Genomic DNA, 461373 nt, shown 5'->3' with positions numbered 1-461373 from the left:
CTGGTATTGGCCGGCTGGCTGGCGGTGGTGAGTGGCCTGCGCCGACCGGCTTTTGTGGCGGGCACGGCACCCGTTATTTTTCTGCTGCTCTCGCTTAATGTGGATGCTTTGGGCATTTTTGCGGGCACCAAGCAATACTTTTTGTGGCTGAGTTTAGGGCTGCTGGGCTCGGCGGCGCTGGGCCTACAGCTTTTTGGTGAAAAAGTGCCGCTACGCGGCCGCGTAGCCATTTTTGGGGGCTTAGTAGCGCTGCTGGCTAGCTTAATTTATGCGAAAACTACCCTGCCGCCCGACGAGACGCTGCTGCAACTGGCCGCCTACAGCACCCCGGCGGGAGCGGCATTGGTGGCCGCCTTGGTGCTATGGATAGGGGTAGAGAATATCCGCGCCCTCCTGTGGTTCAACACGCAGGCCGAGCGGCCCGAAAGCCGGTTTGGGCTACTGCCTTTTGTGTTGGCTAGTGGGCTGTACCTAGGCGCTTTAGGGCTTTACTATTGGAACGACGGACAGCTGGCGCTTGGCTGGGGGCTGCACCTCGACCCACTAGTGTTGCTGCTACCGGCCGTGTTGGCGGGGGGGGTAGGCTTGCGACAACGCGCGCCTAGTTATGCGGGCTGGTTGCCTGTGGCAGCCGCCCAGCCGCTGTACTGGCTGCTGGTAGCCGCCGCGGCCGGAGCATTAAGCTACGCCTTCGCCACTGCCAACGACCCGTTGCTGGCCGCCGCCCGCGATTTTAGCGTGCTGGCGTTGGGGCTGCTGGGGGCGGCTTTTCTGCTGTATGTGTTGGTAAATTTTGGCTCGCTCATCCAGCAGCGGCTGCGGGTGTACCGCGTGGTGTTTGAGCCGCGCCGCTTGCCCTTCTATACGGTATATGTGTTGGGGGTAGGGGCGCTGCTCTTATATGAGCTGCGTTTCAACTGGCCCCTGCTCGACCAAGTGCAGGCCGGGCAGTATAACCAGCTCGGCGACCTTACGCGCCAGCAAAGCGAAGCACACCCCGACGACCTCCCCCTGGCGTTGCTGGCCGAGCGCTACTACGCCGAAAGCGGCGATATACTTGCCCGCTTCAACCGGCGGGCGCAGCTGGGCCGCGCCGCGCTCTACCGCTTCCGCAGCCAGCTGCAAAACGAACAAAATGCTCTGCGCCGCGCCTTGCTTCGCCAGCCCGATGCCAAAGTATCGGTGCATCTCGCGGCGTTGCTCACCTCGCCTGCCGACTTTTTCGACTGCCTCGAAGCGCTGCGCCAAGCGCGCCGTGCCGCGCCGCAGAGCTTTCCGCTCACGTCTGACTTAGCCCAGCTCTTCACCCGCTCAACGCTAACTGACTCGGTGGCGCTGTACCTTGACCGGGCCGAAAAGCTGCAGCCAGCTTCTTACGTGAGCCAAACCAACCAATTAGGTTTCTTGCTGAGCCAAAACTTGTTGCCGGCCGCCCAAAAGCTAGCCGCCAGCGCACCAGCTACTGCCGGCGAACCGGCTTTGGCAGCCAATAAAGCCTTGGTGCAATTGCTGGCTAAAGGTACTGGCGAGGCGCCTACCCCCCCCGGGGCCGCCGACCTCGGCGCGGCCGATTTTGCCCATGTGTACCAGGCTGCTTTGCTAACTATTCGTGGCCAGCAACCAGCAGCCGTGCGCCAGTTGCTGGCTAGCCTAGCTGGGCTGGCCGCCCGGCCAGGCAATGCCGTCTACTACGAGCAACTGGTGTTTCTGCAGGCGCTGGCTTACCATGCCAGTGGCCAGGAGGTGGCGGCTCGCCAAACGCTTGCGCCACTCACGGCAGGCACGAGTGCCACGGCGGGCTACTACCAGTATGTATTGGGCTTGTGGCAGTTGCAGCAAGGGCAATATGCCACGGCGGCCAACCAGCTGACGCTGGCGGCCACGCATGGCGCCGGCGATGCCCGCTTGGCGCGCGCCTGGGCGTTGGCTTACAGCGGGCAGCTTGATTCGGCGCGGTTAGCCGGGGAGCGGCTGGTAGCAGTTGGCCCAGCGCCTACTCAGCAAAGTGCCCGGCAGCTTACGCAGTTGCTGAGCGCGGGTGGTCTGCCCGCCCCAGCTGCATCAGCCACGAGCAGCCAGCCATTAGTTGCGCAGGCGCAAGCAGCTGAAACTAGTAATCAGCCCAAAGCCACGGCATTATACCAGCAAATTGTTCGCGAAGTACCTTTCAACGAAACGGCCATATTGGCCGCGGCGCGCTACTATACCAGCCGCCGCCAAGTAAGTGCGGCCTACGAAGCGCTACGCTTGGGGCTGCTCGAAAACCCGGCTTCTATTGCGCTGCAACAGGCCTACGCCCTGGCTGCCGCCGATGCCGGACTGGCCGATTTAGGACAGTCTGCGCTCGACCAGCTGCGGCCGCGCCTCAGCCCCGCGCAATACGCTAACTTGCTGGCGCAATTCACCGCCCACCGGGCAGCCCACGCGGCGGCTGTCGCGTCTTTCTCCGACGCGTCGGCCCCGCCGGTACCCGTCCGCTAACTTCCTTCTGCTCATGCCTATCGCTACTGCCTCACCCTTCGTCATCCAGACTACCAACATCGCTAAGGAATACGTGATGGGTACCGAGCACATCCACGCCCTGCGCTCGGTGAGCATCGATATTAAGCGCGGCGAATACGTTGCGTTTATGGGTCCCTCGGGCTCGGGCAAAAGCACGCTCATGAACATCGTGGGCTGCCTCGATACGCCCACGCAGGGCCAGTACATCCTCAATGGCCAGGATGTGAGCCGCATGACCGACAACCAACTAGCTGAGGTGCGCAACAAAGAAATTGGCTTTGTTTTCCAGACCTTCAACCTGCTGCCGCGCTCCACTTCGCTCGACAATGTGGCCCTACCCCTCATTTATGCGGGCTTGGGCAAGCGCGAGCGCAACGAGCGCGCCCTTGAGGCATTGCGCTCGGTGGGCCTGGCCGACCGAGCCGGCCACCGCCCCAACGAGCTTAGCGGCGGCCAGCGCCAGCGCGTGGCCATCGCCCGCGCCCTTGTGAACACGCCCAGCGTGCTGCTGGCCGACGAACCCACCGGTGCCCTCGATTCTAAAACGAGCTACGAAATTATGGGGCTCTTTGAGGCCCTGTATGCCAAAGGCAATACCATTATTATGGTAACGCACGAAGAGGATATTGCGCGCTACGCCCATCGGATTGTGCGCCTGCGCGACGGCCTTATCGAAACCGACGAAATCAACCACGAGGTATCGCAGCCCGCCATTAATTCGTTTAGCCATTAAGGTGGGGGTAGGGCTAGGGCTGCTAAGCCAGCTTGATTGGCGAGTCAGCCCCACGCATACATTACTATAAGGAGTAGCTCCATGAAAATTTACACCAAAACCGGCGACACGGGCCTTACTTCGCTCATTGGTGGCACGCGGGTGCCCAAGTCGAGCCTGCGCATCGACTGCTACGGCACGGTGGACGAGTTGAACTCCTACCTGGGCCTGCTGCGCGACCAGGACGTGAATGCCACCCGCCGCGACTTACTGAAAGAAATGCAGGACCGGTTGTTCACTATCGGTTCGCACCTGGCCACCGACCCTGGCAAAGAGCTGCGCCAGCGCCTACCCGACCTGCACGCCGCCGACGTGGCCCTACTCGAAACCGAAATGGACCGCATGAATGAAAGCCTACCCCCCCTGCGCGAGTTCATCCTGCCCGGTGGGCATCCCGCCGTGTCGTTTGGGCACGTAGCCCGCTGCGTATGCCGCCGCGCCGAGCGCTTGGTTATCGCGCTGCACGACGAAGCACCCGTGGAAGACTTGATAATCATGTACTTGAATCGCTTATCAGATTACCTGTTTGTATTAAGCCGCCAAATGGCCCACGAGCTAGGGGTAGCAGAAGTAACCTGGAAGCCTCGCACGTAGTTACTACCCTATCTCCTCCCACCCGCCCCGGCCCCCTGGCCGGCTTACCCCCGAGTTTTTACGCTTTATCTTATGCTCGACACTTTCGCTATCGACATTCAGCCCACGGCTACCTCGCGTCTTGCCGAGCTAGACCCGGCCAACATGGAATTTGGCAAGCTCTTCGCCGACCACATGCTGACCGTCGAGTTTACCGACGGCGAGTGGCAGCAGCCGCGCATCGTACCCTACGGCCCACTCACTATTAGCCCTGCCAACTCGGCCCTGCATTACGGCCAAGCTATTTTTGAAGGCGCTAAAGCCTATCGGCAGGCCGATGGCAGCGTGGCGCTCTTCCGGCCCCTCGACAATTGGCGTCGCCTCAATGCCTCGGCCGAGCGCATGGCTATGCCTACCGTGCCGGAAGATATTTTTCTGCAAGGGCTGCGCGAGCTGGTGAAGCTTGATGCCGGCTGGGTACCCGATACGGCAGGTAGCTCGCTCTATCTCCGGCCCTTCATGTTTGCTACCGATGGCTTCCTGGGTGTGCGGCCTTCCGAGAAGTACCATTTTGGCATTATTACTTGCCCGGTGGCGGCGTTCTTCACTAAGCCGGTGCGCGTGCGCTTCGAGCAGAAATACGTGCGCGCCGCCCCCGGCGGCGCTGGCTATGCCAAAAACGCCGGCAACTATGGTGCGGCCATGCTGCCTAGCAAGCTGGCTCAACAAGAAGGCTACCACCAACTGCTTTGGACTGATGCCTCGGAGCACCAGTACGTAGAAGAGTCGGGCGCTATGAACGTGATGTTTGTTATTGACGGTGTTATCATTACGCCGGCTCTTTCAACTTCTATTCTGGATGGTATTACGCGCCGCTCGGTGCTGGAGCTAGCCCGCGATTGGGGCCTGCCAGTGGAAGAGCGCCGGGTATCAAGCCGCGAAGTAGTGGCCGCCATCCAGGAAGGTCGTCTTACCGAGGCCTTTGGCGTGGGCACCGCCGCTACCATTGCGCCCATCGCCACTATCGGCTACGAAGGCCACAACTACGACCTGCCGGCCCTGCTCGACGATGCCTTTGCCCGTAGGGTAGGGGCGGCCCTCGAAGCCATCCGCACCGGCCACGCCGCCGACCCCCACGGCTGGATGGTTGCCGTGTAGCTACCCGCAAAAAGTAGGGGTAGGCAACTTGGCGCTCAGCCTTTGCAAAATTTACAAAACCAGTAGGAAAGGCTAGTCGGAATCCCGGCTAGCCTTTTTTTGTTCGACCTTTGCCCCCAGGTTATTTGCTGAAGCTCCGCTTCACCATCTCACTAACCCGTTACCTAACTATTCCCCATCACATGACCCAAGACCAGATAAAGGACTTGAAGGGCCGCGCCGAGGCCTTGAGGAGGTATCTTTGACTACGATAGCCGCAAAGAACAAGTGACGGCCGCCGAGGCCGAAACACTAGCACCCAACTTCTGGGACGACTCGAAGGCTGCCGAGCTTAAGCTCAAGGAAATCAAGAGTATCAAAACCTGGACTGACGACTACGAAGCCGTGCAGCGGGCGGTGGCCGATACTGATGTGCTCTACGACTTCTACAAGGAGGGCGATGCTACGGAGGCCGAAATTCAAGCCGAATACGAGGCTACCCAAGCCAAAGTAGAGGCGCTAGAATTTAAGCGCATGCTCTCGGATGAGGAAGACCAGTTGTCGGCTATCATCGACATCAATCCCGGTGCCGGTGGTACCGAAAGCCAAGACTGGGCCGAAATGCTCATGCGCATGTACATCATGTGGGGCGAAAGCAAGGGTTTTAGCGTCAAGCAACTGAGCTACCAGCCTGGTGAAGGTGCGGGTATCAAATCAGCATCGTTGGAGATTGATGGTCCCTTTGCCTATGGCTACCTCAAGAGCGAAATTGGTGTGCACCGCTTGGTTCGCATGTCGCCCTTCGACAGCAGTGGGCGGCGGCATACGTCGTTTGCTTCCGTGTTTGCCTACCCCGTGGTTGATGATACTATCGTGATTGACATCAACCCCGCTGACATCTCCTGGGATACCTTCCGGGCGGGCGGCGCAGGTGGCCAAAACGTGAACAAGGTCGAAACCGCCGTGCGCCTCACGCACGCGCCCTCAGGCATTATCATTGCCGTGCAGATTGAGCGCTCGCAGCTTATGAATAAGGAACATGCCCTGCGGATGCTCAAGTCGCGCCTCTACCAGCAGGAGATGGACAAGCGTAACCTAGAACGCGACAAGGTTGAAGCCACTAAAAAGCGTATTGACTTCGGCTCTCAGATTCGCAACTACGTGCTGCATCCCTACAAGCTTATCAAGGACTTGCGCACCGGCATCGAGCGCACCGATGTGCAAAACGTGCTCGATGGCGACCTAGACGAATACATTAAAGGTTACCTAATGCAGAGCTAAACCCTGGTTAATACAACCGTCATATTAGAAGAATCCCGGCTGACAGTCGGGATTTTTTTTGGCCTCCTGATAATGCAGTTGCTCCTAGCTGTTGCCGAAGATAACTATTTGATAATCTTTTAACTATAAGTTTTGATTGTTCTTCTTGTAACAAATGAGTTCATTTTGAGATAACCGGCGGCTCAAATTTCGAGTGCGATTCCTGCTTATACTTGCCCCATCTGTTTCGAAAGCACCCTGCTTTGAATCATCACTAAACCACTTCAATCATGAAGAAACACTTATTCTGGGTCGTTTTGCTCCTAGCCGGCATTTGCCAGCAGGCTTGGGCACAGGACCGAGCCATATCGGGTAAGGTAACTGACCGGAGCACCGGCCAGGGCCTACCAGGGGTTACTATCATTGTGAAGGGCCAGCCGACTATCGGTACTTCTACTAATGCCGATGGCGCGTACACCTTGAGTGTACCATCCGTAGCGACTACACTCGTTTATAGCTTTGTGGGCTATGCTACACAAGAAGCTCCTATTACGGGGGCAAATACTATTTCGATAGCGCTGGCTACCGACACCAAGCAGCTCAACGAAGTCGTAGTTACGGCTCTCGGTGTAGAGCGGAGCCGCAACTCGCTGGCGTACTCAGCTACCCAAGTAGATGGTAGCGACATCACAGTTGCTCGTAACCCTAACCCTATCAACGGACTTTCAGGCAAAGTAGCCGGCCTGGCAATTACTCAGTCGAACACGCTGGGTGGTTCGTCAAACGTGATTATTCGAGGTACCAAATCTATTTCCGGGAATAACCAAGCGCTGTTTGTTGTAGATGGTGTGCCTATTAGCAATGCTAATACAAACAGCACCGCACAGCAAACAGGCAGTTCAGGATATGACTATGGTAATGCCGCTGCTGACATCAACCCGGATGATATAGCTACTACTACCGTGCTAAAAGGTGCAGCCGCAACTGCGCTTTATGGTGAGCGAGCTGCTAATGGGGTTATCTTGATTACAACCAAAAAAGGCCGTAAATCAGGGGTTGGTGTTACCGTAAATTCTGGTGTAACGTTTGGCCGAATTGATAAAAGCACTTTTATCAAATACCAAAAGCAGTATGGTGCTGGCTATGGCCAATACTTCAATGATTACAACGGGGGTAGCGTTGCTCCTACCCAGGACGATGCTTCGTACGGTAACGCCTTTGACCCTAGCCAGTTAGTGTACCAATGGGGGGCATTTACCCCAGGCTCTCCCACTTTTGGCCAGGCTACTCCTTGGGTAGCCGCTGAGAATGACCCCAGTACTTTTTTCAAGACGGGCGTTTCTACGCTAAACAGCATTGTCGTAGACGGTGGCAATGAAACCGGTACTTTCAAGCTGGGGTACGTGAATGATATTCAGCGCGGGGTATTGCCTAATAGTAATATCACCAAGAATACTATAAACTTCGCGGGCTCGCTGAATCTGACTCCAAAGCTGACTGTAAGCACTACTGTTAACTATACACGTCTGGCAGGTTTGGGTCGCTATGGCACAGGTTATGGCTCAGAAAACCTGATGACCAACTTCCGCCAGTGGTGGGAAACCAATGTTGACATCAAGGAGCAAAAGGAGGCTTATGAGCGTTACAACACAAACGCAACGTGGAACCTGTACAGCCCGGAAACGGGCGACTTTTCTGCTGCATTCTGGAACAACCCTTATTTCGTTCGGTACCAGAACTACGAAAATGATAGCCGCTACCGTACGTTCGGGAATGTGATGGCTAACTATAAGGTTTTCAAAGGTTTTGACATTGTAGGCCGTGTTACAGCCGACTCTTACGACGAAATGCAGGAAGAGCGCTCCGCGGTCGGTAGCACCACGGCCTCATACAATCCTTACTACTCGCGTTACAACCACACTTACCGCGAGTTTAACTACGATTTGTTTGGTAATTTTTCGCGTGATTTCAACGAGTATTTCTCGTTGCGTGGTGTAATTGGTACTAACCTCCGCCGGGTCTATAATAGCTCGATTTTCGCGCAAACCAATGGTGGTTTGGTCGTGCCTGGCCTCTACTCGCTGTCAAACTCGTCCAGCCCAATTAACACACCTACAGAATCGGAAACAAACGTAGGAGTGGATGGTGTTTTCGTGAGTGCTACCTTCGGCTTCCGTGAGCGAGTGTTCTTAGACCTGACAGCTCGCCGCGACAAGGCTACTACTCTTCCCACTGGCAACAACTCTTATATCTACCCTTCGGTAGCCCTAGGTTACGTTTTCTCGGAAGACCTGCATGATAAGGCTCCTTGGTTGTCGTATGGTAAAATCCGCGGTAATTACGCGCAGGTTGGTGCAGGCGCTCTTCCACTCAGTGTAAATAACGTATACGGTAAGCCTGCAATTTTCAATTCGCAAACTTTGTTTTCTGTTGCTTCGACTCGAAACAACCCAGACCTGAAGCCAGAAAAAACGCGCAGTGCAGAGTTTGGTCTAGAGACTGCCTTTTTAGATAGCCGGGTAGGTTTAGACGCTACGGTATATCAGCAGAACTCGATAGACCAGATTATTCCAATTGCCCAATCAGCAGCAAGCGGTGTTTTAAACCGCTATGTAAACTCGGGCAACGTGCGCAACCGAGGCGTTGAACTAGCAGCTTTTGTGGTGCCGGTGAAGACTCAAAACTTTAATTGGCGTTTGGGAGCGAACTGGGCGCGCAATGAGAACGTTGTCATATCGCTACCAGTCGATAATATTCTTCTTGCTAGTTACCAAGGTGGCGTTACCTCAAACGCTACTCCTGGGCAAGCATTTGGCAGCCTGCGTGGCTCCGATTATGTTTACTTAAACGGTCAGCGGGTAGTAGGAGCGAATGGTTACTATCTCACCACGGATGCCAATCAGATAATTGGTAATCCTAACCCCCGTTGGCGTGGTGGTGTTACAAATACTATCTCTTATAAAACCATCTCTTTGAGCTTCCTGATTGATGTTCGCTCAGGTGGCTCTGTGTTCTCGCTTGACCGCTACTATGGCTTGGCAACGGGCCTGCAGCCGGAGACAGCTGGTTTGAACGATTTGGGTAACCCTTCGCGTAACAGTATTGCCAATGGTGGCGGCATTATCGTTGATGGGGTGTTAGCCGATGGTACTCCCAACACGAAGCGGGTAAGCAATAGCAGCTATGGTTTGTATGGCTACTTGCGTAACCCCGCCTCTACCTTTGTATATGATGCGAGCTATGTAAAGCTGCGCGAAGTATCATTGACCTTCGGTTTGCCCAAAGCCGTTCTTGCTAAAGTAAGCTTCCTTAAAACAGCTGATTTTTCTATTATCGGCCGCAACCTATGGATTATTCACAAGAATCTTCCAGATGCTGACCCTGAAGATGTTGCTAGCTCAGGCAACTTTGGTCAGGGTTATCAGGGCGGGGCTTACCCAGCTACGCGGACCCTTGGTGCCAACCTACGATTCGGCTTTTAAATCTGATATTTACATATGAAGAAGTCCTTATTTCTTTGCTTGCCAGCGTTGCTTATCGCAACCTCATGCGTTGATAGTTTAAAAGACTATAACGTTGACCCGAAGAGGGCAGCAGAAGGTGCAGTACCGGGGGTAACCCTGGTTTCTTCCGCTGAGCTCGGCCTGACGCGTCTTGTAGAAAGTACCAACGTTAACCTAAATCCATTTCGACTTTTCCTGCAGTACTGGACTGAAACCCTGTACAATGATGAGTCGAATTACAACCTCAAAACTCGTTCTATTGACCGGTATTTTTGGGAAAGGCTATACATAGGAAGGGGTAGTACTGACCCTACAGTGGCCCCTGGTGTCTTGCGCAACCTAAGCGAGGCGAAGTCGCTTATAACAGCAGACCAGTTCCTGGACCCGAAAATTAAAGCTAATCAGATTGCCTGTGTTGAAGTGCTATCGATTTATGCTTGGACAGTGTTGGTTGACACTTATGGTAACGTGCCCTACAATCAATCATTAGATTATAATAATCCGCAGCCTCAATATGATGATGCAGCCACGATATATACTAACCTTTTTGCTCGGATTAATGCGGCCATCGCTCAGATGGATGCTTCTGCTACTGGCTTAGGTAAGGCTGACTTAGTATACGGGGGTGATATGTCCAGTTGGATTAAATTTGCCAACACGTTGAAACTCCGGATGGCCATAACTACAGCTGATGCCGACGCAGCTCGTGCGAAAACGCAATCTGAAGCAGCGGCTAGCAAGGTATTTACTTCCAACTCGGACAATGCTACCCTTGCTTTTCAAGCGGATTTGCCAAATACAAATCCACTTTGGGAGGATTTGGTGAATAGTGGCCGTCACGATTTCGTAGGTACTAGCTTTTTCGTTGATAATCTCAATACACTGAAAGACCCTAGGCTGGGTATTTACTTCAAACCTGTTGCTGGCACTACTGCCACATATAAGGGTGGTGTTAATGGAGCACTTAACACAGCTTCTTTGTTCTCGAATCCGGGCACAGCGCTTGAAGACCCTACTCTTCCAGGTGTTTTAGCATCGTATTCTGAAGTAGAGTTTTTACTGTCAGAAGCAGCTGCCCGAGGCTTTGCAGTGGGGGGAACTGCTGCTTCACACTATACAAATGCAATAAGCGCATCTATTGAGCAGTGGGGTGGGTCTACTACAGATGCTGCTGCTTATTTAACACAGCCTACCGTAGCTTATGCGACTGCAGCTGGGGATTATAAGCAAAAAATTGGTACCCAAGCTTGGATTGCCCTGTACAATCAACCAATTCAGGCGTGGGCTGAATGGCGTCGTCTGGATTATCCAAAGCTTACGGCCCCGGCTGATGCTCTATCTCCTATCCCAGTCCGCTTAACTTATCCTAGTGTTGAGCAAAATCTCAATAACACTAATTACACTGCTGCAGCTGCTGCAATTGGTGGTGATAAAGTAGATACTAAGATTTTCTGGGACAAGTTCTAGGCTTGACTTTTCAGACACAAAAAAGGGTTGCCGCAAGGCAACCCTTTTTTGTGTCTACTGCTCTATACCAAGGTGAGGCAGCAGGCTAGTTGGCCTTCTTCAAAAAACCTTAATAAAGCATTTTGTATGAATTAAGCTGATACTTAGTTTACTAAGTCTTTTTAAAAAATGGGCATAAGGTACCCTTGCGAAAACATGCTGATTTTGGATATGATAAGGCGGTATTATTCCAGCTTATTTATCAGATAGTTATCATGTGATGATGAAATTGAGGTGTAGGAATAGTGTAGGTTAGGCTAAAAAAAACATCTTGATTTAGGCTAAACAGATTATCTTGCGACACCAATCAATCCGTGCCAACGGGGTCTGGCAGCGTTTTTATCTTTTTCACCTTTCTATTTCTCAATGAAAAGAACCTTACTCATGAGCATTGTGCTCATGCTTACCTTATTCCAGGCGGTGCTGGCTCAAACGCGAGCAGTGTCGGGGCGGGTAACTGACCAAAAAACTGGCGAAGGGTTGCCAGGTGTTACGGTGTTGCTCAAGGGCACTACCAACGGAGCTTCTACTAACTCCGACGGTGCCTTTAGCTTAACTATTCCAGAAGGAAACGGTACGCTCGTATTTAGCTCGATTGGCTACGTACCCCAAGAGCGGATTATCGGTAAAGAAACGCAGTTCAGCGTGGCCCTTGGTGCCGACGTGAAGCAATTGAACGAAGTAGTAGTAACTGCACTGGGTATCGAAAAGGATACTCGTTCACTGGGCTACGCTACCCAGCAAATTAACTCTGACCAATTGTCGCAGAAGTCGGAGCCTAACGCTCTGAGCGCTTTGCAAGGCAAGGTATCGGGTGTAACTATTCAAACGGCGAGCGGCTTGCCCGGTGCTTCTACCAACATCAACATCCGCGGTATAACGTCCTTTTCGGGTTCTAACCAGCCGCTTTTTGTAGTTGATGGTATTCCAATTAGCAACACGGTTGACGTAGCAGCTTCGGGTGGCTACGGCTCGCTTGGTGCTCCGCAGACTTCTAACCGCGCGCTTGACATCGACCCAGAAAACATTGCCAGCATCAGCATCCTGAAAGGTCCAGCTGCGGCAGCTCTTTATGGTTCGCGCGCTGCTTCGGGTGCTGTGCTTATCACTACCAAAGGCGGACATGGCGCTGCTAACAAGAAGCTCGAAGTAACGGTAACCTCCGGCTTGACCTTCCAAAACGTATATGGCCTGGCGAAACTCCAGAACGATTATGGACAAGGCACTAGCGGCCGTAATATCCAAACGGTTGCCGGTAACCCCAACTTTGGTTCGACCGCTTCTTTTGGCCCCCGCTATGGCACCACGCCTACCTTGTTCAACGGTCTGCTTGCAGGCTCTGCAGCTGGTTTGGCCTTGGACGCCAATGGCAATCCTATTGCCATCGATTACCAGCCTTATGATAACATCAAGAACTTCTATCAGCGTGGCCGTATCCTGACCAACGGTGTGAACATCCAAGGTGGTAATGCTGAGCAGAACGTTTCGCTTAACATCAACAACACTGACCAAAAGGGTATCACGCAAAACTCGCACCTGAAGCGCACGAGCGTGCAATTGGGCGCCAACGCCACGTTGCTCAACAAACTGCGTATCGGCGGTTCGGTTAACTTCATCCAGACTAACCAGACTGGCCCGCAGCAGGGTAACGGTGGCTCGGCTTTCGCTTCGCTCTCAACTTTGCCCCGTAGCTACAACCTGCAAGGTTTGCCCTATGTAGATGCTAACGGTCGTAACATCTTCATCGGTACCACTGCTACCGCGGCTGGTACGGAAAACCCCTACTTCAGCGTAAACCAGAATACGTTTGAATCGAATCTGACGCGCTTTATCAACGTGGCTTCGTTAGCCTACGACGTAACGCCTTGGTTCAATGTTACCTACCGCGCTGGTTATGATGTTTATACCGACCGTCGCAAGTCAGTGTTTGCTATCAGCTCTACTCGCCAGCCTAACGGCCAAGTACAGGACGCCTCCGTTTTCCGCGGCGAACTTAACGGTGACCTGTTGCTGAATTTCAAAAAGGATAACCTCTTCCTTGGTGGCCTGAACGCTAACTTGCTATTGGGTCAAAACATCAACCAGCGTCGTAATCAAACCATCGTGTCGCAGGCTGACCAGTTGATTTTCAACGGTTTCCCTAGCTCTACCACGGGTATTGTTTTCTCGAACGGAACCGGTGAAACTTCTTCAACCCGCCGCCTACTTGGTGTATATGGCCAGTTGTCGTTGGCTTACAAAGACTACCTGTTCTTGGAATTGACTGGCCGGGCTGACAAATCGTCGACGCTGCCGGTTGGCAACAACACGTATTTCTATCCCTCAGTTACTGCTGGCTTCGTGTTCTCGGATGCTTTGAAGATTCAGTCGAACGTATTCTCGTACGGTAAAATCCGTGCTAACTACGCTAAAGTGGGTCGCGATGCAAACGCATATGCCTTGGATACCTATTACAATGTGGGTTCTTATGGCAACAACGTAGCTAACGTCAACTTCCCCCTCACGGCTACTCCTAACGGCAGCACTAGCCCGGTAACTTACGCTGGTTACGGCCTGAGCAACGTAGCTGGTGGTGGCCAGACGCTGCAGCCCGAGTTCACGCGTTCTTATGAAGTTGGTACCAACCTCGGCTTCTTCAACAACCGCGTAACCTTCGACCTGACCTATTTCAAAACCATCAGCGAAAACCAGATTTTTCAGGTTACTACCCCTGGTTCAACTGGCTTAGCTGCTCGCGTAACGAACGTAGGTCGTTTGGACAACAAAGGCTACGAAGCACTGGTAAACATCAACCCTGTTCGCGGCGCTTTCAAGTGGGATATCACGGGTAACTTCACCCGCATTCGCAACAAAGTAGTTTCGATTGCTCCCGGTGTTACGCAGTCGTCTATCAATACCGATGCCTTCACTGGCTTCGTTCCTTCTATTGTAGAGGGCCTGCCCTACGGCGTTATTCTAGGCTCGGCCGTTACGCCCCGCGTAACTGATACTACTAGCCCCTACTACGGTCAGTACATTGTGAACCCCGCTACGGGCGCTTTCGCTTCGAGCACTGGCACCGCTGTTATTGCTGACCCTAACTTCTCTTGGCAGGCTGGTTTGACGAACTCCTTCACGTACAAAGGTGTTGGCCTGTCATTCTTGTTTGATACCAACCAAGGTGGCGGTATCTTCTCTTACACCAACTACGTTGAGAAGATTCGCGGTATGCTGAAAGAAACGGCCGTGAATGACCGTAACCTGCCCCGTCAGTTGCCCGGTGTTATCCAGACGGGTACCGGTGCTGATGGTAAGCCAATTTACGCACCCAACAATATTCAGATAGATGCCCAGACGTACTGGGGCGCCTTGGCCAACGGCTCGGGTAGCGAAAATAACGTGTACGACGCTACGGTTTACCGCCTCCGCGAAGTAACCTTGAGCTATTCGCTGCCTAAAGCGCTGCTCGAGCGTACGCCATTCGGTGGTGCCAGCATTTCGCTCACGGGTCGCAACTTGTTCTTCTATGCCCCCAATGCCAACTTCGACCCAGACGTTAGCACCCAAGGTGCTGCTAACGGTGCTGGTGCTAACGCCAGTACGGTACGGGGCCTCGAAATCCAAGGCGCGCCAAACACCCGCAACTACGGTGTGAACCTGCGCTTTACTCTGTAAGCTGATTTGTCTTTCTATCTCATGAAAAAACAAGGTTATAAATTATTTGCCCTGGCCACTACACTTGTAGTGGCCAGTTCAGGCTGCAATACGAACAAGTTTCTGGACGTAAACACTAGCCCGAACCAGATTGCAACTGCTGCTCCAGGTGTAATCCTGACCAACATGGAGGTGGTGCTGGGATTCAACGTTGGCAATGATGTTGACCGGACTAGCTCGGTGCTTGTACAGCATAATGCCGGTATTGGCAACCAAATCGCTCAGGTAGACGCTTACCAATTGCAACAGTCGGGTTTTGCCGACGCTAGCTGGGACTTGTTCTACCAGGGTGTTATTCGCAACGCCAACGGGTTGGTTACCACTGCCGCCCGTGTAAACAGCCCAGCCTACTCTGGTATTGCCAAGCTGCAGAAAGCTTACGCCGTTGCTGTGCTGACTGACTTGTGGGGTGATGTACCTTACTCGCAGGCTGCTTTGGGCCTGGACAATATTTCGCCGCGTTTCGATGCGCAGCAGGATATCTACCAAGGCAACGCTAGCCTGGGTATTCAAAGCTTATTTGACTTGGTCCGCGAAGGGTTGACTGAGTTGGATGCAACCTCTGCTACCCTGCCGTCTGTCAACGACGACCCGGTTTACTCGGGTAACCTGCTGAAATGGCGCCGCATGGGCAACACGTTGTTGCTCAAGCTAGCCAACACTATCAGCCGCAAGAATCCTACCCTGGCAAATGCGGTTATTGCCGAAGTACTGGCAAAGGGTGCTGCGAACTACATTACCTCCAACGCCGACGACTTCCAAGTACCATATGGTACTGCTACGGGTAATCAAAATCCCATCTATTACTTCAACTTCGTCAACCGCCCCAACGACCAGATATTGAGTCAGCGGTTGCTCGACAGCATGAACGTAAAGAATGACCCCCGTCTGCCGTTCTTCTACACCCCCACGCTTACCCGCACAGCTACCGTAAACACGACGGGTACTAATACGAATATTCCGGTTAATCCGCTCGTGACGCCTGCGGCACCTACTCAAACCGTTTACACCTTTACTGGCTTCCAGAACAACAGTGCCAATGGCCTAGCAGTATTGGCTAACCGTTCATTGCCTGGTCTGTACCAGGTCGGTACGAAGGGCGAGGCGCCGATTCGGTTGATAACGAACTTCCAGCGGGCATTCATCCTCGCCGAGTACTACCTGCGATTGGGTAACACGGCTAATGCCCAGGCGGCCTATACGGAAGGCATTACGGCTTCGATGACCAAAGTTGGCCTGACGGCTGCCCAGGTAACGGCTTACCTTACCGCTAACCCTACGGTAGCTACCCTGCGTGGCAACACGGAGCAGATGCTTGACCAAGTAATTGTGCAGAAGTGGATTGCCTGGGTAGGCAATGGCTACGAGCCCTACAACGACTACCGCCGCACGGGTTACCCCCGCCTGGCAGTAGTATCGCCAAACTCTAGTCCCGACGACCAGAATACGATTCCTTCGCGGTTCCCGTATCCTACTTCGGAGCTTTCCAACAACGCGGCCAATGCTCCGGCTTACGTAAAAACTAACGTCCATGTATGGTGGGATGTGCGCTAAGCGCACATCTTTCCTACCCCCCCCCTTTCTCATCGCGATTGAAATGAAGAATAATTTTATTAGACTGGCTCTCTTGGCCTTGCTCACCGTAACCTCTTTTTCCTGCAAGAAGAAATACGATGACAAGACCATTGACCCGAATGGTGACCTACTAGCGCCAATTCCGGTGACGGTAACTAACTACGACTTTTTCGAGCGGTATCCTATCATTAACGCGTCTATTGGTGGCGGCGGTACATTCCGTATCGACTTCCAGATTCCAGCTGATAAGGGTACTATCAAGGAAATCACCAAGGTGACTACCACGCCCGCAGCAGCCGCCATCTCGCTGGCTAACCTGAACGCGATTACCGCTATGAGCGGTGCTACTGGCACAGCTTTAGCATATAATGCAACTGGCACCGGTGCCACGCGCTCGGTGAATCCAATCGTGGGTACTGGTACTAACACTATCTCGTTTACCTCGAACTTAGCTACGTACTTGGCTTTCCGCCAGGCAAACGGTGCTACCGTAGGACCGGCAAACACGACTACAACTCCAGTAAGCTTGCCTATTCCAATCACTACTACTTCGCAAACCCCTGTCGAAATTCAGTTTTACTTCCTGCTCACGCTGACGGATGGTACGACGATTATTCCGCAGCCAGTGCGGATTCGGGTGCAGCCCTAGTAAGGCTCAGCAACTGCAATTAGTGGTTTAGCTTTTCACAAAAAAAGTCCCTGGCGATATCGCCAGGGACTTTTTTTGTGAAAAGAAAATAGGCCGTTATTACTTGCCGGGTAAATCTGGTAGCCTGATGACAACCTGTTCGGGCAACTGACCTGCCAGCGCTAGCCAACTCGCGATGCTGGCAGCTACTGTAGCGGGGGCTTGCAATTGTCCTTCGGCGTAGAAGGCGGCAAATTTTTCGTGCTCGCTGAACTGCTGGGCATCGGCCGTGCGAATATGCGCCTGCATGGCTGTGTCAATTACCCCCGGCGACAAGGCCCAGACGCGCACACCGCTACCGCGAAGGGTCTGCTCTTTCTGCGTAGTTTCGGATAGGGCATTGAGGGCTGCTTTAGAGGCTGAGTAGGCGGCCCACCCGTCGATAGGACGCTGCGCGGCCCCGCTGCTGATATTGAGCAGCGTGCGCCCTACGTGCGTTTGGTCGCCGTAGGCCCGCAGAAAAGTGTTCATAAGTATCGCCGGGGCCGTCACATTCAAATCAAATACGAATTGAAAATGCTCATTGGGCACCTCGCCCGTATACCCAATTTGGCCTAGTGTTCCGGCATTGTTGATGAGCGTTAGGCTTTGGGCGAAGGGGTAGGCGGGAAATAGCTTCGCCACATTATGGCGGACAGCCTCCAGGTCGGACAAATCTAGGGAGTGGTGTTGGTAGCGCGGATGCACGATAGTGCTGTGGCGCGAGATGCCAATTACCTGCGTGTCGGCGCGCTGGAGGATGGCCTCGGCTAGCGCGCGGCCCAGGCCCTGGCTGGCACCAGTGAGGAAATAGTAATGCATACAAGTAGGGGTAGGGAAGCTAAGGCCAGCGCGGAGGCACTCAACTTAAAGAATGTACTGGCTCATGTCGCGGTTTTTCACCATGTCGCGTAGGCGTTCCTCTACCAGCTGGGCCGTGATGGTGAGTTGCGAACCAGTCTGAATTTTGTCGGGCACGTCAAAAAGCAACTCGTTGAGCAAGCGGCTCATTACGGTATGGAGGCGACGGGCACCAATGTTCTCGACCTCGCTGTTCACCTCAAAGGCAATTTCGGCCACTTTTAATAAGGCTTCGTCCTCGAAGTCGAGTTGCACTTCCTCAGCTGCCAGCAGGGCTTGGTACTGCTTGGTAAGCGCGTTCTTGGGGTCTTTGAGGATGCGGTAAAAGTCGTCCTTGGTCAGGCTTTGCAGCTCGACGCGGATGGGGAAACGGCCCTGCAGCTCGGGTATCAAGTCGCTGGGCTTCGAGACGTGGAAGGCGCCGGCAGCGATGAATAGAATATGGTCGGTGTTGACAATACCGTACTTGGTATTCACGGCCGAGCCCTCCACGATGGGGAGCAAATCGCGCTGCACGCCCTGGCGGCTCACGTCGGGGCCACCGCCGCTTTTGCCGCTGCCGCTGGTGGCTACCTTGTCGATTTCGTCGATGAAGATGATACCCGAGTTTTCGGCCTGGCGGATGGCTTCTTCCTTCACCTCATCCATATCGACGAGTTTGGCGGCTTCCTCCTCCAGCAAAATCTTGCGGGCTTCGGCTACCGATACCTTGCGCTTGCGTGACTTTTTGGGGAGCATGTTGCCCAGCATGTCTTGCAGGCCCGACATGGTGGCCTCGTCCATCATGCCCGGCGCTCCCATAATGCCCACGTTGGGCCCGGCCTGCGCCACGTTGATTTCGATGCGGCGGTCTTCCAACTCGCCGTTGCGGATTTTTTGGCGGAAGCGCTCGCGGGTGCGCTCGTTCAGCTCCTGGTCCGAGTCGGGGGCTAGGGCGTCGGCGGCGCTGCCTTCTCCAATGCCAAAACCCAGGTTGCTGCGCCCCGTGCTACCCCCCTCTTTGGTGGGCGCCTTCATCGGCGGAATGAGCGCATCCAGAATGATATCCTCCACAGCTTGCGCGGCCTGAGCTTTCACTTCCTCCTGGCGGCGTTGGCGCAGGCGGCTCACGGCCTGCTCGGCTAGGTCGCGCACCATGCTCTCGACGTCGCGGCCGACGTAGCCAACTTCGGTAAACTTGCTAGCCTCGACTTTCACAAAAGGCGCGTCGGCCAGGAACGCCAGGCGGCGCGCAATCTCGGTTTTGCCTACCCCCGTAGCCCCAATCATGAGGATGTTGTTGGGCACAATTTCCTTTTGCATATCGGCTGGGGCGTGCAGGCGGCGCCAGCGGTTGCGCAGCGCAATGGCCACGTGGCGCTTAGCCTCGTGCTGGCCGATGATGTACTTATCGAGTTCGGCCACAATCTGGGCCGGAGTGAGAAAGGCGGTATCTAGCATTCGGGTTGGTAAAAGGAAGCGAACGGTGAGGCGAAAAAGAACGTCATGCTGAGTCCCGCAAAGCATCTTGGCCGCTTCATTGGACTGGTAGCCCAACAATTAGAGGGAGATGCTTCGCGGGGCTCAGCATGACGTTCTTTTTAACACAAAATTCTTAACAAACGGGTTTATTCTTTCTTTTTCAAAAAACTGTCGAGGCTGCGGCTGAGTGTGAAATAATTGCTGCTGCCTGCTGCCTGCAACGTGGCATACGTGTAGTCAAGTTGAAACTGCGAAATCCGCACCATGGCCCCGAAGCTGAATCCCGCGCCGCCGCCCACGTTGTCGAGGCGCAGTTCGCGAGCTTGCAGGTGGTTGTAGCCCACGCGTAGGTTCAGGCCCTTGCCCAGCAGCAATTCGGCGGCCGCCGTGAAGTGGCGGGCCAGGTTGTCGCCAAAGTTGAAAGTGGGTTTCACCTCCACATTATTCGCGTCGAGAGTACCGCGGGCGTTGGGGTCGAGGTACTGAATATTCCACTGGTGCAAGTGGTGGGCCGTGAGCGTGAAGCGCAGCGGCATGTGCTCGGGCTTGATGGTGGTGCCCAACTGCACATCGAGGGGTAGGGGCTCGCGGGCGGCGGCGGTATAGGGCTTCAGCATGTAGCCCGCGCTCTTCACCACCAAGCCCACCGTAAAGTCTTGGGCGCTGGGCTTGTAAAGCACGCCCGCGTCGCCGGCCAGGCCCACGGCGCGGTTGCCCGCAATGCCCGATACGGCCAGCTTGGCCGTGATACCCGCCGTAAACTTGCCCTTGGTATAGGAATCGGCTGCTGCCAAGGCGTACTCATTCACCGCGAACGTGCCCAGCGAGTTGCCCGCCGCGTCGTAGCTATCGAAGCTGCCGTAGCTCAAGTACGTTAGGCCCAGGCCGAAGCGCCCGTGCTTGGCGGTATTGAAGGCGTAAGCGGCGGTACTCTGCTTGATGTCGCTCACGTAGGCCACGTAGCTCACGGCAGCTGCATGGTCCATGTCGGCGTTGAGTAGTGCCGGGCTGGCAAAGAATTGCGTAGGGTCGCTGCTGCGGGCCGAGGCACTCATGCCGCCCTGCGCCGCCAGCTGCGCCGAGGGGGGTAGGGCCAGAAACGGAAACGCCGCCCGCCCGCCAATTTGGGCCTGTGCGGCGTGCGCCGCCAAGCCAGCCAATACTACCAGAACACAGCGCGAGGAGAGGTGCTTCATACGCTTAAAAGTACGACTTGCTCAGGGGTAGATAGTGCAAATGCCGGGTAGAAAACCAGCAAAAAGCCCGGAACCAAAAGTGCGCTATTTGATTCCGGGCCTCTAACTTTTTAGCTGCTACATTTATTGCACCTCCACGCTTGGGCCCACTGGGGCGGGCGCTTCGTCGCGCACAGGCAGGTTTTGGGGGCGCGCCACCAACTCGGGCAGCAAGGCTTCGGCCAGCACATCATCCACGCGCTCGGCGTAGTGAATACGCACGCCTTTGAGGTAGTCGGCCGGGATTTCCTCCACATCCTTGCGGTTTTTAGGCGATAGTATGATGAAATCAATGCCCGCGCGACGGGCTGCCAGCAGCTTTTCTTTGATGCCGCCTACCGGCAGCACCCGGCCGCGCAAGGTGATTTCGCCCGTCATGGCCATGCGCGGGCGCACTTGGCGTTGCGTGTAGGCCGAGGCAATGCTCGTGAAAATGGCGATGCCCGCACTCGGCCCGTCCTTCGGAATACCGCCCTCGGGGAAGTGAATGTGCAAGTCGTACTGCTCAAACAAACGGTGGTCAATGCCCAGTTCATCAGCCCGCGAGCGCAGGTAGGAGAGGGCCGTAATGGCCGATTCCTTCATCACGTCGCCCAATTGGCCGCTCAGCGTAAGCTTGCCACGGCCCCGACTCAAGAGGCTCTCTACGAATAAGATGTCGCCGCCCACGCTCGTCCAGGCTAGGCCCGTCACTACACCGGCCGTATCGTGGTCCTGGTCCTTATCGCGGTCGAAGCGCGGCGAGCCCAGAATCTTGAGCACGTCGCTCGGCTCGATTTGGGGGGGTAGGGCTTCCTTGCTGGCCTTGCGGCGGGCGAGGTTGCGGGTGAGGGCCGCCAACTGACGCTCGAGGCTGCGCACGCCCGACTCCCGCGTGTAGTCGTCGGCCACGCGGTGCAGGGCAGTGTCCGTGATTTTAACTTCCGCTTCGCCCAGGCCATGTTCGCGCAGTTGCTTAGGCCACAAGTGTTTGCGGGCAATCTGCACCTTTTCCTCCTGGGTGTAGCCGGTGAGGTCGATGATTTCCATGCGGTCGCGCAGGGCCGGCTGAATAGTATCGAGCGAGTTGGCGGTGGCAATAAACAGCACCCGGCTCAAGTCGTATTCCACCTCCAGGTAGTTGTCGGTGAAGGTCGAATTTTGCTCGGGGTCGAGCACTTCCAGCAGTGCCGAGCTGGGGTCACCGCGGAAGTCGCTGCTTACTTTATCAATCTCGTCCAGGATAATGACCGGGTTGCTTACCCCCGCCTTCTTAATCTGGGCAATAATGCGGCCGGGCATAGCGCCCACGTAGGTTTTGCGGTGCCCCCGAATCTCGGCTTCGTCGCGCACGCCGCCTAGGCTCAGGCGCACGTACTTGCGGCCGAGCGCCGTGGCAATGCTGCGGCCCAGCGAGGTTTTGCCCACGCCGGGAGGGCCGTAGAGGCACAAAATCGGCGCCTTCAAATCCTGCTTCAGCTTGAGCACGGCCAAATATTCGAGAATGCGCTCCTTCACTTTCTCCAGGCCGAAATGGTCGGCGTCGAGGATTTTTTTGGTCGTCTTGAGGTTGAATTTGTCCTTGGTCGTTTCGCCCCAGGGCAAATCGAGCAAAAACTCCACGTAGTTGAGCGTCACCGGGTAGTCGGGCGACATCTGGTTGAGGCGCCCGAGCTTGTGCACTTCTTTATCGAAGTGCTTGGCCACGGCTTCGGGCCATTTTTTCTCCTGGGCACGGGCGCGCAGGGCAGCCACGTCGCCTTCGGCGCTGCCTTCGCCCTGGCCTAGCTCATCTTGCAGGGTTTTGAGTTGCTTGCGCAAGAAATATTCGCGCTGCTCGGCGTCAATACCGGTGTGCACCTTGGTTCGAATGTCGTTCTTGATTTCGAGCAGCTCAATCTGGCGCAGCAACGCTTCGAGCAGCTGGCGGCCCTGGGCTTCGGGGTCGGCCAACTCAAGCAGCTTTTGCTTGGCGGGCAGCTCCAGCTGCACATTCGACGACAAGAAGTGAATCAGGAAAGCCGGCGACTGAATGCCTTCCAACATGTTGCGTGCCTCCATCGGAATCTCGGGCGTGAGCTCGAGCACCTTGCTGGCCGATTCGCGCAAGCTTTGCAGCAGTACCATTTCGCCGTCCTTCTCGGCATTCAAGGCGCGTTCCTCAAAGTAGGTCACCTTCGCCGTCAGCTGCGGGGCAAACGTAAGCTGCTCGCCCACCAAAAAGCGCACCTGCCCCTGTAAAATGATGGTAACCGTACCATCGGGCTGGTCGATGAGCTTAAGAATGCGCGCTAGCGTGCCCACGGGGTGCAGGTCGTCGGTGGTAGGTTCGTCGGCGTCGGGGTGGCGCTGGGCCACCACGCCTACCAGCTTCTCGTTTTTAGCGGCCAGCTTACGCACCAAGCGCACGCTTTTCTTGCGCGTCACCGTCACGGGCAGCACCACGCCGGGAAAGAGCACGGTGTTGCGCACCGGCAGCAGGGGTAGGGTATCGGGCGCATCGGCAGCCGGCAACAGGTGGTCGGGGTCAGCAGCCATGATGGCGATAGTTTCGGAAGGGGCGTCGGAGCCGCTAGCCAGCAGTTGGCCAGGGTGGGAAAAATCGAGAGACATGGGCAGAAGTAGGCCGGCCAGCACGGGGCATAGCTGCCAGAATGGCAGCCGCTCACCGCCGGGCTAAGATAAGGCTTGGCGAGGCCAGCCGGCTTGCCAGGGGGGCAAGGGCCGTGCCAGCGCCGCCGCTGCGCCGGATTGGCGGATGGCCCGCCTCCCTGGCATAGGTATTTGACAATAATGACTATTATGTAAGAACTTGCAGTCCTGTTCTGCTTTTTTGCTCTGCTTTTCATGCGCCGCCTGCTGCTTTTTTGGTTTTTTTGCTGCTGTTGGCTGGCGCTGGGTTTGGGAGGAGCGACGCCAGCTGCTGCCCAACGCCGGGCGCCGGCCAAGCCCGCTACCCCTACCTCCCCCGCCGCGGCCAAGCCCCGCCCTACCCCCCCGCCTTACCAGCAGCGTGCCCTCAAAGGCCGCGTCAGCCGCCGCCTGCGGGTGCGAGCCGATGGCACGCCCGACTTCCCGAACGTTAATAAAATCGCCTTTTTTGAGGACAAGAAGGCCCTTAAAGCCATTCAAAAAGCTGAGCGCCACCACCAGTACGCCCTAGCGCGGGGCCTGCTGGAGAAGTATGTGGCCCAATTCGGTATCGAGAATTTTTACCGCAACACCGACCTGCTCTGGCACTTAGGCCAATTGGCGCAGCGCGACAGTACCCGGCAAGAGCAGGCCAAAGCGTACTTCCGGCTGGCCCTCAAGCACCACCGCACCGATATTAAGCGGGTGCAGCTCTACTACGACTCGCTGGAGCAGAAAAACGCCGACCTCTACGTACCACTCAAGGTGTATTACGACTTGGTGGAATATCGGAAAAGTGTTAATACGTTCCACCCGCCTAAAAACGTGTACACCAACATGGGCGACGCCGTGAACTCCAAATTTCCGGATTATGGCCCCGCCCTGGGCGCCGGCGATTCGGTGCTGCTGTTTAGCTCGAAGCGGCAGGCGCGGCGCGGCGTACAAACCCAGGTAGACGAGAACTTGTACGTGTCGCGCCGGCAGGGCGAAAACTACTGGACCGACGCCCAGCCGCTGCCTAAGCCCATCAATTCGCAGTACAATGAGGGGTCGGCCTGCTTTTCGCACGATGGGCGCACACTCTATTTTGCCCGTTGCGAGTGCCCTACCTGCCACGGCAACTGCGACCTCTACACCGCCAGCCTGGGCAAAGACGGCAAGTGGAGCGCCCCCAAAAGCCTCGGCGCGCAGGTCAATTCTGTATCTTGGGATTCGCAGCCGACCCTCTCTCCCAAGGAGGATACACTCTATTTTGCCTCCGACCGCCTGGGTGGTTTTGGCCTAAGCGACATCTACTTCACGGTAAAGGGCAAGAACGGCCAGTGGGGCAAGGCCCAGAATATGGGCCCCGTCGTGAATACCCGCGAGAGCGAGGTAAGCCCATTTTTTCACCCCCTTTACCAAGTGCTGTACTTCAGCTCGCGCGGGCAGTTGCTGAATTTTGGCGATTTCGACATCTATAAAACTTACCGCGTGGCTGACCGCTGGCAGGAGCCGCGCAACATTGGCCCGCTCGTAAACGGCAAGGGATCAGAGTATTATTTTACCATCGACAGCCAGAGCAAAAACCTCTACTATGCCCGTTCTGAAGCCCAGGACATGCAAAATCTGGACCTCTATTCATTCCCGCTGCCCATGGAGGCCCAGCCGATGGCCACTACCCAGGTGGCGGGCACGCTAGTCGATTCTATCAGCAACCAGCCCCTGAAAGGCATCGTCAGCATCATCGACCTAGACAATGGCATTGAGGTGGCCAGCAAGTACTTGCGGCCCGACGGCTCCTTCGATTTTGAGCTTATGGATGGCTCGCGTTACGCTATGCTTATCCAAAGCCCAGACTTTTTCTCGGTCGAAAAGCAGTTTGAGCTGAAGGGCGATACCGTGATGAGCCTGCTCACCAATAGCATCAACTATAAGCTGCCGCTGATTTTCAAAAATATTGAGTTTGAGCCGAGCAAGGCGGGGATTCAGCCAGCCATGCTGCCCACGCTCGACCGCATTACGCTGTTTTTGGTAGACCACCCCACGTTTCGGCTCAACATTGCGGGCCACACCGACAGCAAGGGCGACCCCGACGTGAACGAGAAACTGTCGCAAGACCGCGCCGAGGAAATCCGGCACTACATCGAGCGCAAGGGCAAACTTGGCCCCAACCGCATCGAGAGCTTCGGCTTCGGCTCCAGCAAACCCCTCAAAGACGAGCTGAGCGAAGCCGATGCCCGCATCAACCGTCGCGTCGAGTTTCGCCTGCTGAAGCCAGCCGGCGAAAAGGGCAGCGATGCTACTTGGAAGTAGAGTTTATTCCTAAAAACCCAACTATGCCATCCGCCGAAGAGAAAAAGCGTCGTAAGCAAGCTATGCAGCAGCTACAAGTTGCAGCTACAAATTCGCTGCTAGCTGGTTTACCAATGGACCTTGGGCAATTAAAGGGCTTGTTTGACTACTTAGACGCAGCGCTTTCCAAAACTGAGTGCGACGATACTTTGCGGTTGACCAAGCAGTTTGCGGCAGAAGTAGATTTGCCTTTTGAACCTTTACAAAAGTGGTTAAGCGACCAAGGTGGTTATTGTGACTGTGAGGTTTTGGCTAATGTGGAAGAAAAAGTTGAGGACCTATTATAGGCCCATCTTCACGCCGGCCAATCGCCAGCCAAATCCTGGTTGCGCATGCACTTAAAATGCCCCTGCGGACACTTGCCAAAGCCGATTTTGGAGCACGGCCGGCAGGGGAGTCCCAGCACTTCCAGCGCTTCGAAGCGGGTGCGGTAAGGATACATGCCAAACTGCGGCACCGTGTTGCCCCACACGCTAAAAATCTCTTTTTTGAAGGCTGAGGCGATGTGCATCAGCCCGGTGTCGTGGCTGACTACGAACTGTGCCTGCCGCACCAGCGAGGCCGACTGATGCAGCGAAAACTGCCCGCAACCATTGAAGACCAGGCCCTTGGCGGCTAGCTCAATGACGTGGCCAGTGCTCTCATCCCCGGGCCCACCGAGTAGCACCACCGGGCGCGGCGCCAGGTTATGGACCAACTCGATGAGCTTTTCGACGGGTAGGCGCTTGGTGGCGTGCTGCGCCCCAATGGCCACCGCCACGTACTGCCCGGCCCGAAAACCGGGGGGTAGGGCTTCGGCCACCACCACCTCCTGGCCCAGCGGAATAAAATAATCGAGCCCACCGCCGTCGTCGCGAATGCCGAGCGGCGCGGCCGCCGCCCGGTAGCGGTCCACAATATGAACGGGGGGTAGGCGGTTGATTTTAAACCTGACCAGCAAGTACTTCTGCCAGTTTAGCTTGTCAAACGCTTGGCCCAGCACGCCGGGCAATTGCAGCCGAATAAGCCGCGTGCGCAAGTTATTGTGCAAATCCACGATAAAGTCGAACCGCTCGGCGCGCAGCTCACGCACCAGCTCGCCCAGGCTGCCCGCGAGCAGGTGCAGCTTGTCTACGTAGGGATTAGCTTCGAGCAGGCTGCGGTAGGCGGGCTTGGTGGCAAAGTGCACCTGCGCGCCCGGCAACTGGGTTTTCAGCTGCCGGACCACCGGCGTAGTCAGCACAATATCGCCGATGGAAGAAAAGCGAAGGACCAGGATTTTCATTAGTCAGGTAACATAAAGGACGTCATTCCGAGCTTGCCGAGGAATCGCGCGCGCTGTTGGCCGCAGCCCGAACGGCGCGCGCGATTCCTCGGCAAGCTCGGAATGACGTCCTTTTTTACTTACTACTTTTTTACTTCTTTTTTGCGCGCGGCGAAGTACGCGGCTGCCTCGTCTACTGACTTCGTATTGAACGTCATCTCCTTGGTGAGCATGCCTTTGCGGCCGGCGAGCACCCCGTAGCGCATGTCGGCGTAGCCAGCCGTATGGTGGGCATCGGGGTTGATGCTGAGCTGCACGCCTTGGCTAATGGCGTAGCGCACCCAGCGCCAGTCGAGGTCAAGGCGCCAGGGGTTGGCGTTGATTTCGATGATAACTTGGTGCTCGGCGCAAGCGTCAATAACCGCTTTAAAATCAATGGGGTAGCCGGCGCGACGCAGCAGCAGCCGGCCGGTAGGGTGGCCCAGCATAGTGCAGTGCGGGTTGGCAATGGCGGCCAGCAGGCGCTCGGTGGCGCGCTGCTCGTCCATCTTCAAATTGGAGTGGATGGAGGCCACGATAAAGTCAAACGAATCGCGCAGCGCCGGGTCATAATCCAGGCTGCCATCGCCCAAAATATCGGCCTCGATGCCCTTAAAAATGCGGAACGGCGCCAGCTCGGCGTTCAGCTCGTCAATTTCGCGCTGCTGCTGGCGCACGCGCTCCGGCCCGAGGCCATTGGCGTAATGTGCCGCCTGCGAGTGGTCGCAGATGCCCAGGTACTCGTAGCCCGCATCGCGCAGAAACGTAGCCATTTGGCGCAGCGAATGGCTGCCATCGGAGTAGGTGCTGTGGTTGTGCAGCGAGCCGCGTAAGTCGCTGTCTTCGAGCAAAACGGGCAACTGGCGCTCGGCGGCCAGCGCTATTTCGCCCAGGCCTTCGCGCAACTCGGGCACCACGTATTGCAGGCCGGCTTTCTCATACAGCGCTTCTTCGCTGGCAAAGCGCTCGCGCTTGGCCCACTGGCGCAGGGTAGCGGGCTGGCCGGGGCCGGCCTGGGGCAGCGGCGTGCTCAGGTGGGCGTCATTGCCAGTGGCCACAAATAGCTGATTCACAAAATCAGCGGGCGCCACGGTGCGCACCACCACGCCTACCCCCGAGTCGGCGGCCGTGCCCCGCCACGCAAAAGGCCCCGAGCGCCGGCCATCGGCCCGCAAGCCGGGCGCCGCGTCGAGCAGCGCATGAATGGCGGCCGGGTCGGCGGTAGCCACCAAAATCTCGACTGTTTCCACTATTTCGCGGGCGCGGCGGACTTCGCCGGCGGCGGCTACTTCGCCTACCCCCGCCACTTGGCGCAGGCGCTCGGCCAGGTCGTGGGCCAACTGCTCGGCCTGCGAGAAGAGCAGCTTGCCCGCACTTTGGGTAGTAAACTCTAGGGCCGCCAGAATGCTGTCCTGGGTTTTGGCCCCAAAACCTTTGAGCTTGGCTACTTGGCCGGCTTCGGCGGCTTCGCGCAATTGGTCGGGGGTTTCGATGCCGGCGTCGCGCCACAGGGCGCGCACTTTCTTGGGGCCAATGCCTTTGATATTCAAGAGCTCGACCACGCCGGGGGGGGTAGTGTCGAGCAGGCGTTGCAGCTCCTCAAACGTGCCCGTATCGAGCAGCTCGGCCACTTTGGCGGCCTGGGTTTTGCTCAGGCCGGTGCGGTCGGGCAGGCCAGGGCGCTCCACTTCGGCCACCGGAAACTCCAGCTGTTCGAGGGCCGTGGCGGTGCCTTCGTAGGCCCTGATTTTGAAGGCGTTTTCGTCGTGTAGCTCCAGCAGTTGGGCCGTTAGCTTGAAGGCTTTGATGAGAGCGCGGTTATCCACTGGCAAAATTGGGGTTGAAAGCTCGGGGTGGGGAAGGGGGGTAGGCAGCTAACGCAAAACTGCCCCCGGCAGCCAAAAGTACGCCTCACTACGGGGCCATTTGCTGCAAATACCCGTACTATTGCCCGCCATGCTAGCACTTCGATACTCTACACCACTGGCCGGCCTGCTGCTGCTAGTGCTGGCCGCCTGCCACCCCGACCACCCCGCCCAGCTGCCCGCCGGCACCCTGGCTACCCTGCACGGCACTTGGCTGCTGGTACCCGAAAACAGCCACGCCGATACCCTCGCGTACCGGCGCAATACCTACCGCTTCCGCTACCGGCCGGGGGGTAGGCCGGGCTTCCGGCTGGCGCCGGCCGGCCACTTCGTGCGCTACGATGTGGCCCCCGGCGGCGGGCTGGTGGCCCAGGAAGGCACCTGGACTGAAACCAGTACTGGCCGCTTACTGATTCACCTGCCCGAAGTAGAGCCGGCCGAGCCCGACTACGAGCTCGAAGTGCTTAGCTACCAGCAGGGCGTGCTGCGGCTGCGGCGCCTGGCGGGCCGGCCAGCGGTCGAGATTATCCGCAACCACTAGCCTATGCAGGCGGCCAAGCGTACCTGGCCGCCTACCCCCGGCCGGGCGCCGGGGTGGGGGGTAGGGCGCTGCTGAGCTTGCCACTAATGCTGACGGTTACGTCGTTGGCTAAAATCAAGCTGGTTTTGCCTAGGTTATAATCGAGGCGGTTCAGGCGGAAGCTGCCGCGAAATTCCTGGGTGGCCGACACAGTAAAGGGCAGTTGCACCTCGTGGGAAATTCCCTTCATCGTCAGCACAAACGAGCCTTCGTACTGCTCACGGCCGGTTTGGCGAAACGAGGTAGATTGCATGGTAATGGTGGGGTATTTCTCCGCATCGAAGTAGTCGGGCTTCTGCAAGTGCCGGTCGCGCAGCGAAATACCCGTTTGGATGCTGCTCACCGGCACCGACGCCTGGATGTGGGCCTGCGCCAGGTGCGCGGGGTCGAACTGCCCCGTGGCTTCGAGGCCCGTCAGCGTGCCCGTTACGGTAAACCCGGCGTTCACAATCTGAAAGCGAATGGCGGCCTCTGGTGCTTGGCGCCGCCCGCCCGGGCCGCCTGCCAGCAGCCCGCCTAGCCCGCACAGGGCGAGTAGTAGCTTGAACATCATAGGGTTTTGAGAAAAGCAAGTAGTGCCTCGCGGTCGGCGTCCGGGAGTTCCAAGCCAAACTCGTGGCCGCGTACGGCCTTCGTGGTCACGCCCACGCCCCGGAAGCCGGTGGGCACATAGTCGTCGCGCAAGCGCTTGGGGTCCAGCATATCGCGCAAGGTAGCCAGCGAACCGTCGTGCAGAAAGGGCCCGCGGTACCACACACCGCGCAAAGAAGGCACCTTATAGTAGCCCGTGCCGCGCCGGGTTTTGAGCGCATAGCCAGGGTCAGTGCCAATGGATATTTCAAAAATGTCGTACTTCGTGCGGTGTGCTTCGGGCACTTCAAAGCCATCAACGGGCGTGAGCATGTTGTTGGTGTATAGCGGCGGCGTGTGGCAGCTGACGCAGCCCTGCTTGATGAAAACCTGGTTGCCGCGCGTAGTAAGCGCCGTGGACTGGTTGGGGTTGGTGGGCGGCTTTAGCGAGTACACGTACTTGGCCAGGGCAAAAAGCTGGGCTTCGCTGTAGCGGTCGAAGGTGCCGGAAAACTGGCTTTTCCCGGCCGGCGGCAGGGTTTTGTGCTGCACGCCCACCGGAATGTAGCCGTCGTAGCTCGCCATAAAATCCAGCGACTGGTTGATGGCGATGTAGCGCATCATGTCGCCGATGCTGCGGTGGCGCGCCAGGCCCCCGTGGTCGAGGTAGGTGCGCTGCTGCACGCCAATGAGGTCGGGCACGGTAGGCGGAAAGAGAATGCTGGTGCCCTGCCGGCCGTTGGTGCCGGGGGGTAGGGCCTCAAACGCTTGGGCAATGGCTTCCTTCGGCTGGTGGCTGAGGCGCGAGTTGGGGTCGTTTGGCACAAACGGCGCGTCGAACAAGGCACCGGTCACGAACTGCACCGCCGGCTCCGGGAAATTGGGCGTGTGGCGAATGGCCCAGGCCGTGGCCCGGTCGCCGGGAAAATTGCCCTGCGCACCCTTCAGTACCCGCCCGCTCTTATCGACCCGCGTGTGGCACATGGCGCATGACAAATTGCCGACCAGCACCTTGCCCTTTTCCGTAACCACGTAGCGGGTATAGGGCAGCACGCCATCCTTGGTGAGCGGCACCTTGGTGTAGGCGTAAAAGGCCGGGTTGCGCACATCATCCGTAGAAATAATGGCCCCGTCGGTGTCGATGGGCAAGTCAAACAACAGCTCGCCGGCCTTAATCCAGTCGGCCTCGGTATGCAGGGTTTTGGGGTCGAACACCACTTGGGGCGCTTGCTTTTGGAGCCACTCCCAGTAGCCTTTCGGCTCGCGGCCGGGCGCGTACACGGGGTAGTTTTTGTACGCCACGCGCTCGGGCAGCTGGTAGTAGTAAGCGGCCGATACATGCCGGGGCGAGGCGCTGGCCGTGGCCAGCGGCAGTTCGGCATTGGCCAGCGCTGTGCTATCCCAGGTGCGCGGAATGACCGGCGCGAAAGGCAGCGAGAAACCGTGGCCGCCCCCAGAGGCACTGGCCGCCCCCGCCGCTACCGCCAGCAGCGTACCACCCACCAAAAACGAGCGCCAAAGGGAAAGCTGTTTCATGGCTGGTACGGAGTAGGGGGTAAGAGATTTTTTATAGAGCTAATATACTGAGGTACAAAATAAAAGCAAGGCTATTTGAGCAAATTTAGGCAGCGCTCGTAGCCCCCGGTTGGGGCCTGCCGGGCCCTACCCCCGACCTTTGCGGCCATGAACCATTGGCTCGTTAAATCCGAACCCGAAGCTTATTCCTGGGCCGACTTTGTGCGCGAAGCTGGCACCGACTGGACCGGCGTGCGCAACTACCAGGCCCGCAACAACCTGCAAGCCATGCAGCCCGGTGACCTCGTTTTGTTCTACCACAGCGTGAGCGAAAAAGCCGTGGTGGGTGTGGCCATCGTGCACGCCCACCATGCCCCCGATGCCACCGCCGAACCCGGCAGCCCCTGGGTGGCCGTGCACCTGCGGCCCCACGCGCCGCTGGCCCGCCCGGTGCCGCTGGCCGCCCTCAAGGCCGAGCCGCGGTTGGCCCGGCTCGGGCTGATTCGGCAGTCGCGCTTGTCGGTAACGCCCGTCCAACCCGACGAATTTGACGTGGTATTGGCCTTGTCCGAGGGGTAATACGGGCCGGGCGCAGCAACTGTAAAAGCGGCTCCTACCCCCCTTGTAAAAGCCGGGGTAAATGGGTATCTTCGTGAGAGTCGGCCAACTATTTGCGCCGGGCTAGCGTTGCCGAGCCAGCTATGAAACACTTCTTCGCCTTTTTGCTGGGGTTGCTGCCATTGGGGCTGTGGGCGCAGCGCACGCCACCCCCCCCGCCGGCCGATGCGCCGGCGCAAATTGCCCGTACCGAGCTGCTGCTCGACCCCAATACCGACGACGTACAGGTGCAAGCCGTGCCCGCCGACACGGCCGTGGTGCTGCTCATCCGGCGCGAGCTGCCCGGCTCGCGCAAGGTGCGCTACGTGTTTCAGCACTATGGCCCCAACCTGCACCTGCGCCGCGAGGAAGAGGTGCCCGTGCCCGACGAGTATGAAGTCGAGCGCCTCTGCGCCGAGCCGGGCGTCGTGTACGCCCTGTTCCGGTCGCACACCACTACGGGCCAGCTGCTAGCGGCTGCCTACGACGTGCACGGTGGCCAAGTGCGCACGCAGGCATTCACTACCAAGCTGTGCCGCCAGGTAGTGGCCCTCAAGCCCCTCGATGGCCGCCTGCTGGCCACCGTCACCCTCACCGACGAGCAGCACCAAACCGTGCTCCTGCTCGACGTAGCTACTGGGCGCTTCCAGTTTTTGTCATCGCTCTACGAGCCGCTCAGCTCGGAGCTAACCAGCGTGGCCGACAGCCCGGCCGGCCGCGCCGAGTTTGTGCTCAGCCAAAGCAACGGCCTCAAACAGCGCCTTATGCTGCGGCAATTGTCGGCTAACCAAGGCGAGCTGCTACGTTCCGAACTAGTGCAAACCGAGAGCGAGCGCAGCCTGCTCACGGCCCAGCTCAGCCCACCCCAAGACACCAGCGCCCGCCTGCTAGCTGGCACCTACGCCCTGCGCGACGTGCGCTACGCCCAGGGCCTGTTTGCCACCGACCTTACGGCCACGCCCACCACCGAAACCACGGCGCACCACTCGGCGCTGCGCTTCTACGACTTCCGGCACCTGCGCCACTTCTTCGACTACCTGGCCCCGGCCCGCTCGGCCCGCCTGCACAGCCGCTCGGCGCGGCGCGAGGCACGCGCCGCCCGGCCCCTGCGCTGGCATTACCACCTGCTGCTGCACGAGCTGCTGCCGCAGTCCGGCGGCGGCTACACCATGGTGGCTGAGGTGTACTCGCCGCAGTATCAGTACAATAGCTACAATGGCTTTTCGCCCATGATGACCGGGCTACCCCGGGGCGGCGGGCTAGCGCCGATAGGTAGCTACCCGTACAGCTCCAACTACGGCCGGCAGTTTTTGGGTTTCCGCACCACCCATGTGCTAGTGTGTGGCTTCGATAAACGGGGCAACCTGCTCTGGGACAATGCCTTTGTGGTTGGGCCGGGGGTAGTGCGCTCCGAGCTAGAGCCCGCCGTGCAGGCCCTGCCCCTGGCCGATGGCCGCCTCGTGCTGGCCTACAGCATCGACAATGAAGTGCACTACAAGCGCATCAACCAAGGCGAGCCAGCCCCCAATGATGCCCACGTAGAACTGCTAACCGCCGCCGGCCCTACCCCCGAAAAAGTGCTCGACGTTACGCAGCCCGACCTTGCGCCGTGGGTGGGCAACCAGTACATTGCCAGCGGCTTCCAGCGCATCAAGGCTGAGCGGGGGCCCGAGCGGCAGGTGTTTTTTCTGCAGGTGCTGAAGTTTTGAGGGGGTAGGGCTTGTTACCTTCGCCGCCCCTTATGCTGCTTGCTACCTACACCGGCCACCCCCACGAGGCGGGCCTCGACGAAGCCGGGCGAGGCTGCCTGGCGGGCCCCGTGTTTGCGGCGGCCGTCATCCTACCCCCCGATTTTAATCCCCAGTTCCTCAACGACTCGAAGCAACTCACGGCCCGCCGCCGCGAGGCGCTGCGGCCCGTCATTTGTGCCGAGGCCGTGGCCTGGGCCGTGGGCGAAGCCTCGGTGGCCGAAATCGACGAGCTCAACATCGCGAACGCTAGCTACTTAGCCATGCACCGCGCCGTGGCGGCGCTGGCTGTGCCTGCTGCCCACCTGCTGGTCGATGGCAACCGTTTTCGGCCCCACCCCGCGCTGCCGCATACTTGCGTGGTGGGCGGCGATGCGCTCTACCGCAGCATCGCGGCGGCTTCCATCTTAGCCAAAACCTTCCGCGACGAGCATATGCAGCAGCTGGCCGCCGAGTTTCCGGCCTACGGTTGGGGCCAGAATGCGGGCTACCCTACGGTGACCCACCGCGCCGCTATTCGGGCGCACGGCCCTACCCCTCACCATCGGCCTGGGTTTCGCTTGCTATAATGCTTACTAAGTAAAAGAACGTCATGCTGACGACAGGAAGCATCTCTACCGCTTCGTTGGATACTATCCTAGCGGCATGGTAGAGATGCTTCCTTCGTCAGCATGACGTTCTTTTCTACGCTTTATTTAATCTTATTCTTTCAGCTTCAGCAAATCTAGAAATAGGCTAAAGCCATCGACCGTGCCGCCTCCCTCGCCGCCAAACGAATCGAAGGTGAGGGGCTTGATGATATAGCCGCTTACGTTGAGGTCCTTGGCGCCCAGGCGGTCAGTGTCAAGGTCTGAAGTGGTCATAATGAACACGTTCAAGTCGCTGAATTCGGGGTCGCTGCGCAGTATTTTGAGGAGTTCTAACCCATTGAGGCGCGGCATGTTGATGTCGAGCATCACCAGGCTGGGACGGCCAATCTTGGTTTCGCCATTTTCGCCGCGCAGCATGTTCAGGGCTTCGCGGCCGTTGCGGGCGTGCACCAGCGGTACGCTGATGTTCTGCTTGCGCAACTCGCGCTGCACGTTCATGACGTCCATTTGGTCGTCTTCAACTAATAATATACTGGCAGCGGAAGTCGGCGACATAGGAAGGGAAAGAGCAGCGGCAAACCACGCTAAAGAACCGCGTGGCGCTGGCAGTGAAAAGCAAGTTCGGGGAAGGATTGGAAAGGTAAATTTAGCTAGTCGCGGTGGCCAGTTGGGCTGGGCGCACCGCCTGCGTTGCGGCCGGCGTGGCCGTAGCAGTCGGCTTTTTGGGCCAGGTAAAGAAGAAGGTAGCTCCCTGGCCTTCAGCCGATTCTACCCAGATGCGGCCGCCCTGGCGCTCTACTATCTTCTTCACAATGGCCAGCCCTACCCCCGTGCTTTCGAGGGTATCGCGCTCTACCAGGGTTTGGAAAATGATGAAAATGCGCTCGTGGTATTCGGGCGCAATGCCGGGGCCATCGTCCTGCACCGAGAAGCGGTAAAACTGCTCGTTTAGGTCGTCGCAGCCAATGTGGATGATGCCGCTCTCGGGATGGTCGTGATACTTTACAGCGTTGGAAATTAGATTACTGAATACCTGTTGCAGCTGCGTGCGGTTGGTAGTAAGGGTAGGCAGGAAAAAGGGCAGCTCGATGTGCATGCCCTCAGGCAGGCCTTGCGTATCGGTGATTTCGCGCAGCAATTGCCGCACAAATACCGCCTCGTTGGCTTGGGCTACCCGGCCCACGCGCGCCAAATCCAGGATGCCGGTAATCAGGTTCTCCATGCGGTGCACGCGCTGCCGCATCAGGGCCAAAAACTCGCGGATATGCGGCGGCAAACCTTCCTTGCCCATGTCCTCCTCAATCCAGCGCGAGGCGCTCTCGATGCCCCGTAGCGGCGCCTTCAAGTCGTGCGATACCACGTAGGCAAACTGGTCGAGCTCCTGGTTGCGGCCCTCTAGCTGGCTGATATTCTGGTCGATAGTGCGGGCCATGGCGTTGAGCGCGTTGGTGAGCTCGCTCACTTCGTCGTTTTCCTCATCTACAATCTGGGTTTTGTAGTCGCCATCGGCTAGGCGGCGGGCAAGCGTTATCATGCTGCGCAAGCGGCGGGCCAGCAGCCGCACAATGTACACGGCCCAAAACAGCCCGAACAGCAAGGCCGCGCCCGTTATCAGGCCCGACAGTTTCTGGGCGCGCAAGATGCTGTCCGTCAGGCGCTGGCGCTGCTGCTGGCGATTGGCATTCTCATCGCGGTCGAAAATGCTCATCTGGTAGCGGATGGCATCCATCACCTGCTTGCCGCTGAGGCTTTCGGCCAAGCGGTAATGCGGCATGTTGTCGAGGCCGCGCTGGTTGCGGTCTTTCAAGCGGGCTTCTCGTTTCTCGCTGATTAGCAAGTGCGTATAAGCCGTCCACTGCTGGAATAAATGCTGCGTGGTGTCGAGGCGCTGGCGCTGGGCTGGCTCGGCAGCCAGCTGCTCGCGCAACATCTGGAAGCGGTGCAGCAAGTCGCGCTCGCCGTTGTAGTAAGGGTTCAGTACCTGTTCATTACCCAGCAGCATATAGCCGCGGAAGCCGGTTTCCATGTCGATGATGCTGCGCAGCAGCGTCGCGCCATCGGCCGAGGTGCGCTGCGAGGCTTCCACGCGCTGCGAGTTGCGCAACACCTGCTCGGCCAGCCGGTAGTTGACAATAACTACCGCCGCAAACAGGCCCAGCAGCAGCAGAAAGCCCGCAAAAATTTTAGTAGTGAGGTTTATTTTCATGACACGCCCGCCCTATTTCGCTTCACGCCCCAGAGTACGTAGTTTACTTTCAGCGGTTTGCAACAAATCCACGATGTGGTCGGCGGCTTGCTGCACGCTGCTAAAACCCGCCAAGGCTTCGTCGCGCCGGCCCGCCAAGTGCAGGTCCATTAGGCGGTTGGCCTGCTGGTGAATGGCGCGGTGGCGCTGGTCGAGCTCCTGCATTTCGGGCAGGTGGGCGTAGATACCGCGGCGCCGTTCGACTATCCACTTGCCCAGGCTGCACTGGTCGGGGTCGCGCAGGGGGCCTTCCTCGTTGTTGTTGCCGTGCAAAAAGGAGCGCAGCCGCGCCTTAAACGACAGGTGCCTGATGAGGGCTGATTCAAAATCTTGCTTGATAGCTTCGGGACTCATGAAGGGAGAAGGGGGGGTAGGAGGCCGAGGCATTGAAGGGGTATCCGCTATTTTCGTGGCTGCTAAAATCAGCTTGCCTGCCCCACTGGCGCAAGTTAGTTGACCGGCTTATACGTAGCCCAGTAGTTTGCGCTACCATTTTTTCTTGTTTCCTTCTTATTAGCTCGTCTTTTTATGGATGCTACCCCCCTCAAAACTGTCGCCTTGCATGACACCCACCAGCAGCTGGGAGCCAAAATTGTCCCGTTTGCTGGCTATGCCATGCCCGTGCGCTACTCCTCCGACCTCGAGGAGCACCACACCGTGCGGCGGGGGGTAGGCATTTTTGACGTGTCGCACATGGGCGAGTTTCGGCTGCGCGGCCCGCAGGCCCTCGACCTTATTCAGCGCACCACTTCCAACGATGCCAGCAAGCTTCAGCCCGGCAAGGCGCAGTACTCGTGCCTGCCCAACACCGAAGGCGGCATCGTGGACGACCTGCTCGTGTACATGCTCGGCGAGGAAGATTACTTCTTGGTAGTCAACGCTTCCAATATTGAGAAGGATTGGAACTGGTTGGTGCAGCACAACACCCAGGGCGCCGACCTGGAGAACCTAAGCGACGAGCTTAGCCTCTTTGCGGTGCAGGGCCCGAAGGCCGCCGCGGCGCTGGCCAGCCTCACCGATGTGGACCTGGGAGCCATTCCATATTACAGCTTTGCGCAGGGCACGTTTGCCGACGCGCCGGGCGTCATCATCTCGGCCACGGGCTACACCGGCGCGGGCGGCTTCGAGCTGTACGTACCCAACGAGCACGCCGCCGCGGTGTGGCATAAAATAATGGAAGCCGGTAAGCCCTTCGGCCTCAAGCCCATCGGCCTGGGCGCCCGCGACACGCTGCGCCTCGAAATGGGCTACTGCCTTTACGGCAACGACATCGACGATACCACGTCGCCGCTCGAAGCGGGCCTGGGCTGGATTACCAAATTCACCAAAGAATTCACCAACAGCGCCAACCTCAAAGCCCAGAAAGCCGCTGGCGTGCAGCGCAAGCTGGTGGGCTTCGTGATGGACGGCCCCGGTGGCCTGCCCCGCAGCCACTACCCCCTCGTCGATGCCCAGGGCGCGCCCATTGGAGAAGTAACCAGCGGTGGCCAGTCACCTTCGCTCAGCAAAGGCATTGGCCTGGGCTATGTCAAAACCGAGCTAGCCGCCCCCGGTACGCAAATCTTTGTGCAGGTGCGCGGCAAAAACCTGCCCGCCACGGTGAGCAAGCTCCCGCTGGTGCCCGGCACCGAGGAGGCGTAGTAGTGTAGCTGTCGTTTGTTGCTAAAGGACGTCCTGCTGCGCTGACCGAAGCACCTCGCTCGCATCATTCAACGAGGCGAGCGAGGTGCTTCGGCCAGCGCAGCAGGACGTCCTTTCACCATTATCCATTCTAAGCAATTTCTCTTGAAAGTTGATATTTGTTTCTCGCCCGACCTGCTATCGCTCTACGACTTGCAGGGCCGGGTAGCCGTGATTGTGGATGTGCTGCGGGCCACCAGCACCATCGTCACGGCGCTGGCCGCGGGCGTCACCGAGGTTTTCCCCACCGCCACCCTGGAGGAATGCGCCGCCCTGGGCCGCGAGCACGGCTACATCACGGCTGCCGAGCGCGACGGCATTGCCGCCGCCGGCTTCGATTTGGGTAACTCGCCCTTCGGCTTTCTCGATGGCAAGCTGCCGGTGCGGGGCCGCGCCCTGGCCATCAGTACCACCAACGGCACGCTGGCCCTGCGCCGCTCGCTGGCCGCCGAGGCCGTGGTGTGCGGCGCCTTCCTCAACCTGAAAGCGGTAGTCGATTTTGCCGTGGCGCAGCAGCGCGATGTGCTGGTGGTCTGCGCCGGCTGGAAAGGCCAGTTTTGCCTAGAAGACAGCCTCTTCGGCGGCGCGCTGGCCGAGCGCCTGGCTGCCCAGGGCTTCGACATCACCGCCTCGGATGCGGCGCTGGCGGCCCTGCACCTGTGGCAGCACGCCAAGCCCACCTGGCCCCACTACCTGCTGCAATCGGCCGCCGTGCGCCGCCTCAACGCCCTGGAGGCCCATGATGACTTCACCTATTGCATGCAGATTGATACCCACCCCGACCTGCTGCCGCTCTGGCAGACTGACAGCCTCGTGAGGGGGTAGGGCAATAGCTTGCTGCCTAGCTAAGGTGAAATAAAGGCGAGCGCCGAGGGAGGCTTATTGCCACCACGGGGCTTGGGGCAGGGGGCCGGCGCCCAGCGTCACGGGCTGCCCTAGCTCGGGGGTAGTAAGGGGCAAGTGCAAGCGGCTGGCAGCTGCCGCCGCCCGGCTAACGGGTTCATTCCAAGCATGGTGCGCTTCGGTGAAGGCACCCCAGTGCACCGGCAGCATAGCCCGCGCCCGTACGTCGAGGGCCGCTTGCACACTCTGCTCGGGCACCATATGAATCTGAGGCCACTGCGCATCGTACTGCCCGCACTCCATCAGGGCTAGGTCGAAGGGACCGTACTGCGCGCCGATGGCTTGAAAATGAGGGCCGTAGCCGCCGTCGCCGCTATAAAAAACGCGTTTTGTGGCTGTCTTCAGCACCCAAGAGCTCCAGGAAGTGGAGTTGCGGTTGGTGAGGCCGCGGCCCGAAAAGTGGCGCGACGGCGTGCTCACAATGGTGAGGCCCGGCAGGCGCACCGAGTCGCCCCAGTTTAGCTCGGTCACGCGGGCCGGGTCTACCCCCCAGGCGCGCAGGTGCACGCCCACGCCCAGCGGCACATAGAAGTGCTGCGTCTTATCCTTAAGCTTGATAATCGTCTTATAGTCAAGGTGGTCGTAGTGGTCGTGCGAAATCAGCACCGCGTCGATGGGTGGCAGCTGCTCGGGCGTGATGGCCAGCTGCGGGTTGTAGCGCTTCGGCGTCACCCACGCGAGCGGGCCCATCTTCACGCTGAGCATGGGGTCGAGCAGAATGTTTTTGCCCGCAATTTCAACCAGGCTGGCTGAGTGGCCAAACCACGTCACGCGCACTAAGTCGTTGCTTTTCTGCGTGATGCTAAGCGAGTCCAGTGGGTGCGTGGGTAGGGGCGCGGCCGGCCGCTCGTTGGGTACGCTGCGAAACAGCGTGCGCCATAGTGCCGAAACCATGCTGCCCGTCATCACGGTCGTGGGCACCAGGTTCTTGAATTCATCTGCTTCGTAGTGGCCCGAGCGGGCGTAAGCCAGCCGCTGGGCGGGGGTAGGTGTGCCGCCCAACTCAGGGCTCAGCTGCGCGAAAGCCACGCCCGCTAGTAGCGCGACCATAAGGAGACTGCCAACGAGCAAGCCCGTGATTTTGAAGAATTTGCGCATAGATAGAAGTACGGTAAAGTCTGCTCGCTCGCCCAGGGTTGGACGCCCCAGCGCTATTGGCCAACCAAGTTTAAAGGGCTAATAACTGCCCCGCGGAGCGACTGGCGACTAAAAAAAGCCCTACCCCCTAGGAGGAGGGTAGGGCTTCTAAACCAGAAAATTGGGCGAGCGGTTGCCCAACTATGACCCGGCTACCGGCGCAAACTCCGTCACGGCCTCGCCCAGGTCCAGCACTTGGGTATGGGGTAGGGCATTTTGGATAATGCTGGCGCCGGCCGCCGAGCGGTAGCCGCCCGCGCAGTGCACCAGCACCGGTTTATCGGCCGGAATCTCGGCTACGCGCTCGCGCAGCTCGGGCAGCGGAATGAGCAAGGCGCTGGCAAACAGCGGGTCGTGGGCCTCGGTGCGGTTGCGAATATCCACGATGGTAAACTGCTCGGGGTGCGCGCGCACCCGGGCCACGTCTACGGTGGGGCTGGTGGCGGGCAGCGTGGCGGGGCTAAGTAAGGCGCCTTTGATGTTGCTTTCGTAGCCGATTTTGGCCGCTTTGCGGATAACCGCGTCGAGCTGAATCTGGGTATCGGCCAGCAGGTAGAACTTCTCCTCGGGGCCAATAACCGAGCCCAGCCAGGTCTCAAATTTGCCGCCATCCTGGAGGTTGATGGCGCCGGGCAGGTGGCCGCCGCGAAACTTGGCCGCCGGGCGCGTATCGAGCAGCAGCACCCCCGTCTCGGGCACCGCACCAATGAGCAGGCGCGGCACGGCCCGTACGCTGCTCTCAAAATTGGGCGCGCCCTGCCGGTTCAACTGCACATCGTAGCCAAAGTATTTGGGCACAAATGGCTGGTCTTCGAGCAGGGCTTCTACGAACTCCTGCTCCGACATGGGCTGCAGAGCATAGTTGGTAGCCAGCTCTTTGGCAATGGTGCTGTCGAGGTCGGGGCTAGTGGTTTTGCCACACAGCGAGCCGGGGCCGTGGGCCGGGTACACCTTGGTCGTGCCGGGCAGCGACATCAGTTTTTGGCGGGTGCTGCGGTAGAGTTGGGCCGCCAGCGCCTCGCGGGTGTGGCCACCCACTGCCTCGGCCTCGCGCAGGTCGGGCCGGCCCACATCGCCCACAAACAACGTATCGCCGGTGAATACGGCGCGGGTTTGGGCCAGCTCATCCAGCAGCAAGATGCTGATGCTGTCGGGCGAGTGGCCGGGGGTATTGAGGGCGTGCAACTCGAAGGCGCCGAGCTTGATGCGGTCGCCATCATCGAAGTTTTTGTGGGGGTAGCGGGCCCCCGTTAGCTTGCTGCAATAAATGATAGCATCCGTTTCCTGGGCTATTTCCAGGTGGCTGCTCACAAAGTCGGCGTGGGGGTGCGTCTCAATCACGGCCACTATCTCGGCATCGTGCTCGTCGGCAAAGTCGTAGTAGGGCTGCGGGTCGCGGCCAGGGTCGATGACGGCCACCTGCCGGTGCACCCGCACCGCGTAAGAAGCATGGGCCAAGCCCTTGTCGTAAAACTGCTGAATCTGCACCGCGGTGGTGCTACTACTGGGGAGCGGCATGGGGGGTAAGCCAACAACGGAGGAGCTAAGCGCCTGATTATCCGGTTGCCGGGGTAGGTGAGTGGGTCAAATATAACGAGCCGGCCCAACATCGCCGCCGCGCCTACCCCCTCCATACTGGCCAAACGCAAAAAAAGCCCCGGCCGGGCGGCCAGGGCTTTTTGAGGTACGCGAAGCCGAAAAATTAGCTTTTCATTTTCGTTTTGCCGCCGTGCTCACCTTTGTGGTGCTCTTGCTTGAGGGCGGCCAGCTTGCCCTGCTGGTCGGCCGTGAGCACGCCTTGCAGCTGCTGCTGGTACTTGGCGCGGCCGGCCTTCATTTCTTGGTGCATGGCCTGGCGCTGGTCGGCGGCGGGGTATTTGGCCTTGATGGCCTGGGCTTCCTGGGCCTGCGCCAGCAGAATCTGGCGCACTTTAGGCTGCTGCTCGGCCGTGAGGCTCAGCTTTTTGGTGAGCATAGCCGTGTGGTGGTCGGCGCTTTGCTCCGGGGTTTTATGCTGCTTGCCCCTGTGCAACACACTGTGGGTAGGCAGCTGGGTGGTAGTGGTGGCCGGGGCCTGGGCGAAGCTGGTAGTCACGCTAGCAAAGGCCAAGGCAGCCAAAATCAACGACTTTTTCATAACAGGTACTACGGAAGAAATTGAGCAGAAAAAAGGAGAGAAAAGCGAGCAGCGCGGCCGCACTAGCTTGGGGGTAACTGGCTATTTACAAGGAGCGGGCCAGAAATAGCCAGCGCACAAAAAAGCCCTTTTCCGACGCCGGAAAGGGCTTTTTTATCGACTAAAACCAATGATTGAACTAGCGACTGCCTACCCCCCCAATCGTATGCAGCTGCCCGATGCGGGCGGCTTTTACCTGCTGGTAGCGCACGTACTGCGCGGGCGTGAGCACCCCCCGAATTAGCTCGTCCGACTTGGCGCGGTCGAAGGCCATGGCGGTGCGCAGGGCGGCGGGGTCGCCCTGGTGCGCCGTTAAGTCGGCATCCATGTGCTGGCGGGTCAGCAGCAAAATCTGACGCAGGCGCGCGTGCTGGTCGGGCGAGAGGCCCAGCTCCTGGGTCATGCGTTGGGCCTGGCTAGCCACGGCGGCTTGCGCGGCCGGCGTGGTTTGGGCCACGGCCGGACCAGCCAGGGCCCATAAAAAAGCGAGGGTTGAAAAAGATTTTAAAGACATAAAAAGTTGATAAATAGGGAATAAATAGGAGCCATAAAGGGCAGCAACTAGCCACAACTGCCGGGCGAGGCCGGCCTTGCCTACCGGCCCTGCAAAGGTGCGGCCAACCAGCTAGCGCGCCAGTCACAAAGTTTAGCGTATTTTCGGCCCGGCTGACTATGACCCGGCCTTAATTCAACGCAAAGAAATCGTTATTATTTACTACCCCCACTAGTTCTTTCAACCCTCTTACTGCATGGCTAATATTTTCGCCAAAAAACCCCTGGCCCAACTGCTGGGCGAGGCCAACTCGACCGGGCATGGCACCCTGCAACGGACGCTGGGCGCGGGCAACCTCGTGGCCCTGGGCGTGGGCGCCATCATCGGGGCGGGCCTATTTGTGCGCACGGCCAACGCCGCGGCTCAGGCTTCGGGGCCGGGCGTGACGCTGGCGTTTGTGCTAGCCGCCTTCGGCTGCGTATTTGCGGGCCTGTGCTACGCCGAATTTGCGGCCATGATTCCCATTGCCGGCTCGGCCTATACCTACGCCTACACCACCATGGGCGAGTTTGTGGCCTGGGTTATCGGCTGGGCGCTCATCATGGAATACGCGCTGGGCGCGGCCACCGTATCTATTGCCTGGAGCGAGTACCTGAACAAGCTGCTGGAGGTCTTCGGCACCAGTATACCGTATAACCTCAGCCACTCGCCCTTCGAGCACGCCGTGGTGAATGGAGTGACGCAGCACGGCCTCATCAACCTGCCAGCGCTCCTCATCATTGTGATGCTGAGCCTCTTGCTGGTGAAAGGCACCCAGGAATCGGCGTTGTTCAACGCAGTAGTAGTTATCCTGAAAACCCTCATCGTACTGGTGTTCATCGCCGTGGGTTGGCAGTTTGTGAACCCCGCCAACCACACGCCCTACCTCATTCCGGCCGATGCCGTGGTGAAAAACGCCGCTGGCGAAGTAGTGCGTACCTACGAGGGCTGGAACAAGCATGGCTTGGGCGGCATTCTGGGCGGCGCAGGCATTGTGTTCTTTGCCTTTATCGGGTTCGACGCCGTGAGCACGGCCGCTCAGGAAGCCAAAAACCCTAAGCGCGACATGCCCATTGGTATTTTGGGCTCGCTGGCTATTTGCACGGTTCTTTACATTTTGTTCGGCCACGTGCTGACGGGCGTCGCCAACTGGCGCGAATTTGCCGACCCTGCTCTGGGCGGCGAGGCCTCGGTGGCCTACGCTATTCGGGCCCACATGCCCGGCTACGGCTGGCTGGCCACGGCCGTGACGGTGGGCATTCTGCTCGGCTTCACCTCGGTTATTCTGGTGATGCTTATGGGCCAGAGCCGCGTATTTTTCTCGATGGCTAAGGACGGCCTGATGCCCAAAGCCTTCTCGGAACTGCACCCGCGCTTCAACACGCCCTACAAATCCAACCTCATGCTGATGGTGTTTGTGGGGTTGTTTGCGGCCTTCGTACCCGGCTCGCTGGCCGGCGACCTCACTTCCTTTGGCACGCTGCTGGCCTTCGTGCTCGTGAGCCTCGGCGTGTGGATTATGCGCAAGTCGGACCCTGCGCAGCCGCGGCCGTTCTTGGCGCCGCTCTCTACCCCCGCGTTTCCGCTGGTGCCCTTCATGGGGGCGCTCGTGTGCGTCGCGCTCATTGCGGGCCTCGATTCGTTTACGCTGCAAGTGGCTTTCGCCTGGATGCTGCTTGGCTTCGTCGTGTACTTCCTCTACGGCAAGCGCAATTCGATGCTGCAAAAAGGCATTGTAGTAATTCCCGAAGAGATGGAAAAAGAAGCCTTCATCAAGCCCGACCCGCATAATCGCTAACGGGCGCCTACCCCCCCTCAAAAGCCTCGCCAGTAGCTATTGGCGAGGCTTTTTGTTGTTGATTGGAAAGTGAAAATCCCTCCGCGCAAGCCATTATCAGCAACTTACGCCGCCCCCCCGATGCCCGGCCGAAACTGGTGCAGCCACGCCAGTGCGTCGGCCTCGCTGGTAAACCAATTGGCCCGGTAGGCCGCCGAGGGCCCCGTTGGGCTGGGGCGGGCGTAGTTGCGGGCCTGCAACTCCTGCCAGAACTCGGGCTGCGCAATAAAGGCTAGGCTCGGAATGCGGCCCAGAGCCTTGCGCACGCGGGGCATAAATTCTTCGCCCAGCCACTCGTACACATCCAAGGGGCGCTCCTGGGCGTCGGCGCGGCCGTCGAGCAGCCAAAAGGGGCAGCGGTGGCGTTGCGCTACTGCCAGTAGCTGCTCGCAGGATTCCGTGAATTCAGCCACCGAAAGCGGGCGCAGCACTACCCCCCGCACCAGCGGCGGCTGGGACTGGTACTGCACGCTGTAGTAGGGGGTAGGGAAGGCCATGGCACTGCGTGGCAGCGCCGTACGCTACCAAAGGGGTTAAGACGCGGGCTTTACCTCGCTCTGAAGCTTCACTACTTTATCGCCATTGTCCTGCACAATAACCAGTGCGGGGTCATCAGCCGAGCCATTGCGGGTGATGTCGTGGCCTTTAATCTTGCGGGTAATTGGCTCTTTATGAACCGATTCAATCTTTCCGGAAGCCGTGCCGGTGCCGTATTTCCAATTGACTTTGGTGCCTTTGCGCATGAGTAAAACAAGTGAATAGCTGCGTGTTAAACGTCCAGATGGTACCGAAAATTCGAGATTCCCAAGCGGGCGGTACCCTTATTGCCGCTGTAAATAATGCCGTCCATAGCACTACGTAATCGCGGCGTAAAAAGCTAAGGCCATTGCTGTGGCTGGCTTGGCGCGGCTCCCTCATTGCCCAGGCAGGGGTAGGGCGGGCTTTGCTTAAAAAGCCCCTGGCGTAAAGCATCTTGTGCTACCAGGAGGCATCACGCATCGGCGGATTGGCGCGGCTGCCCGACCTTTGCCCCATGCTTCGTGTACTTTTCCTGTGTCTGCTGGCACTTTCGGCCGTTGCCCAGACGCCCATCTCGCCCGACGACCGCGCCCTTTATGGGGTCATCAACCGTGCCAGCGGGCGCTGCCTCGATGTGGCCCGCGCGGCCATTATCAGCGGTGCGCCCACCGTGCAGTGGGAATTTACCCACGCGCCCAGCCAGCAGTGGCGGCTGATGCTCATTCGCGAAGGCGGCGAGTATTACCGCCTCGAAGCCAAGCACAGCGGCCAATGCCTAACGCTCGAAATAACGCCTACGGCGCCGCCCGGTGCCAACACGCCCCTCATTCAGCGGCCCTTCACGGGGGGGCTGGGGCAGCAGTGGCGGCTGGTGGCTACCGGCCAGCAGCCGGGCACGTTTCAACTTGAAAACCGGCTTGATGGCCGCGTAGCCACGCTGGCTACCAACGATAAGTTCAACAATACCAGTATTGTAGCGGCCCGGGGGGTAGGGCGCGCTAGCCAGCAGTGGCACCTGTTTCAGCTGCAGTTGCGGCTGGCTACGGGGCCGCCCTATTTCGCGGCGCCCGAGCCGTTGCCGGCGCTCAACTCGCCCACCGGCAATGAGTACCAGCCGGTGCCTACCCCCGATGGAAAGGGCCTGTACTTTGGCCGCACGCGCTTTGCCGGCAACACCGAAGGCGCTGCCGAAAGCGGCGATATCTGGCTGAGCCAGACCACTGACGAAGGCCGCACCTGGGCTGCTCCTGCCCGCCCCGACAGCCCCGCCGGCCTCAACACCGCCCAAAACAATGCCGTGCAGGCCGTGGTGGGCACTACTAGCAACCCCGCGCTGCTGCTGCGCGGCACCTACGATGCCGCAGGCTTCCGCGACGAGGGCTTGTCGCGGGTGGCGGTGGCGGGTAGCGGGCGGCCCACGCCGGTGCGCGTGGCCGGCTACGGGTCGAGCAGCCCAGCTACCAATTTCTTTATGACCGCCGACGAGAAAATCCTGCTGCTGTCGCTAGAGCGGGAAGATTCGCAAGGTGCCAACGACCTGTACCTGAGCCGCCCCGATGGCGCGGGCGGCTACACCGCGCCCCAAAGCCTGGGGGCGGTGGTGAACTCGCCCGGCTATGAATTTGCGCCCTGGCTGGCCGCCGATGGCAAAACGCTGTACTTCGCCTCGTATGGGCACCAGGGCTACGGCTCGGCCGATATTTTTGTGAGCCAGCGCCTCGACGATAGCTGGACGAAATGGAGCCAGCCCCAAAACCTAGGGCCGCGCTTCAACGGCACGGGCTACGATGCGTTTTTCGCCCTTGGCCCCAATGGCACAGCCTACTACACCACTACCGGTAGCAAGGATACCGCGCCTAAGAAGTTATTCCGCACGCCGCCGGGCGCGCCACCCGTGGTAGATTCGACGGCCATCCTTGCCGCGGCGGCCGACCCTTCGAGCCAGCCCCGCGCCCTCGTGACGGGCCGCGTTCTGGACGGCCGCACCAACCAGCCGCTGGCCGGCGGCGCCGAAGTGCAAGCCCTGATGATAGGCGGTGCGATTGACTTTCGGAGCACGGCACGGGCCGACATCACGGGCTTCCAGATGTCGCTGGCGCCCGGCCGCTACCGCATGACGACCACCGCCGGCCTGCTCACGCGCGTAGACACGCTGGTGGTAGGCGCCGGCGAGTCGCGCCGCTACGAGCCGCGCCTTACGCCCGCCACAGTGGGCTCGCGCCTCGATTTGCCCGACCTGCTGTTTGCCCAGGGGCAGGCCAAACTGATTGGCTCGTCGTACCCTACCCTCAACCGGCTGGCCGAGTCGATGAAGGATAACCCGCTGCTCGAAATTCGCCTCGAAGGCCACACTTCCAACGAGCCACCCGCCGACAAGAACCAAGTGCTCAGCGAGCAGCGCGTGGCCGAGGTGAAGCGCTACCTCGTGGGCCGGGGCGTAGCGGAGGCACGCATTACCACGGTGGGCTTTGGCGGGAGCAAGCCAAAATTCTCCAACGACCGCGAAGAAACCCGCAAGCTGAACCGCCGGGTAGAACTGGTGATAACGAAGTAGGGTAGGCTAATTAAGAGGATAAAAAAAGAGACGAGTAGGAGAGAAGCAAGCCAAACAGAACGTCCTGCTGAACTGCTTCAACCAGCTCAGCAGGACGTTCTATAATTGACCACTGCTTGATTTATTGCGCCGCCAGATGAAGCCATCGAGCACGTAGTGCGTGCTTTGCGGCAGGGCCAGCAGGGGCACCAGCCACATCAGCAGGGTGGGCTCGGCCACGGGGGGTAGGTGCTGAAACCAGCCAAACACGGTGCCGTGCTCGCGCCATACTAGCCCATCCCAAAGGCCTTCTTCAAGGAAAGCAAACAGGGCGATGGCGCCCAGGAAGAGGGGTAGGCCGTAGCGGCCTGCCCACCAGCCGCGCCCGGCAGCGGGGGTAGGGCGGCGGCTCCAAACCAGCGCCAAGTACGGCACGCCGTGGGCTACTACGTTGAGCAGCGTAAACGCCAGGTCGCCGTTGAAAAGCACAATGCCCGCGTACCAGGAGAGCGCAGTGCCGCCCAGTAGCAGGTTGCGGGGTAGGTTGAAGCGGCGGGTGCGGTAGTAGCGCCAGGTTTCGCGCCCCAAATAGACCAGTAGCAAGGCCAAGTACAGGCCAGTTGCCAAGTGGCGGCCCAGCGGCCAGTCACGCTGCACAAAGTCGCCCTCCACAAACCAATTAAAGTTGCGCGGCGGCGATAAGTGCCAGTAGAGCAGCGGGTAAAGTGTGGCTGCGTAGATAAGCGCCGGGTTCAGCCACGCGCCGGGGGTAGGGGTTTCTTGCCGGCCATAGAGCCGCATAAACCCGTACTGCTGCCGCACAAAATGAAACACCGCCAAGTAAGCCAGCGCCCGCCAAAATACTAGTGCACCCGCCGCGTGTAGCACCACGCCGCCCGCGTAGCAAGCCAGGGGCGCCGCCCATAGCAGGGTGCGCCGCTGCCGCCGCTGCACGGGGTCGAAATACGTCTGGAACAACGTGCCGTACACGTGCGCCACGTCAATGAGCAGCACCACGCCTACCCAGGCCAGCAGGGGCAGTTCGGTGGTGTGGCGAAAGGGTGCGGGCAGCAGCGCCACCACCGCCAGGGCCACGAAGGGCGGCGCCAAAATCAGCCAGCCATCGTAGCGAGGCGAGCGAATCCAGGGTTGGCGCAGGGGCGTGGGGTAGGGCATGGCGGCCCGCAAAATAGCACGCTGCCGCGGGTCGGGCAGGGCTTAGTGGCCTGGGCTAGACGTGTCGTTGGTGATGGGCGGTGGCGCCATGGGCCTTCCTGTGGCGCTACTATCGGCCGCGGGTGGGGTGCCGCCAACTTTGGTGGCGGCCGAATCGGTGCCGAGCATGCTGCTGGGGGTGCTGGTAGTGGTGTTGTCGGCGTTGCCGTTGCAAGCGCCCAGGAGGCTGCCGCCCAGCAAAAGGGCCGCCAGGGCCCGGTAAGACATGGAGTTCCGCATGGTGAAAAGAGAGTTTTAAAGGCTTAAGTTGGCTTATACGAAGCTGGGCCTCATTGGAGTTGGCTGGCGCTAGGCGAAGCGCTATCTTGCTCCGCTAACCTAAACTATTGCGCGCTTTATGGAGCCAACTGCTACTTCAATTTACGCTTTCTCTGATACCAAGCCGGCCACCGAAGAGGTGCAGGTGTTGCTGAGCCTTACCAAATTTACGGCGCTTTGCCTGGCTACGGGCGGGCTCTACGGCCTGTGGTGGCAGTACAAAACCTGGCGGTTTTTTAAGCAGCGCCAACAGTCGGATATCTGGCCGGTGGCGCGCGCCATTTTCAGCTTATTTACAATCAATGAGCTGTTTAAAAACATCGGCCGGTTTTCGGGCAGTGTGGGTTTAGTGCCTGCCTATAATGCTGGCAACCTGGCGGTTGGCTACATTATCCTAAGCCTGCTAGCGCGGTTGCCCGACCCTTATTGGCTAATTTCGCTATTCGCGTTCACGTGCTTGCTGACGCCCTATCAGCAGTTTGCGGCGGCCCTACGGCAGTCCTCGGAATATCCCACGCGCGAGCAGGCAGGCTTTAGCTTACGGCAAGTAGGCGCACTGATTTTTGGTACGCTCATCTGGGTGTTAGCGTTTTACAGCCTGGCCCAGCCAACGTAGCGCTAGCTCGCGCGTGGTTCTGCCAGTACCGCCCGCGCCGCCCGTATTCCCTGGTGAAAGGCTTCTTCAAAAATAGATACGCCACTGAGGTCGGTGTGGGCCAGGTGCACGCGGCCGCCCAGCTGGGGCTGCGCTGCTTGCTGGCGCGCTGGGCCCCACACGTAGCCGGGGGTAGGGGCCACCATGCCGTGGCCCCACACCCAGAGTTCGGCCGCCTGCACCTGGGCGGCTAGGCCGGGGTGCATCAGGTCGAGTTCCGTGAGCACGAGCGTCAGCCACTGGTCGTAGGTGCTGGCCAGGGCGTGGCGGCGGGCGGCTACTGGGTCGGCCGCATCGGTAGGCAGCGCCCAATAAAAGGTAAGGCTCTGCGGACCATCGGTTTCGAAGCCGCGCAGGGCTTGGTGCTCAGCGTCGATATAGCCGAGGGCGGGGCTGCCGTAGCGCACATTGTCCCAGCACAGCGGCTGGCCCGCGCCGCCGGGGTAGGCCGCCACTGTGAGGTTGGCCACCAGCCAGGGCGCGTGCAGCGGCGCCAGCAGTGGCGGGTTGGGTAGCAGGTGCTTCGTGACGTGCCAGGGGGTAGCCAGCACCACCTGCCGGGCCAGTAGGCGCGTGCTTTGCTGGGTGGCGTTGTCAAAAGCCAGCACTTCAACGCGCCCGTCGGTGGCCGCTTTCAGCCCAAAAACCAGAGTGTTAGCCCGCACCTGTCCGGGGCCGCCTTGCTGCCGCAAGGCATTGGCCAGGAAGTGGTTGCCCTGCGGCCACGTAAGTACGGCATCGGGCGGGGCGTTGTGGGCGCGGCCTTTGCGGGCGGCGAAGTAGTGTAGCCCAGCCCACGCCGAAATTTGCGCGGCGGGCACGCCAAAATCGTCGCGGTACGAGTAGTCGAGGTACCAGCGCAGGTATTCCGAGTGGTAGCCGTGGCGCGTTAGCCAGTCGGCCATCGTTTCGGCATCGAGCTGCCGGGTGGCCAGGTCGCTCGACGACCAGGCGAGGGGTAGGGCAAACAGGTCGCGGCCGTCGGGGCCGGTGGCGTGGCGTAGGCGTTCCATCGCGGCCAAGAAGCGCGCTAGCTCGGCGCGGTCGGCGGGCGGCACACCCACCTCGGGCACCAGGCCAGCTTGCCAGTGGCCGTGCAGCAGCAGGCGCTCGGCGGGGTCGTGGCAGAGGGCAGTTTCGTCGTAGATGGGTAGCCGCGCGGGCGCCGGGCCGTAGCCCGTCAGCACGCCCGCTTCTTGCAAAAAGGCCAGCACCGCGGTATCGCGCACGTCGGGAATGGGCAAGTAATGGGCGCCCCACGGGTAGGCCGTGCGAGCATTGTGGCCAGACGCCGAATTGCCGCCCGTGTCAGCCTCTAGCTCCAGGAGCAGGGTAGGGCGGCCGGGAGCCAGCCGCTGCAGCTCGCGCCGCGCTGCCAGCCCACTAATGCCGCCGCCAATGATGAGAATATCCACCTCCTCGGTGCGCGAGGGGGTAGGGATGGTGCGAAGGTCGCGCAGGCGGTGGCCCAGCGCGTGGCCCGCCCCGCGCAGCTGCCCCCGCACGGCCGAGTGCGCCGGCGTGCAGCCGGGCACGCTGCTTACCAAGCCCGCCAGCAAAGTGCCGGCGAGGCCCGCGCTGGCCTGGGCGATGAATTGACGACGGGGAATAGACAAAATAGGAAAGGTTAATCGGTTGCCGTTGAAGCTAGTTAATGAGCCAAAAAAACGTCACGCTGACGACAGGAAGCATCGCGCTTGCTTCATTCAACGATTGATTGACTTACTGTCCTTAGCGAGATGCTTCCATCGTTAGCATGACGTTCCTTTTTTAGCATATTTACCTCCTGCGTACGCCCTATTACTCACTGCCCATACGGGCCCCACTCTTCCTCAAAGTACCGCACCAAGGCCTGGTTATTAAGCTGGTTAATATCAGTCGGAACCTCGCTCATATCGGGTGGAAAGCGGCGCATCTCGTTAATAACCTGGGGGGTAGCGAAGCGCAGGCCGGCGGGCAGCGGGCCCCCGTCGGGGCGCCAGGTGCCGGGTGCGGCCTGGGCCAGCACGTAGCCCCATTCGCCAAACGAGGGCACGTAGGCGTGGTATGGCACTGCGCTAAAGCCGCTGGCCGCCAGCGTGTGCACCACGCACCAGTAGGCGCGCCGGGCCACGTAGGGCGAGGTAGCCTGCACCACCACCAGCCCGCCCGGCCGCAGCCGCTGGCGTAGGGTTTGGTAGAAAGCTGTGGTGTACAGCTTGCCGATGGAGTAGTTGCCGGGGTCGGGAAAATCGACCAATACCACGTCGTAGCGGGCCGTGTCTTGTCGAATCCAGGCGTAGGCGTCGGTGTTGTGCACCTCCACTTTAGATGATAGTAAGGAGTTGTGGTTCAACTCGCGCAGCAACTGGTTGCTGCGGAAAAGCCGGGTCATGGCCGGGTCGAGGTCTACCAGCCGGATGTGCTGCACCTGCGGATACTTTAGCAGCTCGCGCACGGCCAGGCCATCGCCGCCACCCAGCACCAGAATGCGGTGGGCGCGGGGGCGGTCTTGCATGGCTGGGTGCACCAGCGCCTCGTGGTAGCGGTACTCGTCGGCGGAGCTAAACTGAAGGTTGCCATTGAGAAATAAGCGCAGTTCGCCGCGGTGGTTGCCCGTAAGCACTAGGCGCTGGTAGGGCGTGCTTTGCGCATAAATGACGGTGTCTTGAAACACCTCGCCCTCGGCGTAGCGCTGGATGCGCTCGGCCCCGACTACCCCCACCCCCAGCGCCAGCAAGGCCAGGATAATGAGTGCCAGGTAGCGCCGCCGGTAGGGCCGCGTTTCGTCAAAACCCAGCAGGCTCACGCCCGCAACTACCACGTTCAGGGCCCCAAAAAGCAGGGCGGTGCGCACTAGTCCCAACCGCGGCACCAGCACCAGCGGGAAGATGACGGCCGCCAGCAGCGAGCCCACGTAGTCGAAAGTAAAAACCCGGGCCACCAATTCTTTAAAAGCCAGCCGGCCTTGCAAAATGCGGAGCAGCAGCGGGATTTCGAGGCCCACCAGCGCGCCCAGCAGCCCCACCAGCCCGTAGAGCAGCACCCGAAACGAACCTACGTGCGCAAAAAGCCCAAACAGCAGCGGCGCCGACGCGCCGCCCACCAGCCCCACCAATATTTCGAGCCGGATAAACCAACGTAGCAGCGGCCCACCTAGGTAGCGCGACAGCCACGACCCTACCCCCATGCTGAAGAGGTAGACGCCGATAACCGTCGAAAACTGCGTTACCGAATCGCCGAGTAGGTACGAGGCCAACGTGCCGGCAATCAGCTCGTAGAGCAGGCCGCAGGTGGCAATTACAGCCACCGAGCCCAGCAGAATGGCCGGCCGGGGGGCACCGGCCGGCGCTAGTTGTTGGGCAGCCCGCGCCCGTCGGCGGCGCATCAGCACCGATTCCTCACCCATGAATGGCCGCGCTAATAATGAGGGATACCGCCAGCATAAACGCCGCCGCCACAATGGCCAGCGCCGTGTTGTGCTCTTCTAGAATTTCGCGGCGCAACGTGCCCGGTGTCAGCTTGTTAAACAGGTAAAAGCTGATAACCAAAATGACGATGCCCAGCAGCGAGTACACGACGGAAGCGCTGAGCGCCTTGGGGTTGAGGTATTCCATGGGGGGTAGGCTTATTTGTGGTAGAAGTGCGCTGCACCGCCGTGGCCACCGGCGCGGCCCGGGCCGGCTAGTTCGGTTTCGGCGCTCTCATTGTCGTCGCCGAGCAAGCGGTAGCTAGCAAAGCTGGCCCATATAAAAAGACCCAAGCCCAGCACGGCTAGCCCCGTATACACCGGCCAGCTCCGCATGGCGGCCCAGTACAGGCGTAGTAAATCAAGCATCGGACGGATAACTTAAAAAGGAGAGAAGTCACTGTTGGCCCAGCGGTCTTGCTCGAAACCACGCCGGCGCCACCCGCCTAGTAGGGGCACAAGCGCGAGCGCTCCTAACACCACAAAGTAATTGGACCAGAGTGGGGAATTGATTTCGGTATCTAGCCGCAGCTCCGTGGGGCCGGCGCCGCTATCCAGGCTGGGGTATAGGTTGAAATGGTAGCGGCCGGCCGGCACGGCGGCCAGCAGGGCGTCGGCCGAGCGGTCGCCTTCGGTCCAGGCATAGCCGTCTTCTACCCCTTGGTAAAACTCAAGCGAACGCGTGAATTCGTAGCCCCGGCCAGTTTGCTCATTCACCAGGCTCGCCGTCACTTCTACCCAGTGGTTGGTGAGAGAAGGCGCGGTGAGCGTTACGTGCAAGGCCGTGGCGCGGCTCAGGGTAAACGGCTTGGACGTGAGCATCTGGGTAGTAGCGGCCGGGCCTGCCTCAGCGACCGAAAAGTCTTCTTGAGGCAGCTGCTCCGGCTGGTGCAGGCCCAGCAGCACTGCCTGCGCCAAGCTCAGCAGTACCAGGGTAACCAGTGCCAGGCGCTGTAGCTGCGGCCAGCCGGGCACCGGCGCGGGCTGGGCCGCCCCTACGCCCACCCGGTCGGGCAGCTCGCGCGGCGCCACGCCAAAGGCCGCCGCTACTTCGGCTGGCTCGAGGTACTCGGCCAGGTACCAGGTAGAGCGTTCGTCGGGCTTGTGCTCGCTCGAGAGCAGGTAAGGCGGGGCAGTAAATTCTTGGATAGTAAGCTTTTCATCCTCTAGAATATTCCAGTCGAACTCACCTAGCGCATCGCGCACCAGTGGTTGGTAGCGGTGCCAAAGCTGGTAGTGGCGCCCAGTAGTGGGGTCGCGCCAACTCTTTTCGCGGTAAGGCTTGCCACTGCGAATACCTGGAAAGCGCGGCGCCCGCCGAATAAGCAGCCAATGGCCTTGGTACTCGGCCAGTTGCAGCGGCAGGTCGGCCGGTTCGGGGCTGGGTAGCGGCGCGGCGGGGCGCAACTGGTATTCGCGCCACTCGGCCACGCGGTCCTGCTTTTCGCCGCGCACCTGGTAGCCGGTTACGCGGCAGTGGTAGCCGCCTAGCACGCCCGTAGCGCCCAGTGGCAGGCTGGGGCCAGGCAGCAGGGCTTTTTTGAAACCATAGAGGCGGTGGGCGGTGGTCGTAGCCGCGGGTATCGTCCTAAAAAAAGAGCGGCATTCGAAGCAGCCGAAGTAGCGGCTACGGGCCGGGTCGTGGCACGGGAGCTGCGCCGCACACTGCGGGCACACAACCCAACTAGTTGAGGCGGCGGGGGGTAGGGCTTCGCTCATCGCAGTACTTCGGCGTAGGCGCGCGCTTCGCCCTCAAAAAAGGCCAGCGTAGCCTGGTACACGGCTCGCACGGTGGCGTGGTTATCCTGCCGAAAGTTCGACAAAAACACGTCGAACGTCGCCAATTCGTGCTCGGGCCAGGTATGGATGCTGAGGTGTGATTCGGTGAGGGCCAGCACCGCCGTAAAGCCCGCGTTTTCGGCAAATACGTGGTAGACCTCGCCCACGCTGGTGAGGCCCAGCTGCGCCACCAGCGCAGCGAAAAAACGCTGGCTGCCCGCCGCATCGCGCAGCCGGGCGGCGGGCGCACCAAAGGTGGCCAGCACGTGCAAGCCGGGGGCGTAGGGCGGGGGTAGGGCCGGGGCGGTGGCCAGGGTAGAAGGCAAAACGAGCGTCACGGCTGCAATACTACGGCGACGGGCGTTCACTCGCTACTAACATGAAGCTGGCGTATGTTTGACCTCGTAAACGTACTGGGCTGGTGAATAGCACCGCCAACTAGGCTCTTATGAATTCCCTGCCCCGCGCCCAAGAAAAATTATATTTCCAAAGTTCTGCTGGCAAGCTGTACTACCAGCCGGCGGGCTACGTGCGCCTAGCTTGGACCGCCGGCCGCATTCCGCTCGAAATGGTGCAGGCGTTCTACGAGCAAGTTCTGGAGTTGCTGCACAGCACGGGCGTGCGGCGCATCTTATCCGACCACGGCCAGCGCTCGCCCCTGCCCGCGGCGGCTCAGGAGTGGCTCACCACCAATTGGATACCGCGCGTTATTGCCCAAACCAATACCCGCCACTGCGCCATCGTGGAGGGCGCCGACCCCATGCACCGCCTCTCGACGCAGTCTATAGTAAGCACCGCGCCCAACGGCTTTCAGTTTAAGCGCTTCGATGCCATCGAGCCCGCCGAGGAGTGGCTAGCTAAAATAGACGCGGGCGCTAAGTAAGTTGGCTTGAGCGCGTAAAGCGGCTATTAAACAGATATAGGCAAAGTCAAAAGAGGCAAAAAAGAACGTCCTGCTGAGCTTGTCGAAGCATTTTGTTCGCCTCGTCTGGGTTCGTCCAACGAGGCGAGCGAGGTGCTTCGACAAGCTCAGCAAGATGTTCTTTTTTATATAAGAATTTAATTGATTTCTAGCTCTTTACTAGAGGAAAACGCCGGACTGCGCCCGCACAATTACCCGGCGGCTAATCAGGCTTAAACGCAAACAGCCCGGCTGCTAGGCCGGGCTGTTTGGTTGTGGAGGGGGTAGGGGCTACCCCTACCACAGGCTTATTGCTTCACAAAGTGCTGGCTGAAGCTGTGCTGGCCGTCGCTGGCTAGCACGGTGTAGAGGCCGCTGGCCAGGCCCGACACATCGAGCTGCCCGTTGCCGGCGTAGTGGGCTGCTAGCACCTTGGCGCCCAGCGCATCCACTACGGCCACCGACGTGAGGTCGGCGCCGTTGGTGAGCGTCAGTTGGAGGTGGTCGGTGGCGGGATTGGGGTACATTTCGAGGCGAGCATCGCCGCTAATGGTAGCGGCGGCCAGGCCGGCTTGCGTAGCGGTGGCCGCAATGGCCGCGCCACCCGTGATGGTCACCGAGTAATCCTCCGTTTCGCCGTAGCTATAGGTGCCACAGCTGGTAGTGGCGCTAGCGTCGCTCATCACTACGCGCAGGCGGGTTTTGCCCGTTTTGGCCGTGGTGGGCACCGTGAAGGTGCTGGTGAGCGTTCCCGTGCTGGCGCTGCTGCCGCTCACGATGGTTTCGCCGGTGTCAGCAAAGTCTCCATCCTGGTTATAGTCGATGAAAATCTTCCAATACTCGGTGTAAGCCGAACCCGTGAAGCCCGCCGAGAAGCTGATAGTCTGGCTCGAGCCGGCCGCCACGCTGGTGCTCAGGGCCGTGCCATCGTAGTAGCCACCATTGGCGGCGCTGGTGCGGTTGATGCCGGTGCCCAGCTTCACGAGGTCGATGTACTCATAGGCTTGCGAAGTGCCTTTGCTGGTGCAATAGGCAGTGGTGGTAGGAGGGGGGGTAGTGCCGCCATAAGCTGCGCCCACGCCCACCGCGTACCAAGCATTCGTAACGGCTTGCACCTGCGTCGAGCCGGCGCCGTAGAGGTCAGTCGCCGCCTGAATCGAGTAGGTGCGGGCGTTGGCGTAGGTCGAGCTGGCCGTCATATACACGCTTTCCATGCGGAAGGTGATTTTGGCCGCCGCCGAAATACCGAGCGCAGCCACCGAGTAAGCATTGCCCGACTCGTTGGTGCCCGATTTGCCCATGCTGATGAGGTAGTACCAGTAGTTGAGCACGCCCGAGTTGGTGTGCACGCCGCCCTGGTCGTTGGCATTGGAAGGTGCCGTGGTAGTAGCCGCCCAGTATTTGCCCTTGTACAAAGCGGGCTGGCCATACAGGTTGGGGTTGCTCATCGAGCGCAGCGCGCCGCCGGCTTTCATAATGTCCTCGCCAATATCCCAAGTCGATTTGGTGAGGCCCAAGTTATCGCAGGTATATTTTTCCACGCTAGCGCCCCAAATGTCGGACAAGCCCTCGTTCATGGCGCCCGACTCGTTGGCGTAGGTGAGGTTGGCCGTTTTTTCGCACACCGCGTGGCCGATTTCGTGGCCGCACACGTCGAGCGCCGTCAGCGGCTTGAAGGTGCTGGCGCCGTCGCCGTAGGTCATTTCGGTGCCGTCCCAGTAAGCATTTTCGTAGCCCGCGCCGCCCGGTACGTCATCAAAGTGCACGTAGCTCTTGATTTTGGCGCCCGCGTTGTCGTAGCTGTTGCGGGCGTGCACACCCTTCCAATAGTCGTAGGTAGCCTGCGCGCCAAAGTGCGCATCGCCGGCCACGTTGTCGTAGTTGGCGTTGTTATATTCGGCGGCCGTCCAGTTGTTATCGGCATCCACGAAGTCGGTAGCGGCCGTGTAGCTGTTGCTTTTCTTGCAGTTATACGTCTCAATGCCCAGGCCGCGGGTGTACTCGCGCAGGTGGTAGCCGCCGGTTGCCGTTTCGGTAGCCAGCGAACGGGTGCCGCTGTATGCCGTGGCAAACGTGGCCGTGGCGCCCGTGGCGTGCTTGATGATGGCGTCGCGTAGCACGATGTCGCCAGTGTTGGCATCCACGTAGATGTAGGTGCGGCTCACCGGCTGCTGGGCATACACGTTAAATTTCCAGGCCAGCACCAGCGGGCCATCGCCCTCGGCATTTTGGCGGTTGTCGCGCACCAGTACTAGGTCGCCCATGGGGCGGTAGGTAGCAGTGGCGCTATTGGCTTGCAGCTTTAAGCCCGCTTCCTCCACGCCATCCTGCCACATGTATTTCTTGGCGCCCACAAAGGCTAGTGCCTTGGCCAAGGCCGCGTCGGCGCTCAGCGAGGGCTGCACGCTCAGCGTGGGCACAGCCTCGTAGTCGCCGCTGATGCTTTGCACCTGGTTGGCGCGCGAGTGCACCGTATAGGTAGCGTGCTCTATTTTAACGCCCTTGTAGTACTGGTCAAATTTCTGGTGGCTAAAGCCCAACTGGTCGGTTTCGAGCTTGGCAGGACGCATCTGCTCGTTGGCACCCAGGTTAAGCTGCTGGCGCAACACTTGTGCCCCATCGGTAGCAGCAAGGGTAGCCCGGCCCGCGGCCGAAAATTCAACGAGGGTAGGCTGGCCATCGGTACCCAGTTCTTTTTTCTGCACGAGGCTAGCCTGGGCTTTGGCTAGGTGAGGCAAGGCAGCAACTCCCAGCGCAAGCCAGGCAGCAACATAGTATTTATTGGTCATGTGGTGGGAGAGGAGTAGAGGAAAAAACGATAGATAGGAAATTGGATTGATGCCTAGCGGCCACGCAAGGTAGCCAAATAATCCGGCTGCTAGTTTTAGTAAAAATGAAGTAATAATGAAGCTGCAAAAGCCTAATTGTTAAATGTAATGAGCCGATTTTGCCAAAAAAAAGCCTTTGCATCACATGCAAAGGCTTTTGGTTAGGCGCACTAGTAAAAAGGTGACTTGCTAAATGAATTTTTACTTAACTTGGCCTAAGAATTGTTGTGCGCAATAATGGTATTTTATTAAGATTAATATTTTTATAAAAAGCCAAAATATTACACATTGCCTGGTCAATAAGCCTGCTTTTTGAAAGGAATTGAGTAGGCTATTGCACCAAGCATAATTGCGCTAGGTCTTTGGCCGCTTGCCAGCGACTGCCTTACCCCCTTACAACTCGCGCACCCAGATGTTGCGGAAGCTAACGGGCTCGCTCTTATCGCCGTGCGCCTGTAGCTTGATGGACGCCGGGCCGTGGGCCTGGCCCTCGTAGCTGGGCGGGCCAATGTAGCGGGTGGGGCCGGCCAGCTCCACGTTGTTTTGCACCACTACGCCGTTGAATAGTACCGTCACGCGGGCCGGCGTCTGCAAGGTTTGGTCGGCTTTGAAGGTGGGCGCCGTCCAAACCACGTCGTACGACTGCCACTCGCCCGGCTTGCGAGCGGGGTTAGCCAGTGGCACGCGCTGCTTATAAATGCTGCCCGCCATGCCGTTCACATACGTTTTGTTGTTGTACGAATCCAGCACTTGCAGCTCGTAGCCCAGGTCGCCTTTGCCCAGCGAGGCCAGAAATACGCCGCTGTTGCCGCGCGCCTGCCCCGTGCCCGTAATGTTGGCTGGCACGCGCCACTCCAAGTGCAGCTGGTAGTTGGTGAAGGTGCGCTTGGTTTCGATGTTGCCCGTAGTCTTATCGACGGTGAGTACGCCGCCGGTTACTTTCCACTTAGCAGGCGCATTGCGGTCGTCGGCCGTTACCCACTGGCTCAGGTCCTGGCCATTGAATAAAACCACGGCATCCGAAGGCGCCGCCTCAAAATTGGGGACGGCCACCACGGGTTTGGGTACCGGCTCATACACTTCGGTGTCTTCTGGCTTGCCGGCCTGCTGGGCGTGCGCCAAAGAAATAGTGCCGAGTACTAGCGCAGTCGAAAAAAGGCTAAGCTTCATAGGTGGGAGAAAGTAAGGGGGGTAGGAAGTAAACCGCGGATGCTGCGAATCCGCGCGGGGTCAAATCTGGGTAAGCGAACGCACGGGCTCACCGAAGCCATGCGGCACTACACATCGCAGAGCTGCACGGCTTGGCGCAGCGAGGCCAACTTGTCGGCCTTTTGGGGCACAAACTCCTGCGCCACATAGCCCTGAAAACCAGTTGCCTTAATGGCGCGCATAATGGCCGGGTAGTTCAGTTCCTGCGAGTCGTCGATTTCGTGGCGGCCGGGCACACCCGCGGTGTGGTAGTGCGCGATATACTGGTGGTTATCAGTGATGGTGCGGATGACGTCGCCCTCGTCAATCTGCATGTGGTAGATGTCGTAGAGCAGCTTAAAATGCTCCGAACCCAGGCGCTTTGCCAGCGCCACACCCCAGCTGGTGCGGTCGCACTGGTAGTCGGGGTGGTTGATTTTACTGTTTAATAACTCCATCACCAACACCACTTTGTGTTGGGCGGCCAGAGCCACGAGTGGCTGCAAGCCGCGCACGCAGTTGGCCAGGCCCACCTCGTCCGACATGCCGCGGCGGCTGCCGCTAAAGCAGATGAGGTTGGTGAAGCCGGCCTGGGCCACCAGCGGAATCATGTCGGCGTACTGCTTTTGCAGCCGCGCATGAAACTGCGGGTCGTTGAAGCCGTCGGTGAGGTTGATTTCGGCGCCGTTGCACATGGGCGAGTCCAGGCCGTGCTTTTTCAGCGTGGGCCAGTCGGTCGGCCCCACCAGGTCAATGCCTTTTATGCCCATTGCCTTAGCTGCCACGCACAGCTGCTCCACAGATAAATCGTTGAAACACCAGCGGCACACCGACTGCTTGAGGTTGTTTTTGAGCGGGGCGTTTTGTTCGGCTTGCTGGTTTTCTTGCATCGTGCAGGCGTTGGCAATGCCCAGCGCGCCCACCGTGGCGGTGCTGGTTAGGAGGCCTTTGAGCGCGGCGCGGCGGTTCCAAGTACTGCTGCTCATAACGAGGGCTAGCTGGCCTGCGCCAGGGAGGAGGGGATAGGGTCGTAGGCGGCGGGCTCGGCCGTGGCGGTCTGGGTATTGCGCTCCCGAAACAGCAGCAAAAACACCAGCAGCACCACCACCGCAATGCCAGCCGGAATCAGCCAAATCATGCGCCAGTCGTGGGCGCCGCCGGCCAGTTGGTAGTTATCAAAAACGCGGCCCGATAGCAGCGTGCCAATTAACATGCCTACCCCATAAGTGGCCAGCGTGATAAAGCCCTGCGCCGAGCTTTTGAACCGCTCACCGGCCAGGTTGTCGGTATAAATCTGGCCCGTTACGAAGAAGAAATCGTAGCACACGCCGTGCAGCACAATGCCCGCAATCAGCATCCAGTAGTTGCCCAGGCCATTGCCGTAGGCAAAAAATACGTAGCGCACTACCCAAGCTGCCATGCCGATGGCCAACATTTTTTTCACGCCCAGCTTGCTGAAAAACAAGGGAATAGCCAGCATAAACAGCAGCTCCGATACTTGCCCCAAGCTCTGCACGCCGGCGGCGCCCTTCATGCCCACCTCGTTCAGGAAGGGATTGGTGAAGCCGTAGTAGAACGCCAGCGGAATGCAGATGGCGATAGACGCCAGGAAGAAAATCAGGTACGAGCGGTTGCGCAGCAGGCCGATGGCATCGAGGCCCAACAGGTCGCCGAGCGAGCTCGACTGGCCGCTCTTCACGGGCGGCGTGGCTGGCAGCGTGAAGCTAAACACGCCTAGTAGCGCCGAGGCTGCGGCAGCCATCGTGAAGGTGGCCCGCAAGCTATCGGTCTGCTCCCAGTTCAGCCAGCCGATGGTGAGGCCCGCAATAATCCAGCCCAGCGTGCCCAACACCCGGATGGGCGCAAACTCTTTCTGCGGGTCTTTCATTTGCCGAAACGCGATGGAATTGACCAGCGCTAGCGTCGGCATGTACAAAATCATGTACGTTAAGATGTTGGGGTAGAAGCTGCTAAAGTCGGGCGAGGAGGCCGCGCGCCACAGCAGCAGTGCCCCCGCTAGGTGCAGCACGCCCAGGATTTTTTGGGCCGAAAAGAAGCGGTCGGCGATGAGCCCGATGATGAACGGCGCCACAATTGCCCCAATGGACTGCGTTAAAAACGCTACCCCCACCTGCGTGCCCGAGGCCTTGAGGTTGTGCAGCAAGTAAGTCCCGAGCGTCACAAACCACGCCCCCCAGATGAAGAACTCCAGGAACATCATGATGGACAGCTTAATCCGAATAGTGGCAGTCATAGGCGGGGGTGGGGGTAGGGAAGAATAAATTAGGGGTTGTGAAGGAAGCTATATGTTTAGGCCAGTTGGCCGCCCGGCTGAGCTTGCCTTTGTTGCTTTCTATGCAGCCTCCTGATTCGCAGCTTGTTGATTGCCTACTTGAGGCTGAGAATGTAGCGAATAATTTCTTTCGAGTCGCCTTCAGACAGGCCAGGGTGAGGAGTCATGGCAATATCGCCCCAGTGGCCACTGCCCCCCTTAATTACTTTATCGGCCAGCATGGTGATGTTGGCGGGGGTAGCGGGGTACTTCTGCGCCACGGCTACGTAGGCGGGGCCAAGTAGCTTGTCGCGCTCGCGGTGGCAACTGGCGCAGTCGGCCGAGGCCATTAGCTGGGCCCCTTTGCCGGCCGGTGTGCCGGTGGTGGAGGTGCCGATTTTGGTGCTGCTGGTATCTACCTGCGGCTGGTGCGCCACAGCCGCCACATTAGAGCCGGTGGTGCTGTCTTCCTTCAGCGGGTCGGTGGCGTCGGTAGAGGCGGGTCTTTTTACGGTGTCGGGGCCGTCTTGCTTGTAGCCCGAATCGCAGGCTGCGAGCAGGGCGCACGCACTCAGGAGGAGAAAAGCCTTTTTCATGAGGAAAAATCTACGAAAAGTTAGAGTCCTAGTATGGTCTTGTTGAGGGCGTTATCAATGCCCGAGGCGGCGAAATCGTCGAAGGCCCGGTCGGTTACGCGAATGATGTGGTTCTGAATAAACTGCGCCCCTTCGCGGGCGCCGTCCTCCGAGTTTTTGAGGGCGCACTCCCACTCCAGCACGGCCCAGCCGGGGAAGTTATACTGCGCCATCTTGCTGAAAATGCTTTTGAAATCGACTTGCCCATCGCCCAGCGAGCGGAACCGCCCGGCGCGGTTGAGCCAGCTCTCATAGCCGCCGTACACGCCCTGCCGCCCCGTGGGATTAAACTCGGCATCCTTGACATGAAACATGCGAATGCGCTCGTGGTAGATGTCGATATACGACAAATAATCAAGGCATTGCAGCACAAAGTGCGAGGGGTCGTAAAGCAGGCAGGCCCGTGGGTGGTCGTTCACTTCGGTCAAAAACCGCTCGTAGCTGATGCCATCGTGCAGGTCTTCGCCGGCGTGAATTTCGTAGCACAGGTCCACGCCTTGGGCATCAAACTCGTCCAGAATAGGCCGCCAGCGGCGGCCCAGCTCCGCAAAGCCCTCCTCTATTAGCCCGGCCGGGCGCTGTGGCCAGGGGTACACCATAGGCCACAGCAGCGCCCCGCTGAAAGTGGCGTGCGCCGCCAAGCCCAGCCGCCGCGAAGCCTTGGCGGCGTAGGTGAGCTGCTGCACGGCCCACGCCTGGCGTGCGTGCGGGTTGCCCCGCACGGCCTCGGGTGCAAAGCCGTCGAACAGCTGGTCGTACACCGGATTAACGGCCACCAACTGGCCTTGCAGGTGGGTAGATAGCTCGGTGATTTCCAAGCCAAAACTGCGGATTTTGCCTTGCAACTCGTCGGCGTAGGTCTGGCTTTCGGCCGCCAGCTTGAGGTCGATAAAGCGCTTGTCGAGCGTGGGCAGCTGCACACCTTTAAAGCCCAGGCCGGCGGCCCAAGTGCAGATGCCTTCTAGGCTATTAAATGGCGGCTCGTCGCCGATGAACTGGGCCAGAAAAATGGCGGGTCCTTTAATCGTTTTCATGCGCAGCTACACGGTAAACTCGGTCCACTTGGCAATGGAATGGCCCGAGGCGATGACGTTTTCAATAAAAGCCATGCCGCGCAGACCTTCCTCGATGCTGGGGTAGTCCAGGGCTTCGGGGGGCGCGGGCTGGCCGGCCAAGTCGGCCTGCAACGTCAGGGCGAAGTTGCGGTAGAGGTTAGCGAAGGCTTCGAGGTAGCCCTCTGGGTGGCCGGCCGGGGTGCGCGTGTTGTGGGCCGCGTAGGAGCCAGCATAGGCGCCGCCCGTGCGCCAAATTTCGACGGGCCGGTCAAGCATCTTCACTTGCAGCGTGTTGGCATCTACCTGCTGCCACTCTACCCCTCCCTTTTCACCGTAGACCCGGATGCGGACGTTATTCTCTTCGCCAGCAGCTACTTGCGTAGCTACTAGTACACCGCTGGCGTGGCCACTCAGGCGCAGCAGCACGGCGCCATCGTCGTCGAGCTGCCTACCCTCCACCACGGTGTTGATGTCGGCGCAGAGCTTGGTTACTTGCAGGCCCGACACATACTCCAGTAGGTTGAAGGCGTGGGTGCCGATGTCGCCCATGGCGCCTGCCACGCCACTGCGAGCCGGGTCGGTGCGCCAAGCGGCCTGCTTGTTGGCGCCGCCTTCCTCAAACTTGCTAAGCCAGCCCTGCGGGTACTCCACGTACACCTTGCGGATGGTGCCCAGCGTGCCGGCGGCCACCAGTTGCCGCGCCGCCTTCACCATGGGGTAGCCGGTGTAAGTGTGCGTGAGGCAGAGGCGGCGGCCGGTGGTAGCTACCACGGCGGCTAGCTCCTTAGCCTCGGCCAGCGAGAAGGTCATGGGCTTGTCGAGTACCACATCGAAGCCGCTTTCGAGGGCCAGCTTAGCCGGTGCGAAGTGCAGGTGGTTGGGCGTTACGATGCTGATAACCTGCACGCGCTCGTTCTCGGGCCGGGCCTTTTCCTGTTCAATAAGCTCTTGGTAAGACTCATACACGCGGTCGGGCGCCAGGCCCAGCAGCTGCCCACTCGCCCGCGAGGTGTCGGGGTTGCTGCTGAAAGCACCGGCTACCAGTTCGTATTGGCCATCGAGGGCGGCTGCTAGGCGGTGCACTGCGCCAATAAAGGCGCCCGTGCCGCCGCCAATCATGCCTAATCGTAATTTCATGCAGGGCAATTTTCTAACGGATGTTTTTCCTTAAAAAGAACGTCCTGCTTCAGCAAGCTCAGCAGGACGTTCTTGGAGAATTGTACTGGCTCTCCCTACGCCTTCAGTTAAGAAAGAAAAATCAGGTAGTAGCCCAGGCGCGGTCGCCTTTTTTATACGGTACGCTGCCCTCGTACTTGCCCGGCACAGGCAAGTAGCGCAGGGCCTGGGTAGCGCCGATTTCAGAGGTGAAATATCCGAGCAGCGTCAGTTCCTTTATCATCCGGAAGTAGTGGTTGGGCTGCTCCGGTGTCTTGGTTTTACCGTAGTTTTTTTGCTCGGTATCGAGGGCCGTGAGCAGGGCTTTGCGCTGGGCGGCGTCGCAGGCCAGGAAACCTTTGCCGTTCATTTTCTGGCTGGCATCTTCGAGCTGGGTGAGGCCCTTGGTGAAGATTTCTTGGTCTTGGGGCTTGTAGCAGTCACGCACCATCACGGCCATAAAGCTGCCCACTTTGGCGGCCTTGGCGCCCGGCGTGTGGGTGGTAGGAATGATGGTGTCGCTTACCTCGTCGAGGTAGGCTATTTGCTTGGCATCGAGGGTAGGGCCGGTTTTCGCACCAGCCTGCGTTTTCTCTTTGTCGGAACTGGCCGGGCTGCACCCGGTCAGGAAATAGTCGCCCCCAATTACGGCGCCGCCCATCAATAGGGCTACGCGGGCCAGGGCATCTCTACGGTTCATCATGGCTAAGATGTGGCTAAGAAAAAGGGGTTAGACGTTTTGCTTTTTAAGCTCGCTCACGGCGTGGTCTACGGCGCGGGCCGTGAGGGCCATGTAGGTAAGCGAGGGGTTTTGGCAGGCGGCCGACGTCATGGCAGCGCCGTCGGTCACGTACACGTTGGGGGCGTCCCACACCTGGTTGTGCGCGTTGAGGACCGACGTTTTGGGGTCCCTACCCATGCGCGCGGTGCCCATCTCGTGAATGCCGCCGCCCATGTTGTAGCCGTTGTTGTAGGTCGTTACGTTTTTCAGGCCGGCCACTTCGAGCATCTCCTTGGCATCCTGCATCATATCCACGCGCATTTTCTGCTCGTTGTCGCGGATGGTTGCGTCCATGGCCAGCACGGGCAGGCCCCACTTGTCTTTCTTGGTTTTGTCGAGGAAGATGCGGTTGTCGTGGTAGGGTAGGGTTTCGCCAAAGCCCGTCAGGCCCATCGTCCAGATGCCGGGCTCGGTCATGGCCTCCTTCAGCTCGGCGCCGATGCTCATCTCGGCAATGTCGCGGCTCCAGCCCTGGCGGCCGGCGCTGCCCTGGTAGCCAAAGCCGCGGATGTAGTCGCGCTTGTCGCCAAACAGGTTGCGGAAGCGCGGCACGTAAATGCCATTGGCCCGGCGCCCGTACACGTACTGGTCCTCAAAGCCTTCGACGTCGCCGTGGGCACCCGCCCGGAAGTGGTGGTCCATCACGTTGTGGCCCAGCTCGCCGCTGCTGCTGCCCAGGCCCTCGGGCCACACGTCGGTGGCCGAGTTCATCAGCACCCAGGCCGAGTTCAGGGCCGAGGCGTTGAGGAAGATAATCTTGGCGAAGTACTCGTAGGTTTTGTTGGTTTCGGCGTCGAGCACCTCTACCCCCTTCGCACGCTTGGTATCCTTGTCGTAGAGGATTTTGGTGACGATGGAAAACGGCCGCAGCGTGAGGTTGCCGGTAGCTACGGCTGCCGGCAGCGTGGCCGACTGCGTGCTGAAATACGCCCCAAACGGGCAGCCCAGCCAGCACTTGTTGCGGTACTGGCAGTTCACGCGGTTGTTGTGGGGCTTCGTGATGTTAGCCGTGCGCCCAATCACCATGTGGCGGTCTTTGTAGTGCTTTTTAATGCGGGCGGCCACGTCCTTTTCCACGCAGTTCATCTCCATAGGCGGCATAAAGTCGCCGTCGGGCAGCTGGGGTAGGCCGTCGCGGTTGCCGCTAATACCCGCAAATTTCTCGGCGTGGCTGTACCACGGCGCCAGGTCTTTGTAGCGAATGGGCCAGTCCACGGCAATGCCGTCCTTGGCGTTGGCTTCGAAGTCGTAGTCGCTCCAGCGGTAGCTCTGCCGGCCCCACATCAGCGAGCGCCCGCCTACTTGGTAGCCCCGAAACCAGTCGAAGGGCTTCACCTCCGCGTAGGGGCTGTCCTTCTCGTTCACCCAGAAATCGAGGTTGGTTTCGTTCAGCGTGTAGTCGCGGCTTAGCACCGGGTAGTCGGCTATCATCTGCTGGGTTTTGCCGCCGCGGTGCGGAAATTCCCAGGGCGCCTTGTTGGCGTTGACGTAGTCTTTGATATGCTCGACGTTGCGCCCGCGCTCCAGCATAATCGTTTTCAAACCTTTCTCGGTCAATTCCTTAGCAGCAAAGCCGCCCGAAATGCCGGAGCCGATGACGATGGCGTCATACGTGTACTTTTCCATAGGAGGAGGTGGGTGGGAATAAGTTACAATGGTTAAGGTGCTAATGATTAATGGCTAATTTTAACGCATTAACCAGTAGCCATCAATAAATTAACCATTAGATTATACGAGCGTGCGCTTGATATGCGCGATGCTTTTTTGAATGCTATCGAAGGGCGAGCCGGGCGTTTTGTCCTGCTCCACAAAGAAGTATTGCAAGCCTGCCACCTTGGCCTGGGCGAAGATGCGCTTGAAGTCGATGCTGCCTTTGCCCACCTCCGTGAAGTTGCGCTCGGGCGTCTTATCCATGTCCTTCACGTGCCAGAGCGGGAAGCGGCCGGGGTGCTTCTGGAACATCGCCACCGGGTCTTGCCCGGCCTTGGTGGCCCAGTACAAGTCAAGCTCCATTTTCACCAGGTTTTTGTCGGTCATGGTCAGCAGCGTGTCGTAAGGCAGTTTGCCATTTTGCGGCGCAAACTCAAAATCGTGGTTGTGGTAGCAAAGCTGAATACCCGCTTTTTTGCAGCGCTCGCCGGCCTTGTTGAGGCGGTCGGCCAGCAGCTTGTAGTGGTCGAGGTCACCGCGCTCGCTCTCTATTAAGTAGGCGCACACCATATACTTAATGCCCACCTGGGCTGCATCATCCACTGCCCTGTCCCAGCCGTGCAGAATGGTACCTTGCGTAGGCTGGCCATTGTTTTCGGCTTCACCCAGCACATAGTGGCTGCTGGGCATGATGAGTCCGTTCTGCTGCAATACCTTCGCAAACGCGGCGGGCTCCATGCCGTAAAACTTTTGGCTGCCAGTGTAGGTGGCGCCTTCTACCGAATTGTAGCCCAATTGCGCTACCTTCGCTAGCGTGCCCGCCGGGTCTTGTTGCATGGCGTCGCGCACAGTATACAGCTGTAAGCCAATGTATTGCTTAGGAGCGGCGAGGAGGGTAGGGCTGAGTAGCACGCCTGCCGAAAGCAAGCCAGCGGATTTTACAAAAGCGCGTCTGGAATTCATAGAAGCACGTGGGTGGGATTAATGGATGTAAATGAGGCCGTAAGTTATTGCATTTTAATCATTACTGCACTACCCGAATAGGTTAAAATGCTGGCCGGTGCCGCGTCTAGGTTAAAACCAGTTGCCTTTTCGGGGCTTACCCACACCACCCGAAAGGTGCGCTGAGCCAGCATGCCCGGAAAAGTGCCTTTTCGCTCGCCGATAGTAAGGGTTTTGGCCTGCTCATTATAGCTGAGCGGGATGGTAGCAAAGGCGCCTTTCTCGTAGTTATAATTCACGTTTTCGTCCTCGTAGAGCGAAAACGCCCCGTTCTGACCCGTGTACACGTAGAGCGTGAGCACATCGGCGGGCTTCTCGGCGGCGTACTGCACGGCCGGGCCGAAGGGTAGTATCGCGCCTTCGCGCACGAAGAGGGGTAGGCGTTCGAGCGGCGCATCTACGGTCAGCTTTTGGCCGCCGGCGTAGTGCTGGCCGCTGTAAAAATCAAACCAACCCGTGGTGGCCGGCAGGTACAGCTCCTTGGTGCGCGCCCGGTAGTCCGTGACAGGCGCCACTAGCAGGCTAGAGCCGAACATAAACTCGTCGCCGATATTCCGCACCGCCGCGTCGGCGCCGAAGTCCATCACCAGCCCGCGCATAATGGTCGAGTTTTGGTGGTGCACCTGCCCGGCCAGCGAGTAGAGGTAAGGCATCAGGCGGTAGCGCAGTTGGTCGTAGTAAAGCATGCTTTGGTAGGCGGGGTGGCCGGCCGGCGCGATGTTGTAAATCTCGCGGTACGGAAACTGCCCGTGCACCCGAAACAGCGGGCAAAACGCCCCGAACTGGTACCAGCGCGTCTGTAATTCGCGCCACTCCTCCTGGTCTTGGGCGTTGGGGTGCTCGTAGCGGCGCTCCACGGCAAAACCGCCGATGTCGGTGGTCCAGTAGGGCAGGCCCGAGAGCGACATGTTGAGCCCAGCCGGAATCTGGTTCTTAAAATCCTCCCAGCGCGAAGCAATGTCGCCGCTCCAAATGGCCGCCGCGTAGCGCTGCGAGCCCGCGTAGCCCGAGCGCGTCAGCAAAAACACCCGCTGGTTGGGCGCCGTGGCGCGCTGCCCTTCGTAAATGCCCTTAGCATTTTGCAGCGGAAACGCATTGAAATACTGCGTGCTAGAGCCAATGGCGGGCGCCATCAACTCCTTGCGGGTCTGCACGTTGGTGTTTGAATAAATGTCGGGCTCCGAAGCGTCCATCCACCAGGCGTCGATGCCCTTGGTGAAGAGCTTAGCGTTCATCAAATTCCAAAACGCGGTGCGGGCCGCCGGGTTAAAGGCGTCGTAAAACGTGGACGTGTAGCCCGGCGCAATCCAATCCTTGGTGCGGTTGGCGACGTTGCGGGGGTAGAGGTAGCCCTTGGCCTTGAAGTCGCTGTAAACCGGAATGCCCTCGTAAATCTTGGCCCACACCGAAATCATAAAGTGCAGGTGGTCTTGCTCGTGCAGCGTTTTAATCAGCCCGGCCGGGTCGGGAAAGCGGCTGGGGTCAAACTCCTGGCTGCCCCACTCGGCGGGCTTCCAGTACGACCAGTCGAGCACAATATTATCGAGCGGCACTTGGCGCTTCCGAAACTCAGCGGCCACGTCGAGCATTTCCTGCTGGGTTTTGTAGCGCTCGCGGCTCTGCCACAGGCCCATGGCCCACTTGGGCACCACGGGGGTAGGGCCCGTAAGCTGCCGGTAGCCGCTAATCACCTCGTCGGCCGAGTTGCCCTGCACGAAGTAGTAGTTGAGGTCGGGCCCGGCTTCCGAGCGGAAGCCGTATTCTTGCTGGTGCGCGCCTACCAGCGGGCTCAGCCACTTCAGGCCCAGGTACGACTCGCCGCCGTCGGGATTCCACTCCAGTTTGAACGTGTATTTGCGGCCCTTCACCAAGTCTAAGCTCACCACCGACGTACCAGGATTCCAGGCCTGGCGCCACTTGTTCACCACCTCCTTGCCGTCGATGTAGAGCTTGGCGTAGCCGGCATTCTTCAGCAAAAAGTGGTGCAAACCCGTACTGCCCGATTCGATGCTACCCTCCCAGGTAGCGGCGACCTCGCCGAGCTTGACGGGGGTAGGGAAGTTTTTCTGGTCTTCGAGATACTCGTAGTCAATCACCGATTCGGGCCGTTGCACCACCACTTCGCCCGGTTTGGCCTTGCTGAAGTAGGTGGCCGTGAGCCAGCCCGGCTCGCCGGTTTTGGCGTACAGCTTCAGGGTCGAAAGCGGCTCATAGTCGCGGGTGTCGCCGACTTTGGTGATGGAATAATTATCCCACAAAATGCCGTACTTCTTGCTCGATACCAAGAAGGGCACCGCCACGTCGGTGTTGTTCTGGGCCAGCTCTACCTGCTGGCCTTTGTAGTTCATGGTGCCGTTTTGGTGCTGGCCCAGGCCATAAATTCCTTCCTCGGTGGGCGACTGAAACACCTGCTGCACCTGGTAGAGCGGCTGCCCATCGGCCACGGTGGGCACGAAGATTTTGCCGCCGCCCGCCCGCTCCTGCACCAGCAGCTGGCCGGTGGCATCGGCAAAGCTGACCTCGCCCGTGGTAAGCGAAACAGTGGCCGTGAGGGCGGGCGTGGTGAGGCGCCCTACCCCCTTCTTTTCGGTGTACTGCCACGTGGGGGTGGGCCCGATTTGGGGTACCACCATCAGGCTTTTCAGCGTCGAAAGGGTATCGAGCGGCGAGGCCTGCACGTGGATAACCTTATCCGACACCACTTGCAGGCGCAGTGTGCGCACGGCGTCGGGGGTAGGCGTAGGCAAGTGAATCAGCACCCCATCGGCCTGCCTCGCCACCTGGGCCTTCTGGGCCGACGCCGCCAGGGCTGAAGTGAGCAGACAAGTGCCTACTAAGGCAAGCCGGGGGTAGGAGGTTAACATCGGTCTAATAACCACTAGTTTATGAGAGGTAATAGCCGGCTTTTGCCTGCTAGGGTGGGGCAACTTGTTCTTATAGCAGCCCCACCTCCGCGGGGGTGGGGCTGCTATAAGGCCAGTCAATCTCCTACAGCGTCACGTTACCCGTCAGGCGAATGTCGCGCGAGGAACTGCCCACCAGCACGTCAAACTTGCCGGGCTCCAGCACCCACTGCTTTTTGGCCTCGTCGTAGTATTGGAAGGCGTTGGTATCGAGCGTCAAGTCCACCGTTTTCGTCTCGCCGGGCTTCAGAAACACCTTCTGGAAACCTTTGAGCTCCTTTTCGGGGCGCTTCACGCTGGCTTGCTCGTCCTTCACGTACACCTGCACCACTTCGGCGCCGGCCGTTTTGCCGGTGTTCGTGACGGTGAGCTGTACAGTGGCACTTTGGGCGCCGGGCGTCACGCGCAGCTTGTCGTACTTAAACGTCGTGTAGCTCAGGCCGTGGCCGAAAGCAAATTGCGGCGCCACTTTATAGGTGTCGTAGTAGCGGTAGCCCACCCAAATGTCGTCCTTGTAGGTCTGCTTCAGCGGGTTGCCGGGGGTGCTGGGGTACTCGCCCAGCTTCATGGCCGGCGCATCTTCGAGCTTCACCGGGAACGTGACGGGCAGCTTGCCCGACGGATTAACGTCGCCAAACAAGATGTGGGCCAGCGCATTGCCGCCCTCCATGCCGGGGTACCACGCCTCGATAATGCCCTTGGCCTGGCCGGCCCAGGCCGCTGTTTCGATGGGCCCGCCGCCCAGCAGCACTACCACCGTGCGGGGGTTAGCAGCCAGCACAGCTTGCAGCAGTTCCTCCTGCCCAAAGGGCATTTTCAGGTCAGGCTTGTCCACGGCCTCGGCATCGTAGGCATTGTCGCTCCACTTGGTATAGTCGTAGCCGTGCGTCGAGCCGCCCACGAACAGGACCACGTCGGCGGCTTTGGCGGCGGCCACGGCCTCGGCAATTAGCTGCGGGTCAGCCTTTTGGTCGCGGGCTATTTTGTAGCCCGGCGCGTAGGTGATGGTGGCCGAACTGCCCAGCTCGTTCTTAACCCCCTGCAAAGGCGTGATTTCGTACTTGGCCTTTAGCTGGCCGCTGCCGCCGCCCATGGCGTTTTCGCGGCTGGCGTTGGCGCCGATGACGGCAATAGTCTTCGTCGATTTTTGGAGGGGTAGGATACCGTCATTTTTGAGCAGTACAATGCCTTCCTCGGCTACTTTGAGGGCCGTTGCTTGGTGCTCCTTGGTGTTGTAGGCGCCGGGCTGGCGCTTGGGGCCACCCAGCATGTGCGTGGCAAACTCCACGCGCAAAATGCGCCGCACCTTGTCGTCAATCAGCGGCAGCAGCGTGGGGTCTTTTTTTACCGCCGCCAGGGCCGGGTCGGCCATAAAAAAGCGGTCGTAGAGGCTGCGGGCGGGGGTAGGGGCGGCGGTGCCCGCGCTGGCCGTGGCGGCGCTCTGGTCGATGCTGCTGTACATGAGCGCCAGGTCGGTGCCCATTTCCAGGTCGGTGCCGTTGCGCAAGGCATCTTGGGTGTTGTGCACCGAGCCCCAATCGCTCATCACCAAGCCCTTAAAGCCCCATTCGCCCTTCAGAATGGTGTTCATCAGGTAGGCGTTTTCGGTGGCGTAGGTACCCCGAAACTTGTTGTACGAGCCCATCAGCGAGTACACGCCGCCCTGCTGCACAGCTGCCTTAAAGCCCGGCAGGTAGATTTCGCGCAGCGCCCGCTCGCTCATATCCACGTCGATATCGTCGCGGTGCGTTTCCTGGTTGTTGGCCGCGTAGTGCTTCACGCAGGCCGACACGCCCTGGTCCTGCACCCCGCGGATGTAGCCCACCACCATCTTCGAGACGAGAAACGGGTCTTCGCTGAGGTACTCAAAATTGCGCCCATTCAGCGGCGCGCGCATGATGTTGATGCCGGGGCCCAATATCACATCCTTCCCCCGCGCATTGGCCTCGCTGCCCAGCACCGTGCCGTAGGCGTAGCCCAGCTCGGGGTTCCAGGTCGAGGCCAGCGTGTTGTTGGTAGGCAAGTAGGTGCCGGCGTCGTTGGCGCCCACGGGCGGCTTCCAGTTGCGGCCCTGCTCGGGGCGCACGCCGTGCGGCCCGTCGGAGGTCATCAGCTCCGGAATGCCCAGCCGCTCGATGCCGCCGGCCGCAAACGCCGAGTTGGCGTGCAGCATGTGCACCTTCTCCTCCAGCGTCATCTGCTTAATTAACGCGTTGATTTTAGCGTCGTTGGCAGTAAGGGCCACCTGCCGGTTGGCGGGGGGGGTAGGGGCTTTGGTTTTGGTAGCGGGTTTGGTTTGGGCCAGGCCGATGTTCGTGGCGAGGGCGCAGCAGCCTAGCAAGGCCGCAAACCGGGAGGATTTGGCAATCATAGAAGGGGTGGGACGTAATAGAAAGCGAGCAGTAGTTTTTCGAGGGGCACCAAAATGCTCATCAAAAGCTCATCGGGTGGAAAATTAGTGCAGCAGCAGCGTATTAAAGGAATTGGCCTGGAAAACCGGAGCCAGCGTGCGCGCTCCTATTTTGAAGCGCACGGCCTGGGCCTGGCTACCCTCGTTTTGGGCCACTACCACTATGCTTTTATCGGGGTTCTGGAAGGCGAGCAAGTTGGTAAAAGCACCGCTGGTGCTCAGTCGCTTAGCGCCCGGCTGCACGTAGTGGCTCAGGTGCTTCAATAGGTAATATTCGGGGTTAAACTGGTAGGTTTTGGCCGTTTCATCGACCGTAACAAGCGAGTTTTGGCTCCAGCCCCAGCGGCTAATACCGCCTTTTTTGAGCGACGTATTCCAGTATAAATACGCGTTGGCGCCGCTGGTTAGGTACTGCTTCATCAAGCCCCAGGTGTACACGCAGTACTTCCAGTCGTTCTTGCCATCGCCGCATTCTTGCTCGGTTTGGTAGAGCGTGAGGGCCGGGTAGCGCTGGTGCACGCCCGCAATGGCGCCCTTGCCCGCCCACTGAAACCCTACCCCCTTGATGGCCGGGCCGCTGCGTGGGTCGCGCAGTACGCTATCTACTAGCGTCTCATTGGCGCGCTCCATAGTGCCAAAAAACAGGTCTACCTTGCGCGAAGCGAGCTGCGGCTGCAGGTAGCCCACGAAGCGCGCCAAGCCGCCCGCCGTCCAGGGGCAGCTCGGGAATACCTGCGGCGAATTAAACTCGTTCTGCGGCATCACCATGCCAATGCGGATGCCGCGCTGCCGGTACGCATCCAGAAATTTGGCGAAGTACAAGGCGTAGGCCGTGAAGTACTTATCTTCCTGGATAAATAAGTTGTGGCCTTCCTTGCCCTGCCGATCCACGGGCAAGCCGTTCTCGGCCAGCGTTGGAAATACTTTGCGGTACTCGGGCAGCACGGCCGCGGCGGCGTAGTGGTGGTTGTACTTCATCCAGGTGGGCGGGCTCCAGGGCGAGGCCCACAGCGCCAGCGCCGGCTGGTAGCGCTGGGCATTTTTGATGAACGGAATCAACGTCTGCTCATCATTGGCGATGCTAAAGTGGGCCATCGCAAAGTCGCCCGGCGTCTCATCGTACGAGTACCAGTCGCGCGAAAAGTCATTGGCCCCCACCGGCATCCGGCAAATGGTGAAATTGGCGCCTACGCCCGGCGCAAACAGCTCGCGCATAATGCTTTCGCGGTCGGCAGGGGGTAGGGTACTCAAGGAAGTCCAGCCCAGCTCATTAAAGCACGTGCCAAACCCCTGGATGGTTTGCAGCGGGTGCGCCAAGTCGATTTCGGCGTCGGCCGCGCCAGCCGGGGCGGTGGCCACTAGCTTGGGCTGCACCACCCAGGGGGCCGTGGGCGTGGTGGCTACCCACTCGGCGGCGGCTGTTTGGGCGGCGGCGGGGCCGCTCAGCAGCGCGGCCCCGCCCGCCAGCAGGAAGCGCATGGCGAAGTGGAAAGGCCGGTTTAAAAATAGCTGGCTGCGGCTCATGTGGGGGTAGGGGGTAAGATAAAAACAGATGCGACTGGTTTGGCGCTTAGGCAAAAACCAAGAAAAATCAACCAGCAAGAACGGCCTGCTGAGCCCCGCGAAGCATCGCGCTCGCTTCGTTGCCCCAGCATGGGTTACTGCTGCCCGCGCGATGCTTTGCGGGGCTCAGCAGGCCGTTCTTTTTTGCGGCTATTTAAATTTCAGACAGGGTGCAAAGTCAAAACCGCGCCGCCTATTTCGCTTGGGCGGGCGCTTTCATCTCGGCAATGGGGGCTTGGGGCACGAGCAGCGGGCGGCTTTTCTTCACCACTACTTCCTTGGGCACGGTAAAGGTGGCGGTTTGTTTGATGGCCAGCGACGACCCGCCCGCCCGCACGGTGTAGGTGCCGGCATCGGCAATCCACGACTCGGCCGCCGTGTTGTACGAAGCCACATCGGCGGCCGTGAGTGTGAAGCGCAGCGTTTGCGACTGGCCAGGCTGGAGCAAGCCGGTTTTAGCAAAGGCTTTCAGCTCGCTTTCGGGCTTGGCCAGCTTGCCGGCCGGGGCGTGCACGTACAGCTGCACCACTTCCTTGCCCGCCACTTTGCCACTGTTGGTAACGCTGAGCGAGGCCGTGATTTTGCCGGCCAGGGTGGGCGCACTCAGTTGGAGTTTGCCGTAGGTAAAACTGCTGTAGCTCAGGCCGTAGCCAAACTCATAAGCCGGCTTCACCTTAAAGGTATTGTAGTAGCGGTAGCCCACGTAAATGCCTTCGTTGTAGGTGTTGGCCGAGGGGCGGCCCATGAGCGAGTTGTTGGTGCCGGTGCTGCCAGGTAGGGCCTTGCCCGGAAATTCGCTGGCGTAGGGCACGTCTTTATAAGCCATCGGGAAGGTAGTGGCCAGCTTGCCCGAGGGGTTGGTTTTGCCGCTCAGCACGTCGGCCAGGGCGTAGCCGCCCTCCTGGCCTGGCTGCCAGGCCAGCAAGATGGCATCGGCCAGCGAGCGCCAACTGGCCACCTCCACCACGCCGCCCACGTTGAGCACCACCACCACTTTCTTGCCCTGCGCACGGAAGGCCGTACTCACCTGCTTAAGCAGCGCTTGCTCGGCGGCCGTAAGGTCGAAGTCGTTGGCTACCTGGCGGTCGCCGCCCTCGCCGGCGCTGCGGCCGATGGTGATGAGCGCCACGTCGTTGGCCTGCGCTTGCTGCACCAGGGCATCGGAGGGCGCCATTTCGGCGATAACGGGCGCGGGGTCCAGCAGACCCTTGGTTTTGGGCAGTTTGGCTTTCTCAGCCCGCAGGTATTGGCCGTAGGCGTCCGTGAGGGTCGCATCGACGGCAAAGCCCGCCTCGCGCAAGCCCTGCGCGGGCGAGATGGTGTAGGCGCGGTTGACGTCGCCGCTGCCGGTGCCGCCCGCAATCAAATTATACGACGTGTTGCCGAACAGCGCCACCTTGCGGCCCGCGGCCAGGGGTAGGGCCTGGGCTTCGTTGCGCAGCAGCACCATGCTTTCGGCGGCGGCCTGGCGGGCCACGGCGGCATCGGCCTTCAGCGCGGGCTGACTGCTATACACAGCACCCTTGAAAGTGGGCGATTTTAGCACCAGTTCCAGCACGCGGGTTACGTTGGCGTCGAGCTGGGCGGGGGTGAGCTGGCCACTTTTGAGGGCCGCCAAAATGGCCTGGGTCTGGGCGGCGGTGCCGGGCATCAGCAGGTCGTTGCCGGCTTTCAGTTGCGCCACGGGGTCTTTGCCGCCGTACCAGTCGGTCATTACCAGCCCTTTAAAGCCCCATTCCTGGCGCAATAGGGTCGTGAGTAGGTCGGGGCTTTGCGAGGTGTAGGTGCCATTTACCAAGTTGTACGACGACATCACCGTCCAGGGCTGCGACCTGGCCACCGCCAACTGAAAGCCCTTCAAATAAATCTCGCGCAACGCGCGCTCGCTCACCGCCGAGTTCAGCATCATGCGATTAAACTCTTGGTTATTAACAGCAAAGTGCTTGACGGAGGTGCCCACGCCGTTCGATTCCACGCCATTCACCAGGGCGGCGGCCATGCTGCCGGCCACCACGGGGTCTTCGGAATAATACTCGAAGTTGCGCCCGCCCAGCGGGTTGCGGTGGATATTCATGCCCGGCCCCAGCAGCACGTCGATGCCGAATGCCCGCACTTCGCTGCCAAATGCTACCCCCACCCGGTACACCAAGGTCGTGTCCCAACTCGACGCCAGCAGCGTCGCCACTGGAAAGGCCGTGGCGTAGAAAGTTTTGGTGCTGTCGCCCTTGCGAATGGCGTCGATGCGCACCCCCGCCGGCCCGTCCGAAAGCGTGAGCGACGGAATACCGAGCCGCGCGATGGCGTGCGAACGGCCCGCCGCGCCGGGTACTTTCTCCGGAATTTTATCGTCGCCGGGGTCGCCCGGCGGCAGCATGCCGGCCGGAAAGCCCGAGGGATAAAAGCCCATGCCCACCACCAGCTTCACTTTTTCTTCGGGCGTGAGGGCCGCTAGCACTTCTTTGAGGCTCGCCTTGCCCAGCTGGGGTAGGGGGGCCGTGGTTTGGGCCGAAGCCGCGGCGCTGCTCCCCAGCAGCACGGCCAGCGTGAGGGTGCGAAGGCTGGGCGTGCGCCGGGCAGCGCGTGGGCGGGTTTTGCTATTCATAACAAGCTTGAAATACAGCCGATTGGCCGTGGTGGGTGGGGGGGATAGGGGGTAGGAGCTTACTTTTCGACCACAATTTGCACCCCCCAGGGCGCCAGTTGCAGCGGCTGGTTTTTGGCTACGGCGGTGCTGGTTAGTAGCTCCTGGCCGGGGCCGTAGGGGTAGGGCAAAGTGCGGGGCGCGGCCGAATAGTTGAAGTAATAATGCACTTTTTTCTGCTGTTGATTGACGCCCGACCGCGTAATAAGTGGGAAGTACGCCTGCTGGTCGGGGCCCCAAAGGCCGGCTTTCTGCACAGCGTCGGCCACTATTTTTTCGGTTACGGCGGCGCTGGTGCCGCAGCCAATATAGGTGGCCAGGCCCTTGCCGTAGTGGTTCTGGGTGATGGCCGCGTACTTGCCCCACACCGGGTGGTCGTAGCTGGCCAGTACCTGGGCCGTGGTGGGCGTAAGCAGCTCCATCCAGGTCATTACCTGGTTGTGGGCCGTGCCCACCTGGTAGGGGTCACCCTTCAGCGCGACGCCCACCGGCAGGGTAAACTGGCTGTAAGTCACGCCGCACGCCTCGGCAATAATGCCCGGCTGGCGCGTGGCGCGCACCTTCACATTCTCGTCCGAAAAGCCGCTCTTGAAGGTGTACACCACATGGCCGCCGTTGCGCACAAACTGGTTTAGGCGCTCGAGCAGGGGGGTAGGGGCGGCGTACAGGGCGGGCACCAGCAACAGCTTGTATTGCGCTAGGTTGGGGCTGGAGGGGTCCACGAAATCGCAGCCCACGTTCTGGCGGTACAGCGCATCGTAGAGCGGGCGCAGCACGTCGTTGTAATTCTCCTTCGCGCCCCAGCCGAAGCTAAACCACTTAAAGCCCGTCAGGGCTTCGTTGCTGAACAGAATGGCCACCTGGTTCGTCTTTTTCAGGTTGACGAGCTGCGGGCTTAGCCGCTGAAAATCGCGCCCGATGGTGCCCGCCTCGTCGTAGGTCGGGTTGGGCTCGAAGTCGTGGCTTAATAGGCCTTTCCAATACGTTTCGGCCGAGTTGTGGATGGAGTGCCAGTGCCAGTACTCCAGCATGTTAGCCCCCGATGCCAGGTGGCTGAACGCCTGCTGCCGCAATTGGCCGGGGTAGGGTACCCACTGCGGAAAACCCTGGGCCTCCGTTTCGATAACGAAGTAGTTTTGGCCGGCCTTTAGCGAGCGGGCCACGTCGCCGCCAAACGCGATTTCGGTGCCCGTGAGCTGGTCTTGGCTGGGGTGGTAGATGTCGATGCCGGCTACGTCGAGCGCCCGGGCGGCGGCCATCTGGTCCACATCGGGCTGGATGCCGTAGGAGTAGCCGCGCCACTCCAGGTCGAAATTTTGGGTGATGAATTGGCCCGGCCGCTTGTACTCGCGCACCAGGCCAGCCTGCCAGGCCAGGTAGTCCGTCACGAGTTGGCGCTGAAACTTGCTGAACTCGCTGCCCAAACTGGCGTTGATGGTACCAACCGTCGAGGGGAAGTCGTCCCAATTATTGATGCGGTTGCTCCAATAATCCAGCCCAAAAGCCAGGTTCAACGCGTCGAGCGACGGGTACTTCTTTTGCATGTACTGCACAAAGAGCTTCTGCACCGCGGGTCCGGCCGTGTTGTAGGCTTTCGTCTCATTATCAACTTGGTAGCCAATAATGGCTGGGTGGTCCTTCACGTGCGCCAGCATGGCCCGAATCACGCGTTCGGCGTGCTGCCGAAAGTCGGGGTTCGAGATATCCATGTTTTGGCGGGCGCCGTACTGGTTGGGCCCACTGGGCGTAATGGCCAGCACGCCCGGGTACTTGCGCACCAGCCAGGTAGGCACGGCATACGTTGGCGTGCCGATAATCACCTGGATGCCGCCCTGGTGCATGGCGTTCAGCACCCGGTCGATGTGCGAAAAATCGAACACGCCCTCCTGCGGCTCCACCGTGCTCCACGTCGATTCGGCGATGCGCACCACATTAATGCCGGTTGCCTTCATCATGGCCACGTCCTTGTCGAGGCGGTCGTAGGGCATGTACTCGTCGTAGTAGGCCACCCCATACAGCAGCTTGGTGAGCTTGGGGACCTGCGCGGCAGCCGGCGCCGTTGCGCCGCCGAGCAGCCCGCAGGCTACAGCTATTAGCTTGGGTAAGAAGGGAGTAGGGCGTGGCGGCATAGGGCAGAAAAACGAACGGCCACTAGGAGGGTAGCGGCCGTTCGAGGGGGGTAGGGCTAGTAGCCGGGGTTCTGGGTCAGGTTAGGATTGACGTTGATTTCGGACTGCGGAATGGGCAGCAGGTTGTTGAACTCCTGCACGCCCTTGCCCTGGGCCTTGAGCGTGGCCACCAGCTTGCCGGTGCGCTTGAGGTCGTACCAGCGGTCATTCTCAAAGGCAAGTTCTAGGCGGCGCTCCTGAATAACGGCGGTCTTAAAATCAGCAAAGCCGGCGGGGGCAGCCGTGAAATCTACGGCTGGCGCCGGCGTATTGATGGCCAGGCCAAAAGCCCGACGCCGCACTTTGTTAACGGCCTCGATGCCCTCGGTAGTCGGCCCAACGGCCTCGGCTAGAATGAGGTACATCTCCGCCAGGCGCAGCACGGGCACATTGAGCGGCGAGTCCCAGTTGTTCACGTTCACAGTGCCCACGAAAAACTTGCGCACGTTGTAGCCGTTGGGGTCGCCCACCAGCGTGGCGGGCTGCACCTGGCCGTCGGGGTACTTATCGCCGGGCACAAACAGGGTGACGGCCCGGCGGGTATCGCCGGCGGCGTAACTGGTTACCAGGTCTTTTTCGGGCACGTTGAAGCCGTAGCCACCCGACGATACCACGTAGGGGCTGCCAAAAAAGCGTGCGCCCCAAAACTCATTCACCGGGCTGCCGGGGCCGTCGGTGGTGTAGCTGTTGAGGCCATTCTTGTACTGCACTTCGAACAGCGATTCCTGGCCGTTCTCGGTTTCGACGCGGAAGTTGTCGGCAAAATTGGGCCACAGCGCCTTGCCCGAACCCGTGATAACGGCGCGGGCCTGGGTCGCGGCGTTGGCCATGTCGCCCTGCGTGAGGTACACCTTGGCCAGCAGCGCCGTGGCCGACCACTTGGTGGCGCGGCCCAGGTCGTCGGTCGTGTACGAGGCCGGCAGCTTGGTAATGGCGTCGGTCAGGTCCTTAATAATCTGGGCATATACCTGCGCTTGGGGCGTGCGCGTGACGGTGGCGGCCTCGGCGGCGCTAGTGGCGGGCGTCAGCACCAGCGGAATGTCGCCGAAGGCCCGCACGAGGTAGAAGTAGTACAGGGCCCGCAAAAACTCCGCCTCGCCGAGGCAGCGGTTTTTAATGGCGGCATCCATCGTGATATCAGGCACGCGCAGCAGCACTTGGTTGGCGGCCCCAATGCCCAGGTAGGCCCGCTGCCAGTGGCTGGTAGTGAGCGGGTTGGTAGCCGGAATGGTAAAGTTGTCGAGCTGCTGAAACTCGATGCCATCGGCCGCGCCGCCGCCGCCCAGGAAGGAGTTATCCGACATCACATCGCCGATGCCCCAGAGCGAGTAGCTGAACATGCCGTTCTGGTTGAGCTGCGAGTACGTGGCCGTAGCCGCCTGAATAGCATCGGTTTGGGTCTTGTAGAAGTTTTCGGTCGTAACGGTATTCGTTGGCTGCAAGTTGAGGTACTCTTTGGTGCAGCCGCCGAGCAGGCCGAGCGCGAGCGTCGCGGCTCCGATGCGTGTAATAGTTATCATGGGGTAGGGAAATCAGAAAACGGGTGGGAGATGGGGAAATGGTTATCAACTAAATGATTACTGGTTAATAAGGGGGTAGGGAATGCTACAAAAAGCATGGAGTACCAAGCATCAACCGGTAATCATTTAGCTAGTAATCATTAATCAAAAGCCGACATTGAGACCGGCCAGCAGCACGCGGGCCTGTGGGTACACCCCCCGGTCGACGCCGAAGCTGCCGCCCTGGTTACCCAACTCGGGGTCGAAACCTTTGTATTTGGTGAAGGTCACCAGGTTTTGGGCGCTCACGTAGATGCGCACCCGCTGCACGGCGGGCACCTTGCTAAACACCGTTTGCGGGATGGTGTAGCCCAGCGTCAGCAGCTTAATGCGCATGTAGGAGCCGTTTTCCACGTAATGGCTCGAAATGCGTAGGTTCTGGTTGGGGTCGCCGGCCACGGCGCGGGGCACGTAGTTGCTGGTGCCGGGGCCAGTCCAACGGTCGAGGGTAAGGGTGCTGGCGTTGGAAGCACCGTAGAGGCCGCCTTCGGTGTAGTAGCGGTTCAGGTTGTACACGTCGTTGCCCTGCGAGCCTTGCAGGAAAACGTTCAGGTCGAAGCCCTTCAGGGTAAAGGTGTTGTTCAGGCCGTAGGTGAAATCCGGGTTCGGGTTGCCGATGTAGGCCTGGTCGTTGGCATTGATAATGCCGTCGCCATTCAGGTCTTTATACTTGATATCGCCAGGCGCCGTGCTCTTGGTAGGGTCGGTGCCGGCCACCTGCACCGCCGACTTAGTAACCTCGTCAGCCGTCTGGAAAATACCGTCGGCCACGTAGCCGTAGAACGAGCCAAACGGTACGCCCTCGGCGTAGCGCACCAGGTTGCCGCCGCCGCGGGTGCCCTGGCCAAAGTAGGGCTTACCCTCGCCCAGCGACACGAGCTTGTTGCGGTACATCGAGAAGTTGAGCGTCGTCGTCCAGGTAAAGCCGGTGCCGCTGCTCACGAAGTTATTGGTCGTGATGGCCAGGTCTATGCCGCGGTTGCGCGACGAGGCGGCGTTGATAACGTTGTTTTCAATGGTGCCCGACGTGGTGGGCGGCGGCACCGACGCAATCAGGTTCGGCGACGAGCGGGTGTACAAGTCTATGCTGGCGTTGATGCGGTCTTGAAACAAGCCCACGTCGATGCCCACGTTCACTTGCTCGTTATTCTCCCAGCGCAGGTTGGGGCTGCCGAGGCGGGTAGGGGCACCGCCGGTATTCAGGTTTTGGCTGCCCGACCCAAACACGTACGAGGTGCCCGGCACGCCGTTGGTAAGGAAGTTGTTTGAGTTAATAGTGGTCAGGTACTGGTAGTTGCCGGCATTGTTGGGGTTGCCTACTTTGCCGTAACCCCCGCGCAGCTTCAGGTTGCTAATGGTGGTGTTGTCTTTCAGGAAATCTTCTTCCGAAATGCGCCAGCCGGCCGACACGCCGGGGAAGAAGCCGAACTTGTTGTCGATGTCGAAAGCCGAACTACCGTCGTAGCGGGCAATGGCCGAAAACAAGTACTTGCCCGCAAACTCGTAGTTGATGCGGCTGAAGTAGCTCGACAGGCGGTTGGTGCCGTTGTCGCCAGTATTGCTAATCAAGGCATTAACGGGGCCCTGGTTTAGCACTTGCAAATTGTTGCTGTAGCCCACGCGGGTGCCGCCAAGCGTGCTGTAATTGAACTGCTGCGCCGATTGGCCCACCAGCACCGTCAGGCTGTGCTTTTCGGCAAAGGTGTGGCTGTACGTGGCCGTATTCTCAATTAGGTAGCTTGGGTTGTAGGCCGAAGTGCTGGTCAAGCTGGCCTGCGACACCGGGTACTTCGACGAGCCCACAATGGATGGGAAGAAGTTGTCGGACTGGTCAAAAATCAGGTCCGTGCCCACGTTGGTGCGGAAGCGCAACCCTTTCAGCGGCTCAAATTCGGCGAAGAACGTGGCCGTGGCCCGGTTGCGGGTGTGCTTGAGGCGGGGGCGCAGGGCGGCCGTCACGGGGTTTTCCTCGCCGTAGTTATCCGCCGACGTGAACTCGTAAAAGCTGCCATCGGCGTTGTACACCGGCGCCGTGGGTGGCGCCTGCAAGGCCAGCTGAATGACGCCGCTAAACTCGTTGTTATTGTTGTTGTTCTGGTGCTCCTCTAGGTGCGTGAGGGCCAGCGTGTTGCCGATGCGGAAATTCTTGCTGAGCGCCACGTCGCCGTTGGCCCGTAGCGTAAAGCGGGTGAAGTTGGAGTTGATAATGGTGCCGTCCTGCTGGAAGTAGCCGGCGCTCACCGCGTAGCGGGCCTTTTCGCTACCCCCCGTTGCCGACACGTTGTAGTTCTGAATGCGGGCCGGGCGGAAAATTTCATTCAGCCAGTCGGTGCCGGTGCCGAGCGCCGCCGGGTTGGCGTATTTCGCAATAGGAATCAGGCCGCCATTGGTGCGGGCCTCGTTGTTGAGGGTCGCAAACTGCGCGGCGTTAAGCAGCGGAATCTGGCGCCATACGCGCTGCTGGCCCACGTACCCGTCGGCGTTGACGGTAGCCGTGCCGGCCTTGCCGCGCTTGGTCGTAATAATGACTACCCCGTTGGCGGCGCGTAGGCCGTAAATAGCCGTAGACGAGGCATCTTTCAGCACGTCGATGCTCTCGATGTCGTTGGGGCTGATGGTATTGAGCGTTGTATCATCGCCCGACGGCAGGGGGTAGCCATCCACCACATACAGCGGCGTATTGTCGCCGGCCGAAGTGATACCGCGCACCCGAATGGAAGTGCCGCCCGCGCCGCCCGGCGCCCCCGAGTTCGACACTACCTGCACGCCCGCCGCCCGGCCCTGAATGGCCTGCGCCGCATCGGGCACCGGCTGCGAGGCAATGGCGCGGCCCGATACCGAGGCCACGGCGCCCGTCACGCTCTGGCGCTCTTGGGTGCCGTAGCCCACCACCACTATTTCCTTCAGCGACTGCGCATCGTCGACCAGGCTGATGACGAGGCCGCTGGTGGCGCCCGTCACGGCCCGCTCCTGGCTTTTAAAGCCTACCGAGCTAAATACCAGCGTGCTGCCTTCGGGTACATTCAGCGAAAAACTGCCGTCGGGCCCGGTGGAAGTACCGGTAGTAGTGCCCTTCACAAGTACCGTGACGCCGGGCAGGCCTTCGCCACTGGCCTGCGTCACGCGGCCCGATACGGGCACGTTGGCCGCCGCCGAGGTAGGCTTGGCCTGGCTCAGGATAACGCGGTTGTGGTGCACTTCGTACGCAATCTTGCGCGGTGCCAGCAACTCGTCCAGCACTTGGGTAAGCGGCTTGTCAGCCACTTGCAGCGTCACGCGCCGGTTGGCGCCAATGAGCGTAGGGCTGTACACAAACTTGATATTCAGCTGCTTTTCCAACTGGTCGAGCACTGCCTCAATCGTCTGCGATTCCGCTTTGAAAGAGATTTTGCGGTCGAGCACAATCTGCGTCCTAACGGCCGTGGCCGTTGCCATGCCGCTGAGGGGGTAGGCCAGGCAGAGGTGAAGCGCAAGCACGCTGGCGGGGCGCCAGAGTCCTCGGGGAGAGAGTAGGTCGTTTTTCATACGCCAGAATTGTTTGGGGTGGGGATGGAAGGAAAACGCAAGCCGGCCCGCTTGAAAAAAGCGAACTAGCCGAATAGCCAAGTGCAGCTAGCTGCGGTAGGCGGGCAGTGCAGAGTGCAAGGAAAACCGGGTAGTTACCGGCCACGGACCAGTGGCAAAGGGCAGCTGCAGCGGGCTAGCTAGGAAGCTTACAGCCGTTGCTTTCGAAAATAATCTGGGCGTTGTTTGCCATTTTATACTTGGCATCCAAGGCTTTGCAGAGCGTATCTAATTGTTCGAATAACGTTTCGTCGCTGAAACTTATCGTGATGGTGCACTCGCTCAGCCGTAGCGGGTCGTACACGATATTCACGCCGTAGGCTTTTTCCAGCGCCATCAGCACCTCGGGCACCGGGCGGTTGCGGAAGGCCAGCAACTGGGGCGTCAGTAGCAGCGGCTTCTCTACCAGAGACTTAGCTAGCTGCTTGGTGGCGCCCGAGTACACTACTTGCTGGTTGGGCAGCAGCAGCACGCCCGCGGCGGCCGGCTGGGCGGGGGTAGCATTCAACTCGGCTCCTTGGCGGGCCTGCACGGCTACCCGGCCCTCGCGCACCGCCACTTTGGCCTCCTGGTCAGAGTAGGCCGTTACCAAAAAACTGGTGCCCAATACGGTCGTTACCAGCTTGTTGGTATACACCAGGAAAGGGTGCTGCGGGTTTTTGGCTACCTTGAAAAACGCCTGGCCCTGGAGGTATACTTCGCGGCGGTGGCCCGCAAAGCCGGCTGGGTATTTCAGGGTGCTGCCCGTCGATAGCGTTACCTGGCTGCCATCGGCCAGGCACAGCGTTTCGGCGTGGCCGTGGCTGCTGCGCAGCAGCCACTGGGGCTGTGGCGCCTGGGCAGCGGCACTGTGGCGGTAGGCCTGGGGCAGCCACCAGCTTAGGCCGCTGCCGAGCACCAGCGTGGCGGCCGCCGCCCAGCGCAGGGCTGGCGCCTGCCAAAAGCTCCGGGTTTGGGCTGGGCGGGCGGGCACAAGGGCTGGCAGGGGGGTAGCCGCGGCCTCATCGGCCGTGAGCTGCCTGATGCGCTGCCACATGGCCGCGCGCACTTCTTCCTGCATGCTGGCGGGAAGGAGGTATTCCTCGTCCTGGCCCAGGGTTGCGCTCCAGCGCTCTACCAGGCGCTGCTCTTCGGGCAGGCATTTGCCGTCGAGGTAGCGTTGGAGCAGGGCGTCGAAGGCGGCTTGGCTCAGCATGGGAAAGCGGGGGCGAGGGGCGTCTACTAAGGAAGACGCGCAACTGCCAGGTACCCCTAACCCAAGGCTGATTATTTTTTTGAAAAAACGAATTAGTGGCTGATTAAAAGCGCTTTGCTTACTAGGGGGCCAGCACGGCGCTGGCCCTAGCGCACAAAAAGCAGCGCCAGGCTTGCCAGCACAAAATCCTTAAGGTGCCCGCGCAGCAGGCGCAGCGCCTTGGTGAGGTGGTACTCGACGGCCTTCGACGATAGGTTGAGGCGCAGGGAGATTTCCTGCACCGAAAAATATTCAAGCCGGCTTAACCGAAATATTTCCCGCGACTGCTCGGGTAGGCGCAGCAGGGCCTTGGCATAGGCCTCGGTCAGGTCGGCGGCGGCCAGGGCCTGCTCGGTTTCCTGCGTGGTTTCGCGCTGGTAGGTGCGGCAGTAGTCGGCGTAGGCCGTGCGCACTTGGTGCGCCCGCAAGTACCCGATTATGCGCCGCTGAATGGCCGCCAGCAGGTAGTGCTCGGGGTGCTGAATGGCGTGCTGGGCGCGCTTGTGCCACAGGGCCGCAAATAAATCCTGCACCAGTTCCTCGGCCGTTTCCCGCGATTTCAACCTGCGGTAGGCCAGCGCAAACACGCGGTACCAGTAGCGCTCATACAGCTCGGCAAAGGCGCCCCGGTCGTCGGCTCGCAATGCCTCCAGCAAGGCCTCATCGGTCCAGGAAGCGTAGGCTCGTAGCGATAAAGAACTCACGAGACGATGAAAAATAGGTGGGAAACAGAAAGGGCGTAAGGTCTGGTAAATGTACAGTGCCGTACTGGTAAATCAATAGCCGCTGCCTAACCCAGTGGCAACATACTTAAGGGGGGTAGGGTAGTGGCTGCCAGTGGGTTGGTAGGCAGTGCGCAGCTGTATTTGTGCCGCTAGCTTCTGGACAATGGGCAGCGGCTGGTGCGGCTTGCGCTGCCCGAAGCCACTCGCCGCGGGCCTACCCCTGCTAGCGGCGCCAAGGCCCTGGGCGTGGCCAAAACCCACCGCTCACTGCCGAAAACCCGGTGCCAGCAACCCAAAGCCAGTGGTTTGCCCACTTAGCAAAAGCGATTACCCCCTGCTTAGCTCACAAAAATTCTGGGTGAAAGTGATGAGCCTTGGTTATCAATATACTAACTAGTAGGTAATTTCCCGACGCTATTATTATTCATTCATTCTTGACTCTCACTATGGAGCAAAGAATTCAAATGCGCATTGCCCAAATTGCGGCAGCGGCCGACTTTTTCCCCGGCGTCGTCATTGTGCACGATTTGCGCACGATGGGCGTGGCTTATATGTCGCAGCGGGGCTTGCGAATGCTAGGTACTACCCTAGCCGAGCTGCAGGCGCTGGGCAGCGACTACAACCTCAAGTATTTTAACCCCAGCGATGCCGAGGAGTACATTCCGAAGCTGCTGGGCATGCTGGAACGCAACGAGGAAGATGAGATAGTATCCTTTTTTCAGCAGGTGCGCACCGCCGACAGCCCCGACTGGGTCTGGCACCTGAGTACCGTACGGGTGCTGCTGCGCGACGACCAGCAGCGGCCCCTGCTCTCGATAACGTTTGCCTCCCCCATCAACCTGCTCAGCCACGTGACGCCCAAGGTGGCGCGCCTGCTGGAGGAAAACGCGTTTTTGCGCAAAAACCAGCTGCTGTTTGCCCAGCTCACTAGGCGCGAGCGGCAGGTGCTGCAACTGCTGGCCTTGGGCAAAAGCTCCGGAACTATCGCTAAAGAGCTGTTTATTTCGACTAACACCGTGATTACGCACCGGCGCAACATCAACGCCAAGCTGCACCCCGAAACGCAGCAGGAGTTGGCGCGCTACGCCTACGCCTTCGACCTAGTATAGGGGGTAGGGATGGAGCAACTGCTTACAGCAGTAGGGCAATTAGCCAAAACTCTGCGCTAGAACGTCCTGCTTCGACAAGCTCAGTAGGACGTTCTAGCGCAGAGTTTTGGCTACTGAATTTTTACAGGCGCGGGTCTACGGCCTCGCTTTCCAAGGCCAGCACGCCAAATACGCACTGGTGCACGCGCCGCAACGGCTGGCCGGCTACAAACCTTTCCAGCCCTTCTACGCCGAGCGCGAACTCGCGCAGGGCGAGGTTGCGCTTAGCTTTTACATTGCGCTGGCGCAGACGCTCCAAGTTGCCGGGCAGCAGGTAGTCGGGGCCGTATATGATGCGCAGGTATTCCCTACCCCGGCATTTTAGGGCGGGCTGCAAGAGGCTTTTTTGGCCCTGCGGAATGAAGTCGTAGGGCTTCACCACCATGCCTTCGCCGCCGGCGGCGGTGAGGTCGGTCCACCACTGAATGGCGTTTTCCACCTCGGCCGCGTCGCCTAGGGGCACTACGCGGTAGGGCGTGGCGCGCAGCAAGCCGGGGTCGGCGAGGGCGAGGCTGCGCAGGGTTTCCATGTGCCAGGCGTGGTCGCGGTCGAAGTAGGTTTTGCCTTCGGTGGCGAGCAGGTGGAAGGGCGCCAGCTTGAGGTCGTCGAGCGCGTGCACGGGCCAGCAGTAGCGGCGGTAGGCATCGGCGTAGTCGGCGGCGGCTTGGCGGCGGGCGGTGGTGCGGGCCAGCAATGCTTCGGCGCCGTCGAGGTCTCGGGCAGCGGCTTCGGCCAGCACGGCCTCGACCTGGGGTAGGGCAGCGGTGGCGGCGGCCGCTACGGCGGCGTACTGGTTTTTCACCAACTCCTGCGCCTTGGCCGACCACGGCAGCAGCTCGGCATCGAGGCATACCCAGTCGGTGCTGAATTTCTCCCAGAAGCCGGCCGTGGTCAGCGCGTCGCGCAGGCGGGCCAGGAAAGCGGTTTCCAGGTCCTTGTCAGTGAAGAAATTGCGGCCGGTGCGGGTATAGCACTTGCCGATGCCTTCGCCCGTCAGCCCCAGGCGGCACTGGATGGCGGCCTCGTCCTTGCCCAGCACCACAACCACGCGGCTGCCCATGTGCTTTTCTTCGCACACCACGCGCTCCACGCCCAGCTTTTGGTAGTAGGCGAAGGCTTCGGCGGGGTGTTCGAGCAGGTCGGGCAGCTCCGAGGTTTCGGTGGGCGACATGGTGGGCGGCAAATACAGCAGCCACTTGGGATGCAGCGCAAAGCGCGACATGACTTCCAGCGCGGCCACCGCGTTTTCCTCGCGCACGGTGACGCCGCGCAGCAGCCGGGTTTCGATAAACTGCTTGCCCGTGACGTCCCGAATGTCGAGCACGTCGTCTTGCTGGTGCTGGGCGCTGAGGTCGCCTTCGGCAGCGGCGCCGGCCGCCGCTAGCTGGGCAGCGCGGTAGTTGAGCGGGCGCGCCGGCTCGCAGTACACGCGGGCGGCGGGCACGGCCACCAGCTCGCGCTCGGGGTAGCGCAGGGCGGTGAGGCGGCCGCCAAATACGCAGCCCGTGTCAATATCAATGGTGTTGTTGAGCCACTCGGCATCGGGCACGGGCGTGTGGCCAAACACTACCATCGCCCGGCCGCGGTACTCGCGGGCCCACTCGTAGCGGATGGGCAGGCCAAACTCGTCGATTTCGCCGGTCGTTTCGCCAAACAGCGCGAAGGCTCGCACGGCGCCCGAGCCGCGGCCCTGCATCTCCTCGGTGAGGCCGGCGTGGGCCACCACCAGCTTGCCGCCATCGAGCACGTAGTGGCTCACCAGCCCATCCAAAAACTGCCGCACCTGCCCCTTAAAGCTGTCCGACTCGCCTTCGAGCTGGGCCAGGGTTTCGGCCAGGCCGTGGTTGGCGGTCACCTTCTTGCCGTTGAGGTGGCGCAGCAGCTTGATGTCGTGGTTGCCGGGCACGCACAGCGCCGCGCCGCTGCGCACCATGCTCATCGCCAGCCGCAACACCTGCGGCGAGGCCGGCCCGCGGTCCACGAGGTCACCTAGGAAAATGGCCCGCCGCCCGGCCGGCGGCGTCACCCGGATGCCGAGGTCGCGCACGTCGGCCACCGGCTCGGCCTCCACTACATACCCTAGGTCGCCCAGCAGCGCCAGCAGCTCGTCGTAGCAGCCGTGCACATCGCCGATGATGTCGAACGGCCCCGTTTCCTCCTTGCGGTTGTTGTAGAGCCGGTCGCGCAGAATGCCCTGCACGGCGTCTACTTCCTCCACCCCGCGCAGGTGGAAGATGTGCCGGAAGCCCTCGTCGCGCAGGTTGCGCAGGCTGCGGCGCAGGTCTTGGCGATGGCGCGCTATCACGTGCGGGCCCATACCGCGGCGCTCGGGCCGGTGGGCGTTGCGCTCGTGGGCCACGGCATCGGGCACGTCGAGCACGATGGCCACCGGCAGCACGTGGTACTGCCGGGCCAGGGCCACTAGCGGCTTGCGGCTCTCGGCCTGCACGTTGGTGGCATCGATCACCGTGAGCAGCCCGCGCTTCAGGCGCTTGGCCACCAGGTAGTGCAGCAGCTCAAAGGCGTCGCCGCTCGCCGATTGGTCGTTCTCATCATCGGCCACCAGCCCCCGGCACACGTCCGACGACACTATCTCGGTGGGCTTAAACAAGCGCCGGGCAAACGTAGACTTGCCCGCCCCCGAGCTGCCAAGGAGGAGAATAAGGGATAATTCGGGAAGCTTGAGGGTATCTTGGGGCATTGAAGAAAAGCCGGGAATTAGGCACTCGGCACAGCGAAAGCAATGGAAGGATTAACTGTTCGCAAGAAAGTCATACCACAAGCAAGTTCCACTGCTACTAGCCCTGCCGATGTAGCAATTGGTATCTTGATTTTTGTGGTAATGCTCGTGGCTATTCCATTCTTGCTGATTGGGATACTCATCGGCATACTGCGCGACAAATTTGCTCCACCAAAGCCAACTAAGCCTGTTCAGCCCCGCCCTATTGTTAGGCATGAGGTACTTAATAGCCTTTTCCCCCTTCACTACCACTACATCATGGGCGATGAGATTTCAGAAGGAGCCTGGGATTACTTTGATGATGAGCCGCTTATTATCTATCAGCCGGGCACGAGTAATGACTTTTTTGAAGGATACTTTTCCAACTTCAAGATTGAATGCCCTCGGGGTATTTTTGTGCAAAAAGTTAATTTTAACTCTACTCTTACCGAAGTAGAATCAATGCCGCTTTGCTTCTTTAATTATAATACTAAAGAATCAGAAGAACTCCTTGACTTAAAAGGTTATACCCTTTACACAATAGAACAACCAAACTGCTTCACAATTACTGCTACTAATCAGGAGGACAATGTGGAAGAATTTGCGGCTAAAGAATTTGAATTGGAAATTGTCCTCACCGATGCGCTCTATTCTCCTCCAGAAGCCTTTTGAAGAAGGGTTTGAAAAGCTCAAACTTGATGCGTCACTATAGAGGCTACTATATAAATTAGATAATCTATGAAACTAGGCCGTCAAATCAATACCCTTGCGTACAGCGAATACTTGCACCTGTTGGAGAACTACAAGAAGTTCACTGACTTTAATCACCTAGGTCTGTTTCGTTCTATACTAGAAAATGGTAAGCTCGAACCCACGCAGAAGCTAGAGGTCCGTGATGCAGTTATTGAGAAGTTTCCTAAGTTTTTTGAGTTCCTACAGTTAAAGGACCCTGTTACTTATTTCTGCCTAATCACTTACCAGCAAACTCTTACTGCTGCCGATAGTCATCAAGTTTGGGAAGAGATAAAACGGAATCAGCAGCGAATACTGGCGGTAAAAAAGCTAGGTCACCGAAATATTGGCACCTATGCTAAACATGATTGTGGCTATGAAACCTGTCATTTGAACGGTTTAATGATTAAACAGGGGTCATGGTTAGCCGAAGAGAAAATCGGCTTTTGTACTGACAAGAATGAGTATCCAGCATTGTCCAAGTCAAAAATGCGTAGGCGCGACCGCAAACAACAGAAACAGATTATTGAGCAAGAATTAGCTGGCGATTCTACTCTTAGCTTTCGCCGACTCCTATAAACTAAACACCGCCATTTGCGACGGCGCGCCTACCCCCTCCACTTCATCGCCCATGGCCTCAATTCTAACCTGATACCCGTGGCGCTCGGCCACGCCGGTGGCCCAGGCCGCAAACTCGGCGCGGGTCCACTCGAAGCGGTGGTCGTCGTGGCGAAAGTCGCCGGCGTTGAGCTTCTCGAAAAGCTGATTGTAGTCGGCATTGGGCGTGGTGACGAAGACGTGCGCCGGCCGGGCCTGGGCAAATACCACGGCTTCGAGGGCGGCCAGGCGGTTTTCGTCGAGGTGCTCGATTACCTCCACCAGCGCCGCCGCGTCGAAGCCGGCCAGCCGCTCGTCGCGGTACAGCAACGACCCCTGAATCAGCTCGATGCGGGCGCGTTGGCGCGGCGACAGCTCATCGAGGTGCAGGCGTTGGGCCGCCCGGCTCAGCGCCTGGTGCGACACATCCATGCCGCGGACGAACTCGATTTTAGGCTGGCGCAGCAGCAGGCGCAGGAGCTTGCCCTCGCCGCAGCCCAGGTCGAGCACGCGCTTGGGGGCGAGCTGGTAGATTTCGTGGGCCACCTGCTGGAGGCGCTGGTCGTGCAGCGAGAGCTTGGGCTCGGGGGCTTCGGCCGCCACCGCGGCGGGGGTGAGGGGTAGGGCACCGGGTTCGTTGGTTTCGGGGGCTACGGGCTCGGGCAATTCTTCCTCCGTGCCCTCCATCAGCCGGGCCAGCGTGGGATTCACGATGCCGGCCAGGTAGCGCAGGTAGCGCCGCGTGATGAAGCCGCGCTCGGGGTGCTGGGGCAGCCAGTCGCCGCCGCGGTGCAGCAGCTTTTCGGCTTCGGTCTGGTCTACGTAGTAGTGCTTGTCGTTGTCGAGCACCGGCAGCAGCACGTAGAGGTGCGTGAGCACGTCTTGCAGGCGCAGGCCGTCGTGGCGCAGGCGCAGCGTGTAGTAGGGGCTGTCGCCCCACTCGGGCTGGGTGGGGTCGAGGGGGTAGGCTTCGGTCTCGACCGCATAGCCTAGGGGCTCGAATAGGCGGCGCGGCCAGTCGGGGCCGGGCGCCGACACCACGGCCACCGTGACGGCCAGCGGCAGCGCCTCGGCGGGTAGCGCGGGGCGGTCTTTGCAAGTGCCATTCATGGCGGTGCCGAAAGCTTTGCTCAGCGCCACGCTCAGGAACGACGAGGCCACGTAGGGGCGGTCGTTCACGTACTGCTCTAGGGCAAAGCCTTCGCCGTTGCCGCGCCCGCGCACCAGGCCCACCGGGTCGAGGTCGAGCAGCAGGGCGGCGGTGCAGCGCTCGGCGGTGGCTTCGGGGTAGAAGACGTGGGCCTGGCCGCCCGTGATTTCCAGGCTTTGCAGGCGGGCGGGGTTCTTGTGCAGCAGGTAGCCGAGGTCGGTAGCCGGCTGGTAGGTGGTCGTAATCGTGAGCAGCATGAAGCAGAAAGGGAGCCAGCGGGAGGCCGAATGTAATGACTCGGCTTTATAGCACCGGCCGCCCAGGCGGCGGCCCTACCCCCTGCCGCGTAGCTGAACGGCTGGCCAGTAAAGTTGGACCTGGGTAGTAGTAGTCTACGGCCGCATTGCTATCTTGCTTTCACACACTTCTTTACTGGCAACTATGAAAGCACTTTTCCTCCCGTTGCGGGGCCTGCTGCTGGCGCTGCTACTGTACGGGGCCAGCGGCTGCCACAAGCAAGATAACCCGACTCCCGACCCGGCGCTGCTCACCGGCCAGGACCTGTTTGTGTCGGCCACGCCGGTGGCCACCGTGTCGCAGGCGCAGCTGCAAGCCCTGGCTACGGCGGCCGGTTTTGGCGCTTTCACGGCCCAGCTCAAGTACAACGTTTCGTACTATAAATTTCTGTATAAGACTACCTACAAGGGGCAGCTGCTTCAGGTGTCGGGCATGCTCGGCATCCCGCTCAATATGCCCACGGCGCCGGCGCTGCTGAGCGCCCAGCACGGCACTATGTTTCGCTACGCCGATGCGCCGTCTAACTTCCCGGCTACGTTCACGGGCTTCGAGCTGTTCGCCAGTACGGGTTTTGTTACCCTCATTCCCGACTTCGTGGGCCTGGGCGTGTCGAGTGGGGTAGGGCAGTCTTTTTACGACAAGCCCACCTCGGCCGGCGCGGTGGTAGACATGATTAAGGCCGCCAAATATTACCTCAGCCAGCAGCAAATAGCGCTCAACCAGCACCTGTTTTTGGTGGGCTACTCCGAGGGTGGCTACGTGACGATGGCTGCCCAGCAAGAAATTGAAACCAACCCGTTGCAGGGCCTCACCCTAACGGCCGCCGCCGAAGGCGCCGGGGGCTACGACCTGCCGGGTATGCTCAGTGGCGTAGCTTCGGCATCTTCCTACGCCACGCCGGCGTTTCTGGCGCTGTTCCTGCAAGCGTACAATACTACTTACGATTGGAACCGGCCCCTCACCGACTTCTTCCAGGCGCCGTACGCGGCCAAGCTGCCCGCGCTGCTCGACGGCACCCACGTGCGCGCCGAAATTGATGCCGCCCTCACAACCAGCCCCGCGGCCCTCTTCACGCCCGCTTTTTACGCCAGCCTGAGTAGCCCCAGCGGCGAGCCGGTGCTCAAGCAAAAAATGCAGGACAACAGCTTCGCCAACTGGGTGCCTCGGAGCCCAACGCGCCTCTACCACGGCACCGCCGACGAGAGTGTGTTTTACCAAACTTCGGCCAGCACGTTTGCCCGCTTTCAGGCCGCTGGGGCTACCAATGTCGAGTTTTTTCCCATCACCGGGGGCACCCACGAAAGCAGCATTGTACCCATGATGGCCAACGCCCTACCCTGGCTACAATCGCTGAACTAGCGCTACGCATAGCGCGGACGCGCGCCCGCCGCACAGCCAATACTGGTTACTCACCTTTTTTCTCTTTCTCATGAAAATACTGCTTCTCCGCTCGGCCGTAGCACTCGGCCTGTTGGGTGCCGCCCTGGCGCCCGCCCACGCCCAAACCGTAGCCAACGGCACCTTCGAAACCTGGGCTGCGCGCAACGGCGTAGAATCGCCCACCGGCTGGCTCACTACCGACGATGTAATCGCGGTTACTCTTGGCTTGGCCTTGCCCACCGGCTCCTTTACCAAAACCACCGACGCGCACGGGGGCACCTACGCCGCCCGGCTCGAAACCAAAACCACGCTGCTGGGCGCCTTGCCCGGCGCGGTGGGCATCGGCACCAAGGTGGGCCCCAACCCAGCCGTGCCAGGCGGCATCCCGTTCACTACCCGGCCGGCCATGCTCCAGTTTTACTACAAGTTGTCGGGGCCGCAGCCCGCGGTGGCCAGCAACGGGGCGTTTGCGCAGGTGGCGCTTACGCGCCGGGTAGGCGGCGTGCTGCAAACCATTGCCACGGCCCAGCAGGTATTCACAACCGTGAACACGGCCTACGTGCTGGCGCAGGTGCCGCTCACGTACACCTCGGGGGCGCTGCCCGATTCGGTGCGCCTGGTGTTTAGCTCGGGCGTTATCAGCACCAGCGCCACGGCGGGCACGGTGTTTCAGGTCGATGATGTGTCGTTTACGGGCACGGTTACGGCCGTGCGTAGCGCGGCGCTCGAAGCCGCGCTTAGCGTGTATCCCAACCCTAGCCTGGGCGGGCGTTACGTGCTGGCCGCGTCGCCGGCGCTGCTAGCCGCGCCGCTCGCCGTGGTAGACGCTACCGGCCGTGTGGTGCGCCGCGAAGCTGCCCCCACGGCGCTGGCCGCCACTCGCCCGCTCGACCTCACGGGCCTGGCCGGGGGCATCTACACGCTCCAACTCTTCGCCGAAGAAGGCCTGGTAACAAAAAAGCTGGTGGTGCACTAGCGCCAAGCGTAGCTGGCTCAACGCAAAAGAGGGGGGTAGGGCAATCAGCCCTACCCCCCTCTTTTGCGTTGCATCATCGCATAGATAATGCAACTGGCCAACAATGGCTTCAGCGCTGGGCCACTACGGGCGCGGCTTTTTCGCCGGCCGCTACCACCTTCACGTTGTCCATGTAATGGCGGTCGATGAGCTTGTGGTAGGGGTCGAGGCCAGCTTTGGCTGGCTTTTCGGGCACCACGAAGGTGAGCACAGTTTTAGGCTGCGTGAGCTTTATCTTTTTGAAATAAAGCGCCTTGCCGCTGGCGTCGTAGTCCTCGGTTTTTCGGGCTTGGTCGGGGCCAAAAATGCCAACATCTACGTAGTCGTTCAGCTTGATGGGGGTTTCGTTGCCGAGGCTATCGGCGCGCATTTTGGCGGCGCGCAGGGTCAGGCGCACGTCGTACTTGCCGTCGGGGCGCTTGGTGTAGGTGGCGTCGTCGAGTTGGTTTTCGAAGAGCGTTATCGTCTCAAACATGTCGTGTACCACGTATTGCAACGAGTCGGGCGTGGCTTTTTTGAGGTAACTGACAAACTCGGCGGTGTTGGTGTAGGGCCGGGCCTGGTAGCGGGTTTTAGCCAGAAAAGCCTTGATGGCCCCGTTCAGCTTCTCCTCACCGATGTAGTCTTGCAGCGCAAAAAATACCATGCCGCCCTTGTTGTAGTGGATGTAGGGCTGGTTTTCGACCAGCATCAGCGGCAGCTCTTTCTTGCGTTCGTTGCGGCGGCCGCGCAGGTACTGGTCGAGTTCGTCGCGCATGCGCTTCTGCATCAGCGGGCCGGTGAACTCGTGTTTGCAGGTCATCAGCGACGAGTACTCGGCCAGCGACTCGCTGAGCATGGACGAGCCTTGTACCTGGCCGCCCACCACTTGGTGGCCCCACCACTGGTGCCCCAGCTCGTGGTTGGTGATGAAAAACACGCCATCGGGCCGCTCGGGGTCGCGCAGGTCGGCGATAAAGCCTGCGCCCTCCGAGGTCGGAATGGTGTTGGGGAAGCTCTGGGCGAAGTTCTTATAGCGCGGAAATTCTTGGATGCGAACCTGCCGGAACTGATACGGCCCAAAGGCCTTGGTGTAGTAGGTGAGGCCTTTTTTGAGGGCATCGACCATGCGCGGCACGTTGTAGGCGTGGGCGGGGTGGTAGTAGATTTCGATGGCCACCTGCTGGCCGGTGGCGGGGTCGCGCCAGTGGTCGCGGCGCACGTCGTAGCGGGCGCTCTGGATGGAGTAGAAATTGAGCATCGGCTCATCCATGCGGTAGTGGAAGTAGCGGCGGCCGTTTTGCACCCATTGCTTCTGCAAATAGCCAGGCGCGATGGCCGTCTGGTCGGCGTCGGTGCTCACGGTAGTTTCGAAGCGCGTGTAGTCGGCATCGGTGGTGAAGCCGCAGGTCATCAGGCCGCGTGGGTCGTTGAGGCGGGGCACGCGTTCTTTGGGTTTCAGGTCGTTGCGCTGGCGCACGTCGTCGTCTTCCAGCTCGCCGTCGGGCTGGTAGCCCAGGCGCACGCCGGTGCCATCGAGGAAAGTGCCGTTGGCGGTGAGGCGGTCTTCGGGCGAGATGATAGCCCAGCTAAACACGCCCTGGTCCTGGGGCCGCGAGGTGAAGCCCCGCGCCGCGTAGCGCACCGTGAGGGCCAGCGGCAGCGAGTCGCCGGGGGCCAGCGGCTGGGCCAGGCCATAGAGGCGCACCCCGGCCACTGGGTCGTCGAGCAGCACCTTGGCGGGGCGGCCGGGCGAGAGGGTAGTTTGCACCGCGCGGCTGGGGTCGTAGTTGACGAACAGCGTATCGAGCGGGTGGCTCTCTTTGTTGAGCAGCGTTAGGATGCCCTGCATTTGGTAGCGGCGCGGGCTGGCCGTGGGGTAAATATCCACGTTGAGCCGGGTGGCGATAATCTTAGGCTGCGCCAGCTTTTCGTAGCGCTTGTACTGGCGCTCGGTGCGGGCCGAGCGGGCTTCGAGGCCCTTGGGCGCAAAATACTGGTTTTCGACGTTGGTGCTGTAATACACGTAGCCGCCTACCCCCAGCACGGCCACTACCGCCCCGGCCAGCGCCAGCCGCGCCCCGGTGCCAAAGCGCTGCCCAAACAAGCGCCCGCGGTGCCGCACACTGGTTTCGGCGCCGCGCACCCACAGCAGGTTGGTAAGCACGGCCAGCAGCAGCGCAATGGCCATATAGTACAGGTTTACCCAAAACAGCGGGGCCACGAAATGCCCATAGCCATTCATATCGGAGTAGGTGTACGGAATGGTGCCGTTGTACTTGAGCAGCACGTGGTGCAGCCCCAGCGCGTCGGGCGCAATGAACACCACCACGTAGAAAATTATCATCACCGTGTAGCCCACGTACTTATTATTGACAATGGTTTGCACGGCCATCGTCAGGGCGCAGAGCTGCGTGATATTGAGTAGCTGCAACGCGAAATCTTTGGCATACAAATCCAGTTCTACGGCGTGGTAGCCGCTAAACAACTGGATGCCCAGCCCCACCAGCACCAGCGCTGCGTACAGCACCACCTGCGTGCCCACCAGCGCCAGCAGCTTGCTCACGAAAGGCACCCAGTTGGGCACGGGTAGCGCATCAAATACCTGCTGGAGCTTGGTTTCGCGCTCGCGCCACACCAACTCGCCCGAATACACGGTGATGATGATGAGAAAAAACAGCCCAAAGCCGTTGTTAATCAGGCTCAGTATCTCGTAGGTGACGGGCATTTGTACCCGGTCGCCGGTGTAGCGGAAGTAAGCCGAAATCAGCACGTTCACGACTCCAAAAAACACCAGCGCCCGAAACGACCACGCCCGTACCACGTTCAGAAATTGCACCTGCGCCAGTTGCCCCATTTGCCACAGCCCCGTGCCCGCCCCAAATACGACCGGCGAGCGCCGAATGCCCAGGCCAGCCGGTGGCGTGGCCAACTCGGGAGCGGTGGCTTTGCCGCTACTGCGCGGTGTGCCCATGCGGAAGCTGGCGTAGCTGAGCGCCAGTAGCCCCAGCCCCACGGCCGCCCACAGCAGGCGGTTTTCGAGCATGTCGCCGCTGCCGAAGGGCAGCATTTTGGTGTTGCGCTCGGCAATGGTCCAGTACTTCGTGACCACGGTGCGGGTGTCGAGCCCAAAGGGGTCGAGCAAGCCGGCCAAGTGCTCGTTGTTCAGGTTAGTCGTAACGACCCCTGCAATGACATAGAGCAGAAACAACACAATGCCCCCCAAGTAGATAACCAGCGACGAGCGCGTGAACAGGTAAGCCGCAAAGAAGATGCACCCCGCAAAAAACGCGTTCACAAATGCCCCCCCTACCAGCGGTAGTAGGTAGGCGTCGAGCCGGAAAGGCCCGTACTTGGCTGGGTTCAGCCAGGGCATCACCGAGCCCGCCATCGCCCCCAGCGAGATGCCGCTCATAATGAACCAGATAACTAGCATAGAGGCCGCAAAGCGCCCGCCCAGGTAGGCCGGCTTGTGCATAGGGGTGGTGTAGAGCAAACCCGTAATGCCTTCTTTATCATCGCGGTAGATGGGAGTGCCCACAATGGCCGCCGTAATGAACATGGCCAGCATCGAGCCGCCCAGCGTGAAGTTGGCCAGCGTGTCGGGGGCGTTCTTGAACACCTTACCCCCCGTGCTGGGCCCAAAGAAGGTTTCTTCTACGGCCAGAAAAATAAAGCCAATCAGAAACAGAATGCCGAAGTAGATATACGTGCTGGGCTGGCGAAAACGGTAACGCAGCTCGAACAGAAAGACGTCGCGAAACATGGCTAATGGCTAAGTAGTGGGCCGGCCGCTAGAGGAGCAGGGCGGTTGGTAAGGTTCAGGCAATAACCGACTTATCGCGCCGCGCCAGGCGGTGGAAATACACGTCTTCCAGCGTAGCCTCGGCGGGCTGAAACTGGCCATTGATGGGCTGGTCGCTGAACACGCGCACCACGGGCTGCCCGGCCACCAGCTTCGAGGAAATGACTTCGTACTCGGACTTCAATTGGGCCAGGGCGGCTTTCTCGGTTTTGGTACGGTATACTTTGCCGCGCAGCTCGCCGATTACCTCGCTGGGCTGGCCGGTGGCCACTACCTCGCCACCGGCGATAATGGCCATGTTGGAGCACAGCTCCGTCACGTCTTCCACGATGTGCGTGGAGAGAATAACCACCACGTTTTCGCCGATTTCGGACAGTAAATCGAGGAAGCGGTTGCGCTCGGTGGGGTCGAGGCCAGCCGTGGGCTCATCTACAATGATGAGCTGCGGCGCGCCCAGCAGCGCCACCGCAATGCCAAAGCGCTGGCGCATGCCGCCCGAGTAGCCACCCAGGTTTTTCTTGCGGGCCGCCCACAGGTTGGTTTGTTGCAGCAGCGCCTCCACGGCCAGCTTGCGCTCCCGGGCGTCGCGAATACCCTTGAGGCTGGCAAAATGGTCGAGCAGCACTTCGGCCGAAATACTGGGGTAGAGGCCAAATTCCTGGGGCAAGTAGCCCAGCACCCGGCGCACGGCGTCTTTCTCGGTCAGCACGTCGAGGGTGCCCAGCGTGATGGTGCCCGCATCCGGCTCTTGCAGCGTGGCAATGGTGCGCATGAGGCTGCTTTTGCCCGCTCCGTTGGGCCCCAGCAAGCCAAACATGCCGTTGGGGATGGTCAGCGACACGTTGTGCAGCGCTCGCACGCCGTTGGCATACGTTTTTGAGAGATTCTGTATGCGAAGTTCTATAGCACCAAGAAGTTAGGTTATGGCGCCAAATATAAGAGGCTGACAGCTAGCCCGCAACCTTAAAGGCAGCACGTTGGCCAGCCGGCATCGCCCGGGCGAAATGGGTTTCGCAGTAGGTACCCAAGTCGTTGCGTCGCCCGCGCATTTCCTCCATAAGCTGGGCCCCAAAGTGGGGGGTAGGCTGCTGAAAAACAGACCACAACCAGCCTAAAGCAGCCGCGTTAGTGCGCGGCGCTAGAAATGAATTTGGCCCGAAAAAAGGCGTCGGCCTTGCGGTTGAATTCGTCGGCGTGCTCTTGCAGCGTGGCGTGGCCGCTATCGGGCACTATCCAAAGCCAGGCGCGGCGCAAGTGCCGATAAATGGCCACCGTGTGCTCCAGCGTAATCACGTCGCGGTCGCCGGCAATGATGAAGGCCGGTGCCGCTACCCGGCGCAGCACCGGCAGCGGAATAGTGGGCTGAAACACGTCGAGCAAGAACACTTTCCAGTCGTTCTTCCTAACGGGGTCGGTGGGTGGGTGGGCCTTGTTTTCCTGGTAGCCGCGCTGCTGCTGGCGCCACAGCGCCGGCGTTAGGGCCGTCGAGTCGGGCGAGAAGTTGGCTCCCGTCGCCACCAAGCGCTTCACCAGCTGCGGGTGGCGCAGGGCCAGCACCACGGCATTGATGCCGCCGTCGCTCCAGCCCAGCACGTAGGCCGAGTCGAGGCGCAGGCTCCGGAGCAGGGCAGCGAAGTCGTCGGCCATCATCTCAAAGCTCAGCGAGTCGCCGGGGTCTACCGACTTGCCGTGGGCGCGGCTGTCCACGGCGATGACCCGGTAGTGCTGGGCGAAGTAAGGAATGTTCTGCTTAAAGTCTTGCAGGCTACCCCCGTTGCCATGAATGAGCAGCAGCGGCGGCCCCGCCCCGTACACCTCGTAGTACAGCCGCACGCCGCGCACCGCCTGGTAGTGGCCCGCGGCGGGGTTGTGGCCATACGGCACGGCCTGGGCTCCGGCCAGCAGCCCATGCAGCAACAGGCCCAGCACCAACATACAGTATCTCATGGTGAGCAACAAGTAGGGGGTAAGAACTGCCCAAAGCTAAACCTAGTGCTGCACATCAAGCAGTTGTGCCTACATAGTAGGGTGGTACACCGCGCGGCTCGTGCTCGTGGCCCCAGCGCCGGCAACAGGCGCAGCACCCGCGCGCGCAACGGCCCGCTACCCTACCACCGGCAGGGTGAAGGCAAACGTGCTGCCGCTGCCCAGCTCGCTCTCGACCCACAGCCGCCCGCCCTGCGTGGTGATAAACTCGCGGGCGATGCTCAGCCCCAAGCCGCTACCCCCCCGGTAGCCGGTCTTGTCGGGTATTTGGGCGAAGCGCTGAAAAATCTTGTCGTGGTGCTCGGCCGCGATGCCCGGCCCGCGGTCCTGCACACTCACTTGCACAAACGCCCCGGCCACGGCGGCGCGCACAGCCAGCGGTTCGCCGCGGGGCGAGTAGCGGATGGCGTTGGCCAGCAGGTTGATGAGTACCCAGGTGGTTTTCTCCACATCGGCCTTCACGGCGGGCAACTCGGCGGGCAGCTGCAACTCGAGGGGTAGGGCCTTGTCGGTGAGCTGGGGCTGCACGGTGGCGGTGGCAAAGCGTACTACATCGGCCAAACTGGTAGGGCGCAGGTCGAGCTGAATGCCGGCCCCCGCGTCGAGGCGCGACACGTCCAGCAGCTCGCTCACCATGCGTTGCAGGCGCTGGGTTTCCTGCCGGATGTGGCCCGTAACGCGCAAGCGCTCGTCGGGGGGTAGGCGCTCATCCTGCAAGAGCTTGGCATTTAGGTTAATGCTGCTCAGTGGCGTTTTTAGCTCGTGCGACACCGTAGCCAGAAAATTCGACTTCACTTGGTCGAGCTTTTTGTAGTCCGACACGTTGCGCAGGGTGATAATTTGCCCTACGAACTCCATTTTGCCGCGCGCCTCATTAAACGACACCAGCTCCTGCATCGCCAGCCGGTAAAATGCCTCCTCGCCCCGCTGGGCAATGCGCAGCAGCGGCGCATCGGCCACGGCCTGCTCGCGGCGGGTAGCCTCCACATCGAGCGGCCGCAAAATTTCGCGCAGCAGGTCATTTTCCTTGGCTACGTCGGTGGCCAGCTGGCCCACCAGTTGCTCCACGGGCCGGCTCAGTAGGGCGCAGGCAGCGGGGTTGGCCAAGATAATGCGCCGGTTTTCATCCAGCAGTAGCAGGCCTTCATCAAGGCCGCTCACGATGCTGGCCGTGCGGTTGCGCTCGGCCAGCAGCTCGGCCAGGGTAGAGGTGCGGTACGCTTGCAGCTGCACCAGCATGCGGTTAAAGGCCGTGGCCACGCGGCCATACTCGTCCGTGCTTTCGACCGGAATAGTAGCGGTAAAATCTTGCGCAGTAGCGTGCTCCAGGCTATTGGTGAGCGTGCGCAAGGGGCTCACCGCGGCCTCCGGCACGCTCAGCACAAACATGAGCCCAAGCAGCAGGCTTACCGCTGCGAAGAGCGCCAGGTACTGGCCGGCCTGGGTGGCATTGCGGTTGGCCTGCTCGTTTTTGCGGGTGAGGGCGGCGGTGTTCAGCGCCACCATGCGGTAGGTTTGCTGGCGCAATAAGTCGAGGGTAGGGGCACGGCCGGCGGCCGGCGTGCCGGCGTCGAGCTGGCGCTGAAAATCGGCCTGGCTCTGGGTGAGGCTATCTACCACCTCGCGCTCGCCGACTTCCGTAATGTTGCCCGCCTCGCGAGTCAGGCTCTGGCGAAACTGGGGCAGGCCCTGGGCCGCATTGGGGTCGCCGGCCATGCGGTCGAGGGCGCGCAACATTTGCTGGCCCAGCTCCACCGAGTAGAAGTTGTCCTTGAGCACGTTGCGCGAGTTGCGGTCGAGCCGGAGCACGGTGTAAAATGCGTAGCCCCCAAGGCCAAGCAGCAAGGCCAGCATCGCCACAAAGCCAAGCGTGATTTTGGTTTTCAGATTCATGGGCGAGGGTGAGGCAACTGCCAGGGGGTAGGCAGTTTGCCAGAAAATCAATACGTTATCAAATACACGTCTAGGTCGCTGCCATCGCTGGCCACGGCGGTTAGCAGGTCATGCGTCACGCCGCCGCGGCTTAGGCGCTGCCACAAATTCTTCTCGCCGGTGATGCCGCAAACGAGTAGTGTGGCGTTTTTTTCCTGGGCTACCCGCCGGATGGCTGCCACGATGTCGTCGTCCTTCACGCGCATAATCTGCGCGCCCAACTCGGTGGCTAGTTGCAGGTTATTCAGGAGATGGCGCTGGGCAGCTAGCCCAATGCGGTCGGCGCTTTCGCGGCCGGTTTGCACGTAGAGCACGTACCAAGCAGCAGCCCCAAAGCGGTCGGCCAGCCGCGAGGTTTTGCGGATGATTTCCTTGGCCGCCCGGTCGTTGGTGTTGATGCAGGCCAGCAGGCGGTCGTCGTTGCGAAACTGCGGCAGCACGGCGGGCGCGCCGCCCGAGCCGGTTTCGACTTGGTGGCTCAGCAGCTGGGCTACTTCGCGCACGGCCAGGCGGCGCAGTTGCAGCAGGTTTTCGGCCTGGAAGAAATTGGCCAGCGCGGTAGGCACCTTGGCCGCGTCGTAGATTTTGCCTTCTTCGAGGCGGGTGCGCAGCTCGCCCACGGTCAAGTCTACGTTCACCACCTCGTCGGCTTGCCGCAATAGCTGGTCGGGGATGCGCTCGGTCACGTCGGTACCCGTGATTTTGAGCACTTGGTCGTGCAGGCTTTCGAGGTGTTGCACGTTCACGGCGGTTATCACCGAAATGCCCTTGCTGACTAGTTCCTCCACGTCCTGCCAGCGCTTTTCGTGGCGCGAGCCGGGCACGTTGGTGTGCGCTAGCTCGTCCACCACCACCACTTGCGGGCGGCGCTGCTCAATGCCATCGAGGTCCATTTCCTCCACTGCGTGGCCCTTGTAAAACACCTGTTTGCGAGGCATGGCCGGCAGCTCGCGCAACTGAGCCACGGTGCCAGCCCGGCCATGGGTTTCGACGTAGCCGAGCAGCACGTCTACCCCGTGGCTGTGCAGGTCGTGGGCCTCTTGCAGCATGCGGTAGGTTTTGCCTACCCCCGCCGCCAGGCCCAGGTATATCTTGAGCGTGCCGCGCCGCTTGGCCTGCACGAGGCGCAGGAAGCGCTCGGCGGACTGGTCGCGCTGCTCGGGGCTCATAACTCGGAAAGTGAAGTAGTTAAATCAATTAAAAGGATAGTGCGATGCTGGTCGTCACGTTGCCGTAGCTGCGGTTGTCGGCGTTGTCGCTCCGCGCAAACACGCCCCGCAAGCCATTCAAGTACCGACCTTCGACCCGAAAAACCACGTTGCTGGCGGGCGCATAATCGAGGTTGAGCGAGCCGCCGGCCACCCGAAAATCAGTGTCCAGCGCCCGGGGCATGATGCTGCGGATGATAACGCCGCGCTCGGCGTAGTAATACTCGCCACGCAGCGTGGCCGAGAGCTTATCAGCCAGTTTATACTTGGCAAAGGCCGAGGCACTGTGCCAGGTATCGTAGCCGTGGTGGCCGGCGCTTTGCTGCTTGCCCACGTCGAAAACCAGGGCCACATTCAGGCGCTCGGTGGCGGCGTAGGTGATGTAGAAATCGTGGTAGTAGCGGCGGCGCACCAGCGAGTCCTGCGGCTGCTCGTTGCCATAAAACGTGCTGCTATTGAGGAGCAGTTTGTCGGTAGGCTTCCACTGGAGCTGGGTGCCCAGGGCTTTGGCCTGGTTGGTTTCGCGGATGTTTTGCCAGCCATTGAGCACCAGGCCAGTGAGCGTTAGCTTGGGACCGACTTCGTAGGTAAAGCGCGCGCCCGACTCGTAGTAGGGCGAGTTTTCGGCCATCACGGAGCGCGTCAGCGTCCAGTTGTCTTTGGAAATGGCCGATTCAAACCCGATGTGCGAGCCAAAAATACCCAGGTCGAGCCAGGCCTTGGCGAAAGGCCGGAAGCCCGCATAAGCCTCGTAGACGTGCCGGAGCACGGGGTCTTCGGCGGCGTAGTTGGCGCTCACGTAAGTACCGGCGTGCAGCCCCACGGCCCCGCGCACGTGGCCATCGTCGTAGCGCACGCCCACGAGCGCCTGGTTCACGGTAAACTCGTTTTGGCGGCCGTGCGAATACAGAAAATACTGGCGGTCGTTGCCATTGGCGTGGCCAAAGTCGTAGCCATAGTAGGCATCTACGAAGCCGTAGTAGGTGAGCGGGCCCGCCGCCGGCGTAACCGGGGCCGCCGCCGGCGGCACGGCCAGCGCGGGGTCGGTGGTGGGGGTAGTCTGGGCCAATGCTGCCCCCGTAGGGAAAGCCAACAGGCCAGCCAATAAAAGCTTTTTCATGAACTAAGCGCAGCTTCAGGCAAGCTGCCGACGAATAAAAAACAAAGAAACCTAGCGCGTACCGGCCAGCGCATCCAGCGCCACATTAAGCTTTAGCACGTTCACATGGTCGGGCCCCAGCAGGCTGGTTTCGGTATGCTGCTGCACCAGCGCTTGCACCTGGGCGGGGGGTAGGGCACGCACGCGGGCCACCCGCGCCACCTGCACCAGTGCGCCCTGGGGCGAAAGGTCAGGGTCGAGGCCCGAGCCGCTGGCGGTGAGCAATTCGGCCGGTACGTCGGCGCGGCGCACGCCCGGGTTTTTCACTAGAAAGGTGTCGAGGCGGCCCTGTACTTCTCGGAGGTAATCGGGGTTGGACGGGCCTTTGTTGGAGCCGGCCGAAGCATCGGCTTTGTAGCCGGCCGCCGAGGGCCGCGAGTTGAAATATTGGGGCTTATCGAATTGCTGGCCCACGTTGGCAAAGCCCACAAGGCGGCCGTTTTGGACGATTTGCTCGCCTTCGCCGTGGCCAGGAGCGAGCTGCGCCGCCGCCCACACAATAGCAGGGTAGATGACGCAGCACAGCACTAGCAGCGCCAGTGTGAGGCGCACAGCAACAAGGAGTTGAGATTTCATGGAGAATTAGTTGATGTAGACCGTCCTGCTGAACGCCGGGAAGCAGGACGGTTTCTGTTGATTTTTATAAAAACAAGCCGACTACCAGGTCAATAGCTTTGATGCCGATGAAGGGAACGATGACCCCGCCAAGGCCATAAATCAGCAGGTTGCGGCGCAGCAGCGCCGAGGCGCCGATGGGCGTGTAGGCTACCCCCTTCAGGGCTAGCGGCACCAGTGCCGGGATGATGAGGGCATTGAAAATGACGGCCGAGAGAATGGCCGATTGCGGCGATTTCAGGCCCATAATATTGAGCGCGCCCAGCGCCGGAATGGCCACCATAAATAGCGCGGGCACGATGGCGAAGTACTTGGCCACGTCGTTGGCGATAGAAAACGTAGTGAGCGTACCGCGCGTCATGAGCAGTTGCTTGCCGATTTCGACTACCTCGATGAGCTTGGTGGGGTCGTTGTCGAGGTCCACCATGTTGCCGGCTTCTTTGGCAGCTTGGGTGCCCGAATTCATGGCCACGCCCACGTCGGCCTGGGCCAGGGCGGGCGCGTCGTTGGTGCCATCGCCCATCATCGCCACCAGCTTGCCGGCCTGCTGCTCGGTGCGGATGTACTGCATTTTATCTTCCGGCTTGGCTTCGGCGATGAAGTCATCGACGCCCGCTTTTTCGGCGATGAACTTGGCGGTGAGCGGGTTGTCGCCGGTTACCATCACAGTTTTGATGCCCATTTTGCGCAGGCGCTCAAACCGTTCCTGAATGCCGGGCTTGATAATATCCTGGAGTTCGACCACGCCCAGAATGCGGTCGTTTTCGCTCACCACCAGCGGTGTGCCGCCGTTGCTGGCCACGGCCGCTACCTGCTGGGTCGTCTCGTTGGGAAAGGGCTGGCTGGCCGCATTAGCCAGGTTGCGGATGGCATCGGAAGCGCCTTTGCGGATGCGTAGGCCGCTGGCCAGCGTCACGCCCGAGCTGCGGGTTTCGGCCGTGAACTTGATGGCCTCGCTACCCTGGGCGCGCCGCTGGAGGTCGGCCGCATCGGTGCGGCGCACTTGCTGGGCCAGCTCCACGATGCTTTTGCCCTCGGGAGTCTCGTCGTGCAAGGAACTAAGGGTAGCGGCTTCCACCAGCTCGCGCTCCGACACGCCGGGGGCGGGCCAAAAGTGCGTGGCGCGCCGGTTGCCGATGGTGATGGTGCCCGTTTTATCGAGCAGCAGCACGTCGATGTCGCCGGCCGTTTCCACGGCTTTGCCGCTCTTGGTGATGACGTTGGCGCGCAGCGCACGGTCCATGCCCGCAATGCCAATGGCCGACAGCAGCCCGCCGATGGTAGTCGGTATCAAACAGACAAACAGCGCGATGAAAGCCGAAATGGCAATCGGTGTTTTCGAGTAAGCCGCGAACGGCTGCAAGGTCACGCACACAATCACGAAGACCAGCGTGAAGCCCGCGAGCAGAATCGTGAGGGCAATTTCATTCGGCGTTTTCTGCCGCGACGCGCCTTCGACCAGCGCAATCATCTTATCCAGAAACGACTCGCCGGGGGCGGTGGTCACCAGCACCACAATGCGGTCGGAGAGTATCTTGGTGCCGCCCGTGACGGACGATTTATCGCCGCCCGCCTCGCGGATAACCGGGGCCGACTCGCCCGTGATGGCCGACTCGTCGATGGTGGCTAGGCCCTCCATAATCTCGCCGTCGGTGGGGATAATCTCGCCGGCTTCGACCACAAACACCTGGCCTTTTTGCAGCTGCGCCGAGCTGACGTACTCGAACTGGCCGTTTGCCAGCCGCACCTTAGCGGGCGTATCCTGGCGGGTTTTGCGCAGCGAGTCGGCCTGGGCCTTACCCCGCGCCTCGGCGATGGCCTCGGCGAAATTGGCGAATAATAGGGTGAGAAACAGTACGATGAAAACCGTGAGGTTGTAGCCGAAGCTGCCTTGCGCGGCGTCGGGCTTTAGCAGCAGGCCGACGGTGACAAAGAGCATAACTACGGTGCCCAGCTCCACAGTAAACATCACCGGGTTGCGGAACATGACGCGCGGGTCGAGCTTGACAAACGCCTGCTTGGTAGCCTCGGCCACGAGCGCGGGTTGAAATAAAGAAGGGGATTGGGTAGCCATTTTAGAGGTTCTTTCTGGCGTGCGCCTCACCCCTAGCCCCCTCCGAAAAGGAGAGGGGGACTAGCTTCTAGTTCTAGAAGCTAGCTGGGTGAAGCGATGAAAAGCGTGAGACTAAAAACTAGAGCTAATTCCCCTCTCCTTTTCGGAGAGGGACTAGGGGTGAGGCGCTACGTTCGGGAGCGGCTTGGCAAGCGTAGCCTTAGTACAGCGAAAAATGCTCGGCCAGCGGCCCCAGCGCCAGGGCCGGGAAGAAGGCCAGCGCCGCGATAATGACGATGACGGCCAGCACCATCACGCCAAATGTGGCGGTATCGGCGGGCAACGTGCCGGCGCCTTCGGGCACCACTTTTTTGCGGGCCAGCAAACCGGCGATGGCCACCGGACCGATGATGGGCAGGAAGCGCGAAAGCAGCATTACTACCCCCGTCGAAATATTCCACCAGGGCGTGTTGTCGCCGAGGCCCTCGAAGCCCGAGCCGTTGTTGGCCGAGGCGGAGGTGAACTCGTAGAGCATTTCTGAAAAGCCGTGGTAGCCGGGGTTAGCTAGCCAGCCAGCGTATTCGGTAGGGCTGCCGGCGAATAGATGGGCCGTGAGGGCGGTGCCCGCCAGAATGAGCAGCGGGTGCAGCAGCGTCACGATAACGGCGATTTTCATCTCGCGGGCTTCGATTTTCTTGCCCAAAAACTCGGGCGTGCGCCCCACCATTAGGCCCGCAATGAACACGGCGATAATGAGATAGGCGAAGAAATTGAGCAGCCCTACCCCACACCCGCCGTAGAAGGCGTTGGTCATCATGCCCAGCAGCTGGCACAGGCCCGAAAGCGGCATAAACGAATCGTGCATCGAGTTGATGGAGCCGCAGCTGATGACCGTATTCGTGATGCTCCAGTAGGCCGAGGCCGCCGCGCCGAAGCGGATTTCCTTGCCCTCCAGCGCGCCTAACGCTTGGTTTACACCCATTTGGCTGATGGCGGGGTTGCCGTGCATTTCGTAGTACACAGTGGGCGCCAGCAGGGCCAGGAAGCCTACCGTCATCACGCCGAATATCATGTAGGCCAGCTTCTGACGCTTGAGGTAAAAGCCCAGCGCGAACACTAGCGCGAGGGGGATAAGCGCCAGCGCCACGTTCTCGGTCACGTTGGTGGCGAAGTTGGGGTTTTCGAGCGGGTGCGCCGAATTGGCGCCGAAGAAGCCACCGCCGTTGGTGCCCAGCTCTTTGATGGCTACCATGGCCGCCACCGGGCCGCGCGCCACGGCCACGGAGTCGCCCTGCACCGTCACGAGTTGCTGCTTGCCGTGCAGCGTCATGGGCGCGCCGTTGAAGGCGAGGATGAGCGCAATAACCAGCGACAGCGGCAGCAGCAGGCGCGTAAGGCTCTTGACGAAGTAGTTGTAGAAGTTGCCGAGCTTATCGGTGGTGCGGGTTTGCAGGGCGTTGAGAACGACCACGGCCGCGGCAATGCCGGTGGCGGCCGTCACAAATTGCAGAAACGTAATGACTACAATTTGAGACAAGTAGCTCAGGCCCGATTCGCCGGAGTAGTGCTGCAAATTGCAGTTGACCAGGAAGGAAATGTTGGTGTTGAAGGCCAGGTCGGGCGACATCGAGGGGTTGCCGTCTGGGTTGAGGGGTAGGCTGCCCTGGGTGCAGAGCACGACCATGGCGAACACGAACCACACCAAGTTGATAGTGAGCAGCGCTAGCAGGTGCTGCTGCCAGGTCATTTCGCGCTTCTCGTCGAGGCCAGCCAGGCGGAACAAGCCGCGCTCCAACGGCGCCAAGAAGTCGAGTGCATTTTGGTGGCCCTGAAATACATTGGCCAAAAACCGGCCCAGCGGCAGGGCTAGCAAAAGCGTAAGCCCATAGGTGACGAAAATACCTAATAAACCAGTAGTCATGGCAAGGAAATCGAAGGAAGAAAACAGCCTAGAAGCGCTCGGGCTTCAGCAGCACATATACCAAGTAGCCGAACACAGCCAGCGACAAGGCAAGGAGGGCAACCATCATGGGATGAGCGGCTTAGATATGGTCAAAAAAATCAACTGACTTGTAAAAGAGCCAGAACCCAGCCAGGCCGGCGGCCGTGAGCAGGAGAATCATTAGGAGGGGGGTAGGCATGGTAAATGAGGTGAAAGGGCCTAAAAGCGCCGCGAGTTGTGGCGACCCTTGTAGCCTGAGCAAAGCCAGGCCCCAACTGGTAGGGGTAGTAAAAATCCTTGTGTAAGTGTCTGTGAAACAGCAAGAATAATTTCAATCAGCGCAAGCTAAGCTTGGCAGCTAGCGCGCCAAGACTAGCGTTTTGCTAGGGCCTTTGTGCAAAACGCTAGCGCACCCTAGCGTTTTAGGACAGCCTATGGAGATGGCCTGCCTGGCCTCAGCCGCTAGCCTAAGGCCGGCAGCTTTACAAGCCGTACTCCTCCAGCTTGCGGTAGAGCGTGGTGTGGGCGATGCCGAGGACCCGGGCAGTGGCGGCTTTGTTGCCGTGGCATTCTAGCAGCATGCGCTGGATGTGGTGCTTTTCGGCGTTGCGCAGCAGGCGCGGGTCGTCGGCAGCGGGGTCGGGGTCGAGGGAGGGGGTAGGGGGCGGCGGACCCAGCTGGGTTTCTAGGGCGGCCAGCTGCACTTCGAGGGGGAGGTCGGTGGCGGCGAGCGGCTGGCCGGGCGGCGTCAGGATGCTGGCGCGTTCGAGCACGTTGCGCAGTTCGCGCACGTTGCCGGGCCAGGCATAGGCTTCGAGGGCCTGCATGGCCTCGGCGCTAAGCACCAGCGGGCGCTGGCGCAGCTGGGTAGCAAAGTGCTGCGCGAAGAAGTGCGCCAGCACGGGTACGTCGCCCCGGCGCGCACTGAGCGGCGGCACCCGCAGCACCACCACCGAGAGGCGGTAGTACAAGTCGAGTCGGAAGTGGCCGGCGTCGGCCTCCTGCTTGAGGTTGCGGTTGGTGGCGGCTACCACGCGCACATTCACCCGGGTAGGGCGGTTGTCGCCGAGCTTGGTAAACTCTTGGCTTTCAAGGGCCCGCAAGAGTTTGGCTTGGGCCTCGGGGGCCAGCTCGCCGATTTCGTCCAAAAAGAGCGTGCCGCCGTTGGCTTCCTCAAACAAGCCCTTCTTGTCGGTATTCGCCCCCGTAAAAGCGCCCTTGCGGTAGCCAAACAGCTCCGATTCGAGCAATTCTTTGGGGAAGGCGCTGCAATTGACGGCCACAAAGGGTTTGCTCCGGCGCGGGCTGGCGTAGTGAATAGCCTGGGCAAACAGCTCTTTGCCGGCGCCGGTGGGGCCTTCGAGCAGCACCGTGGCCTCGGTGGCGGCTACTTGCTGCGCCGCCCGCTTGGCTTCTGCCAGCGCCGGCGAGTGGCCCACCATCGCTTCGAAGGTGTAGTGGCTGCCCACCTTTTTTTCGAGGTCGGCCACGCGGCGCCGGAGGCGGGCTTTTTCGGCGGCGCGGTCCACTACTACCACCAAGCGCTCGTCGGCATCGCCTTTGGCGAGGTAGTCGAAGGCGCCTTCCCGCATGGCGCGCACGCCGTCGGCGATGGTGCCGTAGGCGGTCATTAGCACGACTTCGGCTAGCGGGGCCAGGGCGCGGTAGCGGGGTAGCAAGTCGAGGCCGCGCCCGTCGGGCAGCTTCACATCAGAAAGAATGACGCCTATTTCGTTGGCGTGGTCCGCCAAGAGTTGGAGGCCCGTATAGGCGTTGGCCGCCTGCAAAACGGGGTAGCCTTCCAGCTCCAGGGTGCGCGCCACGGCCAGGCGCAACAGCTCCTCATCGTCGATGAGCAGGATGGTGCATTCGGACATTGGAAAATCGTAAAATCTTATTTACTAAGTATCTGTACTTAGTATGAGGCCTCACGGTACCCCACGCCAGTACCTTCGCTACAACGCCGCGCTAGCCATCACCTCCGCCTTAGCCGGTGCTACTTGGCTCTCTGCCACCGCCCGCTGCAAGTCGAGCTTGGCGTAGGGCTGAATGGTGAGCGGCACGTTCTCCACCGTCACGTCGCTGGTGTCGAGGCCGAAGGCCTGCTGGTCGCTGATGGCCAAGCGGTTGAGGAAAAAGTAGCTTTTCAAAATGAAGCTTTCCTTAAACGACAGCTGGTTGTCGAAGCTGAGCACTTTATCAAGCACCACAAAGCGAAAGTCGCCGGGTAGGTGGCGCTTTTGCAGCGTGGCGTAGCGCGAGGTAATGTCGATTTCGCCCTGGGCGGCCATGTCTTCGAGTACCCGGCGAAACAGCAGGTTGATGCGCGGCTGAATGCGGAAACCGAGCTGAAAATTGATTTTGTAAGCCACGTCGGGCACCAGCGTTTCGAGGGTGTAGCGCATCCCAAACGGCTCATTTAATGAACTGATGTTGAGAAACCAGTAGCGGTCGGCGCGCTTGGGCTTTTTGCGCAGGATGGAGTAGAGGATGCGCGACTCAATTTGCTGCGCGTTTTTGCTGCGCGTGAGGTACACCAGGTTCGAGGCGTACTTGCTCACGGTGGCGTCCTGGCTCAGCTCTTGCAGGGTGGCTAGGTTGTCGGCCCAAGTGGTCATGTCGAGGTAGCGGTTCTTAATCTGCCGGCCTTTGTAGCCTACCCACATGCTGAGAATCAGGGCCCACTCGAAAACCAAGATACCGAGCCGGTTCAGCAGCTTAGTGATGTTGGCCACCAAAAACGACAGCTCCACCGTCAAAAACACCAGCATAATGAGCCCCACCACTGGCAGCGCCCAGTGCCGCACCCCGCGCAAATACTGCGAAAGCAAAATGCTCGTCGTAATCATAGCCACGGTGATGGAAAAGCCATAAGCCGCTTCCATGTTCGACGAAGTTTTGAACCACAGCTGCACGCACACGCAGCCAAACCACAGCAGCCAGTTAATGCTGGGCACGTAAATCTGCCCGCGCTGGTCGGTAGGAAATAGGATGCGCACCTTAGGCCAGAAATTCAAGCTAACGGCTTCAGAAATAAGGGTGTAAGAACCCGAAATCAGGGCTTGCGAAGCGATGATAGTGGCCAGGGTGGCCAGCAAAATGAGGGGTAGCAATGCCCAGGTCGGCGCGATAAGGAAGAACGGGTTTTGGTCGGCGCCGATGGGCTTGCCCACAAACTGCATGGCCCAGGCGGCCTGCCCAAAGTAATTGAGCACCAACGCCGTTTTTACCAAAATCCAGGATACGCGGATGTTCTTGCGCCCGCAGTGGCCCAGGTCGGAATACAGCGCCTCGGCCCCAGTGGTGCACAAGAATACCGCGCCCAGCAGCCAGAATCCTTTCGGGTAAACGGTCAGCAACTTAATGGCGTAGAGCGGGTTGAGGGCGGCGAGCACGCCGGGGTGGTGCAGCACCTGCACAAAGCCCAGCGTGCCAATCGTGGTAAACCACAGCAGCATAATTGGCCCGAAGGACGCGCCCACCACCTTGGTGCCAAACTGCTGGAAGCCAAACAGTAAAGTGATAATAACCAGCACGATGCCGATAATGGTGGTTTCTGACAAGCCAGGGTCCAGGATTTTCAGCCCCTCAATGGCCGACGATACCGAGATGGGCGGCGTGATGATGCCGTCGGCCAGCAGCGTGCCGGCCCCGATGATGGCGGGCCACATCAGCCACTTGCCGCGCCGCCGCACCAGCGAATAGAGCGAAAAAATACCGCCTTCGCCGTGGTTATCAGCCTCCAGCGTAAGCCAGATGTACTTGATGCTGGTTTGCAGCGTGAGCGTCCAGAAAATGGCCGACACGCCGCCGTACACCAGCAGTTCGCTGATGGGCCGGTCGCCGAGGATAGATTTGAACACGTACAGCGGCGAGGTGCCAATGTCGCCGAAAATGATGCCTAGGGTAACCAGCAGCCCGGCCGCCGTAATGCGCCGGGTGTGAATACTGGTGTCGGAAAGTGCTACGGAAGCCATAGAAAAATAGAGAAAAAAGGGCGGCCCTTAGGCCAATTCGTCGGCAATGGGAAGCGTGAAAAAGAAGGTGCTGCCGGCCCCAGGCGTGCTCTCTACCCCTAGCTGGCCACCTTGCGAAGTGATGAATTCGCGGCCGATGCTTAGGCCCAGGCCGCTGCCCGTGCGCGGTGCATCTGCGGCCTGCGTGAGCTGGGTAAAGCGCTGAAAAATGTGCTCTTGGTGCTCGGGGGCAATGCCGGGGCCGTGGTCCTGCACCTCCACCCGCACGGCGCGGCCATTGGGCATGCGGGCCGCCCGCACTTCGATGGTGGCCTGGGCCGGCGAGTGCCGCACGGCATTGGTGAGCAGGTTGAGCAGCACCCACACCGACTTTTCGCGGTCGGCGCGCACGGCGGGCAGGTCGGGCGGCAGTTGCACGTCGAGCTGCAACTGCTTGGGCGCCAGTTGCAGCTGCACCGGCGCAATAGCTTGGGTTACCAAATCCGCGAGGGGTAGGGGCTGCGCATCTAGCGGCAGCGATTCGCTTTCGAGGCGCGACACGTCGAGCAGGTTGCCGGTGAGGTTTAACAGGCGCTGGTTTTCCTGCTTCACGCTGGCAATTATCTCCTGCTGCTCGGGCGTGAGCGTGCCCACGCGCGGGTCTTGCAGCAGCTTGAGGTGGAAATTGATAGTCGAAAGCGGCGTCCGCAGCTCATGCGACACAGTGGCCAGGAAATGCGACTTCGTTTGGTCGCGCTTGGTAAAGTCCGACACATTATGCAGCGCCAGGATGGTGCCGGCAAACTCCAGGTGGCCGTGCGTGGGGCTCGGGCTCAACACATCGTGCACCACCAGTTGGTAGTGGGCTTCTTCGCCGTGGTGCGCCACCGTAAAGGGTAGGGGCCCCGTGCGGCGGGCGGCAGGCCGCTGCGCATAGGCTAGCAGCTGCTGAAGCAGGGGGTGCTGCTCGGCCAGCGCCGCAGCCGAGTGGCCAATTACTTGCCGCTCAGCCAAGCCCAGTAGCGTGCACGCGAGCGGGTTAGCCACGAGCACCAAGCCGTTTTCGTCGAGTAGCAGCAAGCCCTCATCCAGCGTGCGCACAATGCTGGCGGCCCGGTTGCGCTCGGCCAATACCCCGGCCAAGTTGGTATTGCGAAAGGCGTCGAGCTGCGTCAAAAGGCGGTTAAACCCCAGGGCTACCCGCCCAAATTCATCGGAGCTTTCCACCGGAATCGACGCCGAGAAGTCGCCCTGCGTGGCGTGGTCGATGCTGGCGGAGAGCTTGCGTAGCCCCGTCACGGCGGCCTCGGGCACGCTTAGTACCAACGTCAGGGCGAGCAGTAAGCCCAGCACCGTGCACAGGATGAGGTAGCGGCTGGCTACCGTGGCGGCGCTGGCGGCGGCCGCATTTTTGCGGGTGAGCGCCAGCATATTAAGCTGCACCATGTGGTGCGTCTGGCGGCGCAGTTGCACGAAGCCTGCCGCGCTGGGCTGCTGGCGGTAGCGGGCCAAGCCTCGGGTAAGGCTATCGACCAGCGGCTGCTCGCCCTGCTCCGTGATGTTGCCCGCTTCGCGGGCCAGCAGCGCCCCAAACTGCGCCAGGCCCGCGGCGGGGGTAGGGGCGGTTTCGGTTTGGTCGAGGGCCTGCAACATGCCCTGGCCCAGCTGCACCGAATAAAAATTATCCTGAAGGATAGTGCGGGTGCTGCTTTCGAGGCGCTGCACGGTGTAGTAGGCGTAGCTGCCGCTGCCCACCAGCAGCGCCAGCATGGCCAAAAGCCCCAGGGTGATGGATGATTTGATGCTCATAACGCGAAAGTCCGGAAAAGTCCGTTCCTTTCGCCACAAGCTTTACCAACGCTGCACCAAGTTAGTAAGGCGCCTCGCATTGGCGGCTTAAAATACTGGCTATAAAAGGGAAAAGAAATTAGGCAAGTGTTATGCCTTATTCATTTCCTCCCCCTGACCGGGTCTTTTTGACCCGGTGCCAGGTCAAAAAGACCCGGTTGGCCCGGCCACGTGCCGCCTACAGGCCATACTCTTCAATCTTGCGATACAGGGTTTTGACACCGATGCCCAGTTGGCGGGCGGCCTCCATCTTATTGCCGGCTACTTCTTGCAGCACCAGCTGAATCTGGCGTTTTTCCAGGGCACGCAGGGTGCGGCTGCCGGTGGGCTCGTCGCCCGCGTGGGGGGTAGGAAAGGCCTGAAATTCGGGGGGTAGGGTATCGGCCGTTAGCCGCTCCTCATCGGCCAGAATAACGGCCCGTTCGAGCACGTTCTTGAGTTCGCGCACATTGCCGCGCCAGTCGTAGGCGCGCAGCAATTGCCGAAATTCGGCATCCATGCCGCGCAGCCGCTTGCGCAGCTTGGCAGCGTAAAATTGGAGAAAATATTCGGCCAGCGGCTCGATGTCTTCGCGCCGGGCATTGAGCGGCGGCACGGGCACCACAAACACCGAGAGGCGGTAGTACAAGTCGGCCCGAAAGTGGCCTTGGTCGGCCTCGGCTCGCAGGTTGCGGTTGGTAGCGGCCACCAACCGCACGTTGCCCTTGCTGGGCTTCGAGTCGCCGAGCTTGTGGTATTCCTGGGTTTCGAGCACGCGCAGCAGCTTGGCTTGCAAGGTGATATCTAACTCGCCGATTTCATCCAAAAACAACGTGCCGCCATTAGCTTCCTCAAATAAGCCTTTTTTGTCGGTGAGGGCGCCCGTAAAAGCGCCTTTGCGGTAGCCAAACAGCTCCGATTCGAGCAAATCCTTGGGAAAGGCGCTGCAATTGACGGCTACAAAGGGCTTGCCCCGGCGCGGGCTAGCTTGGTGAATAGCTTGGGCAAATAGCTCCTTGCCGCTGCCGGTAGGCCCTTCGAGCAGCACGGCGGCCTCGGTGGGCGCCACGCGCTCGGCCAGGGCTTTGGCCCGCAGCAGGGCCGGCGAGTGGCCAATCATCGAGGCGAAGCTGTACTGGGTACCTACTTGCTTTTCCAGCTCCGCTACCCGGTGTTGGAGCCGGGCTTTTTCTACGGCTCGCGCCACTATTGCCAGCAATTGGTCGTCCGAGTCGCCCTTGGTGAGGTAGTCGAAGGCCCCCTCTTTCATGGCCTGTACGCCGTCGGCAATGGTGCCGTAGGCAGTCAGCAAAATCACTTCGGCCAGTGGGGCCAGGGCACGCAGGCGGGGTAGCAGCGCCACGCCGTGGGCGTCGGGCAGCTTCACATCGCAGAGGATGACCAGCACCTCGGCCGCGTGCTGGCGCAGGGCTTCGAGGCCGCGCTGGGCATCGGGCGCCTGCCATACGGTATAGCCTTCAAACTCGAGCACCCGCGCCACTACCCGGCGCAGGCTCGCCTCATCATCAATGAGCAAAATAGTGCCTTCGGGCATGGCGCGGTCAGTAATATAAAGCGCGCAAAGCTAGGCCTGCCCGGCTCGGCAGGAGGTAGGGAATGTCCATGAAACCTTACTAAACACGTCCTGCTCATCTGGCTTCCAGTTCACACACTTCAGTAAGCCGTAGCCAACTCGGGCAGCAGCCGATTGATAACGCTGTAGTTGAGGCCAGTCCAATACTCCGACTGCGCCACGTCGGTGAAGGTGGCTTCGTCGGCGGCAATAGCCCGGTAGTCGTCGCTGGCCAGGTAGTCCTCCACATCGTTCATGCTGGCGAAGGCGAACACCGAAATACCGTCGATAAGCTCGCCTTCGGGGTCGGGCTGCTGCGACGAGCCGATGTTGTGCAATTGGGCGTAGCGGCGCACGTAGGTGTGGGTGGCGGGCTGGGCCAGCACCAGCGGGGCGTGCTGCCGCAGCAGGCGCGCCTGAAACTCCGCGCGGCTCAATTCGGGCCGCCGGTAATGGATTTTGACCAGGCTAATGGGGTCGCGGTGCTGCGCGCTGGGCAGCAGAATATACTCGCGGGTAATTTCGCGGGTAACCAGGCGGAAGACCGTTTGCTCGTCGGCAATGATGCGCTTGGCGTATTGGTCCTGCTTCAGCACCCGGTTGATGTCGGCCTCGGCCGCGTAGGCGATGTAGGCAAAGCCATCGAAGCGCGGGCGCTGGTAGGCGGGCACCCGGGCGTAGGGGTCGGCTACGAGCTGGCCGTTTTCCTGAATCATGGCCCGGTAGGGTGGCGTAAAAAAAGAGGACGGCCCGCCCGCCACGCGATGCACCTGGTCGTAGCGCAGTACCAACTCATTGTCGGTGCCCGGCTCCTCGTAGGCGAATTTGGGGCCGTGCACCTTGCGCCAATACTCATCCCAATGCTCAAAATCGAGGTTGGGGTTGGCTTCCAGTGCAATTTCGGTGGGCTCCGCGTCGGGGTTCTCGATGCCCGCGCCGCGGCGGTCGCGGGTCGCGCCTTCTTCCTGGGGCCGCTGGGTGCGGGGCGTGGCGTCGGCCCGCGTCAAGAAAGTTGGCGTGACGATGAGCGGTGCTGTGGTGGTGTGGTAGCTAGTGAGCATGGGCGGCCGGTGGCCGTTATCGGCGCGGGGGTCGGCGCCGGCTGGGCTAGGGGTTTGGGCAGACATAGAGAAGTGGAAAGGGAAAAAAATACCCGCCCGGGGCTAGCGGGCGGGCAAGTAATCAGTTGCTTTACGGAATCAGCCGGTCGGTTCGCAGCTGCGCAAACAAATCGAAAAACGAGTGCTCGGTAGACTGAAAAGTGGTGAAGCCCGCCCGGCGGCTTTTCGACATGTCGGTCATCACCTCAATGGGCCGGCCCAAGTCGAGGTCGGTGTGCCAGGGCGAGGCCAGCTTGTTCAAGTCGGGTACCGCCAGCTGGTGGCGGGTAGCGATGTCGCGCCACACGTCGGCATCGCCGGCCAGCTCGGTTTCCAGCGGGTGCACCGTGCCATCGAAGCCGGCGGCTTCGACGCCAAACCAGGCGGCCAGCCGCGGCCAGAGCCAGCTCCAGCGGAAGTAGTCGCCATTCACGATGTTGAAGGCCTCGTTGCGGGCAGTTTCGGCCGTGGCGGCCCACACCAGCTGCTTAGCAATAATGCGGGCATCGGTCACGTCAGACAAGCCATGCCACTGCGCCTCCGAGCCCGGCCACTGAAACGGCCGGCCCGTTTCCTTGCAAATACTGGCGTACACGGCCAGCGTGGTGCCCATGTTCATGAGGTTGCCTACGGCCTGCCCAATAATGGTATGCGGCCGGTGAATGCTCCAGGTAAAGCCATCGCGGGCCGCGGCGGCGTACACCTCGTCTTCCTGGGCGTAGTAGAAATTCTCGATGGGCAGCCGGGGCTGCTCCTCGCGCAGGGGGGTAGGGGGCAGCGAGCCGGCCCGGGCATACGAGTCAAACGGCCCGAGGTAGTGCTTGAGGCCCGTCACGAGGGCCACGTGCTGCACCGAGTGCTTGGGCGCAAGCGCCGCCAGCAGGTTGCGCACCATGCCCCCGTTCACGCGGATGTTCTCCGCTTCGGTGTCGTTGCGCATCCAACTGGTGAGGAAAACGTGGGTCGGCGCCACGTGGGCCAGCGCCGTGTGCAGGCTTTCGGGGCTGAGTAAGTCGGCGGCTACGGGCTGCAAGCCCGGCACGTCGGTTTTGGGGTTGCGGGCCAGGCCATAGGTAGTCCAGCCGGTGGCGAGCAGCTCGCGGGCAAGGTTGCTGCCGATGATGCCGCTAGCCCCGACGATTAACGCAATTTTATCCATAACTACTGAGTACGAAAACGCCCCGCCCGCGGCCCACAAAGGAGCCATCGGGCGCAGGCTAAGCGCCGCACCTGCGGAGCCGAAGCACAAAACTACCGGCGGCCACTACCCGCCGCCTTGTACCAAGTGCCGAACTATTTGTACGCCCCAAACTGCGCCCGGTAGGCCGATGGTGCCTGGCCGGCCGCTTGCTTAAACCAGCGCGAAAAATGGGCCACGTCGTAGAAAGCCAGCCGGTAAGCAATCTCGCCGATGGGCAGCGCGGTGCCAGTCAGCAGCACTTTGGCTTCGGTGGCCACCTTTTCGCGGAGCAGGTGGGCGGCGCTTTTACCGGTGGCCTGGCGGCAGAGGGCACTCAGGTATTTGGGGGCCAGGTGCAGGGCTTCGGCGTAGGCATCGAGAGGTAGCGCGGGCTCGCCGGCGGCCAAGCGTGCCTCGGCCAGGTGCAAAAACTGCTGCACCACGGTATGGCCTGCGCCCGCCGCGCCGCGCGGCGCCGCCTGCTCCCAGGGGCGAACATCAGCCAGCAATAAGCGCAGGTAGAGGCGGGCTTTCTCGGGGTGCGCCTGCTGGGCATAAAGCTGTTCGCCACTCTCCCAGAGCGCCGCGTATTCGGTAGGAGTACAGGCGTGGTATACGTAGGGCGCCCCGCCGGCCAGCACAGCCTGGAGCTGAAAACCGGGCAGCAAACCCGCATTATAAAAATCGGGGGAGAAGAAGCCGTAGAGCCCGGTTTGGCGGCCTTCGTGCAGGCGCCAGCTCAGGGCTGTGCCCGGCCGCACGAGCAGGATGGACTGGGGCGCCACGCTGATTACTTCGTCGTTGAGGGTGAACGTGCCCCCACCTTCCCCAAACAGCGAGATTTTATAAAACGCGCGCCGGTGCAGCTCGATGTGCTGGCGGCAGGTAGCAAACCGCTCCTCGCGCCGGTACACCACCAGCTGCGCCAACGCGTCGGTAGGCGGCTTGAGCGGTAGCGGCTCGGCCGTCTGGGGGTAGGCATCGAAGCTGAAGGTGGGCAGCGCGGGCGTTTCCATGGCTAGCTAACCCCTACGCTTGGCAATAGTTGCGCGAGTGCCCGCCGCCAGCACGGCACGGCGTAGGGGGGTAGGTAGGCCGGCTGCCTACCCCCGCTTGGCTCAACAGCGCTAAGCCGGTCGCCTTCTAGTGTCCGGGTTGCTTTCTGCTGGCGGTGGCCGGTGGCTAGCATGGCGGCCGACTGGGCAGTGGCGGCGTGGTACGGAACGCGAAATAGAGAATTTGGCGCTCTTTTAAACAATGAAATAATATCGGTATTTTTTTTACCTTTAAGTCTTGGTAGTCAAGATGTATCAGTTAATGTCACTGTATTCTGCGAACTATGGTCTCTACCCCTACTTCTGCTATCAAGGTTGCTGTACTAGGAGGGGGCGTGGCGGGCATGAGTGCGGCGCACGAGCTGGCCGAGCGAGGCTTTTCGGTGGATGTTTATGAGCGGCAGCCGGAGTATGTGGGCGGTAAGGCACGCTCGGTAAACGTGCCCAACACTGGGAAAGATGGCCGCCCCGACCTGCCCGGTGAACACGGTTTCCGCTTCTTTCCGGGTTTCTACCGCCACATTACCGACACGATGAAGCGCATTCCCTACGGCAATAATCCGCAGGGCGTGTTCGACAACTTGGTGGCCTCGCAACGGGTGCTGCTGGCCCGCTTTGGCCGGCCGCCGCTGCCGGCGCTGGTCAACTTTCCCAAGACCCTGGCCGACCTCGAAACCATTTTGCAGGACTTGGCCGGCGCCGATACGGGACTGACGCGCAGCGATATGCACCTGTTTGCCCACAGCCTGTGGCGTATCCTCACCTCGAGCTACGAGCGGCGGCAGCAGGTGTACGAGCGCATGAGCTGGTGGCAGTTTATGCAAACCGATGAGCAGCGCCACCGCGACGGCGTGGGGCCGCCCCCCGTGCCATTTCCGTACGAAATTTACTGCGTGGGTGGCCTTACGCACTCGCTGGTGGCGGCCCAGCCCAAGCTAATGAGCATCAAGACCGGCGGCGACATTCTGCTCCAGTTGTTGCTGCTCACGGCCAACCCCGAAGCCCACACCGACCGCGTGCTCAACGGGCCAACCAACGAAGTGTGGCTTACCCCCTGGCTGAAGCACCTGACCGGGGCGCTGGGTGTGCGCTACCACCAGCACCACTACATCACGCGCCTGACGTGCGACCCGTTTAGCCGGCGCATTACGGCGGCCTACATGCGCCGCGACGTCGAGTCGGTCGAGGAGCTCATCGAGGCCGATTACTACGTGGCCGCCGTGCCGGTCGAGCGCATGGCCCAGCTCATCAACGACGATATGCTGGCCGTCGATGCCACGCTGGGCTTCATCCAAACACTGGCCGCGCCCGCCACCCAGGCCCTGAATTGGATGAATGGCATTCAGTACTACCTCAACGTGGACGTGCCGCTGACCCCCGGCCACGTCATTTGCCTCGACTCGCCGTGGGCGCTCACCGGTATTTCGCAGGCGCAGTTCTGGCCCCAGCACCCGCTAGCCGGCTACGGCAATGGCCAGGTAAAGGGCCTGATTTCGATAGACGTGAGCGACTGGTTTAATAAGGGCCTGAATGGCAAAACGGCCTCCGACTGCGAGCTGCCCGAAGTGGCCAAGGAGGTGTGGGAAGAGCTAAAAAAGAGCTTAGTACAAGCCGATGGCACATCTCTACTGACGGACGATATGCTGGTGCGCTACCACATCGACTCCGATATTGAGCCCGGCACCGAGCACGTAGTGCCGCCGCCCATTCAAAGCCCGTTTGCGGCCGCGCACAATACCGAGCCACTGCTCGTGAACACGGCCAACTCGTGGAGCCTGCGGCCCGAGAGCTTTTGCGGCATCCAAAACCTGTTTCTGGCCTCTGACTATGTGCGCACCAACACCGACCTAGCCACGATGGAAGGCGCCAACGAGGCAGCCCGCCGCGCCGTCAACGGCATTATTGTGGCCACCGGCAGCAGCGCGCCGCTCTGCCAAATCTGGCCCCTGCACGAGCCCGACATCCTGGCCGTGCTGCGCTGGCGCGACCGCCAGCGCTTTGCCCAGGGCCTACCCTGGACCGATGTGCTGGAGGGCTGGCCCACCCGCCTGCTGCACGAAGCCAACTACTGGTGGCACCGCCTGCGCGGCGTGAAATAGCGGCGCGCAGCCTTGCGTGGTTGTGCCTACCCCTGCCTTTTCGCTTCTCCTGCTGGTCATGCGTTTTTGCTGCTTCTACTTGTATTTTTTGCTCTGTGCTGCGGGGTCCGCGCTGGGCCGGCCTACCCCCCTGCCGCCGGCGGGGGTGCTGCTGGGCCCCAGTGGCTGGGCGTTTCGCCCCGGCCCCGATTCGGCAGTTGGCCCCGCCTGGCAGCCCCTCGACCCTACCCAGAACCTGCACGTCCTACCCCCCGCCCGCCGGGCCGGCGAGGGCTGGTGGCGCTACCGCCTGCTGGTGCCCGCTGGGTGGGTAGGGCGCCCCCTGGCCCTCACGCTCTCGCAAACCGGGGCCACCGAAATCTACCTCGCTGGGCAGCTGCTAAGTCGCCGTGGCCGCTTGCCAAGCGCCACCGGCGGCGAGCTAACGCTCTACCTCAACCACGAGCCGGTGCCTATACGCTTCGCCCGAGCTGGGCCAGTAGAAATACGGGTGCATTGGTCATTTGGGGTTGATAACCTGTATTATACCTATTCGTCAGGAATGCTTTTGCAAGGCACGCCCGCCGTGCGCCTCGAAGTGCACGAGCCCGCTGAAGCCGCTGCCCGCTACCTCGCCGACCGCCGCATCGACAGCTTTCAGTTTGCGGGCCGGGCGGGGCTGCTGTTTTTTGCGGGCTTCGTGCACCTGCTGCTGTTTATGTGGTTTCGCAAGGAGCGAGGCAACCTTTACTACTCGGGCTACGCGCTGCCAGCGGCGCTGGGCGCGGCCATAGCCGGCGTGGCGTGGCTCAGTTCTGAGCGTACGGCGGTGGTATTTGGCGCTGGCCTGGCCGACATCACCTGCACCACTTTTGCCGCCATTTGGGGGCTGACTACCATTTACATCATGGCCAACCAGCCGCGGGGCGCTACCTACCGCCTGCTGCTAGGGCTGTTTGCTACGGCGGTGGTGCTGAATTTTATGGGCTGGTGGGCGCCGTTTTTTACGGTTTATGTCTTTGCCTTTGGCATCTATTCCGATGCTATTCGGGCTAGCCTGCGCGGGCAGCAGCAGCACGAAATGGGCGCCGCCGCAGTAGTAGCCGCCATGTTGGTGGGCGCGTTCTTCTTCATGTCGGGCACGCTCGTAACGGCCCTCACCCCGCACTATGTGCTGGGCAATATGCTGCTAAACGGCTCTTACATCACCAACCCGCTGATACTGTCGCTGTTGCTGGGTCAGCGCTACGCCCGCACCGGCAAGGAGTTGGCCATTCGGCTAAAAGAAGTAGAAGAACTATCAGCCCGCACCAGTGCCCAAGAGCAGGAAAAACAGCAGCTGCTGGCCTCCCAAAACGAACGCCTTGAGCAGTTGGTAGCCGAGCGCACGGCAGAAGTAGTGGGCCAGCGCAACCGCGCCGAGCTGGCCCTGACCGAACTGCGCGCCACCCAGCAGCAGCTCATTCAGAAAGAAAAAATGGCCAGCCTCGGCGAGCTCACGGCCGGCATTGCCCACGAAATTCAGAACCCGCTCAACTTCGTCAACAACTTCTCGGAAGTTAGCACCGAGCTTCTCGACGAGTTGGCCGAAGAACAGATACGCCCCGCCCGCGACACCGGCCTGGAGGCCGAACTGGTAGGCGACCTGCGCCAAAACATGGCCAAAATCACCCAGCACGGGCAGCGCGCTAGTAGCATTGTGCGGGGGATGCTCGAGCACAGCCGGCCTAGCGCCGGCGAGCACCTACCTACCGACCTTTCTGCTCTTTGCCAAGAGTACTTCCTGCTGGCTTACCACAGCCTACGGGCGAAAGATAAAACCTTCAACGTGGCCTTCCACACAGACTTTGCGGCCGGCTTGCCGCTGGTGGGGGGGGTAGGGCAAGACCTAGGCCGAGTGTTACTTAATCTGTACAATAACGCCTTCTACGCCGTGCAGCAGCGCCAGCAAACCGGCGAGCCTGGCTATGCGCCCACCGTGCGCGTGCGCGCTACCTACACCGACCAGCAGGTGCAGCTAGCCGTGCGCGACAACGGTACGGGCATGCCCGCCGCTGTGCGGGCCAAGGTCTTCCAGCCCTTCTTTACTACGAAGCCCACCGGCGAAGGCACTGGCCTAGGCCTCTCGCTGGCCTACGATATCATTACCTATGGCCACGGCGGCACGCTCACGGTGGAAAGTGAAGTGGGGGTAGGCAGCACTTTTACACTAAGCCTACCCATTGCCGAACCACGACGGCCGTAGTCGCTAACTCATGCCAAACATATAGTTGAGCCACTAATAGTTCTTGGCTAGGTTGCCAATGCTAATAGGCTGCCTGCTGTTAACGGCCAAGTCTTCATGGCAAGTATACTTATCGTAATGGTAGGTACAGTTGTGCATGTTATTGCTTAGATAAAGCAAGTAGCTTACGCCTAAACGCTAGATTATTTTCGCATAAGACTTGCTTCAAGCTATTCTTTTCTGACGATGTATGTTTGTAGAATAGTTTGGTTTGTGGTCTTTTCTGATGAGTATACCATTTCTTTCGTTTACTCCTCAGCACGCTCCAATACGTGCTGAGATACTAGCAGCCATTGTACAGGTTTACGATAATCAATGGTACGTGCTAGGCGAGCAGGTAAAAGCTTTTGAAATTGAGTACAGCTTATTTAATAAAGTAGCTCATACGATAGGCGTAGCTAACAGCTTAGATGCATTGCATCTCGCACTGGAGGCACTAGGCGTGCAGGCCGGCGATGAAGTGATTGTGCCTAGCAATACTTACATAGCTACCTGGTTAGCTATTTCATTTGTAGGAGGCGTGCCCGTGCCAGTTGAGCCTAACCCGCATACTTATAACCTCGACCCTACTCGCTTAGAAGCAGCTATCACACCGCGTACTAAGGGTATCATGCCGGTGCATCTGTATGGGCAGGCTTGTGAAATGAGCGCTATTCAAGAAATAGCTAGCCGCCATGGCTTATGGATGGTAGAAGATAATGCTCAATCACAAGGGGCTACCTGGGAAGGCCACCTTATAGGGAGCTTCGGTCAAGTGAATGGCACCAGTCTGGGCTTCCTTATCCTAGGTCAGGGTGAGAACAGTACAACCTGACCTCAGCTACCGGTCAAACTCTGCTCTGGCTCGATAAGCTTTGTAAGCCCAACTTTGTTACCACTGAGTCGTGCTTTCTCGACATCATGCACAAGCTCAGGAACTGATGCAGAATAGTGCCGCTGACAAAGCCACTCGCTTGGCCAAGCTACACTGGCGGCAAGCGCCGCTCACCACTGTGGTTGCCGCCCTCAGAGCAGCCGGAGTTTCCTACCTACAGCAGCCACATCAGCTGGGAAGTAAGCAACATTAATCAATTAGGCAAAGCCCTGCGCGAAGATTTTTGCACGGTCAATGAACATTTTTAGGCCCTTATTAAAGCTCGGTACGAGTGCGAGCTACAAAGCACGGGTAGACGCGGTCAAACCCTAGACTTTGTCCTCGATAGCCGCGAGGCCCTGAAGTAGCAGGACCAGGGCCGCAGCTCCTATACCTTTTGGGAATTCCTCACCGACCCGGTGTAACAAGCCGAGTCAGAAGCCTTAACTACGGCCACTTACCAACTGGTGCAGGAGCGGCAGTTGCCTGCCAACGATTTTCTGCGCCACCTGAGGGCCGAGCTATTCGAAGCCGCCCGTCTTGTGCGCGAAACCAACCTGTGCTTAGCCGAACGGTTCTATCGCCTCATCACCGACCACGAGGCCAGTCAGCGCCAGCGAATGCGGGCCGCTTACCTATCCATTAATCAGTTAGCCCTGCGAACTCGCGATACTGCTCCTACAGCCTTGGCTGGCTTCGTCGTGTTTTCCAGCGACCGCAGCTAGAACTCAGCTACGCCATAGCCTAATTTAACCAGGTTGGCCACTAACAAAGATGTCACCTCTAGTAGGGGGGCGTACCTGAGGGTGCACTATCCGAAGCAGCGGACGAGACATGAATAGCTTAGGGGTTATAGGCTTGTGAAGTAACTGATTACTTGTTACCGACATGGGACTCGGTACCTTTTTGTGCGTAAATAATCAGGAAGAATTTGATTTGGGTGAGCATGCCTGCATTGGCAACGATGGACTCAGTAGGTCCTTCTGCAACTTCATCTGCCACCAAGGAAATGCACGAAGGGAAACGGAGCTAAACCAATTGAGTAGACTGGCGGGAGGACGGGAGTAGATGTCGGGTTCATTTACGAGTTGGACTGCTACTCCATGGATAAAGACGTAGACTATCGCCTAGCAGTAGCCATCGATGAGCAGGAAAGGCAAACAATATGGCAAACAGCAGAAGCAGACTGCGCCAAAATGGCCGGTAACATCACTAGGGTTTCCGCTACAGTGGAAAGATTGCTTAGCAAGCTTTCTGCTATAGATGACTTGCCCATGCTGCTGAATTTGTATCAATACAATAGCCCTTACAATACCGCCTATTTCTCCAATTTTATTTGGATATGGACGACGGCTACATCGGCCACAGCTTCGGACAGGATTTGCGAAACTTTAAATACTTCCTGGACTATACCAAAACCACAGCTAGCACCACCATCTTCTTCGTGTATGGTTGAACCAGCCCTTTGAATCGGTTAAGCAATTACAAATACTACTAGGCACTGCAATCTAAAAAAGAACTGCCCTACCTGTTGCGGGTCGTAGAAAACGTAGACCAAACCTGAGTTGCCTCACATAACATAATACCTGCTTCATCTTTCGAATCAATTTGAAACAGGAGGGGTAGGCGTTGTCTAGCCGCATCAACGGGCGTAGCGCCTCCTTGTACCCAGGCAGGGTGCCCGTCCACTGTTGACTTAAAAGCCTGCTCGCCAATAAGCTGCTTCACGGCTTGATTGTAAGTTTCCCAAGGTTCCTCTTCATGAAGAGAACTAGCCAGCGTCCCCACTGTTGCAACTTCTGGATAATCATCTATCCCATCCCAATCAGGCAAAGTTTGAATAGTAGGTGAAGTCGATTTCACAAAACACCAGTTCAACCAGCGAGGCTGACCGCGCAATGACATGCGCGCGCTCCGGTGAAATAGTCGGATAAGTTTTGACCAACTAGCCCTCTTGGTCAGTATCCCACGGAAACTCCTCGAGTTGTAGAATAATTACACCAAGTCTATTCCATTCGGTAGCCCAGCGCCCTCGCTAGCTACTGCTTGCATAATGAAGTCCAGCGGCTGTCTCGTCTTAGTAGTCGGCCACACCACACTTCGCCAGTTTCAAAATAGGGCATCCCGCCAAAATGCGAGTGTAGCTGCGATTCGGCAAATGGCAGTTGTGCCTTCCGAGGCGTGAGCTTCGCGGCGGGTAGCAGCAGGCCGAGCAAGTTAACCAAGTCAGCCATTGTAGAAAGGCCGCGTTGCGGTAGGTCCGCCCGCTGCTGGTCGAGGTCACTCATGGCTGTGCTAAGTAGGCTTGTGATAAGCCACAATAATACTAGCCATGCGCGACCTCGACCACTGCCTAGGCTGCGGCCATCGCAGCGCACACCGCATTGTCCAGCACCGCAGCGGCCGGCGTGGCCGGTCCGTCCCCGGCGGCCCGCATGGCTTGGTGCTGCAGCTCTTCCACCACCTGGGCATACTTCATAGTGTTTTGAATTTTGGAGTGGCCCATTACCCGTTGCAGCACCGCCACCGGCATCCCACGCAGCAGGCTTTGCACTGCAAACGTGTGCCGGGCCGTGTGCATGGTCACTAGTTCGTGCAGCGGCACGGCCTCCTTCACCACTCGGCCGCCGGCCGTGCTTACCACTTCCACCAGCCGTTTCAACCCCGCTTGCTGCGTTATCTTCTTCAGATAGCGGTTCATGGGCTGGTTGGCCAGAACTGGCAATAGCTTGGCTCCGTCGCCCGAGCGCTCCGGCGCGGCGTAGCGGTCCAGAATATCCGCCGCTAATCGACTCAGGTAAATGCTCACAGTGGCCCGCGTCTTGGTTTGCACCAGCCGCAGCACTTGGTCGCCGTCGCCATTCGCACCTAAGGCGTGCAGGTTGCCGCCGTGCAGGGCTGCCACGTCGGAATAACGTAGCCCGGTGTAGCAGCAGAACAAGAACACGTCCCGTGCCGGCTCCAACGTGGCCGAGAGTTTTACCGCCGCTAGCGCGGCCAGGTCCGCCCCGCTCAGGTAGGTCTTGGCTTGGTCGGCGTAACGTACTTCCACCCGTTTCAGCTCCAGCCCCAGCGTCTGCTGCCGCTCATCCTGAGCGTAGCGCAAAAACGTTTTCAAGTCTTTCACCACCGAGTAAATACCATTGGCCCCTAGCCCGCAAGAGGTGCGCAAGTATTTCACGAAATCGTCGTGGGTAGCCCCATCGTAATTGGCCACGTTTATTTTCTTGCGCCGCCCCGAGGCCAGAAAAGTAGCCAAATGGTTACGAGCCGTGCCGTAGTGCCGCAGGGTGTTGAAGGCATACCCGCGCCCGCGCAGCACCTCAATAAAGGCCGTCATCGCTTCCACGAACCCTAGCTCGGGCACAATTGCGGTCGGATTAATTACCTCCCGTATCAGCGCCAGCGTCGGCGGAGTGCCCGCTGTGCGCAGCTCCCGGTAGCGCTTCTGCACGCGCTCCGCAATCGCATCTAGTACATTGTTGGCTTCCTCATAGCCCTCTTTCGCTTTCCGAAACCGCTGCTTGTCGGCATTCCATTCTTTAGCTAGGCATTTCTCGCGGGTGAAGCCCTGCAGCCGCAGCCCCTCAAAGTGGGCGATTATGAACACTGGGGCCAGTCCGTTCTTGTCGGTCTTGTCTTCCCGAAGGACAAATTTTACTGTCATTTTTGGTAGCAGATTTGGTAGAACAAATACGGCCGCAAATAGGAGTAAATACAAAAAGGGACGGACGCAAAAAGGCCCTAAAAACTGCTTTAGTGCACAACTAAGCAGTCTTTAGGGCCTTTTGTCTGTACTTCCTAGTACCCAGAGCCGGAGTCGAACCGGCACACCTTGCGGTAATGGTGTTTGAGACCATCGCGTCTACCGGTTCCGCCATCTGGGCAAACTATTCCGCTCGGCCGGTAACTCACGAGCGGGCCGCAAAGGTAGCCAATTGTTGGCGAAGCCGCAAGAGATAGCGCTTTTTTAGGTAATACGTTTTCACCTGCGCTAGCGCGGCGGGGCGATGGTCGGGAGGTAGACCCGCGTAGCCGGCTAGAACGGGCTGAATGCCAGCGTCGAGCGTATCGGCTAGAACGGTTACTTCCGTTGTAAGTTTTTCGGTGGCGTCTGGGTCGGGCCCGAACTCTAGCTCCATTAGCTGCTCGTTTAGGTCCATTACTTCCATCAAAAAATCGGAAGGGAGCTGATTTTGGGCACTACCTTCTTCTAAGAAACCGTGCTGGCCGAGGAGGTACGCCATGCGGCGGTCGGGATCGGCGAGGGTGCGGTAGGCGTCTGTGTTGAGGGTACTCAGGCGGAGGGCCTCGGCTTGAGCAGCGGGCGTATCCTGGGCGTGGAAATCAGGGTGCAGTTCGCGGCTAAGCTGGTAATACTTTGCTTTGAGGGTAGCTTCGTCGAGTAAAAAGGCCTCGGGCAAGCCATAAAAGGCGAAATAATTAGAAGAGTCAGGCATGGGAAAATACGGGGGGTAGGCCCGCGCTAACGAAGATTAGCTAGGCTATAGCGTACCGCGAAGAGGTGCTATGGGTTGGCAGGTTGAGGAAATTAGTTAGCTTTTACCACTGAAAAAGCCTCGGCGGGTGCCGCGAGCAGGCGCTTGGTGGCGGGCCACACCTCCCCAAACAAGGCCGAGTGGCGATAAGCGTTGAGAGCCGTGGCATCGGCCCAGTGGCTGTAAGTGCAGTAAATGTGGGGTTGGTCGGCATCTTGCCACAACTCGAGGTGCTGGCAGCCGGGCTGCTGTCGAATACGGGCTTCGGACTGCCGAAATAGCTGTAAAAACATGGGCACCTGCGCAGGAACCAAGGTGAGGCGAACAATACGAAGGAGCATGGGCAGCAAAATGGGGGGCGTAAGGTACGGCTAGCCACCAACTGCCTGCCCGAAAAGCACGCTTGCGTTTAACCTCCGCTACCCCCCGGCGTATAAGTGACCTTACCTTTTCTACTTGTTCATTTTATGACCCGTTCCTCCTTCCGCGCACTGTGGCTGGCCGCTCCGGCTGCGGTTGCCCTACTTGCCTCTTGCAGCAGTGAGCCCACTGCTACTAGCACCGAAAACACTGCCGTAGTAGTGCCCAAAGAAGCTAATGCGGCGGCCGATAGTGCTGCTGCGAAAGTAGATTCTACCGCACGTTAACCCTCGCCAGCATTAAGCAGTGCCCCGCTGTAGCCTTAGTGGCTGCGGCGGGGCACTGTTCGTTTGGTAATGCATCAGCAAAAGATTATTCGCCTTCAAACCGGACGTCCACCTGCGAGTCGAAGTATAGGCCTAGCAGCTCGCTGCCATTGCCCTGGTTGATGGCCACGCACAGGCTGCCTTGCGGGTTGAAGGTGCACACGATTTCGCCGGGTGGGGCGGCGGCAAAGTGCGGGCGCAGCTCGCGCACCTGCTCGCGGCCGAAATGCACAGTAGCCAGCCGGCCCCGCCCTACCACGTCCACGGCGGCCCGCGAGATGTTGGTAATTAGGTTGCCGTAGTGGTCTACGTGCACTACGTGGCCGGTCACGCGGTTGTCTTGCAGGCGCAACTGGCGGTTGGTGAGCATGTATAGCTCGGTGGTGGGTGGGCCTAGGCTAGCCAGGGCCTGGCCCTGGGCCAGGCGCACGGCGGCCGGAGCCAACACCTCGCGCGTGGGGTTGAGGGTAGCTAGGTGCGGGTTGATAGGGGGGGTAGGGCTAACCGCTACCTGCCCCTGGCCGGGCGGGTAGAGGCGCACCAGATTTTCGGGCACACCATCGCAAAGCAGAGACAGCAGGCCATTGTCGGCGGCCACGAAATAGTGGCCTTCGTGCTGGGCGGCGTGCCAGGCGGGGGCAGCCACGGCGCCGGCGGGGCTGGCGCCATAGTCACTCACCCCAATAAGGTGGGTAGTGCCCACCGGGAAGTCGCGGAACACGGCCCGCAGCACGTGCACGGCGTGCGCAATGTTATAAGGCTCGATGCCATGGGTGATATCCATCACCGGCAGGGTGGGGGCTAATTGCAGCAAACGCGCTTTGAGCGAGGCCACGTAGTGGTCGCGGTAGCCCAAATCCGTTAGTAGCGTTAGTACCCCCATGCCCGCAGTTGCTTGCTTTTTCGTAGTATTGTTAGGTCGCCAGTCGCTGAAACTGGAACGGCTGCAAAAGTAGTCCCGTTGTACTGGTTATCCGGCCCCGCCTAGCGCCGCCGGGCATGTAGTAAAAATGGTGCCAACCGGGCGCCACCCGCCGTTTAGGCACCGCAGTAGTCGCTTTTCCTTCCCTTATCCCCCTGCCTCCCTCGCTTGGTCGAAAAAGTCATCACCCTCGAAAACGTCTCCCTGGTTGAGTTCCTGGGGGCCGACAACCAGAATATCCGCCGCATTGCGGCCGCCTTTCCGGGCTCCAAAATTGTATCGCGTGGCAATGAAATTAAGATTCAAGGCCCTGCCGAAGTCATTTCACGCGTCAACGACATCCTCAGTTCGCTCATCGAGCACTACCACCAGTATGGCGTCGTGACGGACCGCGACGTGAACCTGCACCTCTCCGCCACCTCCGAAGAGGCCGAGAGCCGGGTACTGGCCGCCTCGCCCGACGTTATCCTGTTTGGGGCCAAGGGCGGCGTCATCAAGGCCAAAACCCAGAACCAGCAGAAGCTCGTGGACGCCGTGCTCAAGCACGACCTCACCTTCACGCTGGGTCCCGCTGGCACCGGCAAAACCTACATTTCGGTGGCGCTGGCCGTGCGGGCGCTTAAGAATAAAGAAGTTAAGAAAATCATCATCTCGCGCCCCGTGGTGGAGGCTGGCGAAAGCCTCGGTTTCCTGCCCGGCGACATGAAGGAGAAGGTAGACCCCTACCTGCGCCCGATTTATGATGCCCTGGAGGATATGATTCCGGCCGAAAAGCTGAAATTTTACCAAGAGAACAAGATTATCGAAATTGCCCCGCTGGCCTACATGCGCGGCCGCACCCTAAACAACGCGTTTGTGCTGCTCGACGAGGCGCAGAACACTACCCCCTCGCAAATCAAGATGTTCCTGACCCGCATGGGCCCGAGCGCGAAGGTGATGGTGAACGGCGACCGCAGCCAGATTGACTTGCCTACCCGCCAGAAGTCGGGCCTGATGCAAGCGCTTGATATCCTGAAGGGTATCCCCGGCATTGGCTATGTCGAGATGACGTCTGAAGACGTGGTGCGCCACCGCTTGGTGAAGGAAATTGTGCAGGCCTACGACAAATTTGACGTAGCCGAACAGCGCCGCGAGGCCGAGTTTAAGCAGCGCCGCCGCGAGGGCAACGAGCGTAACTACGGCCGCGACGATGACCGCCGCGACCGCCGCCCGCTGCTCGATACCTCCGACTCGGAGGAACTGCCCGTCAACCACGAGCAGGCGCTGTAGAGTAGAGGAGCCAGCATAAATTGACGAAAAAGAACGTCCTGCTGAGCTTGCCGAAGCATCTTGTTCGCCTCGTTGGAATAGTATTCCAATGGCGCGCGTGAGCTGCTTCGGCAAGCTCAGCAGGACGTTCTTTTCTTTGCAGGCAGCAGGCAAGCCCGCTGCTGTTCAAATCGAAAAAAGCCATGACCACCGTTTTTAAAATAACCGACCTGCGCGACCTCGACGCCGCCTTTACTATTCGCGAAGCAGTATTTGTAGACGAGCAAAAAGTGCCCGCCGATGCTGAGTACGACGCCCACGACCGCGCCCCTACCACCCGCCACTACTTGGCTCAGGTAGACGGCCAGCCCGCCGGCGCCGCCCGTTGGCGCCCCACCGACAACGGGGTGAAGATGGAGCGCTTTGCCGTGCTCGCTTCCTTCCGCAACCAGGGGGTAGGCGAGGCGCTGGTGCACCAAGTGCTGGCCGATGTGCGGGCTGAAGCCCCCGATGCCGCCCAGGTATACATGCACGCGCAGCTGCGCGCCATCCCGCTCTACGAGCGCACGGGCTTTCAAAAGGTGGGTGAGATGTTTGAAGAATGCGACATCCAACACTACAAAATGGTGCTGGGATAGGCTACTTATCTAATCAGCTATATTGCGCAGCTTTTTAGTAGCTATGCTTTATGCTGAATTGGTCAGCTGCTCCTTTTATTCGTCTGGCGCTGGCCTTCATCCTGGGCATTGCGGCCTACCTCTACCTCGGGCAAAACTGGGGGGGTAGCGCGGCGCCCTGGGCCGCCGGGTTGGCGGTGCTCTGTGGCTTGAGCTGGGCTTGGAGCCAGCGCCGCCCTACCCCCGCCGCTACCGATGCGGCCGGGGTGGTGGCGCTACTGGCCGTGGCCGCGCTGGGCTTCGCCCGCAGCCAAGCCGCCACCGAAAGCCGCCGCCCCGACCACCTCACGCACGTGACGCCGCGCGTCGAGTTTTACCGCGCCACCGTGGACGAGCCCGCAGTGGTGCGAGCCAACACCTTCGCTACCACGCTGCGCGTGCAAGCCGTGCGCGTGGCGGGGCGCTGGCAGGTAGCCAGCGGCGGCATCCGGGTGAGCCTACCCCGCCACGAAACCACTACCGCCGTGCCCACGCCGCGCTACGGCGATGTGTGGCTGGTGCAGGGTGCACCCGAGCCCAGCAAGGGCCCCGCCAACCTGGGCGAGTTCGATTACCGGCGCTACCTGCAGTACCACCAAATATTATAATATCTCATCCAATGCCTTGAAAAAGCAGTTTTTGAAAATATGCCCCCGGTTTTTTGCCCGAATCTAGTAAATTTGAGTAAGGAAAGGAGCTAGCCTGTGTCCTACAGCCAGTAGCAAAAAGTCTTTGTCAGATTGACTGAGGCTTTTTAATTATGTACCTATGAGCAGCACGAAAATTTATTCGTAGTCCTCCCAGTCAGACCAACGTACAAGCGTTGGGGCTCCTCTTTAATATCCCCATTATTATGCTGCGCCACGTGAGCTTCAAAGCCCGCGCTAGCTTTGGCTACATACAAATGCAGCGCTTTAAGGATTTTGACATTTCGACACGGCGCTATTTTGCCTGCCACCCGGCCACACCGAGGAGGACTATAAGGGTGTCTTAATATTTGATATTGAAGGCGACAGCATGGAGCTCAGTCTGCGTGATAGCCAGCAGGTGATTGCGTGGCCCATACCAGAAAGCCGATGGGAATACCTACACAATACTATTTGTGTGGTGGCTTACGCCGAGGAGATAATGGTGAAAGCCGTTCTCTTCTTTTGCTTGATTATAAGAACTGCTTGTTTGATTTTAAGAAAATTTGCATATTCATAGAACTCTGTGTAAGTTTCGGCTTTCCCACCTAAGTCTGAATACTTTATGATTGGAGTCTTTACTTCGTTACTACTAGACAGTGATGCTGGTGCTGCAATGGGTGGCTTCCTCATCCTACTCATAACAGGGGCACTCTATTTTTTGCCGACACTCATTGCGCGCGGTAAGCGTAACGCAACGGCTATTTTCTGGCTTAATCTACTCGGCGGCTGGACGGGGCTAGGCTGGCTTATAGCATTCATCTGGGCCTTGACCAAAGATACCGCCCCTGTGGCTGTAGCAGTGCTGTCTCCACCTGCTGCTGTAGCACGCATAGCGCCTGCTCCTGTAGCTACTCGTGTAGCTATGCCTGCTCCTGCTGCCACGCAGATAGCAACACCTGCACCCGCCGTCATGCAAGCAGTTTCATCTACTGCTACGCGAGCGACCACACTAACCCCGGCGCCGAATGACACCGCAGAATCTCAAGCGGCTATAATAGCTACCACACCAGCATCAGCCGTCGAGTCTATTGCTATGAGTGTGGCCCAAGAACTAGAGCGCTTATTCAACTTGAAAGAAAAGGGCGCACTTACGGAAGAAGAATACATCGCTCGTAAAATCAAATTACTTGCATAGCCTCAAAGCATGACAACAACTCTACTTCTAAGCCTACTCTGCCTAATTCTGGCAACTGTCGCCTATTTTTTCTGGAGAAAGGCTCAGCAGCACGTGGCCGAGCGCGATGCTACTGCCGCCGCGCGCGATATAGTTATTACAGAACGCGAAACCGCCCGGCAGCAGATTGCCGCCATTGAAGAGCGTTTCCGTCCCATTGTGGCCGCCGATACCGAAGCTAAACGCATCTTGGAGGCTGCTACTGCGGAACAGACGCGCATTGTGGAAGCAGCTACAGCCGAGCGTATACAGTTGGTGGAAACGGCTATGGCCGAGCGGACACGCATCGTGCGAGACATGGTCGATACTCGCAACCGCCTAACACAAACTATAGAAACCCTTATTCAACGGCAGCAGGCACAGCACGTTGAGCATGAATCGCTACAAGCACGAATTGATGAGTTACAAGTAGAATTTAACGCCTTAGATGAAGAAGCTAACCTTCAATCCTTCGGCTTCTACAAGCCTCGCTTTGACTTTGTCACATCAGTTGAGTACCAGCAAAAGTTAGAGTACACCCGCACAGCACAAAAAAACCTAATCATAGCGGGCCTGGCGGCCACTTGCTCCACTTCATGGACAGTGAATGGTAGTGAGACAGAAGGCCGTAAGCAAACGGCCCAATACCTCAAGCTCATTTTACGCGCCTTCAATGGGGAGTGCGACGCGGCCATTAGCAAGGTGAAATTTAACAACGTGCTGGTGATGGAAACGCGAATTCGCAAGTCTTACGAGGCCATCAACAAGATAAGCAAGTCGCAGTACAGCAGCATTGCCGAGTCCTATCTGGACCTACGCCTACGTGAGCTATACCTTGTCCACGAAGTGCAGGAGAAGCTTCAAACCGAGAAGGAAACTCAACGCCAGATTCGGGAGCAGATGCGAGAAGAGGAGCAGGCCCTGCGCGAACTGGAAAAAGCCAAGATGGATGCCGAGAAAGAGGAGCGACGCTTTGCTGAAGCTTTGCGAAAGGCCCAACAGGATGTGCAGAAGGCTACTGGTGAAGCACAGCAAAGACTACTTGCTCAGATTGAGGCACTAGAGCAGCAACTTACTCAAGCGCAACAGTTGAAACAGCGAGCTATTTCACAGGCTCAGCTTACGCGCTCCGGCCACGTGTACGTCATTTCTAATATCGGCTCCTTTGGGGAGGACGTATATAAAATCGGTATGACGCGTCGCCTTGACCCAATGGACCGGGTAAAGGAGTTAGGTGATGCTTCTGTGCCATTCCAATTTGATGTACATGCCATTATCTATTGTGATGATGCGCCAAAATTGGAAAACACATTGCATCGAATTTTCCATGATCGGCGTGTTAATCGCATCAATGAGCGCAAGGAATTCTTTCATGTGTCACTCACAGAAATAGCGGAGGCAGTGTTATCCAATCATGGAGCGATTGAATTCCTACATGAAGCTGAAGCACAAGACTATCGTAAAACACTGGCTATGAATTCAGAAAAAGTAGACATTAATCAGGAAGGTGCTAAAACTCTGTTTTCATAAAATGCAAATAGTGTCACACAAAAAGCCCCGCCACCACGGGGCTTTTTCTATATTTGTGCATGAAAAAACTTCTACCTATAATTTATTTGGTTGCCCTTTCAGGACTCATACAATCCTGTTCGCAAGTCCAATCCTATAGTGGCAGCGGCTACACGGCTCCAGAGCAGCCGAAGACGGCCGAAGAGCTACGGGCCGAACTCTTAGTCAGCGAACAACGTGCTCCCGAGGAATACTTGAGAACAGCGGGCACTTATCGTCGAAACTTCATTGACCAGTTGGTTTTGGAAGGTGATATTGCGAATACGGCTAGCTTAGCTACTTTCAAAGACCCAGTGCTAACCGTAAGATGGTACTCTAAAACCAAAACGGAGATAGATACCAAGCAGTATCAAATTTATGAATTGGTACGGGCACACCACACCACCCACTTCAAGCTCAAAACAGATGCGCCCGATTGCGTGGAGAGCGTATCAATGGGCGTTTTAGATGCTACACCCGTTGAGTAAAATTAGTAAGCCCCGCTCACCACAGGACTTTTTCTATACCCATCGCTCACGCAAATGCTACCCGCGTGCCCCCCGCACGGCCAGCCAAAGCGCGTACCCACAGGATGCATCCTGCCCCAAGGGCTGCCTGCGCCTGCAGGTCCGGCTGCTGGCCCAGCAGCAGGCAGCCCAGCGCCCAAGCTACCAGTGCGCCACCAGTCAGGTGGTGTATTGGGTTGGCAAACAAATGCGCCAGGGGGAAAAGGTGCAGCCCGACGACGATGACAATGGCGGGTACCATGTCCTGCCCGTACCCGAGCCGGGGCAGTAGCCAGCCCAGCAGAAAAATAGTACCCCACTGGGCGGCATTGACCCAGCCAAATACGCGGCCGTGCCGCTTCTTCAATGCTGCTTCTTCAGGACTCACGGGTGCCGTGGGTACTTGTTTAGCCCGTTGCAACACCCAGGCGCTGACGAAGAGCAGGGCAAGGGCACCTAGTACTACGCCCGCCTCGGTAAGTAGCGTCAGGTGCTGAATGCCGACCAGCCAGAGACTGAGCCACGCGGCCCCAAATAGGGTGAAGAAAATCGCGCCGGTGGCACGGCCCGCGAGTCGGTATGCGGTCGTAGGTGTCATGCCGTAAAAATAAGTGAGGCTTGCAGGTGGGTACAGAGAAAGCGACGCTTACCAAGGCGCTTTCTCTATATTTGTCCCATGCAGAAAATTACTTTCTACGGCTGGCAGGTAGGCATGCAGAAAGTGGCCTTTTCCTTTCTGTTGCGCGATAGGGGTGGGCTAAACATAAAAGAAGCGCACGAGTCCACGGTGCGCGTCCTGAACGAACAACCAGTCACGCTAGAAGTGTCAGCAGAGTTAGCACTTCAACTATTAGCGCAGGCCGAGGTACTAGGCGTCAAGTGTCGCTTAGAGTCGTAGCTTCGCCGCTCTCGTAACCCTCGTTTCTATGGTCAGTTCTCCCTTTATCCTTATCAATAAGAACGGCCGTCGCCCCCTGCTGAATACAGCGCAAATCACCGCTGTAAAGGATATAGACCTCTTATTAACTGACGCACTGCGGCGCTCTTTTTGGCAGTATCCACCTGAGCAAGAAATAGTCTACTTGGTTAGAGTAGAGCAACCAGATGGTGCTACCGACTTCTTATTTACCGCTGAGGCAGAGCGCACCGAATGCTTTGATAAGCTTATCGCTGCCATCTCGCCCAGTGCCGTGATAGACAGTGCCCCAGGCCTGCCCCATACTTGGCCAGAGTTAGCCCGTATGGTGCCTACTCCCAAGTATACACTCGAAGGCAAAGAGTACGCCACGAAAGCAGAATATAAGCAAGCGCTTGATGCTATGCTCAATCAGTTGGGGCAAGACCGTGCAGAATGGGCTCGGCGCAGTGCCGCCGTCGGGACGCATGATGCATTACTACTAGTATCTTCCCCCGAACCATCCGCGCCCAAGCCGCTCAGGAAGCCGCGCACACCCCGCCAGTAAGGGAGAAGGTTTACTTATTGGTCGCAGGTATCGGCAGCGGCTGCGCGAGGCGTGCCAGGCTGTCACGGCGGGCGGCTCGGCGCGCCCGCTTTTGCCGAGCTATTCGTACTTCCTCCATCCACTGACGGCGCACGCCATCTTCGCGGCGGTAGAAAGCTACCTCGTCTTCATAGGCTAGCATACTCCAGGTGGGCAGGACGTACTGCACCTGCTTAGTCGCCTCGGCATACTGGACTTCCCAGGCAGGCGAGAGGATGAGCACCGTATCAGCTAATAACACGGTGTAGCGCTCAGCAAGCAGCCGCTCCAGTACCGCTATTTGGGCACCGCCTTTGCGGAGGTAGGCCGCACTGGGAGTACGCTTATAGTGAAACATCTCCCCTTCGTAGACAACTGGCCTAGTGTATTCCTGCGGGTCTTGCTGATTGGCACGGGCATTCGCACTCATGGACCGGGCGGCACTAATCGCATTGAACACGGTAAGCGCACCTTGTGCCTGGGCATCAGGGACAAGGGTTAAGCCGAGTAGGCTTAGGAGTAACAGGTGTTTCATTATAAAGTAAGGATATACTCGGCGTATTTCCGTGCAAAGCTATTGACATACTAGCAATAAGAAAATCCAGGAATAAGCCTAAACTAAAAAACCGTTACTGTCGGAGCTTTTTTATAGCTGCCTCAGCAAATCTTCATCTGCTGAAACGTAAAATGCTGCCTTATTATATGCCTGTGGAGTCTGCCACGTTACCTATCTACTTCCAGAACGCAGCGGTCACGCTACGCGAGCACCCCGACGGCTACGTGGTGTTCGAGTACAAAGCGGGCAAGCGAGCATTCTCCGACTTGCAAGCGGTCCTGACGCACACGGGCAACCTGTTACATCGGCGGGGGTGGAATAAGATTCTCGGCGACCAGCGCCTGATGGCTCCCTTTACCGAAGAGGAAACCACTTGGATAATGACCTATTGGCTCGACCATAACCGACAGCGCCCTGGCGGTATTTACGCGGCGGTGTTATTGGCCAACGACGTGTTTGCCCGACTCTCGGCTACCCAGCTGCGCCACGAAGCCAAGGCCGCTGCCTTGACCTATCGGCTTTTTGAGGAGGAAGTAGAAGCTACCGCGTGGCTGGCGCAACTCGGGTAAGCCTCGCGAGTAGAAAAAAAGCCCCGCGGTAGCGGGGCTTTTTTTTATGTCTAATACCTAGTGCTTAACATGACTGTTCGCTTACTTGATTGCGTATCAAGCATTTTACCTTATATCCACTACCTATGCAGCCGCATCCACCCCAATTACCCATGAATGATGTGGCCACCACGGCGGGCCCTCGAAACTGGAAGAGAGGGGCCCTGCTGCTCTTTTGCGTGGTGGCTGGCATTGCTGCCCTCATTGCCTTTATGCTGCCCAAAAAGCGAGTTGAGGGCCGCAATGCTCCTCAGCCGACCGAGCATCGGTCCACATCCCCAGGCTTTAATAATCCAACGCGCTAAGCACGGCATCCGTTTCCAAAAGTCCCGCCCACCAGCGGGGCTTTTTCGTGCCCACCCCTCCGGTAGCCCTAGGAGCATTATTAGCCATGTGTAGAAGAGGCGAGTTCTATCTTGGCTCGTATGAAATATCTGCTGCTGATCCTCTGCCTACTCTGCGCTGTTGGCGCAAACGCCCAAGCTTCGCCCTCAGCACGAGTTACCCCTCCTTATCACTACTGTGCGCTGGTGGTGGATGACCGACGCTTTTCCTCGCCTGACCGCCTGCAGCTCGACTACGGACAATCGGCACCGGGCGCGATAGCTGACCTAGAAATGACCGAAATGGCCCAAAATATCAGAGCCTCGCACTCCGTCATCGATGTGCTCAATTACCTGGCCCGTCACGGCTGGGAGCTATTTAACGTTACAACGGTTCAAACACAAGGGCGCAGGTCTAGCTTGGATAATACGACCAGCTATGTAGATTCGGAGACTCGTTATCTACTGCGTCGCCGCACGCCCTAGACTTCCGGCAGCCGCACTCCGTGCGCATAATCCTCCAGCGGCACGCTACTGCGGAAGCTGAGCAGCACGACGGCCTGGCCCCGCTCCTCATCAATGCTCACCTCGACAAATAACCCGCGTCCTTCATCGGCTAGGTGATAGAGGTTCACACCGCCCGCACCTTCCCAGCGGTTGGCTAGGAAGGTGCCTTTTTCGAAAACCCAGTGCAACTGCACATCGGGCGAGAGCAGGCGGAAGGTGTCAAGTGTCATAGGTGCAAAGAAAAAGCCCCGGCCTAGCGGTCGGGGCTTTTTTAGGTGACTACCGTAAAGCCCGGCGACCTGTCCCATAACAGTCGAAGTTTCTCGCGCTCTTCTGGATTGGCTAGCAACTGCGTGACAGCGGTGCATCGCTCAGCACTCATGGCTTGCCGGCCCCGCAGTTCGCGAATAAGCTTGAGGGGCTCCAGTTCCAACCGCTCGGCAATAGAGTAACCGGAGATGCCACTGTCGGCGAAAGTTTTCATTAGCGCCTGCTGCTCGGACGAGATAATCAACTGAAATTTCTTCTGGCCTCTGTTCTTGTTAGGTTTTCGCGGGATGGCAATGCCCTGAGTGCGTAGCGCTCGCCATACCTGATGGATGGCCACCTGCAATTCGGTAGCGATTTGCTCCGTATTGAGGCCTTGTTGGGCTAGCGTAATGATGCGGGCATAATCGGCGTTACTGCGGCGGGGGTTAAGCTGAGAAGGCATGAGGCCACAAAGAAAAGCCCCAACTGGGCGGGTTGAGGCTTTTCTTAAGTGGAGAATATCGGAGTCGAACCGATGACCTGTTGCTTGCGGAGCAACCGCTCTAGCCAGCTGAGCTAATCCCCCGATTCTTCGCAAACATACAGGTTAGAAGCTCAATCTTATACGGCTTGTTCTGCCCGCCTCTGGTTTATCTTAGGCTAGTGAAATTCCTCGTGCCGCTGCTGCTGCTTGCTACCCCCGCCTTTGCCCAGCGTCCGACGGCGGAAGCTGCTCCTCCTGCGGTCAGCTTTTGGCCCCTTGATGCGGCGACGGGCACCGTGGTCTTCACCGCCCCCACGGCTCGCCCCCGCGTGCCCGCTCTCGGTCAGGCCGAGCACCTACGAGCTTGGCTGAGCAGCACCTGTGCGGACTGGACGGAACTACCAAGTCAGGCGGACTCGACGCAGTTTTACCGCGGTCAGCTTCGAGGTGTGCACGCCGGGGTGCTGCTGAACTTCGCCGTGCGGGTGAGCCGTCGGCCGCTAGTGGGCTGGCAGTATATGCTGCTGGGCTTTCGGGTAGGGGCGCCCACCGGCGCCGGCCTGGTGCAGTGGGTGCCGCTGCATCGCGTGCTCGATGACCGCGATTATCAATCCGACCTGACCAGCTTTCAGCAGCAGTTGCAGCGAGCATTGCCTGGTTTATAAGCAAAAAGCCCCACCGAAGAGGGTGAGGCTTTTTATCAGTGAAGGGTGGCGTTCCGGCTAGGGCTCCAAAATTAAGCGGGTCGTCCAGGTTTGGCCATTTGCACTCAAACTCACGCTGTAGACGCCCGGCGTCAGGGTCGCGGGCAGGTTCAGCGGTACATCGGCTTGGTAGCCCATGGGAATCAGCTGCTGGGTGCTCACCGTGCGGCCCAGGATATCGGTGACGCGTACATTAATAGGTTGATTGGTCAAGCCGCGTAGGGCAATCCGCGTGGAGGCCGTGCCTGCGCTCGGGTTGGGGTACACGTGCACCTCGGCCGCCTCCCGGGCCGTAGGCGTGAGCGTGACCACGGGGCTGTAGGTGGCCGTCTGGTCCGTATCCACCTGCCGAAGGCGGTAGTAGGTCAGGCCCGCGAGAGCTCGGGGGTCGCGCAACTCATAATTGTGAGCCAACTGGCTGGTGCCGGCGGCCGCCACCCGGCCGATTTCTACGAACGCCCGCCCGTCGAGGCTGCGCTCCACGGCAAAGTAGGCGCTGTGCTGCTCGGAGGCCGTCGACCAGCGCAGCACGGCTTCGGACTCGTTCTGCAGCACCGCCTGAAAGCGCACCAACTGCACGGGCAGGGGCGCCGAGAGCGCATCATTGCGGGTGTAGCGAATAGGTGCCGTCCAGATCTTATCGCCGTCCGCCTGCGTGATGACGGCGTAATAGTAGTAAGTGGCCTGGTCGGGAATATCATCGGGGAAGGCGAGCGTGCTACTGCCCGAGCGGCTCGTGAGCTGGATGGCGGCCGTGCCGCTGCCCGGGATGCCGGCGAAGAGGGCAATCGAGCTCACGGCATCGTTGGGGTCGGGGTCGACCACGTTAAGCGTCAGCGTGGGGGAGCCAGCCTGGGTCAGCACGCTGCCCATGGGCTGGCCCGCCACCTGGAAGGTCACCTCCGCGTTGAAGTCGTCCGAGGCGTAAAAGCGCCGCTGCTGCAAGGCGTCGTAGAGCGCCGGCCGGGTTAGGGACGTGGCCAGCACCACCAGGCGGCCGGGGGTGGAGCGCCCGAAAACCGAGTAGTGGGTGTCGTGGTCGATGGTCGGGGCCACGTGGTAGCCCTGCTTGAGCGCATCCCGAAAGCGCGCCTCGTAGGTGCTGCTGCTGGGGTTAGAGTAGGTCGTGTTCGTGGAGAAGGCCGGACCCGAGCGCATGGCCGAGCCCACCAGCACCTGCGCCGTGGTGGCGTTGAGCGGCGCCGAGAGTAGGTTGTTGTAGTCCGTGGCCTGCGGGTGGGCCAGGTAGGCAATGGCCCCAGGCTGCTGGGCCACTAGGGCGAACATATTCGTGTAGTTGCCCTTTTCGGAGAACACGTCGTAGAAGGTCGGCTCCCAGCCGATGAGCTGATTGTAGTTGTAAATGATGACGTGACCGCCCCCCGAAATGGTGCCGTACTCCATGCCGTAGAGGGCAACGAAGGTGCCGTCCACCGTGGCCTGGTCCGCCTGGGCCAGGCCCTTGGCGTAATTCGCTAGCTTCATGCCCGCTTGGCTGTGATTGTGCTCACTGATGCCCATGAAGTCAAACTGCTGGGCGATGCGGGCCAGGGCGTAGTCGTCGGCCGGCGTGTAGGCCCCCGAGGTGCTGGCGTCCTTGTTGCCGTCGCTGTAGGAAGAGTGTCCGTGCAGATTGCCGCGGTAGAAGCGGTAGTTGCCCGCTACGGGTGGAGGCAGCGTGGTGGCTTCCGCCGTGGCCGCACTGCCCAGGTAGGCAATCGCGCAATCCGTGCCATTGAACTCGTACACGGCCACGTAGTAACTGGTGTTGGCCACCAAGCCCGTCACCGTTACGGCGTTGCCCGCACCGTTGTAGACTACATATGCGCCGGTGCCCAGCGCCGCGCCCGCGCCCAGCCGGGCCGAAGCCCGGTAGGTGGTGCCTTCCTGCGGCAGCGTAGCGGGGGTCTGCCCGGCCTGGACCACGACCAGGCGCTGGCTGCCGTTGCCGTTCTGCCAACTCACGTCCAGGCTCGTGCTGCTGGTGGCTGTCACCTGCGCGGCGCTCGCGGGGAGGGTAGGAGCCGTAGCCGGCACGCAGGGCAGGGTTGTGAACGTGCCCGTGGCGGGACTCGCCTGCAGGTAGTTGAGTGAGCAGCCCGCGCCCGTCGCCTCGTAGATGCTGTAGGAATAAGTAGTGTTAGCCGCCAGCCCCGTGACGGTGACCGTCGACTGGGTGCCGCTGTACACGGCATACGTGCCGGTGCTCACCGAGCCGCCCTGCCCGTAGGCGGGTGCGCTGGCGTAGGTAGTGCCGTCCACCGGCGCGGCCGCGGCCGCGGAACTGGGGCGCACCAGCACGAGGCGGGAGTTGCCGGTCCCGGCGCTCCAGCTCAGCTGCGCGCTGCTGCGGGTGAGCTGGCTGGCCTGGGCGGCGGTGGGACCGGCCGTGGGGTCAGCCTCCGCCACGCAGGGCGCCGTCAGATAGATGTTGTCAAAGAGGGCGTAGTCGGTGGCCGCGGTGGCGTGGTTCCACAGGCAGCCGATGTAGGGCAGGCTGGTACCAGTATAGGTAGCATCGTCGGCCGAGCCGAGCGTGGTGAAGGCCGTGCTGGGCGCGCCCGGGTCCTGGAAGGCGGTGGGGGAGGAAGCTGCTTCGAGGGTCCAGGTGTCCTCATCGGGCAGGTAGGTCACGCGCAGCGTCAGAAAGTTGTTGTTGAAGCCCGTGCCGCCCGAAACGATGTCGGTCAGAACCGAATTGGAGTTGAGGCCATTGGAATAGCGCACCAGTCGGATGGGGTCCGTGGCGCCGGTGCCGCCCAGCACCACGGCGTAGCCCGTGCCAGTAGCCGGGTTGCTGGTACTGCCAGCCAGCACGAAGGCCACGCCGTAGCTGGTGGGGTCGAAGCCCGAGGGGTTGGCGCGCGACTGCTGCATGTTCCAGGCCCAGGTTAGGACCTGGTTGTTGCTGTTGAGCTCGGGGCTATAGCGGGCGCTGACGTTGCGCGCCACGTACTCGCGGCCGCTCACGTAGTCGGTACCGGTGGTTGTGGTCGTCGCCAGGCGCAGCTGATTGCTGGCCACGCTGGCGCCGGCCGGGCCGGTTTCTGTCTCTACCCACTCGGGACCCACCGTGGCGTTGTCAGCCCGGTTAAAGTCGTCGAGTAGCACCAGGGTGCGGGCCGACACAGTAAAGGAACTGGTGCTGGTCGCCGTGCCCCCGGCCGTGGTCACGCTCACCGGGCCGTCAGTCACACCGCTCGGAACGACGGCTCGCAACTGGGTGGCCGAGAGCAGGGTGATCTGCGCCGCGGGCGTCCCGTTGAAGCTCACCGTGGTGCCCGCCAGAAAGTTGGTGCCCGTGAGGGTGACGCTCGTGCCCGCGGGCCCGCTGCCCGGGGTGAAGCTGGTGATCGTAGGAGCCTGCGCCACGCTCACAGTGACGACTACTTCGTTGCTGACCAGTTGGCCGCAGGCGAAAGTGGACTTCACGACCACGTAGTAGGTGCCGGCCGTTGAAAAAGCGGGCGTGTAGGTGCTGCCGGTTTGCCCCGTTAGGTCTGTTGTGTAGGGGCCGCCGCTGCTCGTGCTGTAGGCCCACTGGCGGCCGGTCGGTGTGCCGACCTCGGTGGCCGTGAGTGCAGTGCCGCTGGTGGTGGTGTAGATGCTCTGGGCGGCGGTAGGAGCGATGCGCACCGAGCTCACGGTCAAGCCCGCCGTGGCGGGGCTGACGGTGGCGGGGGTACTGGCCACGACACGCAGGCGGTAAGCTGTGCTGCCCGCAGTGGTACTGGGAATCGTAGCCGTGATGGTTTGGGCCGTGGTTAGCGCATTAGCCACACTGCCAATGACGGTTGGCGTCGCGGGGAAAGTGCCCGTGGCGTCCGAGAGTTGCACCGTAAACTGGTTGGCCGCTCCGTAGGTGCCGCTGGCCGTAAAAGAGACGTCAAGGCTACTTCCTGCGCAGGTGGTCGATGCGCTGAGCGTAGGGGTGCTAATACTGCTGGTAGTGACCGTGAAGGTGCCCGCCGCATAGGGCGTAGTGCCGGCGAGTAATACCACGTCGGCCGCTCCTACGGGGGTGCCTGGGGCAACGGTAGCGGTGACAGAATTGGCCGTGGCCGTGACGTTAGTGGCCGCCACGCCGGCAAACGTGGCGCCGGTGATGGCGTCAAGCTTCCCACCCGTGATGGTCACGACCGTGCCCACCTGACCGAAGGTGGGAGAGAAGCCCCCCACAGCCGTTACGCAGTACACGTAGTCCGCCGTCTTGGTCCGGTTGTGGGGCGTGGGAGCGCCCGTGGCAAAGTCAGCGCCGTTATTATCCGAGTCCACGCACACATCCTTGCGGCTAACGCTGAGTGTGGCGCTGGGGGCGGCCGTCGGCGTCGCGCCTTCAAAGCAGCTGGCCGTGCTGCCGTAGCCCACCAGGTCCACGACCGTTGTAAGGGCTGGGCAGCCGCCCGTGGTCGGCGTGAGGGTCGCAGTGGAATTGACCAACGCCACTTTGCCGGCCCCGGCGGCCAAGACGATCGTGCCGGTCACCTCGGGGGTGGGCAGGGCAACGCCGTTGGCGCCACCGGCTTCCTGGATCAAGTAGTAGCCCCCCGCCGGAATGCTGCCCGTCAGGGGCGTGGCGGACCAGGCGCTGCTGAGCCCAGCTGGCGCGTACTGCACGGAGTAGCCGGCTAATGAAACGGCCGCATTGGACACGTTGTGCAGCTCAATGAAGTCGCTGTTCAGGGGCGCCCCGGAATTGCCGCCGCCGCCGTAGACCTGGCTGATAATGACCGGCGAGGTGCCGGCCGCGTGGGCGAGTAGCGAGGGCCAAGCTATTAGTAATAACAGGGCGGTTAACCAGGTCTGAGGCAACCAGGCACGCGAGGGGGAAGCAGCAGCAGGGACTGACGCAGGCAAGGTGCCGGGTTGGTCAGACGAGCGCGCAGCAGGTAAGAATGTCATCAATAAGTAGGGATGTTGAATAAAAAACTTGAAAGAATACTATTATAAAAGTACGGCCCTAGTTGGGCACTTTCCTAGCTAGCAGGAGTGATTAGCGCCTAAGGACTGCTGACGAGGTATAGCGCCGCATTCGAGCCGCAAAACATAATTTTGTCTTAACCTTCGAGTGGCCTGCATGAGGCTCCTGTTGGTTGCCCTACTCCCTATTTGCCCTTTTGTGAAGTACTTCGTTGCCCGCTGCGGCTCCCTGGCATTACTCGCCCTGCTGGCCGTCTCCTGCGCCAAGACGGACCCTACCCCGACTGCTCCTACTGGCCCTACTCGGGATGATAACCTAGCCCTGGGTAACCCCAGCGGCGCGGTAGCCAGTACGAGTTCACCCACGAACTACTTGCTGGTAAAAGACCAGTATACGCTCTCCTATAACCGCGACCAGGGTAAGCCGAATTGGGTAAGCTGGCACCTAAGCCGCGCCTGGGAAGGCAGTGCGGCCCGCCAAGATGACTTTCGGGCCGATGCTAGTCTACCCAGCGGTTGGTATGAAGTCAAGTCCAGTGACTATTCGGGTTACGGCTTTGACCGCGGGCACCACTGCCCCAGTGCTGACCGCAACGGCTCGGTGGCCGATAACTCAGCCACGTTTTTGATGAGCAATATGATGCCCCAGGCCCCGAACAACAACCAGCAGACCTGGGCCAACCTGGAAGAGTACACGCGCTCGCTCGTTGATGCGGGTCAGGAAGTGTATGTCATCTGCGGCTCCTATGGCAAAGGGGGCACGGGAAGCATGGGCTACCAGACTACGATTGCCGGGGGTAAGGTGACGGTGCCGGCTCGCTGCTGGAAGGTGGTGGTCGTATTGCCAACCGGCAGCAACGATGTGAACCGTATTACAGCTAATACTCGCGTGATTGCGGTCAATACACCTAACGACAATGCCGTGAGTTCGAGTTGGGGTAACTACCGCACGAGCGTCGATGCGATTGAGGCCGCGTCGGGTTTGGACCTGCTCTCGGCTTTGCCCCTGAGTGTGCAGAATATGGTGGAGGCTAAGACCGATACAGGTCCTACTAACTAAGGAGGTATATCACCTTTTGCTCAAGTATTGAGTAGACCATTGCGGGACGCATACATTGCCAACCCGGCTGCGTTAGGAGTATTCGTTTTTTCTAATATTCTTTGCCGATGCCCCTCTACAGTACGGCGACTAAGAAACAATTGCTCAGCAATTTCACCCGCTGTATGGCCCTCACAGATGAGGCGTAGCACTTCATGTTCACGTGGTGTGAGTTGTACTACATCCAGCATTTTTGTTGTATGACGCGTAGGCTGCTGTAACTCGCGCATTAAAGCACGCGAAATAGGTGGAGTGACGTGGTGGCCTATCGTCAATACATCTTGAATAGCTTGGCACAAATGCTCCTGATCTGCATCTTTAGGCAGGTAGCTGCGCACCCCCAGCTTCAGCATTTGAGTAATGTATTTGTCGGCGGAGAACATCGACAAGACGATAATTTTTAAGTCTGGAAACTCCGCTAGCAACTGTTTAGCCACTTCTGGTCCATCAAGGCCCGGCATCTGTAAGTCTAACAGTAGCAGATCAGGTACTCGTATCCGGCAATAGCTAAGTAAGTCGGCGAATTCTCCAGTCTCTAGTACTTCTTCTACATAAGGCAGCGTTTGTAGAATATAGCGCATACCCTGTCGAAACAGCGGATGGTCATCTAGTAGGGCTATCTGAACCTGAAAATCAATGGTGGCCATACATATAAAGGAAAAGACAACCGGTTTGTAACTTAGGCAATGAGAAAGCCTCAAAATTTAAAATCTTGCTAGATGCTGATTGTTAAGCAACTACTGCTTATAAATAGGTTCCAGGTCTACTATAAAACAAGGTTAGTGAAAGATTCCTTTTTAGAAAATTATTACAACTGTTATCCGTCTGCCGGCCGCTGTCAACATGAATGCTATGCGGTTAAAAAGGGCAGACCACTTACTACTTCTCTGGACGCATCCATAAGGCGATACTGTAGCAGCAGTAAAGCAGCATAAAAAGTAACGAGTGTAAGCCCCAGATATTCATGTTCAACTGATCGGAGTAGCGCAGTAGATAGTTACTGAATAGGGCAATCTGAAGATATCCCATGAAATAAATCATTAACCCTGTCGACACCCAAAACATAGGTTCGCGCTCTAAGCGCGTGATAGTCAGTTCTTGGAGCAGCTTTCGAAAATACAGTCCAACTAGTCCTAATATCAAGACACTCTGCACTATTTGCTGCCCAGGTCGGAATAACATTACGTTATTTGATAAACTGTCTATTATGGCGTAGGCAGCGAAGCTACCGATTAGCCAGGGCAACAGGCGAGTAAAAGGTACTGACTGCAACGCATGACAATACACTATTGCCAATAACCCAAACTCGCCGACCGTATAAATAGGCATCAAAAATAAGTTGTTGCGGTGCTGTAACAGCATCGCTAGCCCCAGCACCTCCATGGGTAAAATAAACCCAATGAGTCCTGCCGCCAGGTAACGTAAACTCGGCTGCAATCGCCTGAATTGTACGCCTCCAATGAGTGTTGCGACAAAGACGGGTACCAGAGTTAGTCGCAATAATATCTCCTGCGGAGAAAGAGGCATAGAAAGCAGGTAAAAACTTAAGTAGCTGTGAGTAAGAGATTTAAAAATTACCTAATGGCCCGGAGGACACGGAGTAGACATGTCAAAAAAGGATTCGCTAACTTCATCATCTGCCTCTTCTGCGGTGAGGCTCTCCAACTCACGAGAAGTTGAGCTACGTGTACTTGTAGTCGTGACTGTCGTCGCCTGCGTAGCTACGATAGGAAGCTCATGGAGGCGCAAGACAAGTCCGAACGTTTGGGTTGGCTCTGTACTATCTTGGACAGCAGAGTAGTACTCGTGCAGACCAAAGTTGACGCGCAAATTATAATAACGTTTCTTATCGTGTACTAATGGCAGGGCGTTAAAAAGTGGCTCTCTAAAGTCCGCAAGGCTAAAGCGATATCCTTCTAATGGTCCATAATTAGTAGTAAACAGGGCCGGTGTTATCGCATCAGCATGGCGCCAGTTATATAGCCACTTACTAACCATATGGTGAGGCACCTGCTCTGCTGCGTCAGGAGAATCAGCGACGGATGCCATTTCGCCTGTTGATAACAGCTGGTTTTCTAACAAAAGGGTAGCTTCCCCTTGGACTTTTGGAACCTCGGTCGCTAGTGGCTTATGCGTTTCAACATCCTCATTCGATACATAGTATGCTGACACGCGCGTTCCTTGCGCGTTGGTGGCAAATAGAGCAACTGTAAAGCGGGCACGCTTAGAAGAGGCGTTCTCTTCTTCGGAGTTCATGAGTAGGAATCGTGCCTCGATGTAGCTGGCCCCTACCGTTGAAACCAAGAATATAATATGCTCCAGAGGGAAAGTGACGAGTAACGTGCGCGATTTTTTATCATTAGTGGGCTGGAAGCTGCGGCGTAATATTTTGTGGTGAGGCGAGGTAAGCGCGCTTAGCCATTGGGCAGCGTACCGGTCAAAGTGCTTTTGATGGATGATGCCAGCAGGGAGGATAGTGTTTTGCATATGTGTAAGAGTGAAGCACGGGAGTTGAAACCTGATTGGTCGCTGGTCCTCCTAGCAAGATGCGTAGCTAGTGGTATCCAAAACCAAGTTGTAATAGGGTCGAAGAGTTACAAAAGCTAAATGAGCTCTACTACTCCCACAAAGTACCGGTGCTGACCCGGATAATTAGATGCGTAAGAATACGCAGATTAAGAAGCAAGTATTTTTACTTGGTCTTGGGTGAAAAACCTTTGGTTATAAAGTCAGGATTGCTGTTTTTGTCTGCATGCTAATCAACTAGTCATTGAATCCGACAAGGTCGCAGAGTATAATTTCCGTTTTGCTGCCTAGATAATAATTAGTGCCTAATTGACTAGTAGTCAACCTAGTGAAAAAATGCCAGGTAGTTCAGTAAGTGAGCTGAAAAGCACCCGTAGCGTCGTTGTAGGTTACAGTCAAGCTGGTAGTACTGCTGTTGAATGGTACTAGTAATGGGCTGCCTACTACGATCAACTCCATGCCGCTGGCCAGCGAGCCTCCCGGCGACTGCGCCCAGATATACACGGCGGGATTCGGAGTCATAATATCGGTTTGGTTTTGAAGTACTGTGTCAGCCGTGACGGGGGCGGCCGCTACTGGGCTGTTGCTCACACTGGCTGCTTGCAAAAGACCCACTGTGAGGGGAGCTCCAAGCGAACCGTTCTGGTACTGATTAAGCAAGGAGTAGGAGTCGGTTGGCGCTGGCGTGGCGCTAGGGCCGCTAAATGTTCCGGCGGACCCATAGGTGTAGGATCCACCCAGTGAGGCGCTAGACAGCGAATTAGCGGGTATAATGGCCTCCTCCATTATGGGTAAGGCAGTAGCCACGTAAATGCCGTAGGTTTCTTGCCAGCTCACAACAAGGGTAGCCTGCGGGGCCATGGCCAACCACGTGACTTGCGACTGGCTAAGGCCCTGAGCCGTCGGGACGGCTTTAGCTAGCAAAATCTTATCGCCGCCCAAGTGAAAATTTTGGAGTTGTATTGAGGTTAGATTAATGGTGAGGGTGAACATAGTATGAGAGGCATAGGATGTGTAACACGCAGGTAGCCCGGCTGGCCTGAGCCAGCCGGGCTACGGCTGCGAAAAAAGGAAGCTAGCTGCCAGGGAGGGCTTCTTTTTCAGAGTCGGCTACTGACCGCTCGAACTGTGATACTGGGCTGGCTGCTACTGTGCAGGGGATAAGAATGGGCCCGAAGGGAAGCTGGGTAGCTACATAGACACCTGTGATGGAATAAGTGGTGCCTCGCGTTGGCACTATGCCAGCGGCAAACGTGCCGCACTGGATGCGGGTAATAGTGCCCACACTGTTAACCCAGGCATCGCCCGTACCAGCGCGATTCAGAAAGCTGGGGCCATGTTGGTCGACGACGTTAACTTCTTTAATAGCAACAGGCATAAGAACATAGTAGGGAAAAGTAAGAAAATATGCTTTGGGCTGGTTTTACCTCTGCTCAAGGCAGGTTTAGGCCTTTTGAGCATGCGAAGTCCTCTCGCTCAGGTGGTGTATGGCAGCTGGGCTATGGCTACTAACCACGTTGAAGGTGGCAGTGCTACTATCGTAGGTAACCGTGAGGTCGGTCGTGTCGCCGCCAAATTGCAGTTCCGTGCGATTACCAGAGATGACTGTCACCACCGAATTACCCACTATCTGGGCCTGAGTCCAGATGTAGACGTGCGTATAGGGCGTCATTTCAGCTGTTTGTCCCTGCATAACCGGAGCAGCCGACACTGCATTTCCTGTCACCTGCTGGGCACCAATGGTAGCATTCTGAAAGAGGCCCACAGTCATAGGCGTGCCAGGCGCGACATTTTCGTACAGATTGTGCAAGCCAAAGGCGCCGGGTTGCCCAGGCAATTTAGTGGGCCCGTTGATTATGCCAGCTGCATCTAACTCATAGACCGTAGCGATGGTAGCGGGCATTGGACTAGCGGAAAGCTGGTCCAGGGTAGCTCCGTTTGTTATTGCGCTAGTCGAAGCATAGACGCCATAATTCTCCTCCCAGCTTACAACGTTTTTGGGTAGCCCGTTGAAGGCCAGCCAGGCTACATCTGGAGTTTGACCAGCGGTGCTGGGCTTAGCCAACACGATTTTGTCGCCGTTTGCATGAAGCATTTCTACTTGTTCTTTGGTCAGATCAATGGTGAGAGTATACATGGGAAAGGGAGAATGGAATGAAGTACCTACTCTAATAGAGGCTTTTCGGTAACCGCCTGGTAGTCTGACTGCGCAGTCAATCAACTAAATAGTTGATGAGACAAAATTCGGGTTCTCGCGTTCGGCCCGCTAGCGCTAATCCACTTGTTTTCTGAAAGGCGTATTTCCAACTAATAAGCAGGTGTTTCTACATCTAGATCTACTTGAGTAGATCTACCTGCCAGTAGAGCAACTAGCCTATGCTGGAAGGACAACTATCTATGCACTCCACCTCCTAGTCGATGGTATTGGGGCGTACGCCCGGAGGTTTTCATCGCTGCCCATTTGCGGCCGGGGGTTTGCATAAGATGAGGCAAGCAGCAGTAGTTACTGCGCTCCACTTTGCTTCACTATATCCCATGAAAACTTTCCTGTTTGCCACACTCGCCGCCGCCTTCCTTACCACCACTAGCGTCTTCGCTGCGCCTATCGCCAGTCAAGACGGCCGCGGTTACCCGCCGGTCGAGCGCGGCCGCGACACTCGGAATGACTACGGCCGTGCCTATCGCCCCGACTTTCGGGAGCGGGACCGCCGCCCTGATGGCCGCCGCTACGACCGGCAGCCGAACTACAGTTACAATCAGGGCCTGAGCTACGGTTACGAGCAGCCGCAACCAGTGATTTTACAGCCCCGCCGGCCCGTCGGCATCTCCATCAACGTGCAGTTGTAGCAGCAGTTGGTAAATATTCGGTTTCATGACATGACTACAAACAGAAAACCCTAGCCTGATAAACTAGGGTTTTCTGTTGATTGAACATTTAGGCTAGCCATTAGCTAGCTTATCAGTATAGCCTGCCCGGCCTTCAGCAGCCTTAAAATCTACCCATTTTACATGCGGTGGACTCTGGCGTAGGGCTTGAGCCGTTGCCTGCGCTAGTCGGTTGTAATCGATCGCCGGACCAGCCGGGCCCCGCAGCTGGTCCAGCACTAGTGGTGTAGCCACGCCGCCCATGGCCATGCGTGGTACAGGGAAATTGGTGGTGAGAGCACGGCCGCCGGCCAGCTGATTGATGGCGCTAGCCATGGAGAGCAAGAGCGGATTCTGGCTCACGCTACGGGTGAGCACTGGCTCGCCACCTTCTATTTCAATGCCGACTTGCTGCCCACGGCGGAACAAGGGAATGCCGCCCTGCGCGTGGCGAGGACCGCTGGCAATATGCCCACCCCCAATGTCAACGACAGCACCTTGCTCCAGTTTCAACACAGCGGCCGCCGAAGCCGCAGCGCCAGCAATCGCTAAAACTTTTTCAGTAATCTCGTAGGCTGTGCCCAATGCCGGCCCAATAATCGGAATTGCTTTGATGCTAGCAGCCGCGAGTGAAATGGCGCTCAATTCCTTTTGCAGATTCAGCTCGATTTCTGCTAGCGCTAAAATCTTGCGGAAGGCCATCGCTGCCTGACCTGCGGCCGACTCCTCTCCGAACAGGGTGATGATGGTATCAGTAGCTTTCTGGGCCGATTGTACAGTGGCCTCCTTGATAGTCTGCTTGGCCTCCTCCGTCTTTTTCACATCATCCGTGTGGCGGCGGCGGGCGGCGAGGTCTTCGGCATCTATCTGCTTCTGATTCTCGCTGTTGTCTTGCAGGTACTTTTTATTGATAGCGGTCTGGGTGTCGGTACCAATCTTAGTGAGCTGGGCTAGCTTCTCTTGGTACTCACGCTCCTGTATCAGCCCATCTGCGTAGGCCGCCTCCACTAGCTGCTTGCGCCGAGCAATATCGTCCTGCAGGGCCTTGGCCACCTGCTGGTATTCGAGGTCGCGCTGCTGCTGGGCGGCCGTGGTATTGATTTTGGCGATGGCCGCCGTGTTGTCAGCGTTGGCCTGTAGCTCAGCGATGGCCTGCTGGCGCTGCTCCTGAATCTGCTTGGCCTGCAACTTCAGCGCCTCTTCACTGCCTGCCTGCTGGCCAGCCAACTCGGCGGCGGTGAGATCGGACTGCGCCACAAGGGCGGCCTGTAGTTTACGGCGATTGAAGTCGAGGGTGAGAGCTAGACTCTCCGACTCGTACTTGGCATCGATGACTTTCTTAGCCGAAGCAGTGAGCCCCTTCACATTCAGCTCAGCTTGGTAGCCGTTGCGTAGCTTCTGCTGCAACAGGCTGAGCTCTTGGTCGCTGTTGGTCTGCACTTGTTTCAGTTGGCGGTCGAGCAACTGCGCTTCGAGAGCCAGGGCGTCTTTGCGCAGGGCTAGGCGTTTGTCGAGCGCCTTAGCGGTTAGGTCTTTTTCCTTATCCAAACCATCCTTAGTGAGTTGGAAGCGGTTGGTGATGAGTTCGTTTTGCTTGCCAGCCGCATCCTCCTGAATATCCTTCAACTCGTTTTCGGCATCCTTCAACTCTTTGTACAAGTCCTCATTGCGATCGCGGCCACCAGCTTGCTCCAGCTCGGCTTTCTTCACGGCAATGCGCTCGCGGGCGATTTCGACCAACTTACCCTCCCGCTGTAACTCCACCTTGTAAGCATCCTCATTGGCCTTCTGACGCACGGCGAGCGTGTTGAATTCATTGTCCCGAATATTTTTCAGGCGCTCGACCTCATTGAGCAGCTTCTTGTTGGTGTCAATATTATCGTTCGTATCGCGTTCTAACTTCCGCTGCATGGCGCTGAGGCGTGCCCCCGCTTCGGCGGCGGCATCTATTTCCTTACCGAAACTCTTTATCTTCTCCGTGCCATTGGTGATGCCGGTAGTTGCTTGAATAAAGCTGTCGCCAATCTGGCTGATATTGCCCGATTTGATGCCATCGATTAGCACACCCACGCTTTTGATACGGTTAAGCACATTGTTGCCGATAAAGTCCAGCAAGTCTGAAAAGGCTTGCTTGGGGTCCTCGGCTGCCTTTACCAGCTTGCCACCGAACTCTATAGCCAAATTGGTCACCACCCGCACCACTGCGCCGAAGGTGGCCAGCTTTTGATTGAGGATGGCCGTGCCCGCCTGAGTGCGCGTTAGGAAACCGATGACCGAGCCAAGCACTACGATTAGGGCACCGAGGCCAGTAGCCAGCAGCGCTAAGCGTAGGGCGCCGAGCACCGTCACGTTGCCGCCGATAGCAACCTTAGCCAGCGCCTGGGCCTGGGTGAACTTCTCCTGGTACTCGGTGGCTTTCGACACGGCCCCACCCAACACTTCTGAGTTTTTGGCAGCATCAAGCAGCCCACTACCCAGACTCTTCGCCGGCTTGTTGGCTTTGTCAAGGGCCTGCGTGGCACTACTGATGCGTACCTGAAGTTTCGTGTAGGCCTCGCTTCCCTGGGCTACCTCGGCCTGCTCAGCTTCAAGCTTTACCAGGGCCGCGACCAGTGGCTGCACCTGAGCGGTGTACTGGTCAAGCCGCTGCTTGGCCTTGTCGTAGCTCATGCCCGCCTCCCCACCCGCTGCGATGGCGGCCGCCTGGTAGGCTTTAATTTCACGCTCCGCCTGCTCGAAGGCGGCGCTGTCGGTAGCGACACCCTTTTGCTGCTCCCGAATTTTAACCAAGGCCTGGGCCAGCGCCTCGAGCGAGCCGGTGGGCACTTTGATTTCGGGTAGCTCAGTCGGCGTGTCTTTAATCTGCTTGCTGAGGGCCCCAATCTGAAAACCGATTTTACGCACTTCCTCCGTTACCTCTTCGCCCGAGGTAGCTAGCTGCTGCTGCTGCTCAGTGAGCTTAATGAGATCTGCCGTGGCGGGGCGGATGACCTCACCATACTCACGTAGGAAGTCCGTGGTCTGCTCGTAGCTCTTGCCCTCAGCGGCGCCCCGCTGAATGGCAGCCTGCTGCTGAAAGCCAATCTTATTGCGCAAATCGTACGCTTCCTGGCTGCCGGCGGTGACGCGCTTTTCCTGCTCCTGCAAACTCACCAGCTGTTGCACCAGTTTCTCCAGGCTATCATTCTTAGGGTAGTTGCCGATACTACGGGCAAAGTTTTGCTGGACCTCGTCGGTGGCTCGCAAGCGTACGCGCAATTCTTCAATCGTTTTGCTCAGCGCCTGTGCTGACTCTGTGCTATTATCGGCTGAGCCGTCCAACTGCTGAAATTGGCGCTGGGCCAGCGAAAGGGCGGCTTGCAATTCCTTGTAGGAAGTACCCGTACCTGCTATCGCCCCGCGGTAGAGTTCCAAATCTTTGGTTAGGCTGCGCTGCTCGCCCCGCTGCAGTGTCAATTGATTCGTGAGCTTGACGCTCTGTAGGGCATAGTCATCCGCGCTGATTTTGTCCGTATCGCGCGCTTTAGTGAGCGCCGCCTGGGCTTTGCGAGTAGCCTCTATTTCGAGCACGAGCTTCGCTAGCTTCTGCTCCGTATTCGTCTCATCGAGCTGGACCCGAAGTAGGACGGTGTTGTTATCGCTCATAAATTAGGAGGGGCTACCGCCTACGCGGGTGAGAGTAGCCAGGAGTCGCCGACCAAGGGACTGCGGCTTGTCAACCTGCAGTGGGACTATGCGTCGTAAGCCTGGCTGGTACAGACCAGCGGGCAGGTTACCGCTCAAGGCCCGCTCGTAACTGGCCAGAAAAAACAGGCAGTCGGCGTACACCTCCGTCACGGGGCTAGCCAGTACGACCGCATGTGCTGCTGCTAACTCCTGATCAGTAGCACGACTGCTAGTAGGGTGGCGGAATAAGGCGTAGAGGTAAGCGCCGCGCGCCAGTTCCGGTGCGCTAGACTGAGTGGCTAACCACTCCTGTGCCTGGCAATAACGCCCGTAAGCGCAGTGTCCAACCTCGAACAGCCCGGGCGTAGGCTGCAGCTGCTGCAAGGGCTCAATGTCGAAAAAGAACAGTAGCTGGCGAGTAAGCGTGGCCTGCTCATCTTCACTGAGCTGAGTTACTTGCTCGACTGTGAGCCCTGAGAGTACCTGTTCGATGGGAGGGCTATCTGGCCTGGCTAGTTGCACACAGGTCGCTACAGTGAGGTCCGCCCAGCGGGTAGGCATGGCATGCGTTTTGGTGCCGTCGGCAGCGATTAGGAATTCGGGCATGAGGCAGGGGCGTAATGGGTGGGAGTAATACCAGCAGCTAATTCTTCCTCCAGTAGCCGCTGGCTCCGGCGCACTTCAGCCAGCAGTACTTCTTTGACGCGCGCCAGCCCTTCCTCTTTCAGAAAAGTCAACGAGATAGGTTCTTCAGTGCCTTCCCCATCGGGGTCAGCGTCAATCGTGAGGGTGGGGACCTTGGCCGCGGTCAGGCTTTCGATGTAGGCCGCGTCTTTGTCAAACTGAATTAAAGCTTCGGCTGGCGTCAAAGAGGATACAAGCATAAAAATTGAGGTAAGGGTTGGTGTTTTTGAATGTAAGGAGTTGACTTATCGGCCACCTATCGTGACAAGTGAGGAGGGAGAACTGCGGCTCCTGGGCTTCAGATTGTAGCGGGCAATAGCCTGGCACAAGCAGTCGAGCATGTCGTCGTGGGCCGCATTGGGGAAGCTGGCGCACTGGCTGATAAAGGGCTCGTTCCAGCTGCCATCGAGGAGCACGACGCGGCCGGCCTCGATGAAGGGCGAGACGCTATTGACCCGCTCAAGCTTGCTTCCGGTGGGCGTGGGCGCTTCCACCACGTTTAATTGAGTAATGCTGCGCAGTTCTTGCACCACGCTTTTGCCCGAGGCCTTGGGCTCGACGTGGAGCTTACTGCTTCTAGTGTAGCCGTGGAGGGTTACGAGCTCAAACAGCCGCTTTTTAAGCTCGGGTAGCTCCAGCCACATCTCACCCGCGTAGCGTACATAGAGCGTCTGGCCGAGGTAGCAACTGGCGAGTAGGGCGCTGGGGTCATTTTTCTGGTTTTCGGTATAGGCGGTGTCGGCGTCAAAAAGCCAGGTTGCTCCCACTCGGCCGGCCAGCGCCAGAAACGCTTCGTAGCTGATGGTGCGAAACCACGCTTTCTTGAGTAGGCCGCCCTCATCAGGAGCCGTGAGCTGCTGTACCTGCCCCGCGTAGCCGTAGGAGCCCAGTGTCAACTGTAGCCCTTGCAGCGCCACTCGCGAGAGGCGCTGCGGGTCGAGTAGGCCGTCGACGTAGCGGGCCCGAAGCTCAAGCGGACGCACCTGCGCCCCAACTTCGCCCGTGGTGGCGTCTTTGGTCAACTCACCTGGCAAACAGATATGGCGCAGCGGTCGGCCCGAGGCCAGCCACTCGCCGGCAGGGTCCTTTTCATGCACGCGCTGCATCACCAAAATCGTGACGGTGCGGGCCTTATCCGTTTTGCGGGTGGCCAGGGTCTTGAGGTGGGCGGAAGCTGCTGCCTGGCCCGCCTCGCTCACGGCCGCCTGCGGGTTGAGCGGGTCGTCAAGGATGATAAAGTCAGCGTGGTTACCCATGGCCCCGCCGGTGCCGGTGCTGGTGGTGTAGCGCTGGCCCAGGGCCGTGTTGCGGTAGTCGGTTTTGCCGTCTTGGTCGTCCTGAAACTCAAGGTGGCCAGGAAAGAGGCGAGCGAACTTGGCGGATTTCAGACACAGGCGTGTTTTCACGGCGTGGCTGATGGCCAGTGGCGCCGCGAAGCTGCTACTCAGGATGCGGATGCTGGGCCGCTTAAGCCAGAGCCAAGCGGGAAAGAGCTGGGTAACGGTGGTGCTCTTGCTAGTGCCCGGCGGCACGTTGATGAGCACATCGGGCTGGGCCTGCTTGGCTTCCCAAATGGTGTAGACTTCCTGCAACTGGTCGCAGAGGTAGCGAATGTGCCAGTTAGGCACGAGTTCCACGGCCTCAATGGTTTCCCAAAACTCCAAGAAGAACTGGTAGAAGCTATCGCGGCAGAGGCTAGCCACCAACTCGTCTTCGCTGACCTCGGCCAGCAGCGTGCTGAAGTCGATTTCTTCAACCATCGGCCAGGCCCTCCTCGCCATTGGTTTCGGCCTGCGCCGCGGCTAGTCGCCGTTTCATGGCCAGCAGTGCCAGCTTGTCTTCGGGCGTGAGCTTGCTCAAGTCATAAGCTGGTTCCTGCTTGATGGTTTGCTCGACGCGCAGCTTATCGCTGAATTGCTCGGGTAGGCGGGCCTTGAGCAGCAGCGTCAGCAACGCATCGCTGTAGACCATTTCATAGTAGGGCTCACCCGTCTCCGGGTGCATGATGGGATCGCCGTCCTTGGTGAACTTGTAGGTACGGCCACCCTCCACTGCCCGGCGCCAGGCTTCGCGCAATAGCACGTCGCTAGCGATCTTTTCGGCCGTCTGCCAGTCGGCAGCAAAGTCGGAGTTGCGGGCCTTGGCTTTGTAAGCGGTGTCGCGCGCAATGCCCGCGGCTTTGGCAGCGTCCGTTACATTGCCGTTCAGCCCCAACGCACCCAGAAAAGCCGCCCGCCAAGTGGGCAAGGGCGGCCACTCAGGTGCGTGCGTTGGATTGTAGACAACTGTAGAAGGGGACATGCTCAAAGGTCTAGTGGTGAGCATGTGGAAGCTAATTTTAGGATAAGTTTTGTTGCGCAGAATTGTGCAACATGCCTTAGGCTACCTGCAGCCGAAATAACTCAGGGCTATCGGGGTCAGGCGCCAGTACAAAGCGCAGGGCCGTGACCTCGGCGGGCTGGTCAGCAAAGAGCAGGTTGCTGCGGTAGAGCGCCCGAAAGCGTAGGTGACCGCGGTCGGTGCTGCCGTGCAGGCGGTAGGGCGAGCCGGCCCGGCGGTCCAGCCGCCAGCAGTCACCCTTGCGGGCTGGCGGCAGTAGGTCGACGTGGGCATGAGGGCCGTGGGTGCGGCGGGTGGCTTCGCCGTTGAGGTTAACGAGGCTGCTGCGGTAAACCGTCAGCGTGGGTACGTCCTGAGGAAGGGGTTTTGCAGAGGTGGGCATGAGGGAGGGTAGATTAAGCATAAGTGGTGCGGTTATCTTCGCCGCCATGAAAAAACTGATATTCTTCGGAGCGTACCTACTATCACTGACTTCGCAGCCGGTAATGGCGCAGACAGGTGGGGCAGATATAGTAGTGGTGCGGGTAGCAGAGGTTATTGGCCATATTCACTTAACCATTGAGCGGGCTGGGCAAGAGCCCGAAGAGGTTAGCTCTGAGTGGGCCGATAAAGTCTCAAAAAATCAGCGTGCGTCAAAGGGCTATTTTGATGCTCTTAGTAAGCTCTATCAGCAAGGATATCAAGTGCAGGCAACTATTCCAGGTGCTGAGTATGCGAATGGGGGTGCTGTTTTTACGACTTTAATTTTTACCAAGCCGATTGGTAAGTAGCAGGGTGCATCTACTTGCCAATGGGTAGGGGGTGATGATCGGCATAGAATAGGCGAGAGGTAAAAAGGAGGCTGCGGCTAACTTTTTATTTTTCAACTTGGCCGCAGAAAAATCAGCGTTTTTGATGGTGCTAGGATGCTTTTTTGCAGGTTTTAGAAAGGGGGTAGACAATGTTTTCAGCTTGCTCCATATAATTTGTATTTTTCTTATTATCCGCGTATTTATAAATAAGAAAAATACAAAACATGTAAAGTGTATAGGCTGAAATGTAAAAGGTGCTTTTTGAAGCAGTAAAGCACTGTGTAGTATGTTGACTCACAGTAAGTAACGCTGCGGCTAACTTTCAATTTTAAAAGTTAGCCGCAGCCACTGGTAGTAACAGGTAAGTCTGATCACAACGAGAGTCCTTAACTCGCCACTTTTTCTTCTCGAATCCCAGCTTTACCAGCCAGCTATTAAAGCGCTGGTAGCTGGTGCGTCGGTCGCCCGTCTCCGTCTGGTAGCGGCCAAAAGCATCAGCCGCCCAAATACCTGGCTCATTGGTGGGCACGCCCGCCGCCACCAATTCAGCCGCAAATTCTATAAACTCAGTCCCCGTCTCCTGCTCCAGCTTGCGGGCCGCCAGCGTGGCTGAGGGTAGCTGCTGCAACTGCCGGCCACTGGCCAGAAAGCTTTGCACCCAGAACAGGGCCAGGTTGAAGAAACGATTGTACTCGGCCACATCTGTTTCCCAGCCTTCCCGAAAGAAGCCACGGCCAAACTCGTCCTTCGGCGTGTGGGTGGCCGAGTAGTGGGGCGCCAGCGGAATCTCTAGCTTTCGGCCCTCGTGGCTGCTGCCGTCGCCCAGTAGCACGTCGTTGGTGGTCATGGCGAACTTAGGTCCGTCCGCGAAAGGAATGATGAATTCAGGCTGGTTCTTTTTGTTGACGGCCAGCTCTGATACGATTTCGGTAAACAGCTTTTTGAAAGGCAGCCTCCGGCCGTCCCACTCGTCGAAGTAGAGGATACGGGTATCGAGGTCTACCCGCGAAAACCGAAAGCTGTCTTCGAAACGAAATGTGGCACCGGGTATCAGGGTCACTTTGATGAGTTCCCCCACGGCGCGGATCAGCAAGCTCTTGCCCGTACGCCCGTCGGGCTTACCGGTGGTGGCCACCTCATCAAGGAAGATGACGCAACGCGCATTGAGCTCTTCTTTGTATCCATGTAACAAATAGCCCAGCGCGTTTTGCAGCACCCTCAGGCGGGTGGTATCCTGGGCGCTCACATTAGTCGTGAAAGCATGAAAGTCGCACTGCTCAGCCTCGGGACGGCTAATAAGTACCACGTGGTGCGGCCGCACCTGCTCGGTCCAGATAAGGCCGGGTAGCTCGGCGTAGGGCAACGCCTGGCGCTCGGTGGCGCTGACCCGCACCCAGCAGTTGGTAAAGAAGAAGTAGGCCTGCTCCCGTTCATCACGCAGGAATGGTTGGTCGAGACTCGGCAGGTTTTGCAGAAACTTAGGGTCATAATACTTACCGTCCTTCGCAAGCACCAAGTTCTGAATCTGGAAGCGGTACACCCCCCCGTCAAACTCATAGGGCAGGTTATCAAGATAGGCATTCACGAAGTCCCGCAGCTGCCCGCCGTCCTGCCGGTGCACGATGTTCGCCTGCACTCGCACAATGAGGTAGCTGGCTTCGCCGATGCGGTACTTGCGGAAGCCTTCAGCGGCCAGCCAGTTCTTATAATCGTTATCGCTGAGCTGCACCTTAGCCGGCCCGTCGCGCTTGGTTGGCGGCTGCAGGTACCAGAAGGTGAGCAGCGTGGGAGATTGCTGTTGTTCCTTAGCCAGTGCCTCGATGGCGGCTTGCACGCTGGCCAGCGGCACGTGGGCCTGGGTGGCAATTTCCTGCGCCAGCGTTACCACCGTCCCGTAGGCCTGCCGGGCCTCTCGTAATTCTTTGCGTACCCGTAGCTGAAGCCACTCAGGTAGCAGCGGTTTGGCGGGGCCTGTTTTGTAAAGTCCGGAATGCAGCGATTTCTCGGCATTTTTAAGGTCGGCCACATTCTCTTTAGCGAGCACTGCGGAGAGCAGGGCATCGTAAGCCCGGCCCGCGTCAACGAAACCTGAGCCTACGTACCCACCCACCATATGGGCCGCATCGCGTACGGCGTCATGCTTGCCGCCCTCGGGAGCTTGCTGAATCATCTTGACGCCGATGGCAATCAGCGTCGCCTCTGTGTCAGCATTGCGCAGGTCCGGGGCCGTGAAGGGTGCCCCTGACAGCATCCGGACAGGCTGCTTGGCTCTCGGCTCGGGCAGCGTCTCTTCGAAAGTAGCTGCCTGCTCATTCAGGCACAGCGCGGGGTCATAGCTGACGAAGCGCAGCCGGCTCACGTTCGAGCAGCTGGGGTCAACCGCTACGCCGTACTCAGCCTGAAAATAGGCCGCCAGCGCTCGAAAGCTGCCCTTGTGGTCCTCGGCCGGGATGGGCACCAGCACGAAGAAGCCCACCCCGCCGGTGCTGGTGCCCACGGCGTAGGCGTAGCTATCCGTTTCAATGGCCCGCCGGGCTGCCACCAAGTCAACCCCCGCGTTGGCGTCCTTGGCATCAATGTCGAGACACAGCAGCCCCGAATGATGCAACAGCTTCCCGTCTTCGCGGGCACTGAATGTGCCCGAGGTGGTGAAGCCGGGTAGCCTCCGTTTGGCCCTGGCATAGGCAGCTTTGTCGCCTAGGGCGGCGCGGGCGGCCTCCACTGCGGTGCGCCAGCGGCCGTCCCGAATGCCAGCCAGCACCTCGGGCAACTCCAGCGTCTGACCAGCAGTGGTTACGGAGTCAGGATAAAAGGAAACTAGCATCACACGTCACGCTTCGGGGCGGCCTTGCCGGCGCGCTCCCAGTACACAAAAAGGGTTTGGAAGTGGGAACTCTGCCAGCGCACTAGCTCCCCCTCCGTGGGCTTCTGCCCCGGTGGCCGGTCAGGGTTCAGGTCCAGCTCCAGTCCGCAGTTGCTGGCATCGGGTAGCGGGTCAGGGCGAAACAGGTGGTTGGCCAGCAACTGCGCCCCCACGATGGGAGCAGTTTCAAGCCCACCCCGCAGACGGATAAAAAGCCGTAAGCCCGCCGGTACATGGTGCCAGCGCTCGGGCTCAATCAGGTCACCCTCGTAAATCTGGCCCTGGCTATAGAGCAGCAGCTTGTGGCCCTGGTGAAACCGAAACGCTATGGCGGCCGTGGGGGGCAGGTCGTAGAGACCCGGGCGGTAGTCGAGTGGATAGCTACGCACTGGCGGCCTCCTTTCGAACTAGGGTGGCCTCAGCCCATAGGGGGACCACACGTCCACCCACTTCCTGCGGCTGTGCCGGCTCAGGTGTCTGGGTGGCATTATAAAACACGCGCCCAAAGTCTTCTATCAGCGTCTTATCCAATATCTTGGCGTAAATACGCTCCGTCATAGTAACCGAACGGTGGCCTAGGTACTTGCTTACCACCTCCATGCGAACACCTAGATTGAGCATGAGCACCCCCGCTGTTTTGCGGCCTACATGGGTAGTCATTTGCTCGGGTGAAAATCCCAGGCGCGCGCCTATCTCCTTGAGGTAGCGGTTATAAGCCTGGTTGGTGAAAATGGGCACCTTGTCGTTATACTGCGTCAGGATGCGCTCGGCTTCTGGCAGCAAGGGTATTATGCACTCGTAGTTCTTGACGTAAGTACTTTTTTGCCGTCGCACTCGCAACAGGCGCCGCTTTACTCCTTGTTGGTCAATGTAGTTTTCTACATCGCGCCGCACATTCAGCGCTAGTAAATCGGCATAGGCTAGCCCTGTCCAGCATTGCAAAATGAAGGCATCCCGCACTTTTTGCAGGGTGGGTTCTTCTAGGGGGAAAGCAGCCAGCTCGGCTACATCCTCTGCCATTAAGTAAATAATATCCTTTGGGGGAGCCAGCTTATACTTATACTGCTGCATGGGATTCACGTCGAGCAACTCGCGCCGCACTCCCCACGCCAGCACCATGCCCACCACTTGCACCCCCTTCACGGCTGAATTGCGACCAAACTTCTGGTCGAGCAAAAGCCAATGCAGGAACTTATCGGCCGTGCTATAAGTGAACTCGCTAGGATGCAAGTCGCTCAGATTGTGCGCGGCTAGAAACTGCGCTACTTTCTTAAAGCGGGATTTATGGCCCGTATAAGTGCCCAGCGCCAGTTCTACCCCAACTAGCTTTTTTTCCTCTTTGAGCATCGCTTGCATCAAGTCTAGCAGGCTTAGGTGCGTACGGGGATTGCGGTAGATATCCAGAATCCGGCGGGCCGTTACGGTCTTGCCCTGGCGCTCTAAGTCGGCGTGAATGTCGTTTAAGTCATCACGCATCTTAACAAGCTGGCTATCAATATGACGGTCAGCAGGTGTTTTACCTAGTACCCGCCCACCGCCATCAGTACTCCAATTATCGGCAGTGGTTAGGTGGCCGGCTTCAAACCTTGCCTGTGCGCGCTGGCCATGCACTTTGATAATACAAGAGATAGAAATAAAGCCTGTGCGGTTTATTAAACCCTTGGTCATTTTAGTGAGGTGCTTCCTCTCGAATACAATATCTACGAGCGCCCTCATGCTACCAGCCTCCCCTCTGCACCGACCTGAGCCGCAGTTTCAGCGGCCCATTGCGCTTGCTTTTTCTGCTTCTTCTCGCGGCCCTTCTTCGTTTCGAAGCCAATCTCGATAAGCGAGTTATTGAGGTTGCGCTCCAGTAGCTGAATACGCCCGGCAAAGCAGTCAACTAAGTCCGCTGTGAGCTGGCCGCCGTCCCCTAGCGATACTGGTACCGTGATGGCGCCGCTTTGGCTACGAACTGTTATTTCAAACACGCCCTCATCAGCAGCAGAGAGGAGTTGGTGATACTGAGCGAGCAGTTTCTTGTAGACCTTACGTTCGCGTTTAGCAGTCTTGTGGGTGTAATTCTTTTGGTAATCTAACATGGGTTGGGAGGGGGAATGAGAAGAAAAGAGTAAGCAAAAGCGTGGCTGGGCTGGGAGTCCAACCGGATATAAAGTCCCTGAAAATCAGTGTGGAATTTAGATGGGTGCGTCACCTAAGAACTCTCGAACCGCTAGCTCGCTGACCCGGTAGTTCTTCTTGCCGGCGCAGGTATAGCGTAGGCGGCCATCGCGTAGTAGGTCGCCCAACGTGCGCTCGCTGATGTCTAGTCGACGAGTAAGCAACCCACCGTACGGGCGGCTTTCATCGGGTTCGCCCGAGAGCCGGTAAACCGTAGATAGCGCCGCTTGCTCGGCTTCGGCGGCCAGCCGGGCCCTTTGCTCATTCTGCAATAAGGTAACCACGGTCGCCGCGTCGCGCACCACCAGCAGGCCGTTGGCCATTGTGAAATGTAGCTCAGGCAAAGCAGTAATGGTAGCCCCAGTCACTGAAGTGGCGGGCGTAGCGGTAGCTACTTGGCGGCGGGGGGTAGGGGCTGCCATAAGGTTAAGCAGCTTTGAGACTATTGAGCGTTTGCTGAGCTTCTAATGCCCCCGACTCGCGAACTATGCGCAGGGCTTCCTGAACACAGGCATTTCCCGGTTTACCACGGCGTAGGGCCTCGCTAACCGAAGGCTGCCGGATGCCAAGCTTCTTAGCTATAGCAGTAATAGCCCCATGGGGTAATAACTGCTTAAGATTCGCATTTTCTTTAGTCATGATGCTATAAATTGCTTGCTTTACTTCAAGTGGACCCTACTTTTGCCATCAGTCTGCCTATCACTTCACGAATGTACGGATGTGACACTTGAATGTATAATCTGTAGTGCAATAAAATGCTTTACAGATAATAAAATATTGGTTATCAGCAAGATTATTTTGCCATGAGTGCTCCAACCTTGTTAAGCAACAAGCTCTTAGAACTGCGCAAAAAAGCTAAACTCACTCAAAATCAGCTAGGTGAGCAGGTTGGTGTGTCAGGAGGTGCTATATCTCAATTTGAAAAGGCGCTGAACAGGCCTACAATTGAAACATTAACGAAACTGTCTAACGTCCTTGAATTTGATCTCACGCCACTGTTCGCTGACAAGGATTCGGTACCCAGGCCTTCGATAGATAATCTACCAGAATCAAGCGCATCTTTATTAGGTCGCAAGATTGAGCATGCTAGGAAGCGAAAAAGGATAAGCCAGGGTCATCTAGCTGATCTAGTAGGTGTGTCTAGAGCATCTATTGCCCTATATGAAGCTGGCAAAGGCAATCCATCGCTTAAGGTGCTAGAGAAGCTAGCTGATGAATTGGGTCTCTCTTTTGGCAATCTGGCAGTTTTAGGAGACGAACGTGGCTATGAGGGGTATAGTGATGCAGCTATTATGCTTCAAAAGCTGGAAGAGGATAATGTTATCCGTAGCTACTTAATCAATATGCACTTCCAGAAAGAGGAGGAGTATATCGAAGTGGACTTATTTCCGCCTCCTGGGCTGCTCCACAGCCCAGAACTTTTTCCTCAGCTTACTAGCAGACCGAATAGTGAGGTAGACCAAGGAATCCGCTGGCCTACGCTATCTGTACTGCGTGTGCCTGGCATTGACTATACTGATGCACGAATAATAACCGTCAGTGGCAATAGGATGGCTCCTAGGTATCCAGATAAATCTAAACATGTGATTCACCCTATTCATGACCCTACTTTGTTGAAAAAGGCTACTGGCGTTCATGCCTTTGTAATAGAAGATAGAACAGTTATGGTGAGGTATATATCATCTAATATAAATGGAAAAGCAATTCTAAAAGATGCGTTGGGATATGAAAATGGCATAGACTTGACTTCTGAAATCAGTGTTTGGAAGGTGGGGCAAGCCGTCCATATGCCTCCAGAAGAATAGTTTATAAATCTCATATTCCACCAGCGCCTAGAGCACGCCCCACAACACCAGAAAGTAGATGCAGGACGCGAAGCTTCCTGCCAGCCCCCTATAACAGAAAAACCCCGCTCACCACAAGACTTTTACAGAGTAATATATAGAGTCGGTCCTTGCTTTGGGGCAATGTAAAAGAGCAAGTTAACCTCCTCCATATTTAACTTTGTCGGTATGAAATACTGTTACTTTAACTACCTGGTACTATTCGGTTTATTACTTGCATTAGGCGCATGTAAGGAAGAAGTTACTTCTGTTCCTGCTCCTATTCCTACTCCTGTTCCGGCTATTGATTTCGGCGCAAACGACGGCTATACCGGGTGGGATGCTACTCGGGCGCTCACGAATCCGACTGACCCTACAGATTGGACGACTGATGCCACCTGGAACAGCGCCGAGATGGGCTTGTTTGCGGAGAATAACCTCGACTTCAGTCAGCCGCAATTGCCGGCTAGCACCTGGGAAGTGTCCGCCTACCCGAATCCTGTTGTAATCGGGGGAAAAACCCAACTCTCAGCGTTGTTGCGCGACACGGACTTGGCTATCCCATCCAGTCAACTACGCATCCTCTACACCCTGGTGGATGCGCACTATACGGCACTGGAGTACGGCCTAAGAGATAGTGTGCTCAAGCGTTTTGGGGTCAGTATTTTATATCCTGCCAATAAATTCAGCGGCGGTACGCTCTACCGAATGTACTACGTCATCTACAACACAAACAACAGGCAGGTCTATTACAAAGGCCACGGTGACATCAAGGTGATGCCCTAGGTAAAGTGTTATTTACGCACTGCCACGGCCGCTAAGTGCTGCGACCACTACTAGCACCTAACGCTAACTTGCCGAGCCTATCCTGTTACCTCGTCATGGAGCTCATCTTCCGCCAGCGCCTCGACCGCCCCGACAAAGCCGGCCGGGCGGCCATCTTCGGGGACCTGCACTGGGCCGGTGGCCATCGCTGGAAAATGCCCACGGGTGTTAAGGTGCTGCCCACCCACTGGCAGCCCACTAAGGCCAAACGCATCCACACCAGTGCGCCCGATGCCAATGCCCTGAACCTACGCCTGGGCCGACTGCTCACCGCCGTACAGGGCGTGTTCCTCAAGGCGGAAGCCGACCGGCGGCCCGAAGCCAGCGTGACGGTGGCTGAGCTGCAGCTGGCGCTCGTCGAGGCCGGCGCTGGCTCGAAGCGGGCCGTAGCACCGCCACCCGCACCACCAGTCGACCCCAACGCGCCATTACCCGACACGGCCAGATGGCAGGAATTTAACGAGCGCTGGAAGCGTGACAACGTGGGCCGCGTGTCCACTTCAGCCCTCAACGGCTTCAACCAGGTGATTGGCCACCTCGAAGCGTTTGACCCCACCTGGCGCATCAGCGGACTCACGCGCGAGCGCTTGACGCAGTACACTACCTGGCTTTATAGTCAGGGCTATAAAGACGGCACGCTTACCCGCCACTACTGGTTTCTGCGTGAATGTTGCCACATGAGCGGCCGCATCTCGCCTAAGTGGCTGGTAGTGCAAAACATTCGCCACGCCAAGGCCGTGGGCCTCCAACGGGCCGAGGTATTGCAGCTGGTTAGCGCGCCGCTGCCGCCCCACCTTGATCGGGACCGCAACGTTTTTCTCTTTCAAGTGCTGTTGTTGCTGCGCGAGTCCGACCTGCGCGCCTTGCAGCCTCACCACGCCCAGCTGCGCGAGTTACCCGGCCACGGCCCGACGCTGTGCATTGAACTCTACCAGCAAAAAACCGGTGAGCCGGTGCTGATACCATTGCCGCCGCTGGCGCTCACCATCTGGCAGCATTATAATGGCCGGCTACCGGTGCTCTCGAACTGGCACCGCAACAATGCTATTCGCGAACTAGCTGAGGCGGCCGGCCTCACGCGGGAGGTGGTGACGGTAGCCTTCTCAGGCAAGGTCAAGCACGAGGCCGTGCTGCCCATTTGGGACGCGCTCACCACACACTCGGCCCGTCATACGGGGGCCACGCTGCTCACCTGGGCCAGTGATGGGGACCAAACCTTAAAAGAACTGGCTCTGGGCCATGTCTCCGATTCGGTGTATGGCTCCGATACCGTGGAACGCTATGGCCCGCGGCTGCTCGATGCCTGGCAGAAGATACTTTCTGATGGGCGGGAGTCAGCTGTTAGAAAGCGGGGGCAAATTTCTGAAAACCGGGGGCAGCTACCCGAAATGCCCCCGGTATTGGAGGAGAAGGCTGCTGCTAGCCGCCGGTTTCGTCCGGTGCAAATGCGCAAAACAGGCGGCTAGGGCATATTTGGCGGCACATTCCGGCACCGTTCGGCAAAGCCATAATACCACCAAGTGTACCACTCCCAGTATGTGCACCAGGGGCAGTACCAAGTGCTGGGCCACGCGCCGCTGAGCTGGCCGGTGGCCATTAGCCAGCGGGCGGCCGCGGTGCTCGATGGCGTGTTTCGGCGCTACGTGCCCTCGCTGCGCGAGTATGCGCTAGGCACGGCCCTGGTGCTGGGCTTCAAAGATGACATTGACCAGGAAACCCGGCAGGCCTACGCCAACACGGGTACTACGCACATTATGGCGGTGTCGGGGTTGCAAGTAGGGTTGCTGTTTGCGGCGCTGCAATGGCTGCTGGCGCGGGTGCCGCTAGGAGGTTCTGCTGCGCGGCGGCGCCTGCTCACGGCTGGGCTGGGGCTGGGCCTTATTTGGAGCTACGCTTTTCTGACGGGCTTATCGGCGTCGGTGCTGCGGGCCACGGTTATGTTCACGCTCGTGATAATCGGGCAAGCCTGGGAGCGGCAAAGCAGCCTGTTCAATACCCTAAGCGCCGCCGCGTTTGGCCTGCTCTTGTGGAACCCCTATCTGCTCTGCGACGTGGGTTTTCAACTCTCCTTCCTGGCCGTGCTGAGCATCGTGTACTTGCAGCCACGCATCGTGCGCTGGGTCGATGTGCGCAACCGCGTGCTCGACCAGCGCCGCAGCTGGCACGCGCCGGCCGCGCAAAAAGCCTGGCGTGCCGCGGCCTGGCTGGCCGATGCCAGCTGGCAACTCACAGCCTTGTCGCTGGCGGCGCAGGTGGCCACCTTCCCGCTAGGCCTGTATTATTTTCATCAATTTCCCTTCAACTTCTTGCTGTCCAACCTCATCGCGGTGCCCATTTCGAGCTTGGCCGTGTACGTGGGGGTAGGGCTGCTACTGGTTAAGGGCTTGGCAACGGGCCTGGGCCTAGTGCTGCCGGCCGGCGCTGGCCCGTGGCTCGACTGGCTGCCCCAGGCCATGGGTTGGGTGTTTGAAAAACTTATCTGGCTGTTCAACGAATACATTTTCCTCGTTGGCCGGCTGCTGCCGGGGGCCGTAGTCGGGGGTATTCACCTCAGCCAGGGCCAAACGCTGCTGATTTTCTTGTTGATTGGGGCATTTTGCGTGTTCCTGGCTTCGCGGCGGCTAGCCTGGGCGGGCTGGGTCGTGGCCTTGCTGGCCCTGTACGGAGGCAGCCGCGTAGCCGAAGCCTACGCCGGGGCTCCGGTGCGCGAGTTTGTGGTGTACAGTATTCCGCGCCGCTCGGTGGTGGGCTTTTGGCAAGGCGCGGCCGTGGAGTTTGCCACCGCCGACTCGCTACCCCTCTCCGAAACCGAGCGCACTTATCGCCTGCGCCCCAGCCTGATACTGCGCCGCGTAGCCCAGCCGCGCTACTGTGTAGGCTGGCGCGGCGCTACCGTGCCCGTGCGCCAAGTGGCCCCGCCTGACAGCGCCGAGGCTACCCGTCGCTACCCCCCGGCGCCGCTGGTGCTGGCCCAGTGGCGCGGCCTGCGCGTAGCTTTTGTGAGCGGCACGCTGCGGCGCCTAGCCAGCCCTACCCCTCCATTTGTGGCCGACGTGGTGGTGCTGCGCCGCAATCCTTACCTCTACCCCGATGCCTTAGCCGCGCATTTTGGCCCGCGGGCGCGGGTGGTGTTCGACTCGTCGTGTAAGCGCTGGTACATCGCTCGGCAAGATTCGGCATTGCGTGCCGCGGGCTTCCAGACTTGGGATGTGAACGAGCGCGGCGCTTTTACTTACCAGCTGGCCCCCGCCAAGTAGAAGCACTTCGCTTATCTCAGCGATTTATTGGCGGTGTACCTCGGCAGTAACTGCCCGCCCAAGCGCACAAAGCAACCTTTTGCCTTCCACTAGCGAGTCTAGTAGTGATAGCCTCGACCGGCCAGCCAACCCAGCCGCCCACTTTCGCCGTATTTTGCTTTATCATGACCGACTACCACACCCCGGAGCTGGACACTTTACGCTTTCTGCAATACGAAGCGCAAGACCGCCTGGCCTATATAACCCTGAACCGACCCGCCAAGCGCAACGCGCTCAGCGCCAACGTCGTCACCGAACTGAAGCAGGCTTTCGAGCAAGCCGAAGCCGATGACAACGTGAAAGTTATCATTTTGCGCGCTACCGGCGACGTGTTCTGCGCGGGCGCCGACCTCAAATACCTGCAAGAGCTGCAAGACAATACCTATCAGGAAAACCTGGCCGACAGCACGCATCTCATGCAGCTGTTTTACCAAATTTATACACTCAAAAAAATTGTGATTGGCCAAGTGCAGGGCCACGCTCTGGCTGGCGGCTGCGGGCTCGCCACGCTTTGCGATTTCACCTTTGCCGTGCCCGAAGCCAAGTTTGGCTACACCGAAGTGAAAATTGGCTTCCTGCCCGCCGTGGTAAGCGTGTTCTTGTTGCGCCGTATCGGCGAGGCGCGCACCAAGCAACTGCTGCTAAGCGGCGACATCTTTTCGGCTCAGCAAGCGCTTGATTACGGGCTTATTACGTTTGTGGTCGAGCGCGACCAACTGGCCGATACCGTGCGCGAGTACGCCCTGCGCCTGGCCCGTGAAAACTCGGCCCACAGCATGGAAATTACCAAGGAAATGCTGGCCCGCCTGCCCGAACTTGACCTCGAAGACGGCCTGCGTTACGCCGCCGAGCGCAACGCCGATGCCCGCGCCTCCGAAGATTGCCGCCGCGGCATTGCCGCCTTTTTGAACAAGGAAAAAATAGACTGGTAAGTACTCTTCTAAGTACTAAAGAACGTCCTGCTTCGGCAAGCGCAGCCGGACGATAGTTATTTAGCGAATGAACCCCCTCCTCGCCATTCTTATCACGCTCATCACCTTCGCCTTCATGGAGTTTTGGGCGTGGTTTATGCACAAGTATGTGCAACACGGGCCGCTGTGGGTGTTGCACAGTTCGCACCACGTGCGGCCCAGCCCTCGGCCCTTCGAGCGAAATGATTGGTTTTTCGTAATTTATGGCGCCCTCTCCACTGCGCTATTCCTCACCGGCAACAATGGGCAGCACTGGTGGTTTTGGGTGGGGGTAGGGATTGCTGCCTACGGTACTGTGTACTTTTTTGTGCACGACGGCTTGATTCACGGCCGCTTACCCTTCTGGAAAAAGACGGATAGCGTGTACCTACGCGCGCTCAATATGGCCCACAAAATGCACCACAAAACCCAGGGCCGCGACCACTCCGAGGAGTTTGGCTTGCTGTGGGTATCGCCCAAATACCTGCGCCTAGCCCGCCAGCAAGCCGCCCGCAAAGCCCATTAATACGCTTTTAAACTATTTAAGGGAGTTGCGGATTAAGTATTAGAAACGCAGCGAGGTTACTTTAGCAGAAATTATAGCTTATTCAATTATGCGTTTCCCGCCTCTGGCTGCGCGCCGGAGGCGGGAATTTTACTCTATCCTTCCCCAAAAACTCCTCCGTGGCCCGTTATTCTATCAGCGATTTGGAGCAGCTTTCCGGCGTGAAAGCCCACACCATTCGCATTTGGGAGCAGCGCTATAACTTGCTGCATCCCAACCGTACTGCTACCAATATCCGCACCTACGGCGAGGCCGACCTGCGCCGGTTGCTCAATGTGGCTACCCTCTGCGGCCGGGGGCAGCGCATCTCGCAGGTGGTGCGCCTGAGCGAGGAAGAGTGCCAAGCTGCTGCCCTGGCGCTTTGCAACGAAGTGCAACCCGCTGACTGCGCGCGCATTAATGCCCTGCAAGCCGCCGCCCTCGACCTCGACGAGCCCCGCCTACACCACCTGCTTGATGAAGCCATCAGCGAACTTGGCCCCGAGGATGCTATTCTGCGGCTGGGCTATCCCGTGCTCCAGCGCCTGAGTGTGTCGTGGAAGGAAGGTTCGCTGGGCGTGGCCCAAGAGCGCCTAGTGGCGCAGTTGCTGCGCCAAGAATTGCTGGCCTCGGCCGATGCCCTACCCCTGCTGCCGCTGGCCACCTCCGATGCGCCGCGCTGGCTGCTTTTCCTGCCCGAGGGAGAGTGGCACGAGCTAGCCTTGCTCTTCATGAATTATGCCCTGCGCGCGCGCGGCCAGCAGGTATTATACTTGGGCCCCAACCTGGCCTTGGCCGATGTGGTGGCCGCTGCCCAAGCTTTTCGGCCTACGGTGCTGGCAACGGTGCTCACTACGGTGCCCGCCCGCAGCCATGTAGCAGCTTATGCCACCGCGCTGCACCAGCAGTGCCCTGAGGCTACCGTATTGCTTTTTGGGGGGCTAGCTGTGCAGGCTACCGGCCTGCCCGAGGGGTGCTTGCAAACCGCGTGCCTACACGAATTCCGGGATTTAATTCCCTTTGTAAATCAAGAAGTTGGGCGGGAACTGGTGGAAAATTAGCAGATAAGCTGGGCCTAGTTTCGCTAAGGTGCGTACTTTGCCAGGCCTGCATACTTAGGGATTCGAGCTGAAAAAATAGGTGGGCGTCAGGATAATTTCTCTGCTTATCGTTTACCTTTGTTTAAGATTCTGCTACGAACCCTTCAACAACATGACTTCTCTGGAATTCACTTCTCAAGTGCAGAAAATATCGTCATCGCTGCGCCCGGTGGCGATGAACCTCACTCGCGACGCTGATGATGCCAAGGACCTTGTCCAGGAAACATTGCTAAAAGCGCTGCTTAACAAAGATAAATTTAAGGCGGGTACGAATTTGAAGGCGTGGTTGTACACCATCATGCGCAACACCTTCATTAACAACTATAACAAGATTACCAAACGTAGCTCCAACATCGATTCGACGGAGTACTTCCAGTACTTCAACACCGATGAGAACTACATTACCCACAACGGGGCTACCACCGATTTTGTGGTGCGCGACATCAACGAGGCCATTGCCAGCCTCGGCACCGACTACCGCACGCCCTTTATGATGTATTACATCGGCTATAAATACCTGGAAATTGCTGAAAAGCTCCAGATTCCGATTGGCACCGTCAAAAACCGCATTCACATTGCCCGCAAGGACTTGAAGGCGGCCTTGCAGGTGTACGCTCCTGCTGGCGCCGACCGCACTAGCAGCGTACTTACCGAAGAAGCTGAGCAAGACTAACTTGCCCGTCCGCCGACCGAAAGTCGCGCCTCCTGCCTAGCAGGAGGCGCGACTTTTTTTTGCTAAAATGGTAATTGCCGCAGCTAAAACTGCGTATTGACGAAGCCGCTGCCGGTACTTTGCTAGATTATTGCAATTTTTACTCCCTACTTCACCAATTCACTGAATGCCCCACGCAGTTGTTATCGGAGCCGGTTTTGCGGGCATCTCGGCTGCCTCTACGCTGGCCCAGGCCGGCTGGCAGGTTACGCTGCTCGAAAAGAACGCCGGCCCCGGCGGCCGGGCCCGGGTGTTTGAAAGCCAAGGCTTTACTTTCGATATGGGCCCTAGTTGGTACTGGATGCCCGGCGTGTTTGAGGATTATTTTGGCAAGTTTGGGAAGAAAGTAAGCGACTACTACGACCTCATCCGCCTGGACCCTTCGTACCAGGTTGTATTTGGTGAGAACGATACGGTGCCCATCCCCGCCGGCATGCCCGAGCTACGGCAACTGTTTGAAAGCCTGGAACCTGGCAGCGCCGCCCGGCTCGACGAATTCTTGGCCCAGGCTGCTTATAAATACGAGGTCGGCATCAACAAATTTGTGCACTTGCCTAGCCGCTCGGTGCTGGAGTTTGTAGACTGGCAGATAATCAGCGGTGCGGTGCGGCTCGACTTGCTGCAAAGCATGGCCAAACACGCCCGCAAGTTCTTTAGCCATCCTAAGCTGCTCAAGCTCATTGAGTTTCCAGTGCTATTTTTGGGAGCCACTCCCGAGAATACGCCCGCTCTTTATTCGCTTATGAACTACGCCGACTTGGCCCTCGGCACTTGGTACCCCAAGGGTGGCATGCACCAAATAGTGCGGGGTATGGTGAGCTTGGCCGCAGAACTGGGGGTAGGGCTGCACTACAACCAGGAAGTGCAGGAAATAGTGGTCGAAAACGGCCACGCCACCGGCGTGCGCACTGATACCGGCTTCTGGCCTGCCAATGCGGTGGTGGCCGGCGCCGACTACCAGCACATTGAGCAGCAAGTATTAAAGCCCGAGCACCGGCACTACTCGCCCGCGTATTGGGACTCGCGCACCATGGCGCCGTCGTCGTTGTTGTTTTACTTGGGCGTGAGCCGCAAGCTGGCTAATTTGCTGCACCACAACCTGTTTTTCGACGAGGATTTCAGCCAGCACGCCCACGAAATTTACGAGGCACCGCAGTGGCCCAGCCGGCCGCTATTCTATGCCTCGGTGCCCAGCAAAACCGACCCCACGGTGGCCCCCGAAGGCCAGGAAAATCTATTCTTGCTCATTCCCGTCGCCCCTGACCTCGACGACCCCGAAGCTATTCGCGAAAAATACTACAACATGCTGATGGACAGGCTAGAGAAGCATTGCGGCCATCCCATTCGCGATGCGGTAGTATTTAAGCGTAGCTATGCCCACCGCGACTTTGTAGCCGATTACCATTCTTTTAAAGGCAACGCCTACGGCTTGGCAAATACGTTAAAGCAAACGGCGATTCTCAAGCCTACGCTGAAGAGTAAGAAGATTGACAACTTGTACTTTACGGGGCAGCTCACGGTGCCGGGGCCAGGCGTACCGCCTTCCCTCATTTCGGGGCAGGTAGTGGCGGGCGAGGTATTGAAAGAAATTAAAAACTAAACAGTGGACCACGAACAGCTTTTCACTGACACCAGCCTGGCCTGCGCGCAGCTTATTACGCGGCGCTACAGCACGTCGTTCTCGCTGGGAATCCGCACGTTGGATAAAGGTTTGCACCGGCCCATCTACGCTGTATATGGCTTTGTGCGCTGGGCCGATGAGATTGTGGACACCTTCCATAGCCACGACAAGGCGGCGCTATTGGCGCAGTTTGAGCGCGATACCTACGCAGCCATTGCGGCGGGCTTCAGCCTAAACCCCGTGCTGCACGCTTTTCAATGGGCGGTAAACACGTATGGTATTGACCGCGAGTTCATTGATGCGTTTCTGCGCAGTATGGAGATGGACCTAGAAGACCGCAACTATCGCCAGGAGTTGTACGAGAAATACATTTATGGCTCGGCCGAAGTAGTGGGGCTGATGTGCCTGCGCGTGTTTTGCTACCAGCAGCCGGCGCTGTTTGAGCAACTGCAGGCGCCGGCCCGCCGGCTGGGGGCGGCGTTCCAAAAGGTTAATTTTCTGCGCGATATCCGCTCCGACTATGAGGAGCGGGGTAGGGTGTACTTTCCGGGGCTGCGCTACGAGCAGTTCGACAACGAGGCCAAACGGCTGATTGAGGCAGACATTCGGGCCGATTTTGAAGCGGCTTACGTCGGTATTCAGCAGTTGCCGCGCACGGCGCGGATGGGCGTGTACCTCGCCTACGTCTACTACCTCAAGCTGTTTTATAAGCTTCGCCAGGCCCCGGCTACCCAGGTGCTGGCCGAGCGCGTGCGCCTGCCCGACAACACCAAATTGCTGCTGCTGCTGAGCTCGTGGCTGCGCTACCGCATCACGGGTTAACCAATTTTGCTACCTCGCCAACTAGCCAGCCATACCTTTGCCAACATGAAGAATGCCTGTATTTTGCTTGGGTTGCTAGCGGGGGGTAGGGCCACTGAACTCAGGGCAAGTGCGTTGCCGTGGGCAGAACCAACTTTTATTTCTTCTTTATTTCCTTCTTTTCTGATGCCTGATTATTCGCCCGCCATCCTGCGCCGCCACTACGAGCAAGCCGCTGCCGATAAGGCAGCCGGCGAAAAATTCTACAACTTGCTGCACGATTACCAGCAGCAAGATGCGCTGGTGCTCGGCTACAAGGCGGCGTCGGAGGCCATCAAGGCCCGCGATGCTTCAATGCTCAACAAGCTGACGTACGTGCAAAACGCCGCCCGCACCTTCGAGCAAGCGGTGAGCCTAGACCCATCCAGCGCTGAAATTCGCTTTCTGCGCTTTTCAGTGGAAAGCAACTTACCCCCCTTCTTGGGTTTGAGCAAGCACGTGGAGGAAGATAAATCCTTCTTGCTCAATGCCGCCTTGCAGCACCCACGTTCGGGCATGGATGAGGAAGCTTTTCGCACGGTGCGCGGTTTTTTGGTGGGGCGTGGGCACGTATCGGAGGCCGAGGCCGAGCGCCTAGCGCAAGTAAAGGGATAGAAATGGGTTGTCTTTTAGAAATAAATAATTGGGCATTAGCAAGTCTTCAAAATAAGGTAGGGCAAATTCAGAATTCTGTAATTGTGAGGGTTACTTAGGCTAAAACATCCTTTTTTAAGCAACCTTGACCGCTATTTCCGAGTTAGCTTAGCGGTATGCATCCCGCCCTGCACCTCAGTATTCGCATCGACCCCAACTCCGGCTTTTGCTTTGGAGTAGTTTATGCTATCCAGATGGCTGAGGACCTGCTAGCCGAACAAGGCTACTTATACTGCCTCGGCGATATCGTACACAATGACGAAGAAGTGCAGCGCCTGGAAGCCAAGGGCTTGCGCATTATTGACTACGAACAGCTAGCGGTGCTGCACGACGAAGCGGTGCTTATTCGGGCGCACGGCGAGCCGCCGAGTACTTACCAGCGGGCCATGGAAAATAACCTGACCCTGATTGATGCCAGCTGCCCGGTGGTGCTCAAACTGCAAAACCGCATCAAGGCCAGCTTCGACCGCCGCGAAAAGATTTTGATTTATGGCAAGCACGGCCATGCCGAAGTGCGCGGCTTGCTGGGCCAAACCAGCGGCGAGGCGGTCGTCTTTGAGAGCCTAGACGAGCTGCTGCGCCACGACCTACCCCCCGATATTACCCTCTACAGCCAGACCACGAAAAGCACCGACTCGTTCTACACGCTTAAGCGTGAGCTGGAAACCCGGGGCTTTGCGGTGAAAGCTAACGATACCATTTGCCGGCAGGTGAGCAACCGCGACCAGGATTTGCGTCATTTTGCCGCGCAGTTTGACCAAGTTGTGTTTGTGTCGGGCACCAAAAGCTCGAACGGCCGGCTGCTATACCAGGTGTGCAAAGACACCAACCCGCAGACGCATTTTGTGTCGCGTCCCGGCGAGCTCACGCCCGCTTGGTTTGCGCCGGGCCAATCGGTGGGCATTTGCGGGGCCACTAGCACGCCCATGTGGCTAATGGAGCAGGTGCGCGACGAACTGACCAAGTTCTAGCCTACTGATTAGCGAGGTTTTAGCAAGTGGCGCGGACTTTTAGGGCGCCTACTTGGTTGTTAGGGTAACGAATTTAGTGGTTAGTATAGTTAATGGCGTCTTTTACAGAATCTGTGCAGTCTGCTACCATTCCCGCTCCGGCGGCTCCGACGTGGACTAGGGTTGCGCCCGAGCCACTGGCGGGGCGGGGGATAGCTGCTGCCGTGCTCATTATTGGTGCTTGGAGTGGCCTGTTGGCATACCTGGTCGCGTTTTACAAACCAGATTGGCACTCGCCCGCACCGTACTTATTGGCGCTACTGCAAACGCATTTATACACAGGGCTTTATATTACGGGGCACGACGCCATGCACGGGGTAGTAAGCCCTAATAAACGCTTAAACACGACCATTGGGACGGTGGCCACGCTGCTATTTGCCTACAACTGGTTTCCGCGCCAGCTGCCTAAGCACCACGACCACCACCGGCACGTGGGCACCGCCGCCGACCCCGATTTTCACCCCGAACACCACCCGGGTTTCCTGCCCTGGCTGCTGCGCTTTGCCTGGAACTACGTGACGTGGTGGCAAGTCTTGCTCATGGCCGTGACTTACAACGTGCTGAAGCGCTACTTTCCGCAGGCCAACGTTATTGCCTTCTGGATGATACCGGCGGTGCTGGCGACGTTGCAGTTGTTCTTTTTTGGTACTTACCTGCCGCACCGCGGTGAGCACGAAGCCGGTAACCGCCACAAATCGCGCAGCCAGTTGCGGCACCACGTATGGGCCTTTGTGAGCTGTTATTTCTTTGGCTACCACTACGAGCACCACGACCAGCCCTACCTGCCTTGGTGGCGGCTCTGGAAGGCTAAAGCCTGACTAAGGGGGTAGGGAATTCAGTTGCTGATTCTTTGGGTTTATAAATTTTGCGCGAGCAACAAGAAAGGCCACCTCAACGGGTGGCCTTTCTTGTTGCTCGCGCTTAATAGATTGTTAATCACTATAATTAGTCTACCCCTGCCAAAACCTGAGTGCCCGTTTCTGCATGATGCCCGGCTAGGTGCTGGCCGGAAAAGGAATGCCGGAGAGACGGGCACAGGCCGCCAAAAACCGGTCTTGCACGGCGGGGTCGGCGGCAGCGGGTAGAAAGGCTCGTTGCTGCTGGTGGTAGAAATACTGGCCCGTTACGAGGGCTGTTTTAGCCTGGCTGGTGGCGAGCCAAGCCTGCGTTTTGGGTGCTTCTGCTAGGCTATCGGGCGCGCCGGGGCCACCTATTTTAGTAGCGACCCAGCCGGGCTCTAAGGCGTTGGACAGCACCTGCGGCCAGTGGCGAGCCACGGCGAAAGCAAGCAATACATCGTGCAGCTTCGAGTCGGCATAGGCCTGGTAGCCGCTCCAGGGGCGCGTATCCCAGGTGAGGTCGTGCAAGCTGGCGTCGCCTTCGCGGTGCAGGCCCGAGCTGAGGTACACCAAGCGCGCTGGCCGCTCGATTAAGCAGGTGAGCACGTAGGGAGCCAACGAGTTAACGGCAAATACAGCGGGCAAGCCGTCGGCCGTGGCACCACGGCGGGGCTCGCGGTAACCCACACCAGCGTTGTGAATAACAGCATTGAAGCGACCGAGTTGATTAGCTTGCTCGGCCACTTGCCGCATGCCTGCCAAGCTCGACAAATCGCCAATAACCACGGTTTCTGCACCGGGGGCGCCGGCCTGGGCAACCTGCGCTCGGGCCTCGTTGCGGGCGTGCAATACTACTTGGTGCCCAGCTTGCAGGAGGAGTTGGGCAGCCAGCAAGCCGAGGCCATCGGCCGAGCCGGTGAGGAAGATACGAGCCATCTGCGGGCGAAAATGGAGAATAAAAACAACATCCCGCACCGCACTTGGTTGCGACGCGGGATGCGTAAAGCACTACTGGTAAGGAGCCATGCGTTGTGCGTTGTAGCTTAAGGACGACCTAAGCTAGCCAGCGGCACTACTGCTTAGGGTGAAAGTAATGCCCTTGTTCGAGGTCGGCCAGGAGTGAAGGATGGCTGGGGCGCCAGCCCAATTGCTGCTGCGTTTGTGCGCTGGAAGCCGATAGGTCTAGGCCAACGAAGCGCCCCATCCAGCCAAAATGCTCGGCGGCCTCCTCGGGGGATTTGGCAACTACCGGCAGGTTCAGATGCTGGCCAATAACGGCCGCGATGTCACGCATGGCAATGCCCTCATCGGCCACCCCGTGGTAGCGGCCGCCGGCTACCCCCTGCTCTAGCGCTAGCCGAAAAAGATGGGCCGCATCGAGCCGGTGCACGGCGGCCCAGCGGTTGAGCCCGTCGCCCACATAGGCCGCCTCGCCCTTTTGGCGGGCAATGTCGATGAGGGTAGGCACGAAACCATAATCACCTTTGTCGTGCACCGAGGGCGATAAGCGTATCACCGACGCCCGCACACCCTGCGCAACCTGCGCCAGCGCTGCCTGCTCCGACATGCGGAGTGAGGCGGCGGGGGCGTCGGCTTCGGTGGCGGGGCGGCCTAGGTTGAAGCCCGCCAGCCCGGCCGCAACAACGAGGGGGCGGCCGGCATCGGCCAGCGCCCCGCCAAGCGCCTCAATGGCGTGCCGGTCCGTTTCGCCCGCGGCGGCGTAGGCGGAGAAATCGTGTATAAAAGCGGTGTGAATAACGCCATCGGCCGCGGCCGCGCCGCTGCGCAGGCTGTCGAGGTCGTCGAGCGAGCCCCTGTGCGCCTCGGCGCCCGCGGCGGCTAGCGCTTGGGCGGCTTTCTCCGAGCGGGCGAGGCCGAGCACCTGGTGGCCCGCGCCGAGTAATTCTTGCACGATGGCGGAGCCGATAAAGCCCGTAGCGCCGGTAACGAAAACACGCATGTGGTGGTCCTTTAGAGATGAGTAATTTTTACCCTGCAAAGGTCCAGCGGCCGGCCGGGGGTAGGGTTGCGCCAGTCAAACCGTCTACTGAATAATTCAAACAACCGGCCTACTCACGGAAATCACCAGGGGTAAGACCAGCCTGGCGCTTAAAGAAATTGCAGAAATGCGCCACATCGGCAAAGCCCAAGCTATTGGCGATTTCTGAAACAGTCCAATTTGTTTGCTTTAGCAAAATCTTGGCTTCCTGCGCCACCCGGCTGCCAATGAGCGCGGTGGTGGTGTGGCCGGTAGTTTCCTTCAGCACCCGGTTGAGGTGGTTGACGTGCACGGCCAGCTGCGCGGCATAGTCGTTGGCGGTGCGTAGACGCAGCTGCTGCTGCGGATTTTCGAGGGGAAATTGCCGCTCCAGCAACTCAGCAAAAAGCGCGGCTACCCGGGCCGAAGCCGAGTGGGTAGGGGCTACTGCCGGGCCGGGCTGGAGCTTCTGCCCGAAGTGAATCAGCTCCACCAAGTAGGCCCGCAGCAGGTCGTACTTGTAGGCATAATTAGACGAGATTTCTCGCGCCATCTTCTCAAAAATGGCCTCAGCCACTGCATATTCGTCGTCCGTTACGGCCAATACCGGGCAGCCGCCCGGCTGAAAAACCGGCAACTCATCCAGCACTACCCCTGCCTTGGTGGGCAAGAGAAATTCATCGGTGAAGATGCAGAAATACCCGGCCTGTGCCGCGTCTTGCGGCAGCCAGCGGTAGGGCACGCGGTGCGTGACAAACCACAGGGCCCGCTGTTCCACGTCAACTACTTGGTCGGCGTATTCGACCCGGCTGCGCCCGCGAATCAGGCTGATTTTGTAGAAGGCCCGCCGGTCGAAAGTCATGGGCGGCCGGTTGCGGTTAGCGAGCATCAGGTCCGCCACGTTGAAAACGTTGAAATGCCCTACTTCCCGCTGCGGACCCGGCGGCAGCAGCGTGTCGGCCGCGGCACCGGCCACTGGCGCCAGTTTGGTATACAGCTCTTCGAGGGGGATAGCCTTCATAGCAGGAAGTTGTAAAAATCAAAGGTAAATAAGAAAGGCCGCCCAAAGAGGCGACCTTTCTGACGTCCACAAAATCCGTGCAATCTGCTAAAATCCTCGTTAATCCGTGGTCTAGTGCGCGGCGGCCGTTTTCTTGCAGCAGTCGGGTAAACGGTCGTAGGCCTTGGCATCGGCGGTGAGGTCGTCGGCGTCGTAGCCGGTTTTCAGCACGGCGGTGCGCAGGGCGGTGGGCGTGGTTTTATCGGGGCGATACGTGACGGTCAGGACCTTGCTAGGCACGTCGAGGTTAGCAGCTTGCACGCCTTTTTCGTAGGCCAAGCTTTTTTCGATGCGCGCCTTGCACATGTCGCACACGGCCGAGGTTTTGAACTGCACCAACTCGGTGCCTTTGGCCTTGGTGGCGGCGAGGGAGGTAGGGGCGGGCGTAGTTTGGGCCTGCGCGGCGAAGCTAGTACCAAGCAGGGCGAAGAAGAAAAACGAAAGAGCTTTCATAAAGTAGAAAATCAATTAGCTGAGAAATAAGTTGCGAAAAGACGAGTAATAACCCGAAGCTGTTTGGTGCTGCTACTCAATGCGGTAGCGCAAGCCAGCGTAGGTAAGGCGGCCGTACACGGGGCCCCACACCATGGCCGCATCAAAGCCCGCGCTGAAGGGGGTAGCGGCATTCTGAATAGGGTCGGGCTGCCGGTAGTTGGTGAGGTTCTCGACGCCCGCGTACACCTCCAGGCGCTTGAAAGCGCGCGTGATTTGGGCATTGAGCAAGGCGTAACGCGGGGCGTATTCGAGGCCGGCGGTGCCGGTGCCGTGCTGGTGGCCGCCGCCTACCCCATCGGCCGGGAGGTGGGCCAGCGGGCGCTCGCCAAACCACTGCACTGTGAGGTCGCCGCGCCACTTATCGAAGGCTGTGGCGTAGCCTAGGTTGAGGAAACCGCGGTTTTGGGGCGTGAGGGGCTTGGGCAGCAGTTGGTTGCCGCCGTAGGTGCTTTGCACATCAAGCCACTTGTAGGCGGCTTTCACTTGCAACCCCTTGGCCGGCTCGGCCTGCACTTCGGCCTGGAAGCTGCGGGCAAAGGAGCGCGTGCCGGGCTCCAGGTTGTCGAGAATAACAAACTCCGGCGTGGTGTACATATCGGCCACCAGCTGGTTTTGGAAGATAGTACTGTAATAATCAGCCACGAACGTAGCCTGCCGCCCCAGTAGCTGGAAGTACTGCGTGAACGAGCCGCCCACGTTCCAGGCCTTTTCGGGCCGGATGTTGGGGCCGATGTAGAAGCCGCGGGCGCTGGCCAGCAGCGAGGCATTGTCGGCAATAGGGTTGGGCACCCGAAAGCCGCTACCCCCCGATAAGCGCAGCGAGGTAGCTGGGGCCACGTCGTACTTCAGGTTGAAGCGCGGCGTGATTTGCCAGCCGTAGAGGTTGTGGTGGTCGGTGCGCAGGCCCAGCACGGCGGTCAGGTTGTGGGCGTTGTTGTAGGTGTACTCGGCAAAGGCGCCGGGCACGCGCTCGGTGCGCAGGCGGTCTTGGCGAGCCGCTACCACCTCGGGCGCGCCAATGCTGAGGCGCTCGCGGTAGTCATCATATAAAAAGCTCAGCCCCGCCCGGTAGGTGTGCATGGTATTGCCTATCACGCTCTGAAACAACAGGGTAGCTTGGCCGGTGTTCTGGTGGCCGTCGTACTGGCGCGGCCCGGCCGCCTGCTGAAACGAGTACGTAGAGGCAAAGTCGTGGCTGGTGCCGTTGGCCAGCAAGCCGAGGCTCTGAAACGGCCGGCCGGGCCAAGTGTAGGAAGTGCGGGCCTGCGCCGTGTAGCGGGTGGTAGTTTGGGTGGTGCCGTAGGCCGCGCGGTAGGCGTCGGGGGCGTCTTCGCGGAAGCCAACCTGGCCGCCCTGGCGGGTTTCGTGCAGGGCGCCTACCCCCAGTTCGGCCACGAGGCCGCCCGACTTATACTTCACCTTGTCGTAGCCGTTGAACTGGGTGGCCAGCGGCAGGTCGAGGAAGCCGTCGCCGTTGCGGTCCACGCGGTTGCCCAGGTGGTCGTTGTGCAGCAGCAATACATTGCTCCATTTCGGGGTGAGGCGCACCGACGAAATGGCGTTGAGGTCAAATTTGCCGAGGTCGTTGGCGTAAGCATTCAGCAGGAGCTGGTCGGTTTTGTCGGGCTCTTTCAGCTGCACATTTACCTGCCCCGATATGCCCTCGTAGCCGTTCACCACCGAGCCCGTCCCCTTAATAATGTCGATGCTTTCAATCCAGGGCCCGGCCAAATAGCCCAGCCGATAAGGCGCCGATAGCCCGCGCAGCGCCGGCTGGTTGTCGATGGTTAGCAGCGAATACGCCCCGTCGAGGCCGAGCAGCTGAATCTGCTTGGCGCCGCTCACGGCGTCGGCGGTGCTCACCTCCACGGCGGCGTTGGTTTCGAAGCTCTCGGCCAGGTTGCAGCACGCCGATTTGGTGAGGTCGCGGGCGCTGAGCGTCTGCATATTGGTCACCGAGCGGGCCGAGTAGGCGGGCGGGCGAACGGTAACGGTTACTTCGCCCAGTGAAGCATTGCCCTTCAAGCGCACGCGCAGGTAGGGCGTGCCGCTGGTGGGTACGGCCACCGTGTCGGCGGTATAGCCCAAGGCACTGACAATGAGCCGGTGGCTAGCTTGCGCCGGGAAGGGCAGCACAAACGTGCCCGCCCCAGTAGTGGTGGTAGTGGGGCCGCTGGTGCCGCCCGGCAGCAGCCAGCGCACTACGGCGCCCGGTAAGGGCGTGGCGCTCCCGGCGTCGTGCACTTCGCCGCGGGTGGCCGCGCCGCTCTGAGCGCGGGCCAGTAGGGGCAGGCCACCAAGTAAAAGGAGGAATAAGCGCGGACTATTGCCGCTGATAAAACGCATATCGATTGAAAGTTACTGCTTGAAAAAACATACGACCAACTTTACCAAGCTGGACTGCCTTCTTCAGCAATAACTAGACGATGAGCGTGCAAATGCGCGCGAGCAGCACGCGCCCCGCCCTGGGCACGCCGGGCGGCGACGAGTTGGCGGCCGTGCCCACGGCTACGGCCGCTGCCAGTGGTGTAGCCACCAACTGGCCGGCCCACAGGGGCGTCGGCAGCAAGGCGGGGGGTAGGCTTGGCGGCGGGTTGGGCAGCCACTTGGCTAGGCTAGCGGCCGGCGCTTGGGCATTCAGCTTGTGCTGCGAGTGGCTGACGTCGCAGCAGCCCGTGGCGCGGCGCTTGCTGCAAGGCCGGCCGGGCTTGGCGGGGGTAGGGGCCTCGTCGCTAGGCGGCGCCAGGCCGGGCAAACTCAAGGCTACGGTGCTGCGCCCGCTGATGCGGCAGCGGTGGCGCTCGGCTGTGAGCCCCACCGACGTGGCCAGCACCAGCAGCGCCAGCAAGGCACTCAGCAATCGATGGGGTAGGGGGCGCAACATAGCCTCGCAAAGGTACGGCCCGCGCCCGCCCGTGGCGTACACCGCCCGCCCTACAAGGTACAGAATTTGGGCTACGCCCGCACTCCGCCTACTTAGCGGCGCGCACTTGCTTGTAGGCTATGCGCTGGAGCTTAGTGGCTACCTCGGGGGCAATGCCGAGCGCGGCCGCCGCTTGCTCGTGGGCACCCAGCTTGCGCGGGTCGTAGCCCGTAACCTGGGCCAGCACCACGCAAGCATTGAGGTAGGCCCCGTAAATGCTGGGGTGGTACTGGTCGCGGCCCCAGAGGTCTACCTTGCCCGCCTCGGGGGTGTAGGGGTTAGGCATGGCCACGCCCTGGCGCACGGCGCGCAGCCAGGCATCGCCGGCGGGCGCTACGCCGGCAAACTGCTTGTCCTGCGCGGCCTCCTGGTAGTAGGCGCGGTGTAGGTCGGTGGCCATCGAATCGAGGGGTAGACCCGAGTACCCTTTGCCGGGCTGGTAGGTGAGGTCGGCCCGCGGCCAGGTTTCGTAGAGGTATACTTGGGCGGCGGGGTTGGCGCTGTGCACGGCCTGTTCGAGGCGGGTAGCGTACTCAAAAAAGCGTGCCGGCTGGCCGCCGTGCCGTGCGGGCACCGGCCCGGTGCTGTAGTCGTGCAGGATGACGGTGTTCCACCGCGGCTGCTGAATAATGGCCAGCGCGCTGTCGTAATGAAACTTCAGCGTTTGCCCGCTGATGGCCTCCAGGTGCACCTCGTAATTCAGGCCAGCCTCATCGGTAAGCTTCTTGAAAATGCCCGGAATGCCGCCCCACGGGCCCTCCTCGTGCTCGTACTGGCGGCGGCGCTGCCCCGTGCGGTTAGGTTTAAAATTCTCATCCGTAATGGCCGCCGCATTGTAAGTGAGCACCGGCTGGAATGCCCCGTGAAAAAAGCTATTGCCCACGAATAAAATCACGGTTGGCTTCGGGGAAGAGGGCGCTTGAGCAACTACTGGCTGGCTGAATAGCGCGGCCAGCGAGCCCAGCAGGGAGAAACGCAGCAAGGAAAAAGGCATTTTCAGAGAAATAAAAGGGATAGCAAGCTAACGAGATTCCGGCAAGACAGTCGCGTTGATGCCGAGGCTAAGAACATCGGTGCGACGCCAGGGGGTAGCAGGCCTGCCGCGCCACAAGGCACTCGCCCCACCCATATTCCCTGGCGTGGCCCTCAGCTAGGGCGCAAAATCCAGGTACTTATTAAAGAAAGGCAGCACCTGCTGGTACAGCCGCCCCGTGGGCCCCATGATGCGGCTGCCGTGGGTGCCTTCGTACTCCTCGGCCGAATGCCGAATACCGTAGACCGTGAGCAGGCTGCTAAAATTGCGGCACGTGGACGGAATGTGCTGCACCTCATCCTGGGCGCCCCAATCGAAGGCCAGCGCCCGCAACTGGCGCAAGCTAGCCGGGTGGATGGGCAAGGTGTAGGTAGGCGTGGCCAGCACCCAGCGCGCCAGCACCGCATCGCGCCGGGCCACGCTGTCGGCCGCCAGCGAGCCAGGTAAATTGGCGCCAAATGGCGTATGCTGGGGGTTGGGCGAAAAGGCGCGCGCCAGCGACACCGTGGCCAGGGCTGGGTAGCTGCGCTGCACCTCGGCCGAAGTGGTAGCGCGCAAGGCCTGCGGCAAACCCGCGCCCGGCAAAAAGCTAGGGTGTGGCCCCACGAAGGCTGGGCTCAGCGCGTAGGCTGCTGCCCAGGTGCCGGGGTAGGCCAGCGCCAGCCGCAGCGTGCCCCCGCCGCCCATGGAGTGGCCGGCTAGCCCCCGGCTACCGGGCTTGGCCAGGGTGCGAAATTGCTTGTCAATGAAAGCAATAAGCTCGCGGGCCGTGAAGTCGGCCCAGGGCCCGTTGGTGGCCGAGTTGACGTACCAACTGCCGCCAAAGCGGGTTTGCTCGTTGGGCACCACCAAGATGAATGGCCGAATTTGCTTGGCAGCAATGGCCTGGTCGAGCAGCGCTTTCATGCCATCCTGGTTGAAAATCAGGCTGTCATTCCACGTAAAGCCGTGCAGGTAATAAAGCACCGGGTAGCGTTGCTGGGCCTGGGCATCGTAGCCAGCGGGCAAATACACGCTCACGCGGCGGCGCGGGTTTTCGCCGCCTGGGTTGCCGTGCAGCAGCTTCGAGTCGAGGTACGTGACGACTACGCGCCCGGCGGGGGTAGGCGCCGGGTGGGCCGCTAGGCGGAGGCTGGTTAGCAGCAGCAGAACAACTATGGAAGTTCTCATCATTCTATACAGGCGGCCAAAAAAGAACGTCCTGCTGAGCTTGCCGAAGCATCTTGGCCGCCTCGTTGAGTGGCTATCCAACGACTCAAACAAGATGCTTCGGCAAGCTCAACAGGACGTTCTTTTTTGGCCGATTCACTTAGTTGTTACCTCCTTACTTCTTCAACTCGGCCTTGAGCGCGCTAATAACGTCGGGGTTCGGCACGCAGTTGGCGAACTTGATATTCTCCAAAATCACCGGCAAGTCGGCGGCGCTTTTTACATCGACCAGGTAGGGCGGCTTGATGCGCAGCAGGGCCGCAATCGGCTGGTCGTTGAAGCGCTTATACGTCCAGTTGCACCAGCCAATGCCTACGCTGTTGAGGTTGTGGGCGGCCTCGCCCATCCACTGCGCCGAGTTTTCGCCGGTTTCGCCTACCCACACCGGCACCTGCTGGCTCTCGCGGAAGTGCACCAGGTTGCTGATGGCCCCGAGCTGGTTGGCATCGGGGTTGCTGGCGTCCACGGCATTGCTGAGCGGGTACTTGGGCAAGATGCTGTAGCGGTGCGAGTTATACACCAAGTTCTCTTGGTGGGTGAAGGTCTTTTTCTCTATCGCGTTGTAATTATTGCCAAATCCGTTGCCCTCTAGCAGCAGCAAATGCTGGTCGCCCTGGGCGCGCACCGTGTTGATGAGCCGCTCCAGCATGGCCTGGATGGGCGGATTGCCGCCCGGCACGTTGTTGGGCTCGTTTACGAGGTCGTACATCGCAATGCGGCCGTCGTTCTTGTAGCGTTTGGCCAGGGTAGCCCACAGGCTATTGGTCATATCTTGGAACACTGGCTCCTTCCAAAAGTCGAGGGGCTGCAAGGCGTCGGCAATGTTCGAGTCGCTGCCTTGCGCGCCGGGCGCGGCGTGCAGGTCGAGCACCACGTAGAGTTTGTTGGCGGCGCACCACTCCAGGGTTTTATCAATCAAGCGGATAGCCTCCAACTGCTGCGGCGCTTTGAACAGCTCGCCCTTCTGCTGCCACTGCTTCAGCTGGGCCACGTAGCTGGCATACGGCACCGTGCCCCGAATCACGCCGTTGCGCACCGCGCGCTGCGCCGGCGTCAAGAACAAGTCGTAGTGCAAGGGTAGGCGAATGCAATTAAAGCCTTGCTGGGCAATGAAATCAATGTCCGCCTTCGTAATAAAATTGTCGCGGTACTGCTGGTAGAATTTCTCCACGGCCGCGTCGCTCATCCCGGCTTGGTAGAGCACCTTTTTTACCGAGCCCTGGGTGCCGCCGTAGCCGGGCTTCATCATGTAGCCCTCCTGCAAGAGCCAGCCGCCTAGGTTCATGCCTTGCAGCAGCACCTCGTGGTGCTGGGCATCCACTATTTTGGGGCCTTCGGCGCGAAGCAGGGGGGTAGCGGTGGTTTGGGCAAGGGTGGGGAGGGCGGCGAGGAGGGCGAGAAAGAGGAGCTTCATGTGGGGTGGGAAAAGGGAGGGTAAGGGCCACAAAATCAAAAAAGAACGTCATGCTGAACAAAGTGAAGCATCTCGCTCGTACCGCCTAGGTTGATGACCTAACGATGCGGTAGAGATGCTTCACTTCGTTCAGCATAACGTTCTTTTTTGGTTTATACGCAGTTAATTAATGACGTAAGTAGCAATGGAATGCGGCAGGCTGGTGGTAGCGGCGGCCTGGCCTTTTATCCAGAGCTGAAATTCCTGCTTCTTGTCGCTGTTGTTCATCACCACCACGGCCACTTTGCCGTCGGTGTTGCGGAAGGCGGTGGTTTGGAGCCAGTCGCGGTTGGTGGTGGTAGCAATGCGCGTGGCACCGGGGCGGATGAACTTCGAGAACTGCCCGATGTAGTAGTAAGCGTTGGTGTAGATGAGCTTACCGGTGCGCGTATCGGCGATGATGGGGGCGAAGCAGAAATTGCCCACGTGGTTGGGGCCGCCGGTTTGGTCGAGCAGCACGTTCCAGTCGGTCCAGCCCACGGTGCCGGCGTTGAAGTCGTTAATCATCGAGTTGCCGTAGCGCTCGCCCAGCTTCCAATCGTTCACCTGGTCGAAGTTGAATTTCTCGACGCAGCCCTCCGTAAAGATGAGGTTGGTGTTGGGGAACGTCTCTTTTACCCGGCGCTCGTTGTCGAAGAGCGGGCCGCTGGTGGTCCAGGTTTCGTACCAGTGGTAGCCGATGCCCCACACGTACTTGGCGGCCTCAGGGTCGTCGAGCACGGTGCTGGCGCGCTGGTACAGCAGGTCGCGGTTGTGGTCCCAGGCAATGAGTTTTTTCTCGCCCATGCCGCCTTTTTGGAGCGTTGGCCCGAGGTATTCCTTAATAAAATCGCGCTCTTCCTCGGCCGTGTACAGGCACGATTCCCACTTCTGGGTGGCCATTTCCTCGTTTTGCACCGTGAGGCCCCAAATCGGGATGCCCTGCTTTTCGTAGGCCTCGATAAACTTGACGTAGTGGTTGGCCCAGGCCTGCCGATACTCGGGCAGCAGCTTGCCGCCGTGCAGCAGGTCGTGGTTGGTTTTCATGAAGGCCGGCGGCGTCCAGGGGCTCACAAATAGGGTGAGCTTACCCCCCGCCGCGGCCGTGGCTTGCTTGATAAACGGAATGCGGTACTTCTCATCGGGCTTCACGCTGAAGCTCTTCAGGTCCTTATCGCCCTCCTTGATGTAGGTGTAGCTGGCGCTCGAAAAGTCGCAGCTGCCGATGTGCGTGCGCGCCAGCGAATAGCCAATGCCCGACGTGCCATTGTAGTAGGCCTGCAAAAACTCCTGCTGCTGGGCCTTGGGCAGCTTAAAAAACGTTTCGGCCGAGGCATCCGTCAGCGCCCCGCCAATGCCGAGCAGCGTCTGAAACTGGTGCGAGGGGTCCACAAACACGCACACCTGCGTTTCCACGGGCTGGCCCGCGGGCTGAAAGCTCAGGGCCGCGCCGGCCGTCAGGCGCTGGTCGGTGCCCTGGGCGGTGGTGTACACTTGCGCCTGCTTGCCAGCGGCCGAGTAGGGGGTAGGGGTTTGGGCGGCGGCGCGGCCCAGGCCGAGGGCCGTAAGCAGCAGGGTAGGGAAAAACTTAGGGGTCATAAAAAGTGAACGGGTGGGTAGAAAGACGCGCGGCGGGCTATTGCCCTACCAAATGTAGGTAGCCACCGCGCCCAAGGCCAGCGAAGTGCTCACCACCTTGCCTTTATACTGAATGTTGAATTTCTGCAAAGCCGAGCCGTTGTTCGCCACCACCAGCACGCGCTTGCCGCCGGGCGTTTTGTAGGCCACGTTGGGCAGGCCGGCCGGCAGGTTGGTGGCCACTCGCACCGCACCGGGCCGCACAAACTTGCTGGCGTGGGCCACGCTGTAGTAGGCGGGGTTGCGCGTCACGGTATTGCCGTTGATGGTGACGGCGCCCAGGCACTCGGTGCAGCCGCCGGGCGTGTGCGGGCCGTAGTTCTGGTCGCTGGCCAGGTTCCACTCCAGCACGTTGCGGCTCCAGTTGCGGGGCGCGCCGATTTCGAGGTTGGTGGCGTGCCAAAGCACGTCGGCAGCAAAGTTGCCGGGCGCCTGCGTCCACTGCTCGGTAAAGTACACGTTCTTAGCGGGGTAGGCGTTGTGCACCGTAGTAAGCGCCGCAATGGTGCCGCCGTAGAGGTGGAAGGCCGAGCCATCGATGAAGGGGCTGGCCGCGGCATCGGCAAACACCGCCATGGGGTAGCCGGGGTTGTCGGCGTTGTGGTCCCAGGCAATAATCTTAGTAGTAATGCCTGCCGCTCGAAATGCCGGCCCCACAACCTTCACAAACGCGGCCTGCTCGCCCGATTCCATCACCATGCTGGGGGTATTGTCGGGGTTCAGCGGCTCGTTTTGCAGCGTTACTGCGTCGATGGCAACGCCCTGCGCCTGCATTCCCTGGATGTAGCGCACAAAATACCGGGCATAGGCATCGTAGTACTGCCCCTGCAAGTGGCCGCCCTTGGCAGCGTTGTTGGTTTTCATCCAACTCGGGGCCGTCCAGGGCGAGCCCAGGATTTTGATGTTCGGGTTCACCGCCAAAATCTCCTTCAGCACCGGAATAAAATACGCCTGGTCGGGTGCCAAGCTAAAATTGGTGAGCGCGGGGTCGGGCTGCGCCGCGTCGTCGTAAGTATACACCTGGTCGTTGAGGTCAGAAGCTCCAATGCTCACGCGCAGGTAGCTAATGCCCAGCGATGTACTGTCGGTAGCAAACAGCTCCTTAATGAGCGCGGCCCGGCTGGCGGCGCTCATACGGCTCATCACTTGGGCGCTGCCCCCAGTGAGGCAGTAGCCAAAGCCGTCCATCGTTTGGTAACTCTGGGTGGTATCCACCACAATGGTCGGGTCTTGGTTGGTGTTGGCCGCAAATTGCAAGCTCACTTTCTGGCGGCTAAATAGCGCCGACTGGTCGGGCAGCGTCAGCCACTGCGCCACCTGCGAAGCCGCAGTAGGCGTCGGCGTAGTGACAGGGGGGGTAGGGGCAGGCGGCGTGGGCGTGGCGGTGGCCGCGTCGTCTTTTTTGCAGCCGCCCGCTAGTAGCAGCAAGGCAAAGGCGCCCGCCGCTAAGCGGTGGCAAGGGGTGGGAAGGGGCATGAGCAAGGGGAGGGGGGTAGGGAAAAACGCGGGGCAGCGCGCCTACCACACGTAAGTAGCCACGGCGCCGGCCGGCAGGGTGGCCTGCACCGCCTGGCCCTGGTGGCGCACGCCAAACGTTTGGGGGGTAGGCTGGTCGTTGAGCACCAGTAGCACGTGGCCGCCGGTGGGCGTGCGGTAGGCCACGTTGGGCAGCACGCCCGCACTCGTCGAGCCGATGCGCACCGCGCCGGGGCGCACAAACTTGCTGGCCTGGGCCACGGTATAGTAAGCCACGTTGCGCGTCACGGCATCGCCGGGCGCCAGCGTGACGGCCCCCAGGCACTCCGAGCAGCCGCCCGGCGTGTGCGGGTTTTGCTGCGGGTCGGCGGCCAGGTTCCACTCCAGCACGTTGCGGGCCCAGTTGCGTGGCGCACCAATAAAGAGGTTTTTGATGTGCCAGCCCAGGTTTTTGTCAAAGGTGCTGCGCGAGCCTACCCACTCCTCCGTGAAATAGATATGCTTGGTCGGGAAGGCGTCGTGCACCTTGCTCAGCGCCTCAATAGGCCCGGCGTAGAGGTGGAACGCCGACCCATCGACGTAGGGGTTAGCAGTGGGGTTGCCGAGCACCGTAAGCGGATACTCGGGCTTGTCGGCGTTGTGGTCGTAGCAGATAATCTTGGTTTTCAGGCCCGCCTTCTGGAAAGCCGGCCCCAGGTGCTGGCCAATAAACTCGGCTTGCGGCTCGGCCGGCATTAGCAGGCTGGGGTTGTTGCCGGGGTGCAGCGGCTCGTTTTGCACCGTCACGGCATCTAGCCGAATGCCATGGGCCTGCATTCCCTGCAAATATTTTACAAAGTACTGGGCATAAGCCGGGTAGAACTCCGGCTTGAGCGAGCCGCCCTTGGTGGCTTCATTGGTTTTCATCCAGGCCGGCGGGCTCCAGGGCGAGCCCAGCAGCTTGAGGCTGGGGTTGATGGCCAGAATCTCCTTCAGCACCGGAATAAGGTGCGGCTCGTCGGGCGCCAAACTAAACTTGGCCAGCGTGGGGTCGGTTTGGCCCGCCGGCAGGTCGTCGTAGCTAAATACTTGTGCATCAAGGTCCGAAGCCCCAATGCTCAGGCGCAAATAGCTCACACCAATCTCGTCGGGGCCAGTGCCGAACAGCTCGCGCAGCAGCTTGGCGCGCGCCGGGGCGCTCATAGCGTGCAGCAGCTCGGCGCTGCCCCCAGTAAGGCAGTAGCCAAAGCCATCCATGGTCTGAAAGCGCTGGCTGTCATCAATTTCGATAACGGCGCCGGTGGCCGCGCCCTTCTCCTTCTTAAATACCAGGTCGGCCGCCTGCCGCTGTAGCCGCTGCGTTTGGTCGGGGGTAGTAAGCCAGGCGGCTACGCGGCCGGCGGCGGACTTGGCGGCGCGGGGCGGCCGGTGGGCATGGCCGGGCAGCAGGCCCAGCGTGAGCAGGGCACTCAGCCCCCAGCGGCAAACAGAAATAGGCATACAAAAAGCAAGTTGGTGGGAAACAAGAGGGTAGGGCTATAAAAACGCCGAATGCTGGACCCGGTTGCGGCAATGGAGCCAGCAAAACCAGGCCTGGCATTCGGCGTTTCAACTAGCCGTTTTAAGCGGCTGGTATTGTAAACGTAGCTACCAGCATGCCGCTCCGGAGCGGAGAGTTCTTTTTCACTTTTCCCACCCCCGCCCCGAAACGACAGCTTTGGCTAGTACCCCGGGTTTTGCTGCACCAGGGGATTGGTATTAATCTCGGACTGGGGCAGCGGGAAAACCAGGTAGTTGACATCGCGCGCGCCGTTGCGCTGCTGCGCAATAATGTCGAGCGCCGTAATGAGGTGGGCGCCGGCTTCGGCCTGGTTGTGGCGGGCGTAGCGCAGCAGGTCAAACCAGCGCTCGCCCTCGAAGGCCAGCTCCAGGCGGCGCTGGCGGTCGATTTCGTTGCGCAGAGTTTGCTTGGTCAGCGCCTGCGGCGAAGTAGCGGTGAGGGCCGTCAGGCCGGCGCGCAGGCGCACCAGGTTGAGCTTGGCGAGCACGTCGGGGGTAGGGCCGGTTTGCTCGTTGGCCGCTTCGGCGTAGGCCAGCAGCACTTCGGCGTAGCGCAGCACGTAGGTGTTGTCGGTCGAGCTGAAGTTGTTGCCAATGCTGCGCCACTTGTAGGCAAAGCGGCCTACGTCGTTGCTGTTGCCGCCCACGCCGGGCTTGCCGTCGATGTAGCTCGCGTGGCTGCGGCCGATAACCTTGCCGCTCGCCGCGTTCACAATGCCGTTAAAAGCCCAGCGGGTGTCGCCCGAGGCGGTGTCGGCGTAGGTAATCAGCTCGGCCGTGGGGATGTTGAACTTCGGAAATGAGTACGTAGCCAATGGGGAGGGTAGGACCAGGTCGGGCAGGATATTGCCGCCATCGGCCGAGCCCGCATACTGAATCTCAAAAAGCGACTCGGGCCCTTTGTTCTCGGCTGGGTACAAGGCGTTGAACGAGCCCAGGGTGATGTTGCTGGCGATGACTTTGGCCGCCGCGGCCTGGGCCGCCGCCCAGTTGCGGCGCGTGAGCTGCACGCGGGCCAGCAGGGCATTGGCCGAGTTCTTGGTGGCGCGATTGGTGTTGCTGGCCGGTAGTTGGATGGCCGCGCGCAGCAAGTCGGCCACCACTTGGTCGTACACCTGGTCGGTGGTAGCCCGCGCCAGGTTCACGTCGGCCGCAATGCCGCTTTCGGTGGGCGTTAGGCGCAACGGCACGCCGCCGTATACCCGCGCCAGGTTGAAGTAGCTGAGCGCCCGAATAAAGCGCGCCTCGCCCTGAATCTGGCTGCGGCGGGCCGTGTCCATCGTGATGGTGGGCACGTACTTGAGCACGATGTTGGCGCGGTTCACGCCCTGGTAGCCCTGCGTGTACACGTTGCCGACCTGGCTGGTCGTGGGCGTCCAGATGATTTTGTCCATCGCATTCACGTCGCCGTTCGTGCTGGTGCAGTTGTCGGAAGGCATTTCGCCCATCACGTTCAGGTCCTGGCCGTAGGCGCCGGTGCCCTGCAAGGCGTCGTAGGTAGCCGTGAGGGCCGCCTCGGCATCATCGCCGCTCTGGAAGAAGTTTTCGGGCGTGATGCTGCCCAGAGGCTCTTTCTGGAGAAAGTTGCAGCTTGCCAGGAAGGAAAGGGCGCTGAGCGCCGGGATTACAAATTTTTTCATGGGAATTCTAGGCTTGCAAGCGACTTAGAAATTGGCGTTTAACCCGACGGTGTAGGTGCGCGACTGCGGATACACGCCGTAGTCGCGGCCAAACGAGGTGGAGGAGAACGGGTCGGCGCTCACCTCGGGGTCGTAGCCCAGGTAATGGGTCCAAGTAATCAGGTTTTGGCCCGTCACGTACAGGCGCAGGTTCTGAATAGCCGCGTGCTTGGTGAGGGTGGTAGGGAAGTTGTAGGCCACAGTCAGGTTTTTGAGGCGCACGTAGGAGCCATCTTCCAGCCAGCGGTTCGAGAAGCGGTTGTTGCCGTTGGGGTCGTTGCGCACGGGGCGCGGAATGTCGGTGTTGGTGTTGGTAGGCGTCCAGTGGTTGAGTACGCGCACGGTTTGGTTGAGCGGGTCCGACTGCGACTCCAGTATCTGGCGGGTCTGGTTGTAGATATCGTTGCCGAAGCTGCCTTGGAAGAACACGCTCAGCTCAATACCCTTGTAAGTGAAGTTGTTGGTGACGCCCGCAAATAGCTTAGGGTTGGGGTTGCCGATAATGGTGCGGTCTTGGTCGTTAATCACGCCATCGCCATTTATGTCGGCAAAGCGGATGTCGCCGGCCAGGGGCTTGCTACCGTTTTGGCTGGGTAGGGCCTGGCCTTCGGCGTTCGACTGCACAATGCCCTGCGTGACGTAGCCGAAGAACGAGCCCAGCGGCTGGCCGGGCTGCGAAATGCTGTAGCCATTGGGGTCGATGATGCTGCGCGCCGCCGATACGCCCGCGTCGTTCACCTGGGTGCCCAGGTCGATAACCTTGTTGCGGTTGCCGCTCACGTTGAAATTGGTCGTCCAGCCAAAGCTGCCGTCTTTGGCTTCCACGTTGGTGGTTACCAAACCAATCTCGATGCCTTTGTTCTCAATCTTGCCAATGTTCTGCGTTACGCTCAGGTTGTCGACCCCGGTGCTCGTCGGGATGGGTACCGCCAGCAGCAGGTCCTTGGTTTGCTTGTTGTAAATGTCGAAGGTGAACGTGAGGCGGTTATCCAACATGCTCAGGTCCAAACCCCCATTGTACTGGTAGGTCGTTTCCCAGCGCAGGTCGTTGTTGCCGATATCCGTTTGGGTGATGCCGCCCACGATGGACGAGCCGCCGCCCTGGTAATTGCGGCCGCCCGAGTAGCGCGAAAAGCGCTGGTAGGCGTAGATTTCTTGGTTGCCGTTGGCGCCGAAGCTGGCGCGCAGCTTCAGGTCCGAGATGGCGGCCGTCTGCGGGAAGAAGCGCTCCTTCGAGAGGCGCCAGGCCGCGCTCACGGCCGGGAAGTAGCCGAAGCGGTACTTATCGGTGAAGCGGCTAGTGCCATCGGCGCGCAAACTGGCCGAGAACAGGTACTTGCCGTCAAAATCGTAATTAGCGCGGGCGAAGTAGCTCAGTAGCGCCCACTCGTCGTTGTAGCTGCCCGGAATACCCACTACCGTGGCGCCCGAACTGAGGTAAGGCACGGCGTTAGACACAAAGCCCTGGGTTTGCGCGCCCGACGTGAAGCGGTTTGAGGCCTGCATCGACTGGCCGCCTAGCAGCGTTAGGTGGTGGCGCTCGCCGAGGGTAGGGTTGTAAGTCAGCGTATTTTCCCAGAGCCAGATAACCTGCTGATTGGTAGCGGTGCGGGCCGAGCCGCGGGTGGAGGGGTCCGAGTTGGCCGTGCCGGGGTAGTTGCGGCTGATGAACTGGTTCTCGGTCTGGGTACGGAAGTCGAGGCCCAGCGACGAGCGCACGCGCAGGTTTTTCAGCAGGTCGTACTCGCCATACACGTTGCCAATCATCTGGTACACAATGGCCTGATTGCTGGTTTCGAGCAAGTCACCCACCGGGTTGTCCGACTGGTTGAAGGGGTTGACGCCGTAGGTGCCGTTGGCATTGCGCACCGGAATGGTCGGAATTTGCGACAAAGCCCCGAGCACCGTGCCCGAGTTGCCAAGCGCCAGCTCCGAGCGCACACTGCCGTTGGTGTGCGTGCGGCTCATGTTCAGGTTGGTGCCCAGCCGGAACTTATCGCTCACCGTCTGCTCCAGGTTAACCTTGAAGTTGAAGCGGTCGAAGCCCGAGTTCTGGCTGATGCCATCCTGCTTGAAGTAGCCGCCGGCCACGTAGTAGCGCGTTTTCTCGGTGCCACCGCTCACGTTGAGCTGGTAGTTCTGCAAGCTGGCCGCCCGGTACACCTCATCCTGCCAGTCGGTGTTGTAGGGGGGTAGGGCCGTGCCGCTGGGGAACGGAACCGCCTGAATGTTATTCGGGTCCGTCTGCTGCGCGTTGAAGTTGGCAATGGTTTCGTTGTACTGCTGCGCAAATTGGCTGGAGTTTAGCACGTCGAGTTTTTTGCGCAGGTACTGCTTGCCGTAGTACATGCTCAGGCCCACTTGCGCCTGGCCCACCTTGCCGCGCTTGGTCGTAATCACGACAACCCCGTTGGCGGCGCGCACACCGTAAATGGCTGCCGCCGCCCCGTCTTTGAGCACGTCGATGCTCTCGATATCGTTGGGGTTTAGCGTATTGAGCGGGTTGAGGCGCTGGTTGCCTACCGATATTTCCTGACTGGCCGAGTAGTCGGGCAGCACCGGCACGCCGTCAATTACGTAGAGCGGCGAGCCGTTGAGGCTCAGCGACGCATTGCCCCGCACCCGCACGTTGATGCCCGCGCCGGGCGCGCCCGAAGGCGCCGTTACCTGCACGCCGGGCGCCTGGCCCTGCAAGGCCTGGTCGAAGCCGGCCACCGGCTGCCGGGCTATCTGGGCAGCTCCCACCGACGTGACGGCGGTCGAAAGCTCCTGGCGGGTTTGGGTGCCGTAGCCTACTACGACTACTTCTTTCAGCGACTGTGCATCGTCGTCCATCTTAATGGCGATGCTGCTGGTGGCGCCCGTCACGGCCAACTCTTGGCTTTTAAAGCCTATCGAACTAAATACCAAGGTGCTGCCCTCGGGTACGCTCAGCGTAAAGCTGCCGTCAGACCCGGTAGAAGTGCCAATGGTGGTGCCCTTTACGAGCACCGTTACGCCGGGAAGGCCTTCGCCGTTGGCCTGCGTCACGCGGCCCGAAACGGGCACGTTTTGCGGGGCCGCATTGGCGGCAGTGCGCTGGCCGGCGGTTTCGTCGCGGCTCGTTACCACGAAGTAGTTGGCCCGAAGCTCTTTAAACTGCAAGTCTACCTGCGGCAGCACGGCCGCCAGCTTGGTGGCCAGCGAACCCGCGCTCGGCTGCGCCGACACCCGCTTGTTATCCACCAGCTTGCTTTCGTAGAAAATGGTGGCGTGGTAGTCCTGCTCCCATTGCTTGAGCAGCGACTTGAGCAGCACCGATTCGCTGGCTACCGCCGGCAGGGGTAGGCGTTGGCTAGAGGTGTTCATAGCCAGCAGCTGGGCCGAGGCGGGAGCAACGCTCAGCTGAAGCAAAAACACGCTGGCCGCCAGGCAGGCGGGGCGCTTGTAGCGCTGGCCCAGGTAGGTAGTGGGTCTGTTCATAAAAGGGGTGGGGAAAAGAAAAAATACTAAGATTTCTCAGCCAGGGTCAGGCGCTTACCTTGGCGCGTAGCTTGCAGGTGAAAGGTTTCTTCGAGGGCTTGCAGCAATACATCGAGCTCGTGCACGGGCACGGTGCCCGTCACGCGGCGGCGGTTGAGCTCGGGCGTGGCCACCACTACTTCGAGGCCATAGGTGTCTTGCAGGCGGGTGGCGAGCTCGGCGATGGTGGTTTCGTCGAGCACCAGCTGGGCATCTTTCCAGGTGGAGTAGGGCGCGGTATGCACTTTCTGGTGCACGACCAGGGTAGGCTGCGCGTCCTGGGTTTCAACCAGCTCGCCAGGACGCATGATGACGTCGGGCTGCTGGTGGGCGTCAAACTCTACGCGCACCTTGCCCGAGAGCAGTACTACCCGCGTTTGGGCGTGGCGCCGGGCCACTACAAACTTGGTACCCAGCACTTCTACTTGCAGGCCAGCATTGGTGTGCACCAAAAAGCGCTGGTGGTCATGGGTGTGCTGCACGGCAAAATAGCCTTCGCCATCGAGCCACACCTCACGGGGCTTGCCCGGCGCCCAAGCCGCCGCGTAGCGCAGCCGCGAGTGGCCATTGAGCGTCACCTGCGAGCCATCGCTCAGCTTTATGATACGCGTTTGGCCGTAGGCCGTGCTCGCCACCAACGGCTCGGGGGCCTGCTGGCTATACAGCAGCCAGCTGCCGCCGGCCAGCGCGCCAACCAAGCTGGCCGCTGCGGCCCACCGAGGCCACTGTGGCCGGGCCACCAAGCGCGGAGCCGCCGGGGCCAGCTGCGGGCGCACGCGGGCCAGTAGCTCTTCGAAGTCGGGCTCGTGGGCGGCGGGGGTCAGGGGTAGGGCGGTGGCTAGCTCGTCCCAGTGCTGCTGCATCCAGTACTGCGCCAGCAGCTGGTTGGCAGGCTCAGTTAGCCAGGCACGCACGGCACTCGCTTCGGCCGGCGAGGCCGTGCCGCGCACGAAAGCGGTAAATAAATCTTGTGTAATAGGTGGAATCATGCGGGTACTGCATCGTGGGGTGGGGCCGCAGCCCCCGGCGCTGGCGCCGATACTCCCAATCGTTTGCAGTACTACACGTTGCCCGGCCTACCCCCCTTAGTCAAGGACGGTAATTTTTTTATAGTGCAGGATAAATGTTTGATTGTCAAAAGGAAATATCCTTAATACTGGCTCGAAGTAGTGTTCCGGGCCAGTAGCCTTGGCTTTTCGATGCTGGCTACCGGGGTGCGGGGCGCTTAGCTGCCCGCCGGGGGGTAGGCGCGCGGCGCGGCATCGCCGGCTCAAGGCCACGGAGGAGCACACTGGTACTTTGGGCGAGGTTGGCCAACGAATCGGGGGTAGGACCGTGGCGACCGTCGAGTGGGGCATATAGCTCCAGGCTAGACTTAAGTAGCGAGTCGGCTACCAAGGCGTGTACCTCCTCCGTGTTCATGCCCGAGCGGTAAAAAAGCCAGTTGCGGTAGTGCGCGCCCCGCGGTGCCTGGCCGCCTCCCAGGGTGAGCTGGCGGGTACGCAGCTGCTCGCGCACGCTGCCAACCCACGCGCTGTCGAGGTACAAAATGGTTTCGCCGCGGGCAAAGTAATGGGTGAGCGTGGCCGTGTGCCAGCGGTGGTCGTTCACGCGGGCCTGGCTGGTGAGGTGGCCGGTTTTGGCCGACGAGTAAGTGAGTGTGCCGGCTGGGTCGATGCGCAGGCTGCCTGTGGTGGTACTGTCTTGCAGCAGCAGCAGGCGCCCCGCCGCGGCCGCCCGAAAGCTGATAACCTGCGTGAACGGGTGCACCAGCGCCTCGGGCACAAAGCTGATGGTGGCGGCCCTACCCCCCGCGGGCGCCGGCAGCTGCACGTAGGAAGTGGCTTGCCGGTGGGGCAGGGGCTTGCCGGCCCGTAGCGCATCAAACAGCGACGGCACCAGGGCGTGGAACAGCTCGGCGTGGCCTAGGTCGTTGGGGTGCAGGGCATCGTCCCAGTAGCCGGTGGCCCAGTGGCCGGCGCCATCGTCTACGGCTCCCAGCAGGTTCACCGTGGGCACGGCCCAGGCTTGCAGCAGCAGGTTCATTTGCCGGATAAAGGCGTAGTCCTCAGGCGTGTAGTCGTTGCGGGTGTAGCTGTTCGTAACCACCGGTACTATTCCCTGCGCTTTAGCTTGCTGAATAAGTACTTGTAGGTTGGTCCTGAACTGGTCGAACTTGGGCTGGCCGCCGCCGTGAATGCCCTCATTGCCCAGCGCCAGGGCGTACAGCACGTAGCGCCCGCCTTGCGGCGGCAGGTCGCGGTTCCAACGAGCGAGCACCTTCACCGTGTTGTCGCCCGGCACCGAGATGTTGGCTGTAGTCCAGGGCGCTCCCTGGCCGGCCGCGTGCCGTTGGGCTAGCCAGGTGCTGTAGCGGCTGGTGTAGCCGTACTTGTCGGTAGCGCCCTGCCCATAGGGCACCGACGAGCCGAAGTACACGATTTTCAAGTCGTTGAGGGGTAAGTCAGTGCGCGTAGCTTGCGCGGTGGCTGGCGCGCGAGGGGGTGGCGGCTGGCTAACCTGGGCGCGGGCCAGCCCTGGGCAAAAAAGTAGCAGTAGGAACAGCGTTTTCAGCATCAGACTTCTATCAGCAATAGGCGAAGTAGAAAGGGCTCTTACGGCGAACAGGCGGCAACCAGCCTATCCCACTCTCGACCCACCCTACTTAAAATATGTTTGGATTTTGTTAGAATTTGCTAATACCACTCGAAAGGACGTCATGCTGCGCTTGTCGAAGCATGACGTCCTTTCGAGTTGATAATACGCTTTTAGTCTGGCTATCGCTAAGGCAATAGTCTAGTGCGGCACCGGGCGCAAATGCAATGCCTGCTAGTATACGGCTGCCTAACCTAGTTGCTGGAGCTACGCAGCCTCTCAAGTAATCAAGTAGTTGACAAGTGAATTAAGACCGCCCAGCGCCCAGCGCGCCTACCTAGCGCCTACCCAAAGCCAGGGCCAGCAGCACGCCCAGCACCCCGCCACCGTGCAGCCGAAAGTACGTGCGCAGCGTTTTGAGGGCCTGCACGATATGGGCCTCCACTGTTTTGACCGATACGCCCTGCCGCGCGGCTATTTCGGGGTAGGATAGGCCCTGCTGCCGGCTTAGCACAAACACCTCGCGCTGCTTGGGGGGTAGGCGCTCGAGGGCAGCGTGATAGAGCGCTTCCATCTCGTGGTATTCGGCCTCGTTGGCAATGCTGGCTGGGCCCGTGGCCGCCACCTGGCCGTGCAGGCGCAAGTGGTGCTGGTCGCGGCGCAGCTCATTCAAAATGGCGTGGTGCGCCGTGGTAAACAGGTAGCCTTTCAGTGGCACGTCGTCGTGCAGCTGTTCGCGCTTCTCCCAAATCTTGATAAAGCATTCCTGCACAATCTCCTCGGCCGCTGCCCGCGACTTTAAGTAGCTGAATGCGAAGCGATACACCAGCGCGCTATAATGCCGGAACAAGGCATCGAATGCCCGCTCGTCAGCCATTTTGAGGCGACGCAGGCAGTCGGGTTCCGAAAAAGCGGGCGGGGTGGGCAAAGGAGAAGAATTGATTTATGCCGAAAATTAATATAAATCTTACACACAAAAGCCCAACTCGCTTCTTTGCTTAAGCTGCTAGTTGCTTGCAGCGCTATATGCAAGTTAGTGTGCTCAATAGTAGAGGTAGCTGGCTGGTTCTGAGCAGGAGACAGGCGAATAATGAAATAGAAAATGCAACGTTGTTGCTTAAAAAATAAAAATTCGGGCTCCTTAAGTTTTGGATTTTTGAATACCCGAAACCGAGGTTAAGTGGCTGAATCAAGCAAGGCAACAACGTTGCATAATACTTAAAAAGGCCATTTGCGAAGCGCTGAAGGGTATTCTAACCCGTGGTAGAAAGTGGTAGAAAGTGGTGGGGTTTTTGAAACAACTCGTACTTTTGTTATCCTGCCGGGTTGGCCCGGGTTGGCTACTCTCCTTCTCATGCACCAGCTCTTATCCGGCGAATACGACTGCAAGCTCGACCCAAAGGGGCGGCTGGTGCTGCCGGCTAAGGTAAAGGCGGCGCTACCCGAAACGTATGCCAATCAGCTGATACTCATGCGAGGTTTCGAGCCTTGCTTGGTGCTTTATCCACGCTCGGCCTGGGAGCTAATTCACGCTAAGGTGATGGCCCTAGACGAGTTTAACGAAGAATACCGGCAGTTTCAGCGCCACTTCTTCCGCGGCATTGCGGAGGTGGAGCTCGACAGTATTGGGCGCTTTGGCTTGCCCGGCTCTATGCGCCGCCACGCGGGCCTCGACAAAGATGCCGTAATAGTGGGCCTCGGCAATCGTTGCGAAGTATGGGACCCCACCCGCTACGACGAATACCTGATAAAAGACCAACCCACCTTCTCTAAACTGGCCCAGCAGTTCTTGGCGACTACCCCCGAAACGCCGGCCCTGCCCGGCCTGGCCGCATGAGTACCTACCCCAACGATGCCGCTTACCACCGCCCGGTGATGCTGGCCGAGTGCCTGGCAGGCCTCGACCTGCGCCCTGGTGGCCGCTATGTCGATGTCACGTTTGGCGGTGGCGGCCACTCGGCGCGCATTTTGGAGCAGTTGGCGGAGGGCCACTTGTATAGCTTCGACCAGGATGAAGCCGCCGAGCGCGAAGCCGCCCAGCTGGCGCGGCCGCAGTTCACGTTTGTGCGGGCCAATTTCCGCGACTTGCACGCCGAGCTAGCCCAGCGCGACGCCCTGCCCGTTGACGGCTTACTGGCCGATTTAGGCGTGTCGTCGCACCAGTTCGACACGGCCGCGCGGGGCTTCAGCACCCGCTTCGACGGCCCGCTCGACATGCGCATGAACCCGCAGGACAACACCATTGCCACCGCCGCCGACGTGCTCAACGACTACGACGAAGCCCGGCTGCACCGCATTTTTGGCATGTACGGCGAGGTTACCAATGCCCGCACGCTGGCCGCTACCGTGGTGCAGGCCCGTCGCCAGCGTGCCCTACGTACCATTCAGGAACTTAAGCAAGCAATTCAGCCCGTGGTAGCGCGGGGCAAAGAGAATAAATACTTGGCGCAAGTATTTCAGGCGCTGCGCATTGAGGTAAACGACGAGCTGACGGCCTTGCAGGAAATGCTGACGCAAACGGCCCAAGTGCTGCGCCCCGGTGGCCGGCTCGTGGTGATGAGCTACCACTCGCTGGAAGACCGGCTGGTGAAGAATTTTATTGGCCAAGGTAAGTTTTTTGGCCAGGCCGAAAAGGACTTGTTTGGTCGCGTGAGCCTCCCTTTCGAGGCGCTCACGCGCAAACCAGTGGAAGCCTCGGCCGAGGAAGTAGCCGAAAACAGCCGCGCCCGCAGCGCGAAGCTGCGCATTGCAATTCGTACTTCAACCCCTGCGTAAGGCCATGGCTGGTAATACCATACGTCCTGCGGCCGCTGGCCCGCTCCGCGCCAATACCGTCCGGCCTCGTGTGCCCGAGCCGCCCTTGGTGCCAGTAGAAGAGGTGCCCGCCGCGCCTATACCGGTTGCCGCACCCGTGCCAACCCCGGAGCCCGCACGTGCTGCAGCCAGCAAGCCCGCCCGCCCTACCCCCGCCGCCGAGCCGGAGGAAGACTGGTCGGCCCCGCTGCGGGGGGGTAGGCAAAGCCCAGGCTCCTCGTGGAGCCTGTTTTCGCTGCTCGACCGCTTTACTGGGCTCGATGGGTTGTTTCGGGAAGGCTTGCCGGTGCGCTACTTGCCCAAGCTGCTGTTCGTGATGCTGCTCACGCTGCTCTACATCGGCAATACGCACTACGGCAACCGCATGAACCGCAACATTCAGAGGCTCAAACAGGAAACTGAAGATTTGCGCGCTGATTACACTACCCTAAAATCGGATTATATGGAGGCCAGCAAGCAGAGCGAGGTGGCCCGCAAGGTGGCGGCCATTGGGCTGGTTGAAAGCTCATCGCCGCCTTTCCGCATCACTGTGCCGGCCGGCCGCCTCGATGAGGCCGAGTTGGAAACCATGCCCGTACTCACCGCCGATACCCTAACGGCCCGGGCCTCCCGCGATTCGGCCGCTGCCCACGTTGCCGATTCCTTGCAGGGCCGCGCCCGCCGCCAGCAACTCGGCCTACCTGCCGATGACGACACGCCCGAACTTGGGGCCCCTCCACCCGGCTTAGCCGACGAAGAGGCACCAACAACGGGTGCGGACAGTAAACAGTTGACAGACAGAAATGTAAGAAGCAGTAACGCAGGGAAGCAGGGTAAACCTAAAAAAGAAATTAGTACAAAAAAGTCCATAACAGCCCAAGGTTCATCCGCTAAGAAAGAAGCCAAGGTGAAAAAAGGAAGTGACCACCGTGCTTCCAACAACTCGAAACGATGAAAGGCAGCGTTAAAAAATCCATTGTCACGCGGGTGCGCCTCGCGTTTCTGGGGGTAGCGCTCTTTTCGTGCGCCGTCGCCTGGAAAATCTCGCACATCCAGTACCAAGAGGGTGCCAAGTGGCGCGCGCTGGAGCAGGAGCGTCGCATCAGCTACCAGCCGGTGCCGGCCACGCGGGGCAATATCTATTCGGATAACGAGAGCATTATGGCCACGTCGCTGCCCTTCTACCGGGTAGCCTGGGACCCGGGCGTGGTGGACGACGACATGTTTAAGCGCGGCGCCGACTCGCTGGCGCGCAAGCTGGCCAATTTTTTCGGCGACCGCAGCCACGAAGAGTACTACCAGAAGCTGGTGAATGCCCACCGCAACCACGAGGTACGCTACCTGCGCCTCAACTCGCGGCAAATTAACTTTCAGGAGAAGAAGGAGTTGGCTACCTGGCCCATCTTCCGGGCTAAGCGCCGGGGCGGGGTCATTTTTGAGAAAGTAGACAAGCGCTTCCGGCCGTTTGGTGGGCTGGCGCAGCGCACGGTAGGCTTCGTAAACGAGGACCGCAACGGGGCCGGTCTGGAGTTTACCTTCCAGCAAAAGCTGGCGGGCAAGTCGGGCGAGGCGCTGTTTGAGCGCGTGCCGGGCGGCCTAAAGCCCGTGTACGATGGCACCGAAGTCAAGCCCCAGCCGGGCTATGATGTAAAAACGACGCTCGACATCAACCTGCAGGATGGCGCCGAGGATGCCCTCTACAAAGCCTTGGTAGCCAACGATGCCAAATATGGCTGCGTGATTTTAATGGAAGTCAAGACTGGCGAAATTAAGGCTGTAGCCAACTTGGGCAAGGCTACCGACGGCACCTATAAGGAGGATTACAACTACGCCTTTGCCGACCAGGGCCGCACCGAGCCGGGCTCGACGTTTAAGCTAGCCTCGATGATGGCGGTGATGGAGGCCGACCCTACTTTGCAGCTCGACGACATCGTGGATACCGGCCCCGGCCGCATGTTTATTGGCGGAGCAGTAAAAACGGACTCGCACGCCAACGGCCGCATTACGGTGCAGCAGGTGTTTGAGAAATCGAGCAACATTGGCGTGGCGCGGTTGGCCCAGGAGCATTTCGCCGGCAACCCCACGCGGTACACCGACTACCTCAAGAAGTTTGGCTTGGATAAGCCCCTGGGCTTCCAGATGAACGGTGAGGCCCTACCCTACGTGAAGGACCCGCGCGACCCCAGTTGGAGCCGTACCTCACTTTCGACAATGGCTATTGGCTACGAGTTGAAGTTGGCTCCGTTGCAAACGCTGGCCTTCTACAATGCCGTGGCCAACGGCGGCGTGAAGGTGGCGCCCATGATTGTGAAGGAAATTAAGCAGGCCGACCAGGTAATTGAGCACTTCGATACGCAGGTGCTGAACCCCAAAATCTGCTCTGATGCCACGCTAGCCAAGCTGCGCGCCATGCTAGAGGGGGTAGTACTGGAAGGCACCGCTAAAGCCATTCGGCCTAAAGACTATACCATTGCTGGAAAAACGGGCACGGCCTGGAAATTCAAGAACGGCCAGTATACCAAGACGTATTCGACTAGCTTCTGCGGCTTTTTTCCGGCCGAAAAGCCTAAGTACAGCTGCATCGTGGTGATTGACTCGCCGAGTAAAGGCCGCATTTACGGGGGCGATGTGGCCGCGCCCGTGTTCCGCGACATTGCCGATAAGTGTATGGCGCGCGACCAGGCCAGCCAGCGCCCCATGCTAGCCCGGGTGCCTGCTCGCCGCACACCCGTGCCGCTGGTGCGCGCCGGTTTGCAGGATGAGATTGCCTTAGTCTGCCAGAAAATTGGCCTGCCCGGCCAAACGCAAGCTACTGGCGGCGAGGAGTGGGTGCGTGCTACCCCGTCCGTAGACACGGCATTTGTGGCCCGCACGGTATCGTTGCGGCCTAATACCAGCGTGACGCGCCCCGGCCGCATGCCCGATGTGCACGGCCTGAGCCTGCGCGATGCCTTATTCCTGCTTGAAAACCGGGGCCTGAAAGTGCAAACGACCGGCACCGGCCGCGTGCGTGAGCAGTCGGTAGCACCCGGCGAGCCCGCTAAGCGCGGCTTGGTAGTGGGCTTGGTGCTGGCCCCGACGGCCACGTTGGCGCCTACCCCCGCCGCGCTGCCCGAGCCCACCCACACCGAAATCGTGGAGAATACACTGCTCATTCCTGCCGAGGCTAGCAGCCACGCCAAGGCCCCCAAACCAACTGCGCCCAAGGCTAAACCGAGCACCCCCAAAGTTGCCACGGCGACTAAGCCTGCCACGGCCAAGCCCACGGAAGACGCGCCTGAGAAGACCCCTGCGAAGGCTGCTAAAAAACCAGCCAAGCCTACTGCCAAGCCAGATTCAAAAACCAAAAAGCCCACTAGCAACGAACCCCGGGATATTCGGACGACTCAGCACACTTCTGCGCCTACCCCTGCGCCCTCCGCGGGAAACCACATTGTTAAAAGTCCCAAACGCGCATGAGTACCCTACCCCTCTTTGCCCTACTAACCGATGTGAATGTGCTGGCCCAGCACGGCAACCCCGATGCGCCCGTGGCAGGCCTCACGCTCGACTCGCGCCAGGCAGGGCCAGGCATGCTCTTCTGTGCCCTGCGTGGCACGGCCACCGATGGGCATAAATTCATCGCGACAGCCGTGCAGCAGGGGGTAGGGGTGGTAGTGTGCGAAGAACTGCCGGCCGAGCTAAACCCAGCCACCACCTATGTACTGGTGGCCGATAGCGCCGCCGCACTCGGGCCCATCGCCAGCGCGTTCTACGGTCATCCGTCGCGCCAATTGCAACTCATCGGCGTCACGGGCACCAATGGCAAAACTACTTGCGCGACCTTGCTGCACAAGCTGTTGCGCGAGCTGGGCTACCACGCCGGCCTGCTAAGCACAGTGCAGAACCAGATTGACGAAACCGTTATTGCCAGCACGCACACCACGCCCGATGCCATTCGGCTTAATGAACTGCTGGCCCGCATGGTGGCCGCGGGCTGTACCCACGCCTGCATGGAGGTAAGTAGCCACGCCGTGGCGCAGCACCGGGTAGATGGCCTGCGCTTTGTAGGGGGCATTTTTACGAACCTCACCCACGACCACCTCGACTACCACGGCACGTTCGATAATTACCTGAAGGCCAAGAAAGGCTTCTTCGATGCGCTGCCCAAAACGGCATTTGCCCTCACCAACGCCGACGACAAGCGCGGCCCGGTGATGCTGCAAAACACGGCCGCTCGCCGCGCTACGTATTCGCTGCGCACAGCGGCCACGTTCCGGGCCCGCCTCGTGGCCAATGAGATGCACGGCCTGCTGCTGGAAATGGACGGCCAGGAGGTGCATTTTCGCCTCATTGGCGTGTTCAACGCCTACAACCTGCTGGCTGTGTATGGCGCGGCTGTGCTGCTGGGCGAAGACCCCACCGAGGCGCTCACCATCCTCTCGGGCCTCACGACGGCGCCCGGCCGCTTCGAGCCCGTGGCAGTGCTGGGCAATGCCATTATGGGGCTAGTCGATTACGCCCACACGCCCGATGCGCTCGAAAACGTGCTGCAAACCCTGCACCAGACGCGCCGACCCGAGCAGCACATTATCACGGTAGTGGGCTGCGGCGGCAACCGCGACGCGGCTAAGCGCCCCATCATGGCGCGGCTGGCCGCCCAGCTGTCCGACCAAGTTATTCTAACGGCCGACAACCCACGCGACGAAGACCCACTCGAAATCTTGCGCCAGATGCAGGCCGGCCTTACCCCCCCCGCCGACGCCCACACCCAGCTCATTGCTGACCGGCGCCAAGCCATTCGGGCGGCTGTGGCCCTGGCCCGCCCCGGCGACCTCGTGCTGGTAGCCGGCAAAGGCCACGAAACCTACCAAGAAATCAAAGGGGTAAAATCGCCCTTCGACGACCGCGAAGAATTGCGCGCCGCGCTGCTCGAAACCAATTAAAGAGTATGAATTAGAAAGTATGAATTAGCTGCCGCCGAAGTCAAGTAATTCATAACGCCTAGTTTATAAGTCAGAATTCAGAAAATGCTTTATTACCTCTTTCGCTACCTGCACGAGCACTACCACCTTCCGGGCGCGGGTGTGTTTCAATACACAACCTTTCGCGCTGGGCTGGCCGTGGTAACCTCTTTGCTCATTGCCCAACTTTTTGGGGGTAAGCTTATTCACCTCTTGCAGCGCAAGCAGGTAGGCGAAACCATCCGCGACCTCGGCCTACAGGGCCAAAGCGAGAAGAAAGGCACGCCAACCATGGGTGGCCTCATTATTCTGTTCGCCATTTTAGTGCCGGTGCTGCTGTTTGCGCGGTTGCGCAATATCTACATTATCCTCATGCTGCTCAGCACCGTGTGGCTCGGCCTGATTGGTTTCCTGGATGACTACATCAAGGTTTTCCGCAAAAATAAAGAAGGCCTGAGCGGGCGGTTTAAAGTGCTGGGCCAGATTGGGTTGGGCCTGACTGTGGGTTGGGTATTATTCTACAGCAACGAAGTAACGGTGCGCGAATACCTGCTGCCCAACGGCCAGATTTCGGCTGTCGATGCCAGCAAGGTTTTCAGCGATGTGCACCTGATGATAACTACCGTGCCGTTCATGAAAAACAACGAGCTGAATTACGGCGACTTGTTTGCGCAGGCCGGCAACGTGTTCAAAGGGCTCTACGGCTTGCTCTACATCCCCATCGTCATTGTCATTATCACGGCCGTTAGCAACGGCGCCAATATTACCGATGGCCTCGACGGCCTGGCGGCAGGCACTTCGGCCATTATTGGTATTACGCTGGCCATTTTTGCCTTTGTTAGCGGCAACGCCTTACTGGCTGATTACCTGGATGTCATGTTTATTCCAGATTCTGGCGAGCTGGTTATTTTCTGTACCGCGTTTGTAGGAGCCTGCATTGGTTTTTTATGGTACAACTCCTATCCCGCGCAGGTATTTATGGGCGATACGGGTTCGCTGGCGTTAGGCGGCATTATCGCGGTGCTGGCGCTCATCGTGCGCAAAGAGCTGCTTATTCCGGTGTTGTGCGGCGTGTTTTTGATTGAGAACCTATCAGTTATCGTGCAGGTAAGCTGGTTTAAATACACCAAGCGCAAATACGGCGAAGGCCGCCGCCTGCTGCGCATGTCGCCGCTGCACCACCACTACCAGAAACTGGGCTACCACGAAAGCAAAATCGTGTCACGGTTCTGGATTGTGGGCATCATGCTGGCTGTTATTACCTTGGTTACCTTAAAGTTGCGCTAGGGTAGCGCCTGGCAATTCCCCTTTTATTCTTTTACCACTGTGCAAAAATTCGTTGTTATTCTAGGAGCCGCTGAAAGCGGGGTAGGAGCCGCGCTTTTGGCGCAGGCCAAAGGCTACACGGTATTCGTATCCGACCGCGCTCCCATTCAGCCAGCGTACAAAGAAAAATTGGCGAATGCCGGCATAGAATTCGAGGAAAACCAACATACGCTCGACCGAATTTTGCTCGCCGAACTGGTAATTAAGAGCCCCGGTATTCCAGAAAAAGCGGTGGTAATTAAGGCTCTGCGCGAAAAGGTTGTTTCGATTATATCCGAAATTGAATTTGCCAGCCGCTACACCAAAGCGCGGTTTGTAGCCATTACCGGTACCAACGGCAAAACCACGACCACGCTGCTTACTTATCATTTGCTGAAAGAAGCAGGTTTGAGCGTCGGCCTAGCAGGTAATATTGGTTACTCGCTCGCCGAGCAAGTAATTGAGGACAAGCATGCCTATTACGTGCTGGAGCTGAGCAGCTTCCAGCTAGATGATGTGCAGGATTTTCGCCCCTGGATAGCGTTGCTGCTCAATATTACTCCCGACCACCTCGACCGCTACGAGTACTCGCTGGAAAAATATGCGGAGGCCAAGCTGCGCATTGCGCAGAACCAGTCGCTGGATGATTACTTGATTTATAATGCGGATGATGACAACATTGGTCGCTTCCTGAAAACGGCTTTTATGACGGCATTTGTGCTGCCGTTTAGCCTGCACCACCGGCCCGATTACCATTTGGCTGGCTACTACGAAGACGATTGTACGCTGCGCGTGCACCTGCCCATCGAGGACCGGCATCCCGATAAGGTGAGCATTGAAAACTCGCCGCTTATCGGCCAGCATAACCACCAGAATATGGCGGCGGCTATTTTGGCGGCCCGCGTGGCCGGCGCCTCGCCAGCGCAGATTGAAGCTGCCCTCGCTACGTTCAAAAACGCCGACCACCGCCTGCAGCTAATTCGCGAACTGGATGAGGTGCAGTATATTGATGATAGCAAAGCCACAAATGTAGAAGCCGCTTGGTACGCGCTCGACGGCATTAAGCGCCCCATTGTGTGGATAGCTGGCGGCACCGACAAGGGCAACGACTACACCTCAATTGTGGAACTGGCCCAGCAAAAAGTGAAAGCTTTGGTGTGCTTGGGCGTCGATAATGCCAAGCTGCGGGCCACTTTCGAGGGGGTAGTGCCGCACCTCGAAGAAACCCAAAGCATGGCTGATGCAGTGCAGCGCGCCGCCGCCCTGGCCAGCCCGGGCGAAGTAGTGTTGCTATCGCCGTGCTGCGCCAGTTTCGACCTATTTAAGAATTATGAGGACCGGGGCCAGCAATTTGCGGCCGCCGCGTGGGCCCTACCCCCGTCCGAATCCGTGCCATCAGTTTAAGCTGCAAAACCTGCGATTTATGGAAGCTACTACCCGTCTTACTTGGCTGCAACGCAACCTCAAGGGCGACCCCATTTTATGGGCCATCGTAATTCTGTTTTCGCTCATCAGCATCGCAGTCGTGTACTCGGCTACCGGCACGCTGGCGTACCGCAATGAATTGCACGGCCGGGCCGGTTCGGCCGAGTTGATTGTGCTGAAGCACAGTAGCTTAATATTTCTAGGGTTGGGCCTAATGTGGCTGGCCCACCGCATCGATTACCGCCACTACTCGCGGTTGTCGCTCTACGCGCTGCTGCTGTCGGTGCCGCTGTTGCTGTTTACCTACGTGATGGGCGGCGAAACGAACGGTGCTTCGCGCTGGCTCACAATTCCAGTTATTAACCAAACGTTTCAGCCCTCCGACTTGGCCAAGCTAGCGCTGATTTCGCACTTGGCCAGCATGCTCAGCCGCCGCCAGCAGCACCTGCACGACTTCTGGAGCACGCTGTTTCCGGTGATGCTGTGGGTTGGGGTTATCTGCGGGCTTATTGTGTTGTCGAACGCGTCTACGGCGTTGCTGCTATTCCTTACCTGCTTGCTGCTCATGTTTATCGGCCGCGTGCCGCTCAAGCAAATGCTGGTCATGGTGCTCATCGGGGCTACTCTGGGGGGGGTAGGGCTGGTAGCGGGCCAGCGCTGGAAAACGGTGCAGTCGCGGATGGAAAGCTTTTCAAACCCCAATAAAAAGCCGGCTTTCCAACTCGAACACTCGTTCATCGCCATTGCCACCGGCGGCCTCACCGGCAAAGGCCCCGGCAAAAGCACCGAGCGCAATATTATGCCGCACCCGTATTCTGACTTTATCTACGCCATTATCATCGAAGAATATGGCATGATTGGCGGCTTGTTCGTGCTGTTTTTATACCTCGCTTTTTTATATCGAGGCTTAAAAACTGTCATGAATAGCCAGGGGGCTTTTGGCGGCCTTTTATCGGCGGGGCTAAGTTTTAGTCTGGTCTTGCAGGCGATGGTGAATATGGGGGTAGCCGTGGGCCTAGGCCCCGTTACGGGCCTACCCCTGCCCCTGCTGAGTATGGGGGGGACTTCTCTGGTATTCACTGGGCTGAGCATCGGGATTATTCTGGCCGTAAGCCGCGGCGAGCGCGAAACCCGCCCCATGGCCGGCGAGCCCGCCGACACGCCACGCATTCCGAGCAAGCGCGCGCAGTATGCGTAACACTTGCGGTCGTTGCAAACCTGTTAAAGCAATGGCAAACAAGCAAAATATTACGAAGTAAAAAGTATGAAATTCATCATCTCCGGTGGCGGTACGGGCGGGCATATTTTCCCGGCGGTGGCAATTGCCAACGAAATTCGGCGGCGCCTGCCCGACGCCGAAATTCTGTTTGTGGGCGCCAATGGCCGCATGGAGATGACGCGCGTACCCGAAGCTGGTTACACCATTGTAGGGTTGGATATTACGGGTTTGCAACGCCGCCTTACACCGCAGAATCTGATGTTTCCCGTGCGCGTATTCCGCTCGGTGCGCAAAGCAGGGAAATTAATTGAGCAGTTCCGCCCCGACGCCGTGGTGGGGGTAGGGGGCTACGCGTCGGCGCCAGTGCTACTAGCGGCCACCTCGCGAGGCATTCCAAGCTTAATTCAGGAGCAGAATTCCTACGCTGGCCTAGTGAATAAACTGCTAGCCCGCCGCGTGAGCAAAATATGCGTGGCTTATGAGGGCATGGAAAAGTTTTTCCCAGCCGACAGAATAGTGCTGACCGGCAACCCCGTGCGCACCGAAATTGCCCACGGCAGCCGGGCCGAAGCGCTGAAGTTTTTTAACCTTGACCCAGCGAAGAAAACATTGCTCGTGGTAGGCGGTAGCCTCGGCGCGCGCACGCTCAACCTGGCTACGGCCGCGGCCCTACCCCGCCTCCCCGAGGCCGGCGTGCAGCTGCTCTGGCAAACCGGAAAGCTGTATTTCCCCGAGGCACAACGGCAGGCAGCCCCTTATGCTACTGACAATTTACAAGCCCTGGAGTTTATCCGGCGCATGGACCTAGCCTATGCGGTGGCCGATGTGGTCATTAGCCGTGCGGGTGCCCTCTCGGTATCAGAGCTTTGCCTAACGGGCAAGGCTTCCATTTTGGTGCCTTCGCCCAACGTGGCCGAAGACCACCAGACGAAGAATGCGCTGGCTTTGGTGAGTAAAGGTGCCGCCGTGCTCATCACCGACGAGCACGCTGCCAGCCGGCTCTACGACGAGGCCCTGCGCCTGCTGGCCGACCCCGAGCGCCAGCAGCAACTCAGCCAACGCGTGCAGGAATTGGCGCATCCCGATGCCACCACCACCATTGTTGACGAGTTATTTAAGCTGATTGCGAAATAGAATGAAAAATTGAAAAGAACGTCATGCTCAACATGACGTTCTGAATTACAAGATGCAGCAATTCCCTTACATATTTTTTCTCGGTATTGGCGGCATTGGCATGTCGGCACTGGCGCGTTGGTTTAAAGCCAACGGCCACCAGGTCAGCGGTTATGATAAAACCGAAACGCCGCTTACCCAGGCGTTGCAAGCCGAGGGCATTGCCGTGCATTTTACGGACGCAGTAGCAAATATCCCGGCCGAAATCCGCGCTAATAAAGACCAGACGTTGGTGGTGCTCACGCCGGCCATTCCGGCTACCAGCCAAGAATGGCAGTGGCTGCGCGAGCAGGGCTACGACATTCGCAAGCGCAGCCAAGTGCTGGGCGTGCTCACGCAAGGCCGGCCAACAATTGCGGTGGCGGGCACCCACGGCAAAACCACTACCAGCAGCATGGTAGCGCATTTGCTGCACCACGCAGGCCTCGATATAGGGGCTTTCTTGGGCGGTATTTCGGTAAATCTAGGGTCGAATTTGTTGCTGCCGCGCAGTGCCGACGCGCCGGTAGTAGTAGAAGCTGACGAGTATGACCGCAGTTTCCTCACGCTGCATCCCGACGTGGCCATCGTCACCAGCACCGATGCCGACCACCTCGATATTTACGGCGACCAGCACGCACTAATTGATTCATTTTGCCAGTTCGTTAGCCAGCTAAAACCCGGTGGTACGCTGCTACTCAACCATACTGCCGATGCCCGCGTGGCGGCTGCCGTGCCCGCCGGCACGCGGGTGCTGCGCTACGGCCTAACGGCCGCCCAAGGACCCGATTTATTTGCGGATAATATTGCAGCCAGCGGCCATAAATTTACCTTTGACTTGCACGGTTCTGAGGGGGTAGTGCACGAATTGGAATTGGCGGTGCCGGGTTTTCACAACGTGGAAAACATGCTGGCGGCGGCAGCGGCGGCACAATTATTTGGGCTTACAAAAGCGCAACTAATTGAGGCTGTGGCGGCCTACCGCGGCGTGAAAAGGCGCTTCGAATTTGTCGTAACCGGCCCTACCCAGGTATACGTAGACGATTATGCGCATCATCCTCGCGAAATAGAAGCATTCCTGCGTTCGTTACGTGCTTTGTATCCGGAAAAAAGAGTGCGAGTTATTTTTCAACCGCATTTATTTACCCGCACCCGCGACTTTGCCGAGGAATTTTCAAGCAGCTTAAGCTTGGCTGACGAAGTGGTATTACTAGATATTTATCCAGCTCGGGAATTACCCTTGCCTGGTATTTCATCGGCTATGTTGCTAGCTGCCATTACTGCACCAGTTAAATCGTTGCAAACCAAAGCACAAGTATTGGAAAACGCGCAACTTAATCCTACTTTTGATATTCTGGCAACAGTAGGAGCGGGTGATATTGATGCGCTGGTACCGCAATTAAAAAGAATACTTAACCCGTAAAATTTAAAGCTCGAGTAATACTAGGTTTAGCAACGTTTGCGGGATAATTCTCGCACTAAAATTACTGGTAAATAGTGTTTGCAAGTTTACCTAAGAATAGCAATTGTCAGCTTAAATACTTTGATAATTAAGCCATAAAAAACGTAATTGCTTTAGTAAATAAATAGTATGGAAAAAAATGTCCGCAACTTACTCGTCGCCATTGCCTGCCTAATTGGGCTGGGCCTGATGGCTGCGTTTGCGGCATTGCGGCAGGCGCGCCGGCCAGTGCAGTCGATTGTGGTAAACATAGCCAACGAATTTGATAATTATTTTATCAGCGAGCGGGGCGTCACGGCTTTGCTTACGAATGGGGGTAAGGAACCAGTAATTGGAACGGTGCCCGAGGGCCCGCGCCTGCGCCAGCTAGAGGGCCGCCTAAAGGCGCACCCATTCGTGCGTGATGCGCAAGTATACCGCGACTTGGCGGGCAACCTGCACGCCGACATCCACCAGAATCGGCCCATTGCGCGCCTCGTGCACGCCGACGACCGCCTCGATACCTACGTCGACGCCGATGGCAACCGACTGCCGCTTTCGCCGCTTTACACGGCCCGAGTGGCCACGGTGAGCCGGGCCGGTGGCGGGGCTTTACCAAACCGCTTTTTTCAGGACAGTACCGGTCGTGGCTACCTCGATTTTTTGCGTTATGTCGACGAACATCCCTTCTGGCGGGCCCAAGTGGCCGAAGTATTCGTGGAGCCGGGCGGTAAGCTCAGCTTCACGCAGCAGGTAGGCGACCAACGTATAGAGTTCGGGCCACCGGAAGATATTTCTGGAAAATTCGCCAAATTGATGGTATTTTACCGTCAAATTCCTTCAGTTTTAGGATGGGATACGTACCATCGCGTAAACGTCGAATACCAAAATCAAATAATTTGCGAGTAGCAAGTACTTGTGAACCAAAGATTTAAATTTTACAAAATTAGCTAAGTAATTTAGCGTCTGCTCTTTCACCGCTCGCTCCGCACCCATGCAACAGGATAAAATCGTCGTCGGACTCGACATAGGTACCACTAAAATCTGCGCCTTGGTGGGGCGTAAAAACGAGTACGGCAAGCTCGAAATTTTGGGCATGGGCAAAGCTGTGTCGGAGGGGGTACAGCGCGGTATTGTCCTTAATATCGACAAAACGGTAGATGCCATTAAGCGTGCCATTCGGCAGGCGGAGGAGCAGTCGGGCATTGATATTGGGGTAGTGAACGTGGGCATTGCTGGGCAGCACATCAAATCGTTGCAGCACAACGGCTCCATTACGCGGCCCAGCGGCGACAATGAGATTACCCAAGACGACGTGAACCGCCTAACGGCCGACATGTACCGCTTGGTGACGCCGCCCGGCTCGCAGATTATCCACGTGATGCCCCAGGACTACAAAGTAGATTTTGAGGGTGGCGTAACTGACCCCGTGGGCATGGCCGGCGTGCGTTTGGAGGGTAACTTTCACATTATCACGGCGCAGAGCGCGGCGATTAACAACATTAACAAGTGCGTGACCAAGGCTGGCTTGGCCATTGCCGACCTTATTCTGGAGCCGCTGGCGTCGAGTGTATCGGTGCTGAGCGACGAGGAAAAAGAAGCTGGGGTAGCGCTGATTGACATTGGCGGCGGCACCACGGACTTGGCGGTGTTTAAGGATGGTATTATTCGCCACGCGGCGGTGCTGCCCTTTGGGGGCAACATCATCACGCAGGATATCAAGCAGGGCTGCAACGTGACGCCCAACCAGGCCGAGCAGTTGAAGGTAAAATTTGGTAAGGCGATTGCCGAAGAGGCTTCCGACTACGAAATTGTGAGCATTCCGGGCTTGCCAAACCGGCCGCCCAAGGAGGTGTCGCTCAAGAACTTGGCCTACATCATTGAGGCGCGTATGTCGGAGATTATCGAGCTGACCTACGCCGAAATTTACCGCATGGGCCTGCACGAGCACCTTTCGGCCGGCATCGTGCTGACGGGTGGTGGCTCGCAACTTCAGAACCTGGAGCAACTGACCGAGTACCTTACCGGCCTCGACACGCGCATTGGCTACCCCAACCAGCACTTGGGTAAGGGCAAAATCGAAGCCGTGAAGTCGCCGATGCACGCCACCGGCGTAGGCCTCGTGCTGGCTGGCTACCAGGCGCAAGAAGAGCGCAGCGTGGCTCGCCCCGGCTACGGCGAGGAGGAGACGCACAGCAACTACAGCTACCAGGCTACCCCCCCGGTGGCGGCCCCTGCTCCGGTTGCCGTGCCCAGCTTCACGGCACCGGCCGCCCCTACCCCTGCTCCCGTGCCCGAGGCTCCTAAGCCGCCCAAAGGCCCCAGCAAAGCAGTGGGTTTCTTGGGGGACATTACGCGCAAGCTAAAGGGGATTTTGATTGATGACTTTGACGATAAACAATATTAAAATTCAATTAGGAATGAGGAATGAGGAATTAAGAATTACGTGCGCCGCTCGCTTTCTTAATTTTTAATTCCTCATTCCTCATTCCTCATTCCTAATTGACATTATGAATTTTACCTTCGATATTCCTTCTCAGAATCGCTCCATCATTAAGGTGATTGGGGTAGGGGGCGGGGGCTCCAACGCCGTGAAGCACATGCACAAGCAGGGCATCAAGGATGTGGAGTTTATTATCTGCAACACCGACCGGCAGGCGCTGGAAAGCTCTACCGTGCCCAACAAGCTCCAGATTGGGGTAGACCTCACGGAGGGCCTCGGGGCGGGCGCCAAGCCCGAGCGGGGCCGCCAAGCTGCTATGGAATCGCGTGAGCAAATCCGCGATTTGCTGAGCAACGGTACTAAGATGCTGTTTATCACGGCGGGTATGGGCGGCGGCACGGGCACGGGCGCTGCGCCGGTTATTGCGCAAGTAGCGCAAGAGCTTAATATTCTGACGGTTGGTATCGTAACGGCGCCTTTCCTATTTGAAGGCAAAAAGAAGCGCGAGCAGGCCGAGCAGGGCATTAAAGAGCTAAGCGAGCACTGCGATACAGTGCTCGTAATTCTCAACGATAAGCTGCGCCAGCTTTATGGCAACCTTACGATGGGCCTAGCTTTCGCCAAGGCTGACACCGTGCTGACCACGGCCGCCAAGTCGATTGCCGAAATCATCACGGTAACCAGCGATGTAAACGTCGACTTTGAAGACGTGAAAACGGTGATGAAGGACTCGGGAGCTGCCGTAATGGGCAGTTCCATCACGGAGGGTGAAAACCGCGCCCGCCGCGCTGCCGAGGAGGCCCTAAACTCGCCCCTGCTGAACAACACCGATATCCAGGGTGCGCAGCGGATTCTGCTCAGCATCATGTCGGGCGACCAGGCCGAGCTGGAGATGGACGAGCTTTCGGAAATCACCGAGTACATCCAGGGGAAAGCGGGTGCCGACGCTGAGATGATTTTTGGCCACGGCATCGACGACTCGCTGGGCCAGAGCATCCGCGTGACGGTGATTGCCACGGGCTTTGCTCGGGAAGCGCACAACATCGGCGCCAACTCGCGCACCGAAGTAGTTTCTGAGCCAGTAGCTGCGGCTCCTACCCCCACACCCGAGCCGCAGCCGGTAGTTTTTGAAAAAGAGCGGCAGAGCCAGCCGGCTTCGATGGTGCCCAGCTTCACGGTGCCAGCGACTCCCGAGCCCGCCCGCGTAACGTTTGACCTCAACGGCCCGGCCGTATCCAACGGCCAAACGGGCTTGTCGGGTGCGCCCATTACGGCCCCCGGCGACCCCGTGCTGGTATCGAGCCAAGGGCAGGGTAGCCCCGCGCCTGCACCGCAGCCCCACGCACCGCGTCCGCGCCCAGCAGTGCTAGAGGCGCAGGCCGAAGAACGCCGCCGCCGCTTGCAGCAGCTGAGCCAAAACCAAGGCCTATCGCCTGAGGCGACCAACCACCTCGACACACCCGCTTACCTGCGCCGCGGCCAAAAGCTAGAGCCTGTAACGCCGAGCAGCGCGCAAAATATCTCGCGTTTTAACCTTTCGGATGACAACGAATTGCTAGGCGATAACCGCTTTCTGCACGACAACGTGGATTGAGTAGCTTGACTTTTATGCCAATCGAAAAAGCCCCACTTGGTAATCCAAGTGGGGCTTTTTCGATTGATAGGCAGGAGTTTTATGATTTCATAAGCTGCCCTACCCCCTGCGATAAGCCAGAGGGGGTAGGGCAGCAGCAGATGCTAGTCTTTTATCACGCGCTGGGTTTTGTTGAGTCCTTTTCCCTGTAAGCGCAGCAAGTAGATGCCCGGTGCCAGGTGCGCCGTGTAGCGGCCCAACTCGGTTTGCAGCATAGACACCGTGCCGGTAAGGCGCAGCAGCGGCTGGCCCTTTAGCAGGTAAAATTCCAATATAACTGGGCTCACGCCGGGCGGCACAACGCTGGCTAGGTGAAAAACGGCCGGGCCGGTAGCTGGGCTAGGATATACTAGCAAACGGTTGCCGCTGGTGCCAGTCGAGGAATTGGCAATGCCCAAAAACCGCACGCCAATCAGCACTGGGTCGTGGTCGGAAGAACGAAAGGGACTGTTAACGTCTGTGGCTTCGCCTGCTTGGTCAAACTCTAGAAAGGCCGGCTCGCCGGAGTTGATGTGCCATTTCTGCACGTCGATAAACCCTACCATGTTGGGGGTAATGATGCAGTGGTCGAGTGACCCTGTGAGGCCTTTAAACACGAACGAGGCGCTATTAGGGGGGGTAGCTGCCACTAGCCCGGCCGCCCGCAGAATGTCGATAGGGTCTTCCTCGTAGTTGGCGTTGTAGTCGCCGATGCAAATAATGCGACTGGCCCCTGCGGGCCGCACCGTTTGGTTGATAAACTTGACCAGGGCCTGAGCTTGGGCCCGGCGCCGGTCGTTGGAGCCGCCCTGGCCGTCGTTTTGGTCCGCATCGACGCCATTGCCGCTGGCTTTCGACTTGAAGTGGTTGACTACCAGGCCCAAGGTGTCGGGGCGCGCGTGGCGCTTGGTGGTGAAGAGCTGGGCCAATGGCGGCCGCTCAAATACGCCCGTTACGCTGGCTACTAGTGCCGGCCCGAGGGGCGCCACCGCCGCCGGCTTATAAATAATGGCGCAGTGAATAGCGTCGGTATTGTTGGGCTGCTGGGTGGCACCGCCATCGTTGATGAAGGCGTAGGTGCCTGCGCCCATAGCTTTGTTTAGGCCGTTCACGAGGTCTTGCAAAGCCGAATTGGGGCCGGTACCGTCGTTCTCCATCTCCATGAGGCCCACCACATCGGCATTCATCTGGGTGAGGGCAGCGATAATTTTGCTTCGCTGGCGGGCAAAGTCCACGGCCGTTTTGGCGCCGCGGGGGGTAGGAAAACCACCACCCTGCCCGTCGCCATTGAAGTAGTTGAGCACGTTGAAGCTGGCCAGCTTCACATCAAGCGCCCCGAAACTGGGCACGGCCGGCCGCACAACCCGAAAGACCGGCGCATCGGCTCCCGGCAGCGGTTGCACGCGCCACTGGTTGAAGCCATAGCCTAAGATGCCTCGCAGCTGCGCTATGGTGCTTCCTACGCGCACGGTGTGCAGCACGGGGTCGAGGTAAGGGATAGGTTTGGGGTTGGAAGCGGCGCTGCCATCATCTAGGATGATGACGTGGGCGAGGTTGGCCGCCTGGTAGGCGTTGACGGCCGCCGCGTTGCTGTTGCCAATAATGTGGGTGCCGGTGGCCGGCTCATCGTTGGGGTCCACGAACTGCGTGGGCTGAAACGGAGTGCCGCTGGTAGAAAGCTGCAACTCGCCGCGCTGCTTTAGGCTGTAGTTTTCGGCTACCGTGAGCGGCGCTGAAAACTGCACCCGCATTCCTTCATAAGGCTCGAGTAGTGAGCTGTTGAAGGTACTGTTAGTTAAGATGGTAAAGGGGGGTAGCGAGGCATTGCTAGCTACTACTTTGATAGTAGGTGTCGTGAGCACAGCCTGATTGAAAGAGGGTTGCTCGGCGCTTTCCAGCACCGTGCCCGTTACCTGCACTTTATCGCCTACCTGTACTGTGGCGGCGGGCTGCGCCACAAATAGCGCATCTGAGGTGGCGGGGTTGCCATCGGTAGCATTGGCCGCTTCCTGCACGTAAAAGCCGCCCGGATTCAAGCCGGGATAAACGCCCGTGACGATGCCCTCAATGGTATAGGTGCCGGGCGTAGCCGCCGCCCCGGTGCCCTGGATAGTGCCAATGTGCGTGACGGTTGGGGGGGCCTGAGCCGCTGCGGGATGCCCCGCCGCCAGAGCCACTGCGAGCAGAGCAGTGGGTAAAAAGCGCAGAAGGTGGGGGTGGGAGACGGCGTAACGAGCGTGCAGATAGACCATTTTTTAGGAGAAAATTTCCAGGGAGAGCCAGTTTAGCAGCTCAGCACCTTCGCAACGGGCGGCACTTGGCAAGCCCATAAGTCAGATTGAAAGAGCCATCAATCGAACAATAGCAACATTGCGTAGGATTATCGATGGAGATACGCAAAAGAAGCGACTGCAGATTCCCCAGCTTGATTTAAGCAAGCACTTTGGGCGGGAAGGCAGTTGCGCTCGGCTTATGCAGCGGATAACTTCCTAAGCCAACCTGTGGGTTAAGAGTATTAATTGGAGCATTTGCCGACTCTGGCTAAAAAGGATTCGAAAACCGCTTATCCGCGATGAACGTCGAATCGGTCAGCGTTTTCAGGAAGGCGATTACCTGCTTTTTTTCGGTGGCCGTGAGGTCCATGTGGGTGCCGAAAGGCGGGTCGTTGATGCCTTCAATCAGGTTATTATCGAGGCCGGGACTAGCCATTTGTACGTGGTCGGAGTAGTGGTCGAGTACTTCCTCCAAGGTCTTGAAGCGGCCATCGTGCATGTAGGGCGCCGTGAGCGTGATGTTGCGCAGGGTAGGGGCAATGAACTTGCCCTTGTCTACGGCCACGCCCGTGACGCCGCTGCGGCCAGGGTCGGCAAAAGTCAGGTCGAGGCCGTTGTTAAAGAATTTGCCTTCGTAATTTGACGACATCAGCGGCTGGGTATGGCAATGGAAGCACTCGGCCCCGCGCACCTTGCCCGGCGAAATATGGGTGGTGTACAGCTGCAAGCCCGCTACCTCATCGGCAGTAAAGCCCTGGCGGGTAGCCATGTACTTGTCGTAGCGCGAGCTGCCCGAAATCAGCGTGCGCTCGAACTGCGCCAGGGCTTTCAGCGCCAGCTCATTGGTGATGGTGCTGGTGCCAAACGCCGCCAGAAACAGCGGAGGGTAGAGCTTGGTCGCCTGCAATTTGGCCACGCCCACCGTAAGAGGCTGGTGCAACTCAATTGAATTTTCGAGGGGTTTGAGTGCCTGCGTTTCGAGCGTAGTGAAGGCACCGTCCCAAGTTAGTTGGCTGCTCCAGAGCACATTGGTGAGCGACATAGTGCCGCGCGGGTTGGCCACGCCGTCGACGCCCACCGCAAAGGCTAGGCCATCGGTAAATGCCTTGCTCTGCTGGTGGCACGAGCCGCAGGCCATGGTGCCAGTGCTCGACAGTGCTTTCTCGTAAAACAGCATGCGGCCCAGTGCTACCCCCTCGTTGGTCAGCGGGTTGTCGGCCGGAATAACGGGGGTAGGGAAGCCCGCCGGCACGGCCAGCGCGTAGGCGGTAGGCGCAGTGGGGGTAGGCGTTTCCTCGCCGCTCCCGCCGCCTTTGCTACAGCTCGCCGCGCCCAGCGCCACCACGCCCAGCAGCACGCCCAAGTAAGAAACGACAGTAGCTCGTAGTGGCATAGCGCGGGGGTAGGGAAAGAAGGGCAAAAGGTACGGCCGCGTCGACAACGACGAAGCCAGGGCAGTTAGTTTCGGCGGTGGCTAGCCAGCTGGTTGCGAAGAGCCAGCTGGTTATTTAGGTGCCCTAAAAGCGGTGGCCAGCCCAGGCGGTTGGGGCGGTGCTAGCTGCGGGTTTGCTAGAAAGGCGCTATCAGTCAAGGTATTTAAAAAGGTAAGTAAATCAACCTGTTGCTGTGCCGAAAGGACAATGCCTAGCCGCCCGCTCGGCTGGCGCAGCAGCGGGTCGAGGGTAGGGGAGGGCTGCACGCCGTGGGCATAGTGGGCCAGCACCTGCGGCAGGGTAGCAAAGCGGCCGTCGTGCATGTAGGGTGCCGTGCGGGCCACATTGCGCAGGCTGGGCACCTTAAAGCGGCCCGCGTCGGTGGGGTGACTAGTAATGTGTGCCCGGCCCGAATCGTGCGGAAACGCGCGGTCGAGGCCGTTGTTGCGAAAGCTCTCGTCGGTAAATAAATCGGTGGCGTGGCAGCCCGCGCACTTAACCACGAACAGCGCCCGGCCGCGCAGCTCGGGCGCGGTAAGGGTTCCGCCGGCCTCGTGGCGCACGTAGTGGTCGTAGCGCGAGTTGGCCGACGTAAGGGCTGCCGTGAACTGCGCCAGCGCCCGCAAAAACTGCGGCGTATCAATCTCTCGGGGCCCGTAGATGGCGGCAAATTGCCGGCGGTAGTCTGGGTCGGCGTTGAGCTTGGCTAGAGCCGTGGCGAGCGGCGTATTCATTTCTACGGCGCTTGTGAGGGGGGCCAGCGCTTGCAATTCCAGCCCCAGCACGCCGCCATCGGCCATGAAGCCGCGACGCCAGCGCATGTTTTGCAGGGTAGGGGCGTTGCGCGTGCTGAGGCGGTGCCCTACCCCCACGGCCAGCGCTTGGCCATCGGTGAAAGCGCGACTTTGCTGGTGGCACGAGCCGCACGACACCGTGCCGCTGCTCGATAGCCGGGTATCGTAAAACAATTGCCGGCCCAGCGCAAACGTAGCGGCGTTGGGCTGGTTTTTGGCCAGCTCGTACACCATTTTTGGGAAGTTGGCGGGCTGCGCGGTGCCCGGCACGGCCGCTTGGGCGGTGGGGCGGCCAGGCTCGCAACTACTAGCTCCGAGCAGGGCTACCCCGGCCCAAACCAGCGCCGCCTGCTGCCAATACACCTGGCTCCCTATCAGCCTCCTGAAATGCACAGCGCCCGTACTTAGTTAGCCGCTACTTGCTTGACGGTGAACATGCCCGCCGCGTAGTTATTTGCTACCTGCACCGATGCCGCGCTGGGCGCCATGGCCGTTGGGAAGGTACTGAGCGCGATGGGGGTAGGGCCATCAAATATTTTCAATACGTTGGCCGCTAAGCGGATAGTAGGCGCGTGGTTGGCTTGCACGGGCAGCGTAGCCCCGCCCAGCGAAGGACTCGCCGTGACGATGGCGTTGTACGGGGCGCGGTAGCCGCCAATGTGGCAAGTCAGGGCCTTGGCCGGGTTCGTCGATGTCACGGTGCCTTCTAGCTTCAGGAAAATATGGCCGGTAGCCCACACCCAATACATGTTATTAGCCGGGTTGAGGTCGCCGGCTAGGGCCAGCGGGTCGCCCTTGGTCGTGGTCGAGTCCACGCCTACCACGAAGCTTACGCCCGTGTAGTTGCCAACGGGTACGTTGCTGACCGTGAAGCTGGTAGAGCTAGGCTTAGCCGCATCTACCAAATGATATTCGCCGGGCGCGGCGTACGTGCTACCGTCGGCTTTGCTGAATTTGATATTAGAGAGGTAGTACTTCAGGGTCGTTACCGTGAAGGTTTCGCCACTAGCGGTGGCATACGCCGTGCCGTCGAGGGCCACGTCTTTGGCGCCCACCATATTTTCCACTTCAAAAGCCACGGTGCCCACGGTAGGCTCGCTGCTATCCCCATCTTTTTTGCAGCCGCTAAGTACAGCGGTAGTGAGCAGGGCAACTGCCAGCGCGGAAAAAATACGGTTTTTCATGGGGCAAAAAAGCTTAGGGAAGAACTGTGGCGGCGCCAGATACCCGGCAGGCTGTTTATCAACGAACTACGAGGGACTTTGCCTCACACCAGGCGGGCGCTGAAAGTTCATAAGCTACCAGCACGAAATATGTTGGCAAGAGTCCTAAAGTAGATTAAAAATAACATCTCGACCTGTGAATAGGATGAACGCTCGCCGGCTCCGAAAAAAGGAGATAGGTACAACTAAGCGCTCGCCGACCCTACTTTTGCGCTGGCTTAGTCCCAGCCCCGCCGCGTGAAATCCTGTTTTGCCTATTTGCTTGTTGCCCTCGTGCTGCTGCAAACCTTTAGCCGCGAGCTACTGGTGGTGGATTTCACGTTCAACCAGGCTACCATTACGGCGCGCTTTTGCGTGAACAAGGCCCGGCCCCAACTGCACTGCGACGGCAAGTGCTACTTCGCCAAAAAGCTGAAGCAGCAGGAGGAGCGCGAAAGCAAATCGGCCGGCCCGCTCAAGGAACGCCTGGAGATGTTGGCCGCGCCCTTCGGCAACTGGCAGCCGCAGCCTACCCCCCTCCTGGTGAGGGAGGCGCCGCGCTACGCCCGCCTGGTGCCGGGGAGCTATGCCGCGCCGCGCCGCGCCCTGCTGCAACCGCCCGCGGGCTGCTAAACAACCGCCGATTGGGGAGTTGCCGGCCGGCTGGCTAGTGTACGTTGGCGTGCGCTGGCAGCTATTTGGGCCTTGCCCCCGCGTGTTTGTTTAGCCTGAATTCTTCGCGGGATGAAATCTGTTTTATTGACTGCTGGGTTGGCCGTGGCCAGCCTGAGTAGTGTTTGCGCGCAGCAAGCGTCGCTGCGCGGCACCATCTTAGATGCCCAAACGCAGCAGGCGCTGCCGGGCGTAACGGTGCGGCTGCCCGGCACCAGCCTGGGCACCAGCCTGGGCACCACCACCGATGCCAGCGGCCGCTTTGTGCTGGCCGCCCCCACGGCAACCCGAGACGTAATTGTCTCATTTGTGGGCTATACCACGCAGCAAGCGCGGGTGCCGGCCAGCGGCGGCCCGCTTACGGTGCGCCTCGAAGGCGCGCCAGTCGATTTGCAGGGGGTAGTGGTGTCGGCCAGCCGCGAGCAGGAAAAGCGTACCGAATCGCCGGTGGCGATTAGCCAGATTTCGCCGCAGCTCATCGCCGATACCAAGGCCACCGCGCCCTACCAGTTGCTCAACAAAGTGGCCGGCGTGTACATGGTGAACCTGGGCAACGAGCAGCACATGATGGCTATTCGCCAGCCCATTAGCACCAACGCCGTGTATTTGTATCTAGAAGATGGCCTGCCGATTCGGCCCATCGGCATCTTCAACCACAACGCGCTCTACGAAATCAACCAGGCCGGTGTGCGCAGCATTGAAGTCGTGAAGGGCCCGGCCTCGTCGCTCTACGGCTCCAATGCCATTGGCGGCGCCATTAATTTTCTCACGCAGCGCCCTACCCCCCTGCCCACGGCCGGGGTTTCGGTGCAGGGCGATGGCTTCGGTTACCGCCGCGTCGACGCCAGCGCCAGCGGCACAGTGGGCAAACTGGGGCTGTACGCGGGCGGCTATTCGGCGCGCCAACGCAATAGTTGGCAAGACTATACCGATTTCGATAAGCAGTCGTGGACGCTGCGGGCCGACTATACCTTCAACCCCAAAACCCGCCTCATCGGCACTGGCACCTACAATTACCTCAACACCCAAACGCCGGGCACCCTCGACAGCGCGCACTTCTACAGCCGCCGCTACCAGAGCAACAACCGCTTCACCAACCGCGTGGTTACGGCCGTGCGCGGCAGCCTGCGGCTGGAGCACGAGTGGAGCCCGAGCCAGCAAACGGCCTTCACCGGCTTTTACCGCTACAACTCGACCGGCCAGTTGCCCAGCTACTACATCGCCGATGTGCGCGTGAACGGCGTGTACCAAAGCTCGAACGGGCAGGTTAACAACCAGTCTTTCAATAGCTACGGCGCCCTGGCGCAGCACCGCGCCGATTTTAGCTGGCTCAACTCGCGGCTTATTGTAGGGGGGTATTTTGATTATAGCCCGAGCACGTATTTTGCCCGCTACCTGGCCATTCAGAAGGATGTGGCCAACAACTTCTACACCGGCTACACCGACACCGGCCGGCTGCTCGACGACTACAAAATCGACCTCTACAACACGGCGGCCTATGCCCAATACGAGGTGCAACCCACTGAAAACCTGCGCATCGTGGGTGGCCTGCGCTACGACCGGGTGCAATACAATTTTAGCAATAACCTAAGCGGCACCCAAACCACCAAAAAAGCTGCCCAGAAAAATACCTACAACATTGTGGCACCCAAACTGGGGCTGACCTACGCGCTAGGCGCCAACCGCGGCCTGTACGCCAACTTCAGCACCGGCTTTCAGCCGCCCGAAACGGGCAGCTTATACAGCTCGCGCCAGCAAATTGAGCTGAAGCAGGCCAACTTCACCAACTACGAGGCCGGTGGCTGGGTGGCCCTGTTCGAGCGCAAGGTGTACCTCGATTTTAGCGTGTACCAGATGGAAGGGCGCAACGAAATCGTGAGCATTTTGCAGGCCGACAACACCACGCAGAGCGAAAACGTGGGCTCGACCCGCCACCGGGGGATAGAGTATTCGCTAACGTACGCGCCGATTTCGGAGGTGAATTTTCGGCTCAGCGGCACCAACGCCCGGCATACTTATCTGGATTACAGTGAGGTACTGCAAGGCACTAACCGCGACTATAGTGGCAACCGCATGGTGAACGCGCCTAACTGGATTGCCAACGCCGAGGTGTTTTACAAGCCACGCTTCGTGCCCGGCGCCCGCCTCGGGCTAGAATGGCAACGCATTGGCTCGTACTTCACTAACACGGCCAATACCCAGACCTACGCCGGCTACAACCTGCTAAACCTGCGCCTCGGCTACCGCCTACCCCAGCCCGCCGTGCGCGGCCTCGAGGTGTGGGCCAATGTGGTGAACCTGGGCAATGAACTCTACGCTAGCACGGTGACTGCCAACCAGTACGGTACCACTTACCAAGCCGCCGCGCCGCGCACCTACACGCTGGGCGTGGGCTACACCTTCGCGGCTAAGGCGCGGGAGTAATACGTGCAGCCCCGCTCCCTACCCCACAGGGGAGGGGGTGGAGCTGCACAAAGAAAGTCGCCAGTCGGCTATCCAACAATTAATGGACTGCTACGCCATCTTACGCCTTGTATTATGCTTGCCAACCCTATTTCTCCCGCGCCGTCTGTGGTAGTAGCGCCGGCCCGCGCGGCCTCGCCCGTGCGGCGCTTCATTGGCCGCCACCTGTACCGCTGGCATCGGCTGCTGGGCATTATCACGGTCGTGCCGGTTATTATGTGGACGCTGAGTGGGCTTTCGCACCCGTTGATGTCCAACTTGTTGCGGCCCGCCATTGCCCACGAAACCGTGCCTACCCCCCCGCTCGCGGCCAACGCGCTGGCGGTGCCCGTGGCGCAAGTGCTGGCCCAGCACCAGCTGCGCGCCGTGCGCACTTTGCGGGTGGTGCAGTACCGGCACCAGCCTTACTACCAGCTCACGGATGAGCTGGGGCGGTTGCGCTACTTTGCCGCGGCCACGGGCCAGGAGCTGCCCGGCGGCGACCGTGCCTACGCCGAAGACGTGGCCCGCTACGTGATGGCCGACTCGACCAGCGCTATTGCCAGCGCCGAGCGCCTGACGCACTTCACGGCGGATTATAAGTTTATTAACCGCTTGCTGCCCGTCTGGAAAATTACCCTGGCCCGGCCCGATGGCATGGCCGTATTTGTCGAAACCGGCCAAAGCCGCTTAGGCACGTTTAATAACCAAGCTCGCGCCACGTTTTTGTGGACGTTTGGGATGCTGCACAACTGGGATTTCCTAGATGCCCTACCCCGGCCGCTGCACCTAGGCATCATGCTGGTGTTCACTACTATTATTTGGCTTTCGGCGCTGAGTGGCTTGGTAATTTATGGCTTTGTGCGCAAAAAGCTGCGTCAGCCGCGCTCGGCTCAGGATGCTACGGGCTGGCTGCGCCGTCGGCACCGCACGCTAGGGCTGTGGGTGGCGTTCGTCACGTTCACCTTTGCCCTGAGCGCGTCGTACCATTTGTGGCAAAAACTAACCCCCGACCGGCGCGACGACGTGGCCCGCGTGAGCACGTTTCAGGCCAGTGAGCTAGCTTGGCCACTAGCGGCGGCGCTGGCCGGCCCCGCACCCGTGGCGCAGGTATCGCTGGCCCGCGTGGGTGGCCAGCCTTACTACCGCCTGGTTAGTAAAAGCGCTGACGGACAGTCAACAGTGCATTACCGCAGCACCCGCGATGGCCGCGTATTGCCAGATGGCGAGTTCATCTACGCCCGCGAGTTGGGCCAGGAGTTTATGGCCAAGCTCAGCCGCCAGCCGGCTAGTGCCGGCGCCGCAGCTAGCTCCGAAAGTGCCGCTATAGCCGACTGCTGCGTGGCCCCCGACGCAGTAGCCGAAACCAAAACGACCATTGGCACGCCCGCTGCGGGCCCCGCGCCCGCCCAGGCCAACCTGCTCAGCCCTACCGGGCCCGACCCGGAGCTGGTGACCAAGTTTGCCGGCGAGTATGGCTTCGTAAACAAGCGCCTGCCGGTAGTAAAGCTCGCCTTCGCGACACCTACGCACACGGCGCTTTACGTAGAGCCCAGCACCGGCAAGCTAGCCGCGCTCGTCAACGACGGCGACCGGCGCGAAGGCCTGTCGTTTGCCGTGCTGCACAAGTTTTTCCTTATGGACTGGGCCGGCAAAACCGTGCGCGACCTCGTGGCCATGCTCTCCTCCTTGGGCGTGCTGGTAGTGACGCTTTACGGCCTAGTGCTCCTGCTGAAAACGCGCCGGGCGACCACCCGCTAGCCACCCTACCCCCCTACAGCGCGAGCAGCGCCTGGGCCTGCTCGCGCAGTACCTGCCGCAGCAGCGGGTCGGTAATGATGCCTTCTTTGGAGAGGTGCTGGCTGATGTTGGGCAGGCGCACGCGTTGGGGCAGCACGGCCGTGCCCAAGTAAAAAAGAATGTCGGTTAAGTGGCTCAGGGCTAGCGAGCCACCCTGGCTGCCACTGCTCAGGCTAACGAGCGCCGCCTTCTTGCCCCGAATACCGCCGGGGTAGGGTAGGCCATCGATAAACGCCTTGAGCGCGCCGGGGATGGAGCAGTTGTACTCGGGCGCAAAAATGACGATTTTATCCGACTGGTCGAGCGGCGCGATGAGGCGGTTGAACTCGGGGTGCTGCCCAGCATTGTGGTAGAGTGCTTCATTAAGAAAGTCGGCCGGCAGGTCTACCAAATCCAGAAATTGGTAAGCCGCGCCCAGCTCGTCGAGCAGGGTAGCGTAGAAATCGGCCACGCGCCGGGTGCGCGACTGGGGGCGGCTGGTGCCGACAAGGAGGGTAAGCAAAATAAGGGAATAAGCAGTGAGTACTAGCTTCCTAACTAGCGGGTGGGGGTTGGGGTTTCAGCCGGGCCCTGGCCAGGGGGTAGGGCTGGCCTACTCTACCACCAGCCCGTGCTTGTCGAGCAAGCCCGGTAGGCCCGCCAGCGCGAAGCGGGCGCCGGTTAGCGTATTGGTTTCGGGGTCGAGGCTAAAGCCGGTGGCAGTAGTAAAATCGGCACCGGCCAAGGTGGTGTTGTGAAAGCCCGTGCGCGTCAGGTCGCAGTGCTCGAATACGGCGCCGGTGAGGTCGGCGTTGGTAAAATCGGCCTCATCCAGCGAGCACTGCACGAAGCGCGTGCCCGCCATGCGCTTGCCCCCAAAGGCGGCGTAGCGCAGCTGGCACTGGTCGAAATGCACCCCAAACAACATGTCCTGGCACGCGCCGAAGGGTACGCCCAGCAACTTGCAATCGGCAAACGCCACGTTTTGCAGGGCCGTGCCGGTGAGTTTGGCCGTAGTCAGGTTGCAGCGTTCAAACAGGCAGTCTTCAAACCGCAGGTTGCCCAGCGCGGCGCCGCTCAGGTCGCAATTCACGAAGCGGAACTGCTCGAACTCGCGGCCCAGCGCCAATAGACGGGGCGCGTCGAGGCCGGTGAGCACGTTTTCGGCCGGGAAATAGTCGGGTTTGCGCAGGGTAGCAAGTTTGCGGCGAGGCTTCATAGGGCAAAGTAAAAGAGGCGAAAAGCTAACCTCTGGCGCAGCTTACTAGTTTAAGGCGGGTTGCCTGGCTCACTCCGGCCCCGGTCTATTGCCGGACGGACGAAGTCGTTGCCCTTGCTTTGCGCGCCATGTCTGCCGCCTCTCGTACCATCTATTTTAAAAATAACGCTGGCTGCCTCTGGGAAGAGCCCCAAGCCTACCTGCACCTAGAATACTACCCCGGCGCCCGCAATGAAGCCCAGTTTCAGGCCTTACTCAACCATGCCCGCCAGGCGCTGGTGCGCCACGGCTGGAGTAAAATGCTCATTAACCAGCAGCAAATGAGTGGTTTTACGAATGCGGAAGAAACCTGGATGATAAACGAGTGGCTGCCCCGCGCCGTGCAGGAAGGTGGCTACCGCTACGGCGCCGTGGTAGTGGCCCACGACGTATTTGCCCGCCTCGCCATGACCAGCGTGGTGATGACCAGCCGCAAGCTCGGCCACCAGTACCGCAGCTTCGAACACGAACCCGAAGCTATTGCCTGGCTGCTCAAGCAGGGGTAGGGCAGGACTGTTCTTCAAGTAAAGACAATGCTGCCTTACACCTGGCCGGCCAACAAATCTTCAAACGTTTGGCGGCGGCGGATGAGGCGCAGTTCTTCGCCTTCGAGCAGCACTTCGGCGGGGCGCAAGCGCGAGTTGAACGAACTGCTCATCTCGAAGCCGTAGGCGCCGGCATTATGGAAAACCAGGATATCGCCCTCGCGCACCTCGGGCAGCAGGCGGTCCCAGGCAAAGGTGTCGGTTTCGCAGATGTTGCCCACTACCGTGTACAGCCGCTCGGGGCCGTTGGGGTGCGAGAGGTTGCTGATGTGGTGATAAGCCTCGTACATCATGGGCCGAATGAGGTGGTTGAAGCCCGAATTGACGCCCGCAAACACGGTGGCTGTGGTGTGCTTCACCGTCGAAACTTCGACAAGCAAAAAGCCCGCCTCGCTCACCAAATATTTGCCGGGCTCGAACCACGCCTCGAGTGGCCGGCCATATTCCTGCTCAAATTCCTGGAAAGCCTGGGCCACTTGTTGGCCTAGGCTAGCCACGTCGGTTTCGGGGTCGCCGGGCTTGTAGGGCACTTTGAAGCCCGAGCCGAGGTCGAGAAACTCTAGGTTAGGGAAGCGGCGCGCCGCGTCAAAAATCACTTCCAGCACCCGCAAAAACACGCTCACGTCCTTTATTTCGGAGCCCGTGTGCATGTGCAGGCCGCGCACGTGCAGGCCGGTGCCTTTCACTACGCGCTCGAGGTGGCGCATTTGGTGAATGCTGACGCCAAACTTGCTGTCGATGTGGCCGGTCGAGATTTTATAATTGCCGCCCGCCTCAATGTGCGGGTTCAGGCGCACGCACACCGGGTAGGAGCCGCCATAGGTGGCCCCAAATTGCTCGAGCAGCGACAGGTTGTCGATGTTGAGATTAACGCCCAGTTCTTTGGCTTCGACTAGCTCCGAAAAAGCTACGCTGTTGGGCGTGAACAAGATATTTTCGGGCTGAAAACCCACGTGCAAACCCAACTTTACTTCGTTGATGCTCACGCAGTCGAGGCCGGCGCCTTCGGCCAATAGCACCTTCAGCACGGCTACGTTGGTGAGGGCTTTGCAGGCGTAGAAAAAGCGCGTGGGGTGGCCACTAAAGGCGCTGGTAAGCTTGTGGTACTGCGCCCGAATAGTGTCGGCCTGGTACACGTAGAGCGGGGTGCCAAACTGCTTGGCGGCGGCCAGCAGGGAAGAAGCAGGGAGTGCGGACATAAGTAGTGCAAAAATACGCCGGCCAGCCGGCCCTACCCCAGCCCCAGCGCCCAACTATGCGTAGGGAAGGCTAAATCCTGCAAAATAAACCTGCGCTATGTCCGCCTCTCTCCCCGAAGTATGGCTGCGCGGCCCGCTGCCCGCGGTGCCGCCGCTGCTCCAGCCCGTGGCCCACGCCCTGCTGCAAGCCCGCGAAGAACTAACGGAAATCATGGCCAATTTCCCGGCCGAAAAACTGGCCGAGCGGCCGCTCGGGCTGGCCTCGGTGGGCTTTCACCTGCGCCACTTGGCGGGCGTGCTCGACCGCACCTTTACCTATGCCCGCGGCGCGGCCCTCAGCGAAGCGCAACTGGCCTACCTGGCCGCCGAAGGTCAGCCGCCTACCCACCCCAGCGCCGTGCAGGAGTTGGTGCAAGGTTTTGCCCAGCAAGTAGATAACGCACTGGCGCAGCTCATTGCCACGCCCGAAGCCACCTTGGCCGAGTGGCGGGGGGTAGGGCGGGCGCAACTGCCAAGCACCGTAATCGGGCTGCTGGTGCACGCCGCCGAGCACACCACGCGCCACCTGGGCCAGCTGCTGGTGACGGCGCGCGTGGTAGTGGGGCAACGGTAAGGGCTTGGCCTGGCTCGCTGCCATCACGGGGGGTAAAGAGTGGCTATGCAGCAGCTAGCGCGTTACTTAGCAGCGTGTTAGTGCTGGCTTTATGTTTTGAATGATGGCTACTCGTCGAAAATTCCTCACTGCTTCGGCCTCCGCGGCAGCGCTGGCTGCGCTGGCTGCCCAGCCGGGCCACGCCCTACCTCCGCCAGCCCCAGTGCGGGGCAAAGCCCTCGTGCTTTCTACCTGGGATGAGGGCCTGACAGCTAACCAGGGCGCCTGGGAAATTCTGCAAAAGGGTGGCCCAGCGCTCGACGCTGTAGAGGCCGGCGTGCGGGTGACCGAAGCTTCGCAAAATTGCTGCGTGGGCCTGGGTGGCAACCCCGACCGGGAAGGGCACGTCACGCTCGATGCCTGCATCATGGACCATCAGTTCAACTGCGGCAGCGTGGCCGCGCTCGAGCGCATCAAGCACCCCATCAGCGTAGCGCGGCGCATCATGGAGAAAACACCCCACGTAATGCTAGTAGGCGAGGGGGCCCAGCAATTTGCCGTGGCCCAGGGCTTTCCCCTGGAGCCCGACCGCCTCAGCCCCGATGCCGAAAAGGCGTACCGCGAATGGCTGAAAACCAGCGCGTATAAGCCGATTATTAACATCGAAAACTCGGGTAACAAAAAAGTGGGGCCCGTGGGCGGACCCCAAAACCACGACACCATTGCCATGCTAGCCCTCGATGCGCTGGGCAACCTTAGCGGCAGCTGCACCACCAGCGGCATGGGCTTCAAGATGCGGGGCCGGGTGGGCGATTCGCCCCTCATCGGCTCGGGCCTCTACGTAGACAATGGGGTAGGGGCCGCCGCGGCCACCGGCCAGGGCGAGGACGTGATTCGGATGGCGGGCGCACACACCGTAGTCGAGTTGATGCGCCAGGGGCTCGCGCCGGAGGCTGCCTGTCGGGCGGCCATCGAGCGGGTAGCGCGCATTAAAGGCGCGCAGGCCAAAGACATTCAGGTCTGCTTTATCGCGGTGGATGTCCAGGGACGGACCGGCGCTTTCGCCTTGCAAAAAGGCTTCAGCTACGCGCTGTGCAACGCGCAAAACCAACGGCAGCTAGTGAAAAGTGGCTACCTGTTAGGTTAGTAAAATGAATTAATTGCCCACGTTATCTGCGAGAGACTAGTCGCACTGCGGCAAGCAACCAGCGCTAACGTCCTACCCCACCCCCTACCCCTCCCCTTGGGGAGAGGGGAGCCGGACGATTGCCAGTCGCGCCGCCGTAGCTCCCCTCTCCCCAAAGGGAGGGGTAGGGGGTGGGGTAAGCCGAGGAGGGCGTCCTACAACTGTGTTTAAAATACAAGATGCGCAGTAGCAAACAGCGTTAAGGCAACCGCCTATTTCCGGGGTTTGGCGCGCTCGTATTGCACGGGCCAGGCCACATCGGCACCTAGCTGGTGGGCGGCGTGCAGTGGGAAGTACGGGTCGCGTAGTTCTTCGCGGGCCAGCAGCACGAGGTCGGCTTGGCCGCTGGCCACAATCGTTTCGGCTTCTTCGGGCGTGGTGATAAGGCCTACGGCGCCGGTGGGCAGGCCAGTTTCGCGCTTGATGCGCTCGGCAAATTCGACCTGGTAGCCAGGGCCGACCGGAATTTTGGCGGTACCCACGTTGCCGCCCGTCGAGCAGTCCACGAGGTCTACCCCCCGGTCGCGCAGCCAGGTAGCCAACTGCACCGACTCGTCGGTTGTCCAACCGCCCTCGGTCCAGTCGGTGGCCGAAATACGTACCAGTAGCGGAAAATCTTCGGGCAATACCTGGCGCACCGCGGCCACCACTTCGAGCAGCAACCGGATGCGGTTTTCAAACGAGCCCCCGTAAGTGTCGGTGCGCTGGTTGCTGAGCGGCGACAGAAATTCGTGCAGCAAATAGCCATGCGCCGCGTGCAGCTCAATTACCTTAAAACCAGCGGCTAACGACCGCTCGGTGGCGCTGCGAAAGTCAGCAATTACTTTCTTGATGCCCGCCGCGTCAAGCGCCACCGGCTGGGGATAGTCGTCGGAGAAAGGCACCGCGCTGGGCGCTACTACCTGCCAGCCGCCTTCGGCCTCGGGCACGGCGCCGTGGCCTTTGCCCAGCCAACTGGTGTAGGTGCTGGCTTTGCGGCCAGCGTGGGCTAGCTGCACGCCCGGCACGCTGCCCTGGGCTTCGATAAACTGATTGATACGCCGTTGGAAATCAATGTGCTCATCTTTCCAGATGCCAAGGTCTTCGGGGGTGATGCGCCCTTCGGGCGATACCGCCGTGGCCTCTTGAATAAGCAGGCTGGCTCCGCCCACGGCGCGGCTGCCCAGGTGCACCAAGTGCCAGTCGTTGGCAAAGCCATCGACGGCGCTGTACTGGCACATGGGCGATACAACAATACGATTTTTTAGGGTAAGGCCGCGCAAGGTAAGCGGCTCGAAAAGTGCGGACATGGAATAGAAACAAGCGCCCAAAATGCGCAATGGTGCGCCAGGGCTGGGCTTGGTAGTGCCTTAAACCGGCTGGCTCGCTAGAGGTTGTCACGGTTGGGCTTAATCAGGAGCGGGGCAACATTTTACAGCCTTCGGCACGTAGAGACAGCCTGCACAAGCCTTTTTAATACGTCTCAATAGCTATGTTTCAAGAAAATTCCACCGCTGCCACCCTCGACCGCGTTGCGGTCGAAACCACCGAAGCTGCCTCCTGCGATACCTCGCGCCGCCAGTTTATTAACCACGCCGGGCGTGGCTTGCTCGCCGCAGGCCTGGCCAGCGCCCTGCCGCTAGCTGCCGCCGAAGCCGCTGACCTAGAAGGCGCTGCGACCTCGCCGCCCTCCGGCCCGCTCGACATTACCCTACCCCCCCTCGAAGCGCCCACCGACCCCAAAGCCGGCCCCTTCCCCAACCCCGATGCGCCCGACCAGCGCGTGGGCTACGCCATTGTTGGCCTGGGCCACCTCACGCTAGCCGAAATCCTGCCTGCCTTCGGCCAGGCTAAGCACGCCAAGCCTGTGGCGCTGGTGAGTGGCGATGCCGATAAAATGGCCAAAGTAGCTAAGCAATACGGCATTAAGCCCAGCAGCTGCTACTCGTACCAGACCTACGACAAGCTCAAGGACAACCCCGAAGTGGAGGTGATTTACATCGTGCTGCCCAACGCGCAACACCACGAGTTCACGCTGCGCGGGGCCAAGGCCGGCAAACACATTCTTTGCGAAAAGCCCATGGCTAACTCCGTGAAGGAGTGCGAGGAAATGATTGCTGCCTGCCAAAAAGCCGGCAAAAAACTCATGATTGCCTACCGCATCCAGTACGAGCCGCTCAACCGCCAGGCCCAGAAGCTGGTACGCGACAAAACCTACGGCAAGACCAAGCTCATCCAAATGATGAACTGCCAAAACCAGGCCCACGACCAGCAGTGGCGCCACAAAAAAGCCCTGGCCGGCGGCGGCTCGCTGCCCGACGTAGGCCTGTATTGCCTCAACACCACGCGCTTCCTGCTTGGCGAGGAGCCGACCGAAGTAAGCGCCCAGATTTATAGCACGCCCGGCGACGACCGTTTCAAGGAAATTGAAGAGAATGTGAGCTTTACGTTGCGTTTCCCCAGCGGCGTCATTGCCCAGTGCATGACCGGCTACGGCTCGTTCAATAACAAGAGCTATGCCGTGCACGCCGAAACCGGTACCATCAAAATGGACCCGGCTTTCCCCTACAAAGGCCTCAAGCAGGAACTAGTGCACGCCCCCAACGGCAAGCAAATGATTGAACAGCCCAGCAACCCCGACAAGCAGCAGTTTGCCCTCGAAATGGACCACATGGCCGAGTGCGTGCGCGGCAACAAAACGCCCTACACCCCCGGCGAGGAAGGCTTACAAGACCAACGCATTATGGAGGCTATCTATCAGTCGGCCAAGGAAAACAAGCCCGTAAAACTGACCAACAGCAGCGGCAAGCTGGATGCTTTCCGCGGCACACCGCCCACCGAGGAGCAAGCGTAAAGCAAGGTAGCTTACTAAGCTGAGCTGCTGAACCAAGAACGTCCTGCTTCGGCAAGCGCAGCAGGACGTTCTTGGTTCAGGTAGTAGCAGCGAGCATAGTGCGCTTTTACTTTTGCCAGCTCCACCCTATTCCCACCCTATGAAGAATACCTTTTTGCGCCACTGGCTGCCGCTTGCGCTAGCTGCGTTTACCAGTGCGTTAGCTGTGGCTAGCCCGTCTGCTGGCCCCGTGAAAGTAACTGTGCGTCAAGGCAATGGCGGCTACGAACTGCTGCGCGCCGGCCAGCCATACTTTGTGAAGGGCGCGGGCGGCAGCCAGTACCCCGAGCGCATTGCAGCCTACGGCGGCAACTCCATTCGCACCTGGGGCACCAACGACGCGCCTAAGGTGCTGGCCACCGCCCGCGCCCACGGCCTCACCGTAATGCTGGGCCTCGACGTGGCCCGCGAGCGCCACGGCTTCGACTATAACGACGCGGCCGCCGTAGCGGCGCAACTACAAAAGGTTAAGGGCGAAGTCCTTAAGTACAAGGATGACCCGGCCGTGCTGCTTTGGGGAATCGGCAATGAGCTGAACCTCAATTATACCAACCCCAAAGTGTGGGACGCCGTGAACGACATCGCGAAGATGATTCATGAAGTAGACCCCAATCACCCCACCTCAACCGTACTGGCGGGGGTAGGGAAGAAGGAGGTGGAGTACATTAAGGCGCGCTGCCCAGCCGTGGACATCTTGAGTATCAACACATACGCGGGGCTGGCTACCCTACCTCAGCAGGTGCGCAACACTGGCTGGACTGGCCCCTACCTCGTGACCGAGTGGGGCCCCACCGGCCACTGGGAAGGCCCCCAAACCCCCTGGAAGGCCTCGGTAGAAGAAACCAGTAGCCAGAAAGCAGCCGTGTACCAGAGCCGCTACGAGGCTTCGGTAGTGCAAGACCGAGCACATTGCCTGGGTTCCTACGTGTTTTTGTGGGGCCAGAAGCAGGAGCGCACGCCCACTTGGTATGGCCTCTTCACCGAAGATGGGCAGGAAACAGAGGTAATGGACGTGCTGCAATACGAGTGGAGCGGCCACTGGCCCCAGAACCGCGCCCCGCACATTGCTTCTTTTCAACTGGATGGCAAGCCCGCTACCGGCGCCGTGTACCTGCACCCCGGCCAGCCCTACCCCGTAGCGGCGGCCGTGACGGACCCCGAACGTGACCCGCTCACCTACCAGTGGGAACTGCTCCCCGAAAGCACGGACCTTAAGCAAGGTGGCGACCGCGAAAGTCGCCCGGCTGCTATTACGGGCAGCTTGCCAGCGGGTGCCCAGGGCCAAACTACCCTTACCGTGCCGAGCAAGGCCGGCGCCTACCGCCTGTTTGTGTACGCGCACGATGGGCACGGCAACGTAGCCACGGGCAATATTCCTTTCTATGTGCAGGAGTAACAGTTGGGAGGGCTGGCAGTTAAGCTACTACTATGCGCACCGTTTTCAAAAAACACCGGGCCGTTAATGCCCCTATCGCCGACTTGGTTACGTACCGGGCAATCCCCACGCAGTCAGTCGAGTACATCGACCCATTTCTGTTCTTAAACCACCACGGCCCGCAGGTGTACCGGCCTAACAACCGCGGCCTGCCCTTCGGTCCGCACCCGCACCGCGGCTTCGAAACGGTCACGTTTATCCTGGAAGGCGACATTTTGCACAAAGACAGCAGCGGCCACGAAAGTGTTATCGAGGCCGGGGGCATCCAGTGGATGACAGCCGGCGCGGGCTTGATTCACGCCGAAGTCTCTTCTGATAACTTCAAGAAAACGGGCGGTCCGCTCGAAATTCTGCAGTTGTGGGTAAACCTGCCGGCGAAGTACAAGATGACCGAGCCGCGCTACATTGGGTTGCAAGCCAATGAGATACCCACTGCTACGCTCGCCGACGGGGTTACGGTGCACGCGGTGTCGGGCGATTGGTCGGACACCGCTGGAGCTGTGCAGCCGCTCGCCGACGTAGCGCTAGCTTGGCTCGACTTAGCGGCGGCGGCCACCGTAATGCTACCCATCGCGGCTAGCCGCAGCATTTTTTTCTACGTGGTGCGCGGCAGCGTGCGCGTCAATGGCACCGAAGTATTCACGCGCGAGCTAGCCGAGTTCGACCACGATGGCGATGAGTTAGCTATCGAAGCGCTGACTGACAGCGTATTGCTGATTGGCCATGCCGAGCCCTTTGGCGAGTCCGTAGTGTCAGCGGGGCCCTTCGTGATGAACACAGAAGCCGAAATCGAGCAGGCCTACGCCGACTACCAGCAGGGAAAATTTGGCCGCTGGAACGGCTAGCGAAAGTTGCAGATTTAAAATTTTTGCCTACCTTGCCACCCAATTCGAGAGATATCATGTTCACCGCCCGCTACTTTTTTGGCTACTTTTATTTTACGCCCCCCGCGTAGAACGAGTCGCCATGTAGCTAAGGACCAGATTTTAGCAGCGCCACTCGTTCCGCGAGTGGCGCTTTTTTTATGTTTTTACCGGCGGGCTGCGTCCCGTATTTCCCTACCCCCATGCCACAGCACGTTGCCATCCAAGGTTTCCAGGGCAGTTTCCACGAAGTAGCTGCTCGCCAGTATTTCGGCGCCGCGCCTACCCTGAACTTCTGCGCCACCTTTGGCGAAGTGGTGGCCCAGGTAGCCGGCGGCCGCGCCGATGCGGCCCTGATGGCGATGGAAAACTCGCTGGCCGGCAGCATCTTACCCAATTATCTGTTGCTGGAGCGCAACAACCTCACCATCACCGGCGAGGTATATTTGCCCATCCACCAGCACCTGCTGGCGTTGCCGGGCACCACGTTGGCCGACGTGCAGGCCGTGCATTCGCACCCCATGGCGCTGCGCCAGTGCGGCGATTTCCTGAGCCAATACCCCGCGTGGCAGCTAGTCGAAACCGAGGACACGGGCCTGAGCGCCCAGCTACTGGCCGAGCGCCAAACGCCCAGCGTGGCGGTGGTGGCCGGCGCCCAGGCGGCCGAGGCTTTTGGCTTGCAGCTGCTGGCCCCCGCCATCCACGACGACCCCAATAACTACACCCGCTTCCTAGTGCTGGAGCGCGCCGCCGAGGCCCAGCCCGTGGCGAGTCCCGATAAGGCGTCGCTGTATTTCTATACCTCGCACGCGCCGGGCATGCTGGCGCAAGTGCTCACGCTGGTAGCTGGCCACGGCCTAAATCTCAGCAAGTTGCAGTCGTGCCCTCGCCCTAGCCAGCCCTGGCACTACGGTTTTCACGCCGACGTGGAGTTTGATACGCCCGCCCAGCTCGGCGCGCTACTGGCCGAGCTGCCCCGCGTCACGGAAGAGCTGCGCGTTTTCGGTGCCTACCACCGTGGCAGCATGGAGTTTGAGCAGGAAACTACAAACCTGAAAGAAGGCGGTCATGCTGAGCTTGCCGAAGCAGCTCTACCCCGTCACTAACCCCACGTGTTAGAATTCACTTACGCGGTAGAGCTGCTTCGGCAAGCTCAGCATGACCGCCTTTTGCAGCAGATTTAAACCATGCAAGTTTCCACCGCTAGCCGCTTGGCCCACACCGGCGAATACTACTTCTCCCGCAAGCTGCGCGAATTAGCTGCCCTCAATGCGGCCGGGGCCAATATTATCAGCCTGGGTATCGGCAGCCCCGATTTGCCGCCGCATCCGAGCGTAGTGGCGGCGCTGGCGGCCACCGCTGCCCAGCCCAACGCCCACGGCTACCAGAGCTACCAAGGCACGCCCACCCTGCGCCAGGCAATGGCCGATTTTTATCAGACTCACTACGGCGTGGCCCTCAACCCCGCTACCGAAGTCCTACCCCTGCTCGGCTCGAAGGAGGGCCTGATGCACATCGGCATGACCTTCTTGGAAGCGGGCGACGCCGTGCTCATCCCCAACCCTGGCTACCCCACCTACCGCGCCGTGGCCGAAATCTGCGGGGCCGAAGTGCGCGAGTATTACTTGACCGCCGCCACCGGCTGGCTACCCGACCTCGACGCGCTGGCCCAGAGCGACTTGTCGGGTGTGAAGATGATGCTCGTTAACTACCCGCACATGCCGACCGGCACGCCGGCTAGCCCCGAGTTCCTGCAAAAACTAGTTGAGTTTGCCACTACGCACCGCATCATGCTGGTGCACGACAATCCTTACGGCTTCATATTGAACGAGACGCCGCCCACAAGCCTACTGGGTATTGCCGGCGCCCGCGAAGTGGCACTCGAACTCAACTCCTTAAGCAAATCGCACAACCTGGCCGGCTGGCGCGTGGGCATGCTAGTGGGCCGCGCCGATTGGCTAACGGAGGTGTTGCGCTTCAAGAGCAACATGGATTCGGGCATGTTCCTGGGTATTCAGCAAGCTGCCGTGGCCGCGCTGGCACTGGGCGACGACTGGTTTGTGGAGCTTAATGCCACCTACCGTGCTCGCCGCGAGCTGGTGCGCGAGCTGTTGGCTAGCCTCGGCTGCGAGGCTGCCCCGGGCCAAACGGGGCTCTTCCTCTGGGCTGCTGTGCCGCCGCAGTACGCCGATGGCTACGCCCTCAGCGACGCCGTGCTAGCCGAAGCCCGCGTGTTTCTAACGCCCGGCGGCATCTTCGGCAGCAACGGGCTGGGCTACATTCGGGCCAGCCTTTGCCAGCCCGAAAGTGTGCTGCGCGAGGCACTTGGCAGAGTTAAGAATAGGAGCGTTTCAGCAGCCTAAATGCACCTGTCTTTGTGAGGAGGTACGACGAAGCAAGGACAACTAACTTATTATGACCATTACCCTCATCGGCTTAGGACTCATCGGCGGCTCGCTGGCGCTCAGCCTGCGGCAGCACGGCCTAGCCACCCGGCTTATTGGCGTGGAAAGCAACCCCGCCTACGCCCGCCGGGCGCTGGAGCTAGGCCTGGTCGATGAAATCGGCTTAGACGTGGCGGCGGCGGTGGCGCCGGCTAGCCTCGTCATCGTGGCCGTGCCCATGGATGCTATGCTGGCCGTGCTGCCCCAGGTGCTCGATTTAGTAACTGCCCAACAGATTGTTATCGATGTGGGCTCGACCAAAGGCAACCTGTTGGCGGCCGTGGCCAGCCACCCGCGCCGGGGCCGCTTTGTGGCCGTGCACCCCATGGCCGGCACCGAGTATTCGGGCCCCGATGCTGCCGTGCGCGGCTTATTTGAAGGCAAAACGCTGGTGGTGTGCGATGCCGAGGTAAGCGACGCCGACGCCGTGGCTACGGTCGAAACGCTGTTTCGGGCGCTGCCCATGCGCGTGCTGCACCTCGGCGCAGCCGACCATGATTTGCACACGGCCTACGTGTCGCACATCTCGCACCTTACGTCGTTTGCGCTGGCGCTCACGGTGTTGGAAAAGGAGCAGCGCGGCGAGCAGCGCATTTTTGACTTGGCCGGTGGCGGCTTCGCCTCCACGGTGCGGCTAGCCAAGAGCGCGCCCTCGACGTGGGTACCCATTTTCCGCCAAAACCGTGAAAATGTGCTCGATGTGCTCGACGAGCATTTGCTTCAGCTGCAAAAGCTGCGCGAATTGCTGGCGAGCGAGGACTACGCCGGGCTGACCGAGCAGCTTGAACATGCCAACGCCATAAAAAAAATCATTCCCTAAAAATGTAGCGCGGGCGCAGCGAGTATCGTCGCGCGCCTACTCAATACCTTTATTTTCAACCCCCAGCACGCACGCAGCCAACGATACTCGCTGCGCTTGTGCGCGGACTCGCAGAGTCCACACTACTTCCCTACCCCCATGTTCAACGACCTCTTCAACCGCAAACCCGAAGATAAACCCTTCCTCATTTCGGGCCCGTGCTCGGCCGAAACCGAGGAGCAAGTGCTCGAAACCTGCCAGCGCCTGGCTGCTACCGGCAAAGTGCAGGCCCTGCGCGCCGGCATCTGGAAGCCCCGCACCAAGCCCGGCGGTTTTGAGGGGGTAGGGGCCAAAGGCCTACCCTGGCTCAAGAAAGCCAGCGAGCTTACCGGCCTGCCAGTGGCCGTAGAAGTGGCGACTGCCAAACACGTAGAAGACTGCCTGGCCTTCGGCGTAGACCTGGTGTGGGTGGGTGCCCGCACAACTGGCAACCCGTTTTCGGTGCAGGAAATCGCCAATGCGTTGCGCGGCGTGGATATTCCGGTGCTCGTCAAAAATCCCATTCACCCCGAGCTGGAGCTGTGGATAGGCGCCATTGAGCGCTTGCAAAAAGCTGGCCTGAAGCAGGTTGGGATGATTCACCGGGGCTTTTCGAGCTACGGCAACACCGACTACCGCAATGCGCCGATGTGGCACCTGCCCATCGAGATGAAGCGCCGGCTGCCCGAGTTGCCCATTCTCAACGACCCCAGCCACATCTGCGGCCGGCGCGATACGCTGTTTGGCGTGGCCCAACAGGCGCTGGATTTGGACTTCGACGGCACCATGATTGAGAGCCACATCGACCCCGATAATGCCTGGAGCGATGCCAAGCAGCAAATCACGCCCGAGGTGCTAGGCCAGCTCATCACCGACCTGGTGTGGCGCCACGAAACTACTGATAAGCAAGAGTTTCTGAGTGCGCTGGCCGGCCTGCGCCAGCAAATTAATAACCTCGATTCGGAGATAATCCAGTTGCTGGGCCGCCGCATGGCCGTAGCCGAGAAAATTGGCCAGTACAAAAAGGACAACGACATCACCATTCTGCAAACGGCTCGCCTCAATGAGATTATGGAGCGCAGCAAGCGCCAAGGTGCCCAAGTGGGCCTCACCGAAGATTTTGTAGAAAAGTATATGGAAGCCGTTCACTTGGAGTCAGTTATGCGCCAGGAAAAAGTAATGCAGGGGTAATAGCCGATAGGGCAACTAAAAAAGGGGGGTAGGGAGCAAAAGGCACTGTGCCTTTTGCTCCCTACCCCCTTTTTTAGCCTCTTCATGCAGCCAAAGTAAATAAGCGCGTACTTTTCAGCATGAAAAAAAATACCCGTTTCCTTATAGTGGCCGCCGCGCTTTTGGTGGGCACCAGTGCCCAAGCCCAGCACTTGCCCAAAGCGCAGCACGAGTTGCTGGCTACCCCCGCTACCGTGGCCTGGGGCTACTACGATGCCGCCGCCGCGCCCGTTATGCGCATCAAATCGGGCGAGACGGTGCAGGTGCACACCTTGCTCACGTCGAGCCCCACGCGGCTTGAGGGGGCGGGCGTGGCCCCGGCGCAGGTCGAGCAGTCGTTGCGCGATATTTATGATAAAGTGACCAATAAGGGTCCGGGTGGGCACATTCTCACCGGGCCCATTTTTGTAGAAGGCGCCGAGCCGGGCGACGTGCTGGAAGTACGCATCAAGGCTATTCAGCTGGCTATTCCGTACGCTTACAATGGCTTTGGGCCGAAGAGCGGGTTTATTCCAGAAGATTTTGGCTATGCCAAAATGAAGATTATTCCGCTCGATGCCAAGCGAATGGTAGCCGATTTTGCGCCGGGTATTGAAGTGCCATTGCGGCCGTTTTTCGGGAGCATGGGGGTAGCCCCGCCGCCCGCCTTGGGCCGGGTGAATAGCGCGCCGCCCGGCATCTTCGGCGGCAACCTCGACAACAAAGATTTGGTGGTGGGCACCACGCTCTACCTGCCGGTGCACGTGCCGGGGGCGCTATTTTTTGTGGGCGACGGCCACGCCGGGCAGGGCAACGGCGAGGTAGACATCACGGCTTTGGAAACCTCACTGGTTGGTAACCTGGAGTTTATCGTGCGCAAGGATATGCACCAGGAGATGCCCAGCGCCGAAACGCCAACCCAGTACATCAGCATGGGCCTCAACGAAGACCTGACCCTCGCCGCCAAGCAAGCCGTACGCGAAATGATAACCTTCCTGATGAAAACCAAAGGCCTCAGCCACGACGACGCTTACATGCTGTGCAGCGTGGCCGGCGACCTCAACACGACCCAAGTGGTCGACGGCACGCGCGGTGCGCACATGCTGCTGCCCAAAAGCATTTTCACGAAGGCGAAAAAGTAAAGCCCTGCCAGTTAAAATGGACTAGGTTGTCATGCTGAACGCAGTGAAGCATCTCGCTTGCATCGTTGAACGAATCCTAACGATGCAAGCGAGATGCTTCACTGCGTTCAGCATGACGTTTCTAAAGGGTTGCTCTGTAAAGCTTAGCTTTTTACTTGCCTGCCAAGAACTTCCCAATATTGTCATTCAAAAATTTCGCATCGGCGGGGTTGCTGGCAGCGCCGGCGGTGTGGCCCCACAGCGACGGGATGGGTAGCAACGTGACGCCGGGGATGAACGCTGCCTCGTAGCGCGCATCGCCGACGGGGAAATACAAATCGGTTTCGGATGGCATGTACAAAATGGGTACTTTGATGCTGCGCAGCGCCTTTTCGACGTCGCCGCCCATGCCGGGGGTAGTGCCTACGTTGTGGTATTCCCAGGTGCGCATTTGCGCGATGAGGTCGTTGGCATCGGCCCCGGGAATGAAGTGCGTACGGTAATTATTGAGCACCTGCTCGAAGGTAACGTCGGGCTTTTCCTCCTTGCGCCACAGCTCTTTGCGCCACCATTCTTGCGAGAAAAGCCAGCCCGTCCAGACGGTAGCGAAGGCCTCGATGCCCTTGGTGGGCGGCGCGGTGTAGTCGCCGTTTTGAAAAGCGGCGTCGGCGGTGAGGGCGGCAATTTGGCCTTCGAGGCGCACCACGCCGTGCGGGTAGTTCTTGGCCGTGCCTGAGGTAGCCACGATGCGGTCGGCAAAGGTGGGGTAGCTCACTGCCCACTGAAATGCTTGCTGCGCGCCCATAGAAAAGCCGATGAGCGCGCGCAGGTGCGCTATTTTCAGTTCTTTCGTCAGCAACTCGTGCACGGCTACCACGTTGTCGCGAATAGTCATCACCGGGAAGCGCGGGCCGTGAAACGGCTCGGGCGTGTTGCTAGGCGACGACGAGCGGCCGTTGCCAAACAACTCCGTCGTGACCAAGAAGAGCCTGGTCGTGTCCAGGCACTTGCCAGGGCCAATGAGCCACTCGTAGCCGCGGTGGCCGGCCATGTAGTGCGAGGGTAGCAGCACGGCGTTGTCGCGCTTGGCGTTGAGGTGGCCGTAGGTGCCGTAGCCGACTAGCGCCTTGGGCAAAATAGTACCGCCCTCGGTTTTAAAATTGGTGAGGGTGAAGAAGTGGTGCGGCACCGCGGGCGCTGGCTTGGTTTGGGCCTGGGCAGCCAGGGCGGCGAGCAAAAAAAGGAGGGGTAGGAAGCGACGCATACTAGAAGAAGTTGAAAAGCTGAAGAGAAAACGTCCTGCTGAGCTTGTCGAAGCAGCTCGCTTGCCTCGTTAGGGTAGTAATCCAACGATTCGAGCGAGCTGCTTCGACAAGCTCAGCAGGACGTTCTTTTAATTTGTAGCGGCTGGCTCTACTTCAGCGCCAGTATCTGTTTCAGTTCGGCTGGGCTCACCGTAAGCAACCCCACCTTGGGGAGGCGCTCAGTTAATACCCGCCAGTTGGGCTCCTGCCGGAAAATGGGCTTTAGTAGCGCCAACGCGGCGGGTACCTGCTGCTTGTTAGCCAGCGTGATGGCGTGCCAGTACTTCATTTCCAGGTTTTGCGGGAACATCTTTTCGGCCGCCTGGTACTCCTGGATGGCGGTAGGCATGTCGTTTTTCTCCACCGCGAGGTCGCCAGCGTTCATGTGGTCGTAGGCGCGGTGCAGCTTGAGCAGGCGGCGCAATTCCACGAGCGGCCGGTCGGCATCGTCCACGCGCAGGTCCACGAGGCGGTCGGCCCAGGGGCCTTCGGTGGTGGTGCCGCGCACCACGAGCAGCGCCGCCGATTGGCGCCCCCGGATGTCGCCGCCCGCGGCCTGGGCCGCGTCGAGGGCAGCGAGTACGCGCTCGGCGAGGGGTAGGGCGGCGTTGGCTTCGTAGGCCTTGGCCATCGCGCCCCACACGGTGGCGTTTAGCATCATGTTGGCTTGCACCGAAAACTGCGCGCCCTGCTGGTGGCCAGCCATATCGACGCACTTTTTGCCGGTGTGGGTGGCCACGCGACCCTGGTTGTCGAGAATGGCGACCTGCCGCACCTCGCGCGCTTCGTCGGCGGCCAGCAGCTCGTCGAGCGCCTGCTGGGCCGACTTGCCGCTTTTCAGCAACGCCAAGCCCCGCAGGCCAAACGACTTGTTCGTGAACGACTGCGTAGCCACCACGCCTACCCCCGCTTCGCCCCAGCTCACGCTGGTGCCCACCGAAAACCAGTGGCTTTGCACAGCCACGGCCATTTCGCCCGTCTTCGGGTCGCGGGCCACGATGCTGAACGTGTGGGCCAGCGGGTCGGTGGCCGAGTAAATGGATTGGGCCTGCGCGGCCGGGCGGCCAAACAGCAGCAGGGCCGCAAAGAAGGGTAGGAGTTTGCGAAGCATAAACTGGAAGAAAAGCGAATGTAGCGGCCGAAAGCCCTTGCGGCGGCTAGTCGGCAGCCCCCTAATGCCAACAGCCTCCCGGCAAAGTCGCCGGGAGGCTGCGTAGCAAAAGCTAGCGGCATAAGCCAAGTATACCAAAATCGCCTAAACCAACCTACTCCACCGTTAGGCGCTGGCTAAACGTGCCGGTACTGGTTTGCAGGCGCACGGTGTAGATGCCGTGGGCCACGCCCGGCAGGGCCAGCGGGCGCCCAGCCTCGGCCGAGGGGGGTAGGGTTTGGTGCGCCACGCGTTGGCCTAAGGCATTGAGCAGCGACACGTCAATGGTCTGCTGGTTTAGGGCCGGGGGTAGGCTCAAAAAAACGCTCCCGCCCTGCGCCGGGTTGGGGTAGAGATAAATGGCGGCGCTAGCGGCCGAAGCGGCCTTGGTGCCGAGCACCGTGTTCTGAATGTAGGTGCGCAGCCACGTCATCGCCGCGCGCTCGGTGTTGTCGGAGTTTACGAGGTAGGCGCCCTGGGCGGTGCGCCAGTGGCCGGGCCGGTAGCCCCACAGCGTAACGCCCTTCACGGCCGGATGCTCCCAGAAAATGGGAAATACGCGCTGATATTCAGCTAGCTGCACGGCGTCGCTGTTGTTGCCATTGGCGTCTAGCGCGTCCGAGTCGTACTCCGTGATGTAGAGCGGCACGCCGGGCGCGGCGATGGTATTCAGGTTAGCGCGCAGCGTGGCGGCGGTACTATACTGCGTCGAGAAGGCGTGGCCCTGAATACCTACCCCATCAATCAGGTTGAGGGCCTTCAACTGGTTTATCATGCGCACGTAAATCTGGGCACTGTTGCCGTCGTTTTCTACGCTGTATTCGTTGAGCACCAGCTTTGAGTTGGGAAAATACTGCCGGGCCAGCTGAAAGGATTTGATTATCCAGTTGTATTGAATAGTGCCGTCGCTCAGGGTAGTAGTGCCCCCCAGCGCATTGATGTAGGCGCCGCCCGCCGGGTCTGCACTGCCCGCAGGATGGTCAGTTGACCCTACCGTGTAAAGGCCCGTCGGTGGGGAGTGGATGGGCTCGTTCACCACGTCAATAAAGTCGATTTTCTTGCCCGCAAAGTGGTCAGCCACGGCCTTATACCAGTTGTTGATTTCGGTGAGTTGGTCGGCGTCCGACAGGCCCTTGAGCCAGGTCGGCTGCTGCGAGCCCCAAACCAGGTTGTGCATCCGGAACACGCCCCCGATTTTGGCGCAGCGGTTGTAGGCGCTGTCCAGCTCGGCCCAGTTGAAGGTGCCGCGGGTGCCTTCTACGCTGCCCCATTTGCCGCCGTTTTCGGGCGTCACCGAGTTCCAATACTTAGTGAAATAAGGCGATTGCGGCGTGCTATAAGCGCAGCCCAGGTACTTGGCCTTGCCGGTGGCCAGGGCGGGGCCGCTCGGAATAAAAGGCGGTACCGGCACCGTGCCCGGCTGGCCTGCGTCGAGGTTGGCCACGGTGAAAGCCAGGCCCGAGGTGCCAAAAACGAACTTGTCAAAATCGAGGCCGTCTTCGCGAGCGCCAATCTGGAAGGTTTGGGTGAGCGCTCCGGCGGCTACAGTGAAGGTGGTGGCCGCGCTGCCATTCACCACAAACTTCGACATATCAACCCATTTCCACACGCCGGTGCCGCCCGTGCCGCCGCCATCTACCGCAATGGTGCCGCTGGTGTAGCCCACGTTGAAGAGGCCATTGGCATTTACCCAAGTGGCAGGTGTAGTGGTAGTTGGGTCTTTAGTGCCAAAGCTGTTGGCGTAGAAGAAGCTGTCGTCGTTGGCCCCACCCGCCCCCACCCGAATGCGGGCGTAGAGGTCGTAGGTGCCCGCCGCCGGAAACGTGACGGTGTACGTGAGCACGCGCGCTGCCGTGGCCGGCGCGCTGCCGCCTACCCCCCCGTTGGCGGTGTAGGCCGATACATCGGTGAGCGAGGTGGCGTACGTGATGGCCGGCGTGGTGCCCGAAGCCGCCACGGTGCGGAAGGCCCAGTCGCCGGTGGTAGCGCCCGCCACGGGCACTGCCGGGTTGGTAGAGGTGCCGCTTTCGGCCTCCACTACTACGGGCGCCGTTTGGGCCACGAGGGTGAAGTGGCAGCCCAAGGCGGCCGCCAGCGCAATAAAGACGCGTTGAGTTCTCTTCATAACGAAGAATAGAGGGTGGGAAAAGTGAATAGCTAGTACAGGCACCGCGTAGGCTAATGGCCCTAAGCGCGGGCTAAAAGTAGAAGGCTGAAGGGCAATATAAATGCTTGTTTCCTAGTTAACTAAGCTGATTTTTCACCCCAAACGTTTGTGATAGCAGCCCCAAACGTTTGCGATAGCTGACAAAACTTCTCAATACTGCACGGCCAGTTGCTAGGAAGCCCTAGCGCGGCGCTACTAGGCCTACCCCACTAAAAAAGGGGCACCTGCCGCGGCAGGTGCCCCTTTTTTAGTGGGGTAGGGAGGTCGAAAAAACTACCAGATAACGGCCCGGTCGGCGGCTGTGCGCGTCATCTTGTCGCCCTCTTTGCAGCCAAAGGCCGCCTGAAACTGCGGCATATTCATAATGGGCCCGATGGTGCGGTACTGGCCCGGCGAGTGCGGGTCAGTCAGAATTTGCTGGCGCAGGGCTTCGGGCCGGATGTTGGTGCGGCGCAACTGAGCCCAGCTCAAAAAGAAGCGCTGCTCGGGCGTGAAGCCGTCGTACTTGGGGCGCGGGCCACTGCCGTAGCGCTGCTGCAACTGCTTTTCGAGGGCGCCGTGCACGATGGTGAGACCCGCGAAGTCGGCCAGGTTTTCGCCCATCGTGAGCTTGCCGTTCACGTGCACCGAGTCGAGCGGCGAAAAGGCATCGTACTGCTTGCCCACAATGTTGGCGCGCTTCGTGAACTCGGCCGCGTCGGCGGGCGTCCACCAGTCGCGCAGGTTGCCGGCGGCGTCGTACTGCCGCCCTTGGTCGTCGAAGCCGTGAGTCATTTCGTGGCCCATTACGCCGCCAATAGCGCCGTAGTTCACGGCGTCATCGGCTTTAGGGTCGAAGAACGGCGGCTGCAAGTAACCGGCTGGGAATACAATCTCGTTCAGCGGCGGGTTGTAGTAGGCGTTGATGGTGGGCGGCGTCATGCCCCACTCGGTATGGTCCACGGGCCCACCGAAGCGCGCCGCCTCGCGCTTGCTTTCCCAGAGGCGCGCCGCTAGCACGTTCTTCGTGTACGACTCGCGGGTGATTGTCAGGGCCGAATAATCCTTCCATTGGTCAGGATAACCGATTTTTACGCGTAGCGCGTTCAGCTTTTTCAAGGCCTCCGCTTTAGTAGGCGCGCTCATCCAGGTGTTAGTTTGGATGTGCTCGGCCAGGCTGGCTTTAATGTTGCCCACCATCTCCAAGGCCTTGCGCTTGGCCTCGGGCGAGAACGCCTTATCGACGTACAGCTGCCCAAAGGCCTCGCCAATCGTGGCATCGGTAGCGGCCTGCACGCGCTTCCAGCGGGTAGTTTGCAGCTTGGCGCCGGTCAGGGCCTGGTTGTAGCGGAACGACGCCTCGACGTAGGCTGCCGGCAGCGTGCCCGCCACCGAGCGCACCAAGTGCCAGCGCATGTAGGTCTGCAAATCGGCCAGCGGCTCAGTTTTGAGCAGCGTATTCAGCTCATCAAAAAACGCCGGCTGGCCCACAATAACTTCTTGGGCTTTGCCTAGCTGCATGGCCGCCAACAGCTTGGGTAGCTGCACGGCGGGGTAGCGCTGGGCGGCGGCTGCCAAGGTCATTTGGTTGTAATTGGCCTGCGGGTCGCGCAGCTCCACGCGGGTGCGCGAAGCCTGGGCCAGCCGTTTTTCGAGCCGCTCGACGGTGGCGGCGTTGCGCTGGGCCGTGGCCGGGTTGTCGCCCAGCAGGCCAAATACCTGCTGCACGTAGGCCTGGTAAGCCACCCGGATTTTCTGCGTCCGGGCGTCGTCGCGCAGGTAGTAGTCGCGCTCGGGCAACGTCAGCCCACCTTGGTCGAGGCCGATAACGTAGCGCGTCGTATTCTTTTCATCCACCTGCACGCCGCCGCGAAAAAACGCACCGGTGCCCAAGTCCTGCTCGTGCGCGATGAGGGCGGGCAGCTCGGCGCGGGTTTTAAGGGCCGCGATGCGAGCCAGCTCGGGCTTGAGCGGCGCCAGGCCGGCCTTTTCAATCGCTACCGTATCCATGGCCGAAGCGTAGAAATCGCCCACTTTTTGGGCGTTAGAGCCGGGTGCGGCGCTGCGGTTGGCAGCAGCTTCCTCCAGTATTTCTTTGAGCGTGGCCTGGGTGCGCAAACCCAGCAGGTTGCGCGGGCCCCAGCTGGTAGCGTAGCTCGGCACGGGGTTAGCCTTGAGCCAGTTACCACCCGAAAACTCAAAAAAGTCATCGCACGGCGACACCGAGCGGTCGAGGTCGGCCATGTCGAGGCCCACGCCCTTGGGGTCGGGCGTGGCGGGGGGGGTAGGGGCCGTAGTAGTGGCCGCCGTGGCGGGGGCCGCCGGGCGGCTGCCGGCGCAGCCCGCTACGGCCAGTAGCCCGGCGCTTAAGCTTAGTAAGATAGGAAGTTTGGCCATAGGAGGACGAGCGGGGGTAGGACGTTTGAGGTAAAATGCTGAGGCAAATAAACTAGAAAGGAAGGAGAGCCCGGAGGATACCGGCTTAGCTGCGGCTGCCGCCAGCACAAAAAAAGGCTCGTTGCCGAAACAACGAGCCCTGTTCAATCAAGCAAAAAGCACTTGTGGCGCCTGCTAGAAGGGGTAACCAATGGCCAGGTTGAGGCGGCCGGCTTTGTCGTCGGGCGTGCCGTAATTGGCCCGCAGCGGGATGGCGTAGTCGAAGCGAATAACGAAAAACTGTACATCTACGCGCAGCCCTACCCCCGTACCCACGGCCAACTGGTTGAGAAAGGTGCTGGCCTGAAACTGCCCGCCCGGCCGTTGGGGGTCGTTATTAACAAGCCAAATATTGCCCGCATCGATAAATACGGCGCCCTTCACGTAGGGAAACAAATCTTGGCGGTATTCGAGGTTGCCTTCGAGGCGCAGGTCGCCCACTTGGTCGTAGTAGCTGAAGCTGCTGGCCAAGTCGGAGGTGGTGGGCTTGTACGAGCCCGGCCCAATCTGGCGCGCCGCGTAGGCCCGGATGGAGTTGGGGCCACCGATGCCGTACTGGCGCAAATAGGGCAGCGAGCTGCCGCTGGAGTTGCCGTAGGGTAGGCCGATGCCAATCTGGAGGCGGCCCACAATACGGTTGCCCGACTTGGGGTCGTCGCTGATGCGAAAGTATTCGCGCAGCTCTAGGTCGAACTTAGCGTATTGCGCAAAGCGCTGGTTGGCAATAGTATAGTATTCGGTAGGGCTCTTGGAGCCGACCACGAGGCCGCTCAGCGCGTTGGCCACGTTGCCGCTCACCTCGGCAATGCCTTGGAAGAAAATCTGCTGGCGGCGGTTTTCCAGCACTTGCTGGTTGTAGGTGTAGCGGTACGAGCTGGCCAGGATGAACTGCGACTGGTAGGCCTGCCGCAGGAAGGGCCGTTGCATCAGCAGCGTATCAAAAACGGGCTGGGTCGAAACAGCGTTATAGGAGAGGTCCACGAGCTTCAACTCCTGCTCGTTGGTAATCTTAGTTTTCCAGCTGTAGCCATAGTTGGCTGAGTAGCTGGTGGTTGCAAAATAGCCCGTGCGCGTCACGTAGCGGATGCCCGCGCCAAAGTTGGTGCGAGGCTGGAAGTCGGAATTCACGAGCCGCGGATTCAGAAAGGGCAGCTGTGGGGCAATGAGCCGCGGCACAATAACCTGGGCATTGATGCCGAACTCGTTGGAAATAAGGCCGGTATTATTGCGGCTTTCGGCCCCGGCGGGCGCTTTGGTTTGGGTTTCGGTCGAGGCTACGGCGTTGACAATCAGCTGCTCGGCACCGCGAAAAGCCGAGCGGTTGCGGTACGATACCGTGAGGCCCGGCCCGGTGAAGCCGTTGCTCTTGCTCACCAGTTGCAGCTCGGCGCGCACGCTCTTCTTCTTAAGCTGCGTCATCAAAATATCGGTGTCGAGGCGGCCACGACCAGCCGAATCGCCGGCGGCCGAGGGCTTAAACTTGATTTCGACGAAGCGAAACGTGCCCAGGCTCATCAGGCGGCTCAGGGTTTGGTCGCGGCGGCGCAGCCGGAATAGGCTGTCGGGCGTCAGGAACACCGCCCGCGTAATGGCCCGCGCCTTAAACATGGTTTCGTCGGGGTAGTACAGAAACTTCTGGTAGCGAACGGGTTCGCGGCGCACCGTGTCGGTGAGGACGTAATCGGTGTTCAAGCTCACCGTCTTCAGCCAGTAGGGGCGGGTAGCCTTGGCGGGCGCGTCGGCCTTCACTTTATAAAAAACGTTGACCTTACCATTCAACGTGCTATCTACTTGAAACAGAATGTAGCTGGGATTGAAGTAGTAGTAGCCCTGGTTTTTCAGGGCTTGGTCTACCCGCAGGCGCTCTTGGGTCAGAATGTCGAGGTCGTAGGGGTCGCCTACCTTCAGAATGGTGCCCGCCTGAGTGCTGCGAATAGCCGCATCAACCAGCGTGTCGCGCTCGGGAAAGTGAATTTCCTGAATCGTGTACTGCCGGCCCGGCGTGGTAGTGTAATTCACCTGGGCCGTCTTCTCCTGCTGTACTATTTCACTGCTGGTAGAGGCGTGGAAATAGCCCCGGTTTTCCAGCCGGTTCGTCATTAGCTTTTGGGTATTAGCGGGCTGGGCTTGGGTGATGAGCACCGGGGCTTCGCCAAATTTTCCGGCCAAAAAGTGACCAATACCCTTGCTCTTGCCTACCCCTAGGTGCCAGAAAAACAACTTCGGCCGCCGCCCCAGAATCGAAAAATTGGGTTGCGGCCGCACCAGGGCTTCGAGTTCGGCTTGCAGCGCCGATTGGTTTTTGAGTTTCTCGGGCGACTTGATAATCACTTTGCTACCCGTGTAAAGCTTCTGCCCCTCGGGCACGTAGCGCAGGCCCGTGCACGAGCCCAGTAGCCCTAGCAACAGGGCCACTGCCAAGCCGCCACGCCGAATGCGAGGGGTAGGGTGGGGGCGTAAAGCAGGTTGTTCCTGGCCCACCGGAAGTGGGCTGGGAGAGGGTAAATACATCATTCTAAATCAATTGGCGGTAGCTGGGCGGCGCGTGGTGTCGCGGCGCATGGTGGTAGTGTGCGTGTTAGCGGCCGAGTCGGCCAGTTGCTGGTCGCGGCGCTGCTTTTCCTCTTTGTCTAGCTTGTCCTGCTTGCGCGCTTCGTGGCGTATATCTTTTTCCTGGCGGCTCACCTTGGCAAACAATTCCTGGAAGCTGCTATAGTCGCGCTGAAATACCAGCGCGGCGCCCGTGCGCACAATGGCGCCATCGATGTCTTCGTAGGCATTCTGGCGGAAGGCGCGCAGGCGCAGGCGGCCATCGGCCAGTAGGGTGTACTCCAGACTAAGGTCGCCGGCGAAGTTGCTCACGTTGCTGTTGCTGGTCTGGTTGCCGGTGCCACCACTCAGGGGCACGTCGGTACCCAGGCGCACCGTGAGGCGGTTGTTAAGCAGCTGGCGGCGCACGGCCACATTCAGGTCGGTACGCGAGCCGTTGGAGCCACTACTGTAATCTGCCTGGTTGGTCACGCCCAGGTCGAGGCCCAGGCCTGATAGGTATTTGCCGGTCAGGCTCTGTAACTGGTCGGTGAGCACCTGGCTTACGGAGCCCCGCAACTGGCTGGCTACTATCCCCTCACCCGCTGCCGACTGGAACGGGTTCTGCTGAATAAAGCGCCCCAACACGAGTAGAGAAAATACCTGCTTGCTCAGCTCCGAAGTTTGGTTAGGCTGGCGCAAGTTGCCCAGCACGGCCTCTACCTCGTTCCCGACCGCGCTATTGAGCGACGACTGGGGTAGGGTAATGTCAAAGCCAATGGTGGGCTTGCTGAGTTGGTCAGTGACTTTCAGCAGCACGTTAAAGTTCAGACCATTGCGCGATACGTTCTGGGCCGTGGCATCGAGCGTGCCCTGCGCGGCCAGCAGGTCAGCCGGGGCTGCCTTCACTTTATAAATGGCCGTGAGGTTAAGGTCGGCGTTGTAGGGGTCGCCGGTCCAGGCAATCGACGAGCCGCGGGCAATGATGAATTCGCGCGTCACCAAGCCGTAGAGCGAGAGCTTGTACTTGCCCTGGCGCACGTCGAGGCGGCCGTTGAGGGTAATGTTGTTGCTGGGGTCGATGGTGGCCGTGACGGTGCCGGCCGCCCGCACGCGCAGGTTGTCGCCGCTCACAGGGTCCACTACGAAGGTGAAAGGCGTCTTCTCGGTAATCGTAATCTGGGCCGTGATGTCGTAGCCAATCGCACCAGCGCTAGCCGCCGAATCGGCCGCGGCCAGCTTCTTAGCCAGCATCGGATTGATTTTAACGCTCTTATCCACAAACTGCACAATGCCTTCGCGGGCTACCACGCTAGGGTCGGCGGCCGGGTTTTCTACCGTTAGGTCCGAGCCGTTGACTACCGTGGCGCGGGTATCAATCTTGATGAGTGTGAGCGGCCCGGTCAAACGCGTGTCGGAGTCCACCACCAGCCGGCCATAATAAAGCTGGTTGTTGCGACGGGTGCTCTTCACGGCCAAGAACTTGTCAGTCGTCACGCGCAGGTCGAAGTTGTAGTCTATCAGGTTGCGCGTGAGCAGGTAGCCATTAGCCACCGCTTTGTTGCCCGCCGAGTCAAGCACCGTAAAGTTGTTGAAGGCAATGCCTTTGTCATCAAACACAATGGGCTGGCTCACCAGCCGGAAAGGCGAACCCAGTTGTGGCACCACAAAGCTGGCATCAGCCGAGGTAGTAAGGCGGCCGCGCACCTGCGGCGCGCTGGTAGTGCCAGCTACCGTTAGCTGCCCATTTAGGAAGCCGGTAGACTTGCTAATTTGACCCGCCGAGAACGGCTCAGCAGTCTTCACATTGAGGCGCGCTACGTCCACCACAAAATCGAGGGGGGTAGTGCCGGTGGTGCGGTAGGCACCGCGCACCGTCACGTCGTTGCCCCCGCCACCGGTTAGGCGGGCGTTCACGTCGTAGCGGTCGGGCACGGGGTTATTGGCTTGCAGCGCCAAGTCGCCGAGCACCGTTTTGCTGTATAGCAAATCCTTGATGGTCAAGTTGGCCGTGAAAGCCTGCTTTTTGGTGCCCAAGTTGCGGGCCACTGCCTCGCCATTGAGCGTACCGCCCAACGTCGAGTCGGCCATGCCAATGGCACGGCCCACCACAGCTAGGTTAAACTGCTCGAAGCGCACGGCCAGCGGCGACGTGTTCACGGCTGGGTTTTGGCTTTGCACTACCAGTGCCGACCCGCCGTTGGCGAGGCGTAGCGCATTGGCCACAATGGTGCCGTCGGCGTTGTAGCGCACGTAGTTGCCGGTGCCTGCCGTCCAGGTGTCGTAGTTGATAATCTGCTCGGGCGCGGCCACAAATTGGAAAGCATCGCCGCCGCGCTGGTTCAGCACTTCGAGCGCGCCGGCCAAAGCCAGCCGCTCTTTGTTAGTGGAGTCGCCTAGGATGGAGGCGCGTGTATTTATCTTATTATCAGCCACATTGCCCACAATGCTGGGTCGGCGCAATCGCAGCGTCGTGTCCTGGCCTGCCTGCGCGAGGCGCAACGCGTAGTCTAGCTTGCGCGGGTCCGAGTCCACGTTTAGCCGCAGCGAATCGAGCCGGTAGTTCTGGTAGCGAATAATTGGAATGCTGGTGTTGGCCGTGAGGCGGGCTGCGGCGCGGCTATAGTCGCCGGCTAGTGTGAAGGGCGACAGCCGCCGCAGGCCCGGCACCAACCGGCGCAGCAGGCGCGTTTGCTTCACGCGCAGCGAATACGTAAACTGCTGGTTACCCGAGTTATCGCGGAAAGGCGTCACGCCCGCCATCCGGAAGTAGCGGTTGATGTGGCGTTGCAGCTCCGTGGCCAAGTCGCCCAAGTGCACGTTGCCATCTAGGTTAATGTCCGCGACGTTGGAGTTGAATTTCACCGCCGTGCGAGCCGCCGTTTGCACGATGCTGCCGCTCACCGAATCCAGTGGAAACGGCTGGTTGTTGTTGACAATGACAATGTTATTGCCGCTAAACGTGCCGTTGATGGAGTTAGCATCGGCCCCGCGCAGATTAGCCGTGAGGTTGCCCTGCACCCGCAGGTCGCCGCCCGTGTAGAAGCCCAACTTGGTGAGGTTGGCGCCGCGCAAATTCAGCGAGGTCACCTCGTAGCTGGGGTTGCGGCTATCGCGCAGGTTCACCACAGCTTTTAGGTCGAGGTCGAGGTTGGGGTCGTTCTTGCTGCTCGCTGCAATAACGTACTTATTACGGTCGATGTCTACGGCGGCCGTTACGCCGTGGTAAGTATAGCCGTTGTAGCGGGCACTCTGAACATTAGCCGTCAGCTTACCCACTAGCGTGCTGGGGTCCTGCAAGTTACCTGTGGCATTAATGCGCCCCGAACCCGTGATGGGACCAATGGTCGGGTTTTTCAGCAATTTGCCCGCGTCGAAGTTCTGCACGGCAAACGTACCCACCAACGGCTGCTGGCCATTCTTGGCGGCCCCCAGCTTACCCGAAAACGCGACGTTGCCGTAGGTCGAGCGTAGCTTGAGATTAGTGTCAAATTGCAGTGTAGTGGGCCGCCCCCGAAACGTGCCGCTCAGGGCCAGGGTGGGGGGTAGGCTGATGTTGCTGGGCACCGTGCCCTTGGGCAGCACGCTCAGCAAATCGGCCCGCGTAGTGCTAAAGCGCTGAATATCCAAGTCCGTATACAGGCGGCCGTCCACGTTGGGCAGGCCGATGATGTGCGCCCGCCGCGCCTGCACCACCGTGTTGCGCAGCCCCACAAAATCGAGGTTGCGAATGCTCAAATCGCCCAGCCGGCCACTCACCAGCCCACTCAGCAGCACGCTTTGGGTGGGGCCAGTGGTGAAGGGCGGCGTATCGGCCAGGCTCGGCACCAGGTACAGAATATCGCGGAAGCCCAATCGCGTTTCGCGCAGGTCGCCGCTCAGCCCCAGGTTGGGCAGGTCGTCGGCGATGCTGGCTAGGCTTTTATAGCGTATGCCCAGGCTACGCCGGATGTGCGAATGCGGCGTTACTAAATCCAAGCTGTCCAGCCCAATCTGTACCGAGTCGTACACCACGGCCGCCCGCGCCGAATTTATTTCAAAGCCGCTTTGGTCTTTGCCCGCCAGGTTGTCGAGTTGCAGCGTGGTGCGGTTCTCCGTGAAGGTCAAGTCGCGGGTATTCAGCACCAAACCCGTAAAATGTAAGTGGCTGTAGTCGAGCGCCGAGTAGCGCGTTTTCAGTTTCGGGTCGTTAAAATTGTCAAAGTTCACCGCTACCCCGCTGATGTCCGACTGGTTCAGGGTCACGCGCCATTTGAGGGGGGTAGGGCTGGCTTTGTCGGCGGCTTCGTCCACCTTGCGCACGGCCTCAGCAGGGTTGATAACGCGCTGCTCCACGGGCACATTCTTGTTTTGCGAGTACGCAAACGTGGTATTCTTGAGCGTCAACTTGTCGAGGTCGATGCGCTCGTTAGCCAAATCGATGTTTTTAGCTGTGACGTCGGCCAGGCCAATTTTGGTGTTGATGTACTGGGCCGCCGGCTCGTTTTTATACACAAACGCCACATCTTCCAGCGTCGCCTTGTTCAGGCCAAATGTCAGGTCCAGTGGTTTCTCAGGCTTTTTATCGTCGAGTTCGGGAGCAGTTTTGGTTTGGCCCATCGAGATAGCAGCGTGGCGCAGGGCGGCGTTATCCACCTTATACACAGAGTTATCCACATCTACCTCGTCCATGTTCACCAGCAGCTCGCCCAGCTTGGCGCGCAGGTCGGAGCCGGCCACTTGGTCTTGCTGCGTGAACAAAATATTGGTCAGGTGCACCTTGCCGATGTCGTATTTCAGCCCCGAGCTAGTCGTGTCAACGGGCGCCGTAGGGTCACTAAAGGCCTGAATAATAAAGTCGTAATTGTTTACGCTGTCGGGTTCGGTGCGGGTGAGGCGCACGCGGCCGTCGTTCAGCTCCACGTCCTTTATATTGATTTGCTTGTGCAGCAGCGCCCAAATATCGACGCTCACCCCAAGGTGGCCTACCGAGAGCAGCGTGTCGCGCTGCTGGTCGGCCAAGTACACGTTATCAAAATTGATGGCGTGGCGAAAATCTGTCCGAAATGTGCCGAGCCGAACCTCGGTTTTGAGTTTGCCGCGCAAGTAGCCTTCGGCGCGACGCGCCACAAAGTCTTGGCCCGCTGGGGTTTGCACAGCCACAAAAACGCCCACTGCCAGCACCAGTATCAGTGCCAGCAAGCCAAAGACAACGTACAAAAAGCGTCGTAGATAAACTGACACAGGCAAATAGAAAGGTAGGCCAAGCCAACATTAGCTTGGTAAAGAAACATAATTATGGCTTTCCAAACGGAAAACCGGCCGTAGGGGTTGGGTAATGTCCACCTTAATACCACTCCCGGTTCTCTTAACTCAACGAAGGGGGGTAGGCCTTTTGGTATGAGCGGGCTGCCGTTACTTTGCCCTTATGCAGCCTACTACTTCTTTCGACTACCGCCCCCTCATTCGCCAGGCTTTTGCCGAGATGGAAAAAGTGGTTGTGGGCCAGCGCACGCTGGTTAGCCGCCTGCTGATTGGCGTATTCACCGGCGGCCATATCTTGCTGGAAGGCGTGCCGGGCCTGGCCAAAACCCTCACCGTCTCTACGTTGGCACAAGTGCTGCACTTGCATTTTCAGCGGGTGCAGTTCACGCCTGACTTGCTACCCTCCGACTTGGTAGGGACCATGATTTACAACCAGAACCAGTCGGTTTTTGAAGTAAAAAAAGGACCCATCTTCGCCAACCTCGTGCTGGCCGACGAAATCAACCGCTCGCCGGCCAAGGTGCAGAGCGCCCTGCTCGAAGCCATGCAGGAAAACCAAGTAACCATTGGCGAAACCACGTACTTGCTCGACCGGCCCTTTCTGGTGCTGGCCACCCAAAACCCCGTGGAGCAGGAAGGTACCTACCCCCTGCCCGAAGCCCAGGTAGACCGCTTTATGCTGAAGGTACACGTCGACTACCTCAAAAAAGCCGACGAGCTGGAGGTGATGCGCCGCATGGCCAACCTAGGGTTTCAGGGCGATGTGCAGCCGGTGCTTACCAAGGAAGATATTTTTGGCATCCGCGACCAAATAAACCAGGTACAGATTTCGGATACGCTCGAGAAGTACCTCATCGAATTAGTATTCGCCACGCGCCGCCCCGCCGACTACGACCTGCCCGAGTTTGCGCAGGCCGTGCAGTTTGGAGCTAGCCCGCGCGCCAGCATTGCACTGCACCGCGCCGCCCGCGCCGTGGCCTACCTCGACGGCCGCGACTATGTGCTGCCCGAAGACATCAAGGATGTAGCCCAGGATGTGCTGAACCACCGCATTCTGATGACCTACGAAGCCGAGGCCGACGGTATACGTACGCACGACCTGATTGAGGCTATTTTGCGGAAGGTGCCAATCTCGTAGGTCGCCGCTCGCCCTACCCCCTGCTACTATGCCAGCCAGCAGGCCGGAGCTAAACCCCGGTATGCTGGCCGATTTGTGTTGGCATGCAGCCTTTGCAACTGCCCGTAATAAATACATCTCAAAGCCAAAATAGCCCGTATAGCCTTGGCAACTCTATTGGTTTGCTACTGGGTTTTCTAAGAGGTCAGCCAGTCCATATAGTAATAGAAGTACGCACATGGATGCTGGTGCTCCCATCGCCGCAAGCGAAGTTCGGTTTCGTTCGCTTTTTGAAAATACCCCTGAACTGGTCCTTTATCAGAACCCTGCTGGTATCATCCTAGATGCTAACCCCGCGTTTTTGGCGGTGGTAGAAAAGTCGAAGGAACAGGTAATTGGCAAGCCTTACAGCGATTTTTTGCCGCTGCGGGCCCAGCCCATATTTACGCAGAAACTGCGGGAGGCCATCGCTGGCAAAACGGTACGCTTTGAAGTGTTTGCCTCGCAAGGGCAGTCGGCTCCGCGGCACTGGGACGTGGTGAAAATACCGCTTCGCCAAGAGGGCGAGGTGGTAGGCGTGCATATGGTAGCGCGCGACATCACGGAAAAGACGCAGCACCAGGAGGAAATATTCGTCCAAAACCAGAACTTACAGCAGTTTGCCTACATCGTTTCGCACAACCTGCGCGCGCCCCTGGCCAATGCCGTTGGGCTGGTAGAATTGCTGAGTACGGAGGAGCAGGGTTCGCCTTTTTTCGAGGAAACGCGGCAGTACTTGCAGCAAAACTTGCAGCAACTCGACCTGGTGCTGCGCGACATGAATACCATCCTCACCATCCGCGACCAGCAGCACTTAGCAGTGCCCGAGTCGGTGCCGCTCCAGGAAATTATAAGCCAGGTTCTGCAGGACTTAGCAGACGTGCTAGACCAGTGTGGTGGCACGACGCAAATAGAAATTGACCAGCACATGCGGGTGCAGGCCAACCGGGCGTACCTGTACAGCATTTTTTTTAACCTGCTGACCAATGCTATTAAGTATCGCTCCGACCAGCGGCCGCTGCACATCGCCATTGCCGCCATCCGCGATGGGGGGGGTAGGCAAGTGGTGACAATAACCGACAATGGCGTGGGCTTCGACCAGGAGCAGGCCGGCGCCGACATTTTTAAGCTCTACAAGCGGTTTCATACGAAGCTGTCTGGGCGGGGGGTAGGCCTCTACTTAGTCAAGACGCACGTAGAAAACATGGGCGGACAAATTGAGGTACACAGCCAGCTTGGTGAGGGTACGCGCTTCACCCTAACCTTACGCTAAACAGCCCGGCCATGCAGACTATCCTCATCGACGACGACCCAACCGGCGTGTTCTTAGTAAAGCGGCTTTTCCAGCGCGCGGGGCTACCCGATTGCCTTACCACCTTTCTGTTGCCGGCCGAAGCGCTAGCCTTTTTGCAGCAAGCCCCCACAGAAGCTCTCCCCGAAGTCATTTTGCTTGACTTGAATATGCCCCTGCTCAGCGGCTGGGATGTTTTAGAAGCCCTCAAGCCCCAGCAAGAAGAACTGAAGCAGCGGTGCTCTATCTACATCCTTACTTCCTCGCTGGCCCCCGCCGATGTAGCCCGCGCCAAAGATAATCCGCTGGTAGTAGCGCTGTTGCATAAGCCGCTAGACTACCAGAAAATTCAGGATATCCAGGCCCGGCTGCGGCAATAGCAGTCCGTTTGCGGGCTTTCGGGTTGGTTTTGGGGCCATTATATACTAAGCCCCCTAGGCCTAGTAGTAGATGGACGGTTAATGAAGAACTATCAACCTTATCGGTAGGGCTACGTTAAAGGCAATGCGCAAACAGTTTTCTGCTAGCGCACTGCTACTCATTCACTGAAACACTCGCTCTCATGAAAAAGCTTCTTGTTTTAACTGCCTTGCTTGCAACTGGTGCTTATTCGGCAAACGCCCAAACCAGCACGACCACTACCCGCCAAACCACCACCACGCCTGCGCAAACGACTCCGACGTCAACGCAGGACATCAATACGCCGGCTTCGACCACTGTTGAGTCGACCACGACGACCACCAACCCGAATACTACTACGGTAGCCCCTACCACGGTAGTACCCGCTGATGCTAAAGTGAAAGCTAAAGGTCGCAAAACCAAAATTAAGTAGTCCTAACTACCTATTAAATACGTGTAAAAGCCCGGCTGCAAGCAATTGCAGTCGGGCTTTTGCGTAGCTAATACCAGTGTTCTTGAGCAAAGCACCAAGCTACTATGCAAGCACGTGCCCAGGCGAATCATCCGGCTAGCTACAGTTATGTATTGATTGCAAATTAGTTAGCTGCCTGAGCCGACTAGCCCCTGGCTGCGCGCTCCAAAATCGCCTGCATCTGGCCGGCTATCGCTACCCGGTCAAATTCAGTCTGCGCCAGCTCACGTCCGCGCTCTCCAGCAGCGCGCAGGCCCGCTGGGTCGGCTAGCACGGCCTGCAGCTGGGCGGCGAGCGCCGCGGCATCACCAGCCGGGGTGTACCAGCCACAGCGATGCTGCTCCACCAAGGTTTTAGTCCAGCCTTTGTTGGTTACAAGCACTGGCGTGCCCACGGCCAGCGCATCGTAGAGTTTGGCCGGAGAATTTGTGTCCAGCACGGGCATATCCAGAAACGATACCACGGCCACTTCAGCCAGCGCAAACCAGCTAAATACTGCGTGGCGCGGCTGCCCTCCCACCAGCCGAATGCGCCTCGGCCAGCGCGCCGCCGCCGCCGCCACCAAGGGCTCGTAATAGCCGTGGCCCAGGAAGAGAAATGTCACGGCCGGGTCGGCCGCTACCAGCGCCTCGGCGGCCGCTACCACAGTCGGCATGTCGTTGGCCCGGCCAAATGTGCCGGCGTACAGCACTACCCGCTGGCCGGCTAGCGCCTGTGTACGGCGTAGCTCGGCCACGGCGAGGGGGGTAGCGCGGGCCGCTAGGTTTAGGTCGGTGCCATTGAGGAGGGTAGTGATTTTACTCGGTGCAATGCCGAGCTGCGCCACGTAATGGCTCATATCGGGTGAGAGGGGCACAATGTGCGCCGCGCTTTCGTAGAGCCGTTTTTCTAAAGCAAATAGCTGTTGGCGAGCCAGCGCAGTGGGCACGGCCCCCATCGCCACCGGAAACGAGGGCCATAAATCCTGCACCTCAAATACCCACGGCACGCGCCAACTCCGCGCCACTCGGGCAGCAGCCCAGGCCGCCGTCAGCGGCGTGCTGATGCCCCATACCACATCGGGCCGCGCAATGCGCCGTCCCGCCCGCCAGGCCCAAGCCGCGTACTGCGCAAAAGCCAGGGCGCGCCGCGCCGGCCCCATCTTATTCTCATACGGGATAGTAGCTTCCCGCAGTTCTACCCCCGGCGGCACCCAGGCAAAGTCGTGGGTGAGCTGCTGGCTGCGCCAAGCAGGGGTAGTGAGCAGCGTAACGCGGTGGTGCCGGGCGATTTCAGTCAGCAGCGTGTAGTGCCGGCTCGTCGCCGGGCAGTCGGGGCTGGTATGGTACTGGCTGAAAACGGCAATGTGCATAGTTTCAATGAACAGTGAGCAATGAACAAGGCGTAATTATGGACGAACAAGCCGGCTAATTGCTCACTGTTTACGGTTCATTGACCCTTACTTTTTTGGCCGGTAATGCGAGTCATTCAGGATGCGCTGGGCGTCTTTCTCAGCCATAAGCTTAGCCAGCGTCATATCCGAATGTTCGGCCATGTACTTGCGCACTATTTGCAGGCCCACCCACTGGCCTACCCGGCCGGGGCAGGTGCGGTCAATTTCGGGCACGTTGGGCCGCTCGCCCACATACTTCTGAATAATAAAGGGGGTAGTGGTAAACAGCAGGTTGTTTTCCAGAAAATGCCCCCAAATCCGAGCTTCGTTGAACTGCACATTGCGCAGCTCCTTGCCCGTGTAGCCCAGCAGCAGCGAGTCGGGGGTGCAGGGCAGCACCTGGCCCGCAAAATAAAGCCGCTTGCCCTGGTCCACCATCTGGTCAAGCACGGAAGTGGCCGTCAGCTGGTGGCGGTTGTACTTGCTGGCCACGGCCAGTGCCAGCGTAGGCAGCACGTAGGCCGGTTGGTAGCGGCGCAGCATGTACTGAGGCAAGTCGGGCCGGAAACTGGCCTTTGGCCCGGCAAACCAATCGAGGCTCACAACCAGCAGGCTGTCGTTTACAAAGATGTCCTTCCCAATCAGCCCGCTCACGTACGTGGCGGCCCGCGGCGTGCGGAAATCGGGAAAGTAATATTTTACCCGCCCAAACAAGGCACTCATGTCTTGCCGCAACGCCGCCGAATCGGGGAATGCCGCTGCCGTTTGCTGGTTCAGCTTTTGCAAGTCCGCATTAGTAGCCAGCAGCGCCAGCGCTTTAGCCAGCGTATCGACGGGTGCCTGCCCCGCCTGCAAATAATAGCGCGCAAAAACCGGGTGCGCCCGCACAAATTGCAACCCTTCAGCAGGATTTTTAATCTGGAAGAAAGCCCGCTCTAGGTGCTCTACGTGCAGGGGGGTAGGGGGCTGGCCCGAGGCTGGGTCGGGCCGGCAACCCGCTTCCGAGCCCTGGCGGCAACCCGCTAGCAACCCAGTAAATACTAGTAAAAAAGCCGAGAGGTAGGCAGAGATTTTCAAGCGCAAGGTATTTTTGTACAAAATTACACCTTTCCACCGTCGTGTACCGTTCCTAGAAGGCGGGCAATAATTTAGTTACCTTATGAAAAAGCTATTCTTAACGCTTGCTGCGCTGGCAGTAGCCCCCGCTGCTTTCGCGCAAGTAGAAATTGGTTTGAAAGTATCGCCGTCCATTACGTATCTGCGTCCCGATTCGCCTTCCTCCACGTCTTTCACGTCTGAAAAAGCCAAGCTCAGCTTCGGCGGCGGAATTTTTGTCGATTACTTTTTTGGCGAAAATTATGCCTTCAACACGGGCTTGTTTTTGACGGGTAAAGGCGGCACAATTGGCTATAACGACCGGACTGTTTCCCCAAGCGGAGGAACCACTGGTGTGCGCGTAGAGCAAAAAATAAGCTTGCAGTACCTGGAATTGCCACTTACCGTGAAGCTATTTACGAATGAGGTAGCGCCCGATACGCGTGTTTATTTTCAAGTGGGCGGCTCGTTGGCCGTGCCAGTGCAGGCACGTATCGACGGTGAGAAGTACTATACCGACCCCTACGACAATAACAACCAAACGAAAGCAGGCAGTCATATCCTAGATATAGATGCTAACCTAATTGGTGGGGCCGGGGTAGAGTATCAACTAGGCCAAAGCACTAAGTTGCTGGCTGGCATCAGCTACCACCACGGCTTAGTTGACTTTGACCGCTACTTCGAAAAAAACCGTGGTTTTAGCGATGTCAATATTAAAAACAGCTTATTTGCTCTCGACCTCGGCTTGAAATTCTAAGCACTGATTAGCGCGAATTTTAGTGAATTCCACGAATTGCGTGGATGGCATTGAAGTGCTACCCTTACCAATACCTAACAAGAAAGGCTACCCAAGCGGGTAGCCTTTCTTGTTAGGTATAATCAGGAGATAATTTCCCCGATGTTCGTAAAATCCGTGAGATTTGCTAAAACTTCTCTCCGTAGCTTATTCGGTGATTTCAACTACTTCCCGGTCCTGCGCCCGCGCCATGGCAGCCGAAGCCGAGTGCAATTCAATTTGCTCGCCGTGCTCGTCTTCGATGCGGAAGTCGGTAAGGCCGAGCGAAGTATCCTTCATCACCTTCACCCACTTGTAGTACTTCAAATACCATTTCATTTGCCGGCTCACTAAGCCTTTGGTATAGAAAGCGTGCAGGAAAGGATGCACATACAGTGTGATGCCCGCCTGGTTCTGGTTCACCAACAGGTCGTCGATGCTGTTATCAATTTCGTCCGTCACTTGGATGGAAGCCGAAATCTTGCCCGTACCGCCGCAAGTAGGGCAAACTTCGCCAGTCACGATGGTTTCGGCCGGGCGTACCCGTTGCCGGGTTATCTGCATCAACCCAAACTTGGTGATGGGCAGGATAGTAAACTTGGCCTTGTCCTGCTTCATGATGCTATACACCGCATCCTCCACCTTCTTGCGGCTCTCGGCGGCGCGCATATCGATGAAGTCCACTACGATGATGCCACCCATATCGCGCAGGCGCAATTGGCGTGCTACCTCCTTCGCCGCCAATAGGTTAATCATGAGTGCCGTAGCCTCTTGGTCGTTCTCCTGGTTGCTCTTCGAGCCGGAGTTAACATCTACTACGTGCAGCGCTTCGGTATGCTCTATTACAAGGTAGCCGCCACCCGGCACACTTACTGTTTTACCGAAAAGCGTTTTAAGCTGCTTCTCAATACCCAGGTGTTCGAACACCTTCGCCTTATTATTGTGCAGCTTAACCAAACCGGCGCGGTCGGGGGCAATTTTCTGCACATAATCCCGCATTTCTTCAAACCGGGCGGGCGTATCAACCACAATCGAGTCAAACGACTCATTGAGCATATCGCGCAGCATCGAAGAAGTGCGGCCTAACTCGCCGAGCAGTTTATCGCGCGATTGGCCCTTGCGCAGATTAGCGTAAAGCTTTTCCCAATTCTCGACCATGCTCTGCATGTCGCGGTCTAGTTCGGCTACTTCATGGCCTTCCGCTACGGTGCGGATAATAACGCCAAAACCTTCGGGCTTGATGCTGGCAATAAGGCGCTTGAGACGGTCGCGCTCAGCCTTGCTCACTATTTTTTTCGATACGCTGATGCTGTTCGTAAACGGCATCAGGACGAGGTAGCGGCCGGCCATCGAAATGTCGGTGCTCACCCGCGGGCCTTTCGTCGAAATAGGCTCCTTTATAATTTGGACCAGCATCGGCTGGCCTTTTTTGAATACACTTTCGGCTTTGCCAACCTTATCCAATAGCGCTTCCTGGCTGAAATTTTCAAGCCCGGCTGTTGAAATCTGGTGTTTCATCACCCCATTTACCCATTTCTGGAGAGAGGGATATTGTTCGCCTAAATCGCCATAATGCAGAAAAGCATCCTTCTCGGAGCCAATATCCACAAACGCTGCATTAAGGCCCGGCATTACTTTGCGAACCGTACCCAGGAAGATATCACCTACTGCGTAGTTGGTGTCATTACGGTCGAAGTGATACTCTATCAGCCGTTTATCCTGGAGCAAGGCAATCCGCTCGCCCTCGGGGGTCGAATTGATTATTAGTTCATTGCTCAACGTATTGGTTGGTTAGTATAGCCCCGCTACCATGCTGGCACGGTATGCCCCGAAACCGGCAAAAGGGAAGCCAGGACCAGTAATGTCCTAGCTTCCCTCGCGAGCCACGGCCACTACCCCCCTGGGGTAGCTTGGCGCACCACGGTAGTCGTCCGCGTGGCGGAGGCTACGTGAGTGAGAGATAAGCGAGCCGCTAACCTTTAACAGCCAGCTGCTCACTCCCTACACCGCACTAAGTCAGAAGATTACTTCTTCTTGTGACGGTTTTTGCGCAGGCGCTTCTTGCGCTTGTGAGTGGCGATTTTATGGCGTTTACGTTTTTTACCGCAGGGCATCGTCTGGGGAATTAAGAGTTAAAAATTAGGATTTGAAAGTCAGGAATCAAAGTTACTTCATTAGGACTCGGTACTTACGAATAAGTCCTGATTCGGCAAGCTTAATTCTTACTTAAGCTTTGCCAAGGTCTCGTCAACTGAAGCCGCAAGGGCTGGGTCGTTGCTAAGGCTCTTAGCTTTGAGCAAGGCCTGCCGGGCTTCGGCAGGCTTGTTAGTACGCGACAACGCAATACCCAGGTAGAACTGGCCATTTACGTTGGTTGGATTCACTTTTACAAGTTCTCCAAAACGCTCGGCAGCCCGGTCCAGCTGATTGCTCTGCATGGCCAAAATACCGAGGTTGTAAAGAACTTTCTCATTCTTAGGGTCCTGTTCTAGCACTTCACGCAGCAGCGTAATCCCTCTCACGGGGTTGTCGCTGCTCATGTAGGCCATGCCCAGGTTAGTTTTAGCATCCAGGTTACTTGGATTAGCTGCTAATACTTTGTCGTACAGCTCCATTGCTTTGCCACCAAGCATTTTCTTGCGCTCATCAGAAGCTGCGAAGCTATAGGCTTGGAAGTAAGCATCAGCAGCTTGTTGCCAAGCTTTTTCACTGGGTTGCGCTGTGGCCACCGTGGCCAGGTAGTAGCCAGCGCTGTCGAAGCGCTGCACCGTAGCGTAGCGTTCAGCCAGCGTAATGGCTACCGGGCGGCGGGTAGCGGCATTGGCACCTGCCTTATACTGAGCCAGTAGCGTATTTAGCTCCTGCCGCTGAGCGGGGGTAGCCTGGGTGTGTGGTGCGGCCGCTGTAGCACCGCCTTCACCGCCCACCGTGCCTGTTTCAGCAGGGCGTGGACCCGACGAATCATCGGCCTTCGACCCATTGGTTGCCATGCCGCCGCCATCGCGGGTAGCGGTCTGTGCTGCGTCCTGGTTCAACTCAGCTTTGCCAGCTTTAGGCTTCACAATGCCCTTGGGCAATGCATAAAGGCCGCCCGCCAGCGCAATAGCGCCGGCCAGCAGCAGCAGCTGGTGTGTACCGGTTCGAGAAACAGAGGCCATGCCGGAGGAGGGGTAGAGCAGTAAAATAATGGGGTGATGAGTGGCGAAACTACCAGCCCACCCGTAGGTGGGGGTAGGCGCCCTCATCACCCCATCACTTCAACAAACACAACTAGAACTAAGCTTTAGCTTTTTTAGGGCCTTTAGCGGCCTTAGGGGCTTTGTCCGAAGTTTCGCCGGTGATTTTTTTGCTGCCTTTAATTTTGGCAACAAAAGTTTTGCTCGGCTTGAAGCTTGGAATGAAGTGCTCATCAATAATGAGCGACGTATTTTTCGAGATGTTACGGGCTACTTTACGAGCACGTTTCTTGTTCACGAATGAGCCGAAGCCACGAACGTAAATGTTATGACCTTCAGTCATCGAATCCTTCACTACTTTGAAGAAGGCTTCGACGGTCGTCAGGACATCGGCTTTCTCGATGCCGGTTTTCTGCGAAATTTCGGAAATTACCTCAGCTTTGGTCACGTTGGTAAGGGGGTACTGGAAGTGAAAAAAAAAATATCAGGCGGATAAGCTTCCCGTTTTCAGCGTAATCCCTTGCCCGGTAGGAGGTTCGCCATCTGAAACGGAGCGCAAAGGTACTCCTTAATTGTTGTTCGGCCAATGGAAAACTTCAAGTTTCTCCTTTAGCCAAGGTATTCTATCTCATTATTTTGCTCTCTTTGACTCATTCAACTGCTTCAACGCATCGCCCTTCGTTTCTGGCACAAGCCCTTTTGGCTTGGTATCCGCGCCACCGTCGCGACCTGCCTTGGCGGCATACCCGCGACCCTTACGCCATCTGGCTTTCAGAAGTTATTTTACAACAGACGCGCGTGGCTCAGGGTTCACCGTATTACCTTGATTTTCTGACGTCTTACCCCACCGTCCATGATTTAGCAGCCGCACCTGAACAGGAGGTTTTGCGGCACTGGCAAGGCCTGGGTTACTACTCCCGAGCCCGCAATATGCACCACACCGCTCAGCAGGTGGTAAGCGAGTTTGGTGGCCAATTTCCGGCCACTTACGCGGGCTTGCGGCAGCTGAAAGGGGTAGGGCCCTACACGGCAGCAGCTATTGCATCTTTTGCGTTCGACGAGGCAGTGGCGGTGCTCGATGGCAACGTTTTTCGGGTTTTAGCCCGCATTTTCGGCTTGCATTCCGACATCGCCGCGCCTGCTTCGCGCAAAGAATTCCAAGCAGTGGCCGACCAACACCTGCCACCGGCCCATGCGGCCGACTTCAACCAAGCTATTATGGAGTTTGGAGCGCTACAGTGCACGCCGGCCAAGCCCGACTGTTTGTTTTGCCCTCTGCAAAGTGAGTGCTGGGCATTTCAGCATGGGCAAGTGGCGCTGCTTCCCATCAAGAGCAAGGCTAAAGCAGCACGCACACGCTACTTCCATTACTTTGTGCTGCGCCACGGCGAGCAACTTTACTTAAAGGAGCGTTTGAGCGGTGATATTTGGCAGGGCCTTTATGACTTTGCGCTAGCCGAAACCGATGCCGCCGATATGCCGGCCGCTGAGGTGCTGCGCCATGTAAAAGCACTAGGCAGCGTGCTTACTACTAGTAAAGTAACTGAAGGAAGGCCAGCGCCAGCGCTGCGCCATATACTGAGCCATCAAAAGATAGAAGCGCGTTTCCACGCTTTAGAGCTTGCGGCTGCCTTGCCCGAAACTACGCAGCGCGACACGGGCTTACGGGCCTACTCAGCCGCCGAAATTGAGGCATTGCCTAAATCGGCTCTTATAAATAACTACTTAGCTAAAGCGTTATAAAATAGTAGTATATGAGAGGGGGTAAGAGATGATTAGTGGCAACTTTTATTTGCTATTCATATTGGTAAAAAATGCCAATTTTATTTGCAAAAGCGAAGTGAAATGCGTAATTTTAATCTACTAAAAGCCCCGCGCTGCTAGTAGGTTTTCCCTTAACTCTCAACCAGCTAACATCATGGCCGGAATCAACAAAGTAATTTTGGTAGGCAACCTGGGTAAAGACCCTGAGGTACGCCATTTGGAAGGTGGTAACAGCGTGGCGCACTTCACGCTCGCCACCAACGAATACTATAAGGATAAGCAAGGCACGCGCGTGGAGCGCACCGAATGGCACAACATTTCGGCGTGGCGCGGCTTGGCCGAACTAGCTGAGAAATACCTCAAAAAAGGCAGCCAGGTGTACGTTGAAGGTAAATTGCGCACTCGCCAGTATCAGGATAAAGACCAGCAGACGCGCTACATTACCGAGATTATCGCCGACGAAATCACGCTGCTCGGTGGCCGCCCCGGGGGTGGCAGTGCCGCACCAGTCGCCGTAGGCGCTGAAGAAAATGTGAGCCTCCGCCAAGAGCCCGAACTCGACCAACTACCCTTCTAGACCACAGATTGTGTAATTGGCGCATCTCTGCCACACTTTGGCAAACACAAAGGCCGCTCTTATGAGCGGCCTTTGTGTTGTTTACCTATCGAGACAACGCTGATGGAAGGTGCGCCGGCTATACAATCCGCGAAATCCGCTTAAGGCCCCACTAATCCGTGGTCTATCTTTGAGTTTCTTTTGGCTTCTACCTAGTATATGAGTGTTGTACGTTTTTGGGGAGGGTCGCTCCTAGCGGCGGGGGTAGCTAGTCTACTGGCGTCTTGTTCGTCGGCCCCCGATTTTACACCCAAGCCGAAGGGCTACAACCGCATCGACCTACCCCCCCATCGCTACCGGACGTTGGCGTCTGGCCACCCGTATACGTTCGAGTACTCGCAGTCTGCGAAGGTGTTGCGCGATTCTTCGTACCTGGCGCAGCCCGACTGGCTAAATGTATATTACCCTGCGCTGCACGCCAATGTGCAGATTACCTATACCAACGTGGTGCGCAACCGCCAACTCTATAATAAGATGATGGAGGATGCGCGCAAACTCACCGGCAAGCATCAAATAAAGGCGACTTCAATTGAGGAAAAGATATTGCGCACGCCCAATGGCATGCGGGCCTCTGTGTTTGAGCTGGAAGGCGAAGTGCCAAGCCAGTTTCAGTTTTATACTACTGACAGCACCAAGCATTTTTTTCGAGCAGCATTATACTTTCGGACTGCTACTGCCAACGACTCGCTGGCCCCGGTGATTGAGTACGTAAAGTATGATATGATTCAGCTGCTGAACACGTTAAAATATAAATAAGCTATAAAATAAAACGTCATGCTGAGTTGGCCGCGGCATCTCGCATGCATCCTCGACGGTGCGAGCGGATTGCTGCGGCTAGCTCAGCATGACGTTCTTTTAAGCGTTTAATTTTCTCATTGCTACCTGAGAGATGAGTAATTTTTTCAATACCAAGCTCGAATATTTGCGGGGGGTAGGGCTGCAACGGGCTCAACTGCTGGGGAAGGAACTGGGCTTATTCACCTACGGCGACCTTATTCAGCGTTACCCTTTTCGTTACCTCGACCGTACGCAATTTTATAATATTGTAGACCTGCATGATGACTTGCCATTTGTGCAGGTAAAGGGCATTCTGCGCGGGCGCGAAATAATTGGCGAAGGCCCTAAAAAACGCATGGTAGCGAAAGTGGGCGACGCCAGCGGTGAACTGGAGTTAGTGTGGTTTAAAGGAGTGAACTACCTCGAAAAGGTCATTAAAAACCACCAGGAGTACATCGTATTCGGCAAGCCAACGATGTTCAACGGCCGCCCTCAAATGGCCCACCCTGACTTGGAGGAAGTAAGCGAGCAGAAGCCCGGCCAGAGCTTTTTGCAGCCGGTATACAATACCAGCGAGAAGCTGAAAAATTATCACCGCATTGATAGCAAGGCTATTATGCGCATGGTGGGCGACTTGTTAAAGATAGCCCTACCCCAAGTAACGGAAACGCTCTCGCCGGCCCTTATTCAGCACTATGGGCTGATGAGCAAGGCAAGCGCCTTGCAGCAAATTCACTTTCCGCAGTCGCCGGATATGCTGGAGAAAGCGCGGTTTCGGCTCAAGTTTGAAGAGCTATTTTACGTGCAGCTTAAGCTATTGCGCCAGAAAGACCAGCGGAAGGTAACGCTATCGGGCCAGATTTTTAGCGAAGTGCCAACACTGGTGCACTTCTATAAAAACATTATGCCCTTTGACCTGACTGGGGCGCAAAAACGAGTTATTCACGAGATTTACAAGGACTTCTGCGCAGGCAAGCAGATGAACCGGCTACTTCAGGGCGACGTGGGCTCCGGCAAAACCATTGTGGCCTTCATCTCGATGCTGATGGCCGCCGACAACGGTGCCCAAAGCTGCCTGATGGCGCCCACCGAAATTCTGGCCGACCAGCACTACCAAGGGTTAAAAGTATATGCCGACCAACTAGGCATCAACTTAGGCAAACTCACGGGTAGCACGCGCACCTCGCAGCGGCGCATCTTGCACGAGCAGTTGCGCGAGGGCACTATGCAGATGCTGGTGGGCACCCACGCGCTGCTCGAAGACGTGGTGCAATTCCGCAATCTGGGCCTGACTATTATGGACGAGCAGCACCGCTTTGGTGTGGCGCAGCGCTCGAAGCTCTGGCAAAAAAACCCATACGTTATCCCGCACGTGCTCGTGATGACGGCTACCCCCATCCCGCGCACGCTGGCCATGACGCTCTATGGTGACCTCGACGTGAGCGTGATTGACGAGTTGCCCGCCGGCCGCAAACCCATCGTGACGGTACACCGCTACGATGCTAACCGGTTGAAAGTGTTTCAATTCATCCGCGACCAAGTGGCGTTGGGGCGGCAGGTATACATCGTATATCCGCTCATTGAGGAAAGCGAGACGATGGATTACAAAGACCTAACCGATGGCTACGAAAGCGTGAGCCGGGCTTTTCCTGAAATGCAAATCAGCATCGTGCATGGCCGCATGAAAGCCGAGGAAAAGGACTTCGAGATGGCGCGTTTTGTGAATAAAGAAACCCAGGTAATGGTGGCCACTACCGTTATCGAAGTGGGCGTGAACGTGCCCAATGCTTCCGTAATGGTAATTGAAAGCGCCGAGCGCTTCGGCCTTTCGCAGCTCCACCAGCTGCGGGGGAGGGTAGGGCGCGGCGCCGACCAAAGCTATTGCATCTTGATGACGGGCTACAAGCTGAGCAAAGACAGCCGCACTCGTCTCGAAACGATGGTGCGGACTAACAATGGCTTCGAAATCGCCGACATTGACCTGAAACTGCGCGGGCCCGGCGACCTGATGGGTACGCAGCAGAGCGGTGTGCTCGACCTGCTCATTGCCGACTTGGCCAAGGATGGCCGCATCCTCACCGAAAGCCGAGCCGCCGCCCAAACTATTCTCAACGAAGACCCGGAACTGGCCAAGCCTGAAAATGGTAATTTGCGCCGTCACATCGAGAGCCTGCCGGCCACAGCCGTAAACTGGAGCCGTATCAGCTAGGAAGCAACGAGCATAAAAAAAGCGACTTCGAAAAGAAGTCGCTTTTTTTATAATTTAATACCAGGTAGCAGCTACCTGCTTTCGTTGACGGGCAGCCTCAACAGGAGCTTTCTGCATGCCCATGTAGTGCGTCAGCGTCATGGTGCTAGCTGGCGAAAAGAGCACTACCGGCGACTTAGTCAAACCAGCAACAGCCGCTGGCGTAGTCAGTTGCATGTAGCGGCCGGCGATAATCAGGGCAAAAAGTAAACTGATTTTAAGTAGGGATTTCATAAGATATGGGTAGCGGCACGTTCTACCTCAAGATTGGTGCCAGTTAGTAAGCTTTTTAGCTGAATAAGAAGAAAATAAGAAATGGGTGGGAGTAGGTAAGAATATATTTCCTAGGGAAACTGCTTGCATATAGCGCGCGCCCCTTGAACGATTAAATGGTGACATAGTTGCGCTTTAATCGTTTTTTTTAGTTGCCACCGGGGCAAATATACGATTGGCTATTAGAAGCCTACTGTTATTAAATAACTTGACAGCAAGCACGTGTGTTAGCGTAATGGTACTTTTGGAGTGCCGGGCCCTCGTTAAGGCCGAGCTTATCGATTATATTCTATGCATTTTCGTTTCAGTTTAGCTACTTTAATATTGAGTGGCGTACTAGGAGTGGCCTACCCCACTAAGGCTCAAAAAATCAAATCAGTACCTTTTAGCTACCTACCCGAGCAGGGGGAAGACCGTTATAACCAGCGCGTACCGCAGAAAACCCTGGCCTTGGCCGATGGTAGTGGTTTCGTGATTCTGGCCCATCAAAGCGGCAGCGCCTACGCAGTAGAACGGTACGACGCCAACCTTAAAAAGCAGTGGAGCACCACCTTGCCCGTCGCACCCGGCGAAACCGTTGAGGCCTTTGGGCGTAGCGCCGAGCAAGCCTGGGTAGTGCTGCACCACGCCGATGAAAGCGGCCAAAACTTGACGGTGCAACCCGTTGCATTGGCGGGTGGTCAAAAGGGAGCGCCGGTGGTACTGGTGACTGCCGCCGCCAGCGAGCGCCGCCCCAGCGTGCGGCTCTCACCCGACGGTAGCCGCCTGCTTGCCTTTCGCTACGCTACCCGCGATGAGCAAGTGCGCAGCCTAGTGGGTACCCTCTATGACCAGAAGCTAACCAAAGTGCTGGACCGCACCTATGATTTTCGGGACCAAGGCGATTTCTTTTCACCTAATATTCTGCTCGCTAATGATGGCACGCAATACGTGACGCTACTCGGCGATGGCATGAAGAAACTGACCGTGCGTCGCTACCCCCCCTCCGCCGATCGGGTGGGGGTAGCAACGCCCATTCCGGTGCTGGGCGTGCCGGTAGGTGGGGTGTTCGGTGGCCAGCCAATTACCATCCGCGATGCCAAGTTTAGCCTGCTGCCCGATGGCCAGCTCTACGCCGCCGCTTTGTGCGCCAACTACGGCACGGGTGAGCTAACTAGTCTGAAGGTCATGCGTTTCGATTTTGAAACCAATCGCATCAAGCTGGGCGATGAACTGCCTTTTGCGGCTCCTTTTCTGGCTGAAGTAACCAAAGCCACGGGTACGGAAGTGAAACGCTTGGCCGATGTGTACCTAGCCGATATGCTACTGACCGAAAGCAAAAACTTGGTGGTGGTTGCCGAGCGTCATTTTGAAGAGGGTGGCCCCGAATTGCCTGTGCACGCGCGCGAGCTGTATCTATTTGGCTATAATGCCTTTGTGGCGCCAAGCTGGCACCTTGTGGTCCCTAAAGACCAAGTAGCCCCTGCCATCGACAGCTATACGGGTATCGGCGTGCGGGCCGCCGCTTTCGGCGATGAAGTGCAGCTGCTAACTTTAGAAACGCTGAACGGTAAATCGGACCTTTATCTGCGCCATCTCCAAACGCCCACGGGTGTGCTCGGTGCCCCGCAGCGCCTCAAGCTCAACGTAGCCAACGACCAGCAGCTCGCCTATGTGAAAGATTTCACCACCTGGCTCGGCCCCAAAACTATCATCGGTATCAGTCGCCCTACTAAAAAATCGGCTGCACTCCAACTTAATGAAGTAAAGTTGAAATAGCTTCCCCCCTTATGCTCCCTACTACTAAAAAGGCCGCTCCTAGCAAGGAGCGGCCTTTTTAGTAGTAGGGAGTACCCAACGACAAAAGCCGCTGAGAGCCAGAGTTCTAGTAGCAGTACTCGTTGGCTTCAATCACGCCGGCCGCGATGCGGCGACGAGCATCCTTCACGTTAAAAAGCTCGGCTTTGGTGAAGCGCTTGAGGCCCATGGCCAGCAGGCGCTGCTCGTCGCCTTCGGTCATGCTAGCAATAGCTTCTTTACCAGCCTTTTCTACGGTGTTCACCGTATCGGATAGATACACGCGAGCGATGTCGAGCTGGCGGCTTAGGGCCTCCTCGCCTTTAGCGGCGATTTCCTTCTCTACGCGCAGCAGCACGCTTTCGGCGGTGTAAGTTTTGATGGCCATGTCGGCGATATTCATCAGTACTTCCTGCTCCTTAGCGAGCGAGTTCATGTACTTCTGCACGGCCGTGCCGGCAATCATCAAAATCGCCTTCTTGAGGTTGGCGATGGTCTTTTTCTCGGTGGCGAAGGGCGAATCGTCGCTTTCGCCTAGGCTCGGAATGCTCATCAATTCCTGCTGCACGGCTTGCGCCGGGCCCATGAGGTCGAGCTCGCCTTTCAAACCCTTTTTCAGAATCATATCGACGGCCAGCATCCGGTTGATTTCGTTGGTGCCCTCAAAAATCCGGTTGATGCGCGAGTCGCGGTAGGCGCGGTCCATGGGGTAATCGGCCGAGAAGCCGTAGCCACCAAAAATCTGCACGCCTTCATCCACCACGTAATCAAGTACTTCCGAGCCTTCCACTTTCAGGATAGCGCACTCCACGGCAAACTCGCGGGCGGCGCCCAGCAGCGCTTCATTGGCGCCCGCACCACCAGCCAGCAGTTCCTGCTCTTTGCGGTAGATGTCGTCGCCGGCGCGGTAGATGGCCGACTCAGCGGCGTAGAGGCGGATAGCCTGCTCGGCAATTTTATAACGAATTGCGCCAAACTTGCTGATGGGCAGCTTGAACTGCACCCGCTCGTTGGCATATTTTACGCTCTGGGTAGCAGCGGCTTTGGCACCGCCCAGGCAGGCGGCAGCCAGCTTAATGCGGCCAATGTTGAGCACGTTGAAGGCGATGAGGTGGCCTTTGCCAATCTCGCCTAGCACGTTTTCCTTAGGCACTTGCGCGTCGCTCAGGAATACCTGGCGCGTGGAAGAACCCCGGATGCCCATCTTGTGCTCCTCGTTGCCGAGGCTCAGGCCGGGCGTGTTTTTCTCCACAATGAAGCCCGTAAACTGCTCCCCGTCAATCTTAGCGAATACAATAAACACGTCGGCAAAACCGGCGTTAGTAATCCACATTTTCTGGCCGTTCAGCACGTAGTGCGTGCCTTCGGCGTTCAGCACGGCTTTGGTCTTGGCGCCTAGCGCGTCGGAGCCCGAGCCGGGCTCGGTGAGGCAGTAGGCGCCCATCAGGGTGCCATCGGTGAGGCCGGGAATGTATTTTTTCTTCTGCTCGTCGGTGCCGAAATACAGGATGGGTAGCAGCGCGATGCCCGTGTGGGCCGCAAATGCTACCGGAAACGAGTGGCCGCCGCCTACCCCCTCCGTCACGCGCAAGGCCGTGGCGAAGTCCATATCCAACCCGCCAAACTGCTCGGGCACGCTCACGCCAAATAGGCCGAGTTGGCCAGCTTTCTCCATCAGGCCGCGCATCAGGCCTTCCTCGTGGTTGTCGAGGCGGTCGAGCAGCGGCATCACTTCGGTGTTCACGAAGTCCAGGCAGGTCTGGTGCATCATGTTCTGCTCCTCCGTGAAGTCGGCGGGCGTGAAAACGTCTTGGGCCTCAGTCGGCTTGATGATGAATTCGCCGCCCTTCGGAGCGGTTTTGTTCGATACTTCCATGATGGTAATTAAGGTTGAGTGGGAGTTGAAACTGTTAGGCTTGCCGAGTAATTGGGCAACACGGAGTTGCCCGAATTAGTGTTGCAAGATAAGTAAAAAATGTTAGGCGTGCCGAGTACTTTGAAATAAAAAAATCCGTCTGTCCTGCGGAGCATAGGTCAATATCTTATTCGGGTTAGCTGGGATACTACCCCCGCGTTACCAACTAAGATGCTTCGCTTTGTTCAGCCGGACAGACGAATAATAAACCTATTTCAGCAACTCGTAAATGCCCGCCACGCCTTGGCCGCCGCCCACACAAGCGGTGACAATGCCGTATTTCTGGCCGCGGTCGCGCAACTCATCAAAAAGCTGAATGGAGAGCTTGGCACCCGAGCAGCCCAGCGGGTGGCCCAAGGCAATGGCACCGCCATTCACGTTCAGCTTGTCGGTGTCGATGCCTAGCTCGCGCACCACGGCCAGCGACTGCGACGCGAAGGCCTCATTCAGTTCAAATAAGTCGATGTCTTCCAGCTTCATACCAGCTTGCTTGAGGGCTTTCGGCACGGCTTTAATTGGGCCCATGCCCATGATGCGGGGGTCTACCCCCTCGGTGGCGTAGGTAACCATGCGCGCGATGGGCTCCAGATTGAGTTCCTTTACCATGCGCTCGCTCATCACCAACACGAAGGCTGCGCCGTCGGAAGTTTGCGACGAGTTGCCGGCCGTAACGCTGCCATTGGCGGCGAATACGGGGCGCAGGCGGGCCAGCGCTTCGATGGACGTATCGGCGCGCGGGCCTTCATCGGTATCGACTACGTAGGAGCGGTTTTTCTTCTTGCCAGTGGCTTGGTCGAGGTAGGTTTCCTCCACCGTGATGGGTACGATGCTCTTGGCAAACTTGCCGGCCGCGATGGCTTTAATAGCCTTTTGGTGCGAGTTATACGAAAATTCGTCCTGGTCTTGGCGGCTAATTTTATAGTCTTGGGCTACGGCTTCGGCCGTTAGGCCCATGCCCATGTAATAGTCGGGGTGCTCGTTGGCGAGCTTATAGTTAGGCACGGTTTTCCAGCCCACGGTGGGCACCATACTCATGCTTTCGGTGCCGCCCGCAATGATGCAATCGGCCATGCCCGCCGTGATTTTGCCCACTGCCATGGCGATGGTTTCGACCCCCGAGCCGCAGTAGCGATTCACAATAAGGCCGGGTACGTTGATGGGTAGGGCCAGCAGCGAGATGAGGCGGCCCATTTGCAGGCCCTGCTCGGCCTCGGGCACGGCGTTGCCCACTATCACGTCGTCAACGCGGCTGGGGTCAAGCGCCGGCACCGACTTCACGAGGTGCTTGATAACCTCGGCGGCCAGGTCGTCGGGGCGGGTAAAGCGGAAGACGCCACGCGGCGCTTTTCCAACGGCCGTGCGGTAGCCGGCCACGATATATGCGGTATTAGCCATGATACTAGGGTGGGATTTTTTTGCGCCGAGGTGAAAGGGTAGCAGGCGTTGCGCGCAGCGTTTTCACAGTGAAACACGCCTGCTACCCCCTTCCATTCGGTGCTAACTAATTAATTGCGTAGCGGCTTTCCAGTAGTCAGAATCGACTGAATTCGCTCCAATGTCTTGCGCTCGCCGCAGAGGCTGAGGAACGCCTCGCGCTCCAAATCGAGTAGGTATTGCTCGCTCACCTCGGTAGGGGAGGAGAGGTCGCCGCCGCACATGACGTAAGCTAGCTTGTTGGCAATCAGTTCGTCGTGCTTTGAAATATACTGGCCTTGCTGCATGGCGTACACGCCGGTGCGGAACATTGCCAGCGCGCCCTTGCCGTGCACCTTGATGTTGGTTTTCTGGGTGGGCTGCGAGTAACCAGCGTCGGCTAGCTCGATGGCGGCGGCCTTGGCCTGGGCGATTACGCGGTTGGGGTTTACCACAATTTCGTCGCCCCGGCGCAGGAAGCCCAGGTCAAAAGCTTCAGCCGCCGAAGTCGAAACCTTAGCCGTGCTGATGGTCATGTACGTGTTGCGCAGTAAGTTGAATTCTGGCTCCCCTTCCTCGTGCTTGAGGGCCGTGCGCAGGGTCATTTCCTTAGTGCCGCCGCCGCCGGGTATCAGGCCCACGCCAAATTCGACGAGGCCGATATACGACTCGGCCGACGCTACCACGCGGTCGCAGTGCAGGTTGAGCTCGCAGCCGCCGCCCAGCGTGAGGCCGTGCGGCGTACCCACCACCGGAATGCTGCTGTAGCGCATCCGCATCATGGCCTGCTGAAACTGCTGAATCATCATATTCAGCTCGTCAAACTCCTGCTCCAGCGCCTGCATGTACACGAGGCCTAGGTTGGCGCCGGCCGAGAAATTCGGCGCGTCGTTGCCCACTACAAGGCCGCGGTAACCGTTTTCGGCTAGCTCTACGCCCTTCAAAAGACCCTGGATAACATCGGTGCCCAGCGAGTTCATCTTTGAGTGGAACTCCACATTCAGAATACCATCGCCGAGGTCGATGACCGAAGCGCCGGCGTTCTTCCACAGCACTTTGCCGCTGGCCCGCAGGTTGTCGAGAATGATAAAATTCGCTACCCCCGACACCGGCTGGTACTGCTTGCTTTCCTTGTCGTAGAATTCGCGCACGCCGCTGGCATTCAACTTATAAAAGGTCTGGTTGCCCGCCGCTAGCATTTCTTCTACCCACGGCGCCACGGTGCGGCCGGCGGCTTGCGCCAGCCCTACCCCCACTTCTACGCCCAAGGCATCCCAGGTTTCAAAAGGGCCCAGTTCCCAGCCGAAGCCGGCACGTAGCGCGTCGTCAATCTTGTAAAGCTGGTCCGCAATTTCGGGCACGCGGTTGCTCACGTAGGCAAACAGGCTGCCGAAGCTCAGGCGATAAAACTCGCCGGCTTTGTCCTTACCCCCCACCAAAACTTTGAAGCGGTCGGCGAGCTTATCGATGGTCTTAGTCAGCTCCAGCGTGGCAAATTTTACCTTCTGGCTCGGCTTGTATTCCAGCGTATTGAGGTCGAGCGCGTGGATTTCCGACTTGCCACCCTCGCCTTTTACTTTCTTATAAAAGCCTTGGCCGGTCTTGTCGCCCAGCCACTTATTCTCGCCCATTTTCTGCACGAAATCGGGCAGCACGAATACGTCTTTCGCCTCGTCGTCGGGCAGGCCTTGGGCCAGGCCGTTGGCCACATTAATAGTCGTATCAAGGCCGACCACGTCGGACGTGCGCAGCGTAGCGGACTTGGCGTGGCCGATAACCGGGCCGGTTAGCTTGTCGGTTTCTTCCACCGTCAGGCCCAGCTTCTGCATGGTCTGCATGGCGTCGAGCAGGGCAAACACGCCCACGCGGTTGGCGATGAAGCCCGGCGTGTCCTTGGCCAGTACTACCGTTTTACCCAGGTACAAGTCGCCGTAGTGCAGCAAGAAATCAATGACCTCGGGCTTGGTAGCGGGGGTAGGGATGATTTCGAGCAGCTTCAAATACCGCGGCGGGTTGAAGAAGTGCGTGCCGCAGAAGTGCTGCGTAAAATCTTCGGAGCGGCCCTCGGCCAGCAAGTGAATTGGAATGCCGCTGGTATTGCTCGTGATGAGCGTGCCTTTCTTGCGGAACTGCTCTACGCGCTCGTAAATGCTCTTCTTGATGTCGAGCCGCTCTACTACTACTTCAATTACCCAGTCGCACGAGGCAATATCCTTCAGGTTGTCGTCAAAATTGCCGGTTTTGATGCGGCTGGCTTCGCTCTTGCGGTAGAGCGGCGACGGGTTGGCCACCACCGCAGCCTGCAACGCACTGTTCACGATGCGGTTGCGCACGGCGGGCGCATCTAGCTTCAGACCCTTTTTTTCCTCGTCTGGCGTCAACTCCTTCGGCGCAATGTCGAGCAAAAGCACTTGCACACCGATGTTAGCGAAGTGGCAGGCAATGCGCGAGCCCATCACGCCCGAGCCCAGCACGGCAACTTTCTTGATGATTCGTTTCATATGGAAATAGCGCGGGCTTTGCAGACCGCGTTGGGTGGGAATAAGCTAATTCTCAATAAATTAATGGAGTGCTAAGCCGGCGTTTCCTTGCGTAGCGGCTTCAACTCAAAGTCATCAAAGAGCGTCTTACCCTCAATCATGCTCGTAATCTGGCTGGCTACCTTGAAGAAGCTATCCAACTGGTTCTGCGGGATTTTTTCGCGCACCTTGAGGTTGAAATGCCGTACCGTTTGGCGCGAGATTTCTTTTTTCTCCAAGCCTAGCTCGGTCAGGAAAATGCGCACCGAGCGTTTATCCTGGGTATCGGCTTGCTTGTAAATCAGGCCTTTTTCCTCCATGCTGCGCAAAATGCGCGTCAGCGAGCGGGTTTCGAGGCCTAGCAGCGGCGCGATTTTGGTGGCAGGTGTGCCCAGCTCCTGGTCGATGTTCAGCAGCACGAAGCCGATGCTCGTGGTGATGTCGTAGCGGGCCGCCTGCGTATTGTACATGCGCGAAATGGCGTGCCAGGCTACTTTAATGTTGTAATCAACGGTTTCTTCGGGTTTCATATCGCAGCGAAAGTGCGGTAAACATACGAAGAATTTTGTTAGGCTTGCATACTAGTTGGGCCGCATTTAAAAAATGAAAGAACGTCCTACTGAGCTTGCTCAAACACTTCGCTCGCCTCGTTAGATAAAGCAGTAGCGGTGCTTGGGCAAGCTCAGCAGGACGTTCTGAATTTGTGTGTGCTGGCTATTTATATAGCCCCTCAATTACTGCCTTGTTGTTTTCGGTGATGATTTTTCGCTTCACTTTCATGGTCGGTGTCATCTCGCCGGTTTCTACGGTCCACTGCTCGGGTAAAAGCACGATTTTTTTCACCTGTTCCCACTGCGCGAAGCTTTTGTTGTATTGCAGCGTGAGGTCGTGGTAGAGGTGCAATACCTTCTCGTCTTTCACCAATTCCTCGTTCGTCGTGGCGGTTACGCCGTGCTTAGTGGCCCACTTTTTTAGCTCATCGAAGGCCGGAATGATGAGCGCGCCAGGAAACTTCTGGTCGGCGCCGACCACCATCATCTGCTCGATAAGGGGGTCTTCTTTCATCTTGTTTTCAATGACTTGCGGTGCAATATATTTGCCGCCCGACGTTTTGAACATCTCCTTTTTGCGGTCGGTAATCTTGAGAAAACGGCCGTTGACAAACTCGCCAATGTCGCCAGTATGGAACCAACCGTCTTGGTCGATGGCTTCGGCCGTGAGTTCGGGTTTATTATAATAACCCTTCATCACGGAAGCGGATTTGGTCAGAATCTCGCCGTCGGCGGCGATTTTCACCTCCATATTTTCGATGAGCGGGCCGACAGCGCCAATCATATTGTCCTTCGCCTCGTAGCCGTTCACGGCAATTACCGGCGAGGTTTCGGTGAGGCCGTAGCCCTCCATCACCCGAATGCCGGCCGCCCAAAATACACGGGCTAAGCGTGGCTGCAACGCGCCGCCGCCGCTCACGATGCAGCGCAGGCTGCCGCCTAGCGCCTCGCGCCACTTATTGAAAATGAGCTTATTAGCTAATGCTAATTCGGTATTGTATAGAAATCCTTGGTCCTTCTGGGTATCATATTTCAAACCCAAATCCAGTGCCCAGAAGAAAAGCTTGTGTTTGATACCAGTTTGCTCGTGGCCTTTGGCCACAATTCTGTCATATACCTTCTCGAGTAGGCGCGGCACGGTTGTGAAAATGCTGGGGTGCACTTCGCGCAGGTTGTCGGCAATGGTTTCCATGCTCTCGGCGTAGTAAATGCTTACCCCGTGAATCATGTACAAGTACGTGACCATGCGCTCAAAAATATGGCACAACGGTAAGAAGCTGAGTGCTTTATCGTTGGCGCCTACCGGCACTGCCGCCGATGAGCTGCGGCAGTTACTCAGCAAGTTATCGTGGCTAAGCATCACGCCCTTGGGGTTGCCGGTGGTGCCACTGGTGTAGATGAGCGTGAGCAGGTCGTCGGGCTGCACGGCGGCCTTGAGGGATACCAGGTCAGCAACCTTACCCTGCTTACCGAGCGCTAACAGCTCGCTAAAATGACGCGCGCCGGCTACTTTATCAAACGTAAATACATTTTGCGGTGGAATATCGAGGCCAGCCGTGGCTTCCTTCACCTTTTCGTACAGCTTCTCGTCGGCCACAAACACGGCCCGCACTCCGGCATCAGTAAAAATATACTTATAATCCTCGACCGTAATACTGGGGTACATGGGCACGCTGGTAGCGCCGATTTGCGCAATCCCGAAATCAGCCAACAGCCACTCGGGCCGGTTCATGCTGATAATGGCCACCTTATCGTCTTTTTTTAGGCCTAGACTAAGCAGGCCTAGGCTGACTAAATCGGTCTGCTCCTGCACTTGCTGGGTGCTGAGGGGCATATACTGGCCGTCGATTTTAGCAGCGAGGGCATCGGATTTAGGAAATTTTTCGAGTTGATTGGCAAGAATATCGAAGGAGCGACGGACGTCCATAAAAACAAGGCAAAAAGCGGCGGCGTGGGAATACGGTGCTAAAGAAACAGGTTTTTCCCTAAAATCTCTCCCTGCCTCGGAATGCGCGGGGCCAAAAAGCTAATCTGGACGGGGGAAGGCGTAAATTTGACGGCGCCCCGCCGCGCTTGCTGATGAACCTGGCCCTGTTTTTTGATTCTTTACCCGACGAGCTGACTGCTGCTTCGGCCGCGCCCACCACGGTAGCGGCTTATGTTACGCGCTTTGCCGAAACTTTTCCCGATTGGCGCGCTGCCGACCTCGCCCTCATTGGCCTAGACGAGTGGCGCGGCACGGCCGCGGGGGCCCCACCACCCGGCTGCCACGGCGCCAACCGCGTGCGCGAGCGCTTCTACCAAATGCAGCGGGGTAGCGGCCCGCTGCGCCTCGTTGATTTGGGCAATCTGCGCCCCGGCCTCAGCCTGGAGGATACCTACCAGCGGCTGCGCGAAATAGTAGCCGCTTTGCTGGAAGCCAATACAATACCCATACTGCTGGGTGGCGGCCACGACCTCGACTACGGCCAATTTCTGGCTTACGAACCGCAGCACGAGCCTACCCCCGCTATCAATTTCGCCGTTATCGACTCGCGGCCCGACATGGCGATGCCGCACCCTGGTACCGCGCCCGAAGACAGCCACCTGCGGCGCTTGCTGGTGCACGAACCCAACTTCATTTTCAGCTGCGCGCACCTGGGGCATCAGCAGTATCTTACCCCCCCCGATGTGCTGACGGCCTTCGAGAAGCTGCACTTCGAAACCATGAGCGTGGGCGAGCTGCGTACCGACCGCCGCTTGGCGGAGCCGGTCCTGCGGCAGGCCAATTTTTTGAGTATCGACATTGCGGCAATTCGCTGGCAGGATGCGCCCGGCTACTACCCCGCTAGCCCTTTCGGCCTGGGCAATGAGGATGCGGCGCAGCTATGCTGGTACGCGGGCCACAACGAGCAGCTGACGTCCATCGGCCTCTACGGCTACCGGCCCGACCACGACCCACACGGCTTGGCCGCCTCTACGCTGGCCACTATGCTCTGGTATTTTATTGAGGGCCACCACCACCGCCGGCCCGAAACAGGTTTCGGTACCTACCGCTTTCTCACCTATACGCTGGTGCTACCCGGCACAGGCCGCGGCACGCCCACCGAGCTGGTCTTTTATAAGTCGCGCCGCTCCGATACCGATAAGTGGTGGATGGAAGTTGAAAGCATGGCCGACCACTCAGTGAAGCGCATTGTGCCCTGCACGCACCAAGACTACCTGCACGCCGCCCAAGGCGACCTCCCCCAACGCTGGATTCGTACGCAAGCTTTACTTGGCTAGGGGGGTAGCAAGATGATTGATAACGACCCACTACCGCTTTATACTCGGTCGCAGCTAGCGCTCCGCAATGGCCAGGACCGCGACGAAATATGGGTGGCCTACCAAGGCCAGATTTACGACGTCACTCGCTCGCGCCTGTGGCAGCGCGGCAACCACTACGAGCACTGGGCCGGCCAAGACCTCACCCGCGAGCTAGACGAAGATGCGCCGCACCTGGCTACCGTGTTTGATAAGTTTGCCGTGATTGGTCTGCTGAAAAATTAAATAGCTATGCCGCAGGCCCCTACCCCCTTCTTCTACTAACTCCCTTCTCGTGACTACCGAAACGCCTTCCGAATATAATAACCTCGAAAGCCTGCCCACCGCGGCCATTTTGGCGGGCATGAACCAGCTCGACCAGACGGTGCCGCTAGCCGTGGCGAAGGCCCTACCCCAGCTCGAAAAGCTGGTGGAAGTTACCGTGACGCGGCTGCAAGCCGGCGGGCGGCTGTTCTACATCGGGGCGGGCACCAGCGGGCGCCTGGGGGTGGTTGATGCTTCGGAGTGCCCGCCTACGTTTGGCGTGCCAGCGGGGCTAGTGGTGGGCATTATGGCTGGTGGCGATGGAGCTATTCGGCAGGCAGTAGAAGGCGCGGAAGACAATGAGACGCAGGCCTGGCTGGACTTACAGCAGTTTAGCGCAAACGAGAAAGACGTACTAGTCGGCATTGCCGCGTCGGGCCGCACGCCCTACGTGATAGGCGGGCTGCAAGCGGCGCGGGCCGCGGGCCTTGCTACCGGCTGCGTAGTGTGCAACGCAGGCTCGGCCGTGGCGGCGGCCTGCGAGTGGCCAGTGGAAGTAGTAACCGGGCCCGAATTTCTGACGGGTAGCACTCGGCTCAAGGCCGGCACGGCGCAAAAACTGGTGCTTAATATGCTCACAACGGCCACTTTTATTCGCTTGGGCCGTGTGCGCGGCAACAAAATGGTAGACATGCAGCTCAGCAACGAGAAGCTGGTAGAACGCGGCCAACGCATGCTGATGGACGAGTTGGGGATTGCGCAGGCTGAAGCAGCCGAACTGCTCCGGGCGCATGGCTCGGTGCGGGCCGCTCTGCTGGCTCGCCAATAGCCACTCCCTGCAGGTTAATTCAGTTTATTGACTGCCAATAGGTTATTGCAGCTGGGTGCCTTAAACCCGAACGATTCGGCCGCACGAGCGTTTTGGCAAAGGGGCCGGCCTCATTTCGCCCTTTTGCTATGCATACCATCGAACCCCACTACAATTGGATTGACCAGTATTCCGCCACCGAGGACGAGCGCTCGCCGCTGTTTGGCGCCGAGTATAGCCTAGACACGTTCTCTAACACTATCTATGGCTACTATATTCACCCTCAATGGGATAGCTTAGAATCAGATACGCTGTTTCTAAAAATACTGTGGGTTGATTACGACGACCATACGGCCGTGCTCGAATTTATTGGGGAGTGGAACGACGCCATTGAGAACGATATTATGAGCTTGAAGCGCAACATCTTAGATGTGATGTTGCACGAAGGCATCAAGCGCTTTATTCTCATCGGTGAAAACGTGTTTAATTTTCACGGGTCCGACGATAGCTACTACGAGGAGTGGTTTGAAGAAGTAGAAGACGGTTGGATTGCAGGCGTCAATTTTCAAGAGCACGTGCGCCGCGAAATGAGCCAATATAACCTGGACAATTATATCAACTTTGGGGGCGAGCTCGACGATTTGCCCTGGCGCACCTATGAGCCTCGCCGTTTGGTAGAAACGGTGGAAGGCTTGCTACGCCGCCGCTTGGGCTAAACCACAAAAAGCCGGCTTTGGGGCCGGCTTTTTTGTGTAGTAATCAGCGTAAGCTATTGCTTCTTCGAGCGTTTGCTCTTGCGGGGCGAGTCGTCGCCGTCGTCATCTTTGTTTGCGCCGGGGGCGTCGTTGATGATGCGGTTTTGGTTAGCTACCGTGCCTTTGTACACTTCCGGGCCCGTTTGCTTGCGCAGTTTGCGCTGACGCTTCAAGTCTTTTTTGTCGGGGGTTTGGTCCTGGTTTACGTGGGTCGTAGACACTGGGGCCAACGGAGCAGCTTCTACAGCCGTAGCGCCTGCCAAGAAGGCAAGGAGAAGAAGGTTTTTCATGGTGAAGAAAGAAAAAGGTGGAAAGAGCTTATTGCCCCTAGACGTAGGAAGCGGTTCAGAAGTTTAAAATAACAAACTAATTTTTGGATTATACGCTTATTCCGTTAAAATAGCTAAGCTTATTTATCGCTCTTAGAGTATGTGAATTATACTGTAATAAGTTTATTAGTGGTTAATGTCTTCAAATAGTTTTAATGAAGCACCCGTTTACGAATAGTAAGGTACATTTGGTTGCGATTAAGTACATTATTTCATCAGTACGATTTTTTAAACAATTGCTTGACTGTAAACACAAAAAAAGCTCCACCGTTAAGTGGAGCTTTTTATTATTATTAGGTTAACACTAGTTTGACTTAGTGCTATACCAAGCTAATTACTTAGGGTCTTTGGCATCAGCAGCATCGCCGATAGCTTCGCCTTTTTTGTCAGCCGAGTCACGAACGGCATCAGCCTTGTTCTCGAGTGAGTCAGCTTTGGCTTCGCCTTCAGCTTTCACGGCGTTGCCGGTAGCTTCAGCTTTGTCTTCGGTTTTGCTGTCGCACGAAGCGAGCGAAAGGGACATTGCGGCAACGGCGAGGAAGAGTACTTTTTTCATGGTGAAGGAGGAAAGGGTTTTGATAGTTTCCGAATCTTAATACTCCACAGGAAACGAGGTAACCCGGTAACCCACAAAAATTTATTTTTTCCGGAAAGCTAAACCGATAGGTACGCCCTTGAAATCGAAGTGCTCGCGCATCCGGTTTTCGAGGTAGCGGGCGTATGACTCGGGGATGTACTGTGGCAGGTTGCAGAAGAACGCAAACACTGGGTTGTGCGTCGGCAGCTGCGTAGCATATTTGATGCGCACCATCTTGCCCTTCTGAATGGGCGGCGGGTATTTTTCGATTTCTTTCAGCATCACGTCGTTGAGCTGCGAAGTCGGAATTTTCTTCCGCTTATTGGCATACACTTCCATGATGACTTCGAGGGCTTTGTGCACACGTTGCTTATTGAGCACCGATATGAACAAAACGGGGGGGTAGGCGATAGGCGCGATTTTCTCCATAATCTTTGCCTCAAAATCGCGGGCTGTGTTTGTCTCCTTGCCCTCAATTAAGTCCCACTTATTCACCAAGATAACGATGCCTTTGCGGTTGCGGTCGGCCAAACCAATAATGCTTACATCCTGGGCTTCGATACTGCGGCTAGCATCGAGCAGAATCACGCACACGTCGGAGGCTTCCATGGCGCGCAGGGTGCGCATGTTGGAGTAGAACTCCACATCCTCGTTCACGCGGGCTTTGCGACGCAGGCCGGCGGTATCAACGAGCATAAACTCGTGGCCAAAGGCACTGTATTTAGCTTCGATAGAATCGCGGGTAGTACCCGCTACATCGGTGACAATGCTGCGTTCTTCGCCCAGCAACAGATTGACAAACGACGACTTACCAACGTTGGGCCGCCCCAGGATGGCAATGCGGGGTAGGCCTGCGTTGGGCTCTTCTTCGCCCACTTCATCGAAGTGGCTAACCACGGCATCCAGCAACTCGCCAGTGCCCGAGCCATTCTGCGAAGAGATGGCAAACACCTCGGTGTCGCCGAGGCCGAGGGCATAAAACTCACCCGAGCCCTGCGCGCGCAAGTTGGTATCGGCCTTATTAGCAACTAGATAAATAGGCTTTTTGCCAATGTAGCGGCGCAGTACTTCGGCAAATTCTTCGTCGAGGCCGTGTAAGCCAGCGTCGGCATCGACCATGAAGAGGATAACGTCGGCCTCATCAATCGCCAATTTCACCTGGCGGTTGATTTCACTCTCGAAAATATCCTCCGAATTGTGGACGTAGCCGCCCGTGTCGATGACCGTGAAATTGTGGCCAATCCAGTCGCCGTAGCCATAGTGGCGGTCGCGGGTTACCCCGCTTTGGTTGTCCATGATAGCTTGGCGGCGGCCCACCAAGCGGTTGAACAGGGTGGACTTGCCCACGTTGGGGCGGCCCACTATTGCAATGGTATTCATGTAGTTGGCTCCAGCCGCTGGCCCGACCTTGGCGCAGCAGTACCCGGAGTAATTAGGGTTATAAAGGGTCGTATTGGTTAACTCAAGTACTCATTGCCCTGCTGAGTTCGCCAAAGCAGGACGTTTTCTGAAAGACTACTGGTAGCCGAAACGGGTGAGCGCCTTGCTGTCAGTGCGCCAGTTTTCGTTCACTTTCACAAAAAGCTCTAGGAACACTTTTTTCTGGAAAAACTTTTCCATCTCCTCGCGAGCCCAAGTGCCTACTTTCTTCAGCGCCTCGCCTTTGGCGCCAATGATGATGCCCTTCTGGCTGTTGCGCTCGACGTAAATAATGCCGCGAATGCGGATGATATCGTCGTCTTCCTTAAACTCTTCAATCTCCACTTCGGAGCTGTAGGGCACTTCCTTTTTATAGAGTTTAAATATTTTTTCGCGCACCATTTCAGCGGCGAAAAAGCGCTCGGGCTTGTCGGTAAGCTCGTCTTTGGGGTAGTAGGGCGGGTGAATGGGCAGGCTTTCGAGGGCCAGTTGCAACACGCGCTCGGTGCCAAACGCATTGAGCGCCGAGATGGGAAGCACCTCGGTGGCGTTGGGCAGTTGCTCTTTCCAATAGAGGAGCTTCGCCTCGACGTCAGCCTGGTCGGCCTGGTCTATTTTATTGACCAGCACGTAGATGGGCGTACCTTCGGTTTTGCGCAAGCGCTCGACTACGGGCTCTTCGTCGTGCTTTTCGTAGATGTCGGTGACGAATAATATCACATCGGCATCTTCCAGCGACGAATACACAAAGGCCATCATGGCGTTGTGCAGCTCGTACTTGGGCTGGATGATACCTGGGGTATCGGAGTAAACGAGCTGAAAGTCTTCGCCGTTGAGAATGCCCAGGATGCGGTGGCGCGTAGTCTGGGCTTTGCTCGTGACAATGCTCAGGCGCTCGCCTACCAGCGCGTTCATCAGTGTCGACTTGCCCACATTAGGCTTGCCGATGATGCTGACGAAGCCGGCACGATGAGGCTTAGGTTCGGGATTCACGCGGGATAGTTTTGAAAATGAGGCCGCAAAGGTACGGCTTATTGTAGCTGTTAGCTGCTGGCCGTTAGCTAGTAGCTTTTTTTGCACCAGAATTGAAGCCTAAAAGTCGCCTTGTTGGTTTAAGGTGCAGTCAACAAAAACAGATGGCTAGGGCCGCAGCATGGTTTCTTAAAAAACGAACCCACTATCCCCTAACCCTCAATCCGTATAAATAATGCCTACCCCCCCTCGCCGCATTGGCATATTGCTGGTTAACCTAGGAACGCCCGACTCGCCGCAGACCGGCGACGTGCGCCGCTACCTCAACGAGTTTCTCACCGATGCCCGCGTGATTGACATGCCGGCCGCCGTGCGCTACCCCCTCTTTCAGGGGCTGGTGGTGCCGCTGCGCGCGCCGAAGTCGGCCAAAATCTACCAGCAGCTCTGGGACGCTGAACGCGGCTCGCCGCTGCTTTTCCACGGCCTCGACCTCAAGCAGCTGGTGCAGCAAGAGCTGGGCGACGGCTACGTAGTGGCCTTTGGCATGCGCTATCAAAAGCCCAGCATCGAGCAAGCGCTCGAAGAGCTGCGCGACGCGGCCGTGGACCGCATTGTAGTGCTGCCGCTGTTTCCGCAGTATGCGGCGGCTAGCACGGGCTCGGTGCAGGAAAAAGTGATGGACATAGTGAGTAAGTGGTGGGTAGTGCCAAGCATCAACTTCATCAGCTCGTTTGCGGATGAGCCGGGCTTTATCAGCAGCTTCGTGGCGCGGGGCCAGGCCGAAATGGCCAAGCACGACTACGACCACGTGGTGTTTAGCTACCACGGCATTCCGGAGCGGCACGTGCTTAAGGGTAGTTTCAAAGGCTATTGCCAGCTTGGCAAATGCTGCAATACCTACAATAAAAACAACCGCTATTGCTACCGGGCGCAGTGTTTTGCTACGTCGCGCCTGCTGGCCGAGGGCCTGGGCCTCCGCGACGACCAATACACCGTCACGTTTCAGAGCCGCCTGCAAAGCCGCCTACGCGACCCTTGGCTGCAACCTTATACCGATGAGGTTATCAAAGACTTTCCCGCTAAGGGCATCAAAAAAGTGCTGGCCTTTTCGCCAGCCTTCGTAGCCGATTGCCTCGAAACGACCATCGAAGTAGGGATGGAGTTTCGGGAGCTTTTCGAGGAGAACGGTGGCGAGCATTGGCAGCTAGTGCCCTCGCTAAACTCGGAGCCGCAGTGGGTAACGGCCGTAGCCGACATGCTGCGCAAAAGCTAGCAATAACAAGGTTAGGTTTCTGAGGCCCGAACAACTTCGGGCTGCGCACCAAAACGCCTCGCTGGCACGCTCGTTGGGTACAACCTAACGGCGGGCCAGTGAGGCGTTTTGGTGTATGAAGGCCTACCTTATGGCTGTACTGTTGAAGGGCTTAAGGCCTGCTGCATAGCTTCCTCAAAACCGGGGGGTAGCATAAAATCCAGGAAAGGCGGGTAATTGCTGATAGTGTCGCGGCGCAGGGCCGTTACAAACACGTTGCTGCCTTCTGTATCGAGGTTCACGGCTGCTACGGGCAGCAAGATGCGCGTTTCGGTGTGGGGCGCGGGGGGCGGCACGTTAGGCAGGTTGGGGTCGAGTTGCACATCGAGGTAAAGCACGCGCTGGGCAGCGGGGTCCACCAGCAGCTCGTGCACCACGCCAAAGGCCTGGCCGTCGCTGCCGCGCACGGCCCAGCCGCGGGGGTCGGGGTCGCCGGTGGCCATCTCGAAGGTAGGAAGGTCGCGCAGGCGGCGCAAAATGGGGCTATTCATAAAGCACAGATTTACAGTACATCGGCGGCTGGGTAGCTCATCGTGTTGAGCAGCGTAGCCAGCTGGTCGAGGTAGGCGCGGTTTTGCGCTTGCTCAGCGGCCGTGGCATTGCGGCCCGAAAGCAGGCCAGCCTTTTGAACCAGGCTGTTGGCTTCGCTTTCGAGGTTGGGGTAGGCCTTTTGCTGCACCGCCAGCAGCAGGCTAGCGGCGGCTACCAAACCAGGGCGCAGGCTGGCGTGTGGGTCGCCCTCAGCGAGGCGCGCGGTAGCACTCGTAAAATTGTCGCGCTGCTCCCGAATAGCCGCGTCGTCGCGCAGGTCGGCGCGGTCGGCCAGCTGCGTGAGCGTAGGGCTAAGCTGCAAGAGCATGGTAGCAGCGGCGTTGCCCGCCCCGGCCGGCGACGTAGGCGCAGCTTGGGTGCCCACCGAGTCGGTGGCGGGCGGGGGGGTAGCGCGCGCCTCGGCGGCGGGGCTGCCGGGCGCCAGACTATCGGCCGGGGCGGGCGCCGGGGCACTGGTGCTGGTAGCACGTGCCTCGTCGGCTGGGTCGGGCCGGAGGTAGAAGTAGGCTACTGCTGCCAGCAGCAGCACGGCCAGGCCCACCAGCAGCCACGGGCTGGGAGCCGCTTTTTTAGGTTGAATACGTAGTTCGGCCATAGAGAAACAGGTAGGTGAGTAGCCATACGAAGAGCAACTGCTGGCAGTTGGCCCGTTGGAGCTTAGTGGCTGGTAGCGGTGAGCTTATGTTTACAAGGATTTTCACCCGGATTGCCCCCACCCATGACGGATTCTCCTACCCCCCGCTTGCTGGCCGAGCTCGTAGCCCAGGGCCTGCTGCCACCCGCCCAAGCGGCGGCCATCGGCGAGGACGAACGCACCCGCCCCTTCTCGCTGCACTACGAATTGCGGGCGCTGCTCTACCTCGGTATTACGCTGCTGGTGGGTGGGGTAGGGGTGCTCGTGTACCAGCACATCGATAGCATTGGGCACAGCGTAATCATAGGGGCCATTACGGTGGCGATGGGGGTGTCCTTTGCCTACGCGGCCCGCCACCGGCCGGCATTCACCTGGGGCGAGGCGCCGCGCACGTCCATCGCCGCCGACTATTTGCTGTTGCTCAGCTGCCTGTTATTTCTGGTGCTGGAAGGCTACCTGCAAGTGCAATACGGCGTGTTTGGCAATCGCTACGGACTGGTAACGGTGCTGCCCGCCGGGCTGTTTTTTTACCTGGCCTATCGCTTCGACCACCGCGGCGTGCTCTCGATGGCCATTACGGCGCTGGCCGCGTGGGTGGGGGTAAGCGTGGCACCTTTGGCGCTCTTTACCACCGGCTTCCCAACCCGCGAGCTGAGTGGGGCAGGGCTGGGGCTGGGGCTAGTGCTGCTGGCGGCGGGCCTAGTATCGGAGCGGCTGCGCCGGAAGCCCCATTTCGGGTACACTTATATGTTGCTGGGTAGCAACGTGGCGCTGCTGGCGGCTATGGTGCGGCTCTTCGATGGGGGTAGTGGCACGGAGCCGTCTGCGCTAGGGCGCGCTTTGCTGGTGGCGCTGCTGGTGCTGGGCGTTTGCACGGTGCTGGTGTGGTATGCCCGCCGCACGCAGTCGTATGTGTTTCTGCTGCTGGCTGTGGGGTATGGCTACGTGGCCTTCACCAGCGCCCTCGTGATTTTAGGAGAGTTAGTGGGCGTTTCGAGCGCCTTCTTTGAGCTGGCAGTACTTTATTTCCCCTTGAGTTTGATAGGGTTGGCCTGGCTGCTGATTAACATCAAAAAGGTTCTTCGCCTAACATGAGCAGCAAAGCCTACCCCCTCGCGTGGGCCCAAGGCGATGCCTTGCGCGCCGCCGCCCGCCGCTGGCAACGGCGCGGGCTGCTCACGCCCGCCCAACAAGCCGCTATCGAGGCGGCGCACCCCGCCACGTACTACCGCCCCAACAATTGGATACGGGCGCTGCTGGTTAGCGTCACGCTGCTAGCCGCTGCCAGTGCGCTGGGCTTTATGCTTTTACTAACGGACGGTAAACTGAACCCATTAGCCTACGGCCTGCTGGTGCTGCTGGCCGCGGTAGCCGCGCTAGAGATGATTATCAAAAACTCGGCGCATTACCGCTCGGGGGCCGATAATGCGCTGCTCTACGTAGCATTGCTGGCCTGGGGGTTTCTGGTTTACTACGTGAACAGAAATGCTACTTCCGGCTCGCTGGCCAGCCCCACGCTCTGGCGCTGGCTGCTGCCGATGCTGGTGGCCTTGCTCGCCGCCCTAGTACGCTACGCCGACCCGCTGGTGGCCGCCAGTTGCTTTGTAGTTGTCCTAGAGTTGTTAGTAAATGTGCTGTTGCAGAGCAATTTAGGCAGATTGCTGCTGCCGTTTGGCGTACTGGCAGCGGGCGGCGCGCTGCTGCTGGCGTTGCGGCGGCTACCGGCCCGCACCGATTACTTTTATTACCACAGCGCCGAGCTGGTGCTGCGGGTGCTAGGCTTGGCCGTGCTCTACTTGGCCGGTAATTATTTGGTAGTGCGCGAGGGCAATGCCGAGCTGCTAGGGGGGGGGAGCCCATCGCGGCAAATACCTTTGGCGCCGCTGTTTTATGCCTGCACGGCTGGTATTCCGGTGGCGTACATCGTGCTTGGCCTGCGCCGCCACAACCGGCTGCTGCTCACTATGGGGCTGCTTACGCTGGCGTTTTCTATCTACACGCTGCGCTACTACCGCACCTTGCTGCCGCCCGAAGTAGCTGCTGCCCTCGGGGGGCTGGTGTTGCTGGCGGGCGCGCTGGCGGCGTTGCGCTACCTGCATACGCCCCGGCATGGCCTCACTGCCGCGGCCGATGAGGCCGCTACCCCGCAGTTCAATCTGGAGTCGCTGGTAATTGCCCAAACTGCCCACGCCCCGGCCGCCCCCGAAGCTGGTTTCGAATTTGGCGGTGGCCACTCGGGCGGTGGCGGGGCCGAAGGACAGTTTTAACGCCGGCGCCGGCGCATTCTGCCCGACCTTTGTCGGTGCGCCGAAACCTTCCGCCCCCCGCTAGGCGTTACCTGATTCATGTCTGACAATTCCGCTCTGCAAGTGGCCGCTCCGGCCCACGACGAAATCGACCTCCTCGACCCGCGCCAGTTTATTGTTATCAAAAACGCCCGCGTCCACAACCTCAAAAACCTGAGCGTGGCGCTACCCCGCAACAAGTTTATCGTGGTCACGGGCCTTTCAGGCTCGGGCAAGTCGAGCCTAGCCTTCGATACGCTATACGCTGAAGGCCAGCGCATGTACGTGGAAAGCCTGAGCAGCTACGCCCGCCAGTTCTTGGGCCGCATGGACAAGCCCGACGTGGACTACATCCGCGGAATTTCGCCGGCCATTGCCATCGAGCAGAAGGTCAGCATCAAGAATAACCGCTCGACGGTGGGCACCAGCACCGAAATTTACGACTACCTCAAGTTGCTATTTGCGCGGGTGGGCCGCACGTTTTCGCCCATTAGCGGCAACCAGGTACGCAAGGATACGGTAGCTGATGTCGTCGATTTTCTTTTTTCCCTACCCCCCGATAGCCGCGTAACCATTCTGGCCCCGCTGCTGCGCACCGAGCCCGACCGGCCCATGAGCAAGGAACTGGACTTACTACTGCAAAAAGGCTACGGCCGTGTGGTGCTGGAGGGCGGCGAGAATGCGTTTATCGAAGACCTGATTGGCGAGGGCAAGCCCGAAGTAGAGGGCGACGTGTTCATCCTCATCGACCGCGCCAGCGTGCAGCCCGGTGATGAAGACCTGCAATTTCGGCTCTCCGACTCGGTGCAAACGGCCTTCTTCGAGGGCCACGGCACTTGCCTAGTGAGGCTGGACAACGAGACGCGCACCTTCTCGGATAAATTTGAGCTGGACGGCGAAATATTTGAGGAGCCAAGCGTCAACTTCTTCTCCTTCAACAACTCCTACGGCGCTTGCCATACCTGCGAGGGCTTCGGCTCGGTGCTGGGCATCGACGAAGACCTGGTGATTCCGGACAAAAGCATGACGGTGTATGAGGGCGCCATTGCGCCCTGGCGCACCGAAAAACAGGGCGAATGGTTGAAGCCGCTGCTCAAAAACGGCATCCGGTTCGACTTTCCTATTCACCGTCCCTACAACGACCTGAGTGCCGCCGAGCAGCGCCTACTCTGGACGGGCAACAAGTACTTCGAGGGCCTCGACGCTTACTTCCGTTGGGTAGGCGAGCAGACCCACAAAATTCAGTACCGGGTGTTGCAAAGCCGCTACCGGGGCCGCACCGTGTGCCCCGACTGCCGGGGCACGCGCCTGCGCAAGGATGCCCAGTACGTAAAAATCGACGGCCGCAGCATCACCGATTTGGTACTGCTGCCCATCTCCGAGGCGCTAGCCTTCTTCCAGAACCTGAACCTGAGCGAGCACGACCGGGCAGTGGCCGACCGCCTGCTGGCTGAAATCACCAATCGCCTTGGCTACCTAGACAGGGTAGGGCTGGGCTACCTCACCCTCAACCGCTTGAGCAATACCCTGAGCGGCGGCGAAAGCCAGCGCATTTCACTGGCTACGTCGCTCGGCTCGGCGCTGGTGGGCTCAATGTATGTGCTCGACGAGCCCAGCATCGGCCTGCACCCCAAAGATGCCGAGCAGCTAATTGGCGTGCTGCGCTCGTTGCAGCAACTCGGTAATACTGTGGTGGTGGTGGAGCACGAAGAGAAGATGATGGAGGCGGCCGACCAGATTATCGACATCGGCCCCGAGGCTGGTAGCGGCGGTGGCAACCTCATGTTTCAGGGCACTTACCCCGAGCTGCTAGCGGATACTGCCACCTACACGGGCCAGTACCTCAGCGGTAAAATGGAGGTAGCGGTGCCTACCGTGCGCCGCCCCTGGCGCAACGCGCTGGAGCTGACCGGCGCCCGCGAAAACAACCTCAAGAACGTGAGCGTCAAGATTCCGCTCGGCGTGATGACGGTCGTGACGGGCGTATCGGGGTCGGGTAAATCGACGCTTATTCGGCGCATTTTGGCCCCGGCCCTAATGAAGCAGCTTGGCGGTGGCGCGGGCGAAAGCACCGGCAAGTTTGACCGCTTGCTGGGAGTGAACGGGCAAGTCACGCACGTCGAGTTCGTGGACCAAAACCCCATTGGCAAGTCGTCGCGCTCGAACCCGGTTACCTACGTAAAAGCCTACGACACCATTCGCACGCTGTTTTCGGAGCAGCCATTGGCCAAGGCGCGCGGCTTGAAGCCGTCGCACTTCTCGTTCAACGTGGAGGGTGGGCGCTGCGAGGTGTGCCAGGGCGAAGGCCAGGTCAAAATCGAGATGCAGTTCATGGCCGACATTTACCTGACCTGCGAAAGCTGCGGCGGCCACAAGTTCAAGCAGGACATTCTGGAAATCAAATTCCAAGACAAGAACATCTTCGAGGTGCTCGACCTGACGGTGGAGGACGCCGTGGAGTTCTTCAAAGGCCAACCCAAAGTAGCCGAACGCCTGCGCCCGCTGCTCGATGTGGGCCTGGGCTACATCCGCCTGGGGCAGTCGGCCAACACGCTGAGCGGCGGCGAAGCCCAGCGCGTGAAGCTGGCCAGCTTCCTCACCAAGGGGGCGACGTTGCAGCAGGACAAAATCTTGTTCATCTTCGATGAACCTAGCACTGGCCTGCACTTTCACGACATTGCCAAGCTACTCGGCGCGCTCAATGCGCTGGTCGAGCAGGGCAATTCGGTGCTCATCATCGAGCACAATATGGACATCATTAAGTGCGCCGACTGGCTTATCGACCTGGGCCCCGAGGGCGGCATCAACGGCGGACACCTGCTCTTTGAGGGTACGCCCGAACAGCTGGTGAAGCTCAAGGATACGAACCACACGGCGCGCTTCCTGGCCGAAAAGGTGAGTTAAGCACCCACCCAACCTGCTGTGTGTGTGCAACGTATGCTCTGGTAGTATTCTTCTTGCTCTGCCACAGTTATGGAAACTAGAGAACGTAAGAAAGCAAGGCTGCTAGCTGCGCCAGCGGCCTTGCCCAATGCTAAAGGCGCTTTGGCCCTGGGAGCACTTGCCGTAGGCGCGCTGGCCGTTGGGGCCGTTGCGATTGGTGCCTTGGCTATCGGCAGCTTAGCAATTGGCAAGCTGGCGGTAGCCAAGGTGCGCATTCGCACGCTGGAAGTAGATGAGCTGACGGTGCGGAAGTTGAACCTGCCCCCGCCAGCTGCGCCACCTTACCCGACTACGGCTAGCTAGCATTCGGCCTTACGGTCAACTGCTTGCATGCTGGGCCGTGCAAGAGCAACTTGTTCTACCCTGGCAATGTAAGTGCCTGGCCTAACCAATGACTAAGCCGAGACTTCCAGAACAACCTGTTACTGGGCAGGTTATTCTGCAAATACTGCGTGCAATGAAGGGAAAATACTATGTGGTTGGTGCTATTGTGCTGCTGTTGGGCTGGTTCGTATTCGACTCGCTGAGCCAGCCGGGGGTAGGGGATTTGCCGGGTAACTTCCAGGAGGTAGCCACCTACCGCAACGAAAACAATACTGGTCCCATCGTGCGCGTGTACGCCGTGACAGTGGCCGATACCCTGTGGCGCGCTATGCGGCAGTACGGCGATTTTATGCCCTACACCAAGTATGGCAATACCAAGGTATACTTCTTCCGCCAGGGCCAGCCGGTGCCCACGCAGGTACAGCCGGGCGAGCAGAATTTCAGCCCTGAGTTCAACGCCAACTGCCTGGCCAAATACGAGAAGGAAGTGATGGGCAACGTTTCGTTCAAGCAGTACCCGTTGCGCTAGCGTGCTTATGGTTAGCTGCTTGCGTCGGCGCGAGGGGGTAGGAGCTAGCTCGTTACCAACTGGCGTTTGGGCTGCTTGTGGCGGCGGCCCCACCACAGCAAGGTGCCCGTAACAGGCAGGCTAGCCGACAACAGACTTACCAGAAAAGCTATGATTTTGCCGCCCAGCCCCAAAATCTGGCCGGTGTGCAGGTCGTAGTTAAGGTCGCCGAGCTTCTTGCCGTTGCTCTTAGTGGCGTGGGGTAGGGCCCGCAGTAACTGGCCCGATACGGGGTGGAAATAATACTCGTCGCGGTGGTAGTAGTGCAACGCCTTTTGGTAAGTGAGGCAGTAGAGCGGCTGCTTGCGGTCGGTAGCCGGGCCCACAAGCACCATGGCGGCGGTAGGCGATTGCCGGCGCACCTGTTGGTAGGCCACGTCAATGAGCGGCTGAGCCGGGGCCACTGCGGCCGCTAGGGTATCCACTTTGGGTGGGGCTTCTTCGAGGGGGTAGTGGTGGCCAGCATTGGCCACCAGGCTGGCGGCTTGCATCCACGAGCCGAAGCTCATGAACAAGCCCGTGAGGGCAATGATAAACGCCCCCGCCGCAATATAGAAGCCCAAAACCTGGTGCAAGTCGTAGTTGAGGCGGCGCCATTTGGCACCCCATTTTATGGTGAGGCGCTGCTTACGCTCCTGCTTGCGCTTGGGCCACCACAGCACGAGGCCCGTCACGAGCATTACCAGGAAAATAGCCACGGCAATGCCTACCACCCACTCGCCCCACGGGTTAGGGATGAGCAGGTACATATGAAGAGCCTGCACGATGGTGAAAAAATCGGTGCGCATATCCTGCTCGTGCAGCACCTGGCCTGTATACGGGTTCAGCGAGGCCAGGTAGCTGCCGCCGGCTTTATCCGAGAAGTACACGGTGGCCGAGCGGTCGGGCGCGTAGTAGGTCGTCCAGGAGGGGGTAGCACCCGCGTGGCTAGCTACCACCGCCGCTTGCAGGCGCGAGGGGGGTAGGGGCACCGCGGCGGCAGGTGCGGCTACCAGCCGCCAAGGCTGAGCAGCGTCCCGAATTTCATCCTGAAACGTGAAAATGGCTCCCGTCAGGCTCACAATGAATACTACCAGCCCCGAGCCGAGGCCGAGCCACAGGTGCAGTTTGCCGATAGCTTTTTTGAAAGTCATGCGCGGAGAGTCTAAGGAAAAGATACTTCTTACAAACAGAAAACTGTCATGCCAACCAGCGAGGAGCATCTTGGCTGGTTTTTTCGCACCGCGCAACGGTCCGGCCAAGATGCTTCCCGTTGGGCAGCATGACAGTTTCAGTAGGCTGGTTTTCTAGAATTTATACGCTACCTGCCCGACGATGCTGCGCAGCTTCTGCGCGTTCATGGTGGTGTAGCCTATCCAGTAGTGCTTGTCGGTGAGGTTGTCCACTTTGGCCGAGAAGCGGTAATGTTGCAGGTCGTAGAACACGCTGGCATTGAGCACCGTATATTCGGGTAGGGTGAAGGAACCCAGCGACTTGCTGTTGACCACCTTGTTGTCGCTGGCGTAGTTGCCGCCGAAGCCCAGGCCCAAGCCTTTGAGCGGGCCTTCGGGCTGGCGGTAGCTTACCCAGGCATTGGCCAGGTAGGGCGACGAGGCCGTGGCGGGCCGGTAGCCGTTCACATCGTCGTTGGTGTTCACGTAGATGGAATAGTTGTAGGCAAAGCCGCCCACGATGTTGAGACCTGGCAGCGGGTTGGCGGTCAGGTTTAGTTCGGCCCCGCGGCTCCACTGCGTACCATCCTGCACGCCGAGCGCCACGCCCGCGGCGTTGTAGCCCGTAGTCCGCAGGATGTTTTGCACCCGAATATCATAGTAGCTTACCGTGGCGCTCACGCGGCCGCCGGCGGCATCGAGTTTCACACCACCCTCAACCTGGTTGGCGCGCTCGGGCTTAGTCACGTTCGAACCGCCTTGGGCATCGAGGAAAACGCTGTTCTGGTTGGTGAAGCTGTTTTGGTAGTTCGCAAACAGCGCTACCCGGTCTTTTACGGGCTGGTAAACCAGGCCAAACTTGGGCGAAATAGCCGTTTGAGCGTAGGCATTGACGGGAGAGTAGAACAGCCCGCCTTTATTGTCATAGCGGTCGACGCGCACGGCAGCCAGCACGCTCAGTTGGTCGGTGAGGTTCAGTACATCCGAGGCGAAAGCGCTGTAGGTATTCACCTTGGTCGTCACGAGGTAGTGCGAGGGCGAGTTGGCCGCATAAGCCGCGTTCACGGCATTGGCATTGAAGGTGCGGTAGGAGTCGGCCGGCCCACCCAACTTTACAGCGTCGATAAAGCCGCCGAAGTAGTCGAGGTTGGAGTCGATGCGCAGGAAGTCCAGACCCAGCACCACGCGGTTGCGCAGGCTGCCGAGCTGAAAGTCGCCGTTGAAGAGCTGCTGCACTTCAAACGTCTGGCTGTGGCTGTCCTGCGTCGATTGGTCATTGCGCGACAGCGAGTTGAGGCCGGGCGTAGTAATGGGGTTGGCGGTGCCAACGGTAGCCGCCGTGTTCGACACCAAGTAGAAATACGGTCCGTAGCCCTGCGAGTAGCTGCGGCTGCTGGTGAGGTAGGTGGTCGAGGTAAAGCTCGGCGAGAGGCGGTAGCGCACTTGCCCAAACAGGTTGGTGCTGCGCGAATCCTGCGTCAGGCCCGGCCCCTGGTACGACTGGCGGTAGTCGAGCGGAGCTTGGTCGGCCCGCGAAAAGCCCAGGTTTTTAATGGGGTCGCCGTAGGAGAAGTAAATAAGCTGCTTGCCCACGTTGGTACCGCGGTACACCTCAGCGTCCAGGTTAATGGTCAGGCGGTCGGTGGGACGGAACTGCAAACTCGGCGCGATGGCCAGGTTTTTTACAAAGCCCGCGTAGCCCACGTTCTGCCAGCTGTCTTCGTACTGGTAGGCCGTGTTGAGGCGAAAAGCCAGCGTTTTAGCTTTATTGAGGGGCGTATTGACATCGGCGCTTACTCGGTGGAAAGCGTAGCTGCCGCCCGACACGGCTACTTCGCCCCCAAACGTCTCGTAGGGCTTCTTGGTCACGCGGTTAAGCAGGCCGCCATACGAGGTCAGGGCGCTGCCGTATAGCGTGGCCGACGGCCCCTTAATGACTTCGAGCTTTTCCAGGTTTGCGGCGTCAATGGTGCTAGTCACGCTGCCGGCCACGCCGTTGCGCAGCTGGCTCGACACCACGAAACCCCGCGAGGCGTAGAAAGAGCCACCGTCGCCGCCGCGGCCAGTGGGCTCCCACATTTTTTGCAGGCCCGGCGCGTTGCGCGTTGCATCGTCTACCGAAAACACCAGCTGCTCGGTCAGCAGCTCCTTGCCGATGGTGGCGTACACCTGCGGATTTTCGAGGTTTTGGAGGGGCATTTTGCTCACATCCACGCTGGTGCGGCGGTTAAATTTGTTGGTGCGGGCGCCGCTCACCACCACTTCCTTCAGTTCGGCGGCGCTCTCGGCCAGCGTAAAGTTGATGGCAGCGGTTTGGCCGCTTACTACTGTCACGGTCTGCTGCTCGGTTTTTAAGCCCACCGCCGATACTACTAGCGTGTACTGCCCCGGGGCCAACTGCCGAATCCGAAACCGGCCCTGCTCGTCGGTGATGTCACCTTTGGCTTGTCCTTCTACGCCGACGCTCACGGCCTCCACGGCCCCGCCATTGCTATTGGTGACGCGGCCGCTGATGGTGCCGGTGCTTTGAGCCTGAGCCGTAGCAGAAACCGCACAAACCACTAGCGGCAAGAGCAGGTAACGATGGTTATTCATTGAAACTTTAATTAGACGGAATCTAAAGAAGTCACAAAGAAACAGCCGCCGAGGGGTGTGGTCAAAATTTATTTAGAAAAAGTCTAAGTAAATTATCGACATTGGTCGGGGTATTAGGGCATTAAATCGCACTAACGCAGCCCGCAACCCGGCACTAGTGCGGCCGCACCCCGCGCACAAATTCCTGAATGGCAGCCGTCCGCCCATCAGCCGGCGCTTGCTGCAACAAGCGAATAAACGCGCTGCCGATAATGGCGCCGGTGGTGTGGCGGCTAGCCGCTGCAAAGCTGGCCGCGTCGCTGATGCCAAATCCTACCAGGGTAGGGTTGCGCAAACCTAATGCCTGGGTACGGCGGAGGTAGGCGTCCACATCGGCGTTCATGTCGGTTTGGGCGCCGGTGGTGCCGGCAGCGGCCACGAGGTAGATGAAGCCATCGGCTAGCGCATCGAGTTGGCGCACGCGGGCGGGGCTGGTCTGGGGCGTCACCAAGAATACCACTTGCAGGCCATACTGCGCAAACAGCGGTCGGTACTCGCGCTCATACACTTCGAGTGGCAAGTCGGGCAAAATCAAGCCATCGACGCCCACCGCCTGGCACTGCTGGCAGAAGCGCTCAATGCCAAACTGCACCACTGGGTTGAGGTAGCCCATAAGCAGGATGGGTACTGTAATGCCTTGCTGGCGAATATCGTGCAGCTGCTCGAACAGCGTAGCTACTGTCATGCCATTGTCCAGCGCCTGCTGGTTGCTGCGCTGAATGGTCTCGCCATCGGCCACGGGGTCGGAATACGGCATCCCGATTTCGACAAGGTCGGCGCCAGCGTCTTGCAAGGCTTGCAGGACGGGTACTGTGTCGTGAAGCTGCGGAAAGCCAGCCGTGAAATAGACGTTGAGCACGTCCGCAGTTTTGCGTTGAAATAGTTGGGTGAGGCGGTTCATAAGGCAAGGTGAAAACCGTCCGTCATGCCGAAGCATCTCTACTGCACCGTTGAACGGCTTAGGGGCAGCAATAGCGATGCTTCGGCAAGCGAACGCTAGCTGAGCATGACAGGCGTAGGTTAAGCGTATTCTTCTAAATGCTTGGTATAAGTGGCCAAATCCTTATCGCCGCGGCCCGAGAGGCATACCACCACCACGTCGTCCTTCTTGGCCCCGATGAGGGGTAGGCAGGCCAGCGCGTGGGCCGTTTCGAGGGCCGGAATAATGCCTTCTAAGCGGCTCAGCTGGAAAGCCGCATCCAGCGCCTGCTTATCCGTAATCGACATAAAATCAGCGCGCCCAGTGGCAAACAGCTGCGCGTGCTGCGGCCCAATGCCGGGGTAGTCGAGCCCCGCCGAAATAGAATAAGGCTCCGTTACCTGGCCATCGGCCGTTTGCATCAGAATAGTGCTGGCCCCGTGCAAAATGCCCGGCTTGCCCAGCGCCGTAGTAGCGGCCGAGTGGCCAGTATCGATGCCCTGGCCGGCGGCCTCAGCGGCCACCAGGCGCACGCTTGGCTCATCTAAATAGTGGTAAAACGCGCCCGCCGCGTTGGAGCCGCCGCCCACGCAGGCCAATAGGAAATCGGGGGTAGCGCGGCCAGTTTGGTGCAGCAACTGGCGAATAATCTCGGCCGAAATCACCGACTGAAACCGGGCTACCATGTCGGGGTAGGGGTGCGGGCCCACCACCGAGCCAATGATGTAGTGCGTATCGGTGGGGTTTGAAATCCAGTGGCGCATGGCCTCGTTGGTAGCGTCTTTCAGGGTGCGGCTGCCGCTTTTGGCGGGCACCACTTTGGCTCCTAGCATGCGCATGCGGTCCACGTTAGGGCGCTGGCGCTCAATGTCAACCTCGCCCATATACACAATGCACTCTAGGCCCATGAGGGCGCACACCGTGGCCGTGGCCACGCCGTGCTGGCCGGCCCCAGTTTCGGCCACAATGCGGCGCTTGCCCAACCGCTGTGCCACCAGAATCTGGCCGATGGTGTTGTTGATTTTGTGGGCGCCGGTGTGGCACAAATCCTCGCGCTTGAGGTAGATGGTGGTGCCGATTTCGGCCGACAGCCGCTGCGCCAGAAATAGGGGGGTAGGGCGCCCCACGTAGTCGGTTAGCAGTTGGGTAAACTCACGTTGAAATTCAGCATCCTCAATAATTTTGAGGTAGTTATTGCGCAGCTCCTCCACGTTGGGATAAAGCATTTCGGGCACATACGCGCCGCCAAACGGGCCGTAATAGCCAGCCGCATCGACTTGGTAGGGTGAGGGGGCAGTAGTCGTCATAAGCGTAGAAAATAACAGTGAAATATCAGGTAGCCGACTGCTCTTGCAGGCGGGTCAGCAGCTTCTTGGTGGCGGCCACATCTTTGAGGCCAGGGGCCAACTCAAGTTGGCTGTTGAAGTCGTAGCCCACTAGCTGCGGGTGGTGAAAGTGCAGCAACTCGCTGGCATTGTTGGGCCCCAGGCCGCCACTCAGCAAGAAGGGGGTAGGGCCGTGGTATTTGGCTAGCACCTGCCAATCGAAGGCCGTGCCGTTGCCGCCAGGATGCGCGCCTTTGGTGTCAAATAAAAACAAGTCACAAACCGACGAATACGCCGCCAGCGTACTGAAATCAAAGCCTTCATCTATCGAAAAAGCCTTGATAATGCGCAGGTTGTGGTGCTGCGCTTCGCGGCAGTAGGCCGGCGACTCGTGGCCGTGCAACTGCACGTAGTCGAGCAGGTAGCGGGTGGTAGTGGCGAGCAGTTCGGGTAGCGGCATGTCCACAAAAACCCCCACTTTGCGCAAGGTTGGCGGCAGGCTGCGCAGCAATTCCGGGTCCAGCGAGTCGCCTACAAAGCGAGCCGACTTCTCGTAGAAGATGAACCCCAGAAAATCGGGGTTCAAGTCAGCCACGGCCCACAAATTGGCTGCCTCGCGCATACCGCAGATTTTGACTAGCATAAGTGCCTAAGAAGCCGAAACGGGGGTAGTAAGTTCAGCCACCAAGCCTGCCAGCGCCGCCGCCGGGTCGGCAGTTTTCATGAACGTTTCGCCAATAAGAAAGCCTTGATAGCCTGCTTGGCGCAGCTCCAGAATAGTGCTGGCGTGCTGCAAGCCGCTCTCGGCCACCCGCACAAAGCGACTAGGAATGAGCGCCGCCAGCCGCGCCGACGTGGCCACATCGGTGGCAAATGTGGCAAGGTTGCGGTTGTTCACGCCCACCAAATCAACGGCTTCGGCGAGGTGGCTGCGTAGCTCGGCTTCATCGTGCACTTCCAGCAGCACTTCGAGGCCCAGCGAGTGGGCAAACTGGCTGAACTGCTGCACTTCGGCCGGCGTGAGGCAACTGGCGATGAGCAAAATTAAATCAGCCCCCAGCGCCCGCGCCTCAGTTATTTGGTACTCGCTGATAATAAAATCTTTGCGCAGGATGGGCGTGGCTGGGCAAGCCGCCCGGGCCGCCCACAGATCGGCGGGAGTGCCGCCAAAAAACGGCTCATCCGTCAGCACCGACAGCACCGCCGCGCCCGCCGCTACGTAGCCGGCCGTGGTAGCGCCCGCCTCCGCTGTGCCATTAATAACCCCTTTCGACGGCGAGCGCCGCTTGAACTCGGCAATAATGCCCGAGGAGCCCGCCGCCGTGAGCGCCGCCCGCGCCGAGCGCACCGGGCGCGTGAAGGGGGGTAGGGCTTGCAGCGCCGCAGCCGGCGTTTCGGCCTCGCGACGGGCTACTTCCTGGCGCTTTTCGGCGATGATTTTATCGAGAATGGTCATGGGGATTCTAACGGAACATTTCTAACACCAGAACAACGTGCTGAGCAAGGCGAAGCATCTGGTATAGCTGGGTAATCTTAGTTGTTCAACAAGGCGAGCGAGATGCTTCGCTTTGCTCAGCATGACGTTCTTTTTTAACTAATTCGCCTAGCTTAAAGCTAACAATTTCTCAAACGCCTGCCGTGCCCGGCCGCTGTCCAACGACTCGCGGGCTTGCGCCAAACCTTCGGCAACGTTGGCCGCGCGGCCGGCTGTGCGCAGGGCCAAGGCGGCATTGGCCAATACGGCGTTGCGGTGGGCTTCGGGGGCTTCGTTGCGCAGTACTTTCTGGAAAATATGCGCGGCTTCGGCTACCGTGTCGCCGCCAAATAGGGCTTCGGGCGTAGTGGGGGGTAGGGCTAAGTCGCTAGGCGCTAGCAGTTCTTCGCCCTGCCGGCTGATGAGTTTAACCGGGCCCGTGAGCGATACCTCGTCGTAGCCATCGAGGCTGTGCACGATGAGAAATTCCCTACCCACCTCCTGCTGGTGCAGGTAGGCGTAGAGGCGGGCCAGCTCTAGGCTGAACACGCCCACTAGTTGCAAGCGCGGTCGGGCGGGGTTTACCAGCGGCCCCAGCATGTTGAAAAAAGTCTTGACGCCTAGTTCCTTACGCAGCGGGGCTACATTCTTAAGCGCCGGGTGAAACAGCGGCGCGTGCAGAAAGCAGATATTCGCCTCGTCGAGCTGACGCTTGAGCGCGTCATTGTCAGCCGTAAACTTCACGCCCATGTACTCCAGTACCGTGCTACTACCGCTGATGCTCGACACGCCGTGGTTGCCATGCTTGGCCACCGGCTGCCCCGCGCCCGCCACCACAAAAGCCGATAAAGTAGAGATGTTGAAGGTGTTACGGCCGTCGCCGCCGGTGCCGCACACGTCCATGGCGTCGTAGCCGCCGAGGTCCACGGGGCGGCACAGCTCCAGCAGCGCGTTGCGGAAGCCAGCCAGCTCCTCCACCGTCACGCTGCGCATGAGGTACACGGTGAGGAAAGCTGCAATCTGGGCCGGGTTATACTGGCCCTGCGCAATGCCCAGCACCACACGGTGCGCTTCTTCCTGGGGCAGCGTGCGGTAAGCAAACAGGTGGTTGAGGGTGTCTTTCACTTTATAATTAATATAAAAACGTCCTGCTGAGCTTGCCGAAGCATCGCGCGTGCAGCAGTAATTTCAATCGTTCAACGGCGCGAGCGCGATGCTTCGGCAAGCTCAGCAGGACGTTCTAGGGGCCTTATTTCCTACCCATTTACCCAATTAGCCAACATGGTTTTGCCGTGTTCCGTCAGCACCGATTCGGGGTGAAACTGCACGCCCAGCACGTCGTAGTCGCGGTGGGCAAGGGCCAGCACCTGGCCGTTTTCGTCGAGGGCCGTGATGCGCAGCTCGGCTGGCACCGCCTCGGGCGAAATGGTCCAGGAATGGTAGCGGCCCACGCGCACATCGCTCGGCACATCGTTGAAAAGACGGTTTTGAGCGGCTTCTGGCGTTTGGTGCAGCGTGTGGGCCACACCATGGTGCACCTCGCCCAGGTTAGCGAGCTGGCCGCCAAAGGCTTCGCCAATGGCCTGGTGGCCCAGGCACACGCCCAAAATATGTTTGGTTGGCGCGTAGCGCTTAATTAGTTCGGGCATAATGCCGGCCTCGCTCGGAATGCCCGGCCCCGGTGACAGCAAAATGTGCGAATACTTATCCACCTCGTCGAGGCTGATTTTATCGTTGCGAAACACCTCCACTTCCTGCCCCAGCTCGCGCAGCATATACACGAGGTTGTAGGTAAAGGAATCGTAGTTGTCGAGAACTAGAATGGCCATTTTCTTGCTGAAATTAATTTCTTACAACCTCATGCTGAACGCTGGGAAGCACCTCGCTCGCATCGTTGCTGATACATAAATTACTGCTGCCCGCGAGCTGCTTCCCAGCGTTCAGCATGTCGCTTTTTTTAACCTGTTGAATTATACCTTTTCCGCCTGCTGCAAGGCCGCGCGCAGGGCGCCCAGCTTGTTGTGCACTTCTTGCAATTCGCTGGCCGGCACTGACTTCGCCACTACCCCCGCGCCGGCCTGGTAGTACAGCGTATTGTCTTTGCTGAGAAAAGTCCGAATCATAATGGCGTGGTTGAAGTCGCCGCCAAAGTCGAGCGCGCCGATGCAGCCACCATAAAAGCCGCGCTGCGTGCTTTCGTACTGGTCAATGAGCTGCACGGCGCGGTACTTAGGCGCACCCGACAGCGTGCCGGCCGGGAAGGTTTCGCCTACCACATCGAGCGGCTCGGTATCGGGTCCTAACTGGCCCACTACTTTGGAAACCAAGTGGATAACGTGTGAATAATACTGCACTTCCTTGAACCGCTCGACGGCCACTACGTCGCAGCGGCGGCTGAGGTCGTTGCGGGCCAAGTCCACGAGCATCACATGCTCGGCGGTTTCCTTGGGGTCGTCGAGAAGCTGCTGGGCCAGGCGGGCGTCGGCCGCGTCGTCGCCGGTGCGGCGAAACGTGCCCGCGATGGGGTAGAGTACCGCTTGGCCCTTATTAATCACAATCTGCGACTCGGGCGACGAGCCAAACAGCTTGTAGCTGCCGTAGTCGAAAAAGAAGAGGTAGGGCGACGGATTAAGCGAGCGTAGCGCCCGGTATACGTTAAACTCATCACCCTGAAAGCTTTGCTGAAAACGCCGCGACAGCACAATCTGAAACACGTCGCCGCGCTGGCAGTGGTGCTGGCCCAGGCGTATTAGCTCCAAGTACTCGGCATCGGTTGCGTTAGACGTTTCCTGGCCCGTAAGGTGAAACGAGTGGGTAGCAAAATTACGGTTTTGGATGAGCGTTTCGATGTAGTCGAGCTTATCAGCTTCGGGTTCTTCGCCTTCGGCTAGGTATTGATGCTCAAATAAATACAACTCATCTTTGAAGTGATTGATGGCAATAACGTAGCGAAACGCCTGGTACACGATGGCTGGCACCGTGCTGGCGCCGGGCTTGTCGCGCAGCTCCACATCCTCAAAATACTGCACTGCCTCGTAAGCCATGTGCCCAAACAGCCCGTTGGTGATGAAGGGCAGCCCCGACGGTGCGGCCGGCTGGAAGCTCGCCCGAAACTCGCGCAATTGCTCTAGCGCCGTGCGCGGGTCGGCGAGGGTAGTGGTGTGGGCCGGCTGGCCGGGGTGCTGCTTCGTGAGCTGCCGCCCATCGAGTTCAAACCGCGCTACCGGGCTGAAGCACAGGTAGGAAAAGCTATTATTATTGCCGTGGTAGTCGGAGCTTTCGAGCAGCAGCGTGCCCACAAACTGGTCGCGCAGGCGCAGGTACAAGCTTACCGGCGTGAGGGTATCGGCCAGCAAGCGGCGGTGGCGGCTGTGAACTAGGGTAGCGGAGGAAGTAGCAGTAGCGGCCGACATGGCTTGGATTGAAAAACGGCTGTCTTTGCGGCACTCGCAAAAACAGGGTAAAAAATGGGACAACAAAAAAGCCCGCTGCGGTGAGCAGCGGGCTTGGAGAATCTCTAAGGGTTCAACCAACTATATATGCCTAATGCTCAGCCTTTTGGAAAGGTTGAGTGCCACCAGCTTTGCGAAACGGTTGCGAGAAAAGACATGGTTTAGGTCGGTTTGCGGAAGCAAAGGAACGATGCTTTTATGAAAAAGCAAATTTTTGAGTTGAAAAAATGCTGACTTAGCTACTTCTCAACTACCACGTATTCAATATTCACCAAGCCAGTGTCCGGAGTAGGCTGGGGGTTGATACCGATTTTGGTGGGGTCAAACAAGCCGCTTTCAGCCAGTGCGCGTTGCGATGCGAGCAGCTTGGCGCGGCTAAACAGCTCGCCATGGTGCAGGGGCACCAGCTGAAGAATGGTGGCGGTGGGCACTTTGTGGTTGCCTTTGACCGTGATGTTATTTATCTGAGCAGTAGGCCCTTCGTTAAGAATAAAAAGCAAGTCGGTGGTGCCGTTGGGCTGCGGCTTAGCCACAGGCTTGATGCTGAAAAACAGGTAGCCGTGGTCCATATAGCGCGAAGTAATCGTGCGGCTGTCGGCCCAAGCACCCAGTTTGGCTTCCACTACCGTCGAGTCGTAGGGGTCGCCGGGGCGCAGGTCCAGTGCTTCGTTGAGCTGCGCGGCCGAAAGGAATTTATTGCCCTGCCAGCTAATGGTGCCGATGCGGCTCTGGGCGGAGGACGAGGGGGTAGGGACTGCCGTACTTAGCCCCACTGCTGCCACCGAGGGGGTAGGGCTTACGGCGGCGGCACCTATCCAAGCCAGGACAGCCACCGGAATAACTAGCAGGAAACGAAGCTTTTTCATGGGGGAAGAGGGGGGAGTGGTGAGCATGCGAATGCGCAGGGCAACCTGCCGCGTGGAAAAAGGATGCACCAGCGAAGTAGGCGCCGGGCCAGCAGCTAGCTTAAGTAGCAGGCGGCCGTAGGCCACGCGGCTGCCCGCGGCGCGCGTCACGGCGGCATCGGCTAGGTACTCGTGTACCGTGCGTAGTTGTTGGCGCAGGTAAGGCACCAAGCCATTAAACCAAAAAAAGCAGCCCACTACCTCAGCCAGCAGTAAATCGAGCGAGTGGTGCTGCGCGCCGTGCACCTGCTCGTGCTGCACCAGTTGCGCATACTCGGCCGGGCTAAGTTGGGCGTGGGCCGGCGACAAGAATACGTATTTCCCAAACGAAAACGCTGGCTGGCTGGGCTCGGGGAGCTGCACCAGCCAGCCCCGCCCGAGGCGCGTGCGCGGGTGCTGCCGGCTTAGCAAATAGAGCCAGGCTAGGCTGCGCGCCAGGCGCCAAGCCTGGTACGCCACCCCTAGCCAGTAGGTAGCCAAGGCTAGCAGTAGCCACGGCACGCCGGTTTGCGTCGCCACTTCGGTAGGGGCAGTACGGTAGGTAGCTAGTTGCCAAGGGGGTAGGGCCAGAGTTGGAACAACGGGGCTACTGGGCCACACCAGCGGTGCCCAGGCCGTGGGCAGTGCAAGTAGGGGTAGGGCGGCGCTCAGCAGGAGCGCGCTCAGCAAATAGGTGCGGTTCCAGCCAAAGGTGGAAAGTGGCGCCAGCAGCAACCAGTAGAAGAGCGCAAACACCGCTTGGCAGCCGGTGGCCGCGAGCAGGTACAGAAGCCAATGGCTAGTCATAGCCAGGCGTGTTTTTGGCCTGGTCATCGTCGAGCAGCTTGCGCAGCTGCTGCAACTCCTTGGGGTTCAAGGTTTCCTCAACCATGAACGACACCAGCGCAGTCGGCGAATTATCGAAGTAGCGGGCCAGCATGCGCTTCAGGCTTTGGGCCCGATATTGCGCCTTGCTGATGAGCGGAAAGTACTCGTAGGTTTTGCCATAGGCTTTGAAACCCAGGTAGCCTTTGCGCTCTAAAATCCGCACCACCGACGACACTGTGTTGTAGGGCGGCTTGGGGTCGTCGGGCAAGTGCTCGATGATATCCTTTACAAATGCTTGCTTCAACTTCCAGAGCACCTGCATAATGGGCTCTTCGGTTTTGGTTAATTCCTCCATGCTGCAAATGTATAACGGATATTTCAGTTTATAAACTGCAAAAGCAGTTTATAAACTGAAATATCCGTTATAGCAGAAAGCTTCGGATGAAAAATCTTCGGCTCAACCTTCGTGTAACGGTTCTTGCCGAACTAACCCTTGCCCCACAAAGTGGGGGTAGGCCTCCTACAAGGTAGCTAGCTCGATACAGCCAGCCGTGTTTCTTCGGGGCCCAGCTCTACTAGGCCTTGCTTATAGAGCGAGCCCAACGCTTTCTTGAAGACCTTTTTGCTCATGCCTAGGCGGCGGTACACGTCGTCGGCGAGGCTTTTATCGCCGAGGGGTAGGCGGCCATCGGGGCGGGCGCGCAGGGCGGCAAGTACGAGGCCCGCGGCGCTCTCAACCTCGTCGTAGCCGGCCTGGCCCAGGCGTACATCGAGCTTGCCATCGGGTCGAATCAGGCGGACGTGGCCGGGTAGCAGCTCGCCAATGCGCAAGGGGCGGAAAACTTCGTTGCCGTAGAGCAGGCCCGCGTGCGTGCCATTGATGATGACGGAATAACCCAGCGGAGTTTCTTCGGCCACAAGTACCTGCACGGCGGCGCCCACTGCGCCCTCGAAGGGCTCGGGGCTCAAAAACTGCTGCCATTTGGCCGACGCCACGAGTCGGTCGGTAGCCTCGTCGAGGTACACATAAACTAGCACGCGGTCGCCAACGCGCACAGCCTGGCGCTGGTTGGCGTGGGGAAGGAGCAAGTCTTTTTCGAGGCCCCAGTCGAGAAACGCCCCGGGCGCCCCCACATCGCGCACGGTGAGGGCTGCGAAGCTATCGACCACCGCCAGTGGCTCTAAAGTGGTGGCAATGAGGCGGTCCTCCGAGTCGCGGTATACAAAGACGCGAATAACGTCGCCGACGTGCGCACCTACGGGGCGGTATTTTTCGGGCAGCAGCAGGTCGCCGTCGTCGCTGGTCAGGTAGAAGCCGATGCTGACTTCGCGGGCTATTTCGAGGTCGTTAAAATCGCCAAGGCGCATAGGAAGAAAGGCGGCAAGCGCCCTAGTTTAAACCAAACGAAGGTAGGGCTGGTAGCGGTGCCCATGGCAAACGCAAGCTAAAACAAGGAATTTTTAGCACCTTAATAAGAATCGTCGCTACTATCGGGATAATACTAGAATTTAAACGAAAGTAGTATTAAATTTGGAAAGCAACCGGTCTCTTATGCAGTTCACTTTATACGTTACGCTTTATGATTACGCGCTTTATAGGTGGCTTGCTAGTCGCCACTTTAGGGTTAGTGAGTTCGGCTGCTGCCCAGCGGGCGGCAGGGCCCAGCTTGGCGGCCGTGTTGCCAAGCAGTGTCGGCGGCGGGAGTAGCCCAGCGGCGGCCCCACTCTTCAAGCCCGACTCCATCTTTATTAATCCCGACGTGCGGCCACAATTCACGGGTGGCGATGCCGGAATGCGGGCCTACATGACTAAAAACCTGCACTACCCCGAGCAGGCCCTGCGCAAGCACCTAACGGGCAAAGTGTACGTGCGCTTTGTGCTCAGCGCTACCGGGCAGGTAACCGATGCCTCAGTAGTGCGCGGCCCCGGCAGCGGCCTCAACGAAGAAGCCCTGCGCCTGGTGTGGCTGATGCCGCCTTGGCAGCCGGCCCGGCAGCGCGGCCAAACTGTGCGGGTAGTGTGCACCATTCCGATTGAGTTTCAGGAGTAACAGACGGGCTAGAGCCCTACCCCCTATTGCGTGTCGAAGCGCACCACGCTCGGCTGGCCAAAACTGAAATCGCTGAATTGGTACGAGTCGCGGTTGGTTTCGAAGAGGCGCAGGCCATTAGGCGTGAGCTGGCCGCGGGGGTAGTAGCCAATGAGTAGCTGGAAGGTGCGCAGCACCGTGAGCTCGTTGCGAAAGCGCAGCCCGACGCCAAAGCCCGTGTAGGGCAAATTGCTGCCGAAAGGTGAGCCACCACCCACGCGCTCACTCACAAAAGCCGCATCGGCAAAAGCCAGCACCGCCATGCGGAAGCCCAGCAATGACAGCGGCGTGTATAAAGTGCCCTCGTAGTTGGCTAAAAAGCGGCTGGTGGCCAGTATTTGGCCTTCGGGCCGGAAGCCACGCACCCCACCCGCGTTGCCGGTGATGCCGCCCAGCAGCACCTCGGAGGGGTAGCGATTGAAGCCTACCGTAGCGCGGGCGCTCAGCAAGTGGCGGCTTTGGTAGTTGCCCTGCCGGTAGCGCCGCGTGAAATACAGGAACTGCCCGTTGAGCAGGCCCTGCTCCCAGCCGCCGTCGCTCACGCGCTGGAAGGTGCCAAAGTCGAGGGCGCCATAGAGGTAGCCCTGGCGCACCGAGTAGCCGGCCGCGGCCACCTTGGCGTCGAAGTACCGCCGCGGCCCCACGGCGTTCATCTCGAAGCCGGTGGTGAAGCTCATGAGCAGGCCCGCCGGCACGTCCTCGGTGCGGCCAAAACCAAACAAATACTTATCCTTGTAGTAGCGGCGCACCGAGTAGCCTACCGTGCCCAGCATCAGCGTGCGGGTGCGGTCGTCGGGGGTATTGTAGGGGTTGGTGGTGTGGTTTTCGTGCAGAACGCTGCCCGCGATGATGAGCCGACCGGGGTTTTCGTAGCCCAAATCGTAGGAGCGCAGGCGCAGTGCCCGGCCCACCCACACGCTTTGGCTGGTGAAGGAGCGAATCTGAAAATTGGGCGGCACGCCCTCGGCCGTGGGCAAATCGCGGGGTAGCACCACGCGCAGGTTGAAGGCATCCATGGTAATGGCCCCCGCCCAGCGCGCGCTCGGCGAGTAAAAATCGCGCTGCACGGCTACCCCCCCCGAGTGCGACTCAAACTCATTGAAATAATGCCCCTGCGCGTACACGAAGTTGCGAAACGGCACTTGGTAGTTGCCCTCGTAGCCCCAAGTTTGGGGCTCATCGCGGCCGTACTGGTAGCGGTTGTTGAGCTGGTGGCCCAAGCCCAAAAAATTCTGGTCGCCGGCCGTGATGATGCCTTCGCTGGCCGTGCGCGGCTCGTAGCCGGCCGTGATGCTGAACACATCGGTGGTATACACCAAAATATCCACGCTGTCGCGGGTGGCCGTGGCCTCGTTCACCAGCACGCGGGCATCCAGTATTTCGTCGGTTTGGCGCAGTAGGCGTTCGCTTTCGGCCAGCGCCTGGGGTAGCAGCGGCTGCCCCGGCCGAAACAGCAGCACCTGCCGGATGCGCGAGCGCGCCGTGCGGATGTGCAGCGCATTGCCCGAGCGCTCCAAAAACGAGCGCGGCTGCCGCAGCGAGTCGTTCAGGCTATAACCAAAGGCATCGTAGGGCGTGATGGTAACGTGGCGCACCACCTTGAAATTATGCTGGTCGAACTGCCGGTTGAGCAGCACCGCATCGAGGCCGTGGTCTTCCTCGCGGGGCCGCGTAAGGCGAAAAAACGCCGACACTGCCCGCCCGGCCAGCGTTTTGCGGCGCGTGTAGCGCTGCAAGCTCAGGCGCACCCGGTCTTCGTCGAAGCGGCGGCCCAGCGAGTCGGCATACAAATCGGTGGTTTGTTCGGCGGCCCGCAGCGAATCGGGCGGCACGGCCAGCCGCGGCGAAAGCTTCTGCGCACTCACCTGCCCGAGCCCGCTGGCAAGCAGCAGGCTCAGCAAGGCAAAAAGACGGCGGGCAATAATACTCGGCATACGGCGCAGGGGCACTACGTGCAAGTTACGCCGCGCTTCGGGCCACGCAATAACTGCCGCTAGCTGGGCCAGCTTCGGTGTTTGCGGAGGGGTAGGGACTGAACGAACTTTTCCTAAGAAAATTAGCTTACCAATAGCTTGCTCATTTCAACGGCTGGCTGTACTTTTACCCCCATCAAAACTCCCTAGCTGATGAACGAGCGCATTCAGGAAAAGCTAAGTATCTTAGCCGATGCCGCCAAGTACGACGTATCGTGCAGCAGCAGCGGCGGCAAGCGCAAAAACGAGCAGAAAGGCCTGGGCAACGCCGAGGGCATGGGCATCTGCCACAGCTTTACCGAGGACGGCCGCTGCGTGAGCCTGCTGAAAATTCTGCTCACCAACCACTGCATTTTTGACTGCGCCTACTGCGTGTCGCGCCGCTCGAACGACGTGAAGCGCGCCGCCTTCACGGTGGAGGAAGTCGTGGACCTCACCATCAACTTCTACCGCCGCAATTACATCGAAGGGTTGTTTTTGAGCAGCGGCATCTTCAGCTCGCCCGATTATACCATGGAGCGCCTAGTGCGCATCGTGAAAAAGCTGCGCACCGAGCACAATTTCAATGGCTACATCCACGTCAAAACCATTCCGGGCGCGTCGGAGGAGCTGATTGCCGAGGCTGGCCTCTACGCCGACCGCTTGAGCGTGAACATTGAGCTGCCCTCGGAGCTGGCCTTGCAAAACCTGGCGCCCGAGAAGAATTACGCCGAGATTCTGACACCGATGGCTCAGATTCGGGACGGCATTATTCAGAATAAAGAAGAGAAGGCGCTTTTCAAGAAAGTGCCCCAGTTTGCTACCGCCGGCCAAAGCACGCAGCTCATCATCGGGGCTTCGGATGAGAATGATTTGCAAATCATTAAGCTCTCCGATTCGCTTTACCAAGGCTACGGCCTTAAGCGGGTGTACTACTCGGGCTACGTGCCCATCACCGACGACGCCCGCCTGCCGCAGGTGACGCAGCCGCCGCTGGTGCGCGAGCACCGCCTCTACCAAACCGACTGGCTGATGCGCTTCTACGGCTTCGAGGCCGATGAAATTCTCGACCCCGCGCACCCGTACCTCGACCTTGAAATTGACCCCAAGCTGGCCTGGGCCCTGCGCAACCGCCACCTCTTCCCTATTGATGTGAACACGGCCGACCGGGCCCTGATTTTACGGATTCCGGGGGTAGGGGCGCGCTCGGCCGAGCGCATTATTCAGGCCCGGCGCTTCACCTCGCTCACCAAGGAACACCTGCACCAGTTTGGGGTGGTGATGAAGCGCGCGAAGCACTTCCTCACGGCCCGCGGCATGGCGCCGGCTGCTTTGGGCGAGCTTGACGAACAGACCGTGCGCCGCCAGATTTTATTTGGTGGCAAGGCGGTGCGCTCGGCCTTGGTAACGCAGCAGCTCGATTTGTTTGCCCAAGTGGGCTAGTGCATTACCTAAGTCATCGATTAGTAGTGGGGTAGGGCCCCCGGACGAGCCAGAAAGTGAGCACCTTTGCCGAAAATACCTTCTTTTTTCGACTATGAACATCCTGCTTTTTGCCGCCTTCGCCCTGGGCCTTACCAGTTGCTTGAGTACTTCGCCCGACACCTGCCAATCTACCGCGCTTACCCCCGTATTGAGCGCCACGGGTCCTAAAACAATTGCTGTGAATCAGCCGGCTACGTTCACACTGAGCTACGAAATTCAGAATGGCTGCGGCACCTTCGCCGGGTTGCAAGAGCAGGCCAATACGGATACGCGCCTGGTGGGCGTCAATATCAAGTACGACGGCTGCAACTGCCCCCAAACCGTGACGCCCGCCCAGACGACCTACACGTTTCAGCCCACCACTGCCGGCACGTACTATGTGCGGTTTGTGGGTAGTACTGGTTACCTAATCGACACGCTAGTAGCGAAGTAGCTGCTGGTGCTCAGCCTGCCCCGCCGCGCTGGCGGCGGGGATAACCTGGTTTGTTTTTGCCATGAAAATCACCCACCGCGCAGGAGCCGACGCGTCAGCCCCGCTCCTCCTTACCCCCCTCACGCAGCTGCTCGATGCTGCTGGCTCCACCAAAGCACCACGCCTGTCGTGCTGCTGCCGCCTCTCCGAGCTGCTGCCCCTCGTGCGCCAGCTACACGATGCCGCCCGCGCCGCGCAATTGGCCACCGAGGCCAAGCCCGGTGTGGCCGCCTAAGCTAGGGTGTAACAACGGGGACGCCCGGCTACGTACTGCGTGGCATGGACCTTACCCTGGAACACCACGATGTACGCACCAACGGCTTGCGGCTGCACGTGGTGCAGTGCGGTCCGGCCGATGGCCCGCTAGTACTACTGTTGCACGGATTTCCCGAATATTGGGAAACCTGGCACAAACAGCTGCCGGCGCTGGTGGCGGCTGGCTACCGCGTGTGGGCACCCGACCAGCGCGGCTACAACCTCAGCGACAAGCCCCGCGGCATTCGCAACTACACCATTCCAGTATTGGCAGCCGACGTTATCGAGCTTATTGATGCAGCCGGTCGCCAGCAGGCGCACATCATCAGCCACGACTGGGGGGCCATTGTGAGTTGGTATTTGGCGGCGCAATACCCGGAGCGTTTGGCCAGCACTACCATCATCAACGTGCCGCACCCGGCGGCCGAGGCGCGCAACCTGTGGCGCGTGCCCACCCAGATGCTGCATAGTTGGTACATGGTATTTTTTCAGCTGCCGTGGCTACCCGAGCAGTGGTTTAAGCGGCGTAACTGGTGGGTGGCCCGCCGGTTATTGGCCGGCACCGCTCACCCCGGCACCTTCCGCCCCGAGGAGGTAGAGCGTTACGTGGCGGCCTGGGCGCAGCCCAGGGCCATCACTTCCATGATAAACTGGTACCGAGGCTTGCGCTACTCGGGCCGCCTGCAATGGCCGCGCATCAAGGGGCCGCTGCAAGTTATTTGGGGCAAAAAAGACATTTTTCTAAAAGCGCGCATGGCCGAACTCAGCATGCAGCAGTGCGACAACGGCCAACTGCACTTCTTCCCCGAAGCTACGCACTGGGTGCATTTAGAAGAGCCTAAAGCCGTGAATGACTTGCTGCTGAAGTTCATGGCCGCGTCGCCGCCCGCTACCACATAATTCTACCAACCCCGCCCGCTTGAGCCGCCTTACCCCCCTTCGCCGCCCCGAGGCCAGCCAGGCCGTGGGCCCCGCTACCCCGCGCCCGCCCGCCCCGGAGCTACGCAACCCACCCGCCGACTATACCTACGATGGCAGCTTTGAGGGGCTACTTACGGTACTATTCCGCATCTACGACCGCCGCTCGGCGCCCAATAGCATTCAGCCCGAAGGCGCGGCGCAGGGGGGGCTTTTTGCCCAAGCCGTGGCCATTGATACGGACGAAGCCCTGGCTGCTCGCACCTGGGATGGCTTGCTGCGCTTCATGCCTGAGGAGGCGCGGGCACGCCTCTACCACGTTTTTTTGAGCGAGGATGCGGAGCGCGAATTGCTTATTTTTCGCTATGCAGACGCGGCCTTGCGCGCCGGCCGCGACATCTCGACCAACTACGCCGACGCCACTGTGCGCCGGGGGCAGCGCTTGGCGCAGCAGCTCTTTCGCGAGAAGCACCGCATGGAAGCTTTTGTGCGCTTCGAGAAGGCGCAGGATGGCTTGTTCCACGCAACCATCGAGCCCGATATGGATGTGCTGCCGCTCATTGCCAGCCACTTCACCAAGCGCTATGCCGACCAGCGCTGGCTGATTTTTGATAAGAAACGGCGTTACGGCTTGTTCTACGACCTCACGCGTACCGACATCGTGGAGTTTGCCGAGGCCGGCGCGGCCCCGCGCCGCGGCGAAGTGTCGGCCACAGTGCTCGACGAACGCGAACCGCTGTTTAAGCTGCTTTGGCAGGCGTATTTCGACCACGTCAACATCCCTGAGCGCAAGAATATCAAGCTCCACCAGCGCCAAATGCCCAAGCGCTACTGGAAATACTTGAGCGAAAAGCAGCCTCGCGAACGTCGCTTTGAACCCATTAAAAACAAGCGTTCGCCCACGGCTGGGCCCACGTTGCCAGCCTTAGGGCCAGGCAACGAGCACTTGTAAGGGGGTAGGGCGCACTAACTTGCGGCCAAAACACGCGAAAATTCTCATGGGTAGCATACTCGTTTTTGGGGCCTCGGGCCAGCTTGGGCAGTGCTTGGCGCACGTAGCGAAGGAAAGAAATACGGCCGATATGGTCTTCCCGCCTGAAGCGCAGGCAAACATTCTCAACCCACAGGGCCTCAAAGAGCTGTTTGAGCAGTACCGCCCGGCTTATGCCATCAATTGCGCTGCTTACACGGCCGTGGATAAGGCCGAAGACGAGGTAGAGCTGGCGCGCAAAGTCAACCGCGACGGCGTCGAAAACCTGGCCCGGCTGTGCGGCGAGTACGGCACCACGCTCATCCAGATTTCGACCGATTTTGTGTTTGCCGGTACCGGCAACACCCCATTGGTTGAAACCGACGAGGCCGCGCCCATCAGTATCTATGGCCTCACCAAGCTAGAGGGCGAGCAGGTGATTGCGCCGCACACGGCTAAGTTTTTTACGCTACGTACCAGCTGGTTGTACTCTGAATACGCTAACAATTTCGTGAAAACGATGCTCAAGCTGGGGCGCGAGCGCGACGAGCTGCGCGTTATCTGGGACCAGGTGGGCACGCCCACTTATGCCATCGACTTGGCGGGCTGTATCCTCACCATCATCGAAACGCAGAACCAGCAATACGGTATCTATCACTATAGCAACGAGGGGCTTACGTCGTGGTACGACTTCGCCACGGCTATCTTCGAGCTGAGCCAGACGACGGTGAAGACTACCCCCATCCGCACGGCCGAGTACCCGACTAAAGCCACGCGCCCGGCTTTTTCGGTGATGGACAAAACCAAAGCCAAGACGCAGCTGGGCGTGGCCATTCCGCACTGGCGCACCAGCTTACAAACCTGCCTATCGCGGCTGGGGTAGGGCGCTGTTACTGCCTTGCCTTAGCGCTGTTCAGCGCTCAAGCGGCCGCGCTGGTGGCAAGCCGCGAAGGCTTTTGGCGGCACATTAGCCAGGTTGGTCGATGTTTGTAGGATGAAGTAATTAGATATTGTGCTTGTTTTCAATAAGTTAATTAAAAGGCTGGGAATTAATGATATTGGGCTTGGCACAGGGCTTGCCTTGGAAAGGTCAGACGCGTCGCTCTTCTTTCCTCACTTTTCTTACCTGCCCTTTCTCATGAAAACTTCCCTCTTTTCGTTTGTCGCCGCCCTGGTACTGTTCGCTACTACTGCTGCCTCGGCCGCTCCTTCCTTCGACCACGACCGTGATTTACGCCGCATGTCGCCCCGCGAGCGGGCTCGGTACGAAAGATTTGAGCGCGAACGGGCTCGCCAACTGGCCCAGCAGCGCGCCCGTTGGGAAGCGCAGCACCGCCACGACCGCGGCCCCGTGTATGGCCGCCGCTAGATAATCAGCGCGCTTAAAGTGTTGCAGCCCCAAATTTCATGTGAAGTTTGGGGCTGCTTCGTTTTTGTTGCCCAGCCAGCCGCGACTGCCAGGTAGTAAGCTGGCCGCGGGCTAGTACCGCTTGGTAGTCCAGTGAACAAGCTGCCCCAAGAAAGGCGACGGCTGGTCTGCGAAAAACCCCAGCAACTCGGCGGTAGTGGCAAAACCATCGGCTTGCGCGAGGGCTAGTACCTCGGTTGGGCCAAGTAGGCGGCCGTCAACGCGCAGGCTAGTAGCGGTTAGCTCAACATTTTGGATGCTTAAGATGGGCAGTGGCGGCCAGAACTCGTACTGGTCGGGTTGCCGGGCTCGGGCGCAGAACTGCGCCACGTCTCCTGCCTGCCACCGGTAGCCCGCGCGAATGGTGTGGATTTTATGGCCCGCCACGATAGCCGGAATAAATGCTTCGTTGAAACCAAGAACCATAGGATGCTGCTCTCTAAACGAACGGAGGGGGTAGGGCCAGCTATAAAACTACCGCCCATACGAGCGGTGGAGCACCAGCGCCAAGGCTACAAATACACCACCAATGGTGCACACGCCCGGCCAACCGTAGTGCATCCAAGCCAAGCCCCCGACTACCGAGCCAATGGAGCCGCCTGTGAAATAACCCGTCATATACACCGTATTAAGGCGGCTGCGAGCTTCAGGGCGCAGCGAGAAAACCAGCGTTTGGTTGGAAATGTGCGCGGCTTGCACGCCCACATCAAGTAGGATAACGCCCGCTACCAGCCCCACCAAATAACCGCCGCTCAGCCCCAGCACCATGTAGGCTCCCAGCGCCATAATAATGCCGAGCGTAATGGCGTAGCGCGGCCCCCGCGTGTCGGCGGTTTTGCCGGCTAGCGGCGCGGCAAGGGCTCCTACAGCGCCTACCAGCCCAAAAAAGCCCGCTACATCGCTGCCGTAATGGTAGGCAGGGCTCTCTAAGTAGAAAGCCAGGGTAGTCCAGAACACGCTGAACGCGGCAAAAATGCTGGCCCCTACCAGCGCCGAGCGCCGTAGCGGTGCTAGCTCGCGGGTAAGCGTAAACAGCGACTGCATGAGCGAGGCATACGTGCCCTGGAAAGCCGGCTGGTCGGTGGGCAGGCGCCAGGCCAGCAGAGCAGCCAGGGCTATCATCAGCCCGGCCGCGCCTTCAAATACCATGCGCCAGCCCAGGTGCGCGCCCACGTAGCCGCTCACCGTGCGCGACAGCAAAATGCCGATGAGCAAGCCGCTCATCACGCGCCCCACAATGCGGCCCCGGTCGGCCTCGGGGGCCAAGTGTGCCGCCATGGGCAGCAGCAATTGCGGCACCGCCGAGCAAATGCCGATGAGCACGCTAGCTGCCGCCAGCAGCCCAAAAGTGGGGGCCAGCGCAGCCGCCGCCAGGCAGCCGGCGGCGCCTAGCAGCATCCACAGCATCAGGCGCTTGCGCTCTAGCTTGTCGCCAAGCGGCACCACCAGCAGCATGCCCAGTGTGTAGCCCACCTGGGTAGCGGTAGCAATGAGGCTGGCGTGGCTATCGGAAACACGAAACGTGCGGCCAATGGCGGCCAGCAGCGGTTGGTTATAATAAATATTGGCTACCACCAGCCCGCAGGTGAGGGCCATCAGCCAAACCAGCGCAGCATCGAGGCGGGGTAGGGCAGCGACCCGGCTGGCGGTTGGGGTAGGGGTTAGTACTTCGGACATGGGTAGTGAAACCACCGACGGCCCGCGAAGGTTGCCGGCGGCGCAACTCCTGCTGTTCGCCCGCGTTCAACCACGCTATGAGCCGAGGATTTGTTAAGGAAGATGACGCGCAGACGCCGCCCATAGTGCCCCCGCGAGCCGCCCTACCCCCCGGCACGCCCAACTACGTAACGCCCAGCGGCCTGGCCCAACTGCGTGCCGAGCTAGCACAGCTCGAAGCCGAGCGAACGCAGGCCGAAACCAACCGCGACAACGATACCGACCGCACCCACCGCTTGTCGCTGCTGCACGGCCGGCTGGCCCTGCTCACCGAGCGCTTGGGCAGCGCCCGCGTGGTGGAGCCCAGCACGCAGCCGCCCACCGAAGTGCGCTTCGGCGCCACCGTCACGCTGCGCACGGTGAGCGGGGGTAGGGTGGGACTGGTGCGCACCTTCACTATTGTGGGCGTCGATGAAGCTGGCGTAGCAGCCGGCAAAGTCGGCTTCGTGGCGCCCTTAGCCCGGGCTATTACTGGCGCGCGGGTGGGCCAAAAAGTTACGCTTCACCTCGGGCCGCAAGCGGAAATAGTGGAAGTGGTAAGCATCGTGTATAGCTGATTAACCAGCGAGTTGCCAGTAAGCTAATCCCTTAGCAGACCGGTAGCTTCTTGTAGGCGCCCGGCGTCACGCCTTCGTGCTTTTTGAACAGTGCCTGGAAATACGACAAGTTATTAAAGCCCGCCCGCAGGCACACCTCAGCCACGTTGGCCAGTGGGTGGCGCAGCAGGCGCTTGGCCTCAGCCAGTCGCTCGCGCACGATGTATTCAACCGGCGTAAGGCCAAACTCCCGCTTGAACACCCGGAAAAACGTGGCTTTGCTCATGCAGGCTACAGCGCTCAGCTTCTCAACTGATAGCTGCTCGGTGAGGTGCTGCTTGATATACTGCACAACCGCCGCAAAGCGGTGGCTAGTGAGGTGCCGCGCGTAGTCCTGAAAGATGAGCTGCCGCGCCTGCGTCTGCATCAAGCGCACCAATAGCTCTTGCAGGGTGAAGCCAGCAAGTACTTCCTTGGCCGCATTGGGCGAGCACGACACAGCCAGCAGGCGCTCCAGCGTGCTAGTTAGCTCGGGAGTATTGGTAAGGTGCGCGTACTCGGGGCCGGCCAGTGCCCAAGGCTGGTGAGCTTCGGCGCGGGGGTAGCGTTCGTTCAGCAAATCAAGGGTATGGCGAATGGTTTCGGGGGCAATGGCCACTGCCAAGCACTGCGTAGGCTGGCCGCTAGCCGCATCCGGAAAGTCAATCTCCATTAGCTCATCCTGCCCTACTACTACCGACTCGCCAGGTAAATAATCAAAGGCCGGTCGGCCGGGCAGGTGCATCACTTTCCTACCCCTTAGCATGGTGGTGAGGGCCAGGCCGCCCAACCGTAGGGGCACCAAGTGGGCCGCTTGATGCGTCTCAAAAACATTCAACTCAAAGGATTCTAGGGCAAAAACCGTACGGTTTTCAACCAGCGTATGCAGCCGCTCGACAGCAAGCGGTGCTACAGCAGCAGGTAGGTGAACGCGGGTGGGCATGGGAGAGAATAAGGAGTTGCACGAAAAAAGCAAGCACAAGCAATGCGTTAGCTCTAATTCAGCAGTCTCGACTACTTTGAGTGAGTGATGGCTTACTAACGCAAGATGCGACAATTTCCGCATTCTTTGCGAGAATACCACAACCGGCCAGGCAATTTGCAGGGCCAACTTTGCTTTGTTCCTCAACCAGTTAAAATTCCCACCCATCATGGTCGAAACCCTCGAAAAAGCGACTACCGTAGTAGCTCGCCCACAGTTTAAATCGCACTACGACAACTTTATCGGTGGCAAGTGGGTCGCCCCGGTCAAAGGCCAGTACTTCGACAACCCGTCGCCCATCGACGGCAAGGCGTTCTGTAAAGTGGCCCGCAGCAGCAAGGAGGATATTGAGCTGGCGCTCGATGCGGCCCACGAAGCTTTCAAAAGTTGGAGCAAAACTTCTGCGGCTACCCGTAGCGGTGTATTGCTCAAAATCGCCGACATTATAGAGGCCAACTTGCCCTACCTGGCGGCCGTAGAAACGGTAGAAAACGGCAAGGCCATCCGCGAAACCATGGCGGCCGACTTGCCGCTGTGCATCGACCATTTCCGTTACTTCGCCGGCGTTATCCGGGCCGAAGAGGGCTCGGCTACCGAGTTGAACGAGAGTACCTTGTCGCTTGTCATTCAGGAGCCGCTAGGCGTTATCGGCCAGATTATTCCCTGGAACTTCCCACTGCTGATGGCGACCTGGAAAATAGCGCCTGCCCTAGCCGCCGGCTGCTGCTGCGTGGTGAAGCCCGCCGAGCAAACCCCAGCTAGCATCATGGTGCTCATGGAGTTGATTCAGGACGTGGTGCCTGCTGGCGTGCTCAACGTAGTGAACGGTTTTGGCCTGGAAGCCGGCAAACCGCTGGCCAGCAACAAGCGCGTGCAGAAAGTATCCTTCACGGGCGAGACGACTACCGGCCGCCTTATTCTGCAATACGCCGCCGAAAACATCATTCCCGTGACGATGGAACTGGGGGGCAAGTCGCCCAACATCTTCTGCAAGAGCGTGATGGACCACGACGACGACTTCCTCGATAAGTGCATCGAAGGCGCCGTGATGTTTGCGCTCAACCAGGGTGAAATTTGCACCTGCCCCTCGCGCCTGCTGGTGCACGAAGACATCTACGACGAGTTTATTGCCCGCGTCATCGCCCGCGTGAAGGCCATCAAGCTCGGCAACCCGATGGATACCGACACCATGATGGGCGCCCAGGCCTCGAACGACCAGTTTGAGAAAATCCTGAGCTACCTCGAAATCGGCAAAGCTGAAGGCGCTGAAGTGCTGGTGGGCGGCGAGGCCTACCACCAGGAAGACGGCGCACTCGCCGAAGGCTACTACATTCAGCCTACCATCTTCCGGGGCCACAACAAGATGCGGATTTTTCAGGAGGAAATCTTCGGTCCGGTCTTGTCCGTAACCACTTTTAAAGACAACGCCGAAGCCATTGAGCTGGCGAACGACACGCTTTATGGCCTCGGCGCTGGCCTCTGGAGCCGCGATGCGCACGAGCTGTACACGATGCCGCGCGCCATTCAGGCCGGCCGCGTGTGGGTAAATTGCTACCACGACTACCCTGCCGGCGCGCCCTTCGGCGGCTACAAGGCGTCGGGTTTTGGCCGCGAAAACCACAAGATGATGCTCAGCCACTACCGCCAGACCAAAAACATGCTCATCAGCTATAGCCAGCAGAAACTGGGTTTCTTCTAGGCTTATAGTAGGGAGCTAGTTATCCGTACAAGAACGTCATGCTGAGCAAAGCGAAGCATCTCTACCGGGTGTAAACCAATCGCTTAACGATGCGGTAGAGATGCTCCACTTCGTTCCGTATGACGCTCTTTCTTATGTCGCCATCTCTTAAAAGCCATTCCATGCCTACCCCCCGCGTCCTTTCTACCCCAGCGGCCGAAGCTACCATCGACCTGCTGCGCGACGAGCACGGCCCGCTCATGTTTCACCAAAGCGGCGGCTGCTGCGATGGTTCATCGCCGATGTGCTTTACCCAAGGCGAGTTTCGAGTGGGCGGTAATGATGTGTGGCTGGGCCGCGTGCATGGCTGCGACTTCTTCATGAGTACCAGCCAGTTCGAGTATTGGCAGCACACCCAGCTCACCATTGATGTGACGAAGGGTAGGGGCGCCAGCTTTTCATTGGAAATTCCACTCGGGGTGCGGTTTCTGATTCGCTCGCGTCTCTTCACGGAGGAAGAAGCCAAGGACATGGCCCCCATTTTTGCGGGCGATGAGTACCCGGTAGAAGTGCAGTAAGCCTGGCGCTAAAAGCGGGGGTAGGGCACTAAAAACGCCCGTTCTGTTTCACGCATGAAGCAGAGCGGGCGTTTTTATTGGTAGTTATTTCCTCGGGTACCTCTAAGTACCTAGCTCGGGCGGCGTCTCAGCTTTTCGCTTCTGCTCTTCGGTTGCCTCGTCGTTTTTCTTCTCTTCCGATGGCCCTTCGGGCGGCGTATTTGCCTCCTGCGAGCCGTGGGCCGCGTGGCCGTGTTCCTCCGGCTTGTAGTTGGCTTCCATTTCGGCGAGCTTCTTTTTGCCGTAAGCTAATTTGGTGATATTCAAGAATAACACTGGCACGGCGAAGATGGCCAAAAAGGTAGCGGCCAGCATACCGCCCGTCACGGTCCAGCCGATGGTTTGGCGCGACACGGCTCCCGCACCCGACGCAAAAGCGAGGGGTAGGACACCTAGGATAAAGGCCAACGACGTCATAATAATGGGGCGCAAACGTAGCGTCACGGCCTCCATCGTGGCATCTAGCACGGGCATACCCCAATCCACGCGCTCCTTGGCAAACTCCACAATCAGAATGGCATTTTTCGCCGCCAAGCCGATGAGGGTAATCATGCCGATTTGGGCATACACGTTATTGGTAAGCTTGGGCACCAGCGTGAGGGCCACAATGGCCCCGAAAATGCCCAGCGGCACCGCCAACAGCACCGAAAATGGCACCGACCAGCTTTCGTAAAGTGCCGCCAACAGCAGGAAAACGAACAAAATCGACAACCCGAAGATGACAACTGTGCTGTTGCCCGAGCTGATTTCCTCACGGCTCAAACCCGAAAAGTCGTAGCCGTAGTCGGCCGGTAGGGTCTGGGCGGCTACTTCTTTCAGCGCCTCAATGGCCTGGCCCGAACTGTAGCCCGGCTTGGCGTCGCCGTTGATTTCGACTGAGCGAAACAGGTTGTAGTGCGAAATCAGCGGCGCGTTCTCCACCAGTTTGTAGGTAACAAGCGAACTGAGTGGCACCTGCCCGCCCGCCTGATTAGCCACGTAGAACGAGTTGAGCGCCGTAATATCTTGGCGGTAACTGGTATCGGCCTGGGCCACGACGCGGAAATTGCGCCCGTATTTGGTGAAGTCGTTAATGTAAGTACTGCCCAGGTACGTCGACATGGCGCTGAAAACGCTGGTGAGCGGCACGCCGAGTTTCTTGGCTTGGTCACGGTTTACGGTGAGCTGATAGCCAGGTGTTTTAGCAGTGAAGAAGGTGTAGGCGCTCCCGATTTCGGGCCGCTGGTTGGCGGCGCCCACAAATTTGTTGACTGTAGCCTCGAAGGCCTTAATGTCGGGCGAACTCTCGCGCTGCTCCAGCATAAAGCTGAAGCCACCCGTGTTGCCCAGGCCCGGAATGGCAGGCGGCGGCACTACCACAATATTCGCGCCTTTGATCGCCGAAAATTCCTTTTGCAGTTGGGCAATCACACCGAAAAGCTGCTGCGAAGCTTCCTTGCGGTCGTCCCAGGGCTTCATTTGCAAGAACATGGTGGCGCTGCTCGACTTAAACGAGAAGTTGAGGGCATTCAAGCCGCTGATGCCTACCATGTTCTGAATAGCCGGCACCTTGGCTTTGATAATCTGCGCCATTTGCGCCAGCGTCGCTTGCGTGCGAACGCCGGATGCGCCCTGCGGCAGCTCGACGGCCACAAACAACCGGCCTTCGTCTTCGGTAGGTATAAAGCCCGAAGCCTTGGTGCGGAACAGCGCAAACGTGCCGCCGTACACACCTAGCAATAAAATACCCACGAGTGGCGCGAAGCGCAAAGCCCGGCGCACGCCGTTGGCGTATGATTTGGTGACGCGTTCAAACCACTGGTTGAACTTGTAAAACAGCTTGTTGAGGCCTTTTGAGTCGGCTGTTTGCTCGGTAGGGCGCAGCATCAGCGAGGTAAGCGCCGGCGTGAGCGAAAGCGCGATAAACGCCGACAGCACCACCGAGATGGCGATGGTAACGGCAAACTGCTGGTACAACTTGCCCACAATGCCCGGAATGAAGCCCACCGGCACGAACACCGCCGCCAAAATGAGCGCAATGGCAATAACCGGCGCCGTGATGTCCTTCATGGCCTTTTCGGTGGCCTCGCGCGCCGATATTTTTTCGGTGTCGATGTAGTGCTGCACGGCTTCTACCACCACGATGGCGTCATCAACCACAATGCCGATGGCTAGCACAAAGCCAAAGAGCGTCAAGGTGTTGATGGTAAAGCCCAGCGGGATGAACAGGATGAACGTGCCCACAATGGCCACCGGCACTGCCAACACCGGAATGAGCGTGGCCCGCCAGCTTTGCAAAAACACGAATACTACCACTGTCACGAGCAGCAGGGCCACGAGCAGCGTTTCTACTACCTCGTGAATGGACACCTGCACCACCGTCACGGACTCGAACGGCACACTATAGGCGATATCGGGCGGAAACTTGGCCTGTAGCTGTTTCATGGCCGCATACACGCCTTCGGCCGTTTCGAGGGCGTTGCCGCCGGGTACCTGGTTCACGAGCAAAATCGTGCACGGATTGCTGTTCACAAAGGACGTCTGCGAGTACGCGAAGCTGCCGAGCTGCACGCGGGCCACGTCCTTGAGGTATACGACGGAGCCATTCCCGGGCTTCGTGCGCACGATGATGTTCTCAAACTCCGGCACCGTGGTCAGGCGGCCATTCACAAAGAGCGAATACTCAAAGGCTTGCGAGCCCGTCTGCGGGGCCGAGCCGATGGAGCCGGCTGCCACCTGCACGTTTTGCTCGCGTAGGGCCTGCGTCACGTCGTCAGAGCTCAGGCCGAGTTGCGCTAGGCGGTCGGGCTTGAGCCACACACGCATCGAAAAGTCCTGGCCAATGCTCTGCACGTCGCCTACCCCCTTCACCCGCAGCAAGGCATCGCGTACGTAGATGTTGGTGTAGTTATCTAAGAACTTGACGTCGTGTGTTTTCTTGGGCGAGTATAGCGCCACTACCAGCAGAATGGTCGGGTTCCGTTTCTTCACCGTGAGGCCCAGGCGCTTCACCTCATCGGGGAGTTGGGGCTGGGCCACGCTTACGCGGTTTTGCACGTCGAGCGTCGCGATATCGACATTGGTGCCGATTTCAAACGTCACGTTAGACGAGATGCGGCCGTCGCTTGTCGCGTTCGACGATAGGTAGGCCATGCCCGGCGTGCCGTTCACCTGCGTCTCGATGGGCGTAAGCACGGTTTGCTCCACCGTGAGGGCGTCAGCCCCGGTGTAGCTGCCCGATATCTGCACCACGGGCGGCGAAATATCAGGATACTGGCTGATAGGTAGACTCTTGAGCGACAAAACGCCCAGTAGCACCAGCACTATCGACACGACGATGGCCGTGACCGGCCTGCGTATAAAAACGTCAGATATCATTCAGGATAGAAAATAAATGCTTTGTGAGCAGTTAGTTAAATAATGCCCGTCATGCTGAGCGCAGCGGAGCCGAAGCATCTTGGCTAGTGAACTAACTCCTATCGTCAGCAACGAAGCGGCCAAGATGCTTCGGCTCCGCTGCGCTCAGCATGACGGGCGTTTTTGAGGCTATTTCCCGCCTCCGGCTGGTGCGGCCGCCGCACCCTGCGCGCCCGCCGGCTTGCTCGGGTCGCCGGCTTGAATCTTCGACCCCTCGTGCAGATTCTGCACCCCGTCGCTCACGATGGTTTCACCGGCTTTTAGGCCTTGGCGCACCACTATTTTGTCTTTTACTTTGGTGCCAGTCAGTACTTTGCGCTGCGATACTTTGCTGCTGTCGCCCACTACATACACGTAGAATTCGCCCATCTGCTCGGTCACGGCGCGGGCCGGGATAACGAGCTGCTCGCCAGTATCTTGGTTGAGCACGCGCAGACTGGTGTTCATACCCGCTTTCAGGGTACGCTGAGGGTTAGGAAATTGTACCCGCACGCGCAGGGTACCCGTCTGCGGGTCCACGGCGCGGTCGATGGTTACTATTTTGCCGGGTAGCTTATAGGTTTTGCCACCAGGTACTTGCAGCGTAAAAATAGAATCCTGCCGCACGCCTTTGGCCTGCTGAAGCCTGGCGAAGCGGGCAATATCCTGCTCGCCGATATTGACATCCACCGCAATCGGGTCTTCGGCCGACACTGTATTAATGAGCGTTTGGTCCTGGCTCACCAGCGCCCCAAGCTTCACCTGTGCGATGCCAATAGTGCCCGTTAGCGGCGCCGTGATAACCGAGTGGCGCACGTCCAAATTCACGCTTCGCAGCGAAGCCTGGGCCGCCGCAATCTGCGACTGCGCATTGGCCACATCGGCTTTCGAAATGTCAACTTGCTGAAGGGCAATGGCATCTTGCTCGGCCAAGCGGCGGTAGCGCTCGGCATCTTTAGCCACCCGCACGTAGTTGGTGCGGGTTACTTGCAACTGGGCACGGGCCTGGTCGGCGGCAGCGGCGTAGCGCGTGCGGTCGATGGCGTAGAGCTTCTGGCCTCTGGTTACCTTCTGGCCGTCTTGCACGTAAATGTCAGTGAGGTAGCCGGTTACTTCAGCCAGCAGCTGTACTTCATTTAGCGGCACCACGGTGGCGGGGTACGAGTCAGAGCTTACTACTTGCTCGGCTTGCACCTTGTATATGGCCACGGGCGTGGCGGGCGGCGGCCCGGCTTGCTGGGCTGCGTCTTTCTTGCCGCAGGCGGCCAGCAGCCCCGCCAGCAGTAGGGCTGGGGCGGCCTGGCAAACGGTTGTCAACGTAAAATGTCTCACTGATTGAACGTAATATTGCCCAGGGCGCGCTGTACATCTAGCTTGCTAGACAGCACGTTAAACAAAGCATTGTAGTAAGTAAGCTGCGCCGTACGCAGGTCGGCCTCGGCCACCGTCAGCTCCAGAAAAGTCTTGATGCCCTCGCGATACTGGAGATTAATGACGCGGTACACTTCTTTGGCATCGGTCAGGTTGAGTTGCAAGGCATTGAGCTGAGCCAGTGCGCCTTTGTACACGCCCAGCGCCTGGTCGTACTCGGTGGTAATCTGGTTCTTGGTATTAAATAAATCGAGGTCGAGTCGGTCGTCCTGCAAACGGGCGATTTTCAGGTTTTGAATCCGCCTTAAGCCCGTGAAGAGGGGTAGGGCAAACTGCGCCCCCGCCTGCTGGTTGGGATATACCGTTTTGTAGAGCTCCGAAAACTCGTTGTTTTGGTACACCCGGTTGTAGTTGTAAAAGCTTGATAACGTAGGTAAGAAGCCGTAGCGGTAGTAGTCGATGGTGATGCCCTGCAAGCGCTTCTGCGTCTGGAGTTGCTGAATTTCGATGCGGCGCTCGGGCACTAGTTGCTCGGTGGTGTCGAGCTGGGTTTCGCGCACCATTTGCAGGGTGTCGTACTGTAAAATCAGCGGCTTATCGGGGCCGAGGCCCATAAGCTGCTTCAGGTTTGAGTACAGGCCGGGCAGCGAGGCCGCCGTGTTGCGGCGCTGGGCGTAGGCGTTGCGCGCCGACACGGTAGCCCGCAAGTAGTCGGTTTTATCGACCACGCCCGCATCGAGCCGGGCCTTCGAGTCCTTCACCTGCCGCTCCTGGCGCTGAATGTCCTCGTCCAGAATTTTGAGTTGTTCCTCGGTTAGCAGAATGTTGTAAAACGCTTTGCTAACGTTCGTTACCACGTCAATCTTGTTGGCCGTAGTCGTCTGCTGGTATACCAGCCGGGTAGGCTTCACCGAGCGCGCCGCCCGTAGCACGTCGTTGCTGAACAGCAGTTGGCTAGCCGCTACCCCGAGCGTCGAAGTATTGGCCAGGCCAATGCGAATGACCTGCTGCGGCCCGCTGGGGTTGGTGAGGTCAGGGAACACCGTGGTTTGAAGCTGAATATTGCGGGTGTAGATGCCCGTGCCATTTATCTGCGGCAGCCAGGCCGACAGCCCGATGCGGATATTGCGCTCGCCAATCTGCTCGTCGAGCTGCGACTGCCGCACCAGCGGCTGGTTGCGAAGCGCAAAGTCGATGCACTGCGGCAGCGAGGCCGTGCTCGGTATCGGCTGCGAAGCCGGTGCGCCCGGTGCTTGCGCCTGGGCCGGTGTGGCCAACCAGCCACTGGCCAGTACCACAAAAAAACCGGCCAGCCAGCACCGGAATTTTCGGTGCCGGACCAGCCGGTGAGGGTAATAAACTATAGATTTACTCAACATCGCTAGCGCTTACAAAGCCGACCCCTGTGGGGATTCGAAGCTTAGTAAGCCGCCAGCGAAGCAAATGTTTAGTAGAAGCTCACTACTTCTTCACTTGTACGGGCAGGTCTTCGAGCTGGGCATAGCTGAGTTTCCAGTTGCCATCGCCGCCTTTCTTCCACAAAAACAAGAAGTTACCTTCGCCAATTCCGGCGTTTGGCTCGGTAGTAGTAGGCAGTACATCGACCGAGAAGGTACCTGCTTCATAAGCCGTGTTGCTATCGGTGCCGGTGCTTACAACGCTGGTTTTTAAGTTGGAAATGCTGTTGATGGTGGGCGTTACCCACTTATTGGTTATTTCATCTTTGCCGCTGAAGTGGGTTTCGCCTTGCAAAAACTGCGCATCATCGGCGAGCATCGAAGCGGCTTTAGACGCATTTTTGCTGTTCCAGGCACTGATAAACTGTTGGTTGAGTTCCGAAACGCTGGCGTTGCTGGTGTTGTCAGTGTTGGCTGAATTGCCAGCCGCGGCCGAATTACCGTTATTGCCGGAGCACGAAGTCAGGAGCACCGCCGCGCAAAAGAAAGGCAGGTAGAATTTCATAAAACAGGTGTTGGAAAGAAAGCTAGGGAGAGCTAAAAGTACGAAAAACCCAGGCCAACGGACCTGGGTTTTCGATGTAAAATACAATAAAGGGTACTACCAGCTTTTGCGACGAACCTCCGAAGCCGGGTAGGCCGTGCCGCTAGCTCCAAACTGGTTGTTTGGCAAATAGCCAGCAGCTACGATAGCTGGCGGAGGGGTAGCCGCGAAGCCTTGGGCTGCTCCGGCACTAGCGGCAACTAGCGTAGTAGCACCCGCTACGCGGGCAATGCTACCGGGGCTGCTGGCTACCGATTGGCGCTCGGTGGCGGCGCGCTCGGCGGCAGCAGTGCGCTCGGCAGCGGCGGCACGAGCATTAGCGGCAGCAATGCGCTGGTTGGCGGCGGCGCGTTCGGCAGCTAAGGCAGCCGCTTTTTTGCGCTTGTTGTCGGTGTGCTTGCCAATAGCGTAGCCTACCCCGGCGCCGGCCACGCCCCCAATGGCGCCGCCTACTACCCGGTTGCGCTTATTGATGAGCGCTCCACCCAAGATGCCGGCAGCCCCGCCGATGGCAGCGCCTTTGCCTTGGGGGCTCCAGCCCTTGCGCTGCTGGGCCTGGGCCTGATAACCAGAGAACATACTGAACAACAGTACGGGGAGGAGGAATAACCAACTAGTGCGTTTCATGGGAAGGGCGAGTGAAGTAATAGAGAAATAGGCTGAGCCTTACGGGGTGTTGGCAAGCACTGTGCCAACTACGATGAAGCCCCGCGATTAGTTGAGGTTAGCGAGCGCTACCGTACGGACGCAAACGCCGCTTTTTTCAGGTAGTTTAGTGCGCACGCACCAGCACATGCACGTGCACCGTGCGGCCGTGGTCGTCGGCGCAGGAGACCTTTACATCGCCCGTCGGTGGCCGAAAAAACACCCGCTCACTGGCCCGGGCTGCCCGCATAAACTGGTCATTTACATACCAATAGACTTGGTGCACTTCGCTGCTAGCGGCGCAACTCAGGAGCAGTTGCTGCTGCTCGGCCGCCGCCAGCACGTACTCGGCGTGGGCCGCGGGCGAAGTAATGGTTAGCAGCGGCGGCGCGTCGGGCGAGTCGCTGGTAAGGTGGTCGGCCGCGGCTCCGCGCACCAAGCGGCACATGGGGTTGTGGGGGGGTAGGCGGCGCGTGGGCAACCCCTGGTTTTCGCGGAAGGCCAGCACCTCGGGCAACATATCGGGGTAGAGTTCGCGCCGGTAGCCGCTGGCCGGTGCGCAGGCCCGGCAATAGCTGTAGCGCCCATCGGCCGATACTAGTACTTCTTGCTGGTGCTGGCAGCGGCGGCTGGCCGACACGCCGGGCAAGTAATAATCCACTAATTGGCTGGGGCAGTGCTCGCCGGGTACCAGCCCGGTTTCGGCACAGACCAAGCGAAAGTCGAGGCTGGCTGGCGGGGCAAACCACTCGGCCGAGGCATTGTAGGCCAAGGAGTTGAACAAGTCAAATAAGAGCGGCGAAGCCACATCGGCCCCCGTAAGGGCGGGGCTACCCTGACCGTTAAAATTGCCTACCCACACCCCGATGGTATACTGCCGGTTGTAGCCGATGCTCCAGGCATCGCGGCGGCCGTAGCTGGTGCCGGTTTTCCAGGCAATGCGCGGCAGGTGGCGGCTGGCCGCCGCGTCGAGGGGTAGGTCGGGCCGCGTACGCTGGGCCAAGATGTCGGTGAGCAGGTAGGCGGCAGCCTCGCTTAGTAGCAAGGAATTTTTTGCCTTCACTTCCCCTAAAATCTTCCGTTGCGGGGCCAACGTGGACGAGCTAATTTTTAATTCTTCCCACCGGCCACCGTTGGCCAGGGCGGCATACAGCCCAGTTAGCTCTTCAAGCGTAGCGCCGCAACCGCCTAAAATGGTACTCAACCCCAGCCGGGGCGCATCGTGGGCCACCTGCCGAAAACCGGCCTGGCGCAGCGTGCTGGTGAAATTATCGACCCCGACTTCGGCCAAAACCCGCACGGCCGGAATATTAAGCGAGTAAGTCAGGGCGTGTTCCAGGGTCACTTCGCCTTGGTAATGCCGGTCGAAGTTTTCGGGCCGAAAACCCTGGAAGTTAGTGGGCACATCGGGCAGCACCGTTTTGGGCGTGGCGCGGCCGCGGTCGAAAGCCAAGCCGTAGAGCAGTGGCTTGAGCGTGGAGCCCGGCGAGCGCACGGCCCGCACGCCATCAACCTGCCCACTGGTGCGGCGGTCGTCGAAATCGGCCGAGCCGACGTAGGCCTCCACGGCGCGGGTTTTGTTGTTCACCACCAGCACGGCCGCCTGCGAAATACCCAGCGTAGCCAGCCGGCGCACATAGTTGCGGGCCAGGTCTTCGGCTTTGGCCTGGGTAGCTGGCCGAATCGTGCTGCGGATGAGCGCTGTGCCCGGCTGCGCCAGCACCAGTCGCCGCGCCAGGTGCGGCGCCAGGGTAGGGGCAGGGTGGCGCTGGGCCGCCAGCGGTTCGAGCAGCGCATCGGCAATATCCTGCGCGGGAAAAAGCTGGTGCTGCCCGAAATAGCGCAGCCAACGGTTGCGCTCGCGCAAAATGGCCGGGTTGCTTTTGCCCAGCACCAGCCCGCTTGGCCGGTTCGGAATGATGGCCAGCGTCACGGTTTGGGCCAGCGACAGGTAATCGGGTGGCTGCTGAAAATAGAGCAAGGCTGCCGATTTTACTCCCTCGACGTTGCTGCCGTACGGCACTAGGTTGAGGTAGAGCTGCAAGATTTCGGCCTTGCTGTAATGCGCCTCTAGCTGCGTAGCGCGCAGCATTTCCAGCAGTTTATTAGTAAAGGTGCGCTCCTTGGGTTCGAGTAGGCGGGCCACTTGCATGGTAATAGTGCTGGCCCCGGTGGTGCGCCCGCGGCCCAGCAGATTGCGAACCGCGGCCTGGCCTATTGCCAGCGGATTCACCCCAAAGTGGTAACGAAAATACCGGTCTTCCTTCTCGATAATGGCCGTTTGCAGCGCCGGAGTAATTTCGGATAGCTCCGTTTTCATCCGCCACTTTTGGGTGGGGTTGAGGTAGGCGTGCAGCACGGTGCCATCGGCGGCCAGCACCAGCGGCGAATATTGCGGGGCCGGCGGCAGCGGAAAAATTCGGTCGAGCGCCAGCACGAGCAGCACCGATAGTAGCAGGCCTACCCCCCCGCGCCGGGCGAGGCGGCTCCTCCAAAAGCGAAGCAGAAAAGCGGGCGCAAACTTGCCGGGCATGGCCAAAAAATGGGGGGTAGGGCCTGGGAAATGCTCGCCCGCCCGCGCCAACCTCTTATGCTTAGAAGTGCTACGCGGCCCGCGGCCCCAGATGCACCCGAAAGGTAGTGCCCTGGCCTTCCTCACTCTCCACTTCGATGCGGCCGCCGTGGGCCTGCACCAGGCGGTTGACCAGAAACAGCCCTACCCCCGTGCCTTCGGCTGCCTGCGGATGGAAGCGCCGAAATAACTGAAATAACTCAGTCCCATAGTGCTTTAGGTCGAGGCCTAGGCCATTGTCCTGCACCTCCAGCACGGGCTGGCCGGCCACGCACCGCGAGCGCAGCTGCACATGCGGCGGCCGGTCGGGGTGGCGGTACTTAAGGGCATTGGCCACCAGGTTGAGCAAGATGGTGCGCAGGTTGCCGCGCACGTAAGGCACTTCGGGTACCTCCCGAAAATCAAGTTGAATGTTGGCCTGCGTAGCCACCACCTGCGGGTGCAAAACCTCCAGAATATCAGCCGTGACGTCGGCCAGCGCCACCGGCTCGGCGGCCTGGGTGCTGGGCAGGCGGTTTTCTTCTACCAGGGTGGCTAGGTCGGTAATGGTGGTAGTGAGTGCGCTTAGCGACTTGTCCATGAAGTACAGCAACTGCGCATCGGCCGGGTTGGCGAAGGTGGCCGCGTGCTGAATCTCGTCAAACAAACCGCGCAGGTTGTTCACGGGCTGGCGCAAGTCGTGCGAGGCCGCGTACACAAAGTTGTCGAGGTCGGCGTTGGTGCGGGCCAGCTGCTGGTTGCTCACGCTCAACTGCTGGTTGCGGGCTTCTATTTCGGCGTTGGCGGCTTCGAGCTGGGCATTTTTTTCGTTCACTTCGCGGCGGGCAGCGGTCAGCTGGGCCAGCGAGTCGCGCAGCTGCTGGTTGGTGGCCTCCACCTCTTTGTGGTAGCTGGCCTGGTACTGGCGCCACTCGTTCTTTTCGATGGCGTGGCGCACCGTTTTGCGCAGCAGCTCGCGGTCGAACTGCTGCTTCACGAGGTAGTCGAATGCGCCGCTGTTGAGGGCGCGCACGGCCAGCGCCTCGCTGCCGCCGCCCGTTATCATCACGGTGCACAGGCTGTTGTGGGGGGCCAGCTTTTGCAGCTGGGCCAGCAGTTCTAGGCCGTCGATGTCGTGCAGGTTGTGGTCGAGCAGCACGCAGTCGGGTTGCACCTGCCTGAACATCACCAGGGCTTCCTCGCCCGAGGCTGCCTCAAACAGTTCCATGCGCTCGTCGCCGCTGCCTTCTTCTACTTTAAGAAAGCGCTTGTAGAGCAACCGGTCCTGCTCGTTGTCATCGACCAGCAATATCTTCTTCATCAGCAGCTACCTAGTGCAAAACCGGCAGCTCCGAAGCCTCCAGCCAGTAGTCAATAATAAGGCGAATACGCTCCTCCAAATCGGCGTAGGCAATGGGCTTGGTGAGGTAGCTATTGGCCCCCATGCGGTAGCAGTCCTCGATGTCGCGGCTGTTCGACGAAGTGCTGAAAATAATCACCGGAATCGTGCGCAGGTGCGCGTCTTGCTTAAGCGTATGCAGCACGGCGCGCCCGTCGGTGCCGGGCATATTGAGGTCGAGCAAAATAATGGCGGGTAGCGACTTGGGCCAAGCCGGATGCTTGCCATGGCCCTGCAAGTATTCGAGCGCTTGGTCGCCATCGGCGCAGCGCAGCACCGGGTTTTGCAGCGCGTATTTGCGAAAAGCCCGGCCCAAGGCCATAAAATCCTCGGCGCTGTCTTCCACTACAAGGATGGGCAAAAGGGGAGTAGACACTTAGTGGGCTTTTAGCAGTGAGAAATAAAATGTGGCACCTTGGCCTAGTACGGATTCTACCCAGAGTTCGCCACCGTGCTTCTCCACCATTTTTTTGGCAATAGCGAGGCCGGCCCCCGTGCCGCCACCAAACTTGTCCTGAGCGTGCAAACGCTTAAAAATTCGGAAAATGCTTTCGTGGTGCCGTTGTTCGATGCCAATGCCATTGTCCTGCACGTAAAAAACGTCGTAATCGGCCGGGTTGGCGGCCCCGCGCGGCCCGGCTTTGCCCGCCGGGGCCCAGCCCACGGTAATGCGCCGCTCGGGCTTGTTGTTGTACTTAATGGCGTTGGTAAACAGGTTGTTGAATACCTCGCGCAGCCGCACCGCATCGGCCTCGATAGTGGGCAGCGGGCCGCGCACATCCACGGTGGTGTGGGTTTGCTCGAAGCGCGGGCGCAACAGGTCGAGCACGTCGGCCACTAGCTCGTTCATGTCGGTGGGCACCAGTTCGAGGTCGAGGCGGCCCACCCGCGAGAGTTGCAGCAGCGAGTCGATGAGGGCTTCCATGCGCTGACTCAGGCGCACCAAGGTCTGAAGCTTGTCCACGCCGTCGGCATCGAGCAGCTCGGCGTAGTCTTCGAGCAAGAAGATGGAGTAGTTGTGAATGCCACGCAGCGGCTCTTTCAGGTCGTGCGAGGCCACGTAGGCGAAGGAATCCAGCTCGTCGTTGCTGCGCGCCAGTTCGGTATTGAGGCGCCCCAAACTAGCGGCGCGGGCCTGCAACTCGTTGAATACTTTGAGGCGCACATCGGCAATGTGCAGCCGAATGGCGTTGGCAGTTTCCAGCTCCAGGGGCAGCCACGGCGCGGCGGTGCTTTCAACCGTTTGGGCCCAGGCCGCAAACGACTGCCGGGGCGAGAGAAACAGCTGGCCATCTTCCATCTTGTGCACTTTCTCGTGCTTGCCGGCCCAGCGCACCGTTTGCAGCAGTTCGGGCCGAAACCAGAACAGGTAGTTGCCGGGCTCTTGGGCCAGGGCCACGGCCAGTACGCCGCTGGCCGTGGCGCGCATGGCCAGCCCCGCCTGGTTGAGCCGGGCGTAGGAATCCGTATGAAAAACGTCTTCCTCCAAGTGCTCGTCGAGCCAGGTAGCCAGCTCCCGAATTTGCGGGGGGGTAGGGGCATTGCCGAGCCGCACCACTTCGCCATCAAAGCAAATGGCCGCCCCGCCGCAGTTCAGCACGTCGAGCACAATGGGCACGGGCTGGTAGAGGCCCTCCACAAAGTTGACGTGGTTGCTCACCTGCTCTAGCAGCCGCACCTGAGCCTGCTGCAAGCGCAGCTGGTAGGCGTGCGTTTCGAGCTGCTCCTTGGTACTCAAGAGGGCCGAAAACGTTTTGCCAATAAATAGGCACAGCTCGCGCAGCTCGTAGCTCACCAGGCGCGGGGCATCGTGGTGGCACATGACCATGCCCCACAGCTTGCCGTCCTGAATGATGGAAATAGTCATGGTGGCCGCTACCCCCATGTTGCGCAAATACTCGATGTGGATGGGCGACACCGAGCGCAGCACCGCATACGTCATGTCGGGCGGGCGGCCGGTGCCGGGCGTGCGGGCCGGCACCAGGGGGGTAGGCGCGTAGTCGATGTCGGGGATGAAGCGCAGCCAGTTTTTGAGGTACATGGCCCGCGCCTGCTGCGGAATATCGGTCGCCGGGTAGTGCAGCCCCAGCAGCGGGTCGAGGTCGTCGCGCTTGGCTTCAGCCACCACTTCGCCACTTTCGTCGGCGGCAAAGCGGTACATGGCCACCCGCGCAAACCCCGTAATGTCGCGCACCTGCTCCACGGCGTACTGGCAGAAATCCAGCACGTTGGTCGCGCTTAGCATCTGGCTCAGCGTGTTGTTGAGGGCGGGCAGGCTCAGCACACTGGCCTCCTCTTCGGCCAAGGGCTCAAACTCGGCCCACAGCAGCCCGTCGTAGCGGTGCAGAATAAGCTTGTAGAACGGCTGGCCCGCCACGTGCTTGAGGCGCACGCCCAGCAGCTTAGTCGTTTCGGTGAGGGTAGGGAGCAGCGCCGCCACCTCGGCCAAGCGGCCGGGCCCCAGTAGCTCCTCCAGACCTTTGCCCAGCAAGTCTTCGGCCGCTAGGCCTATGAGCGCCTGGGTGTTAGCACTAGCCTGCACAATGCGGTGAGTATCCTCAGCCAGGCACAGCAGAAAGCCGTAGGGCTGCACCAGCCCCGGAATATGGATGGGCTCGCGGTCGCAGTTGGTGAGGGTGATGGTAGCCCCCACGAGGCTTTCATCGGTGAAGCTTACGGCTGATTGAGCCATGCGGATAGTTGCTGAAAAGTAAGGCTAGCCGACTGCACAATCTCGGCCTGATTAGCGGGGGTAGCGGCCGCGGCCAGCAGCTGGCAAAAGGCCTTCCACCGCGGCCCAGTTTGTGCGCCGTAACCCCCAAAATACGTGCGCAGCGGAATATCGGCCTTCGCTAGCTGCCGCGCTATCACTTGCCCACCCAGCGTCGAGCCCTCCAGCACGTACATGGCGCCCAGCAGCTGCGGCCAGCTGGCCAGCGGTGGCATAATGGGGCAAAGTGCTAAGGCTGAAGCCGGCACCTGCAAATCTTCCAGGATAAGGTGGGCGCGCTGGCGGGCCTCGGCTTCCCACTCCGGCCCTAGGTTTTGCTGGCGCAGCCGCGCCTCGTAGGGCACCAAAAAGCCGTACATCTTCGCCAAAAAATGCGCCGTGGCCGCGTAGCTCAGCGTGCCCGCCGCAAGGCTTTGGTTGAAGTGGTTTTGCTCTAGCAGGTCGTGCGCGGGCCGGGTTTCGGCGCGCAAGGCTTGCAAGATGGTCGGCGTTTCGGAGGGGGGTAGCATGGGTAGCGGGTTTCAAGTACAAAGAAACCGGTTCCTGCTAAAGTTTGCGGTTGAGGAGCAAGCGCCTAGTGGCGGATGAAGCCCACTCCTCAGCCAGCTAACTACTTCACTCGCACTACGCCGGCCCCGTTATAGGAATGATATTCCGCATTATACATGGCATCGGCGCTCACAGGACCCAGCTTGAAGGTGCCTTTGCTTACGGCGCGAGCCAGGTACATGAAATACTTGGGTTTGGGGGTAGCAGTGGTGAAGAGGTTGATGCGGTCATCGCGCACGTCGAGGTAGTCGGGCTGGGCCAAGCCGGGGAAGTTGGTCATGTCGCGGCTGGGAGTGAGGCGCGGGTTCTCGATTTCCAGCCCGGCAGGTAGCAAATCGGTGATGGCCACGTTCTTGACTTCACCGGCCGCATCGGCGCTTTGCAGGCTGATGACGACCATCACCAGGTCGTTTTGCTGGAAGGTGCCCTGGGTCATTGGCCTGCCGTCGCGGGTGGCGAACGCGCGGCGCACTTTCAGGTAGCTGTCTTCCTCGCGCACGCGGCCGCCGGCCGAAATACCTTCCTCCTCCCAGTAGTAATAAAGCGGGCCCGCGCCGCTGGCTTTTATCGTGAGCTGGCGGTTGGCCACGTTGTTCACGGTGAGGTCTTTGCCGCTGAATTTGCCGATTTCCTTGCCGTCGGCCAGCAGCGTAGCAGTGGTGGTGCTGGCCTGGCTGCGGCGCGCAATTTTGCCCAATGCCAGCAGCGCAAACGCCCGCTCCTGGGTATTGAGGTAGCGCGCCGTGCGCACCTGCCGGCTCAGCTGCCGGGCAATAGCGTTTACCTGCGGGTTGGTCGGGTCAGCTTCCAGCAAGGCATTCAGTGCCAGGGCTTCATCGCGGATGGGCGAGGCAAACGAATCGCCCAACTCGCGGCCCGACTTCTCGGCTGAAAACTGCCGGGGTAGCACCTCCTGGAACGCCCGCTGCTGCCCGCCCAGCGCGTAGGTGCAGGCCAGCAGAAAGCGCGCCTCCAAAGTGAGCAGCGGCCGGTTGGCCTTGTAATAATTCAGCGCCACGGCATCTTGGCGGCCGGCCAGCGCCAACACGTAGAGCGAGTAGGTGATTTCGCGCTTGGCAATGATGCGCTGCCGGGCCAGGCCATCGACGGTGAAATACTGATAAGGCTCCGTTTCGCGCTTCTTGAGGCGAAACTGCAAGTAGTGCAGCACCTTATCGAGGGTGCTCTGGTTCACGGCGAAGCCGGCTTGCTTGGCTTCGAGCAGAAAATGCGCGGCGTAGGCAGTGGCCCACCAGTTGTCGTAGTCGCCGCCCGGCCAGTAGCTCAGGCTGCCGTTGTAGAGCTGCATCGCTTCTATTTTGCGGATGGCCTCCTGCACGTTGTAGTTGGGGTTGTAGCGCTGGGCCCTACCCCCCGGTTTTTGCTGAAGCGTGGCCGCTAAATCGCCGAAATACAGCTGCGGGAACGCCGCCGACACGGTTTGCTCCAGGCAGCCGTAGGGGTATTGCAGCAAGTAGCTCAGGTCTTTAGAAAACTGGATGAGCGGCGAGCGGCTCAGCACCAGCTTGCTGCGCAAGGAGGAGGGTAGGAAATCGGTGCGCAGGTTGAGCACGGCGGGCGTACCAGCCGCTACCTCGCCGTTGCCGGTGCGCTTTTCGAGCGGCGCGGCCGGGCGGATGGGGATTTCGATGAGTTCGGAGAAAGTCTCCGTTGAGCCTTTTAAGCCAACGGCGACAATCTTGACGCTACCGTTGCCAATAGTTTGCCGAGCACCGATGTGGAAAGTGATTCTGCTCTCTTTATTAGGCAGCAGCGGTACAGTCCATTCCTCGTTTCGCCCTTTCATACTAATTCCATCAACTCCGTTTTCCGTAATGGGTTCAGCAGAAATGAGTGGGCCAGTAAGTTGCTTTGTAACCTTGACGAAAATTCTATCCTTGGTTGTATTCGTCAGCGTAACCGGCACGTCAATCGTGTCGCCGGGGCTCATAAAGCGGGGTAGGGCCGTCGAAATCACTACTGGGTCGGCCACGCGCATGGTTTGCTCGGCGTTGCCGAAAGCGTCGTCTTTGTAAGCCACAGCCATCACGCGCAGCGCGCCACTAAACTGTGGCACGCGCACCTTATAGCGCACTACTCCTGAGGCGTCGGCAGTAAGAATACCGCTCCATTTGGCCACCAACTTTACGCGGCGGCTGGGCACGGGGGTAGTGCGGCGGGCGAGGTCGGCCGCGTCGCCGCCGCTGCTGCTGGTGCCCATCTCGGGCAGCAGGAAGGGGTACACGTCGAAGGCATTGACTTCAAGCGCCCGCTTCTGGTAGAAGTAGCCGTAAGGGTCGGGCGTGTGGTAGTTTTTGCGCTGCAAAATGCCTTCATCTACCACGGCCAGCGTGACTTGCGCGCGGGGCGCCGTGTGCACCTCCACCGTTTGGAACACCTGCGAACGGCTCAGCTCCGGTGCCTTGATGCTGACGGCTAGGTGCGCGCCCGGCTTTTCCACCGTCAGTGGCACGAAGCCCCGCGCCACGGTGAGGGGTAGGGAATTGTCGGTGATGGGCCGGATGGCGGTGGCCGTGACGTACACATTCGGCACGTGCCCAGTGCGGATGGGAATGCTCACGCGCGCCGATTTCTGGTCGGTATCGACGTAGAAATGATCGAACACCCGGTCGCGTTCTACCGTCACCAAGATGCGACCGGGGAAGGGCGTTTTCAGTAGGAGCTGTGCGGTTTGGCCGGGCTCGTACTTCGGCTTGTCGGCCTCAATCGTTACCTCGCCTTCGGTGTTGACCTCAAACGAGTTGCCGGCCGTGTCGCCGCTGCCGTAGGCGTAGAAGTGCGCTGCCACGTAGCTTGCCGCGCCCGGCCGGCTCACCCGCACCTCGTACTCGCCCGAGTAAGTCGGCGTGAAAGTGAAGCTGGTGCCTACCCCTACCGACTGCGTTTGGCTACTCAGCACCTGCTCGCGCTTCTGCGAATTATAGATGTAGCGCCCGCCCTGGCGCTCGAGCACGGTTTCCCAGAGCAGCCGCACAATGCGCACCTGCGCCGTGGCCCGCGCGGGCTGGCCGCCCGGCGTGAGGGCCAGCAGCTTAAGCGGCAGCGCCTGCCGGGTGCTCACCAGCTCGGGCACTTTGGCAATGCCAAATAGGGTGGCTTGCGTCTGTACCTCGAAGGTAGCCAAGCGGTTAACGGGCCGGCCGGTTTCGTCGAATACAGTAGCAAAGGCTACCCCCTCCAGCGTGCCTAAGTCGCGCGCATCGGGCAGCACGTAGGTGGCGGTGCCACGCCCGGCGGCGTCAGTAGCGCCCTGGCTCACCGACTTTTGGAAGCGTTGCGCGATGCCCGAACTGGGCTCTTCGCTGCCTTCTTCGCCCTCGGTAGTAGAGCGGCTGGGCCGCTCGCCGGTGTTGATGTCGAAGTTATACTCGGGGTAATTCTTGGCTGAAAACTTCTTTTCCTTCAGCGAAAACTCGACTTCGAACTTGCGCCCGGCAGCGGGCGGCCCAAACAAGTTTTGCGCCGCGATGGTGGCCGTCACGGTCTGGGCCGGGCGCAGCACGGTGGGCGCGGCCGTAACGGTCACTTTCAACCGGTCAGGGATAAATTCCTCCACGCTCACCGCTTTCGAGGTCAGCAGCACGTCGTTGCCGGTCAGCACTTCGAGCTCGTAGAGGCCCGTCATCACGGTGGGGGGTAGGATGAAGCGCGACTCGACCGCGCCGGTGGCGCTCAGCTTTTCGCCGAAGCTGGCGTACTCCTTGCCCGTGGGCAGCAGCAGGCGCACCTTCACGGGTAGGCCGGCGGGCGGCGTGTGCCAATCCTCAGTGCGCACCACCACGTTGGTATGGATGGTGTCGCCGGGCCGGTATAGGTCGCGGTCGCCGTACAGAAATGCCTGGTAATGCGCGGCATTGCTGGTCAGGCCGCCCACCTCAAAACGCGATGTTTCGACCCGGCTGCCCTTGAGGCTCAAAAACGTAAAATCGGCGTCGCGGGTGGCTAGCACCATGCCCAGGCGCAGGGGGCTGCCGGCTACGCTGTCGAAGCGCGCCACGCCTTGGCCGTTGGTAATGGCGGTGCCCATCAGCTGGTTGTTGGTGCTGATGAAGCGCACCGTGGCGCCGCTCACCGGCCGCGCCGTGCGCAGCGAATTGAGAAAAACCACGGTGCCGCCGCCTACCCCCTGCTTGGCAATCAAGCCGAGGTCGGTGAGGGCCACCAGCTTATCCTGGCGCAGCCACTGGCGCTCGGTGTCTTGCACGCGTACCACGTAGAGGCCCTTAAGCGGCGCGTTGAATTCCAGGTCTTTGAGGTTGAGCGGCAGCAGGCGCAGGCCATTTTCCTTGGCTAGCCCGGTGGTGGCGTAAGTGCGGGTAAAAAGTACGTCGCCCCGGTTTTCGAGGTCATAATATTGGTAGCTGCGGTCTACGTAGTCGCCGTTTTCGTCTTGCTCGGGTTCGCCGTCCTCATTGGGTTCGTAGCCATACTGCTTATCGGTGCGCAATATTTCTTGGATGTTGCTGGCGTATACCTTCGCCACGGTCACCTTCACGTTGGCCACCTCATTCAGCCGCAGGCCCAGGTTGCGATTGCCCAGCGCATTGAGGTACATGGCTTTATCAGTACTGGCAAAGCTGATGCTCGGCTGGCTGTCGCCGAAGCTTACGCCTTGGTCAAACTTCTCCGCCAGCTGCCCGCCCAGCGTGCCGCGCAGGCCGGGGTCAATGCGCACTTGGTAGGTTTTGCCGACCTCGAAGCCGCCGCGCAGCGCCAAGCCGCTTTCCAAGGCTTCTACCTCGTAGGGCACGGCGGGCGTCACTTTCAGAAGCGGCTGGATATCAGCCACTGACACGGGCTGGTTAGTCAGCAGCGTTACTACCGCTTTGCCGTCTAGTATCTGGCCGGTTAGCTCGCGCACTTGCAGCGTTTGCTGGTCGGGCACCTCGCTGTCGGCTAGTAGCGGCTGGGTAGTCGCCTGGCTGCCAGCCACGGCTTGCAGCCCCGGCAAAACCTCAAAATGCAGCGGCTGGCCAGGCTTAACATCTTGGTTGATAGCAATAGCCAGCGTGCGGTCGGGCTCCGCGGCGGTGAGCGTAAAAGCTATCGGATGGCCGTTTTGGCTCACGCGCAAAAGGGGGCGCAAGTCGGCTGGTCGCACCGGGTAGTTGAATTGCACGTTGGCTCGCAGCTCGGCGGTACCCGCCGCCCGGTTGCTGCGCCCAAAAAACACCTGTGCCCCGCTGAGGTCCAGAAACGGCGTGTGAAATTTCGGGCGGCTCAACGTCAGCTTTTGCTTGCCTGAGGGCAAGGCGGCCGTGCGCAAACTAGCCGCAAAGGCCGTGCTCGGCCGAAACGGCTCTAGCGGCGAGAATACCAGCTCGCGCCCGTCGTTCGCCCACTTAAACTTGCCTTTAATGGCAGGTTCGAAAGCTACGTAGCGCGTAGTATCCCAGTGGTTTACCTGGCTGGCCGGTACTACTGGCTCTTCAAACGTGAAGACCAAGTTCTGGTACGGGTCAATTTCTTCGCCGGCGGCTTGGCTAGCCGCCGCAGCTTGGTTTTGGTCGGTTTTCTTCGAGCAAGAAAACGCAGAAAGCAACGACAAAAACAGCAGCGGCAGCAGGCAGCGTTGGCGCATAAGGGGCGGGTAGTAAGCGGAGCGGGAAAGGTAGCAAAAAAACGCAGCTACCCCACCGCTCCGCTGCTTAAACTACCTCACGCTAAGCTCTGGGTAGTACTTTTCTACTAGCATGTTGTGGAAGAAGAGTGCCACGGTATCGCGGATTTCTTGCTTAAAATCTCGCTTGCGCTGCGTGCGGGCCCGGTGGTTGGACTTAATACTCGCCAGCGGCTTTTCGGGGGTAGGAATAGGTAGCAGAAATAGCTTGCTGGTAGTTGGCTCGCCGGCAAACTGTTGCCAGAAGGCATCGTAATCGAAATAATGTTTGGGCCCCGCGCCAAGCTGCTGCTCCGAGCTGATGCCTACGGCGCACGTGATGCCCAGCGATACCGCCAAGCCATAAACAGCGTTAATCAACACGGTGGCGGGCGTAATATCACCCAAGGATTTAGTCGCGTAGCGCATCAGGGAGCTGTCCTTTGCCCCCTGCACCTGGCTGATAAGCAGGGCCTGCTCTGTTGCCGTGCCCACAATAGTACCCGGCACAATAACGAATGTCACCATTTGCACCAGCGTAGAGTTAAGCCGCAGGCTAACCGATAGTTCGCCCTCAAAGCCTGCCAGCGTTGGGTAAGACAGCGTGACGGTAAATAAATCCTCGCCGCATCTCATTTCCCAAATAACGGGTTGGTGCGCGATGGTAGTAAAAACTTCCTCGCCCAGCGTAGCCGCCAAAAATTGGTAATGATTTAGAATAGCATCCAGGCGCGCACTTCTGGAAAAACTAGAGGCTGCATAATGCCCCAGGTATTTATAAGGAAATTTCGCCTGCTTATCAAGTAATGGGTCCAGCGGAAAACGCTCCAGCAGGTTTTGCATGCGTTGAAACTCTTCGTGATTCAAACGCGCCTGAATAGTACGGAAGGTATATTTAAGCTGTAGTAATCCTGGCTGGGCAGATAAATAACGAAGAGCTGAAATGAATCTGTTTACGGGCGTATAATGCGTCATGCTATAATTACATTGTCTTGAGTGATTAGCAAATGTATCGCTATCAAAGCAATGTACAATAATTCATGTTTTTGATGAATTAGTAAAATGATAACATGCCCGGCTTTAAAAGAGAGCAAAACACTTTTTTTAAAGTAGTGAAGCCAATAAGTGTCGGGTTTTTACTTCATTTTTGATGAGTTATTTTATATTAATAGGATTCATGTGTAATTAGCAAAGTTATATTTTATGAACAATTAATGCTACCCATTTTATTGCCTTTATAAGCGTGCTGACTAGCAATTGTCGCCTTTATAGATAATATGTTTTGCTTGCCTGGCTGTCCTTTATAATAAACCCTAATGCTGTCACATCCCCACGAAGTTTTTCTTGAAGTAGCACAACGCCTGAGCTTTACTAAGGCCGGGCAAGCGCTGTTTATTAGCCAGTCGGCGGTGAGCAAGCAGGTAAAGGCCCTCGAAGAGCACTACAAAACGGGCCTCTTCGAACGGCTAGGGGGTAGCGTGCAACTCACACCTGCCGGTCAAAAATTATATCAAAAGCTGTTGCAGGCAAAGCAGTTGCAGCAAGAGCTGCAACAGGAAATGACCGAGTTGAACCCGGCTTTTGCGCCGGCGGTGCACCTGTTGCTGGGAGCTAGCACCACCATTTCGCTCTATGTGCTACCCCCCGTGGTAGCGGCTTACCTGCGGCAGCACCCGCAGCACCAGCTTAGCCTCAAAAACCGGAACAGCGACAATATTCTCAAGGCCTTATTGGACCACGAAATTGAACTGGGTATCATCGAAGGCATCCATAAAGTGAGCAATGTGACGTACACGCCGCTGCTCTCAGATGAGGTGGTGGCGGTATGTGCGGCGGCCAATCCGCTGGCTGGCCGCGTGCTCACCATCAGCGACTTGCTGCGTATTCCGTTGGCGCTGCGGGAGGTGGGTTCGGGTACGCTGGCCGTGCTCGAAGAAGCCCTGGAGCAGCAGCACATTAAGCTGGCGGCCCTGCCAGTGCGGGTGCGGCTGGGTGGCACCGAAGCGCTCAAAAACTTCGTGCGCGTCGAAACGACTTGCTTAGCGTTCCTACCCCGCCAAGCCGTGCTGAAGGAGCTAGCGAGTGGCGAGCTGACAGAAGTAAAAATCAAGGGTTTGTTTTTAGAGCGCAAATTCAATTTTATTCAGCGCAAGGGCACAGAGAATAATGGCCCTTACCGCGACTTTTTGCGGTTCACGCAGCGCTACTATTCCGTATTGGAATAGGCTATGCAAAAAAGCCATTTCGCTAGGGCATAGCAATCCGTATAGGGTAACCTCAACTTTGCCTTATGAAACGAGTAGCCACGTTGCCCCAGTCCCGCATTCATGCCCTGCACTGCGCCCAGTGCCAGACATCCTACTCGCCCTTCGAGCTGCAGAGCGTGTCGCCCTGCTGCCAACAGCCACTCGTGGCCGACTACGATATGAGCTGGCCGCTTACCCCCGGTGCTGGTATCAATTTGGCCGACAGCTCGATGTGGCGCTATGGCGCCCTGCTACCCCTGCTCGACGAGGCCAACAAAGTGACCTTGGGCGAAGGCCTGACGCCGCTGCTAACGCTGCCGCGCCTGGCTGCTCGCTACGATTTGCACGCCCTGCTGCTCAAGGACGAGGGCCAGAACCCTACCGGCTCGTTTAAGGCGCGGGGCCTGAGCATGGCCATTTCTAAAGCTAAAGAGCTGGGCGTGAGCGGCTGCATTATTCCCACGGCCGGCAACGCGGGGGTAGCAATGGCTGCTTACTGTGCCCGCGGTGGGCTGTCGGCTACCGTCGTGATGCCGCGCCACACTCCCGAGGCATTCAAGGAAGAATGTTATTGGTATGGAGCTCAGGTAGAATTAGTTGATGGCCTTATCAATGATTGCGCGGCCCGCGTGCGTCAGCTAAATGCTGGCGGCGAGCTGCTCGATATTTCGACCCTGAAGGAGCCCTATCGCCTCGAGGGGAAGAAAACCATGGGCTATGAAATTGCGGAGCAGCTCAACTGGCAGCTGCCCGACGTGCTACTCTACCCCGCTGGCGGCGGCACCGGCCTCATTGGTATTTGGAAAGCCTTTCGGGAAATGAAAGCGCTAGGCTGGCTCGCGCCCGAGGCTGCCCTACCCCGCATGGTGGCGGTGCAGGCCGAAAACTGCTGCCCGCTGCTCGAAACCTACCTTGGCCACCAGCCCAACTGCCATAACTATACCGGCCGCCCCACGCTGGCCAACGGCCTTGCCGTGCCCCGCCCCCTGGGCGAACCGCTGATGCTGGAGGTGCTGCGAGAATCGAACGGTACCGTAGTGGCTATCAGCGAAGAAGGCATGCTCGAAGGCATGCGCGAGCTGGGCCAGCAGGAAGGCTTGTTTGTGGCGCCCGAGGGGGCGGCCGTCTGGATGGCCGCCCGCAAATTGCTGGCCGAAGGCTGGCTGCACGCCGACGAGCGCATCCTGCTCCTCAACACCGGTAATGGCCAGAAATACATGAGCAACGTGGCCGGTCGCGCTTGGGCGTAGTGCCAAACCTCGCTTCGGTTGGAGCTAGGAATTAGTGTGGCTCTTAGTACTAAAACTGCACCCATAAAACCTGTAGAATTACCACCGCTGCACCCGAGCGCAAGGGTTGCTAAGTACGCGATTGCCTTAGGTGCTACGCAAAAAGGGGACCTTGCCCACCCGTGGCAAGGTCCCCTTTGGCAAGCTGCCTACGCTTGCCTATTGTTTCACAAATTTAAGCTGCTGCTTGACGGTGGGAGTATGCAGGCGTACCAGGTACAGGCCCGCTGCGTAGGTATTGACCTGCCACTGCACTTGCTGTGGCTGGCCGGCACTACTCGTGCCGCCGGCCAGCTTCTCTACCAGCCGGCCCTGCATGTCGTACACCGCCAGGGTATAAGCTTCGGTTTGAGCCAGCGCGAAGCGCAACTGCACGTGGTCGGTGCAGGGGTTGGGGCTGCCTTCCAGTAAGTTGGCCAGGGCCGCAGGCGCTTCCACTGCCTGGGTAGCAAGCGCTGCCTGGGCGGCCGGCTCGGTGCCATACACCAGCTTGCCAGCCAGGTAAGCCGTGATGTGGGGCTGCTCGGCCAGCGTGGCCAGGGGGCGGAACGAATAGTCGTTGGTTTGCGTGAGGTTGCTCCCATCGGCCCGGTGAATACGCAGCTGAATCTCGCCCGTATTGCCAGCGGGGGCGAATGTGCCCAGACGGGCAGCAAAGTGCAGCTCAGCATAGCTTTGGCCGTTCTGCTGGCCGGTTTGCACCGTAAAATTGGACGCTCCCAGCTTGGCATAGGCAACTGGCAACACTTGGGCTGGCGCGCCATCGGCGGTAAACCAGTAGCGCACGGTCAGGTCTTTGTAGTCGATGGCCGTTGTGCCTTCGTTGCGCACCTGCAGCTGCACCTGAATAGCCGAAGTGCTGGGCGCCAGGTCTTCATTAGCAGCAAATACCGTGAGGCTATTCACGGGCGGCCTTATCAAAACCTGGCTGGAAGTAACCGACTGGCCGTTGAGGGTAGCCGTGACTGAATAATAGCCCCATTCAGTTACGGTGATGCTGGGCCCGGTGGCGCCGGTGCTCCAGACGTAGCTGGCGCCAGGGGCGGGCGTGGTGCTGAGCGAGCCATCGGCATTGAGGCGGGCCAGGCGGTTTTGCCTGACGCCGTTGTAGTTAGTGAACGCGCCGCCAATGATGATTTGCCCGTTGGGCTGCACCACAATGACGTTGATGGGCGCCAGGTCGCCGGTAATGCTGCTGCCGCCCAAGGCGCCCTCCAAGCTGCCCGCCGGCGTTAGGCGGTACAGGTACGTGACCACGCCGGCGCCAAGGAAACTCGATGAGCCAACCAGAATCCGCCCGTCGGGCTGCACCGCCACGGTCGTGTTGCCCGTCTGCGTGTTGTTACTCGGCGAGTAATTAAACTCCACGTTACCCGCCAGGTCCAGCCGTTGCACAAAGCCTGCGCGAAATCCGATGAGGTACGCCGCGTACCCTCCCACCACCAGCTTGCCGTCGGGCTGCAGCGCCAGACTAGTGTAATAGTATCCTATCGGGTGAATGCCGCCCGACGTGCTCGGCAAGCCGGCGTAGCCGGTATCGAGGCTGCCATTGTAGTTCAGGCGCACGAGGCCCGGGCCAGCCACCAGGATTTTACCATCGGCCTGCAGGGCCAGGGCCGCTACGAGGGGGTAGGCGATGCTGGGCACGAACGTGGCTTCGAGGTTGCCGATGGTGTTGAGGCGGGCCAGGTAGGTGCGGGGCGTGCCGTTGTAGCTGGTGAAGTTGCCGCCCACAATCAGCTGCCCGTCGGGCTGCAGGGCCAGGGCCTTAACGGCGTCGTCAAAGCCGGTGCCGCTCTGCCGGAAGCTGGCATCCACGCTGCCGTCGGGGTCGAGGCGCATTAGGTTGCTGCGGGCCAGGCCCTTGTAGGTGCTAAAGCTGCCGCCCACCACGATACGGCCATCAGGCTGCAGCAGCACCGCGTTGACGGGCCCGTTGGGCCCGGCGCCCACCGCAAAGCTGGCGTCGAAGCTGCCGTCGGGGTTGAGGCGCACCAGGTTGTTGTGGGCCACCCCATTGTAGGCGCTGAAAGCCCCGCCGACCACGATTTTGCCATCCGGCTGCAGGGCCAGCGCGTTCACCGGGCCGTCGAAGCCCCCGCCAGTGTTCAGGGTGGGGTAGGCCACACTGGCCGTCAGCGTCTGGCTGAAACCCGCCGGCAGGCTGAGGGGGCCCGCCGGCGTCACCTGCACCACGAAGGGGGCCGCCGGCGCCACCGTGACCACCACGGCATTAGACGTGGCCGACTGCCCATTGGCGGTAGCCGTGACCGAGTACGTGCCCGAGAGCGCGACGCTGATACTGGGCCCGGTGGCCCCGTTGCTCCAGACGTAGCTGGCGTTGCCCACGGGTGTGGGCGTAGTGTTGAGCGGGCCATAGAGAGTGAGGCGGGCCAAGTGGTTGACGGTAGTGCCGTTGTAGTTAGTAAAAGCGCCGCCGATAATAATTTGCCCGTTGGGCTGCACCACAATGGCGTTGATGGGCGCCAGGTCGCCAACGACGCTGCTGCCGCCCAGCGTGCCGCCCAGGGCTTCCTCCTCCAGCGCGCCCGCCGCCGTCAGGCGCCTCAGGTACGTAACCATTCCGGTGGAGGAGAAACTCGAAGCTCCGACCAGAATCCGCCCGTCGCGCTCCACGGCCACGACCGTGTTGCCCGTCTGCGGGTTGTTACTCGGCGAGTAATTAAACTCTACGTTGCCCGCCAGGTCCAGCCGTTGCACAAAGCCCACGTGGGCGCCAATGAGGTACGCGGCATAGGCCCCCACCACCAGCTTGCCGTCGGGCTGCAGCGCCAGACTGGTGTAGTAATACGACACCGGGTGGATGCCGCCCGAACTGCCGCTCTTGTTGGCATAGCTGGTATCGAGGCTGCCGTTGTAGTTCAGGCGCACGAGGTAATTACCCCCCGCCAGGATTTTACCATCGGCCTGCAAAGCCAGCGCCAACACGGGAGAGGGTAAGCTGGGCACGAGCATGGCCTCAAGGTTGCCGATGGTGTTGAGGCGGGCCAGGTAGGTGCGGGCCGTGCCGTTGTAGCTCGTAAAGTTGCCGCCCACCAGCAGCTGGCCGTCGGGCTGCAAAGCCAGGGCGTTAACGGGACCATTAAAGCCCGTGCCGGTTTGCCGGAAGCTGGCATCCACGCTGCCGTCGGCGTTGAGGCGCACCAGGTTGCTGCGGGCCTGGCCCTGGTAGGTGCTAAAGCTGCCGCCCACCACGATGCGGCCATCCGGCTGCACCAGCACCGCGTTGGCGGGCCCGTTCAGGTCCGCGCCCACCACAAAGCTGGCGTCGAGGCTGCCGTCGGGGTTGAGGCGCACGAGGCCATTTCGAGCCGTGCCGTTGTAGCTGGTGAAGGCGCCCCCCACCACCACCTTGCCATCGGGCTGCAAGGCCAGCGCATTCACCGCGTCGTTGAAGCCCGTGCCTATCACAAAGGCCGGGTACGTGGCGTCGGCCGTCAGCGTCTGGCTGCTGCCCCCCGGCAAAGTAAGAGGTCCGGCCGGGGTCACACTTACCGTGAAGGGGGTAGCAGCCTGCCCATACGCCAGCCAAGGAGTGCCTAGCCCAAGCAGCAGCCCAAGCAGCAGCCCAAGCAGCCACATGCCCAGCCAGTTTTTGCGTTTAGTCAATTTTTCAGGAAGTACCGGCAGTTTCATAGGGAGGGTGGGAAGAGGTGAGGAAGAAAAAAGGCAGAAGCCACCGTTCAGCGCAACTTATTCAATGGCTTGCTAGTAACTATTTGGCCAGCAGGAAATTATTTAGGAATAATCTTCAAAAGTGTGTTCGCGAAGCAACAGACGCTGCCGAGGCGAACGCCCGCTTAGCGGGCTGCTGGGCTGGTGCCACGCGGCTTATCTTACCCAGCAGCGCTGCTACTTAGGCGGCGCTTGTGGCCCAAAAGCAGTTGGGAGGGACGCATAAAAAGGCACGAAGCCCTACCGGCACCGCCAGCGCTGTAGCAAGCAAGCAGTATTGGTAGCTGCCAATGTGGGTTGCGCATATTGAAGTGCGTGTAAAAAACCAGCAGCAAACGTGCTACCGTTGCTGGCAGGCGTTTGGCACCTACCAAGGCTGCATATTGTGCGGCGCCTTGGTAGTAATGGTCTCGGCAAAGCCGGGGCAATAAATAGTCAGCAACCCTCGCGCAGCGCCTTAAGTCAGCAGTAGATGAGGCCAAGCTAGGTGCTTGCAAAGGGGGTAGGGCCGGCCAGCAAGGGCGCACCTGCGCTGGCTATAGCCTTAGCGCAGTGGTCGCGGCGGCATAGCTTAGCGCGTGTTCAGAATCTCCATTTTCGCACTATGCTCAGCTTGTCGAAGCATGGCGAAAACCTCGGTATTAATAAGCTCCAAACACGCGCTAATCTGCTGGTTAGTAACTGCGCTTTAGGACCAAGTTGGCGAGGAAGTGTGCAAGAAATGTTTTCATAAGAAAAAGGAAGAAGTGAGGGCACAAAACGAGGTACCCGGCCCGGCCTGTCGGCGGAGTCGCTTGGCAGTTACTCGCTTAGTACACTGAAATTTAGCCGAATGAAATTGATTAATCAACGAGCGCAAATTATTTTTTTGAAATATTATTGCGAATAGGATTAAGAATAGCAGCAACCGGTTTTTTAGCCTGCTAGGCATAGTGTTTTTGACTGTGAGCTACGCACTTTATTTGCTAGCGACTCTCCCTAAAGCCACCTTTCCACTAGCAGTGGCGCTAATCGTGCCCGTCGCCAGTCTTCCCAGCCAAGACGGTGTAGCAGGTTAATGAACGGGGGGCAGCCCGCGCCAGCTACCAAGCGCGCCCGGTACCTTTGCCGGCCCATGCGCATTCTGCACGTTCTATCTGCCAATTTCTTTGCGGGCTCCGTGGCCTACGCTGTGGCCCTGGCCGAGGCGCACCGCCGCGAGGGCCACCAAGTGTGGCTGGCTTCGGATGCGCCTACCCTCCCTACCGGGGCCAAGGTGGTGCAATTGCCCATCAGCCAGCGCAAATACAAGCAGCGTCTGCGCAACATTCGGGCCTTGCGCCAACTGGTGCAGGCCCACGACATTGACGTGGTGCATGCCCACTCGCGGGCGGCGAGCTGGGTCAGCTACTTCGCGGTGCGCGGGCTGCTGGTGCCGCTGGTGAGCACCGTGCACGGCCGCCAGCACCTGCACACATCTACTTCGCTGTTTGATGTATACGGCGACAAAGTGATTGCCATTTGCGAGAACTTAGCCGAGCATTTGCGCCAGGAAGTGAAAATGGAACCGGCGAAAATAGCCGTGATTCCCAACGGAATAGGCTTTGGTTCGCCTGCCGGCGAAGAAACCCCGTGGAATAATCGCCTGGCCTTCATTGGCCGTTTCAACGGCCCCAAGGGCGAGCGCGCCGCCGCGCTGTTTGAGCACGTTTTCCCCCCGCTGCTGCGCGAGTTTGGGCAGTTGCGTGTGGCGCTCATCGGCGGCGAGCTCGACCACTTGCCCGCTACCGGCAAAGCGGCCCTAGCGGCCCTGCAAAGCGAGTTTGGTACGCGCATCGAAGTAGTAGGCTTCACCGACGATGTGCCCGGCTGGCTGCTCAAAACCGACCTCGTCATCGGGGCCGGAAGGGTAGCGATAGAAGCGCTGGGCGCCGGCCGGGCCGTGCTGGCCCTGGGCGAAGCCTGCTACGCCGGCCGCGTAACAGCGGCTACTTACGCGGCCGCGGCGGCCTCCAACTTCGGCGATATCTTGGCGCAGCAGGGGGGGGTAGGGCCCGTCGATTGGGCGCTGGTGCTGCGCGAGGCGCGAGACTATTGGCAGCAGCCGGCGCGCGTGGCACCAGCCTTGCAGCAGCACGTGCGCGCTGATTACGACCTGCCGACCATTGCGACGCGGGTGCTGACGGTGTACGAGTCGGCGCGCATGAAGAAGGCGGTGCCGGCATTTATTCCGGTGCTCATGTACCACAAAATTCCGGATGCGCCGCCCGCGACCAAGCACCAGATTTTTGTCACGAAGGAGAATTTTGCCAAGCACCTGGCCTATTTCAAGCAGCACAAATTCAGCCCCATAACCTTTCGCGATTACCAAGACTTTGCCAGTGGCCGGCGCAAGCTGGCGGAGTTTCCACGCCGGCCCATCATCCTGACGTTCGACGACGGCTACACCGATAACTATACCAACTTGCTGCCGCTTATGCAGCAATATGGCTACCGCGGTGTGCTGTATTTGCTCGGCGATTTTGAGGTGCGCTACAACCAGTGGGACCTGGCCGCCGACCCCACCGAGCCCCGCGCCGACATCATGAGCGAGACGCAAAAGCGCGCTTTCGTGGCGGCGGGCTGGGAAATAGGCGCGCACACCATGAGCCACCCGCGGCTGGCAGCCCTACCCCCCGCCGCGGCCGCCACCGAAATTGCGCAAAGCAAGGCCGCGCTGGAAAGCCGCCTGGGCATCGAAATGCTGTCCTTCGCCTACCCCTACGGCGACCTAAGCGCCGGCACCAAAGCGCTGGTGCAGCAGGCCGGTTTCACCTACGCCGTGGCTACCGACTCGGGCGGTATGCACCTGGAAGACGACCGCATGCAGATTTTTCGCGTCAACATGTTTCCGCACGAAACGGGGGGTAGCCTGTTCAAAAAAACGGCTTCTTGGTACCGACGCTACTACCGCTGGAAGCGGAAAAAGTAAGGACTTACCGCAAGGCAAACACCCAGGTATAAGCCAGCGTACCGAACAAAAATGCCGTGAATAGCATGCCCGCGGCCCCACCGCCCAGGCCCAGTGCGGCTAGTGCCGCACTAGCCAGCCCAATACCCGCCAGCGCCCAACCGGCCCAGCGCGAGCGCGCCCGTTGCTCGGGCCGGTGGCTCAGCTGTTCGGTGCCCACCAGCGGAAACAGCAGCCCCAGCGCCACAAAACCCAGCGTGCCCAGGCCCGGCACGGCTGGCCGCGCCAGCGCGCCAATAGTTGCCGCTACCCCTACCCCCAGCAACGCCAGGAAGTGGTTGGAATGCCGACGTTGCGCCTCGCTCAGGGCGTAGCGGCCGTAGCGGTTGAGGCGCAGCAGCGACTCAAACAGCACATCGCTAAACCAACTCATGTAGGCAAAGGCCAGGTACAGCGGCAGCAGCACCGGCACGAAGCGCGCCACCACGTAGGCCCCCAAAAACAGCCCCCGCCGCACTCCGGCGCTCAGCGAATTGGTCCAGTAAATGAAGCGCATAAACGTGCGGTACACCCAGTAGCGCGCCTTGAGCGCTTCCACCAGCCCCGCGCGTGCAAACTCGGAGGTAGGGTCGAGGCGCAGTGCTTCGCGAAAATGAGCCAGCGCTTCTTGCGAGTGGTTGGTTTCGAGGGCTACCCAACCGGCTTGGGCATGAATGCTGCTGCTCTCGGAGCCGTAGCCCAGGGCCGAGCGGGCGGCGTCGCTCGCCTCTTGGCGGCGGCCCTGGCGGGCCAGCGCTCGCGCTTGCAAACTGTGCAGGCCGGCGTGTTCGGCATCGAACTGAAGGCCGGTTTGGGTGGCTTGCAGGGCCGCCTGCCACTGGCCACTTGCTAGGCGCAGCGAGCCAAGCAGGTGGTAATAATCAGCATCGGTAGGGTCGAGGGCCAGCGCTTGGTTGATGGCGGCCAGCGCCTCGGCGGTGCGGTGCTGTCGGTGCTCTACCAGGGCTAAAGTATAAAAGGCAAAATCGTACTCCGGCGCCAGGTGAATGGCCAACTCGGCTTCGCTCCGCGCTTCGCCAAATTCCTCTTGCTCGAGCAAACACACGGCAAGCAGGGCGTGGGCCACATAATCGTACGGGTCGAGGCTGAGCTGGCGGCGCAGCTCGGTAGCAGCTTGCACGTGGCGCTGCTGGCTCAAGAGCAGTTGCACGCGGGGTAGGTAGTCGGTTTGAGAATCGTTCACGCGGGACGGGCGGCCGAAAGCCGCTACGAAGGTTTAGAAGTCGGTTTGCTTGTCGATTTGCTTTCTAAGCAAATAAAGGCCGAGGTGGAAAAGGCTACCCCCCAGCAAGAGGCCCAACATCTGCGGCATACTGAGCGGTTTACTGGCATCGAATAGGTGGAGGTAATCGCCTAGCAACAGCAGCACGGGTAGCAGCAGTACCAGGCCTAGCCACAGCTTAAGCCGGCGCTGCCAAACCTGGGCGCGCGCGAGCTGAAACAACGGGTCGTGCCGGGTTAGCCACCACCCAAGTAGCCAAAAGAAAGGGAGTAGTAAAAGCGTATTGCCGCCCCGGTAGCTAAGGACCCGCTGCTTCTGCCACTCGTGGCGCAGCTGCTGTCGCCGTTGCACCATCCAAGGGGGCCAGTGCTGCTCGCGCCGGGCCTGCCGCAGCAAGGGCACTAGCTCGGCGCTGTGCACGGGGTCTAATTGTAGCGCCATTGCCAAATGAGCGGCCGCTTGCTGGGGTTCGGCGCGCCTGAGCAGCTGCTTACCCCGGTGGGCGTGCGCCAGCGAGCTATTGGGGGCGAGGCGCAGCAATTGCCGAAAGCCGAGGTCGGCCGCGTTCGGCTCGCTTAGCTGCTCTTGCGCCAAAGCTCGCCACAGCAAACAATCCAAGTGGCGGGCGTCGATGGCCAGCCCACTTTCCGCGCTAGTTACGGCTTCGTCGGGGCGGTGCAGCAGGTACTGCAATTGCGCCAGAAACGCCTGGTTGCCGGCCGCAAGCGGGTTGAGGCGGAGCGCTTCCTGAATGGCATCTACGGCGGGCCACAACTTGCCCTGCTGCCCATATACGCGCGCCAAAGCGGCAAAAACGCTGGGGTTTTGCGGTGCTTGTGCCACTGCTTGCTGCGCGGTGGCGATGGCTTCGGGCAGGCGGCTTAACTGCCGCAATGCCTCGGTGCGGGCCAGCAGCGCCGACACTGACCCTGGCGCTTGGGCTAGCAGCCGGTCGGTCATTGCTAGCGCCAACGCGGGCCGGCGCAGCTGCAGCAACTGCCACACGTGCTGCACGCTAAGCGAGCGGCTTGCAAACTGCGCTTCCATCGGGGCTAGCTGCCTGGCTTCTTCACGCCCAAATACACCAAAATCTCGTCGTAGAGCCCGCCCTCATTCGAGTACAGCGCGTAGTTGCGGGCAGTGGCAAACCATTCTTTGGTGCTCGGCTTCACGAGCTTGGCGGCGTCGAGCAAGTCGCTTTGCTCGATGGGCAGTGGCCGGCCGGCGCGCATCGACTCGCGCAAGCGGGTATCGATGGCGCCTTCGACCACGGCCTTGAGGTCGGCCCCGCTGAGGCCGGCGGTGCGGGCAGCTATGGCAGCAGCGTTTACGCCGGCAGCCAGCGGCTTATCCTTCAACAAAATCTCCAGCGTGCTGGCACGGGCAGCCTCGTCGGGCGGCGTCACGAGCACTATTTTGTCGAAGCGGCCGGGGCGGCGAAAGGCGGGATCGAGGTGCCAAGGCGCATTGGTGGCGGCCATGATGAGCACGCCCTCGTTGGAGGCCGACACGCCGTCCAGTTCTTCCAAAAACTGGTTAATAACTGTGCGGCCCGCGCTTTGGCGCAAGTCGTGGCGGTTGGCGGCCAACGCATCTACTTCGTCAAAAAACAGCACGCACGGCGCCTGCGCCCGCGCCAGCTCAAATAACTGATGCAAGTTTTTCTCGCTGTTGCCGAGCCACATATCCAAAATTTCGGCAATGCCGACGCTCAAGAAGCTGGCCTGAATTTCGCCGGCCGTAGCGCGGGCCAGGTAGGTTTTGCCGCAGCCGGGCGGGCCGTACAGCAGCAGGCCGCCGCCGCTGGCTTTGCCGTAGGCCTTGTACAAATCGGGAAAGTGCAGCGGATGAATAATCTTGAGCCGAATCTCCTCCTTCACCGCCTCCATGCCGCCCACATCGGCAAAGTTGATGCGCGGCTTTTCGAGGCCCAGCAGGTTGGGCGTCGAGGGGGGGGTAGGGCCGTCGAACCCCGCCGCGCCGCTGGCTGGCACCCGGCGCGGCGCGGCGGCTTGCAGCTCCTGGGCCAAGGCGGCGTCGGCCAAACCGGCATCGAGCTGAATGGCTTGGGCGTAAGCCTCGCGGGCGGCATCGGGCTGCTGGGTGGCGTGCAGCAAGCGGGCGTGCAGCAGGTGCGCCGAGCCCAGGTCGGCGTGGTGGCTCAGCACCTCCTCCACCACCACGAAGGCCGCCGATGTTTTGCCCAGCGCCAAGTAGGCCTCGGCTAGCCCCAACTGCAAGGTAGCATCGGTGGGGTACCGGCGTAGGCCTTCGCGATACAGCTCCTCCGCCTGTTGGTGCTGGCCGGCTTGGCGCAGTAGCCCGCCCACGTGGTGGCGAAGCGGCAGGTTGTCGGGCGAAAACTGGAGGGCATCGAGCAGCGGCTGGATAGTGGCGTCGGGCATAGGACAATACAGATAAAAAGCGGACGCACGAAAGTACAGCCGAGGGCTGCCCGTTGCTACGCCTTAGGCGCGCCGCAACGCAGCAAAATAGCGGCCCCATCAGCTTCGCTCAGGCCGCTTATTTCTACTTTCTTAAACGGAGCTGTGTGGCCGCTCAGCAGTTGCACCTGGCTTTTGGCTACCCCAAATAAGTCGGCCAGAAAGGCTAGCAGCACGGCATTGGCCTGGCCGTCTTGCGGCGGGGCCGCCAGGCGCACCGTCCAGCGGCCGGCGGGGCCGGGCAGCAGCTGGTTTTGGCGGGCATTGGGCTTGGCCTGAAGGTGCAAAATCATTGCGGCGGGTTGATTTTGGCTTGCCCTACCGGGCACACATCCAGCATGATGCAGCGCCCGCAGGCGGGGCTGTGAAAAAAGCAGCATTTCTGCCCGTGATACATGAGGGCTTCGTGGTGGTCGTATACCTGCTGGGCTGTCCAGTCGGGGGGTAGGAGCGCCGCCAGCAGCGCGTGGGCTGGCCCCTCGCCCACCTTGGGGCCAATAAGGCCGAGGCGCTGCGCCACGCGGTGGTGGTGGCTATCGACGGGCATGGTGGGTAGGCGCAACGTGCTGAACAGCAGCGTGGCCGCGCTGGTTTTGGGGCCTACCCCCGTAATGCTTTCGAGCCAAGCCCGTGCTTCCGGAATGGGCCGGTTGGCCAAGAAATCGAGCGAGCACGGCGGCAGGTTTTCATCGCCGCAGCGGCGGCTGATTTCCAGCAGCACAGCTTGGATGCGGGGCGCCTTTTGCTCGGGCCAGGTGCAGGCGCTCAGGGCGCGCTGCACGTCGAGGGTAGGGGCGTCGCGCACAGCTTCCCAGGTCGGGAAGGTAGCGCGCAACTGCTGATAGGCGCGGTGTGAATCGGCATTCTTCGTGCGGTGCGAGAGCAGTGCACTAATTAATTCGCTTAGCGGGTCTTTATCGCTGAAAAACAAAAACGGCGCCCCATACTCGGCACACAGCCGCTCGTGCGCTAGCAGCGCCAGTTGCTGGCGAGCCGAAAAGTCGGGAGAAACTACGGGTGCCGCGGCGCGAGAAGAAGCCATAAAACAGGGTACTGCAAACACCCCGTAGAGGTTGGCAATACCCTTATTTTATGTAAGCACAGGGTTGAAAATTCAACCCTGCTTACTGCTCACCACCTAGCGATACTGCCCAGCGCTGTTATAGAGTGCAATGGCTTGCCGCTGAGCCGACGCCTGCTTGCCTTGCAGCACAATGGGCACTATCAAGACCGGAATAGCCGCGTAGAATAGCGGCGAAATGCCGTTGCTCTGGCCGGGACGCAGCGACTGCACCAGGCCAGCTATCAGCAGGCCGCCGCCAGCCACGTAGGCGATGGTGGAGGATGCTTGCAGGCGGCGGGCCTGGGCCAGCAGCGCCTGAGCGCCGGCATTGTCGGTGGTAGCCAGGGCCAGGTTGCGCGAATTCAGGTTCTGAATCGGGCCATTGTCTTTCGAGAAGTACTCGGTTTTGGTAGTGCGGTAGCCCCCATAGGGGTAGCCCCCAAAGCCGCCGTAGCCGAACCCGCCGTACCCCAGGCCGCCGTAGCCCGGCATGCCGTAGCCCGGCGAATAATTGGTATTATAGGTGGCGTAGAGACTGATACGGCCGGTTTTTTCGCGGCGCAGGGTCGCCTCGCGCGACGAGCCGGGTAGGGTAGTACGCACGTAGTGGCCGGTTTCATTCTCATAAAAGCCCACCTCGCTAAGGTCTACGCGCCGCTGCCCGTCTAGCAGCAGAAAGCTGCGCCCAAAGAGCGGCGACTTCGTTTCAACGTCGTACACATTATACACCGCCCCGTTCTTGAGACCCACTTGGTAGCGCGTTGGCCGAGTAGAGCCCCCCATAATGTAGGGCCGGTTGAAGGGCGACTCGCCGGGCGCGGGGGGCGTGGCGGCCGGCGCTGGCTGAGCAGCCGGTGTGGTCGCCACTTGGGCCGGCCGGGTCGAGTCGGCGGCGATAGGTGCGGCCGGCACCGGAGCTGGCGCCGCCTCCAGCTGCCGGGGCGGCGGCGGGGCCTGGCGCGGTGCGGGCGCGGGCAGGGTGGGGGCACCGCCAAGCTGCCGCGGCGCATCTTGGGCCGTGGCTTCTAAGCAAATAGCGCTCAGCCCGAAGGCCAGCGCCGCAACGAGCGGAGATTTCATGCAGACAAATAAAAGCCAAATTTGTCAACGATAGTCAACACGCCCCTAACGCCGCCAACCGCCGCAAAAGTGCCCTACCCCCCGCCAATAGGGGGAGGGGGTAGGGCGTTCAGGGGCAATTCATTTTTAGGAATGAGTTGCCCCTTGATAGTCATTATTTTAGCAGTTTCTCCAGCAGGCTTAGGCTGTCCACCAAATCATCGCCCGAAGCAAAATCCAGCGGCTTCAAAATGTAGCCGCTTACGCCCAGCCGCTCGGCGTCGGCGCGGTCGGTATCCATGCCCGAAGTAGTAGTGATAAACACTGGAATATCCTGGAGTTGGGGGGTAGCCCGCAGCACCTCCAGAAACTCGATGCCATTCATGCGGGGCATGTTCAGGTCGAGCAAAATGACTTCGGGCAGCGGCTCGATGGCCACGGTGCCGTTGCGGCCCAGCAGCATATCCAGGGCTTCTTCGCCGTTGAAGGCCGTGTGCAGCTCGTGCGGCACGTTGAAGCGAGCAAACGACTTCTGGGCCGTCATGGTGTCGAATATATCGTCTTCAACTAATAAAACGGAACGCATGGGGTCGGGGAAATAAGGGGGTGGGTAGCTAAGTAGTTGCTTAGGTAATAGGGGGTTGCTGTCGAGTGGCGCACTCACTGCGGGGCTTATTTACTTTTGGGCCAAGTAAAAATAAAGGTGGCGCCCTGGCCGAGTACCGACTCGACGCGCACGCTGCCCTGCTGGTCTTCCACCACTTTTTTAACAATGCTCAGGCCGATGCCGGTGCTTTCGGCGGTGTGGCGGTCGCGCAGAGTTTGGAACAGTAAAAATATCTTCTGGTGGTGCTCGGGCGCAATGCCCGGGCCATTGTCTTGCACCCGAAATTCGTACTGCTGGCCCAAATCGTGGCTGCTAATGGCGATGCGGCCGGGGCTGGTGTAGCCGTGGTACTTCACGGCGTTGCTGAGCAAGTTGGTGAATACCTGCTGCAAGCTCAGGCGGTCGGTGAGGAAGGTGGGTAGGCCGGGTGCCAGCACCAGCTCAAAGCCGGGCGGCACCACCAGGTCGGCCACTTCGCGCACCAGGTCGGGCACGCGCACTTCAACTAGCTGGCGCTCGGCGCGGCTAGCGCGGGCGTAGGCCAGCAGGCCGTTGATGAGGTCTTCGAGGCGGGCCAGGCGGCCCTTCATCTGGGTGAGGTAGGTGCGCAGCTGCGGCGACAAGTCGGTGGCTTCCTCTTCTATCCACTGCACCAGCGAGCTCAGGCCACGCAGCGGCGCTTTGAGGTCGTGCGAGGCTACGTAGGCAAATTGGTCGAGCTCTTTGTTGCGGTTTTCGAGGGTCGTAAAGGCTACGTCGAGCGCCTGAGTCATCTGGTTGAGCAGTTGGCCCAGCGAAGCCAGCCGGTCTTGCTGCTGGCCCGAATCGGTAATTTTTACTTTATAATCGCCCTGCACCACTTGGCGCGTGAGGTGCTCCATGGCTCGGATGCGCTGGGCCATATCGAGGTTGGTGCGCGTGAGCTCCAGGCGCAGGCGGTCGTTGGCTTTTAGCTCGCCTACTATCTTATTGAAGAGCCACAGCACAATAATGACGGCCAGCACCGCCGAAAAGATAATGGCCGACGGTGCCAGATTTTGGTAGATACTTTGCTGGCGGTTGCGGCTCAGCAGCAGGTCTTCTTCGCTCAGCCGTAGCCGCGTTACTACCCCCTTAAATTGGCGTAGGGGCTGGCGCTCGCTCAGCAGCAGGGCCTGCGCTACGGCGGGCGAAGGGGGGTAGGCGCGGTACAGGGCCAACTCGCGGGCCTGGCTGTCTAGGAGCTGGCACAGGGTGTCGGCGCGGGCGTGCTGAATGGGCTGGTCGGCCACTAGGGCTTGCAGCTGGCGGGCCTGCACGGGTATTTGGGCCGCGTTGGTAGCGTAGCTGCGCAGGTACGAGGTATCGCTGACCATCAAATAGTTGCGCACGCCGCTCTGCGCATCGCGGATGGCCAGGCGTAGGTTGTCCGTTTTTTGCAGCACCTGGTACGAATGCTCTACCAGCTTGGTGTAGCGGCTTAGCTGCTGAATGGTGACGTAGGCCGTGATGGACGTAGCCACCAGCACCGACAGGGCGATGGCAAAGCCCAGTAGTATCTTGGTATTAAGCCGAATAGCCAAAGTGAAGGCAGGGCGTTAGTGAAAAAACGAGGTAAATAATCCAACGAAGATGGGTGCTGGCTTGCGAAAAGCCCCGGCTGCGCCACCACGTGGTCGGGCCCGGCCAAGGGGGTAGGGAAGGGGGGCATTTTACGGCCCAGCCGCCTGCTTGCTACCTTCGCCCCATGTACGCCGCCCGCCCCGCCCAGCCCGACCGCATTACCAGCCTGCACAATCCACGCATCAAGGAGGTGCTGCGCTTGCAGGATAAGGCTGCCGAGCGCCGCCGCCAGGGCCTAACCTTGGTAGAGGGATACCGCGAGCTGACCAACGCCCAAGCGGCCGGCTGGGCCGTGGCCACGCTTTTTGTGTGCGAAGAATTGGCTGGCGCCGAGCTAACTCAATTGCTGCTGGCGCCTACCCGCCTCGTGCCGCGCCCCTACGAGTATCTGCCCGTGAGTGCCGCCGTGTTTGCCAAGCTGGCCGTGCGCGAGCGTTCCGATGGTGTGCTGGCTGTGCTGCACACGCCACGCCGCACCCTGGCCGACCTCGTGCTACCCGCTAACCCGCTGCTGCTAGTTTTAGAAGCTGTGGAAAAGCCCGGCAACCTCGGCGCCATTTTGCGCACCGCAGATGCCGCGCCGGCTCACGCGGTGCTGGTCGGCGACCCGCGCACCGATTTATATAATCCCAATGTCATTCGGGCCAGCTTGGGCGGCATCTTCACGGTGCCCACTGTGGCCGCGCCCATGAGTGAGGTACTAGCTTTTTTGAAGGACAGGGGCATTCGCACTTTTGCCGCCGCCCTAGCCGACGAGGCAAAAGCGTACACCAACACCAGTTTTAGGGGCCCCACGGCGCTGGTACTGGGTACCGAAGCCGACGGCCTCACGCCTGCCACCCGCCAAGCCTGCGACGAGACGATTATTATTCCCATGCGCGGCGTGCTCGACTCGCTCAATGTGAGCGTGGCCGCTGCCGTACTCACTTTCGAGGCAGTGCGCCAGCGCGAGGGGTAGGGTTAATACACCGCTAGCTCAAAGCCCAGTTCTTTTGCCAGCCGCCGCGCGTCTTCAGCGTGTCCTTCAGCTACTAAGCTCAGGGGGTACGAGTCGCTATCCAGGGTAAGTAGCACCAGCGCTAAGCCCAGTGGTTCCAGCGCATCCTGCAAGGCATCGAGGGCTTCGGGCCCGCCGGCGCTGCGGGCCACCGAGGGGGGTAGGCGCAGGCGCTCAGAGCGGCCTTGATGCTCCAAGATGTCATTGAGGCCTTCGGCGGTATCGCTAGCCGGGTCTTGGTAGTCGCTTTCCCAGAGCAAATCTTCGCTCAGCAGCGCGTCGATAAGGGCCACGTCGCGCAGCTCTTGGGGGGGTAGGGCAGCTTCCATGCCGCGCTCGGCTAGCTCCTCGGCAAACTGGCTTTGGTACGCCGCGGGCTCACGCAGCACCAGTGTCAGCCGCTCGCTGAGGCGCTGGGTAGCGTCGTCATCAGCAAGGGTAAAGAAGCGAATAAATTGGGTCAGGGCGGCTTGGTTCATACTCACGAATTTTCGCAAAGGTCAACAAAAAGGCGCGGTTGGGGCCGCGCCTTGCTTGCAAAAATTCCGGGTGTGCCCGCGCTGCCTCCTATTGCTTGGCAATACGTTGAGTAAAATTCCCGGTACTAGTTTCCAAACGTAGCGTGTATAAGCCGGCCGCCAAAGCCGATAAATCAAGCTGCTGGCTGGTGCCCGTAAAGGATGTGCTAAGGTGCACCCGGCCGCACACATCGCCAATCGTGAGGCGGCCTGTGGTAGCAATAGCCGCCTGCACCGTTAGCAGCTGCGTAGTAGGCACTGGGTAAATTTGCCAGCCAGCAGCGCGGGCCGGTTGTTGCGCTAATACGCTGCTGCCTAAAGCATAGTCCTTAATCGTTAGGCTGACGGGGTCAGCAGTGTTGGTTACTTGCAAGCGCACCCAGCCGTAGCGCCAACCTGCCGCTAGCCCAGTGCGTAGCCGCACAGCCAGGTAATGTTCTTGGCCGCCGAGCCAGTAGCCAAAAGATTGAATGCCCGCTGGATTATTGCCAAAGCGCGTCAAGAAAGACGACCCGTACGGATAAATAGTGCTGCGACTGCCCCACACATTGGGCGGCGCCGTAGGGCTGGGCTGCGCCATACGCTGCTGAATAGAATCGTTGCTGGCAAACGCCACAATATAAGGTGCTTGCGAAGCCGAATAAATGGCCACGTTGTCGTGCAAGGGTAACACGCGCGTTTCGGCCTCACTCGGAAAATTACTAGTATTGGTGTAAGCAGCCAAGCGTAAGTCAAAGCGGCCGTCAGCATCCAAATCTAGCGAATCTAGCGCATTGCTTACCCCCGTTTTGCGGGCTACCAGCACTTTATCGGGCACTAAGTCCACGTAAGTAGCGCCAGCCGCCCGGCCAGCTAATATGTATTGAGCATACACCGGCTGGCTACCAAGTAGCATCGCCCCTAACACGCCGCAGGCCAGTAAAGAACGATGCATCAAAATGTGGGGGTAGGGCGTTGGTATGATGCACAAAACTAAGTAGCTAGAGGGCGCTGCGTCAAATCACTCACCTGATAGCCAATAAAAAAGGCGCGACCGAAGCCGCGCCTTTTCAACATTACCTGCGTCTGAAGCTGTGAAATCACAAGAGTCAGCGCAAATCTGCCATCTACTCAGCCGTTTTGGCGTAGCGTAGGCGCTCGTTTTCGTCGAGCAAAATCTTGCGCATCCGTACCGATTTCGGCGTTACTTCTAGGTATTCATCCTTCTGGATGTATTCCATGGCTTCCTCCAGCGAGAACTGGCGCTTGGGCACAATCTTCGCGTTGTCATCTGTGCCCGAAGCACGCATGTTGGTCAGTTTCTTGCCCTTCTGAATGTTGATGGTCAAGTCGTTGGGGCGAGTGTGCTCGCCGATAACCTGGCCAGCATATACTTCCTCACCTGGGTCCACGAAGAACGAGCCACGGTCCTGCATCTTATCGATGGTGTAAGCGGTACCCGGACCGGTTTCCAGCGAAATGAGCGAACCCGCGATACGGCCGGGAATCGGGCCTTTGTGCTCTTCGTAATCAACGAAGCGGTGGTTCATGATGGCCTCGCCACCAGTGGCCGTCAGCACGTTGTTACGCAGGCCGATGAGGCCGCGCGACGGAATGTTGAACTCCAAGTGCTGCAAGTCGCCCTTCGGCTCCATGATGGTCATCTCGCCTTTGCGCATGCTTACCAGCTCGATAACCTTACCGGCCGACTCCTCGGGCACGTCCACCACCAGTAGCTCGATAGGCTCGAGGCGCTTGCCGTTGTCGTCCTCCTTAAACAGCACTTGGGGCTGGCCCACTTGCAGTTCATAGCCTTCGCGGCGCATGGTTTCAATCAGCACTGACAAGTGAAGAATACCGCGACCAAACACCAGGAAGGTATCTTCTTTATCGGTCGTTTCTACGCGCAGGGCGAGGTTTTTCTCGGTTTCTTTGAACAGACGGTCGCGCAAGTGGCGCGAAGTCACAAACTTACCTTCTTTACCAAAGAACGGCGAGTTGTTGATGGTGAACAACATGTTCATCGTCGGCTCGTCAATGCTGATGCGCTCGAGCTGCTCGGGGTTGTCAGCATCAGCTAGCGTATCGCCGATATCGAAGCCTTCGATGCCCGAAACGGCGCAGATTTCGCCGCTGCTCACCGAGTCCACTTTTACGCGGCCCAGGCCTTCAAATACGTGCAGCTCGCGCACTTTTACTTTTTTCACGCTGCCATCAGCCTTCATCAGGCTCATGTTCGAGCCTTCGGTCAGCGTACCGCGGTGCACGCGGCCGATAGCAATACGACCTACGAACGCCGAGTAATCGAGCGACGTAATCTGCATCTGTGGCGTGCCTTCCAACACCGGTGCGGGCGGAATGGACGCTACCACTGCGTCGAGCAGCGGAATTAGGTTGTCAGTTTTTACCTTCCAGTCGGTGCTCATCCAGCCTTGCTTCGACGAGCCGTACAGCGTCACGAAATCAAGTTGGTCTTCGGTAGCCCCCAGGTTGAACATGAGGTCGAAAACCTGCTCGTGCACCTCATCGGGGCGGCAGTTTTCTTTGTCGACTTTATTTACTACCACAATGGGTTTCAGGCCCAAGTCGATGGCTTTGCCCAGCACGAAGCGGGTCTGCGGCATGGCGCCCTCAAAGGCATCCACAAGCAGCAGCACGCCGTCGGCTAGCTTCAACACGCGCTCTACCTCACCGCCGAAGTCGGCGTGACCGGGAGTGTCGATGATGTTGATTTTCACGCCATTATAGCGTACCGAAACGTTTTTCGATACGATGGTAATGCCGCGCTCACGCTCCAAGTCGTTGTTGTCGAGGATAAGGTCGTCGAAGTGCTGGTGAGCGTCGAAAATCTTGGAGGCGTGGATAATCTTATCCACCAAAGTCGTCTTGCCGTGGTCAACGTGGGCAATGATGGCGATATTCCGAATGTTCTGAGTCATACGTAAGTTTTTGCGGCCGCAAAGGTACGAGCTTTCTAGTAGAAAACCCATTTTCCTTTTGATATCAACTTACTTAACGTTTGGCACCTGCTCAATTGTTCCGTGCTGAGTACGCGCATTTTAGCGCTGCCTAAGGCGGAGCCCAGCGACCACCAAGGGGGTAGGAGCATCCGAACGAGTAGGCTTTTACGTTTGTTGAGTAGGCAATCCGTTCTAGCTTTCCCTTACTTCCTTATGCGTCTTTCCCTGCTTTCTTTTCTGCTGAGCGCCGTGGCCTTCACGCCGGCCTGCTCGCAAAGCCACGCCGACCAATCTAAAACGGTGGCCGCGGTGCCCACCGGCCCGCACGGGGCCGCCGTCACTACCGCCAAGTACCCACAGGCTCAGCCCGTAACGGGCAAGCCAGGCGAATTTTCGGTGGTAAAAGCCGATGCGGAGTGGAAAAAACAGCTTACCCCAGCCCAGTACTACATCCTGCGTGAGCAGGGTACGGAGCCGCCGTTTCACAACAAGTATTTCGACAACCATGCCGTGGGTAATTACTACTGCGCGGCCGACCACAACTTGCTGTTTTCCAGCGATACCAAGTTTGAGTCAGGTACTGGCTGGCCAAGTTTTTGGGCGCCGGCTTCCAATGCCAGCGTCAAAGTGAAATCGGACGACAGCTTTGGTATGAGCCGCGACGAAATTGTGTGTGCGAAGTGCGGTGGCCACCTCGGCCACATCTTCAACGATGGCCCTAAGCCCACCGGCGAGCGCTACTGCATGGACTCGGACGCCATGCTATTCGAGAAGAAATAGGCTAGAACTCCCGGCTCCGACTTTCGTTTAAGCAAAGGCGACCCGCATCGGGTCGCCTTTTTGCTGATTATCATGCGCTTCCGTTTTTCAATGCGTAGCCTTTGGCTGGCCGCGCCGGCCCTGCTGGCTGCTTGCACCGCCACCGAGCAAACTTCCGAAGCTGCCGCGCCGCGCGCCACGCCCGTGCCCACCCAAGTAGTTACGGACGCCGACCGCCGAGCCATCTATAATTCTAACGGCCAGGCGCGCTCCGTTGGCACGGGTAGCCCTATCCCCGACGCTACCCCCAACACCCAACGCCTGGGCGAGCAAGCTTCGGACATCAACCGCTTCAAGCGGCCCGAAACGCTCAATACCAACGACGCCAACAACACAACCAACGAAACCCGCTTGCAGCGCATCGACGAGTCTATTCCCGACACCCTACGCCGCCCATAAGGGGGTAGGGCCTCAGGCCACCCGCAAAAAAGCCGGGCCGCTTCCTGAACTGGAAACGGCCCGGCTTTTTCTCAATAATCTGTTGCTCTATACGTTATCCACGGCTACGCTATCGTTGGTCGTAGCCTGCGGCAGGTTTAAATCGGCTGCGCCACTGGTGGCGGCAGTTGAGCGTTTGGGGCGGCCAGGCCGGCGGGCTGAGTTTGCGTCCGTCGCTACTGGCTGGGTAGCCGGGCGCCCAGCGCGTTTGCGGGGGGTAGGCTCTGGCGCACTGGCGGCCGCCGTGCGGGCTTTGCGCGGGGCATCCTTCTTGCGGCTTGCAGAGGGGGTAGGGGTAGCAGCTTGGTTGCCGGTAGCAACATCCTCCGGCTGCGCCGCCGGAGCGGGCAGGGTAATATCGGTGGTGCGGCCCGGCGCGATGGAGTCGTAGTGGCGCACTATGGTGTGCAGCGCCTGCTCAAACATCCGTTCGGTGTCCACATCGAGGCGACGCGTTGCTTCCTTCACCACTTCTTTCAGCTTGGCCTTCGTTTCTTTGCGGATGCGGGCCACCATTTCGCTCATGCGGACATCCAGCTCCTTTTGCAGCTGCTTAGCCGCTGATTTCAGGGATTGCTTTTGGTTAGCCTTACTCTCAGCCCGGTCATCAGTCAGGTTTTTGGCGGCGCGCTGGCTGGCTTTATCAGCTTTGCGTTGCGCTTTTTCCTCGGGTGTGCGTTTGGCGGGTGCAGTTGGCGCTGCAGTTTCCAAACTATTCTTTTTGGCCATAAGTGGAAAAGATTGTGGGGAGAGAAAGAAATTAAAAGGTGCGCTAATTACTGAGCTAAAGTATTATTTTAAATTAAGTTGGCAAACGCACAGCAGCTTTTTTTGTTAAAAATAACACCCTTTCTTTCCTGTTTCTTTGTATTTAAATCGCATTTAGGCCAAGCCTTTTTGCGCATCTTAATCGGTTTATGCTGTCGGCAACTACCGTTAATATATTCGCCAAATAAGTAAGCATTGGCTTTCATAAAAATAACTGATGAACTCACTACCAGAGCGTTATACGGTAACCTCAGCTTTGCCTTACGCCAATGGCCCCGTGCATATTGGCCATTTGGCGGGCGTTTATTTGCCAGCTGATATTTATGTGCGCTACCTGCGGGCGCAAGGCCGCGACGTGAAATTTATTTGCGGCTCTGATGAGCACGGCGTACCCATTACTATTCGGGCCCAAAAGGAGGGAATTACCCCCCAGCAAGTAGTCGATAAATACCACACCATTATTCGCGATTCTTTCCGCGATTTTAATGTGTCGTTCGACGTGTATTCGCGTACTTCTTCTAAAACGCACGCCGAAGTATCGAGCGAGTTTTTTAAGAAGCTTTACGAAGACGGAAAATTTATTGAGCAAACCACGCAGCAACTCTACGATGAGCAGGCGGGCCAATTTTTGGCCGACCGCTACGTGGTAGGTACGTGCCCCAACTGCGGCAACGAAAATGCCTACGGCGACCAGTGCGAGCGTTGCGGCACATCACTCAGCCCCACGGAGTTAATTAATCCGCGCTCCATGCTCAGCGGCAACACGCCAGTGCTGCGCGACACGCGCCACTGGTTTTTACCTCTGAACGAGTACGAGCCCTGGCTGCGCGAATGGATAATCGAGGGCCACAAAAACGATTGGAAAACCAACGTGTACGGCCAGTGCAAATCGTGGATTGACCAGGGCTTGCACGCCCGCGCCGTCACGCGTGACCTCGACTGGGGCGTACCCGTGCCGGTGCCCGGGGCCGAGGGTAAGGTGCTGTACGTGTGGTTTGATGCGCCCATTGGGTATATTTCGGCCACCAAAGAGGCCTTCCCCGACGACTGGCAGAAATACTGGCAGGACCCCGGCACGAAACTCGTGCATTTTATCGGCAAGGATAATATTGTTTTTCACTGCATTATTTTCCCGGTAATGCTGAAGGCGCATGGCGAATATATTTTGCCTGATAATGTGCCCGCCAATGAATTCCTAAATCTCGAAGGCGACAAAATCAGCACATCGCGCAATTGGGCCGTGTGGCTGCACGAATACCTGGCCGATTTTCCTGGTCAAGCCGATGTCCTGCGCTACGTGCTATGTGCCAATGCGCCCGAAACCAAAGACAACGACTTCACTTGGAAGGATTTCCAGGCGCGCAATAACAACGAGCTAGTTGCTACCCTCGGTAATTTCGTGAACCGGGCGGCGGTGCTTACGCAGAAGTTCTTCGAGGGCAAGGTGCCTGAGCGGGGCGAACTCACCGAAATTGACGAAGAGGTATTTCGGCAGATAGCCGAGTTTCCGGCGCGCGTGGGCGACTTAATTGAGAATTATCGTTTCCGCGACGCCTTAGCGGAGGTACTGAACCTGGCGCGCCTCGGCAATAAATACCTGGCTGATACCCAGCCCTGGCACCTTATCAAAACCGACGCGGCGCGCACTGGCACGGTGCTGCACGTGGCGCTGCAAGTAGCTGCCGCCTTGGTGCCGCTGCTCACGCCTTTCTTGCCCGAATCGGCTGATAAATTGGCTAAGATGTTGAATTTCGAGCCCGGCAATTGGCAGAGCGCGGGGCGTGCTGAGCACCTGCCGGCCGGCCATCAACTGCAGGAGCCCGCGCTATTATTCGCCAAGATTGAAGATGCGGTCGTAAATGCCCAAGTGCAAAAACTGCTCGATACTAAGCAAGCCAATGCGCTAGCTGCTACCCCCGTTGCGGCGGCGAAGGAAGATGTAAGCTTCGACGATTTTGGCAAAATGGATTTGCGCATCGGTACTATTATCGCCGCCGAAAAAGTAGCCAAAACCAAAAAGCTGTTGAAGCTGACCATCGACACTGGCCTCGACCAGCGTACGATTGTGAGCGGCATTGCCGAGGCCTTTATTCCGGAGGCGCTGATTGGCCAACAAGCAATGGTATTGCTCAACCTGGCACCCCGCGAAATCAAAGGAATTCAAAGCCAAGGCATGCTCTTGCTGGCCGAAAATGCCGACGGTAGCTTGGCGCTAATGCAGCCCGGCGCCGCGGTGCGTAATGGCAGCAGCGTACTGTAAAAGATTTATCAGAGCTGCCATAAAAAAGGGCCGCCGCTGCAATTGCAGCGGCGGCCCTTTTTTATGGCAGCTCTGGCTATTTAGCACTCACATTCACACTATTCATGGCCCGTTCTAGCCCCAGCGCGCCGAATGCGAGCACGGCCTCGCCGGCTTTTTCGATGTGCAGTGGCAAATCAATGCGCTCATCAGCCGAGAACGGATTGAGTACGTAATCGACCTGCCTACCCTTCGGAAAATTAGCATCGACGCCAAAGCGCAGGCGCGCATATACGTCGGTACCCAGCGTAGCCTGAATATCTTTTAGGCCATTGTGCCCGCCCGCTGAGCCTTGGCCTTTGAGCCGCAGCTTGCCGTAAGGCAGCGCCAAATCGTCGGTGACAACCAGCATTTGCTCTACCGGCAGCTTGAGGGTGCTGAGCCAGTGCGCTGCCGCTTTGCCACTCAGGTTCATAAACGTGGTCGGTTTTACGAGCACGTAGGTGTGGCCTTTACTTTTGATTTCGGTGGTAAATGCATGGCGTCCCAATTCGAAACGCGGTGCATCAAATTTGTTGGCTAAATAATCGGCCACCATAAACCCAATGTTGTGGCGGGTATCGGTATACTCAGGACCAATATTGCCCAAGGCGAGAACTAAGAACTTCACAGGACCACGGATTAACGAGGATTTTAACGGATTTCACGGATTTTGTGGACGACTTGTTTGCTGATAACAGCTGCTAGTGGCAAGTTTTCAGTCGTTCGTCACCACATCCATTTAATAAGTAAAAAAGCCGCTCCAATAAGGAGCGGCTTTTTGCAGGAATACGCAAGGAAAATAACGCCGTTCACAAAATCCGTAAAATCCGTTAAAACCCCCGTTAATCCATGGTCTTACTTGTTAGCGGCAAGCTCGCCTTTCAGGGCGCGCGGCACGGTTACGGTCGCAATCGGGGCCTGTGCGCTGGTCAGAATGGTATAATTGGTGGGCTGTACAGCGCCAACTTTTACCGATTTGCCTAGCTCCAGGGTGCTGATGTCAACCTCTACGTAGTCGGGCAGGTTTTCGGCCGAAGCCTTCACGCGCACTTTACGCAGCTTGCTGGCCAATTTACCACCGGCTAGTACGCCGGGCGAAACGCCTACGTATTTCACGGGGATGTCCATTTTCACTTCTTTGCCGTCCTCAATTTCCAGGAAGTCAACGTGCAGTAGCATTTCGTTAACGGGGTGGAACTGGGCGTCCTGCACGATAGCGCGGTACACGGTACCTTCTACGTTCAGGTCCACGATGTGGGCCTCCGGGGTATACAGCAATTCGCGGAACAAGATGGCGGGCACCGAAAAGTGCACCGTGTCTTTGCCACCGTACAGTACGCAAGGCACTTGCGCATCGAGGCGCAGCGCTTTCGCGTCCGTCTTGCCGAGATTCGCTCTTTTAAACCCTACAATCTCCAGGCTTTTCATAAAAGAAGTTGATTTGGAATGAATTATCCGCTCGGCATCCTTTGCCGAAACGGGCCGCAAAGGTACGGGAATTAGGTGAGAATTAAAAGCCTACCCCCACCTTTTGCCCAAAGAGCGGGGTAGGGGCTTTGTACTCTTACCCAAAGAGCGAGCTGATGCTCTCGTGCGTCACCACGTTGCGGATGGCAGCGGCAAAGAGCGGTGCCATCGAAATAACCCGGATTTTATCGTTCTCCTCGCGCTGCGGAATAGTGTCGGTCGTAATCAACTCGGTGAGCTGCGAGGCGCGAATGCGGGCATGTGCCGGCCCGCTAAGCAGCGGGTGCGTGATGACAGCGCGCACCGAGTTGGCACCGCGCTCCATCACCAAATCGGCGGCTTTGCAGATGGTGCCGGCCGTGTCCACCATGTCATCAACAAATACAACGTCCATCCCCTTCACATCGCCGATTACCTGCATGGAGGCGATTTCATTGGCCCGCAGGCGCATTTTATCACACACCACAATCTCAGCTCCAAATTTCTTGGCGAAAGCGCGGGTGCGCACTACCCCCCCCACATCGGGCGAGGCAAAGATGAGATTCGCCAAGTTCAGCGACTTAATATAGGGCGCCGTGACGGTGGCCCCGTCGAGGTGGTCGACTGGAATATCAAAAAACCCTTGAATTTGGCCTGCGTGCAGGTCGCAAGTCATGAGGCGGTCGGTGCCCACACTCTGGATAATATTGGCTACTACTTTGGCGCCGATGCTCACGCGAGGCTTGTCCTTGCGGTCTTGCCGGGCGTAGCCCATGTAAGGCATCACGATGTTGACCTTGTGGGCCGAGGCGCGCTTGCAGGCGTCCACCATCAGCATGAGCTCCATGAGGTGCTCGGAAGGCGGGAAAGTGCTTTGGATGAGAAATACTTCGCAGCCCCGAACACTCTCGTCGAAGCTGGGGCCCAGTTCACTGTCGGCAAAGCGCTGCAAGGTGAGCTCGCCGAGCGGCTTGCCGAAAGAAGCGGCGATTTTGCGGCCCAGCTCTTGCGAAGCGCTGCCAGCGAATAGTTTAACGTGCGGTTCCATGTAGTAAGGTAAAAAGAAAAACGCCTGTTAGCCGAAGTAGTCTTCAGGTAACAGGCGGTAACGAGGGGCGAAATGGAAAAGCGAAAGGCGCCGACTTGCTCCCGGTTGGGAGAAGCCAGCGCCTTTGCTAGGGTTGTCGAGCGTTGTCGAAGTTGTCCGACCAGGGCTCGAACCTGGACTTTCTTGAATCAAAATCAAGCGTGTTGCCAGTTACACCATCGGACAATTTCCCGGCGGGCGGTGTGCCGTTCGGGGCTGCAAAGGTAATACGAGAATAATACGAGGCAAGAGGTGAGGTAAAAAAAATTAAAAAAAGTGGGCCGACTACCTCAGGGGCCCATTTCGTGCTTTCTAACCCGGACCAGCCTCGCGGGCGTAGAACAGCTTTGAAAAGCTCGGTTTGAAGCGTACTTTTGCACCCTCAAATCGTATTAACTTAGTAAAACAAAACCAAATGGCGAATTCGGGCAAAATCACCCAGGTTATCGGCCCCGTGGTGGACGTGAGCTTCGCGGGCGAAGGCGACCTCCCCAACATCCTCGACGCGCTGGAAGTAACCAAAGAGAACGGCCAGGTAGTAGTGTTGGAGTGCCAGCAGCACTTGGGCGAAGACCGGGTTCGGACCATCGCCATGGACTCGACCGAGGGCCTGACCCGTGGTGCCGAAGTACGCAGCCTGGGCCGCTCCATCACCATGCCTACCGGCGACGGGGTGAAGGGCCGCTTGTTCAACGTTATTGGCCAAGCCATTGACGGCATTCCGCAGCCGAAGAGCGCGGGCGGCTTGTCTATACACCGCGGTGCGCCGGCCTTTGAGGACTTGGCCACTTCGTCGGAAGTGTTCTTCACCGGCATTAAAGTAATTGACCTGCTCGCTCCATATGTGAAGGGTGGTAAAATTGGCTTGTTCGGCGGGGCAGGGGTAGGCAAAACCGTACTGATTCAAGAGCTTATCAACAACGTAGCGAAGGCTTACTCGGGCCTGTCGGTATTTGCCGGGGTGGGCGAGCGTACCCGCGAGGGCAACGACTTGCTGCGTGAATTCATTGAAGCCAACATCATTCGCTACGGCGAGGCCTTTAAGCACTCGATGGAAGAGGGCGGCTGGGACCTGACCAAAGTGGACATGGTAGAGATGGAAAAATCGCAGGCTACCCTGGTGTTTGGCCAGATGAACGAGCCTCCCGGAGCCCGCGCCCGCGTGGCCCTGTCGGGCTTGACCATTGCCGAGAGCTTCCGCGATGGCGATGGCACCGGTGCTGGCCGCGACATTCTGTTCTTTATCGACAACATCTTTCGCTTCACGCAGGCGGGTTCGGAGGTGTCGGCTCTACTGGGCCGGATGCCGTCGGCCGTAGGATACCAGCCCACACTGGCTACCGAAATGGGTGCCATGCAGGAGCGTATCACCTCGACCAAGCGCGGCTCGATTACTTCGGTGCAAGCCGTGTATGTGCCGGCCGATGACTTGACCGACCCAGCCCCGGCCAACACCTTCGCTCACTTGGACGCTACGACGGTACTGAGCCGCAAAATCGCCGAGCTGGGCATCTATCCTGCCGTTGACCCGCTGGACTCGACCTCGCGCATTCTGGATGCTACCATCCTCGGCGCTGAGCACTACAATACCGCTCAGCGCGTGAAAGAGATTCTGCAGCGCTACAAGGAATTGCAAGACATCATCGCTATCTTGGGTATGGACGAGCTTTCGGAAGAGGATAAGCAGACGGTAAACCGCGCTCGTCGCGTGCAGCGCTTCTTGTCGCAGCCGTTCTTCGTGGCCGAGCAGTTCACTGGCCTCAAAGGGGTGCTAGTTGACATCAAGGACACCATCCGCGGCTTCAACGAAATCATCGACGGCAAGTATGACCACTTGCCCGAGTCGGCGTTCAACCTAGTCGGCAACATCGAAGATGCTGTAGCGAAAGGTGAGCGCCTGATTGCGGAAGCCAAGTAAATAATATTGAGCGTCATACTAAGCTGGCCGAAGTAGCTCGCTCGTACCATTAGGTTGCTACCCCTAGCGGTGCGAGCGAGCTACTTCGGCCAGCTTAGCATGACGTTCTTTTTAGTCTGATAATCCAGCAAAGACATGCATTTAGAAATCATCACGCCCGACCGGAAAGTATTTGCAGGCGAAGTCACGTCGGTGCGGTTTCCGGGTACCGATGGGTCGTTTGAAGTGCTCAACAACCACGCTCCGTTGATTTCGGCTCTGCAAGCCGGCGATGTGGTGCTGAATGGAGGGAGCGCCGGTACGTTCCACGTGAGTGGTGGTATCGTAGAGGTGCTGCGTAACAACGTGATTGTACTGGCAGAATCGGCCTCGGCCTAAATTTAGCCACCTTGATAAAAAGCGTCTGCGCTGGCTTTGGCCGGAGCAGACGCTTTTTTATTGGGACTGAGCTAGCGGCGCCTACCCCCTGCTCGGCTAAGGAGCCAGCCATTTCTGAGGAATTTTCGTTCAGCAGATATTCATTCACTCTGCTGGCCCGCGGGCCTTTCTATGCCGCTCACCGCCGATACCAATATTTATACCCCACGCCAGCGGTATTTGCTGCTGATTGCTACACTAGTAGTACTAGGGCTACTGGCCTTATTTGGCCTACTCCAATACCTAACGGCTTTTTTGGGCGCAGGCATCTTATATGTAGTGCTGCGACCATGGTTTACGGCCTTAGTGCACAACCGAGGATGGAACCGCACCTTCGTGACGGTGCTACTACTGCTGTTTGCCGTAGTGGTGCTCATTATTCCGTTTTTTGCGCTTACCTCCCTGCTTATTGACCGGGTGCGGGTGCTGGCCCAGAACACCGACCAAATTCTGCAAACGGTGCAGCAAGTCGAGCGCAAGCTGGGTATGCAAGTGACCGAGCAAGCGCAGGTGCGCCAGCTCTTGCAGCAGGGTGCCACCAGAGTGAGCCAATGGATACCTACGCTCGCCAGCAGCGTGCTCAACGTTATCGTAATCGTGGGCCTGATGCTCTTTACGATGTACTACCTATTCATGCAGGAAGAGGAGTTTCTGGCGGGGCTGCACCGCTACCTCCCGTTCCGCGATAAAACGATGGATGAGCTGAGCGCTTCGCTCAAAAATAATGTGAATGCCAACGTGCTAGGCCAAGCCTTGGTCGCCTTGGTACAGGGTGTTCTTACGGGGCTAACGCTGTGGATATTTGGCGTTCCTACCCCCTTGTTTTGGACGGTGATTGCCTTTTTTATGGCTTTTATTCCGGTGTTGGGTACGCCGCTGGTCTGGGGTCCGGCCGCCATCTTTCAGTTTGCGCAGGGGCATCCGGGCCAGGGCATCGGCATTTTGATAGTGGGCGTGGTAGTCATCATCAATATTGATAACCTGTTGCGCATTTGGCTGGCCAAAAGCATGGGAGATATTCACCCTTGGGTGACGCTGGTGGGCTTGACGCTGGGCGTGGAAATTTTTGGCATCGTGGGCCTGGTGATGGGGCCGCTGCTGCTGTCGTATTTCATTGTGTTGATGCAGGTTTTTGCCCGCGAAAACCGGGTTCTCCAACACCTGATGCCCGACACGACTACGGGCAAAGCAGAAGAAATACTGGATGAAGATGCTAAAATCAGAGATGAAGCGAGCGAAATTCGCCGCATCCAGTAACTAGGTGCCGTTGGGGCGGCGGTCGGGCGCTACCTTCGCCTTCCTATGGACCTGACCCCGATTCACCCCAAAGTCACCCCGATTTATCAAACTTCGGTCTTCAAATTCAACTCGCTTGCTGAGTTAGAAGAGTATTACACTACCCCCGGCCGGGGCGGGCGCTACGGCTACTCACGTTCCGAGCACCCTAACTCCGATGAGTTGGTGGCCGAAGTAGCGAAGCTTGAGGGAGCGGCGGGTGGCGGCGTGGCCACCGGGGCTGGCTTGGCTGGCCTGCTGGCCGCGGTGCTAGCTACGTGCCAAGCCGGCGACCACGTGCTGTGCCCCGCCGAACTGTACGGCGGTTCGGTGGTGCTGCTCTCGCTAGAACTGTCGCGCCTGGGCATCGAGACTACGTATGTGCCGCTGGCTGACCTCTACGATATTGCTAAGTGGCGCAAGCCCACCACCAAGCTGGTGCTAGCCGAAGTACTTAGCAACCCGTTGCTTACTGTGCTCGATGGCCCACGCCTGGCTCGCGCCTGCAAAGAGCAGGGAGTTTTATTGCTGATTGACAGCTCATTTACTTCGCCTATCCTTACTCAGCCGCTAAGCTGGGGCGCCGATATGGTTTGGCATTCGGCCACTAAATACTTGGCTGGCCACTCGGACGTAACAGCGGGGGTAGTAGTTGCCCGCGACCCGGCCATTGGCAAACGCCTACGCCAAGTGGCCACCAACCTCGGCCTAATGCTAGCGCCTATGGAAAGCTGGCTGGCTGTACGCGGCCTCAAAACGCTGCGCCTGCGTATGCGGCAGCACTCCGAGAATGCGCTGGCGGTGGCGCATTTTCTAGCTAACCATCCGGCAGTTGAGCAGGTTTTTTACCCTGGGTTAGCTACGCACCCCGGCCACGCGCTGGCCGAGCACGAACTGCTAGGCGGCCTGTACGGTGGGATGCTGTCGGTGCGGCTAGCCGACGACTCAGCCGCAGCCGTGGACCGGTTTATTCAGAAGTCTAAGCTCTTCCCCCTGGCCCCGTCGTTGGCGGGGGTAGCCTCGTCGTGCTCGTACCCCACGGCCACCTCACACCGCGGCCTCACCGATGAGCAGCGCCGCTCGCTGGGCATTACGCCGGGCGTGCTGCGCCTGAGTGTAGGTATTGAAGAACCTGCCGATTTGCTGTCCGATTTGCAGCACGCATTGGGGTAAGGCTGGCAGTAGGTAAGTAGTTGAGGATAGCTAGGTTTTAGCATACTTACCGCTTACCTTTCGCCCGTCGTATGAAGAACCCGCCCATCTACGTCGAAGCCCGGATGCGCTGCCCGCTAGAGGCGCTGTGGCAGCACACCCAGCAGCCCGAATTGCACCAGCAATGGGACCTGCGCTTTACCGAAATTGAGTATTTGCCCCGGCTTACCGAGGCCGAGCCGCAGCAGTTTTTGTATGCCACGCGCATCGGCTTTGGGCTAGGTGTAGCCGGACGGGGCGAAAGCCTGGGCACCAAGGAAACAAATGGGGAGCGCACTTCGGTGCTCAAGTTTTGGTCAGATGAGTGGGTCTCGCTCATTCGCGAAGGCGCGGGCTTTTGGAAATACGTGCCCACCGAAGAGGGCATTCGGTTTTTCACGAAGTACGACTACCAAACGCGTTTTGGAAGGGTAGGGCAGTGGCTCGACCGGCTGGCCTTCCGGCCGCTCATCGGCTGGGCCACGGCCTGGAGCTTTGATTGCCTACGCCTATGGCTCGAAACCGGGCAGCGCCCCGCCGTATCGCGGCGCCTGGCCTTGGCCGATTGGCTCACGCGCGCCACGCTAGGCGCGGTATGGGTATACCAAGGGGTAGTGCCCAAGCTGCTGTTTCCGGATACGGGCGAGTTGGCCATTTTGCAGGGCGCGGGCTTTTCGGCGAGCGCAGCCCACTGGGTAGCGGCGGGGGTAGGGGTAGGCGAAATCCTGTTTGGCCTGCTTTTCTTTTTGCTGCCGGCCCGGCGCCTGCGGCTCGTATACTGGCTGAATATGCTGGGGCTGTTGGGGCTGGGTGCGGGGGCATTGTTTAGCCAACCGGCAGTATTTGTAGCGCCTTTCAACCCGCTTACGCTCAATGCAGCCCTGATGGCCTTGGCCGCGGTAGGGCTGCTGCTGCCACCCGAAATGCTTCCTATTGCCGCCCGCTGCCTGCGCGAGCCCCCGGCCATACGCCGTTCGGCAGTGGCGCGCGCGTCGGCGCCGCAACTCGTTTAGTGCTTGTTCTCACGCCCTACCCCCTCCTTCTTTGCCCATGCCTTCCATCTACCAGCAGCAGCTAGGTGCCGATTTTTATAAGCTTCACCCGCGTATTCAGGAGCGGCTGGCTTTTAGTAGCGCCGACAACCGGGCCTTTGTGGGCGAGGGCACTATGGACCGCGTGTGGCATGGGCCATTCTATACGCAGCCGTTTTTACGCGTGGGCTTGCTGCGCAATATTATGTTTCCGGATGCGGGCCTGAACGTGCCGTTTCGCATTGAAAACTACGCTTACCGTGACCCGTTGGGCCGCGAAACGGTGACTTGGATTCGGCGTTTTACCTTCCCGGAACACGTGCGCTGCTTCGACGCAACCATGATTCGCAGCGCAACCCGCGACCGAATTGTGGACTACTTGGGTACGCACCAGCACCTAGCCGTTGATATTGACCTGGCCGTGACGGAGCGCGGCGGCCTGCGGCTGCGTTCGGGCGAGCAGCGCTTCTACGAGGGACGGGTAAAGTTTCGATTTCCGATGCTGTTTTCGGGTTTGGCGGAGGTTGAAGAATGGTATGATGATGCGGCTGCTTGTTATCGCATTCAAGTAGAAGTGCGCAACAAATTATTCGGGAAATTATTTGGCTACCACGGCTCCTTTCAGCCGGCTTGGCGCGAGCTAGCGGCAGCCGATATACCTGCTTACGCGCTGCCCGTGCGCCACGAAAGCCGCGAGTAAAAGCCTGGTGCATATAGAGGCCACTAGTAAAGCTATTTTTTGAAAGCGTTTAGTAATCATGGATTTACAATTGACCCCCGCCCAGCGTCGCATCGAACTAGCTCGCCCGTGGGTGTTGCTGGGCGGCTACATTGGCCTAGCGCTGGCCGGTTGGTGGTGGCTGGCTGTGCCGCTGGCGGTGGTTATGTGCCTAGCTGCCTTCGTGCAGATGCACGACGCGATGCACAACGCCCTGGGCCTGAGCAAAGCCGCCAATAAGCGCGTGCTCACGCTCAGTGGTTTGCTCATTCTCAAGAGCGGCCACGGCCTGCAAGTGACGCACTTGCGCCACCACGGCCGTTGCCTTACCGAGGCCGACCCCGAGGGTGCGCCCGCCACCTGGAGCTTCTCGCGGGTGCTGTGGCAAGGGCCCTGGCACACACTGATGCTGCGACGCGAATCGTTGCGCATCGCCCCCAATACCAAGCAGATACAGCTTATCGAGACTGGCCTTACGTTGGCGCTGCTGCTGGGCTTTGTAGGGCTATATTGGCTGACTGGCTCGTTGGTAGGAGTAGTATATTGGGGGGTGGCCTTTTTTATGAGCGCTACGATGCCCATTTGGGCGTCGTACGTGCCACACCACGTATCGTCGCGCAATCCGGCGGCCCGTACCGCTGCCGCGTTGGCGCAGGCCTGGACGCCCATCACGGCTTCGTTTGCTTTTCACCACCTGCACCACCACTATCCCCGCGTGCCCACGGCACTGCTCTACCGCGCGGCGGCCGAGCTACCCCCGCCGCCCGAGGAAGCGCATCATCACCATTGAGAGAAGTCTGCTATGCTTAGGCTTGGCTTATAGCGCTTCACGCAAGGCGCGCGCAATGCGCAGCAAGTCTTCTTCCGTCATGGCAGTGCCGCTGGGCAGGCACAGGCCGCGGGCAAATAAATCTTCGCACACGGCGCCGCCATACATGGGCGCCGTGGCAAACAGCGGTTGCAAATGCAAGGGTTTCCAGAGTGGGCGGCTCTCAATATTGCGCGTTTCGAGGTGTTGGCGCAGGGTTTCGGGGGTAACGGAGGGGGTAGGCCCTGTGGCGAGCAGCACCGTAGTCAGCCAGCGGTTGGAGTAGCTGCCCGTGGGCTCGGCGGCGGGCGCCACCACGAGGCTGGGTAGGCTCGCCAAGTGCTCCTGGTACCAGCCGAATATTTCGCGGCGGCGTTTTACACGGTCGCCCAGCAATTCGAGTTGGCCCCGGCCAATACCGGCGAGCAAGTTGCTAAGGCGGTAATTATAGCCCACTTGCGAGTGCTGGTAATAGGGAGCGGGGTCTTTGGCCTGAGTGGCCAGAAAACGAGCGCGCTCAGCCAGCGCGGCATTGTTGGTAACCAAGGCGCCGCCGCCGCTGGTGGTCAAAATTTTGTTGCCATTGAAGGAGAAAACACCTACCCCCCCAAACGTGCCTAAGGGCTGCCCGCGGTAGCGTGCGCCGAGTGCCTCGGCTGCGTCTTCCAGTACTGGCAAGTCGTAGTGCTCGGCTAGGGCCAGCAGTTCGTCGAGCTTGGCGGGCATGCCGTAAAGGTGCACCAAGAGCAAGGCTTTCGGCTTTTTGCCCAGCCGTAGGCGGTCCTCAATGGCCTCGCGCAGGCGTTCGGGGCACATATTCCAGGTATCGGCTTCGCTATCGACAAATATTGGGGTAGCCCCGCAGTACAGAATAGGGTTGGCCGTGGCCACAAACGTGAACGAGGGACACAGGACTTCGTCGCCTACCCCCACCCCCAGCAGCAACAGCCCCAGGTGAATAGCAGCCGTGCCCGACACCAGCGCCACGGCGTGCCCCGCGCCCGTAGCGGTGCATAGCTCGGCCTCAAACCCCGTAATGTTGGGGCCAGCGGGCGCTATCCAGTTGTCTTCTACCGCTTTGTGCAGGTAGTTGAGCTCGTGGCGGCCCAGGTGCGGGGGAGAAAGGTAAATGCGGTCCAAGGTAGAGGCGATGTTATCCGGCCGCAAGTAGTGAGTAAAAGTCGGTAAATCCGCCCCGTACTAGCTATATTAAGAAGCAACGGCTACTACTTTGGCTGGCACGCCCACGGCCGTGACGCCCGCGGGCAGCTCGCGCACGACTACGGCCCCCGCGCCCACAGTGGCATGGGCACCCACCCGCATGCCCGGCAAAATGGTGGCTCCCGCACCTACAAACACGCCCGTGCCCAGATGAGCGCCGCCGCTCACGTTAGCATGGGGCATGATGGAGCAAAAATCTTCGAGCACCACATCGTGGCCAATGATGCTGCCGGCATTCACAAATACAAAGCGCCCCAGCACGATGTCGCATGTTAACAGACAGTTATACTGAATAAAGCACCCATCGCCCAACGCAATGCGCTGGTAGGGTTTGAGAGGCACCTGCGGATGCACCAGCGCCGGAAATGACAGGTGCGCGCTGGTCAGCCGGCGCACCACAGCGGCGCGGCCCCGGCTGCTGCCCACGGCCACCACTACGGCCACGGGCGCGACTACCGCGTTGAGGTCGGCGGCGGTGCCGAGGTAGGGTAGGCCGGCCACCGTGGGCGTGGCGGGTACCTGGTCATCATAAAAACCCGCTACCTGCCAGCTGGCGCCCGCCTCGTTAAGCTGCGTGAGCAACACCAACGCTTCGCGGCCCATGCCGCCCGCCCCGAAAATGACGATAGGCTGCGGGCTAAGTTGGGGGGTAGGGTCCTCGTCGGGGTTGTAGTCGGAAAAGAAAAGTTGGGTCATGGCAAAAGGCAAGGGGGCGGCGGGCCACCCGCGGGCTTACGCTACGAGCACCGTTTCACCGTGCTGGCTGGTATCGAGGCCGTGTGACTCGTTTTCGGCGTTTACCCGAATCGGCACGATAAAGTTGGTGACCTGGTACAACAGCCAGGAGCCGCCAAAAGTAAACACGCCCACGATGAGCAGCGTGAGCAAGTGGTAGCCCAGCAGCGCCGACCCGCCACCCGTAAAGAGGCCACCTTTTTGGGCAAAGAGCGCCGTAGCGAGCATGCCCACAATGCCGCCCACGCCGTGGCACGGAAACACGTCGAGCGTGTCATCCAGGGTTGTGCGGTTTTTAAGCAACACCGCCCCAAAGCTCACGCCCGACGCGAGAATGCCGATGGCCAGCGCCGGCCCGTAGGCCACGTAGCCCGCCGCTGGCGTAATGGCCACCAGCCCCACCACAGCCCCAATGGCCGTGCCCATAGCCGACGGCCGCTGCCCGCGCGCCGACTCGAGTAACATCCAAGTAAGCATAGCTGCCGCCGATGCTAAGTGCGTAGTAAAGAAGGCCTGCACTGCCTGCGCATTGGCTCCGAAAGCCGAACCGGCATTAAACCCAAACCAGCCGAACCAGAGCAGGCCGGTGCCTAAAATCACGAATGGGATATTAACCGGCACGTGGGCGTGGCCGTCGAGGTGCGAGCGGCGGCGGCCCAGTGCCAACGCGCCTGCCAGTGCCGCAAAGCCTGCCGAAATGTGCACCACCGTGCCCCCCGCAAAGTCCAGCACGCCCCATTTGGCCAAAAAGCCGTCGGGGTGCCAGGCCCAGTGCGCCAATGGGCAGTAAATGAGCAGGCTGAACAAACCTATAAAAATGAGGTAGCCCCAAAACCGAATGCGCTCAGCAAAGCCGCCGCTGATGAGTGCCGGTGTGATAATGGCAAACTTGAGCTGAAACGCGGCAAAAAGTACCAGCGGCAGCCCCATGCCCAGGCGTGGGTGCGGCGCCGTGCCCACATTATTAAACATGAAAAACGTCATCGGATTGCCAATGAGTCCGTAGCCGCCTACATCATCGCCGAAGGCCAGCGAGAACCCAACCACGTACCACAGCACCGAGATAACGCCCAAAGCGATAAAGCTTTGCAGCATCGTGGAAATAATGCTGCTGCGATTGACCATGCCACCGTAAAAGAATGCCAGGCCCGGCGTCATCAGCAGCACCAGGCCCGAGGCCAGTAGCATCCAGGCAATATCGGCTGGGTGCAGCATTTCGGGCGTGGCTTCCGGGTGGTTTTGAGGAACAAACGCCGCTACTCCCGCCAGAATCAGAAGGGCAACTAACGTGATACGTGCTAAAAGCTGAGTGCGTGGCATAATTAATAAAATCAACATAAGGCCTGCGCGAAGATAGGGGGTAGGAGGAAATGATGGCACTTTTGGCGTCCTATACTCCTTGCTTACCACAGCTCTCAGCAGAATTTAGTTGAAATTATAATAGTAGCCTTTGCTTTTCATACACCAGTACTTACACCATATAAAACTCCCAGGCTATCCGGTCAGGGTCTTTGAAAGCGACATAGAGCTTCTGCAAGGTCGCATCTGTTTTAACACCCGTATTCTCGACGCCGGCTGCTTGCAGCGCATCGGCCACGCGATGCAACTCGCTTTCATCGGCGCAAGCCATAGCTAAGTGGTCGAGGCCGATATTAAAAGGTGTGAAAGTCGTATCGAGGGGATGAAGCGGTGCGGCCTGCTTGAAACCCACAAAAACGGACCCTACTAGGCAGCCCATCAGTTCGGGAGTTTCGAGCACCATTGGGAAGCCCAGTAGGTCTTGGTAAAACGCTTTTGTGCGTGCAAAATCGGTAACGCGCAAAGCAACGTGGTGAAGGCCGGGAGTTTTGGGTTGAATCGCCATCGCTATAAAAATTAGGGGTAGGGAGAAGTGGCAAGCGCGGTTTGGTGCCCTGCTAAGTTGTTCGCGCTAACTAAGTTAACCATATTTAGGCCGGCAGCAATTAGCCGTTGCCCTCGTCTACTACCGCAAAAGTGGAGTTATGCCGGGCAGTCCACTCGGCTTGCAGCATAGCTAGCCGCTCCGAGCCATTGGTGAGCCAATCTAGTACCGACACCGAGTTGCCGGACAATGTCGATTCTGGATAAACGTTTGAGCAGGGCAGCCAGGAAGCAGCGGCAAAAGAAATTATGCTGAGCCGCGCGTAGCTGTTACGTCGGCTACCCCCTAAGCGGCTGCTTGGCGGCGACGGCTGCCGCGCAAGCCATACCACATGATATAGACGTAGCACGCGATGGGCAGCAGCAGCGCCAGGCGCAGGCCGCCAATGTCGGCAATAGCCCCAAATAGCATGGGCACTAGCGCGCCGCCCACAATGGCGGTACACAGCAGCCCCGAGCCCTGCTCGGTGTGGCGCCCCAGCCCCGCCAGCGCCAGCGTGAAGATGGTTGGGTACATCACGGAGTTCATTAGGCCCACGGCTAGCAGGCTCCACATGGCTACCGGCCCGGTGGTATTGATGGAGATGAGCACCAGTACTACCGCGCCTATTGCGTTGAATGCAAGTACTTTGGCTGGTGAGAACTTATTAAGCAAGTAGGCTCCTATGAACCGGCCAACCATAGCCGCACCCCAGTAAAAAGCCACTTGGTTGCCTGCCGCAGTAGGGTTGAGCCCCATTACGTTGGGTAGGGCCAGGTAGCTTACAATGTGCGAGCCAATGGCTACCTCAGCCCCTACGTAGGCGAAAATGCCAACTACCCCCAGCAGCAAGTGGCGGTATTGCCAGGCGCTCGTGTGCGTGCTGCCATCCGCTTCTACTTCATCTGCCGCGTAGGTAATCACGGGTAAATTGATGCGGCTGAGAAGCAGGCTTATGAGCAGTAGCGCCGCCCCAATAAGCAGGTAAGGAAGCTGCACGGCGCTGATGTCGATGCCAGCGGCGGTAGTAGCGTTGTCGAGCTTAGGCAAGCGGCTCAGAATAAGCGCGCTACCTAGTAGCGGTGCCAGTGTAGTGCCCAGCGAGTTGAAAGCCTGCGTGAGCGACAAGCGCGACGAGGCCGACTCGGGCGGTCCCAAAATAGCCACGTACGGGTTGGCCGCTACCTGCAAAAGCGTAATGCCCGAAGCCAGCACAAACAGCGCCCCCAAAAACAGTCCGTAGGCGCGTTGCGCCGCGGCTGGGTAAAACAGAAATGCCCCGATGGCCGCTACCACAAAGCCCAGCAGCATCCCACGCTTGTACCCCAAACTCGCCACCAGTTTACCAGCCGGAATGCTCATCAGGAAATATGCCCCAAAAAAGCACAGGTTAATCAGGTTGGCCTGGGCAAATGAAAGTTGGAAAATCGCCTTGAGATAAGGAATTAGAATGTCATTCAGGCACGTGATGAAGCCCCATAAAAAGAAGAGGGTAGTCACGGCGCTCAACGCCGAAGTGTAGCGCTGCGGCGGCCCCGATGGAGCAGCGGCATTGGGCCGGTTGAGGGTAGGGGCAGGAGCTGCCATAGGGAGATGAAGGGAGGATAGGTGACCAACTTGGCCGGGTGGGAAAAAGAAAAGCCGCGGCCCCATACTGGCCCGCGGCTTTTTAGGCTTAGCAAGTTCGCAAGTACCCGTCAGACTTAATAGCTGGAAGTTTGCATTAGGAGGCAGTTCACGTTGCGTTCTAATTTTAGAATATACATTAATTAGCTGAAATATTGTGTATTGACACAGCAGTAGCGTACTGGCCTAGTATCAGTATTTTGATGCTCTTGCCGCAAACTAGGGATAGGTACAAACCTTTAATAAAGGGTAGGATACAGCATACCTGACACGTATACTCCAAGGTCAAAGCAATACCCATTCGGCTTAGCCGGACAGTTGGAAAATAGCCTTTGGTCGGTACATGTTGCCCTTTCAGCGATTGATTTTTAATGGATTATTTGCTAATACATTATCTGTCATGCTTTTATGTAGAACGAAGGAAATTCATGGCTAGGGAGCGTGGCACAGGGCTTGCCTTTGAAAACGCAGACGCGTCGCTCTTTTTCTTCTCTCCTTACTTACTTCTTTGCCATGAAAGCCTCTCTCTTTTCGTTTGTTGCTGCCGCTTCCTTGCTGATGGCTACTGCTGCTTCAGCTGCTCCTTCTCTCGACCATGACCGCGACTTGCGCCGCCTCTCGCCCCGCGAACGCGCTCGCTGCGCAAGCTCAGCGCGAACACGACCGGCAAGCAGCCCGCGAACGTGCTCGCTGGGAAGCCCAGCATCGCCACGACCACGACCGTCACTACCGCGGTCGCTAGCGGCTAGCCTGCTCTACCACAGCCCCGAGCTTCACCCGAAGTTCGGGGCTGTTCGTTAGTAGCTACCCCTCAAAGCAACTAGTAGCTACTAGATAGCAAAACGTATTTTTGGTAAATACTCCTACCCCTGCTATTTAGCTCTGCATCTAGCCTGAAGCAACAGGTTTTAGCTAAGTGCCGGTGCTGTAACGGCTCAGCTAAATAACGTTAGAATGGGTGACTGCTGCGCTAAGCAAACTAAACCTTATTAGCCTGCTGGGGGTAGAGAAGCCATTTACTCATTGCTTTTACCCTGCTCGTCACATGAAGCATAAAACAAAATGGCTGATTTTTGCGCCCGTCGGCCTACTCACGGTCGGCACGGGCGCTTGCTTGATAAACTGGGCCGGCGAACTCAAATCTAAAGGTGTAGCACCCACTAAATGGGTAAGCGCTGGCACGGCTGCCTTAGTTGTTTTCAATGCGGGCCTGAGTATGTTCGGCCAGAGTATAATAGAAAAAGTGCTGCACGAAGTGCGCGAGAAGCCAACAGAGTAGCTTTAGCCGAAGCTTATTCCTGCCTTACCACGTGGAGCGTTGGATTGCCTGCCACGCAAAAAGCCCCGCCAACTACTGGCGGGGTTTTTTGGTAAGGAGCGCGGGACCGAACGGTGGGGCGGCAGAGTTCGGCCCCGCTAAACTCATCTCGCGCTAAAGCGCGTTGACGAGCTTTGTCAGCTTGCTCTTGTTGTTAGCAGCTTTGTTTTTGTGGATGATGTTCTTCTTGGCCAAGCGGTCCAGCATCGACGTTACTTTCTTCAGCAATTCTTGCGCCGCCGATTTGTCGGTGGTGTCGCGCAGCTTCTTGATAGCCGTACGGGTAGACTTATGCTGGTAGCGGTTCAATACGCGTTTCGCTTCGTTGCTACGGATGCGCTTGATAGCCGACTTATGATTTGCCATGACAAAAAAGGGATTCTATAAAATAGTAGCCGGAAGGCTGGCGTTTTCGAGTTTGGGAGGGCAAAGGTAGAAAGAAGAATTGACTTATCCAAACGCCGAATGAAAATGCTGAGTAGCTAGCTGCTAGCTAAAGCATCTAGCCTTCGCCCAGCGTTCACAAAGGCCTAGTAAATTCGCAGGATATGCCTCTGATTTCTTCTTCAACTTATCGCCCGGCGGCTTATTTGGCCAATGGCCACCTGCAAACCATCTTGCCAAGCACGCTGCGGCGGGTGCCTGAGGTGCAGTACCAGCGCGAGCGGCTAGAGCTGCCCGATGGCGATTTTGTGGACCTTGATTGGTCGCGGGCGGGCTCGGCGCCGGCGGTGAGGGTAGGAGTAATTTCGCACGGGTTGGAAGGCGACAGCCAGCGGCCCTACGTGCGGGGCATGGCGCGGGCTCTTAACCGCGCTGGCTTCGATGCGTTGGCTTGGAACTACCGCGGCTGCGGCGGCGAAACCAACCGCCTGTTGCGCGCCTACCACCTCGGCGATACGGCCGATTTAGCGGCAGTTATCCGGCACGCTATTGAGGCAAAAGGCTACAGCAAGGTTTATTTAACTGGTTTTTCGGCCGGCGGCAACGTTACACTCAAGTACCTAGGAGAAGCCGCCGCGCTGGTGCCGCCGCAAGTGCAGCGCGCCGCCGTGTTTTCAGTGCCTACCGACCTCAAGGCCAGCTCGGTGCAGATTAGCCGCTGGCAAAACCAAGTATATCTGCGCCGCTTTTTGGGCTCGCTACGCCAAAAGATGCGCGTAAAAGCCGCGCACCTGCCCGGCCAGCTCGACCTCACGGAATTGGAAAACCTGCGCGACTTTCCGCAGTTTGACGAGCAGTACACGGCCCCGCTGCACGGGTTTGCTTCGGCTGATGCCTACTACGAGCACGCGGCTTCCGGGCAATACTTACGTGGCATTCGCGTACCTACTTTGCTAGTTAATGCCCTGAATGACCCATTCTTAACACCGTCGTGTTTCCCGCGGGCTACGGCCGAGGCCAGCGAGTTTTTTTACCTCGAAACGCCCGCGGCGGGCGGGCACGTAGGCTTTGCCGAAGGCCGCCCCGATGGTAGCTACTATTCGGAGCGGCGGGCCGTAGATTTTTTCACGCGCGTAGTGCCAGGCTAAAAAGAAGGGGGTAGGCCAATGGGCTTAAGCTGCTTGCGGTAGCTTAAGCCCATTGGCCTACCCCCTTCCTATGAGGCGAGCTATTCGGCCGGAGGCGAAGTGGCTTCGATGGCCGAAAAGGTCTCTAAAATCTTGTAGGTATGCGAGGCACCTTGGGGCACTAGGTACGACGAGCCGGGCTCTAGCGTAGTTATTTGGCCTTCGAGGTGCAGCTCGGCACGGCCCTTTAGTACATAGCCTACAGTCTCGTAGGGGCGGTTGCTGAGGGGTTTGGGTTCGCTGGGCTGCTCATTTTCCCAGAGGCGCAGGGCTACGTGGTGGCCGGCGGCCAGTTGCTTTTCGCCCTGGGTGCCTTGCGGCGCCGAGTCGGCATTGATATTGGAAACAGACATAACTAAAAAGCTAAAAATACCGGGCTACGGTAGTGGTTAAGAAAGAACTGGCCAGCCAAAGGAAGAATTGCTCCGGCTGGCTTCGTCTGTGTTAACGAGGGGGGTAGGCTAGCGGTTGTGCCGCTGTAGTAGGTAAAACCTTTGGCTGCGGGGTGGGGTTAATACCACCCGGCCTGGCACGGCGCTTCTTATCTTGCCAGCCGATTTGTTACTCGTTAGCCATGATTCTACCGTGTCTACTGCCGTCGCTGAAAACTTTGCCGAACACTTGGCACGGGCGCACGCGGCCGTGCCTACCCCCCTACCTGGGCCTGCCTTCTGTGCATTAGCCGAGCAAGTACTGGGGGTGCTATTTCCAGAGCGGGCTATTCGCCCGCTGGCCAGCACCGATGCCGTAGCGGCCACTCTTTATCAATTGCGGGCCGAACTGGCGGCGCTACTGACTTTGGTGCCGGGGCTGCCGGCCGCGCCAGCGGTATTGGCAGCCGCGTTGTTTGCCGGGTTGCCCGCGTTGCGGGGGGCTCTGCTGCAAGATGCCGCTGCTACGCTGGCCGCTGACCCCGCCGCCCAAGGTTTGCCCGAAATAATCAGCTCTTATCCAGGGTTTTATGCTACGGCAATGCACCGGCTGGCCCACGCGCTGCACTTGCGAGGCGTGCCGCGCCTACCGCGCCTGCTAAGCGAGTACGCCCACCGCGAAACCGGGATTGACATTCATCCGGGGGCGCGCATTGGGCCGGCGTTTTGCATCGACCACGGCACGGGCATCGTCATTGGCGAAACGGCTCAAATTGGCGCCCACGTGCAGATATACCAAGGCGTGACGCTGGGCGCCCTCAGCGTTACAAAGGCTTTGCAGGGCCTGAAGCGCCACCCTACCATCGAGGACCACGTGGTTATTTATGCCAACGCCACCATCTTGGGCGGCAGCACGGTAATTGGCACCCGCAGCATTATCGGCGGCAACGTGTGGCTGACCGAGAGCGTCCCTTCGCACTCGCGGGTATACCACCGGGCCCAGCTACACATGGCCCGGCAAGATGACCCGGCCGGCGAGCTCATGTTTTCTATTTAATTCGAGGAAGAAATGAAGTAGTGCCGGCCTCGCTGCAGCGGCCGGCTGCTAGCTCGCCAGGGTTTAGGTTTTTCTTTACGCTAGCTCATTTTCTTCTTCGCTTACTTACTCACCCACTCAGTACCCCATGAAAGCCAATTCCATTCTCGACGTCATCGGCAATACGCCGCTGGTTAAATTAAATAAGCTTTTTGCCGCCGAGCGGCCCGACGTAGAAGTATGGGTGAAGCTGGAGCGCCAAAACCCCGGCGGCTCCATTAAAGACCGCATTGCGCTGAGCATGATTGAGCAGGCCGAAAAAGATGGTACGCTCACCAAAGACAGCCTGATTGTGGAGCCTACCTCGGGCAACACGGGGGTAGGGCTGGCCCTGGTGGCCGCCGTGAAGGGTTATCGCCTCACGCTGGTGATGCCCGAGAGCATGAGCATCGAGCGTCGCCGCCTGATGTCGGCCTACGGGGCCAACCTCGAACTGACGCCCCGCGAGCAGGGCATGAAAGGTGCCATTGCTAAAGCCCAGGAAATAGTAGACAACACGCCCGGCGCTTGGATGCCGATGCAGTTTTCCAACGCGGCTAACATCAAAGTGCACGCCGAAACGACAGCCCAGGAAATTTTACGCGATGCGCCGGAAGGCGGCTTCGACTTCCATATTACGGGGGTAGGCACGGGGGGGCACATTACGGCCGTGACGGAGGTACTCAAGCCGCACTTTCCGCATATGAAAACCTTTGCTGTAGAGCCCGAGCTGTCGCCAGTCATCAGTGGCGGCGCGCCGGGGCCGCACCCCATACAGGGCATTGGCGCGGGCTTTGTGCCAGACAATTTGCACCGCGAAGTCTTGGATGGCACCATTCAAATAGGGCGTGACGAGGCATTTGAGATGGCCCGTCGGGCCGCGCAGGAAGAAGGTATTTTGTGCGGCATTTCGTCGGGCGCTTCCCTGGCGGCCGTAGCCAAAAAGCTGGCCGATGTGCCCCAAGGTGGCAAAGTGCTCACGTTCTGCTACGACACGGGCGAGCGCTACCTGTCGGTAGAAGGCTTGTTCGTTTAACGAGCCACGGCTAGCCTACTTAATTAGAAAACGTCGGGTCACAGCTTGCTGGGGCCCGACGTTTTTTTGGTTTCTACCGTACGCTAGCGCATGGAAACGTCCACTTCTGCCAGTCGCTTCTGGCGCTGGCTGCTGCCAGCAGCCGTAGCAGGCTGCCTCTACGTCAACTATTTATATAATGTCCACCCGCCTGCGGGCGCACTCAGCAATGGCGCCATGTCGGCGCGGCATCCCACGCTACTCACACCGGCGGGGTATGCGTTTAGCATCTGGGGCGTCATTTTCGCGGGGCTCGTGGCCTACACGGTGTGGCAGTTGCTACCCGCCCAGCGGTTCTCGCGGCTAGTAGCCCGCCTCACGCCGGTACTCGCGCTGGCTGTGCTGGCTACCACCGCCTGGACACTGGTATTCAGCTACGAACTCATCGGCCCAAGCTTGGTGGTGATGCTGGCCATTTTGGGGCTGTTGGCCGTGGCTTATGCCCGCAGCCGGCCACTGGTGCTAGCTGGCCAAGCACCCGCCTGGCCTACTTGGTTCCTGAGTTTATACCTGGGCTGGATAATGCTGGCCACGGTGCTGAACGTGATTTTTGGGCTTCGCGACGCGGCTGGGGTGCAATGGCCCGCCGACGCCAACCTGCTCGGCAGCCACGCGCTGGTGGTAGTAGCGGCCGGCCTGGGCACGGCACTAGCTTGGCGCGGGCACGATGCGTTGCTACCCCTCCCCCTGGCTTGGGGGCTGGTGGGTACGTGGGCCGCGCAGCGCGGAGCGGCCCCTCACTTGGCCACTACGGCGCTCGGGGCAGCCGTGGCGCTGGGCGTAGGCGCAGTGCTGGCCATTTGGTCGCGCCAGCGGCAGCCGCGCCCGCAGATGGGGTAGGGGGTAGGGTGCCGCTTGCCGCAGTTCTTAAAAAATAGCAACGCAAAAAGGCATTGCTACGCTCGGTTTAGAGTCGGTACTAGCCTGGAAAAGTGCTGCCGGGCATAGCATGTTTATGCTATTGACAGCTAGTTAATGGGTACTCGACCTTTGCTATTACTTGGGCACTGCCCACTGTTCTCACCTTTTTCTGCCTAAAGCCCTACCTGGTTTCCAAGTGGGGCTTTTGTGTGGGTGGCCGCCGCGGGTGGGGTAGGGCGGGCAAGCGCTACCCCAAGGCGTACTTTTGCCCCGGCCCAACGCGGGCTTTTACTTCTCTATTTCGTTTCTATCCCCTTTGCAAATGCGCCAGAATTTTGTTGCCGGCAACTGGAAAATGAACCTCACCCTGCCCGAAGCGCAGGCCCTGACTTCCGAAATTGTGCAGATGCTGCACGACGAGCTACTCGGCGCCGATAGCCCGCAGGTAGTGATTTGCCCGCCCTTTCCGCTGCTGCCCGCCGTGGGGCACTTGCTAGGCGGTGGCCCTACCCCCGCCTTGGGTGCCCAGAACTGCCACCAGAAAGAAAGCGGTGCCTACACCGGCGAAGTATCAGCCAAGCTGCTGCAATCCATCGGTTGTCAATACGTTATCCTGGGCCACTCAGAGCGCCGGCAGTATTTCCACGAAGATGATGCGCTGTTGAGCCAGAAGCTGAAAGCAGCCCTGACGGCCGGCCTGAAGCCTATCTTTTGCGTGGGCGAAAGCCTAGATACCCGCGAAGCCGAAGAAACATTCGACTTCATCGCCAAGCAGTTGAAGGACGGCTTGTTTCACCTCAGCAACGAGGAGTTTGACCAGGTAGTGATTGCCTATGAACCCATCTGGGCCATTGGCACCGGCAAAACGGCTACCAGCCAGCAGGCGCAGGAGGTACACGCCTTTATTCGCGAGCAGGTAGCGCAAGCCTACGACGCCCAGGCGGCTCAGAACACGACCATTCTCTACGGTGGCTCGTGCAATGCCCAGAACGCCCGCGAGATTTTCAGCCAGCCCGACGTAGATGGCGGCCTCATTGGCGGTGCCGCGCTAAAGTCGCGCGACTTCGTGACGATTGTGAAATCGTTTTAAAATACTTGTTGCGGCGCACGCACCCCGATTTTGGGCGGGATTCTTGCCAGTAGGTCCGGCCCGTTATTCTCTGTAAGGTCCTACCTACTTATTAGCCTCGCCCGTGCTTTCCCTGCTGCTTTCGCTCCTGCTTTTTTTATCCCCGAGCCGGCCGCCTACCCCAGCCGGCTCGGTTGAGCCGTGCAAAATCTACGGCTCCGTGTACCTCGAAACCGACCCAACACGGCGTAACTCGTGCTTCGCCGTGGTGTACGTCGAGCCCGAAGAGGCCTTTGCCGACTTGCTGGTTTTTACCGAAACCAACAAGCTTTTTGCCGACAAAGCCGGCCTGTGGTGCCCCGCCGAAAACCGCGAGTTTGCCGACTACGCACTGTATGTAACTACTGACCGTAGCCGGGCCGATTTCGCCATTCACTACACCAAAGTGCGCTCCTACGCGGGCTGCAAAACCGCTAATTAAAGTTTGACTTAGAAAGTAAGAACTGTGCATTAGCCTTGTTGAAAGTGCTTGATAAGCAGTTTATAGATTCCAAGTCATGATTTAGAATTACTTAAAATGGATTACATTGAACTGACTGTGCAGGCTCCCCGCGAGTTGGCCGAGATACTGGTTGCCGAGCTGGGCGAAGTGGGCTTCGACACCTTTGAGGACAACGACGCCGGCTTCTGCGCCTACACCACCGAGGACGCGTTTGACCGCGATGCGGTGGCCGAAATCATGAGCCGCTACGAGGGCATTGGCGAGCTAGCGTTTTCGGACCGCATTATCACGCGGCAGAACTGGAACGCGGAGTGGGAAAAGAATTTTCAGCCCCTCATTATTGCCGAGCGCGTATCGGTGCGGGCGCCGTTTCATCCCAAGCCCGCAGGCTTGGAGTACGATATCGAGATAATGCCGCGCATGTCGTTTGGCACCGGCCACCACGAAACCACCGCGCTGATGATTGAGAACCAACTCGACATTGACCACCAAGGTAAGCGCGTGCTCGACATGGGTTGCGGCACCGGTATTTTGGCCATTATGGCCGAAAAATTAGGTGCCCGCCAGGTGCTGGCCGTGGATGTGGAGCCCTGGACGGTGGAAAATGCCCGCGACAACGCTGCCGAAAATCACTGCCGCACCATCGGGTGCCGCCTGGGCGGGGCCGAGACACTGGCCGACGAAGCACCGTTTGACCTGATTTTGGCTAATATTAACCGCAACGTGCTACTCGAGGATATGCACGAGTATGCGCGCTTGCTACCCAGCGGGAACCCAATTTTATTCAGCGGGTTTTACGAGGAAGATTTAGCTAAAATCACGGCAGAGGCTACCCGCCAGGGCCTCCGTTACGAGCGCCACCGCACGTTGCGCAGCTGGGTTTCAGCAATTTTTACGAAATTGTAGGCTGCTCCGGCGTCGCTGGGGCTGCTATGCCAGTTTTTCTGGCTTTTGTCCTATTATATGAAGCGACTTCTCGCCGTCTTTTTCTGTCTTTCTCTTCCTTGGCTGCCTGCCCATGCGCAAACGGCCAAGCCGCCTACCCCCTCGCCGGCTGCTAAGCCAGCTTCCACTCCTACCGATGGCCGCACCGCGGGCAGCGTGCGGCCTGGCCAGGTGTCGGTGCAACGGTTTACGGGGCACCTTTCGGCCGAACCCGCCCAATTTATTCTGGATGTGCAGGGCATGATGCTGGCGACCAACAATGCCGGGGCCAAAACCTTGGGCGACCAGTTGCGGCAGTTGTGGGGTAGCAACCAGCTTACGGCAAGCCAGCAGGCAGCCATTGCAGGGTTGTCGCAGAAGATGTTGGACAAAAAAATGCGACCTATTCCGCACCTTACGGCTTTTTATAGTGCGGTTGTAGGGGGCAAAAACAAGGCGAAGCTGACAGATACGCAGGTAGACCAGTACCTCGATGCGGTAAGCCAATCGGTGGAGAAGGACGCCAATGCTGGCTTAGAGCAATACCTATTGGCCACCGCTAAGCTCCTCAACGGCGGCTCGCTCTACCGCTCGGGCTTCAACTCGCTGCGGGTAGTGGGCGGGCAATTGGCTTTCGCCTACAAAGCGGCGCCAGTCGTTGACCCCAACGCGACGTTTGATGCGCCGGCGGCCCCCGCTAAGCCCGAGCCGCTACCAGCGCCCAAGCCCGCCTCGGCAGCTAAACCCGTAGCCAAGGCGGCGCCCAAGCCTAAGCCAGCAGCCAAGAAAAAACGCGCCAGCGACGGCTGGGATACGGCCGATATGTGGTCGAGCGGCAGCAAGTCTGCCAGCAAAAATGATGGTTGGAGCACCGCCAACGACGGTTGGGGCGCTCCGGCGCCCAAGAAAAAAGCAGTTGCCAATGACGGGTGGGGTAGCAGCGACGATGGTTGGGGCGCCCCAGCCCCTAAGAAAAAAGCGCCCGTTAAAACTGTGGCGAAGGCTCCGGCCAAGGCTGCGCCCGCCAAACCCATTGCTGCTAAACCAGCCAGCCCTACCCCCAGCACTGCCGATTTCGACCAAGCTAACCAACCCTTTGTGCCTTCGCCCAGCGCGGCGTTTGACGCCTACTACCCCCCGCCCGCGACTGGTGCAGTAGTAGAGCTGAAAGATGCAGACATCGTGATGTCTACATCCGGTGACTCCCTCGTGCTGCACAAGGTGAGCGGCACGGTGGCCCCAACCAGCAGCCGCTTTATTGCCACGGGCGGGCAGGTGGCCTGGACGGTGAAAGGCAACCCCGTAACGGCCGACCTGGCGGGCTTCGACTTCGACCTGGGCAAACCCGAATTCACGGCCCAGCCCGTGACGCTGACTTATCCATTTTTGCTAGAAGCTCCCGTGAAGGGGGCGCTTAGCTACAAGAGCGTACGCCGCAAGCCCGGCGCAACCGAGTCGAGTTACCCGCGCTTTATTTCGCTCACCAATGATGTGCGCATTAAGGATTTGGGGCCTGGTATTAAATACCAGGGAGGGCTTTCGATGGCTGGTTCGCGCATTTTGTCGGCTGCGCTCGATGGTTCGCTTTCGCACCTCACAGTAAGCCAGGAGGGCAAAACGCGCTTCCGGGCGGCCTCGCGCAACTACGTGCTCAGCGACTCGGTAATTACGGCGGGCCGGGCGGCCGTGGCGCTCTACGCCAGCACCGGCGACTCCATTACGCACCCGGGGGTAGCACTGAAATACCTGAAAAAACAGGCGCAGCTCAAGCTGCTTTACGAGGACGGCATGTACCACACTACGCCTTACTCCGACTCGTACCACCAAGTCGATATTCGAGCGCAAATGCTGGTGTGGAACCTAAAAGACCCGAAGATGGACTTCAGCATTATCACGTCGCCCACACAGGTATCGGCTGATTTTGAGAGCAAGAACTTCTTCTCTAACACGCGCTACCAGCAGATGAAAAGCATCAATCATCTGCACCCGCTGCAAATGCTGCTGGGCTACAGCGCTACCCACGGCAATGCCAACGTGCTGAACGTGCACGATGTGGCGGAGGCTACCCAAACCTCCGAGTCGAACTTGCGCACGGCGGTGAGCGGGCTGGCCCGCGATGGCTACGTTGATATTCAGCCCCAAACTGGCGAGGTGATTTTGCTGCGCAAAGCCCGTAACTACGTCGGGGCTGCCCGCGAAAAGCGAGACTACGACCATATTTTGCTGAAATCCTTGTCGGGCTCAGGGCGCAGCGCTACCCTCAATCTGGCGAATAACCAACTGCTGGTGCGTGGTGTAAACCAGTTTACGTTTACCGACGATTCGGCATCGGTGCCGGTTATCGTGCGGCCCGACAGCGGCATTGTACGCATCGAGCGCAACCGCAACCTGCGGTTTGGCGGGCGGGTGAAAACGTCGATATACGGATTTAAGGGGCGTGATTTTCAATTTGACTATGACGGCTACTACATCGATATGCCGCATATCGACTCGCTGACTATTCGAAGCAAGGCGAAAAAAACGGCTGGCAAAACCGATACCGAGCACCGGCCCGGCGACTTTACCCTAAGTAATAAGGGTAACTCGCAGAGTGGCCGCTTCTACTTGAACGACCCCAAAAACCGTTCGGGCCGCAAGAAGCTGGCGAAGTATCCGTCGTTCAACTCAACTTCGGGAGCCTATGTGTATTTCAACAAGCCCGACGTGCTGGGTGGCGCCTACGACTCGACTACTTATTTCGACGTGCCCCCCTTCAAGTTTGACTCGATGGGTACGGGCAAGTCGCGGGGCGGCTTCGTGGGCGTATTCCACAGCAAGGCCCTACCCCCCATCAAAACGGCGCTCACCACGCAGGAAGACGGTTCGCTAGGTTTTGTGCACACGGTGCCGGCGGCGGGCTACCCCCTCTACGGTGGCAAAGGCCGGCTGGCAGGTGGTGCCAAAGTGAAGCTCAATGCCCAAGGCTTGCAGTCGAGCGGTACTATGACGTACCTCGGCGCCACGCTTCAGAGCGACCGCTTTGTGATGTACGGCGACTCGCTAACTGGCGAAGGCAAAACCGGCACCATTGCGGCGGGCCCCAACTTCCCGAAGGTGACAATGCCGCCGGGCTACCTCATCAACTGGGAGGCGAGTTCCGACTCGCTGCGTTTGCAAACCCCCACTGGCGGCGCGCCCGTGAAAATGTATGCCGACCATACGTTTAAGGGCTCGTTGCTGCTCACGCCTAAGGCGCTGGGCGGCGATGGCCGTTTGGATGGCCCGCAGAGCTACGTGCGTTCGGGCGATATGACCTTTAAGAACGATTCGTACTCGGGCCGCAAAGGCTTATTAAGTGTGAAGTCGGCGCAGGCGGGCAAACCAGCCCTCACGGCCAACGACGTGAACTTTACCTACGACCTCAAGAACGGCTACGCCGAATTTAAGCGAGAGGAGGGGAGCAAGGCCAGCATCGACTTGCCGTACACCGACTTCCGCACCTCACTTAGTGGCGGGCGCTGGGATTTCAAAAAGAAGCGCGTGTTGCTACGGGCTACGGGTGCCGATTCGGCACGCTCGTATTTCGCCTCGACGCGCCCCGAGCAGAATGGGCTGAAGTTCCGGGCCAAAGCAGCCTCCTACGACCTGACCAAGTACCAGTTGCAAGCCAAAGGCGTACCCTACGTGGCGGCGGCCGATGCTTGGATTATCCCCGATTCGGGCCGGGTGGTGGTGGCAGGCGGCGGCAAAATGCAAGCCTTCCACCGCGCCAAGGTGCTGCTCGACTCGCTGGGTAAATTCCATAAGCTGTCGGGCGGCAACATCACTATTGCTTCGCGCGATGCATTTAGCGGCGACGCTAAATACATGTCGCGTTCCGCCACCGGTGATTCGATAGCCTTGAAATTCAGCAATTTCCAGTCTGATTCGGCCTCGCTGCTGGCTTCCTCTACGGGCCGCAAGCGCTTTGGCCTGCGCCGCAAACCTGCCGCTGTGGCCACTGCCACGCCTAGCCTCGCTACCACGGCCACGGCCAATGTAGAGGCCAATCAAAAATTCCAGCTGGCGCCGCGCATTGGTTTCCGTGGGGGCATTAACCTGAACTCGCAGAAGCGCGGGCTGGTATTTGATGGCCAAGTACAGCTGCAATTTGGCAAAACTGTGGGCCCTACTACGGCCGACTGGTTTGCGGTGAAAGACAGTATCGACCCGAAGAATATTGCCCTTAACCTGCGCGACCTCAAGTCGGAAGACGGCACGGCGCTTACTACTGGGCTTTACGTGTCGGATGCAGATAACAAGATTTACCCACTCTATGCCGGGCCCAAAACCGCCACCACCGACGTTACACTATTTGAGGTGGATGGCACCCTGCGCTACGATACTAAGAAGGGTGAATACAGCATTGCCCGCCAAGACCTTTCCGACCCTAGCCAGTACGAAGGAGCTGTATTGACCTACAGCGAGGCGACTAACCAAATGGCTTTCCGCGGCCCTATGGGTTTTATCACGAACTCCAAGAATTATGGTATTGCGGCCAGCGGGGTAGGCAAAGCCAACCCCGATAGCGCCCGCTACCAGGTGCAGGCGCTGCTGGGCATTGACATGGCCCTGCCCGGTAAGGCCACCGAAGCTATGGCTAGCAGCCTAGCGGCAGTGACTAAAAATTCGCCCGAAGCTCTTAACGGCTCTAATGAGGAGCTGTATAATATTGCGCAGTTCGCTGGTAATAAAGGGGTAGAGGTATATAATAACCGCCGCCCCGGCGCCGCGCCTACACCGCTGGGCACCCTCTCGCCCAAATTGCTCCATACGCTCACGCTCAGCAAGGTGAACCTACGCTGGAGTCCTAAGCAGAAGGCTTGGTATTCGGAAGGTAAAATTGGCCTCGCCGGCGTGGGCAAGCAGGGCCTCAACGCGCTGGTAGAGGGCTATGTCGAAATCAAACGCGACAATTCGATGGACCTCGTGGAGGTGTACGTGGAGGCCGAACCGCAAACTTGGTACTACTTCCGCTACGCAAACAACGTGCTGCTCACTAAGTCATCCAACGAAGCCTTCGACGGCGAAGTGGGGGGTAAGCAGAAGGGCAGCATCGAGACGGCCTTGGAGTATGGTGTGTTCCTGGGCGAGTTTGAAGATGTGGACCGGTTCCGCTCGCACTTCCAGCGCGACTACCAGGGCAAGTCGGGTAAGCTGGCCGCGCGCCCAGCCGCGCCGGTATCAACGGGTAACTTTGAGTTTGGGGCTGATACCAATAAGAAAAAGAAAAAAGGCAAAGCCAACGACGCCTTCGCCGACGACCCAAGCGCTGCCCCCGAGCCAGCTCCTGATACCAGTAAGAAGAAAAAGAAGGGCAAAGAAGACCCTTTCAGCGAAAGCACTAGCGCACCGGACCCAGCCGCCGAGCCGGCGGCTGAACCCGCCAAAAAGAAGAAAAAGGACAAGGAGGCCGCAGTAGCTGAGCCAGCAGCCGAACCCACTCCCGAGCCTGCCAAGAAGAAGAAAAAGGCAAAGAGTGACGACCCCTTTGGGGATAGCGAGGCTGCCCCAGTAGTAGCCCCTGCGGCCAAGCCGGCAGTAGCTCCAGCACCGGCAGCGCCTGTAAAAGCGCCCGCAGCCACACCACCCGCGGCCGTGCCGACAGCCGCGCCAGCTACACCTCCGGCAGCTAAGCCGGTAGCCCCAGCGCCTACCCCCGACCCCACGGCCAACCCGACCGAGGAGCCGGCCAAGAAGAAGAAAAAGGAAAAGGCTCAGGAGGCTGAGCCCGACCCCAATGCGGAGCCCGGTACCGAGCCGCCTACCGAAACCAAGAAGAAAAAGAAGAAGAAAAATGCCGAAGAAGACCCCTTCGGCGATTCTTAAGCGATACCCCGGAGCTAACCTCCGGGGTATCTTATTTTTGCCCCCATGGCTATTATTCTATTGGCGCTGCTTGGCGCTTATTTGCTCGGCTCCATTCCAACGGCGCTGTGGGTAGGGCGCTGGTTTTTCAACCTCGCCGACATCCGCGAGCACGGGTCGGGCAATGCGGGTGCTACCAATACCTTCCGGGTGCTGGGCAAAAAAGCGGGCACCTTCGTGCTATTGTTTGATGCATTTAAGGGGTTTGCGGCCGCTTATTTCCTGCCCAATTGGCTGCTGAGCCAAGGCGTCATTGCGCCCGAAAACCTATTCTATTTTCGGTTGGCCTGCGGCGTGCTGGCGGTGGTAGGGCACATATTTCCGGTGCTGGCGCAGTTTCGGGGGGGTAAGGGCGTGGCCACTATCCTGGGCATGATGCTGGCCATTGCGCCGGCTACGGTGGGCGTGGCGCTGCTGGTATTTCTGGCGGTGCTGAGCACCACGCGCTACGTGTCGCTGTCTAGCATGACGGCGGGGCTAGCCTTCGCGCTGCTGCAACTCCTACCCCCCTTTCGGCCCGCCAATCCCCTGCAGGTATGGTTCGGGTTTCTGCTGGCAGCCATGCTGGTGTACACGCACCGCGCCAATATTGGCCGCCTGCGGGCCGGCACCGAAAGCCGCGTGCCGTTGTGGGGGAAGAAATAAACTGCTCGCCTACTACTATTCGCACTCGATGCCTGACGCCTACCCCCACCTCGAAACTCCGCGCCTGCTGCTACGCGCCTTCGCGCTGGCCGATGTGCCGCGCCTCGTAGCGCTGGCCGGCGATTATGAAGTAGCCCGGAATACACTTAACATTCCGCATCCGTACCGCGAGGCCGATGCCGTAAGCTGGGTAGCGACGACGCAGGAAAACTACCGGCAGCAAAGCGCCTACGCATTTGCCCTGGAGCTAAAGGCCAGCGGCGAATTTGTGGGCGGCATTGGCCTCACGCTGGAGCCGCGCTTCGACCGGGCCGAGGTGGGCTACTGGCTGGGGCGCTCCTACTGGGGCAAAGGCTTGGCCACCGAGGCCTTGGCAGCGCTATTGGCTTTTGGTTTTGAGGAATTGAAGCTCAATAAGTTATATGCTACGCACATTGTTAGCAATCCAGCTTCGGGCCAAGTAATGCGCAAGAATGGCATGGTGAAGGAAGGCGAGCTAGTGCAGCACACCAAGCGCGACGGCCAGTACCACGACCTGTGGCAGTACCGGCTCACGCGGCAAGAATTTGCGCGTCGCGCGCGCCCGGTGGGGTAGGGAGCTCGGGCGCTGCCGTTGAGCAACCTACTTTTGCGGCGTCAAGCATTCCTTTCCATTCATATGGCCGCACCTACTTACCTTACCCAGCACCAAAACCGCTTTCTGGAAGAGCTAATTGACTGGCTCCGCATTCCGTCCGTTTCGGCCGACCCAAAGTTTCACGGCGACGTGCTGCGGGCTGCTAACTATCTGCTGGATAAGTTAGTAGAGGCCGGCGCGCAAAATGTGGAGCTGTGCCCCACGGCTGGCAATCCTATTGTGTACGGCGAGTATTTCTCAGGTCCCGACAAGCCGACGGTGCTCGTGTACGGCCACTACGATGTACAGCCCGCCGACCCCTACGAACTCTGGACTTCGCCGCCGTTTGAGCCGGTTATCAAAAACGAAAAAATTTACGCTCGCGGCGCCTGCGACGATAAAGGCCAGGTGTATATGCACGTAAAAGCCCTCGAGATGATGCTGCGCGACGGGGGGGTAGGGGCTCCCTGCAACCTCAAATTCATGTTTGAAGGCGAAGAAGAGATTGGCTCCAACAACCTCAGCATCTTCGTGAAGGCGAACAAAGAGAAGCTCCAGGCCGACGTGATGCTCATCTCCGATACCGGGATTCTGGCCAACGATGTGCCCAGCATCGAGGTAGGCCTGCGCGGCCTCAGCTACCACGAAGTAGAGGTAACGGGCCCCAACCGCGACCTGCACTCCGGCCTCTACGGCGGCGCCGTGATGAACCCCATCAACGCGCTCTGCGACATGATAAGCAGCTTGCACGACGCCAACCGCCACATCACCATTCCTGGTTTTTACGACAACGTGGATGAGTTGAGCGCCGACGACCGCGCCGAAATGGCCCAAGCGCCCTTCTCAGAAGAGGAATTTGAACAAAGCATTGGCCTGCCCGCCGCGGTGGGCGAAGCGGGCTATTCTACCCCCGAGCGCACCAGCATCCGGCCCACACTCGACGTGAACGGTATTTGGGGCGGCTACACCGGCGAAGGGGCTAAAACGGTGATTGCCAGCAAGGCCTACGCCAAAATATCGATGCGCCTGGTACCCCACCAGACCAGCGACGAGATTACGGCGCTCTTTCAAAAGCATTTTGAAAGCATTGCCCCGGCCGGCATCACCGTGAAAGTAACGCCCCACCACGGCGGCGAGCCCGTGGTTACGCCCACCAATTCGGCCGCTTACCGCGCCGCCGCCAAAGCCCTCGAAACCACGTTTGGCAAAAAGCCGGTGCCCACCCGCGGCGGTGGTTCCATCCCCATCGTGGCCATGTTTAAGAGCGAGCTGGGCCTCGATTCGGTGTTGCTCGGCTTCGGGCTCGACTCCGACGCTATTCACTCGCCCAACGAAAGCTTTGGCGTATTTAACTTTTTGAAAGGCATCGAAACCATCCCCGAGTTCTACCGCGAGTACGCCGCTGCCCGCTAAGCCAGGGGGTAGGAACACGAAAAAGCCCCGGCTGCCAACTGGCAGCCGGGGCTTTTTGGCTAAGCACGAGCCGAAAGGCCAACTTGACCTTAGTTAAAGGAGTACGTGACGTAGAGTTGAAATGTGCTGTTCCGTACGCGCGGCTGCACTGTCACGCTGCCAGTGGTGGTCGACTTTGGAAAGTTGGTGAACTCGCCATTGTAGCGCAGGCCCACGCCGGGGCCGTGCTTGAGCTGATAGCCTAGGCCCGCCAAATAGCCCACATCAACCGTTTTGTAAGCATCTTTTATATCTACCGATACGCTGCCTGTCTGCGACTTAGCCGCTACCAAAAAGCCCACTTGGGGCCCTGCCTCGAAGAAAAAGCCATCGGTATTAACGTGGAACGCCAGGGGCACATCGATGTAATGCAGTCGGAATCCCGCGTCGCTGCTGCCGTCAAATTTGGCGCCCTTCTGCGAGTAAAGTAGTTCTGGCTGAAACGCGAATAACCGGGCAAAACCAATGTTAGCAAACACGCCGGCATTGAAACCAAAACGGTAAGTAAAGTCGCGATTGAATGCGTCTTTCGCATCATTGCCCACAAAGTTGGTGAGCGAAGCGCCGGCCTTCACGCCCAGCGATACGTTGCCGCCGCGGCCCCGATACTGCGCCTGGGCCGCTGTGCTCAGGCCAAGCACCAGCGCTGCTAGCATAACGATATTTTTCTTCATTAGAAAGAGTAGGAAAGAGGATGGAGGCAGCAAAGCTACGGCACTTGCCGGGCCCGCCGCCCACAAAAAAGCCGGCCCTCACAAGAGGGCCGGCCTTAAAAGCAGGGGGTAGGGCTGCTTATTTACCGCCAAATGTGTAGCCTACGTAAAGCTGGAAAGCGCTGTTTTTAACATTTCCGCTCTCTATTTTCACGCCATTTACAGTAGCATCTTTACCAACATTGGTAAACCCACCATTGTAGCGCAAGCCAACCATAGGGCCGCTAGCTACCTGAAAGCCTAGGCCAGCAGCGTAGCCAAAGTCAACACTTTTGAAGGCGTCTTTAACGTCAAAATCTGCCCCAGATACCTTGTATTTAGCCGAAGCTAAAAAGCCTACTTGCGGGCCGGCTTCAAAAAATAGGCCAGTAGCACCAGTAGCTACTTTCACCAATACCGGTACATCAATATAGTTCATATTGATGCGGTTATCGCTATTGTCCTTATTCTTAGTTCCTTTCATAGAATATAGAACTTCGGGCTGAATCGAAATCATGTCGTTAAAACCAAAATTGGCCAAAACGCCTCCGTTAAATCCAAATTTATAAGCATTGCCATCACCATTGGTCAAATCGGTGAGCGAAGCTCCGGCTTTTACACCAAATTTTACGCCTTGTGCTTGTGCCGCGCACGAAATACCAGCGATGAGACCGATTGATAAGAAAACCTTTTTCATTTACAGAAAAAAATATAGTTGAGGTTAAAATTGAGGGTGCAAAGATAAATACTAAAATGCTTAAATATGCAAAAAGCCGGCTCCCGTGAGGAAGTCGGCTTTTCGAAAAGCAGAGAATTAATTGCTTAGCTTATTTGCCACCAAAAGCGTAACCAACTTGGAATTGAAATACCGAGTTGTGCACGTTGGGGTTGCTAGCTAGGAAGCTGCCCGAGGGCGAGGTAGCTTTTAGAGTGGTCGAAGCGCCGTCTTTGTACACTTGCGAGAAGTCGCCGGTGTAGCGCACGCCCAGGCTCAAGCCGCTCGTGATTTGGTAACCGATACCACCTACGTAGCCGATAACTACTTTATTGAGGTCCGAGGTAGTTGTGTTTTCGTTGATTTTGTTGCCGCTTTTCTGCAGGAAGTCACGGTTTGCAACTACGAAGCTACCTTGTGGGCCGATTTCGAAGAAGAAGCCTTTGCCAGCGTCGCCGGTGTTGATACGTGCCAAAATTGGCACATCAATATAGCTAAGCGTGCTTTTGAAGGTGGTGCCAGTGCCGAGGGTGCTCGTTTGGAAGTCGTCAACCGAAGCGCCTTTCTGCGAGAACAACACTTCAGGCTGAATCGAGAATTGGTCGCTGATGCCAAAGTTGGCAAATACACCAGCGGCAAAGCCAGCCTTATATTCAGAGCCTTTCGAATCGGTACCGGAGAAAGTAGCGCCGTTGAAACCGCCCTTAATACCATATTTAACACCGGTCTGAGCATTTGCTGCGGAGGCAAAGCCAGCGAGCAGCGCCAAAGAAAGAATGATTTTTTTCATGACTGAAAAAGTTATATAATTAAGCCCGGCCAGGGATAGAGTAATGACTGAAACTAGCCAGGAATGGGCCTTATACTACGGCCAAAGGTCGCAGGGTTACATTTCAAGTAGATTTTGATTTTAAATAAAAGAACTTGGGAGGTACCAAGTCGCGCTGTAGATTTGGCGTTGGTTTGTTTGCCTTTTTATGCGCCGGTCTGACTGGAATCTGCAGTGTGGTAAAGGTCACGGCCTTAGCTACGCATTTTTGATGAGCGCGCTCTTGATAGGGCGGCCCGCGCAGGCCCAGCAAACGGTGCCGGGCGACTCGGTGCAGCGGCCCGCGGCGGCCCCATTTATTTGGGGTGCTTATGCGCAGGGTAGCTTTATTGTTAACCACACGCCGCCCGTTAGCCACCTAGTAACGTCGCACCCCACGGGTTTCGAGCTCAACGTGCAGCGCCAAACCACGGGCACCGCGCCCTGGCACAGCTGGTATAAATACCCCAAAATGGGGCTGGCGCTGGTGTACTACGACTACCATAACCCCGTGATAGGCAAGAGCTATGCGGCCTCAGTGTATCTCAGCAAGGCCATTGTGCGCACTGCTCGCCAAGATGTTAGCTTTCGCTTGGGCACAGGGTTAGCGTATTTTACTAATCCTTACGACCTGCAAACCAACCGCAAAAACACCTTTGTGAGCTCGGCACTCAATGCCACGCTGCAAATGCGCTTTGAATATGACGTAGCCCTCACGCCGCACCTGGGCTTGCTGGCGGCGCTGGCTCTCAACCACTATTCCAACGGGGGCTCGGCCAAGCCCAACTTTGGCGTGAACCTGCCCACGCTGCTGCTTGGGCTCAACTACTACCAGCGGCGCGATGTGCCTCTACCCCCCGGCCTAGTGCCTGCGCCCGCCAACCTCGGCCAAAATTTTCTCAATGCCAGCGTGAGCCTGGGCTCGAAGCAGCGCACCGGTGGCGACCCCGCGCACTACGCGGTGGCGTCGGTGACGTTGGCGGCGGGCCGGCGCGTCAATCGCAAAAGCAATTTGCTAGCTGGCGTGGAGGGCTTCTACGACCGCTCGCTGGTGGCCGTGCTGCGCGATACCGCCCGCGACCAAGGCCACCTGCCCGATGTGAAAAAGGCCAGCGTTTTTGTGGGCCACGAACTGCTGTTTGGGCGTCTGGCCTTCGTGACGCACCTCGGCGTGTACGTATACAACCCTTACAAATCTAACCCGGCTTACTACGAGCGCCTAGGCTTGAAATACCAGTTTACCGACCTGCTATTCGGCTCTATCGACCTGAAGGCGCACCGCGCCACCGCCGACGTAGTGGAGTTTAAACTGGGCCTGCGGCTAACCCAGTCGCTCGCCGCCGCGTCGGCAGGGTATTAGCGCGCCAGCGGCTTCGGGCCACTATTTGGCGGCTTCGGGGGCACTGCCGGCGGTTTCGGCAACTGTCAGTAGCTATCGTGCAAGCAGTTAGCGACCTTTCGGCTGTACTACTTCCCCTTGGCCATGGCTACGCTGCTTCTCTACCTGCGCTACCTGCATATTCTGGCAGGCTTTATTGGCTTTTTTGTCGCGCCTGTGGCTCTGGCGGTGCGTAAGGGAGGGGTAGCCCATCGGCGTTGGGGCCAAGTGTTCTTCTGGGCGATGGTAGTGGCGGGTATTACCTCGCTGCTGCTGGCCGGGTTGCAGCTGCTGTTTGTGTCGTTGCCAGCCGGCCGCTCAGTTGCCCTATTATTCTTGCTGCTTACGGGCTTGTTCAGCCTCTACCTGGCTATCTTTGGCTACCGGGCACTTTATCTCAAGCGGCTGGGCCAGGGCCAGCGGCCGACGCTGGCCGACTGGTTGTTGGCAGGGGTAGGGTTGCCGGTGTTTGGGTTTTTCGTGTTCTATGGAAGCAGCCACCAGGTAGTACCAGCTATTGTATTTGGCACCGCTGGGGTGGTGCGAGCCGGCACCCAGCTCTGGAGCTACCTCCGCAGCACACCACCAAGGCCGGGGCAGTGGCTGCGCAACCACATTTCGGGCTTTATGGGCGCTTACATCGCGGCCGTTTCGGCGTTCTCAGCTACGAGTTTGCACTTTATTCCCTGGCCCTGGAATTTTCTCTGGCCTAGCATAATAGGAGTGCCCTATATGCTGTGGGCGCAGCGGCGCTACGTTGGCGCCACTGGTACCAAAACGGAGCGGCTGGCCCCTACCGCCAGGAGCGCCGCCTAAGGTTGGGCTGCTAGCGCCACCTGCTTATTAATCTGTTTTACCAATCCCGGTCCCTCATAAATAAAGCCGGTGTAAAGCTGAATCAGGCTCGCGCCAGCCGCTAGCTTTTCCAGTGCATCGTGCGCCGAGTGAATGCCGCCCGCCCCGATAATGGGCAGCGCGCCCTGGCTGCGCTGGTGCAGGTAGCGAATAACCGCCGTGGCCCGCTCGCGCAGGGGCCGCCCGCTGAGGCCGCCCGCCCCGTAGGCCGCCACGGTGGAGGTAGGGGTACGCAGCGTTTCGGGCCGGGCGATGGTGGTGTTGGTGGCCACGAGGCCGCTTAGGCGGGTTTCGCGGGCTATTTCGAGGATGTCATCGAGCTGGGCATCGGTGAGGTCAGGCGCAATCTTGAGCAGCAGCGGACGGGGGGTAGGGCGCGCTAAGTTTCGTTCCTGCACCTGCTGCAAGAGCTTAATAAGTGGCTTCTTATCCTGTAATTCGCGCAGGCCCGGCGTGTTGGGTGAACTCACATTTACCACAAAATAATCGACCACCTCGGCCAGGGCCTCAAAGGCCGCCACGTAGTCATCGCCGGCCTGCTCGTTAGGCGTGTCCTTGTTCTTGCCAATGTTGCCGCCGATGATGAGTTGCCGGTTGTGGCGCTGGCGCAGGTGCGCCGCTACGGCCGCCGCCCCGTCATTATTAAACCCCATGCGGTTAATAAGCGCCTCATCGGCGGGCAGCCGAAACAAGCGGGGGGTAGGGTTGCCCGGCTGCGGCCGGGGCGTCACGGTTCCAATTTCGACAAAGCCGAACCCCAGCGCGGCCAGCTCATCCGTGAGGGCCGCATTCTTGTCAAACCCCGCCGCCAGGCCCACCGGGTTTGGGAACGTGAGCCCGAAAACCTCGCGGGCCAGGCTGGGGTGCTGGTAGTTATAGAAGCCACGCAGCAGCGCCGCCGTACCCGGCAAGCGGCTGGCGCGCTTCAAGTTATCAAAAACGAAGTGATGGGCGCGCTCGGCGTCGAGTTTGAATAACAGCGGCTTAACAACTTGCTTATACACCATGCGTTAATTTAGCCAGCCCAGCCTTCGCGGTCGAGCGAGCGGTATTGAATAGCTTCGGCCAAATGCTGAATCTGGATTTCTTCCGTATCTGCCAGGTCGGCAATAGTGCGAGCCACTTTCAGAATACGGTCGTAGGCGCGGGCGCTCAGACCGAGGCGCTCCATGGCCGTTTTGAGCAGCGTGCGGCCGGCGTCGCTAATCTGGCAAATATCCTTCACCATTTGCGAAGGCATCATGGCATTGGAATGAATATCAGCTTGTTCGGTAAAGCGTTTGGTTTGTACTTCGCGGGCTTTTTTCACGCGTTGCTGAATATCGTGGCTGGTTTCGGCTTTGCGCGTTTCCGTCATCTGGTCGAAGGTAACGGGTGTTACCTCCACGTGCAGGTCAATGCGGTCGAGCAGCGGGCCCGATACCTTGTTGAGGTACTTTTGCACCACGCCGGGGCCGCACACGCATTCTTTTTCGGGGTGGTTGTAATAGCCACACGGACAAGGATTCATGCTGGCAATGAGCATAAAATTGGCCGGAAAGTCGATGCTTACTTTGGCCCGCGAGATGGTGACGCGCCGCTCTTCCAGCGGCTGGCGCATCACTTCCAGCACGGTGCGCTTAAACTCGGGCAGCTCGTCCAGAAATAGCACGCCGTTGTGCGAAAGCGAAATTTCACCTGGTTGCGGGTTACCACCGCCGCCTACCAGCGCCACGTCCGAAATGGTGTGGTGCGGCGCCCGGAAAGGCCGCTGGTTTAGCAGGCCCTGACCAGTACCCAGCTTGCCCGCCACCGAATGAATCTTGGTGGTTTCCAGCGCCTCCTGCATGTTGAGGGGGGGTAGGATGGTTGGTAGGCGCTTGGCCAGCATGGTTTTGCCCGCGCCGGGCGGTCCTATCATGATAACATTATGGCCGCCAGCCGCCGCTATCTCCAGCGCCCGCTTAATGTTCTCCTGCCCCTGCACGTCGGCAAAGTCAGCAGCGTACTGGTTGGCAGTGTGCTGGAAAATCTCGCGGGTATCAATGCGCACGGGCTCAATGGTTTTCCTGCCCTCGAAGAAGTCAATGGCTTGCTGCATCGTCGTTACCGGAATGACATCCAGGTTATTGACAATGGCGGCTTCCTGTGCGTTTTCCTTAGGCAAAATAATGCCTTTAAACCCTTCCTTCCGCGCCTGAATGGCAATGGGCAGCACGCCCTTGATGGGCCGCAACATACCATCGAGCGCCAGCTCGCCCATGATGATGTAATCCCCTAAATGCTCCGTAGTAAGCTGCTGCGAGGCGTGCAAGATGCCCATCGCAATGGGCAAATCGTAGGCCGCACCTTCCTTGCGAATGTCGGCCGGGGCCATGTTCACTACCACTTTGGTGCGCGGCATGCGGTAGCCCAGCAACTTCAGCGCCGCCTCAATGCGCTGCTGGCTTTCCTTGATGGCATTGTCGGGCAGGCCCACCACGTAGAAATTCGTGCCGGCTGATACAAGTACTTCAATAGTAATAGTATAGGCATTGACACCCTGTACGGCCGAGCCGAATACTTTAGTTAACATAGACCACGGATTAACGCGGATTTTAGCGGATTTCACGGATTTTGTAGGCGGCCCATGCGGCAGCCTAGCCGATACTTAGCGGTAATATCCTATTTTATAAATTGGCTATTAAAAAATGATAATGAGGTAGTATTTTGATTGTTAGTGCTTTTTAGTTAGGCTTTCAATTAACATAATAATAATATGAATGACTTTGATATGAACCTCTTGGATGCGGTCGGCGAAGCCGAAGTGCGGTACTCGAATTTCAACGTCGCTAAGGGCCGCTAGCTGGCCGCCGTCCTTGCCGGTGAGGCTTACTACTTGCATGCCGGCAGCTTTGGCAGCGGTGGCGGCCCGCAGGATGTTGGGCGAGTTGCCGCTCGTGCTGATGGCTAGTAGCACGTCGCCGGGGCGGCCTAATGCCTCCACAAAGCGGCTAAATACGAACTCGAAGCCGAAGTCATTGGCCACGCAGGTCATGTGCGAGGCTTCGGTGAGAGCAATAGCCGCCAATGCGGGACGGTCTTGGCGGTAGCGACCTGATAATTCTTCGGCAAAATGCTGAGCATCGCAAAGGCTGCCGCCATTGCCGCAGGTCAAAATTTTGCCGCTATTGTTGAGGCTGCCAGCGAATACCTCGGCGGCTTGGGCAATGCGGGCCAGGTTGGTTTCATCGGCCAGAAAGCGGTCGAGAACGGTGCGGGCTTCGGTGAGCTCGGCCAGAATGAGGCCAGGCAAAAGGGTGGGGGTAGGAGCTTCAGACACAGCTAAATCGGGCACAAACAAAAACTAAAAAGAGGGCGGCGTGGCCGGGGGGCCCTCGGGCTGGCGCTGCTCGCGGGCGGCTGCCTCGGCGGCCGTGGGGTAGGCTACGGCCGGGCCCGTTGGTGTAGCCGTGGGCGTGCCCAAGGGGGTAGGGGCCACCCGCTGATGCGTGTCGTAGAGCGTAGCTTTCAGTTCGTTGATCTTGCCGTCTTGCTTGCTCACGGTGCGCCGCAGCACGCTGCTGTCGATGTTTTCGACGATTAGCTGTAAGGCCATCACAATCACGCCAATAAAAGCCAACACGTAGAAGAAATTGCGCTCGTTTTCGGTGGGCGAAGTGCCCGAACCTAAATCGGCGACGGTAGTGCGTACGGCTGGTAGCAGCAAAAACAGGAGCGCTAGCAGCAAGTAGACCATCACGGCCACGGTAACGACGCGTTTGAGGGCTAGCATAGGGGTAGGGAAATGGGTTGGGGCAGGAAAGATATATAGAACGACGGGCTACTTCGGCACGCACAGGGCCCGACTACAGCGGGCGTACGGCTCCGGCTGAGCTACTTTTAAACCAGCGCGGCATTGGTTTGGAGTTGGCTCAGGCGTTGGTAGAGGCCACCGTCGCGGCGCAGTAGCTCGTCGTGGGTACCGCGCTCCACAATGCGGCCGTGCTGGAGCACAATTATCTCGTCGGCGTGGCGCACGGTGCTCAGGCGGTGCGCAATAACGAGCGACGTACGCGAGGCCATGAGGCGCGTTAGGGCTTCCTGCACCAGCTTTTCGCTCTCCGTATCGAGGGCCGACGTAGCCTCGTCGAGAATCAGAATGGGCGGATTGCGCAAAATGGCGCGGGCAATGCTCAGGCGCTGGCGCTGGCCGCCCGAAAGGCGTCCGCCGCGGTCGCCAATCACAGTTTGGTAGCCGTCGGCCGACTGCATGATGAAGTCGTGGGCGTTGGCCGTTTTAGCGGCTTCAATGACCTCCGCTTCCGTGGCCTCGGTGTTGAATTTGATGTTGTTATAAATCGTATCGTTAAACAGGATGCTCTCCTGAGTAACAATGCCCATCTGGGCGCGCACCGAGTGCAAGGTGCAAGCGCGCACGTCGTGGCCATCAATTAGCAGCTGGCCCGCCGAGGGGTCGTAGAAGCGGGGTATCAAGTCGGCCAGCGTGCTTTTGCCGCCGCCGCTGGGGCCTACGAGCGCTACGGTTTGCCCCTTTTTGACGGTCAGGTTGAGGTCGAAAAGCACGGCCGAATCGCCGTAGCTGAAGCTCACATCGCGCAGTTCAATCTGGTGCTCGAAGGGGGGTAGGGCTTCCGCATTGGGCCGGTCCTGGATGGTGGGCTCAGTATCAATCACGCGCAGCACGCGCTCGCCGGCCACTAGGCCGCGCTGAATATTGCTGAACGCGCCCGATAGCGCCTTGGCCGGTACCAAAATCTGTGAAAACAGAATGATGTAGGTGATAAACGTAGACGCGCCCAACTCGGCCTGGCCGCTCAGCACCAGCGAACCGCCGTAGTACAGCAGCCCCGCCACCACCGCTACCCCCGCAAATTCGGAGAAGGGCGAGGCTAGGTCGCGGGTGTTATCAATCGTTTGGGTAATACGGGCGTACTCGTCGTTTTGCGCCCGAAATTTGCCGAGAATGTACGCTTGCGCATTAAAGCCTTTGATGACTCGGATGCTCCCCAGCGTTTCATCAATCACCGACAGCATCGAGCCCAACGTGCTCTGGCTCAGAGCGGCTTGGCGGCGCAGGCGCTTGGCCACGCTGGCAATAATGCCACCCGAAAGCGGCAGTAGAATTAGCGTAAAAATCGTGAGCTTGGCCGACATCGTGAACAGAATCACGAAAAAGCCGATGATGGTCAGCGGCTCCTTAAACACGGCCGTGAGCGTGTTGACCACCGAAATTTCGACCTCGTGCACGTCGTTGGTGAGGCGCGACATCAGGTCGCCCTTGCGCTCGTTAGAGAAGTAGCCCAGTTCCAGGTCGATGATGCGGTCGTAGAGGGCGCCGCGCAGGTTTTGCACTACACGGGCCCGCACTTTGGTGAGCAGTTTCTGGCCTAAGTAGCGAAATACGTTGCTGAAAAACACCGATACAATGATGACGCCGCACACGTAGGCCAGGGCGCCCTGCTTGCCCTTGGCGGCCATCATTTGGCTGAAGTAGAAGTTGAAAACTTCCTCTATGTACTTGATGGTCAGTGAAAAATGCGGCAGCGTAGTCGGCGCCGCGGCCGTGTGTGCATCGGTAGTGCCAAACAGCACATTCAGCAGCGGAATAACTAGCGTGAAATTGGCAATACCGAAGAAGATGCCCAGCGTTGCGTACACGATGTACAGCGGCACGAAGTCGCCGTAGGGCCGGGCAAAACGCAGCAGGCGGAGGTAGGTTTTCATAGAACAGCCGAAGACGAGCAGTTAAGGACGACGGAAGGTGGCCGTTACTTCAATAAGCCCCCGGATATGGTGGTTAAACTCGGCTAGCTGCTCGGCTGGCACCCACAACTCGTTGTGTTGGGCATCGCCTACGTTTTGTATCGCGAATTGCGCTAAGTACTCGTTGTCAACTGCAAAGCGCACGACATAGCCCACGCCGTAGTAAGGTACATTCCAATCGCGACTGATTTGGATGGCGTACTCCTCATTTAGCACGGGGTAGAAAATAGGCTGCTCAGGGAGCCGAGGCGGAAAATCGTGGTAGCCGCTGGCAGCAATCAGGTCGAGCTCAGCCTGATTGACTGGCCGATATAAAAAGGTGGTTTCGGGCATGACTTAAAATTCGTGCAAGCGCTGGGCGATGTTCCAGCGCAGGGCCAGCGAGGCGTATACCTCGTTGCCACTCACGGCGCCGTAGTAGGTAGGCTGGTCGAGGGTCTGGTGGCGGGCAATGAGGGTAGCATCCAAAAACAAGTTCAGGCGCGGCTGGTACGAGGCTGTGAAGTCGGCGTGGAAGAGGCGGTTTTTGTCGCCACTGCCCACGCGGTAGCCATACTCTACCATCTGGCCCGTAGCGTCGAGAGGGCGGGTGTTATACGAGAGCAGTACGTTGCTGCCACTGTAGTTATTCGTGCCATTAGGCGTCTGCGCATCAACCCCTTGCACGGTGTAAAAACCTTTGGCCACCAGGTTGAGGCGGGGTAGGGGCTGGTAGCTAACCACGGCTAGTACCTCCGTGAGGTTGGCACCCATGGGGTGCGCCAGCGGCTGCTGATAGTGCTGGTAGCTGGTGTAAATGTTCTCGTGCTCGTAGGTGAAAGGGCGGATGTAGTTGAACTCCAGCTGCAAGTCGAGGTTGCGCACGCCGGCCACGTCGAGCAGCTTGCCGCCGAGCTGCACGGCCTGCTTGTTGGCCCACCAGCCATTGCCGGCCAGGATTTCCTTTATCTTAAACTCGTCGAGCACCAACTGGCCATAGAGCTGGCCGCGGTGCTGAATGTTCCACTTAAAATCGAGGCCCAGCAACGCATTATCGGCCGAGCCCACCTGCTGCTCGATGGCGCGGTAAAAAATAACGGGGTTCAAGTACTGAATTTCGAGCCCGCGGCCCGGTCCGCCCGACACTTCCGACTCAAACACGCCAATGTTGAAGTTATTGGTCACGTCGAAGCTCAGGTGGTGCAGCGCCAGGTACTTTTTCGGGTACACCTGGTCGGCGTTTTCGCGCTGGGCCGTAAGCTCGGCGAAGATATTCTGGTAGTTAAATTTCCAGACGCGGGTATTGAATTTAAGGAAGAAATACGGCGCGCTGTAGTCCGACAAAATCAGCGAGCGGTAGCCGTTGCCGATAAAATTGCGGTCGTGGGCAAACTGAATATTGATGTGCTTGGTGGCCGCAAACGTGATGCCGCCGCGCGCTGTGAAGAAATCGTAGGCCGTACCGCTGGTCTTAAACGGCTTGGTGTAGCCCTCGTGCGGTGCCACGGGCGCGCCGGATAGGTTGTCGCGCGTCATGCGCTGCTGCACCCAGCCGGGCACTGCCTCCTGGTTGTCGGCAAAGAAGCCGTAGAAGCCCAGGCGCTGGTCAATCAGCCCCTCGAAGCTCGCGCCGCGCGTGTTCACGTAGCGCAGACCGCTGAGGCTGCCCTCGCCGCTGTCCTTACCCCCCTGCAACAGCAGCACGGGGTTGAGGCGAAAGACAAAGTCCTTGGTTTCGACGTGGTAAAGGTCGGTTTGGTCGCGGTAGAAATACGTCAGAAACGGCCGCTGGCTCGCATTAAGGCTGTCGCCGGTGGCCGAAAACATCCAGCTGTCCTTCAGCAAGTACTGCGCATTGAAGCGGTCGGCCCGCGAAAGCGAACCCTGACTGTACAGCAAGCTGTCGCCGCCCAGCAGGCGCTCGCCGAGGTGGGCGGCCGCAGCGCGGGTGTAGGGCCGGGCGCTGGTGTGCGGGTCTTGCAGCGAATCGGGCCCGTACTTGATGGCGTAGCGGTCGATGAGCCGGTACGTATTCGGGTCGAGCGGCACGTAGAGCGCGCCCTGGTACTGGTAGCTGCGTGCCTCACGCCGGCTGCGGGGGGTAGGGAGCGCCGGCGTTGCTGGTGAGGCGGGCGGGCTAGCTGGCGCAGCCACCGGCGCGGGCGCAGCCGGCGCACTCGTTTCGGCCGATTTTACTTCCCGTATTTCCTTGAGCTGTTTTTTCTCCTCCTTAGTTTTTTCTTCGGGCAGCGGCTGGTTGAAAATGTACCAGTTAGCCGAGCCGGGCTGGGGCGGTGTGGCGGGTGGGGTAGGTGTTTGGGCCGACACCCGGCCGGCCAGCAGCAGCAAAGAAGGAAGTAGGTAGTATTTCATCAAACTTAAAAACTACCCGAACGGGGGCAGGCTCTACAAAATTACATCGGCGGCCGCCGTGCCGGCCGCCGGCCCGACCTTTGGGCCCGGCCCGCTGCCTGGGCCACCCCGCCTGCCGTGTTGCGTTTCCTCTCTTTTACTCACCTCGACCTTGCCCGCTGGGATGCCTGCGTGGCCGCCAGTCCCGGCGCGCCGCCCTACGCCCACGCCTGGTGGCTGCAAGCCACGGCCGGCCGCTGGGGCGCCGTAGTGGAGCTGGGCCCTGGGGGCGAGTACCGCTCGCTGCTGCCGCTGCCGCTGAAGTGGCGGCCACAAGGCTGGGTAGGCTACCAGCCGCTATTTGCGCAGCAACTGGGCCTGATGCTAACGGCCGCCAGCCAACATAAAAACTTGGCCAACTACTTGGCGGTGGTCGAAAAGAAATGCACTAGCTTCTACCAGCAGCTGGCCCCGAGTGTCGAGCTGCCGGCCCTACCCCCCGGTTTTGTGGCCACCGAGCGCCTTACCTACCACCTCGGCTTGGGCCCCGACTACGCCGCCCTGCACCAAGGCTACGCCGCCGACTACCGCCGCCGCCTGCGCAAAAACCAGGAATTGCCCTACCCCCTGCAAGTAACTGAAGGGGCCGACGTAGAAGCCGTAATTCAACTTTTTCTGGCGTACCGTGGGCCGGTGCACACCGGCTTGCAGCCGCGCCACTACGCACCGTTGCGCCGCCTGGCTGCTGCCGCCCAGGCCCGTGGCGTAGCCGAGCTGCACCAGGTGCGCCACTCGGCCAGTGGCGAGCTGCTGGCGGGGGCGCTGTTTGTGCGCCACGCGGGAGGGCTGATATACTTGTTTGCGGCGGCTTCGGCGGCGGGGCGGGCGGCGGGTGCGCCGCTGCTGCTGGTAGATGCCGCAGTGCGGCGCCACGCCGGCCAGCCCGGCCAGGTGCTCGACTTTGAGGGGGGTAGCCTGCCTGCCATTGGGCGTTTCTTCGCGAACTTCGGGGCGCGGCCTGTGCCTTACCCTGCCCTGAATTTCACTCGAAAACCCTGGTTTACACAATGGATGCGTCCCTAAACTCGCCCGAACCCTTCACGGCTACTGCGTCGCAGCCCACCGAGCGCCTGCACATTGTGTGCGCCGAGCCCAGCATTGCGAATCATTTTTTGGCTGAGCTGCGCGACGTGGAAATTCAGCAAGACAGCCTACGTTTTCGCGTAAATCTTCAGCGTTTAGGCGAAATTATTGCCACCCGCATCAGCACCCAGCTTAGCTATACGCCGCAGGTGGTGCGCACGCCGCTAGGCGAGGCGCCCAGCCAGCTGCTGCGCGATTTTCCGGTGCTGGCCACCGTGCTGCGGGCCGGGCTGCCTTTCCACCAGGGTTTTTTAAATTATTTTGACCAGTCGCCGAGCGCTTTTGCGGCGGCCTACCGCATCGAGGGTACGGCCCAAGTGCAGGTGCAGCTCGACTACCTCACCGCTCCGCGCCTCGACGAGCGCGTGCTCATCCTGGCCGACCCCATGCTGGCCACCGGCAAGAGCCTGGTGCAAACCTACCGGGCCATGCTGCGCTTCGGCACCCCGCGCCAAGTGCACATTGCGGCCGTCATTGCCTCGCCCGAGGGGGTAGCCTACGTGATGCGCGAAATTCCGGAAGCCACGCTCTGGATTGCCGCCGTCGATGAAAAGCTCAACGAGCACGCCTACATTGTGCCCGGCCTAGGCGATGCCGGCGACCTGGCTTTTGGCAGTAAATTGTAGCTGCTCAAGTTCGGCACGGTAGTGGCCTGCCTGCTATTTTAGCTTGAGCAGGCCAGCATACGCGGCGGGGGTAGGGAACTAGCTTCGCCGGAAGCGGGTATTTTTGCCGAGTAGGGCCGGGCGTTTCCGGTAGTCATTACCTCAACCATTTCTAGTGCTTCACCCAGTCGCCAAGTGCGCTTCGGTTTTTCTGCTCAGTACCGTCAAGTTTCTGGGCGGCCCGCTAGCTGGTAGCAGCATGGGCATGGGCTTCTGGCCCACGCTGCTGCTCACAGTGGCGGGCATGATGACGAGCGTATTCGTGTTTTCGGGCGTGGGGCGGGCCTGGGTGCGCCACCGCCAGCAGCAGCGCCGGCTGCGGCGGGCGCCGGTATTCTCGAAGCGCTCGCGCAACATTATCAAGGTGTTTCGCCGGTTTGGGATGGGCGGCATCGCGTTTCTGACGCCCGTGCTGCTCTCGCCCATCGGCGGCACCGTCATTGCCACGCTGCTGGGCGTGCCGCGCCAGCGCATTTTGCTGCACATGCTCTGGAGTGCCGTGCTGTGGGGCGGCGTACTCACGCTGGCCAGTTCGCGTATTGGGCATTTTCTGCACCATTAGGGGGCACTAGCGCCGTACATTAAATAAATCAAGTAGGAAATGCCTTTTCTAACGCATGGGCGTATAAGCAGAAGCCGATTTTGGTTTCCGCTTATACGCCTTTTTTGCATATGGATAATACTACTGCTACTGACACTAATAACTCGCTAACGGAAGAGCTTCTGGGCTTTGTGCCGCCTACCCTGGGGCAGCGGCTGGGGGTAGAATTTTTGGGTACTTTTTGGCTGGTGCTGGGCGGCTGCGGCAGTGCAGTGCTGGCGGCGGCTTTTCCGCACGTGGGCATTGGGTTGCTGGGCGTGTCGCTGGCGTTTGGCCTCACGGTGCTGAGCATGGCATTTGCATTCGGCCACATTTCGGGCGGGCACTTCAACCCCGCCGTGACGGTGGGCTTGTGGCTGGCCGGGCGCCAGGGGCCGCGCTACGTGCTGCCCTACATCGGGGCCCAGGTGGTGGGCGGCATTGTGGGAGCGGGCGTGCTCTACGTCATTGCCAGTGGCAACCCCGCCTACAGCTTAGCCACCAACGGCTTGGCGGCCAATGGCTATGGCGCCGGCTCGCCCGGCAACTTCAGCCTCACGGCGGCGCTTGTTACGGAAGTTATCATGACGATGCTCTTCCTCTTTATCATCCTGGGCGCTACCGACCGCCGGGCGGCCAAGGGCTTTGGGCCGCTGGCTATTGGCCTGGCGCTCACGCTTATCCACCTCATTAGCATTCCGGTTACCAATACGTCCGTTAACCCTGCGCGCTCTACTGGGCCGGCGCTGTTTGTGGGTGGCTTGGCGCTGGGGCAGCTGTGGCTGTTTTGGGTGGCGCCGCTGGTGGGTGCCGCGCTAGCAGGCTTCAGTTACCGCTTCCTCACCGGGGCCGAAGGCCTTGAGCCGGTGGCTGCCCAAGGCCAGCGCATCTCGCAGGCGACTACCTCCATCGGCGACGTCACATCGAGCCGCCCACTACCTGAGCTGTAGGCCTTGCTCCCCAAGGCGGGGGTAGGCCGGGTGCCAGGCGAAAGCCAGCGCCCTTCGTTCTAGAAAAGTATGCAGCAGCTAGCTCTTAGCCGCCACTTGGTGTAGCTAAGGGCTAGCTGCTGCATTTTTGCGTTGCAATGGCCGTTTCTCGTAAAAATATACTCGAAGGCTCGCTGCTGGCCGCCTTCGTGGTGGTGATGGCTACTGATGCGCGCCCCGTAGTGCTCAGCACCATTCAGCGCGGGCTGCTGCGCACCGGCCTGTGGCGGCCGCACTTGCCTACGCGCCCCGCCGCCCTACCCCCCATTGCGGCGGGCAGGGCCGCCTACCTGCACCCACTGGCGCTGTACACGCTGGGCGGGCAGCTGACTAACCTCAGCCGCTACCGCGGCAAAGTCGTGCTTGTGAACCTGTGGGCCAGCTGGTGCCCGCCCTGCCTGGCCGAAATGCCGGGCTTGCAGGCGCTCTACCAAAAAACCGACACGGCGAAAGTGGCCTTCGTGTTGATTTCGCTGGATGAAAACCCTAGCCGGGCACGGGCCCTGCTCAAACGGCGGAGCTACACGCTGCCGGTGTTCTTCCCAGCGGCGCCGTTGCCGGCGCCGTTCGATTCGCCGAGTATCCCGTCTACCGTCATCCTTGCGCCCGATGGCCAGCTAGCCGACCGCCACGACGGCATGGCCGACTACGACACGCCCGAGTTCAGAGCCGCGCTCGAAAAACTAGCCGACGACTAAAATTCCCAGCCCAGCCATTTCTGGAAGCCGGCGCGTTGCGCGTCGTCGGCTTCGGCCAGTTTTTCTACCGTGTAGCGCGGCCCAAACCCTACCCCCGGCTGGGCCACTAAGTCTACCACTACCAGCCGGTTTTGGCGAAATACGGCTACCTCGTAGTGCGGGGCCTCGGTGCTGAGCAGGCTCTGCAAGTTCATATCGACGCGGCGGCCGTTGATGGCCAGTACTTCGTCGTCAGCTGTGAAAACGGCCGCAGCCGGCGAGTTAGGCCAGATGTAGGTAATCTCGGTGCGCTCGTTTTTCACCACCGTGCGAAAGCCAAAAATTCCTTCCGAAGCCGACACGTTTTCGTGCGCCACCAGCTGGCAGCCCACCGTATGCAAGGCCTTATCGAGCGGCTCTTGCAAGGGAGCCGTGCCGTTGATGAATTTGTTGAAATAGACTTGCATCTTGCGCCCAGCCACCTCGGTCACCACGCGGGCGTAGTCCTCATCGGTGTAGCCGCGGCCGGTTTTGCCAAACTCCTCATACAGCTGCCGCAGCACGTCGTCGAGGCTGCGCGTGTGGCCGTGCAGCTGCCGGATGGTAAGGTCGAGCAGCAGCGCCGCCAGGGCGCCCTTGTGGTACACCGACACCTTGCGGTCGGGCACGCCGGGCTTGTAGCCGTCGAGCCACAAATCCATGCTGGCATCGGCCAATGACAGGTTCTGGCCGCCCGCATCGTCGTAGTGCTTGCGCAGCACCAGGTTCAGCTCCTCAAAGTATTGGGCCGGGGTGCGCACGTGGCTGCGGGCCAATAAATACTCGCCGTAGTACGTCGTAATACCTTCGGCGATGTAGCAGGTACGGAAGTAGTTTTCACGGGCATAGTCATAAGGCTGCATCTCGGCCGGCCGAATCGCCTTGATGTTCCACGTGTGAAACAGCTCGTGGCAGCTCACGCCCAGCAGCTCCTTGTAGAGCGCCTCGTGCATCAGCAGTTCGGCTGGCCCTAGCACAACCACCGTCGAGTTGTGGTGCTCTACCCCGTGGTAGTGCTTGTAGGGCAAAAACTGGTTCAGAAAATGGTAATCCGCCACTGGTAAGCCGCCAAACAGCGCTAGCTGCTCTTCCGAAAATGCCTTAAAATCAGCCAGCAACCGCGGCCAATTCACCAGTGCCTCCTCGCCCTGCGCCCACACATGGAAGGGCACGCCGCCCGCCTCGTACTGCTCGTGCTGAATAGTGGGGCTAGCAATGAGCGGCGCATCGGCCAGCTGGTCAAAATTGGCCGCTTGCAGCACGTTGGGCGCCAGCTGCGGCAGGCCGCAGGCCAGCCGCCAATTAGGGGGTAGGGCCAGCGCGAGCTGGCAGGGCGCATCCTGCTGCCCCTCGGCGTACATGAGGGCCTGCACGGGGTTCAAGTACAGCTGCGTTTCATCGAGCCACGAGCCGCCGGCATCCATCTGGTGGGCATAAAAATTATAGCGCACGCGCACGCTGCGGCCCGCCGCGCCGGCCACCTCCCAGCGGTCCTTGGTGGTTTTGCGGTAGGGTAGGGGTTCGTCCGTTTCGGCATCGCTAACCTCGACGTGCTGAATCTTCTGAGCGAAGTTTTGCAGCTCGTAGCGTCCTGGCCGCCAAGCAGGCAGCTGCAAGCCCAGCGGCGCGGTAGCCTCGGCTGGTACCTCCACCATCAGTTGTATTTGTAAGTAAAACGTCAGTGGGTTCTCAAACGAAACGTGGTAATAAGTCATAGGTCGGCGCGAAAACGAGAGGTAGGGCTGGGCCTTTTAGTACGAGGCAAGTGCAAAAATCAGCCAGCTTTTGGCCATTTACGGAGCCGTTGGCTCATCGTCGCGGCTAATGTTTTCAGCTACTTGCGTTTTTTAAGGGAAATTCGTACCTTTGCCGGCCCAACTCGCAATTTGATTCGTCATGAAACGTACCTACCAACCTTCACAGCGCAAGCGTCGCAACAAGCACGGCTTCCGCAACCGTATGGAAACTGCCAACGGCCGCAACGTGCTCGCCCGTCGCCGTGCCAAAGGCCGCAAGCGCCTCACCGTATCCGACGAAGGCCGTCACAAGCGCTAGCCAGCAGGCTCTTAGCGATTACTCGCCCGGAGCCAGCATAAAGTAGAAGAATGGATAACCCCAGTACGTCTGGCACCCCTCCGCTCGGAGGCGACGCCGGGGGTAGGGGTGCCTCGGCCGCGCCAATTGGCCGCCGCCACACCTTCCCGAAAGAGGAACACCTGTGCCGCAAAAAGCTCATCGAGCAGCTTTTTAGCAAGCAGGGTTCCTCTTTTGGCGTTTACCCCCTCCGCCTAACTTGGCTAGCCGCCCCAGCTCTCGGCCCTACCCCCCCGCAGGTGCTGGTGAGCGTACCCAAGCGCACATTTAAGCGCGCCGTCGACCGCAACCGGCTCAAGCGCCTGCTGCGCGAGGCTTACCGCCTCAATAAGCACCTCCTTACGGAGGCCGAAAATGGTCATCCGGTGGCGCTATTGGGTATTTTATACACCGGCAAAGAAAAAAGTAAGCTGCCGCTGATAGAAAAAAAATTAATTTCCGGGTTGAATCGTTTGCTGGCCGAAGCTACCGTGCAACCCACGGCGTAGTTTCGCTTATCTTCACATTAGTAACCGCTTCATTTTTCTGACGCGGCATGAGGATTGCCCTATGCGTAATCGGCTTGTGCAGAAGCCAATTACGCATTTACCATTCTTCTTTCTGCATTACCCAGCCGATGACTACCCGCAAAAAAATTCTCACCACGTTGGCCCTCGGTACCTTAGGCCTGGTTAGTTTTCGGGCCGCCTCCGACAACGAGCGGTACTTCGAAATCGCCAAAAACCTCGACATTTTTGCCACCTTATTTAAGGAGGTGAACACATATTACGTGGATGAGATAACGCCTGGCAAGCTGGTGAAAACCGGCATCGACGGCATGTTGAAGTCGCTGGACCCCTACACCAACTACATCCCCGAGGATGATATCGAGGATTTCCGCACCCTCACTACCGGGCAGTACGGCGGCATCGGGGCCGTAGTGGTGAAGCGCAACGGTAAAACGGTGGTGCAGAGCGCTTACGAAGGCTACCCAGCTCAGAAAGCCGGCCTGCTGCCCGGCGATGAGATTCTAACTATCAACAACATCAACCTCGAAAAGAAGAGCAACGCCGACATCAGCAAGCTGCTAAAAGGCCAAGCCAACTCGCAGGTGAAGCTTATCGTGACGCGCTACGGCCAAGACAAGCCAGTGGAAGTAGCCATCACCCGCGATAAAATTCAGGTTGACAACGTGCCTTACTACGGCATGCTCACGGGTGACATCGGCTATTTTCAGCTTTCGAGCTTTACCGTCGATGCTGGCCGCGAGGTGCGCAACGCGGTGATTAAGCTGAAGGAAAAAGGCGCTAAGAAACTGGTTTTCGACATTCGCGATAACCCAGGCGGGTTGCTGAACGAAGCTGTTAATATTTCCAACCTGTTCGTAGACAAAGGGTTGGATGTGGTCAGTACCAAGGGCAAGGTAACCGAGTGGAATAAGACCTATAAGGCGCTCGACCTACCCCTAGATACGCAGATGCCCATTGCCATCATCACCTCCAATCGCTCGGCCTCGGCTTCCGAAATTGTGTCGGGCGTACTGCAAGACTACGACCGGGCCGTATTGGTAGGTGAGCGCACCTTTGGCAAAGGCCTAGTGCAGGCTACCCGCCCCCTGAGCTACAACTCGCAACTCAAGGTGACGACCGCGAAGTACTACATTCCTAGTGGCCGCTGCATTCAGGAAATCGATTATTCGCACCGTGGCGAAGATGGTGCCCTCACTAAGTTTCCCGATTCGCTGCGCACGGCCTTCAAAACGCAGGCCGGTCGCGTAGTGTACGATGGCGGCGGTGTAGCCCCCGATATCGACGTGCAGGACCGCGAAATCGCGGACATTACCCGCGTACTTATCCAAAAAAGCTACCTGTTCGACTACGCTACGCGCTACCGGGCCGAGCACGCAACCATTGCGCCGGCCCGCGACTTTAAGCTTTCGGATGCTGATTACCAGAAGTTTGTGACCTACCTACAAGGTAAAACTATCACGTATAGCACCGATGCCGAGCGCTCGCTAACCGACCTCACCAAAAAGGTGCGCGAAGACAAGCATTATGACGACGTGAAGCTGGAGCTAGACGCTATCAAGCGCAAAGTAGCCGCCAACAAAACCAATGACTTGCAGCGCTTTAAACCCGAAATACGGGAACTGCTGCAAGAAGAAATTGCCTCGCGCTACTACTACGAGAAGGGCCGCACCGAAGCTGGCTTTGGCAATGACCCCAATATCCAGGCGGCCATCGCTGTGCTGAATGACCCTAATCGGTACGCGGCGCTGCTGAAGCCAGGGGGTAGGGCGGCCAGTGCTACTAAGTCGGCAGGAACGAAATAAAAAAAGAGGCGTCTATTATGACGCCTCTTTTTTTATTTCCTTAGTAATAAGTGCCTTCCACTAAATAGCCCTGCACATAATCGCGAATGCCCTCTTCGAGCGACGCAAACGGTCGGTCGTAGCCGATGCTGCGCAACTTGTGCATGTCGGCCTCGGTGAAGTACTGGTAAGTATCGCGGATGTCCTCGGGCGTGTCGCGGAAGCGAATGTCAGCTGGTTGGCCCATTGCCGCGAAGGTATTGAGAGCCAAGTCCATAAAAGTGCGGGCCTGGCCGGTGCCGAGGTTGTAGAGGCCGGAGTGCGTGCGGTGGTTGAGCAGGAAATAGCACACTTCTACCACGTCCTTCACGTAAACGAAATCGCGCATTTGGCCGCCGTCAACGTACTCCGGGTTGTGCGAGCGGAATAGCTGCATGCTGCCGTTTTCCTTAATTTGCCGGAAGGCGTGCAGGATGACGGACGCCATGCGGCCCTTGTGGTACTCGTTGGGACCGTAGACGTTGAAAAACTTCAGCCCGGCCCAGAAGTAGGGCTTTTCAGGCTGCGCCAGCGCCCACTGGTCAAAGTCGTTTTTGGAGTCGCCGTAGGGATTGAGCGGCCGCAGTTGGTAGGGGAGGGCGTCGTCCTGGTCGGAATAGCCGAGGCGGCCATCGCCGTAGGTGGCGCCGCTGCTGGCATACACCAGCGGCAGCTGGTAGCGCACGCATGCCTGCCACATCTGCTTGCTATAGTTGAGGTTAAGCAAGTCGAAGATAGCGGGGTCTTGCTCGGTTGTATCGGTGCGGGCCCCAAGGTGAAAAATGAATTCTACCTGCTCGTGATGGGCGTCGAGCCAGTCGAAAAACGCTTCGCGGTCCACGTATTCGCGCAGCTTTTTACCCCGGATATTGGGAAGCTTTTTTTCGACGGCGAAATTGTCAACCACCACGATGTCGTTGAAATTGGCAGCGTTGAGGCGAGATACTAAGCAGCTGGCGATGAAGCCGGCGGCACCGGTTACGACTATCATATTAAGAAGAATTTGGCCCTAAAGGTAGCGCTGCTACCCGTGCCCCAAGCCGCCGACTACCTTTGCAGCTATGCGCTTTTCGCTTCTTCTACCCGGGCTGCTGGCCGGCTTGCTGGCTTGCCAGCCCCAAAGCAAGCCGGCTGCTACCCCCGCCACCGTAGTCGTGCACGACGACTTGGGCCGCACCCTTACCCTGCTGGCTCACCCGCGCCGCGTCGTGTCGCTGGCTCCTAGCCTGACGGAAATACTGTATGCCGTGGCCGATACAGCCACTATTATCGCCCGTACGCAGGCCGACGACTACCCCGCGGCGGTGCTGCGCAAGCCAGTGGTGAACTCCTACCCCCTCGATTTGGAGCGGCTCGTGGCGCTGCATCCCGACGTGGTATTTACGGTGGAGGGCCTTACCCCCCTCGATGCGGCCGAGCGCCTGCGGCAACTAGGTATTCCGGTGTATTACCAGAAGTACCGCCGCGTGGCCGATGTGCTACGCGGCATCAATGATGTGGGCCGCCTGCTGGGGCGTTCGGCGCAAGCGCACCGCCTCACCGATTCGCTGCAACAGCAACTCCAACTACTAGTTAGCCCCATAAAAACTACGGGTAAACCGCTGGCTGTGTTAGCGCTGGCTTCGGCCGACCCCATCTACGTCTATGGCCAAAACACGCTGTTTACGGACGAAATAAGGCTGGCGGGCGGGCAAAATGCGGTGCGCGATACTTTCCCGCAGCCCTTCCCAGCCCTGACGCGGGAATACGTACTCAAGCTTAACCCGGAGGTGCTGCTAGGCGGCCGCTTTGGCAAAATGGACAGCACATTTTTCAAGAACAACCCCGAGTTGCGCCGCACCAGTGCCTACCAGCGCCGCCGCGTGTATGCCACCACGCCCAACCTGCTGCAACGCCCCAGCCCCCGCATAGTGGAGGCCGTGCGCGAACTGCAAAAAGTGCTGAAAAACAACTAGCCCCGATGGTTAAGCACTACCCTGGCCGGTGGCTGCTCGCGGGCAGCTTGCTCACGTTGCTGCTGCTGGGCCTGGGGCTGCGGGTAGGCTCCTATGCAACCGACTACGCTTTTATTTGGAAAACCCTGCGCCACTACGACGCCACCGACCCGGCGCAGCTAGCCTTAATAGAATTGCGGCTGCCGCGGCTGCTTTTGGCTTGGTTGGCGGGCGCCTCGCTGGCGCTAAGTGGCTACCTGCTGCAAAACTTAGTTAATAATCCGCTGGCCGACCCTTACCTGCTAGGCACGGCATCGGGCGCCTCGCTAGGAGCTATTGTGGCGTATATTTTTTTTCCGGCGCTCACGCTCGGTGGGCTGTACTTGCCGCCGCTGGCCGCCCTGGCGGGTGGGCTAGGCGCCACATTGCTGGTGGTGGCTATTGGCTCGCGGCGGGGGCGGCTGCAAGCGGCCCCGCTGCTGCTAGGGGGGGTAGCCGTGGGGGCGCTGGCGGCGGCCGTGGGTTCCCTCATAACCTTTTTGGCGGCCGACCAGGATAGCCTGCGGACAGTGGTATTTTGGGCCTTCGGGTCGTTTGAGCGCGCAGGTTGGGCCGTGCTGCCTTACCCCACCGGCATTTTAGCAGTGAGTTTGGGCCTGCTGGTTTTTCTGCAAAAAGACCTTAATCTGCTGCTGTTGGGCGAGGAGCGAGCCCAGGCGCTGGGCCTGCCTGTGGTGCGCCTGCGCTGGCTGATGCTGGCTTTGGTGTCGGCCCTCACGGGGGGGGTAGTGGCTTTGTGCGGGCCAGTGGGCTTTGTAGGGCTGGTGGTGCCGCACCTCACGCGGGGGCTGCTCGGTGCTACTGGGCGGCTCAATCTGGCTTTTTGCGCGGTGCTGGGCGGCGGCTTTTTGCTGGCCTGCGACTTGCTGGCCCGCCTGCTGCACCCGCCGGCCGGGCTACCGGTGGGCCTGGTGACGGCCCTGCTGGGGGTACCCTTTTTTGTATATTTGTTAAAAAAAGCTGTTAGCTGATAGCGGTTAGCCAGTGGCTACTGTTTACTAAAGGAAACGCTATCCGCTAACAGCCACCCGCTAACCGCTTCCTAAAATGCTATATGTCAGCCGCCGCGAGCACTTCAATGCCGCCCACAAGCTCTACAACCCGGCCTGGAGCCCCGAGCGCAACGCGGAAGTGTTTGGGCCTTGCGCCAACGAAAACTGGCACGGCCACAATTACGAAATGATTGTGACGGTGAAGGGCCAGCCCGACCCCGACACCGGCTTTGTAGTTGACCTCAAAGCACTCAGCGACCTTATTCGCACGCATATCACCGACCAGGTAGACCACAAAAATCTTAACCTCGACGTGCCTTTTTTGAAGGGCCAATTGGCGAGTACTGAAAACCTAGCCGTGGCTTTCTGGCAGATTCTGACGCGTGAACTGCCTGCCATTACGCCCGCTCAGCTGCATTGCATCAAAATCTACGAAACACCCCGCAACGCGGTGGAATACTTCGGCTAGCGCCGAAATTATGAGTTGTGAAGTACGAATTACAAGCTAATTATCCTTGGTGAATAGCTTGATTTTCAACCAGTAATTCATGATTCATACCTCATAATTAAAAAGCATGAAGTACTACCTTATTGCCGGTGAGCGCTCCGGCGACACGCACGCTGCCCACCTGCTGCACGAGCTAAAAGAACAGGATGCTGCTGCTGATTTTCGCTACTGGGGCGGCGACCTCATGCAGGCCGAAGGGGGGCACCTGGTGCGCCACTACCGCGAGCTAGCCGTGATGGGTTTTTGGGAAGCGGCTACCAGCTTGCTCAAGTTTCGCGCTTACCTCAAGGAGTGCCAGCGTGATATTCTGGCATACCAGCCCGATGTACTGATTTTGGTAGACTACGGTGGGTTCAACCTACGCATGGCTCAATTTGCCAAGGCGCAGGGCATTAAGGTGTTCTATTACATCTCGCCCAAAATATGGGCTTGGAACCAGAGCCGGGGCGAAAAGATAAAGGCCTACGTCGACCGCATGTTCGTGATTCTGCCTTTTGAGGAAGAATTCTACCAACGTTTTGAATATAAGGTCGATTACATCGGCAATCCGACAGTGGATGAGGTGGCGGATTTTACGCCTACCCCCGACTTTATGACCCAGCACGGGCTCGACCCCGACCGGAAAATTATTGCGGTGCTGCCTGGCTCGCGCAAACAGGAAATCGAGGAAATGCTGCACGAAATGCTGGCTGTATTGCCCGCCTTTCAAGACTATCAATTTGTGGTAGCGGGGGTGAGTAACCTCGACCGTACTTATTACCAACATTTTGAGCGAAACGGCATTAAGCTGGTAATGAACCAGGCGTACGACTTGCTTAGCCGGGCCAGTGCAGCCCTCGTAACCAGCGGTACGGCTACCCTCGAAACGGCGCTTTTCAATGTGCCGCAGGTAGTGTGCTATCGCACGAGCAGCCTCACGTATTTGGTGGGCAAGGCTGTGATTAAAGTGCCCTATATCTCGCTGGTCAACCTTATTGTGGGGCGCGAGGTGGTGGCCGAGTTTATTCAAAATGGCTTTACGGCCCGCAACCTGCTCGACGAGTTAAAGCGCCTGCTCACCGACGAAGGCTACGTCGCTCGCCAAAAAGCCGGCTACGCCGAACTGCGCCAGAAGCTAGGCCAGCACCGCGCCTCGCGCCAGGCGGCGGCGCTGATGGTGAAATACTTGCAGCAAAAATAAGTTGGTGCAGTCGCTGAAGGCCTATTATTTAGCTGCTTACTATTGAACAATTTGGCTAGCTGATTGGTCAACGATAAGACGTGTCTTAAAGCGTCTTGTTAGTTTATGTCCGCCCTTCAGCCACCGCCCGCCGCCAGTGCCGAGCGCACGACCGTGCAGCGTGTGGTAGGCCACACGGTTACTTCCGCCACCGACCTACTGGCCGTGGAGGCACCCTTGGAAATTAGCTTAGCATATGGCCCCGTCGGCCAGCGCCAAACCCACGCCCTGGCCGTCACGATGCGCACGCCCGGCCACGATGCCGAGCTAGTAGCCGGCTTTTTGCTGAGCGAGGGAGTAGTGCAGCAGGCTGCCGACATCGAGGCTCTTACCCCCCGTGCCGACCCCCGCCGGCCCGAGGAGCGCGGCAATGTGCTACGCGCAGAGCTTGCCCCCGGCGTGGTGCTGGAATTAGACCGCCTGGAGCGGCACTTCTACACTACCTCTAGCTGCGGGGTGTGCGGCAAAACCAGCATTGCGGCGGTGCGGGCTAGCAGTTGCCCTACCCCCCCGCCCGCAGACAGCCCGCGGGTGTCAGCGGCCATCATCCATGCCTTGCCCGAGCGGCAGCGCGCGGCCCAGCGCGTATTCGAGCAAACGGGCGGCTTGCACGCTACAGCGCTGTTTTCAGCTGCGGGCGAATTGCTGCTGGTACGCGAAGATGTAGGCCGCCACAATGCCTTCGATAAGGTGGTGGGTGCTGCGTTATTGGCGGGGCAAGTGCCGTTAAGCCAACAAATCATCTTGGTGAGCGGCCGGGCCAGCTTCGAGCTGGTGCAAAAAGCGGCCGTGGCTGGCGTGGCCATTCTGGCCGCCGTAGGAGCGCCCAGTAGCTTAGCTGTAGAAGCCGCCGAAGAGTTTGGCCTGACGCTGCTAGGCTTTGTGCGCAACGACCGATTCAACATTTACACGCACGCTCACCGAATCACGGATTGACAAAGATTTTAATTATAAGCTAAAGCGTACAGCCACTTATTATTCACAAAATCTATAGAATCTGCCAAAACCTCCCTTAATCCATGGCCTTGTGAAATTGAGACTTGAAGAAAACTCCCTGCGTTTGCGGCTTTCGGAAGCGGAAGTGCGGCAGTTTGCGGCCACGGGCGAGGTTGCTTATACCATCGCTTTTGGCCCTACCCCTGCCCAAACGCTGCGCTACGCCTTGGAGCGTTTGCCTGCCACCGCGCCTGCCTCGGACGTGCAATTGCGCTACGATGCTGGGCTGCTGGCTGTGCAAGTGCCGGCCGCCCAGGCGCAAGAGTGGACTGATACTGAAATAAATGGTTTTTCGGCCCAAATACTTGTCGCTGATGGCCAGAAATTACGTATTCTGGTAGAGAAAGACTTAGACTGCCGACACTAGCTTTAGCTTCAGTTGCACGTATTTGGTTTAGCTTGCGCATCGACCTTATTTACGCATCCCACCCCTTTGACTACGATATGATTATGGAAGAATCACCCATCAACGACGCTAGCAAAGCTGGCAAGACGGAGGAGCAAAAAGCCGAAAATGCACCCAAGAGCGGCGAGCGCTCGGACCAGGGCACTGCACCGGCACCCGACCACTACCGCCCCGACCCGCAGAATGAGCGCGACCAGCGTCATATTCCGGCGCCCGACGTAGCTGGTGCTAAATTTCGCTACCCCGTATTGGCGCAGCCCCCCGAGGAGCTAACCGGCCTGAAGCTGGAAGCCCGTGCCAAAATTGCGGCAGGTGTTACGGCTGTTATCAAGTCGATGGAGTTTAATTGGGGTGAAGCAGGCTTGGCCCGTGGCACCAAGGGCCTGTTGAAAATGAACCAGAAAGACGGTTTTGACTGCTCTTCCTGCGCATGGCCTGACCCGGACGACCACCGCTCGGTAGCCGAGTTTTGCGAGAACGGTGCCAAGGCGACGGCCTCGGATGCCGACGACCGCCGGGCCGACCCGGCGCTGTTTGCCAAGCACAGCCTGGCTGACTTGTCGCGCATGACCGACCGCGACCAGAACAACCTCGGCCGCCTCACGCACCCACTGGTGAAGCGCCCCGGCGGCACCCACTACGAGCCCATCGAGTGGGCCGAAGCGTTCGACATTGTGGGCAAAGAGCTAAACGCGCTGAAATCGCCCGATGAGGCGGCTTTCTACACGTCGGGCAAAGTGCCTAATGAGCCGGCATTCTTGTTTCAATTATTCGCCAAGCAGTTCGGCACCAACAACTTGCCCGATTGCTCGAATATGTGCCACGAAAGCAGCGGTGCCGCTCTCAGCCCTACCCTGGGCCTGGGCAAAGGCTCGGTTACGCTGAATGACATCTACGAAGCAGAGGTTATTCTCATCATTGGCCAGAACCCCGGCACCAACCACCCACGGATGCTCACGGCTTTGCAAAAAGCCAAACATAACGGGGCTAAGATTATTAGCGTCAATCCGTTAATTGAGGCGGGCTTGAATCACTTCAAGAATCCGCAGGATTTTATGAATCCGCTGAAGGCGCTGGGCGTGCTGCTGGGCGATGGCACGCCCATTACCGACCTTTTTCTGCAAGTGCGGGTAGATGGCGATATGGCGTTGCTTCGTGGCATCATGAAGCACCTGTTTGAGGCCGAGGATATGAACCCCGGCCAAGTAGTAGACCGGCCGTTTATCGACGAGTTTACGACGGGCTTCGAGTCGTTTGAGCAGAATATCCGCAATACCAATTGGGAAGATATTGAGCAAATAAGCGGCATCAGCCGGGCCCAACTTTTGGAAGCCGCCAACATGCTGGCCACCAAAAAGAAGATTATCACCTGCTGGGCCATGGGCGTGACGCAGCAGCGCCAGGGGGTGCAAACCATCCAAGAGATTGTAAATCTGCACCTGATGAAAGGTGCTATCGGCAAGCCTGGCGCGGGTACTTGCCCAGTACGTGGACACTCCAACGTGCAGGGCGACCGCACAATGGGCGTGTGGGAGCAGCCAACCAAAGAGTTTCAGGACGCGCTAGGTAAGGAATTCAACTTCCAGCCGCCCTACGAGCACGGCCACGATGTAGTAGAAACCATCAAGGCTATGTATCATGGCGAGGTGAAGGTATTCTTCAGCCTAGGCGGCAACCTGCTGTCGGCCGGCCCCGATACCGAGCTGATTGCCGAAGGCATGCGCAAGCAAAACCTGACGGTGTACGTGGGCACCAAGCTCAACCGTGGCCACCTCGTAACCGGTAGAACTAGCCTGCTGCTCCCCTGCTTTACCCACCTCGACATCGACATGCAGAAATCTGGGCACCAGATGACTTCCTGCGAGAATTCGATGGGGGTAGTAAGCCAAAATAAGGGCGCGCTGGTACCCCTCGAAGGCCAGATGATGAGCGAGGTCGCCATTCTGGCGGGGGTAGCCATTGCCACGCTCGGCCCCGACCGCACTAACGTGGCCGATTGGGTAGCCATGACGGAGAACTACGACGTCATCCGCGACCACATTTCGCGAGTTATTCCAGGCTTCGACAAGTTTAACGAAAAGCTACGCAAGCCCGGCGGCTTTTACCTGCCCAACGGCCCGCGTGAACGCAAGTTCACGACCAAGAATGGCATGGCGAATTTCACTACTACCGAACTGGAGAAGTACGTGCTCGAGCCTGACCAACTCATTTTGATGACCGTGCGCAGCCACGACCAGTTCAACACGACCATCTACGAGTATAACGACCGCTACCGGGGCATCCACGGCGAGCGCCGGGTACTGTTTATGAACAAGCAGGACATTGCCGAGCGCGGCCTCAAGGCCAAGGACCTCATCGATATCACGAGCCACTACGAGGGCGAACAGCGCACCGTTGAGAAGTTCATTGTAGTGCCTTACGAGATTCCAAAAGGCAACGTATCGGCGTATTTCCCCGAGGCTAACCCCTTGGTACCCATTGCTAGCGTGGCCAAAGTAAGCAACACGCCCACTTCGAAGTACGTGATAGTAACCGTAGCGCCCACCAAGGTAGCGAAGGCGCCGCAGCAGCAAAAGCAGCACGCCGAGGCCTTATCAGCCTAAGCAACTTACCAACCATAAAAAGCCCCTGGCAATTACGTCAGGGGCTTTTTATTTCCCCAACCACTTAGCCTCAAACCGAGTAAAAGCCCTACTATAGCAGATTAGCAAAATAAACCACGAGCTTACCTTGCCAGCTGAAAGGATAGCTCTACCTTGCACTGACCTAGTGCCTTACCTCCAAATTCACCACCTAGTTCCACCCTCCCCACCTCCCTCTATGGCTGACAATTCCTCTGGGCTGCTTGACCGCAGCCGCACTATTGCCCCGGCGGGCTACAACCGTTGGCTGGTGCCGCCGGCCGCGCTCGCCATTCACCTGGCTATTGGGCAGGCCTACGCATTCAGTGTATTTAATAAGCCGCTGGGTTCGCTCATCAGCGGCGACCCAGCCCATCCCGCAGCTACCGACTGGACGCCGGGCCAAATCGGCTGGACGTTCTCCATCGCCATTGTGCTACTGGGCCTGTCGGCCGCCGTCTTTGGCAAGTGGCTAGAGCGCGTAGGACCACGCAAGGCCATGTTGGCTGCTGCGCTGTGCTTTGGCGGGGGCTTTCTAATTGGCTCCTACGGCATTCACCTGCACAATATCTGGCTGCTATACTTCGGCTATGGCTTCATTGGCGGCATTGGCCTGGGCATCGGCTACATTTCGCCAGTAAGCACGCTCATCAAATGGTTTCCCGACCGCAAGGGGGTAGCTACGGGTATGGCCATCATGGGCTTTGGTGGCGGCGCCATGATTGGCTCGCCGCTGGCTGCCAACCTCATGACGCATTTTAAAGGGTCGGCGCCCCAGGGCGTGGCGCCTACATTTATCGTCATGGGCATCATCTACCTGCTGTTTATGCAGTGGGGCGTGTGGACCATCCGCGTACCTGCCGATGACTGGAAGCCGGCCGGCTACGTGCCTAGCCAAGAGCACGATGCACTTATCACCACAGCCAACGTATCGGCTGATAATGCCATCAAAACGCACCAGTTCTGGCTGTTGTGGGTGGTGCTGCTTTGCAACGTGACGGCCGGTATCGGCGTGCTTGAAACGGCGTCGCCGCTCATTCAGGAAACCTTCTCCGACGCCGCTATGGGGGTAGGCAAGGGCGTAACCGCCGCCGCCGCCGCCGGCTTCGTGGGCTTGCTAAGCTTGTTCAACCTGCTGGGACGCTTCTTCTGGTCGTCGGCTTCGGATAAAATTGGCCGCAAGCCTATCTACCTCATTTACTTCGGGCTGGGTGTAATCCTTTACGCGCTTATTCCAACGCTGGGCCACAACTTACAGCTAACGTTGTTTGTGATAGTTGCCTGCTTAATTATCAGTATGTACGGCGGTGGTTTTTCCACCGCTCCGGCTTACTTATCCGACTTGTTTGGCAAGTACCAGGTGGGCGCCATCCACGGCCGTTTGCTCACGGCCTGGAGCACGGCTGGCGTGCTGGGGCCGCTCATCGTGCACAGCCTTTCGGAGGGCCGCAAAGCTGCGGGCTTCACCGGCGCCGCGGCCTATCAAACAGTGTTCTATACCATGGCCGGCTTGCTAGCCGTGGGCTTCCTCGCCGACTTGGCCGTGACGGCCGTTAACGAGAAATACTACGAAAAAGGCCCCGTTACACCGGAGGCTGGCGGCCACTAAACAGCTGATTTTAACCAGTTAACTTATTTCGACATGACTCCTAAACCAAATGCAACTGCTCCCGCCGTGGCCGAAGGCTCGGCAGGTGGCTCCACGGCGCTGGCCTGGCTCTACGTAGGCGTTCCCCTGTTGTGGGGCGTCTCGCAAACGTTTATTAAAGCGCTGGCTCTATTTAAGTAAACAGCCGCTACTAACTAAACAGCCGCCTAGTTCCATGATGGAGCTAGGCGGCTTTTTAGTTTGATATAAGGTGCTATACAGCAGCCTACCTAGCTATTCTATTCCAGCGTACGGTACGGATACAGCGGCCAGGCTGTGCCCGCCGCAAAGTGGGTAAGGTCGGGCGCTAGCTCCAGTAGGCCATCGGCAGCTAGCAAAGCGGCTAAGTCGCCCGAGCCGCTAGTGGCAACGGGGTGTGCCAGCAAGCGCCCATCGGCCGTCGGTTCTAAGTGCACCGGAATGAAATAGGTAAGCGTAGGTTTGAAATCAAGGGCCTGCGCCAATTCAGCAAATATGGGCGCCTTGGGCAATGCGCCTTGGCACTGGCGCAGCCAGCCGCGCACGTAGCGGTAGTACGCCGCGAAGGTGGCCACGGGGTTGCCGGGCATGGCAAATACTGCCGCGCCACCGGGCTGCTGCCCAAACCAAAAGGGTTGCCCCGGCCGCTGCGCCACGCCATGAAACAGCTGCTCGACGCCCGACTCGCGCAATGCCTGCGGCAAAAAATCGGCCTTGCCCTTCGAAACGCCTCCGCTCAGCAGCACGGCGTCAAAGTCGGCTAGCAAGGGGGGGAGGCCTGCTTTTAATGACACCAGGTCATCGTCGAAGTGAAATGCCTCGCTCAAGGCGCCATCGGTGGCCAGCGCGGCTTGCAGCATGGCCGCGTTCGAGCGCCGAATCTGGTGGGGTAGGGGCTGCTGGTCAACGGGCACTATTTCGTCGCCGGTGCTCACCACCGCCAGGCGCGGGCGGCGCACTACGGCCAGCGTGGCCGCGCCCACGGCCGCCGCCACCGCGATGTCGGCTGGGCTCAGGCGCTGGCCGGGGGGTAGCAGCAGGGCGCCGGCCAATTGGTCGGTGGCGCGGGCGTGCACGTTGTGGCCCTGGCGCGGTGGGGCCACGTGCACGGTAGCCTGGCGTGTCGGATTATCGCTGAAGGAAAGGTCTTCGTAGCGGATAACGGTGTCGGTACCAGGGGGTAGGGCTGCCCCGGTCATAATCTCGATGGCTGCTTGTGAGTTAACTAATGGCTCGGGCGGGGCGCCGGCCAGCTGCGTACGCTCGATAGGAAACGCAAGCTGCCCAGCTTCGAGGGCCGCAAACCGCAGGGCGACGCCATCCATCGTTACCCGGTCGTAGGGCGGGAAGTCACAGTCGGCCACTACTTTCTGGTGCAGCACGCGGCCGGTAGCAGCGAGCAAGGGCACAGTTTCGGGGGGTAGGGGGCGGGCGGTGGCCAGCACTTGGCGGTACGCGTCTTCGACGGAAAGCATGGCTAATAAGTAAAACCCAAGGAAAGCGGTTATCAGTACCTAAATGGAATGGCAAAGCAATCCTTTCTACGCGCGCTCAATTTTTGCAAATGTGCGGATAGATGGCTTCGCCGTCCCACCTCTCGCTGACAACAGTAGCTTGCCCTCAAGCTAATTTCCCGTTCGATTGTTCTAAGCCTTATGACTCCTACCCCCGCCCCCCGCTCGAAGCACGTTGCCCTAACCCGCCCCGATATCGGCGAATTTGCCCGCCACGAGTTGGCCTTTTTGGGCGCGCCCTGCGGCGATATTCAGCGCTTGGCTGCTCGCCTCACGGCGGCGCTGACGCCGGCCGGGCACCGCCTGGGCTACGTCGATGCCGACCACGCCAGCGGCGACGCCGAGGCGGCTCAAACCCTGAGCCCGTTGCTGCAAGCCGGCGCCTGGGCAGAGGTAACCGATAAAATTCACTTCCGCCGCCGCGACGACCTGCGGGCGTTCGACCGCTTTTCGCAGCCCGAACTGCTGGCCGGCGCCGACTTGGTGCTGGTGAACGGCAACCACTTCCGCGCTCGCCACCAAATCGTGCTTATAGACCCGCGCAAGTCGCTAGCCCATAAGCTTGAGAAGCTGACCGATGTACAAGCCTTGGTGCTGGCCGAGGGGGTAGGCAAAATTCCCGAGTACCTGCAAGCGCATTTGCCTAACTACGCCCAACTTCCGCAGTTTGCCGTGGCCGATACGGCTGGCTTAGCGGCCTGGGTAGCCGAGTGGCTGCGCGCGCGGCAAGCACCCTTGCGCGGCCTCGTGCTAGCCGGCGGCCTCAGCCAGCGCATGCAGACCGACAAGGGCCAACTGCGCTACGGCCCCCAGGGCCGCGAGCAACGCGAAGTAGCGGCCGCGCTGCTGGCCGAAGTCTGCCAAGAGGTGTTTGTGTCGTGCCGTGCCGAGCAGGCCGCCGAGCTACCCGTGGGCTTGCAGCCGCTGCCCGATACCTTTTTGGGCTTAGGGCCACTGGGCGGCATTTTGTCGGCCTTTCAGCGCGACCCCAACGCGGCCTGGCTCGTGCTGGCCTGCGACTTGCCCTTCCTCACGGCCGATACGTTGCGCGAGCTGGTAGCGGGTCGCCAGCCCAATCGCTTGGCCACGGCTTTTCGCAGTCCGAGCAACGAATTTCCCGAGCCGCTCATCACCATTTTCGAGCCGCGGGCCTACCCCGAGCTGCTGCGCTTTCTGGGCCTAGGTTATTCGTGCCCGCGCAAGATGCTCATCAACAGCGATGTGGAAGTGCTGCCTACCCCCGGTGGCGATGCCTTGCGCAATGTGAACACGCCCGACGAGCGCGCCGCCGCGCAGCAAGCACTAGCGGGCCCGCCCAGCGGGGCGCGGGCCTAAGCGTAAGCGCACGGCACCGCCAACCAGAAAGTAGTAGGCCACACCGTGCGCGCGCTTAACTTGCAGGGCCTTAGTTCGGCCGCCAATGAATAGATACACCAACGCGGATTTGCTGCTGGCAATAGGGGTAGTGATGCTGCTGGTACAGCTGGTGCGGCGCCTGCTGGATGTGCCCCAGCGCCTGCCCCGCTGGAACCGCCTGCTGAGCTGGCTCTGGGCGCCAGCTGCCGTCACCTTTGCTATAACGGCCGTGCTGCACTATAAAAATACGCATCTTGACGATGCGTATTTGCTGGTGGCCGTTGGGGCGATAGTGGCCACCTTGCTGCGCCTGCGCCATTACCGGCCGGCCCGCACGCTGCTGCTGGGCTTGGCGCCGGTGGTGTTGCAGCGCTTCATATCGGTGTGCCTGCAGCTGGGCGGCTACCAGCTGCTACCCCCCCTCACCACGCTGTTTAAGATATTTGGCAGCCTGGATGCGTACTGGTTTTTCGCGATGGTATTCTTAGCCCGCAGCCAGAAAAAGGCCCTCATTAAGCAAGAGCAGCTGCGTGAGAAGGAAGAGCAGGAACGCCAACTTATTGCGGCCCAAAACGCCGAGTTGGAGCGCTTGGTGGCCGAGCGCACCGCCGCCCTCACGCAGCAAGCGGCTGAGCTAAACACCGCCCTCGACGAACTGCGGACTACCCAGGGCCAGCTTATCCAGAGCGAGAAAATGGCCAGCCTGGGCGAGCTCACGGCTGGCATTGCCCACGAGATTCAGAACCCGCTCAATTTCGTCAACAACTTCGCCGATGTGAGCGCCGAGCTGGTGGCCGAGTTGGAGGAAGAACAAGCGCGCCCTACCCGCGATGCAGGCCTGGAGGACGAGCTGCTACGCGATTTGAAGCACAACTTGTTCAAAATCAATCAACATGGCCAGCGCGCGGCATCCATTGTGCGGGGCATGCTAGAACACAGCCGCGCCAGCACCGGCGAGCGCCGCCTCACCGACCTCAACGCCCTGGCCGACGAGTACTTGCGCCTAGCCTACCACGGCCTGCGCGCCAAAGACAAGACCTTTAATGCCACCCTGCAAACCGATTTTGCGCCGGTGCTACCCCTGGTCGAGGCCGTGGCACCCGATGTGGGCCGCGTGCTGCTCAACCTCTTCAACAATGCATTTTACGCCGTGCAAAAGCGCCAGCAGCTCGGCGAAGCCGGCTACGCGCCTACCGTGCGCGTGCAAACCCGGCGCGTGGGCGACGATGTGGAAGTGCGGGTGCGCGACAATGGCACCGGTATTCCGGAGGCGGTGCGTACCAAGGTGTTTCAGCCGTTTTTTACCACCAAGCCCAGTGGCGAAGGCACGGGCTTAGGACTTTCGTTGAGCCACGATATTATTACCAAAGGCCACGGTGGCACGCTCAGTGTAGAAAGTTGCGAGGGCGAATTCACCGAATTTTGTATTACGCTGCCTTTTTAAGCACAGAAGTTTCAGCCGTTTTTTGCCTTGCCTGATGTCAGACTCGAACATGATAATCGAAGGGCCTATTGCCGTGGGCTTGGTGTGGTTGGGCCGGCGGTTTTTGGACACGCCTACCCGGCTACCCGGCTGGGACAAGTGGCTGGCCCAAATATGGAAGCCCGCAGTGGTGCTGTTTGCCATTGCCATCTATACGGGCAGCTCCATTGACCTCTTGGCTGATGCCTTTGTGCTGGCAGTGTTGTGGGCAGGGGTAGGGGCAGGGTGGAAGCTGCGCGCCTACCGGCCAGCATGGCTTATTGGGGTGGGCTTGGTGCCCTACGTGTTGCTCGCAACCGTGCAGTTGCTACTGGGTATCGTCGCGCCCCAGTTTCTCAAAGCCAATAGCGATACCCTGGAACTAGCTATTATGGTGGCCTTTATCTGGCAGGGAATATTCTGGCTAATGGCGCGCAATCATAAAAAGGCGGAAGTGGCCGAGCAGCAAATACGTCTTGAGGCTGAGCGTGAAAAGCAGCGCATCGAGGCGCAAAACTTAGACTTGGCCCAAATGATAAACCAGCGCACGGCCGCCCTGGCCCGCCAAACCGACGAGCTGCGGGCTACGCTCTCCGAGCTGCAAGCCACCCAGGGCCAGCTTATCCAGAGTGAGAAAATGGCCAGCCTGGGCGAGCTCACGGCCGGCATTGCGCACGAGATTCAGAACCCGCTCAACTTCGTCAACAACTTCGCCGATGTGAGCGTCGAGCTGGTGGCCGAGTTGGAGGAAGAGCGTGCCCGCCCTACCCGCGACGCCGAGCTTGAAGCCGAATTGTTGCGCGACTTGAAGCAAAACTTGCAGCGCATTACCCAGCACGGCGGCCGGGCTTCGGGCATTGTGCGGGGCATGCTAGAGCACAGCCGCGCCAGCACCGGCGAGCGCCGGCCCACCGACCTCAACGCCCTGGCCGATGAATACTTGCGCCTGGCTTACCACGGCCTGCGCGCCAAGGACAAGACCTTCAATGCCACCCTGCAAACCGATTTTGCGCCCAGCCTACCCCTCATCGAAGCCCTGAGCCAAGACCTGGGCCGCGTGCTGCTCAACCTCTTCACCAACGCGTTTTATGCGGTGCAGAAGCGCCAGCAGCTCGGCGAAGCCGGCTACACGCCCACTGTGAGCGTGCATACCCAGCCCCTAAACGGAGGGGTAGAGGTGCGGGTCGGCGACAATGGCGTGGGGATTCCGCCGGATATTCAGGCGCGCATTTTTGAGCCGTTTTTTACCACCAAGCCCAGCGGCGAAGGTACTGGTCTGGGGCTGTCGCTGGCCCACGATATTGTGGTGAAGGGCCACGGGGGTACGCTGCAGGTAGTTAGCGCGCCCGGCCAAGGTACCGAGTTTGTACTTACCCTGCCCGATTGACCCGCATTGGCCACTACGTTAACTTTGTAAGACATGAAAATCCTGGTAGTTGACGACGAACCCGACGTGCGTACGCTGTTCGAACAGCGCTTCCGGCGCGAAATCCGCAGCGGTGAGTTTTCGTTTTCCTTTGCCTATTCGGGCGAGGAAGCGTTGACTTTCCTGACTGGCCACCACTCCGAAGTGGTGCTCATTCTCAGCGACATTAATATGCCCGGCATGAGTGGGCTAGAACTGTTGCGCCACGTAAAGCACGACCTAATCCCGCCCCCGCCGCCGCTGGTGATGATGATAACTGCCTACGGCGATACCGATAGCTACAACCAAGCTATGGAACTTGGCGCCAATGACTTCCTGACCAAGCCAGTAGATTTTACGGCCCTCAAGGATAAGCTCCACGCTATCTCAACCGCATGAAAACGAAAATCCTGGTCGTAGACGATGAAGCAGACTTAGAACTGCTCATCAAGCAGAAATTCCGCCGCAAAATCCGCGAGAATGCCTACGAATTTATCTTCGCCAGCAACGGGCAGGAGGCGCTCGACCGTTTAGGGGAGCATCCTGACACCGACATTGTGCTCTCCGACATCAACATGCCCGTGATGGATGGCTTGACGCTGCTCAGCCGCATGCACGAAAATAACCCCGTAACCAAAACCGTGATGGTGTCGGCCTACGGAGATATGGAGAACATCCGGGCCGCCATGAACCGCGGGGCGTTCGACTTTGTGTGCAAGCCCGTGGATTTTAACGACCTGGAGCTGACAATGGAGAAAACCATCGTGCACGTGCAGCAACTGCGCGACACGATGCGGGCCATTCAGGAGAATAATATCCTGCGCATGTACGTCGATGAAACGGTCATCAATTTCATGGCCCGGCCCGGTTTCGAGAACACGCTGCTGGCCAGCGAGACGGTGGAGGCTACCGTGATGTTTGTGGATATCTGCGGCTTCACTTCGCTCTCCGAAACGCAGCCGGCCGGCACAGTCGTATCGCTGCTCAACAAGTATTTCGACCAGATTGTGCACGAGGTAATCGCGCACGGTGGCTACATCGACAAATTTATGGGCGATGCCGTGATGGCGGTTTTTAAGGGCGACTACCACCTCGACCGCGCCATCGACGCGGCCCTCGTGGTGCGCACGCAGCTAAAAGCCAACCACGACCTGATGCCCGATGGCACCGACTACCACCCCGCCGTGAGCATGGGCATCAACACCGGCGAAATGGTCTCGGGAAACATCGGCTCAGCCTCTCTCAAGCGCCTGGATTACACCGTAATAGGTGATACCGTGAACGTGAGCCAGCGCCTGCAGTCGGCCGCGCAGCCGAACCAAATAATCATTACGGAATCTATTTATCAGCGCATAAAAGAAAGCTTTGAGTGCCAGCCCATCGGCGAGCTAAAGCTAAAGAACAAGGCACACCCCATCATGACCTACGAGGTAGTAGCGTAGGGGGTAGCCGCCCAACTCCTATCAGCCAGGGCGAGTATAGCACAGCCCTGGCTGATAGGAGTTATTTATTCTGCAATGCCTCGTTTTGCTTGCGTAAACGCTGGCAGAGCACCCGCAGAATATTGCGCAGCACTTCGCCGCGTTCTTCCATCACGTCGTAAAAATCTTCTTGGTCAAGTCGGAAAGCCGTTACTTCGCCCTGTGCCAGGGCCGAGGCCGAGCGGGGCTCCGCGTCGAGCAGCGCCAGTTCGCCAAAAAAGTCGCCCTTGCCGAAGGTTGTCAGCCGCTGTGGGCCGTTGAAGATACCTACCTCTCCGGCGTAAATGATGAAAAGGGAAGTGCCCAAATCACCTTTGGCAAAAATTTGCTGGCCATTGGCAAAGGTCACTTCTTTCATAATAGGCACGATGCTGCTGAGCACGTTTTCGGGCGTTTCAGCAAACAGCGCGGTTTGCTGCAATACGTGCACTCGCTCGGTGGCGGCAATGTGAGAAACGGTAGCGGCGTGGCTCATAAGGAGGCTGTCGAGAGTTTGATGAGCGGCATTTATGCGTTGATACAGCGCCGACTGCTGGTTAGCTAATTTAGTCAGTATTCGGAAAGCACTTTCGCGCACCAGTGGGCTCGCGCTACGCAAGTGTGGCGATAGCGCTTCGATGGTAGTAGCCGTGGGCTGCCACTGGCTAAGGGCCACGCTCACCGTCCAGTCCGTAAAAATGGCCTCGCCGCGCTCCACCACCGTTTCCACAATAGGGTCGGGCGTTAGCAAAGGGCCCAGCATACGGGCAAACGTGCGCTCTTTCTCACCAATAGGGGCTAGGGTAAGTAGGGCTTGCAAGCCCTGGTAGGTAGGCCGGGCAATACTGTTGTCCAGAATTTCGAGGGCATTAGCTTGGCGCTCGCGGGTTGCGTGGGTTACGCCGCGCTGGGCATCTGCGATAATTTGGGGGGGGTAGAGCTGCCAAAGTAAGCCAAAGATTCGCTGCTGTGCGCGCGTCAATTCGTAGTCTAGGCAGCGCGCGAGTTCGGCGCCAGCCGTGGCCAAGCCGTGTAGTAGTTGCTGGGCCAAGTGCATTTCTTCTTGCACCAAAGCCTGAAACAGCGGCGCATCGGCTGCTACCCCATCAAAATTACGCAACGCCCGCAACGCCGCTTCGCGCCGAAATAGGTGGGGCTGCCGCGCCAACGTCACCAGCAGTTGCCGGCTGGCGGCAGTGCGCAGCCGGCCGCACACCTGCGCCACGCGCCGCACCAACGATTGGTCGGTGTTGAGACTCAGCGCTTCTGCCAGAGTAGGCAAAGCAGTTTCGCCCAGGTGTAGCAAGCGCTGGGTGGCAGCCGTGCGGCCGGCCTTGGTACCCAGGTTGCGAATAAGCTGCCTGATTTCGCTGGGGCTAGCGGTGGGGGGTAGAGCATCAGCGACTGCCGAATCGGTTGTCGCCTCGGCCTCTTCTCCCGTAAAGCGCAGACTGAGCGAGTGCTGCAACTCGGCCACATATTGGCGGTAAGTACGCGTCAAAAAATACAGCACTACTCCTGTCAGCAGTCCCATCCAGCCAAACGGTGCCCAGGTCTGGCCACCTGGTAGTGCATGCAGCGCAAATAGCAGCCCGCCGCCCAGAGCCATGCCCAGCGGTTCGTACAAGCCTTTTGCTAAGGTGTGGGCTTGCAGCCGCTCGGGCGCCGAGAGCGGCTGGAATAACAGCAGAAACACCGGGTCGAACACGGCTCGGCGCAGCACTTCCAGCCCCAGGTATAAGCCGCAGAAATAAGGTAGCAGCGCAGTCGCATCGGTCCGGTCGAGGCCGGCGTACAGCGCCAAGCCGCCCAGCAGGGCTACCGGCAAGGCCAGCAGCACCCACCGCACGCCCAGCCGGTCGAGCGTATGCTGCGAGAGCAACAGCTTAAACACCATTGCCAGCAAATAGGTGATAACCAACACGGTACCTACGTAGCGCATCACGGCCGCTTCGTCGTGAAAACGGTGCTTAACGTTCACAAAAAAAAGGTACTCGATGCCAGTCGTGACGGCGGCCAAACCCAGCAGGCTCAGGCACATTGTCTGCACCAGTTGGCTATCGCCAAACCAGCGCCGCAGGCCCGGCGCTACCCCCTGCAGCCGCGTCCGGCGGCGGTCAGGGGCAGCCTCTACTACGTGCGAACGCAGGGTAGCTTGTAGCGCTAGTAGGGCTGCTAGGTAGGCCCCAAAGGCTGTGCCGAGCAGCCAGGGCAAGTCGGCGTTGGTATGAATGAGAATAGCCAGCACGGCGCCCATCGCCTTGGCCGGCATATCGCCCGCGCTGATGATGGCAAATAGCCGCTTGCTCTGCCGCACATCAAACACCACTGCTGATACTCCCCAAAATTCTAGATTGGTCAGTAAATAAATGACCCGGTAGCCCGCCATAATGGCGATAGCCGCCGCCACCGAGTGCCCCGTAGCTACCAGCACGCCCAGCACCCCTGTGAGGGCCACTGTGGCCAGTAGCACTCGCCCCGCAAGTTTTTGCAACAGCCAATGGTGCTCGAAATGGCCGTACACTTGGCCGGCAATCAGCATAGCCAGTGCGGCCAGGCCATAAGCCAGTGGAAGATTGCGCTCTGGGTTATTTTCGAGCAGCAGCACATTGGCCGCCACGTACACCAAGATGGTGCCGATGCCCAGTAAGAAATTATGCAGGAAAAACAGCCACACTGTCTGTCCTTCCTCGGGGCGCACGCCTAGCAGCCGCTGCCCGCGCTCAGTTATCGTCATGGCCCGCAAGTTAGGGTAGGGTTCAGTTGTTGGAAAGCTAAAAAAGAACGTCATGCCAAGCCCCGCGAAGTACCTCACTCACACCGTTGGGGTTAGTATCCAACTGATGCGAGCGAGATGCTTCGCGGGGCTTAGCATGACGTTCTTTTAGGGGAGCGTTCTTTACGCGGCGCGCATTAGCCGCAGGGGCGACTTCTCAAACTTGCTACGCGCGTAGCTTTCGGTAATCATAAACTCGCCCACTTCTGCTTCCGAGGGCATTTCAAACATGGCATCGGTCATGATGCTCTCACAGATGGAGCGCAGCCCGCGGGCACCAAGGCGGTACTCGTCGGCCTTCTCCACAATGTACTCCAGTGCTTCCTCGGTAAAATTCAGCTGAATATTCTCCATGCTAAACAGCCGTTGGTACTGGCGCACAAGCGAATTCTTCGGCTCGGTCAAAATCTGGCGCAGCGTTGCTTTATCCAGCGGGTTGAGGTGCGTAAGCACGGGTAGGCGGCCAATCAACTCAGGGATGAGGCCAAAGCTCTTGATATCCTGGGCCGACACGTAGCGCAAGAAATTCTGCGTATTCACCTGCTCATCCAAGTTGGTCTTCGCGAAGCCCATCGGCTTGGTGTTCAAGCGGCTCTTGATAATGCGGTCGATGCCGCTAAATGCGCCACCGCACATAAAGAGAATGTTCTCGGTGTTCACCGAAATCATTTTCTGGTCGGGGTGCTTGCGGCCGCCCTGTGGTGGCACGTTGATGTGCGTGCCTTCCAACAGCTTCAGCAGGGCCTGCTGCACACCCTCGCCGCTCACATCGCGCGTGATACTAGGGTTATCGCTCTTGCGGGCAATTTTATCAATCTCGTCGATGTAGACGATGCCCCGCTCGGCGGCTTCAAGGTTGTAGTCAGCTGCTTGCAACAAGCGCGTGAGGATACTTTCCACATCTTCACCTACGTAGCCAGCCTCGGTCAGCACCGTAGCATCAGCGATGCAGAAGGGCACTTGCAGGATTTTGGCCAGCATCCGGGCCAGGAAGGTTTTGCCCGTGCCTGTTTCGCCCACCATAATGATGTTTGACTTCTCAATCACCACCTCGTCGTGCTGTGGCTTCTGCATCAGGCGCTTATAGTGGTTGTACACCGCCACCGACATTACCCGCTTAGCTTCGTCTTGGCCCACCACGTACTGGTCGAGGTGGGTTTTAATCTCGCGGGGCTTAATGAGGTTGAACTTCGGCTGGCGCGCTTCGGCTTGCAGCTTGGTTTCTTCGCTCAGAATGTGCTGGGCCTGCGCTACACACTTCTCGCAGATGTGGGCATTGATGCCCGAAATCATCACCGCGACGTCGCGCTTGGGCTTATTACAAAAAGAGCAGGCTATTTCCGGCATTGGGAATGTTCAAAAGGGGGAGAACAGCGCTTTCAGAAGAAAACGGCTACAAAGGTAAGTTGGCTAATCTCTTTTGGTACGAATTAACCCAAAGAGGGCGCGAATGGTAGCAGTTGAAAAGCAGTAGCCCTACCTAAAAGTTTCGGCAATCTTATGGGAGTAACTAGTTAAACTGCCGAGTTAACCAGTCTAGATACTTGCGCTAAAAGCTGCTGCTGAAATATGCAGAGGCTCTCGCTGTGAAGTATATAAGGCAAAAAGAGGGGGTAGGCAGCTAGGCAAGCCATGAGCGCCCTACCCCCCTAAAAACAAAGAAGCCCCAGCTACTTAGCCAGAGCTTCTTTTATCTAAAACTCAACTCATTTCCCAAGGTCCGTGAACTGTAGAGTAACGTAGTTAAGCCCTCTTTTATTTGAGGTCTAAGCCGGCTTTTTCTCCAGCACCTCGTCAATCAGGCCGTATTCTTTGGCCTCATCGGCCCGCATCCAGTAGTCGCGGTCCGAGTTGTCGTGGATTTCTTGGTAGGTTTTGCCGGTATGCTTTGCCAGAATGTCATACAGCTCTTTTTTGAGCTTCAGAATCTCGCGGGCCGTAATCTCGATATCCGACGACTGCCCCTGCGCGCCACCCGAAGGTTGGTGAATCATCACCCGCGAGTGGGGTAGGGCCGAGCGCTTGTCTTTGGCCCCACCAGCCAGCAGCACAGCACCCATCGAAGCCGCCAAGCCAGTGCAGATAGTGGCCACGTCGGGATTCACATACTGCATGGTGTCGTAAATGCCCAGGCCAGCATAGACCGAGCCGCCGGGCGAGTTGATGTAAAGCAAGATATCCTTCTTCGAGTCAGCCGACTCCAGAAACAGCATCTGCGCCGTCAGGATGTTGGCGATGTAGTCGTCAACGGCTGTGCCCAAGAATACGATGCGGTCCATAATCAGGCGCGAAAACACATCGATTTCCCGGAAGTTCTGCGGACGCTCTTCAATGACCGAACGGGTCATGTTCGACGGCATTATCAGCCCGCCACGCACTTGGCCTTCTACGTTGTTTATATATTGGTCTACGGTTAAACCGTTGAGCCCCTGGCCCTTCACGGCAAATTTGCGAAATTCTTGTTTATTCAGCATGGGGTAAAAATAGAGGGTAGGCCGGGGCCTGCCCGTGTGCAAAACAAAAGACGGGTAAGGAACCAGAATGTTGTAAACGTACTGTTCGGACAACAAAAAAGCCTTTACGCGAGGCGTAAAGGCTTCTTAAACTTCAATCAAACCGAAGGCTCAGCCTTCGTTCTGGTTGCGGAATTCCTCGGCCGTTACGGGTTCATCCGTAACAACAACTTTGCCACGCAGGGCCTCTACTACTTTTTCTGCCAGAATGGCCTCGTACTCCTGCACGTAGTTTTTGCCGTTCTCCTGCTTCAGGTAGTTGTCAGCAAAACCTGCCATGCCCTGGCGCATCTCGTCGGTGAGTTGCATGCCACCGCCAAATTGGCCCAAAATCTTGTCCAGCACGCGGTTACGGATTTCTTCGGTTTCTACTTTCAGGCCGAGGTCTTCCACCAGCTTGTTGCGGATGAGGCTCCACTTCAGCTCACGCTCGTAGTCGTTGTAGTGCTCTTCTACAGTGGCAGCATCGAGCTTGCCTTCGTTGGCACGCACCAGCCACTTCTTGAAGAACTCCACTGGAATGCGGATGGTGGTGTTGTCAATCATCGCGTCGATAAGACGACGGTTCACCACGTTGTCCGACTCGCGGTCGTAGTTCGACTGCACCGTTTCGCGCACCTTCTGGTCGTACTCTTCTTTCGAAGCAACCGTTTCGGGACCGAATACTTTGTCGAAAAGCTCCTGATTGGCTTCTGGGGCGGCCGTACGGTTGATTTTTTCTACTTCCAGCTCGTAGTTGCCGGTAGCGCCAGCGGCTTCCTCACGGCTCAGGCCCGAGAAGCTACGGATAGCACCTGCGTCGCCACCAAAGGCATCGCTCAGGTCAAAAGTCAGCGTGTCGCCAGCCTTCACGCCAATGAAGCGCTCCTGGCCATTCTTCACCTTATTGATAGGGAGCAGCACTGTCTGGCCTTCGCCTTCCGCACCTTCCTTTTTCAATTTACCAAACAGGTAATCATCGGCTTCCGAAACCTCGGGGTTGGTGGTTTCGCCGTACTGACGGGTAATCTGGTCGTGCGTTTCGGCCAGGGTAGCGTCGTCAAGCGTGATGGCGGGGCGCTTCAGCTCTACTTGGTTATCGGCAGGCAGTTCGAAGTCGGGCAGCAAGCCCAGTTCAAACTGAAAGTCAAATGACTTGTCCGTATCAAAGTCCACGTTGCTCGCTACGGGCAGCGGCTCCCCCAGAATTTTAACGTTGTTATCCTTCAAATAGCCGTCAACCGTGCTACCGAGCAGGCGGTTGATTTCATCGGCTAGGATACCTTTACCGTACATTTTGCGCACCAGCCCAGCCGGAACTTTGCCCGGGCGGAAGCCTTTGAATTGCGCTTTTTTGGTGGTTTCCTTGATTTGCTTCTCTACAGCATCGCTGTAGTCGGCTTCGTCGAGATGCACGTTCAGCAGCCCGGTTAGCTGCTCCTCATTGCGGTCAAGCGTAATATTCAAAACGGTGGGAGCAAGCTGGTGCTTGCCAGTCGGAAAGGTTAAAAAAAAGGCCCCTAACTCTTAGCCAGGGGCCTGTTCAACTTGAAAAGTGCGGATGGAGGGACTCGAACCCACACACCTTACGGAACCAGAGCCTAAATCTGGCGCGTCTACCAATTTCGCCACATCCGCGAGTGCAGCCGTTCGCTGCGGGGCCGCAAAGGTATGTCTTATTTACTGGCTACGCAAAAGTTACTTGCACATCGTTCGCAAATAGCCACCTTTCGTTCCTAAACGTTGTTATTTGTAGTACTATGTCCCCCGTAATTGACCTCGAAGCCGAACGCCAAGAAATACTGCGTCAGTACCGCCGCTTGCTGCGCACGGCCAAGCCTTATTTGCAAAGCGGTGATACCAAGTTGATTAAAAAGGCTTTCAACCAAAGCTTAGAGGCGCACAAAGACATGCGCCGCAAGTCGGGCGAGCCTTATATCCTGCACCCGCTGGCCGTAGCCCAAATTGCGGTAGAAGAAATCGGTTTGGGCACTACTAGTATTGTAGCGGCCCTATTGCACGACGTGGTAGAAGACACGCCCACCGAGATTTCGGATGTGGAGCGCGATTTTGGCCCCAAAGTGGCCCGCATTGTCGATGGGCTAACCAAGATTTCGGGCGTTTTTGAGCAAGGCACCAGTGAGCAAGCTGAAAACTTTCGCAAAATGCTGCTAACGCTGAGCGAAGATGTACGTGTTATTCTCATCAAGCTGGCCGACCGCCTGCATAACATGCGGACGCTCGACTCGATGCCGCGCCACAAGCAGCTCAAAATAGCGTCGGAAACCATCTATCTCTACGCGCCACTGGCCCACCGGCTGGGCCTCTACGCTATTAAAACGGAGCTAGAGGATTTGCACCTCAAGTACACCGATACGGAGATTTACGCCGAGCTGAAGGGTAAAGTAAAACAGAGCCAGAGCGCTCGCAATCGCTTTATTAAGGAGTTCGTGCAGCCCATTGATGAAGAGTTGAAAGCACAGGGCTTCAGCTACGAAATCAAGGGTAGGCCTAAAAGTATCTATTCGATTCTCAAGAAGATGCGCAAGCAAAACGTGACTTTCGAGGAGGTCTACGATTTGTTCGCCATTCGGGTCATTTTGGATGTGCCGCCAGAGCAGGAGAAAGCCGCCTGCTGGCAGGTATACTCCATTGTAACGGATTTTTACCAGCCCAACCCCGACCGCTTGCGCGACTGGGTGAGCACGCCCAAAGCCAACGGCTACGAAAGCCTGCATACCACCGTGATGTCGCATCCGGGGCAATGGGTAGAGGTGCAAATTCGCTCGCGGCGTATGGACGACATTGCCGAAAAAGGCTACGCTGCCCATTGGAAATACAAGGATACTGGTAGCCTCCAGCCCGAATCGACGCTAGAGGCTTGGGTAAACCGGGTGCGCGAAATGCTGGAAACCAATAATTCCAGCGCCCTGGAATTCATGGATGAATTCCGGCAAAACCTGTTTGTGAAGGAAGTTTATACCTTCACGCCTAAGGGTAAGCTCGTTATTTTGCCCGACAAAGCCACGGCGCTCGACTTTGCTTTCGATATCCACACGCACATTGGCTTGCACTGCCTTGGGGCCAAAGTAAACCAGAAGCTAGAGCCCTTCAGCTACCAGCTGCGCAACGGCGACCAAGTCGAAATCCTGACTTCGCACAAGCAACGGCCCACGGCCGACTGGCTCAACTATGTAATTACTAGTAAGGCTAAAAACCGCATTAAGGATTTTCTGCGCGACGATAAGCGCTCGAAGGCCGATGATGGCAAGTTTATTCTAGAAAAGCGCCTTGAGCTAATTGGCGTCGAAAACACGCCCGAGAACTTTCAGCGGCTGCTGTCCTACTTTAATGTAGCAAATGCGCAGGAATTCTATTATCGCTTGGCCATTGGGCAGCTAGATGGCCGCGAAATCCGCGATTCTCTTTTCAAGCCTGCACCCATTGAGCCACGCGCGGAGCCGAAGAAATTCGACCACGAGGTGCAGAAAATAAGGGGGGTAAGGCCTGATATGTTGGTGGTTGGCGAGCGTACCGACAAATTTAACCACAGCTTGGCCCGATGCTGCAACCCGATTCCGGGCGACGACGTGTTTGGCTTTGAAACCGAAACGGGCCTTATCATTCATCGCACCAGCTGCCACCGCGCCGTCGATTTGATGTCGAACTATGGCAACCGCATCGTGCGCGCCAAGTGGACCGACCAGCTTGAATTGGCGTTTCTGGCCGGTATTCGATTCAAAGGCTCGGACCGCATGGGCATTGTCAATGACGTGACACGTATCATTTCGACCAGCCTCAAGGTAAATATGCGTTCCATTACAGTCGATGCCAACGACGGCTTTTTTGAAGGTCAGATTTTGGTGTTTGTCAATGATACCGACCACTTAGATAAGCTTATTCATCGGCTGGCCAAAGTAAATGGTGTATTGCAAGTAGAACGCTTCGACTCTTAGGTTAACTGGCCTAGCCAGCTGGTTGCCGCTAACTCTACAGCCAGCAATTGGTTGTACTGGTCATATGCAGATTTCCGTTGCCGCGCCGCGGCCCCGCCACGTTCATCGGGTGGCCGTCAGTGCCTCTTTTCTATTGCAAGGCCTGTGTTTCTCTACCTGGGCCTCGCGCATTCCAACCGTGCAGCAGCGCCTGCACCTCTCCGAAACTGCGTTGGGAGGCGTGTTGCTGGCAGTGCCGGTGGGGTTGCTAGTTTCCCTACCCCTCACTGGCTGGCTGGTGTCGCGCTACGGTAGCCGCGCCATGACGGTAGCCGGCGTACTACTCTATGCTGGAGTGCTGCCGTTACTGGGCCTCGCCCAAAACCCTACCCAACTGATGGCGGCCCTCGTGGTATTTGGTTTTGGCAGCAATATGGCTAATATCAGCGTCAACACGCAAGGGGTAGGAGTAGAAGCACTATATGGTAAATCTATACTTGCTACTTTTCACGGTATCTGGAGTTTAGCTGGTTTTATGGGGGCTGCACTAGGCACGCTCATGATTCGCTGGGGCATTTCGCCTGAGCAGCATTTCACGCTTATGGCCAGCGTCATTTGGCTGGGGGTAGGGCTAATGCGCCCCTACTTAGTGCCCGCCGATGCTCCTCGCCCCGCCGACCAGCCGTTGTTTGTACTGCCCGACCGCGCCCTGATGCTGCTCGGAGTGCTGGCTTTCTGCTCGCTGCTGTCCGAAGGCACTATGTTCGACTGGAGCGGCGTTTACTTCCGCAAAATAGTGTTGGCCCAAAATGCCTGGGTAGGGCTTGGCTTTGCAGCTTTTATGAGCATGATGGCCACTGGCCGCTTCATTGCCGACTGGTTCGCCAACCGTTTTGGGCGCGCACGCACGTTGCAGCTCAGTGGGTTGCTTACTACAGCTGGCTTATCACTGGCCGTGGCTTGGCCTACGTTGGTGATGGCTTCCCTTGGGTTTATGTTGGTGGGGCTCGGTGTATCGTCGGTAGTGCCGCTCGTGTACAGCGCCGCTGGCCGCTCGCGCACGATGCCGGCGGGGGTAGCCCTAGCGGCAGTATCGACGGTAGGGTTTGCCGGATTCTTGCTCGGGCCTCCGCTCATTGGGCTAATAGCAGGCCAAACCAGCTTGCGCGTTTCGTTCGCTATTATCGCGTGTATGGGCT

General features: G+C 59.0%; 379 protein-coding genes, 4 tRNA genes and 1 pseudogene (1 of these 384 only partly in view). 169 read left to right on the top strand and 215 right to left on the bottom strand.

Annotated elements, in window-relative coordinates:
• The 10 genes from GO988_RS17945 to GO988_RS17900 all read left to right on the top strand — a co-directional run.
• Nucleotides 1–2481, top strand: partial view of a tetratricopeptide repeat protein gene (locus GO988_RS17945; protein WP_157568062.1) — the 3' portion only. Its footprint begins 282 nt before the window's first position; the window shows 2481 of its 2763 coding nt (coding positions 283–2763); its start codon lies beyond the left edge, outside the window; it ends in the stop codon at nucleotides 2479–2481.
• A 13-nt stretch (nucleotides 2482–2494) separates the two neighbouring features.
• Nucleotides 2495–3235 (top strand): ABC transporter ATP-binding protein, encoded by a 741-nt coding sequence (locus tag GO988_RS17940; protein WP_157568060.1) that lies wholly within the window; start codon nucleotides 2495–2497, stop codon nucleotides 3233–3235.
• An 81-nt stretch (nucleotides 3236–3316) separates the two neighbouring features.
• Entirely contained in the window at nucleotides 3317–3868 is a 552-nt protein-coding gene (locus GO988_RS17935; protein WP_157568058.1) for a cob(I)yrinic acid a,c-diamide adenosyltransferase, read from the top strand.
• A 72-nt stretch (nucleotides 3869–3940) separates the two neighbouring features.
• Nucleotides 3941–5005, top strand: a complete 1065-nt coding sequence (locus GO988_RS17930) for a branched-chain amino acid aminotransferase (protein ID WP_157568056.1) — start codon at nucleotides 3941–3943, stop codon at nucleotides 5003–5005.
• A 182-nt stretch (nucleotides 5006–5187) separates the two neighbouring features.
• A protein-coding gene (gene prfB, locus GO988_RS17925) for a peptide chain release factor 2 (protein ID WP_157568054.1) occupies nucleotides 5188–6265 on the top strand; the annotation gives its coding sequence in 2 pieces (ribosomal slippage) (nucleotides 5188–5247 and nucleotides 5249–6265; 1077 coding nt in all).
• Nucleotides 6266–6534: 269 nt separating this feature from the next.
• Nucleotides 6535–9726 (top strand): SusC/RagA family TonB-linked outer membrane protein, encoded by a 3192-nt coding sequence (locus GO988_RS17920; RefSeq protein ID WP_157568052.1) that lies wholly within the window; start codon nucleotides 6535–6537, stop codon nucleotides 9724–9726.
• A gap of 15 nt (nucleotides 9727–9741) precedes the next feature.
• Nucleotides 9742–11214, top strand: a complete 1473-nt coding sequence (locus GO988_RS17915; protein ID WP_157568050.1) for a SusD/RagB family nutrient-binding outer membrane lipoprotein — start codon at nucleotides 9742–9744, stop codon at nucleotides 11212–11214.
• Nucleotides 11215–11619: 405 nt separating this feature from the next.
• A complete protein-coding gene (locus GO988_RS17910; protein ID WP_157568048.1) occupies nucleotides 11620–14907 on the top strand; it encodes a SusC/RagA family TonB-linked outer membrane protein in 3288 nt (1095 codons plus the stop codon).
• Between the two features lie 21 nt (nucleotides 14908–14928).
• Nucleotides 14929–16500: a SusD/RagB family nutrient-binding outer membrane lipoprotein gene (locus GO988_RS17905; RefSeq protein WP_157568046.1), complete on the top strand. Its 1572-nt coding sequence runs from the start codon at nucleotides 14929–14931 to the stop codon at nucleotides 16498–16500.
• Between the two features lie 43 nt (nucleotides 16501–16543).
• The gene (locus tag GO988_RS17900; protein WP_198172880.1) at nucleotides 16544–17170 is read left to right on the top strand and encodes a hypothetical protein; all 627 of its coding nucleotides are present in this window, start codon (nucleotides 16544–16546) and stop codon (nucleotides 17168–17170) included.
• A 99-nt stretch (nucleotides 17171–17269) separates the two neighbouring features.
• On the opposite strand, the gene GO988_RS17895 is transcribed toward GO988_RS17900, so the two are convergent.
• The 4 genes from GO988_RS17895 to lon all read right to left on the bottom strand — a co-directional run bounded on the left by GO988_RS17895 (nucleotide 17270) and on the right by lon (nucleotide 23337).
• On the bottom strand, nucleotides 17270–18010 hold the full coding sequence (locus tag GO988_RS17895; protein ID WP_157568042.1) for an SDR family NAD(P)-dependent oxidoreductase: 741 nt from the start codon (nucleotides 18008–18010) through the stop codon (nucleotides 17270–17272).
• Nucleotides 18011–18055: 45 nt separating this feature from the next.
• Nucleotides 18056–19489: an ATP-dependent protease ATPase subunit HslU gene (gene hslU / locus GO988_RS17890; protein WP_157568040.1), complete on the bottom strand. Its 1434-nt coding sequence runs from the start codon at nucleotides 19487–19489 to the stop codon at nucleotides 18056–18058.
• 167 nt (nucleotides 19490–19656) lie between these two features.
• A complete protein-coding gene (gene porQ / locus GO988_RS17885) occupies nucleotides 19657–20706 on the bottom strand; it encodes a type IX secretion system protein PorQ (protein ID WP_157568038.1) in 1050 nt (349 codons plus the stop codon).
• Between the two features lie 123 nt (nucleotides 20707–20829).
• Nucleotides 20830–23337 (bottom strand): endopeptidase La, encoded by a 2508-nt coding sequence (gene lon, locus GO988_RS17880; RefSeq protein ID WP_157568036.1) that lies wholly within the window; start codon nucleotides 23335–23337, stop codon nucleotides 20830–20832.
• Between the two features lie 234 nt (nucleotides 23338–23571).
• Between lon and GO988_RS17875 the strand changes: the two genes are divergently transcribed.
• The gene (locus GO988_RS17875) at nucleotides 23572–25650 is read left to right on the top strand and encodes an OmpA family protein (RefSeq protein ID WP_157568034.1); all 2079 of its coding nucleotides are present in this window, start codon (nucleotides 23572–23574) and stop codon (nucleotides 25648–25650) included.
• A 23-nt stretch (nucleotides 25651–25673) separates the two neighbouring features.
• The gene (locus GO988_RS17870; RefSeq protein ID WP_157568032.1) at nucleotides 25674–25976 is read left to right on the top strand and encodes a DUF2695 domain-containing protein; all 303 of its coding nucleotides are present in this window, start codon (nucleotides 25674–25676) and stop codon (nucleotides 25974–25976) included.
• An 8-nt stretch (nucleotides 25977–25984) separates the two neighbouring features.
• Here the strand turns inward: GO988_RS17870 and GO988_RS17865 are convergent, their stop codons facing one another.
• Entirely contained in the window at nucleotides 25985–26953 is a 969-nt protein-coding gene (locus tag GO988_RS17865) for a glycosyltransferase family 9 protein (RefSeq protein WP_157568030.1), read from the bottom strand.
• A gap of 122 nt (nucleotides 26954–27075) precedes the next feature.
• Nucleotides 27076–28797, bottom strand: a complete 1722-nt coding sequence (locus GO988_RS17860; RefSeq protein ID WP_317164910.1) for a helix-hairpin-helix domain-containing protein — start codon at nucleotides 28795–28797, stop codon at nucleotides 27076–27078.
• Nucleotides 28798–28927: 130 nt separating this feature from the next.
• Between GO988_RS17860 and GO988_RS17855 the strand changes: the two genes are divergently transcribed.
• The gene (locus tag GO988_RS17855; protein WP_157568025.1) at nucleotides 28928–29377 is read left to right on the top strand and encodes a hypothetical protein; all 450 of its coding nucleotides are present in this window, start codon (nucleotides 28928–28930) and stop codon (nucleotides 29375–29377) included.
• A gap of 31 nt (nucleotides 29378–29408) precedes the next feature.
• Here GO988_RS17855 and GO988_RS17850 read toward each other — a convergent pair whose 3' ends face one another.
• Both GO988_RS17850 and GO988_RS17845 read right to left on the bottom strand, forming a co-directional pair.
• A complete protein-coding gene (locus tag GO988_RS17850; protein WP_157568023.1) occupies nucleotides 29409–29969 on the bottom strand; it encodes a YceI family protein in 561 nt (186 codons plus the stop codon).
• Nucleotides 29966–31522: a c-type cytochrome gene (locus tag GO988_RS17845; protein WP_157568021.1), complete on the bottom strand. Its 1557-nt coding sequence runs from the start codon at nucleotides 31520–31522 to the stop codon at nucleotides 29966–29968. The genes GO988_RS17850 and GO988_RS17845 overlap by 4 nt, the downstream gene beginning before the upstream one ends.
• A gap of 147 nt (nucleotides 31523–31669) precedes the next feature.
• On the opposite strand from GO988_RS17845, the gene GO988_RS17840 reads away from it, so the two are divergent.
• The 3 genes from GO988_RS17840 to GO988_RS17830 all read left to right on the top strand — a co-directional run bounded on the left by GO988_RS17840 (nucleotide 31670) and on the right by GO988_RS17830 (nucleotide 34415).
• The gene (locus GO988_RS17840) at nucleotides 31670–32080 is read left to right on the top strand and encodes an EVE domain-containing protein (protein ID WP_157568019.1); all 411 of its coding nucleotides are present in this window, start codon (nucleotides 31670–31672) and stop codon (nucleotides 32078–32080) included.
• Between the two features lie 122 nt (nucleotides 32081–32202).
• Nucleotides 32203–33807: a hypothetical protein gene (locus GO988_RS17835; RefSeq protein ID WP_157568017.1), complete on the top strand. Its 1605-nt coding sequence runs from the start codon at nucleotides 32203–32205 to the stop codon at nucleotides 33805–33807.
• Nucleotides 33808–33839: 32 nt separating this feature from the next.
• Nucleotides 33840–34415 carry a ribonuclease HII gene (locus GO988_RS17830; RefSeq protein ID WP_157568015.1) on the top strand — a complete coding sequence of 192 codons (576 nt, stop codon included), beginning with the start codon at nucleotides 33840–33842 and terminating at the stop codon, nucleotides 34413–34415.
• A 132-nt stretch (nucleotides 34416–34547) separates the two neighbouring features.
• On the opposite strand, the gene GO988_RS17825 is transcribed toward GO988_RS17830, so the two are convergent.
• The 3 genes from GO988_RS17825 to GO988_RS17815 all read right to left on the bottom strand — a co-directional run bounded on the left by GO988_RS17825 (nucleotide 34548) and on the right by GO988_RS17815 (nucleotide 37035).
• The gene (locus GO988_RS17825; protein ID WP_157568013.1) at nucleotides 34548–34991 is read right to left on the bottom strand and encodes a response regulator; all 444 of its coding nucleotides are present in this window, start codon (nucleotides 34989–34991) and stop codon (nucleotides 34548–34550) included.
• A 91-nt stretch (nucleotides 34992–35082) separates the two neighbouring features.
• Nucleotides 35083–36642, bottom strand: a complete 1560-nt coding sequence (locus GO988_RS17820) for a sensor histidine kinase (protein WP_157568011.1) — start codon at nucleotides 36640–36642, stop codon at nucleotides 35083–35085.
• 12 nt (nucleotides 36643–36654) lie between these two features.
• A complete protein-coding gene (locus GO988_RS17815; protein ID WP_198172878.1) occupies nucleotides 36655–37035 on the bottom strand; it encodes a CZB domain-containing protein in 381 nt (126 codons plus the stop codon).
• A 174-nt stretch (nucleotides 37036–37209) separates the two neighbouring features.
• On the opposite strand from GO988_RS17815, the gene gcvT reads away from it, so the two are divergent.
• Together gcvT and GO988_RS17805 are read left to right on the top strand one after the other, a co-directional pair.
• Complete coding sequence (gcvT, locus tag GO988_RS17810) at nucleotides 37210–38322, top strand: glycine cleavage system aminomethyltransferase GcvT (RefSeq protein WP_157568008.1); 1113 nt, start codon at nucleotides 37210–37212, stop codon at nucleotides 38320–38322.
• 144 nt (nucleotides 38323–38466) lie between these two features.
• Nucleotides 38467–39186: a 2-phosphosulfolactate phosphatase gene (locus GO988_RS17805; RefSeq protein ID WP_157568006.1), complete on the top strand. Its 720-nt coding sequence runs from the start codon at nucleotides 38467–38469 to the stop codon at nucleotides 39184–39186.
• A gap of 54 nt (nucleotides 39187–39240) precedes the next feature.
• On the opposite strand, the gene GO988_RS17800 is transcribed toward GO988_RS17805, so the two are convergent.
• The 4 genes from GO988_RS17800 to GO988_RS17785 all read right to left on the bottom strand — a co-directional run bounded on the left by GO988_RS17800 (nucleotide 39241) and on the right by GO988_RS17785 (nucleotide 43091).
• Nucleotides 39241–40362, bottom strand: coding sequence for an MBL fold metallo-hydrolase (locus tag GO988_RS17800; protein ID WP_198172876.1), 1122 nt, complete (start codon nucleotides 40360–40362; stop codon nucleotides 39241–39243).
• A 180-nt stretch (nucleotides 40363–40542) separates the two neighbouring features.
• A complete protein-coding gene (locus GO988_RS17795) occupies nucleotides 40543–41919 on the bottom strand; it encodes an MBL fold metallo-hydrolase (protein ID WP_157568004.1) in 1377 nt (458 codons plus the stop codon).
• A gap of 184 nt (nucleotides 41920–42103) precedes the next feature.
• Nucleotides 42104–42538: a hypothetical protein gene (locus GO988_RS17790; protein ID WP_157568002.1), complete on the bottom strand. Its 435-nt coding sequence runs from the start codon at nucleotides 42536–42538 to the stop codon at nucleotides 42104–42106.
• A 178-nt stretch (nucleotides 42539–42716) separates the two neighbouring features.
• Complete coding sequence (locus GO988_RS17785; protein ID WP_157568000.1) at nucleotides 42717–43091, bottom strand: hypothetical protein; 375 nt, start codon at nucleotides 43089–43091, stop codon at nucleotides 42717–42719.
• A gap of 235 nt (nucleotides 43092–43326) precedes the next feature.
• On the opposite strand from GO988_RS17785, the gene GO988_RS17780 reads away from it, so the two are divergent.
• Nucleotides 43327–44907 (top strand): amino acid permease, encoded by a 1581-nt coding sequence (locus GO988_RS17780; RefSeq protein WP_157567998.1) that lies wholly within the window; start codon nucleotides 43327–43329, stop codon nucleotides 44905–44907.
• Between the two features lie 104 nt (nucleotides 44908–45011).
• Here the strand turns inward: GO988_RS17780 and GO988_RS17775 are convergent, their stop codons facing one another.
• Together GO988_RS17775 and GO988_RS17770 are read right to left on the bottom strand one after the other, a co-directional pair.
• Nucleotides 45012–45443 carry a hypothetical protein gene (locus GO988_RS17775; RefSeq protein ID WP_157567996.1) on the bottom strand — a complete coding sequence of 144 codons (432 nt, stop codon included), beginning with the start codon at nucleotides 45441–45443 and terminating at the stop codon, nucleotides 45012–45014.
• Nucleotides 45444–45479: 36 nt separating this feature from the next.
• A complete protein-coding gene (locus GO988_RS17770; protein ID WP_157567994.1) occupies nucleotides 45480–45689 on the bottom strand; it encodes a hypervirulence associated TUDOR domain-containing protein in 210 nt (69 codons plus the stop codon).
• Nucleotides 45690–45979: 290 nt separating this feature from the next.
• Here GO988_RS17770 and GO988_RS17765 point away from each other — a divergent pair, with 290 nt between their 5' ends.
• Nucleotides 45980–48019: an RICIN domain-containing protein gene (locus GO988_RS17765; RefSeq protein ID WP_157567992.1), complete on the top strand. Its 2040-nt coding sequence runs from the start codon at nucleotides 45980–45982 to the stop codon at nucleotides 48017–48019.
• A gap of 99 nt (nucleotides 48020–48118) precedes the next feature.
• On the opposite strand, the gene GO988_RS17760 is transcribed toward GO988_RS17765, so the two are convergent.
• Nucleotides 48119–49174: a hypothetical protein gene (locus GO988_RS17760; RefSeq protein WP_232341575.1), complete on the bottom strand. Its 1056-nt coding sequence runs from the start codon at nucleotides 49172–49174 to the stop codon at nucleotides 48119–48121.
• A 42-nt stretch (nucleotides 49175–49216) separates the two neighbouring features.
• Nucleotides 49217–49453 carry a hypothetical protein gene (locus GO988_RS17755; protein WP_157567990.1) on the bottom strand — a complete coding sequence of 79 codons (237 nt, stop codon included), beginning with the start codon at nucleotides 49451–49453 and terminating at the stop codon, nucleotides 49217–49219.
• Between the two features lie 118 nt (nucleotides 49454–49571).
• On the opposite strand from GO988_RS17755, the gene GO988_RS17750 reads away from it, so the two are divergent.
• Complete coding sequence (locus GO988_RS17750; RefSeq protein WP_157567988.1) at nucleotides 49572–50108, top strand: hypothetical protein; 537 nt, start codon at nucleotides 49572–49574, stop codon at nucleotides 50106–50108.
• Between the two features lie 2 nt (nucleotides 50109–50110).
• Here GO988_RS17750 and GO988_RS17745 read toward each other — a convergent pair whose 3' ends face one another.
• The 6 genes from GO988_RS17745 to GO988_RS17720 all read right to left on the bottom strand — a co-directional run bounded on the left by GO988_RS17745 (nucleotide 50111) and on the right by GO988_RS17720 (nucleotide 55712).
• On the bottom strand, nucleotides 50111–51763 hold the full coding sequence (locus tag GO988_RS17745) for an FAD-dependent oxidoreductase (protein ID WP_157567986.1): 1653 nt from the start codon (nucleotides 51761–51763) through the stop codon (nucleotides 50111–50113).
• Nucleotides 51764–51951: 188 nt separating this feature from the next.
• Nucleotides 51952–53535, bottom strand: a complete 1584-nt coding sequence (locus tag GO988_RS17740) for a polyamine aminopropyltransferase (protein ID WP_232341574.1) — start codon at nucleotides 53533–53535, stop codon at nucleotides 51952–51954.
• Nucleotides 53528–53743, bottom strand: a complete 216-nt coding sequence (locus tag GO988_RS17735) for a DUF350 domain-containing protein (RefSeq protein WP_157567984.1) — start codon at nucleotides 53741–53743, stop codon at nucleotides 53528–53530. The genes GO988_RS17740 and GO988_RS17735 overlap by 8 nt, the downstream gene beginning before the upstream one ends.
• 11 nt (nucleotides 53744–53754) lie before the next feature.
• Nucleotides 53755–53964, bottom strand: a complete 210-nt coding sequence (locus tag GO988_RS17730) for a hypothetical protein (RefSeq protein WP_157567982.1) — start codon at nucleotides 53962–53964, stop codon at nucleotides 53755–53757.
• Between the two features lie 12 nt (nucleotides 53965–53976).
• A complete protein-coding gene (locus GO988_RS17725; RefSeq protein WP_157567980.1) occupies nucleotides 53977–55314 on the bottom strand; it encodes a DUF4178 domain-containing protein in 1338 nt (445 codons plus the stop codon).
• Complete coding sequence (locus GO988_RS17720) at nucleotides 55311–55712, bottom strand: S-adenosylmethionine decarboxylase family protein (protein WP_317164909.1); 402 nt, start codon at nucleotides 55710–55712, stop codon at nucleotides 55311–55313. The genes GO988_RS17725 and GO988_RS17720 overlap by 4 nt, the downstream gene beginning before the upstream one ends.
• Nucleotides 55713–55822: 110 nt before the next feature.
• On the opposite strand from GO988_RS17720, the gene GO988_RS17715 reads away from it, so the two are divergent.
• Nucleotides 55823–56257, top strand: coding sequence for a hypothetical protein (locus GO988_RS17715; protein WP_157567978.1), 435 nt, complete (start codon nucleotides 55823–55825; stop codon nucleotides 56255–56257).
• A gap of 326 nt (nucleotides 56258–56583) precedes the next feature.
• Here the strand turns inward: GO988_RS17715 and GO988_RS17710 are convergent, their stop codons facing one another.
• From GO988_RS17710 to GO988_RS24790, 20 genes and pseudogenes are all read right to left on the bottom strand, one after another.
• Entirely contained in the window at nucleotides 56584–59064 is a 2481-nt protein-coding gene (locus GO988_RS17710) for a M4 family metallopeptidase (RefSeq protein WP_157567976.1), read from the bottom strand.
• 432 nt (nucleotides 59065–59496) lie between these two features.
• The gene (locus GO988_RS17705; RefSeq protein ID WP_157567974.1) at nucleotides 59497–60273 is read right to left on the bottom strand and encodes a 3-keto-disaccharide hydrolase; all 777 of its coding nucleotides are present in this window, start codon (nucleotides 60271–60273) and stop codon (nucleotides 59497–59499) included.
• A 107-nt stretch (nucleotides 60274–60380) separates the two neighbouring features.
• The gene (locus GO988_RS17700; RefSeq protein ID WP_157567972.1) at nucleotides 60381–61277 is read right to left on the bottom strand and encodes a hydroxypyruvate isomerase family protein; all 897 of its coding nucleotides are present in this window, start codon (nucleotides 61275–61277) and stop codon (nucleotides 60381–60383) included.
• Nucleotides 61278–61285: 8 nt separating this feature from the next.
• Entirely contained in the window at nucleotides 61286–62545 is a 1260-nt protein-coding gene (locus GO988_RS17695) for a nucleoside permease (protein ID WP_157567970.1), read from the bottom strand.
• A gap of 134 nt (nucleotides 62546–62679) precedes the next feature.
• Complete coding sequence (locus tag GO988_RS17690; RefSeq protein ID WP_157567968.1) at nucleotides 62680–63159, bottom strand: c-type cytochrome; 480 nt, start codon at nucleotides 63157–63159, stop codon at nucleotides 62680–62682.
• Nucleotides 63160–63179: 20 nt separating this feature from the next.
• Nucleotides 63180–64232: a sugar phosphate isomerase/epimerase family protein gene (locus tag GO988_RS17685; RefSeq protein ID WP_157567966.1), complete on the bottom strand. Its 1053-nt coding sequence runs from the start codon at nucleotides 64230–64232 to the stop codon at nucleotides 63180–63182.
• A gap of 6 nt (nucleotides 64233–64238) precedes the next feature.
• Nucleotides 64239–65390 (bottom strand): Gfo/Idh/MocA family protein, encoded by a 1152-nt coding sequence (locus tag GO988_RS17680; protein ID WP_198172874.1) that lies wholly within the window; start codon nucleotides 65388–65390, stop codon nucleotides 64239–64241.
• A gap of 121 nt (nucleotides 65391–65511) precedes the next feature.
• Nucleotides 65512–66111 carry a gluconate 2-dehydrogenase subunit 3 family protein gene (locus tag GO988_RS17675; RefSeq protein WP_232341573.1) on the bottom strand — a complete coding sequence of 200 codons (600 nt, stop codon included), beginning with the start codon at nucleotides 66109–66111 and terminating at the stop codon, nucleotides 65512–65514.
• A 27-nt stretch (nucleotides 66112–66138) separates the two neighbouring features.
• Entirely contained in the window at nucleotides 66139–67815 is a 1677-nt protein-coding gene (locus tag GO988_RS17670) for a GMC oxidoreductase (RefSeq protein WP_157567964.1), read from the bottom strand.
• A gap of 102 nt (nucleotides 67816–67917) precedes the next feature.
• Nucleotides 67918–68802: a sugar phosphate isomerase/epimerase family protein gene (locus GO988_RS17665; protein ID WP_157567962.1), complete on the bottom strand. Its 885-nt coding sequence runs from the start codon at nucleotides 68800–68802 to the stop codon at nucleotides 67918–67920.
• 44 nt (nucleotides 68803–68846) lie between these two features.
• Nucleotides 68847–71705: a TIM-barrel domain-containing protein gene (locus tag GO988_RS17660; RefSeq protein WP_157567960.1), complete on the bottom strand. Its 2859-nt coding sequence runs from the start codon at nucleotides 71703–71705 to the stop codon at nucleotides 68847–68849.
• A 124-nt stretch (nucleotides 71706–71829) separates the two neighbouring features.
• Nucleotides 71830–74115 (bottom strand): glycoside hydrolase family 3 C-terminal domain-containing protein, encoded by a 2286-nt coding sequence (locus tag GO988_RS17655; protein WP_157567958.1) that lies wholly within the window; start codon nucleotides 74113–74115, stop codon nucleotides 71830–71832.
• A gap of 84 nt (nucleotides 74116–74199) precedes the next feature.
• Nucleotides 74200–75678: a glycoside hydrolase family 30 protein gene (locus GO988_RS17650; protein WP_198172872.1), complete on the bottom strand. Its 1479-nt coding sequence runs from the start codon at nucleotides 75676–75678 to the stop codon at nucleotides 74200–74202.
• Between the two features lie 232 nt (nucleotides 75679–75910).
• Nucleotides 75911–78319 (bottom strand): glycoside hydrolase family 3 C-terminal domain-containing protein, encoded by a 2409-nt coding sequence (locus tag GO988_RS17645; RefSeq protein ID WP_157567956.1) that lies wholly within the window; start codon nucleotides 78317–78319, stop codon nucleotides 75911–75913.
• 59 nt (nucleotides 78320–78378) lie between these two features.
• Complete coding sequence (locus GO988_RS17640; protein WP_198172870.1) at nucleotides 78379–80487, bottom strand: beta-galactosidase; 2109 nt, start codon at nucleotides 80485–80487, stop codon at nucleotides 78379–78381.
• A gap of 56 nt (nucleotides 80488–80543) precedes the next feature.
• A complete protein-coding gene (locus GO988_RS17635) occupies nucleotides 80544–82046 on the bottom strand; it encodes a RagB/SusD family nutrient uptake outer membrane protein (RefSeq protein ID WP_157567954.1) in 1503 nt (500 codons plus the stop codon).
• Between the two features lie 144 nt (nucleotides 82047–82190).
• A complete protein-coding gene (locus GO988_RS17630; RefSeq protein WP_157567952.1) occupies nucleotides 82191–85610 on the bottom strand; it encodes a TonB-dependent receptor in 3420 nt (1139 codons plus the stop codon).
• A gap of 175 nt (nucleotides 85611–85785) precedes the next feature.
• Complete coding sequence (locus tag GO988_RS17625) at nucleotides 85786–86844, bottom strand: FecR family protein (protein ID WP_157567950.1); 1059 nt, start codon at nucleotides 86842–86844, stop codon at nucleotides 85786–85788.
• Between the two features lie 146 nt (nucleotides 86845–86990).
• Nucleotides 86991–87587, bottom strand: a complete 597-nt coding sequence (locus GO988_RS17620; protein WP_198172868.1) for an RNA polymerase sigma-70 factor — start codon at nucleotides 87585–87587, stop codon at nucleotides 86991–86993.
• Nucleotides 87588–87693: 106 nt separating this feature from the next.
• Nucleotides 87694–87756 (bottom strand): annotated as a pseudogene (locus GO988_RS24790) (hypothetical protein); the annotation flags it as partial.
• Between the two features lie 298 nt (nucleotides 87757–88054).
• Here GO988_RS24790 and GO988_RS17610 point away from each other — a divergent pair.
• The gene (locus GO988_RS17610) at nucleotides 88055–88717 is read left to right on the top strand and encodes a helix-turn-helix domain-containing protein (RefSeq protein ID WP_157567946.1); all 663 of its coding nucleotides are present in this window, start codon (nucleotides 88055–88057) and stop codon (nucleotides 88715–88717) included.
• Between the two features lie 121 nt (nucleotides 88718–88838).
• Here GO988_RS17610 and GO988_RS17605 read toward each other — a convergent pair whose 3' ends face one another.
• Nucleotides 88839–91457, bottom strand: coding sequence for a polynucleotide kinase-phosphatase (locus GO988_RS17605; RefSeq protein WP_157567944.1), 2619 nt, complete (start codon nucleotides 91455–91457; stop codon nucleotides 88839–88841).
• Between the two features lie 42 nt (nucleotides 91458–91499).
• On the opposite strand from GO988_RS17605, the gene GO988_RS17600 reads away from it, so the two are divergent.
• Together GO988_RS17600 and GO988_RS17595 are read left to right on the top strand one after the other, a co-directional pair.
• Nucleotides 91500–92147 (top strand): hypothetical protein, encoded by a 648-nt coding sequence (locus GO988_RS17600; RefSeq protein ID WP_157567942.1) that lies wholly within the window; start codon nucleotides 91500–91502, stop codon nucleotides 92145–92147.
• A 66-nt stretch (nucleotides 92148–92213) separates the two neighbouring features.
• Nucleotides 92214–92786, top strand: a complete 573-nt coding sequence (locus GO988_RS17595) for a hypothetical protein (RefSeq protein ID WP_157567940.1) — start codon at nucleotides 92214–92216, stop codon at nucleotides 92784–92786.
• Here GO988_RS17595 and GO988_RS17590 read toward each other — a convergent pair.
• Nucleotides 92781–94211 carry a 3' terminal RNA ribose 2'-O-methyltransferase Hen1 gene (locus tag GO988_RS17590; RefSeq protein ID WP_157567938.1) on the bottom strand — a complete coding sequence of 477 codons (1431 nt, stop codon included), beginning with the start codon at nucleotides 94209–94211 and terminating at the stop codon, nucleotides 92781–92783. The genes GO988_RS17595 and GO988_RS17590 overlap by 6 nt on opposite strands.
• 184 nt (nucleotides 94212–94395) lie before the next feature.
• Between GO988_RS17590 and GO988_RS17585 the strand changes: the two genes are divergently transcribed.
• Both GO988_RS17585 and GO988_RS17580 read left to right on the top strand, forming a co-directional pair.
• Nucleotides 94396–95610, top strand: coding sequence for a lipase family protein (locus tag GO988_RS17585; protein WP_157567936.1), 1215 nt, complete (start codon nucleotides 94396–94398; stop codon nucleotides 95608–95610).
• 70 nt (nucleotides 95611–95680) lie between these two features.
• Nucleotides 95681–96607, top strand: a complete 927-nt coding sequence (locus tag GO988_RS17580; RefSeq protein WP_157567934.1) for a T9SS type A sorting domain-containing protein — start codon at nucleotides 95681–95683, stop codon at nucleotides 96605–96607.
• Nucleotides 96608–96716: 109 nt separating this feature from the next.
• Here GO988_RS17580 and GO988_RS17575 read toward each other — a convergent pair whose 3' ends face one another.
• The 17 genes from GO988_RS17575 to GO988_RS17495 all read right to left on the bottom strand — a co-directional run bounded on the left by GO988_RS17575 (nucleotide 96717) and on the right by GO988_RS17495 (nucleotide 121977).
• Complete coding sequence (locus GO988_RS17575; RefSeq protein ID WP_157567932.1) at nucleotides 96717–100391, bottom strand: ABC transporter permease/M1 family aminopeptidase; 3675 nt, start codon at nucleotides 100389–100391, stop codon at nucleotides 96717–96719.
• A gap of 55 nt (nucleotides 100392–100446) precedes the next feature.
• Entirely contained in the window at nucleotides 100447–101334 is an 888-nt protein-coding gene (locus GO988_RS17570) for an ABC transporter ATP-binding protein (protein ID WP_317164924.1), read from the bottom strand.
• Nucleotides 101335–101555: 221 nt separating this feature from the next.
• Nucleotides 101556–102377 (bottom strand): alpha/beta fold hydrolase, encoded by an 822-nt coding sequence (locus GO988_RS17565; protein ID WP_232341572.1) that lies wholly within the window; start codon nucleotides 102375–102377, stop codon nucleotides 101556–101558.
• Nucleotides 102378–102533: 156 nt separating this feature from the next.
• Entirely contained in the window at nucleotides 102534–104309 is a 1776-nt protein-coding gene (locus GO988_RS17560) for a HAMP domain-containing sensor histidine kinase (RefSeq protein ID WP_157567930.1), read from the bottom strand.
• A 47-nt stretch (nucleotides 104310–104356) separates the two neighbouring features.
• Nucleotides 104357–105517 carry a sensor protein KdpD gene (locus tag GO988_RS17555; RefSeq protein ID WP_157567928.1) on the bottom strand — a complete coding sequence of 387 codons (1161 nt, stop codon included), beginning with the start codon at nucleotides 105515–105517 and terminating at the stop codon, nucleotides 104357–104359.
• Between the two features lie 28 nt (nucleotides 105518–105545).
• The gene (locus GO988_RS17550) at nucleotides 105546–106676 is read right to left on the bottom strand and encodes a porin (RefSeq protein WP_157567926.1); all 1131 of its coding nucleotides are present in this window, start codon (nucleotides 106674–106676) and stop codon (nucleotides 105546–105548) included.
• A gap of 51 nt (nucleotides 106677–106727) precedes the next feature.
• A complete protein-coding gene (kdpC, locus tag GO988_RS17545) occupies nucleotides 106728–107291 on the bottom strand; it encodes a K(+)-transporting ATPase subunit C (RefSeq protein ID WP_157567924.1) in 564 nt (187 codons plus the stop codon).
• A gap of 64 nt (nucleotides 107292–107355) precedes the next feature.
• Nucleotides 107356–109404 carry a potassium-transporting ATPase subunit KdpB gene (kdpB, locus tag GO988_RS17540; RefSeq protein WP_157567922.1) on the bottom strand — a complete coding sequence of 683 codons (2049 nt, stop codon included), beginning with the start codon at nucleotides 109402–109404 and terminating at the stop codon, nucleotides 107356–107358.
• A gap of 199 nt (nucleotides 109405–109603) precedes the next feature.
• Entirely contained in the window at nucleotides 109604–111304 is a 1701-nt protein-coding gene (gene kdpA, locus GO988_RS17535; RefSeq protein ID WP_157567920.1) for a potassium-transporting ATPase subunit KdpA, read from the bottom strand.
• A 28-nt stretch (nucleotides 111305–111332) separates the two neighbouring features.
• Nucleotides 111333–111410, bottom strand: coding sequence for a K(+)-transporting ATPase subunit F (gene kdpF, locus GO988_RS24785; protein WP_394351232.1), 78 nt, complete (start codon nucleotides 111408–111410; stop codon nucleotides 111333–111335).
• Between the two features lie 397 nt (nucleotides 111411–111807).
• Complete coding sequence (locus GO988_RS17525; protein WP_157567918.1) at nucleotides 111808–113202, bottom strand: sigma-54-dependent transcriptional regulator; 1395 nt, start codon at nucleotides 113200–113202, stop codon at nucleotides 111808–111810.
• 78 nt (nucleotides 113203–113280) lie between these two features.
• The gene (locus GO988_RS17520; RefSeq protein ID WP_157567916.1) at nucleotides 113281–115302 is read right to left on the bottom strand and encodes a KUP/HAK/KT family potassium transporter; all 2022 of its coding nucleotides are present in this window, start codon (nucleotides 115300–115302) and stop codon (nucleotides 113281–113283) included.
• Nucleotides 115303–115329: 27 nt separating this feature from the next.
• Nucleotides 115330–117090, bottom strand: a complete 1761-nt coding sequence (locus tag GO988_RS17515; RefSeq protein ID WP_157567914.1) for a HAMP domain-containing sensor histidine kinase — start codon at nucleotides 117088–117090, stop codon at nucleotides 115330–115332.
• Between the two features lie 217 nt (nucleotides 117091–117307).
• Nucleotides 117308–118663: a sigma-54-dependent transcriptional regulator gene (locus GO988_RS17510; protein ID WP_157567912.1), complete on the bottom strand. Its 1356-nt coding sequence runs from the start codon at nucleotides 118661–118663 to the stop codon at nucleotides 117308–117310.
• A 119-nt stretch (nucleotides 118664–118782) separates the two neighbouring features.
• Nucleotides 118783–119808: an EthD domain-containing protein gene (locus GO988_RS17505; protein WP_157567910.1), complete on the bottom strand. Its 1026-nt coding sequence runs from the start codon at nucleotides 119806–119808 to the stop codon at nucleotides 118783–118785.
• A gap of 64 nt (nucleotides 119809–119872) precedes the next feature.
• On the bottom strand, nucleotides 119873–120940 hold the full coding sequence (locus GO988_RS17500) for an SDR family oxidoreductase (protein ID WP_157567908.1): 1068 nt from the start codon (nucleotides 120938–120940) through the stop codon (nucleotides 119873–119875).
• Nucleotides 120941–121074: 134 nt separating this feature from the next.
• Nucleotides 121075–121977 carry a helix-turn-helix domain-containing protein gene (locus GO988_RS17495; RefSeq protein WP_157567906.1) on the bottom strand — a complete coding sequence of 301 codons (903 nt, stop codon included), beginning with the start codon at nucleotides 121975–121977 and terminating at the stop codon, nucleotides 121075–121077.
• Nucleotides 121978–122300: 323 nt separating this feature from the next.
• Between GO988_RS17495 and GO988_RS17490 the strand changes: the two genes are divergently transcribed.
• From GO988_RS17490 to GO988_RS17475, 4 genes are all read left to right on the top strand, one after another.
• Nucleotides 122301–124115 carry a hydroxysqualene dehydroxylase gene (locus GO988_RS17490; protein WP_157567904.1) on the top strand — a complete coding sequence of 605 codons (1815 nt, stop codon included), beginning with the start codon at nucleotides 122301–122303 and terminating at the stop codon, nucleotides 124113–124115.
• An 88-nt stretch (nucleotides 124116–124203) separates the two neighbouring features.
• The gene (locus tag GO988_RS24250) at nucleotides 124204–126339 is read left to right on the top strand and encodes a sensor histidine kinase (RefSeq protein WP_232341571.1); all 2136 of its coding nucleotides are present in this window, start codon (nucleotides 124204–124206) and stop codon (nucleotides 126337–126339) included.
• Nucleotides 126340–126604: 265 nt separating this feature from the next.
• Nucleotides 126605–127192: a DegT/DnrJ/EryC1/StrS family aminotransferase gene (locus tag GO988_RS17480; RefSeq protein WP_157567902.1), complete on the top strand. Its 588-nt coding sequence runs from the start codon at nucleotides 126605–126607 to the stop codon at nucleotides 127190–127192.
• Nucleotides 127193–127698: 506 nt separating this feature from the next.
• On the top strand, nucleotides 127699–127956 hold the full coding sequence (locus GO988_RS17475) for a hypothetical protein (RefSeq protein ID WP_157567900.1): 258 nt from the start codon (nucleotides 127699–127701) through the stop codon (nucleotides 127954–127956).
• 799 nt (nucleotides 127957–128755) lie between these two features.
• On the opposite strand, the gene GO988_RS17470 is transcribed toward GO988_RS17475, so the two are convergent.
• From GO988_RS17470 to GO988_RS17440, 7 genes are all read right to left on the bottom strand, one after another.
• Nucleotides 128756–129064 carry a YwqG family protein gene (locus tag GO988_RS17470; RefSeq protein ID WP_157567898.1) on the bottom strand — a complete coding sequence of 103 codons (309 nt, stop codon included), beginning with the start codon at nucleotides 129062–129064 and terminating at the stop codon, nucleotides 128756–128758.
• A gap of 206 nt (nucleotides 129065–129270) precedes the next feature.
• Nucleotides 129271–129519 carry a hypothetical protein gene (locus GO988_RS17465; RefSeq protein WP_157567897.1) on the bottom strand — a complete coding sequence of 83 codons (249 nt, stop codon included), beginning with the start codon at nucleotides 129517–129519 and terminating at the stop codon, nucleotides 129271–129273.
• Nucleotides 129520–129584: 65 nt separating this feature from the next.
• A complete protein-coding gene (locus tag GO988_RS17460; RefSeq protein WP_157567895.1) occupies nucleotides 129585–130898 on the bottom strand; it encodes a site-specific integrase in 1314 nt (437 codons plus the stop codon).
• Between the two features lie 138 nt (nucleotides 130899–131036).
• Nucleotides 131037–131118 (bottom strand) — tRNA-Leu (locus tag GO988_RS17455).
• A gap of 24 nt (nucleotides 131119–131142) precedes the next feature.
• A complete protein-coding gene (locus GO988_RS17450) occupies nucleotides 131143–131691 on the bottom strand; it encodes an iron-sulfur cluster co-chaperone HscB C-terminal domain-containing protein (protein ID WP_157567893.1) in 549 nt (182 codons plus the stop codon).
• 92 nt (nucleotides 131692–131783) lie between these two features.
• Nucleotides 131784–132071 carry a putative quinol monooxygenase gene (locus GO988_RS17445; protein ID WP_157567891.1) on the bottom strand — a complete coding sequence of 96 codons (288 nt, stop codon included), beginning with the start codon at nucleotides 132069–132071 and terminating at the stop codon, nucleotides 131784–131786.
• Between the two features lie 391 nt (nucleotides 132072–132462).
• Nucleotides 132463–133299 carry an SAM hydrolase/SAM-dependent halogenase family protein gene (locus GO988_RS17440; protein ID WP_157567889.1) on the bottom strand — a complete coding sequence of 279 codons (837 nt, stop codon included), beginning with the start codon at nucleotides 133297–133299 and terminating at the stop codon, nucleotides 132463–132465.
• Between the two features lie 207 nt (nucleotides 133300–133506).
• Between GO988_RS17440 and GO988_RS17435 the strand changes: the two genes are divergently transcribed.
• The 6 genes from GO988_RS17435 (at nucleotide 133507) to GO988_RS17410 (ending at nucleotide 139120) form a co-directional block, all read left to right on the top strand.
• Nucleotides 133507–134607: a PhoH family protein gene (locus GO988_RS17435; protein WP_157567887.1), complete on the top strand. Its 1101-nt coding sequence runs from the start codon at nucleotides 133507–133509 to the stop codon at nucleotides 134605–134607.
• A gap of 182 nt (nucleotides 134608–134789) precedes the next feature.
• Nucleotides 134790–135224 (top strand): GNAT family N-acetyltransferase, encoded by a 435-nt coding sequence (locus tag GO988_RS17430; protein WP_157567885.1) that lies wholly within the window; start codon nucleotides 134790–134792, stop codon nucleotides 135222–135224.
• A 50-nt stretch (nucleotides 135225–135274) separates the two neighbouring features.
• Entirely contained in the window at nucleotides 135275–135850 is a 576-nt protein-coding gene (locus GO988_RS17425; RefSeq protein WP_157567883.1) for a ComEC/Rec2 family competence protein, read from the top strand.
• A 643-nt stretch (nucleotides 135851–136493) separates the two neighbouring features.
• Complete coding sequence (locus GO988_RS17420) at nucleotides 136494–137066, top strand: superinfection immunity protein (RefSeq protein WP_198172866.1); 573 nt, start codon at nucleotides 136494–136496, stop codon at nucleotides 137064–137066.
• Nucleotides 137067–137075: 9 nt separating this feature from the next.
• Nucleotides 137076–138614, top strand: a complete 1539-nt coding sequence (locus GO988_RS17415) for a DUF4041 domain-containing protein (protein WP_157567881.1) — start codon at nucleotides 137076–137078, stop codon at nucleotides 138612–138614.
• Nucleotides 138615–138673: 59 nt separating this feature from the next.
• Nucleotides 138674–139120: a hypothetical protein gene (locus GO988_RS17410; protein ID WP_157567879.1), complete on the top strand. Its 447-nt coding sequence runs from the start codon at nucleotides 138674–138676 to the stop codon at nucleotides 139118–139120.
• 46 nt (nucleotides 139121–139166) lie between these two features.
• Here GO988_RS17410 and GO988_RS17405 read toward each other — a convergent pair whose 3' ends face one another.
• Nucleotides 139167–139736 carry a hypothetical protein gene (locus GO988_RS17405; protein ID WP_157567877.1) on the bottom strand — a complete coding sequence of 190 codons (570 nt, stop codon included), beginning with the start codon at nucleotides 139734–139736 and terminating at the stop codon, nucleotides 139167–139169.
• Between the two features lie 78 nt (nucleotides 139737–139814).
• Here GO988_RS17405 and GO988_RS17400 point away from each other — a divergent pair, with 78 nt between their 5' ends.
• Together GO988_RS17400 and GO988_RS17395 are read left to right on the top strand one after the other, a co-directional pair.
• Nucleotides 139815–140036: a hypothetical protein gene (locus tag GO988_RS17400; RefSeq protein ID WP_157567875.1), complete on the top strand. Its 222-nt coding sequence runs from the start codon at nucleotides 139815–139817 to the stop codon at nucleotides 140034–140036.
• A gap of 28 nt (nucleotides 140037–140064) precedes the next feature.
• Nucleotides 140065–140601, top strand: a complete 537-nt coding sequence (locus GO988_RS17395) for a hypothetical protein (protein ID WP_157567873.1) — start codon at nucleotides 140065–140067, stop codon at nucleotides 140599–140601.
• Nucleotides 140602–140611: 10 nt separating this feature from the next.
• On the opposite strand, the gene GO988_RS17390 is transcribed toward GO988_RS17395, so the two are convergent.
• Entirely contained in the window at nucleotides 140612–141154 is a 543-nt protein-coding gene (locus GO988_RS17390) for a hypothetical protein (RefSeq protein WP_157567871.1), read from the bottom strand.
• A 167-nt stretch (nucleotides 141155–141321) separates the two neighbouring features.
• Between GO988_RS17390 and GO988_RS17385 the strand changes: the two genes are divergently transcribed.
• The 3 genes from GO988_RS17385 (at nucleotide 141322) to GO988_RS17375 (ending at nucleotide 142592) form a co-directional block, all read left to right on the top strand.
• Nucleotides 141322–141744: a hypothetical protein gene (locus GO988_RS17385; RefSeq protein WP_157567869.1), complete on the top strand. Its 423-nt coding sequence runs from the start codon at nucleotides 141322–141324 to the stop codon at nucleotides 141742–141744.
• A gap of 125 nt (nucleotides 141745–141869) precedes the next feature.
• Nucleotides 141870–142088: a hypothetical protein gene (locus tag GO988_RS17380; protein ID WP_157567867.1), complete on the top strand. Its 219-nt coding sequence runs from the start codon at nucleotides 141870–141872 to the stop codon at nucleotides 142086–142088.
• Nucleotides 142089–142208: 120 nt separating this feature from the next.
• Nucleotides 142209–142592, top strand: a complete 384-nt coding sequence (locus GO988_RS17375) for a hypothetical protein (RefSeq protein ID WP_157567865.1) — start codon at nucleotides 142209–142211, stop codon at nucleotides 142590–142592.
• Here GO988_RS17375 and GO988_RS17370 read toward each other — a convergent pair.
• From GO988_RS17370 to GO988_RS17360, 3 genes are all read right to left on the bottom strand, one after another.
• A complete protein-coding gene (locus GO988_RS17370; RefSeq protein WP_157567863.1) occupies nucleotides 142589–142843 on the bottom strand; it encodes a hypothetical protein in 255 nt (84 codons plus the stop codon). The two genes, GO988_RS17375 and GO988_RS17370, sit on opposite strands and share 4 nt — an antisense overlap.
• 41 nt (nucleotides 142844–142884) lie before the next feature.
• Entirely contained in the window at nucleotides 142885–143325 is a 441-nt protein-coding gene (locus GO988_RS17365; RefSeq protein WP_157567861.1) for a hypothetical protein, read from the bottom strand.
• Nucleotides 143326–143374: 49 nt separating this feature from the next.
• Nucleotides 143375–143448 (bottom strand) — tRNA-Ala (locus GO988_RS17360).
• 77 nt (nucleotides 143449–143525) lie between these two features.
• Here GO988_RS17360 and GO988_RS17355 point away from each other — a divergent pair.
• Nucleotides 143526–144011 (top strand): hypothetical protein, encoded by a 486-nt coding sequence (locus GO988_RS17355; RefSeq protein ID WP_157567859.1) that lies wholly within the window; start codon nucleotides 143526–143528, stop codon nucleotides 144009–144011.
• A 57-nt stretch (nucleotides 144012–144068) separates the two neighbouring features.
• On the opposite strand, the gene GO988_RS17350 is transcribed toward GO988_RS17355, so the two are convergent.
• Nucleotides 144069–148862, bottom strand: a complete 4794-nt coding sequence (locus GO988_RS17350) for a lamin tail domain-containing protein (protein ID WP_198172865.1) — start codon at nucleotides 148860–148862, stop codon at nucleotides 144069–144071.
• A gap of 307 nt (nucleotides 148863–149169) precedes the next feature.
• Here GO988_RS17350 and GO988_RS17345 point away from each other — a divergent pair, with 307 nt between their 5' ends.
• Nucleotides 149170–150030 carry a DNA/RNA non-specific endonuclease gene (locus GO988_RS17345; protein ID WP_317164907.1) on the top strand — a complete coding sequence of 287 codons (861 nt, stop codon included), beginning with the start codon at nucleotides 149170–149172 and terminating at the stop codon, nucleotides 150028–150030.
• A gap of 20 nt (nucleotides 150031–150050) precedes the next feature.
• On the opposite strand, the gene GO988_RS17340 is transcribed toward GO988_RS17345, so the two are convergent.
• From GO988_RS17340 to GO988_RS17315, 6 genes are all read right to left on the bottom strand, one after another.
• Nucleotides 150051–150716 carry a response regulator transcription factor gene (locus tag GO988_RS17340; RefSeq protein WP_157567853.1) on the bottom strand — a complete coding sequence of 222 codons (666 nt, stop codon included), beginning with the start codon at nucleotides 150714–150716 and terminating at the stop codon, nucleotides 150051–150053.
• Between the two features lie 232 nt (nucleotides 150717–150948).
• Nucleotides 150949–151596 carry a hypothetical protein gene (locus tag GO988_RS17335; protein ID WP_157567851.1) on the bottom strand — a complete coding sequence of 216 codons (648 nt, stop codon included), beginning with the start codon at nucleotides 151594–151596 and terminating at the stop codon, nucleotides 150949–150951.
• Between the two features lie 51 nt (nucleotides 151597–151647).
• Nucleotides 151648–152556 (bottom strand): hypothetical protein, encoded by a 909-nt coding sequence (locus tag GO988_RS17330; protein WP_157567849.1) that lies wholly within the window; start codon nucleotides 152554–152556, stop codon nucleotides 151648–151650.
• Between the two features lie 387 nt (nucleotides 152557–152943).
• Nucleotides 152944–153588 (bottom strand): hypothetical protein, encoded by a 645-nt coding sequence (locus tag GO988_RS17325; protein ID WP_157567847.1) that lies wholly within the window; start codon nucleotides 153586–153588, stop codon nucleotides 152944–152946.
• A gap of 82 nt (nucleotides 153589–153670) precedes the next feature.
• Nucleotides 153671–153973, bottom strand: coding sequence for a hypothetical protein (locus GO988_RS17320; RefSeq protein WP_157567846.1), 303 nt, complete (start codon nucleotides 153971–153973; stop codon nucleotides 153671–153673).
• A 66-nt stretch (nucleotides 153974–154039) separates the two neighbouring features.
• Nucleotides 154040–154732 carry a hypothetical protein gene (locus GO988_RS17315; protein ID WP_157567845.1) on the bottom strand — a complete coding sequence of 231 codons (693 nt, stop codon included), beginning with the start codon at nucleotides 154730–154732 and terminating at the stop codon, nucleotides 154040–154042.
• Nucleotides 154733–155130: 398 nt separating this feature from the next.
• Here GO988_RS17315 and GO988_RS17310 point away from each other — a divergent pair, with 398 nt between their 5' ends.
• Entirely contained in the window at nucleotides 155131–155442 is a 312-nt protein-coding gene (locus tag GO988_RS17310) for a hypothetical protein (protein ID WP_157567844.1), read from the top strand.
• Between the two features lie 93 nt (nucleotides 155443–155535).
• On the opposite strand, the gene GO988_RS17305 is transcribed toward GO988_RS17310, so the two are convergent.
• The 6 genes from GO988_RS17305 to GO988_RS17280 form a co-directional block, all read right to left on the bottom strand.
• Entirely contained in the window at nucleotides 155536–159105 is a 3570-nt protein-coding gene (locus GO988_RS17305) for a coiled-coil domain-containing protein (RefSeq protein ID WP_157567843.1), read from the bottom strand.
• A 3-nt stretch (nucleotides 159106–159108) separates the two neighbouring features.
• Complete coding sequence (locus tag GO988_RS17300) at nucleotides 159109–159732, bottom strand: hypothetical protein (protein ID WP_157567842.1); 624 nt, start codon at nucleotides 159730–159732, stop codon at nucleotides 159109–159111.
• On the bottom strand, nucleotides 159717–160010 hold the full coding sequence (locus tag GO988_RS17295) for a hypothetical protein (protein WP_157567841.1): 294 nt from the start codon (nucleotides 160008–160010) through the stop codon (nucleotides 159717–159719). The genes GO988_RS17300 and GO988_RS17295 overlap by 16 nt, the downstream gene beginning before the upstream one ends.
• A gap of 45 nt (nucleotides 160011–160055) precedes the next feature.
• On the bottom strand, nucleotides 160056–161570 hold the full coding sequence (terL, locus tag GO988_RS17290) for a phage terminase large subunit (protein ID WP_198172863.1): 1515 nt from the start codon (nucleotides 161568–161570) through the stop codon (nucleotides 160056–160058).
• The gene (locus GO988_RS17285; RefSeq protein ID WP_157567839.1) at nucleotides 161563–162111 is read right to left on the bottom strand and encodes a hypothetical protein; all 549 of its coding nucleotides are present in this window, start codon (nucleotides 162109–162111) and stop codon (nucleotides 161563–161565) included. The genes terL and GO988_RS17285 overlap by 8 nt, the downstream gene beginning before the upstream one ends.
• Nucleotides 162112–162187: 76 nt before the next feature.
• A complete protein-coding gene (locus GO988_RS17280; protein ID WP_157567838.1) occupies nucleotides 162188–162532 on the bottom strand; it encodes a hypothetical protein in 345 nt (114 codons plus the stop codon).
• 46 nt (nucleotides 162533–162578) lie between these two features.
• Here GO988_RS17280 and GO988_RS17275 point away from each other — a divergent pair, with 46 nt between their 5' ends.
• Nucleotides 162579–162920: a hypothetical protein gene (locus GO988_RS17275; RefSeq protein ID WP_157567837.1), complete on the top strand. Its 342-nt coding sequence runs from the start codon at nucleotides 162579–162581 to the stop codon at nucleotides 162918–162920.
• 349 nt (nucleotides 162921–163269) lie between these two features.
• Here the strand turns inward: GO988_RS17275 and GO988_RS17270 are convergent, their stop codons facing one another.
• The 6 genes from GO988_RS17270 to GO988_RS17245 all read right to left on the bottom strand — a co-directional run bounded on the left by GO988_RS17270 (nucleotide 163270) and on the right by GO988_RS17245 (nucleotide 168603).
• Nucleotides 163270–165765 (bottom strand): BT4734/BF3469 family protein, encoded by a 2496-nt coding sequence (locus tag GO988_RS17270; RefSeq protein WP_232341592.1) that lies wholly within the window; start codon nucleotides 165763–165765, stop codon nucleotides 163270–163272.
• Nucleotides 165765–166193 carry a hypothetical protein gene (locus tag GO988_RS17265; RefSeq protein WP_157567834.1) on the bottom strand — a complete coding sequence of 143 codons (429 nt, stop codon included), beginning with the start codon at nucleotides 166191–166193 and terminating at the stop codon, nucleotides 165765–165767. Before GO988_RS17265 ends, GO988_RS17270 begins: the two co-directional genes overlap by 1 nt.
• Nucleotides 166186–167280 carry a site-specific integrase gene (locus GO988_RS17260; protein WP_198172861.1) on the bottom strand — a complete coding sequence of 365 codons (1095 nt, stop codon included), beginning with the start codon at nucleotides 167278–167280 and terminating at the stop codon, nucleotides 166186–166188. The genes GO988_RS17265 and GO988_RS17260 overlap by 8 nt, the downstream gene beginning before the upstream one ends.
• A 236-nt stretch (nucleotides 167281–167516) precedes the next feature.
• Complete coding sequence (locus GO988_RS17255) at nucleotides 167517–167885, bottom strand: hypothetical protein (RefSeq protein WP_157567830.1); 369 nt, start codon at nucleotides 167883–167885, stop codon at nucleotides 167517–167519.
• Nucleotides 167886–167981: 96 nt separating this feature from the next.
• Nucleotides 167982–168386, bottom strand: a complete 405-nt coding sequence (locus GO988_RS17250) for a hypothetical protein (protein WP_157567828.1) — start codon at nucleotides 168384–168386, stop codon at nucleotides 167982–167984.
• A 4-nt stretch (nucleotides 168387–168390) separates the two neighbouring features.
• The gene (locus tag GO988_RS17245) at nucleotides 168391–168603 is read right to left on the bottom strand and encodes a hypothetical protein (protein ID WP_157567826.1); all 213 of its coding nucleotides are present in this window, start codon (nucleotides 168601–168603) and stop codon (nucleotides 168391–168393) included.
• Nucleotides 168604–168767: 164 nt separating this feature from the next.
• Here GO988_RS17245 and GO988_RS17240 point away from each other — a divergent pair, with 164 nt between their 5' ends.
• The 13 genes from GO988_RS17240 to GO988_RS17180 all read left to right on the top strand — a co-directional run bounded on the left by GO988_RS17240 (nucleotide 168768) and on the right by GO988_RS17180 (nucleotide 182157).
• Complete coding sequence (locus GO988_RS17240) at nucleotides 168768–169769, top strand: helix-turn-helix domain-containing protein (protein ID WP_198172859.1); 1002 nt, start codon at nucleotides 168768–168770, stop codon at nucleotides 169767–169769.
• Nucleotides 169770–169976: 207 nt separating this feature from the next.
• Nucleotides 169977–170573, top strand: a complete 597-nt coding sequence (locus GO988_RS17235) for a hypothetical protein (protein ID WP_157567824.1) — start codon at nucleotides 169977–169979, stop codon at nucleotides 170571–170573.
• Between the two features lie 95 nt (nucleotides 170574–170668).
• Nucleotides 170669–172078, top strand: a complete 1410-nt coding sequence (locus tag GO988_RS17230) for a site-specific integrase (RefSeq protein ID WP_157567822.1) — start codon at nucleotides 170669–170671, stop codon at nucleotides 172076–172078.
• Between the two features lie 54 nt (nucleotides 172079–172132).
• Nucleotides 172133–173869 (top strand): ComEC/Rec2 family competence protein, encoded by a 1737-nt coding sequence (locus GO988_RS17225; protein ID WP_157567820.1) that lies wholly within the window; start codon nucleotides 172133–172135, stop codon nucleotides 173867–173869.
• Between the two features lie 164 nt (nucleotides 173870–174033).
• Nucleotides 174034–174840, top strand: a complete 807-nt coding sequence (locus GO988_RS17220) for an enoyl-CoA hydratase/isomerase family protein (RefSeq protein WP_157567818.1) — start codon at nucleotides 174034–174036, stop codon at nucleotides 174838–174840.
• Between the two features lie 67 nt (nucleotides 174841–174907).
• Nucleotides 174908–175384, top strand: coding sequence for a sterol desaturase family protein (locus tag GO988_RS17215; protein ID WP_157567816.1), 477 nt, complete (start codon nucleotides 174908–174910; stop codon nucleotides 175382–175384).
• Nucleotides 175385–175542: 158 nt separating this feature from the next.
• On the top strand, nucleotides 175543–176463 hold the full coding sequence (locus tag GO988_RS17210; protein ID WP_157567814.1) for a MerR family transcriptional regulator: 921 nt from the start codon (nucleotides 175543–175545) through the stop codon (nucleotides 176461–176463).
• Between the two features lie 151 nt (nucleotides 176464–176614).
• Nucleotides 176615–177175 carry an RNA polymerase sigma factor gene (locus GO988_RS17205; RefSeq protein WP_157567812.1) on the top strand — a complete coding sequence of 187 codons (561 nt, stop codon included), beginning with the start codon at nucleotides 176615–176617 and terminating at the stop codon, nucleotides 177173–177175.
• Between the two features lie 166 nt (nucleotides 177176–177341).
• Nucleotides 177342–178814 (top strand): phytoene desaturase family protein, encoded by a 1473-nt coding sequence (locus tag GO988_RS17200; RefSeq protein ID WP_157567810.1) that lies wholly within the window; start codon nucleotides 177342–177344, stop codon nucleotides 178812–178814.
• A gap of 3 nt (nucleotides 178815–178817) precedes the next feature.
• A complete protein-coding gene (locus GO988_RS17195; RefSeq protein ID WP_317164906.1) occupies nucleotides 178818–179657 on the top strand; it encodes a phytoene/squalene synthase family protein in 840 nt (279 codons plus the stop codon).
• A 165-nt stretch (nucleotides 179658–179822) separates the two neighbouring features.
• Complete coding sequence (locus tag GO988_RS17190; RefSeq protein WP_157567808.1) at nucleotides 179823–180290, top strand: hypothetical protein; 468 nt, start codon at nucleotides 179823–179825, stop codon at nucleotides 180288–180290.
• Nucleotides 180291–180445: 155 nt separating this feature from the next.
• Entirely contained in the window at nucleotides 180446–181300 is an 855-nt protein-coding gene (locus tag GO988_RS17185) for a 4-hydroxy-3-methylbut-2-enyl diphosphate reductase (RefSeq protein WP_198172857.1), read from the top strand.
• Between the two features lie 176 nt (nucleotides 181301–181476).
• Complete coding sequence (locus GO988_RS17180; RefSeq protein WP_394351231.1) at nucleotides 181477–182157, top strand: fatty acid desaturase; 681 nt, start codon at nucleotides 181477–181479, stop codon at nucleotides 182155–182157.
• Nucleotides 182158–182334: 177 nt separating this feature from the next.
• On the opposite strand, the gene GO988_RS17175 is transcribed toward GO988_RS17180, so the two are convergent.
• The 17 genes from GO988_RS17175 to GO988_RS17095 all read right to left on the bottom strand — a co-directional run bounded on the left by GO988_RS17175 (nucleotide 182335) and on the right by GO988_RS17095 (nucleotide 205664).
• On the bottom strand, nucleotides 182335–183114 hold the full coding sequence (locus GO988_RS17175; RefSeq protein WP_157567804.1) for an SDR family NAD(P)-dependent oxidoreductase: 780 nt from the start codon (nucleotides 183112–183114) through the stop codon (nucleotides 182335–182337).
• A 136-nt stretch (nucleotides 183115–183250) separates the two neighbouring features.
• Nucleotides 183251–184138 (bottom strand): SDR family oxidoreductase, encoded by an 888-nt coding sequence (locus GO988_RS17170; protein ID WP_157567802.1) that lies wholly within the window; start codon nucleotides 184136–184138, stop codon nucleotides 183251–183253.
• 109 nt (nucleotides 184139–184247) lie between these two features.
• The gene (locus GO988_RS17165) at nucleotides 184248–185177 is read right to left on the bottom strand and encodes a helix-turn-helix domain-containing protein (RefSeq protein WP_157567800.1); all 930 of its coding nucleotides are present in this window, start codon (nucleotides 185175–185177) and stop codon (nucleotides 184248–184250) included.
• Nucleotides 185178–185288: 111 nt separating this feature from the next.
• Nucleotides 185289–185669, bottom strand: a complete 381-nt coding sequence (locus GO988_RS17160) for a heavy-metal-associated domain-containing protein (RefSeq protein ID WP_157567798.1) — start codon at nucleotides 185667–185669, stop codon at nucleotides 185289–185291.
• Between the two features lie 72 nt (nucleotides 185670–185741).
• The gene (locus tag GO988_RS17155) at nucleotides 185742–188057 is read right to left on the bottom strand and encodes a TonB-dependent receptor plug domain-containing protein (RefSeq protein ID WP_157567796.1); all 2316 of its coding nucleotides are present in this window, start codon (nucleotides 188055–188057) and stop codon (nucleotides 185742–185744) included.
• Between the two features lie 73 nt (nucleotides 188058–188130).
• Complete coding sequence (locus GO988_RS17150) at nucleotides 188131–188595, bottom strand: hypothetical protein (RefSeq protein ID WP_157567794.1); 465 nt, start codon at nucleotides 188593–188595, stop codon at nucleotides 188131–188133.
• 88 nt (nucleotides 188596–188683) lie between these two features.
• Nucleotides 188684–189628 carry a PEP-CTERM sorting domain-containing protein gene (locus tag GO988_RS17145; protein WP_157567792.1) on the bottom strand — a complete coding sequence of 315 codons (945 nt, stop codon included), beginning with the start codon at nucleotides 189626–189628 and terminating at the stop codon, nucleotides 188684–188686.
• A gap of 156 nt (nucleotides 189629–189784) precedes the next feature.
• Nucleotides 189785–190840 carry an alpha/beta hydrolase gene (locus tag GO988_RS17140; RefSeq protein WP_157567790.1) on the bottom strand — a complete coding sequence of 352 codons (1056 nt, stop codon included), beginning with the start codon at nucleotides 190838–190840 and terminating at the stop codon, nucleotides 189785–189787.
• 151 nt (nucleotides 190841–190991) lie between these two features.
• Nucleotides 190992–192290 (bottom strand): glycoside hydrolase family 5 protein, encoded by a 1299-nt coding sequence (locus tag GO988_RS17135; RefSeq protein WP_157567789.1) that lies wholly within the window; start codon nucleotides 192288–192290, stop codon nucleotides 190992–190994.
• 162 nt (nucleotides 192291–192452) lie between these two features.
• The gene (locus GO988_RS17130) at nucleotides 192453–193907 is read right to left on the bottom strand and encodes a glycoside hydrolase family 30 protein (RefSeq protein WP_157567787.1); all 1455 of its coding nucleotides are present in this window, start codon (nucleotides 193905–193907) and stop codon (nucleotides 192453–192455) included.
• A 45-nt stretch (nucleotides 193908–193952) separates the two neighbouring features.
• Nucleotides 193953–195422: a glycoside hydrolase family 30 protein gene (locus GO988_RS17125; protein WP_157567785.1), complete on the bottom strand. Its 1470-nt coding sequence runs from the start codon at nucleotides 195420–195422 to the stop codon at nucleotides 193953–193955.
• A gap of 42 nt (nucleotides 195423–195464) precedes the next feature.
• Nucleotides 195465–196901, bottom strand: a complete 1437-nt coding sequence (locus tag GO988_RS17120; RefSeq protein ID WP_157567783.1) for a glycoside hydrolase family 30 protein — start codon at nucleotides 196899–196901, stop codon at nucleotides 195465–195467.
• A 221-nt stretch (nucleotides 196902–197122) separates the two neighbouring features.
• Nucleotides 197123–198601, bottom strand: a complete 1479-nt coding sequence (locus GO988_RS17115) for a RagB/SusD family nutrient uptake outer membrane protein (protein ID WP_157567781.1) — start codon at nucleotides 198599–198601, stop codon at nucleotides 197123–197125.
• 24 nt (nucleotides 198602–198625) lie between these two features.
• Complete coding sequence (locus GO988_RS17110) at nucleotides 198626–202102, bottom strand: SusC/RagA family TonB-linked outer membrane protein (protein WP_157567778.1); 3477 nt, start codon at nucleotides 202100–202102, stop codon at nucleotides 198626–198628.
• A gap of 26 nt (nucleotides 202103–202128) precedes the next feature.
• A complete protein-coding gene (locus tag GO988_RS17105) occupies nucleotides 202129–203130 on the bottom strand; it encodes a FecR family protein (protein WP_157567776.1) in 1002 nt (333 codons plus the stop codon).
• Between the two features lie 217 nt (nucleotides 203131–203347).
• Nucleotides 203348–204718: an SGNH/GDSL hydrolase family protein gene (locus GO988_RS17100; protein WP_157567774.1), complete on the bottom strand. Its 1371-nt coding sequence runs from the start codon at nucleotides 204716–204718 to the stop codon at nucleotides 203348–203350.
• A gap of 355 nt (nucleotides 204719–205073) precedes the next feature.
• The gene (locus GO988_RS17095) at nucleotides 205074–205664 is read right to left on the bottom strand and encodes an RNA polymerase sigma-70 factor (RefSeq protein ID WP_157567772.1); all 591 of its coding nucleotides are present in this window, start codon (nucleotides 205662–205664) and stop codon (nucleotides 205074–205076) included.
• A 426-nt stretch (nucleotides 205665–206090) separates the two neighbouring features.
• On the opposite strand from GO988_RS17095, the gene mraZ reads away from it, so the two are divergent.
• From mraZ to ftsZ, 13 genes are all read left to right on the top strand, one after another.
• Entirely contained in the window at nucleotides 206091–206573 is a 483-nt protein-coding gene (gene mraZ, locus GO988_RS17090; RefSeq protein WP_157567770.1) for a division/cell wall cluster transcriptional repressor MraZ, read from the top strand.
• The gene (gene rsmH, locus GO988_RS17085) at nucleotides 206570–207511 is read left to right on the top strand and encodes a 16S rRNA (cytosine(1402)-N(4))-methyltransferase RsmH (protein ID WP_157567768.1); all 942 of its coding nucleotides are present in this window, start codon (nucleotides 206570–206572) and stop codon (nucleotides 207509–207511) included. The genes mraZ and rsmH overlap by 4 nt, the downstream gene beginning before the upstream one ends.
• A 4-nt stretch (nucleotides 207512–207515) precedes the next feature.
• A complete protein-coding gene (locus GO988_RS23830; RefSeq protein ID WP_198172855.1) occupies nucleotides 207516–208484 on the top strand; it encodes an FtsL-like putative cell division protein in 969 nt (322 codons plus the stop codon).
• Nucleotides 208481–210988: a penicillin-binding protein gene (locus GO988_RS17075; RefSeq protein ID WP_157567766.1), complete on the top strand. Its 2508-nt coding sequence runs from the start codon at nucleotides 208481–208483 to the stop codon at nucleotides 210986–210988. The genes GO988_RS23830 and GO988_RS17075 overlap by 4 nt, the downstream gene beginning before the upstream one ends.
• Nucleotides 210985–212454, top strand: a complete 1470-nt coding sequence (locus GO988_RS17070; protein ID WP_157567764.1) for a UDP-N-acetylmuramoyl-L-alanyl-D-glutamate--2,6-diaminopimelate ligase — start codon at nucleotides 210985–210987, stop codon at nucleotides 212452–212454. Before GO988_RS17075 ends, GO988_RS17070 begins: the two co-directional genes overlap by 4 nt.
• A gap of 84 nt (nucleotides 212455–212538) precedes the next feature.
• The gene (gene mraY / locus GO988_RS17065; RefSeq protein WP_157567762.1) at nucleotides 212539–213759 is read left to right on the top strand and encodes a phospho-N-acetylmuramoyl-pentapeptide-transferase; all 1221 of its coding nucleotides are present in this window, start codon (nucleotides 212539–212541) and stop codon (nucleotides 213757–213759) included.
• A gap of 39 nt (nucleotides 213760–213798) precedes the next feature.
• Entirely contained in the window at nucleotides 213799–215181 is a 1383-nt protein-coding gene (gene murD / locus GO988_RS17060; RefSeq protein ID WP_317164905.1) for a UDP-N-acetylmuramoyl-L-alanine--D-glutamate ligase, read from the top strand.
• A gap of 19 nt (nucleotides 215182–215200) precedes the next feature.
• Nucleotides 215201–216400 carry an FtsW/RodA/SpoVE family cell cycle protein gene (locus GO988_RS17055; protein WP_157567760.1) on the top strand — a complete coding sequence of 400 codons (1200 nt, stop codon included), beginning with the start codon at nucleotides 215201–215203 and terminating at the stop codon, nucleotides 216398–216400.
• Between the two features lie 66 nt (nucleotides 216401–216466).
• Complete coding sequence (murG, locus tag GO988_RS17050; protein ID WP_157567758.1) at nucleotides 216467–217555, top strand: undecaprenyldiphospho-muramoylpentapeptide beta-N-acetylglucosaminyltransferase; 1089 nt, start codon at nucleotides 216467–216469, stop codon at nucleotides 217553–217555.
• Nucleotides 217556–217607: 52 nt separating this feature from the next.
• Complete coding sequence (gene murC / locus GO988_RS17045) at nucleotides 217608–218996, top strand: UDP-N-acetylmuramate--L-alanine ligase (RefSeq protein ID WP_157567756.1); 1389 nt, start codon at nucleotides 217608–217610, stop codon at nucleotides 218994–218996.
• 168 nt (nucleotides 218997–219164) lie between these two features.
• Entirely contained in the window at nucleotides 219165–219923 is a 759-nt protein-coding gene (locus GO988_RS17040; RefSeq protein WP_157567754.1) for a cell division protein FtsQ/DivIB, read from the top strand.
• Between the two features lie 85 nt (nucleotides 219924–220008).
• The gene (gene ftsA, locus GO988_RS17035) at nucleotides 220009–221421 is read left to right on the top strand and encodes a cell division protein FtsA (RefSeq protein ID WP_157567752.1); all 1413 of its coding nucleotides are present in this window, start codon (nucleotides 220009–220011) and stop codon (nucleotides 221419–221421) included.
• 103 nt (nucleotides 221422–221524) lie between these two features.
• Nucleotides 221525–223051, top strand: a complete 1527-nt coding sequence (ftsZ, locus tag GO988_RS17030; protein WP_157567750.1) for a cell division protein FtsZ — start codon at nucleotides 221525–221527, stop codon at nucleotides 223049–223051.
• Between the two features lie 143 nt (nucleotides 223052–223194).
• On the opposite strand, the gene GO988_RS17025 is transcribed toward ftsZ, so the two are convergent.
• From GO988_RS17025 to GO988_RS17010, 4 genes are all read right to left on the bottom strand, one after another.
• Complete coding sequence (locus tag GO988_RS17025; RefSeq protein ID WP_157567748.1) at nucleotides 223195–225321, bottom strand: ExeM/NucH family extracellular endonuclease; 2127 nt, start codon at nucleotides 225319–225321, stop codon at nucleotides 223195–223197.
• 289 nt (nucleotides 225322–225610) lie between these two features.
• The gene (locus tag GO988_RS17020; protein WP_157567746.1) at nucleotides 225611–226735 is read right to left on the bottom strand and encodes a cytochrome-c peroxidase; all 1125 of its coding nucleotides are present in this window, start codon (nucleotides 226733–226735) and stop codon (nucleotides 225611–225613) included.
• Between the two features lie 111 nt (nucleotides 226736–226846).
• Nucleotides 226847–227962 (bottom strand): cytochrome-c peroxidase, encoded by a 1116-nt coding sequence (locus tag GO988_RS17015; RefSeq protein WP_157567744.1) that lies wholly within the window; start codon nucleotides 227960–227962, stop codon nucleotides 226847–226849.
• An 11-nt stretch (nucleotides 227963–227973) separates the two neighbouring features.
• The gene (locus GO988_RS17010) at nucleotides 227974–228753 is read right to left on the bottom strand and encodes an MbnP family protein (RefSeq protein ID WP_157567742.1); all 780 of its coding nucleotides are present in this window, start codon (nucleotides 228751–228753) and stop codon (nucleotides 227974–227976) included.
• Nucleotides 228754–229050: 297 nt separating this feature from the next.
• Between GO988_RS17010 and GO988_RS17005 the strand changes: the two genes are divergently transcribed.
• From GO988_RS17005 to GO988_RS16995, 3 genes are all read left to right on the top strand, one after another.
• Nucleotides 229051–229404, top strand: a complete 354-nt coding sequence (locus GO988_RS17005) for a hypothetical protein (protein WP_157567740.1) — start codon at nucleotides 229051–229053, stop codon at nucleotides 229402–229404.
• A 111-nt stretch (nucleotides 229405–229515) separates the two neighbouring features.
• Nucleotides 229516–231867, top strand: coding sequence for a TonB-dependent receptor (locus tag GO988_RS17000; protein ID WP_157567738.1), 2352 nt, complete (start codon nucleotides 229516–229518; stop codon nucleotides 231865–231867).
• A 114-nt stretch (nucleotides 231868–231981) separates the two neighbouring features.
• A complete protein-coding gene (locus GO988_RS16995) occupies nucleotides 231982–233646 on the top strand; it encodes a PepSY domain-containing protein (protein ID WP_157567736.1) in 1665 nt (554 codons plus the stop codon).
• 13 nt (nucleotides 233647–233659) lie between these two features.
• On the opposite strand, the gene GO988_RS16990 is transcribed toward GO988_RS16995, so the two are convergent.
• Both GO988_RS16990 and GO988_RS16985 read right to left on the bottom strand, forming a co-directional pair.
• Nucleotides 233660–234187, bottom strand: a complete 528-nt coding sequence (locus GO988_RS16990; protein ID WP_157567734.1) for an NADPH-dependent FMN reductase — start codon at nucleotides 234185–234187, stop codon at nucleotides 233660–233662.
• A gap of 90 nt (nucleotides 234188–234277) precedes the next feature.
• Nucleotides 234278–234883 (bottom strand): pentapeptide repeat-containing protein, encoded by a 606-nt coding sequence (locus GO988_RS16985; RefSeq protein ID WP_157567732.1) that lies wholly within the window; start codon nucleotides 234881–234883, stop codon nucleotides 234278–234280.
• A 128-nt stretch (nucleotides 234884–235011) separates the two neighbouring features.
• Between GO988_RS16985 and GO988_RS16980 the strand changes: the two genes are divergently transcribed.
• Complete coding sequence (locus GO988_RS16980) at nucleotides 235012–235428, top strand: STAS/SEC14 domain-containing protein (protein WP_157567730.1); 417 nt, start codon at nucleotides 235012–235014, stop codon at nucleotides 235426–235428.
• Nucleotides 235429–235463: 35 nt separating this feature from the next.
• Here GO988_RS16980 and lysA read toward each other — a convergent pair whose 3' ends face one another.
• Nucleotides 235464–236666 (bottom strand): diaminopimelate decarboxylase, encoded by a 1203-nt coding sequence (gene lysA / locus GO988_RS16975; RefSeq protein ID WP_157567728.1) that lies wholly within the window; start codon nucleotides 236664–236666, stop codon nucleotides 235464–235466.
• Between the two features lie 97 nt (nucleotides 236667–236763).
• Between lysA and GO988_RS16970 the strand changes: the two genes are divergently transcribed.
• Nucleotides 236764–237279: a DinB family protein gene (locus GO988_RS16970; protein ID WP_157567726.1), complete on the top strand. Its 516-nt coding sequence runs from the start codon at nucleotides 236764–236766 to the stop codon at nucleotides 237277–237279.
• A gap of 103 nt (nucleotides 237280–237382) precedes the next feature.
• Nucleotides 237383–238405, top strand: coding sequence for a N(4)-(beta-N-acetylglucosaminyl)-L-asparaginase (locus GO988_RS16965; protein WP_157568365.1), 1023 nt, complete (start codon nucleotides 237383–237385; stop codon nucleotides 238403–238405).
• 251 nt (nucleotides 238406–238656) lie between these two features.
• Here GO988_RS16965 and GO988_RS16960 read toward each other — a convergent pair whose 3' ends face one another.
• Nucleotides 238657–239733: an NADH:flavin oxidoreductase/NADH oxidase gene (locus GO988_RS16960; RefSeq protein ID WP_157567724.1), complete on the bottom strand. Its 1077-nt coding sequence runs from the start codon at nucleotides 239731–239733 to the stop codon at nucleotides 238657–238659.
• Between the two features lie 182 nt (nucleotides 239734–239915).
• On the opposite strand from GO988_RS16960, the gene GO988_RS16955 reads away from it, so the two are divergent.
• From GO988_RS16955 to GO988_RS16920, 8 genes are all read left to right on the top strand, one after another.
• The gene (locus GO988_RS16955; protein WP_157567722.1) at nucleotides 239916–241277 is read left to right on the top strand and encodes a Gfo/Idh/MocA family protein; all 1362 of its coding nucleotides are present in this window, start codon (nucleotides 239916–239918) and stop codon (nucleotides 241275–241277) included.
• Nucleotides 241278–241416: 139 nt separating this feature from the next.
• The gene (locus tag GO988_RS16950; protein WP_157567720.1) at nucleotides 241417–242712 is read left to right on the top strand and encodes a glycoside hydrolase family 2 TIM barrel-domain containing protein; all 1296 of its coding nucleotides are present in this window, start codon (nucleotides 241417–241419) and stop codon (nucleotides 242710–242712) included.
• A gap of 32 nt (nucleotides 242713–242744) precedes the next feature.
• On the top strand, nucleotides 242745–243596 hold the full coding sequence (locus tag GO988_RS16945) for a pirin family protein (RefSeq protein ID WP_157567718.1): 852 nt from the start codon (nucleotides 242745–242747) through the stop codon (nucleotides 243594–243596).
• A gap of 221 nt (nucleotides 243597–243817) precedes the next feature.
• Nucleotides 243818–244720, top strand: coding sequence for a prephenate dehydratase (locus GO988_RS16940; RefSeq protein ID WP_157567716.1), 903 nt, complete (start codon nucleotides 243818–243820; stop codon nucleotides 244718–244720).
• A gap of 81 nt (nucleotides 244721–244801) precedes the next feature.
• Nucleotides 244802–245977: a pyridoxal phosphate-dependent aminotransferase gene (locus GO988_RS16935; RefSeq protein WP_157567714.1), complete on the top strand. Its 1176-nt coding sequence runs from the start codon at nucleotides 244802–244804 to the stop codon at nucleotides 245975–245977.
• A 52-nt stretch (nucleotides 245978–246029) separates the two neighbouring features.
• On the top strand, nucleotides 246030–246878 hold the full coding sequence (locus tag GO988_RS16930; protein WP_157567712.1) for a prephenate dehydrogenase: 849 nt from the start codon (nucleotides 246030–246032) through the stop codon (nucleotides 246876–246878).
• 138 nt (nucleotides 246879–247016) lie between these two features.
• The gene (locus GO988_RS16925; protein ID WP_157567710.1) at nucleotides 247017–248087 is read left to right on the top strand and encodes a chorismate mutase; all 1071 of its coding nucleotides are present in this window, start codon (nucleotides 247017–247019) and stop codon (nucleotides 248085–248087) included.
• A gap of 119 nt (nucleotides 248088–248206) precedes the next feature.
• Nucleotides 248207–249247 carry an acetamidase/formamidase family protein gene (locus tag GO988_RS16920; protein ID WP_157567708.1) on the top strand — a complete coding sequence of 347 codons (1041 nt, stop codon included), beginning with the start codon at nucleotides 248207–248209 and terminating at the stop codon, nucleotides 249245–249247.
• A 151-nt stretch (nucleotides 249248–249398) separates the two neighbouring features.
• Here GO988_RS16920 and GO988_RS16915 read toward each other — a convergent pair whose 3' ends face one another.
• The 6 genes from GO988_RS16915 to GO988_RS24660 form a co-directional block, all read right to left on the bottom strand.
• Nucleotides 249399–250490, bottom strand: a complete 1092-nt coding sequence (locus GO988_RS16915) for an alpha/beta fold hydrolase (RefSeq protein WP_157567706.1) — start codon at nucleotides 250488–250490, stop codon at nucleotides 249399–249401.
• 149 nt (nucleotides 250491–250639) lie between these two features.
• Nucleotides 250640–251641 carry a DUF1028 domain-containing protein gene (locus tag GO988_RS16910; RefSeq protein ID WP_157567704.1) on the bottom strand — a complete coding sequence of 334 codons (1002 nt, stop codon included), beginning with the start codon at nucleotides 251639–251641 and terminating at the stop codon, nucleotides 250640–250642.
• A gap of 154 nt (nucleotides 251642–251795) precedes the next feature.
• A complete protein-coding gene (locus GO988_RS23825) occupies nucleotides 251796–253805 on the bottom strand; it encodes an endo-1,4-beta-xylanase (RefSeq protein ID WP_198172853.1) in 2010 nt (669 codons plus the stop codon).
• A gap of 315 nt (nucleotides 253806–254120) precedes the next feature.
• Nucleotides 254121–256223 carry a M13 family metallopeptidase gene (locus GO988_RS16900; RefSeq protein WP_157567702.1) on the bottom strand — a complete coding sequence of 701 codons (2103 nt, stop codon included), beginning with the start codon at nucleotides 256221–256223 and terminating at the stop codon, nucleotides 254121–254123.
• Nucleotides 256224–256397: 174 nt separating this feature from the next.
• The gene (gene tamL / locus GO988_RS16895; RefSeq protein WP_157567700.1) at nucleotides 256398–258776 is read right to left on the bottom strand and encodes a translocation and assembly module lipoprotein TamL; all 2379 of its coding nucleotides are present in this window, start codon (nucleotides 258774–258776) and stop codon (nucleotides 256398–256400) included.
• A 6-nt stretch (nucleotides 258777–258782) separates the two neighbouring features.
• Nucleotides 258783–264014 carry a translocation/assembly module TamB domain-containing protein gene (locus GO988_RS24660; protein ID WP_157567698.1) on the bottom strand — a complete coding sequence of 1744 codons (5232 nt, stop codon included), beginning with the start codon at nucleotides 264012–264014 and terminating at the stop codon, nucleotides 258783–258785.
• A gap of 184 nt (nucleotides 264015–264198) precedes the next feature.
• Between GO988_RS24660 and GO988_RS16885 the strand changes: the two genes are divergently transcribed.
• The 4 genes from GO988_RS16885 (at nucleotide 264199) to GO988_RS16870 (ending at nucleotide 267314) form a co-directional block, all read left to right on the top strand.
• Nucleotides 264199–265173 (top strand): AAA family ATPase, encoded by a 975-nt coding sequence (locus GO988_RS16885; RefSeq protein ID WP_157567696.1) that lies wholly within the window; start codon nucleotides 264199–264201, stop codon nucleotides 265171–265173.
• A 217-nt stretch (nucleotides 265174–265390) separates the two neighbouring features.
• Nucleotides 265391–266464, top strand: coding sequence for a PAS domain-containing sensor histidine kinase (locus GO988_RS16880; RefSeq protein WP_157567694.1), 1074 nt, complete (start codon nucleotides 265391–265393; stop codon nucleotides 266462–266464).
• 11 nt (nucleotides 266465–266475) lie between these two features.
• Entirely contained in the window at nucleotides 266476–266862 is a 387-nt protein-coding gene (locus GO988_RS16875; protein WP_157567692.1) for a response regulator, read from the top strand.
• A 182-nt stretch (nucleotides 266863–267044) separates the two neighbouring features.
• On the top strand, nucleotides 267045–267314 hold the full coding sequence (locus GO988_RS16870) for a hypothetical protein (RefSeq protein WP_157567690.1): 270 nt from the start codon (nucleotides 267045–267047) through the stop codon (nucleotides 267312–267314).
• Between the two features lie 184 nt (nucleotides 267315–267498).
• On the opposite strand, the gene GO988_RS16865 is transcribed toward GO988_RS16870, so the two are convergent.
• Together GO988_RS16865 and gldB are read right to left on the bottom strand one after the other, a co-directional pair.
• The gene (locus tag GO988_RS16865) at nucleotides 267499–268704 is read right to left on the bottom strand and encodes a glycosyltransferase family 4 protein (protein ID WP_157567688.1); all 1206 of its coding nucleotides are present in this window, start codon (nucleotides 268702–268704) and stop codon (nucleotides 267499–267501) included.
• An 87-nt stretch (nucleotides 268705–268791) separates the two neighbouring features.
• Nucleotides 268792–269802, bottom strand: coding sequence for a gliding motility lipoprotein GldB (gldB, locus tag GO988_RS16860; protein WP_157567686.1), 1011 nt, complete (start codon nucleotides 269800–269802; stop codon nucleotides 268792–268794).
• A gap of 82 nt (nucleotides 269803–269884) precedes the next feature.
• On the opposite strand from gldB, the gene GO988_RS16855 reads away from it, so the two are divergent.
• Nucleotides 269885–270577: a porin family protein gene (locus tag GO988_RS16855; protein WP_157567684.1), complete on the top strand. Its 693-nt coding sequence runs from the start codon at nucleotides 269885–269887 to the stop codon at nucleotides 270575–270577.
• Nucleotides 270578–270763: 186 nt separating this feature from the next.
• On the opposite strand, the gene GO988_RS16850 is transcribed toward GO988_RS16855, so the two are convergent.
• From GO988_RS16850 to GO988_RS16840, 3 genes are all read right to left on the bottom strand, one after another.
• Nucleotides 270764–272374, bottom strand: a complete 1611-nt coding sequence (locus tag GO988_RS16850; RefSeq protein WP_157567682.1) for an Rne/Rng family ribonuclease — start codon at nucleotides 272372–272374, stop codon at nucleotides 270764–270766.
• Nucleotides 272375–272817: 443 nt separating this feature from the next.
• The gene (locus GO988_RS16845; RefSeq protein ID WP_198172851.1) at nucleotides 272818–273753 is read right to left on the bottom strand and encodes a tetratricopeptide repeat protein; all 936 of its coding nucleotides are present in this window, start codon (nucleotides 273751–273753) and stop codon (nucleotides 272818–272820) included.
• A gap of 118 nt (nucleotides 273754–273871) precedes the next feature.
• Nucleotides 273872–274219 (bottom strand): HU family DNA-binding protein, encoded by a 348-nt coding sequence (locus tag GO988_RS16840; RefSeq protein ID WP_317164902.1) that lies wholly within the window; start codon nucleotides 274217–274219, stop codon nucleotides 273872–273874.
• Nucleotides 274220–274407: 188 nt separating this feature from the next.
• Between GO988_RS16840 and mutY the strand changes: the two genes are divergently transcribed.
• The 4 genes from mutY (at nucleotide 274408) to recG (ending at nucleotide 279137) form a co-directional block, all read left to right on the top strand.
• A complete protein-coding gene (gene mutY / locus GO988_RS16835) occupies nucleotides 274408–275514 on the top strand; it encodes an A/G-specific adenine glycosylase (RefSeq protein WP_317164901.1) in 1107 nt (368 codons plus the stop codon).
• Between the two features lie 175 nt (nucleotides 275515–275689).
• Nucleotides 275690–276112: a single-stranded DNA-binding protein gene (locus GO988_RS16830; RefSeq protein WP_157567676.1), complete on the top strand. Its 423-nt coding sequence runs from the start codon at nucleotides 275690–275692 to the stop codon at nucleotides 276110–276112.
• Nucleotides 276113–276310: 198 nt separating this feature from the next.
• Nucleotides 276311–276907 carry a gliding motility lipoprotein GldD gene (gene gldD / locus GO988_RS16825; RefSeq protein ID WP_157567674.1) on the top strand — a complete coding sequence of 199 codons (597 nt, stop codon included), beginning with the start codon at nucleotides 276311–276313 and terminating at the stop codon, nucleotides 276905–276907.
• Between the two features lie 133 nt (nucleotides 276908–277040).
• Nucleotides 277041–279137 (top strand): ATP-dependent DNA helicase RecG, encoded by a 2097-nt coding sequence (gene recG, locus GO988_RS16820; protein WP_157567672.1) that lies wholly within the window; start codon nucleotides 277041–277043, stop codon nucleotides 279135–279137.
• 54 nt (nucleotides 279138–279191) lie between these two features.
• Here recG and GO988_RS16815 read toward each other — a convergent pair whose 3' ends face one another.
• A complete protein-coding gene (locus GO988_RS16815; RefSeq protein ID WP_157567670.1) occupies nucleotides 279192–279410 on the bottom strand; it encodes a hypothetical protein in 219 nt (72 codons plus the stop codon).
• A gap of 330 nt (nucleotides 279411–279740) precedes the next feature.
• Between GO988_RS16815 and GO988_RS16810 the strand changes: the two genes are divergently transcribed.
• Complete coding sequence (locus GO988_RS16810; RefSeq protein WP_157567668.1) at nucleotides 279741–281207, top strand: hypothetical protein; 1467 nt, start codon at nucleotides 279741–279743, stop codon at nucleotides 281205–281207.
• 106 nt (nucleotides 281208–281313) lie between these two features.
• On the opposite strand, the gene GO988_RS16805 is transcribed toward GO988_RS16810, so the two are convergent.
• The 5 genes from GO988_RS16805 to GO988_RS16785 form a co-directional block, all read right to left on the bottom strand.
• Complete coding sequence (locus tag GO988_RS16805; RefSeq protein WP_157567666.1) at nucleotides 281314–283101, bottom strand: acyl-CoA dehydrogenase family protein; 1788 nt, start codon at nucleotides 283099–283101, stop codon at nucleotides 281314–281316.
• Between the two features lie 249 nt (nucleotides 283102–283350).
• Nucleotides 283351–284535: an acetyl-CoA C-acyltransferase gene (locus GO988_RS16800; protein WP_157567664.1), complete on the bottom strand. Its 1185-nt coding sequence runs from the start codon at nucleotides 284533–284535 to the stop codon at nucleotides 283351–283353.
• Nucleotides 284536–284645: 110 nt separating this feature from the next.
• Entirely contained in the window at nucleotides 284646–287054 is a 2409-nt protein-coding gene (locus tag GO988_RS16795) for a 3-hydroxyacyl-CoA dehydrogenase/enoyl-CoA hydratase family protein (RefSeq protein ID WP_157567662.1), read from the bottom strand.
• A gap of 71 nt (nucleotides 287055–287125) precedes the next feature.
• A complete protein-coding gene (locus GO988_RS16790; protein ID WP_157567660.1) occupies nucleotides 287126–287602 on the bottom strand; it encodes a MarR family winged helix-turn-helix transcriptional regulator in 477 nt (158 codons plus the stop codon).
• Nucleotides 287603–287786: 184 nt separating this feature from the next.
• Entirely contained in the window at nucleotides 287787–289550 is a 1764-nt protein-coding gene (locus GO988_RS16785) for an AMP-dependent synthetase/ligase (protein WP_157567658.1), read from the bottom strand.
• 152 nt (nucleotides 289551–289702) lie between these two features.
• Here GO988_RS16785 and GO988_RS16780 point away from each other — a divergent pair, with 152 nt between their 5' ends.
• The 4 genes from GO988_RS16780 (at nucleotide 289703) to GO988_RS16765 (ending at nucleotide 292693) form a co-directional block, all read left to right on the top strand.
• Complete coding sequence (locus tag GO988_RS16780; protein ID WP_157567656.1) at nucleotides 289703–290887, top strand: formimidoylglutamase; 1185 nt, start codon at nucleotides 289703–289705, stop codon at nucleotides 290885–290887.
• 12 nt (nucleotides 290888–290899) lie between these two features.
• Nucleotides 290900–291151, top strand: a complete 252-nt coding sequence (locus GO988_RS16775) for a cytochrome b5 domain-containing protein (RefSeq protein WP_157567654.1) — start codon at nucleotides 290900–290902, stop codon at nucleotides 291149–291151.
• A 49-nt stretch (nucleotides 291152–291200) separates the two neighbouring features.
• On the top strand, nucleotides 291201–291998 hold the full coding sequence (gene murQ, locus GO988_RS16770) for an N-acetylmuramic acid 6-phosphate etherase (protein ID WP_317164900.1): 798 nt from the start codon (nucleotides 291201–291203) through the stop codon (nucleotides 291996–291998).
• A gap of 128 nt (nucleotides 291999–292126) precedes the next feature.
• Nucleotides 292127–292693 (top strand): hypothetical protein, encoded by a 567-nt coding sequence (locus tag GO988_RS16765; RefSeq protein ID WP_157567652.1) that lies wholly within the window; start codon nucleotides 292127–292129, stop codon nucleotides 292691–292693.
• A gap of 53 nt (nucleotides 292694–292746) precedes the next feature.
• Here the strand turns inward: GO988_RS16765 and GO988_RS16760 are convergent, their stop codons facing one another.
• From GO988_RS16760 to era, 4 genes are all read right to left on the bottom strand, one after another.
• Nucleotides 292747–293022 (bottom strand): hypothetical protein, encoded by a 276-nt coding sequence (locus tag GO988_RS16760; protein WP_157567650.1) that lies wholly within the window; start codon nucleotides 293020–293022, stop codon nucleotides 292747–292749.
• Nucleotides 293023–293395: 373 nt separating this feature from the next.
• The gene (locus tag GO988_RS16755) at nucleotides 293396–293617 is read right to left on the bottom strand and encodes a hypothetical protein (RefSeq protein ID WP_157567648.1); all 222 of its coding nucleotides are present in this window, start codon (nucleotides 293615–293617) and stop codon (nucleotides 293396–293398) included.
• A gap of 81 nt (nucleotides 293618–293698) precedes the next feature.
• Nucleotides 293699–295018, bottom strand: coding sequence for a ribosome biogenesis GTPase Der (der, locus tag GO988_RS16750; protein WP_157567646.1), 1320 nt, complete (start codon nucleotides 295016–295018; stop codon nucleotides 293699–293701).
• Between the two features lie 135 nt (nucleotides 295019–295153).
• On the bottom strand, nucleotides 295154–296050 hold the full coding sequence (gene era / locus GO988_RS16745; RefSeq protein WP_317164899.1) for a GTPase Era: 897 nt from the start codon (nucleotides 296048–296050) through the stop codon (nucleotides 295154–295156).
• A 214-nt stretch (nucleotides 296051–296264) separates the two neighbouring features.
• On the opposite strand from era, the gene hemH reads away from it, so the two are divergent.
• A complete protein-coding gene (hemH, locus tag GO988_RS16740; protein ID WP_157567642.1) occupies nucleotides 296265–297302 on the top strand; it encodes a ferrochelatase in 1038 nt (345 codons plus the stop codon).
• 128 nt (nucleotides 297303–297430) lie between these two features.
• On the opposite strand, the gene GO988_RS16735 is transcribed toward hemH, so the two are convergent.
• Complete coding sequence (locus GO988_RS16735) at nucleotides 297431–297832, bottom strand: PRC-barrel domain-containing protein (protein ID WP_157567640.1); 402 nt, start codon at nucleotides 297830–297832, stop codon at nucleotides 297431–297433.
• An 11-nt stretch (nucleotides 297833–297843) separates the two neighbouring features.
• The gene (locus GO988_RS16730; protein WP_157567638.1) at nucleotides 297844–298488 is read right to left on the bottom strand and encodes a hypothetical protein; all 645 of its coding nucleotides are present in this window, start codon (nucleotides 298486–298488) and stop codon (nucleotides 297844–297846) included.
• 123 nt (nucleotides 298489–298611) lie between these two features.
• Here GO988_RS16730 and GO988_RS16725 point away from each other — a divergent pair, with 123 nt between their 5' ends.
• The 5 genes from GO988_RS16725 (at nucleotide 298612) to GO988_RS16705 (ending at nucleotide 304608) form a co-directional block, all read left to right on the top strand.
• A complete protein-coding gene (locus tag GO988_RS16725) occupies nucleotides 298612–299622 on the top strand; it encodes a DUF2157 domain-containing protein (RefSeq protein ID WP_157567636.1) in 1011 nt (336 codons plus the stop codon).
• The gene (locus GO988_RS16720; RefSeq protein ID WP_157567635.1) at nucleotides 299619–300794 is read left to right on the top strand and encodes a hypothetical protein; all 1176 of its coding nucleotides are present in this window, start codon (nucleotides 299619–299621) and stop codon (nucleotides 300792–300794) included. The genes GO988_RS16725 and GO988_RS16720 overlap by 4 nt, the downstream gene beginning before the upstream one ends.
• A gap of 78 nt (nucleotides 300795–300872) precedes the next feature.
• Nucleotides 300873–303716 carry an excinuclease ABC subunit UvrA gene (gene uvrA / locus GO988_RS16715; RefSeq protein ID WP_157567634.1) on the top strand — a complete coding sequence of 948 codons (2844 nt, stop codon included), beginning with the start codon at nucleotides 300873–300875 and terminating at the stop codon, nucleotides 303714–303716.
• Between the two features lie 69 nt (nucleotides 303717–303785).
• Entirely contained in the window at nucleotides 303786–304058 is a 273-nt protein-coding gene (locus GO988_RS16710; RefSeq protein ID WP_157567633.1) for a hypothetical protein, read from the top strand.
• A 154-nt stretch (nucleotides 304059–304212) separates the two neighbouring features.
• On the top strand, nucleotides 304213–304608 hold the full coding sequence (locus tag GO988_RS16705; protein ID WP_157567632.1) for a hypothetical protein: 396 nt from the start codon (nucleotides 304213–304215) through the stop codon (nucleotides 304606–304608).
• A gap of 44 nt (nucleotides 304609–304652) precedes the next feature.
• Here the strand turns inward: GO988_RS16705 and GO988_RS16700 are convergent, their stop codons facing one another.
• From GO988_RS16700 to GO988_RS16645, 12 genes are all read right to left on the bottom strand, one after another.
• A complete protein-coding gene (locus tag GO988_RS16700; protein ID WP_198172849.1) occupies nucleotides 304653–305780 on the bottom strand; it encodes a PepSY-associated TM helix domain-containing protein in 1128 nt (375 codons plus the stop codon).
• A 153-nt stretch (nucleotides 305781–305933) separates the two neighbouring features.
• Nucleotides 305934–308393, bottom strand: coding sequence for a TonB-dependent receptor (locus GO988_RS16695; RefSeq protein ID WP_157567630.1), 2460 nt, complete (start codon nucleotides 308391–308393; stop codon nucleotides 305934–305936).
• Between the two features lie 154 nt (nucleotides 308394–308547).
• Nucleotides 308548–309333: a tryptophan synthase subunit alpha gene (gene trpA / locus GO988_RS16690; protein WP_157567629.1), complete on the bottom strand. Its 786-nt coding sequence runs from the start codon at nucleotides 309331–309333 to the stop codon at nucleotides 308548–308550.
• A 119-nt stretch (nucleotides 309334–309452) separates the two neighbouring features.
• Nucleotides 309453–310658, bottom strand: coding sequence for a tryptophan synthase subunit beta (trpB, locus tag GO988_RS16685; RefSeq protein WP_157567628.1), 1206 nt, complete (start codon nucleotides 310656–310658; stop codon nucleotides 309453–309455).
• A gap of 25 nt (nucleotides 310659–310683) precedes the next feature.
• On the bottom strand, nucleotides 310684–311319 hold the full coding sequence (locus GO988_RS16680) for a phosphoribosylanthranilate isomerase (RefSeq protein WP_157567627.1): 636 nt from the start codon (nucleotides 311317–311319) through the stop codon (nucleotides 310684–310686).
• A 6-nt stretch (nucleotides 311320–311325) separates the two neighbouring features.
• The gene (gene trpC, locus GO988_RS16675) at nucleotides 311326–312132 is read right to left on the bottom strand and encodes an indole-3-glycerol phosphate synthase TrpC (RefSeq protein ID WP_157567626.1); all 807 of its coding nucleotides are present in this window, start codon (nucleotides 312130–312132) and stop codon (nucleotides 311326–311328) included.
• 147 nt (nucleotides 312133–312279) lie between these two features.
• On the bottom strand, nucleotides 312280–313275 hold the full coding sequence (gene trpD / locus GO988_RS16670; RefSeq protein WP_317164898.1) for an anthranilate phosphoribosyltransferase: 996 nt from the start codon (nucleotides 313273–313275) through the stop codon (nucleotides 312280–312282).
• Nucleotides 313276–313406: 131 nt separating this feature from the next.
• Nucleotides 313407–313979, bottom strand: coding sequence for an anthranilate synthase component II (locus GO988_RS16665; protein ID WP_157567625.1), 573 nt, complete (start codon nucleotides 313977–313979; stop codon nucleotides 313407–313409).
• Between the two features lie 141 nt (nucleotides 313980–314120).
• Entirely contained in the window at nucleotides 314121–315563 is a 1443-nt protein-coding gene (locus GO988_RS16660; protein ID WP_157567624.1) for an anthranilate synthase component I family protein, read from the bottom strand.
• A 278-nt stretch (nucleotides 315564–315841) separates the two neighbouring features.
• A complete protein-coding gene (locus tag GO988_RS16655; protein ID WP_198172847.1) occupies nucleotides 315842–317293 on the bottom strand; it encodes a M56 family metallopeptidase in 1452 nt (483 codons plus the stop codon).
• Nucleotides 317286–317669, bottom strand: a complete 384-nt coding sequence (locus tag GO988_RS16650) for a BlaI/MecI/CopY family transcriptional regulator (protein WP_157567620.1) — start codon at nucleotides 317667–317669, stop codon at nucleotides 317286–317288. Before GO988_RS16650 ends, GO988_RS16655 begins: the two co-directional genes overlap by 8 nt.
• Nucleotides 317670–317845: 176 nt before the next feature.
• Complete coding sequence (locus tag GO988_RS16645; protein ID WP_157567618.1) at nucleotides 317846–318682, bottom strand: CvfB family protein; 837 nt, start codon at nucleotides 318680–318682, stop codon at nucleotides 317846–317848.
• Between the two features lie 212 nt (nucleotides 318683–318894).
• Between GO988_RS16645 and GO988_RS16640 the strand changes: the two genes are divergently transcribed.
• A complete protein-coding gene (locus GO988_RS16640; RefSeq protein ID WP_157567616.1) occupies nucleotides 318895–319365 on the top strand; it encodes an energy transducer TonB in 471 nt (156 codons plus the stop codon).
• Between the two features lie 23 nt (nucleotides 319366–319388).
• On the opposite strand, the gene GO988_RS16635 is transcribed toward GO988_RS16640, so the two are convergent.
• Entirely contained in the window at nucleotides 319389–321338 is a 1950-nt protein-coding gene (locus GO988_RS16635; protein ID WP_157567614.1) for a BamA/TamA family outer membrane protein, read from the bottom strand.
• 192 nt (nucleotides 321339–321530) lie between these two features.
• On the opposite strand from GO988_RS16635, the gene GO988_RS16630 reads away from it, so the two are divergent.
• The 7 genes from GO988_RS16630 (at nucleotide 321531) to GO988_RS16600 (ending at nucleotide 326825) form a co-directional block, all read left to right on the top strand.
• Nucleotides 321531–322799, top strand: a complete 1269-nt coding sequence (locus GO988_RS16630; protein WP_157567612.1) for a putative DNA modification/repair radical SAM protein — start codon at nucleotides 321531–321533, stop codon at nucleotides 322797–322799.
• 94 nt (nucleotides 322800–322893) lie between these two features.
• Complete coding sequence (locus tag GO988_RS16625; protein ID WP_157567610.1) at nucleotides 322894–323274, top strand: hypothetical protein; 381 nt, start codon at nucleotides 322894–322896, stop codon at nucleotides 323272–323274.
• A gap of 61 nt (nucleotides 323275–323335) precedes the next feature.
• On the top strand, nucleotides 323336–323548 hold the full coding sequence (locus GO988_RS16620) for a hypothetical protein (RefSeq protein ID WP_157567608.1): 213 nt from the start codon (nucleotides 323336–323338) through the stop codon (nucleotides 323546–323548).
• Nucleotides 323549–323592: 44 nt separating this feature from the next.
• Nucleotides 323593–324468, top strand: a complete 876-nt coding sequence (locus GO988_RS16615) for an alpha/beta fold hydrolase (RefSeq protein ID WP_157567606.1) — start codon at nucleotides 323593–323595, stop codon at nucleotides 324466–324468.
• A 19-nt stretch (nucleotides 324469–324487) separates the two neighbouring features.
• The gene (locus GO988_RS16610) at nucleotides 324488–325438 is read left to right on the top strand and encodes a TIGR03915 family putative DNA repair protein (RefSeq protein WP_157567604.1); all 951 of its coding nucleotides are present in this window, start codon (nucleotides 324488–324490) and stop codon (nucleotides 325436–325438) included.
• Nucleotides 325439–325484: 46 nt separating this feature from the next.
• On the top strand, nucleotides 325485–326339 hold the full coding sequence (gene rfbD / locus GO988_RS16605) for a dTDP-4-dehydrorhamnose reductase (protein ID WP_157567602.1): 855 nt from the start codon (nucleotides 325485–325487) through the stop codon (nucleotides 326337–326339).
• Nucleotides 326340–326594: 255 nt separating this feature from the next.
• Nucleotides 326595–326825: a hypothetical protein gene (locus GO988_RS16600; RefSeq protein ID WP_157567600.1), complete on the top strand. Its 231-nt coding sequence runs from the start codon at nucleotides 326595–326597 to the stop codon at nucleotides 326823–326825.
• 111 nt (nucleotides 326826–326936) lie between these two features.
• On the opposite strand, the gene GO988_RS16595 is transcribed toward GO988_RS16600, so the two are convergent.
• Nucleotides 326937–327290: a hypothetical protein gene (locus tag GO988_RS16595; RefSeq protein ID WP_157567598.1), complete on the bottom strand. Its 354-nt coding sequence runs from the start codon at nucleotides 327288–327290 to the stop codon at nucleotides 326937–326939.
• A 48-nt stretch (nucleotides 327291–327338) separates the two neighbouring features.
• Nucleotides 327339–328541, bottom strand: a complete 1203-nt coding sequence (locus GO988_RS16590) for an MFS transporter (protein ID WP_157567596.1) — start codon at nucleotides 328539–328541, stop codon at nucleotides 327339–327341.
• A gap of 77 nt (nucleotides 328542–328618) precedes the next feature.
• On the opposite strand from GO988_RS16590, the gene GO988_RS16585 reads away from it, so the two are divergent.
• On the top strand, nucleotides 328619–329137 hold the full coding sequence (locus tag GO988_RS16585) for a GreA/GreB family elongation factor (protein ID WP_157567594.1): 519 nt from the start codon (nucleotides 328619–328621) through the stop codon (nucleotides 329135–329137).
• 31 nt (nucleotides 329138–329168) lie between these two features.
• Here the strand turns inward: GO988_RS16585 and GO988_RS16580 are convergent, their stop codons facing one another.
• Nucleotides 329169–330098 carry an AraC family transcriptional regulator gene (locus tag GO988_RS16580; RefSeq protein ID WP_157567591.1) on the bottom strand — a complete coding sequence of 310 codons (930 nt, stop codon included), beginning with the start codon at nucleotides 330096–330098 and terminating at the stop codon, nucleotides 329169–329171.
• 208 nt (nucleotides 330099–330306) lie between these two features.
• Between GO988_RS16580 and GO988_RS16575 the strand changes: the two genes are divergently transcribed.
• Nucleotides 330307–331836, top strand: a complete 1530-nt coding sequence (locus GO988_RS16575; RefSeq protein WP_157567589.1) for an aldehyde dehydrogenase family protein — start codon at nucleotides 330307–330309, stop codon at nucleotides 331834–331836.
• A 134-nt stretch (nucleotides 331837–331970) separates the two neighbouring features.
• Nucleotides 331971–332393, top strand: coding sequence for a DUF779 domain-containing protein (locus GO988_RS16570; RefSeq protein ID WP_157567587.1), 423 nt, complete (start codon nucleotides 331971–331973; stop codon nucleotides 332391–332393).
• A 102-nt stretch (nucleotides 332394–332495) separates the two neighbouring features.
• Here GO988_RS16570 and GO988_RS16565 read toward each other — a convergent pair whose 3' ends face one another.
• The 12 genes from GO988_RS16565 to GO988_RS16510 all read right to left on the bottom strand — a co-directional run bounded on the left by GO988_RS16565 (nucleotide 332496) and on the right by GO988_RS16510 (nucleotide 353649).
• The gene (locus GO988_RS16565) at nucleotides 332496–335789 is read right to left on the bottom strand and encodes an efflux RND transporter permease subunit (protein ID WP_157567585.1); all 3294 of its coding nucleotides are present in this window, start codon (nucleotides 335787–335789) and stop codon (nucleotides 332496–332498) included.
• Between the two features lie 168 nt (nucleotides 335790–335957).
• Nucleotides 335958–337124 (bottom strand): efflux RND transporter periplasmic adaptor subunit, encoded by a 1167-nt coding sequence (locus GO988_RS16560; protein ID WP_157567583.1) that lies wholly within the window; start codon nucleotides 337122–337124, stop codon nucleotides 335958–335960.
• An 11-nt stretch (nucleotides 337125–337135) separates the two neighbouring features.
• Complete coding sequence (locus tag GO988_RS16555) at nucleotides 337136–338476, bottom strand: TolC family protein (RefSeq protein ID WP_198172845.1); 1341 nt, start codon at nucleotides 338474–338476, stop codon at nucleotides 337136–337138.
• Between the two features lie 163 nt (nucleotides 338477–338639).
• Entirely contained in the window at nucleotides 338640–339140 is a 501-nt protein-coding gene (locus GO988_RS16550; RefSeq protein ID WP_157567579.1) for a YybH family protein, read from the bottom strand.
• A gap of 96 nt (nucleotides 339141–339236) precedes the next feature.
• Entirely contained in the window at nucleotides 339237–339758 is a 522-nt protein-coding gene (locus GO988_RS16545; protein ID WP_232341569.1) for a YMGG-like glycine zipper-containing protein, read from the bottom strand.
• 193 nt (nucleotides 339759–339951) lie between these two features.
• A complete protein-coding gene (gene pbpC / locus GO988_RS16540; RefSeq protein ID WP_157567575.1) occupies nucleotides 339952–342357 on the bottom strand; it encodes a penicillin-binding protein 1C in 2406 nt (801 codons plus the stop codon).
• A gap of 70 nt (nucleotides 342358–342427) precedes the next feature.
• Entirely contained in the window at nucleotides 342428–343696 is a 1269-nt protein-coding gene (locus GO988_RS16535; protein WP_157567572.1) for an ATP-binding response regulator, read from the bottom strand.
• A gap of 10 nt (nucleotides 343697–343706) precedes the next feature.
• Nucleotides 343707–344150, bottom strand: a complete 444-nt coding sequence (locus GO988_RS16530; protein ID WP_198172843.1) for a response regulator — start codon at nucleotides 344148–344150, stop codon at nucleotides 343707–343709.
• Entirely contained in the window at nucleotides 344151–346466 is a 2316-nt protein-coding gene (locus GO988_RS16525) for an ATP-binding protein (RefSeq protein WP_157567570.1), read from the bottom strand. It abuts the gene before it with no gap.
• A complete protein-coding gene (locus tag GO988_RS16520) occupies nucleotides 346448–347014 on the bottom strand; it encodes a biliverdin-producing heme oxygenase (protein ID WP_157567568.1) in 567 nt (188 codons plus the stop codon). Before GO988_RS16520 ends, GO988_RS16525 begins: the two co-directional genes overlap by 19 nt.
• A 101-nt stretch (nucleotides 347015–347115) precedes the next feature.
• Nucleotides 347116–352656 (bottom strand): alpha-2-macroglobulin family protein, encoded by a 5541-nt coding sequence (locus GO988_RS16515; protein ID WP_157567566.1) that lies wholly within the window; start codon nucleotides 352654–352656, stop codon nucleotides 347116–347118.
• Nucleotides 352657–352728: 72 nt separating this feature from the next.
• Nucleotides 352729–353649, bottom strand: coding sequence for a DUF535 family protein (locus GO988_RS16510; protein WP_157567564.1), 921 nt, complete (start codon nucleotides 353647–353649; stop codon nucleotides 352729–352731).
• Nucleotides 353650–353990: 341 nt separating this feature from the next.
• On the opposite strand from GO988_RS16510, the gene GO988_RS16505 reads away from it, so the two are divergent.
• Complete coding sequence (locus tag GO988_RS16505) at nucleotides 353991–354899, top strand: LysR family transcriptional regulator (RefSeq protein WP_157567562.1); 909 nt, start codon at nucleotides 353991–353993, stop codon at nucleotides 354897–354899.
• A 65-nt stretch (nucleotides 354900–354964) separates the two neighbouring features.
• The gene (locus tag GO988_RS16500) at nucleotides 354965–356170 is read left to right on the top strand and encodes a threonine synthase (RefSeq protein ID WP_157567559.1); all 1206 of its coding nucleotides are present in this window, start codon (nucleotides 354965–354967) and stop codon (nucleotides 356168–356170) included.
• Between the two features lie 198 nt (nucleotides 356171–356368).
• Here GO988_RS16500 and GO988_RS16495 read toward each other — a convergent pair whose 3' ends face one another.
• Nucleotides 356369–359839, bottom strand: coding sequence for a cellulose binding domain-containing protein (locus GO988_RS16495; protein ID WP_198172839.1), 3471 nt, complete (start codon nucleotides 359837–359839; stop codon nucleotides 356369–356371).
• A gap of 1180 nt (nucleotides 359840–361019) precedes the next feature.
• Between GO988_RS16495 and GO988_RS16490 the strand changes: the two genes are divergently transcribed.
• Nucleotides 361020–362855, top strand: a complete 1836-nt coding sequence (locus GO988_RS16490; RefSeq protein WP_198172837.1) for a polysaccharide deacetylase family protein — start codon at nucleotides 361020–361022, stop codon at nucleotides 362853–362855.
• Between the two features lie 4 nt (nucleotides 362856–362859).
• Here GO988_RS16490 and GO988_RS16485 read toward each other — a convergent pair whose 3' ends face one another.
• The 8 genes from GO988_RS16485 to GO988_RS16450 all read right to left on the bottom strand — a co-directional run bounded on the left by GO988_RS16485 (nucleotide 362860) and on the right by GO988_RS16450 (nucleotide 370851).
• Nucleotides 362860–364077, bottom strand: a complete 1218-nt coding sequence (locus GO988_RS16485; RefSeq protein WP_157567556.1) for a tetratricopeptide repeat protein — start codon at nucleotides 364075–364077, stop codon at nucleotides 362860–362862.
• A gap of 33 nt (nucleotides 364078–364110) precedes the next feature.
• On the bottom strand, nucleotides 364111–365163 hold the full coding sequence (locus GO988_RS16480) for a tetratricopeptide repeat protein (protein ID WP_157567555.1): 1053 nt from the start codon (nucleotides 365161–365163) through the stop codon (nucleotides 364111–364113).
• A gap of 5 nt (nucleotides 365164–365168) precedes the next feature.
• The gene (locus GO988_RS16475; protein WP_157567554.1) at nucleotides 365169–366521 is read right to left on the bottom strand and encodes an ATP-binding protein; all 1353 of its coding nucleotides are present in this window, start codon (nucleotides 366519–366521) and stop codon (nucleotides 365169–365171) included.
• Nucleotides 366522–366577: 56 nt separating this feature from the next.
• Nucleotides 366578–366853: a DUF167 domain-containing protein gene (locus tag GO988_RS16470; RefSeq protein WP_157567553.1), complete on the bottom strand. Its 276-nt coding sequence runs from the start codon at nucleotides 366851–366853 to the stop codon at nucleotides 366578–366580.
• Nucleotides 366850–367602: an endonuclease III domain-containing protein gene (locus tag GO988_RS16465; RefSeq protein WP_157567551.1), complete on the bottom strand. Its 753-nt coding sequence runs from the start codon at nucleotides 367600–367602 to the stop codon at nucleotides 366850–366852. Before GO988_RS16465 ends, GO988_RS16470 begins: the two co-directional genes overlap by 4 nt.
• A 96-nt stretch (nucleotides 367603–367698) precedes the next feature.
• Nucleotides 367699–368703: a hypothetical protein gene (locus GO988_RS23820; RefSeq protein ID WP_198172835.1), complete on the bottom strand. Its 1005-nt coding sequence runs from the start codon at nucleotides 368701–368703 to the stop codon at nucleotides 367699–367701.
• A gap of 154 nt (nucleotides 368704–368857) precedes the next feature.
• Entirely contained in the window at nucleotides 368858–369268 is a 411-nt protein-coding gene (locus tag GO988_RS16455; RefSeq protein ID WP_157567549.1) for a response regulator, read from the bottom strand.
• Nucleotides 369269–369354: 86 nt separating this feature from the next.
• Entirely contained in the window at nucleotides 369355–370851 is a 1497-nt protein-coding gene (locus GO988_RS16450; RefSeq protein WP_157567547.1) for a sensor histidine kinase, read from the bottom strand.
• Nucleotides 370852–371015: 164 nt separating this feature from the next.
• Here GO988_RS16450 and GO988_RS16445 point away from each other — a divergent pair, with 164 nt between their 5' ends.
• Nucleotides 371016–371849 carry a TrmH family RNA methyltransferase gene (locus GO988_RS16445; RefSeq protein WP_157567545.1) on the top strand — a complete coding sequence of 278 codons (834 nt, stop codon included), beginning with the start codon at nucleotides 371016–371018 and terminating at the stop codon, nucleotides 371847–371849.
• Nucleotides 371850–371851: 2 nt separating this feature from the next.
• Here the strand turns inward: GO988_RS16445 and GO988_RS16440 are convergent, their stop codons facing one another.
• The 3 genes from GO988_RS16440 to typA all read right to left on the bottom strand — a co-directional run bounded on the left by GO988_RS16440 (nucleotide 371852) and on the right by typA (nucleotide 375324).
• Nucleotides 371852–372367 carry a DUF6630 family protein gene (locus GO988_RS16440; protein ID WP_157567543.1) on the bottom strand — a complete coding sequence of 172 codons (516 nt, stop codon included), beginning with the start codon at nucleotides 372365–372367 and terminating at the stop codon, nucleotides 371852–371854.
• An 88-nt stretch (nucleotides 372368–372455) separates the two neighbouring features.
• Nucleotides 372456–373340, bottom strand: a complete 885-nt coding sequence (locus tag GO988_RS16435) for a T9SS type A sorting domain-containing protein (protein ID WP_157567540.1) — start codon at nucleotides 373338–373340, stop codon at nucleotides 372456–372458.
• Nucleotides 373341–373512: 172 nt separating this feature from the next.
• Nucleotides 373513–375324, bottom strand: coding sequence for a translational GTPase TypA (gene typA, locus GO988_RS16430; protein ID WP_157567538.1), 1812 nt, complete (start codon nucleotides 375322–375324; stop codon nucleotides 373513–373515).
• A 234-nt stretch (nucleotides 375325–375558) separates the two neighbouring features.
• On the opposite strand from typA, the gene msrB reads away from it, so the two are divergent.
• Both msrB and GO988_RS16420 read left to right on the top strand, forming a co-directional pair.
• On the top strand, nucleotides 375559–376125 hold the full coding sequence (gene msrB / locus GO988_RS16425) for a peptide-methionine (R)-S-oxide reductase MsrB (protein WP_157567536.1): 567 nt from the start codon (nucleotides 375559–375561) through the stop codon (nucleotides 376123–376125).
• 90 nt (nucleotides 376126–376215) lie between these two features.
• Nucleotides 376216–376563, top strand: coding sequence for a hypothetical protein (locus tag GO988_RS16420; protein ID WP_157567534.1), 348 nt, complete (start codon nucleotides 376216–376218; stop codon nucleotides 376561–376563).
• A gap of 87 nt (nucleotides 376564–376650) precedes the next feature.
• On the opposite strand, the gene GO988_RS16415 is transcribed toward GO988_RS16420, so the two are convergent.
• Complete coding sequence (locus GO988_RS16415; RefSeq protein ID WP_157567532.1) at nucleotides 376651–377331, bottom strand: hypothetical protein; 681 nt, start codon at nucleotides 377329–377331, stop codon at nucleotides 376651–376653.
• Nucleotides 377332–377399: 68 nt separating this feature from the next.
• On the bottom strand, nucleotides 377400–377576 hold the full coding sequence (locus GO988_RS16410; protein WP_157567530.1) for a hypothetical protein: 177 nt from the start codon (nucleotides 377574–377576) through the stop codon (nucleotides 377400–377402).
• A gap of 11 nt (nucleotides 377577–377587) precedes the next feature.
• On the opposite strand from GO988_RS16410, the gene metG reads away from it, so the two are divergent.
• Nucleotides 377588–379630, top strand: coding sequence for a methionine--tRNA ligase (gene metG / locus GO988_RS16405; protein WP_157567528.1), 2043 nt, complete (start codon nucleotides 377588–377590; stop codon nucleotides 379628–379630).
• A 76-nt stretch (nucleotides 379631–379706) separates the two neighbouring features.
• Here the strand turns inward: metG and pth are convergent, their stop codons facing one another.
• The 4 genes from pth to GO988_RS16385 all read right to left on the bottom strand — a co-directional run bounded on the left by pth (nucleotide 379707) and on the right by GO988_RS16385 (nucleotide 382370).
• Complete coding sequence (gene pth / locus GO988_RS16400; protein WP_317164896.1) at nucleotides 379707–380279, bottom strand: aminoacyl-tRNA hydrolase; 573 nt, start codon at nucleotides 380277–380279, stop codon at nucleotides 379707–379709.
• A 227-nt stretch (nucleotides 380280–380506) separates the two neighbouring features.
• On the bottom strand, nucleotides 380507–381079 hold the full coding sequence (locus tag GO988_RS16395) for a 50S ribosomal protein L25/general stress protein Ctc (RefSeq protein WP_157567520.1): 573 nt from the start codon (nucleotides 381077–381079) through the stop codon (nucleotides 380507–380509).
• A 136-nt stretch (nucleotides 381080–381215) separates the two neighbouring features.
• Nucleotides 381216–382145, bottom strand: coding sequence for a ribose-phosphate pyrophosphokinase (locus GO988_RS16390; RefSeq protein ID WP_157567518.1), 930 nt, complete (start codon nucleotides 382143–382145; stop codon nucleotides 381216–381218).
• A 152-nt stretch (nucleotides 382146–382297) separates the two neighbouring features.
• Nucleotides 382298–382370 (bottom strand) — tRNA-Gln (locus tag GO988_RS16385).
• 229 nt (nucleotides 382371–382599) lie between these two features.
• Between GO988_RS16385 and atpD the strand changes: the two genes are divergently transcribed.
• The 7 genes from atpD (at nucleotide 382600) to GO988_RS16350 (ending at nucleotide 389524) form a co-directional block, all read left to right on the top strand.
• Nucleotides 382600–384102: a F0F1 ATP synthase subunit beta gene (atpD, locus tag GO988_RS16380; protein WP_157567516.1), complete on the top strand. Its 1503-nt coding sequence runs from the start codon at nucleotides 382600–382602 to the stop codon at nucleotides 384100–384102.
• A 135-nt stretch (nucleotides 384103–384237) separates the two neighbouring features.
• Nucleotides 384238–384480 carry an ATP synthase F1 subunit epsilon gene (gene atpC, locus GO988_RS16375; protein ID WP_157567514.1) on the top strand — a complete coding sequence of 81 codons (243 nt, stop codon included), beginning with the start codon at nucleotides 384238–384240 and terminating at the stop codon, nucleotides 384478–384480.
• A 171-nt stretch (nucleotides 384481–384651) separates the two neighbouring features.
• The gene (locus GO988_RS16370) at nucleotides 384652–385776 is read left to right on the top strand and encodes an AI-2E family transporter (RefSeq protein WP_157567512.1); all 1125 of its coding nucleotides are present in this window, start codon (nucleotides 384652–384654) and stop codon (nucleotides 385774–385776) included.
• A 45-nt stretch (nucleotides 385777–385821) separates the two neighbouring features.
• Complete coding sequence (locus GO988_RS16365) at nucleotides 385822–386967, top strand: trans-sulfuration enzyme family protein (protein ID WP_157567509.1); 1146 nt, start codon at nucleotides 385822–385824, stop codon at nucleotides 386965–386967.
• 71 nt (nucleotides 386968–387038) lie between these two features.
• The gene (locus GO988_RS16360) at nucleotides 387039–387998 is read left to right on the top strand and encodes a DoxX-like family protein (RefSeq protein ID WP_157567507.1); all 960 of its coding nucleotides are present in this window, start codon (nucleotides 387039–387041) and stop codon (nucleotides 387996–387998) included.
• 37 nt (nucleotides 387999–388035) lie between these two features.
• Nucleotides 388036–388716, top strand: a complete 681-nt coding sequence (locus GO988_RS16355) for a DUF4166 domain-containing protein (RefSeq protein ID WP_157567505.1) — start codon at nucleotides 388036–388038, stop codon at nucleotides 388714–388716.
• 58 nt (nucleotides 388717–388774) lie between these two features.
• Nucleotides 388775–389524: a fatty acid desaturase gene (locus GO988_RS16350; protein ID WP_157567503.1), complete on the top strand. Its 750-nt coding sequence runs from the start codon at nucleotides 388775–388777 to the stop codon at nucleotides 389522–389524.
• A 27-nt stretch (nucleotides 389525–389551) separates the two neighbouring features.
• Here GO988_RS16350 and GO988_RS16345 read toward each other — a convergent pair whose 3' ends face one another.
• The 6 genes from GO988_RS16345 to GO988_RS16325 form a co-directional block, all read right to left on the bottom strand.
• Complete coding sequence (locus tag GO988_RS16345) at nucleotides 389552–390682, bottom strand: DegT/DnrJ/EryC1/StrS family aminotransferase (RefSeq protein ID WP_157567501.1); 1131 nt, start codon at nucleotides 390680–390682, stop codon at nucleotides 389552–389554.
• Between the two features lie 69 nt (nucleotides 390683–390751).
• Nucleotides 390752–391459, bottom strand: a complete 708-nt coding sequence (locus GO988_RS16340) for an acetyltransferase (protein ID WP_157567499.1) — start codon at nucleotides 391457–391459, stop codon at nucleotides 390752–390754.
• 36 nt (nucleotides 391460–391495) lie between these two features.
• A complete protein-coding gene (locus GO988_RS16335) occupies nucleotides 391496–392818 on the bottom strand; it encodes an ammonium transporter (RefSeq protein WP_198172833.1) in 1323 nt (440 codons plus the stop codon).
• Nucleotides 392819–392969: 151 nt separating this feature from the next.
• On the bottom strand, nucleotides 392970–393362 hold the full coding sequence (locus GO988_RS16330) for a VOC family protein (protein WP_157567497.1): 393 nt from the start codon (nucleotides 393360–393362) through the stop codon (nucleotides 392970–392972).
• A gap of 100 nt (nucleotides 393363–393462) precedes the next feature.
• Nucleotides 393463–393591 carry a hypothetical protein gene (locus tag GO988_RS24470; protein WP_262885701.1) on the bottom strand — a complete coding sequence of 43 codons (129 nt, stop codon included), beginning with the start codon at nucleotides 393589–393591 and terminating at the stop codon, nucleotides 393463–393465.
• Between the two features lie 95 nt (nucleotides 393592–393686).
• Complete coding sequence (locus tag GO988_RS16325; RefSeq protein ID WP_157567495.1) at nucleotides 393687–394967, bottom strand: sugar MFS transporter; 1281 nt, start codon at nucleotides 394965–394967, stop codon at nucleotides 393687–393689.
• Between the two features lie 1084 nt (nucleotides 394968–396051).
• On the opposite strand from GO988_RS16325, the gene GO988_RS16320 reads away from it, so the two are divergent.
• Nucleotides 396052–396285 (top strand): hypothetical protein, encoded by a 234-nt coding sequence (locus GO988_RS16320; protein WP_157567493.1) that lies wholly within the window; start codon nucleotides 396052–396054, stop codon nucleotides 396283–396285.
• Between the two features lie 153 nt (nucleotides 396286–396438).
• Here GO988_RS16320 and rpsT read toward each other — a convergent pair whose 3' ends face one another.
• Nucleotides 396439–396690, bottom strand: a complete 252-nt coding sequence (gene rpsT, locus GO988_RS16315; RefSeq protein ID WP_157567491.1) for a 30S ribosomal protein S20 — start codon at nucleotides 396688–396690, stop codon at nucleotides 396439–396441.
• 182 nt (nucleotides 396691–396872) lie between these two features.
• Between rpsT and GO988_RS16310 the strand changes: the two genes are divergently transcribed.
• Nucleotides 396873–397856, top strand: coding sequence for a YheT family hydrolase (locus GO988_RS16310; protein ID WP_157567489.1), 984 nt, complete (start codon nucleotides 396873–396875; stop codon nucleotides 397854–397856).
• An 80-nt stretch (nucleotides 397857–397936) separates the two neighbouring features.
• Here the strand turns inward: GO988_RS16310 and GO988_RS16305 are convergent, their stop codons facing one another.
• A complete protein-coding gene (locus tag GO988_RS16305; RefSeq protein ID WP_157567487.1) occupies nucleotides 397937–398248 on the bottom strand; it encodes a cupin domain-containing protein in 312 nt (103 codons plus the stop codon).
• Nucleotides 398249–398480: 232 nt separating this feature from the next.
• On the opposite strand from GO988_RS16305, the gene GO988_RS16300 reads away from it, so the two are divergent.
• From GO988_RS16300 to GO988_RS16255, 10 genes are all read left to right on the top strand, one after another.
• A complete protein-coding gene (locus GO988_RS16300) occupies nucleotides 398481–399323 on the top strand; it encodes a serine O-acetyltransferase (protein ID WP_317164895.1) in 843 nt (280 codons plus the stop codon).
• Between the two features lie 127 nt (nucleotides 399324–399450).
• Nucleotides 399451–400377: a cysteine synthase A gene (gene cysK, locus GO988_RS16295; protein WP_157567483.1), complete on the top strand. Its 927-nt coding sequence runs from the start codon at nucleotides 399451–399453 to the stop codon at nucleotides 400375–400377.
• 90 nt (nucleotides 400378–400467) lie between these two features.
• On the top strand, nucleotides 400468–401256 hold the full coding sequence (locus GO988_RS16290) for a tryptophan-rich sensory protein (protein WP_157567481.1): 789 nt from the start codon (nucleotides 400468–400470) through the stop codon (nucleotides 401254–401256).
• Nucleotides 401257–401599: 343 nt separating this feature from the next.
• Nucleotides 401600–402367: a triose-phosphate isomerase gene (gene tpiA, locus GO988_RS16285; RefSeq protein ID WP_157567480.1), complete on the top strand. Its 768-nt coding sequence runs from the start codon at nucleotides 401600–401602 to the stop codon at nucleotides 402365–402367.
• A 103-nt stretch (nucleotides 402368–402470) separates the two neighbouring features.
• On the top strand, nucleotides 402471–402827 hold the full coding sequence (locus GO988_RS16280) for a hypothetical protein (protein WP_317164894.1): 357 nt from the start codon (nucleotides 402471–402473) through the stop codon (nucleotides 402825–402827).
• 96 nt (nucleotides 402828–402923) lie between these two features.
• Nucleotides 402924–403754, top strand: a complete 831-nt coding sequence (gene prmA / locus GO988_RS16275) for a 50S ribosomal protein L11 methyltransferase (RefSeq protein WP_157567478.1) — start codon at nucleotides 402924–402926, stop codon at nucleotides 403752–403754.
• Between the two features lie 57 nt (nucleotides 403755–403811).
• Nucleotides 403812–409619 (top strand): hypothetical protein, encoded by a 5808-nt coding sequence (locus GO988_RS16270; protein ID WP_157567476.1) that lies wholly within the window; start codon nucleotides 403812–403814, stop codon nucleotides 409617–409619.
• Nucleotides 409620–409664: 45 nt separating this feature from the next.
• Complete coding sequence (gene plsY, locus GO988_RS16265) at nucleotides 409665–410303, top strand: glycerol-3-phosphate 1-O-acyltransferase PlsY (protein WP_157567462.1); 639 nt, start codon at nucleotides 409665–409667, stop codon at nucleotides 410301–410303.
• A gap of 28 nt (nucleotides 410304–410331) precedes the next feature.
• The gene (locus GO988_RS16260; protein WP_157567460.1) at nucleotides 410332–410898 is read left to right on the top strand and encodes a GNAT family N-acetyltransferase; all 567 of its coding nucleotides are present in this window, start codon (nucleotides 410332–410334) and stop codon (nucleotides 410896–410898) included.
• Nucleotides 410899–410961: 63 nt separating this feature from the next.
• Nucleotides 410962–412332 (top strand): dipeptidase, encoded by a 1371-nt coding sequence (locus GO988_RS16255; protein WP_157567458.1) that lies wholly within the window; start codon nucleotides 410962–410964, stop codon nucleotides 412330–412332.
• 89 nt (nucleotides 412333–412421) lie between these two features.
• On the opposite strand, the gene GO988_RS16250 is transcribed toward GO988_RS16255, so the two are convergent.
• From GO988_RS16250 to GO988_RS16240, 3 genes are all read right to left on the bottom strand, one after another.
• On the bottom strand, nucleotides 412422–413045 hold the full coding sequence (locus GO988_RS16250) for a porin family protein (protein ID WP_157567456.1): 624 nt from the start codon (nucleotides 413043–413045) through the stop codon (nucleotides 412422–412424).
• 118 nt (nucleotides 413046–413163) lie between these two features.
• Nucleotides 413164–413760, bottom strand: a complete 597-nt coding sequence (locus GO988_RS16245) for a porin family protein (RefSeq protein ID WP_157567454.1) — start codon at nucleotides 413758–413760, stop codon at nucleotides 413164–413166.
• 130 nt (nucleotides 413761–413890) lie between these two features.
• On the bottom strand, nucleotides 413891–414568 hold the full coding sequence (locus tag GO988_RS16240) for a porin family protein (protein ID WP_157567452.1): 678 nt from the start codon (nucleotides 414566–414568) through the stop codon (nucleotides 413891–413893).
• 250 nt (nucleotides 414569–414818) lie between these two features.
• Here GO988_RS16240 and GO988_RS16235 point away from each other — a divergent pair, with 250 nt between their 5' ends.
• Nucleotides 414819–415946: an acyloxyacyl hydrolase gene (locus GO988_RS16235; protein ID WP_198172831.1), complete on the top strand. Its 1128-nt coding sequence runs from the start codon at nucleotides 414819–414821 to the stop codon at nucleotides 415944–415946.
• A gap of 123 nt (nucleotides 415947–416069) precedes the next feature.
• A complete protein-coding gene (locus GO988_RS16230; RefSeq protein WP_157567448.1) occupies nucleotides 416070–416780 on the top strand; it encodes a DUF2306 domain-containing protein in 711 nt (236 codons plus the stop codon).
• Here the strand turns inward: GO988_RS16230 and GO988_RS16225 are convergent.
• The 7 genes from GO988_RS16225 to GO988_RS16195 all read right to left on the bottom strand — a co-directional run bounded on the left by GO988_RS16225 (nucleotide 416777) and on the right by GO988_RS16195 (nucleotide 424916).
• Nucleotides 416777–417823, bottom strand: coding sequence for a quinone-dependent dihydroorotate dehydrogenase (locus GO988_RS16225; protein WP_317164922.1), 1047 nt, complete (start codon nucleotides 417821–417823; stop codon nucleotides 416777–416779). The two genes, GO988_RS16230 and GO988_RS16225, sit on opposite strands and share 4 nt — an antisense overlap.
• Nucleotides 417824–417834: 11 nt before the next feature.
• Nucleotides 417835–419373, bottom strand: a complete 1539-nt coding sequence (locus GO988_RS16220) for a YifB family Mg chelatase-like AAA ATPase (RefSeq protein WP_157567444.1) — start codon at nucleotides 419371–419373, stop codon at nucleotides 417835–417837.
• 141 nt (nucleotides 419374–419514) lie between these two features.
• Nucleotides 419515–420135 carry a D-sedoheptulose 7-phosphate isomerase gene (lpcA, locus tag GO988_RS16215; protein WP_394351227.1) on the bottom strand — a complete coding sequence of 207 codons (621 nt, stop codon included), beginning with the start codon at nucleotides 420133–420135 and terminating at the stop codon, nucleotides 419515–419517.
• 9 nt (nucleotides 420136–420144) lie between these two features.
• Nucleotides 420145–420573: a hypothetical protein gene (locus tag GO988_RS16210; RefSeq protein WP_157567442.1), complete on the bottom strand. Its 429-nt coding sequence runs from the start codon at nucleotides 420571–420573 to the stop codon at nucleotides 420145–420147.
• A 107-nt stretch (nucleotides 420574–420680) separates the two neighbouring features.
• Nucleotides 420681–422525, bottom strand: a complete 1845-nt coding sequence (locus GO988_RS16205; RefSeq protein WP_157567440.1) for an ABC transporter ATP-binding protein — start codon at nucleotides 422523–422525, stop codon at nucleotides 420681–420683.
• Nucleotides 422526–422546: 21 nt separating this feature from the next.
• Nucleotides 422547–422897: a hypothetical protein gene (locus tag GO988_RS16200; protein WP_157567438.1), complete on the bottom strand. Its 351-nt coding sequence runs from the start codon at nucleotides 422895–422897 to the stop codon at nucleotides 422547–422549.
• A 3-nt stretch (nucleotides 422898–422900) separates the two neighbouring features.
• Nucleotides 422901–424916: a capsule assembly Wzi family protein gene (locus GO988_RS16195; RefSeq protein ID WP_157567436.1), complete on the bottom strand. Its 2016-nt coding sequence runs from the start codon at nucleotides 424914–424916 to the stop codon at nucleotides 422901–422903.
• Between the two features lie 117 nt (nucleotides 424917–425033).
• Here GO988_RS16195 and GO988_RS16190 point away from each other — a divergent pair, with 117 nt between their 5' ends.
• The 5 genes from GO988_RS16190 (at nucleotide 425034) to GO988_RS16170 (ending at nucleotide 428970) form a co-directional block, all read left to right on the top strand.
• Complete coding sequence (locus GO988_RS16190; RefSeq protein ID WP_157567433.1) at nucleotides 425034–425978, top strand: GNAT family N-acetyltransferase; 945 nt, start codon at nucleotides 425034–425036, stop codon at nucleotides 425976–425978.
• Nucleotides 425963–426664 (top strand): uracil phosphoribosyltransferase, encoded by a 702-nt coding sequence (gene upp, locus GO988_RS16185; RefSeq protein WP_157567430.1) that lies wholly within the window; start codon nucleotides 425963–425965, stop codon nucleotides 426662–426664. The genes GO988_RS16190 and upp overlap by 16 nt, the downstream gene beginning before the upstream one ends.
• A gap of 154 nt (nucleotides 426665–426818) precedes the next feature.
• Nucleotides 426819–427265, top strand: coding sequence for a hypothetical protein (locus GO988_RS16180; RefSeq protein WP_317164893.1), 447 nt, complete (start codon nucleotides 426819–426821; stop codon nucleotides 427263–427265).
• Nucleotides 427266–427375: 110 nt separating this feature from the next.
• Nucleotides 427376–428233, top strand: coding sequence for an aquaporin Z (gene aqpZ / locus GO988_RS16175; RefSeq protein ID WP_157567428.1), 858 nt, complete (start codon nucleotides 427376–427378; stop codon nucleotides 428231–428233).
• Nucleotides 428234–428370: 137 nt separating this feature from the next.
• Nucleotides 428371–428970: a TlpA family protein disulfide reductase gene (locus tag GO988_RS16170; protein WP_198172829.1), complete on the top strand. Its 600-nt coding sequence runs from the start codon at nucleotides 428371–428373 to the stop codon at nucleotides 428968–428970.
• On the opposite strand, the gene GO988_RS16165 is transcribed toward GO988_RS16170, so the two are convergent.
• The gene (locus GO988_RS16165; RefSeq protein WP_157567426.1) at nucleotides 428967–430703 is read right to left on the bottom strand and encodes a M61 family metallopeptidase; all 1737 of its coding nucleotides are present in this window, start codon (nucleotides 430701–430703) and stop codon (nucleotides 428967–428969) included. The genes GO988_RS16170 and GO988_RS16165 overlap by 4 nt on opposite strands.
• A 181-nt stretch (nucleotides 430704–430884) precedes the next feature.
• Between GO988_RS16165 and rpmH the strand changes: the two genes are divergently transcribed.
• The 3 genes from rpmH (at nucleotide 430885) to GO988_RS16150 (ending at nucleotide 433393) form a co-directional block, all read left to right on the top strand.
• Nucleotides 430885–431043, top strand: a complete 159-nt coding sequence (gene rpmH / locus GO988_RS16160; RefSeq protein ID WP_068337113.1) for a 50S ribosomal protein L34 — start codon at nucleotides 430885–430887, stop codon at nucleotides 431041–431043.
• A 50-nt stretch (nucleotides 431044–431093) separates the two neighbouring features.
• Nucleotides 431094–431570, top strand: coding sequence for a ribonuclease P protein component (locus GO988_RS16155; RefSeq protein ID WP_157567424.1), 477 nt, complete (start codon nucleotides 431094–431096; stop codon nucleotides 431568–431570).
• 128 nt (nucleotides 431571–431698) lie between these two features.
• Nucleotides 431699–433393, top strand: a complete 1695-nt coding sequence (locus GO988_RS16150; RefSeq protein WP_157567422.1) for a S41 family peptidase — start codon at nucleotides 431699–431701, stop codon at nucleotides 433391–433393.
• Between the two features lie 40 nt (nucleotides 433394–433433).
• On the opposite strand, the gene rfaD is transcribed toward GO988_RS16150, so the two are convergent.
• Entirely contained in the window at nucleotides 433434–434402 is a 969-nt protein-coding gene (gene rfaD / locus GO988_RS16145) for an ADP-glyceromanno-heptose 6-epimerase (protein WP_157567420.1), read from the bottom strand.
• Between the two features lie 70 nt (nucleotides 434403–434472).
• Here rfaD and GO988_RS16140 point away from each other — a divergent pair, with 70 nt between their 5' ends.
• The 9 genes from GO988_RS16140 (at nucleotide 434473) to GO988_RS23815 (ending at nucleotide 443936) form a co-directional block, all read left to right on the top strand.
• Nucleotides 434473–435366, top strand: a complete 894-nt coding sequence (locus tag GO988_RS16140) for an ABC transporter substrate-binding protein (RefSeq protein ID WP_157567417.1) — start codon at nucleotides 434473–434475, stop codon at nucleotides 435364–435366.
• 5 nt (nucleotides 435367–435371) lie between these two features.
• A complete protein-coding gene (locus GO988_RS16135) occupies nucleotides 435372–436376 on the top strand; it encodes a FecCD family ABC transporter permease (protein WP_157567415.1) in 1005 nt (334 codons plus the stop codon).
• A 76-nt stretch (nucleotides 436377–436452) separates the two neighbouring features.
• A complete protein-coding gene (locus GO988_RS16130) occupies nucleotides 436453–436866 on the top strand; it encodes a 6-pyruvoyl trahydropterin synthase family protein (protein WP_157567413.1) in 414 nt (137 codons plus the stop codon).
• A 106-nt stretch (nucleotides 436867–436972) separates the two neighbouring features.
• On the top strand, nucleotides 436973–438085 hold the full coding sequence (gene lpxB, locus GO988_RS16125; protein ID WP_157567411.1) for a lipid-A-disaccharide synthase: 1113 nt from the start codon (nucleotides 436973–436975) through the stop codon (nucleotides 438083–438085).
• A 105-nt stretch (nucleotides 438086–438190) separates the two neighbouring features.
• Nucleotides 438191–439060 (top strand): formate dehydrogenase accessory sulfurtransferase FdhD, encoded by an 870-nt coding sequence (gene fdhD / locus GO988_RS16120; RefSeq protein ID WP_157567409.1) that lies wholly within the window; start codon nucleotides 438191–438193, stop codon nucleotides 439058–439060.
• 91 nt (nucleotides 439061–439151) lie between these two features.
• The gene (locus GO988_RS16115; protein ID WP_157567407.1) at nucleotides 439152–439487 is read left to right on the top strand and encodes a DUF7009 family protein; all 336 of its coding nucleotides are present in this window, start codon (nucleotides 439152–439154) and stop codon (nucleotides 439485–439487) included.
• Nucleotides 439488–439570: 83 nt separating this feature from the next.
• Nucleotides 439571–442129, top strand: a complete 2559-nt coding sequence (locus GO988_RS16110; RefSeq protein WP_157568347.1) for an FdhF/YdeP family oxidoreductase — start codon at nucleotides 439571–439573, stop codon at nucleotides 442127–442129.
• 217 nt (nucleotides 442130–442346) lie between these two features.
• Nucleotides 442347–443756, top strand: a complete 1410-nt coding sequence (locus GO988_RS16105; RefSeq protein WP_198172827.1) for an L-lactate MFS transporter — start codon at nucleotides 442347–442349, stop codon at nucleotides 443754–443756.
• Nucleotides 443757–443789: 33 nt separating this feature from the next.
• Complete coding sequence (locus GO988_RS23815) at nucleotides 443790–443936, top strand: MFS transporter small subunit (RefSeq protein ID WP_198172825.1); 147 nt, start codon at nucleotides 443790–443792, stop codon at nucleotides 443934–443936.
• 98 nt (nucleotides 443937–444034) lie between these two features.
• Here GO988_RS23815 and GO988_RS16100 read toward each other — a convergent pair whose 3' ends face one another.
• Nucleotides 444035–445249 (bottom strand): molybdopterin molybdotransferase MoeA, encoded by a 1215-nt coding sequence (locus tag GO988_RS16100; protein ID WP_157567405.1) that lies wholly within the window; start codon nucleotides 445247–445249, stop codon nucleotides 444035–444037.
• A gap of 180 nt (nucleotides 445250–445429) precedes the next feature.
• Here GO988_RS16100 and GO988_RS16095 point away from each other — a divergent pair, with 180 nt between their 5' ends.
• The 5 genes from GO988_RS16095 (at nucleotide 445430) to GO988_RS16075 (ending at nucleotide 450953) form a co-directional block, all read left to right on the top strand.
• Entirely contained in the window at nucleotides 445430–446623 is a 1194-nt protein-coding gene (locus GO988_RS16095; RefSeq protein WP_157567403.1) for an NTP transferase domain-containing protein, read from the top strand.
• Between the two features lie 85 nt (nucleotides 446624–446708).
• On the top strand, nucleotides 446709–448088 hold the full coding sequence (locus GO988_RS16090) for a sensor histidine kinase (protein WP_157567401.1): 1380 nt from the start codon (nucleotides 446709–446711) through the stop codon (nucleotides 448086–448088).
• Nucleotides 448089–448122: 34 nt separating this feature from the next.
• Complete coding sequence (locus GO988_RS16085) at nucleotides 448123–449493, top strand: sensor histidine kinase (RefSeq protein ID WP_157567399.1); 1371 nt, start codon at nucleotides 448123–448125, stop codon at nucleotides 449491–449493.
• Nucleotides 449494–449526: 33 nt separating this feature from the next.
• On the top strand, nucleotides 449527–449910 hold the full coding sequence (locus GO988_RS16080; RefSeq protein ID WP_157567397.1) for a response regulator: 384 nt from the start codon (nucleotides 449527–449529) through the stop codon (nucleotides 449908–449910).
• Entirely contained in the window at nucleotides 449907–450953 is a 1047-nt protein-coding gene (locus tag GO988_RS16075) for an adenylate/guanylate cyclase domain-containing protein (RefSeq protein ID WP_157567395.1), read from the top strand. Before GO988_RS16080 ends, GO988_RS16075 begins: the two co-directional genes overlap by 4 nt.
• Nucleotides 450954–451014: 61 nt before the next feature.
• Here the strand turns inward: GO988_RS16075 and GO988_RS16070 are convergent, their stop codons facing one another.
• The 5 genes from GO988_RS16070 to GO988_RS16050 form a co-directional block, all read right to left on the bottom strand.
• Nucleotides 451015–453708, bottom strand: coding sequence for a cyclic nucleotide-binding domain-containing protein (locus GO988_RS16070; RefSeq protein WP_157567393.1), 2694 nt, complete (start codon nucleotides 453706–453708; stop codon nucleotides 451015–451017).
• A gap of 162 nt (nucleotides 453709–453870) precedes the next feature.
• Entirely contained in the window at nucleotides 453871–455094 is a 1224-nt protein-coding gene (clpX, locus tag GO988_RS16065; RefSeq protein WP_157567391.1) for an ATP-dependent Clp protease ATP-binding subunit ClpX, read from the bottom strand.
• A 419-nt stretch (nucleotides 455095–455513) separates the two neighbouring features.
• The gene (locus tag GO988_RS16060; RefSeq protein WP_157567388.1) at nucleotides 455514–456221 is read right to left on the bottom strand and encodes a ClpP family protease; all 708 of its coding nucleotides are present in this window, start codon (nucleotides 456219–456221) and stop codon (nucleotides 455514–455516) included.
• Nucleotides 456222–456371: 150 nt separating this feature from the next.
• Nucleotides 456372–457706 carry a trigger factor gene (gene tig / locus GO988_RS16055; protein WP_157567386.1) on the bottom strand — a complete coding sequence of 445 codons (1335 nt, stop codon included), beginning with the start codon at nucleotides 457704–457706 and terminating at the stop codon, nucleotides 456372–456374.
• Nucleotides 457707–457795: 89 nt separating this feature from the next.
• Nucleotides 457796–457877, bottom strand: a tRNA-Leu gene (locus GO988_RS16050).
• A 122-nt stretch (nucleotides 457878–457999) separates the two neighbouring features.
• On the opposite strand from GO988_RS16050, the gene GO988_RS16045 reads away from it, so the two are divergent.
• Both GO988_RS16045 and GO988_RS16040 read left to right on the top strand, forming a co-directional pair.
• Nucleotides 458000–460195: a RelA/SpoT family protein gene (locus tag GO988_RS16045; RefSeq protein ID WP_157567384.1), complete on the top strand. Its 2196-nt coding sequence runs from the start codon at nucleotides 458000–458002 to the stop codon at nucleotides 460193–460195.
• Nucleotides 460196–460259: 64 nt separating this feature from the next.
• Nucleotides 460260–461373, top strand: a 1114-nt coding sequence (locus tag GO988_RS16040; RefSeq protein ID WP_157567382.1) for an MFS transporter, incomplete at its 3' end; no start/stop codon positions are given.

The sequence above is a fragment of the Hymenobacter ginkgonis genome (genome assembly GCF_009755225.1).
Classification (GTDB): domain Bacteria; phylum Bacteroidota; class Bacteroidia; order Cytophagales; family Hymenobacteraceae; genus Hymenobacter; species Hymenobacter ginkgonis.
The sequence above is the reverse complement of the archived record's forward strand: the minus strand, read 5'-3'. Positions and strand labels throughout refer to the sequence as shown.

Excerpts from the sequence above, each read along its gene's own strand:
- GO988_RS17940 (WP_157568060.1), top strand. The coding sequence starts at position 2,495 with ATGCCTATCGCTACTGCCTCACCCTTCGTCATCCAGACTACCAACATC.
- GO988_RS17935 (WP_157568058.1), top strand. The coding sequence starts at position 3,317 with ATGAAAATTTACACCAAAACCGGCGACACGGGCCTTACTTCGCTCATT.
- GO988_RS17930 (WP_157568056.1), top strand. The coding sequence starts at position 3,941 with ATGCTCGACACTTTCGCTATCGACATTCAGCCCACGGCTACCTCGCGT.
- GO988_RS17920 (WP_157568052.1), top strand. The coding sequence starts at position 6,535 with ATGAAGAAACACTTATTCTGGGTCGTTTTGCTCCTAGCCGGCATTTGC.
- GO988_RS17915 (WP_157568050.1), top strand. The coding sequence starts at position 9,742 with ATGAAGAAGTCCTTATTTCTTTGCTTGCCAGCGTTGCTTATCGCAACC.
- GO988_RS17910 (WP_157568048.1), top strand. The coding sequence starts at position 11,620 with ATGAAAAGAACCTTACTCATGAGCATTGTGCTCATGCTTACCTTATTC.
- GO988_RS17905 (WP_157568046.1), top strand. The coding sequence starts at position 14,929 with ATGAAAAAACAAGGTTATAAATTATTTGCCCTGGCCACTACACTTGTA.
- GO988_RS17900 (WP_198172880.1), top strand. The coding sequence starts at position 16,544 with ATGAAGAATAATTTTATTAGACTGGCTCTCTTGGCCTTGCTCACCGTA.
- GO988_RS17895 (WP_157568042.1), bottom strand. The coding sequence starts at position 18,010 with ATGCATTACTATTTCCTCACTGGTGCCAGCCAGGGCCTGGGCCGCGCG.
- hslU (WP_157568040.1), bottom strand. The coding sequence starts at position 19,489 with ATGCTAGATACCGCCTTTCTCACTCCGGCCCAGATTGTGGCCGAACTC.
- porQ (WP_157568038.1), bottom strand. The coding sequence starts at position 20,706 with ATGAAGCACCTCTCCTCGCGCTGTGTTCTGGTAGTATTGGCTGGCTTG.
- lon (WP_157568036.1), bottom strand. The coding sequence starts at position 23,337 with ATGTCTCTCGATTTTTCCCACCCTGGCCAACTGCTGGCTAGCGGCTCC.
- GO988_RS17875 (WP_157568034.1), top strand. The coding sequence starts at position 23,572 with ATGCGCCGCCTGCTGCTTTTTTGGTTTTTTTGCTGCTGTTGGCTGGCG.
- GO988_RS17870 (WP_157568032.1), top strand. The coding sequence starts at position 25,674 with ATGCCATCCGCCGAAGAGAAAAAGCGTCGTAAGCAAGCTATGCAGCAG.
- GO988_RS17865 (WP_157568030.1), bottom strand. The coding sequence starts at position 26,953 with ATGAAAATCCTGGTCCTTCGCTTTTCTTCCATCGGCGATATTGTGCTG.
- GO988_RS17855 (WP_157568025.1), top strand. The coding sequence starts at position 28,928 with ATGCTAGCACTTCGATACTCTACACCACTGGCCGGCCTGCTGCTGCTA.
- GO988_RS17850 (WP_157568023.1), bottom strand. The coding sequence starts at position 29,969 with ATGATGTTCAAGCTACTACTCGCCCTGTGCGGGCTAGGCGGGCTGCTG.
- GO988_RS17845 (WP_157568021.1), bottom strand. The coding sequence starts at position 31,522 with ATGAAACAGCTTTCCCTTTGGCGCTCGTTTTTGGTGGGTGGTACGCTG.
- GO988_RS17840 (WP_157568019.1), top strand. The coding sequence starts at position 31,670 with ATGAACCATTGGCTCGTTAAATCCGAACCCGAAGCTTATTCCTGGGCC.
- GO988_RS17835 (WP_157568017.1), top strand. The coding sequence starts at position 32,203 with ATGAAACACTTCTTCGCCTTTTTGCTGGGGTTGCTGCCATTGGGGCTG.
- GO988_RS17830 (WP_157568015.1), top strand. The coding sequence starts at position 33,840 with ATGCTGCTTGCTACCTACACCGGCCACCCCCACGAGGCGGGCCTCGAC.
- GO988_RS17825 (WP_157568013.1), bottom strand. The coding sequence starts at position 34,991 with ATGTCGCCGACTTCCGCTGCCAGTATATTATTAGTTGAAGACGACCAA.
- GO988_RS17820 (WP_157568011.1), bottom strand. The coding sequence starts at position 36,642 with ATGAAAATAAACCTCACTACTAAAATTTTTGCGGGCTTTCTGCTGCTG.
- GO988_RS17815 (WP_198172878.1), bottom strand. The coding sequence starts at position 37,035 with ATGAGTCCCGAAGCTATCAAGCAAGATTTTGAATCAGCCCTCATCAGG.
- gcvT (WP_157568008.1), top strand. The coding sequence starts at position 37,210 with ATGGATGCTACCCCCCTCAAAACTGTCGCCTTGCATGACACCCACCAG.
- GO988_RS17800 (WP_198172876.1), bottom strand. The coding sequence starts at position 40,362 with ATGCGCAAATTCTTCAAAATCACGGGCTTGCTCGTTGGCAGTCTCCTT.
- GO988_RS17795 (WP_157568004.1), bottom strand. The coding sequence starts at position 41,919 with ATGCCGCTCCCCAGTAGTAGCACCACCGCGGTGCAGATTCAGCAGTTT.
- GO988_RS17790 (WP_157568002.1), bottom strand. The coding sequence starts at position 42,538 with ATGAAAAAGTCGTTGATTTTGGCTGCCTTGGCCTTTGCTAGCGTGACT.
- GO988_RS17785 (WP_157568000.1), bottom strand. The coding sequence starts at position 43,091 with ATGTCTTTAAAATCTTTTTCAACCCTCGCTTTTTTATGGGCCCTGGCT.
- GO988_RS17780 (WP_157567998.1), top strand. The coding sequence starts at position 43,327 with ATGGCTAATATTTTCGCCAAAAAACCCCTGGCCCAACTGCTGGGCGAG.
- GO988_RS17775 (WP_157567996.1), bottom strand. The coding sequence starts at position 45,443 with ATGGCCTTCCCTACCCCCTACTACAGCGTGCAGTACCAGTCCCAGCCG.
- GO988_RS17770 (WP_157567994.1), bottom strand. The coding sequence starts at position 45,689 with ATGCGCAAAGGCACCAAAGTCAATTGGAAATACGGCACCGGCACGGCT.
- GO988_RS17765 (WP_157567992.1), top strand. The coding sequence starts at position 45,980 with ATGCTTCGTGTACTTTTCCTGTGTCTGCTGGCACTTTCGGCCGTTGCC.
- GO988_RS17760 (WP_232341575.1), bottom strand. The coding sequence starts at position 49,174 with ATGCCCTACCCCACGCCCCTGCGCCAACCCTGGATTCGCTCGCCTCGC.
- GO988_RS17755 (WP_157567990.1), bottom strand. The coding sequence starts at position 49,453 with ATGCGGAACTCCATGTCTTACCGGGCCCTGGCGGCCCTTTTGCTGGGC.
- GO988_RS17750 (WP_157567988.1), top strand. The coding sequence starts at position 49,572 with ATGGAGCCAACTGCTACTTCAATTTACGCTTTCTCTGATACCAAGCCG.
- GO988_RS17740 (WP_232341574.1), bottom strand. The coding sequence starts at position 53,535 with ATGGGTGAGGAATCGGTGCTGATGCGCCGCCGACGGGCGCGGGCTGCC.
- GO988_RS17735 (WP_157567984.1), bottom strand. The coding sequence starts at position 53,743 with ATGGAATACCTCAACCCCAAGGCGCTCAGCGCTTCCGTCGTGTACTCG.
- GO988_RS17730 (WP_157567982.1), bottom strand. The coding sequence starts at position 53,964 with ATGCTTGATTTACTACGCCTGTACTGGGCCGCCATGCGGAGCTGGCCG.
- GO988_RS17725 (WP_157567980.1), bottom strand. The coding sequence starts at position 55,314 with ATGAGCGAAGCCCTACCCCCCGCCGCCTCAACTAGTTGGGTTGTGTGC.
- GO988_RS17715 (WP_157567978.1), top strand. The coding sequence starts at position 55,823 with ATGAATTCCCTGCCCCGCGCCCAAGAAAAATTATATTTCCAAAGTTCT.
- GO988_RS17710 (WP_157567976.1), bottom strand. The coding sequence starts at position 59,064 with ATGACCAATAAATACTATGTTGCTGCCTGGCTTGCGCTGGGAGTTGCT.
- GO988_RS17705 (WP_157567974.1), bottom strand. The coding sequence starts at position 60,273 with ATGAAGCTTAGCCTTTTTTCGACTGCGCTAGTACTCGGCACTATTTCT.
- GO988_RS17700 (WP_157567972.1), bottom strand. The coding sequence starts at position 61,277 with ATGAGCAGCAGTACTTGGAACCGCCGCGCCGCGCTCAAAGGCCTCCTA.
- GO988_RS17695 (WP_157567970.1), bottom strand. The coding sequence starts at position 62,545 with ATGACTGCCACTATTCGGATTAAGCTGTCCATCATGATGTTCCTGGAG.
- GO988_RS17690 (WP_157567968.1), bottom strand. The coding sequence starts at position 63,159 with ATGAAAAAGGCTTTTCTCCTCCTGAGTGCGTGCGCCCTGCTCGCAGCC.
- GO988_RS17685 (WP_157567966.1), bottom strand. The coding sequence starts at position 64,232 with ATGAAAACGATTAAAGGACCCGCCATTTTTCTGGCCCAGTTCATCGGC.
- GO988_RS17680 (WP_198172874.1), bottom strand. The coding sequence starts at position 65,390 with ATGAAATTACGATTAGGCATGATTGGCGGCGGCACGGGCGCCTTTATT.
- GO988_RS17675 (WP_232341573.1), bottom strand. The coding sequence starts at position 66,111 with ATGATGAACCGTAGAGATGCCCTGGCCCGCGTAGCCCTATTGATGGGC.
- GO988_RS17670 (WP_157567964.1), bottom strand. The coding sequence starts at position 67,815 with ATGGAAAAGTACACGTATGACGCCATCGTCATCGGCTCCGGCATTTCG.
- GO988_RS17665 (WP_157567962.1), bottom strand. The coding sequence starts at position 68,802 with ATGAATTCCAGACGCGCTTTTGTAAAATCCGCTGGCTTGCTTTCGGCA.
- GO988_RS17660 (WP_157567960.1), bottom strand. The coding sequence starts at position 71,705 with ATGTTAACCTCCTACCCCCGGCTTGCCTTAGTAGGCACTTGTCTGCTC.
- GO988_RS17655 (WP_157567958.1), bottom strand. The coding sequence starts at position 74,115 with ATGATTGCCAAATCCTCCCGGTTTGCGGCCTTGCTAGGCTGCTGCGCC.
- GO988_RS17650 (WP_198172872.1), bottom strand. The coding sequence starts at position 75,678 with ATGAGCCGCAGCCAGCTATTTTTAAACCGGCCTTTCCACTTCGCCATG.
- GO988_RS17645 (WP_157567956.1), bottom strand. The coding sequence starts at position 78,319 with ATGAATAGCAAAACCCGCCCACGCGCTGCCCGGCGCACGCCCAGCCTT.
- GO988_RS17640 (WP_198172870.1), bottom strand. The coding sequence starts at position 80,487 with ATGCCGCCACGCCCTACTCCCTTCTTACCCAAGCTAATAGCTGTAGCC.
- GO988_RS17635 (WP_157567954.1), bottom strand. The coding sequence starts at position 82,046 with ATGATAACTATTACACGCATCGGAGCCGCGACGCTCGCGCTCGGCCTG.
- GO988_RS17630 (WP_157567952.1), bottom strand. The coding sequence starts at position 85,610 with ATGAAAAACGACCTACTCTCTCCCCGAGGACTCTGGCGCCCCGCCAGC.
- GO988_RS17625 (WP_157567950.1), bottom strand. The coding sequence starts at position 86,844 with ATGCTGAGCCAAGCCGCCTTCGACGCCCTGCTCCAACGCTACCTCGAC.
- GO988_RS17610 (WP_157567946.1), top strand. The coding sequence starts at position 88,055 with ATGGAGCAAAGAATTCAAATGCGCATTGCCCAAATTGCGGCAGCGGCC.
- GO988_RS17605 (WP_157567944.1), bottom strand. The coding sequence starts at position 91,457 with ATGCCCCAAGATACCCTCAAGCTTCCCGAATTATCCCTTATTCTCCTC.
- GO988_RS17600 (WP_157567942.1), top strand. The coding sequence starts at position 91,500 with ATGGAAGGATTAACTGTTCGCAAGAAAGTCATACCACAAGCAAGTTCC.
- GO988_RS17595 (WP_157567940.1), top strand. The coding sequence starts at position 92,214 with ATGAAACTAGGCCGTCAAATCAATACCCTTGCGTACAGCGAATACTTG.
- GO988_RS17590 (WP_157567938.1), bottom strand. The coding sequence starts at position 94,211 with ATGCTGCTCACGATTACGACCACCTACCAGCCGGCTACCGACCTCGGC.
- GO988_RS17585 (WP_157567936.1), top strand. The coding sequence starts at position 94,396 with ATGAAAGCACTTTTCCTCCCGTTGCGGGGCCTGCTGCTGGCGCTGCTA.
- GO988_RS17580 (WP_157567934.1), top strand. The coding sequence starts at position 95,681 with ATGAAAATACTGCTTCTCCGCTCGGCCGTAGCACTCGGCCTGTTGGGT.
- GO988_RS17575 (WP_157567932.1), bottom strand. The coding sequence starts at position 100,391 with ATGTTTCGCGACGTCTTTCTGTTCGAGCTGCGTTACCGTTTTCGCCAG.
- GO988_RS17565 (WP_232341572.1), bottom strand. The coding sequence starts at position 102,377 with ATGAGATACTGTATGTTGGTGCTGGGCCTGTTGCTGCATGGGCTGCTG.
- GO988_RS17560 (WP_157567930.1), bottom strand. The coding sequence starts at position 104,309 with ATGAATCTGAAAACCAAAATCACGCTTGGCTTTGTGGCGATGCTGGCC.
- GO988_RS17555 (WP_157567928.1), bottom strand. The coding sequence starts at position 105,517 with ATGAGCCCCGAGCAGCGCGACCAGTCCGCCGAGCGCTTCCTGCGCCTC.
- GO988_RS17550 (WP_157567926.1), bottom strand. The coding sequence starts at position 106,676 with ATGAAAAAGCTTTTATTGGCTGGCCTGTTGGCTTTCCCTACGGGGGCA.
- kdpC (WP_157567924.1), bottom strand. The coding sequence starts at position 107,291 with ATGAAATCTCAACTCCTTGTTGCTGTGCGCCTCACACTGGCGCTGCTA.
- kdpB (WP_157567922.1), bottom strand. The coding sequence starts at position 109,404 with ATGGCTACCCAATCCCCTTCTTTATTTCAACCCGCGCTCGTGGCCGAG.
- kdpA (WP_157567920.1), bottom strand. The coding sequence starts at position 111,304 with ATGACTACTGGTTTATTAGGTATTTTCGTCACCTATGGGCTTACGCTT.
- kdpF (WP_394351232.1), bottom strand. The coding sequence starts at position 111,410 with ATGGTTGCCCTCCTTGCCTTGTCGCTGGCTGTGTTCGGCTACTTGGTA.
- GO988_RS17525 (WP_157567918.1), bottom strand. The coding sequence starts at position 113,202 with ATGTCCGAATGCACCATCCTGCTCATCGACGATGAGGAGCTGTTGCGC.
- GO988_RS17520 (WP_157567916.1), bottom strand. The coding sequence starts at position 115,302 with ATGGCTTCCGTAGCACTTTCCGACACCAGTATTCACACCCGGCGCATT.
- GO988_RS17515 (WP_157567914.1), bottom strand. The coding sequence starts at position 117,090 with ATGAGCATCAAATCATCCATCACCCTGGGGCTTTTGGCCATGCTGGCG.
- GO988_RS17510 (WP_157567912.1), bottom strand. The coding sequence starts at position 118,663 with ATGCCCGAAGGCACTATTTTGCTCATTGATGATGAGGCGAGCCTGCGC.
- GO988_RS17505 (WP_157567910.1), bottom strand. The coding sequence starts at position 119,808 with ATGTCTGCCCAAACCCCTAGCCCAGCCGGCGCCGACCCCCGCGCCGAT.
- GO988_RS17500 (WP_157567908.1), bottom strand. The coding sequence starts at position 120,940 with ATGGATAAAATTGCGTTAATCGTCGGGGCTAGCGGCATCATCGGCAGC.
- GO988_RS17495 (WP_157567906.1), bottom strand. The coding sequence starts at position 121,977 with ATGGAAACGCCCGCGCTGCCCACCTTCAGCTTCGATGCCTACCCCCAG.
- GO988_RS17490 (WP_157567904.1), top strand. The coding sequence starts at position 122,301 with ATGGTCTCTACCCCTACTTCTGCTATCAAGGTTGCTGTACTAGGAGGG.
- GO988_RS17480 (WP_157567902.1), top strand. The coding sequence starts at position 126,605 with ATGAGTATACCATTTCTTTCGTTTACTCCTCAGCACGCTCCAATACGT.
- GO988_RS17465 (WP_157567897.1), bottom strand. The coding sequence starts at position 129,519 with ATGAGTGACCTCGACCAGCAGCGGGCGGACCTACCGCAACGCGGCCTT.
- GO988_RS17460 (WP_157567895.1), bottom strand. The coding sequence starts at position 130,898 with ATGACAGTAAAATTTGTCCTTCGGGAAGACAAGACCGACAAGAACGGA.
- GO988_RS17450 (WP_157567893.1), bottom strand. The coding sequence starts at position 131,691 with ATGCCTGACTCTTCTAATTATTTCGCCTTTTATGGCTTGCCCGAGGCC.
- GO988_RS17445 (WP_157567891.1), bottom strand. The coding sequence starts at position 132,071 with ATGCTCCTTCGTATTGTTCGCCTCACCTTGGTTCCTGCGCAGGTGCCC.
- GO988_RS17440 (WP_157567889.1), bottom strand. The coding sequence starts at position 133,299 with ATGGGGGTACTAACGCTACTAACGGATTTGGGCTACCGCGACCACTAC.
- GO988_RS17430 (WP_157567885.1), top strand. The coding sequence starts at position 134,790 with ATGACCACCGTTTTTAAAATAACCGACCTGCGCGACCTCGACGCCGCC.
- GO988_RS17425 (WP_157567883.1), top strand. The coding sequence starts at position 135,275 with ATGCTGAATTGGTCAGCTGCTCCTTTTATTCGTCTGGCGCTGGCCTTC.
- GO988_RS17420 (WP_198172866.1), top strand. The coding sequence starts at position 136,494 with ATGATTGGAGTCTTTACTTCGTTACTACTAGACAGTGATGCTGGTGCT.
- GO988_RS17415 (WP_157567881.1), top strand. The coding sequence starts at position 137,076 with ATGACAACAACTCTACTTCTAAGCCTACTCTGCCTAATTCTGGCAACT.
- GO988_RS17410 (WP_157567879.1), top strand. The coding sequence starts at position 138,674 with ATGAAAAAACTTCTACCTATAATTTATTTGGTTGCCCTTTCAGGACTC.
- GO988_RS17405 (WP_157567877.1), bottom strand. The coding sequence starts at position 139,736 with ATGACACCTACGACCGCATACCGACTCGCGGGCCGTGCCACCGGCGCG.
- GO988_RS17400 (WP_157567875.1), top strand. The coding sequence starts at position 139,815 with ATGCAGAAAATTACTTTCTACGGCTGGCAGGTAGGCATGCAGAAAGTG.
- GO988_RS17395 (WP_157567873.1), top strand. The coding sequence starts at position 140,065 with ATGGTCAGTTCTCCCTTTATCCTTATCAATAAGAACGGCCGTCGCCCC.
- GO988_RS17390 (WP_157567871.1), bottom strand. The coding sequence starts at position 141,154 with ATGAAACACCTGTTACTCCTAAGCCTACTCGGCTTAACCCTTGTCCCT.
- GO988_RS17385 (WP_157567869.1), top strand. The coding sequence starts at position 141,322 with ATGCCTGTGGAGTCTGCCACGTTACCTATCTACTTCCAGAACGCAGCG.
- GO988_RS17380 (WP_157567867.1), top strand. The coding sequence starts at position 141,870 with ATGCAGCCGCATCCACCCCAATTACCCATGAATGATGTGGCCACCACG.
- GO988_RS17375 (WP_157567865.1), top strand. The coding sequence starts at position 142,209 with ATGAAATATCTGCTGCTGATCCTCTGCCTACTCTGCGCTGTTGGCGCA.
- GO988_RS17370 (WP_157567863.1), bottom strand. The coding sequence starts at position 142,843 with ATGACACTTGACACCTTCCGCCTGCTCTCGCCCGATGTGCAGTTGCAC.
- GO988_RS17365 (WP_157567861.1), bottom strand. The coding sequence starts at position 143,325 with ATGCCTTCTCAGCTTAACCCCCGCCGCAGTAACGCCGATTATGCCCGC.
- GO988_RS17340 (WP_157567853.1), bottom strand. The coding sequence starts at position 150,716 with ATGGCCACCATTGATTTTCAGGTTCAGATAGCCCTACTAGATGACCAT.
- GO988_RS17335 (WP_157567851.1), bottom strand. The coding sequence starts at position 151,596 with ATGCCTCTTTCTCCGCAGGAGATATTATTGCGACTAACTCTGGTACCC.
- GO988_RS17330 (WP_157567849.1), bottom strand. The coding sequence starts at position 152,556 with ATGCAAAACACTATCCTCCCTGCTGGCATCATCCATCAAAAGCACTTT.
- GO988_RS17325 (WP_157567847.1), bottom strand. The coding sequence starts at position 153,588 with ATGTTCACCCTCACCATTAATCTAACCTCAATACAACTCCAAAATTTT.
- GO988_RS17320 (WP_157567846.1), bottom strand. The coding sequence starts at position 153,973 with ATGCCTGTTGCTATTAAAGAAGTTAACGTCGTCGACCAACATGGCCCC.
- GO988_RS17315 (WP_157567845.1), bottom strand. The coding sequence starts at position 154,732 with ATGTATACTCTCACCATTGATCTGACCAAAGAACAAGTAGAAATGCTT.
- GO988_RS17310 (WP_157567844.1), top strand. The coding sequence starts at position 155,131 with ATGAAAACTTTCCTGTTTGCCACACTCGCCGCCGCCTTCCTTACCACC.
- GO988_RS17305 (WP_157567843.1), bottom strand. The coding sequence starts at position 159,105 with ATGAGCGATAACAACACCGTCCTACTTCGGGTCCAGCTCGATGAGACG.
- GO988_RS17300 (WP_157567842.1), bottom strand. The coding sequence starts at position 159,732 with ATGCCCGAATTCCTAATCGCTGCCGACGGCACCAAAACGCATGCCATG.
- GO988_RS17295 (WP_157567841.1), bottom strand. The coding sequence starts at position 160,010 with ATGCTTGTATCCTCTTTGACGCCAGCCGAAGCTTTAATTCAGTTTGAC.
- terL (WP_198172863.1), bottom strand. The coding sequence starts at position 161,570 with ATGGTTGAAGAAATCGACTTCAGCACGCTGCTGGCCGAGGTCAGCGAA.
- GO988_RS17285 (WP_157567839.1), bottom strand. The coding sequence starts at position 162,111 with ATGTCCCCTTCTACAGTTGTCTACAATCCAACGCACGCACCTGAGTGG.
- GO988_RS17280 (WP_157567838.1), bottom strand. The coding sequence starts at position 162,532 with ATGCCCACCTCTGCAAAACCCCTTCCTCAGGACGTACCCACGCTGACG.
- GO988_RS17275 (WP_157567837.1), top strand. The coding sequence starts at position 162,579 with ATGAAAAAACTGATATTCTTCGGAGCGTACCTACTATCACTGACTTCG.
- GO988_RS17270 (WP_232341592.1), bottom strand. The coding sequence starts at position 165,765 with ATGCTAGTTTCCTTTTATCCTGACTCCGTAACCACTGCTGGTCAGACG.
- GO988_RS17260 (WP_198172861.1), bottom strand. The coding sequence starts at position 167,280 with ATGCGTGATGACTTAAACGACATTCACGCCGACTTAGAGCGCCAGGGC.
- GO988_RS17255 (WP_157567830.1), bottom strand. The coding sequence starts at position 167,885 with ATGTTAGATTACCAAAAGAATTACACCCACAAGACTGCTAAACGCGAA.
- GO988_RS17250 (WP_157567828.1), bottom strand. The coding sequence starts at position 168,386 with ATGGCAGCCCCTACCCCCCGCCGCCAAGTAGCTACCGCTACGCCCGCC.
- GO988_RS17245 (WP_157567826.1), bottom strand. The coding sequence starts at position 168,603 with ATGACTAAAGAAAATGCGAATCTTAAGCAGTTATTACCCCATGGGGCT.
- GO988_RS17240 (WP_198172859.1), top strand. The coding sequence starts at position 168,768 with ATGAGTGCTCCAACCTTGTTAAGCAACAAGCTCTTAGAACTGCGCAAA.
- GO988_RS17235 (WP_157567824.1), top strand. The coding sequence starts at position 169,977 with ATGAAATACTGTTACTTTAACTACCTGGTACTATTCGGTTTATTACTT.
- GO988_RS17230 (WP_157567822.1), top strand. The coding sequence starts at position 170,669 with ATGGAGCTCATCTTCCGCCAGCGCCTCGACCGCCCCGACAAAGCCGGC.
- GO988_RS17220 (WP_157567818.1), top strand. The coding sequence starts at position 174,034 with ATGACCGACTACCACACCCCGGAGCTGGACACTTTACGCTTTCTGCAA.
- GO988_RS17215 (WP_157567816.1), top strand. The coding sequence starts at position 174,908 with ATGAACCCCCTCCTCGCCATTCTTATCACGCTCATCACCTTCGCCTTC.
- GO988_RS17205 (WP_157567812.1), top strand. The coding sequence starts at position 176,615 with ATGACTTCTCTGGAATTCACTTCTCAAGTGCAGAAAATATCGTCATCG.
- GO988_RS17200 (WP_157567810.1), top strand. The coding sequence starts at position 177,342 with ATGCCCCACGCAGTTGTTATCGGAGCCGGTTTTGCGGGCATCTCGGCT.
- GO988_RS17190 (WP_157567808.1), top strand. The coding sequence starts at position 179,823 with ATGCCTGATTATTCGCCCGCCATCCTGCGCCGCCACTACGAGCAAGCC.
- GO988_RS17185 (WP_198172857.1), top strand. The coding sequence starts at position 180,446 with ATGCATCCCGCCCTGCACCTCAGTATTCGCATCGACCCCAACTCCGGC.
- GO988_RS17175 (WP_157567804.1), bottom strand. The coding sequence starts at position 183,114 with ATGGCTCGTATCTTCCTCACCGGCTCGGCCGATGGCCTCGGCTTGCTG.
- GO988_RS17170 (WP_157567802.1), bottom strand. The coding sequence starts at position 184,138 with ATGCGTGTTTTCGTTACCGGCGCTACGGGCTTTATCGGCTCCGCCATC.
- GO988_RS17165 (WP_157567800.1), bottom strand. The coding sequence starts at position 185,177 with ATGAAGGCTATCCCCCTCGAAGAGCTGTATACCAAACTGGCGCCAGTG.
- GO988_RS17160 (WP_157567798.1), bottom strand. The coding sequence starts at position 185,669 with ATGAAAGCTCTTTCGTTTTTCTTCTTCGCCCTGCTTGGTACTAGCTTC.
- GO988_RS17155 (WP_157567796.1), bottom strand. The coding sequence starts at position 188,057 with ATGCGTTTTATCAGCGGCAATAGTCCGCGCTTATTCCTCCTTTTACTT.
- GO988_RS17150 (WP_157567794.1), bottom strand. The coding sequence starts at position 188,595 with ATGTTGCGCCCCCTACCCCATCGATTGCTGAGTGCCTTGCTGGCGCTG.
- GO988_RS17145 (WP_157567792.1), bottom strand. The coding sequence starts at position 189,628 with ATGCCTTTTTCCTTGCTGCGTTTCTCCCTGCTGGGCTCGCTGGCCGCG.
- GO988_RS17140 (WP_157567790.1), bottom strand. The coding sequence starts at position 190,840 with ATGATGAGAACTTCCATAGTTGTTCTGCTGCTGCTAACCAGCCTCCGC.
- GO988_RS17135 (WP_157567789.1), bottom strand. The coding sequence starts at position 192,290 with ATGAAGCTCCTCTTTCTCGCCCTCCTCGCCGCCCTCCCCACCCTTGCC.
- GO988_RS17130 (WP_157567787.1), bottom strand. The coding sequence starts at position 193,907 with ATGACCCCTAAGTTTTTCCCTACCCTGCTGCTTACGGCCCTCGGCCTG.
- GO988_RS17125 (WP_157567785.1), bottom strand. The coding sequence starts at position 195,422 with ATGCCCCTTCCCACCCCTTGCCACCGCTTAGCGGCGGGCGCCTTTGCC.
- GO988_RS17120 (WP_157567783.1), bottom strand. The coding sequence starts at position 196,901 with ATGCCTATTTCTGTTTGCCGCTGGGGGCTGAGTGCCCTGCTCACGCTG.
- GO988_RS17115 (WP_157567781.1), bottom strand. The coding sequence starts at position 198,601 with ATGAAAAAATTTGTAATCCCGGCGCTCAGCGCCCTTTCCTTCCTGGCA.
- GO988_RS17110 (WP_157567778.1), bottom strand. The coding sequence starts at position 202,102 with ATGAACAGACCCACTACCTACCTGGGCCAGCGCTACAAGCGCCCCGCC.
- GO988_RS17105 (WP_157567776.1), bottom strand. The coding sequence starts at position 203,130 with ATGATTCCACCTATTACACAAGATTTATTTACCGCTTTCGTGCGCGGC.
- GO988_RS17100 (WP_157567774.1), bottom strand. The coding sequence starts at position 204,718 with ATGCTGAAAACGCTGTTCCTACTGCTACTTTTTTGCCCAGGGCTGGCC.
- mraZ (WP_157567770.1), top strand. The coding sequence starts at position 206,091 with ATGCACCAGCTCTTATCCGGCGAATACGACTGCAAGCTCGACCCAAAG.
- rsmH (WP_157567768.1), top strand. The coding sequence starts at position 206,570 with ATGAGTACCTACCCCAACGATGCCGCTTACCACCGCCCGGTGATGCTG.
- GO988_RS23830 (WP_198172855.1), top strand. The coding sequence starts at position 207,516 with ATGGCTGGTAATACCATACGTCCTGCGGCCGCTGGCCCGCTCCGCGCC.
- GO988_RS17075 (WP_157567766.1), top strand. The coding sequence starts at position 208,481 with ATGAAAGGCAGCGTTAAAAAATCCATTGTCACGCGGGTGCGCCTCGCG.
- GO988_RS17070 (WP_157567764.1), top strand. The coding sequence starts at position 210,985 with ATGAGTACCCTACCCCTCTTTGCCCTACTAACCGATGTGAATGTGCTG.
- mraY (WP_157567762.1), top strand. The coding sequence starts at position 212,539 with ATGCTTTATTACCTCTTTCGCTACCTGCACGAGCACTACCACCTTCCG.
- GO988_RS17055 (WP_157567760.1), top strand. The coding sequence starts at position 215,201 with ATGGAAGCTACTACCCGTCTTACTTGGCTGCAACGCAACCTCAAGGGC.
- murG (WP_157567758.1), top strand. The coding sequence starts at position 216,467 with ATGAAATTCATCATCTCCGGTGGCGGTACGGGCGGGCATATTTTCCCG.
- murC (WP_157567756.1), top strand. The coding sequence starts at position 217,608 with ATGCAGCAATTCCCTTACATATTTTTTCTCGGTATTGGCGGCATTGGC.
- GO988_RS17040 (WP_157567754.1), top strand. The coding sequence starts at position 219,165 with ATGGAAAAAAATGTCCGCAACTTACTCGTCGCCATTGCCTGCCTAATT.
- ftsA (WP_157567752.1), top strand. The coding sequence starts at position 220,009 with ATGCAACAGGATAAAATCGTCGTCGGACTCGACATAGGTACCACTAAA.
- ftsZ (WP_157567750.1), top strand. The coding sequence starts at position 221,525 with ATGAATTTTACCTTCGATATTCCTTCTCAGAATCGCTCCATCATTAAG.
- GO988_RS17025 (WP_157567748.1), bottom strand. The coding sequence starts at position 225,321 with ATGGTCTATCTGCACGCTCGTTACGCCGTCTCCCACCCCCACCTTCTG.
- GO988_RS17020 (WP_157567746.1), bottom strand. The coding sequence starts at position 226,735 with ATGCCACTACGAGCTACTGTCGTTTCTTACTTGGGCGTGCTGCTGGGC.
- GO988_RS17010 (WP_157567742.1), bottom strand. The coding sequence starts at position 228,753 with ATGAAAAACCGTATTTTTTCCGCGCTGGCAGTTGCCCTGCTCACTACC.
- GO988_RS17000 (WP_157567738.1), top strand. The coding sequence starts at position 229,516 with ATGAAATCTGTTTTATTGACTGCTGGGTTGGCCGTGGCCAGCCTGAGT.
- GO988_RS16995 (WP_157567736.1), top strand. The coding sequence starts at position 231,982 with ATGCTTGCCAACCCTATTTCTCCCGCGCCGTCTGTGGTAGTAGCGCCG.
- GO988_RS16985 (WP_157567732.1), bottom strand. The coding sequence starts at position 234,883 with ATGAAGCCTCGCCGCAAACTTGCTACCCTGCGCAAACCCGACTATTTC.
- GO988_RS16980 (WP_157567730.1), top strand. The coding sequence starts at position 235,012 with ATGTCTGCCGCCTCTCGTACCATCTATTTTAAAAATAACGCTGGCTGC.
- lysA (WP_157567728.1), bottom strand. The coding sequence starts at position 236,666 with ATGTCCGCACTCCCTGCTTCTTCCCTGCTGGCCGCCGCCAAGCAGTTT.
- GO988_RS16970 (WP_157567726.1), top strand. The coding sequence starts at position 236,764 with ATGTCCGCCTCTCTCCCCGAAGTATGGCTGCGCGGCCCGCTGCCCGCG.
- GO988_RS16965 (WP_157568365.1), top strand. The coding sequence starts at position 237,383 with ATGGCTACTCGTCGAAAATTCCTCACTGCTTCGGCCTCCGCGGCAGCG.
- GO988_RS16960 (WP_157567724.1), bottom strand. The coding sequence starts at position 239,733 with ATGTCCGCACTTTTCGAGCCGCTTACCTTGCGCGGCCTTACCCTAAAA.
- GO988_RS16955 (WP_157567722.1), top strand. The coding sequence starts at position 239,916 with ATGTTTCAAGAAAATTCCACCGCTGCCACCCTCGACCGCGTTGCGGTC.
- GO988_RS16950 (WP_157567720.1), top strand. The coding sequence starts at position 241,417 with ATGAAGAATACCTTTTTGCGCCACTGGCTGCCGCTTGCGCTAGCTGCG.
- GO988_RS16945 (WP_157567718.1), top strand. The coding sequence starts at position 242,745 with ATGCGCACCGTTTTCAAAAAACACCGGGCCGTTAATGCCCCTATCGCC.
- GO988_RS16940 (WP_157567716.1), top strand. The coding sequence starts at position 243,818 with ATGCCACAGCACGTTGCCATCCAAGGTTTCCAGGGCAGTTTCCACGAA.
- GO988_RS16935 (WP_157567714.1), top strand. The coding sequence starts at position 244,802 with ATGCAAGTTTCCACCGCTAGCCGCTTGGCCCACACCGGCGAATACTAC.
- GO988_RS16930 (WP_157567712.1), top strand. The coding sequence starts at position 246,030 with ATGACCATTACCCTCATCGGCTTAGGACTCATCGGCGGCTCGCTGGCG.
- GO988_RS16925 (WP_157567710.1), top strand. The coding sequence starts at position 247,017 with ATGTTCAACGACCTCTTCAACCGCAAACCCGAAGATAAACCCTTCCTC.
- GO988_RS16920 (WP_157567708.1), top strand. The coding sequence starts at position 248,207 with ATGAAAAAAAATACCCGTTTCCTTATAGTGGCCGCCGCGCTTTTGGTG.
- GO988_RS16915 (WP_157567706.1), bottom strand. The coding sequence starts at position 250,490 with ATGCGTCGCTTCCTACCCCTCCTTTTTTTGCTCGCCGCCCTGGCTGCC.
- GO988_RS16910 (WP_157567704.1), bottom strand. The coding sequence starts at position 251,641 with ATGCTTCGCAAACTCCTACCCTTCTTTGCGGCCCTGCTGCTGTTTGGC.
- GO988_RS23825 (WP_198172853.1), bottom strand. The coding sequence starts at position 253,805 with ATGAAGAGAACTCAACGCGTCTTTATTGCGCTGGCGGCCGCCTTGGGC.
- GO988_RS16900 (WP_157567702.1), bottom strand. The coding sequence starts at position 256,223 with ATGGCCAAACTTCCTATCTTACTAAGCTTAAGCGCCGGGCTACTGGCC.
- tamL (WP_157567700.1), bottom strand. The coding sequence starts at position 258,776 with ATGATGTATTTACCCTCTCCCAGCCCACTTCCGGTGGGCCAGGAACAA.
- GO988_RS16885 (WP_157567696.1), top strand. The coding sequence starts at position 264,199 with ATGCAGCCTACTACTTCTTTCGACTACCGCCCCCTCATTCGCCAGGCT.
- GO988_RS16880 (WP_157567694.1), top strand. The coding sequence starts at position 265,391 with ATGGATGCTGGTGCTCCCATCGCCGCAAGCGAAGTTCGGTTTCGTTCG.
- GO988_RS16875 (WP_157567692.1), top strand. The coding sequence starts at position 266,476 with ATGCAGACTATCCTCATCGACGACGACCCAACCGGCGTGTTCTTAGTA.
- GO988_RS16870 (WP_157567690.1), top strand. The coding sequence starts at position 267,045 with ATGAAAAAGCTTCTTGTTTTAACTGCCTTGCTTGCAACTGGTGCTTAT.
- GO988_RS16865 (WP_157567688.1), bottom strand. The coding sequence starts at position 268,704 with ATGCACATTGCCGTTTTCAGCCAGTACCATACCAGCCCCGACTGCCCG.
- GO988_RS16855 (WP_157567684.1), top strand. The coding sequence starts at position 269,885 with ATGAAAAAGCTATTCTTAACGCTTGCTGCGCTGGCAGTAGCCCCCGCT.
- GO988_RS16845 (WP_198172851.1), bottom strand. The coding sequence starts at position 273,753 with ATGGCCTCTGTTTCTCGAACCGGTACACACCAGCTGCTGCTGCTGGCC.
- GO988_RS16830 (WP_157567676.1), top strand. The coding sequence starts at position 275,690 with ATGGCCGGAATCAACAAAGTAATTTTGGTAGGCAACCTGGGTAAAGAC.
- gldD (WP_157567674.1), top strand. The coding sequence starts at position 276,311 with ATGAGTGTTGTACGTTTTTGGGGAGGGTCGCTCCTAGCGGCGGGGGTA.
- recG (WP_157567672.1), top strand. The coding sequence starts at position 277,041 with ATGAGTAATTTTTTCAATACCAAGCTCGAATATTTGCGGGGGGTAGGG.
- GO988_RS16815 (WP_157567670.1), bottom strand. The coding sequence starts at position 279,410 with ATGAAATCCCTACTTAAAATCAGTTTACTTTTTGCCCTGATTATCGCC.
- GO988_RS16810 (WP_157567668.1), top strand. The coding sequence starts at position 279,741 with ATGCATTTTCGTTTCAGTTTAGCTACTTTAATATTGAGTGGCGTACTA.
- GO988_RS16805 (WP_157567666.1), bottom strand. The coding sequence starts at position 283,101 with ATGGAAGTATCGAACAAAACCGCTCCGAAGGGCGGCGAATTCATCATC.
- GO988_RS16800 (WP_157567664.1), bottom strand. The coding sequence starts at position 284,535 with ATGGCTAATACCGCATATATCGTGGCCGGCTACCGCACGGCCGTTGGA.
- GO988_RS16795 (WP_157567662.1), bottom strand. The coding sequence starts at position 287,054 with ATGAAACGAATCATCAAGAAAGTTGCCGTGCTGGGCTCGGGCGTGATG.
- GO988_RS16790 (WP_157567660.1), bottom strand. The coding sequence starts at position 287,602 with ATGAAACCCGAAGAAACCGTTGATTACAACATTAAAGTAGCCTGGCAC.
- GO988_RS16785 (WP_157567658.1), bottom strand. The coding sequence starts at position 289,550 with ATGGACGTCCGTCGCTCCTTCGATATTCTTGCCAATCAACTCGAAAAA.
- GO988_RS16780 (WP_157567656.1), top strand. The coding sequence starts at position 289,703 with ATGAACCTGGCCCTGTTTTTTGATTCTTTACCCGACGAGCTGACTGCT.
- GO988_RS16775 (WP_157567654.1), top strand. The coding sequence starts at position 290,900 with ATGATTGATAACGACCCACTACCGCTTTATACTCGGTCGCAGCTAGCG.
- GO988_RS16765 (WP_157567652.1), top strand. The coding sequence starts at position 292,127 with ATGCATACCATCGAACCCCACTACAATTGGATTGACCAGTATTCCGCC.
- GO988_RS16760 (WP_157567650.1), bottom strand. The coding sequence starts at position 293,022 with ATGAAAAACCTTCTTCTCCTTGCCTTCTTGGCAGGCGCTACGGCTGTA.
- GO988_RS16755 (WP_157567648.1), bottom strand. The coding sequence starts at position 293,617 with ATGAAAAAAGTACTCTTCCTCGCCGTTGCCGCAATGTCCCTTTCGCTC.
- der (WP_157567646.1), bottom strand. The coding sequence starts at position 295,018 with ATGAATACCATTGCAATAGTGGGCCGCCCCAACGTGGGCAAGTCCACC.
- hemH (WP_157567642.1), top strand. The coding sequence starts at position 296,265 with ATGCCTACCCCCCCTCGCCGCATTGGCATATTGCTGGTTAACCTAGGA.
- GO988_RS16735 (WP_157567640.1), bottom strand. The coding sequence starts at position 297,832 with ATGAATAGCCCCATTTTGCGCCGCCTGCGCGACCTTCCTACCTTCGAG.
- GO988_RS16730 (WP_157567638.1), bottom strand. The coding sequence starts at position 298,488 with ATGGCCGAACTACGTATTCAACCTAAAAAAGCGGCTCCCAGCCCGTGG.
- GO988_RS16725 (WP_157567636.1), top strand. The coding sequence starts at position 298,612 with ATGACGGATTCTCCTACCCCCCGCTTGCTGGCCGAGCTCGTAGCCCAG.
- GO988_RS16720 (WP_157567635.1), top strand. The coding sequence starts at position 299,619 with ATGAGCAGCAAAGCCTACCCCCTCGCGTGGGCCCAAGGCGATGCCTTG.
- uvrA (WP_157567634.1), top strand. The coding sequence starts at position 300,873 with ATGTCTGACAATTCCGCTCTGCAAGTGGCCGCTCCGGCCCACGACGAA.
- GO988_RS16710 (WP_157567633.1), top strand. The coding sequence starts at position 303,786 with ATGGAAACTAGAGAACGTAAGAAAGCAAGGCTGCTAGCTGCGCCAGCG.
- GO988_RS16705 (WP_157567632.1), top strand. The coding sequence starts at position 304,213 with ATGAAGGGAAAATACTATGTGGTTGGTGCTATTGTGCTGCTGTTGGGC.
- GO988_RS16700 (WP_198172849.1), bottom strand. The coding sequence starts at position 305,780 with ATGACTTTCAAAAAAGCTATCGGCAAACTGCACCTGTGGCTCGGCCTC.
- GO988_RS16695 (WP_157567630.1), bottom strand. The coding sequence starts at position 308,393 with ATGAATAACCATCGTTACCTGCTCTTGCCGCTAGTGGTTTGTGCGGTT.
- trpA (WP_157567629.1), bottom strand. The coding sequence starts at position 309,333 with ATGAACCGCCTCACCCAACTATTTCAACGCAAAACTGCGGACGTGCTC.
- trpB (WP_157567628.1), bottom strand. The coding sequence starts at position 310,658 with ATGACGACTACTGCCCCCTCACCCTACCAAGTCGATGCGGCTGGCTAT.
- GO988_RS16680 (WP_157567627.1), bottom strand. The coding sequence starts at position 311,319 with ATGCTAGTCAAAATCTGCGGTATGCGCGAGGCAGCCAATTTGTGGGCC.
- trpC (WP_157567626.1), bottom strand. The coding sequence starts at position 312,132 with ATGACCATTCTCGATAAAATCATCGCCGAAAAGCGCCAGGAAGTAGCC.
- GO988_RS16665 (WP_157567625.1), bottom strand. The coding sequence starts at position 313,979 with ATGGCCATTCTAGTTCTCGACAACTACGATTCCTTTACCTACAACCTC.
- GO988_RS16660 (WP_157567624.1), bottom strand. The coding sequence starts at position 315,563 with ATGTCGGCCGCTACTGCTACTTCCTCCGCTACCCTAGTTCACAGCCGC.
- GO988_RS16655 (WP_198172847.1), bottom strand. The coding sequence starts at position 317,293 with ATGACTAGCCATTGGCTTCTGTACCTGCTCGCGGCCACCGGCTGCCAA.
- GO988_RS16650 (WP_157567620.1), bottom strand. The coding sequence starts at position 317,669 with ATGGAGGAATTAACCAAAACCGAAGAGCCCATTATGCAGGTGCTCTGG.
- GO988_RS16645 (WP_157567618.1), bottom strand. The coding sequence starts at position 318,682 with ATGCGCCTTGGCGATTTTAACGACCTCGAAATAGCCCGCGAAGTCAGC.
- GO988_RS16640 (WP_157567616.1), top strand. The coding sequence starts at position 318,895 with ATGATTACGCGCTTTATAGGTGGCTTGCTAGTCGCCACTTTAGGGTTA.
- GO988_RS16635 (WP_157567614.1), bottom strand. The coding sequence starts at position 321,338 with ATGCCGAGTATTATTGCCCGCCGTCTTTTTGCCTTGCTGAGCCTGCTG.
- GO988_RS16630 (WP_157567612.1), top strand. The coding sequence starts at position 321,531 with ATGAACGAGCGCATTCAGGAAAAGCTAAGTATCTTAGCCGATGCCGCC.
- GO988_RS16625 (WP_157567610.1), top strand. The coding sequence starts at position 322,894 with ATGAACATCCTGCTTTTTGCCGCCTTCGCCCTGGGCCTTACCAGTTGC.
- GO988_RS16620 (WP_157567608.1), top strand. The coding sequence starts at position 323,336 with ATGAAAATCACCCACCGCGCAGGAGCCGACGCGTCAGCCCCGCTCCTC.
- GO988_RS16615 (WP_157567606.1), top strand. The coding sequence starts at position 323,593 with ATGGACCTTACCCTGGAACACCACGATGTACGCACCAACGGCTTGCGG.
- rfbD (WP_157567602.1), top strand. The coding sequence starts at position 325,485 with ATGGGTAGCATACTCGTTTTTGGGGCCTCGGGCCAGCTTGGGCAGTGC.
- GO988_RS16600 (WP_157567600.1), top strand. The coding sequence starts at position 326,595 with ATGAAAACTTCCCTCTTTTCGTTTGTCGCCGCCCTGGTACTGTTCGCT.
- GO988_RS16595 (WP_157567598.1), bottom strand. The coding sequence starts at position 327,290 with ATGGTTCTTGGTTTCAACGAAGCATTTATTCCGGCTATCGTGGCGGGC.
- GO988_RS16590 (WP_157567596.1), bottom strand. The coding sequence starts at position 328,541 with ATGTCCGAAGTACTAACCCCTACCCCAACCGCCAGCCGGGTCGCTGCC.
- GO988_RS16585 (WP_157567594.1), top strand. The coding sequence starts at position 328,619 with ATGAGCCGAGGATTTGTTAAGGAAGATGACGCGCAGACGCCGCCCATA.
- GO988_RS16580 (WP_157567591.1), bottom strand. The coding sequence starts at position 330,098 with ATGCCCACCCGCGTTCACCTACCTGCTGCTGTAGCACCGCTTGCTGTC.
- GO988_RS16575 (WP_157567589.1), top strand. The coding sequence starts at position 330,307 with ATGGTCGAAACCCTCGAAAAAGCGACTACCGTAGTAGCTCGCCCACAG.
- GO988_RS16570 (WP_157567587.1), top strand. The coding sequence starts at position 331,971 with ATGTCGCCATCTCTTAAAAGCCATTCCATGCCTACCCCCCGCGTCCTT.
- GO988_RS16565 (WP_157567585.1), bottom strand. The coding sequence starts at position 335,789 with ATGATATCTGACGTTTTTATACGCAGGCCGGTCACGGCCATCGTCGTG.
- GO988_RS16550 (WP_157567579.1), bottom strand. The coding sequence starts at position 339,140 with ATGAAATTCTACCTGCCTTTCTTTTGCGCGGCGGTGCTCCTGACTTCG.
- GO988_RS16545 (WP_232341569.1), bottom strand. The coding sequence starts at position 339,758 with ATGTTCTCTGGTTATCAGGCCCAGGCCCAGCAGCGCAAGGGCTGGAGC.
- pbpC (WP_157567575.1), bottom strand. The coding sequence starts at position 342,357 with ATGCCCGGCAAGTTTGCGCCCGCTTTTCTGCTTCGCTTTTGGAGGAGC.
- GO988_RS16535 (WP_157567572.1), bottom strand. The coding sequence starts at position 343,696 with ATGAAGAAGATATTGCTGGTCGATGACAACGAGCAGGACCGGTTGCTC.
- GO988_RS16525 (WP_157567570.1), bottom strand. The coding sequence starts at position 346,466 with ATGGCTCAATCAGCCGTAAGCTTCACCGATGAAAGCCTCGTGGGGGCT.
- GO988_RS16520 (WP_157567568.1), bottom strand. The coding sequence starts at position 347,014 with ATGCTACCCCCCTCCGAAACGCCGACCATCTTGCAAGCCTTGCGCGCC.
- GO988_RS16515 (WP_157567566.1), bottom strand. The coding sequence starts at position 352,656 with ATGCGCCAACGCTGCCTGCTGCCGCTGCTGTTTTTGTCGTTGCTTTCT.
- GO988_RS16510 (WP_157567564.1), bottom strand. The coding sequence starts at position 353,649 with ATGACGCATTATACGCCCGTAAACAGATTCATTTCAGCTCTTCGTTAT.
- GO988_RS16505 (WP_157567562.1), top strand. The coding sequence starts at position 353,991 with ATGCTGTCACATCCCCACGAAGTTTTTCTTGAAGTAGCACAACGCCTG.
- GO988_RS16500 (WP_157567559.1), top strand. The coding sequence starts at position 354,965 with ATGAAACGAGTAGCCACGTTGCCCCAGTCCCGCATTCATGCCCTGCAC.
- GO988_RS16490 (WP_198172837.1), top strand. The coding sequence starts at position 361,020 with ATGCGCATTCTGCACGTTCTATCTGCCAATTTCTTTGCGGGCTCCGTG.
- GO988_RS16480 (WP_157567555.1), bottom strand. The coding sequence starts at position 365,163 with ATGGAAGCGCAGTTTGCAAGCCGCTCGCTTAGCGTGCAGCACGTGTGG.
- GO988_RS16475 (WP_157567554.1), bottom strand. The coding sequence starts at position 366,521 with ATGCCCGACGCCACTATCCAGCCGCTGCTCGATGCCCTCCAGTTTTCG.
- GO988_RS16470 (WP_157567553.1), bottom strand. The coding sequence starts at position 366,853 with ATGATTTTGCACCTTCAGGCCAAGCCCAATGCCCGCCAAAACCAGCTG.
- GO988_RS16465 (WP_157567551.1), bottom strand. The coding sequence starts at position 367,602 with ATGGCTTCTTCTCGCGCCGCGGCACCCGTAGTTTCTCCCGACTTTTCG.
- GO988_RS23820 (WP_198172835.1), bottom strand. The coding sequence starts at position 368,703 with ATGAAATCTCCGCTCGTTGCGGCGCTGGCCTTCGGGCTGAGCGCTATT.
- GO988_RS16455 (WP_157567549.1), bottom strand. The coding sequence starts at position 369,268 with ATGCGTTCCGTTTTATTAGTTGAAGACGATATATTCGACACCATGACG.
- GO988_RS16445 (WP_157567545.1), top strand. The coding sequence starts at position 371,016 with ATGTACGCCGCCCGCCCCGCCCAGCCCGACCGCATTACCAGCCTGCAC.
- GO988_RS16440 (WP_157567543.1), bottom strand. The coding sequence starts at position 372,367 with ATGAACCAAGCCGCCCTGACCCAATTTATTCGCTTCTTTACCCTTGCT.
- GO988_RS16435 (WP_157567540.1), bottom strand. The coding sequence starts at position 373,340 with ATGCATCGTTCTTTACTGGCCTGCGGCGTGTTAGGGGCGATGCTACTT.
- typA (WP_157567538.1), bottom strand. The coding sequence starts at position 375,324 with ATGACTCAGAACATTCGGAATATCGCCATCATTGCCCACGTTGACCAC.
- msrB (WP_157567536.1), top strand. The coding sequence starts at position 375,559 with ATGCGTCTTTCCCTGCTTTCTTTTCTGCTGAGCGCCGTGGCCTTCACG.
- GO988_RS16420 (WP_157567534.1), top strand. The coding sequence starts at position 376,216 with ATGCGTAGCCTTTGGCTGGCCGCGCCGGCCCTGCTGGCTGCTTGCACC.
- GO988_RS16415 (WP_157567532.1), bottom strand. The coding sequence starts at position 377,331 with ATGGCCAAAAAGAATAGTTTGGAAACTGCAGCGCCAACTGCACCCGCC.
- GO988_RS16410 (WP_157567530.1), bottom strand. The coding sequence starts at position 377,576 with ATGAAAGCCAATGCTTACTTATTTGGCGAATATATTAACGGTAGTTGC.
- metG (WP_157567528.1), top strand. The coding sequence starts at position 377,588 with ATGAACTCACTACCAGAGCGTTATACGGTAACCTCAGCTTTGCCTTAC.
- GO988_RS16395 (WP_157567520.1), bottom strand. The coding sequence starts at position 381,079 with ATGAAAAGCCTGGAGATTGTAGGGTTTAAAAGAGCGAATCTCGGCAAG.
- GO988_RS16390 (WP_157567518.1), bottom strand. The coding sequence starts at position 382,145 with ATGGAACCGCACGTTAAACTATTCGCTGGCAGCGCTTCGCAAGAGCTG.
- atpD (WP_157567516.1), top strand. The coding sequence starts at position 382,600 with ATGGCGAATTCGGGCAAAATCACCCAGGTTATCGGCCCCGTGGTGGAC.
- atpC (WP_157567514.1), top strand. The coding sequence starts at position 384,238 with ATGCATTTAGAAATCATCACGCCCGACCGGAAAGTATTTGCAGGCGAA.
- GO988_RS16370 (WP_157567512.1), top strand. The coding sequence starts at position 384,652 with ATGCCGCTCACCGCCGATACCAATATTTATACCCCACGCCAGCGGTAT.
- GO988_RS16365 (WP_157567509.1), top strand. The coding sequence starts at position 385,822 with ATGGACCTGACCCCGATTCACCCCAAAGTCACCCCGATTTATCAAACT.
- GO988_RS16360 (WP_157567507.1), top strand. The coding sequence starts at position 387,039 with ATGAAGAACCCGCCCATCTACGTCGAAGCCCGGATGCGCTGCCCGCTA.
- GO988_RS16355 (WP_157567505.1), top strand. The coding sequence starts at position 388,036 with ATGCCTTCCATCTACCAGCAGCAGCTAGGTGCCGATTTTTATAAGCTT.
- GO988_RS16350 (WP_157567503.1), top strand. The coding sequence starts at position 388,775 with ATGGATTTACAATTGACCCCCGCCCAGCGTCGCATCGAACTAGCTCGC.
- GO988_RS16340 (WP_157567499.1), bottom strand. The coding sequence starts at position 391,459 with ATGACCCAACTTTTCTTTTCCGACTACAACCCCGACGAGGACCCTACC.
- GO988_RS16335 (WP_198172833.1), bottom strand. The coding sequence starts at position 392,818 with ATGCCACGCACTCAGCTTTTAGCACGTATCACGTTAGTTGCCCTTCTG.
- GO988_RS16330 (WP_157567497.1), bottom strand. The coding sequence starts at position 393,362 with ATGGCGATTCAACCCAAAACTCCCGGCCTTCACCACGTTGCTTTGCGC.
- GO988_RS16325 (WP_157567495.1), bottom strand. The coding sequence starts at position 394,967 with ATGGCAGCTCCTGCCCCTACCCTCAACCGGCCCAATGCCGCTGCTCCA.
- GO988_RS16320 (WP_157567493.1), top strand. The coding sequence starts at position 396,052 with ATGAAGCATAAAACAAAATGGCTGATTTTTGCGCCCGTCGGCCTACTC.
- rpsT (WP_157567491.1), bottom strand. The coding sequence starts at position 396,690 with ATGGCAAATCATAAGTCGGCTATCAAGCGCATCCGTAGCAACGAAGCG.
- GO988_RS16310 (WP_157567489.1), top strand. The coding sequence starts at position 396,873 with ATGCCTCTGATTTCTTCTTCAACTTATCGCCCGGCGGCTTATTTGGCC.
- GO988_RS16305 (WP_157567487.1), bottom strand. The coding sequence starts at position 398,248 with ATGTCTGTTTCCAATATCAATGCCGACTCGGCGCCGCAAGGCACCCAG.
- cysK (WP_157567483.1), top strand. The coding sequence starts at position 399,451 with ATGAAAGCCAATTCCATTCTCGACGTCATCGGCAATACGCCGCTGGTT.
- GO988_RS16290 (WP_157567481.1), top strand. The coding sequence starts at position 400,468 with ATGGAAACGTCCACTTCTGCCAGTCGCTTCTGGCGCTGGCTGCTGCCA.
- tpiA (WP_157567480.1), top strand. The coding sequence starts at position 401,600 with ATGCGCCAGAATTTTGTTGCCGGCAACTGGAAAATGAACCTCACCCTG.
- prmA (WP_157567478.1), top strand. The coding sequence starts at position 402,924 with ATGGATTACATTGAACTGACTGTGCAGGCTCCCCGCGAGTTGGCCGAG.
- GO988_RS16270 (WP_157567476.1), top strand. The coding sequence starts at position 403,812 with ATGAAGCGACTTCTCGCCGTCTTTTTCTGTCTTTCTCTTCCTTGGCTG.
- plsY (WP_157567462.1), top strand. The coding sequence starts at position 409,665 with ATGGCTATTATTCTATTGGCGCTGCTTGGCGCTTATTTGCTCGGCTCC.
- GO988_RS16260 (WP_157567460.1), top strand. The coding sequence starts at position 410,332 with ATGCCTGACGCCTACCCCCACCTCGAAACTCCGCGCCTGCTGCTACGC.
- GO988_RS16255 (WP_157567458.1), top strand. The coding sequence starts at position 410,962 with ATGGCCGCACCTACTTACCTTACCCAGCACCAAAACCGCTTTCTGGAA.
- GO988_RS16250 (WP_157567456.1), bottom strand. The coding sequence starts at position 413,045 with ATGAAGAAAAATATCGTTATGCTAGCAGCGCTGGTGCTTGGCCTGAGC.
- GO988_RS16245 (WP_157567454.1), bottom strand. The coding sequence starts at position 413,760 with ATGAAAAAGGTTTTCTTATCAATCGGTCTCATCGCTGGTATTTCGTGC.
- GO988_RS16240 (WP_157567452.1), bottom strand. The coding sequence starts at position 414,568 with ATGAAAAAAATCATTCTTTCTTTGGCGCTGCTCGCTGGCTTTGCCTCC.
- GO988_RS16235 (WP_198172831.1), top strand. The coding sequence starts at position 414,819 with ATGAGCGCGCTCTTGATAGGGCGGCCCGCGCAGGCCCAGCAAACGGTG.
- GO988_RS16230 (WP_157567448.1), top strand. The coding sequence starts at position 416,070 with ATGGCTACGCTGCTTCTCTACCTGCGCTACCTGCATATTCTGGCAGGC.
- GO988_RS16220 (WP_157567444.1), bottom strand. The coding sequence starts at position 419,373 with ATGTTAACTAAAGTATTCGGCTCGGCCGTACAGGGTGTCAATGCCTAT.
- GO988_RS16210 (WP_157567442.1), bottom strand. The coding sequence starts at position 420,573 with ATGCTAGCCCTCAAACGCGTCGTTACCGTGGCCGTGATGGTCTACTTG.
- GO988_RS16205 (WP_157567440.1), bottom strand. The coding sequence starts at position 422,525 with ATGAAAACCTACCTCCGCCTGCTGCGTTTTGCCCGGCCCTACGGCGAC.
- GO988_RS16200 (WP_157567438.1), bottom strand. The coding sequence starts at position 422,897 with ATGCCCGAAACCACCTTTTTATATCGGCCAGTCAATCAGGCTGAGCTC.
- GO988_RS16195 (WP_157567436.1), bottom strand. The coding sequence starts at position 424,916 with ATGAAATACTACCTACTTCCTTCTTTGCTGCTGCTGGCCGGCCGGGTG.
- upp (WP_157567430.1), top strand. The coding sequence starts at position 425,963 with ATGGATGCGTCCCTAAACTCGCCCGAACCCTTCACGGCTACTGCGTCG.
- aqpZ (WP_157567428.1), top strand. The coding sequence starts at position 427,376 with ATGGATAATACTACTGCTACTGACACTAATAACTCGCTAACGGAAGAG.
- GO988_RS16170 (WP_198172829.1), top strand. The coding sequence starts at position 428,371 with ATGGCCGTTTCTCGTAAAAATATACTCGAAGGCTCGCTGCTGGCCGCC.
- GO988_RS16165 (WP_157567426.1), bottom strand. The coding sequence starts at position 430,703 with ATGACTTATTACCACGTTTCGTTTGAGAACCCACTGACGTTTTACTTA.
- rpmH (WP_068337113.1), top strand. The coding sequence starts at position 430,885 with ATGAAACGTACCTACCAACCTTCACAGCGCAAGCGTCGCAACAAGCAC.
- GO988_RS16155 (WP_157567424.1), top strand. The coding sequence starts at position 431,094 with ATGGATAACCCCAGTACGTCTGGCACCCCTCCGCTCGGAGGCGACGCC.
- GO988_RS16150 (WP_157567422.1), top strand. The coding sequence starts at position 431,699 with ATGACTACCCGCAAAAAAATTCTCACCACGTTGGCCCTCGGTACCTTA.
- rfaD (WP_157567420.1), bottom strand. The coding sequence starts at position 434,402 with ATGATAGTCGTAACCGGTGCCGCCGGCTTCATCGCCAGCTGCTTAGTA.
- GO988_RS16140 (WP_157567417.1), top strand. The coding sequence starts at position 434,473 with ATGCGCTTTTCGCTTCTTCTACCCGGGCTGCTGGCCGGCTTGCTGGCT.
- GO988_RS16135 (WP_157567415.1), top strand. The coding sequence starts at position 435,372 with ATGGTTAAGCACTACCCTGGCCGGTGGCTGCTCGCGGGCAGCTTGCTC.
- GO988_RS16130 (WP_157567413.1), top strand. The coding sequence starts at position 436,453 with ATGCTATATGTCAGCCGCCGCGAGCACTTCAATGCCGCCCACAAGCTC.
- lpxB (WP_157567411.1), top strand. The coding sequence starts at position 436,973 with ATGAAGTACTACCTTATTGCCGGTGAGCGCTCCGGCGACACGCACGCT.
- fdhD (WP_157567409.1), top strand. The coding sequence starts at position 438,191 with ATGTCCGCCCTTCAGCCACCGCCCGCCGCCAGTGCCGAGCGCACGACC.
- GO988_RS16110 (WP_157568347.1), top strand. The coding sequence starts at position 439,571 with ATGGAAGAATCACCCATCAACGACGCTAGCAAAGCTGGCAAGACGGAG.
- GO988_RS16105 (WP_198172827.1), top strand. The coding sequence starts at position 442,347 with ATGGCTGACAATTCCTCTGGGCTGCTTGACCGCAGCCGCACTATTGCC.
- GO988_RS23815 (WP_198172825.1), top strand. The coding sequence starts at position 443,790 with ATGACTCCTAAACCAAATGCAACTGCTCCCGCCGTGGCCGAAGGCTCG.
- GO988_RS16100 (WP_157567405.1), bottom strand. The coding sequence starts at position 445,249 with ATGCTTTCCGTCGAAGACGCGTACCGCCAAGTGCTGGCCACCGCCCGC.
- GO988_RS16095 (WP_157567403.1), top strand. The coding sequence starts at position 445,430 with ATGACTCCTACCCCCGCCCCCCGCTCGAAGCACGTTGCCCTAACCCGC.
- GO988_RS16090 (WP_157567401.1), top strand. The coding sequence starts at position 446,709 with ATGAATAGATACACCAACGCGGATTTGCTGCTGGCAATAGGGGTAGTG.
- GO988_RS16085 (WP_157567399.1), top strand. The coding sequence starts at position 448,123 with ATGTCAGACTCGAACATGATAATCGAAGGGCCTATTGCCGTGGGCTTG.
- GO988_RS16080 (WP_157567397.1), top strand. The coding sequence starts at position 449,527 with ATGAAAATCCTGGTAGTTGACGACGAACCCGACGTGCGTACGCTGTTC.
- GO988_RS16075 (WP_157567395.1), top strand. The coding sequence starts at position 449,907 with ATGAAAACGAAAATCCTGGTCGTAGACGATGAAGCAGACTTAGAACTG.
- GO988_RS16070 (WP_157567393.1), bottom strand. The coding sequence starts at position 453,708 with ATGACGATAACTGAGCGCGGGCAGCGGCTGCTAGGCGTGCGCCCCGAG.
- clpX (WP_157567391.1), bottom strand. The coding sequence starts at position 455,094 with ATGCCGGAAATAGCCTGCTCTTTTTGTAATAAGCCCAAGCGCGACGTC.
- GO988_RS16060 (WP_157567388.1), bottom strand. The coding sequence starts at position 456,221 with ATGCTGAATAAACAAGAATTTCGCAAATTTGCCGTGAAGGGCCAGGGG.
- GO988_RS16045 (WP_157567384.1), top strand. The coding sequence starts at position 458,000 with ATGTCCCCCGTAATTGACCTCGAAGCCGAACGCCAAGAAATACTGCGT.